This is a genomic window from Hymenobacter tenuis (genome assembly GCF_054780495.1).
Window position 1 is genome coordinate 335965 of the sequence record NZ_BAAGWF010000001.1, and the last position, 461373, is coordinate 797337.

At 55.6% G+C, this 461373-nt stretch carries 384 protein-coding genes, 6 tRNA genes and 1 pseudogene (1 of these 391 only partly in view); 190 read left to right on the forward strand and 201 right to left on the reverse strand.

What is annotated here, in order from left to right; genetic code table 11:
- The 5 genes from ACYVGU_RS01540 to ACYVGU_RS01560 form a co-directional block, all read right to left on the reverse strand.
- Nucleotides 1–234, reverse strand: partial view of a reprolysin-like metallopeptidase gene (locus tag ACYVGU_RS01540; RefSeq protein ID WP_460620613.1) — the beginning only. Its footprint begins 3354 nt before the window's first position; only the first 234 of its 3588 coding nucleotides appear in the window; it begins with the start codon at nucleotides 232–234; its stop codon lies off the left edge, out of view.
- Between the two features lie 289 nt (nucleotides 235–523).
- Nucleotides 524–2482: a DUF3857 domain-containing protein gene (locus tag ACYVGU_RS01545; protein WP_460620614.1), complete on the reverse strand. Its 1959-nt coding sequence runs from the start codon at nucleotides 2480–2482 to the stop codon at nucleotides 524–526.
- Between the two features lie 4 nt (nucleotides 2483–2486).
- A complete protein-coding gene (locus tag ACYVGU_RS01550; protein ID WP_460620615.1) occupies nucleotides 2487–4529 on the reverse strand; it encodes a DUF3857 domain-containing protein in 2043 nt (680 codons plus the stop codon).
- 174 nt (nucleotides 4530–4703) lie between these two features.
- Nucleotides 4704–6734 (reverse strand): hypothetical protein, encoded by a 2031-nt coding sequence (locus ACYVGU_RS01555; RefSeq protein ID WP_460620616.1) that lies wholly within the window; start codon nucleotides 6732–6734, stop codon nucleotides 4704–4706.
- A 91-nt stretch (nucleotides 6735–6825) separates the two neighbouring features.
- Nucleotides 6826–8025, reverse strand: a complete 1200-nt coding sequence (locus tag ACYVGU_RS01560) for an MFS transporter (protein WP_460620617.1) — start codon at nucleotides 8023–8025, stop codon at nucleotides 6826–6828.
- 230 nt (nucleotides 8026–8255) lie between these two features.
- Here ACYVGU_RS01560 and ACYVGU_RS01565 point away from each other — a divergent pair, with 230 nt between their 5' ends.
- The gene (locus ACYVGU_RS01565) at nucleotides 8256–9929 is read left to right on the forward strand and encodes a catalase (RefSeq protein ID WP_460620618.1); all 1674 of its coding nucleotides are present in this window, start codon (nucleotides 8256–8258) and stop codon (nucleotides 9927–9929) included.
- A gap of 70 nt (nucleotides 9930–9999) precedes the next feature.
- On the opposite strand, the gene ACYVGU_RS01570 is transcribed toward ACYVGU_RS01565, so the two are convergent.
- On the reverse strand, nucleotides 10000–11568 hold the full coding sequence (locus tag ACYVGU_RS01570) for a hypothetical protein (RefSeq protein WP_460620619.1): 1569 nt from the start codon (nucleotides 11566–11568) through the stop codon (nucleotides 10000–10002).
- A 199-nt stretch (nucleotides 11569–11767) separates the two neighbouring features.
- Here ACYVGU_RS01570 and ACYVGU_RS01575 point away from each other — a divergent pair, with 199 nt between their 5' ends.
- A complete protein-coding gene (locus ACYVGU_RS01575) occupies nucleotides 11768–12028 on the forward strand; it encodes a hypothetical protein (protein WP_460620620.1) in 261 nt (86 codons plus the stop codon).
- Nucleotides 12029–12246: 218 nt separating this feature from the next.
- On the opposite strand, the gene ACYVGU_RS01580 is transcribed toward ACYVGU_RS01575, so the two are convergent.
- Nucleotides 12247–13203 (reverse strand): thioredoxin family protein, encoded by a 957-nt coding sequence (locus ACYVGU_RS01580; RefSeq protein ID WP_460620621.1) that lies wholly within the window; start codon nucleotides 13201–13203, stop codon nucleotides 12247–12249.
- A gap of 239 nt (nucleotides 13204–13442) precedes the next feature.
- Between ACYVGU_RS01580 and ACYVGU_RS01585 the strand changes: the two genes are divergently transcribed.
- From ACYVGU_RS01585 to ACYVGU_RS01595, 3 genes are all read left to right on the forward strand, one after another.
- Nucleotides 13443–15320, forward strand: a complete 1878-nt coding sequence (locus ACYVGU_RS01585; RefSeq protein ID WP_460620622.1) for an ABC transporter ATP-binding protein — start codon at nucleotides 13443–13445, stop codon at nucleotides 15318–15320.
- Nucleotides 15321–15339: 19 nt separating this feature from the next.
- Nucleotides 15340–15831 carry a GNAT family N-acetyltransferase gene (locus ACYVGU_RS01590; RefSeq protein WP_460620623.1) on the forward strand — a complete coding sequence of 164 codons (492 nt, stop codon included), beginning with the start codon at nucleotides 15340–15342 and terminating at the stop codon, nucleotides 15829–15831.
- 175 nt (nucleotides 15832–16006) lie between these two features.
- Nucleotides 16007–16618 (forward strand): DUF4136 domain-containing protein, encoded by a 612-nt coding sequence (locus tag ACYVGU_RS01595; RefSeq protein ID WP_460612812.1) that lies wholly within the window; start codon nucleotides 16007–16009, stop codon nucleotides 16616–16618.
- 43 nt (nucleotides 16619–16661) lie between these two features.
- On the opposite strand, the gene ACYVGU_RS01600 is transcribed toward ACYVGU_RS01595, so the two are convergent.
- From ACYVGU_RS01600 to ACYVGU_RS01615, 4 genes are all read right to left on the reverse strand, one after another.
- Nucleotides 16662–17642, reverse strand: coding sequence for an XdhC family protein (locus tag ACYVGU_RS01600; RefSeq protein WP_460620624.1), 981 nt, complete (start codon nucleotides 17640–17642; stop codon nucleotides 16662–16664).
- Nucleotides 17643–17752: 110 nt separating this feature from the next.
- On the reverse strand, nucleotides 17753–18250 hold the full coding sequence (locus tag ACYVGU_RS01605; RefSeq protein ID WP_460620625.1) for a hypothetical protein: 498 nt from the start codon (nucleotides 18248–18250) through the stop codon (nucleotides 17753–17755).
- The gene (locus tag ACYVGU_RS01610) at nucleotides 18199–20520 is read right to left on the reverse strand and encodes a xanthine dehydrogenase molybdopterin binding subunit (protein WP_460620626.1); all 2322 of its coding nucleotides are present in this window, start codon (nucleotides 20518–20520) and stop codon (nucleotides 18199–18201) included. Before ACYVGU_RS01610 ends, ACYVGU_RS01605 begins: the two co-directional genes overlap by 52 nt.
- A 95-nt stretch (nucleotides 20521–20615) precedes the next feature.
- Nucleotides 20616–22079 (reverse strand): FAD binding domain-containing protein, encoded by a 1464-nt coding sequence (locus ACYVGU_RS01615; RefSeq protein WP_460620627.1) that lies wholly within the window; start codon nucleotides 22077–22079, stop codon nucleotides 20616–20618.
- 280 nt (nucleotides 22080–22359) lie between these two features.
- On the opposite strand from ACYVGU_RS01615, the gene ACYVGU_RS01620 reads away from it, so the two are divergent.
- Nucleotides 22360–23298 (forward strand): hypothetical protein, encoded by a 939-nt coding sequence (locus ACYVGU_RS01620; RefSeq protein WP_460620628.1) that lies wholly within the window; start codon nucleotides 22360–22362, stop codon nucleotides 23296–23298.
- A gap of 83 nt (nucleotides 23299–23381) precedes the next feature.
- Here the strand turns inward: ACYVGU_RS01620 and ACYVGU_RS01625 are convergent, their stop codons facing one another.
- Nucleotides 23382–23975, reverse strand: coding sequence for an HD domain-containing protein (locus ACYVGU_RS01625; RefSeq protein ID WP_460620629.1), 594 nt, complete (start codon nucleotides 23973–23975; stop codon nucleotides 23382–23384).
- 105 nt (nucleotides 23976–24080) lie between these two features.
- Between ACYVGU_RS01625 and ACYVGU_RS01630 the strand changes: the two genes are divergently transcribed.
- Nucleotides 24081–26792, forward strand: a complete 2712-nt coding sequence (locus tag ACYVGU_RS01630; protein ID WP_460620630.1) for a cyclic nucleotide-binding domain-containing protein — start codon at nucleotides 24081–24083, stop codon at nucleotides 26790–26792.
- Nucleotides 26793–26858: 66 nt separating this feature from the next.
- Here the strand turns inward: ACYVGU_RS01630 and ACYVGU_RS01635 are convergent, their stop codons facing one another.
- From ACYVGU_RS01635 to ACYVGU_RS01650, 4 genes are all read right to left on the reverse strand, one after another.
- Nucleotides 26859–27905 carry an adenylate/guanylate cyclase domain-containing protein gene (locus tag ACYVGU_RS01635; protein ID WP_460612804.1) on the reverse strand — a complete coding sequence of 349 codons (1047 nt, stop codon included), beginning with the start codon at nucleotides 27903–27905 and terminating at the stop codon, nucleotides 26859–26861.
- Complete coding sequence (locus ACYVGU_RS01640) at nucleotides 27895–28293, reverse strand: response regulator (protein ID WP_460621984.1); 399 nt, start codon at nucleotides 28291–28293, stop codon at nucleotides 27895–27897. The genes ACYVGU_RS01635 and ACYVGU_RS01640 overlap by 11 nt, the downstream gene beginning before the upstream one ends.
- Nucleotides 28294–28384: 91 nt before the next feature.
- The gene (locus tag ACYVGU_RS01645; RefSeq protein WP_460620632.1) at nucleotides 28385–29776 is read right to left on the reverse strand and encodes an ATP-binding protein; all 1392 of its coding nucleotides are present in this window, start codon (nucleotides 29774–29776) and stop codon (nucleotides 28385–28387) included.
- A gap of 77 nt (nucleotides 29777–29853) precedes the next feature.
- Nucleotides 29854–30135, reverse strand: coding sequence for a hypothetical protein (locus tag ACYVGU_RS01650; protein ID WP_460620633.1), 282 nt, complete (start codon nucleotides 30133–30135; stop codon nucleotides 29854–29856).
- Nucleotides 30136–30373: 238 nt separating this feature from the next.
- Here ACYVGU_RS01650 and ACYVGU_RS01655 point away from each other — a divergent pair, with 238 nt between their 5' ends.
- Nucleotides 30374–32359, forward strand: coding sequence for a peptidylprolyl isomerase (locus tag ACYVGU_RS01655; RefSeq protein ID WP_460620634.1), 1986 nt, complete (start codon nucleotides 30374–30376; stop codon nucleotides 32357–32359).
- A 96-nt stretch (nucleotides 32360–32455) separates the two neighbouring features.
- Here ACYVGU_RS01655 and ACYVGU_RS01660 read toward each other — a convergent pair whose 3' ends face one another.
- Nucleotides 32456–32797, reverse strand: a complete 342-nt coding sequence (locus ACYVGU_RS01660; RefSeq protein WP_460612799.1) for a cupin domain-containing protein — start codon at nucleotides 32795–32797, stop codon at nucleotides 32456–32458.
- A 183-nt stretch (nucleotides 32798–32980) separates the two neighbouring features.
- Here ACYVGU_RS01660 and ACYVGU_RS01665 point away from each other — a divergent pair, with 183 nt between their 5' ends.
- Together ACYVGU_RS01665 and cysK are read left to right on the forward strand one after the other, a co-directional pair.
- On the forward strand, nucleotides 32981–33817 hold the full coding sequence (locus tag ACYVGU_RS01665; protein ID WP_460612798.1) for a serine O-acetyltransferase: 837 nt from the start codon (nucleotides 32981–32983) through the stop codon (nucleotides 33815–33817).
- Nucleotides 33818–33894: 77 nt separating this feature from the next.
- Entirely contained in the window at nucleotides 33895–34818 is a 924-nt protein-coding gene (cysK, locus tag ACYVGU_RS01670) for a PLP-dependent cysteine synthase family protein (protein ID WP_460620635.1), read from the forward strand.
- A 135-nt stretch (nucleotides 34819–34953) separates the two neighbouring features.
- Here the strand turns inward: cysK and ACYVGU_RS01675 are convergent.
- From ACYVGU_RS01675 to ACYVGU_RS01690, 4 genes are all read right to left on the reverse strand, one after another.
- Nucleotides 34954–35027: transfer RNA gene (locus tag ACYVGU_RS01675), tRNA-Ala, on the reverse strand.
- A 166-nt stretch (nucleotides 35028–35193) separates the two neighbouring features.
- Nucleotides 35194–38679 carry a TonB-dependent receptor gene (locus ACYVGU_RS01680; protein WP_460620636.1) on the reverse strand — a complete coding sequence of 1162 codons (3486 nt, stop codon included), beginning with the start codon at nucleotides 38677–38679 and terminating at the stop codon, nucleotides 35194–35196.
- Between the two features lie 241 nt (nucleotides 38680–38920).
- The gene (locus ACYVGU_RS01685; protein WP_460620637.1) at nucleotides 38921–42073 is read right to left on the reverse strand and encodes a TonB-dependent receptor; all 3153 of its coding nucleotides are present in this window, start codon (nucleotides 42071–42073) and stop codon (nucleotides 38921–38923) included.
- Nucleotides 42074–42217: 144 nt separating this feature from the next.
- The gene (locus ACYVGU_RS01690; protein WP_460620638.1) at nucleotides 42218–42901 is read right to left on the reverse strand and encodes a C40 family peptidase; all 684 of its coding nucleotides are present in this window, start codon (nucleotides 42899–42901) and stop codon (nucleotides 42218–42220) included.
- A gap of 45 nt (nucleotides 42902–42946) precedes the next feature.
- Here ACYVGU_RS01690 and ACYVGU_RS01695 point away from each other — a divergent pair, with 45 nt between their 5' ends.
- A complete protein-coding gene (locus ACYVGU_RS01695) occupies nucleotides 42947–44356 on the forward strand; it encodes an FAD-binding oxidoreductase (RefSeq protein ID WP_460620640.1) in 1410 nt (469 codons plus the stop codon).
- A gap of 399 nt (nucleotides 44357–44755) precedes the next feature.
- On the opposite strand, the gene ACYVGU_RS01700 is transcribed toward ACYVGU_RS01695, so the two are convergent.
- Nucleotides 44756–45259 (reverse strand): acyl-CoA-binding protein, encoded by a 504-nt coding sequence (locus tag ACYVGU_RS01700; protein ID WP_460612792.1) that lies wholly within the window; start codon nucleotides 45257–45259, stop codon nucleotides 44756–44758.
- A gap of 129 nt (nucleotides 45260–45388) precedes the next feature.
- On the opposite strand from ACYVGU_RS01700, the gene asnB (ACYVGU_RS01705) reads away from it, so the two are divergent.
- The 13 genes and pseudogenes from asnB (ACYVGU_RS01705) (at nucleotide 45389) to ACYVGU_RS01765 (ending at nucleotide 64389) form a co-directional block, all read left to right on the forward strand.
- Complete coding sequence (gene asnB / locus ACYVGU_RS01705; protein ID WP_460620641.1) at nucleotides 45389–47296, forward strand: asparagine synthase (glutamine-hydrolyzing); 1908 nt, start codon at nucleotides 45389–45391, stop codon at nucleotides 47294–47296.
- A 39-nt stretch (nucleotides 47297–47335) separates the two neighbouring features.
- Nucleotides 47336–48673 carry a UDP-glucose dehydrogenase family protein gene (locus tag ACYVGU_RS01710; RefSeq protein WP_460620642.1) on the forward strand — a complete coding sequence of 446 codons (1338 nt, stop codon included), beginning with the start codon at nucleotides 47336–47338 and terminating at the stop codon, nucleotides 48671–48673.
- A gap of 71 nt (nucleotides 48674–48744) precedes the next feature.
- Nucleotides 48745–49731: a UDP-glucuronic acid decarboxylase family protein gene (locus tag ACYVGU_RS01715; protein WP_460620643.1), complete on the forward strand. Its 987-nt coding sequence runs from the start codon at nucleotides 48745–48747 to the stop codon at nucleotides 49729–49731.
- Between the two features lie 1011 nt (nucleotides 49732–50742).
- The gene (locus ACYVGU_RS01720; protein ID WP_460620645.1) at nucleotides 50743–51618 is read left to right on the forward strand and encodes a hypothetical protein; all 876 of its coding nucleotides are present in this window, start codon (nucleotides 50743–50745) and stop codon (nucleotides 51616–51618) included.
- 23 nt (nucleotides 51619–51641) lie between these two features.
- Complete coding sequence (locus ACYVGU_RS01725) at nucleotides 51642–52778, forward strand: hypothetical protein (protein ID WP_460620646.1); 1137 nt, start codon at nucleotides 51642–51644, stop codon at nucleotides 52776–52778.
- A 47-nt stretch (nucleotides 52779–52825) separates the two neighbouring features.
- The gene (locus tag ACYVGU_RS01730; RefSeq protein WP_460620648.1) at nucleotides 52826–53893 is read left to right on the forward strand and encodes a glycosyltransferase; all 1068 of its coding nucleotides are present in this window, start codon (nucleotides 52826–52828) and stop codon (nucleotides 53891–53893) included.
- Between the two features lie 1149 nt (nucleotides 53894–55042).
- A pseudogene (locus ACYVGU_RS01735) lies at nucleotides 55043–55321 on the forward strand (IS3 family transposase); the annotation flags it as partial.
- Between the two features lie 323 nt (nucleotides 55322–55644).
- Entirely contained in the window at nucleotides 55645–57423 is a 1779-nt protein-coding gene (locus ACYVGU_RS01740; protein WP_460620649.1) for an ABC transporter ATP-binding protein, read from the forward strand.
- A 24-nt stretch (nucleotides 57424–57447) separates the two neighbouring features.
- On the forward strand, nucleotides 57448–58362 hold the full coding sequence (locus tag ACYVGU_RS01745) for a glycosyltransferase family 2 protein (protein ID WP_460620651.1): 915 nt from the start codon (nucleotides 57448–57450) through the stop codon (nucleotides 58360–58362).
- A gap of 47 nt (nucleotides 58363–58409) precedes the next feature.
- Nucleotides 58410–59522, forward strand: a complete 1113-nt coding sequence (locus ACYVGU_RS01750) for a glycosyltransferase family 4 protein (RefSeq protein ID WP_460620652.1) — start codon at nucleotides 58410–58412, stop codon at nucleotides 59520–59522.
- 47 nt (nucleotides 59523–59569) lie between these two features.
- Complete coding sequence (asnB, locus tag ACYVGU_RS01755) at nucleotides 59570–61426, forward strand: asparagine synthase (glutamine-hydrolyzing) (RefSeq protein ID WP_460620653.1); 1857 nt, start codon at nucleotides 59570–59572, stop codon at nucleotides 61424–61426.
- Between the two features lie 22 nt (nucleotides 61427–61448).
- Entirely contained in the window at nucleotides 61449–62684 is a 1236-nt protein-coding gene (locus ACYVGU_RS01760; RefSeq protein ID WP_460620654.1) for a glycosyltransferase, read from the forward strand.
- A gap of 637 nt (nucleotides 62685–63321) precedes the next feature.
- Complete coding sequence (locus ACYVGU_RS01765; RefSeq protein WP_460620655.1) at nucleotides 63322–64389, forward strand: glycosyltransferase family 4 protein; 1068 nt, start codon at nucleotides 63322–63324, stop codon at nucleotides 64387–64389.
- Here the strand turns inward: ACYVGU_RS01765 and ACYVGU_RS01770 are convergent.
- Both ACYVGU_RS01770 and ACYVGU_RS01775 read right to left on the reverse strand, forming a co-directional pair.
- Complete coding sequence (locus tag ACYVGU_RS01770; RefSeq protein ID WP_460620656.1) at nucleotides 64341–65705, reverse strand: hypothetical protein; 1365 nt, start codon at nucleotides 65703–65705, stop codon at nucleotides 64341–64343. The two genes, ACYVGU_RS01765 and ACYVGU_RS01770, sit on opposite strands and share 49 nt — an antisense overlap.
- 17 nt (nucleotides 65706–65722) lie before the next feature.
- Nucleotides 65723–66979: a tol-pal system protein YbgF gene (locus ACYVGU_RS01775; RefSeq protein WP_460620657.1), complete on the reverse strand. Its 1257-nt coding sequence runs from the start codon at nucleotides 66977–66979 to the stop codon at nucleotides 65723–65725.
- A 348-nt stretch (nucleotides 66980–67327) separates the two neighbouring features.
- Between ACYVGU_RS01775 and ACYVGU_RS01780 the strand changes: the two genes are divergently transcribed.
- The 13 genes from ACYVGU_RS01780 to ACYVGU_RS01840 all read left to right on the forward strand — a co-directional run bounded on the left by ACYVGU_RS01780 (nucleotide 67328) and on the right by ACYVGU_RS01840 (nucleotide 80360).
- On the forward strand, nucleotides 67328–68005 hold the full coding sequence (locus ACYVGU_RS01780; RefSeq protein ID WP_460620658.1) for a M20/M25/M40 family metallo-hydrolase: 678 nt from the start codon (nucleotides 67328–67330) through the stop codon (nucleotides 68003–68005).
- A gap of 200 nt (nucleotides 68006–68205) precedes the next feature.
- Nucleotides 68206–70380, forward strand: a complete 2175-nt coding sequence (locus ACYVGU_RS01785; RefSeq protein ID WP_460612775.1) for a sodium-translocating pyrophosphatase — start codon at nucleotides 68206–68208, stop codon at nucleotides 70378–70380.
- A 136-nt stretch (nucleotides 70381–70516) separates the two neighbouring features.
- A complete protein-coding gene (hpt, locus tag ACYVGU_RS01790) occupies nucleotides 70517–71056 on the forward strand; it encodes a phosphoribosyltransferase (RefSeq protein ID WP_460620659.1) in 540 nt (179 codons plus the stop codon).
- 119 nt (nucleotides 71057–71175) lie between these two features.
- Entirely contained in the window at nucleotides 71176–71799 is a 624-nt protein-coding gene (locus tag ACYVGU_RS01795; protein ID WP_460612773.1) for a nucleoside monophosphate kinase, read from the forward strand.
- Nucleotides 71800–71919: 120 nt separating this feature from the next.
- A complete protein-coding gene (gene obgE / locus ACYVGU_RS01800) occupies nucleotides 71920–73008 on the forward strand; it encodes an Obg family GTPase (RefSeq protein WP_460620660.1) in 1089 nt (362 codons plus the stop codon).
- A gap of 181 nt (nucleotides 73009–73189) precedes the next feature.
- Nucleotides 73190–73777, forward strand: a complete 588-nt coding sequence (locus ACYVGU_RS01805; protein ID WP_460620661.1) for a nucleotide exchange factor GrpE — start codon at nucleotides 73190–73192, stop codon at nucleotides 73775–73777.
- A 28-nt stretch (nucleotides 73778–73805) separates the two neighbouring features.
- Nucleotides 73806–74948, forward strand: a complete 1143-nt coding sequence (dnaJ, locus tag ACYVGU_RS01810) for a molecular chaperone DnaJ (protein WP_460620662.1) — start codon at nucleotides 73806–73808, stop codon at nucleotides 74946–74948.
- 215 nt (nucleotides 74949–75163) lie between these two features.
- On the forward strand, nucleotides 75164–75673 hold the full coding sequence (locus tag ACYVGU_RS01815) for an RNA polymerase sigma factor (RefSeq protein WP_460620663.1): 510 nt from the start codon (nucleotides 75164–75166) through the stop codon (nucleotides 75671–75673).
- Nucleotides 75673–76299, forward strand: coding sequence for a hypothetical protein (locus tag ACYVGU_RS01820; protein WP_460620664.1), 627 nt, complete (start codon nucleotides 75673–75675; stop codon nucleotides 76297–76299). Before ACYVGU_RS01815 ends, ACYVGU_RS01820 begins: the two co-directional genes overlap by 1 nt.
- An 84-nt stretch (nucleotides 76300–76383) precedes the next feature.
- Nucleotides 76384–77322 carry an ABC transporter ATP-binding protein gene (locus ACYVGU_RS01825; protein WP_460620665.1) on the forward strand — a complete coding sequence of 313 codons (939 nt, stop codon included), beginning with the start codon at nucleotides 76384–76386 and terminating at the stop codon, nucleotides 77320–77322.
- A 15-nt stretch (nucleotides 77323–77337) separates the two neighbouring features.
- Entirely contained in the window at nucleotides 77338–78666 is a 1329-nt protein-coding gene (locus ACYVGU_RS01830; RefSeq protein WP_460620666.1) for an ABC transporter permease, read from the forward strand.
- A 142-nt stretch (nucleotides 78667–78808) separates the two neighbouring features.
- Nucleotides 78809–79690 (forward strand): ChaN family lipoprotein, encoded by an 882-nt coding sequence (locus tag ACYVGU_RS01835; protein WP_460620667.1) that lies wholly within the window; start codon nucleotides 78809–78811, stop codon nucleotides 79688–79690.
- 34 nt (nucleotides 79691–79724) lie between these two features.
- A complete protein-coding gene (locus ACYVGU_RS01840) occupies nucleotides 79725–80360 on the forward strand; it encodes a hypothetical protein (protein WP_460620668.1) in 636 nt (211 codons plus the stop codon).
- Here the strand turns inward: ACYVGU_RS01840 and glpK are convergent.
- Together glpK and ACYVGU_RS01850 are read right to left on the reverse strand one after the other, a co-directional pair.
- Complete coding sequence (gene glpK / locus ACYVGU_RS01845; RefSeq protein WP_460620669.1) at nucleotides 80353–81861, reverse strand: FGGY family carbohydrate kinase; 1509 nt, start codon at nucleotides 81859–81861, stop codon at nucleotides 80353–80355. The genes ACYVGU_RS01840 and glpK overlap by 8 nt on opposite strands.
- A 209-nt stretch (nucleotides 81862–82070) precedes the next feature.
- On the reverse strand, nucleotides 82071–83693 hold the full coding sequence (locus ACYVGU_RS01850) for a glycerol-3-phosphate dehydrogenase/oxidase (protein WP_460620670.1): 1623 nt from the start codon (nucleotides 83691–83693) through the stop codon (nucleotides 82071–82073).
- 125 nt (nucleotides 83694–83818) lie between these two features.
- Between ACYVGU_RS01850 and ACYVGU_RS01855 the strand changes: the two genes are divergently transcribed.
- The 4 genes from ACYVGU_RS01855 (at nucleotide 83819) to ACYVGU_RS01870 (ending at nucleotide 87140) form a co-directional block, all read left to right on the forward strand.
- Complete coding sequence (locus ACYVGU_RS01855) at nucleotides 83819–84277, forward strand: GNAT family N-acetyltransferase (RefSeq protein ID WP_460620671.1); 459 nt, start codon at nucleotides 83819–83821, stop codon at nucleotides 84275–84277.
- A gap of 10 nt (nucleotides 84278–84287) precedes the next feature.
- On the forward strand, nucleotides 84288–85247 hold the full coding sequence (locus tag ACYVGU_RS01860; protein ID WP_460620672.1) for an MBL fold metallo-hydrolase: 960 nt from the start codon (nucleotides 84288–84290) through the stop codon (nucleotides 85245–85247).
- 26 nt (nucleotides 85248–85273) lie between these two features.
- Entirely contained in the window at nucleotides 85274–86140 is an 867-nt protein-coding gene (locus ACYVGU_RS01865; RefSeq protein ID WP_460620673.1) for an alpha/beta hydrolase, read from the forward strand.
- Between the two features lie 118 nt (nucleotides 86141–86258).
- Nucleotides 86259–87140 carry a 3-keto-disaccharide hydrolase gene (locus ACYVGU_RS01870; protein WP_460620674.1) on the forward strand — a complete coding sequence of 294 codons (882 nt, stop codon included), beginning with the start codon at nucleotides 86259–86261 and terminating at the stop codon, nucleotides 87138–87140.
- Between the two features lie 76 nt (nucleotides 87141–87216).
- Here ACYVGU_RS01870 and ACYVGU_RS01875 read toward each other — a convergent pair whose 3' ends face one another.
- A complete protein-coding gene (locus ACYVGU_RS01875) occupies nucleotides 87217–89412 on the reverse strand; it encodes an Ntn hydrolase family protein (RefSeq protein WP_460620675.1) in 2196 nt (731 codons plus the stop codon).
- Between the two features lie 224 nt (nucleotides 89413–89636).
- Here ACYVGU_RS01875 and ACYVGU_RS01880 point away from each other — a divergent pair, with 224 nt between their 5' ends.
- Nucleotides 89637–90050 (forward strand): hypothetical protein, encoded by a 414-nt coding sequence (locus ACYVGU_RS01880; RefSeq protein ID WP_460620676.1) that lies wholly within the window; start codon nucleotides 89637–89639, stop codon nucleotides 90048–90050.
- 77 nt (nucleotides 90051–90127) lie between these two features.
- Here ACYVGU_RS01880 and ACYVGU_RS01885 read toward each other — a convergent pair whose 3' ends face one another.
- Complete coding sequence (locus tag ACYVGU_RS01885; protein ID WP_460612754.1) at nucleotides 90128–90481, reverse strand: HesB/IscA family protein; 354 nt, start codon at nucleotides 90479–90481, stop codon at nucleotides 90128–90130.
- Between the two features lie 256 nt (nucleotides 90482–90737).
- Here ACYVGU_RS01885 and ACYVGU_RS01890 point away from each other — a divergent pair, with 256 nt between their 5' ends.
- Nucleotides 90738–91274 (forward strand): DUF7935 family protein, encoded by a 537-nt coding sequence (locus ACYVGU_RS01890; protein ID WP_460612753.1) that lies wholly within the window; start codon nucleotides 90738–90740, stop codon nucleotides 91272–91274.
- A gap of 99 nt (nucleotides 91275–91373) precedes the next feature.
- On the opposite strand, the gene bshA is transcribed toward ACYVGU_RS01890, so the two are convergent.
- Nucleotides 91374–92513, reverse strand: a complete 1140-nt coding sequence (gene bshA / locus ACYVGU_RS01895) for an N-acetyl-alpha-D-glucosaminyl L-malate synthase BshA (RefSeq protein WP_460612752.1) — start codon at nucleotides 92511–92513, stop codon at nucleotides 91374–91376.
- Nucleotides 92514–92776: 263 nt separating this feature from the next.
- Nucleotides 92777–95731 (reverse strand): glycoside hydrolase family 3 N-terminal domain-containing protein, encoded by a 2955-nt coding sequence (locus ACYVGU_RS01900; protein ID WP_460620677.1) that lies wholly within the window; start codon nucleotides 95729–95731, stop codon nucleotides 92777–92779.
- 316 nt (nucleotides 95732–96047) lie between these two features.
- Here ACYVGU_RS01900 and mutL point away from each other — a divergent pair, with 316 nt between their 5' ends.
- From mutL to ACYVGU_RS01915, 3 genes are all read left to right on the forward strand, one after another.
- Nucleotides 96048–98117 carry a DNA mismatch repair endonuclease MutL gene (mutL, locus tag ACYVGU_RS01905; RefSeq protein ID WP_460620678.1) on the forward strand — a complete coding sequence of 690 codons (2070 nt, stop codon included), beginning with the start codon at nucleotides 96048–96050 and terminating at the stop codon, nucleotides 98115–98117.
- 120 nt (nucleotides 98118–98237) lie between these two features.
- On the forward strand, nucleotides 98238–99020 hold the full coding sequence (locus ACYVGU_RS01910) for a rhomboid family intramembrane serine protease (RefSeq protein ID WP_460620679.1): 783 nt from the start codon (nucleotides 98238–98240) through the stop codon (nucleotides 99018–99020).
- 223 nt (nucleotides 99021–99243) lie between these two features.
- Nucleotides 99244–100137 (forward strand): rhomboid family intramembrane serine protease, encoded by an 894-nt coding sequence (locus ACYVGU_RS01915; RefSeq protein WP_460612748.1) that lies wholly within the window; start codon nucleotides 99244–99246, stop codon nucleotides 100135–100137.
- Nucleotides 100138–100305: 168 nt separating this feature from the next.
- Here ACYVGU_RS01915 and mdh read toward each other — a convergent pair whose 3' ends face one another.
- Both mdh and tilS read right to left on the reverse strand, forming a co-directional pair.
- Nucleotides 100306–101247, reverse strand: coding sequence for a malate dehydrogenase (gene mdh / locus ACYVGU_RS01920; RefSeq protein ID WP_460620680.1), 942 nt, complete (start codon nucleotides 101245–101247; stop codon nucleotides 100306–100308).
- A gap of 195 nt (nucleotides 101248–101442) precedes the next feature.
- Nucleotides 101443–102771, reverse strand: a complete 1329-nt coding sequence (tilS, locus tag ACYVGU_RS01925; RefSeq protein WP_460620681.1) for a tRNA lysidine(34) synthetase — start codon at nucleotides 102769–102771, stop codon at nucleotides 101443–101445.
- A 192-nt stretch (nucleotides 102772–102963) separates the two neighbouring features.
- Between tilS and ACYVGU_RS01930 the strand changes: the two genes are divergently transcribed.
- From ACYVGU_RS01930 to ACYVGU_RS01965, 8 genes are all read left to right on the forward strand, one after another.
- The gene (locus ACYVGU_RS01930; RefSeq protein ID WP_460620682.1) at nucleotides 102964–104664 is read left to right on the forward strand and encodes an OstA-like protein; all 1701 of its coding nucleotides are present in this window, start codon (nucleotides 102964–102966) and stop codon (nucleotides 104662–104664) included.
- An 88-nt stretch (nucleotides 104665–104752) separates the two neighbouring features.
- A complete protein-coding gene (locus tag ACYVGU_RS01935) occupies nucleotides 104753–105580 on the forward strand; it encodes an outer membrane protein assembly factor BamD (protein ID WP_460612744.1) in 828 nt (275 codons plus the stop codon).
- 95 nt (nucleotides 105581–105675) lie between these two features.
- Nucleotides 105676–106020, forward strand: coding sequence for a DNA-directed RNA polymerase subunit omega (locus tag ACYVGU_RS01940; RefSeq protein ID WP_460612743.1), 345 nt, complete (start codon nucleotides 105676–105678; stop codon nucleotides 106018–106020).
- 224 nt (nucleotides 106021–106244) lie between these two features.
- Entirely contained in the window at nucleotides 106245–106811 is a 567-nt protein-coding gene (locus ACYVGU_RS01945) for a flavoprotein (protein WP_460620683.1), read from the forward strand.
- A gap of 65 nt (nucleotides 106812–106876) precedes the next feature.
- Complete coding sequence (locus tag ACYVGU_RS01950) at nucleotides 106877–107530, forward strand: phosphopantothenoylcysteine synthetase/decarboxylase family protein (RefSeq protein ID WP_460612741.1); 654 nt, start codon at nucleotides 106877–106879, stop codon at nucleotides 107528–107530.
- Complete coding sequence (porD, locus tag ACYVGU_RS01955) at nucleotides 107523–108446, forward strand: DUF4835 family protein (protein ID WP_460620684.1); 924 nt, start codon at nucleotides 107523–107525, stop codon at nucleotides 108444–108446. The genes ACYVGU_RS01950 and porD overlap by 8 nt, the downstream gene beginning before the upstream one ends.
- 162 nt (nucleotides 108447–108608) lie before the next feature.
- Nucleotides 108609–110282 (forward strand): DNA repair protein RecN, encoded by a 1674-nt coding sequence (gene recN / locus ACYVGU_RS01960; protein WP_460620685.1) that lies wholly within the window; start codon nucleotides 108609–108611, stop codon nucleotides 110280–110282.
- Between the two features lie 146 nt (nucleotides 110283–110428).
- Nucleotides 110429–111250, forward strand: a complete 822-nt coding sequence (locus ACYVGU_RS01965; RefSeq protein ID WP_460612738.1) for an enoyl-ACP reductase FabI — start codon at nucleotides 110429–110431, stop codon at nucleotides 111248–111250.
- A 63-nt stretch (nucleotides 111251–111313) separates the two neighbouring features.
- On the opposite strand, the gene ACYVGU_RS01970 is transcribed toward ACYVGU_RS01965, so the two are convergent.
- The 5 genes from ACYVGU_RS01970 to ACYVGU_RS01990 all read right to left on the reverse strand — a co-directional run bounded on the left by ACYVGU_RS01970 (nucleotide 111314) and on the right by ACYVGU_RS01990 (nucleotide 115275).
- A complete protein-coding gene (locus ACYVGU_RS01970; RefSeq protein WP_460620686.1) occupies nucleotides 111314–112234 on the reverse strand; it encodes a carboxypeptidase-like regulatory domain-containing protein in 921 nt (306 codons plus the stop codon).
- A gap of 71 nt (nucleotides 112235–112305) precedes the next feature.
- Nucleotides 112306–112923, reverse strand: coding sequence for a DUF3885 domain-containing protein (locus ACYVGU_RS01975; protein ID WP_460620687.1), 618 nt, complete (start codon nucleotides 112921–112923; stop codon nucleotides 112306–112308).
- Nucleotides 112924–112969: 46 nt separating this feature from the next.
- A complete protein-coding gene (locus ACYVGU_RS01980; RefSeq protein ID WP_460620688.1) occupies nucleotides 112970–113374 on the reverse strand; it encodes an ACT domain-containing protein in 405 nt (134 codons plus the stop codon).
- 91 nt (nucleotides 113375–113465) lie between these two features.
- The gene (locus ACYVGU_RS01985) at nucleotides 113466–114674 is read right to left on the reverse strand and encodes a porin family protein (protein WP_460620689.1); all 1209 of its coding nucleotides are present in this window, start codon (nucleotides 114672–114674) and stop codon (nucleotides 113466–113468) included.
- A gap of 193 nt (nucleotides 114675–114867) precedes the next feature.
- Complete coding sequence (locus tag ACYVGU_RS01990; protein WP_460620690.1) at nucleotides 114868–115275, reverse strand: hypothetical protein; 408 nt, start codon at nucleotides 115273–115275, stop codon at nucleotides 114868–114870.
- Between the two features lie 188 nt (nucleotides 115276–115463).
- Between ACYVGU_RS01990 and ACYVGU_RS01995 the strand changes: the two genes are divergently transcribed.
- On the forward strand, nucleotides 115464–115880 hold the full coding sequence (locus ACYVGU_RS01995) for a tellurite resistance TerB family protein (protein ID WP_460612733.1): 417 nt from the start codon (nucleotides 115464–115466) through the stop codon (nucleotides 115878–115880).
- 82 nt (nucleotides 115881–115962) lie between these two features.
- Here ACYVGU_RS01995 and ACYVGU_RS02000 read toward each other — a convergent pair whose 3' ends face one another.
- From ACYVGU_RS02000 to ACYVGU_RS02040, 9 genes are all read right to left on the reverse strand, one after another.
- Entirely contained in the window at nucleotides 115963–117216 is a 1254-nt protein-coding gene (locus ACYVGU_RS02000) for a gluzincin family metallopeptidase (protein ID WP_460620691.1), read from the reverse strand.
- 184 nt (nucleotides 117217–117400) lie between these two features.
- Nucleotides 117401–118099: a hypothetical protein gene (locus tag ACYVGU_RS02005; protein WP_460620692.1), complete on the reverse strand. Its 699-nt coding sequence runs from the start codon at nucleotides 118097–118099 to the stop codon at nucleotides 117401–117403.
- 224 nt (nucleotides 118100–118323) lie between these two features.
- Nucleotides 118324–119391 (reverse strand): SDR family oxidoreductase, encoded by a 1068-nt coding sequence (locus ACYVGU_RS02010; RefSeq protein WP_460620693.1) that lies wholly within the window; start codon nucleotides 119389–119391, stop codon nucleotides 118324–118326.
- A 182-nt stretch (nucleotides 119392–119573) separates the two neighbouring features.
- Nucleotides 119574–120581, reverse strand: coding sequence for a hypothetical protein (locus ACYVGU_RS02015; protein WP_460620694.1), 1008 nt, complete (start codon nucleotides 120579–120581; stop codon nucleotides 119574–119576).
- Nucleotides 120582–120760: 179 nt separating this feature from the next.
- On the reverse strand, nucleotides 120761–121147 hold the full coding sequence (locus ACYVGU_RS02020; RefSeq protein ID WP_460620695.1) for an SH3 domain-containing protein: 387 nt from the start codon (nucleotides 121145–121147) through the stop codon (nucleotides 120761–120763).
- 57 nt (nucleotides 121148–121204) lie between these two features.
- Nucleotides 121205–123016: an ABC transporter ATP-binding protein gene (locus ACYVGU_RS02025; RefSeq protein ID WP_460620696.1), complete on the reverse strand. Its 1812-nt coding sequence runs from the start codon at nucleotides 123014–123016 to the stop codon at nucleotides 121205–121207.
- 283 nt (nucleotides 123017–123299) lie between these two features.
- Entirely contained in the window at nucleotides 123300–123590 is a 291-nt protein-coding gene (locus ACYVGU_RS02030; RefSeq protein WP_460620697.1) for a GIY-YIG nuclease family protein, read from the reverse strand.
- Between the two features lie 113 nt (nucleotides 123591–123703).
- Entirely contained in the window at nucleotides 123704–124681 is a 978-nt protein-coding gene (locus tag ACYVGU_RS02035) for an alpha/beta hydrolase family protein (RefSeq protein ID WP_460620698.1), read from the reverse strand.
- Between the two features lie 177 nt (nucleotides 124682–124858).
- Complete coding sequence (locus ACYVGU_RS02040) at nucleotides 124859–125656, reverse strand: alpha/beta fold hydrolase (protein ID WP_460620699.1); 798 nt, start codon at nucleotides 125654–125656, stop codon at nucleotides 124859–124861.
- Nucleotides 125657–126012: 356 nt separating this feature from the next.
- On the opposite strand from ACYVGU_RS02040, the gene ACYVGU_RS02045 reads away from it, so the two are divergent.
- The gene (locus ACYVGU_RS02045) at nucleotides 126013–127590 is read left to right on the forward strand and encodes a M28 family metallopeptidase (RefSeq protein WP_460620700.1); all 1578 of its coding nucleotides are present in this window, start codon (nucleotides 126013–126015) and stop codon (nucleotides 127588–127590) included.
- 79 nt (nucleotides 127591–127669) lie between these two features.
- Here ACYVGU_RS02045 and ACYVGU_RS02050 read toward each other — a convergent pair whose 3' ends face one another.
- The 6 genes from ACYVGU_RS02050 to ACYVGU_RS02075 all read right to left on the reverse strand — a co-directional run bounded on the left by ACYVGU_RS02050 (nucleotide 127670) and on the right by ACYVGU_RS02075 (nucleotide 132407).
- Nucleotides 127670–129124, reverse strand: coding sequence for a carbohydrate-binding protein (locus ACYVGU_RS02050; RefSeq protein WP_460620701.1), 1455 nt, complete (start codon nucleotides 129122–129124; stop codon nucleotides 127670–127672).
- Nucleotides 129125–129591: 467 nt separating this feature from the next.
- Nucleotides 129592–130203 carry a hypothetical protein gene (locus ACYVGU_RS02055; RefSeq protein ID WP_460620702.1) on the reverse strand — a complete coding sequence of 204 codons (612 nt, stop codon included), beginning with the start codon at nucleotides 130201–130203 and terminating at the stop codon, nucleotides 129592–129594.
- A gap of 125 nt (nucleotides 130204–130328) precedes the next feature.
- On the reverse strand, nucleotides 130329–130586 hold the full coding sequence (locus ACYVGU_RS02060; RefSeq protein ID WP_460620703.1) for a hypothetical protein: 258 nt from the start codon (nucleotides 130584–130586) through the stop codon (nucleotides 130329–130331).
- Between the two features lie 37 nt (nucleotides 130587–130623).
- Nucleotides 130624–131484 carry a dienelactone hydrolase family protein gene (locus ACYVGU_RS02065; protein ID WP_460620704.1) on the reverse strand — a complete coding sequence of 287 codons (861 nt, stop codon included), beginning with the start codon at nucleotides 131482–131484 and terminating at the stop codon, nucleotides 130624–130626.
- Nucleotides 131485–131706: 222 nt separating this feature from the next.
- A complete protein-coding gene (locus tag ACYVGU_RS02070; RefSeq protein ID WP_460612719.1) occupies nucleotides 131707–132078 on the reverse strand; it encodes a cupin domain-containing protein in 372 nt (123 codons plus the stop codon).
- Nucleotides 132079–132173: 95 nt separating this feature from the next.
- Complete coding sequence (locus ACYVGU_RS02075) at nucleotides 132174–132407, reverse strand: Kazal-type serine protease inhibitor family protein (protein ID WP_460620705.1); 234 nt, start codon at nucleotides 132405–132407, stop codon at nucleotides 132174–132176.
- 258 nt (nucleotides 132408–132665) lie between these two features.
- Here ACYVGU_RS02075 and ACYVGU_RS02080 point away from each other — a divergent pair, with 258 nt between their 5' ends.
- Together ACYVGU_RS02080 and ACYVGU_RS02085 are read left to right on the forward strand one after the other, a co-directional pair.
- Nucleotides 132666–133100: a CsbD family protein gene (locus ACYVGU_RS02080; RefSeq protein ID WP_460612717.1), complete on the forward strand. Its 435-nt coding sequence runs from the start codon at nucleotides 132666–132668 to the stop codon at nucleotides 133098–133100.
- 188 nt (nucleotides 133101–133288) lie between these two features.
- Nucleotides 133289–133648 carry a YtxH domain-containing protein gene (locus ACYVGU_RS02085; RefSeq protein WP_460620706.1) on the forward strand — a complete coding sequence of 120 codons (360 nt, stop codon included), beginning with the start codon at nucleotides 133289–133291 and terminating at the stop codon, nucleotides 133646–133648.
- A 688-nt stretch (nucleotides 133649–134336) separates the two neighbouring features.
- Here ACYVGU_RS02085 and lysS read toward each other — a convergent pair.
- From lysS to ACYVGU_RS02120, 7 genes are all read right to left on the reverse strand, one after another.
- Nucleotides 134337–135899 (reverse strand): lysine--tRNA ligase, encoded by a 1563-nt coding sequence (gene lysS, locus ACYVGU_RS02090; RefSeq protein ID WP_460620707.1) that lies wholly within the window; start codon nucleotides 135897–135899, stop codon nucleotides 134337–134339.
- 215 nt (nucleotides 135900–136114) lie between these two features.
- Nucleotides 136115–137152, reverse strand: a complete 1038-nt coding sequence (locus tag ACYVGU_RS02095; protein WP_460612714.1) for a hypothetical protein — start codon at nucleotides 137150–137152, stop codon at nucleotides 136115–136117.
- 240 nt (nucleotides 137153–137392) lie between these two features.
- The gene (locus ACYVGU_RS02100; RefSeq protein ID WP_460612713.1) at nucleotides 137393–139540 is read right to left on the reverse strand and encodes a carboxy terminal-processing peptidase; all 2148 of its coding nucleotides are present in this window, start codon (nucleotides 139538–139540) and stop codon (nucleotides 137393–137395) included.
- A gap of 328 nt (nucleotides 139541–139868) precedes the next feature.
- Entirely contained in the window at nucleotides 139869–140726 is an 858-nt protein-coding gene (locus tag ACYVGU_RS02105) for a hypothetical protein (protein ID WP_460620708.1), read from the reverse strand.
- A gap of 190 nt (nucleotides 140727–140916) precedes the next feature.
- Nucleotides 140917–141285, reverse strand: coding sequence for a hypothetical protein (locus ACYVGU_RS02110; protein WP_460620709.1), 369 nt, complete (start codon nucleotides 141283–141285; stop codon nucleotides 140917–140919).
- A gap of 120 nt (nucleotides 141286–141405) precedes the next feature.
- Nucleotides 141406–142599 (reverse strand): proline dehydrogenase family protein, encoded by a 1194-nt coding sequence (locus ACYVGU_RS02115; RefSeq protein ID WP_460620710.1) that lies wholly within the window; start codon nucleotides 142597–142599, stop codon nucleotides 141406–141408.
- 281 nt (nucleotides 142600–142880) lie between these two features.
- Nucleotides 142881–143336, reverse strand: coding sequence for a hypothetical protein (locus ACYVGU_RS02120; protein ID WP_460620711.1), 456 nt, complete (start codon nucleotides 143334–143336; stop codon nucleotides 142881–142883).
- A 125-nt stretch (nucleotides 143337–143461) separates the two neighbouring features.
- On the opposite strand from ACYVGU_RS02120, the gene aroB reads away from it, so the two are divergent.
- On the forward strand, nucleotides 143462–144502 hold the full coding sequence (gene aroB, locus ACYVGU_RS02125; RefSeq protein WP_460620712.1) for a 3-dehydroquinate synthase: 1041 nt from the start codon (nucleotides 143462–143464) through the stop codon (nucleotides 144500–144502).
- Nucleotides 144503–144785: 283 nt separating this feature from the next.
- On the forward strand, nucleotides 144786–145871 hold the full coding sequence (locus tag ACYVGU_RS02130) for a 3-phosphoshikimate 1-carboxyvinyltransferase (protein ID WP_460620713.1): 1086 nt from the start codon (nucleotides 144786–144788) through the stop codon (nucleotides 145869–145871).
- An 80-nt stretch (nucleotides 145872–145951) separates the two neighbouring features.
- Here the strand turns inward: ACYVGU_RS02130 and ACYVGU_RS02135 are convergent, their stop codons facing one another.
- From ACYVGU_RS02135 to ACYVGU_RS02160, 6 genes are all read right to left on the reverse strand, one after another.
- Nucleotides 145952–146758, reverse strand: coding sequence for a TroA family protein (locus tag ACYVGU_RS02135; RefSeq protein WP_460620714.1), 807 nt, complete (start codon nucleotides 146756–146758; stop codon nucleotides 145952–145954).
- 96 nt (nucleotides 146759–146854) lie between these two features.
- The gene (locus ACYVGU_RS02140) at nucleotides 146855–147925 is read right to left on the reverse strand and encodes a M42 family metallopeptidase (RefSeq protein WP_460620715.1); all 1071 of its coding nucleotides are present in this window, start codon (nucleotides 147923–147925) and stop codon (nucleotides 146855–146857) included.
- Between the two features lie 39 nt (nucleotides 147926–147964).
- Nucleotides 147965–148480: a GNAT family N-acetyltransferase gene (locus ACYVGU_RS02145; RefSeq protein ID WP_460620716.1), complete on the reverse strand. Its 516-nt coding sequence runs from the start codon at nucleotides 148478–148480 to the stop codon at nucleotides 147965–147967.
- Nucleotides 148481–148490: 10 nt separating this feature from the next.
- Nucleotides 148491–150059 carry an acyl-CoA carboxylase subunit beta gene (locus ACYVGU_RS02150; RefSeq protein WP_460620717.1) on the reverse strand — a complete coding sequence of 523 codons (1569 nt, stop codon included), beginning with the start codon at nucleotides 150057–150059 and terminating at the stop codon, nucleotides 148491–148493.
- Between the two features lie 232 nt (nucleotides 150060–150291).
- The gene (locus tag ACYVGU_RS02155; RefSeq protein ID WP_460612702.1) at nucleotides 150292–152913 is read right to left on the reverse strand and encodes an ATP-dependent Clp protease ATP-binding subunit; all 2622 of its coding nucleotides are present in this window, start codon (nucleotides 152911–152913) and stop codon (nucleotides 150292–150294) included.
- 124 nt (nucleotides 152914–153037) lie between these two features.
- Nucleotides 153038–153694 (reverse strand): WbqC family protein, encoded by a 657-nt coding sequence (locus tag ACYVGU_RS02160; protein ID WP_460620718.1) that lies wholly within the window; start codon nucleotides 153692–153694, stop codon nucleotides 153038–153040.
- Nucleotides 153695–153939: 245 nt separating this feature from the next.
- Between ACYVGU_RS02160 and ACYVGU_RS02165 the strand changes: the two genes are divergently transcribed.
- Entirely contained in the window at nucleotides 153940–154827 is an 888-nt protein-coding gene (locus tag ACYVGU_RS02165) for a hypothetical protein (RefSeq protein WP_460620719.1), read from the forward strand.
- A complete protein-coding gene (locus tag ACYVGU_RS02170) occupies nucleotides 154824–155732 on the forward strand; it encodes a lysophospholipid acyltransferase family protein (protein ID WP_460620720.1) in 909 nt (302 codons plus the stop codon). Before ACYVGU_RS02165 ends, ACYVGU_RS02170 begins: the two co-directional genes overlap by 4 nt.
- 80 nt (nucleotides 155733–155812) lie before the next feature.
- Here ACYVGU_RS02170 and ACYVGU_RS02175 read toward each other — a convergent pair whose 3' ends face one another.
- Nucleotides 155813–156442, reverse strand: a complete 630-nt coding sequence (locus ACYVGU_RS02175) for an L-threonylcarbamoyladenylate synthase (protein WP_460620721.1) — start codon at nucleotides 156440–156442, stop codon at nucleotides 155813–155815.
- A 329-nt stretch (nucleotides 156443–156771) separates the two neighbouring features.
- On the opposite strand from ACYVGU_RS02175, the gene mltG reads away from it, so the two are divergent.
- The 8 genes from mltG (at nucleotide 156772) to ACYVGU_RS02215 (ending at nucleotide 161929) form a co-directional block, all read left to right on the forward strand.
- The gene (gene mltG / locus ACYVGU_RS02180) at nucleotides 156772–157845 is read left to right on the forward strand and encodes an endolytic transglycosylase MltG (RefSeq protein ID WP_460620722.1); all 1074 of its coding nucleotides are present in this window, start codon (nucleotides 156772–156774) and stop codon (nucleotides 157843–157845) included.
- A gap of 10 nt (nucleotides 157846–157855) precedes the next feature.
- The gene (locus tag ACYVGU_RS02185) at nucleotides 157856–158191 is read left to right on the forward strand and encodes a hypothetical protein (RefSeq protein ID WP_460620723.1); all 336 of its coding nucleotides are present in this window, start codon (nucleotides 157856–157858) and stop codon (nucleotides 158189–158191) included.
- 4 nt (nucleotides 158192–158195) lie between these two features.
- A complete protein-coding gene (locus ACYVGU_RS02190; RefSeq protein WP_460620724.1) occupies nucleotides 158196–158684 on the forward strand; it encodes an acyl-CoA thioesterase in 489 nt (162 codons plus the stop codon).
- 79 nt (nucleotides 158685–158763) lie between these two features.
- A complete protein-coding gene (locus ACYVGU_RS02195; RefSeq protein WP_460620725.1) occupies nucleotides 158764–159729 on the forward strand; it encodes a YihY/virulence factor BrkB family protein in 966 nt (321 codons plus the stop codon).
- 118 nt (nucleotides 159730–159847) lie between these two features.
- A tRNA-Ser gene (locus tag ACYVGU_RS02200) sits at nucleotides 159848–159934 on the forward strand.
- A 74-nt stretch (nucleotides 159935–160008) separates the two neighbouring features.
- Nucleotides 160009–160093: transfer RNA gene (locus ACYVGU_RS02205), tRNA-Ser, on the forward strand.
- A gap of 178 nt (nucleotides 160094–160271) precedes the next feature.
- Nucleotides 160272–160631 (forward strand): hypothetical protein, encoded by a 360-nt coding sequence (locus ACYVGU_RS02210; protein WP_460612694.1) that lies wholly within the window; start codon nucleotides 160272–160274, stop codon nucleotides 160629–160631.
- A 32-nt stretch (nucleotides 160632–160663) separates the two neighbouring features.
- On the forward strand, nucleotides 160664–161929 hold the full coding sequence (locus ACYVGU_RS02215) for a PAS domain-containing protein (protein WP_460620726.1): 1266 nt from the start codon (nucleotides 160664–160666) through the stop codon (nucleotides 161927–161929).
- Between the two features lie 107 nt (nucleotides 161930–162036).
- Here the strand turns inward: ACYVGU_RS02215 and ACYVGU_RS02220 are convergent, their stop codons facing one another.
- The 4 genes from ACYVGU_RS02220 to ACYVGU_RS02235 all read right to left on the reverse strand — a co-directional run bounded on the left by ACYVGU_RS02220 (nucleotide 162037) and on the right by ACYVGU_RS02235 (nucleotide 168388).
- A complete protein-coding gene (locus tag ACYVGU_RS02220) occupies nucleotides 162037–163203 on the reverse strand; it encodes an efflux RND transporter periplasmic adaptor subunit (protein ID WP_460620727.1) in 1167 nt (388 codons plus the stop codon).
- Between the two features lie 73 nt (nucleotides 163204–163276).
- The gene (locus tag ACYVGU_RS02225; RefSeq protein WP_460620728.1) at nucleotides 163277–164536 is read right to left on the reverse strand and encodes a TolC family protein; all 1260 of its coding nucleotides are present in this window, start codon (nucleotides 164534–164536) and stop codon (nucleotides 163277–163279) included.
- A gap of 55 nt (nucleotides 164537–164591) precedes the next feature.
- Nucleotides 164592–167753: an efflux RND transporter permease subunit gene (locus ACYVGU_RS02230; protein WP_460620729.1), complete on the reverse strand. Its 3162-nt coding sequence runs from the start codon at nucleotides 167751–167753 to the stop codon at nucleotides 164592–164594.
- 218 nt (nucleotides 167754–167971) lie between these two features.
- The gene (locus ACYVGU_RS02235) at nucleotides 167972–168388 is read right to left on the reverse strand and encodes a hypothetical protein (protein WP_460620730.1); all 417 of its coding nucleotides are present in this window, start codon (nucleotides 168386–168388) and stop codon (nucleotides 167972–167974) included.
- A 280-nt stretch (nucleotides 168389–168668) separates the two neighbouring features.
- Between ACYVGU_RS02235 and ACYVGU_RS02240 the strand changes: the two genes are divergently transcribed.
- Nucleotides 168669–169937 (forward strand): zinc dependent phospholipase C family protein, encoded by a 1269-nt coding sequence (locus tag ACYVGU_RS02240; protein WP_460620731.1) that lies wholly within the window; start codon nucleotides 168669–168671, stop codon nucleotides 169935–169937.
- Between the two features lie 68 nt (nucleotides 169938–170005).
- On the opposite strand, the gene ACYVGU_RS02245 is transcribed toward ACYVGU_RS02240, so the two are convergent.
- The 4 genes from ACYVGU_RS02245 to ACYVGU_RS02260 all read right to left on the reverse strand — a co-directional run bounded on the left by ACYVGU_RS02245 (nucleotide 170006) and on the right by ACYVGU_RS02260 (nucleotide 176273).
- Complete coding sequence (locus tag ACYVGU_RS02245) at nucleotides 170006–170191, reverse strand: hypothetical protein (RefSeq protein WP_460612687.1); 186 nt, start codon at nucleotides 170189–170191, stop codon at nucleotides 170006–170008.
- A 238-nt stretch (nucleotides 170192–170429) separates the two neighbouring features.
- Entirely contained in the window at nucleotides 170430–171857 is a 1428-nt protein-coding gene (locus ACYVGU_RS02250) for a TolC family protein (RefSeq protein WP_460620732.1), read from the reverse strand.
- Nucleotides 171858–171910: 53 nt separating this feature from the next.
- The gene (locus ACYVGU_RS02255) at nucleotides 171911–174997 is read right to left on the reverse strand and encodes an efflux RND transporter permease subunit (protein ID WP_460612685.1); all 3087 of its coding nucleotides are present in this window, start codon (nucleotides 174995–174997) and stop codon (nucleotides 171911–171913) included.
- Nucleotides 174998–175109: 112 nt separating this feature from the next.
- Entirely contained in the window at nucleotides 175110–176273 is a 1164-nt protein-coding gene (locus tag ACYVGU_RS02260; protein ID WP_460620733.1) for an efflux RND transporter periplasmic adaptor subunit, read from the reverse strand.
- Between the two features lie 270 nt (nucleotides 176274–176543).
- On the opposite strand from ACYVGU_RS02260, the gene ACYVGU_RS02265 reads away from it, so the two are divergent.
- On the forward strand, nucleotides 176544–176900 hold the full coding sequence (locus tag ACYVGU_RS02265; RefSeq protein WP_460620734.1) for an MGMT family protein: 357 nt from the start codon (nucleotides 176544–176546) through the stop codon (nucleotides 176898–176900).
- 187 nt (nucleotides 176901–177087) lie between these two features.
- On the opposite strand, the gene ACYVGU_RS02270 is transcribed toward ACYVGU_RS02265, so the two are convergent.
- The 8 genes from ACYVGU_RS02270 to xseA form a co-directional block, all read right to left on the reverse strand.
- Nucleotides 177088–177516, reverse strand: a complete 429-nt coding sequence (locus tag ACYVGU_RS02270; RefSeq protein ID WP_460620735.1) for a response regulator — start codon at nucleotides 177514–177516, stop codon at nucleotides 177088–177090.
- Nucleotides 177513–178325, reverse strand: a complete 813-nt coding sequence (locus ACYVGU_RS02275; protein WP_460612681.1) for a sensor histidine kinase — start codon at nucleotides 178323–178325, stop codon at nucleotides 177513–177515. Before ACYVGU_RS02275 ends, ACYVGU_RS02270 begins: the two co-directional genes overlap by 4 nt.
- 51 nt (nucleotides 178326–178376) lie before the next feature.
- Complete coding sequence (locus ACYVGU_RS02280; RefSeq protein WP_460620736.1) at nucleotides 178377–179177, reverse strand: hypothetical protein; 801 nt, start codon at nucleotides 179175–179177, stop codon at nucleotides 178377–178379.
- 6 nt (nucleotides 179178–179183) lie between these two features.
- Nucleotides 179184–179594 carry a hypothetical protein gene (locus ACYVGU_RS02285; protein WP_460620737.1) on the reverse strand — a complete coding sequence of 137 codons (411 nt, stop codon included), beginning with the start codon at nucleotides 179592–179594 and terminating at the stop codon, nucleotides 179184–179186.
- A 33-nt stretch (nucleotides 179595–179627) separates the two neighbouring features.
- Nucleotides 179628–180260, reverse strand: a complete 633-nt coding sequence (locus ACYVGU_RS02290; protein WP_460620738.1) for a hypothetical protein — start codon at nucleotides 180258–180260, stop codon at nucleotides 179628–179630.
- 78 nt (nucleotides 180261–180338) lie between these two features.
- Complete coding sequence (locus ACYVGU_RS02295) at nucleotides 180339–180725, reverse strand: hypothetical protein (protein ID WP_460612677.1); 387 nt, start codon at nucleotides 180723–180725, stop codon at nucleotides 180339–180341.
- An 88-nt stretch (nucleotides 180726–180813) separates the two neighbouring features.
- Nucleotides 180814–181032: an exodeoxyribonuclease VII small subunit gene (gene xseB / locus ACYVGU_RS02300; protein WP_460612676.1), complete on the reverse strand. Its 219-nt coding sequence runs from the start codon at nucleotides 181030–181032 to the stop codon at nucleotides 180814–180816.
- Between the two features lie 12 nt (nucleotides 181033–181044).
- Nucleotides 181045–182535, reverse strand: a complete 1491-nt coding sequence (gene xseA, locus ACYVGU_RS02305) for an exodeoxyribonuclease VII large subunit (protein ID WP_460620739.1) — start codon at nucleotides 182533–182535, stop codon at nucleotides 181045–181047.
- Nucleotides 182536–182867: 332 nt separating this feature from the next.
- On the opposite strand from xseA, the gene ACYVGU_RS02310 reads away from it, so the two are divergent.
- Nucleotides 182868–184982 carry a M13 family metallopeptidase gene (locus ACYVGU_RS02310; protein WP_460620740.1) on the forward strand — a complete coding sequence of 705 codons (2115 nt, stop codon included), beginning with the start codon at nucleotides 182868–182870 and terminating at the stop codon, nucleotides 184980–184982.
- A gap of 105 nt (nucleotides 184983–185087) precedes the next feature.
- Nucleotides 185088–185465 carry a hypothetical protein gene (locus tag ACYVGU_RS02315; protein WP_460620741.1) on the forward strand — a complete coding sequence of 126 codons (378 nt, stop codon included), beginning with the start codon at nucleotides 185088–185090 and terminating at the stop codon, nucleotides 185463–185465.
- A 70-nt stretch (nucleotides 185466–185535) separates the two neighbouring features.
- Here ACYVGU_RS02315 and ACYVGU_RS02320 read toward each other — a convergent pair whose 3' ends face one another.
- From ACYVGU_RS02320 to ACYVGU_RS02330, 3 genes are all read right to left on the reverse strand, one after another.
- Entirely contained in the window at nucleotides 185536–186294 is a 759-nt protein-coding gene (locus ACYVGU_RS02320; protein WP_460620742.1) for a peptidylprolyl isomerase, read from the reverse strand.
- A gap of 168 nt (nucleotides 186295–186462) precedes the next feature.
- Nucleotides 186463–187368, reverse strand: coding sequence for a manganese catalase family protein (locus ACYVGU_RS02325; RefSeq protein WP_460612671.1), 906 nt, complete (start codon nucleotides 187366–187368; stop codon nucleotides 186463–186465).
- Nucleotides 187369–187722: 354 nt separating this feature from the next.
- On the reverse strand, nucleotides 187723–188973 hold the full coding sequence (locus ACYVGU_RS02330) for a zinc dependent phospholipase C family protein (protein ID WP_460620743.1): 1251 nt from the start codon (nucleotides 188971–188973) through the stop codon (nucleotides 187723–187725).
- A 183-nt stretch (nucleotides 188974–189156) separates the two neighbouring features.
- Here ACYVGU_RS02330 and ACYVGU_RS02335 point away from each other — a divergent pair, with 183 nt between their 5' ends.
- The gene (locus ACYVGU_RS02335) at nucleotides 189157–190194 is read left to right on the forward strand and encodes a hypothetical protein (protein ID WP_460621985.1); all 1038 of its coding nucleotides are present in this window, start codon (nucleotides 189157–189159) and stop codon (nucleotides 190192–190194) included.
- Nucleotides 190195–190258: 64 nt separating this feature from the next.
- On the opposite strand, the gene ACYVGU_RS02340 is transcribed toward ACYVGU_RS02335, so the two are convergent.
- Both ACYVGU_RS02340 and ACYVGU_RS02345 read right to left on the reverse strand, forming a co-directional pair.
- Nucleotides 190259–190786, reverse strand: a complete 528-nt coding sequence (locus ACYVGU_RS02340) for a CinA family protein (protein ID WP_460612669.1) — start codon at nucleotides 190784–190786, stop codon at nucleotides 190259–190261.
- 95 nt (nucleotides 190787–190881) lie between these two features.
- Entirely contained in the window at nucleotides 190882–192177 is a 1296-nt protein-coding gene (locus ACYVGU_RS02345; protein ID WP_460612668.1) for an amidohydrolase family protein, read from the reverse strand.
- Between the two features lie 185 nt (nucleotides 192178–192362).
- Between ACYVGU_RS02345 and ACYVGU_RS02350 the strand changes: the two genes are divergently transcribed.
- Entirely contained in the window at nucleotides 192363–192614 is a 252-nt protein-coding gene (locus ACYVGU_RS02350; protein WP_460620744.1) for an acyl-CoA-binding protein, read from the forward strand.
- Nucleotides 192615–192697: 83 nt separating this feature from the next.
- Here ACYVGU_RS02350 and ACYVGU_RS02355 read toward each other — a convergent pair whose 3' ends face one another.
- The gene (locus ACYVGU_RS02355; protein ID WP_460612666.1) at nucleotides 192698–192982 is read right to left on the reverse strand and encodes a CDGSH iron-sulfur domain-containing protein; all 285 of its coding nucleotides are present in this window, start codon (nucleotides 192980–192982) and stop codon (nucleotides 192698–192700) included.
- A 115-nt stretch (nucleotides 192983–193097) separates the two neighbouring features.
- Nucleotides 193098–193613: a GNAT family N-acetyltransferase gene (locus tag ACYVGU_RS02360; RefSeq protein WP_460620745.1), complete on the reverse strand. Its 516-nt coding sequence runs from the start codon at nucleotides 193611–193613 to the stop codon at nucleotides 193098–193100.
- A gap of 154 nt (nucleotides 193614–193767) precedes the next feature.
- Between ACYVGU_RS02360 and ACYVGU_RS02365 the strand changes: the two genes are divergently transcribed.
- Nucleotides 193768–194451: a hypothetical protein gene (locus ACYVGU_RS02365; RefSeq protein ID WP_460612664.1), complete on the forward strand. Its 684-nt coding sequence runs from the start codon at nucleotides 193768–193770 to the stop codon at nucleotides 194449–194451.
- 94 nt (nucleotides 194452–194545) lie between these two features.
- On the opposite strand, the gene ACYVGU_RS02370 is transcribed toward ACYVGU_RS02365, so the two are convergent.
- Nucleotides 194546–195004, reverse strand: coding sequence for a hypothetical protein (locus ACYVGU_RS02370; RefSeq protein ID WP_460620746.1), 459 nt, complete (start codon nucleotides 195002–195004; stop codon nucleotides 194546–194548).
- A 128-nt stretch (nucleotides 195005–195132) separates the two neighbouring features.
- Here ACYVGU_RS02370 and ACYVGU_RS02375 point away from each other — a divergent pair, with 128 nt between their 5' ends.
- On the forward strand, nucleotides 195133–195756 hold the full coding sequence (locus ACYVGU_RS02375) for a deoxynucleoside kinase (protein ID WP_460612662.1): 624 nt from the start codon (nucleotides 195133–195135) through the stop codon (nucleotides 195754–195756).
- 73 nt (nucleotides 195757–195829) lie between these two features.
- Here ACYVGU_RS02375 and ACYVGU_RS02380 read toward each other — a convergent pair whose 3' ends face one another.
- The 5 genes from ACYVGU_RS02380 to ACYVGU_RS02400 all read right to left on the reverse strand — a co-directional run bounded on the left by ACYVGU_RS02380 (nucleotide 195830) and on the right by ACYVGU_RS02400 (nucleotide 202263).
- Entirely contained in the window at nucleotides 195830–196501 is a 672-nt protein-coding gene (locus ACYVGU_RS02380; protein WP_460620747.1) for a DUF2461 domain-containing protein, read from the reverse strand.
- Between the two features lie 91 nt (nucleotides 196502–196592).
- Nucleotides 196593–197348 (reverse strand): DUF547 domain-containing protein, encoded by a 756-nt coding sequence (locus ACYVGU_RS02385; RefSeq protein WP_460620748.1) that lies wholly within the window; start codon nucleotides 197346–197348, stop codon nucleotides 196593–196595.
- A gap of 360 nt (nucleotides 197349–197708) precedes the next feature.
- Nucleotides 197709–198530 carry an MOSC domain-containing protein gene (locus ACYVGU_RS02390; RefSeq protein ID WP_460620749.1) on the reverse strand — a complete coding sequence of 274 codons (822 nt, stop codon included), beginning with the start codon at nucleotides 198528–198530 and terminating at the stop codon, nucleotides 197709–197711.
- A 218-nt stretch (nucleotides 198531–198748) separates the two neighbouring features.
- Nucleotides 198749–200377 (reverse strand): S8 family peptidase, encoded by a 1629-nt coding sequence (locus tag ACYVGU_RS02395; RefSeq protein WP_460620750.1) that lies wholly within the window; start codon nucleotides 200375–200377, stop codon nucleotides 198749–198751.
- A gap of 323 nt (nucleotides 200378–200700) precedes the next feature.
- Nucleotides 200701–202263 carry a T9SS type A sorting domain-containing protein gene (locus ACYVGU_RS02400; RefSeq protein ID WP_460620751.1) on the reverse strand — a complete coding sequence of 521 codons (1563 nt, stop codon included), beginning with the start codon at nucleotides 202261–202263 and terminating at the stop codon, nucleotides 200701–200703.
- A 975-nt stretch (nucleotides 202264–203238) separates the two neighbouring features.
- On the opposite strand from ACYVGU_RS02400, the gene ACYVGU_RS02405 reads away from it, so the two are divergent.
- From ACYVGU_RS02405 to ACYVGU_RS02415, 3 genes are all read left to right on the forward strand, one after another.
- Nucleotides 203239–205806 (forward strand): PIG-L family deacetylase, encoded by a 2568-nt coding sequence (locus tag ACYVGU_RS02405; RefSeq protein ID WP_460620752.1) that lies wholly within the window; start codon nucleotides 203239–203241, stop codon nucleotides 205804–205806.
- An 84-nt stretch (nucleotides 205807–205890) separates the two neighbouring features.
- Nucleotides 205891–206562 (forward strand): phosphatase PAP2 family protein, encoded by a 672-nt coding sequence (locus ACYVGU_RS02410; protein WP_460620753.1) that lies wholly within the window; start codon nucleotides 205891–205893, stop codon nucleotides 206560–206562.
- A 193-nt stretch (nucleotides 206563–206755) separates the two neighbouring features.
- Entirely contained in the window at nucleotides 206756–208459 is a 1704-nt protein-coding gene (locus ACYVGU_RS02415) for a sodium:solute symporter family protein (RefSeq protein WP_460620754.1), read from the forward strand.
- A gap of 116 nt (nucleotides 208460–208575) precedes the next feature.
- Here ACYVGU_RS02415 and ACYVGU_RS02420 read toward each other — a convergent pair whose 3' ends face one another.
- The 8 genes from ACYVGU_RS02420 to ACYVGU_RS02455 form a co-directional block, all read right to left on the reverse strand.
- A complete protein-coding gene (locus ACYVGU_RS02420) occupies nucleotides 208576–209469 on the reverse strand; it encodes a DUF2911 domain-containing protein (protein ID WP_460620755.1) in 894 nt (297 codons plus the stop codon).
- A gap of 103 nt (nucleotides 209470–209572) precedes the next feature.
- Entirely contained in the window at nucleotides 209573–210127 is a 555-nt protein-coding gene (locus tag ACYVGU_RS02425; protein ID WP_460620756.1) for a hypothetical protein, read from the reverse strand.
- An 18-nt stretch (nucleotides 210128–210145) separates the two neighbouring features.
- Nucleotides 210146–210679: a YcxB family protein gene (locus ACYVGU_RS02430; RefSeq protein ID WP_460620757.1), complete on the reverse strand. Its 534-nt coding sequence runs from the start codon at nucleotides 210677–210679 to the stop codon at nucleotides 210146–210148.
- A 724-nt stretch (nucleotides 210680–211403) separates the two neighbouring features.
- Nucleotides 211404–213230: an ABC transporter ATP-binding protein gene (locus tag ACYVGU_RS02435; RefSeq protein WP_460620758.1), complete on the reverse strand. Its 1827-nt coding sequence runs from the start codon at nucleotides 213228–213230 to the stop codon at nucleotides 211404–211406.
- 116 nt (nucleotides 213231–213346) lie between these two features.
- Complete coding sequence (locus tag ACYVGU_RS02440) at nucleotides 213347–213841, reverse strand: energy transducer TonB (RefSeq protein WP_460620759.1); 495 nt, start codon at nucleotides 213839–213841, stop codon at nucleotides 213347–213349.
- 160 nt (nucleotides 213842–214001) lie between these two features.
- Nucleotides 214002–215483, reverse strand: coding sequence for a sodium:solute symporter (locus tag ACYVGU_RS02445; protein ID WP_460612647.1), 1482 nt, complete (start codon nucleotides 215481–215483; stop codon nucleotides 214002–214004).
- Between the two features lie 197 nt (nucleotides 215484–215680).
- Nucleotides 215681–216697 (reverse strand): MBL fold metallo-hydrolase, encoded by a 1017-nt coding sequence (locus tag ACYVGU_RS02450; protein WP_460620760.1) that lies wholly within the window; start codon nucleotides 216695–216697, stop codon nucleotides 215681–215683.
- Between the two features lie 166 nt (nucleotides 216698–216863).
- On the reverse strand, nucleotides 216864–217433 hold the full coding sequence (locus tag ACYVGU_RS02455) for a hypothetical protein (RefSeq protein WP_460620761.1): 570 nt from the start codon (nucleotides 217431–217433) through the stop codon (nucleotides 216864–216866).
- 121 nt (nucleotides 217434–217554) lie between these two features.
- Between ACYVGU_RS02455 and ACYVGU_RS02460 the strand changes: the two genes are divergently transcribed.
- Nucleotides 217555–218208 (forward strand): hypothetical protein, encoded by a 654-nt coding sequence (locus tag ACYVGU_RS02460; protein ID WP_460620762.1) that lies wholly within the window; start codon nucleotides 217555–217557, stop codon nucleotides 218206–218208.
- 100 nt (nucleotides 218209–218308) lie between these two features.
- Here the strand turns inward: ACYVGU_RS02460 and ACYVGU_RS02465 are convergent, their stop codons facing one another.
- Complete coding sequence (locus ACYVGU_RS02465; protein WP_460620763.1) at nucleotides 218309–220156, reverse strand: M61 family metallopeptidase; 1848 nt, start codon at nucleotides 220154–220156, stop codon at nucleotides 218309–218311.
- Nucleotides 220157–220264: 108 nt separating this feature from the next.
- Nucleotides 220265–220951: a class I SAM-dependent methyltransferase gene (locus ACYVGU_RS02470; protein WP_460620764.1), complete on the reverse strand. Its 687-nt coding sequence runs from the start codon at nucleotides 220949–220951 to the stop codon at nucleotides 220265–220267.
- Between the two features lie 123 nt (nucleotides 220952–221074).
- Between ACYVGU_RS02470 and ACYVGU_RS02475 the strand changes: the two genes are divergently transcribed.
- From ACYVGU_RS02475 to ACYVGU_RS02485, 3 genes are all read left to right on the forward strand, one after another.
- Nucleotides 221075–221791, forward strand: coding sequence for a phosphatase PAP2 family protein (locus tag ACYVGU_RS02475; protein ID WP_460620765.1), 717 nt, complete (start codon nucleotides 221075–221077; stop codon nucleotides 221789–221791).
- 130 nt (nucleotides 221792–221921) lie between these two features.
- Nucleotides 221922–222003, forward strand: a tRNA-Leu gene (locus tag ACYVGU_RS02480).
- A 236-nt stretch (nucleotides 222004–222239) separates the two neighbouring features.
- Complete coding sequence (locus tag ACYVGU_RS02485) at nucleotides 222240–222917, forward strand: phosphatase PAP2 family protein (RefSeq protein ID WP_460620766.1); 678 nt, start codon at nucleotides 222240–222242, stop codon at nucleotides 222915–222917.
- Nucleotides 222918–222982: 65 nt separating this feature from the next.
- On the opposite strand, the gene ACYVGU_RS02490 is transcribed toward ACYVGU_RS02485, so the two are convergent.
- The 3 genes from ACYVGU_RS02490 to ACYVGU_RS02500 all read right to left on the reverse strand — a co-directional run bounded on the left by ACYVGU_RS02490 (nucleotide 222983) and on the right by ACYVGU_RS02500 (nucleotide 227042).
- Nucleotides 222983–225307: a GAF domain-containing protein gene (locus ACYVGU_RS02490; protein ID WP_460612639.1), complete on the reverse strand. Its 2325-nt coding sequence runs from the start codon at nucleotides 225305–225307 to the stop codon at nucleotides 222983–222985.
- Nucleotides 225308–225458: 151 nt separating this feature from the next.
- On the reverse strand, nucleotides 225459–226019 hold the full coding sequence (locus tag ACYVGU_RS02495) for a hypothetical protein (protein WP_460620767.1): 561 nt from the start codon (nucleotides 226017–226019) through the stop codon (nucleotides 225459–225461).
- Nucleotides 226020–226166: 147 nt separating this feature from the next.
- Nucleotides 226167–227042, reverse strand: coding sequence for a T9SS type A sorting domain-containing protein (locus ACYVGU_RS02500; RefSeq protein WP_460620768.1), 876 nt, complete (start codon nucleotides 227040–227042; stop codon nucleotides 226167–226169).
- A 245-nt stretch (nucleotides 227043–227287) separates the two neighbouring features.
- Here ACYVGU_RS02500 and ACYVGU_RS02505 point away from each other — a divergent pair, with 245 nt between their 5' ends.
- Nucleotides 227288–228643: a D-alanyl-D-alanine carboxypeptidase/D-alanyl-D-alanine-endopeptidase gene (locus ACYVGU_RS02505; protein WP_460620769.1), complete on the forward strand. Its 1356-nt coding sequence runs from the start codon at nucleotides 227288–227290 to the stop codon at nucleotides 228641–228643.
- Between the two features lie 14 nt (nucleotides 228644–228657).
- Here the strand turns inward: ACYVGU_RS02505 and ACYVGU_RS02510 are convergent, their stop codons facing one another.
- Nucleotides 228658–230097 (reverse strand): DUF4932 domain-containing protein, encoded by a 1440-nt coding sequence (locus tag ACYVGU_RS02510; protein WP_460620770.1) that lies wholly within the window; start codon nucleotides 230095–230097, stop codon nucleotides 228658–228660.
- A 74-nt stretch (nucleotides 230098–230171) separates the two neighbouring features.
- Nucleotides 230172–232073, reverse strand: a complete 1902-nt coding sequence (gene serA, locus ACYVGU_RS02515) for a phosphoglycerate dehydrogenase (protein WP_460620771.1) — start codon at nucleotides 232071–232073, stop codon at nucleotides 230172–230174.
- Between the two features lie 129 nt (nucleotides 232074–232202).
- On the opposite strand from serA, the gene ACYVGU_RS02520 reads away from it, so the two are divergent.
- Nucleotides 232203–232853, forward strand: a complete 651-nt coding sequence (locus ACYVGU_RS02520) for a hypothetical protein (protein ID WP_460620772.1) — start codon at nucleotides 232203–232205, stop codon at nucleotides 232851–232853.
- A gap of 12 nt (nucleotides 232854–232865) precedes the next feature.
- Here the strand turns inward: ACYVGU_RS02520 and gloA2 are convergent, their stop codons facing one another.
- The 4 genes from gloA2 to ACYVGU_RS02540 all read right to left on the reverse strand — a co-directional run bounded on the left by gloA2 (nucleotide 232866) and on the right by ACYVGU_RS02540 (nucleotide 235910).
- Nucleotides 232866–233255, reverse strand: a complete 390-nt coding sequence (gloA2, locus tag ACYVGU_RS02525) for a VOC family protein (protein WP_460620773.1) — start codon at nucleotides 233253–233255, stop codon at nucleotides 232866–232868.
- Between the two features lie 179 nt (nucleotides 233256–233434).
- Nucleotides 233435–234148, reverse strand: coding sequence for a DUF421 domain-containing protein (locus ACYVGU_RS02530; protein ID WP_460620774.1), 714 nt, complete (start codon nucleotides 234146–234148; stop codon nucleotides 233435–233437).
- Between the two features lie 108 nt (nucleotides 234149–234256).
- Complete coding sequence (locus ACYVGU_RS02535; RefSeq protein ID WP_460620775.1) at nucleotides 234257–234748, reverse strand: GNAT family N-acetyltransferase; 492 nt, start codon at nucleotides 234746–234748, stop codon at nucleotides 234257–234259.
- 211 nt (nucleotides 234749–234959) lie between these two features.
- Complete coding sequence (locus tag ACYVGU_RS02540) at nucleotides 234960–235910, reverse strand: aldo/keto reductase (RefSeq protein WP_460620776.1); 951 nt, start codon at nucleotides 235908–235910, stop codon at nucleotides 234960–234962.
- A gap of 126 nt (nucleotides 235911–236036) precedes the next feature.
- On the opposite strand from ACYVGU_RS02540, the gene ACYVGU_RS02545 reads away from it, so the two are divergent.
- Nucleotides 236037–236855 (forward strand): penicillin-binding transpeptidase domain-containing protein, encoded by an 819-nt coding sequence (locus ACYVGU_RS02545; RefSeq protein ID WP_460620777.1) that lies wholly within the window; start codon nucleotides 236037–236039, stop codon nucleotides 236853–236855.
- Between the two features lie 29 nt (nucleotides 236856–236884).
- Here ACYVGU_RS02545 and ACYVGU_RS02550 read toward each other — a convergent pair whose 3' ends face one another.
- The 5 genes from ACYVGU_RS02550 to ACYVGU_RS02570 form a co-directional block, all read right to left on the reverse strand.
- Nucleotides 236885–238240, reverse strand: a complete 1356-nt coding sequence (locus ACYVGU_RS02550; RefSeq protein ID WP_460620778.1) for an alpha-amylase family glycosyl hydrolase — start codon at nucleotides 238238–238240, stop codon at nucleotides 236885–236887.
- A gap of 192 nt (nucleotides 238241–238432) precedes the next feature.
- Nucleotides 238433–239869: an alpha-amylase family glycosyl hydrolase gene (locus ACYVGU_RS02555; protein WP_460620779.1), complete on the reverse strand. Its 1437-nt coding sequence runs from the start codon at nucleotides 239867–239869 to the stop codon at nucleotides 238433–238435.
- 116 nt (nucleotides 239870–239985) lie between these two features.
- Nucleotides 239986–240378: a DUF983 domain-containing protein gene (locus ACYVGU_RS02560; RefSeq protein ID WP_460620780.1), complete on the reverse strand. Its 393-nt coding sequence runs from the start codon at nucleotides 240376–240378 to the stop codon at nucleotides 239986–239988.
- Between the two features lie 134 nt (nucleotides 240379–240512).
- Complete coding sequence (locus ACYVGU_RS02565) at nucleotides 240513–241382, reverse strand: helix-turn-helix transcriptional regulator (protein WP_460620781.1); 870 nt, start codon at nucleotides 241380–241382, stop codon at nucleotides 240513–240515.
- A 54-nt stretch (nucleotides 241383–241436) separates the two neighbouring features.
- Nucleotides 241437–241901: a hypothetical protein gene (locus ACYVGU_RS02570; RefSeq protein WP_460620782.1), complete on the reverse strand. Its 465-nt coding sequence runs from the start codon at nucleotides 241899–241901 to the stop codon at nucleotides 241437–241439.
- An 86-nt stretch (nucleotides 241902–241987) separates the two neighbouring features.
- On the opposite strand from ACYVGU_RS02570, the gene ACYVGU_RS02575 reads away from it, so the two are divergent.
- The 3 genes from ACYVGU_RS02575 (at nucleotide 241988) to ACYVGU_RS02585 (ending at nucleotide 244397) form a co-directional block, all read left to right on the forward strand.
- Entirely contained in the window at nucleotides 241988–243178 is a 1191-nt protein-coding gene (locus ACYVGU_RS02575) for a helix-turn-helix domain-containing protein (RefSeq protein ID WP_460620783.1), read from the forward strand.
- 126 nt (nucleotides 243179–243304) lie between these two features.
- On the forward strand, nucleotides 243305–243820 hold the full coding sequence (locus ACYVGU_RS02580; RefSeq protein ID WP_460620784.1) for a hypothetical protein: 516 nt from the start codon (nucleotides 243305–243307) through the stop codon (nucleotides 243818–243820).
- A 16-nt stretch (nucleotides 243821–243836) separates the two neighbouring features.
- Nucleotides 243837–244397 (forward strand): YceI family protein, encoded by a 561-nt coding sequence (locus tag ACYVGU_RS02585; protein WP_460620785.1) that lies wholly within the window; start codon nucleotides 243837–243839, stop codon nucleotides 244395–244397.
- 114 nt (nucleotides 244398–244511) lie between these two features.
- Here the strand turns inward: ACYVGU_RS02585 and ACYVGU_RS02590 are convergent, their stop codons facing one another.
- Entirely contained in the window at nucleotides 244512–247556 is a 3045-nt protein-coding gene (locus ACYVGU_RS02590) for a TIM-barrel domain-containing protein (protein WP_460620786.1), read from the reverse strand.
- Between the two features lie 260 nt (nucleotides 247557–247816).
- On the opposite strand from ACYVGU_RS02590, the gene ACYVGU_RS02595 reads away from it, so the two are divergent.
- From ACYVGU_RS02595 to ACYVGU_RS02605, 3 genes are all read left to right on the forward strand, one after another.
- On the forward strand, nucleotides 247817–248158 hold the full coding sequence (locus ACYVGU_RS02595) for a hypothetical protein (RefSeq protein WP_460612618.1): 342 nt from the start codon (nucleotides 247817–247819) through the stop codon (nucleotides 248156–248158).
- Nucleotides 248159–248334: 176 nt separating this feature from the next.
- Nucleotides 248335–248718 (forward strand): hypothetical protein, encoded by a 384-nt coding sequence (locus ACYVGU_RS02600; protein ID WP_460612617.1) that lies wholly within the window; start codon nucleotides 248335–248337, stop codon nucleotides 248716–248718.
- A 159-nt stretch (nucleotides 248719–248877) separates the two neighbouring features.
- Complete coding sequence (locus tag ACYVGU_RS02605) at nucleotides 248878–249243, forward strand: hypothetical protein (protein WP_460612616.1); 366 nt, start codon at nucleotides 248878–248880, stop codon at nucleotides 249241–249243.
- An 80-nt stretch (nucleotides 249244–249323) separates the two neighbouring features.
- Here the strand turns inward: ACYVGU_RS02605 and ggt are convergent, their stop codons facing one another.
- Nucleotides 249324–251069 (reverse strand): gamma-glutamyltransferase family protein, encoded by a 1746-nt coding sequence (ggt, locus tag ACYVGU_RS02610; RefSeq protein ID WP_460620787.1) that lies wholly within the window; start codon nucleotides 251067–251069, stop codon nucleotides 249324–249326.
- 168 nt (nucleotides 251070–251237) lie between these two features.
- Here ggt and ACYVGU_RS02615 point away from each other — a divergent pair, with 168 nt between their 5' ends.
- Nucleotides 251238–253292: a 1,4-alpha-glucan-branching protein gene (locus tag ACYVGU_RS02615; RefSeq protein WP_460620788.1), complete on the forward strand. Its 2055-nt coding sequence runs from the start codon at nucleotides 251238–251240 to the stop codon at nucleotides 253290–253292.
- Between the two features lie 87 nt (nucleotides 253293–253379).
- On the opposite strand, the gene ACYVGU_RS02620 is transcribed toward ACYVGU_RS02615, so the two are convergent.
- Nucleotides 253380–253862, reverse strand: coding sequence for a YdeI/OmpD-associated family protein (locus tag ACYVGU_RS02620; protein WP_460612613.1), 483 nt, complete (start codon nucleotides 253860–253862; stop codon nucleotides 253380–253382).
- Between the two features lie 26 nt (nucleotides 253863–253888).
- On the reverse strand, nucleotides 253889–255001 hold the full coding sequence (locus ACYVGU_RS02625) for a glycosyltransferase family 4 protein (protein WP_460620789.1): 1113 nt from the start codon (nucleotides 254999–255001) through the stop codon (nucleotides 253889–253891).
- A gap of 212 nt (nucleotides 255002–255213) precedes the next feature.
- On the opposite strand from ACYVGU_RS02625, the gene ACYVGU_RS02630 reads away from it, so the two are divergent.
- Entirely contained in the window at nucleotides 255214–257646 is a 2433-nt protein-coding gene (locus ACYVGU_RS02630; RefSeq protein WP_460620790.1) for a glycoside hydrolase family 31 protein, read from the forward strand.
- A 101-nt stretch (nucleotides 257647–257747) separates the two neighbouring features.
- On the opposite strand, the gene ACYVGU_RS02635 is transcribed toward ACYVGU_RS02630, so the two are convergent.
- The 4 genes from ACYVGU_RS02635 to ACYVGU_RS02650 all read right to left on the reverse strand — a co-directional run bounded on the left by ACYVGU_RS02635 (nucleotide 257748) and on the right by ACYVGU_RS02650 (nucleotide 261868).
- Complete coding sequence (locus tag ACYVGU_RS02635; protein ID WP_460620791.1) at nucleotides 257748–258773, reverse strand: 2Fe-2S iron-sulfur cluster-binding protein; 1026 nt, start codon at nucleotides 258771–258773, stop codon at nucleotides 257748–257750.
- Between the two features lie 52 nt (nucleotides 258774–258825).
- Entirely contained in the window at nucleotides 258826–259986 is a 1161-nt protein-coding gene (locus ACYVGU_RS02640) for an esterase/lipase family protein (RefSeq protein WP_460620792.1), read from the reverse strand.
- A gap of 60 nt (nucleotides 259987–260046) precedes the next feature.
- A complete protein-coding gene (locus ACYVGU_RS02645; protein ID WP_460620793.1) occupies nucleotides 260047–260934 on the reverse strand; it encodes a rhomboid family intramembrane serine protease in 888 nt (295 codons plus the stop codon).
- Nucleotides 260935–261034: 100 nt separating this feature from the next.
- A complete protein-coding gene (locus tag ACYVGU_RS02650; protein WP_460620794.1) occupies nucleotides 261035–261868 on the reverse strand; it encodes a hypothetical protein in 834 nt (277 codons plus the stop codon).
- Nucleotides 261869–262024: 156 nt separating this feature from the next.
- Between ACYVGU_RS02650 and ACYVGU_RS02655 the strand changes: the two genes are divergently transcribed.
- The 3 genes from ACYVGU_RS02655 (at nucleotide 262025) to ACYVGU_RS02665 (ending at nucleotide 263458) form a co-directional block, all read left to right on the forward strand.
- Nucleotides 262025–262330, forward strand: coding sequence for a hypothetical protein (locus tag ACYVGU_RS02655; RefSeq protein ID WP_460612606.1), 306 nt, complete (start codon nucleotides 262025–262027; stop codon nucleotides 262328–262330).
- A 28-nt stretch (nucleotides 262331–262358) separates the two neighbouring features.
- Nucleotides 262359–262562, forward strand: coding sequence for a hypothetical protein (locus ACYVGU_RS02660; RefSeq protein WP_460620795.1), 204 nt, complete (start codon nucleotides 262359–262361; stop codon nucleotides 262560–262562).
- 263 nt (nucleotides 262563–262825) lie between these two features.
- Entirely contained in the window at nucleotides 262826–263458 is a 633-nt protein-coding gene (locus tag ACYVGU_RS02665) for a M15 family metallopeptidase (RefSeq protein WP_460620796.1), read from the forward strand.
- Between the two features lie 30 nt (nucleotides 263459–263488).
- On the opposite strand, the gene ACYVGU_RS02670 is transcribed toward ACYVGU_RS02665, so the two are convergent.
- Nucleotides 263489–265561, reverse strand: coding sequence for a VWA domain-containing protein (locus tag ACYVGU_RS02670; protein ID WP_460620797.1), 2073 nt, complete (start codon nucleotides 265559–265561; stop codon nucleotides 263489–263491).
- A gap of 181 nt (nucleotides 265562–265742) precedes the next feature.
- Here ACYVGU_RS02670 and ACYVGU_RS02675 point away from each other — a divergent pair, with 181 nt between their 5' ends.
- The gene (locus ACYVGU_RS02675; RefSeq protein ID WP_460620798.1) at nucleotides 265743–267017 is read left to right on the forward strand and encodes a TonB family protein; all 1275 of its coding nucleotides are present in this window, start codon (nucleotides 265743–265745) and stop codon (nucleotides 267015–267017) included.
- A 6-nt stretch (nucleotides 267018–267023) separates the two neighbouring features.
- Here the strand turns inward: ACYVGU_RS02675 and ACYVGU_RS02680 are convergent, their stop codons facing one another.
- Nucleotides 267024–267692 carry a C40 family peptidase gene (locus ACYVGU_RS02680; RefSeq protein WP_460620799.1) on the reverse strand — a complete coding sequence of 223 codons (669 nt, stop codon included), beginning with the start codon at nucleotides 267690–267692 and terminating at the stop codon, nucleotides 267024–267026.
- Nucleotides 267693–267855: 163 nt separating this feature from the next.
- Nucleotides 267856–268605 carry a beta-ketoacyl-ACP reductase gene (fabG, locus tag ACYVGU_RS02685; RefSeq protein WP_460612600.1) on the reverse strand — a complete coding sequence of 250 codons (750 nt, stop codon included), beginning with the start codon at nucleotides 268603–268605 and terminating at the stop codon, nucleotides 267856–267858.
- A gap of 135 nt (nucleotides 268606–268740) precedes the next feature.
- Here fabG and ACYVGU_RS02690 point away from each other — a divergent pair, with 135 nt between their 5' ends.
- Nucleotides 268741–269982, forward strand: coding sequence for an NAD(P)/FAD-dependent oxidoreductase (locus tag ACYVGU_RS02690; RefSeq protein ID WP_460620800.1), 1242 nt, complete (start codon nucleotides 268741–268743; stop codon nucleotides 269980–269982).
- A 138-nt stretch (nucleotides 269983–270120) separates the two neighbouring features.
- On the opposite strand, the gene ACYVGU_RS02695 is transcribed toward ACYVGU_RS02690, so the two are convergent.
- The gene (locus ACYVGU_RS02695; protein WP_460620801.1) at nucleotides 270121–270861 is read right to left on the reverse strand and encodes a tetratricopeptide repeat protein; all 741 of its coding nucleotides are present in this window, start codon (nucleotides 270859–270861) and stop codon (nucleotides 270121–270123) included.
- A gap of 236 nt (nucleotides 270862–271097) precedes the next feature.
- Here ACYVGU_RS02695 and lpdA point away from each other — a divergent pair, with 236 nt between their 5' ends.
- Entirely contained in the window at nucleotides 271098–272492 is a 1395-nt protein-coding gene (gene lpdA, locus ACYVGU_RS02700; RefSeq protein WP_460620802.1) for a dihydrolipoyl dehydrogenase, read from the forward strand.
- A 554-nt stretch (nucleotides 272493–273046) separates the two neighbouring features.
- On the opposite strand, the gene ACYVGU_RS02705 is transcribed toward lpdA, so the two are convergent.
- From ACYVGU_RS02705 to argB, 4 genes are all read right to left on the reverse strand, one after another.
- Nucleotides 273047–273577 (reverse strand): TetR/AcrR family transcriptional regulator, encoded by a 531-nt coding sequence (locus ACYVGU_RS02705; RefSeq protein ID WP_460612595.1) that lies wholly within the window; start codon nucleotides 273575–273577, stop codon nucleotides 273047–273049.
- Between the two features lie 549 nt (nucleotides 273578–274126).
- Nucleotides 274127–275434: an argininosuccinate lyase gene (gene argH, locus ACYVGU_RS02710; RefSeq protein ID WP_460620803.1), complete on the reverse strand. Its 1308-nt coding sequence runs from the start codon at nucleotides 275432–275434 to the stop codon at nucleotides 274127–274129.
- 177 nt (nucleotides 275435–275611) lie between these two features.
- Nucleotides 275612–276682 (reverse strand): M20 family metallo-hydrolase, encoded by a 1071-nt coding sequence (locus ACYVGU_RS02715; RefSeq protein ID WP_460620804.1) that lies wholly within the window; start codon nucleotides 276680–276682, stop codon nucleotides 275612–275614.
- Nucleotides 276670–277452: an acetylglutamate kinase gene (gene argB, locus ACYVGU_RS02720; RefSeq protein WP_460620805.1), complete on the reverse strand. Its 783-nt coding sequence runs from the start codon at nucleotides 277450–277452 to the stop codon at nucleotides 276670–276672. The genes ACYVGU_RS02715 and argB overlap by 13 nt, the downstream gene beginning before the upstream one ends.
- A 612-nt stretch (nucleotides 277453–278064) precedes the next feature.
- Here argB and ACYVGU_RS02725 point away from each other — a divergent pair.
- The 8 genes from ACYVGU_RS02725 (at nucleotide 278065) to carB (ending at nucleotide 287735) form a co-directional block, all read left to right on the forward strand.
- Nucleotides 278065–278646: a GNAT family N-acetyltransferase gene (locus ACYVGU_RS02725; RefSeq protein WP_460620806.1), complete on the forward strand. Its 582-nt coding sequence runs from the start codon at nucleotides 278065–278067 to the stop codon at nucleotides 278644–278646.
- Nucleotides 278643–279833, forward strand: coding sequence for an argininosuccinate synthase (gene argG, locus ACYVGU_RS02730; protein WP_460621986.1), 1191 nt, complete (start codon nucleotides 278643–278645; stop codon nucleotides 279831–279833). The genes ACYVGU_RS02725 and argG overlap by 4 nt, the downstream gene beginning before the upstream one ends.
- Entirely contained in the window at nucleotides 279823–280803 is a 981-nt protein-coding gene (gene argC, locus ACYVGU_RS02735; protein WP_460620807.1) for an N-acetyl-gamma-glutamyl-phosphate reductase, read from the forward strand. The genes argG and argC overlap by 11 nt, the downstream gene beginning before the upstream one ends.
- Nucleotides 280803–281942: an aspartate aminotransferase family protein gene (locus ACYVGU_RS02740; protein ID WP_460620808.1), complete on the forward strand. Its 1140-nt coding sequence runs from the start codon at nucleotides 280803–280805 to the stop codon at nucleotides 281940–281942. Before argC ends, ACYVGU_RS02740 begins: the two co-directional genes overlap by 1 nt.
- Before the next feature lie 536 nt (nucleotides 281943–282478).
- Nucleotides 282479–283564: a carbamoyl-phosphate synthase small subunit gene (carA, locus tag ACYVGU_RS02745; RefSeq protein WP_460620809.1), complete on the forward strand. Its 1086-nt coding sequence runs from the start codon at nucleotides 282479–282481 to the stop codon at nucleotides 283562–283564.
- A gap of 99 nt (nucleotides 283565–283663) precedes the next feature.
- A complete protein-coding gene (locus tag ACYVGU_RS02750) occupies nucleotides 283664–284032 on the forward strand; it encodes a hypothetical protein (RefSeq protein ID WP_460620810.1) in 369 nt (122 codons plus the stop codon).
- Nucleotides 284033–284046: 14 nt separating this feature from the next.
- On the forward strand, nucleotides 284047–284415 hold the full coding sequence (locus ACYVGU_RS02755; RefSeq protein ID WP_460620811.1) for a hypothetical protein: 369 nt from the start codon (nucleotides 284047–284049) through the stop codon (nucleotides 284413–284415).
- A gap of 89 nt (nucleotides 284416–284504) precedes the next feature.
- Entirely contained in the window at nucleotides 284505–287735 is a 3231-nt protein-coding gene (carB, locus tag ACYVGU_RS02760; protein ID WP_460620812.1) for a carbamoyl-phosphate synthase large subunit family protein, read from the forward strand.
- A 77-nt stretch (nucleotides 287736–287812) separates the two neighbouring features.
- On the opposite strand, the gene ACYVGU_RS02765 is transcribed toward carB, so the two are convergent.
- On the reverse strand, nucleotides 287813–288892 hold the full coding sequence (locus ACYVGU_RS02765) for a hypothetical protein (RefSeq protein ID WP_460620813.1): 1080 nt from the start codon (nucleotides 288890–288892) through the stop codon (nucleotides 287813–287815).
- 159 nt (nucleotides 288893–289051) lie between these two features.
- Here ACYVGU_RS02765 and ACYVGU_RS02770 point away from each other — a divergent pair, with 159 nt between their 5' ends.
- A complete protein-coding gene (locus ACYVGU_RS02770) occupies nucleotides 289052–289996 on the forward strand; it encodes a Rossmann-fold NAD(P)-binding domain-containing protein (RefSeq protein WP_460620814.1) in 945 nt (314 codons plus the stop codon).
- 160 nt (nucleotides 289997–290156) lie between these two features.
- The gene (locus ACYVGU_RS02775) at nucleotides 290157–290474 is read left to right on the forward strand and encodes a hypothetical protein (protein WP_460620815.1); all 318 of its coding nucleotides are present in this window, start codon (nucleotides 290157–290159) and stop codon (nucleotides 290472–290474) included.
- A 92-nt stretch (nucleotides 290475–290566) separates the two neighbouring features.
- Here ACYVGU_RS02775 and dinB read toward each other — a convergent pair whose 3' ends face one another.
- The 3 genes from dinB to ACYVGU_RS02790 all read right to left on the reverse strand — a co-directional run bounded on the left by dinB (nucleotide 290567) and on the right by ACYVGU_RS02790 (nucleotide 294564).
- Nucleotides 290567–291646, reverse strand: a complete 1080-nt coding sequence (dinB, locus tag ACYVGU_RS02780) for a DNA polymerase IV (RefSeq protein WP_460620816.1) — start codon at nucleotides 291644–291646, stop codon at nucleotides 290567–290569.
- A 210-nt stretch (nucleotides 291647–291856) separates the two neighbouring features.
- On the reverse strand, nucleotides 291857–293503 hold the full coding sequence (locus ACYVGU_RS02785) for a carboxylesterase/lipase family protein (RefSeq protein WP_460620817.1): 1647 nt from the start codon (nucleotides 293501–293503) through the stop codon (nucleotides 291857–291859).
- Between the two features lie 128 nt (nucleotides 293504–293631).
- Nucleotides 293632–294564 (reverse strand): DMT family transporter, encoded by a 933-nt coding sequence (locus tag ACYVGU_RS02790; protein ID WP_460620818.1) that lies wholly within the window; start codon nucleotides 294562–294564, stop codon nucleotides 293632–293634.
- 241 nt (nucleotides 294565–294805) lie between these two features.
- Between ACYVGU_RS02790 and ACYVGU_RS02795 the strand changes: the two genes are divergently transcribed.
- From ACYVGU_RS02795 to ACYVGU_RS02805, 3 genes are all read left to right on the forward strand, one after another.
- Nucleotides 294806–296053, forward strand: coding sequence for a replication-associated recombination protein A (locus ACYVGU_RS02795; RefSeq protein ID WP_460621987.1), 1248 nt, complete (start codon nucleotides 294806–294808; stop codon nucleotides 296051–296053).
- Nucleotides 296054–296315: 262 nt separating this feature from the next.
- Nucleotides 296316–298073: a signal peptide peptidase SppA gene (gene sppA, locus ACYVGU_RS02800; RefSeq protein ID WP_460620819.1), complete on the forward strand. Its 1758-nt coding sequence runs from the start codon at nucleotides 296316–296318 to the stop codon at nucleotides 298071–298073.
- Between the two features lie 92 nt (nucleotides 298074–298165).
- A complete protein-coding gene (locus tag ACYVGU_RS02805) occupies nucleotides 298166–298984 on the forward strand; it encodes a purine-nucleoside phosphorylase (RefSeq protein WP_460612578.1) in 819 nt (272 codons plus the stop codon).
- A gap of 86 nt (nucleotides 298985–299070) precedes the next feature.
- Here the strand turns inward: ACYVGU_RS02805 and ACYVGU_RS02810 are convergent, their stop codons facing one another.
- The 6 genes from ACYVGU_RS02810 to ACYVGU_RS02835 form a co-directional block, all read right to left on the reverse strand.
- Nucleotides 299071–299520: a hypothetical protein gene (locus ACYVGU_RS02810; protein ID WP_460620820.1), complete on the reverse strand. Its 450-nt coding sequence runs from the start codon at nucleotides 299518–299520 to the stop codon at nucleotides 299071–299073.
- A gap of 55 nt (nucleotides 299521–299575) precedes the next feature.
- Nucleotides 299576–300007: a lipocalin family protein gene (locus tag ACYVGU_RS02815; protein WP_460620821.1), complete on the reverse strand. Its 432-nt coding sequence runs from the start codon at nucleotides 300005–300007 to the stop codon at nucleotides 299576–299578.
- Between the two features lie 87 nt (nucleotides 300008–300094).
- On the reverse strand, nucleotides 300095–300937 hold the full coding sequence (locus ACYVGU_RS02820) for a DUF4249 domain-containing protein (protein WP_460620822.1): 843 nt from the start codon (nucleotides 300935–300937) through the stop codon (nucleotides 300095–300097).
- 13 nt (nucleotides 300938–300950) lie between these two features.
- Nucleotides 300951–303296 carry a TonB-dependent receptor gene (locus ACYVGU_RS02825; RefSeq protein WP_460620823.1) on the reverse strand — a complete coding sequence of 782 codons (2346 nt, stop codon included), beginning with the start codon at nucleotides 303294–303296 and terminating at the stop codon, nucleotides 300951–300953.
- 89 nt (nucleotides 303297–303385) lie between these two features.
- Nucleotides 303386–303694, reverse strand: a complete 309-nt coding sequence (gene trxA, locus ACYVGU_RS02830) for a thioredoxin family protein (protein WP_460612573.1) — start codon at nucleotides 303692–303694, stop codon at nucleotides 303386–303388.
- A 160-nt stretch (nucleotides 303695–303854) separates the two neighbouring features.
- Nucleotides 303855–304295, reverse strand: a complete 441-nt coding sequence (locus ACYVGU_RS02835; protein ID WP_460612572.1) for a hypothetical protein — start codon at nucleotides 304293–304295, stop codon at nucleotides 303855–303857.
- Between the two features lie 733 nt (nucleotides 304296–305028).
- Here ACYVGU_RS02835 and ACYVGU_RS02840 point away from each other — a divergent pair.
- Complete coding sequence (locus tag ACYVGU_RS02840; protein ID WP_460620824.1) at nucleotides 305029–306102, forward strand: DUF6687 family protein; 1074 nt, start codon at nucleotides 305029–305031, stop codon at nucleotides 306100–306102.
- Nucleotides 306103–306110: 8 nt separating this feature from the next.
- Here ACYVGU_RS02840 and ACYVGU_RS02845 read toward each other — a convergent pair whose 3' ends face one another.
- Nucleotides 306111–309551, reverse strand: a complete 3441-nt coding sequence (locus tag ACYVGU_RS02845) for an AAA family ATPase (protein WP_460620825.1) — start codon at nucleotides 309549–309551, stop codon at nucleotides 306111–306113.
- Between the two features lie 235 nt (nucleotides 309552–309786).
- Between ACYVGU_RS02845 and ACYVGU_RS02850 the strand changes: the two genes are divergently transcribed.
- The 6 genes from ACYVGU_RS02850 (at nucleotide 309787) to ACYVGU_RS02875 (ending at nucleotide 318117) form a co-directional block, all read left to right on the forward strand.
- Nucleotides 309787–310914 carry a tetratricopeptide repeat protein gene (locus tag ACYVGU_RS02850; RefSeq protein ID WP_460620826.1) on the forward strand — a complete coding sequence of 376 codons (1128 nt, stop codon included), beginning with the start codon at nucleotides 309787–309789 and terminating at the stop codon, nucleotides 310912–310914.
- A gap of 155 nt (nucleotides 310915–311069) precedes the next feature.
- Complete coding sequence (locus ACYVGU_RS02855) at nucleotides 311070–313355, forward strand: GH92 family glycosyl hydrolase (protein ID WP_460620827.1); 2286 nt, start codon at nucleotides 311070–311072, stop codon at nucleotides 313353–313355.
- A 146-nt stretch (nucleotides 313356–313501) separates the two neighbouring features.
- Entirely contained in the window at nucleotides 313502–313993 is a 492-nt protein-coding gene (locus ACYVGU_RS02860) for a nuclear transport factor 2 family protein (protein ID WP_460620828.1), read from the forward strand.
- Between the two features lie 73 nt (nucleotides 313994–314066).
- Nucleotides 314067–315191, forward strand: coding sequence for a WG repeat-containing protein (locus ACYVGU_RS02865; protein ID WP_460620829.1), 1125 nt, complete (start codon nucleotides 314067–314069; stop codon nucleotides 315189–315191).
- 92 nt (nucleotides 315192–315283) lie between these two features.
- Complete coding sequence (locus tag ACYVGU_RS02870; RefSeq protein ID WP_460620830.1) at nucleotides 315284–317578, forward strand: GH92 family glycosyl hydrolase; 2295 nt, start codon at nucleotides 315284–315286, stop codon at nucleotides 317576–317578.
- A 26-nt stretch (nucleotides 317579–317604) separates the two neighbouring features.
- On the forward strand, nucleotides 317605–318117 hold the full coding sequence (locus ACYVGU_RS02875) for a hypothetical protein (RefSeq protein ID WP_460620831.1): 513 nt from the start codon (nucleotides 317605–317607) through the stop codon (nucleotides 318115–318117).
- Between the two features lie 135 nt (nucleotides 318118–318252).
- On the opposite strand, the gene ACYVGU_RS02880 is transcribed toward ACYVGU_RS02875, so the two are convergent.
- Nucleotides 318253–318489 (reverse strand): hypothetical protein, encoded by a 237-nt coding sequence (locus tag ACYVGU_RS02880; RefSeq protein WP_460612562.1) that lies wholly within the window; start codon nucleotides 318487–318489, stop codon nucleotides 318253–318255.
- A 144-nt stretch (nucleotides 318490–318633) separates the two neighbouring features.
- Here ACYVGU_RS02880 and ACYVGU_RS02885 point away from each other — a divergent pair, with 144 nt between their 5' ends.
- From ACYVGU_RS02885 to ACYVGU_RS02900, 4 genes are all read left to right on the forward strand, one after another.
- Nucleotides 318634–318918: a hypothetical protein gene (locus ACYVGU_RS02885; protein ID WP_460620832.1), complete on the forward strand. Its 285-nt coding sequence runs from the start codon at nucleotides 318634–318636 to the stop codon at nucleotides 318916–318918.
- 119 nt (nucleotides 318919–319037) lie between these two features.
- Entirely contained in the window at nucleotides 319038–320312 is a 1275-nt protein-coding gene (locus ACYVGU_RS02890; protein WP_460620833.1) for a glycoside hydrolase 5 family protein, read from the forward strand.
- Between the two features lie 225 nt (nucleotides 320313–320537).
- A complete protein-coding gene (locus ACYVGU_RS02895) occupies nucleotides 320538–321041 on the forward strand; it encodes a GNAT family N-acetyltransferase (RefSeq protein ID WP_460620834.1) in 504 nt (167 codons plus the stop codon).
- Complete coding sequence (locus tag ACYVGU_RS02900) at nucleotides 321034–321549, forward strand: GNAT family N-acetyltransferase (protein ID WP_460620835.1); 516 nt, start codon at nucleotides 321034–321036, stop codon at nucleotides 321547–321549. Before ACYVGU_RS02895 ends, ACYVGU_RS02900 begins: the two co-directional genes overlap by 8 nt.
- 59 nt (nucleotides 321550–321608) lie before the next feature.
- Here ACYVGU_RS02900 and sbcD read toward each other — a convergent pair whose 3' ends face one another.
- From sbcD to ACYVGU_RS02915, 3 genes are all read right to left on the reverse strand, one after another.
- Complete coding sequence (sbcD, locus tag ACYVGU_RS02905) at nucleotides 321609–322841, reverse strand: exonuclease subunit SbcD (protein WP_460620836.1); 1233 nt, start codon at nucleotides 322839–322841, stop codon at nucleotides 321609–321611.
- A 95-nt stretch (nucleotides 322842–322936) separates the two neighbouring features.
- Nucleotides 322937–323278, reverse strand: coding sequence for a DUF6970 domain-containing protein (locus ACYVGU_RS02910; protein WP_460612556.1), 342 nt, complete (start codon nucleotides 323276–323278; stop codon nucleotides 322937–322939).
- A 116-nt stretch (nucleotides 323279–323394) separates the two neighbouring features.
- On the reverse strand, nucleotides 323395–324774 hold the full coding sequence (locus ACYVGU_RS02915) for an MBL fold metallo-hydrolase (RefSeq protein ID WP_460620837.1): 1380 nt from the start codon (nucleotides 324772–324774) through the stop codon (nucleotides 323395–323397).
- A gap of 807 nt (nucleotides 324775–325581) precedes the next feature.
- On the opposite strand from ACYVGU_RS02915, the gene ACYVGU_RS02920 reads away from it, so the two are divergent.
- Complete coding sequence (locus ACYVGU_RS02920; protein ID WP_460620838.1) at nucleotides 325582–327168, forward strand: amino acid permease; 1587 nt, start codon at nucleotides 325582–325584, stop codon at nucleotides 327166–327168.
- Between the two features lie 107 nt (nucleotides 327169–327275).
- Here ACYVGU_RS02920 and ACYVGU_RS02925 read toward each other — a convergent pair whose 3' ends face one another.
- Nucleotides 327276–327485 (reverse strand): hypervirulence associated TUDOR domain-containing protein, encoded by a 210-nt coding sequence (locus tag ACYVGU_RS02925; RefSeq protein ID WP_460612554.1) that lies wholly within the window; start codon nucleotides 327483–327485, stop codon nucleotides 327276–327278.
- A gap of 154 nt (nucleotides 327486–327639) precedes the next feature.
- Here ACYVGU_RS02925 and ACYVGU_RS02930 point away from each other — a divergent pair, with 154 nt between their 5' ends.
- From ACYVGU_RS02930 to ACYVGU_RS02965, 8 genes are all read left to right on the forward strand, one after another.
- On the forward strand, nucleotides 327640–330702 hold the full coding sequence (locus tag ACYVGU_RS02930) for an amidohydrolase family protein (RefSeq protein ID WP_460620839.1): 3063 nt from the start codon (nucleotides 327640–327642) through the stop codon (nucleotides 330700–330702).
- A 60-nt stretch (nucleotides 330703–330762) separates the two neighbouring features.
- Complete coding sequence (locus ACYVGU_RS02935) at nucleotides 330763–332067, forward strand: amidohydrolase family protein (protein ID WP_460620840.1); 1305 nt, start codon at nucleotides 330763–330765, stop codon at nucleotides 332065–332067.
- Nucleotides 332068–332381: 314 nt separating this feature from the next.
- Nucleotides 332382–333053: a response regulator transcription factor gene (locus ACYVGU_RS02940; protein ID WP_460612551.1), complete on the forward strand. Its 672-nt coding sequence runs from the start codon at nucleotides 332382–332384 to the stop codon at nucleotides 333051–333053.
- Between the two features lie 480 nt (nucleotides 333054–333533).
- A complete protein-coding gene (locus tag ACYVGU_RS02945; RefSeq protein ID WP_460612550.1) occupies nucleotides 333534–333767 on the forward strand; it encodes a hypothetical protein in 234 nt (77 codons plus the stop codon).
- Nucleotides 333768–333925: 158 nt separating this feature from the next.
- Nucleotides 333926–335971 carry an RICIN domain-containing protein gene (locus ACYVGU_RS02950; RefSeq protein ID WP_460620841.1) on the forward strand — a complete coding sequence of 682 codons (2046 nt, stop codon included), beginning with the start codon at nucleotides 333926–333928 and terminating at the stop codon, nucleotides 335969–335971.
- 119 nt (nucleotides 335972–336090) lie between these two features.
- Entirely contained in the window at nucleotides 336091–337008 is a 918-nt protein-coding gene (locus ACYVGU_RS02955; protein WP_460620842.1) for a DUF6929 family protein, read from the forward strand.
- Nucleotides 337009–337145: 137 nt separating this feature from the next.
- Nucleotides 337146–340145 carry a glycosyltransferase family 117 protein gene (locus tag ACYVGU_RS02960; RefSeq protein WP_460620843.1) on the forward strand — a complete coding sequence of 1000 codons (3000 nt, stop codon included), beginning with the start codon at nucleotides 337146–337148 and terminating at the stop codon, nucleotides 340143–340145.
- 148 nt (nucleotides 340146–340293) lie between these two features.
- On the forward strand, nucleotides 340294–340572 hold the full coding sequence (locus ACYVGU_RS02965; protein ID WP_460620844.1) for a hypothetical protein: 279 nt from the start codon (nucleotides 340294–340296) through the stop codon (nucleotides 340570–340572).
- Nucleotides 340573–340725: 153 nt separating this feature from the next.
- Here the strand turns inward: ACYVGU_RS02965 and ACYVGU_RS02970 are convergent, their stop codons facing one another.
- Together ACYVGU_RS02970 and ACYVGU_RS02975 are read right to left on the reverse strand one after the other, a co-directional pair.
- On the reverse strand, nucleotides 340726–342336 hold the full coding sequence (locus ACYVGU_RS02970; protein ID WP_460620845.1) for an alpha/beta hydrolase family protein: 1611 nt from the start codon (nucleotides 342334–342336) through the stop codon (nucleotides 340726–340728).
- Between the two features lie 38 nt (nucleotides 342337–342374).
- Complete coding sequence (locus ACYVGU_RS02975) at nucleotides 342375–343349, reverse strand: fasciclin domain-containing protein (RefSeq protein WP_460620846.1); 975 nt, start codon at nucleotides 343347–343349, stop codon at nucleotides 342375–342377.
- A 233-nt stretch (nucleotides 343350–343582) separates the two neighbouring features.
- Between ACYVGU_RS02975 and ACYVGU_RS02980 the strand changes: the two genes are divergently transcribed.
- Both ACYVGU_RS02980 and aspA read left to right on the forward strand, forming a co-directional pair.
- Nucleotides 343583–344467 (forward strand): hypothetical protein, encoded by an 885-nt coding sequence (locus tag ACYVGU_RS02980; RefSeq protein WP_460620847.1) that lies wholly within the window; start codon nucleotides 343583–343585, stop codon nucleotides 344465–344467.
- Nucleotides 344468–344711: 244 nt separating this feature from the next.
- Entirely contained in the window at nucleotides 344712–346139 is a 1428-nt protein-coding gene (gene aspA / locus ACYVGU_RS02985; RefSeq protein WP_460612542.1) for an aspartate ammonia-lyase, read from the forward strand.
- A 137-nt stretch (nucleotides 346140–346276) separates the two neighbouring features.
- On the opposite strand, the gene ACYVGU_RS02990 is transcribed toward aspA, so the two are convergent.
- Nucleotides 346277–348718: a TonB-dependent receptor gene (locus ACYVGU_RS02990; RefSeq protein ID WP_460620848.1), complete on the reverse strand. Its 2442-nt coding sequence runs from the start codon at nucleotides 348716–348718 to the stop codon at nucleotides 346277–346279.
- 114 nt (nucleotides 348719–348832) lie between these two features.
- Here ACYVGU_RS02990 and ACYVGU_RS02995 point away from each other — a divergent pair, with 114 nt between their 5' ends.
- Together ACYVGU_RS02995 and ACYVGU_RS03000 are read left to right on the forward strand one after the other, a co-directional pair.
- Nucleotides 348833–349516: a MarR family winged helix-turn-helix transcriptional regulator gene (locus ACYVGU_RS02995; RefSeq protein WP_460620849.1), complete on the forward strand. Its 684-nt coding sequence runs from the start codon at nucleotides 348833–348835 to the stop codon at nucleotides 349514–349516.
- Between the two features lie 107 nt (nucleotides 349517–349623).
- The gene (locus tag ACYVGU_RS03000; RefSeq protein WP_460620850.1) at nucleotides 349624–350091 is read left to right on the forward strand and encodes a hypothetical protein; all 468 of its coding nucleotides are present in this window, start codon (nucleotides 349624–349626) and stop codon (nucleotides 350089–350091) included.
- 69 nt (nucleotides 350092–350160) lie between these two features.
- On the opposite strand, the gene ACYVGU_RS03005 is transcribed toward ACYVGU_RS03000, so the two are convergent.
- The 4 genes from ACYVGU_RS03005 to ACYVGU_RS03020 all read right to left on the reverse strand — a co-directional run bounded on the left by ACYVGU_RS03005 (nucleotide 350161) and on the right by ACYVGU_RS03020 (nucleotide 352174).
- Nucleotides 350161–350242, reverse strand: a tRNA-Leu gene (locus tag ACYVGU_RS03005).
- A gap of 25 nt (nucleotides 350243–350267) precedes the next feature.
- The gene (hscB, locus tag ACYVGU_RS03010; RefSeq protein ID WP_460620851.1) at nucleotides 350268–350804 is read right to left on the reverse strand and encodes a Fe-S protein assembly co-chaperone HscB; all 537 of its coding nucleotides are present in this window, start codon (nucleotides 350802–350804) and stop codon (nucleotides 350268–350270) included.
- 120 nt (nucleotides 350805–350924) lie between these two features.
- Nucleotides 350925–351239, reverse strand: a complete 315-nt coding sequence (locus ACYVGU_RS03015) for a putative quinol monooxygenase (RefSeq protein WP_460612537.1) — start codon at nucleotides 351237–351239, stop codon at nucleotides 350925–350927.
- A gap of 155 nt (nucleotides 351240–351394) precedes the next feature.
- On the reverse strand, nucleotides 351395–352174 hold the full coding sequence (locus ACYVGU_RS03020; protein ID WP_460620852.1) for an SAM hydrolase/SAM-dependent halogenase family protein: 780 nt from the start codon (nucleotides 352172–352174) through the stop codon (nucleotides 351395–351397).
- Nucleotides 352175–352360: 186 nt separating this feature from the next.
- Between ACYVGU_RS03020 and ACYVGU_RS03025 the strand changes: the two genes are divergently transcribed.
- From ACYVGU_RS03025 to ACYVGU_RS03090, 14 genes are all read left to right on the forward strand, one after another.
- Complete coding sequence (locus ACYVGU_RS03025) at nucleotides 352361–353476, forward strand: PhoH family protein (RefSeq protein WP_460620853.1); 1116 nt, start codon at nucleotides 352361–352363, stop codon at nucleotides 353474–353476.
- Between the two features lie 52 nt (nucleotides 353477–353528).
- The gene (locus ACYVGU_RS03030) at nucleotides 353529–354083 is read left to right on the forward strand and encodes a GNAT family N-acetyltransferase (RefSeq protein ID WP_460620854.1); all 555 of its coding nucleotides are present in this window, start codon (nucleotides 353529–353531) and stop codon (nucleotides 354081–354083) included.
- 174 nt (nucleotides 354084–354257) lie between these two features.
- Nucleotides 354258–356495, forward strand: a complete 2238-nt coding sequence (locus tag ACYVGU_RS03035) for a ComEC/Rec2 family competence protein (protein ID WP_460620855.1) — start codon at nucleotides 354258–354260, stop codon at nucleotides 356493–356495.
- A gap of 170 nt (nucleotides 356496–356665) precedes the next feature.
- Complete coding sequence (locus tag ACYVGU_RS03040) at nucleotides 356666–357478, forward strand: enoyl-CoA hydratase/isomerase family protein (RefSeq protein WP_460621988.1); 813 nt, start codon at nucleotides 356666–356668, stop codon at nucleotides 357476–357478.
- Between the two features lie 175 nt (nucleotides 357479–357653).
- Entirely contained in the window at nucleotides 357654–358154 is a 501-nt protein-coding gene (locus ACYVGU_RS03045) for a sterol desaturase family protein (RefSeq protein ID WP_460620856.1), read from the forward strand.
- Between the two features lie 18 nt (nucleotides 358155–358172).
- Nucleotides 358173–359087 carry a MerR family transcriptional regulator gene (locus ACYVGU_RS03050; protein ID WP_460620857.1) on the forward strand — a complete coding sequence of 305 codons (915 nt, stop codon included), beginning with the start codon at nucleotides 358173–358175 and terminating at the stop codon, nucleotides 359085–359087.
- Between the two features lie 281 nt (nucleotides 359088–359368).
- On the forward strand, nucleotides 359369–359884 hold the full coding sequence (locus ACYVGU_RS03055) for a sigma-70 family RNA polymerase sigma factor (RefSeq protein ID WP_460612530.1): 516 nt from the start codon (nucleotides 359369–359371) through the stop codon (nucleotides 359882–359884).
- 224 nt (nucleotides 359885–360108) lie between these two features.
- Complete coding sequence (locus tag ACYVGU_RS03060) at nucleotides 360109–361593, forward strand: phytoene desaturase family protein (RefSeq protein ID WP_460620858.1); 1485 nt, start codon at nucleotides 360109–360111, stop codon at nucleotides 361591–361593.
- A gap of 77 nt (nucleotides 361594–361670) precedes the next feature.
- Complete coding sequence (locus ACYVGU_RS03065; protein ID WP_460612528.1) at nucleotides 361671–362513, forward strand: phytoene/squalene synthase family protein; 843 nt, start codon at nucleotides 361671–361673, stop codon at nucleotides 362511–362513.
- A gap of 148 nt (nucleotides 362514–362661) precedes the next feature.
- Complete coding sequence (locus ACYVGU_RS03070) at nucleotides 362662–363180, forward strand: hypothetical protein (RefSeq protein ID WP_460620859.1); 519 nt, start codon at nucleotides 362662–362664, stop codon at nucleotides 363178–363180.
- Nucleotides 363181–363460: 280 nt separating this feature from the next.
- Entirely contained in the window at nucleotides 363461–364660 is a 1200-nt protein-coding gene (locus ACYVGU_RS03075; protein ID WP_460620860.1) for a peptidase associated/transthyretin-like domain-containing protein, read from the forward strand.
- A 406-nt stretch (nucleotides 364661–365066) separates the two neighbouring features.
- Entirely contained in the window at nucleotides 365067–365915 is an 849-nt protein-coding gene (locus ACYVGU_RS03080; RefSeq protein ID WP_460612525.1) for a 4-hydroxy-3-methylbut-2-enyl diphosphate reductase, read from the forward strand.
- Nucleotides 365916–365975: 60 nt separating this feature from the next.
- Nucleotides 365976–366722 (forward strand): fatty acid desaturase family protein, encoded by a 747-nt coding sequence (locus ACYVGU_RS03085; RefSeq protein ID WP_460620861.1) that lies wholly within the window; start codon nucleotides 365976–365978, stop codon nucleotides 366720–366722.
- Nucleotides 366723–366906: 184 nt separating this feature from the next.
- The gene (locus ACYVGU_RS03090; protein ID WP_460620862.1) at nucleotides 366907–368970 is read left to right on the forward strand and encodes a sensor histidine kinase; all 2064 of its coding nucleotides are present in this window, start codon (nucleotides 366907–366909) and stop codon (nucleotides 368968–368970) included.
- On the opposite strand, the gene ACYVGU_RS03095 is transcribed toward ACYVGU_RS03090, so the two are convergent.
- Complete coding sequence (locus ACYVGU_RS03095) at nucleotides 368951–369688, reverse strand: LytR/AlgR family response regulator transcription factor (protein WP_460612522.1); 738 nt, start codon at nucleotides 369686–369688, stop codon at nucleotides 368951–368953. The genes ACYVGU_RS03090 and ACYVGU_RS03095 overlap by 20 nt on opposite strands.
- Nucleotides 369689–369964: 276 nt before the next feature.
- On the opposite strand from ACYVGU_RS03095, the gene ACYVGU_RS03100 reads away from it, so the two are divergent.
- Nucleotides 369965–370531: a hypothetical protein gene (locus ACYVGU_RS03100; protein ID WP_460612521.1), complete on the forward strand. Its 567-nt coding sequence runs from the start codon at nucleotides 369965–369967 to the stop codon at nucleotides 370529–370531.
- An 82-nt stretch (nucleotides 370532–370613) separates the two neighbouring features.
- Here the strand turns inward: ACYVGU_RS03100 and ACYVGU_RS03105 are convergent, their stop codons facing one another.
- The 3 genes from ACYVGU_RS03105 to ACYVGU_RS03115 form a co-directional block, all read right to left on the reverse strand.
- A complete protein-coding gene (locus ACYVGU_RS03105) occupies nucleotides 370614–370985 on the reverse strand; it encodes a heavy-metal-associated domain-containing protein (protein WP_460612520.1) in 372 nt (123 codons plus the stop codon).
- 96 nt (nucleotides 370986–371081) lie between these two features.
- Nucleotides 371082–373385 (reverse strand): TonB-dependent receptor, encoded by a 2304-nt coding sequence (locus ACYVGU_RS03110; protein ID WP_460620863.1) that lies wholly within the window; start codon nucleotides 373383–373385, stop codon nucleotides 371082–371084.
- A gap of 91 nt (nucleotides 373386–373476) precedes the next feature.
- On the reverse strand, nucleotides 373477–373917 hold the full coding sequence (locus ACYVGU_RS03115) for an HYC_CC_PP family protein (RefSeq protein ID WP_460620864.1): 441 nt from the start codon (nucleotides 373915–373917) through the stop codon (nucleotides 373477–373479).
- A gap of 294 nt (nucleotides 373918–374211) precedes the next feature.
- Here ACYVGU_RS03115 and mraZ point away from each other — a divergent pair, with 294 nt between their 5' ends.
- The 13 genes from mraZ (at nucleotide 374212) to ftsZ (ending at nucleotide 390942) form a co-directional block, all read left to right on the forward strand.
- Nucleotides 374212–374688: a division/cell wall cluster transcriptional repressor MraZ gene (gene mraZ, locus ACYVGU_RS03120; RefSeq protein WP_460612517.1), complete on the forward strand. Its 477-nt coding sequence runs from the start codon at nucleotides 374212–374214 to the stop codon at nucleotides 374686–374688.
- Nucleotides 374685–375629, forward strand: a complete 945-nt coding sequence (gene rsmH / locus ACYVGU_RS03125) for a 16S rRNA (cytosine(1402)-N(4))-methyltransferase (RefSeq protein ID WP_460620865.1) — start codon at nucleotides 374685–374687, stop codon at nucleotides 375627–375629. The genes mraZ and rsmH overlap by 4 nt, the downstream gene beginning before the upstream one ends.
- A gap of 33 nt (nucleotides 375630–375662) precedes the next feature.
- Nucleotides 375663–376394 (forward strand): FtsL-like putative cell division protein, encoded by a 732-nt coding sequence (locus ACYVGU_RS03130; protein WP_460620866.1) that lies wholly within the window; start codon nucleotides 375663–375665, stop codon nucleotides 376392–376394.
- Nucleotides 376378–378744 carry a penicillin-binding protein gene (locus ACYVGU_RS03135; RefSeq protein ID WP_460620867.1) on the forward strand — a complete coding sequence of 789 codons (2367 nt, stop codon included), beginning with the start codon at nucleotides 376378–376380 and terminating at the stop codon, nucleotides 378742–378744. Before ACYVGU_RS03130 ends, ACYVGU_RS03135 begins: the two co-directional genes overlap by 17 nt.
- A gap of 59 nt (nucleotides 378745–378803) precedes the next feature.
- On the forward strand, nucleotides 378804–380279 hold the full coding sequence (locus ACYVGU_RS03140) for a Mur ligase family protein (RefSeq protein WP_460620868.1): 1476 nt from the start codon (nucleotides 378804–378806) through the stop codon (nucleotides 380277–380279).
- Nucleotides 380280–380407: 128 nt separating this feature from the next.
- Nucleotides 380408–381628: a phospho-N-acetylmuramoyl-pentapeptide-transferase gene (gene mraY / locus ACYVGU_RS03145; protein WP_460612512.1), complete on the forward strand. Its 1221-nt coding sequence runs from the start codon at nucleotides 380408–380410 to the stop codon at nucleotides 381626–381628.
- A gap of 57 nt (nucleotides 381629–381685) precedes the next feature.
- Nucleotides 381686–383062, forward strand: coding sequence for a Mur ligase family protein (murD, locus tag ACYVGU_RS03150; RefSeq protein ID WP_460620869.1), 1377 nt, complete (start codon nucleotides 381686–381688; stop codon nucleotides 383060–383062).
- A gap of 79 nt (nucleotides 383063–383141) precedes the next feature.
- Nucleotides 383142–384320, forward strand: coding sequence for an FtsW/RodA/SpoVE family cell cycle protein (locus tag ACYVGU_RS03155; RefSeq protein WP_460612510.1), 1179 nt, complete (start codon nucleotides 383142–383144; stop codon nucleotides 384318–384320).
- Nucleotides 384321–384425: 105 nt separating this feature from the next.
- Nucleotides 384426–385520, forward strand: coding sequence for a UDP-N-acetylglucosamine--N-acetylmuramyl-(pentapeptide) pyrophosphoryl-undecaprenol N-acetylglucosamine transferase (murG, locus tag ACYVGU_RS03160; RefSeq protein ID WP_460620870.1), 1095 nt, complete (start codon nucleotides 384426–384428; stop codon nucleotides 385518–385520).
- Nucleotides 385521–385608: 88 nt separating this feature from the next.
- On the forward strand, nucleotides 385609–387066 hold the full coding sequence (gene murC / locus ACYVGU_RS03165) for a UDP-N-acetylmuramate--L-alanine ligase (protein WP_460620871.1): 1458 nt from the start codon (nucleotides 385609–385611) through the stop codon (nucleotides 387064–387066).
- Nucleotides 387050–387814, forward strand: coding sequence for a cell division protein FtsQ/DivIB (locus tag ACYVGU_RS03170; RefSeq protein WP_460620872.1), 765 nt, complete (start codon nucleotides 387050–387052; stop codon nucleotides 387812–387814). Before murC ends, ACYVGU_RS03170 begins: the two co-directional genes overlap by 17 nt.
- An 85-nt stretch (nucleotides 387815–387899) precedes the next feature.
- Complete coding sequence (ftsA, locus tag ACYVGU_RS03175) at nucleotides 387900–389303, forward strand: cell division protein FtsA (RefSeq protein WP_460620873.1); 1404 nt, start codon at nucleotides 387900–387902, stop codon at nucleotides 389301–389303.
- Between the two features lie 115 nt (nucleotides 389304–389418).
- A complete protein-coding gene (gene ftsZ / locus ACYVGU_RS03180) occupies nucleotides 389419–390942 on the forward strand; it encodes a cell division protein FtsZ (protein WP_460620874.1) in 1524 nt (507 codons plus the stop codon).
- Between the two features lie 83 nt (nucleotides 390943–391025).
- Here ftsZ and ACYVGU_RS03185 read toward each other — a convergent pair whose 3' ends face one another.
- The 5 genes from ACYVGU_RS03185 to ACYVGU_RS03205 form a co-directional block, all read right to left on the reverse strand.
- On the reverse strand, nucleotides 391026–391238 hold the full coding sequence (locus ACYVGU_RS03185) for a hypothetical protein (protein ID WP_460620875.1): 213 nt from the start codon (nucleotides 391236–391238) through the stop codon (nucleotides 391026–391028).
- A gap of 219 nt (nucleotides 391239–391457) precedes the next feature.
- A complete protein-coding gene (locus ACYVGU_RS03190; protein WP_460620876.1) occupies nucleotides 391458–391985 on the reverse strand; it encodes an NADPH-dependent FMN reductase in 528 nt (175 codons plus the stop codon).
- A gap of 151 nt (nucleotides 391986–392136) precedes the next feature.
- Nucleotides 392137–392892, reverse strand: coding sequence for a succinate dehydrogenase/fumarate reductase iron-sulfur subunit (locus ACYVGU_RS03195; RefSeq protein ID WP_460621989.1), 756 nt, complete (start codon nucleotides 392890–392892; stop codon nucleotides 392137–392139).
- 117 nt (nucleotides 392893–393009) lie between these two features.
- Nucleotides 393010–394944, reverse strand: coding sequence for a fumarate reductase/succinate dehydrogenase flavoprotein subunit (locus tag ACYVGU_RS03200; RefSeq protein ID WP_460612503.1), 1935 nt, complete (start codon nucleotides 394942–394944; stop codon nucleotides 393010–393012).
- Nucleotides 394945–394963: 19 nt separating this feature from the next.
- Complete coding sequence (locus ACYVGU_RS03205) at nucleotides 394964–395638, reverse strand: succinate dehydrogenase cytochrome b subunit (protein WP_460620877.1); 675 nt, start codon at nucleotides 395636–395638, stop codon at nucleotides 394964–394966.
- A gap of 237 nt (nucleotides 395639–395875) precedes the next feature.
- Here ACYVGU_RS03205 and ACYVGU_RS03210 point away from each other — a divergent pair, with 237 nt between their 5' ends.
- Together ACYVGU_RS03210 and fabD are read left to right on the forward strand one after the other, a co-directional pair.
- Nucleotides 395876–398731 (forward strand): T9SS type B sorting domain-containing protein, encoded by a 2856-nt coding sequence (locus ACYVGU_RS03210; RefSeq protein ID WP_460620878.1) that lies wholly within the window; start codon nucleotides 395876–395878, stop codon nucleotides 398729–398731.
- A 237-nt stretch (nucleotides 398732–398968) separates the two neighbouring features.
- Nucleotides 398969–399856, forward strand: a complete 888-nt coding sequence (gene fabD / locus ACYVGU_RS03215) for an ACP S-malonyltransferase (protein ID WP_460620879.1) — start codon at nucleotides 398969–398971, stop codon at nucleotides 399854–399856.
- A 77-nt stretch (nucleotides 399857–399933) separates the two neighbouring features.
- Here fabD and folK read toward each other — a convergent pair whose 3' ends face one another.
- Together folK and ACYVGU_RS03225 are read right to left on the reverse strand one after the other, a co-directional pair.
- A complete protein-coding gene (gene folK / locus ACYVGU_RS03220; protein ID WP_460620880.1) occupies nucleotides 399934–400419 on the reverse strand; it encodes a 2-amino-4-hydroxy-6-hydroxymethyldihydropteridine diphosphokinase in 486 nt (161 codons plus the stop codon).
- A gap of 4 nt (nucleotides 400420–400423) precedes the next feature.
- Nucleotides 400424–401296: an alpha/beta hydrolase family protein gene (locus ACYVGU_RS03225; protein WP_460620881.1), complete on the reverse strand. Its 873-nt coding sequence runs from the start codon at nucleotides 401294–401296 to the stop codon at nucleotides 400424–400426.
- 168 nt (nucleotides 401297–401464) lie between these two features.
- Here ACYVGU_RS03225 and ACYVGU_RS03230 point away from each other — a divergent pair, with 168 nt between their 5' ends.
- Nucleotides 401465–402445 (forward strand): polyprenyl synthetase family protein, encoded by a 981-nt coding sequence (locus ACYVGU_RS03230; protein WP_460612497.1) that lies wholly within the window; start codon nucleotides 401465–401467, stop codon nucleotides 402443–402445.
- A gap of 565 nt (nucleotides 402446–403010) precedes the next feature.
- Here the strand turns inward: ACYVGU_RS03230 and ACYVGU_RS03235 are convergent.
- Entirely contained in the window at nucleotides 403011–403310 is a 300-nt protein-coding gene (locus tag ACYVGU_RS03235) for a hypothetical protein (protein WP_460612496.1), read from the reverse strand.
- Nucleotides 403311–403487: 177 nt separating this feature from the next.
- On the opposite strand from ACYVGU_RS03235, the gene ACYVGU_RS03240 reads away from it, so the two are divergent.
- Nucleotides 403488–404885, forward strand: coding sequence for a cytochrome P450 (locus tag ACYVGU_RS03240; RefSeq protein ID WP_460620882.1), 1398 nt, complete (start codon nucleotides 403488–403490; stop codon nucleotides 404883–404885).
- A 28-nt stretch (nucleotides 404886–404913) separates the two neighbouring features.
- Here the strand turns inward: ACYVGU_RS03240 and ACYVGU_RS03245 are convergent, their stop codons facing one another.
- The gene (locus ACYVGU_RS03245) at nucleotides 404914–406038 is read right to left on the reverse strand and encodes an MBL fold metallo-hydrolase (protein ID WP_460620883.1); all 1125 of its coding nucleotides are present in this window, start codon (nucleotides 406036–406038) and stop codon (nucleotides 404914–404916) included.
- Nucleotides 406039–406253: 215 nt separating this feature from the next.
- The gene (locus ACYVGU_RS03250) at nucleotides 406254–406754 is read right to left on the reverse strand and encodes a hypothetical protein (RefSeq protein WP_460620884.1); all 501 of its coding nucleotides are present in this window, start codon (nucleotides 406752–406754) and stop codon (nucleotides 406254–406256) included.
- Nucleotides 406755–407117: 363 nt separating this feature from the next.
- Here ACYVGU_RS03250 and ACYVGU_RS03255 point away from each other — a divergent pair, with 363 nt between their 5' ends.
- Nucleotides 407118–407696 carry a GNAT family N-acetyltransferase gene (locus ACYVGU_RS03255; RefSeq protein ID WP_460620885.1) on the forward strand — a complete coding sequence of 193 codons (579 nt, stop codon included), beginning with the start codon at nucleotides 407118–407120 and terminating at the stop codon, nucleotides 407694–407696.
- Between the two features lie 94 nt (nucleotides 407697–407790).
- Here ACYVGU_RS03255 and ACYVGU_RS03260 read toward each other — a convergent pair whose 3' ends face one another.
- Nucleotides 407791–409092 (reverse strand): TlpA disulfide reductase family protein, encoded by a 1302-nt coding sequence (locus tag ACYVGU_RS03260; RefSeq protein WP_460620886.1) that lies wholly within the window; start codon nucleotides 409090–409092, stop codon nucleotides 407791–407793.
- Nucleotides 409093–409345: 253 nt separating this feature from the next.
- On the opposite strand from ACYVGU_RS03260, the gene ACYVGU_RS03265 reads away from it, so the two are divergent.
- The 3 genes from ACYVGU_RS03265 (at nucleotide 409346) to ACYVGU_RS03275 (ending at nucleotide 413338) form a co-directional block, all read left to right on the forward strand.
- Entirely contained in the window at nucleotides 409346–411640 is a 2295-nt protein-coding gene (locus ACYVGU_RS03265; protein ID WP_460612490.1) for an aconitate hydratase, read from the forward strand.
- 81 nt (nucleotides 411641–411721) lie between these two features.
- Nucleotides 411722–412372: a hypothetical protein gene (locus ACYVGU_RS03270; protein WP_460620887.1), complete on the forward strand. Its 651-nt coding sequence runs from the start codon at nucleotides 411722–411724 to the stop codon at nucleotides 412370–412372.
- Nucleotides 412373–413338 carry a DMT family transporter gene (locus tag ACYVGU_RS03275; protein WP_460620888.1) on the forward strand — a complete coding sequence of 322 codons (966 nt, stop codon included), beginning with the start codon at nucleotides 412373–412375 and terminating at the stop codon, nucleotides 413336–413338.
- Between the two features lie 23 nt (nucleotides 413339–413361).
- Here ACYVGU_RS03275 and ACYVGU_RS03280 read toward each other — a convergent pair whose 3' ends face one another.
- Nucleotides 413362–413772 carry a hypothetical protein gene (locus ACYVGU_RS03280; RefSeq protein WP_460620889.1) on the reverse strand — a complete coding sequence of 137 codons (411 nt, stop codon included), beginning with the start codon at nucleotides 413770–413772 and terminating at the stop codon, nucleotides 413362–413364.
- A 151-nt stretch (nucleotides 413773–413923) separates the two neighbouring features.
- Here ACYVGU_RS03280 and ACYVGU_RS03285 point away from each other — a divergent pair, with 151 nt between their 5' ends.
- The gene (locus tag ACYVGU_RS03285; RefSeq protein WP_460620890.1) at nucleotides 413924–414610 is read left to right on the forward strand and encodes a DUF2459 domain-containing protein; all 687 of its coding nucleotides are present in this window, start codon (nucleotides 413924–413926) and stop codon (nucleotides 414608–414610) included.
- Nucleotides 414611–414683: 73 nt separating this feature from the next.
- Nucleotides 414684–415397, forward strand: coding sequence for a carbonic anhydrase (locus ACYVGU_RS03290; protein WP_460620891.1), 714 nt, complete (start codon nucleotides 414684–414686; stop codon nucleotides 415395–415397).
- 108 nt (nucleotides 415398–415505) lie between these two features.
- Here the strand turns inward: ACYVGU_RS03290 and ACYVGU_RS03295 are convergent, their stop codons facing one another.
- The 8 genes from ACYVGU_RS03295 to ACYVGU_RS03330 form a co-directional block, all read right to left on the reverse strand.
- Complete coding sequence (locus ACYVGU_RS03295) at nucleotides 415506–415754, reverse strand: hypothetical protein (protein ID WP_460612485.1); 249 nt, start codon at nucleotides 415752–415754, stop codon at nucleotides 415506–415508.
- Nucleotides 415755–416043: 289 nt separating this feature from the next.
- Entirely contained in the window at nucleotides 416044–418896 is a 2853-nt protein-coding gene (locus tag ACYVGU_RS03300) for a S8 family peptidase (protein WP_460620892.1), read from the reverse strand.
- Between the two features lie 1312 nt (nucleotides 418897–420208).
- Nucleotides 420209–420469, reverse strand: coding sequence for a hypothetical protein (locus ACYVGU_RS03305; RefSeq protein WP_460620893.1), 261 nt, complete (start codon nucleotides 420467–420469; stop codon nucleotides 420209–420211).
- A gap of 123 nt (nucleotides 420470–420592) precedes the next feature.
- Nucleotides 420593–421345 carry a LytR/AlgR family response regulator transcription factor gene (locus tag ACYVGU_RS03310; RefSeq protein ID WP_460620894.1) on the reverse strand — a complete coding sequence of 251 codons (753 nt, stop codon included), beginning with the start codon at nucleotides 421343–421345 and terminating at the stop codon, nucleotides 420593–420595.
- A 59-nt stretch (nucleotides 421346–421404) separates the two neighbouring features.
- Complete coding sequence (locus ACYVGU_RS03315; protein WP_460620895.1) at nucleotides 421405–422514, reverse strand: sensor histidine kinase; 1110 nt, start codon at nucleotides 422512–422514, stop codon at nucleotides 421405–421407.
- Nucleotides 422511–423125 (reverse strand): DUF7010 family protein, encoded by a 615-nt coding sequence (locus ACYVGU_RS03320; protein WP_460620896.1) that lies wholly within the window; start codon nucleotides 423123–423125, stop codon nucleotides 422511–422513. Before ACYVGU_RS03320 ends, ACYVGU_RS03315 begins: the two co-directional genes overlap by 4 nt.
- Nucleotides 423126–423231: 106 nt before the next feature.
- Nucleotides 423232–424191, reverse strand: a complete 960-nt coding sequence (locus ACYVGU_RS03325; RefSeq protein ID WP_460620897.1) for an alpha/beta fold hydrolase — start codon at nucleotides 424189–424191, stop codon at nucleotides 423232–423234.
- Nucleotides 424192–424506: 315 nt separating this feature from the next.
- Nucleotides 424507–424836, reverse strand: a complete 330-nt coding sequence (locus ACYVGU_RS03330) for a hypothetical protein (RefSeq protein WP_460612478.1) — start codon at nucleotides 424834–424836, stop codon at nucleotides 424507–424509.
- 186 nt (nucleotides 424837–425022) lie between these two features.
- Between ACYVGU_RS03330 and ACYVGU_RS03335 the strand changes: the two genes are divergently transcribed.
- Nucleotides 425023–425472 (forward strand): energy transducer TonB, encoded by a 450-nt coding sequence (locus ACYVGU_RS03335; RefSeq protein WP_460620898.1) that lies wholly within the window; start codon nucleotides 425023–425025, stop codon nucleotides 425470–425472.
- A gap of 11 nt (nucleotides 425473–425483) precedes the next feature.
- Here the strand turns inward: ACYVGU_RS03335 and ACYVGU_RS03340 are convergent, their stop codons facing one another.
- The 5 genes from ACYVGU_RS03340 to ACYVGU_RS03360 form a co-directional block, all read right to left on the reverse strand.
- A complete protein-coding gene (locus ACYVGU_RS03340) occupies nucleotides 425484–426032 on the reverse strand; it encodes a hypothetical protein (RefSeq protein WP_460612476.1) in 549 nt (182 codons plus the stop codon).
- 17 nt (nucleotides 426033–426049) lie between these two features.
- Nucleotides 426050–427327, reverse strand: coding sequence for a cation:dicarboxylase symporter family transporter (gene dctA, locus ACYVGU_RS03345; RefSeq protein WP_460620899.1), 1278 nt, complete (start codon nucleotides 427325–427327; stop codon nucleotides 426050–426052).
- 563 nt (nucleotides 427328–427890) lie between these two features.
- On the reverse strand, nucleotides 427891–429120 hold the full coding sequence (locus ACYVGU_RS03350; RefSeq protein ID WP_460620900.1) for a PQQ-dependent sugar dehydrogenase: 1230 nt from the start codon (nucleotides 429118–429120) through the stop codon (nucleotides 427891–427893).
- A gap of 215 nt (nucleotides 429121–429335) precedes the next feature.
- The gene (locus ACYVGU_RS03355; RefSeq protein WP_460620901.1) at nucleotides 429336–429851 is read right to left on the reverse strand and encodes a hypothetical protein; all 516 of its coding nucleotides are present in this window, start codon (nucleotides 429849–429851) and stop codon (nucleotides 429336–429338) included.
- Nucleotides 429852–429871: 20 nt separating this feature from the next.
- Nucleotides 429872–430576 (reverse strand): hypothetical protein, encoded by a 705-nt coding sequence (locus ACYVGU_RS03360; protein ID WP_460620902.1) that lies wholly within the window; start codon nucleotides 430574–430576, stop codon nucleotides 429872–429874.
- Nucleotides 430577–430820: 244 nt separating this feature from the next.
- Between ACYVGU_RS03360 and ACYVGU_RS03365 the strand changes: the two genes are divergently transcribed.
- Nucleotides 430821–432938 (forward strand): TonB-dependent receptor, encoded by a 2118-nt coding sequence (locus ACYVGU_RS03365; RefSeq protein WP_460620903.1) that lies wholly within the window; start codon nucleotides 430821–430823, stop codon nucleotides 432936–432938.
- 120 nt (nucleotides 432939–433058) lie between these two features.
- Here ACYVGU_RS03365 and ACYVGU_RS03370 read toward each other — a convergent pair whose 3' ends face one another.
- The 4 genes from ACYVGU_RS03370 to ACYVGU_RS03385 form a co-directional block, all read right to left on the reverse strand.
- Entirely contained in the window at nucleotides 433059–434216 is a 1158-nt protein-coding gene (locus tag ACYVGU_RS03370; protein ID WP_460612470.1) for a Gfo/Idh/MocA family oxidoreductase, read from the reverse strand.
- Nucleotides 434217–434401: 185 nt separating this feature from the next.
- Entirely contained in the window at nucleotides 434402–435223 is an 822-nt protein-coding gene (locus ACYVGU_RS03375) for a universal stress protein (RefSeq protein ID WP_460620904.1), read from the reverse strand.
- 464 nt (nucleotides 435224–435687) lie between these two features.
- Nucleotides 435688–435960 (reverse strand): hypothetical protein, encoded by a 273-nt coding sequence (locus ACYVGU_RS03380; RefSeq protein WP_460612468.1) that lies wholly within the window; start codon nucleotides 435958–435960, stop codon nucleotides 435688–435690.
- Between the two features lie 41 nt (nucleotides 435961–436001).
- Nucleotides 436002–436526 (reverse strand): hypothetical protein, encoded by a 525-nt coding sequence (locus tag ACYVGU_RS03385; RefSeq protein ID WP_460620905.1) that lies wholly within the window; start codon nucleotides 436524–436526, stop codon nucleotides 436002–436004.
- A 159-nt stretch (nucleotides 436527–436685) separates the two neighbouring features.
- On the opposite strand from ACYVGU_RS03385, the gene ACYVGU_RS03390 reads away from it, so the two are divergent.
- On the forward strand, nucleotides 436686–436982 hold the full coding sequence (locus ACYVGU_RS03390) for a GNAT family N-acetyltransferase (RefSeq protein WP_460620906.1): 297 nt from the start codon (nucleotides 436686–436688) through the stop codon (nucleotides 436980–436982).
- 289 nt (nucleotides 436983–437271) lie between these two features.
- Here the strand turns inward: ACYVGU_RS03390 and ACYVGU_RS03395 are convergent, their stop codons facing one another.
- Nucleotides 437272–437769: a fasciclin domain-containing protein gene (locus ACYVGU_RS03395; RefSeq protein WP_460621990.1), complete on the reverse strand. Its 498-nt coding sequence runs from the start codon at nucleotides 437767–437769 to the stop codon at nucleotides 437272–437274.
- A 380-nt stretch (nucleotides 437770–438149) separates the two neighbouring features.
- Nucleotides 438150–439664: a sensor histidine kinase gene (locus ACYVGU_RS03400; RefSeq protein WP_460620907.1), complete on the reverse strand. Its 1515-nt coding sequence runs from the start codon at nucleotides 439662–439664 to the stop codon at nucleotides 438150–438152.
- A 179-nt stretch (nucleotides 439665–439843) separates the two neighbouring features.
- Between ACYVGU_RS03400 and ACYVGU_RS03405 the strand changes: the two genes are divergently transcribed.
- From ACYVGU_RS03405 to ACYVGU_RS03415, 3 genes are read left to right on the forward strand one after another with little or no spacing between them, the layout of a single operon-like run.
- On the forward strand, nucleotides 439844–442042 hold the full coding sequence (locus ACYVGU_RS03405; protein ID WP_460620908.1) for an ATP-binding protein: 2199 nt from the start codon (nucleotides 439844–439846) through the stop codon (nucleotides 442040–442042).
- Entirely contained in the window at nucleotides 442042–442428 is a 387-nt protein-coding gene (locus ACYVGU_RS03410) for a response regulator (RefSeq protein ID WP_460613128.1), read from the forward strand. The genes ACYVGU_RS03405 and ACYVGU_RS03410 overlap by 1 nt, the downstream gene beginning before the upstream one ends.
- A 14-nt stretch (nucleotides 442429–442442) precedes the next feature.
- The gene (locus ACYVGU_RS03415; protein WP_460612463.1) at nucleotides 442443–443489 is read left to right on the forward strand and encodes an adenylate/guanylate cyclase domain-containing protein; all 1047 of its coding nucleotides are present in this window, start codon (nucleotides 442443–442445) and stop codon (nucleotides 443487–443489) included.
- 171 nt (nucleotides 443490–443660) lie between these two features.
- On the opposite strand, the gene ACYVGU_RS03420 is transcribed toward ACYVGU_RS03415, so the two are convergent.
- From ACYVGU_RS03420 to ACYVGU_RS03445, 6 genes are all read right to left on the reverse strand, one after another.
- The gene (locus ACYVGU_RS03420; RefSeq protein WP_460620909.1) at nucleotides 443661–446738 is read right to left on the reverse strand and encodes a cyclic nucleotide-binding domain-containing protein; all 3078 of its coding nucleotides are present in this window, start codon (nucleotides 446736–446738) and stop codon (nucleotides 443661–443663) included.
- A gap of 64 nt (nucleotides 446739–446802) precedes the next feature.
- Nucleotides 446803–447732, reverse strand: coding sequence for a YitT family protein (locus tag ACYVGU_RS03425; protein ID WP_460620910.1), 930 nt, complete (start codon nucleotides 447730–447732; stop codon nucleotides 446803–446805).
- A gap of 463 nt (nucleotides 447733–448195) precedes the next feature.
- Nucleotides 448196–449209: a sensor histidine kinase gene (locus tag ACYVGU_RS03430; RefSeq protein ID WP_460620911.1), complete on the reverse strand. Its 1014-nt coding sequence runs from the start codon at nucleotides 449207–449209 to the stop codon at nucleotides 448196–448198.
- A gap of 91 nt (nucleotides 449210–449300) precedes the next feature.
- Nucleotides 449301–450092, reverse strand: a complete 792-nt coding sequence (locus tag ACYVGU_RS03435) for a hypothetical protein (RefSeq protein ID WP_460620912.1) — start codon at nucleotides 450090–450092, stop codon at nucleotides 449301–449303.
- A gap of 32 nt (nucleotides 450093–450124) precedes the next feature.
- Nucleotides 450125–450586, reverse strand: a complete 462-nt coding sequence (locus ACYVGU_RS03440) for a hypothetical protein (RefSeq protein WP_460620913.1) — start codon at nucleotides 450584–450586, stop codon at nucleotides 450125–450127.
- Between the two features lie 262 nt (nucleotides 450587–450848).
- Nucleotides 450849–450920 (reverse strand) — tRNA-Arg (locus ACYVGU_RS03445).
- Between the two features lie 149 nt (nucleotides 450921–451069).
- Here ACYVGU_RS03445 and ACYVGU_RS03450 point away from each other — a divergent pair.
- Nucleotides 451070–451561, forward strand: coding sequence for an OsmC family protein (locus ACYVGU_RS03450; RefSeq protein WP_460620914.1), 492 nt, complete (start codon nucleotides 451070–451072; stop codon nucleotides 451559–451561).
- A gap of 125 nt (nucleotides 451562–451686) precedes the next feature.
- Here the strand turns inward: ACYVGU_RS03450 and sucC are convergent, their stop codons facing one another.
- Nucleotides 451687–452892 carry a succinate--CoA ligase subunit beta gene (gene sucC, locus ACYVGU_RS03455; RefSeq protein WP_460620915.1) on the reverse strand — a complete coding sequence of 402 codons (1206 nt, stop codon included), beginning with the start codon at nucleotides 452890–452892 and terminating at the stop codon, nucleotides 451687–451689.
- Nucleotides 452893–453113: 221 nt separating this feature from the next.
- Nucleotides 453114–454067, reverse strand: coding sequence for a glycoside hydrolase family 113 (locus ACYVGU_RS03460; protein ID WP_460620916.1), 954 nt, complete (start codon nucleotides 454065–454067; stop codon nucleotides 453114–453116).
- 336 nt (nucleotides 454068–454403) lie between these two features.
- On the opposite strand from ACYVGU_RS03460, the gene ACYVGU_RS03465 reads away from it, so the two are divergent.
- From ACYVGU_RS03465 to ACYVGU_RS03490, 6 genes are all read left to right on the forward strand, one after another.
- Entirely contained in the window at nucleotides 454404–455060 is a 657-nt protein-coding gene (locus tag ACYVGU_RS03465; protein ID WP_460612454.1) for an ABC transporter ATP-binding protein, read from the forward strand.
- 393 nt (nucleotides 455061–455453) lie between these two features.
- Entirely contained in the window at nucleotides 455454–456248 is a 795-nt protein-coding gene (locus tag ACYVGU_RS03470; RefSeq protein ID WP_460620917.1) for a hypothetical protein, read from the forward strand.
- 93 nt (nucleotides 456249–456341) lie between these two features.
- Nucleotides 456342–458261 carry a RecQ family ATP-dependent DNA helicase gene (locus ACYVGU_RS03475; protein ID WP_460620918.1) on the forward strand — a complete coding sequence of 640 codons (1920 nt, stop codon included), beginning with the start codon at nucleotides 456342–456344 and terminating at the stop codon, nucleotides 458259–458261.
- Nucleotides 458262–458300: 39 nt separating this feature from the next.
- Nucleotides 458301–459131 carry a glutamate racemase gene (gene murI, locus ACYVGU_RS03480; RefSeq protein ID WP_460612451.1) on the forward strand — a complete coding sequence of 277 codons (831 nt, stop codon included), beginning with the start codon at nucleotides 458301–458303 and terminating at the stop codon, nucleotides 459129–459131.
- 114 nt (nucleotides 459132–459245) lie between these two features.
- Complete coding sequence (locus tag ACYVGU_RS03485; protein ID WP_460620919.1) at nucleotides 459246–459938, forward strand: hypothetical protein; 693 nt, start codon at nucleotides 459246–459248, stop codon at nucleotides 459936–459938.
- Between the two features lie 150 nt (nucleotides 459939–460088).
- A complete protein-coding gene (locus tag ACYVGU_RS03490; protein WP_460620920.1) occupies nucleotides 460089–461249 on the forward strand; it encodes a glutathionylspermidine synthase family protein in 1161 nt (386 codons plus the stop codon).
- The last annotated feature ends 124 nt before the right edge of the window (nucleotides 461250–461373 follow it).

The following is a 461373-nucleotide window of genomic DNA, read 5'->3' on the forward strand; positions in this document are numbered from 1 at the left end:
AGTAGGGGCCGGGTTGAGGGCCGCCTGCAGGGTAGTAAGCTGAAAGGTAACGGAGCGGAAGTGCGACAACGGCTGAACTGCCTGCCGGGCCGCCGCGGGTAGCTGGGGCGCATCAGCCCATAGTACCCGTTGGGCGCTGGCTGTCGGAATAGAGGCTACCCAACTAGCTAACAGCACGCATCCGGTCAGGAATGGCTGCCAGGCCCATCGGCTAAGAGTAGGAGTTATTGGCATAGAGGCAGAAAAATCAAGCGAATACAAGCAGCAAAAAGCTGCTCTAATGTAAGGTTTTAGCTTCGGGCGGCGTAGGCTTCAGCCCTATAAATTTGGTGGAGTTTACCGCTCGGGGAGGGCTAGTAACTGCCTGCGTAGCGAGGCTGTTCTGCTGACAGGGAGCAGTTACTAGGTGTTCTGGCGGTGCAAAATGCCGCTGCACACAGGCTGGGCACCACAAAAAAACACGTCCGTCGGAATGCGGCGGACGTGTTCACGAGGTAAGCTATGCTGAAACTTCTGCGCAGTATTAGGCGTCGGTTTTCAGCAGTACCAACTGCGCTTTATCGGCCGCGCTGATCTTGCGCCGGAACTCCAGGTAGGCCGGATAATCGGTGCGGGAAAAGCGGGTGCGGGGCATTTGCAGCTGGCGGATGTACTGAATGGTGCCATCGGGCAGGGCCTGGTGCTGGCTCGAATACGTGCCAAACGGGGTGGTAAGCTTTACCGGGTTCGGGAGCTGCTCCGGGCGTAGGCTAGCCGGAATGTGCAGGCGTACCGTGTCGGTTTGGGTAAGTGCGTGGTCCAGCCACAAATCGGCCTGGCGCTCACCTACCGTGGCCGCTGGCGCCGAAAGCCGGCTCACTAGATTTGGCGTCACGAATACCCGCTTGCCACTTGGAGGTGCCAGGGAGGGTAGCGTCAGGGCCAGGTTTTCCGTTAGGCCCGGAATGGGCGCGCCGGGCGCTGTGTGGCGGAACGATACTTTGGTAAGTGTGAAGTTCGGTAGCTGCAACCGGCTGCTGACGTGCTTTTTCTGCTCGGCTAAATCGAGGCTGGTGATGCCCGAAATGGCGTCGTACTCCAGGCCGGTGCGCAAGGTGCGCAGGGTAGCCGTGGCATTTCCCTGCGCATCCAAGTACACATCAGCGAGTCGTTCGCGGCGGTTTTCAGCGGCACCGTAGCGTGGGGTGGGTACCAGCTTGCCGCCCTCGGGCAGCAGCAGCAGGGCGTGGCGGTTGCCCGTGAAGCCGCCCATGTAGCCGAAAGGATTGCTCTGGCTGGTGCATTCCAGCCACACGGTATCGGGCTTCGCACTTTTCTGCAGCGGCACGCACAGCACCACGTGGTTGAACTGGGAGCTGGGGAAATCCGTCCGGATATCCTGCTCATCAGAACCTGCTTTTACTAGGGCCGCGTGGGAGGTAATGCCGGCTACCCCAAGCAGCGCCTTGCAATAGTTGGTGAGGGCTTTGCAGTCGCCGTAGCCATTAGCAGCTACCGAGGAAGCCGGGAAGGTTTGCCACCCCCCGAGGCCTAGCTGAATGGAAATGTAGCGCGTGTTGGCCTGCAAAAACTCGTACACCTTCCGGATGCGGGCACGCTCATCTGCTTCGCCTTGTACCAGCGCCGTAATGCGGGCTTGCATCTCGGGCGGCAGCGCGTCACGACCGGCGTTCAGCTCGTAATTCCAGCGGCTCAGGTCGGCCCAGGAAGTGAGCTTGCCGGGGTGGCCTTGCACCTCAAACTGCGAGGGAGCGGTAAGCACAACGGGGGTAAGCTCGCCCACCGAAGGCGCATCGGGCTCCTCTTCGCGAGCGGCCAAGTCGTGCACCTGCCACTCATAAATTTCCTGGCTTCCTTGGGTGCGGCGCGCTAGGGCGGCTCCGGTCGGCAACCGCAGTTCTTGGTAGCGCAGGGCCATGCCCGTTGGCATCAGTACCTTAAAGGAGGCCTGCTCTACGCTGAGCTGCTCCACGGGCTGCGGCTGCCAGGTAGAGTAAAATAAGGGGTTGTCCGAAACCACCTCGTACTCAAACTCCGCCGTGTAAGGGTAGGTAGGCTGACTTAAATCGGCAACCCGGCCGCGGGCGTCGCTGGCCAGACTAAACCCATCCGAGAGGCTGATATCGTGCACATCGGCGGGGCGCAGCTGGCGTAGTAGGCGGCCGTTGGCATCGTATACGCTGCCGCGGAAATAGCTGATGCTGTTGAGCTGGCTATAGTACACCAGCTCACTGGCCCAGCGGGCACCGGCCTCATCAAGCACCGTAACGGCCCGCCGTACCGTTTCCACGGTGCGGCCAGCTGATTTTACTAGCAGCGTTTCCTCATGAAGCCGTACAATGGCGTGGGCATTTTCCCGCAGAGCAGCCGGCAGCGTGGCCACGGCATACTTGGGGGCAGGGCCATAGGCAGCCTGCGCCTGCGGCAGGCTGAACGACATGAGGGCCGCAACTGCGGCGAAGGGTAGCAAACGGGTACGCATCAGCTTATACTTTCTTCTTGAGGACCAACCGCTCACCCTGCTTAGCCATCATGCGGGCAAAAAACTCACGCAGGTAAGCATACTCCTCGGCTGAGTATTCCGGGCGCCCTAGGCTCATGCGGCTCATAATCTGGATGGTGCCCACACCGGGCTGCACGGCGTAGGTAAAGCGGCCGCCACCCTCCGGAATTTCAACCACCATGTTTTTGGGCGTTTCCTCCAACTCAAAGCCGGCGGGCAAGGTCACGTTCAACATAATGGTCTCATCAAGTCCGGCCCCGAAGTTCACCGGAAAACGGCGATTTTCGTGCAGGAAGGGGTTTTTGTCGGTGCCGAAGTCGCGGAGCGGGTTGAGGTAGATGGTGCCCACCGGTGCGTCGCCGCCGGCCGAGGCAAACTCGTAGTCAAGGGTGAGCGGGCGGTTAAGCACATCTTTTTCCTTGAATGTAAACTTAGGAATGCTCCAGCCTTCGTGGTTGGCGGTAAGTTCCTCCACGTATTTTTTCTCGCCCAACTTGCGGAGCTTATCCCGTTGATCGAAGGCCAGATAGCCGCCGTGTTCTTGGTGCACCTTGCCCGTAAGGCCGCCCTTGTCATCTACCAGAATATTGATCTGGCGGTAGGTGAGCATGCGCTCGGCGGGTTTCAGCTCTACCCAGCGCGAGTCGGTGGCTTTGGCCATTACAAGGCGGCCAATTCCGTTCAGGCAGCGGTAGGGCAGCATGCCGCAGGGTGCCAGCTCCTCGGTGGCATCAACCAGCATTTCCTTGCCTTCGGGCAGCGCTACGTGAGCAATCACGTAGTTGAAGCGGCTCATCAGGGGCACGTTAGTTTCCATGCGGCCGTGGTTGCGAGTGCTCAGCAGTACCGGGTTGGCCGTCAGGCCGGCTTCGCGCAGGGCCGCAATCAGCAGCAGGTTTACGTCGGCGGCCGAACCGGTTTTCTGGTCGTAGGCTCGGCGGATGTTACCCGAGGCCATTACGCCATTGTTGCCATTGTGCTTTACGGCTCGGCGTACTAGGTCATGAATGGCGGCAACCCGGAGAGCAGGGTCAGCATGCTGCGCCATGAGGGGCGTGAGCTGCTCTTTCAGAAAGCTAGCGCGGCTCAGCTGGGCCCCAAAGTTGTCTTCGTTGAGCAATTCTCGCTCAATTTTCTCCCAGGAGTTAGCTACGGGTTTGTACGCCTCGTTCGGCCACTTGGTGCCGGCCAGCTCAAAGTCGATTTTGGCGATGTAGTCGTTGGTGGTGGTCATGTAGGGCTCCTCGCGCATGGCCGGCACGTTCTTCATGGCCCACCGGTAGTTGGTCACGCGGGGCGTTACGGTTTCTGCGCCGCCTGATTCGCGGTTGCCACGCAAATCCGTACTCGCCGACCAACGGATGGTGTACTGGGTCAGGCCCTCGTTGCGCTCCTGTACTTCCAGCGGCTCATAGCCTTGCATCAGCATCTTGTAATCGAAGTACTCCGGAATGGCGGCGCGAAACTCGCTCCAGCGCACCGGAATATCCGACTGGAAGGTCCAGTCCTGAAAGTTGAAGGTAAACGCCGATGACACGGTGTAGGCAAACTCCACAATGGAGCCTTCGCGCACGTTGGGCATCGTAAACTTGCGGATGGTTACGTTCGGGGTGCTTTCCTCACGGAAAATGGACTCTGAGTTAAGCTTTTCCTTCACCACCTGCCCATTCGTGAGGTTGTAGGTGAAGCCTTTCAGGTTCATCAGCTTTTCCTCGGAGTTGCCGCGGTGGTAGAGCGGAATTTTGACGGTAGCGTAGTCGTAGCCAGCTTTCTTCAGGATTTTGATTCGGGCTACGCGCTCAAACACCACGCGAAAGCCCTCTTCCGCATACTCGAAGCGGGAACGGCCAAAGTCGCAGAGCACTACGGCAGGGGCGGTGCTGTCGGCCACGAAGTTTTCGGCGGTGAGGTCGCGCTCATCAATCTTCCCGAACTTAATCGGGTCGGTCTGGGCCTGCGCCAGCGATACGGACGCACCGCTGCAAATACCGGCTAGTACCAGCCGGCGGAGTAAAGGTTGAATCATATAAACTCAGGTAAAGTACTTGTGACGACAATGGATACATTTCCTGGCTTCGCCTCCTACAAAGAGCCCGAAACCGGAAACAGCGTGTTACAATAGGGTAGTGAGCAGTAGGGCGAAGGAGCGGGGTACTAGTGGTATTCGGGACAGCAGTACTAACAGGATGCGTGGCCTGGGTTACTGCCGCTGCAGCACAATAGGCTCGGCAAACTTGGCCATGGCACGGGTATACAACTCGCGTATAGCCTGATATTCCTCCGCCGTGTACTGAGTTTTGTTTAGGTGCAACCGCCCGTTTATAGCCAGGCTTTGCGGCGTAGCGCGGTTGATGGCATAAGTAAAGCTGCCTCCGTTGTTAGGCAGTGCTAGGGTAAGATTAGCCGGCAACTCCGTTGCCGAATAGCCACTGGGCAGCGTTAGCTGCACTAGGTACTCCAGGCGGCGGGCGTTGGCCAGGTCCACCGGATACAGGCGGTCGGGACTTTGGAACGGGTTATTGGCCAAGCCTAGCTGCTGAATGGGACGCACATACAAGGTAGGAGCCGCCTGCTCGGCGCCCGGTAAATGGGTCGTAAGCTTGAGGGCCACGGGCTTGGTCACGTCATCGGAGGTAGCTTCGGCTTTCTCAATCTGCCACTCGGGGTGGGCCTGTTGCCACTGCTGGCGCAAGGCTGGCAACGGCAGGCGGTGCTCGGCGGCCGCATACCCGGCATACTCCTGGCGTACAGTACCCAGTAGGCTACCCTTCGCATCAAGCGCAAGCTGGGCGTGGGTATACCGCATATGCGGCGTGGTGGTAGCAAGGGGCACCCAACGGCCAGCAGGGCCTAGCAGCCTGCCTTGGCCATTCAGGCATTTTTCCGGCAGCAGATCGGAAGGCAGTGTTGGGTCGGTGGCATCGAGCAGCAGTTGCTTGTTGCCAGGCAGAGTTACATGGGCCGCTACGTAGTTGAACTGACTTACAACAGGCAGTTCCGTCTGAATTTTTCCGTGGCTGCGGGTGCTCAGCAGCAGCGGCTGCGCATCCAGACCGGCTTCGCGCAGAGCGTGTATCAGCAGCAAGTTTATTTCGGCAGCATTACCCTGGCGCAGCTCTCCCACCTTCTTAGGCGTATTGAGCGCATACATGGAGTTACCACCATTGTGCCCTACGGCCTGCTGCACCAACAGGCGCACGGCCGCGGCCCGGGCACTAGGGTCCGGAATGGTTTGAAGTGCTGCTGCCCCGCTGGCAAGTGGGGAGTTGCGCTGCAGGTATTGCCCGAACTCTTCTTGCTCTAGAAGCTTCTTTTCAATTTGAGCCCAGGTGCCCACAATAAAACTAGGTGGGCGGTTAGGGTCAAACTGAATGCGCTCCAGCTCGAAGTCAACGCGGCTGAGGTAGTCGTGTTCGGTCGTAAGAAAAGGCTCGGCCCGGAAAGCAGGAACATCCTTTAATACCCAGCGTCGGGTAAGAGCTTGGGTAGAAATGTTGTAGGCCTGATCAGCTGCTCCGGCACTCGAGCCATACCCATTCTCTCCTGTTTCGCGGTAAGCCGTTGAGTAGGAGGTAGAGCCGGACTCATTTACCGCGAAAGGTATATAGGAACGGGTCATTTCCTTGTACGCCATAAAACCGGGAATCTGGACCCGATACTCGCTCCAGCGGACGGGAATGTCCTGCTGGAACTGCCAATCCTGGAGGTTGAACAGGAAAGGTGAGCGCACCACATACGTAAACTCCAAAATGGAGCCCTCGCGCACGTTGGGCAGCGTGAAGGCATACTCGCTGTGGCGCTCGTCTAGTTTCTTACTGAATACCGCATCGGTTTTAAGCGGATCTTTGCTGAGCTCCTTGCCGCTGAGATTGTACGTGAGGCCTTTCAGCTGCTGAATCTGCTCCTTTTGGCTATTATCCTGGTTATGATACAGGATTACCCGCACGGTAGCGTTGTCGTAGCCCGCCTTCTTACGGACAAGCATGCGCACCGTGCGCTCGAAAAACAGCTCAAATCCATCTTGCCCGCCTTTGATCTTCGACTGGCCAAAGTCACAGAGGATTTCAGCGGCAGCAGAATCGGGGCGGGAAAGGATGACGGCAGCTTCTTTGGCATCGAGCTTACCAAAACGAAGCGGAACCTCCTGCGCTTTCAGGATAGCGGGGGCAGCGAGCAACAGCAAGCCGCTCAGAACTCCGCGCCAGGGGGCGGGAGCGATACACGTTAACATCAGAACACGGATAAATTATACCTGATAGGCCGGCTAGCACTCCGGCAGCGAAGTAAAGCTAGGCAAAAGTATAGCGCAGAACAAGATCCCTTTACTCGTGCTGTATAGCTTTGTGGCGACCGAACACTAGGTACGCCAAGCCCAGCAGAACGGAAGCTGCGCTGAGGCCGTGCACCAACGGCAAACGTGCTGGCTCATTGGTATATAGCCAGCCAGCTAGCAAGGCACCTAGGCCAATACCGGCCTCCAAGGCAATGTACATGGTAGCAACGGCCCGGCCCCGGCGCTCGGGGTGGCTCAGGTCTACCGTCCAGGCGTATAGAGTGGGCGAATTCAGGCCCGTAGCCAACCCGAACAAGATAGCACCGCCCAGAAACAAGGGTGTGGTGGTAGCCAACGCCAGCAGCACCAACGATACCACCATGAGCGCCGAGGAGCCAATGAGTACGGGCACCCGGCCATAGCGGTCGGAGGCGCGGCCGGCCAGCAGGCGCACTACCAGGGAGGCACCCGTGTAGCAGGTATAAAACAAGCCCTTGCTGCCATGGGTAAGACCAAGCAGACGGCTTTGGTCTGGAATTACCGTCAGGACGGCGCCAAACGGAAACAGGCACAGTAGCGTTGCCACGGCCGGAGCCAGCACACGCGGCTCCAGCACCTCGTTCCAATCAAGGCGCAATAGGCTCCAGCTGAAGCGCTGGCGCTGAGCCTGGGGCAAGGTTTCCGTCATGGTGCCCTGCACTACCAAGCTTAGTAGGGCCAGGCCCGAGGAGCAGTAGAACATGGTGTTCAGGGAAAACTGCTCGGCCAGAAACGAGCCTAGGGCTGGGCCGGCCGCCATGCCTAGGGAGCCCGCCACTCCGAGCAGCCCCATGGCCTCACCGCGGCGGGCGTACGGAATGATATCAGCAATGAAGGCGGCTGTGCCCGTTGGCTTAAATCCCGTGCTAAAGCCGTGTAGCAGCCGCAGGCCCAAAAAGGCCGCTACTGTAGCCGTGAAGGGGTAAAAGAAGCCGCAGACAAAGCACACCAATGAGCCAAACACCATTACCGGAATGCGACCCACAGTATCGGCCAGCTTCCCGCTGAATGGGCGCGAAAGGCCCGCTGTAAGCGTAAACAAGGCAATAATGAAGCCTTTGTACTCGGCTCCGCCTAGGCGCGTGAGGTAGTCGGGCAGCTCAGGCAGGAGCATGTTGAAGCTCATGAAGAACAGCAATGACGACAGGCACATCAGCCAGAAGCCAGGCGTGTACACGCGCGCAGAGGAGGGAGCAGAGGTAGCGGGCATTTCGGGGGCAAAGGTAGCCTCTCAAGCCAAGGTGACGCGGTGCTAGCTTCCAATTTTCCCGAAAGTATACTGGTTGATAGGATTTTTTGAGCTAGTAATTGGGTTAGATAGAGGAGATTAGCCGATGAGTATTAACAGAAGCCAAAATTCTTTTGGAGAAAAATTCTCCACTAGGTCTGCTCCCGGTCGTATCTTCACTGTACTACATCCATCATTCATTCTCTATTTGTATGGCACAAGATCAGCAGAGTCAACCGCAGAACGGCACCTCCGGCAATGGCACGGGAACTGCCGTGACTGGCGCCGGCACCTCGCACGACCAGCGCACCGCCGACGGCGAAAATGCTCAAACCTTAACCACCCGCCAGGGCCACCCACTTACCAATAACCAGAACCTGCGCACTGTGGGCAGCCGCGGCCCTGCCACGCTGGAAAACTATCAGTTTCTGGAGAAAATAAGCCACTTTGACCGCGAGCGGGTTCCGGAGCGCGTAGTGCACGCCCGCGGCGCGGGTGCACATGGCGTGTTTGAAGCGTACGGCAAAGTAGGCGACGAGCCGATTGAAAAATATACCCGCGCCAAACTGTTCAATACGCCCGGCAAACAAACGCCCGTGTTCGTGCGCTTCAGCACGGTGGGCCACGGCGGGCACTCGCCCGAAACCCTCCGCGACCCGCGCGGCTTTGCCGTGAAGTTCTATACCGAAGACGGCAACTGGGACTTGGTAGGCAACAACCTGAAGGTGTTCTTTATCCGGGATGCCATGAAGTTTCCGGACCTGATTCACTCTCAGAAGCCCGATCCGGTAACGAACCGCCAGAGCGGGGAGCGAATTTTCGACTTCATTGCCAACACGCCGGAAGCCATGCACATGGTTTCCTTCCTGTTCTCGCCGTGGGGCATTCCGGCCAACTACCGCCAGATGCAGGGCTCCGGCGTGAACACCTACAAGTGGGTGAATGCCCAAGGCGAAGCGGTGCTGGTGAAATACCACTGGGAGCCGCTGCAGGGCATCAAGAACCTAACGGCTCAGGAAGCGGAAGCCATTCAAGCCAAAAACTTCAACCACGCTACCCAGGACCTGTTCGACAACATTAAAGCCGGCAACTTCCCGCAGTGGGAGCTGTGCGTGCAGATTATGTCGGATGATGAGCACCCTGAGCTGGACTTCGACCCCTTGGACGACACCAAAATCTGGCCCCAGGATCAGTTCCCGTTCCTGCCCGTGGGCAAGATGACGCTCAACAAAAACCCCGAGAACTACTTTGCCGAGGTAGAGCAGGTCGCGTTTGGTACGGGTGTGCTGGTAGATGGCCTGGATTTCTCGGACGACAAAATGCTACAGGGGCGCACGTTCTCGTACTCCGATACGCAGCGTTACCGTGTGGGCACCAACTACCTGCAGTTGCCTATCAATGCGCCCAAAAAGCACGTGGCTACCAACCAGCGCGATGGTCAGATGGCCTACCATGTTGATTCGGCGCCCGGTCAGAACCTGCACATCAACTACGAGCCCAGCAGCCTGAACGGCCTGAAAGAAGCGCCACGCACGGCTCCGGACCATATGCCCGAGTACACCGGCCGCTTGGTTCGCCAAACCCTCGACCGCACCAATAACTTTAAGCAAGCCGGCGAACGGTACCGCTTGCACGAGGATTGGGAGCGTGACGACCTGATCAACAACATGGTAGGTGCCTTGGCCGACGCCGACCGAAGAGTGAGCGACAAAATGGTAGAGCTGTGCACCAACTGCGACCCGGATTGGGGCCAGCGCCTCGCCGATGGGTTGCAGAAAGCCCGCAGCAGCATGCACGCCGCCGGCGGCAACCAATACAATGAAGCACAGCAGGCACAAGCCGTAGAGCAAGCCGAAGCCGTCTCGCACGAAGCGAAGCCGTACTAAGCCGCTTTTTTGCTTAGCAGAAAAAGGCCTCACCAACTGGTGAGGCCTTTTTCTGTCGGTTTAGGTTTTGCTAGGGGGTAGGTTGCTCCGAAGTGCTCGGTACGGAGTCGGGCTCAACCGGGGCCGCGGTAGGCGCCAGAATTTGGGCGGAGTCCGGAGCTTGCTCATCGGAGGTAAGGTTTTCCTCGGACGAGGAGCTAGTAGCCTCGGCGTCCTCAGGTTCAGGTGGTGTAGAGTCCGACGACACGACGAGCGTATCAGGTTGAATATCGGAAAGGGAAGGAGCGGTAGCTGATGCTGCGGGTTGGTCTTCGTCTGCGGCTGATTTTTCGGTTTTGGAGCGGGAAGGCCGCTCGCGCCACTTTTCTGAGAGTTGCACCGTGCCCCAGACGGCACCCCCCAACACGGCCAACGCGACACCCAGCACCATAACTGCGCGGGGCCACTGCAGCCGCCACGAAGGCCGCCGGATTAAATTGCCAGCAGCTGACCGAACAACGGGCGGAGTAGGGGCGCTTGGAGCTGGCTGGGTAGGGTTTGGGCTAACCGGAGCCCTAGTAACCGGAGCGGCCGCAGGCAGAGCCCCTGGGGCAGGGGCGCTCTGCAACTGCTCAATTAGCTGCCCCAATTGCCGAATTCGGGCATCCAGCTCTTGGTTACGCGCTGCCGACTCGGCCTGCGTGGCCCGAATGGCTTCTTTCAGCTGGTTTTTCTCCTGGGTTTCGGCGGCTAGGCGGGCCTGTAGTCCGGCTACTTCAGCGGCGGCCGATGGCGCTTGGTTTAGCTTGGCCCGCAGCTCCTCAATGCTTCGTTCCCGCTCGGCTTCGCGGGCCTCCATTTGTTGGCGTTGCTGCGCTAGCTCTGTGCGCACCTGCTGGCTGAGCTGCTCCAGGCGCTGCAACTCCTGCTGGCTGGCCGCTACGGCCTCAGCGGCTGAGCCATACGGGGCATCGTGCGGAATGTCGCCGGCACCTAACCAGCTCCACAGCTGGCGGGCCTTCTGCTCCCAGTAGCCGCCGGTTGGGTTGTCGTCGAGGGCATGGCTAGAAGAATTGGGGCTGGAAGACGTGGAAATGCTGGCGGCCCAGGCCGTGAGGGCCGGAGGCGAGAGGTTGAGGGAGGAGTTGCTGAGCTGCCGCAACCGCCGGTTCAGCTGCGTAAGGTGGCTGACCAGCTGAAAGTTTTCGGCGCCCGGCTTGCGCCGCAAGTAGCTTTCAACCTTCGGGCTGAACTGCACCGTGCCGGCAAACAACACCAGGCCCGTCACGTCCTCGGGGTGCACAAAGGCCGGTGCCAGCTGACCGCTGAGCCAAGAGGCTACGGCATCCTGCTGATTCAGAAACTGCTCGAAGGGGTTGGCGGCGTGCTCATCGCCGTGCAGCGTGTAGGGGCCCAGGTGCCAGGCGCCCGCCTCCTGGTCCGGAATATCCAGCAGGCCACCCTGAGGCACAAACAGTAGCACCGTGATGCTACCTGGCCGCACCAGCAAGGCATCTACTACCTCGCCTTCGACCTCAAAGTTGCCTAGCAGAATGGTGGGAAAAGCGGTAGGTTCTGCCTCCAGCGCAGCCAGTACGGCCTGATATTGCGCCTGGCGGGCAGAATCTTCGAAGGGAGCGAACAGAAAGCTATGCAGCATGGGCAGTGCGGGTGGGCTGCCTCTAACGCAGGCCCAAAAGGAAAGGTACGGAAGCGAGGCAATATGTGCTGCAGGGGGCTCTGCGGGAACTTCAGAAAGCACTCATCAGGGGCTGTAAGGGCCCTTGTAGGCTACCTCAACACTATACCACTTCTAAAAAGCCGCCGTACACTATCCCAGATCCAACTATTCAGATGCTATGCCACTCCACGAGCAACTCGACAAGAAACTAAGCAAAACCTACGAGCCTTCTTCTCGCATTGATGATGTGTTCAAGGGCTACGACATCACGTTCCTGACCAACGAGCACGGCGAACCGGTTACGCTGTTTTTCGGGAAGCGCCGCCCCGATGGCTCGATATCAGGAGAGCGGTTTACCCGCACCATTAAACGCGAGCCGGGCAGCCTGGTAGTGAAGCACAGCCACTGGGACAACCAAGGCAAGATTATGAACCGGTAACGCTCATTTGCTAGGGGTAAATTATACCCAAACCCTTTTACTCAGTGCGGCGGCCCGCAGGAACAGCTCGTGAAAACTGGCTACTTCTTGCGGGCCGTTTGTATTTCGGCGAGCAGGGCGGTTGCGTCGTCACTCTTTTCCTGCTTTTGTTGGGCAAGGGTAATGGCGGCGCGAGCCACGGCGGCGGCCTGCATTTCTTGGTGCGCTTGGTGCAGCAGCTACGCGTGCAGCAAGGTGTTCTCGTAGGTTTTTTCTTGGCGCAGCAACACCGGCATAAACTTCAGGGCCAGGCCTAGTGCCTCTTGCTGGCGCGCTAGCCCCTGTTCCTGCCCGAAGTAGTGCACATAGGTAGCCGTTTTGCGCAAGGTATATGCATCAGGATTAGGGCGGCGGGTATGGCGCAGGGTGGCACCGGCGTAAGCCACCCAGTCGCGGCGGGCTTCCAGGAAATTGATGGTGGCTAAGCTGTGGGCCCGGGCCGTATCCGGGAAGCTGGTGCTTACTAGGTGCCGCACGCGGCTGAAGGCAGTGGCATCCTTGCTTTTGCCGGCTTCTGCTGCCAGTCGGGCTAGTAGGCGCTCGGCCTTGCGCTGCACCTCACTAGCTGGGTAGTACCTCTGAAACGCCGCCTGATTCTGCAGGAAAAACTCGTTAGTTGCGGCATTAGTTTGCGTGAAAAGAAAGCGCAGATTTTTCTCTGACCGAAGCTGCTCCGCAGATTGGGTGGCCAGATATTCAGTTAATACGCGGCTCTGCGGGCTTTGGGCCTCCGACGAAAACTCCAGCGCCCGGCTATAGGCATACAGCAAATCCGCTGTACGCTCGCCAGCTTGGTAGCGGCGCTGCAGCGCATAGAAAGCCGATTCCGGAACGAAAGCCGCCTTGGCATCGGCTATAAACTCGGCGGCGGGTTTTGCTCCCAGGCTTCGGTGCAGCAGTTTGCCGGTTTCATCGAGGTAGAGATACGTCGGGAAGCTGGCTATATCGTAGCGCCTGGCGAAGGCCGTATCCATCGTGATGTTGACTTGGTAGCTGATAAACGTGCGGTTGTAGTAAGTGGCCGCGGCGGCATCCTGAAAGGTAGTAGCTTCCATTTCGCGGCAAAAATGGCAACCCGGCGAATATGCGTATACAAAAACCGGCTTGTGCTCCTGGCGTGCCCGCGTCAGCACCACCTCCCACGGGCTAGCGGCAAACCGAATGACCTAGTTCTGGGCCCAACTTGGCAACGTCAGCAAACAGAAAAGTATGGCTAGGGTAACGTATTTCATTCTAGAGAAGTAATACATCGGATAGTGGAATACAGAGCGGCCCGGCCGCTGATAACACTCGAAATATAGCGCGTTTGCGCAACAGTGCCTGCCAAAACGGCCGCCCCCGTACTTCGGCCTGAAGTGTGCCGTATAGCCAGTATATGGCTCGTTCTGACTCTTTCTTTTCTACTATCTCCGCCAAAAAACCGCGCCCCGATGGCAAGCCCAGCCTTACGGTGCGGGAGCGGTTTTCGGCCCTCAAAAACCTACCGGAATTTTTACGCCTGATCTGGCAGACCAGCCCAGCCCTCACGCTCGGCAACGTAGGCCTGCGTCTGCTACGGGCCGCGTTGCCGGTGGCCATGCTGTATGTGGGTCAACTCATCCTCGATACAGTAGTGCAACTGAGCCGCCAGCCGGTCACGGAGCGGGAGCTGACCCCGGTACTGACCCTTGTGGCGTTGGAGTTTGGGCTGGCTGTGCTTTCCGATGCGCTAGGCCGCGGGGTGGCCCTGCTCGATTCGTTGCTCGGCGACCTGTTTGCCAACCAGACTTCTGTACGCCTGATGCAGCACGCCGCGGAGCTGGATCTGGATCAGTTCGAGGACAGCACGTTTTATGATAAGCTGGAGCGCGCCCGCCGCCAAACCCTGTCCCGCACGGTGCTGATGGCCCAGGTGCTCAGCCAGGCCCAGGACAGCATTACCATGGTGTTTCTGGCCGTGGGCCTGGTGGCCTTTAACCCGTGGTTGCTGCTGTTGCTACTGGTGGCGGTGGTACCGGCCTTCCTGGGCGAGTCGCACTTCAATGAGAAAAGCTACTCCTTGGTGCACGGCTGGACGCCCGAACGGCGCGAGCTAGACTACCTGCGCCAAACCGGCGCCTCCGACGAAACCGCCAAAGAAGTTAAGATTTTCGGGCTTTCAGGGTTCCTGATTGACCGGTTTCGCACGCTGTCGGATCAGTTTTACAACCAGAACAAAGCCCTCGTGATTCGGCGGGCCAGTTGGGGTACGTTTTTCGCGGCTATTGGGGCAGGCGGCTATTACGCGGCCTACGTGTACATCATCAGCCAGGCCGTGCGCGGACAGATTTCTATTGGCCAACTAACGTTTCTGGCAGGCTCGTTCGGGCGCATGCGGGGGCTGCTGGAAGGTATTCTGAGCCGCTTCAGCTCGGTGGCCGAAGGGGCACTGTATCTGCAAGACTTCTTCGACTTTTTCCACCTAGAGCCGCGCATCCGGCGCAACGAGGCCCAAACCGTCCGGCCGTTCCCCAACCCCATTCGGGAAGGGTTCCGGTTTGAAAACGTGGGCTTTAAATACCGCAACGCCGAAAAATGGGCCTTGCGTAACCTCAACTTCACGCTGCAGGCCGGCGAGAAGCTGGCGTTGGTAGGCGAAAACGGCGCTGGCAAAACTACCCTAGTAAAGCTGCTTGCCCGCCTCTACGACCCTAGTGAAGGCCGCATCCTGCTCGATGGCTACGACCTGCGCGAGTACGACCCCGCCGAGCTGCGCCAGGAAATTGGTGTAATCTTCCAGGATTTTGTGCGGTTCCAGTTGCCGGCCGGGCAAAACCTAGCCGTGGGCCGGATTGAGCAGAAAGACAACCGCCCGCGCATTGAGCTGGCGGCCTCGCAAAGCCTGGCCGATTCGGTGATTGCTAAGCTGCCCAATGGCTACGACCAAATGATTGGGCGCCGCTTCAACGGCGGCGTTGACCTGAGCGGCGGCGAGTGGCAGAAAATCGCGCTGGGCCGGGCCTACATGCGCGATGCTCAGCTGCTCATCCTCGACGAGCCCACCGCCGCCCTCGATGCCCGCGCCGAGCATGAGGTATTCCAGCGCTTCAGCGACCTGACCAAAGGCAAAACCGCCGTGCTTATCAGTCACCGCTTCAGCACCGTGCGCATGGCCGACCGCATTTTGGTGATTGAGCTCGGCCAGTTTGTGGAAATCGGGAGCCATGAGGAACTGTTGGCCCGAGGCGGCCGCTACGCCGAGCTGTTTCAGTTGCAGGCGGCCGGTTACCGGTAAGGGGTAGTAACTTGGTCCCATGCAGATAGACTACCATTTCTGGCCCGTTTTGCCTACCGAGGATGCCGCTGCCTTTGAGCCTTTGGTGGCGTTGCTGGCCGAAGTTTTGGAAAGCACACCCGCCAGTGTGGCAACTGATTTGCGCTACCGCCAAGGCCAGCAGCCGGTGCAGGCGTGGCTTGCCTCAGTAAATGGCCAACTGGTAGGCTGCAAGCTGGGCCATGAGCGGCAACCCGGGCACTACTACAGCTGGCTGGGCGGCGTGTTGCCGGGCTACCGCCGCCTCGGCGTTGCGGCCGCCCTCATGGAGCAACAGCACGCCTGGTGTCAGGAGCACAACTACCGCCGCATCCGGACGCAAACCTTTAATAAGTGGCGGGCCATGCTGCTGCTGAACCTGCGCCACGGCTTCGATATTGTAGGGACGATACAGGCGGCACGCGGGCTAACCATTGTCCTGGAAAAAGGGCTGGCACAAGAAGCAATGCCGCCGCCGGTGCTAGCCTCCTAATGCGCCCAAACCCAGGTTAAAATTGCCCTGCATTTTTTTAAGTAAACCAGAAGCTTGCCCTACGCATCTTAAAAGCACTTCAGGAAAGAAAGACAGAATTTTACTGCTGATAATCAATCGATAAGCAACTTCATTTCGTAAATTGGAAGTACGTCTTTTTTCATTTCCAGTGCCTATGAAATTGCTTGCTACTCTGCTAGCCGGCGGCGGCTTGTTGCTGTCGGGCTGCCTGATGTCGCGCGAAGCTCGCGTGGAATCTGATTACAGCTACTCGGGGCATTTTCGCCGCTACCGCACCTACGAATTCATTAGTGGCGACGGCATCAATTCCGATACCAGCCGGTTGGGAGAAGCCCTGCGCGACGCCATCCGGACCCGGATGAAGCTACAGGGCTACCGGCCCGCCAAGCGCCGCGCCGATCTGCTGGTGAACTTCCGGTTATTTGAGGGTGATATGCGCTTTAGAGGCTACGCGCAGGAAGACTTCACGAGGTGGGTGAAAAATGGCAACATCGAGGACGATGAAACTCCACGTGAAGGCCGCAAAGGCTACCAACCCGTGCGCATGCTCCTTTCGGAGGGCACGCTACTCGTAACCCTGATTGATAACCAGACCAATCGGGCCGTGTGGAATGGGTATGCCTCCGGTGTAAGCGTGCCCCCCGGACCGCAGGGTGAAGTGGTGCTGCGGCGCTCCGTGCGCTCCATTTTCGACCAGTACCATGTTTTTACAGAAGGCTACCTGCAAGGCAATAATGGCGGTGGTGGCTCAGAAACTGAAAACTAGCCTTGCCGCTGCGCGCTGCAGTTTACTAGCCCCCTGAAGACAGTTACCGGTTGCGTTCCTGAATGATTTCGGCCGCTATACTGATGGCAATTTCCTCGGGGGTGCGGCTATGGATAGGTAGCCCAATCGGCGCCCGCAGGCGGGCCAGCTGTTCTTCCGGTACACTTTCGGCGCGCAGTGTACCTAGTAGCTCCGCTATTTTGGCCGCGCTGCCCAGCACACCCAAATACCGAACCGGATGCTGGAGCAGCTGGCGCAGTGCTACTAGGTCGGAGCGGTAGCCAAACGTCATCAGAACAACATAGTGGTTCGGGCCTTCGGGGATTTCGCGGGCTAGCTCTTCGTAGCGCACGGTGCGCTTATGATGCGCAAAGGTGTTGCTTAAATGCGTGTTCAAGCACGGTCGGTCGTCTAGCACCGTCAGCTCAAAATCAAGCATGCTCAGCACCTTCGATAAGGCTAGGCTCACGTGGCCGGCCCCTACAATAGTGGCGTGGTCGCGAAAGCCCAGCCGCTCGCTATAGTACCAGTCGGGGCCGGGCCGGAACTGAAACGTGGGCGCCGTGCTGCCCGGCAGCACCTGCAAGCCGTGTGCCGCTGATAACTCCAGCTGGGCCGGGGCCAACTCGCGCAAGGCCCGCTTGCACTCTACCACCGCCGGTAAATCAGAAGCCCTGAGCGGGAACACCAGCACCCATTGCTCGCCAGAACAGATCATGCCGGAGCGGTCAGCGGAGGCTGCTTTCTGATGAATTTGGTGGCGGAGCAGGGGCTGCGGGGCGTCGTCGCGGAGCAGTGCGCGGGCCAGCTCCACAAACTTGTGCTCCATGATGCCGCCCCCAATGGAGCCAGCCAGACTAGCGGCCGTTACCGTCATTTTGAATCCTTGGCGGCCGGGGCTGCTGCCTTGGCTGGCGGGCACGCACAGCAGTGCCACCGGAATGCCGGCCCGCAGGTTGGCGGCTGCGTGTTGCCACACGAGCAGGTCGCGCGGGGCCGGTGGCAAGTCAGGTACGAAATCCAAAGTGGGGTAAGTAGACGAAATGGAAGTAGGTTGTGTGGCTACCAGCTTTCGTGAGGTAAACCAATGAGCGTAAGACAGGTTTGAGCAGCCACGGCACCTAGGCTACTTGGTTAGAGCCAAACGGCACTCACGGCATAATACACCGCCATCAGGCCCGAAAACACAGCACTGGCCACAAACCGCCACTCAGCCGATACTTTGTTCTGAATAAAGTAGTTGGCGCCCAACGAAACCGGAATATTAACCAGAAACGACCGGGTTGCGAGCGGCAGCAGGCCTAGGGTTATCTGCTCAGGGTGGCCAGAAAACAGCCGCAGAAACACGTAGTGCCGCGCTATCCAGAGCGGGTTGAAATACAGCAGCGAAAGCGACGCGCGCATGAGTTTGGTGGGCCAACTGGCATGAGCGCTAGGCGGAACCCGGCGGTCAAGCCAGCGGAAATACGCGGGCACCTCAGTCGAGTAAAGAAGGCCGCCTACCAGTGCCATACCCAGCAGACGCCCCCACGAAAATTGGTGCAGCAATAGTGCCGCAACGGTGTCGCCGGCGGCATAAATCAGGAAGCCGCGGAGGTGGTTGCGTAGTTGGATGGAGCGGGTGAGTGCCAAGCGTGGGTGGTAGAAGGGGCGTCGGGGTAGAGATTCAGGAGAACTTTTTCCGGCGTCATGGGAGCAGAGAAAGGAAGCGGAGCATCGGGGCGAAAGGCTCGTATGGCGTCGCGCAAAGCAAAGTAGGTGCCTATGCCATACATCAGCGGCGGCTCGCCCACGGCCTTGGAGCGCATCACGGCCCTAGGGTGGCCGGGCGTATCAAGGAAATGCACATCCAGCACCTTAGGTGCCGAGTAGAGGTCCGGAATTTTGTAGGAGTTCAGCGAGTTGCTGAGTAAGCGGCCCTCCTCGTTGTACACCAGCTCTTCCAGCGTCATCCAGCCAATGCCCTGCACGGCGCCGCCTTCAATCTGCCCGCGGTCTACGGCAGGGTTCAGGCTTTGCCCGAAATCGTGCGCAATGCGTACGGCCTCTACCTCATAGGTGCCGCGCAGGCAATCAACGTGCACTGTGGTAAGGGCTGTGCCATACACGTGGTAAGCAAACGGGTAGCCCTGATTGGTTTCCGCATCAAAATGCAAATCGGGGGTAGCGTAGTGGGCGTTTTCGGAGAGGCTGATGCGCTGCCAATACGCCGCTGAAACTAGTTTTTCCCAGGTGGTGTCGGCGGGAGTGCCGGCGGCTAGCACCTGCTCGTTTTCAATATGCAGGCCTTCGTAGTCCATTTTCAGCTCCGTGGCTGCCAAGCGCAAGAGCCGTTCACGCAGCGCCAAACAGGCCAACTCCGTGGCCTTACCATTCAGGTCGGCGGTGGCGGAGGCAGCGGAAGGCGAGGTATTGGCCACGCGCGTGGTGTTGGTACTTTCTACCTTGATGCGGCCTAGCGAAATGCCTAGGGTTTGGGCCGCTACCTGGGCAATTTTCGTGTTCACGCCCTGGCCCATTTCCACGGCACCCGTGCTTACACCCACTGAGCCATCGGTGTAAATGTGCACCAGCGCCCGCGCCTGGTTCATGGCAGTTTTGGTGAAGGAAATGCCAAAGCAAATCGGCATCACGGCCAGCCCCTTCTTGACTAGCTTGTGCGCAGCATTGAACTCCGCCACCTCTTGGCGCAGCGCCGGCAGGTTGTAGAGGTCGGCGGCGGTATCCCAGGCTTGCTCGGCGTGGCAGCCTTCCGTGGGCTGGCGGTACGGAAACAGGTCGCCTTCCCGGAGCAGGTTGCGGCGCTGAATGTCACTGGCTTCTACCCCCAAGCGCTCTGCCGCACAGGCAATGGCCGACTCAATTACAAACATGCCCTGCGGTCCGCCAAAGCCCCGGAAGGCCGTATTGGGCGGCAGGTTGGTGCGGCAGCTGTAAGCCGTGGTCGTCACGTTCGGAACAAAGTAGGTGTTGGTGGAGTGAAATAAGGTCCGCTCCAGAACGGCCGGCGATAAATCGGCAGCGGCACCGGCGTTTTGGTAGAAAGTAGCCTCGTAGGCTACAATCCGCAGGTTTTGGTCGAGCCCGATTTTGAAGTCGGAGGAGTAGGGGTGGCGCTTGCCGGTCATGCGCATGTCGGCCATGCGGTCCAGCACCAGCTTTACGGGGCGCCGGGCCACAACGGCACCTAGGGCCGCCAGGGCACCCCACGGCGTGGCCTGGTCTTCTTTACCGCCAAAGCCGCCGCCCAGTCGTGTCACGTCGACTTCCACTTGGTGCATGCCGAGGCCTAGTACGCGAGCCGTGTGGCGTTGCACAGCCGTGGGGCCTTGCGTAGAGGAAACAATGCGCACGCCGCCCATTTCGGTGGGAAAAGCGTAAGCTCCCTGCGTTTCGATGTACAAGTGCTCCTGTCCACCCGATTCCGCTACGCCCTCGAATACGTGGGCGCAGTGCGCCCAGGCCGCTGCTGAGTCGCCGATGCGGAAAGTGCGCGGCGGCACAATCAGCTCGTTTTGGGCGGCCGCCACCCTCGGGTCCACTATCACCGGCAAGGACGCTACCTCTACCCGTACGTGCGCCAGAGCCGCATGGGCAGCATGCTCAGAGTTGGCTAGGACCAGGGCTACGGGCTGACCCCGAAAATGCACGTGGCCTTCGGCCAGCAACGGCTCATCGGGCACAATGCCACCAATTTGGTTTTCGCCCGGAATATCAGCAGCCGTGATAACGCGCACTACGCCGGGCTGTAGCAGCGCCGCTGAAGCATCAATGGTCAGCAGCTGGCCGTGCGCCACCGGTGACTCAACTACCGCAGCGTACAAGGTGCCGTGCTGCACCGGAATATCATCGAGGTACTGAGATTCGCCGCGCACGTGGCGGTTCGGATCGAGGTAGTTCATGCAAAGAAGGGTGGGAAGTGGGGGCGGTAAGAGAGGGGAGAAGCAAAAGCGAGCGGTGCGTACTAGGCCTTTGATGACCAGCAACTGCCATGCACTTACTCCGGCACAACCTCGCCAAAGTGAGCCGTCAGGAGTTGGCGCAAGAGCAGCCGCTTGTACTGCTCGGTGCCCCGCACGTCGCTGATGGGGCTGATTTCCTGCTGGGCTAGCGTGAGGGCCTGCTGCACAGTTTCCAAAGAAAGCGGCTTTCCTACCAGGCTGGCGGCGGCGCGGCGCAGCAACAGCGGAACAGGCCCCACGCCGCCAGCCGAGAGGCGGGCCTGCTGTACTACCCCACCCGAGAGGCGCAACCAGGCCGCGGTGTTCACGCTGGCAATATCGAGGTGTGTACGCTTCGAGACTTTTTCGAAGTTGAACACATCACCGGGCTGGGGCGCGGCAAACCGAATGCTGAGCACCTGCTCATCGGGAGCTTTTGTCAGCTTCTTGTAGTCGAGATACAGCTCCGACAACGGCAGCATACGGCGTTGGCCCGAGGCGGCTTCCAGCTCAATTTCGGCTCCGAGCGCCAGGAACATAATGGTCAGGTCGCCGATGGGGGAGGCGTTGATGAAGTTGCCGGCCACGGTACCCATCTGGCGGATGGGCGTGCTGCTTACTAGCTTCAGGAAACGCGGCAACTCCGGCAGCACCCCCAGCATGATGGTTGATTCCATGAGCTGCTGGGCCGTAGTGGCAGCCCCCAAGATGATGGTGTCAGCTTCCCGACGAATGCCGCGCAGGTGGCGTTGGTCGTATACCAGCTCAACAGGAACGGCGCGTACCTGCTCGGGGCGCTGCACCAGCAAATCGGTGCCACCACCGAGTATTTGGGCCCGCACGGCCGCTGCGGCATCTAGGCCATTTGATGGGTTTGGGACTTGGGTAAGGCTAGTAGCTTCGGTGCCACCCGTTGCGGCAGCGGCCTCGGCGTTGCGCAGGGCCGCGAGCTTACTAGGTATGCCAGCGAAGTAAACCGGCACAAACCCCTGCTCCGCCAGCCACGATAAGGGCGAAACGGCGGGGCGCTGCTCTAGGTGCTGCTGCAACTGCGCCGCTGCCCGTTCCAGGCTTTTGTAGCCAGTGCAGCGGCAAATATTGCCATCAATGGAAGCTAGCACCGAGGCTGATGTACTAGGCTTTTCACTCAGGGCGTGCCCCGTCAACGACATCACGAAGCCTACCGTGCAAAAGCCGCACTGCGAGCCGCCTTCCGCCACAATGGCCTGCTGCACGGGCGTGAGGGCCGTGCGCGCCGCATTGATGCCCTCTACGGTTACCACATGCTTGCCGTGGGCATTACCAAGCGGCGTCAGGCAGGAGGTCATCGACTGGTACTGCACTACCTCGCCGCCAGGCGCCAACTCACCTACCAACACCGTACAGGCCCCACAATCGCCTTCACGGCACCCAATTTTGGTGCCCGTCAGGTGCTGGTTGTAGCGCACGAAATCGAGCAGAGTGCTGCCAGCTGGCTGGTCGGTGCGGATAAGTTGGTCGTTGAGGTAAAACTGAAGCATGGGGTGGCGGAAAAATCAGAAGCGGAAAGGAAAGTTACGGGAATTTAAGGTTTTGTCGCACCTATTTGCGCTTATCCGTACAGGGAGGTGGAAGGCGATTTCGGCGGTATTTGCTTAAGCAACAAGGCTGTAGGCAATGAGGCATGCGCTAGCCAATGCATTGGCTTAAACCCTTTGCGGCCAGCTGCCGGAGCCTCACCTACTACAGAGCTGCGCGGCTTTTTCTACTTTCGGCCTGGTTTTAGCCACGAGGCACCCTAGGCCTATTTCCTCTCCCCCTATGAAATCATTCTCCTCTCTTCGTGCTGCGCTTACCCTGCTGGCCGGGGCTGGCCTGCTGTTTACAGCGTCGTGCACCTCGCCCCGCGCTATTGTGAGCACCGGCAAAGTAACGCCCCGCGGCGAGTTCCGGGTGGGCGGCAACATGGCTTTTAGCGTGCCCACTGAAACCCTCAGCAAAACCGGCTCAGCGCTCCTGACGGCGGCCCGCGAAACGGCCAACAAGGATACCGTTCAGTACAACCAAACCATTGAAAAGCTGCAGATTGCGGCCTTGGCTTACGTGCTGGATCCGGTGCGCCCCAACTCCGACCTATACGTGCGCTACGGCCTCATTGAACGGCTGGATGTGGGCTATAAGTATGGGTTTGGCTCGCACATTTTCGATGCCATGTACCAGTTTATGGGCCCCACGGGCACGCCCGAAAACCCCGGCAGCCGCCAGGCGGGTACTACCTACGGCAGCATCGGGTTGCAGTTTGCCACCCAGCGCGCCAAGCTACCCAGCATTCCTTTCCTCGATAACGTAGCTGATTTCCTGGGCTTTCGGGCCAGCCGGCAGGATATTATTATCCCGCTCGTTTTCAGCCAATCACTAGGCGCTGAGGAGGAAATAGGGGCTATTTCGTACGGCGTAATGTATGCGCACAGCTTTTTCAAATACGGATTCCAGCCCACCAACCTCTACAATGGGCCCGGAAGTGGCTCGGTGAGCAGCAAAATTCCTTCGCTTCCATCGGCCAAAAACAACTTTGGCTCGTTTGGAGCCTTCTTCAATGCCAAGCTGGGCTACCGCTACGCCTACTTTATTCCGGCCCTCTCAGTGTACTATCAGAATTACGGCGAGTATCAGCTCCTGAACAACAAATCCACCAAGCTCAGCGGCCTCACGTTCATTCCGAGCCTAGGCGTACAGTTCCGTATCCCGGGCAGCCGCTAGGCACTTCTTGGCCTCAAACTGAAAGCCCTGCCACGTTTGTGGTAGGGCTTTTTTATTCCTTATTGCTCACCGCCCGGGGTGTACTAGCCTTCTGTGGTAAGCCAAGTCCGCAGCTCAGCCAAGCGTGCTTGCTTTTCAGCTTCGCGGCGGTGCAGGGCGCTAGCGGTCCAGTAGGAGTGAGCCTCCAGAAATTTCACTTGTATCTGGTTCCACGCGCGCTCATCGGCTACCATATTTCGCTGCCGCAGCTCCGCATATAGCGTCTGGCTGATGGGCCAGAAATCGGGGCGGCCCAGGTAGTCGAGGTCGGCGTCGCAGAGCAGTTGGGCCAGTACGGATGGGCCTGGGCTCTGGGGTACCTGCGTGGCCATAATCATCTGGCAGATAAGCGCCACGTGCGCTTCAGAAAAACCAAAGCCGGGCAGCACCTGCCGCACTATCTCGCAGCCACATGCCTCATGGCCTTGGTATGCGGTCAGGAAACCCACATCATGATACAATGCGGCTACACGCAGCAGCGCCAGGTCTTCGGGGTCGGAGATGCCTTCGGCCGCGGCCAATGACTGCGCCTGTTCCACTACATCGAGGGTGTGGTGCAGGCCGTGGTAGTACAGGGTAGGGGGCAAGTGCTGACGCAGCTGATCGAGCACGTACGCTTCGGCGCGTGGGCAGTCCATGGTGGGGTAGAGAGGAAATATCCGTCTCTAAGTACAGGAAAAATCCGGCTTCGTGCTGCTGCCCCTCCTATCTTGCAACTTCTCAGCACCAGCTTTCTTTCTCGAATGACATTACTTGCGCGTTGGCAGCAGCTACTAGGTATCCGGCCCGAAGAAGGCCGGACGGTGGGGCTGTTCTTTCTGCACAACTTTTTGCTTGGCATCGGCACCATTCTCGTGTACGTGTCGGCCAACGTTATCCTGCTCGAAAATAACCCTGAGCGCAACTTGCCGCTGGCCTATGGGGTAGCGGCGGTGCTGATGATGGTAGCGGGCAAAATATACGCGCACTTCGAGCACCACTTAGGGTTGCAGCGCGTGGCGGTGCGCGTGTTGCTGGCCGTGGTAGCGCTTACGGGCGTGCTTGGCGTGCTGGTGGCTGTTGGGCACTCGGTGGCGGCGGCCGTGGCTATTATGGCAGGCTACCGCGTCATTTATCTGCTCACCAACCTAGAGTTTTGGGGCGTGTCGGCGGTGGTGTTTGATGTGCGCCAAAGCCGCCGCTTGTTCAGCGTCATCAGCTCCGGCGATATGCCCGCCAAGGCTCTCGGCGCCGTGCTGGCCATCCTGATTCATCATCACACCGACTTGCTCTGGCTGTTGCTCACCGCATTTGGCGCCTACATTGGGGCTTTGCTGGTATTGCAGGCTACGGGCCGGTTGCACCTAGTGGAGGCTCGCTCGGCCGCCCGCGCCCTTCGCTCCGAAACGGTAGCGCCGGCTTTGCAGCGCTGGTTTGGGAGCAGCCGCCTGGTGCTATCCATGTGCCTGAGCATGCTGGCCGTAGCCGCCGTGAACACCGGCATCGAGTATACTTTCTTCGTGAATGTAAAGCAGCGCTTTCATGATCAGGCCCTCGTGATGCGCTACGTGGGCAATGTGCTGGTAATGACGTATTTACTGGCTCTCGTGTTCAAGTTGCTGCTCACGAGCCAAACGCTTGACCGTATCGGATTCCGCGGCACGCTACTAGCGTTGCCTGCCACCATATTAGTTGGGCTGGGCCTGTTTGGGGTGTTCCAGTACATTGGGGCCGATGACAGCTTGATGCTCCTGTATTTCTGCGGCCTGTTTCTGGCCTTGGAAATCCTGCGCCGCGCTGTGTTTGATCCGGTGTTTCTGGTGTTGTTTCAGCCCTTGCCGGCCCATGAGCGGCTGCAGGCCCACACGCTGGCCAAAGGCTTTTATGAGCCGCTGGGCATGGGCCTGGCCGGCGTACTGCTGTACGCCAGCCACAGCGTGCCTCAACTCAGCCAAGGCCTCACGTTTGCCTGGATGAGCCTGCTCATGCTGGTGGCGCTGGGCATGCTTTACCGCACCTACGGCCATTACCTGGCGGAGCTGCAACACGCCGTGAGCCGGCGCTTTGCCGGTCCGGATGAAATTTCGATGCCCTCCACCAACGGACATGCCCCCGGCCCAAACCCCACACCCGTACCTGATGCCGCCGCTATTCAGGCCTTAGTAGCAGACTTAGCCACCAAAAGCACCCGCAGCACGGCTACTAGTCACTTGCTCCAGCTCGGAGCGGCTGCTCTGCCTGCCCTTACTGAAACCCTAGGCACCAGCACCGACGAAGCCCAGCTCAGACGCGTGGCTTTGCTATGCGGGCATGTGCAGCACCCCCAAAGCCGCCAGGCCCTGGTAACGCTAGCTCAACGTCCCGAGCTGCTCCGGCGTGAAGCCGCTTTGCGGGCTCTGCGCAGTTTTGATCCGGCCCCTACTGATGCCGCGGTGTTTCAGGCCTTGGTGCAGGAGGAACTGCAGCGGGCTCAGCAGTTGCTGCAAGGGCAGGCCACTATCCCCGATGCGCGCCTGCAAGCCAGCCTTGAGTACGAGCTTACCCGCCTGCAGCAGCGCTTGTTTGGCTTGTTGTTGCAGCTATATCCGCCCCAGCTCATCGCCGATGCCCAGCGCGGGGTAGTGCACGCCGCGCGGGAGCGGCAGGCCAATGCGCTTGAAATTCTCGATAACCTGATTCCGCGGCCGGTGTACCAGGCCCTGCAAACGCTGTTGGAAATAGCCCCGGCATCTGAAAAAGCCCGGCGGTTTGCTGCGCTACTAGGTTCTGCGGGCAAGGCAACCCCCAGCATCGTGCACAGCATAGTAGAACAGGGTGAGCACACTTTCTCCGACTGGACTGTGAGCCTGGCCCTGAGCACGTGGCAGCCCACGCCCTACACCATTGAACTGGTACTACCCCATTTGCACAGCGCAAGCCGTCTGGTACGAGAAAGTGCGGTAGCTGCCCTCGAGCAGTTTGCGCACAATGCCCCTGAGCGCTACCAAAACCTGTTGGCCGCTCACCCCTCGTTATTATCCTTGCTTATGAGCCACCACGCCACCACGTCCTTTTTGCCGGCTACGGAGCTGGTACAGCTTCTCAAAAACACTGCCCTGTTCTCTGCTACCCCCGAAAACGTGCTTAGCAGCATTGTGCCCATCATGAAGGAGGTGGAGTTTGAGGATGGCCAGCAGATTTTTGCCAAAGGCGACCTGGGTACTTCACTTTTCATTGTGCACCAGGGCGAGGTGGGCATTTTCACCGGCAGTCAGCAGCTAGCTACTTTCCGGCCCGGCGACTTCTTTGGTGAATTGGCCCTTCTGGATGCCGAGCCTCGTTCGGCTACGGCCATTGCCCAAGGCCGGGTGGTAGCGTTCCGCCTCGATCAGGAAGACTTTTATGATGTGATGGAAGAGCGCAGTGAAGTATTGCGCAACATTCTGCGCGTGCTTTGCCAGCGCTTGCGCCGCCAGAACGAGAAAATGCAGGCCTAATAAAACAGCCGAGGGTTTACTAGCCCCAGTGTGCTAGTAAACCCTCGGCCGCCTAGGTATATCTGGCTAGGCTACTACCTCGTAAATCATGACGGGCTGCACCTTGTTCTTGAGGGTAACTTCTTTGATGGGCTTGCACTGAAACGACTCTTTCAGCCGCTGATAGGTAGCCTCGGTAATGATAATCTGGCCAGGAGACGCCACGGACTGCAGGCGCTGGCTGATGTTTACATTATCCCCGATAACGGTGTAATCGAGGCGCTTCAGCGAGGCGGACCCAATGTTGCCCGATACCATTTCGCCGGTGTTGATGCCAATGCTGACCTCGGGCTGGTAGGGCTTGCCATTCGGTAAGGTGCTTTGGTTGGCTTGCACCACCGTGCGCACGGCCAGCGCCGCATCCACGGCGCGGTCGAGGTGGTATTCGCCCCGGAACACGGCCATCACGGCGTCGCCCATAAATTTATCTACGTAGCCGCCTTGCGCAATAATCTCCTTCACCATCTGGTCGAAGTAAGTGTTGAGCATGGTTACCACATCAGCAGGGGGTAGTACTTCCGACAGCGACGTGAAGCCGCAGATATCAATGAATACCACCGTAGCCTCTACGGTTTCGCTGGCCATGAGCTGGTTTTCAAAGCCGGGCTTGCCCACAAAATTGAGTACGGTTTCATCCACGTACATTTTCAGGATGTTGTTTTCCTGAATGGCCCGTAGGGTTTCTCGCAGCTGCTTTACGTGCGCCGCCGTTTTGTCCATGGTCACTTCCAGGTCCTGAAAGTCCACGGGTTTGGTCACGAAATCGAAGGCGCCGCGGTTCATGGCCGTCCGGATGTTCTGCATGTCGCCGTAGGCGGATACCATCACCGTTTTCAGCACTGGGTTCACTTCCTGCAGCTTGGTCAGCAACGTCAGGCCATCCATCACCGGCATGTTGATGTCGGACAGAATAATATCCAGATCGGGATGCGCCTGCACGGAATCCAGGGCCTCTTGGCCGTTGTGGGCGAAGGTAAACTCGTAGTTTCCCTCCCGAATTTTGCGGCGGAATTTCTGCTTGATGAGCAGCTCTAAATCTGCCTCATCGTCTACAACCAGAATTTTAGTTTTCATGGTGGGCTAGCGAGATGAGTTTTTCTTTGAGGGCGGCAAAGTCCACGGGCTTGGTTAGGAAATCGTTGGCTCCCAGCTCCAGGGCTTCGTTTCGGCTATCGTCGTCGCCATAGGCCGTAATCATCATAACCAGCGGAGCCGCCGGAGGGGGCGGGGCCAGGTATTCCTTCTTGATCTGCTTGAGCAGCTCCAGGCCGCTCATGCCGGGCATGTTGATATCGGACAGAATCAGGACGACTTCGGAGGCATGATCGTGCAGGTAAGCCAAAGCCTCCTCACCCGAATACGCAAACGTGAACGAGAACTCGCCGCTGCGGATTTCGCGCCGGAAGCGTTGCTCGAACAGGGTGCGTACGTCCATTTCGTCGTCAACAACCAGTATTTTCATCATGAACTAAGGCTGCCGAAGCAGACAATGAGAGAAGTAAACATGAAAGACGGCAAAAAGCAGCAACTGGCTGTGTAGGATACTACAACAGTTACTTCGCTTTTTCGCCGCGGGGTAGGGTAATAATAAACTCCGTGCTTTCTCCTTCTACCGTTTCCACCTCCAGCGTGCCGCCGTGGCCCTTCGTGACGATGTCGTAGCTGAGCGAGAGGCCCAGGCCCGTGCCTTCGCCGGTGGGTTTGGTAGTAAAGAAAGGCTGAAATATTTTTTCGACCAGAGCTTCGGGAATGCCCGTGCCGTTGTCGCGGACCCGCACCTGCACTTCATCAGAAGGCAGGCACCGGGTAGTTACCGTTACAGTAGGAGTGTAGTTAGGCAGTTTCAGGGCCTGCTTTTTCTGCACAGCGTAAAAAGCATTCGTGAACAGGTTCAGCAGCACGCGGCCTAAGTCCTGCGAAATGGCCTCGATGGAGCCTGTCCGCTCATCCAGATCGGTAATGAGGGTAGCGTTGAAGGTTTTGTCTTTGGCGCGCAGGCCGTGGTAAGCTAGGCGCAGGTATTCGTCGGCCAGCAGGTTCAGGTCAGTAGATTGCCGCTCGCCGTTGCTGGCCCGGCTGTGCTCTAGCATACCGCGCACAATGCTGGCCGCCCGCTGCCCGTGGTGCGTGATCTTCTGCAGGTTCTGCTTTAAGTCATTAAGCAAATCGGCTTCTAGGGCAGGGTCACGGTCGGGGTTGTTCTGCTCTTCTTCCAGCTCCGTCACCAGCTCCGTACTCACATCCGAGAAGTTGGTAACGAAGTTGAGCGGGTTCTGAATTTCGTGGGCAATGCCGGCCGTAAGCTCACCAAGGCTGGCCATCTTTTCGGCCTGAATAAGTTGAGCCTGGGTGGTTTTTAGCTCTGTCAGGGCGTGGCGCAGTTCCTCGGCCTGCTGGGTAAGCGTGGCCGTGCGCTCGGCAACAAGTCGTTCCAGCTCGGCATTCTGGGCCTCAATCAGGCGCTTGGCTTTTTCATCTTCTTCGCGGGCGACACGTTCTTTTTCCAGGTTTTTCTTTTGACTGCGAGCAATCAGCAGGAAGGTAAACAACCAGATAAAGGCAAACCCTTTGGAGTTTTCCAGCGAGTCATCGTACTCTTTCAGCAGACTGGCGCCGCCCAAGGCTATCAGGAGCTCAACGAGAGAGTAGAGCACAAACGGAGCCACTGCCAGCAAGAGGGTGCGGGCCGGCCGGTAATCGCGCACTTGGAACAAGACAAGGACCACGGTTCCCAGCACAAAAAGCATGTAGAGCTCATCCAGCTGATCGGACTTCCATTGGATGGCTCGTGCCACCACAAACAGGAGCAGGCCCGGAAGCCATAGCCAGTTGAGCAGCCGATTTTGTACAGGTAAGCGTGTTGGTAAATCCAGAAACCGGCGCAATCCTCGTACGATGAGCAAGGCTACTCCCACACTGAGCAATACATCGGCATTAAGATTCATGGGTGAAGCAAGTGAAGGAGGCAGAGGGGGTTAAGAGCGGCGGCGGAGAAAAGCTTCAGCTTCCTGAAGAAGCAAAATCAGTTGGGTTTGGAAGGGGATTTGTCATCGGAGGAGAAAAGGCGGGGCAGGGGCACTTTCAGAATCAGCACCGGATTGCTGGTGGTGCGTGGGCGGCTGCGTTCCGTAATGGTTTTCACCTTTCCTTTCTCTTTAGAGCTCAAGATGCCCACATATTCCCCGATGAGGCCAACCACCGTGGGTAACGTCAGGTGCACCGTCAGCTCTTTCTGAGTGCTAACCGGAGCAGCTTGCCCAGTGCGGCTTTGTGCCTGGCTACTCAGGGTAACGAGAAGCAGCACAGCAGACAATAAACCTAATTTGACACCCGACATCGATACTATAATTACTGCTGTAAATATGCCACTATAAACTAGTATCCCTATATCTGCCGCTGGCTTTTTGCTTTCCGGGCCGGCTTTAGTTCCGTCAGTACAGATGAGTTCTATTTCTGCTAGGCTCTTTTCGAGCTGAAACCGCCGCAAACTGCCCGGCGGCTAGGGCGAAAACTTGCCGAAACCCTCCTACCTTGGGGCTACTATGATGTACTCAGCCCTGTATCGGGCGGCCGTGCTACCGGCTGCTTTCAGTTGTCTGTTAATGGCTAGCTGCACGCCCCGGCCTAGTGCCACTAGGGTGGCTGTGGCACCCAACCGCTTTGCCGCCGACTCGGTGCTGCGGCGCATTGCCACCAGCCAGGATGAGCGCCGTACGGGCGTGCTGCTGTTGTATCTCACGAATTCCAACACGGCCTACCGGCAGGCAGCTGCCGAAGCCCTAGCCTCCGTGCAGGACAAAACCGCCACGCCCTCGTTGCTCACGCGCCTACAAGATCCGGAGCCAAGTGTGCGCCGGGCCGCCGCCTATGCCCTAGGCCAAACTGCCGATTCAACAGCCGAAGCCGGCCTAACGCAGCGCATCAGCACCGACCCCGACGCTGTAGTGCGGCGCTATGTGCTGGAGGCATTGGGGCGTTGCACCTCGCGGGCGGGGCTAGTAACGCTCACGCGCCTGCCTGCCCCGTTGGCTTCTGATACGGCCGCCCTGAGCGGACAAGCGTGGGGGCTCTATCGGGCTGGGTTGCGTGGCCTTACCTCCGAGGCCGCTGTAGTGCGCCTGGTGCAGCTGCTAGGCCGCGACAAGCCCGTAACCGCCCGGTTGGCCGCCGCCAATGCCCTAGCGCGTACGCGCGGGCTCAATCTGGCTCCTTACGTTCCGGCTATAAGCGCGGCAGCGCAGCATGATCCGCATTATGCCGTGCGAAGCGGTGCCACCTCAGCCCTCAGCAAAGCCGCCACCGACCCTACTGTGCCGGCCATATTAGCTACCTTAGCCCGCCGCGACCCAGATTATCGGGTACGTGTAAGCGCGTTGCGAGCCCTGAGTGCCCCCATGTACGCACCCGTAAAAGAGGCCGCCTGGGATGCCCTGACTGATGCCAATGCTCAGGTGGCCTTATCAGCGGCTGAGTTTTTTCTGGCTCACGCCACTAACGAGCCCGGAACCTTATTTCTGGAGAAAGCCAACCGCTTGGATCAATGGCGCGTGCGGGCCACGCTACTAGCTGCCGCTCTGCGCCAAACCGGTCCGGAGCGTCCCGCCATTCAGCGTGCTGTGCAGGAGCGCTACGCCGCGGCCACTAGCCCCTACGAAAAGGGGTACCTGCTGAAAGCCCTGGGCGAAGACCCCGCCGCCTTCAATTTTGTGCAGCAGGCCACGTTCGCGCCCAACCAATCGGTAGTAATTGGTACGTATGGCATGGAAGCCTTGGTAGCTATGCGCCACCAGTCAGGCTTTCCTGCTACCCTACAAGATGACTTTGCCCTGACCTTGCGACGCGGTGTGTTGAGTGGCGATGTGGCCCTCATGGGTACGGCCGCTGAAGCCATCCGGGACCCCAAGCTGGACTTGCGCCGGGTACTATCCAACCCCGATTTCCTGCTGCAAGCCCGCGACCGGTTGACCCTCCCGCGCGACCTAGAGGCGTGGCTTTCGCTGCAGCAAACGATTGATTTCCTGCAGAACCGCCCCGCTACGGCCGCGCCCATTGCCAAAGCCGCCACGCACCCTATTGATTGGGGAGTTGTGAACACCATCCCGGCCGGGCAGCGTGTGGCCGTGCGCACATCCAAAGGCGACGTAGTAATGCAGTTGCTGGTGGAGCAGGCACCAGGCTCCGTCGCCAGCTTTGTGGAGCTGCTGCGAAAAGGCTTTTACGACGGCAAAAACTTCCACCGTGTGGTTCCCAACTTTGTAGCCCAAGGCGGCTGCCCCCGTGGCGACGGCTGGGGCAGTTCCGACTACAACCTCCGCTCCGAGTTTGCCGATTTGCGCTACGGCGAAGGCGCCGTGGGGCTAGCCTCAGCGGGCAAGGATACCGAAAGCTGCCAGTGGTTTATCACGCACGCCCCCACGCCCCACCTCGACGGCCGCTACACCATCTTCGCGCAGGTAGTGCAAGGCATGGATGTAGTCAGCCGCCTCGATATTGGCGACCGGATTGAGAAAGTAGAGCTCATAAACTGATGTGCTGATACCAGTACTTGGAGAAAGCTTCGCCCACCAAAAAGCCCCGACTACATGTGTGCAGCCGGGGCTTTTTGTAGAGCATGTAAAAGCGGATTACTCTTCGTCGCGGCCGTGGGCCTGCGCGGGTGGGGTAGTGGCTTCTACTGCCGAAAAGGCTTCCAGTATTTTATAGGTGTGCGAGGCCCCCTTGGGCACCACCCAGGAGTTACCGGGTTCTAGCACAACCATCTGGCCTTCAATGTGCAGCTCGGCACGGCCTTTTAGTACGTAGCCCACGGTTTCGTATGGCCGTGAAGAAGGCTCTTTTGCTTCACTAGGTTGCTCATCTTCCCAGAGGCGCATGGCCACATGTACGCCCGAGGCTAGGTATTTTTCGCCATCGGTGCCGGTAGGGGAGAAGCGGGAATCAACTTTGGTGATGGTGGTATCAGCCATGAGATAAGTGAGTAAGGTGAAATACTAGTAATTCTCCAACCTAACGCGGTCCAGCTACAGGAGGTTGCTATTGGTGTTCAGGCAAACCTTACTTTCGCTGGGTGGTTAAGAAAAGTCGCCGACGGCTTATCTTCCACTTGTTGGCAGTTAAACGCAGGCCTTGGCCTTTTTTGTAGTGTAGTTATGCTTTCTCTTGATCAGGAGTTCCTACAGGAACTAGCCGAAGCGCATCGGCTAACGGCCGCTCCACTGCCGGCCGCAGCCTTTTGCCAACTGGCCGAAGACCTGCTAGATCTGCTGTTCCCGGAGCGCTCCGTGCGCCCCCTCCGCGACTCCGATGCAGTAGCCGCTACCCTGCGCCAGTTGCAAGATGACTTGACGGTTTTGCTGCGGGCAGTGCCTACGCCTCAGCCGGCGCCGGAGTTAGCCAGCGCCCTCATGGCCGGGCTCCCGTTACTGCGCGCAATGCTGCTGCAAGATGCCGCCGCTATTGTTGAGGCGGATCCTGCGGCTCAGGGCATGGCAGAGGTGGTAGGTACTTACCCGGGTTTCTATGCTATAGCCATGCACCGCTTTGCCCACGGCCTGCACCAGCGGGGCGTGCCGCGGGTGCCACGCATCCTGAGCGAATACGCGCACCAGCGCACCGGTATCGACATCCATCCGGGCGCACGTATTGGTCCTTCCTTTTGCATTGACCACGGAACCGGCCTAGTAATTGGCGAAACGTGCGTAATTGGCTCTCACGTCAAGATTTTTCAGGGCGTAACACTAGGTGCCCTTAGCGTGGCAAAGCACCTGCAGGGCATCAAGCGGCACCCCACCATCGAGGACCATGTGGTGATTTACGCCGGAGCCACTATTTTGGGCGGCAGTACCACGGTGGGCAGCCACAGCATCATCGGGGGCAATGTGTGGCTTACCGAGAGCGTGCCTTCGCACTCCCGCATCTACCATCGCGCCCAGATTCACGTTACCCGCACTCAGGACCCCACCGAGGACATCATGTTTTCCATCTGAGCAGTGAGCTACAGCTCGTCTTCGGGCCTGCCTGCTGCTTCTTTGCCTATTGATCATTCATTCATTTACTCAACCTAATGAAAGCCAACTCCATTCTCGATACCATCGGCAACACGCCTCTGCTACGCATTAATAAGCTGTTTGCTCATCGCCCCGATGTAGAAGTGTGGGTAAAGCTGGAGCGCGCCAACCCCGGCGGCAGCATCAAAGACCGCATCGCCTTGAGCATGATTGAGCAAGCCGAGCGGGATGGTATTCTGACGCCTGATAGCCTGATTGTGGAGCCTACCTCCGGCAACACGGGGGTAGGGCTAGCCATGGTGGCCGCTGTAAAAGGCTATAAGCTTACTTTGGTAATGCCCGAAAGCATGAGCATTGAGCGCCGCCGCCTTATGGCCGCCTACGGTGCGAACCTGGAGCTGACGCCCCGCGAGAAAGGAATGAAAGGCGCCATTGAGAAAGCCAACGAACTAGTGCGCGACACGCCCGGCGCCTGGATGCCGATGCAGTTCTCCAACCCAGCCAACATCAAAGTACACGCCGAAACCACCGCCCAGGAAATTTTGCGCGATGCTCCGGAGGGTGGCTTCGATTATCATATTACCGGCGTGGGCACCGGCGGCCACATTACAGCCGTAACGGAGCAGCTAAAGCCTCACTTCCCGAATATGAAGACGTTTGCCGTAGAGCCGGAGCTTTCGCCGGTAATCAGCGGTGGCGCTCCTGGCCCGCACCCCATCCAAGGTATTGGCGCCGGCTTTATTCCGGAAAACCTCCACACCGAGGTGCTGGATGGTACCATTCAGGTAAGCCAGCAAGAGGCGTTTGAATATGCTCGTCGGGCTGCTCGTGAAGAGGGTATCTTCATGGGCGTGTCGTCGGGCGCTTCGTTGGCCGCAGTAGCCAAAAAACTGAGCGAGGTGCCCCAGGGCGCCCGTATTCTCACTTTCTGCTACGACACCGGCGAGCGTTACTTGTCAGTGGAAGGCCTGTTCGTGTAAGTACTAGGCTAGTAACTCAAGCAAAGTGCCCGTACTGGCTAGCCGGTACGGGCACTTTGCTTTTTACCGCGGGCGTCGAAACCCCTTGGCAACAAAAAAAGCCCAACCGGTAGGTTGGGCTTTTGAGTACGGGAGTGGAGAATATCGGAGTCGAACCGATGACCTCTTGCATGCCATGCAAGCGCTCTAGCCAGCTGAGCTAATCCCCCGTTTTGTAGTTCCATCCGCCGGTTGCGTTTGGTGTGACAAAAGTACGGTGCCTTTTCGAATCTGCAAGTCTTGAAGGTAAAAAAGTAGAAAATAATTGCGCGTATGGAACTAAAAAAAGGGGTTGACGCTAGCGTCAACCCCTTTTTGCAAAGCTAAACCGTTGGCTTAGTTGAAGATGTAGCGCAGGCCAATCTGTCCCTGCCAACGCGAACCAATTCCGCCGGTATCATCGCGGAAGGTTTTGCTGAGCGGAACACCCGGTGTTACCGTGGTGGTGCCGTTCACCGTCCGAGAGGAGGGGTTCGTCAGGTAGCGGTACTCAAAAACAGGCTGGCTATCAGCGTTGTAACCAGCAAAGGTCAGTGGGTTCACGCGGTTGGCCGTCTGGAAAGTACCCCAGTCGCTGTTGATCAGGTTGCCAACGTTGAAGATGTCGATGCTTACCTGCAGGCTATGACGATTCTCACCGATGTTAGTGAATATATCTTGCAGCAAGCGTACGTCGAGGCGGTTCTGCCAGGGGCGTACGGCACCGTTACGCTCCGCGTATTGGCCGCGGCGGGAACTTAGGTACTTGTCCTGGTTGATGTACGCGTCCAGGTCAGCCCACTGCTGAGCTGCGGTATAGCGGCCACCGCCCTGAGCAGCTGTCAAGTTAATGTCGCGCAGGTTGATTTCGCTCTGCGTGCGGGGTACGTACATTAGGTCGTTCGACGTCTGGTTGTCGCCGTTCATGTCGCCGGAGTACACATACGAGAAACGGCCGGCAGGAGCAGCTTCAAAGAACAGCGAAAGGGTAGTGCCTAAGTGGCCCAGGTACTCCTTGCGGTACGATGCCGAACCGATGATGCGATGCTGCTGCAGGAAGTTAGAATAGCTCAGCGCTTCTGCGTTCGGGTCGCCGGATACGGCACGGTCACGCCAGATAGATTGAGCAATCGAGCCGCCATCATTTACCGAACGCGAATCAGAGTACGTATAGGCAGCGCTCAGGTACAAGCCAGCATCGAATGACTTCTGCAGCTGGCCTGTCACGGCGTACGAATAGCCTTTGTTCGTGTTTTTCATCAGGATAGCATCACTGATGTTCGGATTAGTAGCAGAAGCACCGCCACGGCCCGCGTAAATCTGGTAGTTACGGGTAGTAGCCGCCAGACCGTTCGTTATCACCACTGGGTTGTTAACGGTGTAGAAAATAGGCCGGGTATCAGCGCCGCTAGCGCGGTTGTAAGGAGACTCCTCGCTGCCGGGCAGGTTCACGTTCTGGTGATACACCGCATTCAGGTCGCGGGTATAGAAGGCTTCCAGCGTACCGATGATGCCACCAGGTAGTTGCTGGTCGATAGCCAGGTTGGTGCGCCACACCTGCGGGAATTTGAAGTCCTTGTCGGTAACAGCCAAATTGTAAGCCGTATTGGCGCTAGCATTCTCCGGACGGTAGGCATCTACACTGGGGTCGAAGTACGATGGAGTGCCCGTTACGGGGTTCGCAGTAGCCGAGCCGCTCAGGCTGTACGAGCCGAACTGCACACCGTTATTGCTAGCTTGGTTCGAAAGCCAAACGAAGGGTACCCGGCCGGTAAAGATACCCGTACCGCCTCGTAGCTGAGTCTTCTTGTCGTCGTTTACATCCCAGTTGAAACCAACGCGGGGCGAGAACAGAACCTGCTTTTTGGGTACAGCGCCGGTGTTGATCTTCACTCCATCGCGGAAGGTCAGGTTGGCCGCAGCCGTGTTCTGTGTCAGGTCTGAAGTCAGGAACGGAAGGTCAGCCCGCACCCCGTAGGTTACACGCAGGTTGTTACGCGGCGACCATTCATCCTGGGCATACAAGCCAAGCTGGGCTGCTTCAATGTCGGCGAAGGGGAAGGCGCCGCCAGGAATAGCAGAGTACTGCAGGTTGTAGCGAGCTGGGCCCGGACGCGTCTCGCCAGGAGCTAGTGCAGTCAGTGAGCCCGAAGTCCGGTCGTAGTTGAACCCAGCGGAAGCGTAGAAATCCTCCAGCGAGTTGAACGAGTAGTTACCGTAGTAGTTCGGCGCAAAGCCGTTCCGGAACTTGTAATATTCATTGTAGGTACCAACTGTTACGTTGTGCTTACCGAGGTAAGCCGTGAAGTTGTCACCAATCTGGTAAACGTCTGAGTTCAGAATGTTGAAAGCCGAGAAAGGCTCGTAACCAAATGAAGTCAGCGAGTTAGAGGCGTTAATGCCATTTAGGCCGGCGCCCGTGCTACGTCCAATGCTGGTTCCAATATCAACCAGCGGGAAAATACCGCCGCTGCTTTCACGGTAATCGCGGAAAGCCGAGTAACCTGCCGTCAGGTTGTTGCTGTACTTACCACCACCTAAGGTGCTGTTCAGTTCAGCAATAAACGAGTTGAGGTTGTTATTGATAGTGTAGTAAGACGACGAGAATGGCAAGCCAAACTGCGACTGGGAACGCTGATTATTGATAGCTCCCGAGGTGCTTGGTGGAATATCCGCGTACGACTTTAGGTAGTTGTACTTGATGTTGAAGCGATGATTCTGGTTGATGTTCCAGTCAAGCTTCACCGTCGCCTTGTCACTGTTTGAACGCAGCTGATAGTTCTCGTAAGCGCCAGCATTGTAGCCATACTGCTGCTGCAAGAAGTTGCTCAGAATGTCCAGTTCACGTGCCGAAGCTTGTGACGTCTGGGAGCCAGCTACTGGTGGCGTCTCAGAGCGGTTGGCCGTGAAGTTACCAGTCGGCGGGTCGTTACGACGCTCGCGCTCGGCATTCACGAAAAAGAACAGTTTGTCCTTGATGATAGGACCACCTACCCTGAAACCTTCGTTATGCAACCGGAAGTCAGGGTAGTCCTGCTTGAAGTCGCCTACTTTGCTACCTACAAAGTTCTGGTCGCGGTAGAAGCCGTAGAGCGAGCCCGATACTTTGTTGCTACCGGAGCGAGTCACTACGTTAATGCCAGCACCCGTGAACGAGCCCTGGCGTACGTCGAAGGGCGCAATGCTCACCTGAATCTGGTCGATGGCATCCAGCGAAATGGGCTGTGCACCAGCTTGGCCGCCTACCGTTGATTGCAGGCCGAAGGCGTTGTTGAAAATGGCGCCATCAACGGTAATGTTGTTGAAGCCACTGTTGCGGCCACCAAAGCTTTGGCCATTGGCCTGGGGCGTAAGGCGGGTAAAATCGTTCAGCGAACGGTTCAGCGTAGGCAGGCGCTCAATCTGCTCGCGCTGTACTGTCGTTGCCGCACCGGTTCGGCCAGCGTTGATAATAGGGTCCTGACGGCCGCTTACTACCACCTCACCCAGTACCTGTTCTGATTCGCTCAGGTTAATGTCCAGACGCTGGTTCTGGCCTAGGCTTAGGGAAATATTTTCCCGCACCGCTTCCTTGTAACCTACGAAGGTTACCCGTACCGTGTAGGGTCCCCCTACACGCATGTTTTGCAGGTTGAAGCGACCTTCTGAGTTGGTAGGCGCTACGTACTGCGTGTTGGTAGGCGTGTGCACCGCAATAACTGTCGCACCGGGCAGGCCTTCGCCAGCTTTGTCGGTGATGACACCGTTCATTGCTGCTGTGGTAGTACCCTGTGCCCAGCTTACGTGTGCTGCCAAAACAGCCAGCGGCACCAGAGCTACAGAAGCGTAAAGATTGCGTTTCATAAAGGGGGATTGGTGAAAATCGACTGCAAAATTAAGGCACTGCTTTCAGGACCAATGTTATTAAAATGTTATTAATAATTGACTGGATAGAGATTAGTACTATTATAATTATTGCGAGGGTATATCTAATATGCTTGATATTGTTAAGGAGCTAAGTAGGAGATAAACAACATAAAAAAGCGGGCGGAGATATTCTCCGCCCGCTTTCGGGGTTGCACTAAAGCAAGTTGATCAGGAATGCTTAGTTGAAGCTGTAACGAACACCTAGCTGGCCCTGCCAACGTGAAGCGAAGGGAGCAATGTCGTAGCCCCGGTTGCCGTTGGCAGCGAAGGTAGCAGGGAACGAGAAGGTCGGACGAACGTTCGGTCCACCTGTCGTTTCTGGACGCAACAGTTCGATTGCGTTGTTAGCTACGAAATACTGACGGCCCCAGTCATTATTCAGCATGTTGCCCAGGTTCTGGATATCAAAGCTGATTTGCAGGCTGTTCTTTTTGCCGCCAGCAGTGAAGTTAAAGTCCTGTGCGATACGGATGTCAACCTGGTGCGTCCAGGGAGTACGAGCAGCAAAGCGCTCGGCATACTGACCACGGTTGTTACGCAGGTAAGGATCGTTCTCGATGAAAGCTTCCAGCTGATTCTGTATTTCAGCCAAAGAACGGGTGTCCGTAGAACCGCTAGTTACTAGCTGAATTTCAGCGGCATCACGCGCATTGCGGGGGATGTAGATCAGGTCGTTTCCGAAGGCGCCGTCGTTGTTCAGGTCACGTCCACCCTGGCCATACACGTAAGCAATTGGCGAACCAGCCAAGCCTTCGTAGATAACCGAGATGTTGGTAGCCAGCTTATCAGCAGCGTAGCGGAAGGTGTAACCACCCGTAGCCAGCACGCGGTGACGACGGTCGTTGGCTGAGAAGCCCAGCTCTGGGTTGTTCGGATCGAACTGTACCTGGTTAAATTGCCAGTTAGACAGAGCCGTGCTGCTAGCACCGCTGTTCACTTCTTTCGACTTGCCGTAGGTATAGGCTACCGAAGTGTTCAGACCATTGGTGAACTGCTTCTGCAACTGTACGGTAGCGTTGTAGCGGTAGCCTTTGTTCGTGTTTTCCAGTAGCAGAACGTTGGTGTAATCGTTCGGGTACACACGGCGGGCGCTTGGATACACAGGGCGCTGATCCGGTCCGGCCAGACGGCCGTTTGGAGCTACAAGGTTAATGTTCTTGTAGTAGATGTCGTTCAGCGTCTTGGTGTAGATACCTTCTACCGTGGCAACGATGTCGCCGGGCAGACGGAAGTCAACGGCCAAGTTAGAGCGCCATACCTGGGGAAGCTTGAAGTCTTCGCTTAGTACGTTGATTTCCGATGTACGAAGAGCACCTGAGCTATAAGTCGCCGGAATCTGCGAGATGTTAGTTTCAACAGTGGTCGGGTTCGGTACATCAACTGCACCTTGAATCAGGCCGCTGTTAGTGAAGCTGTTCGAAATCCATACGAACGGCACCCGACCGGTGAATACACCTGTGCCACCACGTACCTGCAGCTTCTGGTCGTTGTTTACATCCCAGTTGAAGCCTAAGCGCGGAGCCCACAGCAACTGACCGTTTGGTACGTTCTGAGTGCTGATTTTGGAGCCGAAGCCTACGTTCACTTTCTCATTGTTCCCTGGCTTGTCGAAGAAGAATGGTACATCTAAGCGTACCCCCATCGTCAGGCGCAGGTTTTCCAGCGGAGAGAATTCATCCTGGGCATAAACGCCCATCTGCATGGCGCTGAAAGAAGCCTCACCATTGTTGGCACGGGCATAAGAAGCCTGCACCCGGTTAGGCTTGCTGTCAAGGAATGCCTGTAATGTGGGGAATTCATAGTAGCCGACCCCGTTGTTGATAAACAGGTTACGGAACTTGAAGAACTCGTTGTGCGTGCCAAGCGTCAGGTTATGCTTGCCAATCGTCTTGGTCACGTTGTCCGTGAGCTCAATGATATCCTGATCCAGCTCGTTGAAACCGGAGCTACGCTCGGTACCGAAGGTGTAGAGGTTACCCGCTTCACGAATTGCGAAGGTTGGGAATAGGGTGCCGGGCGTATCGCGCTTGTCGCGGATGCGGGTGTAGCTCACCAGCAATTTGTTGGAAACACTGCCCAGGCTGCTGTTTAATTCAGCAACACTGCTGTTGGTGGTGTTATTGAATTTGTAGGCGTTGCTGCCAAAACGCAAAGCAGATGATCCACGCGTAATGTTGTCGTCGAAAGCCTCAACAAAGTTGTGACGCACCGTCAGCTGGTGGTTCTGCGACAAGTTGAAGTCTAAACGACCAAAAATCTTGTTGCTTTCCGTACGGCGGTTGATTTCGCCGAATTCACCTACGTTGTAGCTATAACGCGAAGCAGCAGTGCTGGCAATCGTGTTGATAACATTTTGATCGATACGCGAAGCAGAAGTGCCAGGTGTAAATGCTAGCGGCTCGCTGCGACGGCTAATTTCACCGTTCAGGAAGAAGAAGATTTTGTCCTTCACGATGGCGCCGCCTACGCGGGCACCCGTCTGGTAGTTATAGAACTCAGCAGCCTTCGTGCGAGGTTCAGTTACGCTTTTGCCAACGATGTTCTCGTTGCGACCGAAACCGTAGATAGAAGCCGACAGGTCGTTGGTACCGGAACGCGTTACGGCGTTGATGCCGCCACCGGTAAAGTTACCAAGTGTTACATCGTAAGGAGCCAGTACGATCTGGAGTTCCTGGATAGCATCCAGCGAAATAGGCTGAGTGCCGGATTGACCGCCGGGAGTACCGCTACCTGCCAGACCAAATACGTCGTTGTTTACCGCTCCGTCAATGGTGATGTTGTTGTAGCGGTTGTTCGAGCCACCCAGTGAGCTGCTGCCACCACCATTGGACTGGGGTGTGAGGCGAGTAAAGTCCTGCAGGCTGCGGTTCAGGGTTGGCAGGCGCTGAATCTGCTCGCGCGATACCGAAGTAGCTGCACCGGTCCGGCCCGAGTTAATTATCTGGTCGCGGGTGCCGCTCACTACTACTTCACCCAGCGTCTGCTCTGATTCGCTCAGGTTAATGTCCAGACGCTGGTTCTGGCCCAATGTCAGGAAGATGTTCTCGCGTACCGCTTCCTTGTAGCCTACGAATGAAATGCGCACGGTATAAGGACCGCCTACGCGCATGTTCTGCAAGCTAAAGCGACCTTCTGAGTTGGTAGGAGCTACGTACTGCGTGTTAGTAGGCGTGTGCACCGCAATAACTGTCGCACCGGGCAGGCCTTCGCCAGCTTTGTCGGTGATGACACCGCTCATTGCCGAGGTTGTGGCTCCCTGCGCCCAGCTTGTGTGCGCTGCCAAAACAGCCAGCGGCACCAGAGCTACAGAAGCGTAAAGATTGCGTTTCATAAAGGGGGATTGGTGAAAAAAAGAGGTATGCTGAGAAAAACTAGGTTCAAAACTAGGGCTTCAAAATTTGAATCCCATTGCGTTAATGCTGCATAGCCACAGCACCTTCACAGCTACTTTTCGGCGCAAAGGTAAGAGGGAAATTCACAATATTGGTCTTACTGCCTTAATGAATCTGCTGAGGTAGTAATCTGTCTCCAATGCGTTTTCTACAACTCCTAAGGAGCTGGAGGAGTGAATGAACTGTACACTTTCCGGAGAAGCCTCGGTGACCAAGCCGACGTGAGTTATGGTATTGCTGCCAGGTGAAGCTCCGAAAAATACCAAATCACCAGGCCGCAAGTCCTGAGGGCGTACTGGATTTCCCCAGAGAGCTTGTTCATTACTGGAGCGCGGAATGTCCACGTTGATGGCCGCGAAGGACTCATGCAGTAGTCCTGAGCAGTCCATGCCTAGCCGGGTAGTGCCACCGTATTTGTAGGGAGTACCCTGAAAGGAGCGGGCCGTTTCGATAACGGCGGATAATTGTGCGGGCACGTTAGCCGGGAATGCGCGGCCGGCAGGGCGGCGCGCTACCACTTTTCTTTTGCCAGCGGCCGTCGAGGTTTTGGATTTTGACTTTACCGTAGCGCGGGAAGTGCCGCGCTTTCGCTCCGTGGCTTTCATGCGCGCCATGTCACGCGCCGAATAATACCGGCCGTTTCGGTAGTTTACTTTGCTGGTGCTGCTACAAGCGGCCAGCCAACTCACAAGTACCAGCAAAAAGACGGCTAGAAGTGGACGATGCCACTGCGCCGAATGCCGTACCTTCGTAACGTTTTCCCGCATTGGGCGCAAAGATAAGCGTAGCGGTCATTTTACTTACGAATACTCATGGAATTTCAAGTTTTGACTCCTGCGCTACTAGCCGAGTTTGAGGCTATTGTAGGTTCTGAGCATGTATTGACAGCCCATCGCGTGGAAGCGGAGGTATACGCCGATTATGGTCGAGACCATACGGAAGACCTTCATTTTGCGCCTGATGTGGTGGTTCGGCCGGCGAATGCCGAGCAGATCAGTGCTATTGTACGCCTGTGCCATCAGCACCATATTCCGGTAACGCCCCGGGGGGCTGGTACAGGGCTGAGTGGAGGAGCTTTGCCCATCCATCATGGGCTAGTGCTGAGTACGGAGCGCCTCAACAAGATTATAGAAATAGACGAACGGAACCTGCAGGCTACCGTCGAGCCGGGCGTAGTTACAGAGGTATTCCAGAACGCCGTGAGAGAGGTGGGACTGTTCTACCCACCGGACCCCGCCAGCAAGGGCAGCTGTTTCCTAGGTGGTAATTTAAGTGAAAGTAGCGGCGGCCCTAAGGCCGTGAAATACGGCGTCACGAAGGACTACGTGCTCAATATGCAGGTAGTGCTGCCCACCGGCGACATTATCTGGACGGGAGCGAATACGCTCAAGAATGCCACCGGCTACAACCTCACGCAGCTGCTGGTAGGCTCCGAAGGCACGCTGGGAATCATTACCCGTATCGTTTTCAAGCTGCTGCCTTATCCGCAACAGAATATCCTGATGCTAGCCCCGTTCCGGCAGGAAATGCAGGCGGCCGAAGCTGTATCTGCCATTTTTAGAGCGGGTATTGTGCCTTCTGGGCTGGAGTTTATGGAGCGGGAAGCCATTGAATGGTCGTCGCGTTACCTCAATATTCCGCTTAATCTGCCGCCAGATGTGCGTGCTCACCTGCTGATTGAACTGGACGGCCAGGATCTGGATCAACTCTATAAGGAAGCCGAAGCCGTGTACGCTGTACTTGAGAACTATGATGTAGATGAGATTTTGCTGGCCGATACGGCTGCTCAAAAAGATGATCTGTGGCGTATCCGGCGCAACATCGGCAATGCTGTCCGCTACAACTCTGTGTACAAAGAGGAGGATACCGTAGTGCCGCGCGCTGAGCTGGCCACGCTCCTGAACGGCGTTAAGGAAATAGGGAGCCGCTACGGTTTCAACTCGGTCTGCTACGGCCATGCCGGCGACGGCAACCTGCACGTCAATATTATCCGTGGAGAGCTAGACGATGAGATGTGGCATAACGGACTGCGGCAGCCTATATCCGAGATATTTGAGCTGTGTGTAAAGCTGGGCGGCACTATTAGCGGCGAGCATGGCATTGGGCTGGTCCAGAAGCCCTACATCGGTATTGCCATCGGGGAGGCACAACTCAACCTGATGCGCGGCATTAAGCAAGTATTCGACCCGCATGGCATCATGAATCCGGGTAAAATATTTTAGCAGAGCCCGTGTGTATCAGTTGCCTCAGCGGAATGTTTTACCGGCCACTGATAGTGAGAATAGGAAATAAACTCTGAAGCTAACTTTCACTAGCAGCAAACCGGCTACTTAGTAACTACTACTAAGAGGACGGAAACATTCGGCACAGGCAGTTACTAGCCCCTGCGGTTGCCCAAAGCCGGATACGTATGCGCCATCTTAATCAGAAGCTTCTGGTAGGCATTTGTCATAGTGCGCCCGCATGAAATCCGGCGCCAAACCAGTGGCGACTTATCCTATGAAACACCAGTGTTAATGGAAGCAAGGCTTTAACATTGAAAGCTACCTAGTAAATGAGAAGCCCGCTTAGCACTAGCACTAAGCGGGCTTCTCATTTACTAGGTCTGAAAAAGCCGCAAACTATATATCCTTTTGCTCACCTTTTAGCGCGTCCTCACCTCCATACGGGGCGCCGGCGGTAATGTCGCCTTGTAGTCCACCCTGCGATACCCCGGGGGAGGAGTCGGGCTGACGGGAAGTGGTTGTGTTGATATCAGAGTTTACTTGGGAACCAGTAGCGGGCTGGCCGCTGCCAGTAATAACACTGGCCTGCTCGCCTACGGGCCCCGCTATTTCCTGAACTTTCTGGATGTACTGGCGTTTGGCGTCATCTTCACTGGTGCCCTTAAACCGGCTCCAGGAGTCCCACTGGGCCTGCGACATGCCTTGCGGGCCGCTCGGATTATCCGGCGAGTCGTCGCCTACAATTTCGCCCGACGTGTCGTGGTCGCCTTGGGTGGCTTGCTTGTAAAGTCCGTATAAATCGGTCATATGAGCAGCCGCCTGGTCGCCGGGTAGGTTATCAACGCGGGAAACAGCTGCTTCAAATTCTTGCTGGAGGCTCATCTGGTCTTGCAGGTTCATAATAGGGCTGGATTGTGGGAAATGAAGGGTTTTACCTGGAGTGTACTAGCGAGCCTACGCTTTAGTTGCGAGCCTAACTTATAGTTTTTAGAAACCGAAGTCCCATTAGTTCGTACTTTTGCCCGCCTTATGTGTGGAATCTCCGGAGTATTCGCTTTTACTGATACGGGTCGCAACTCACTAGCTTCGTTGCGTGCCTCAACCGACGCCATTACGAGCCGTGGCCCTGATTCCCAGGGACACTTCATGTATGAGCGGTGCGGCTTGGGCTTTCGTCGGCTAGCTATTCTCGACCTCACCGCCGATGGTAATCAGCCCATGACGGATGAGTCGGGCCGGTATACCATTGTCTTCAATGGCGAGATTTTTAACTTTAAGGAGCTGCGCCAGAAGCTGGTAAGCAAAGGCCACCGCTTCCATTCCCAAACTGATACAGAGGTAGTACTGCACCTGTATATGGCGGAAGGCCGCAACTTCCTGAAAAAGCTGAATGGCTTCTTCGACTTTGCCATCTACGACAAAGAGGAAGACTCCATTTTCCTGGCGCGTGACCGAATGGGGGAGAAGCCCCTGCTCATTTACCGCGACGAAGATAAACTGCTGTTTGCCTCCGAAATGAAGTCTTTACTTGCGTTGGGAATACCGCGTAAGCTCGATTATGTTTCGTTGAGCCATTATTTGCAGCTAAATTATATTCCGGGTCCTGCTACTATCTTCAAAGGCGTCAAGAAGCTTTTGCCAGGTCACTACCTATATGTGAAAGGCAAAAAGGTTGTGCGTAAGCGCTGGTACAAAATTCCGTACGACGCCAAAAAGACCGAAAGGAACAAACTCACCTACGAGCAGCAGCAAGCCAAGCTGGTTGATCTGCTCGATGATGCTACGGCCCGCCGCTTGGTGGCCGATGTGCCGGTAGGAGCCTTCCTAAGCGGCGGTATCGACTCATCAGTTATTGTTGCTTTGGCTACTAGGCACACTCAGCATCTAAACACCTTCAGCATTGGGTACCGCGATGAGCCTTTCTTCGACGAAACCAAGTATGCCAAGCTGGTTGCTGATAAGTACAAGACGAACCATACTGTCTTCTCGCTCACCAACCAAGATCTGTACGACCATATCTTCGATGTGCTCAATTACATCGATGAGCCCTTCGCCGATTCGTCGGCCCTAGCCGTATACATCCTTAGCAAACGCACCCGCGAAAAGGCTACTGTCGCGTTGTCCGGCGATGGTGCTGATGAGCTGTTCGGAGGTTATAACAAGCACATGGGCGAGTTTCAGGTGCGCCAAGGTGGGTTTAAAGCAGAAGCAGTCACGGGTCTGAACTTACTATGGGATGTGCTGCCCAAGTCACGCAACTCGTTTTTTGGCAACAAAGTCCGTCAGTTTCAGCGCTTCTCACGCGGTATGCTGTCCGGACCAAAAGACCGGTATTGGGACTGGGCGTCCTTTGCTTCAGAAAAAGATGCCCGCGGCTTACTAAGTGCCTCATCTCGCCGAAAAGTGGGCAAGAAACTGGCTGAAAAGCGCCGGAAAGACTTACTAGAGGACTTACACTCCGATGGAGACCTGAACGAGGTCTTGCTCACGGATACCAAGCTAGTACTGCCATATGACATGCTAACCAAGGTGGATCTGATGAGCATGGCCAATTCCCTAGAAGTACGCCCTCCCTTCTTGGATCCTAACGTAGTACAGTTCGCTTTTTCGATTCCTGTCTCTAGCAAGATTGATGGGAAGATGAAAAAGAGGATTGTGCAGGACGCTTTCCGCCCCATGCTACCCGAGGAGCTGTACAAGCGCCCCAAACATGGATTCGAAGTGCCGTTACTAAAGTGGTTTCGCGGTGAGCTACGTCCTCTAATTGAAGATGACCTGCTCTCCGACGCGTTTATCGAATCTCAGGGCATTTTTGACGTAGAAGCCATTCGTGGCCTGAAGCGCCAATTGTTTTCTTCCAGCCCCGGCGACGTGCACGCACGAATTTGGGCCCTCATTGTATTTCAGTGGTGGTGGAAAAAACACATGCTAGCTTAGTACTAGTCAACGAAAAACTTACATAACATTTCTTCAAATATGAAAATTGCAGTAGTAGGCACTGGTTACGTAGGCCTTGTCACAGGTACCTGCTTTGCCGAGGTTGGCATCGAAGTTATATGCATCGATATTGACCAACGTAAAATCGATAACCTACATAAAGGTATTCTGCCAATTTACGAGCCTGGCCTAGAGGAGATGGTCACTCGTAACGTAAATGCAGGTCGTCTCCAGTTTTCTACAAAGCTAAGCGAAGCTATCAAGGGCTGTGATGTAGCATTTATTGCGGTCGGGACCCCTCCCGGCGAAGATGGTTCAGCTGATCTGAAATATGTACTTGCTGTAGCTCGCGAAATAGGAGAGCACATGACGAGCTACGGAGTTATTGTAACTAAGAGCACAGTGCCAGTAGGCACGGCTGCTAAAGTTCGTAAAGAGATTGAGAATGCTTTGGCTAAACGTGGTGAAGACATCGAGTTCGATGTAGCTTCTAACCCTGAGTTCCTTAAGGAAGGGGCTGCCATTGACGACTTCTTGAAGCCAGACCGTATAGTTGTTGGAGTTGCTTCTGAGCGTGCGGAAGAAGTGATGAGCCGTTTGTATAAGCCCTTCCTGCTGAATGGACACCCAATTATCTTCATGGATATCCCTTCAGCCGAGATGACGAAATACGCAGCCAACTCAATGCTGGCTACTAAGATTTCGTTTATGAACGATATTGCTAATCTCTGCGAAATTATGGGCGCTGACGTGAACATGGTCCGTAAAGGCATTGGTTCTGATGCGCGTATCGGCACCAAGTTTATCTACCCAGGTATCGGATACGGAGGATCATGCTTTCCAAAGGACGTGAAAGCTCTAATTAAGACTGCTTCTGAAAATGGCTATCAGATGCAGGTACTGCAAGCAGTTGAAAGTGTAAATGAAGGCCAGAAGGAAGTGCTTTTCAACAAAGTGATGAAGCATTTCGGCGGTAACCTCAAAGGTAAAAAGATGGCTGTTTGGGGACTATCATTTAAGCCTAAAACAGATGATATGCGTGAGGCACCATCTCTTGTAATCATTGAAAAGCTGCTCGCAGAAGGATGCACAGTTTCGGCTTATGATCCAGTTGCTATGCCTGAGGCGAAACACACCCTCGCTGATAGCATCACATATGCCAAAGATCAATTTGACGCACTGGTTGATGCTGATGCTTTATTAGTAGTGACTGAGTGGCCTGAGTTCCGGTCGCCTTCCTTTGAGGTTGTAGGGCGCCTACTAAAAGAAAAGGTGATTTTTGATGGTAGGAACATATATGACCCTCAGGAAATGCAGGAAGCCGGCTTTGCCTACCACTGTATTGGAATTCGCACAGCACACCATGAGCCTGCATAAACCAACTGGAGTGCTCATCAAGTAATTGGTTAGCTTACTTCATTAGGTGTTCAACTTGACTTAAAAAAAATATGTCTGATAAAAAACGCGTCCTGATTACGGGCGGTGCGGGCTTTTTGGGCTCCCATCTCTGTGACCGATTTCTTGCCGAAGGCTACCATGTCATTGCCATGGACAACCTTATCACCGGTGACCTGAGCAATATCGAGCACCTGTTCGGCAAAGAAGACTTCGAATTTCATCACGCCGATGTATCGAAGTTTGTGTTCGTGCCTGGCAAGCTAGATTATATCCTGCATTTTGCCTCGCCCGCTTCGCCTATTGACTACCTCAAAATTCCGATTCAGACGCTGAAAGTAGGCTCACTGGGTACTCATAACTTGCTAGGCCTGGCTCGTGTGAAAGGTGCCCGTATGCTTATTGCTAGCACCTCAGAGGTATATGGTGACCCGGAGATTCACCCTCAAGTAGAAGAATACTTTGGCAACGTAAATCCGGTAGGCCCGCGTGGCTGCTACGACGAAGCCAAGCGCTTTCAGGAAGCCATTACGATGGCCTACCACAATCACCACGGTCTAGAAACCCGCATCGTTCGTATCTTCAATACCTATGGCCCACGCATGCGCCTCAACGATGGCCGTGTGTTACCGGCGTTCCTGAGCCAAGCCCTACGTGGCGAAAACCTAACAGTATTTGGTGACGGCTCGCAAACCCGTTCCTTCTGCTATGTTGATGATCTGGTCGAAGGTATTTATCGCCTACTACTGAGCGACTATGCTCTGCCCGTGAACATCGGCAACCCTGATGAAATCACCATTAAGGAGTTCGGCGAAGAAATTGCAAACCTAATGGGCGTTGAGTTCAAGCCCACCTACCAAGAACTGCCTCAGAACGACCCCATGAAGCGTAAGCCGGATATTGCCAAGGCACGTGAAATTCTTGGATGGGAACCAAAGGTTAATCGTGCAGAAGGGTTACGCCGCACGCTGGAATATTTTAAAGAGCATGTGCAGACTGCTATCGAGGGCCAAATCAGTCATACTCCTCGTACATTTTAATAGCCCTTGACATTAGCAGAAAAAGCTATACGCATGTTGCGTATAGCTTTTTCTGCTAATGTCAAGGGCTATTAATTAAATGAAGGGCTGCATAAATTAGAAGATCTACTTAATGTATGTTTACGCATAGGGATAATAAAATTGTCCTATATTAATTAGATGTTGTATATATCATTCATGTTAAATATATATTTAACATGAATGATATTATTATAATAATTGGTATTAATAATTGGTATTAATAATTGGTTAGAAGCTAAGTGGCGACTATTAGTAATTTTTTCAGCAGTATTCCACACGCTTTTTCAATAAGGGAATGACAGCTGTCAAAGTGCTTACTTATTTACATGTTATAACATTGGGGCAACGCACTTACAATAGATTGCTATGTATTTTACAAAACTTAAATTTTTCTTAAAACACAGAGTTTATCAGAGAACATACTAAGGCTACTGACATAAACATCGGACGGTGATGGTATCTCTGGGCCAAGTGCCTTAACGACACCATCAGCCGCTTGCGGCATTATACAGACGACTGGCCGAACACTACTTCATGTTCAATTCACCCACAGAAGCTTACAGCACTTTATCAAATTCTAACATTTGATTATGATACAGGTTGGGGTATAGTAGAGTTGTGACTTGTCATTTTTTGCCCTATACACAATGGGTGCCTGTGACGCTGGTTTAATGAGTATTATCCACTCAATTACATGGCACTTGATCAATTTGCACGTGACGTATATGGTCAACATTGAGAGATGGCCTAATATTTAGGCCGGTCCGTTAAGCATATGCTGCTGCATTCCTTTTCGGTAAAGGGTATAAGTGGCACGGAAAAATAAACTAAAAAACGACTATTTTATTACGACTAGCTTTATAAGCACTTAAACTTTATATCTAAATTTATTGCGAATGTACCCTATCGATATAGTATCTTTGATTCAACATTTTCTAATGTTAAAATTGCATATAAGTAAACAGGTTTTTAATTGATAATTTTTTTTTCATGCAGCAGATAAAGGTTGGGTTTTGCGTTGCTTATGATTGGTACTATTTAGAGCAGTCAGTGCCGCTCATATATGATCATGCAGATGTCATATGCTTAGCTTTAGACAGAGATCGTATTAGTTGGTCTGGAAATCCCTTTACCTTCGATGAAAAGAAGTTTAATGATATGCTTGTACGAATAGACCCATTGAATAAAATTGACTTATATGAAGATGATTTTCATATAACTACACTTACTGCGATGGAAAATGATACTAGGCAACGTAACTTAATTGCTCAGAGGATGGGTAAGGGTGGATGGCATGTCCAAATTGATTCTGATGAATATTTCTTGGATTTTGCTAGATTTAGCAGTTGGCTACGGATGCAACACCATGATAGACCAGTTAATATCAGGTGCCAATATATTAATTTGTTTAAACAATTATCAAATTCATTCTTGGTTACAGGGAATAATAACTACTTTAAATTAGATGGTAATCCGATAGCCACTAATAACCCTATTTATGAATACGCTCGTGTTAATAGTTGGTTTAATATATATGCTCCTTTTTATATACTTCACCAGTCTTGGGCAAGGCCACATAAAGAAATTACTGAAAAAGTATACAATTGGAGTCATAAAGATGATTTTAATAAGGAGAATTATTTAGATTTTTGGGCTGGTCTTGACGAAAATAATTATAAAAGCGCGAAGAATTTTCACCCTATATGGCCGCATAAATGGGAATTTCTAAATAATATACCTGCTAATTCCATTGATCAGTTAATTTCTTATTATGATAGAAATCCTCCTTATATTCCAAGTGCAATCCGTTTGTTCTTGCAAAATAATATATGGTTTTCTAGATTGAAAAGTATTTTTGGGGTGTAATTTTCATTTTTCTTTCAATAATAATGGGAATAAAACATAGACTCAGTATATACGCCAAGATGGTTAAATCATGGCTTGAAATAAGTAAGAGTAAAAAAAACATCGGTTTATATTCTGAAGATATAAATTTTGTTTTAAATAGTAGGAGATTAGAAAGGGTGCATATTTTATTATTTTATTTTATTGATATATGCAAGATTAATTCTGTATTAAAAAATAATGCTTTGCACTTATCATCATTTATTAATTTTTATGATAATTTAATTAAACTGAAATCAGTTATAATTGCAAATAATATTTCAAAAAAACCAATTTTGAGTATTTGTGATACCGGTATTGCGATGGAGCGAATTGACAAAGATTCTAAAGTATTTAAAATTGATATAAATTGTTTTGAGTATGTTAATGGCAAAGTAACTCTGAAAAAAGATTTTCCTTTAATGCCTTATGCTATGCATCCTGATATATACAAGAATGGACAATATGAATCTATATTTTCTCTGAGGAGTACCAGAAAAAAGATTAAAATATTTTTTGCTGGTAATATCTCTGATATATATTATAATAATGATATTTTGAATAAAGTATTTAATATTATGACCCGTTGGGAAATTGTAAACAACTTGAAAATGGGTTTGTTGGATCATTTAATTGAGAAATTCAATTATAAAAAACATATAATTGAATCTGATTTTACTAATAAATTGGTTTTAAATGTATGGGATCAAAATGAAAAATTAAATAGCGAGAGTCATATCCCTTACTCCGAATGGTTGGCAACAATATCCAAATCTGTTTTTTTTCTTCATTGTCCTGGAATTTCTGTTCCGCAATGCCATAATCAAATAGAATCAATTTCAGTTGGCTGCATACCAATAACAGAATTCCCAGATATGTTTGATCCGCCATTAATAGATGGCTTTAATGCTATTACTTTTGAAGGAGAAGAGGGTTTAATTGCTGCAATTACAAGGGTGCTTAATTTGAGCAAGGAAGATTGTGAGATTATGAAAAACAATGTGATTGATTATTATGATAACTATTTATCTCCTCAAAAATTTTTAAATAAATTATTAGAATTTAGTGTAGATAATACTTGTAATAAATTCTACGTAATTAGCGATTATTCTACAGAGGGGATACAGAAACAATTGAAGTAAAATTTGATATTTTCATTCAACAAAGTTTTCAATTGTGCGCTCTAATTATGCCTGAAGTCGGAATGTCGGTTCTTTTGTGTACCTTTAATGGTGCATCGAGGTTGCCAAGAGTTTTAAGTCATTTGGCTGAACAAAACATTAGGGCCAATATTCCTTGGGAAGTCATTCTGGTGGATAATGCTTCAACTGATGATACTAGCAGTGTTGCTATAAATTACTGGAAGGATCTTGGCGCTACGGCGGAATTAAAAGTATTCTATGAGCCGAAACCTGGTAAGCCTGCTGCACTAAAAATTGCTCATTCTCAAGCCAGTTTTACATACATATGCATTGTTGATGATGACAACTTCCTGAATACAGATTATCTACAATTAGGTTTTGATATTTTACATAATAATGAGAGAATAGGTATTTTAGGCGGTCGTAACGATGCGGCATTCGATTCTAATGCTCCAGATTGGTTCTCCGCATTTCAAGGTATCTATGCAGTTGGTACACCAGAAATTATGTTAGATGGTAAAGCAGTGCCGATGCCTGATGGAGAAGTAAAAGATAGAGTCTTATGGGGAGCCGGGATGTTTATGCGTAATTCTGTCTGGCACGAAATGAACTACTATGGTTTTAAAAGCTTGTTTGAGGGTCGCAAAGGTGAAAGTGTTAAAAGTCTAGTTGGAGGAGAAGACGATGAAATATGCTATGTTGCCAAATTGCTTGGTTATAAAATATGGTATTGCTCAGATTTATTTTTAATACATTATATGACTCCTTCAAGGCTTAATTTTAAATACTGTATAAAATTGTATTATTCTTCCGCGAATGTAATGACAAGATTATATGCTTATCAAAATGCGTTATTAAATAAATATAATCAAAGTATAATTTTATTGATATTAAAAGATGCTTCGTACACGGCCTTGCCTATTATAAAACAAATTGTAAGTATGAGATATTTCAAGGCTCTCTTGCTTAATAAAAAAAATGAAATTATGAACTTTAATAAACAGGTTATTGTATTACTAGACTTTGTGCTAAAATTTAAGTTGGTTTTTTGTTATTACAGGCAAGTAAAGGAATTTCAAAAAAGAATTAAGTCATCAAATAACTTTGTAGTATAATAAGTTTTTGGTGATCTTTATTTTTACCTATTACGCTGTTTTATTTTTGGTTTAAGATATGTAGTTGCACTCCTGTGAAAAAAATCTGCACTCTAAATTTATAGGCTTGTCCTTACAGTGTAGTAATATAGCTGAATCGGTCAGTGAGAAGTCTTATCTTCCACTGCTCGTGACCGAAAAACTGAACCTTGGTGGGCTGACAACCACCCGCAAGAAATGTACCCCCGCTTTTAAAAAGTGGAGTGCGTGTACCAAATGGCGGCTGGCACTCGGTTAAGTGTTGTAGCCCGTTCCCAGCGTTGTTGGACCGCTGGCAGCGACAGGCGCTGGAACAAGCCGTACCCAGTAGCGCCGAGCGCGAGGAGATTAAGTGGCTGCGCGCCGAACTCAAGCCGTAGAAATGGATCGCGATGTGTTTAAACAGTCGTGAACATCTTTTTCCAACAGCTTTAGTCAGGAGCAAATACTAGTTCATTCAGGCGTGCACAGAGCCGTAGCCCCTGCATGCACTCTCCCGCTCGTTAACCGAAAGCACAGCTGGCTTTTGCTAGTGGCTGCAGCGGCCCGCCCTCACGTAGGTACCTTGTAACGCAGCAGCTCAGGAGGCCTTTGCGCGCATGCCGGCCGCTACGGTACTTGCCGGTTACGGACCGAATTACGCACCGAAGGCCACGTCATCGGCCGGTATACCATCCGTGCATAACTGCATCGGCAGGGGGTAAGGGCGTTAAGCACGCGGCCCAACGCCCGTGCACGCGGTGGCCGACACGGCGGCCGTTATAACCGAAAATCGGCTGCTGGGCCAGCCGGCTCCAACGGCCCCCAATCAAGTGTAGGTGGGCGATATCACGTACCTGCCTTAGTCAGCGGGCGCTGGTGCTATCTGGCTTGATGCCTGCTCGCGGCGCGTGCTGTGCTGACACCTAGCCAGCCACGCAGATACCCAGCGAACTCGTGCTCCACGCTCTGAAATAAACTCTGACGCTGCGCCAGCCCGCGCCGGGACTCATCGTCCACGCGGAACGAGGAAGTCAGTATACGTGTGTGGACTGCCGCGCTCGCATCGCCGCCGGCGGGGCCGTACCCAGGCTTCAGCCAGCCGGGTACCCCTACGACAACGCCTAAGCCGGCTAGAGCACGCTCAAAACTGAATTGCTGCCCGGTGGTAGCCCGTTCGCCTCACTGGAAGAGGCTAGCCTTGAAGTCGCCTACTACTTCGACACTTACTGCAACTTGGACCGCCGCCACTCCGCCTTGGTCTATCGCTCACCGCATCAATTTGAAGGCGACATCCAAATCAGCTTATCTCACTTTCTGTTTTTACTGGACCACATCAGTAATCATTCCCAAAAGTTTGAGCTGAGTTCTGAAGCTAGTGATATTATCCTTCTCGGCGCTGCTTTGCACTTCAAACTGTCCCTAACATAACCAGCCACATCCGTCTGCCATTACCCGCAGCTGCCCAGCAACTTTACTATGTCTTAAGGAGTAGCATGTAATTTTCGGAGGAGTATGTCACTATGTCCAAATATTATAAACACGTAATGCTGGGGCTGAAGAATTGAGTATAATATGGTCTTAGTGGGTAACGATACAACGAACTAGCATTTGTATACTATCTTTGTATTTGAAACTTCAATCGGCTTATTATAGATCGTAAGCCAAATAGTAGATCGTTCTACATGATAAATGGGGCTATTACTTAAGTTTCGCTCCCCCTAGGTAGTTAATCAAAAAAACATTCAAAATAAATGAAAAATTCATTGTTCAAAGGTAACATTGTTAATGAAGCTTTAATTAACGTTTTAAGTTATCTTGATAGAAAAGAAAAAATAAAAGCTATATGGATGTTTTTTTTGCTCATTATTGGATCATTGCTTGATGTATTTGGTTTAGCCTCATTAGTTCCAATTATAATGGCCGCATCAGAGCCGGGTTCTGTTTTTAAAAATAAATATGCATTATATATTTATGAAAATTTTGGATTTTCTTCTGAGAAAATTTTCTTATTATCAATAATTGTTTCAATTTTATTATTTTTTATATTAAAAAATGTTTTTGTTACCTTAATAAATTATCAACAAGTTAAATTTACTGCTAAAATAGGCGTGAGAGTTGTTCAACACCAGTATGATAAATATCTGAATATACCCTATTATGACTTTTTAGAAGTAGGAACTAGTACTCTGACCCATAATATATTAGCTCTTCCTATGACATTGGTGTCACAAGTGATAAGAAACTTGTTTACATATTTTTCTGAGGTTCTCATAATTTCAGTCATATGTATTGGTATTTTTGTATATCAACCTATGCTCATGTTTATTCTATTAGCGGTTTTGGCTCCAACAACAATTTTGACTTACCGATTTTTAAAAAATAGGTCATCAGTGATTGGCTCTCAACTTGATAAACTGAGACCCGTTTCTTATGGATTAATGATGGATGTATTTTCCGGATTTGTTGAACTAAAGTTATCAAAAAAACATAAATATTTTAAAGATAAATTATTAAGTAAGCAAATAGAGATTCAGAATTTGGAAGCGAGGTCATACCTTTTTTCACTATTACCTCTTAAAGTGATTGAAATGGCAGCTATTATGGCTGTTGTTACTATATTTATTTATTCGTTGCTTTTCTCCAATTCTAGTGCTCTAGTACTGACTATAGGACTTTTCGCAGCATCTGCTTACCGGTTAATGCCTTCTGTAAATAGACTTTTGTTGGCTGTAATGTCAATTAAACAACAAGGTTATATTTTCGATGCTTTATCTGAATATGAAGAATATAGTAATCCTATAAATCATCAGCAGAAAAAGATATCATTTACTCAAAATATAATCTTTAATAAAATTTCATTTTCATACCCAAAGTCAAATAAAGTTGTAATAGATGATATTGATATAACTATAAACAAAGGCGACACTATTGGTTTTATTGGAGCGTCAGGGTCTGGTAAAACTACGCTTATGAATATATTATTGCGATTTTATGTTGAAGGTAAGGGTAATATTTTCGTAGATGGACAGCCATTGAGCGATGAAAATATTGATTCATGGTATGATATTGTAGGATATGTCAAGCAGGATGCTTTTCTGATGCAGGCATCAATTAAAAATAATATCACTCTATATGATGAAAATATTGATAATGACCGTCTTGATTATGCTATTAGACAAGCTTCGTTAACTGATTTTATTGCTTCATTGCCTAATGGGATCGAAACTGAAATAGGTGAACGCGGCTCTAAACTATCAGGTGGCCAACGTCAACGCATTGGTATAGCGCGTGCTTTATATAAGCGGACTGAAATTATGATAATGGACGAAGCTACAAGTGCATTAGATAATCAAACTGAGCGTGAAGTAAGTGAAGCTATAAATAAGCTGTCAGAAACTAATATAACAATACTTATTGTAGCGCACCGTATTACTACTTTGCGTGATTGTAATCGAATTTATGAATTAAAAGATGGCAAAATTTATGCGGAATATCAGTATGAAGACCTCCTGAAAAAAACTTTGTCTTAAAACATATATTTAATTTTCGAAAAGATGGTTGTTTCAGTAATAGTGCCGACTTATAACGGAGCATATAAAGTATTGAATTTGCTTAGATCTTTAGAACAACAGACATATCCTATTGATGAAGTAGTTGTTGTAGTAGATGGTTCTACAGATAAAACGTTAGATTTAATATCGAACAATGAATTCAATCTAAAGAATCTCAAAATAGTTTCTCAGGAGAATCAAGGTCGAGCCTCCACTAGAAATAGAGGTGTTACAGAATCTACAGGGGAATTGCTTATTTTTCTAGATGATGATATGCGTCCTCTATCGCATTGTATTGAATCCCACATAAAGCATTTTATAGCTAGACCAAGTTCTATTGGTGTAGGAGTTCAAATAGAGGATTTTAATAAAACAAATACTGATTTCCTTAGGTTTAAAGCGGAAATGAGCAGAGGATGGATGGATAAATACAGTAATTCAAACGGGTATTTTTTATTGGATGAAAATAAACCATTTATAACAGCGGCGAACTTTTCTATTTCAAAAGATACCTTTCAATTGTTAGGTGGCTTCGAACCTGGTTTAAAAGATGCTGAAGATTTTGATCTTGCTATGAGGGCATCTGAAGCTGGTGTGCCAATTTACTTTATTAATAATGCTGAAGCTTGGCATGATGATTTAATAACTTGTGAAAAATATATACTTAGACTTCGAGAATATGAAACTGCTCAAAAAACCTTATCGGAATTGAGACCTAATTTATATTATAAATACGGATATTTTGCGCCAACAAAGCAGAGCTTTCTTAAGATGCTTATATTTTCATTATTCGGCCAATGGAGCTTAGTGCGAGCTATAGATAATGAAATTTTCATAAAGGTACTGCCGAAAGCCTTAAGGTTTAAATTGTATAGTATTGTTATAACAGCTCTAGGTGTATACTATGTTAAACGGTGAAATAAAATTGCATTTTTCATTTTTAATATAACTTAAATATGCCCGGTATGAAAATTGCATTTATCACGTCTGGAGTAGATAGGATGGAGACTTTAGAACAGACGCTATCTAGCCTGAAAAATAGGGGGGAGCAACTCTTGGTAATTCAACTAAACCCTGCCAGTGATAAATTTTCAAAATTTTTAAATGAGCAAGATATTAATACGCAAATTTTCTTTGTTAACAGTACTGTAGAATGGTTTTTTTGTGTGTGCAAAATTTTTAAGGCTTTAAAGGTAGGTAGATTTGATTTGATTCACAATCACTTTTTCTTAGCAGGTATATTGGGAGCATGTGCTGGTAGATTAGTAGGTATTCCTAAAATTATATATACTCGTCACCACGGAAATGAACATCACTCAAATCATACAAAGGGTGTGATAATCGATAAAATTACAAATTATCTCTCTACTAGAGTTATAGCTATATCACCATCTGTACTAGAAACTCTCAATAAAGAAGAAGATCTATCTTTAAACAAAATTGAGCTAATTCCTCATGGCCTAGATTTTGCTAATTACGAACAAATAGAATTAAGTAGGGTTCAAAATCTGAAGTATAAATATAATATAGAAGCACTTGATTATCCTGTTTTAGGAGTAGTAGCCCGTTATGATAAGCCTAAAGGTCATGAATATATTATTGAAGCTTTTCAAAATATTTTGTTGGAATATCCAAAAGCTAAATTAATCTTGGCTAATGCTCGTGGACCGTATAAAGATGAAGTTAAAAGATTACTTTCATTCTTGCCTAAGAACTCATTTGTTGAAATTAACTATGAGTATGATATTATAGCGCTTTATAAATCATTTGATGTTTTTATCCATGTGCCTACTTCAGCGCAATATGAATCATTTGGACTAGGGTATCTTGAAGCATTGGCATTGTCTCTCCCTTCTGTTTTTACTATATCAGGAATAGCTAGTGTGTTAGTAAAGCATAATCACAACGCTTTAGTCGTGCCTTATTCGGATTCACATGCTATTTGTGAAGCTGTTAAATATATAGTAAAGCATCCAGACTTTGCACATAAAATCTCGAACCAAGGTAAAGAGGATGTTCGCCAAAAATTTGCGTTTACTACTTATTTTGAGCGCTTAACTGCACTATACACAAAGTGAATTATATTAATTAACTTTGAGGCTTTGCACCATTAAGGAATTCATTTATGTGCGGTATTGCTGGTTTTTTAAATCGTACACCGGTTTCTCCTCTTACAGAGGACATGCTGCGGAGCATGACTACGTGTCTAGCGCACCGTGGGCCTGATGCAGATGGCTTTTATTTCGACGAGCAAATAGGCTTAGGTCATAGGCGCCTGAGCATTCTCGACTTATCCTCGGCTGCAAACCAGCCGATGTTTTCGCACAACGAACGCTACATTACAATCTTTAACGGCGAAGTCTACAATTTTCAGGAAATACGCGACCGACTAGGCCTGCAGATGCGTACAACTTCCGATACGGAGGTGATACTGGAAGCTTTTGTGAAGCTAGGCCCTGATTTTGTGCAGGAACTGAATGGAATGTTTGCTATTGCTATCTATGATAAGCAGACTAAGCAGTTGGATGTGTTTCGGGACCGGCTGGGGAAAAAACCGATCTACTATTATTTAGATGTTAACTCCTTCGCTTTTGCGTCGGAGTTGAAGTCATTGGTAAGCCTAACACCAATACGGCAGCGCTTAACTGTTGATAAGGCTGCTGTCAACCAGTTCTTATATCTTGGATACATTCCAAGGCCGCGATCTATCTACAATGAAATTAAAAAGATGGATTCCGGCGCGCACATCCGGGTAAATGCGTCGCATTTTTCAGAAGAACGTTATTGGAAGCTAGAGGAGAAAATTAGCGGTGAAGTACTGCAGGATGAACAGGAAGCTAAGAAGCAGCTACATGACCTTGTCCATTCTTCCGTACAGTATCGCATGATTGCCGACGTGCCGTTTGGAACCTTTCTCAGTGGAGGTATTGATTCCAGCTTGGTGACGGCTATGGCGCAGGATGTATCGGCCACACCTGTGAAAACCTTCTCCATCGGCTTTGATTCAGCTAAGCACAACGAATCAAGTTTCGCGGCGGCAGTGGCCAAGCATTTAGGTACTGACCACCATAGCTTCACGGTAACGGAGCGAGAGGCTCGCGACAGCATGGCGGAGCTAGCCACTATTTATGACGAACCGTATGCCGACTCGTCGGCAGTACCAACATTAATGGTATCGAAGTTGGCCCGGCAGCATGTGACGATGGCTTTATCGGGAGATGGAGGCGATGAGCTATTTCATGGGTATGGAATGTACACCTGGGCTAATCGGCTGGCAAAGGGTAGTGTAAACCTGTTGCGCCATCCAGCCCGGCTCGTGATGCAGCAGATGGGAAACCGCTACAAGCGTGTAGCTGACCTGTTAAATTATCCAGCTCAGGAGCGGCTGCGGAGCCACATTTTTTCGCAAGAGCAATACCTGTTTTCAGAGAAGGAAATAGAGAAGTTGTTGCGGCCCGGTATGAACGGTTTGCCAGCGCTTCCCGAGCAGTGGCCTAGTCCACGCATTCTGACACCTGCTGAGCAGCAAGCCATTTTCGACATGCAATACTACTTGCAGGATGATTTACTAGTGAAAGTAGACCGAGCGTCGATGCGCTACTCTCTGGAAACAAGGGGGCCGCTGTTGGATTATCGTATTGCCGAGTTTGCTCTAAACTTGGACCCAGCCTTAAAAGTGAAGAATGGAGTCAGTAAGTATCTGCTTAAACAAGTGCTGTATGATTACGTGCCTGCTCACATCTTTGATCGGCCGAAGTGGGGTTTCTCGATTCCTCTTGGCTCTTGGTTGAAGAATGACTTACACTATCTGATTGAAGAATACTTGAATCCGAAAGTGCTGGAACAGGCGGGCTTTGTGCGGCCCGAGGTGGTAAGCGAGCTAGTGCAACGGTTTGAGGGTGGAGAAGACCACTTGTACAACCGTGTGTGGCTACTTATTGTGCTGCATCAGTGGGCTACCACATATCTGCTAACTGCTTAACATTCTTCCTCCCGATAGCACTATGAGTTTATCCGCGCCACGCGTTCTGTTTATTTCTTATGATGGCATGACTGACCCGCTAGGCCAGTCGCAAGTGTTACCCTACCTAGTAGGCCTTTCTAAAGCCGGGTATAATGTCACGCTCCTTTCTACTGAAAAAAAAGAGCGGTTCTCTCAGCATAAAAAAACTATTGGGGAAATAACTGAGCAGGCGGGAATTCGTTGGGAGCATATCTTTTTCACGCGCAAGCCACCAGTACTTGCTAAGTTTTACGACAGATATCAGTTACGGCAAAAGGCGCTAGCCCTGCATAAAGAAGTGCGGTTTGATATGACCCATTGCCGCAGCTACGTTAGTGCAGAAGTTGGGCTATTGTTGAAGCAGAAGTTTGGGGTAAAATTTCTGTTTGATATGCGCGGTTTCTGGGTAGACGAACGGGTAGAAGGGGGTATGTGGAATATGCAGAGCCCTATCTACCGCCGCGCTTATCGTACTTACAAGCGAAAAGAGGCAGAGTTTATTGCTGCAGCTGATGGTATCATCAGCCTCACAGAGAACGGCAAGGGTGAAATGCAGACTTGGGCTTCTTACTCTGGTACACCTATTACAGTTATTCCTTGTAGCGCCGATTTTTCTGTGTTTCCGTTGCTAACGAAACATGATCGTCAGATAGCACGCCAGAAGCTTGGTTATGGCGCTGAGGAGTTAGTGATTAGTTACCTGGGTTCGATTGGTGCGTGGTATCTGCTAGATGAGATGCTTGCTCAGTTCGCCGTAATTAAGCAGATATATCCAGGAGCTAAGATGCTATTTATAACTCAGGAGCCGAAGGAAATGGTACTGGCAGCCGCACGCAAGATAACTGGTCTAGCGGAGACTGACTTCACTGTAAAATCTGCCACGCGCAAGCAGGTACCTGAGCTTGTAGCAGCGTCTGATCTAAACTTGTTTTTCATTAAGCAGAGCTATTCTAAGAAAGCTAGCTCGCCCACAAAACTCGGAGAGATTCTGGCAATGGGCCTGCCCGTAATCTGCAACGATGGGGTAGGTGATGTAGCAGATATCATTTGGCAGACAAATGGTGGCACAGTTGTGTCTGATCTGAGTGAGGTCGGTTATGAAGCCGCAGCTCGTAGCATCCCAGAATTACTACAAAAAGATGGCACCATCCTGCGGCGGAAGGCTCAGAAGTATTACGATCTGGAGACTGCCATTGGGCGGTACAAAGGCGAATATAAGCGTCTGCTTGGCAAGTAATGGCGAGATGGGGCTACCTACGGGAGCTACTGTGCTATACAAAAGTCAAGTGCCTAATTGATAAATCGAATCTACTATTCTGAACTCCTTCGAAGTTTTACCAGCTTAAGGCGCTACAATATCGAATATGAGCAATGAAACTTCTGAAAAGTAAGCAGAAGTGACAATTAAGTTTGCGTAGCCTAGTACGGAATCTTAATCATGAAAAAACTAAACAGCATAGCTAGATCTAGTGCAAAGGCTCCGTAAGCCAGCAGAATGTTGAATTTATTTATTAGCCAAAATAGCTTGTCAGATTTATATTCCAAAGTATACAACTTAATTGAAAAAAGTAGGGCAAGCTACAATGGGTATCCTACAGTTTACATAGTAAGTGACATAAAGTACTTATAATAATGAAGATACCTAGCTCACTATATTAGTGCAATATCGCATGCTTAGCTAGGATAAAGAAAGCTGTTGATTAGCTGACAATAAAGGATCCTTAATTTGGCTGCCTCAGGGGTCTAGCTCGTGACATAATTAAAGATGTTAACGACTTAGTGAAGCATCAACAAGAAGTAAAGCATCTTGTACCTTTGCTGACTGTGCTTAGCCTTACTTAAAGGCTAAGCTGTTGTTTTTCCTTATAGTAGTTATGAAAATTCTCTTTGTTGTGCCTTATCCGGCCGGTAAAGCGCCATCTCAACGTTTTCGATTTGAGCAGTATTTACCGTTGCTTACAGAGGTCGGGCACACTTGGCATTTAGCTTCGTTTATCGACTTGACTACTTGGAATATTCTATATAAGTCGGGTCATACGTTAGCCAAAGCATTTGGTATCCTAATGGGTTTCCTGCGTCGATTTGTTCTGCTGTTCAGCGTGCCTCAATACGATTACGTATTCATTCATCGAGAAGCCTCGCCCATTGGGCCTCCTATATTTGAGTGGGTAATTGTTAAACTGCTAAAAAAGAAAATTATATATGACTTTGATGATGCTATTTGGCTACCTAATACTTCACATGCAAATAAGATTGTAGCTGGTGTGAAATGGCATCATAAAGTTGGTGATATATGTAGTTGGGCATATAAGGTAAGTTGCGGAAACGAGTATTTGGCTGCTTACGCGAGGCAGTTTAACAGCCGCGTAGTAGTAAACCCAACGACTATTGATACAGTAAACCTTCATAATAAGGTGCGTAATCAGCTTACACCTGATCGTCTAGTAATTGGCTGGACAGGCACACACTCAACGCTGAAGTACATAGAGCAAGTGGTGCCTGTGCTGAGCAAGCTTGAACAGGAGTTCGACTTCGAATTCCGGGTGATTTCTAATCAGCCACCAAGCCTTCAACTTAAGTCGCTGGTATACGTGCCATGGAAAAAGGAAACCGAAATCGCTGATCTACTTCAATTTCACGTAGGGCTGATGCCACTAGAAGACGATATATGGGCTAAAGGTAAATGTGCCTTTAAAGCCCTTCAATATATGGCCCTTGGTGAGCCTGCGCTGGTTTCGCCTGTAGGAATGAACACAGAAGTAGTGCAGGATGGCTACAACGGCTATGTCTGCACAAATGCCGGGGATTGGGAAAATGCGCTAAAAAAGTTGTTGCAAGAGCCTCGCCTACGTGATGAGCTAGGTAAAAACGCGCGTCATACAATTGAAAAGCATTACTCAGTTACTGCTAACTTGCCTAATTTTATTGCTTTATTCAGTTGAGTAGGCCTACGAGCAACTTTAAGCGCTTTGGCCTTAATTTGCATGATATAAAGTGCACTCAAATAGAAGGGCATTAAAGGGATTTTGTATCGTACTAATGTTCCAAAATTTCCGCTATTTACTCCCACGCCAATTGCAAATATTATAGAGAAAATAAAGCAAAAGGACAGGATAGGTTCGCTGCCAATTAAGCGAAAGCTCTTTATTATTCCTGTTTTATAAAATAAGCTAATCGTTAAATAAATGAATAATGTAGCCTCTAATGCTGAGAGCAACATCACTGGGTTCCTTGCTTCAAATAAGAAGGGTCGGAATAAAGATATAACAATTGCTTGAGGAGCTACTTTAACTATTGAAGAAGGTGATCCGTCAAATTCCCCAATATTATAAGCAGAACCACTTACTTGCTGCACAGCGAGGTACTGGTTATTTATTTTGCTTCTTTCTCCAATTTTGTCTAAGTCATACTTTTCGTCACCGGCAGTCAAGCTAGTTGCACCAAGTGCTCCAGCTGCTAGGCCAATAGATATAAGTAGAGGTTTGAGCATCACACGTAATGCGCGCGACTTAATCTTCTGACTGTTTGCATTAAACACCCAAAAAAGTGCAGGGGGAAGAAAAGAAAGCAGTATATAAACTTTGACTGATATAATAATGTAAGCGCCTAATGAACCCAGTAAAATAGCGCTAAACAAATTGCGCCTATAAATTGTCGCATGATAAAATCCATAGAAAATCCAGCCTAAAGCTCCCATACAAAGCGAATCTTTCATTAACCCTGAGCCCCAAAAGAAGACGGAAGGCAGGAAAAATACAGAGACAGCTAGTTTTTTGTAAGCTAATGGGAATATTTTTAAAAACGTTATATACATAGCCCACATGCCTGTAAAGCTACTTATAGCAAAGAATAAGCTTATAACAGTATATGTGTTAAAACAGAATAAGGAAAAGAATGAAGCAACCTTAATAACAAAAAATTCTGTAGGAGCACGATACCATACCATCATATTAGCATAGCGAGTAGTCGCAGGGTCAAATTCGCCATTAGAAAATAATAGCTTTATTCCAATGGATGGGGATTCCATAAAGGCATTGTATACTATTTTAACATGGTTGTAATAGTTAAATGTATCACCACCGCCGTAGTAAAATTGATAAACAAGACCTAAGCCAATCGCGCCTATAAACTTTACTGTTAAAGCAGGGATAAAATATTTACGCGTAAGCGCATTTGTATAGCGCCTACGAACAGTGAAGGCAACGCCGTAAAATATTGCTAAATAAAAGGGTGTAAGAAATAAATCCTTAAGTTCCATGTGTGAGGCAGCCTTTGCTACTTTCGGTTATTCTTCAAGTACGCTTTTGCTTCCTTGTATTGTTCCGAGTCATGATCTGATTTGTCGAGGACTACGGAATAGTAGCGGCGAGCTGCTGTGATATCCTTGGTACGGTCAGCGAGGCGGGCTAGCGCTAGGTTGGCAAAGAGGTAGAAACCATATTTCGTTTCACCGTTGGTTTCGGCGAAGACTAGGCAACGCTGGTAGTACTCCTTGGCCTTCGCCAGGTCCTTATAGCGATTCTGCATGAGGTAGCCCAGGAAATAGGTAGCATACCGGCCGCTGTTTGCTTCGTATCCTGGTAGACCACGACTCAGTTTGTCTAGAATTTCGCGGCTGACACGTTCGCATTCTCGAAACTCACCTTGCCGGAAGCAGGCATTGGCATAAATGCGTTGTAGATATCCGTTATCCGGGTAAGTGGTAGCCAAGTAGCGAGCTACTGGCATGGCTTGTTCTGGCTTGTCCTCTTCATTAAGGAGGATCCTCATTAGAAAGACTCGAGCCTCCGGGCCTACGTAGAAGCCGTTGTCAGCCACATTGCGCAACTGCTGTAGGCCCAATTGCTTGTTGCCCTTTGGGAAAAACAGAAGTACTGGCTTCAAAAGCGGGTAATTATCAGGAATCCAGACGGCGTAATAATTGAATAGGGCCTGTCCAAATAAGAACTCAGGACTCAAGCCGTTGGCCTCCTTGCTTTTATCGAGGTACGTAAGCGACCTTTTGGCGCCTACTGTTGCCTTGCGCCAGTCGCGACGCTCGGCGTGTAGACGTGCATCAAAGCCATAGCCGGCTGCTAGAAAAAAACAGGCTTCGTAGTTTCGGTTGTCAGCTTGATATAGGGCTTCGCCTTTTGTTATGGCGGTATCCATGTAAGCGAAGAAAGTCTTGTCGTACTGGGTGGTTTGAATTCCCGACGGCATAATTTTCCACCATGTGCTCAGCCCCATTAGGAAATAGGGCATGGGATGATTGGGGTAGCGACGGCGCAGGCTGCGGAATTGGCGTTCAGCTTTGTCGTACTTAAAGTTGTAGAGGTTATAAACGGCTCCTTCTAACTCCGTTTGAATATCCTTATCTAATAGCAGCCATCCTTTGGTGTCAATTGCATTCGGCGCTACATCTACATTTTCCAGTTGTACCTGCTGCAATGAATCCGATAAGGGAGCGGGGCGAGCGGTGTCAGGCACCTGTGCCCATCCTGCCCAGGGCAGAAGCAATAGTAACAGGATAAAATGGAGTCGTAGGAGCATAGACATATCGGACTACAATATCAAATACAGGCAGAAAAACGCCCCACCCAGCTCATCCGAACAGCTAAAGTAGAACATTTGACCTAGGTTTGGACAAATAAGATACATCCTATGCAGCTTTTACAAGCCCTTTGTCAGATAGCAGCACCTTCAGGAAATGAAGCTCCACTGACCCAGTACTTACTTCGCTACATTCAACAGCAAAAGTCAACTTGGCATAGGCTGCCAACTGTACTAGCCGGGGGAGAGTTCCAAGATTGCATTATTTTAATATTCGGAGAGCCGCGCACAGCTGTATTTGCTCACTTGGACAGCATTGGCTTTACGGTTCGTTACGGGAAACAACTTGTGCGAATTGGAGGGCCTGATGCAGAAACCGGATACCACCTTGTCGGGCATGACTCAGGTGGAGACATCGAGTGTACACTACTAGTTGACGAAGAAACCGGGGCGTTGAGCTACAACTTTCATCGGGATATTGACACCGGAACGGAACTGACTTTTCGGTGCGACTTCCGGGAAACAGACACAACGGTGCAGAGCTGCTACCTCGATAATCGGCTTGGAGTGTGGAATGCGTTGCGTTTGTGCGAGACTCTAGAGGATGGCATCGTGGCTTTCTCGTGTTGGGAAGAGCACGGCGGTGGTTCAGTGGCGTATCTGGCTCGCTATATCTATGAAACGTATGGCGTGCGCCAAGCCTTAATTTCGGATATAACCTGGGTAACGGAAGGGGTTCAGCCAGGGAGGGGGGTAGTGATTTCCTTGCGCGATTCTCTGATTCCGCGGCGAAGCTACGTGGAGCGAATCCGACGGATTGCGCGGGAGGCGGCTATTCCGCATCAACTGGAAGTAGAGGGTAGTGGCGGCTCCGATGCCAAAGAACTACAACACGGCGCTCAACCCTGGGACTGGTGCTTTATAGGTGCGCCGGAAGACAATGTGCATACGCCACATGAGCTGGTGGATAAGCGCGACATTGAAAGCATGCTAGCTTTATATAAAGTGCTGATGCAGCAGCTATAGCAGCTGTTTAGGGCCGATAAGTATACTTCAAGAGCCGGATAGCTAGTGCTGCAGCACTAGCTATCCGGCTCTTCTGCTTATTACTAGCCCCTGATGTGGTGGTAAAGCTTGAGGATTAGCCAATAAACTCTATTTTACCTGCCCAATCGTTCATTGCCAGTTCTCACTCTCCCAAACACTTCAACCTATTCCCACCGTTTATGATGAATTTTCTTTACGTAGTGCCGGCGCTAGGTGTACTGGCGTTGCTTTTTACATGGCTACGCTCTGGCTGGGTGACTCGGCAGGATGCTGGTGATGAACGGATGCAAACCATTGCCGGCTACATTGCCGATGGGGCCATTGCCTTCCTCAAAGCAGAGTATAGGGTGATGATCATCTTTGGGTTGCTAGCCTCCGCATTCCTGTTTTACCTAGGAAGCACCGGCGAAAAATCAAGTCCAGTTATTGTAATTGCCTTCCTGATTGGCGCCGTTTTCTCGGCGCTGGCCGGCTTCATTGGGATGAAGATTGCCACCAAAGCCAACGTACGCACTGCCCAGGCCGCCCGCACTAGCCTAAGCCGAGCCCTGAACGTGTCGTTTTCGGGTGGTTCGGTGATGGGAATGGGGGTAGCAGGCTTGGCCGTGTTGGGGCTAGGCTCCCTCTTCATTGTGTTCTACCAGATGTTCGTGGTGAGCCGAGGGGGCACTGCCAACGGTATTGAGATGGAAACGGCTCTGGAAGTGCTAACGGGTTTCTCACTCGGGGCCGAAAGCATTGCGCTTTTTGCGAGGGTAGGGGGCGGTATCTATACCAAAGCAGCCGACGTAGGAGCAGACCTAGTAGGGAAAGTAGAAGCCGGCATTCCGGAAGATGACCCTCGCAACCCCGCTACCATTGCCGATAACGTAGGTGACAACGTGGGTGACGTAGCCGGTATGGGCGCCGACTTGTTTGGCTCGTATGTAGCCACGATTTTGGCTACCATGGTGCTCGGGCGCGAAGTAATAGCCCGCGGCGACGAGTTTCAGGGGCTTTCACCCATACTGCTGCCGATGGTAATTGCCGGTATGGGCATTGTGGCCTCTCTCATCGGTATTCTGATGGTGCGAGTGAAGGAGGGCGGCAACGTGCAGGCAGCCCTGAACTTGGGCAACTACATCTCGGTGCTGGTGTCGGCGGTGGCTTCGTACTTCATTATCCGCTGGATGCTGCCCACCGAAGACCTGACCATTCGGGGTGTCACGTTTAGCTCGATGGATGTGTTCTATGCGGTGGTAGTAGGACTGGTAGTCGGCACGCTCATGAGCATTATTACGGAGTACTACACGGCTATGGGCAAGCGGCCGGTACTGAGCATTGTGCGCCAAAGCAGCACGGGGCATGCTACCACCGTTATTGGCGGCCTGGCCGTGGGAATGGAAAGCACGGTGCTCCCGATTATTGTGCTGGCTGCAGGTATTATACTGAGCTTTGAATGCGCTGGCCTGTATGGGGTAGCTATTGCGGCGGCTGGCATGATGGCTACTACCGCTATGCAACTGGCTATTGATGCTTTCGGACCCATTGCGGATAACGCCGGCGGCATAGCCGAAATGAGCGAGCTACCCAAAGAAGTGCGCGAACGGACGGACATTCTGGATGCAGTTGGTAACACTACGGCGGCTACCGGCAAGGGCTTCGCCATTGCTTCGGCGGCCCTGACGTCCCTCGCCCTGTTTGCGGCCTTTATGGGAACGGCCAACATCACCTCCATCGATATCAGCAATGCCCGCGTGCTGGCCGGGTTGTTTGTAGGCGCCATGATTCCGTTCATCTTCTCGGCGCTGGCTATTTCGGCCGTGGGCCGTGCGGCTATGGCCATGGTGCAGGAAGTGCGCCGGCAGTTCCGTGAAATTCCCGGTATTATGGAAGGCACCGGTCGGCCGGAGTACGAGAAATGCGTGGCTATTTCTACCCAGGCGGCTATTCGAGAAATGATGCTGCCTGGCGCCATTGCCTTGGTAGTGCCGGTGATTGTGGGCTTTACGTTTGGGCCCGAAGTACTGGGCGGAACCCTGGCCGGCGTAACGGTTTCGGGCGTGCTGATGGCCATGTTCCAAAGCAACGCGGGCGGTGCCTGGGACAACGCCAAGAAGTCGTTTGAGAAAGGCGTGATGATTGACGGCACTATGCAGTACAAAGGCTCCGACGCCCACAAAGCATCCGTAACTGGCGACACCGTGGGTGACCCCTTTAAGGATACGTCGGGCCCTAGCATGAACATTCTCATTAAGCTCATGAGCATCGTGTCGTTGGTAATTGCCCCGCACATTGCTGCCCCCGAGCGGGGCGTGGCCAAAGCAGAAGTTGTGCCTGCTAGCCATCAGGTTATCGTAAACCAAATCAAATAAGTGCTGGCCTAAGGTTGAGCTGGTTTTGACCCCTAGTAATCAGACTCAAAAGTCAGGAAGCCGCCTTCTCACCGGGGAGGGCGGCTTTTTTCTGCTACCTTTGGCCGCCCGCTCACCACGGACCAACCCCTAACGGATGAACCCGGAACACATTTCACTGCACAACAAGCAGTTTGAGCCCTACCTGAAAGCTGCTGAGCTTGCGGCCGCTATCAAACAAGTAGGTGCCCGCCTCACGCAGGACTACGCCGGCCAAACGCCCATGTTTGTAGCCGTCCTCAACGGCTCATTTATGTTTGCCGCTGATCTGCTGAAAGAAGTAGCCCTCGATTGTGAGGTATGCTTTATTCGGGTAGCCTCGTACCAGGGCACTAGCAGCACCGGCGAGGTGAAGGAAGTACTAGGCCTCACGGAGGACCTAACCGGTCGGCACGTCATTATTCTGGAGGATATTGTGGATACCGGCCATACCATGCGCATGCTGCTTGATATGCTTTCGGAAAAGAAGCCCGCCTCGCTGGAAGTGGCTACCCTGTTTCTGAAGCCCGAGTGTTTGCAGCACGAGCTTTCTATCCGGTACGTGGGCCTGAGCATTCCCAATGATTTCATAGTTGGGTACGGCCTCGATTTCGACGGGCTGGGCCGTAATTACCCCGACGTTTACAAAGCCGTGTAAGAAGCAGCTTCCGGACTAGGTAGCTAAAATTCGCTAACGTCCGTAGAGGCTTTCCTATTCGTTGCTTATATTTCCAAAACCCACCCGATTTTCCTTCCTCGCGTAACTCACCGCTACACATGCTGAATCTCGTGCTCTTCGGCCCGCCCGGCGCCGGCAAAGGAACGCAAAGCCAGAAGCTGATTTCCCGCTATAACCTGGTTCACCTCTCCACTGGCGACCTGCTGCGTGCCCAGATTTCTCAGGGCACTGAACTTGGCCTGCGCGCCAAAAAGCTCATGGACGAAGGCTTGTTAGTACCTGATGAGGTAGTAATCGGCATGATCGGGAGTGCCCTGAAAGACAACAAGCAAGCCGCTGGCTTTATTTTCGACGGCTTTCCGCGTACTGTGCCACAGGCCGAAAGCCTTGACCGACTCTTGACGGAACACGACACCAAGGTCTCGTGCATGGTAGCGTTGGAAGTAGATGAGGAAGAATTAGTGAAGCGCCTACTGGAGCGCGGCAAAACCTCGGGCCGTCCCGACGACCAGGACGTAACCAAAATCCGCAAGCGCGTAACGGTGTATAATACCGAAACTGCCCAGGTAGCCGGCTACTATGCCGAGCAAAAGAAATTCCATGCTTTGAATGGCATTGGCGACATCGAAACCATCTTTGGGCAGATCTGCACCATCCTCGATGGGCACCTGCCCGCCGCTACCGAAGACAGCCGCCAAGCTACCGACGAAGTAAAAGCGTAACTTTGCGTTTCTAAATCGCAAAACTCTGTTCCTCTGAGCCTGCGAAGGGGCCTTAATCCATGATTAAGGTCCCTTCGCTGCGTGTAACCCGGAGGACAGAACTTCTCAACAACGCGCAGCATGGCTTCGAATAATTTCATTGATTACGTTAAAATAAATTGTCGTTCGGGTAAAGGAGGGGCGGGTTCGCACCACTTTTTCCGTGCTAAAGGCCTGCCCAACGGTGGCCCCGATGGCGGCGATGGTGGCCGCGGTGGCCACATTATTCTGGAAGGCAACTCCCAGCTCTGGACACTGCTCCACCTGCAGTACCAGAAACACCTGATTGCCAAAGCCGGCGAAAATGGCGGCGAAAACCTGCGCAGCGGCGCCCAAGGCGACGATATCATCATCCAGGTACCTTTAGGTACCATTGCCCGTGATGCCGAAACCGGCGAGAAAAAGTTGGAAATCACGGAGCACGGTCAGCGCCTTATCCTGACGCCTGGCGGCCGCGGTGGCCTCGGCAACGACCACTTTAAGTCAGCTACCAACCAAGCGCCCCAGTACGCCCAGCCCGGCGAGCCCGGCATTGATGAATGGGTAATTCTGGAGCTGAAGTTGCTGGCCGATGTGGGCCTAGTAGGTTTCCCGAATGCGGGCAAAAGCACGCTGCTCTCCGTCGTATCAGCCGCTAAACCCAAAATTGCCGACTACGCTTTCACGACCCTTACGCCCAACTTGGGGGTAGTAGCCTACCGCGACTACAAGTCGTTTGTAATGGCGGATATTCCCGGCATCATTGAAGGCGCGGCGGAAGGAAAGGGCCTAGGCCATCGTTTCCTGCGCCACGTGGAGCGCAACTCCATCCTGTTGTTCATGATCAGCTGCGACTCGCCCGACATTAACGCCGAGTACAACGTGCTGCTGAGCGAACTGGAGCAGTTCAACCCCGAGCTGTTGGAAAAAGAGCGGCTGCTGGCCATCACCAAATCCGATATGCTGGATGAGGAGTTGGAAGCGGAAATCCGTGAAACGCTACCCACTGACCTGCCTACCATCTTCATCTCCAGCCTGACGAATAAGAACATTCAGAAACTGAAAGATTTGATCTGGGACGCGATACAGCAAACTCGCCGCGACGCACCTGAGTCGGCACGCACAAGCTACCGCGAAGAGGACGACTATTCTAACCTCAGCGAAGAGCAGGACGAGGACCAAGACGCTTAGTAGAGTTGCTGCGAAACTTACTGCTCTGCTGTGACTTTACGCCACTGCGTCTGAACTAACTGCCCAACTACTGCGGTTTCTGTGCCACAATGACAGCCAACTAGGGTTTGGCAGGTTCCTTGTGCCCTAGTGAAACCCTATGTCTTCCCGATTCAACCCATTCCGACGATTTCAAGCGAAAATGGCTGACGATAAAAACACCCAACCCGACGAAACTCAAATCGACCCGACTAACGCCGCTACTGAGCCAGTAGCAGGTGAGCTGCCGGAAGAGCCTAACGCCCCCGAAATAGGCGAGGTAGAGGGCGATGCTCCGGCCGCAGCAGGCTCGAAAACTGAAGCCGAGTTGGCTGATTTAAAGGATAAATACCTGCGCTTAGCCGCCGAGTTTGAAAACTACAAGCGCCGCACCACTAAGGAGCGCGCCGACTTGTTCAAATCGGCTAACCAGGAACTAATGGTGGCCTTACTGCCCGTGCTCGATGATTTTGACCGGGCCCGCCACCACACCAAAGACACCGATGATGCCAACGCTGTGCGCGAAAGCATCGACATCATTCATAACAAGCTCCAGAAAACCTTAAACCAGAAGGGCCTAGCCCCGATGGAAGCCAAAGGTGGCGCTTTCGACCCCGATCTGCACGAGGCCATTACTCAGATTCCGGCTCCTTCGGAAGACCTGAAAGGCAAGATTGTAGACGAGGTAGAACGCGGCTACTACCTCGGCGACAAGGTTATTCGCCACGCCAAAGTGGTGCTGGGGCAGTAACATTTAGCGACGCGCACTTTCAATTGCCATGGCAACGAAGCGAGATTATTACGAAATACTGGGCGTAGCCAAAAACGCTTCGGGCGACGAGATTAAGAAGGCGTACCGCAAGGTGGCCATCAAATATCACCCCGATAAAAACCCCGACGACCCAAGCTCCGAAGACAAGTTCAAGGAAGCCGCGGAGGCCTACGAAGTCCTGTCGGATGAGCAGAAGCGAGCCCGTTACGACCGTTTCGGCCACCAAGGCGTGGGCGGCAACGGTGGCGGTCCGAACATGGAAGACATCTTCTCCCAGTTCGGCGACATCTTCGGGGGCGGCGGCTTCGAGGGATTCTTCGGCGGGGGCGGCCGTGGTCAGCAAGGTGGCCGGCGCGTGCGCAAAGGTTCTAACCTGCGTATCAAGCTCAAGCTCGACCTAGAGGAAATTGCAAACGGCGTTGAGAAGAAGATTAAGGTGAAGCGCTATGTAGCGTGCAACACCTGCTCGGGAACCGGCGCTAAAAATGGCACCGACCTCAAAACCTGCGGTACCTGTAACGGCCAAGGCCAGGTGAAGCGCGTGGTGCAAACTATGCTCGGCCAGATGGTAAGTGCCTCTACCTGCCCAACCTGCGAAGGCGAAGGCAAAGTGGTAACCAGCAAGTGCGATGTATGCCACGGCGAAGGCCGGCAGCTGCACGAGGAGGTTATTCCGATCAATATTCCGGCGGGCGTTGCCGAGGGCATGCAGCTGAGCATGAACGGCAAAGGCAACTTCCCGGAGCGTGGCGGCGTGCCCGGCGACCTGCTGATTCAGATTGAAGAGGAGCCGCACGAAGTGCTTAAGCGCGACGGCAACAACATCATGTTCGAGCAGTATATCTCGTTCGTGGATGCTGCGCTGGGCGCTAGCATTGAGGTGCCGACCATTGAAGGCAAAGTGAAGATTAAGGTTGACCCAGGTACCCAGCCTGGCAAAATTCTTCGTTTGCGCGGCAAAGGCATCAAGGACATCAACGGGTACGGCCGCGGCGACCAGCTGATTCATCTGAATGTTTGGACACCGAAATCCGTAACTGGTGAGGAGCGCGACTTGCTGGAAAAGCTGCGTGATTCGCGCAACTTCACCCCGAACCCCGGCAAAAATGAGAAAGGCTTCTTCGAAAAAGTGAAGGAGTATTTTCAATAGATAATTGAAGCTAGCGGAATAGTTTACTAGCCCCTTATCAGCTTTAAACCCGTTTCTCAGTTGTGAGGAGCGGGTTTTTTGCGTGTATAGGCCTAGTAGCTTGCTGCCTTTTTAGCGCCGGGGTTGGGGTATGTATATAGGCTAGTAAAAATATTTTTGCGGGAAGCTGTAATGCCAGCGCGGGGGTAGCGACCTATGTAGCAAATCTTCCCCTTATGGCATCTGTTGCTCCTTCTCCGGATTTTGTGGCCGCCCTCAACCAGTACCAGCCCCTGCTGCAGCGGGTGTGTCGCGTGTACTGCCCCGACCCCGACGACCGCCAGGATTTGTACCAGGAAATAGTGCTGCAGTTGTGGCGGGCCTGGCCCAGCTACGAGGCCAGGGCCGCCGCCAAAATCAGCACGTGGCTGTACCGCATTGCCCTGAACGTAGCTATATCCGACCTGCGCCAAAGGACCCGAAAACCGCCACCTACTCGCTTTGGAGATGCCGTGCCTGATGTAGCCACCCCGCCCGAAGGTGGCCCCGATGCAGAAGACCTAGCCCAGCTCTACCAAGCCATTGAGCGACTCTCGGATGTGGAGAAGGCCTTTGTGCTGCTCTATTTGGAAGAACGCACTTACGAGGAAATGGCCGACATCCTCGGCATCACCCAAAACAACGTGCGCGTGAAAATGCACCGCGTGCAAGACAAACTCCGTCAACTCTTAACGCAACCTGTCTAATGGAACTCGATACGTTTCGCCGCAGCTGGCAGCAGCCAGTTTCAACTGATGCTACCGCCGCTTTTGATGCTGCTACCTTGTCGCAACTACTGAAGCGTAACACCTCTGGCTCATTGGCCAACTTGGTGCGCAATGCCCGCCTGGAAATAGGGTTTACAGTGGCGCTCTTGCTGGTGACCTGTGTAGGGCTGTTTTATGCTAAGCAGGCTGCCAATCAAGCTTCTTTTATCTGGATTCTGATTCTGTGTCTGGTTAGCTTAGTGTCGTATCACCGCTATCTGTTCAATGGCATCAAAGGCCTAGGCAATGCCAGTGCTACTGTGCGCGAGAATGTGGCACAGCAAGTAGAGCGGATTCGGGATGTGATGAACCGTTCGTACCGTTCGGCGCTGTGGTCATTGCCAATATCCTTCGGTATTGGGTTTTACTTTTCTTTGACTAATGCGCTGGCTACCTATTCGGGCAAGCTGTTGCTGATGCAGCTGGCAGTGCTGGTAATTGGTTACGGGCTGGTGTGGTGGTTTACCCACTGGCTGATGGCGCGGTTTGCGCGGCAGTATTTGCAGGAGCTGTATGGCCAGCACCTCGACCGGCTGGAAGCTACGCTACGTGAGTTGGGGGAGTAAAGCGGCCGGTTGGTTGAATTGCTAGGCCACTGATATAGTAAAACCTCTACATTAGTCGTTGCCAATCAACTACACCTTTCTACCGTGCAACCCATTCTACAAGCCATCAACGTACGCAAGGCATACGCCCAGCACGTGGCCCTCGACGGCGTCAGCCTCGATATTCCGGAGCGCAGTATTTTCGGCCTGCTGGGGCCCAATGGCGCCGGCAAAACTTCACTCATTCGCATCATCACCCAAATCACTGGCGCCGACGAAGGCGAAATCAGGGTGCGGGGCGAAAAGCTGCACCCCGGCCATATTGCCCAAATTGGGTACTTGCCCGAAGAGCGCGGGTTGTACAAGAAAATGAAGGTAGGCGAGCAGCTGCTGTACCTAGCCCGCCTCAAAGGCCTTTCCCGCGCCGATGCTACCCAGCGCATCAAAAACTGGCTGGAGCGCCTCGATATCAAGGCGTGGGCCGAGAAGAATGTGGAAGACCTCTCGAAAGGCATGCAGCAGAAGGTGCAGTTTATTGCCACTGTGCTGCACGAGCCCAGCATCATCATCCTCGATGAGCCCTTCTCTGGCTTCGACCCCATCAATGCCAACCTGATTAAGGATGAAATTCTGAAGCTGCGCGAGCAGGGCGCAACCATCATCTTCAGCACGCACCGCATGGAGTCGGTGGAGGAGCTCTGCGACAACATTGCCCTGATTAACCGCAGCCGCAAGGTGCTCGATGGTTCTGTGCGCGACATCAAGGATACCTTCAAAACCCAAACCTACGTGGTGGAGGGCAAAGGCCGCCCCATGGTGCTGCACCCCGATTTTGAAGTGCTGGAACACCACGAGCGCGAAAACGGCCACTTCTACGATATCATTAAGCTACACGCCGGCACTACCTCTAACGACTTGCTGCGCTACCTCATCGGGAACGTGGAAGTGCACGCGTTCCGGGAGCTGATTCCGAGCATCAATGATATTTTCATTCGGCGGGTGCAGGAAACGATGCCCGAAAGTCTGGTAGAAGCCACCGTTTAATTCTGAGCCCTCATCATGGACAAAATCATACTCATATTTCAGCGCGAATACCTCACGCGGGTGCGCAAGAAAAGCTTCATCATCATGTCGCTGATTGGGCCGCTGCTCACGGTGGCTTTGTTTGCCGTGCCTGTGCTCATTGCCAAGATGTCGGATAGCGGCAAGGTAGTGGCCGTGGCCGATGCCGGCGGCATGTTTGCCGATAAGCTGCCCGAGGACAAGGGCGACATTCGGTTTGTGCGCACCTCGTCTGACTTGGCTACGGCCAAAGCAGAATTCCAGAAAGCCAAATACGATGCCCTGCTGTTTGTACCGAAACTGGACCTAGCCAGCCCCAGCGGAATTCAGGTGTTTTCGCGCAAAGGGCTCGGTTTGTCACTGGAGCGGGATATTAAGCGAGCCGTTGACAACGCCGTAGAAACCAAACGGTTAACCCAGGCTGGTATCGAGCGCGCCGTTCTCGACAACATGAAAGCCGATGTGGACTTGCAGACGGTTAGCTTGAGTGATGAAGGCGAGCGTAGCTCTAGCACCGGTGTGAGCACGGGCGTAGCCTACGCCTGCGGCTTCCTGATTTACATGTTCATCTTTATCTACGGCATCCAGATTATGCGCGGCGTGATGGAGGAGAAAACCAACCGCATTGTGGAGGTGGTTATTTCCTCGGTAAAGCCGTTTCAGCTGATGATGGGCAAAGTGCTGGGTATTGCAGCCGTGGGCTTCACGCAGCTGGGGCTGTGGGTGCTGCTCTCAATTGGCATCTCCTCGGCCATGGCTGGCTCCATCAGCCCCGATAAAATGGTGCAGAACCGGGTAGAGCGGGTTAATGCTGCCGCAGGGGCTAGCACCACGCAAGCCAAGGAAACCAAAGAAGAGGGCAACAAAATGATGCTGGCCTTGAAGCAAGCCGATTTGAATGTGCCCCTGCTGGTAGGTTGCTTCCTGTTCTACTTCCTTGGCGGCTACCTGTTCTACGGGGCGCTGTTCGGGGCCATCGGCTCGGCGGTGGATAGTGAAACCGATACGCAGCAGTTTATGCTACCCGTCACGATGCCGCTGGTGCTCACCTTTGTAGTGTCGCAGGCTGTCCTGACAACCAACCCCAACGGTACGGTGGCCTTCTGGATGTCCATGATTCCGTTCACCTCGCCCATTGCCATGATGATGCGTCTGCCCTTTGGTGGCGTGCCCATGTGGCAGCTGGGCCTCTCCATGCTGTTCCTGATTTTGGGCTTTATGGGCACCATCTGGCTGGCGGCCCGCATCTACCGCGTGGGCATCCTGATGTATGGCAAGAAAGTAACCTACGGCGAGCTGTCGAAGTGGATGTTTTATAAAGGCTAAGCCGTGGCGCTGGCTGTAAAATAGCCGGAGGCAGAAGTATTCTGAACAACCTGGGCCCCGGTAGCTGTTAAAAAGCAGCTGCCGGGGCTTTGTGCTTATGTTTGCCCTAGCCTTTTTCAGCCGCCTCCCTTTGCTTGTTTGTATGAAGAGAACCTACCTGCTGCTACCGCTGCTGTGCCTGCTGATGAACTTCACGATGAAAGCCGACGATAAACCCGCATACCGCCTGTTTACGAGCGCGGGCAAAGCCACTGGCTACGACAAAATGCTGAAAGAGCTGGCCGCCGCCGACGTAGTATTTTTTGGCGAGCAGCACAACGACCCTCTGGCGCACTGGCTGGAGTTGCAGGTAACCAAAGACCTAGTGCGCCTGCGGCAGGGCCAGTTGGTGCTAGGCCTGGAAATGTTTGAGCGCGACGTGCAGCCCTTAGTAGATCAGTACATTACCGGCGAGCTAGACGATAAAGCCTTCGAAGAGCAAAGCCGCCCCTGGCCCAACTACGCCACCGACTACAAGCCGCTGATGCTATTAGCCCGGCAACAGAAATTTCGGGTCGTGGGTACCAACGTGCCGCGCCGCTATGCCTCGCAGGTAGCCAAAGGCAGCCTCACGGCCCTAGACGAGCTGCCCGCCTCAGAAAAAGCCTGGCTGGTACCCTTGCCTCTGGTCGTTGATTTTGAGCTGCCCGGCTATAAAAACATGGCCAAGATGTTTGGTGGTGATGCCGCCCACGCGGCTGGGGTGCAGAACATCATTCAGGCGCAAGCCCTCAAGGATGCTACCATGGCGCACTCCCTCAACCAGGCCCGCCCCGAGGGCCACTTGCTGCTCCACCTCAATGGTGCCTACCACTCCGATAACCACGACGGCATACTAGCTTACCTGCGCCAGCAAAACCCCAAGCTGAAGGTGCTCACCATCACGACCGTCTCGCAGGAGCAGCTGAGCAAGCTGGATAAGGAGCACGCGCAAAAGGCCGACTTTGTGCTGGTAGTACCCACCGACATGACCAAAACGTATTAGCAGCTGGTCGTCATCTGCTTTACTAGCCCTCACCATGATATCAACCTTAAACCCAGGCGCCCTGCCCGACGCCGCTACCCTCCAGCGCCTCTGCCAATCCTTGGCTGCTCTCGATGCCATTAACTCCCAGGAGCTGGAATACCGCTACTACACCTACAGCCCCAACTGGGACGAACATGAGGCGCTGTTTGAAATGAGCGACGGCGAAGGCGACCAGATGTTGGTGTTATTCCGGCCCGAAGGGTGCTGCATCAACGGCTACCTAGAAGATTTTGAACAGCCCGACAAAGCGCAAGTAACACGCGGGCTGCCGGCAGCTTTTGAGGAGTTTATGCTAGGAGAGCCCGTAAACTCCATCGGAACCACCTTCTGCTTGTGGTATATGCCCGAGCACGGCTGGCAAACCGGTGTTATTGATAATGAAGATGATGGCTCGGAGGAGCTGCTGTTTATTTTCGACGGAGAGCCGGCTACCTACGCTGCCTGGGCCAACGAGTACTTCATTGACGAAACCGACCGCGACCCACTAGACGAGGCCGCCGTGGCCCGCATCTACCAGCACGAGCCCGTAACGCGGGAGCTGGTTAAAGAGCTGATTGACCCCTTAGAAGACTGGGCGCAGCTGGAAACTGACTTGCAGGGCATCGGCTACCCCTATAACTTCAGCTAATCGGCCGGGCCTGAGCCCATACCTGAAGTGCCTGCACGGCCCGGTGCCAGTCGGCAATGGCTTGCTTAATGCCGGTGCGGTTGGCGTTTGGCCGGAAGGTAGTGTCGGGTTGCGCTAGGCCCTGAATTTCCTCAAAGCTGCTCCAGAAGCCAACAGCCAGGCCCGCCAGATAGGCGGCCCCAAGGGCGGTGGTTTCGGTGATGCGCGGGCGAATGATGCACGTGTTCAGCACATCGGCCTGGAATTGCATCAGCAGGTTGTTGGTTGATGCGCCACCGTCAACGCGCAGCTCCACCACGGGCAGGCCCGAGTCGGCTTCCATGGCCCGTAGCACATCCATGGTCTGAAACGCTATGGCTTCTACGGCGGCCCGCGCCACGTGGGCCGCCGTAGTGGCTCGGCTCATGCCAAAGAGAGTGCCGCGGGCATAGGGGTTCCAGTGCGGCGCGCCCAACCCGGCAAAAGCCGGCACAAAGTACACGCCCTCGGTGCTGCTGACTTGCCGGGCCAGCTTCTCTACCTCCGCCGACGTTTTGATAATGCCCAAGTTATCGCGCAGCCACTGTACCACGGCTCCGGCCATGAAAATGCTGCCTTCCAGCGCGTACTGCACTTGCCCGTTGATTTGCCAGGCCACGGTAGTCAGCAGCTTGTTCTGGGAGGTTTTGGGCTCGGGGCCACTGTTCATCAGCAGAAAAGAGCCCGTGCCATAGGTGCATTTCACCATGCCGGGGCTGGTGCATTGCTGCCCGAACAAGGCCGCCTGCTGGTCGCCGGCAATACCTGCAATCGGGATTTTGGAGGCGAAAACGGTGGTTTTGGTTGCGCCATACACCTCGCTCGATTGCCGCACCTCGGGTAGCATGCTTCGCGGAATATCGAACAGGCCAAGCAGCTCCTCGTCCCACGCCAGCGAGTGAATGTTGAAGAGCATGGTGCGGGAGGCATTGGAAACGTCGGTGATGTGCAGCTTGCCCTGCGTGAAGTTCCAGATAAGCCAGCTATCCACGGTGCCAAAAGCCAGCTGTCCCGCCTCGGCTTTCTTGCGGGCCCCGCGCACGTTATCGAGAATCCAGCGGACTTTGCTGGCGGAAAAGTAAGCATCGAGCAGGAGCCCGGTTTTTGCCTGAATCCGTTCTTCGTGGCCTTCGGCGCGCAGTTGGTCGCAGTACTCGGCGGTGCGGCGGTCTTGCCACACAATGGCGTTGTAGACGGGCTTGCCGGTTTTGCGGTTCCAGACTACTACCGTTTCGCGCTGGTTGGTAATGCCGATGGCAGCAATGCTATTCCCGTTTTTGCCTGCCTTCACGGTAGCCTCGGCCGCCACCCCTGCCTGCGTCGACCAGATTTCCAGCGGATCGTGCTCTACCCAGCCGGGCTTCGGAAAAATCTGGGTAAACTCTTTCTGCGCCCGCGCCACCACGCGCCCTTTCTTATTGAATACAATAGCCCGGGAGCTGGTTGTGCCTTGGTCGAGAGCCAGTATGTAGTGCGCCGCCATGAAAGAGTAGGGTAGAGGTGGAGAAGTAAGTACTGATCAGCAAAAAGAAGAGGGGCTGATACTCAAGGCCGGTACGCTAAGCAGGTAGCGCATCAAGTCAGGGGACCGAAGAACCTCGCGTGCTGACGTTGCCAAAGTAAACGCAACGGTTCGAGCGAGATGCTTCGACATGCTCAGCATAAGAGTCAATTTTGGCTGCTTTACATCAGTTAACCAGCCATAGCTATTACGGTGGCCGGGTTATCCTGCAACACATAGTGCTGCGCTACTGCTGTAAAAGTCGCTACCTGCTGCTCCTGCCACTGTGGGGTTTGGCCGAGTTCTTGGGCTAGTAACGCGGCTACCGTAGGCGCCATCCGGATGGCGGCGCGGGCATCGAGGAATAGTACCCGCACCCGCCGGGCCAGCACGTCTTCTACGGTGCGGGCCATTTCGTAGCGGGCGGCCCACACTACCTCGGCCTGCACAAACTCCAGGGTTTCATCTAGTTTCTGGCCTAGGGTAGGCTGCTCCGCAATAAGCTGATGCAAGGCAGGCTGATCGGAGCCGTACACGTACAGGTGCTGGGTATAGTCGGAGGTAGGTTGGGCGCCGTGAATGGGCAGGTGTGCGGTTTGGCTGGCGGCGGGGGGTAGTCGGCCCAGGGCAATGGCCTTGTCCACGGTGTCCTCACCCATGCGACGGTAGGTGGTCCATTTGCCGCCCGTGATGGTAATCAGGCCCGAAGCCGATACCAGAATTTTGTGGCTGCGCGAAATCTCCTTCGTCTTTTCGGAGTTGCCTTGCGGAGCGGCCAGCGGCCGAAGTCCCGCGAAAACACTGAGCGCGTCGGTACGTTGGGGCGCGCGGATGAGGTAGCGGCCCGCAGTGCGCAAAATAAAGTCGATTTCTTCTTCCAGCGCCTGGGGTTCCGGGCTGTGCTGCTGGAGTGGCGTATCGGTAGTGCCGAGGACCACGCGGCCGTGCCAGGGCACCGCGAACAGCACGCGCCCGTCTTCGGTTTTGGGTATCATCAGGGCGTCATCACTGGGCAGAAACGACTTATCGAGCACAATATGCACGCCTTGGCTGGGCCGCACCAGCTTCCGGCTGCCGGGTGCATCCAGCTGCAGAATGTCATCCACGAAAACGCCGGTCGCATTCACTACCGCTTTGGCCTGAAGCTCGTAGGTTGCGCCGGTTTCCTGGTCGTTGGCTTTTACCCCCGAAACTTGGCCCTGTTCATCTTTCAGCAGCCCGGTTACTCCAACGTGATTGAGCAGCGTACCGCCGTGCTCGAGACAGGTTTGGGCCAGATTGATGGCTAGGCGCGCATCATCAAACTGCCCATCGTGGTAGAGCACGCCCCCTCGCAGGCCTTGGGGCTTGAGGTTGCCTAGGCGGCGCAGCGTTTCGGCCTTGCTCAGATGCACCGAGGCACCCAAGCTCAGCTTGCCAGCCAGCAGGTCATAGAGTTTCAGCCCGATGGTGTAGAACGGGCCACCCCACCACTCGTAGTTCGGAATGATGAAATCTTGATTTTTGACCAGATGCGGTGCATTTTTCAGCAGCAGCCCGCGCTCATACAGCGCCTCTCGTACCAGCCCCACGTCGCCCTGCGCAAGGTAGCGCACACCGCCGTGCACCAGCTTAGTGCTGCGGCTGCTAGTGCCTTTCGCGAAATCAACCTGCTCTAACAGCAAGGTTTTGTAGCCCCGACTAATGGCATCGAGTGCTACGCCCAACCCCGTGGCGCCGCCGCCAATTACAAGCATATCCCAGATGGGCTGGGTGCGCATCTGTTGCACTAGGTGTTCCCGCTGGTAATTAATTTCGGAGAGGTTCAGAGGCATAGGGAGGGTAGCAACTGTAGCTCGACGGCTCAGGGTGTGCTACAGCATCAACGTATTGCGCCGGAAATGGATAATTTCAGCCGCGCGCTGCCCAAAAAAGCCTGTTTATATAACGCCATTTGCCCATGATATTTCGCGAGGCCCTGGAGGCCGACATTCCGCAGCTCTCTACGGTGCGCCTTTCAGTACAGGAAAATCGCCTTTCTAATCCGGCCCTGGTCACGCATCAGCATTACGTGGACTACCTTACCCAGCGCGGGAAAGGCTGGGCGTGCGAAGTAGACGGCAGAATAGTTGGCTTTGGCATTGCTGACTTACTGGGCCACAGCATTTGGGCGCTTTTCGTGCTGCCAGAGTTTGCCGGCCTAGGCATAGGCAAAGAGCTGCACCGCCTCATGCTAGGGTGGTATTTCGCCCAAACCACCGAACCCATCTGGCTCAGTACGTCCCCTGGTACCCGCGCCGAAGAGTTTTATCGCCGCCAAGGCTGGCAGGATACGGGCCGGACCACCAGCGGCGAGGTGCGGTTTGAAATGACGGTGGGGGAGTGGGATGGTAGAACTACGATCTACCCCATTATTTAAAATCCTACTCATGCGCCTCAATACTTATGCCGCGATACTTGCTTATGCTTTCGTTTTACTTAGTCAGCTAGCGTGGACGCAAAAGGTCCAATCCAGTTTTACGGTAGTACCGCTCGGTGTAAAAGGTGGCCTGCAGGAAAGCAATCTTTCGGCCTACTTGGTAGCACCAACTGGCTCAACGTCCTACGTGTGTTTGGATGCCGGAACGGTGTATAGTGGCGTCGAAAAAGCCATTAGCAATAAGGTGTTTGCTGCTCCGGCCGGTGAGGTAGTACGCAATCAGATTAAAGCCTACCTTATTTCCCATGCCCACCTCGACCACGTAGCCGGCCTGCTCCTGAGTGCCCCCGACGATGCGCCGAAAAGCATCTATGGCCTACAAAACTGCCTCACTACCATCCAGAACGACTATTTCAATTGGCGGGCCTGGCCTAACTTCGGGGATGGTGGCAACGCACCGACTCTGAAGAAGTACCAACTGCGCGAGCTAGTGCCCCAGCAGGAAACGGCCATTGAAAACACGGCCATGAGCGTGCAGGCGTTCGCGCTAAGTCATGGCAAGCCCTACCAAAGCGCGGCGTTTCTGGTGCGTAGCGGCAGCAGCTACCTGCTTTACCTCGGCGACACCGGCGCTGACGCGGTGGAACAAAGTCAGAATTTGCGCGCGGTGTGGCAGGCCGTGCAGTCCTTGGTAAAAGCCCATCAGCTCAAGGCTATCTTCATTGAGGCTTCTTACCCCAACACGCAGCCAGAGAAGCAGCTATTCGGTCACCTCACGCCGGCGCTACTGATGCAGGAAATGGCGGCACTAGGCCAGTTGACCGGCCCAACCGCTTTGCGCGGCCTGCCAGTGGTTATCACGCATGGTAAGCCCGGCAACGAAGCTGCCATCAGAAAGCAGTTGACTGAAGTCAATAAGCTACAGTTGAAACTGGTGTTTCCAGAACAGGGGCGTCGGCTGGAATTTTAAAAGGTGTTATCTACTAGCTTAGCCACATGCTTCACTCCCCTCTGCGCACATCGTTTCTAGGCCAGGCTATGCTGTTTATTCTGGCGTTGCTGGTATTTTCCACTGCTCAGGCGCAAACTCAGCCGCCCAAGCGTGAGCCGTTCGTGCTAGGCCACATCGACCGCATTAAGTCGGTACAGCTGAATGAGGAGCGAGTGCTCAATATCTACCTGCCCGACGGGTACGACGCCGACCCCAAGGTGAAGTACCCCGTAATTTACTTACTGGATGGTTCTGCGGATGAAGACTTCATCCATATAGTAGGCCTAGTGCAGTACCTGACGTTCCCCTGGATTGATGTGCTGCCCAAGTCCATTGTAGTGGGTATTGCCACCGTGGATAGAAGGCGCGATTTTACCTTCCCAACCCACAATGCTAAGGATCTAAAGGACTACCCGACGACGGGTAAGTCGGCGGCTTTTATGCGCTTTCTTGAGAAAGACTTACAGCCTTACGTAGAGAGGACATACCGCACCAATGGGCAAAAAGCACTCATAGGTCAGTCGTTGGGAGGCTTGTTTGCTATGGAGGTGCTGCTGAAAAAGCCCACGTTGTTTAATACTTACGTTATTGCCAGCCCTAGCCTGTGGTGGGATGATGAATCTTTGGTAGCTCAAGCCCCCAGCTTACTGAAGCAGGCCTCAACGGCTGCGCCCGCCAACGTGTTCGTGGCCCTCGGCAACGAAGGCCCGGAAATGAAGAAAGCAACGGAAGCTATGGTGGCTACGCTGCGCGCTACGCCTGCCAGAGTCGGCCGCATTGAGTACGTCCCCTTTCCGGAAGAAACGCACGCCACTATTCTACACCGAGCCGTGTATAAAGCACTAGAGACGCTGTATAAGAAGGCGAAATGATACACTATTATTTGGGTGGATATTTTATCTAACCATCAGGTAAGGCTAGGGCCCTCGTGCATCATGCTTCGGAATCAGTAGATTGGGTGCGTTATCCATCTACTAGGTATTTCGCCCGATGAGAAATTCTATAACCTTGGTTTGCGGGGCTATCCTGCTGCTTGCCTCTAATTCCTCTATTGCTCCCAAAGAATGGGAACCCCTGCTCGATAAAAAACTGAGTAAGTGGCAGACCTTCCAGAGCTACCACCATCAGGTGGGCTACCGGGGCCAGCAGCCTACCGATGCGCAGGGCCAGCCGTTAGCACCAATTGGCTACGGTAAGAATGAGGCAAATGTCTTCTCTGTGGTGATGCAGGAAGGTGAGCAGGTGCTGCGCATCAGCGGCGAAATTTACGGCTGCGTGTTCACCAAGCAGGATTTCCGTAATTATCACCTGAAGCTGATGGTAAAGTGGGGTGCTAAAAAGTGGGTGCCCCGGCTAGATGAGCCTCTGGATAGCGGCATTCTGTACAACAGCCAGGGCGAATGCGGTGTGGACTACTGGCGTAGCTGGATGCTCAGCCAGGAGTTTCAAGTGTCGGAGGGGCTACGCGGTAATGCCATGGGTGACTTCTGGTGCATCGCTAACTCTACGGCCGATATCAGAGCGGCTTACAACAAAACCAACAACACACTTCGCTATAACCCAGCCGCTACTCCAGTAACTATGGGCCGCGGCGGCCCGGGGTTCTGCCAGGCTGCCGCCAACTACGAAGTGCCGAATGGCCAATGGAATGAACTGGAACTCATTAACGTAAACGGGCAGAGCGTGCACATCGTCAATGGTCACGTTGTGCTGGCTGTTAACAACTCTGGCACCGTTGTCAATGGCCAGCGTCAGCCGCTTACGTACGGCAAGATCCAATTACAAAGCGAGGCCGCCGAAGTGTTTTACAAAAACATCTTGATCAAACCTCTGGATGCCATGCCAGCCCAGTACGCCAAGTACTTCAATTAACAGCACATAGCAGGTCAGCAACAAAAATCCCCGGCTGTTACAGCCGGGGATTTTTGTTGCTGACCTGCCTAGGCCACTACTGACCCGGCGAGTACGTGCGCTTGGCGTGTTTCTTCACGTCTTCGGGGTAGAAGAGTACGTCCTTGAAGTTCTCCTCAACATATAGGCCCGCCTGATCGGTGAAATGGGGGGAGGAGGGTTGGTTGTTGTTGCCGCCAGCGAGCACCGAGCGGGCTTTGATGCGCGGGCCAAACTCTACTACTGCAATAAAGCTGTTGCCCACGTCGCCATAGCGCTTCTTGGTGCCAGGGCGGGTTTTGGAGCCGAAGGCAGCTAGTGAGCCCCAGGCAGAGGAAGCGAAGGCCACCGGTAAGCTGGGTTTCTGATCGTCGTAGGTTTCCTCAATGTTGCCGGTAAGGCGCTGAAAGCGGTTCACCTCGCCCCAGGGCTGCTTCCAGGTGCCGAAGTCGCGGGTTAATTCCTCAAGGGTTTCCTGAAGGGCGGCTACCTTTTCCGGAGGCGTAGTTTTAGCAATAGTAAATTTAGTGAGGCTGATATAGTCGAGGGGCTGATTAGCGGTGGCGCGGGTGCGGCCCAGACGTAGGATTTTCTCGCCCCAATAAATGGCGAGGGTTTGCGCTATCGAGGATTTGCTGTAGCGCTTGTCCCAGCCCTGCAACAGCTTCATGGCTTCTACCACGTCGCCTTCTGGTGGGTTGGAGCTATCCATCACAAACTGAAAATCCTTAGCTAGCGCCGGAATCAGCTCCTCAAACCCGGCCAGATAAGGGTCTTTGGCGGCGGCTATCAGGGTATCGAGGGTGAAGACTTTCTTGCGGCTGAGCACCCGCACGGCATTGATGCCGCGGTAGTTTTCCGCATCAGGAGCCATATAAGCCGGGTACTTTGCTTTGGTGGGGCTACTAGGGCCAGAAGCGGTAAAAGGTGTAGCATTACAGTTTTGGATCCAGCCGCTGGCTGGGTTTACTACTTGCACTAGGTCTTCGGGTTTGTGTAAGCCCTGCCACTCGGTTTTGGGGTTGCTGCCATCTACCGGCTGGCTCCAGTCAAACTGCGGATCACGTTTAGGCATGAAGTTGCCGTGCCAGTAGGCAATGGTACCTTTGCTATCGGCAAAAACGGTGTTGTTGGACGCATTGCCATTGAGCTTCATCGTTTCCCGGAAGCTAGCGTAGTCGGTAGCTTTGGTGCGCAGGTAGGACTGCTCCAGCGCCTCCAGTGGCGTATCCATCATGCGTACCGTCACCCACTTAGTATCAGCCTGCTGGCCTACCACGGGGCCGTGGTGCGTGCGATAGGTAGTAAACTCCTTGCGCAAGATTTTGCCGTCTTGCTTGTAGGGAATAGAGAGGGTAGTCGTCTGGATGGGGCGTAGCTTTGAGCCGTAGCGATAGTAGTACTTGCCGTCTTTCTTCTCCACCGTTTCCAGGTACTCATCCATGGAGTCGGCTTGGCTGGAGGTGTGCATCCAGCCGCAGTGCTCGTTAAAGCCCTGGTACACAAAAAACTGCCCCCACGTCACGGCGCCATATGCATTCAGTCCGGCTTGGCTGCTCACTTGCACCTCGGGCCGGAAGTAGAACGACGTATGCGGATTGATAAGGAGCAGGGCATGGCCGCTGGCACTTTTGGCGGGGGCAATGGCAAACCCATTGGACCCGACGGGCTCCCGCTCGGCCTTCTCAAAATCGGGGCGCTGCCAGGAAGTAGATTTACGGTTGGCGTAGAAGTTTTTGAGGCGCTCTAGCGGCACTACACTGATGTTGCCGCCAATGCTGCCTTCGCTAAACATCAGCGGCATCCAGGGCTGGAAGCGGCGCAGCAGTCGCGGCTGCACTTTGGGGTGAGTATAGAGGTAGTAATTGGTGCCGTCGGCGAAGGCGTTGAGCAGTTGCTTCATCCAGGCCGGGCTTTTCTGGTAGATGCTGATGGCCTGGGTGCTATCCATGAACAAGCGGGCCCGCAAATCGTGGTAAATGGCTGATTCGCCTTCTACTTCCGCTAGGCGGCCTATGGCATCCAGGTAGTTGGTTTCCACCCTCGGAAAATCGTCTTCACACTGGGCATAGAGCAGGCCAAATACCGCATCGGCATCGGTTTTGCCTTGTACGTGCGGCACGCCCCAGGTGTCGCGGGTGATGGTTACTTGCTTGGCTTGCTGCTGCCAGCGGGCAATTTCAGCAGGAGTAAACGCTTGTGCTTGGGCCGCAGTAGCAGCTAGTACAAGGCCTAGAGGAAGAAAACAACGCATCAGGCAAGGAAAATAAATGGACAGCGCGCCACAGGCGTGGCCGGAACGCTAACTTACTGCCAATATCCTCTATCCCGCGCACACCACAAACAGCCTGGAGGTGGTAAGCGGGTAGCTAACAGCATACCCAGATAAGCAAAAGCAACCCAAAAGCCAGAACCACACCAGTGGTTAGCGGATTTTACTAGGTCTTACTATCACACAAACCGCCTCAGAGCGCCACCATGTCCCAACTGTTTCGCGTAACCTTCTGCGACCCATTCGATCCGGATATTCTGGAGCTTGGTGAAATGGACCAGGAACAGATTCGCGCTTTTTTAGACACGATTCCCTGGGCCGACTTGCTGCGGAAAATGGAAACCCGGCCGGCAAGTGAAATACACTTTTCGCCTTCTTTGGAGGTCGAAAATCAGCAGAAGCACGGAATTTCCATCTCAGTTGCTGGTAAGCCCGACGACTACGAATTCTTACTGTTCTACCAACGGCCTAAGTTAAAAAAGTACTTTTTTGGCTTATTTTCACTTGATTGGAAGCAGTACTTATCAGACATATCCGGGCAAACCCGACAGGATGCCGAGGATTGCCTGGAAGCTCTACTAGCTGGCGATTTAGCCTATCTTGACCGGAGAATCCGGTAAACAAAAAGTCCCGGCTGCTAGGCCAGGACTTTCGGTCAAGTGGTTTGCCTCCCCGTAGCAGGGTAGGTGGCAGCGCTCTACGATGAGAACGAAGAGCCGCAGCCGCAGGTGCTTTTTGCCTGGGGGTTGTTGAACACAAAGCCGCGGGCGTTAAGGCCGTCCTGGAAGTCAACTTCCATTCCGAGCACATACATGGCGTGTTTCTTATCCATGATGAGGGTTACGCCATCCAGGTCGAAGGTTTCGTCCTGGTCTTTGGGTTTATCGAAGCCGAGCAGGTAGCTCATGCCGGAGCAGCCCCCGCCCTGCACACCAACGCGCAGGCCGTATTCGCCGGGCACGTTTTTCTCGGTGAGAATATTTCGAACCTCCGCCAGCGCGCGGGAAGTGAGGCTGATGGGAGCAAGTTTCGTGGAGACGGCCGTTGCCATAGTATGTTCGTCTTAAGAGAAGTAAGGCTGCAAATATACGAAGCCCGCGGCAGTCGCCTTACTTTCCCACCTAAGGGATAGGCACTACACGTAACACAAGCTTCGTTTCGGGGTATAACACGAAGCGTAGGCCCTCGGTTCACCTATATTTGCAAAGCCTTGCGTAGCTCCAGCCGCGCGCTTTTTCTCGGTTGTCATCTTATGGTAAGCGCCAAGCTGGAGTTGTGCGCTACCCCCGCACGGCCACTCTAGCCCCATGGATTCTACTTCCTACCTCTTCGATCTGCTCAAGATTATTCTGCCGTCCCTGATTGTGGCTGGGGCTATCTACTTTCTGTTTCAGCAGTTTTTGGAGAAAGAACAACAACGCCGCCTGATTGAGATGCGGATGGAGGCGAGCAAAACCACGCTGCCCTTGCGTTTACAGGCCCTGGAGCGCGTAACCTTGCTGCTGGAGCGCATTTCGCCCAATAACCTGCTGGTGCGTGTAAGCAGCGCCGGCCTGCCTGCCTCTGACTATCACCGCCTGCTCTTGCAGGAAGTGCGTGCCGAGGTCGAGCACAACCTCAGCCAGCAATTATATATGCAGCCCGAAACTTGGGCTGCCGTAAAGCAAGCTCAGGAAAGCGTGGTAAACCTAATCAGCTCGCAGTTTCGCAGCCTGCCCAACCCACAGGAAGCCCGCGGCCCCGAGCTAGCCCGTCGTATTCTGGAAAGCCTCATGGCCGACCAGGCTGACCCCACAGCAGGCGCCCTGCTTGCTGTAAAGCGTGAAGCGGTAGCTATGTTCTAGGTCATCGAAACGCACTAACCCTACAAGCGAATCCCACTGGCCGTCAGAGTAATTGCTCTGACGGCCAGTGGGATTCGCTTGTTTTGCAGTACTTGGGGGCTATACGGCAGCTAGTGTGGCATTGATAGCGCGCTGGTAGCAGGCCTCGTACAGCGGCACAATTTTATCTACGTCAAAGGTTTCGGCGTGGGCGCGGGCAGCTGCCTTAAAGCGGGGCAGGTTGTCGTCCTGCAACACATACAGGGCATTTTTTACCATGTCCTCTACGTCGCCGATGTTGCTGACCATGCCCGTGATGCCGTGCTCGTTCAACTCCGGGATACCGCCGGCGTTCGTGCTGATAACCGGAACCTCACAGGCCATGGCTTCCAGCGCCGCCAAGCCAAAGCTTTCCTTTTCCGACGGCATCAGAAACAGATCAGCAACGCTGAGTACTTCCTCTACCGCCTCCAACTTGCCCAGGAAGCGGACGTCGTTGCTGAGCAGGCCCAGGTCGCGGCAGATTTTCTCGATGCGGGGCCGGTCGGGCCCATCGCCGACCAGCAGCAACTTAGCGGGCATCTGTTTGCGCACGCCATCAAAAATGTGCACTACGTCTTCTACCCGCTTCACGGAGCGGAAGTTAGAGGTATGCACCAGCAGCTTTTCGCCTTCCGGCGCAATGGCCGCCTTAAAGTGACCCTTGTTCAGCTTCTGGAAGCGGGCGAGGTTAATGAAGTTAGGAATCACTTCAATGTCCTTCTCGATGGCGAAGTACTCGTAGGTTTCGCGGCGCAAATCAGCCGATACCGACGTAACTCCATCCGATTGGTTGATGCTGAACGTCACGACGGGCTCGTAGCTAGCATCTTTGCCCACCAGTGTAATATCGGTGCCGTGTAGGGTAGTGACCACCGGAATGCGAATGCCACGCGTGAGCAGAATCTGCTTGGCCATGTAGGCAGCTGAGGCATGCGGAATGGCGTAGTGCACATGCAGTACATCCAGCTTCTCATTCTGCACAATGTCTACCATTTTACTAGCCAGCGCCAGCTCATAAGGCGGGAACTGAAACAGCGGATACGGCGGAATGTACACCTCGTGGTAAAACAGATTCTCGTTAAAGAAATCGAGGCGAACGGGTTGGCTGTAGGTGATAAAGTGTACCCGATGGCCTTTCAGGGCCAGGGCCTTGCCCAGCTCAGTAGCCACGACGCCCGAGCCGCCGAAAGTAGGGTAACAAACAATGCCGATATTCATGAGAAGCTTTTGCTGGCCCCGTTCTGGTTAAAGAGCGGGTGAGGGGTAGGGAGGTAAAAAACGGATGGGCAGGCCTGGATAGCTAGCCTGCAACGGACACCGCTACAGCAGAACTGTTGCGGCGGAGTAGTCAGGGTAATGTAAAATTCTTGTCAGGAGGCAGAGGAATTTGGTTGGAGCTACAAAAAACTGGCGGCAAGACAACCCATTCGGATGTCTTGCCGCCAGTGCGTTTCAAGAGGCTAGTAAAGTCGGACAACAAATCATGTTTTCTGCAACGACTTGTAAATCACGTCGTGAATACGAGTGCGGATATTGTACTGACGCAGCTTGTTGTTGCCCGCGTCAGGATACACTCGGTTAGAAAGAAAGATGTAAAGGATTTTGTTTTCGGGGTCCATCCAGACGCAGGTTCCGGTAAAGCCCGTGTGACCAAACGTGGTGGCCGGCGAGAGGTTGCTGGTGGGGCCTTCAGGTTTACTAGGGTCTCCCCGGTCCCAACCCAGTGCGTGCCGGTTGCCGGCTACGGTGGCCCTAGCAAACTCCGTAACCACTGGGGTTTGGAAGAAGCGCTGCCCGCCGTAGCGGCCGTTCTGCATATTCATCTGCATAAGCACGGCCAAGTCGTTGGCGTTTGAGAACAGACCCGCGTGCCCACCTACGCCCCCAACCATGGCAGCCGTTTGGTCGTGCACGGTACCCTGCAGCAAAGCACGGCGGAAATACGTGTCGTTTTCAGTAGGCGCAATGCACGACTTCGGGAATTTCTCCAGCGGGTTGTACGTCATCGTGCCTAGGCCCAGCGGCTGATAGAAGGTCTTCTGCAAGAACTGGTCGAGGGGCTGCTGCAGTACCTTCTCGGCTACCCGCTTCAAGATAATAAAGCTTAGGTCGGAATACTCAACCGGATATTTGCCTTTCACTTTGGGGAGCAAACCAGAGCGTTGCACCCATGTCCAGACAGAGTCTTCGGTGGTACGCAGACTGTACATCTCCGGGGTCACCTCCCGCGAGAACTCCGCCGACTCGGTGCTGGCGTAAAACGTAGGCTTTGGGCCCGATTTCGTGATGGTGCGCTCCCAGGTAGGGATGCCGGCCTTAAGGCCCGCCTGGTGCATCAGCACCTCGCGCACCGTCATGTCGCGCTTGTTGGTGTTTTTTAGCTCGGGCAGGTAAGCCGCTACTTTGTCGTCAATGTTGAGTTTTCCCTGGTCTTTCAGGTACATAATAGCCTGCAGGGTGCCGGCTACCTTCGTTACAGAGGCCAGGTCATATAAGGTGCTGCTGTTGATAGGCTGCGACTTATCGTAGGTGCAGTAACCGTAGCTTTTGTCGAAGACCACCATGCCATCCTTGGCCACCAGCACCTGGCAGCCCGGGGCCGCGGCATACGCCACCGACTCTAATGCTACGTTATCGATCTGGGCTAGCACACGCGAGTCGAAGCCAGCAGCTTCGGGCGTGCCGTAACGTAGGCGTTTGAAATCTGGCGTGGGCAAACCCATTCCAGCCTTCAGGGTTTCAGACACCGTTACGGGTAAGCGGCCTTTGGCAGGCAACGCGCCAAACAGTACCTGCGGCACCACCAACTGAGCCGGGTAATTGTCTTCGTAGCCGCACACCAAGTTGCGCTGGCTTTCCAGAAACTTCAAAGCGTAGGCGTTGCCAAAGGCCACAACCACCGTTTTAATGTTTTTATTGGCCTGCAGCTCTTTCAGAAACTTGAGGGCCCCTTCGCCAATCCCGTAGTTATGGGTAGGCGTGTTGTTCATGTTGTGCAGGCTCACCACCACCACGTTGTAGGGCGAGAGGCGGCCGCTGATGCGGGCAAACGTTGAGTCAACGGCATAGCGGTTTGGTACCGCATACACCGGGCCGCTCTGATACTTGCCCATGATTTCCTTATACGTCGGCGCATCAGAGCCAATAGTAACGGACGCAATGCGCAAGGTATCAAGGCGTAGGAATGGAATCAGGTCGTCTTCGTTTTTGACCACGGTGGTGGCATGCTCATAAATCTGTTGCTGCACCAGGCGGCTCAGGGGCCGGTTCAGGTTGGTCATCAAATTCGGAACATCAATTGGCTGAAGACGCGTCAGTCCGGCCCAGTATTTGGCGCGCAGCATTTTGCGTACCCGCAGGTCGATATCTGTCTGGTCAATTTTACCGGCTGCCACGGCCTCCTTTATTTTCTGGATGGCCATAGGCACATCTTCCGAGAACAGCAGCACATCGTTGCCAGCAGCCAATGCCAATGCATCCAGTTCGCCGGGTTTGTAGAGGTCGGCAACGCTCTTCATGTTAAGCGCATCCGTAAACACGAGGCCGCGGTACGCCATTTTCTCTTTCAGCAGGCCCGTTACCAGGTTTTTGGAAATGGTAGCTGAAAGGCTGCGTACGGTATCGAGCAAGGGCATGTAGAGGTGGCCCACCATTACGCCCATTACGCCTTGCTCAAAGGCTTTCTGGAATGGATATAGGTCCACGTTGGTAAGCCGAGCCATGTCGGAGTTGATAACCGGCAGGGCCACGTGCGAGTCTACGTCGGTGTCACCATGACCCGGGAAGTGCTTTACTACGGCCATCACGCCGTGGTCTTGCAGGCCCCGGATGTAGCTAATGCCGCGCTTGGCTACTTGCTCTTTGTTCTCACCGAATGAGCGGTTGCCGATAACCGGGTTGCTCGGGTTAGAGTTGACGTCGATGACGGGCGAAAAGCTCACGTGCACCCCCAGCGTCTTCATCTTCAGGGCGATTTCGCGCCCCATCTGGTACACGTACTGGTCGTCGTCCATGGCGCCTAGGGTCATACCTTTGGCAAAGTGCATGGACGAATCTAGGCGCATATCCAGGCCCCATTCGGCATCCATGGCCACCAGCAGGGGTACCTTGGCGGCGGCTTGGTAGCGGTTAGTGAGGTTGGCCTGCCGGCGCGGACCACCCTGCAGGAACATCAGCCCCCCAATGTTATAATTCTTGATCAGGAACTCCGTGTACTGGACGTGTTTGCGGTCCTTGTTGGAGTAAGCGGCCACCATAAAGAGCTGGCCCAGCCGCTGGTCAGGCGTAAGCGAGTTAAACACGCTGTCAACCCAGTTCTGCTCGGCGGCCGTCATAGGGCGCACACCTTCCTCTTCGCGCGGGGCCGACGAGGAAATGAGCAGACCCGTAATGGCCAGTACTAGCAGGAAGAGTCCAATCCGAAAGTCTTTGAGCATCGGCTCCGGTGGTTCGCGCTGAGGTGAAGGTTAGATAAAAGGCGAGTCGAAAAGCCCTACTTTTGCCTCTCCAAAAAGGGTGCCGGGTAGTGCCTCTGACTGGGCGCCGGGCCATATTAACTGGCTTTCGACTCCCTGCCTTCCTCACTTACCAACGCATAAGACTAAGAATTGGTCTTATGCCAGACACACAAAAGTTGGCCACAAACTTACGGATAATTTCCCGACGCTGGTTGTTATCAAGCGGATAGCTCTGTTGGAGTACTCATAAAACGTGGTCCTTTTTTCGTTGATTTTGCCTTCATTTCGATAGTACATGGCAGATATTATTCAATTATTGCCCGAATATTTAGCCAACCAAATTGCAGCAGGCGAAGTGGTGCAGCGCCCAGCTTCGGCGGTAAAGGAGCTGCTCGAAAACGCAGTAGATGCTGGTGCCACGCAGGTGCAGCTGATTGTAAAGGAAGCCGGCAAGCAGCTGGTGCAGGTGGTAGATAACGGACTGGGCATGAGCCCGACTGATGCACGCATGAGCTTGGAGCGCCACGCCACCAGTAAAATTCGTACCACCGAGGACTTGTTCCGCATCCGGACCCTAGGGTTTCGGGGCGAGGCGCTGGCTAGTATTGCGGCGGTAGCGCAAGTGGAAATCCGAACCAAGCAGCGCGACCAGGACACCGGCTCGTTGCTTTTGGTGGAAGGCTCGCAGATCAGTAGCCAGCAGCCCGTTGCCTGCCCCGATGGTACCAGTATTGCCGTCAAGAACCTGTTTTTCAATGTGCCCGCCCGCCGAAACTTCCTGAAGAGCAACGCAGTAGAAATGCGTCATATCCTGGATGAGTTTCAGCACGTGGCCTTAGCCAACCCGCACATTAGCTTCTCGCTGTTTCAGAACGACCTGGAGGTATTTAACCTGCCAGCGGGCAAGCTGAGCCAGCGGATTGTGTCGTTGCTGGGCAATGGCTACAAAGAGCAACTGGCTCAGGTAGAGGAGGTAACCCCATTTATTGCGGTGAAAGGCTTTATTGGCAAGCCGGAATCGGCGAAGAAAAGCCGCGGCGACCAGTTCTTCTTCGTGAACAACCGCTTCATCCGCTCGGCCTATCTCAACCACGCCGTGCTGACTGCCTATGAGGGCTTGTTGCCTAAAGACACACACCCGTTTTACGTGCTGTTTCTGGAGCTTGATCCGAAGACCATCGATATCAACGTACACCCCACCAAAACAGAAATTAAGTTCGAGGACGAGAAAACCGTGTACGCCATTGTGCGAGCTGCCGTGAAGCAAAGCCTGGGCCTGCACAACATGGCGCCATCGTTGGATTTTGACGGCAACGTAAACTTTGGCCCAATTCAGCCGTTGCGCCTTTCCGGCAATGAGCGCAACCCCTTCGCCGATGATTTTCAGCCCGATGCGCTGGCCTCGGCGGCGGCGCGGGCGGCCGGCACCTCGGGCAGCTCGCGTGAGAAAGCAACCGGCTCCGATGCCTATGAGCGACAATTGCCGCCTAGGCCCACGGAGCAAGCCAAGCGCGAACTGGAAAATTTCTACAAAAGCCTGAGCCAGATCAGTGTGCCCGACGTGGAGCACGAAGCCACGGCCGTGGGTGTGCCTGTGCCTTCTGCGGCGGCAGTGGTTTCAACGCAACCACTACCTAGTGAAGTGGTACCAACTCAACCGGAAGCGGAAGCAGAGGCTGGAGCTACTCCGGTTGGGTTGCCCGAAGCAGAGGAGCTAGCGGCGCCAGAGCAACTAGTATTACCCGGCGTGGCGGCCACCACCCCCGAGCTTCCCCTGCGCGAATCCTCCACGGGGCCGGGCAACAAAGTGCTGCAACTGCATCAGCAGTATCTGCTGCTGCCTGTGAAGTCGGGTATGATGCTGATTGACCAAGTGGCGGCCCGGGAGCGGATTCTGTTTGAACAGTATGCGCAGGCGCTGGAGCGCGAGGTTAGTGCCTCGCAAACGCTGCTGTTTCCGCGTACCATCACCTTCACGCCACAGGACTTTGCCATTCTGCGCGAAATAGAAGAGCCCCTGCGCGCACTGGGTTTCCGCTTCACTGACTTCGGCAAGCACACCATTGCGGTAGAAGGCATTCCGGCCGATGTGCCGGCCCGCGACGAGAAAGAGCTACTGGAAGGTCTGATTGAGCAGTTCCGAACGCATGCTGGCCCTATGAAGCTAAACCGCCGCGAGCAGATGGCCCGTGCCCTAGCCCGCCGGGTGGCCGCAACCGCCGCCGGCTCGCGCCTTTCGGAGCTGGAAATGACCACGCTAGTTGATAAACTCTTCGCCTGCCAAGTGCCCAACTATACGCCCGATGGCCGCCGCACCATCGTGCTGCTGGAGCTGGGGCAACTACAGGAGTTGTTTCGGCGGTAGCGGCAGGAGCAGGGGCTAGTCCGCCTTTGGATGGCAAATGCCGTACGTAGTTCCGTTGCTACCGGAGCCAGGCCCTATCTTGCCCCGCGAAGTCATTTATTCTGCGCTAATCCGTCGTTCATGTTTCAGCTTACTCCTACCGTTCGCAACCTGCTTATCGCCAATGTGGCGGTGTTTTTTCTGAGTACGCAGTTGCGCGCGCTTGGCATCCTGAACCTGTACCCCATTGGCTCGCCCAACTTTGGCGCCTGGCAGTTCGTGACCTACATGTTCATGCACGCCAACATTGGGCACATTTTTTCCAATATGCTGGCGCTGGCAGCCCTAGGGCCGATGCTGGAGCAGCGGTGGGGGGCCAAGCGGTTTCTAACCTACTGGTTGATTTGTGGGCTAGGAGCTGGTATGCTATACAACGGCCTGCGCACCTACGAGCTGAACCGGATGCAGCAGGACATCGAGGTGTTTCAGCAGGACCCCACGGATGTGCATCTCAAGGACTTCGTGGAGCATAACCTGAGCAATAATGCGGAAGCTTTTGATCCGGTAATTCGTCAGCTTCATACTACCCCCGACGACGAGAAGCTTATTCAGGGCGTCGTGACAACTATGAACACCATCTACGAAAGCAGCCTCAATAGCCCCATGCTGGGCGCTTCGGGAGCCGTGTTTGGCATTATGCTGGCGTTTGCCTTCTTCTTCCCGAATACGGAGCTAATGATCTTTCCGCTCCCCATTCCAATCAAGGCCAAGTATTTCGTGATACTATATGGTCTCTACGAGTTCTATTTTGGAGTGCACCGTGTGCCGGGCGATAATGTGGCGCACTTTGCCCACCTAGGCGGAATGTTGGTTGGCTTGGTGGTGTTGCTGCTGTGGCAACGCAACCGCACCAGGCTCTACTAAGTATCTGGTTACTGGCTGAACCCAACTGCCACTCCGGCAGAATGGCTTCACTAAATAAGTAGCCATTTCCAGTCAGTTACTAGCCCTGTTTTGTTTACAAGCCATAAAGCTGCCAGTACGTGTGGCAGTGTGGTAGCTTGCACGAAAATTGTGGAAATTCCCGCCCCAGCCAGATACATTCCCTTCCTCATCCGGCTAGGTTCCAAATCTGCCCCACCTCCCTATGAGTATTGCCAACGATATCCGCACAGCGTTTAGCAAGCGGGATAATGCCCTGAACCAGCTGCTACTGCTGAATGTGCTGGTGTTCATTGCATTCATCCTGCTGCGGACGGTGATTTTCATCCTGACTAAAGACCGCAACGGACACTTGCCTGTACTGGAGTGGCTAGCGGTTCCTTCGGTGCCAGCTACCCTGCTTACGCGCCCCTGGACACTGCTGACGTACAGCTTTATCCATTTTGATTTCTTTCACATTCTGTTCAACCTGCTGAACTTGTACTGGTTTGGGGCCCTAGTGCGCGAGTACTTGGGCGACCGGCGCCTCGTGAGTCTGTATGTGCTAGGGGCTATAGCAGGAGCTGCACTGTATTTGCTGGCGTTCAACCTGATTCCGGCTTTTAAAGGCACTCCCGCCATTTTGTACGGTGCCTCGGCCAGCGTAACGGCCATCGTTTTGGCTGCTGCTACCTTGCTGCCTGACTACACGTTTAGCATTATTTTCATTGGGCCGGTTCGTATCAAATACATAGCGGCAGTAGTAGTTATACTGAGTATTGCCGGCATCAATGGCGGCAACCCCGGCGGCGAGATTTCTCACTTAGGCGGGGCGTTGCTTGGCTTCATCTTCGTGAAGCAGTTGCAGGCTGGCCGCGACCTGGGCCGCCCGGTGCAAGCCATTGGCGATTGGGTAACGCGTATCGCTACGGGGCGCCCTAACCTGCGGGCTACGCGGGGTGGTGCCGCTCCGGCTCCTGCTGCCGCGCCCAAAAAAGGTGTTATAGCTAAGCCCGAGCAAGATGAAATCGACCTGATTCTGGACAAGATTTCGCGCTCCGGCTACGAAAGCCTCTCGAAAGATGAAAAGCAAAAGCTGTTCCGCGCCAGCCAGAAGTAACGGTAATGTGCCTTTGGAATGCTAACAAGAAAGCCCGCTGACACCATCAGCGGGCTTTCTTGTTTAGGGGAGGGCTAGGCCTTATAGCTTAGGCAAGCGCCGGAGCTTAAACAAAACCGGCTGCTCCGCTCACGCGAAACAGCCAGTTTCTAAAGACTAGGTACGAAACTAAGCCGAAGCCTTGCTCATGTTGTCTAGGGCGTCCATCACCTCTTTCACGTGGCCGCGCGAGGTTTCTAGCATTGCTTTCTCCTCATCGTTCAGTTGCAGCTCGATAACCTTCTCGATGCCGTTTTTGCCGAGGATAACTGGAGCACCCAAGTACACGCCGTTGATGCCGTACTCGCCCTGTAGCTCAATGCACACGGGGAACACACGGCGCTGGTCGCGGACAATGGCTTCTACCATTTGCGCAGCGGCCGCACCTGGCGCATACCAGGCTGAGGTACCCATCAGCTTTACCAACTCGCCGCCACCTACAGCTGTGCGCTGTACAATAGCGTCCAGTTCCGCCTTGCCGATCAGCTCGGTTACGGGAATGCCGCCTACCGTGGTGTAGCGGGGGAGGGGCACCATGGTGTCGCCGTGGCCACCCATGAGTACTGCCTGAATGTCTTTAGGGCTTACGTTCAGGGCTTCAGCCAGGAACGCCCGGTAGCGCGCGGTGTCCAGGATGCCAGCCATGCCGAATACCTTTTCGCGGGGCAGGCCGGAGGTGAGGTGCGCCTGATAGGTCATCACATCTAGTGGGTTCGAAACCACAATGATGATGGCGTTAGGCGAGTATTTTACAACCTGCTCGGTTACCGTTTTCACGATGCCGGCGTTGGTAGAAATCAGGTCGTCGCGGCTCATGCCGGGCTTACGGGGCAGGCCCGAGGTAATTACTACCACATCGGAGTTAGCGGTGCGGCTATAGTCGCCGGTTACGCCTACGGTGCGAGAGTCGTAGCCGATGATGGGGGCTTTCTGCCAGATGTCGAGGGCTTTGCCTTCGGCGAAACCTTCCTTGATGTCAACCAGAACAATTTCGTTGGCAATTTCGCGGGTGGCCAATACATCGGCGCAGGTTGCCCCTACGTTGCCGGCTCCAACTACGGTAACTTTCATTGGGTAAGGAATTGGGTGTGAACTGTGGGTTTGGGCCGTAAAGCTAACCCAAAACGAGTTTCGGCAAACCCAAACCAAGCGAAAGTTCGCTGCAACTGCCCAACTGGCTGAACTTGTGGTGAAAGCAAAAGCCCGGCCTAGGCTAGTGGGGTAGCGCAAGCCGGACCTTCGTGGTTTTGTAACCACACGGGTGAATTACATTCGCCGCACTACCAAAACACGCTCTGTTTCCTCGGTCACCTTAAACCGGTCGTCGGGACGGAAACCGATAACCCAGGCAATTTTGCCATCGGCGGAAACCAGCACTTGCACATTGTCTTTGAGATTGAGCGGTACTTTCTGGTCGATGAGGAAATCGGAAAGCTTCTTCTTTCCTTTCATGCCGATGGGCATAAACCAGTCGCCTTCCTGCCAAGCGCGCACCGTGAGCGGGAACTTCAGCGCATCGGCATCCAGCGCGGCTACGGCCTTGCCTTTCGGAATGTCATAGCCTTCGGTTACTTCTACTAGCTCGGTGCGCAGGTGCAAGCCGTCGATTTTCAGGGCTTCCTGCCCGGCCTGCAACTGGTGCGTACCAAACTTGGTGAGGTTGCGCGGCGTGATGACCAGCTGCTCCCTGTCCTTTACCAGCAGATGCGTCGGCGACTCAAAGCGGCGCCCCGACTCCGCCCCGAAGCTCTGCACAATGTCCTTCACTACTAGGTACGAAAAGCCGAAAGGCCGCAGTAGCTCGTGCAGCACCACGGCCGTGGCCGCCGTTTTCTGCAGCATCCGGATATCGAGGTAGGTGGCTTCGGGCTCGGTGCGTTGGGCCTGGCTGGCGGTTTCTTCCACGTAGCGGCGCACGATTTCTTCGGCCCCACCCACGCGCTCCGCCGTGATGCTCATGGTATGGTCGAGGGAGGGGTTGATGTCGCGCAGTACGGGTAGTACCTCCAGGCGTAGGCGGTTGCGCTGGTACACGGGGCTGTCGTTGCTGGCATCTTCGCGCCAGATCAGGCGGTTTTCCACCACGTAATCATACAGGTCAGGCTTGCTGACGGCTAGCAAAGGGCGCACGAGGTAGCCCGATTTGGGCCGGATGCCATGCAAACCAGCCAAGCCCGTGCCGTGGGTGAGGTTGAGCAGCATGGTTTCGGCCGTGTCGCGCTGGTGGTGGGCGGTGGCAATGTAGTCGTAGCCCTGGGTTTTACGGATGCGCTCAAACCACTCGTAGCGCAACGCCCGGGCCGCCATTTGGGTAGATATGCCTTCTTGCTCAGCAAACTTCTTGGTCTGGAAAAACTCGGCGAAGTACGGCACCTCGTATTGCTTGGCCAGCTTGCGCACAAATTCCTCGTCGGCATCGGCTTCCTCGGCGCGCAGCCCAAAATGGCAGTGCGCTAGGGCAAACTCAGCGCCCAACTTATGCAGCACATGAGCCAGTACCACGGAATCGAGGCCGCCGCTGACGGCTACCAGCAGCTTATCGGTAGGGGAGAAGAGGGCGTGTTCTTGAATATACTGTTGAATCCGTTCGAGCATGGGGCAAGGTGGGTGAAGAAGCGGGGCAGAAGGTCCGGAGGGGTTTAAACTCTTAGCAGGCCTAGTAACCTGGGCCATGAGAAGAGGAATTACGTCGGGAGCTATGCCAGAGAGCTTTATTGAGCGCTGAAAAAACGTACTATTCCACAAAGAAAACCGTTAGCAACGGCCCTTCTGTACCTTTGCACTGAAATGTCGTTCCCGAAGCCTCTTTTTCTCTTTCTGCTCCTGCTACTGCCGAGCCTGGTTTGGGCTCAGCAACGCCCCGCTGCGCGCCCCGCCGGAGCCGCGCCTGTTCCGCAAAAAGGCCAGCAAATTGAGCTGCTAGGGGCCGGCCAATTGGAAGGCGGCACCTTTAATGGTATTGAAATCCGGAAGCTGATTGGCAACGTGAGCTTCCGGCAGGGCACTACGCTGCTCTACTGCGACTCGGCCTACCAGTACACCGAGCGCAATGCGCTGGAGGCGTTCAGCAATGTGCGCATCATCCAGAACGACACCATTACCATCACCGGCGACCAAGGCACCTATGATGGCGACACGCGCAAAGCCCGCATGACCGGCAACGTGACCATGCGCGACCCGCGCATGACGCTCACCACCCAACTGCTCGATTACGACCTAAACCGGAATACGGCTTACTACAGCACTGGCGGCCACCTTCAGGACCCAGAAAATACGCTTGATAGCCGGTTTGGCTACTACAATACGCAAACCAAAGTGTTCAGCTTCAAGCGCGATGTGAAGCTAGTAACCCGGGAGAACACCATCGATACGGATACGCTGCAGTACAATACGGTCAGTAAAATTGCCTACTTCTTCGGGCCCACCCGCATCAAGGGCAAACAAGGGAGTGTGTACGCCGAAAACGGTAATTATAACACAGTTACCAAGGTGTCGAACTTTGCCCGCAACGCCAAGATCGAAACGCCTAATTACCTGCTCGGCGGCGACAAACTCTTCTACGACGAAGCCCGGCAGTATGGCTTGGCCACTGGCAACGTCTCGATGACTTCCAAGAAGGACAACATCGTGATTCGGGGGGACGTGGGCAAATACTGGCGCGCCGATGGCCGGGCCAAGGTGTATGGCAACCGTGCCGTCATGCGCAACATCAACGATAAGGACACGCTGTATCTGGCGGCTGATACGCTGGTCAGCCTCGAAGGCCGTCCGCCCCAAAATAAAGCCGGCGTGATTTACGCCTACCGTAAAGTGCGCATCTTCCGCACCGACCTGCAGGGCCGCTGCGACTCCCTGACTTACGACCGGCAGGATTCCATCATCTACCTCAGCCACGACCCAGTTCTCTGGAACAACAAAAACCAGCTCACTGCCGATTCGATGCAGATCCAGCAGCGCAAGGGAAAAATTGACCAGATGCGCCTCTACGGCCGGGCTTTCACTATTGGGCAGGACACGCTTCTGAACTTCAACCAGGTGAAGGGCCGCACCATGGTGGCGTACTTCGGGGAGAAGGCCATAAAAAAAATTGATGTGGTTGGCAACGCCGAGAGCATCTACTATGCTCTTGAGGGAGACACGGCCGTGTCAGGGGTCAACAAATCCTTATCCGCGACCATGACGATGCGGTTTGCCCAAAGCAAGCTCCAGAATATCACGTTCCGCACCAACCCCGAGGCTAGCTTTATTCCCCCGAATGAGCTTAAGGCGGAAGATGCTAAACTGACTGATTTCCGCTGGCGTGCTACGGAACGCCCCACCCGCCGCCAAACGTTAGGCAAGCACTTTGCGCCCCCTGCTAAACCCAAAAAGAAAGCAGTGCCAGCTAAAAAGGCTCCTGTCAAGAAAAAGGTTACTGCTCCTAAAAAAGCAGCGCCTGCAACACCAAAACCGGCTGCTCCAAGCAAGCAGCCTGTCGTGAAAAAATGAGGTGGATGCCGGGTAATGCACTGGGGTTTAAACACCACCACTACCTAGTATTAGTTGCCTCACCGATTATCCTTACCTTTGCGCCCTTATGCTGTCTTTCCGTCCTGCCTTTTTAGTTCTGTTATTGAGCGCCTTGCTGCTCGGGTCTTGCACCGGCTATCAAAAGCTGTTGAAGAGCACCGACGTCAACAAGAAGTATGAAGCTGCCATTCAGTACTATGATAAAGGCGACTTTTTCAAGGCTGGCACGCTGCTCGAAGAATTGATTCCGCTGCTAAAAGGCCGCCCCGAGGCGGAAAAAGCCCAGTTTTACTTTGCTAATACCAACTACAAGCAGCGCAACTACACGCTGAGCGCCTACTACTTCAAAACGTTCTACGAGACGTACCCCAACTCGCAGTTCGCTGAGGAAGCGGCTTTCATGCAGGCCAAATCGTTGTTCCGCGACTCGCCTGATTTCCAGCTCGACCAGACGAACACGTACTCGGCGCTGGATGTCATCCAGGATTTCTTAAACCGCTTTCCCGAAAGCCGCTTCCGCGCCGAAACCGACGGTATGTCGCAGGAGCTGCAGAAAAAGCTGGAAAACAAAGCCTTCCGCGGTGCCAGCTTGTACTATGATTTGCGCTACTACCAGTCGGCCGTAACAGCGTTTACGGGCTTTCAGCAGCAATACCCTGCTTCGGCCTACGGCGAGCAGGCCGCTTTCTTGAAGTTGAGCGCCCAATACGACCTAGCAAAAGAAAGCGTAGAGGAGAAGCAACGCGAGCGGTACCTAGAGGCCATTGCCTTCTACCAGAACTTTGTAGACGCTTTCCCGCAAAGCAAAAACCTGAAAGAAGCGGAGCGCATGTACGATGCCGCCCGCGACGAAGTAGCCAAATTGAAAACAGCCGAGTCGACGGCTGCTAATTAAGGCGCAGGAAGTGCCGACGCCGATTTTTACCGGCACCACAAGCACTTTCCGCCCCTTTACCTTACCTTCTGCACATTCATAACACATCAGATAAGATGAAAACTCCGAACAGCGTACCAGCTTCCATCGTGACCCGCAACATGTCGGATTTCACCCACGAAACCGGCAACGTGTATGAGAGCCTGGCTATCATCTCGAAGCGTGCAAACCAGATTTCTGTGAAGCTGAAAGAAGAGCTGAACGGCAAGCTGGCCGAGTTTGCTACCACCGTAGATAACCTCGAAGAGGTGTTTGAAAACCGCGAGCAAATCGAAATTTCCAAGCACTACGAGCGCCTGCCTAAGCCTACTAACCTGGCAGTAGAGGAGTTTCTGGAAGGCAAGATTCACTACCGCACGCCTGCTGAAGAAGAGCAGCCTGAGGCCCGCAAAGCCGAGTAGCGCACGGACTTAGCTCACTAAAAACGGATTACACGGACGCAGTTAGTTGCTGGTTCGTGTAATCCGTTTTGTTTGGTAGCTATGGCACTATGGCAGGCTGCTTGGGTGGCTCTAAGGGGTTTGTGTACTTTGGAGGCCTAGTAGCCAAGTTAGTTTAAGTGCAGAAGGGAGCTAGCGAAAGGTGGTTTGTTAAATGAAGACATCGGATGCAGTCAATTAACTCTGTGTTGCAGGGACGTAAGATTTTGCTGGGCGTTAGCGGCAGCATTGCAGCCTATAAGTCGGCGGTGCTGGTGCGCTTGCTGGTGAAGGCCGGAGCTGAAGTGCAGGTTATTCTAACGCCCGCCGCCGCGGCCTTCGTCACGCCCCTGACCCTCGCCACGCTCTCGAAAAATCCGGTTCTGCAGGGCTTTCTGAAAGATGAACGGGCCGGCGAGTGGCACAACCATGTGCATCTGGGCCTCTGGGCTGACGCGTTGGTGGTGGCACCGGCCTCAGCCAACACCCTCGCGCACCTCGCCAACGGCCTCTGCGATACGCTGCTGGATGCCGTTTATCTCTCGGCCCGCTGCCCCGTGTTTGTGGCTCCGGCCATGGACCTAGATATGTACCAGCACCCGGCTACCCAAGCTAACCTAGCCCGTCTGCGCCAGTACGGCAATACAGTGTGGGAGTCGCCGGCGGGCGAGCTGGCCAGTGGCTTAAGCGGCCCGGGCCGGATGCTGGAACCCGAAGACATGGTGACGGAGCTAGAACGGTTTTTTTCAGAACCCGCTATCTTGTCGGTCTGAGGCGAGGGGTAGTATTTTGCTAGCTTCCTTCTGACCATCAACCTCCCGCTACTTAGCTCTCCAGAATGCGCGTTCTTATTACTGCCGGTCCTACGTATGAGCCCCTGGATCCGGTTCGCTTTATTGGCAACCACAGCACCGGCAAAATGGGCTACGCACTGGCCGAAACATTTGCCGCCAACGGAGCTGAGGTAGAGCTGGTAAGCGGCCCCACCAACCTGCCCAACCCGGCCCACCCCAACATCCGAACCCAGCGCGTACAAACCGCCGATGAGATGTTTGCCGCCGCGGCCGCCCTAGCGCCCGCCGCCGATGTATGGGTGTTTGCGGCCGCCGTTGCCGACTACAAACCCGCGCAGGTAGCGGAGAATAAGATTAAAAAGCAAGGCAACACGCTCACGCTGGAGCTCGTCAAGAACGTGGACATTGCCGCCACATTAGGCGAAATGAAGCGGCCCGAACAATTTTCGGTGGGTTTTGCGTTGGAGACAGACAACGAGCTGGCTCATGCCCTGGATAAGCTGCGGCGGAAGAATTTTGATATGGTAGTGCTTAACTCGCTGCGCGATGCCGGCGCTGGCTTCAAGCACGATACCAACAAGATAACGCTGCTGGAAGCCAACGGGGGCCTGACTACCTTTGACTTGAAGCCCAAAGCGGAGGTAGCCCTCGATATTGTGCGTACCGTTTTAGCCCGCCTGCAACCCCACCATGCGTAACCTCTGCCTGTCGTTTCTGCTGCTCTGCTTGCCTTTTCTGACGCGTCCTGCCCAAGCGCAGGAGCTACAGGCTGAGGTGAGCGTGACTACCGAGAACGTAACCATCTCGGACCGTCAGCTGGTGCAGCAGATGCGCAACGACATGCAGACGTTTCTGAACACGCGCACTTTTACCAACCAAACCTATCGGCCGGCAGAACGCATTCGGTGCCGCTTTTTCGTGGGTATTCGCTCTATTCCGCAGAATGGCACTTACGTAGCTACCGTGCGGGTGCTGAGTACGCGCCCCGTGTATGGCACCGGGTACGAAACCAATGTGCTGAGCTTTACGGACCCCAGCTGGACGTTTGCCTACTCCCCGCAAAACCCGATTGACTACTCGGAAAACGTATTCGTCGGCAACCTGTCCTCGCTGCTTTCCTTCTACGCCTACATTATCATTGGCATGGATCAGGATAGCTTTGCTTCCCTGAGTGGCTCGCCCTATTACGACCGCGCCCGGACCATCCTGACCAATGCCGCCTCTCAGAACACGACCAGTGAGGTAGATGAAGGCTGGAAAGATGCTAGCAGCGGCAACCGCTATTGGCTGCTCAACAACCTGCAGGACCCACAACTAGAGGCATTCAGAAAGGGCAGCTACGCGTATTATCGTCAAGGCATGGATGTGTTTATCACCAAGCCCGAGGAAGCCCGTGCCAGCATGGTAACGGCCCTGCAAGGTGTGCAGCAAGCGATACAGCGCCGGCCCGGAACGGTGCTGGCTCGTGCGTTCTTCACTACCAAAGCCGACGAAATTTCCAACGTATTTCGTACTAGCCCCGATCAGCAGCAGAAAACCCAAGTAGCAACCCTGCTTTCGGAGGCCGACCCTACCAACTCTGCTAAGTACCAATCCATTCTGCGGCAGCCGTAGCGCTAGTTTTAGGTACTAAGAAATATTTTTGGCGAATAAAGTTAGTAACTAACTAAATGAGCTAGTAGCTTTGCTAAAGCTACTAGACCCGGTTGTGCCCGGACCGTAGCTTTTCTCATTTATTAGCTACGGCCGGGTTCCCGGCCCTCATGTTGGATTGCTATGTTGGTTGACTTGCGCATCCGTAATTACGCCCTGATTGAGCAGCTAGAGCTGCAACCTTCGGCCCTTCTCAATATTATTACCGGCGAAACGGGTGCCGGTAAATCCATTATGCTGGGTGCCATTGGGCTGCTGCTGGGCAATCGGGCCGACTCACGCATGCTCTTCGATACGGAGAAGAAATGTGTGATTGAAGGCCAGTTTGACATCAGCGGCTACCAGCTCCAGGATATCTTTGAAGCCGAGGATCTGGACTACGACACGCAATGCATTCTGCGGCGAGAGGTAAGCCCCGCTGGCAAAAGCCGGGCGTTCGTGAATGATACCCCCGTAACGCTGGAAACCCTGCGCAACATCGGGGCGAACCTCATGGATATTCATTCCCAGCACGATACGCTGCTGCTCGGGGATGCCGTGTTTCAGCTGAACCTACTGGACCTTTACGCCGGCTTGGTGCCTAGTAGGGCGCAGTACAGCAACGCGTATCGCCAATACCGCAAGTTGGAAGCCGACTTGAAATGCCTAGAGGACCAAGTAGCTCAGGCCAACAAGGAGCTGGATTATCATAGCTTTTTGCTGAATGAGCTGGAAGATGCCCGTCTTGATAATGAACACCAGGATGAGCTGGAGCAGGAAGTAAAAGAGCTGGAGCACGCCGAAGAAATCAAGTTCAAGCTCACGAATGCCCTTCAGAGCCTGACGGAAAGCGAGTATTGCGCTACCGGCGCTATGAAAGAGGCTGCTTCTTTACTAGGTCAGATTGCAGCTTATTCTGAGCAGGCCCGTGAGCTAAAACATCGTCTCGACTCCTGCCTGATTGAACTGCACGACATTGCCAACGAAATAGAGGTAGTAGAGCGCCGCACAGAAGGCGACCCTGCCCGCATTGATGAGCTGCAAGGCCGCCTAAATGTGCTCTACAGCCTCCAGCGCAAGCACCAGGTGCGTGATGTAGTAGCCCTGCTGGCTGTCCGCTCTGAGTTGCGGGATAAGGTTAGCTCGGTGCTCAACCTAGATAAGCAGATAAACCGCCTGCGCCGCGAATCAGAAGGAGCCTTAGCCGCCGTCCGGAAACAGGCTACGCGTCTTTCGGAGGCTAGGCGTAAGGTGTTTCCGAAGTTCGAGAAGGAGCTAGTTTCGTTGCTTTCAGACTTGGGCATGCCTAACTCGCGCATTGTGGTGCAGCACCAGGAAGGCGCGCCCGCCGCGAGTGGTATTGACGTTATCAGCATCCTGTTCACGGCCAACAAAGGCGCCCAGCCTCAAACGTTGAGCAAAGCTGCATCCGGTGGTGAGTTCTCGCGCCTGATGCTGTGCATCAAGTACATGCTGGCGGATAAAACTGCCTTGCCAACCATCGTTTTCGATGAAATTGATACGGGTATCAGCGGTGAAATTGCGGTGAAAGTGGGCCGAATGATGCAGCAAATGGCCAAGAAGCATCAACTCATTACCATCAGCCACCTGCCCCAAATGGCCGCAGCCGGCGACACGCACTATTTCGTGTACAAAGAAGACCGTGCCGACCGCACTGTGAGCCGTATCCGGATGCTGAACCTAGAGGAGCGCATTCAGGAAATTGCTCAGATGATTTCCGGTGCCAAGCCCAGCCAACACGCCTACCAAAGCGCCCGCGAGCTATTAGCCATGGGCGGTGAGGAATTGGTAGGATAGAATGCGAAGGGGAAGAATTGTGACGTTGTGAATAGCTAACTTGGCGCCGCATAACTGGCCTTGCGCGGGTTGCTCTGGGCATTATATCAGAGGCAGCAGCAGGGCCATCCAACGTTCACAACTTCACAAGCTCACAACTTCACCACATGTCTAACAACCTACTCGCTGGCAAGGTCGGCATCATTTCTGGTGCTCTAAACGAGGAATCAATTGCCTGGAAAGTAGCCCTGAAGGCCCACGCCGAAGGTGCCCGCTTTGTGCTCACCAACGCCCCGCTGGCCATGCGCATGGGCGAAATCAACAAGCTTTCGGAGCAGTGCAACGCGCCCATCATCCCGGCCGATGCTACCTCCATGGAGGATCTGGAAAAGCTGTTCAGCGGCGCGCAGGAGCAACTCGGTGGCAAAATTGACTTTGTGCTGCACAGCATTGGCATGAGCGCCAACATCCGGAAGGGCAAGCACTACGGCGAGTTGAACTACGAGTGGTACCAGAAGACGCTCGACGTGTCGGCTATGTCGTTGCACCGCATGCTGGCCGTAGCTGAAAAGCAGGATGCCTTCAACGAGTGGGGCTCGGTAGTAGCGCTGTCGTACATCGCGGCCCAGCGCGCTTTCCTTGATTACACGGACATGTCGCAGGCCAAGGCAATGCTCGAGAGCATTGCCCGCAGCTATGGTCAGCGCCTCGGCAAGCTGAAGAAAGTGCGAGTGAACACCGTTTCGCAGTCGCCCACTAAAACCACGGCTGGTACCGGCATCAGCGGTTTCGATGCGTTTTACGAGTACGCCGACCGCCTTTCGCCGCTAGGCAACGCCCCGGCTGAAGCCTGCGCCGATTACTGCGTTAGCCTGTTCTCGGACCTGACCCGCTACGTGACCATGCAGAACCTGATGCACGACGGCGGCTTCAGCACCACCGGCATCTCGGAGGAAATTGTAGAACTGATTACCAACAGCAAAGCCTAGGTCGAATCAGGTGATAAAGCAGAAAGCCCGGCCAACTTGGTCGGGCTTTTTTGTGTTTGGGGGCTAGTAGAAAAAGCGGTTCAGCATTATGGCTACTTCTCTGTAGGAGCCCAGGGTCTGAACTTCGACCCCAAATTTGTAGTAAATGTTGAAGCTGTGCATGAGTTGGCCCTTCAGCTGCCAGTAACCGGGCCAACGAGTTGCCAGCGCATAACCAGCAAGGCTGAACGAATCGGGCAGTAGGTTGCCGCACACTCCAACGCTGTAGCCTATTCCTGAACTTGGACGAGTGTCGTGAGGGCCAGAGGGGTGGTGCCGGGCGTAACCGGCGCCTACCAGCAGATCTGGTACGCGTATGTTGCCAATGCGATAAAATCCTACGTCAGCAATAGCTGAGTAGCTCCTGAAATTTAGGTGTGTATCTGCGATATGCAACCGTTGGTACACCAGGCTCTCCCGGAAATGCAAGCGGTTTCTGGGAAATAAAGGCGGCAGGCTGAGCGTAGCCGTGAGGGCATGCTCGCAGCTCAGGTTTGTGCGGTAGTTGACGGTAGCAGTAATGGGCATGTCCACCAGGCCCTCACCAAATAGTTGCACAGATGCCCCCACTGGGGTGTAGGGCAGCCCGCTGGAAAGGCCCATAGCCAGCTTTGGCAGAACGCATAAGTCGCAGTAAGAAGTGGCGGGCGACTCCAGAAGCCGTACCATGGTGTTGCTACCTGCCGCTATCCGCAATTCCTGAGATTTGTAGCCGATAAACGATACCTGGAGCGTCACGCTGTCGGTGCCGGCCGCCAAGCTCAGCGTAAAGCGGCCGTCGGAGTCGGAGGAGATGCCGTTAAGGGTGCCTTTTTGTAAAATAGTGACACCGGGTAAACTGTGACCTGTCTTATCATCCAGAATGCGGCCCGCTACCACAGGCTGCTGGGCTAGGGTAAGGAATTGTTGAAATAGACACAAACAAAGCAGTAGTAACTGTTTCATAAGAATCGGATGAGTGTGCCTACTAGATGCATCACCTATCCGGATTCCATACCACAGTAGGAAGATTATGCTTACGGCATAAACAAACGGTCCATTTGCGGTCGGTCGTAGTCGAGTAGTAGGTGGCTGTACGTGTCGTAAAGAGGGCGCAAGGATGCTACGTCGGGGCCTAGTATATCCAGGCCACGGTCGTCGTACATGTGGAAGGCCAGGCCCGTGCGCTGGTTGAGAAAAAACACCTGACCATGAAGGGCTGGAATCCTACGGAAGTCCTGGTTCGCAATTGCCGCTAGAATGGTAGCGTGAGGAATCTGCGAAGCACTCGTAATGCAGTGTGCCCTCGACCATTTATGAGGCGCAAAAAAGTGAGGATACACAATGCGTTGAAAATGGGCATCGGTTTTCCGGACCAAGAGTTGCCGGAACAGGAAGTTGCTGTTTCTAAGCCGGTGCCTTTTGTAGCGTGAATACTGATAGACTACCAGAACAGCATCAGTAGGTGCGAAGACTGCTTGAAATAAGAGGGATGCTCTGCAAACTACTTCCTGAAAGTAAGAATCGTCAGAGGTAGCCAGTGCTTCGTCCTGTAAGTCAAAGCGAAGGTAGATTGGCCAGTTATGGAACAGAGGGTCAGCAAGTCTCAGGCTAGGATATTGTTGCCCTAAAAAGTGTGATAGGGCAGTGGGCATAGTTTGCCTGATGGCATGGAAAGAAATATCGGTGGGATACGTCCGCTTATTGAGCCGCGGTGGCTGATAGTTGCTGCAGCACCTGCAGGGCTTTTTCAGCGTCGGGCTGGGCCACAAAGATATGGTCGTGGTAGAAGCCTGCAATGACGTTGCAGCTGATGTGGGCAGCGGTAAGGGCCGTGGCAAAAGCTGCCGTGAGGCCCACTGCTTCCAGAGACGAATGTACGCGGAGGGTAATCCAGGCGGCTACAAACGAGTAGGGGAGGTGGTGCTGGTCGGCGAGGTGCTGGGGGATAATAACCGTAGTGCCTTCTGGCTCCCGAAACAGGCCGAGTACTTCTGAGGCAGGAAACACGCCAGGGCCGGGAATGGAGCAGAAAACGTAGGCGCCGGGGTTTAGCTCTGGCGTGAGGGTAGCAAGCAGCCGCGAAAGATCTGTTTCTCCGGTCATGAGGGAAGTGAGGCGTAAGGGCTATCAACCTGCTAGGTAGCAAGAAAGCCCGAACCCTCCGTGGCCCTGAGCGGCCGCGTGGCAGATACAGCTAGAAGTTCAGCTGGGCCTGCAGGCGCAGCAAGCCGCCGCGCTGGCGGTTGTCGGGACGCTGGAAATCCTCGAAGCGGCGCGAAGAAAGCGTATACATGGTTACCAGCTCAAAGCTACTAACCGGTTGCCATTCCAGCCCAAACTCAGCCTCTCGCACGGAGTAGCTGCGGGCATCCCGCTCGTGCTTTTTGCCGCCATCATAGGTTTGCAGGCGTACAAACGGATAAAACTGCTGCTGCTTATACTGCAGCCGATAGTTGAAAAGCACGTAGCCGCCGTGCAGCCGTCGAGTTTCAATGCTGTCGGTGCGCGGGTTAAACTCGGGTCCGCGGCCAATGTTGTACTCGGCCTGCACGCCGAAGGGCTGGGGATACAGCACAAAGGTGGCAGCCATGCGCTGATCGAGGTAGCGCAAGTCGCGGCAATACTTCACGCCTTCGGAAAGCTGGTCTTTGGCGAGTACATATTCGCCTGTGTATGCCTGCAAGGAGGGCTCGATTATCTGTTTTCCTATCTCAAAAGGGTAGGTGGCGCGGGCTACTATGTGGCGTTGGTTGTTGAGCTCCGGGCGGTTAGCGGTTTGGCCGTTGTAGGCACCTAGTCCGATTACGCCATAATCGCCAGAGCCTTTCAGCCCATCTTTCACCAAGCGGCTGAAGCGCTGCCGAATTTTGGTAGGCGCCCAGTACAAGAAAGCACCCAGGTCTCGCTCGTTGGCCACGGCACTGTTTAGGGCATCGTTGCGGTCAAGTGCCAGGCGGTTCTGGCTCGACTGCATGTTCTCGAAGCCGTAGGGAATTTTACTTTGGCCAATCCGGATGCGGAATTCGTTGGTTTTCGTCAGGCCCAAATCGAGGTATGCATCGCGGAGTTGCACAAAATTCATCGAGGTGCTGCCCCCGGGAGTGCTGGCAAAATCAGGCTGAATGTAGAAGTACACCCGCTCGTGCAGCTGCCCGAAAAAGATAATCCGGGCCCGGCGGATGGAAAAGCCACCATTATTGCCCCACGATCTATCACATTGCTCGCACGAAAGGTCGGCGTTGGTTTCGAGCAGGCGGTTATAGCGCGCCTGCACATAGCCCCGAATGGCAAAGGTTTCAAACCACTTTTTGGCCACCGGCGGCGCCTTTACTAGCGTGTCGGAACCTTGCCCGTGCGCGTATCCTGAAGCCAGAAACAACAGGCTGATTAACAGTTTCTTCATACAGAGGTAATGCTGACACAAAGTGCGGCATTACCTGTTACTTCAATATGTCCTGTGTATTATCTGAATGTTATGAATCCTGTTTTGGCCGAATCTAAGCCACGCTAACTTCCTCTCTCAGCTACATTTTACTAGGCCTGCAAACGGCTGAAACCGGCCGCCTATAACTGGGGAAGTAGCCAGCAGCTACGTGCTACTCCTGGGCCCGCAACCAGGTCTGAGCATCCTCTAGGGTCTCAAATAGATGTAAATCGAGCCTATCGCCGATGCGATGCTGCAGGTCCTCGATGGAAATCTGACTGAAAATATCTGGCGACACTACCTGCCCCATGTAGCGCAACCCGGCTCCTATAATCAGCGGCGTCCAGATCTGTTCAATCCAATCGTTGGCTTCTGTGAAAGTGCCTACCAAGTCGCGGTGGTCGTTGAGGAGCTTGGGGCAGGGCTCTTGGCGCAATAAGTCTAGGTAAGTGAGGCCGCCATCCATTACCGTGGCCAACGTTTGGCGGCCAAACCAATGGGCATGGATGTAGTTTTCTCGCTTGTTTCGTTCTACCGTCAGGTATACGCTTCCATCTCCCCGACGTAACGACGTAATCATATGCAGCTTATTGAGGTAGGCACGTTGGCTGGTGTGTGCAGCTTGCCAAACACCATCTGCTGCAAGTAACGGCAAGAAATCAGGAATGTTTGGTGCCTGGGTTTGCGGTAACCTTCCGAAGCAGGTGGCGTTCAAACTAGCTCCCCTCACCGGCGACTTTTATAAGGTCGCCTCTATCACTTACCCGTATGCAGCATCAACATAAGCTGGAAGAGGTATTGAACACGCCTCAAAAGAAGTTGGCCTTCTTTCAGAACCTAGTACTGGTAGCGGCTGCCGATGGCCAGCTGGACGAAGACGAAAGCCAGTTTCTGCTCGAAATTGGCAACCGGCTGGGGCTTACCGCCAAGGAGGTGCAGCCCATTGCCGATAACCTGTCGGTGCTCAGCTTTGTAGTGCCCTCCGAGGGGCTGCAACGCACCCTGGAACTCCAGACCCTGGTGCAGATGATGCTACAGGACGGCCAGATTGACCCACGCGAATACGGCCTGTGCATGGAATACGCCAACCGCATCGGGTACAGCAAGGAAATACTTGATGATATGGTCAGCCAGCTGGCCGGCGCTGGGCCCGTCGTGAACCGCAACCCGCCCACGGTGAGCTAGCCAGTAGGCAGCCATCAGAGCATACCAAAGCCTGGCGCTTTTCCTGAATGGGAGGAGGGCCAGGCTTTCGTGTTGAGTGGGGCTAGGTGCGTAGCTTATTCTCCAGCCACGAGCGGGTTTCTGGGCCGCTTTGCTGCTCTACAATCTGCAGGAACTCTTCCGTAGTGGCGACTTTGGCAGCGGCGGTTTTCGTCAGGATTTGAAAAAAGGGGTAGTCGCCTAGCCGCTGGTGCAGCTCATAGAGGATGATGGTTCCCTTGTCATAGATCACCGACCTCCTGGTTTGATAATCGTACTTCGTAAGTTCAAAGCCTAGTATAGGCCCAGGGGCTAAAACAGCCGATTTCTGCCGCTTTACAAGTTGCTTCCGAAAGCTGGCTGTATCGCCCACTGCCTGCAAGTAGAGCAAGCCTGAATAGCTGGCAAAGGCCTCATTCAGCCAGTTATTGTAGGTATCCCAGGCTCCGTAGCCCCACCACTTGTGGCTGATTTCGTGCGCCAGAATCATCAGGTCTTCTGGGTCCTGCTCCGTATTGAAGTTGAGGTAGGTAATTACAGCGGCGTTATCCAAAAGCCCTGAGGCAGAGCGGTTAAGACTAGGCAGCAGCAATGTAAAGCGTGTAATGGGGGCTTTGCTGCCGAAGGTCTGGTTCTGATGCCGGATAATCTTTTCAGCGTTTTCCAGTAATTTCCTGTCCAGCGCATTCATCGGGCGATTCGCTTTTACTAGGCTAACCTGCGGGCCTTTGACTTCCGAAGAAAGGGTAGTAAACCTACGGGCTGCTATTCCACCGATTTCGATATTGGGTGCAGTGCCTGTGAAGGTGTAACGGCCCGGAGCGGAGCGGCGAGGCAACTGCGTGCTCACCACGTGGTACGCCTCTGGCACCAGCACTACCAACTGGTAATCTACCAACTCATACTCTTTGTGCAGGATGTTAGGCAGCCAGCCAGCCTGCGCAGTAAAGTCTACCACACTATCGGCGTAAAAGCGGCTGGGTAGCGTGCCGCTATACGCCACCGTTAGGCGCTGGCGAGGCTTGGCAGTGGCAAACTGAATGGCCAGCTGTTGCAGTGTGTCTTGTTGAAATGCATCAAAGAAACGGCTGGAGCGGTAGCTGAGCACCTGAGGGCCTGTTACCTGCGCCACCTGAAACGTTTTGTTCACATACAGCACCAGACTACCCGGCGTGGCAGAAGCAGCATCGAGGGTATAGCGGCAGGAAAAGGAATGCGTGTCAGGCTGAATAGTTACTTCGACTTTTACCTTGTTTCGGGCTTGGCAAGGAAATAGGGTTGCCAATACAAACAGGCCTAGTAGCAGGATAGACTTCATGAGAATAAGCACATAACGTTGCTAAGCTATTGTATTTGGGTCTATATCAGATAACTGCTACAGTTAATACAGCCTTAGCCGTACACCGTCCGTGCAGGCTGTCAGCTATTCAGTAGGGGGCCAAAGCGCCAGAAAAGCGCTAGGGGCTGCTACAGCCAGAAACTAGGGTAGCAGCCCCAGCTTGCTAGCTTGCTACTTCAGGTAAAGCCTCGGCATGGGTAGTAGCCTGGTAGGAGTCGGCGTACTTAAAATCATCCAGCCAATAAGCCGAGCTTATTACCTCGTATATGGCCAGCGTTTCCTCTTGCTTCACCAAGTGCAGCTGCCAGATGATGTTCGGGGCTTCGGGGAAGCTAGTACCCTCCAGCTGCTCATGGAATAGGCGTTTCAACAGCGTATTGTCGGGCATGCCCTGGGCCAGCAAGCGCAGGAGCGGAGCTTCCGGCTGGTTCTGGAAAATCAGGAGGTCTTCCGCGGTTTCAGCTGTGAGCTGCACCTGAAACTGCACTGCTTCGGCCCTCGGGAACTTCCCGTTGTAGGCAGTGTAGAGCAGCTGTGTCGCTTTAAAAAAGCCTTCGTGCTGGCTGAGTTCGGGGTTTTCTTCCCACAGCTTCTCCGTCAGCATCTGGTGGGCCAGGTTTTCGATCTGGCCCGCCGTGAGCTGGTCTTCAAACAGGTGCTCCAGCACTAACTGCGCCGCCTCGGTAGGCTCCAGGTCGGTGAGGGCCATGTGGCACATGGTTTTCAGTTCGTCGGGGGGTAGCGTTTCGGGGCTGTCGTAGCCGGTTTTGAGCAGCAGGGCATTGTAATCAGCGGCTTGCCAGGCGTTGGGTAGTTCCGAAAGCGTATCGAAGGTGAGGCGTTCTACGGTGAAGTGATGCATGAGTGCAAGTACAGGGTGTCGCCGCTAGGGCGAAGCGCAGGAGAAACCCGCACCGGTTGGGTTTACGGTGCTTACCCAGAAGCAACCGGTTATTTCAGCTAAATAGCTTTGCCGGTGGCCTGGCAGTACTACTAGGGTAACCCCATCAAGCAACTGCCGGACCCGCCTGCATCATGGTGAAGAGCAGGCAGGTCCGGCAGTACAGAAAACCAAAACAGGATGCGTTACGGAATCAGGCGGTCGGCGCGGAGCTGCTCAAACAGGTCGAAGAACGAGTCTTCCGTAGACTGATACTCGCGGAAACCGAGCTTTCGGCTCTTCGCCATATCGGTCATCACCTCAATGGGCCGGCCCAGGTCTAGGTCGGTGTGCCAGGCCGAGGCCAGGCGCGCTAGGTTGGGCTCAACTAGGTTATGGCGTTCGGCAATTTGGCGCCACACCGGGCCGTCGTGGGCTATTTCAGCTTCCAGCGGGTGAATAGTGCCATCAAATCCTGCGGCTTCCACGCCAAACCAATCGGCCAGCCGGCCCCACAGCCAACTCCAGCGGAACACGTCGCCGTTCACGATGTTGTACGCCTCATTCTGGGCGGCTTCGGTGGTAGCGGCCCAAATGAGCTGTTTGGCAATGATGCGGGCATCGGTTACGTCGGAAAGGCCATTCCACTGCGCTTCTGAGCCTGGCCACCGGAACGGCCGACCGGTTTCCTTGCAGATGGTCGCGTACACAGCCAGCGTGGTGCCCAGGTTCATCTGGTTGCCCACGGCCTTCCCGATAATGGTATGGGGCCGGTGTACACTCCAGGTAAATCCGTCGCGGGCCGCGGCGGCATACACCTCATCTTCCTGGGCGTAATAGAAGTTTTCGATGTTAAGGCGCGGATGTTCCTCGCGTAGGGGAGTAAGCGGCAAAAAGCCTTCTTTGGCGTACGCCTCAAATGGCCCGAGGTAGTGCTTCAGCCCCGTAACCAGGGCCACGTGCTGCACCGAGCCCTTGGCAGAAAGCGCATCCAATAAGTTACGGACCATGCCGGCATTCACGCGAATGTTTTCGGCCTCCGTGTCATTGCGCATCCAGCTGGTGATGAACACATGGGTAGGCTGAATATCGGCTAAGGCTGTTTGCAGGCTGGCCGGGTCAAGCAAATCGGCCGCTACGGGCTGCAGGCCGCTGATGTCGGTGCCGGGGTTACGGGCCAGGCCGTACGTGGTCCATCCGTTGACTAGCAGCTCGCGGGCCAGGTTGCTGCCAATGATGCCGCTTGAGCCAATTACTAGGGCTATCTGAGTCATAAAGTGAAAGGCTGGTGTAAAGTTCTAGGGGTACTTGCTACGGCAAGCGTAGCGCATAACCCTTACGTGACACGCGTCAGCAAGGCCAGAAAAGGCCCGCAACTCACGTGGCGGAAGCTGCTAGAACAGATAAAACAGCATTTTGTAACGCACCATATAGCACCATGCTAACCAACAGCGGTTTACCGCTTCTGCAAGTACAGTAAGGTAGACTGGTTGGAGGGCCCGTATTTGTCGTTGATCAGGAAATACCCGCCCTTGTAGCCCGCAATTCCTTCCCAGTTGTAGGTCATGTATTCCTTGGGAAGCTCAAACAGCGGTTTCCAGCGTAGTTTCTTGCGCGTATACTTCACGCTGATTAGCCGGCAATAATTCTGGTAATCGGCCCCGTTTCGGATAAATCGAGTGTCCGGGTCAGATGGCGAAGTACGGTACACACTGTCTTCGGCGCCATTGTAGAAATAGTTAATGGCTGTAAAACGGTTCTTACCATCCGGCACTATATCTGTCACGCGGAAAGGCAGCCGAGCCACGGGCACATAGCGCGGAACGTCGGTTGTGGCCGCCGCCTGGGGTAGCAGAAAAGCGTAGTTATCGTGCGTGAAGTAGTTGTATTCAAAGAGCAGTAGCAGGCTGTTGTCGTAGCTCGTGATGCCTTCAAAGCCGGCGTTGTGCACGTGGGTGCCGTTCGTGAGAGCCGGTTTGGCCAGCGGCACCAGGTAGTGCGTATCCATCCTGATGATTCCTTGGGCATCATCTACCACTCCCTTCAGCACATAGCAGTAAGGCGAAGGCGTGGTGGTTTCGATGGAAAAGTAGGCTGTACTGCTCAGCATCGTCAGGCCTTCCAGCCCTTCGTATACCTGCCCCAGGCTGTCAAGTCGTGCCCTAAGCTTGTCGAGGTCCTGAATGACGTATTTCTTATACCCCAGCTCCTGCGCTGGCTTCTTTGCTACCTGGGTATCAATACTGGATAGGTCAATAGCATACACCTTGGCCTCGGCGCCTTCCTGCAAGCGGCTCTCCGCTAGCAGCAGCAGTGTATTGTTATAGATGTGCAACCCCGAAAACTGGTTGTTGCGGTCCGCAATTTCCTTCGGTAGACGGATGGTTTGGATGCTAAACGGAGGTTTCTGGGCGTAAACCGCTACACTACTGCTCAGCAGCGCGGCCAGGAGTAAACGTTTCATCAGGCAGGAGACAAATAATGCTCTCCAAAGGTAGGCGCTGCCGCCTACCCGTCATCCAGAAAAAGGCCGTTCTGCTTAATCCTACCACAAGGTGCTTCGGGGCTATTTCCTCGCCGTAACCACATGTTATAAAGCAGCGGCAGGCGGGTTCTTGCCGTAGAATACTGGTGGTCTTCTCGCTAAATCTTCTGCTTAGTTCTCAAAGCCTTTCGCGTTGAGTCAGAAATTAATAAAAATTGTTGCTGGATATATCCATTTAAACGTGGGAATCCAGCTTCCGGCAATGATACCTGACACCAGCCATCGGCCTGTATCCCCGCTAAATCCACAGTGCTACCTTCATTAACTGTCCCAATAACGTGAGAAGCTCGCGCGGTATCAGTAGCCATTGAATAGACAGGCACGTTTTTTCCAGTTACCGATACTGGATGCTTGGTTGGTCCTATCATATAGTTAACCCATAGTGTAAGACATATATTGATAAATAAAATCCAGATAGCCAGTTGTATCCAGTTTACACGCCATTTGCTATCACGATGTGCTATCGGAGTAATTGTAAAACCCATCTGTCGTTAAAGAAGATATGAGTTTCAAAGGTAGGCAGGCTATAGGATAGATGTACCTTACGCAGCTGTATCGCCCACCTCGTCCTCGTCGTCCACCATTACCCGGGCCAGCTTCTCGATGTTGAGGCTACGAGCGGAGGCGTCGAAGATTTCGCGGTAGGTGCCGCGCAGGTCATAGAGCTCTTCGTGGGTGCCGCTTTCCACCATGCGGCCTTGCTTCATCACAAAAATGCAGTCGGAATCTACAATCTGGGCTAGGCTGTGGGAGATGATGACCACCGTACGGCCCTTCTTGATGGCATCGAGGCTGTTCTTGATTTGCTCGGTGGCAATGGCGTCGAGAGAAGCCGTGGGTTCATCGAGGAAGATGATGGGTGGGTTTTTCAGGAACAGCCGGGCAATGGCAATGCGCTGCTGCTGCCCGCCCGAAAGCTGCTGGGCATCCGACTCATATCCTTTCGGCAACTCCAGTATCTGCTCATGCAGGTAGGCTTGCTTGGCGGCGTATTGAATTTGCTCTAGCGTGGCATCCATCACGCCGTAGCGGATATTTTCTTCAATGGTGCCCTTGAAAATGTGGTTCTTCTGGAGTACTAGCCCAATTTTCTGCCGCAGGGCATGGGTGTTGTAGTTGGCTAGCGGCTTGCCATCCAGGAGCATTTTGCCGTGGTCGGGCTCATAGAATTTGCACAGCAGGTTGATGATGGTGCTTTTGCCGGCCCCGCTTAGGCCCACCAGCGCCGTGGTTTTGCCGGCCTCAATAGTCAGGCACACATCGTGCAGGGCCTGGGTACCGCTTGGGTAGGTAAAGTCAACGTTGCAGATGTCGAAGGTGCCTTTTAAGTTGTCGGGTAAGAGCTGGCCGGTGGGCTCCACGGCATCCACGGCATCCAGGATATCGAAGAAGCCCTCGGAGTAGGTAAGGGCGTCGTTCATCTCATCGTAGATGCGGTGCAGCTGGCGGATGGGGGCCGATACGTTATTGAACAGCAGAATATGGAACATAATGGCCCCGATGCTGATCTGCCGGTCGAGCACTAGGTAGGCTGTCAGAATGATGATCAGTACTACCCCAATCTGCTCGGTAAAGGTCTTGAGGCCGTCGTAGAGGAAGTTGGTTTTGCGCGTCTGGAGCTGGGCTTCCTGCAGGTTTTGCTGTACGCGGGCCTGCTTTTGCTCCTCGTAATCTTCGCGCACAAAGCTTTTGATGACCACTGCCGAGTCAATCAGGTTCACCAGGCCCTGGCTTTTGGCCTCGCGCAAGCCGCGCAACGCCCGGCGCGTGCCGTTGAGCTTATCGGCCTGCCGGTAGCTGAGCCAGAAGTACACCGGCAGCACTGCCACGGCTACCAACCCCACGTACAGGTTGGCCATAAACATAATCACCAGCGCCACAATGGAGTTTGCAAAAAGCGGCAGAATGTCAATAAAAAAGTTCTGCACCAGCTTCATGAGGCTTTCCACACCCCGGTCAATGCGCGTTTGGAGCTTGCCGGTTTGGTTGCCGCTGTCGGAGTAGAAGCCGAGCTGGTAGCTAAGCACCTTGTGCACCGCATCCTGAGAAAGCGTGCTCGATACGTTGATGCGGATTTTCTCTCCGTAGAACTTCTGCCCGAACTGGATCAGGGTATTGATAACTTCTTTGCCCAGCAGCAAGGCGCTCACCAGCAGCAGCAGATCGGCGCCCTCTGCTAGGCCCTGGTTGCGGTCCAACATGCCTTGCACCGTGTCCACGGTATAGCGCAGCACAAACGGATTTACCTGAGCCGCCAATGAGCCCACCAGCGTCAGCAGCAGCGTAGCCACCACCAGCCCCCGGTAGGGCAGCACATATGGATATAGGCGCTTAATTATTTCCCAGAGGCTCATCGGGTCGTGTGGGGCTAGGTACTAGGTAGCCGGTTAGACGAGCTTCAAGGGGTAGGGGTTATTCGGAAGGAATAATAAAGTACTTCACCATTGTTCCCGGATATACTCACCAGTATCACCTGTTACTTGAATCTTATAGTAATGGCAGATTCATTGGGCTTTGCAGAACGTCATGCAGAGCGCAGCGAAGCATCTCGCTCGGATTATTGAACTGGTTTAACAACGTCAGCACGCAAGATGCCTCGCTGCGCTCTGCATGACGTTCTATTATGAGAAGCCAGTATTAACCAGCCCATGTGCTCAAGTCTATTAGCGCCCAGGTGGGGTTCAGGCTGCTAATTAGGTCCTCTTTCTTGGCACGGCTCCACCCTTTGATTTCCTTTTCTCTGCTAATGGCCTGGGCTGCAGTTGCACATGTTTCAAAATACACAAGCAGATTACACTGATAGCGACCAGTAAATTTGCCCCAGCTACCTAACTGCTGACTGTGTTCGTGGAGGCGCCGTTCCAAGTCGTTGGTTACGCCTGTGTATAGCACTGTACGGGTAGGATTTGAGAGCAGATACAGGTACATGAAACAGAAAAAGTTGCTGCCATGAGTTCGTTCTGCACTGCTAACATCGCAGAAGGAGTCTGATCCGTTGCGGGCGAGCTGCTCCGGTTTCGCCTGCACATTGGGCTAGTGAATTACCCCTTCCGCTCCGTTTTGCGCAGGAACTTGATCAGGGCCGGGAAGTAGTGCTTGGGGTCGTCCCACATAGCGTAGTGCGAGCCTTCGGGGCAGATGTATTTCTGGCAGTTCGGAATCTGCTTCTGCATGTACTCAATATCGGCGGTCGGGATAAAGTCGTGCTGAGCACCGATAACCAGGGTTGGCGGCTTGATGGAGGCTAGTCGATCAGAGAAGTCCCAGGCCAGCATGTATGGCATGAAATAGCCGGCGTACGTGCGCGTAATGTGGGCCTGGCTGCGCGTAAACGTGGCGGGCTCCTGGGGCAGGCGCATCATGTGCAGCTGCCGGAACTCCTTCATTACATCGGGCGTGATGTACGGCGAGAGGGCCTTGAGCCCCATTGTATCGAGGCCCGCTATAACCTTGCCTTCCTTGGCTGCCCGGCGCCCGATAATAGCGGCGTACTGGCTGAAGCGGTGCTTGTTGAACACGGTAGCCTTATAGCCAATATCTGATGTGATAAGGCCTTTCAGGTGCTGCGGATATTTGGCGGCGTATTCCAGGGCCAGCATGCCGCCCCACGAGTGCCCGAGCAGGTAAAAATTATCTAGCCCGAGGCCTTGGCGCACCTGCTCCACTTCCTCCACAAACCGATTGATTTCCCAAACGCTCTTGTCGTCGGTTTTATCAGAATGGTAGGAGTTGAGCTGGTCGTAGTAATAGATTTCGACGCCTTCCTTGGCCAAGTGCTCCGGAAAGTTCTCGAAGTACTCGTGCGTGTTGCCAGGGCCGCCATGCAGCAGCAGTAACTTGATTTTCCCCTGCCCAATTTTCTGGGTCCAGACTTTATACTTGCCGTCGATGGGTATCATTTTCACGCCAGGAGCCTGCAGTTTGGCCGTGTAGCTGCTGTCGGGGGCGGGCGTTTGGGCGAGGGCGAGAAATGGTAGCAGCAGCCATAAGCCGCTAAATACTAGGTAGCGAAACGACACAAACCGTTGATAAAGAATGAAGAATATTTTCCTAGAGCGCCAGCTTGCTGGCTACTCGGCCGAAGATGCATAAAGTTCTGAAGGTAGTAACCAGGCGCATAAGTTGGTCATGTGCGCTTGATTCAGGGAGTAAGCCCCAACAACAAGAGGTTTGAACCCATATAAGGGCTAGTGCTGCTAGGCGGCCATGAAGTCTTCCATGGCTTGCAGGGTTTCAGTGGGCGCGCTAATGTGCGGGCAGTGGCCAGACACGGGCAGGGTAATAAGTGTAGCATCCGGAATGGCGGCCTTCAAGTATTCTCCAACTTCGGGCGGTGCTATAATATCTTCGGCGCACTGCACCAGCAGGCAAGGCGTTTTCACCTGCTTCACATCCGTCCGGTTATCCGCCAGAAACGTGACGCGGGCAAACTGCTTGGCAATGGTAGGGTCATTCTGGCAGAAGCTGTGGATCAGCTCCGTGGCCAACGTAGGCCGGTCGGGGTTGCCCATGATAAGCTGCGCGAAAGAATCGGCCCAGCCCACATAATCCTGCTCCATAAACGCCAGCATGGCATCAATATCGTCGCGGTCGAAGCCGCCTCTGTAGTCGGCATCGTTGAGGTAGCATGGCGACGGGCACAACAGCAGCAACTGCTCAAAGTGCTCAGGCTCTTTGATTGCTGCCAGAACGCCAATCATGGCGCCTACGGAGTGACCCACCAGAATGGTTTGTTTCAGGTCAAGGAAGTGACAGATGTCAAGCAAATCCTGTGCATAGCCATCAAGCGTAGCGTACTTCGCGGGGCTGTAGGCCGAGGCATCAGAAAGCCCCGCGCCCACGTGGTCAAACAGCACCAGCCGGAAGTGCTGCGAGAAGGCCGGGATGATGTAGCGCCACAAGGTTTGGTCACAGCCAAAGCCATTGACAAACAACAAGGTACGGGACCCTTGACCTACTATCCTTACGTTATTGCGCTTAATAACATTTATCATGGCCGGGGGATAATGGGAGCATTGATAATATATACCATAATTCACTAAATAAGTCAAATATTTATCAAAATAGGATATGTTCCTGCTTTGGGAAGTCGTCAGTAACCCGCAGCGCTAGGGGCTAAAAGCCTCCAGGCTGCGTTTGTAGGCCACAAATTAGCGTTAGGAGGCCTTTACCTATTACTTGGACCTAGTGGCCTAACCGGGAAAGAAAACGAGCCTCTGCTTCTGGGAGGTTTGCCCGCGAGGAAGGGCTAGTATTACATTTTAAGCTGAACCTAACTGTGGTGGCGCAACGCCGCGCTAACTTCAGGTACTTTATCTTCCGAAGCATTTTCATTCCAACCAATCCTTGCATGAATACACTCCGACTTCTCGCGCTGGCCAGTGGCCTCGTGGTTGCTGCGCCGGCACTTGCCCAACAGGGCACCAAAGCCGACCCCGCTATGCTGGCCAAAATCAAGGACGAAGGCCTAAACCGCTCCAAAGTAATGGAAACGGCTTTTTACCTGACAGATGTATGCGGTCCGCGCCTGGCTAATTCCGATGGCTTGAACCGGGCCAACCAATGGACGCAGAAGCAGCTCACGAGCTGGGGCCTCACCAAAGCTGCTATTGAGCCCTGGGGCACGTTCGGCCGGGGCTGGGATATCGAGAAGTCGTATGTGGCCATGACGGCGCCGTATTACCACACGCTCATTGGCGCTCCTAAAGCCTGGACGCCGAGCACCAATGGCGCCCTCAAAAAGCAGGTAGTTGTGGTGAAAGTTACTACGGAAGCCGATCTGGACAAATACAAAGGCCAGCTGCGCGACAAAATTGTGCTGATGGATGTGGCCAACCCACCCAAACCCAGCTTCGAGCCCGACGCCAAACGCTACACCGACGACGAGCTGAAGAAAATGGCCGACTACAAGCCGGAAGCTACGGCGGCTCAGCCCAATGCTGCCGAAATGGAGCAGCGCATGGCCGCTCGCCGCACCATGCTGGCCTTGCGCACCAAAATGTCAGAAATGCTGATGAGCGAAGGCGCAGCGGCTATTCTGAGCACCACCCGCGGTGGTTCCGATGGCACTTTCTTCACCAGCAACGGTGCGCCCTACGCCGCCGATGCCAAGCCCGTGCTTCCCGAGCTGGAAATGGCGCCCGAAGACCAGCTGCGCCTCATTCGCCTCTCCGAAGCGGGCATTCCGGTAGAAATTGAGTTGGAGTCTCGCACCCGTTTTCAGGACAAAGACCTGAAGGGCTACAACGTGGTAGCCGAAATTCCGGGCACTGATAAGAAGCTGAAAAGTGAAGTAGTAATGCTGGGCGGCCACCTCGACTCGTGGCATGCTGCTACTGGCGCTACGGACAACGCGGCTGGTTGCGCCATCATGATGGAAGCCGTTCGGATACTGAAGGCTGCGGGCGTGCAGCCGCGCCGCACCATCCGGATTGCGTTGTGGGGCGAAGAGGAGCAGGGCCTTTTTGGCTCGCGTAACTACGTGAAAAACCACTTCGCTGACCCCGCGACCATGAAGGTGCTGCCCGAGCACGAAAAGCTGGCCGCCTACTTCAACCTTGATAACGGCGCCGGCAAAATCCGGGGCATCTATGCCCAGGGCAACGAAGCTGTGGCCCCCATCTTCCAGGAGTGGTTGGCGCCCTTCGCCGACCTAGGCGCTACCACCGTAACGCTGCGCAACACCGGCGGCACCGACCACCTCTCGTTTGATGCCGTGGGCCTGCCTGGCTTTCAGTTCATTCAGGCCCCCCTGGACTATGGCACGCGCACCCACCATACCAACATGGACACCTACGAGCGCCTGCCCGCCGACGACCTTAAGCAGGCTTCAGTGCTCGTCGCCTCGTTTGTGTATCAGGCGGCCATGCGCGACCAGAAGCTGCCCCGCAAACCACTGCCCGCTGCTAAGCCTGAGCAGCGCATGTAGTGTTTTGCTAGGTACGTAAACCACGAAAAGGCCCCGCAACGGTAGCGGGGCCTTTTTTGTGCACCATGGGCTAGTACCCCTAGTTTACCAGCAGCTTTTGTACTGACTTAGTTGTCGAGTTGGTTACCTGAATAAGATACACGCCGCTTTTCAGGTGCAGGTCTTTCTCTACTTTCAGCTCGGGACCGAAAGCGGTGGTGTTCCATACCTGCTTGCCATTCACATCCAGGATTTCAACTTGAGAAGGGCTGGCCAGGTTCTGGTTGGGTAGCTCAATAAACAATGCCTCACCAGCCTTGTAGGGGTTCGGAAAAACGCCCAAGTCCTTTCGGTGCAGGGGTTTGGTTGTAGCTGTAACGGTAGCAGTTTTGGCACTGGCGGGCGGCGTAATCCGGATCCAGTTCAGATTCCAGCCGCCGGTTTGGGCAAACACGCCAAAGTTGTAGGTGCCGGCATTGATGTACACGCTCCTGGAAACGGTGGTCCAGTTTTGCCAGCCACCAGTAGCCGGAATGGCCGTATTGCCGAGCTGTACTGCGCCGGCATTCAAGTCAGAGGAAAGGGTGCCGCCGCTGGGGCTGGCCACACGGTACTCCAGCGTGTAAGTGCCAGAAACGGGGAAGTTTACGTTGTTGTACGCCATCCAGTCGCCGGCATCAATATAACCTACGTTTTGGCCCCCGCCGGTGTCGGTGGTGGTTTCCAGTTGAACGCCGTTCATGGCACTGTAGCTTTCGGCCTGAAGGAGGGTAGCAGTAGGAGCAGGCGTGGTGGTACCTGATTTCTGATACACCCGCACATAGTCGACGTACATGGTAGCAGGCAATTTGCTTTCATCCACGGTTTGGCCCGGCCAGTTACCAGCTACGGCCAAGTTCAGGAGCAGGAAAAAGGGCCGCTGAAACTCCTCGGTGCCGCCGGTACCGTTGGTGATGTTGATTTCGTGGTACTTGGTGCCATCTACAAACCACCGGATGTAGGTGGGCTCCCACTCCACGGTGTACACGTGGTAGGCATCGGGCGTAGTAATAATGTTGCCGCCATACTCGGCGTGGCCGTTGCTGTCCCAGTGCACCGTGCCGTACACCTTGTTTTCTGAGTTAATGTGCTCCATCACGTCAATTTCGCCGCAGGCAGGCCAGCTAACCGTGTTGATGTTGCTGCCAAGCATCCAGAAGGCCGGCCACAGGCCCTGGCCCAGGGGCAGCTTCATGCGGGCCTCAATCTTGCCGAATTTAAACTCCTTTGTGCCCTGCGTTTTCATGCGCGAGGAGGTGTAGGGCATGCCGCCTACGGTTTCCTTTTTGGCTGTAATCTGCAGGATGCCGTTGGCTACCGTAGCGTTGGCGCGCTGGTAATACTGCTTTTCGTTGTTGCCCCAGCCGCCACCGCCGGTTTCAAACACCCAGCTGGAGCTAATGCCATTCGTGAATTCATCGGCCCATACTTGCTGGTAGGTTTGGGCTTGGGCGGGAGCGGTGCCTAGCAGCCATAGCGCGGCGGCTCCCAGCAGGGAGGTAAAAGTTCGTTTCATTGGTTGTGGGTTTTGGTGGACAGAAGAGCAGCGGGGTGATGCCGGGGCTTTACGCTAGCGAGGGGGCTAGCAAGGCCAGGCCGGCAACTCCACTTTCAGCCTGATGCAAAGCGTTACTACCATGCTAACAGTGCCAAAGCGGAGTGCTAAGTATCCGTGATTTTTCTGCCAATGCAAGCTCCTGCGTAGTGCCCAAATCGCGCCTTTAGCCGTCGCTATACGCTTACCTCACATCCAAGTAAACGTGTTATATATTGCTTTTGCGGCTCCCCCGCAGGCCTTGCCTAACCCTAGTGCATCAGTTAAAAAACAACTGAAAAACCAGTCAATTGCCAAAGTTTTTTACCCTAGCACGTGAAGCCGGCTGTGACCAAATGAAATGGCCGGCTCCATACCACGCAGGGTGGACGGGGCCGGCCAGGGTTTGCCCTCTCCAGAAGGCTAGTAAAACAGCAAAAGCACCTTGTTTAACAAGGCATCCAGTGGTCGATGCGGATTAGTTTGCCTTTGTCGAAAAACAGAAGCCATGCATCATCAGCAGGCGTTTTGCCGGTGGCCAGGCGCACAGCCCGCACCTTACCAAAGCCATCTACCGTCACGGCGTTTTGGGCCTTTACAGCCAATGGAAATAGTTTAGAAAGCTCCGCCATGGTGGTGTTGTGCGTGAGCGTGATGCTAGGCGTGTGCAGCGCTAGGCCGGGATTGTGCCGAAAGTCGATGGACTCCAGCACGGCCGTGTCGCCGTACACTTCCGCCAAGCTTTGTTTGAAATGAGCGTACTGAAACTTCCGGCTGTAGAAGGAGGTGCATACCTCATTCAGGTTAGGGCTTACTAGGCTATCGGGTTGGCCTAATGCCTGATATAGGTCTTGCGTTTTGCCAAGCAAGGGCTGCTTGCCGCCAATAGTTACCGTGTTCCACTCCAGGTACTCGTCGTTCTCCTCGGCCGCGGCCGCCGCTTTGCGCTGGGCTTTCTCTATCCGTGCTGCTCTGTTGACCAGGTCATCCTCTTGTTTGGTGTTCGCCTCCTGGCACGCGCCAAGCAACAGAGAGCAGCACAAAGCTCCTAGAAAACTCATGGGGTAGTAATTGTGTGATACCATTGAAATCGTACTGAGTCCGAATCTAGCGTGGTTGCCTTTACACACTTCCTCGCCTTACTATTCTACTTAAGGAAAGGCAGGATGACTGTGTCAGACTCGCATTAGTTCATGCTTCGATGGCCATAGCGAATAGCCAGCGCCAGCCCAAAGCCAAGAAACGTATGAACCACAATGGCACCTAGTACGGCAAATAGTCGCCCAAGGCCATATGCATCGTTCGCAAATGGAAGCACTGCCAGTACTATGTAGGCGTACCCAATGAGTAGCAATAGATTACACAAGAAGTAGCGCCAGAAATACTGCCAGTTCCGGAGCAGGTGCACACTTACCAGCCACAACAGCGGCGAAGTCATAATCATGACTAATAAGATATCATGCATACTGTGTACTGGAGCGCTAGCTTAGCTGTTGCTTGAACAACTTCAGCGTTCGGCTCCAGGCCAGTTGGGCGGCTTCGGCGTTGTAGCGGGCCGGGGAGGAGTCGTTGTTGAAGGCATGGTTCACGCCTTCGTACACATACTGCTCATACGGGATGCCCGCGGCTTTGAGGGCCGCTTCGTAGGCGTCTTTACCCGCATTCACGCGTTCATCAAGGCCGGCGTAGTGGAGCAGTAGCCTGGCTTTGATGTTCGGCACGTCTTCGATGGGCGGTTGGGTGCCGTAGTAGGCCACGGCGGCGTTCAGCTGGGCATCGTGGGTAGCGAGGCTGTTGGCCATGGCACCGCCCCAGCAGAAGCCCACGCAACCAGTTTTGCCATTGGAGTCGGGGCGCTGGCGCAGGTAGCGCAGGGCCGCTAAGTAGTTGTTGAGGTTCTGCTGCTTATCGAGCTTGCCAATAAGCGTGCGGCCTTCGTCTTCGTTGGCGGGCGTGCCCCCAAACACCGACAGCGCATCAACCCCCAGCGCCAGGTAGCCGGCTTGCCCCACACGGCGGGTTACGTCTTTGATGTGCGGCGTAAGGCCCCGGTTTTCGTGGATGACCACCACGGCTCCGCGTTTCTTCTTGCCTTTAGGGTGCACTAGGTAACCTTTCATCGTGATGCCTGCCTCGCCCACCCAAGTAACCTCTTCGGTTACCAGATCCTGTTTATCAACGGGAACAGTAGCGGCAGTAGCGTAGCCGGGCTCTAGCGCCGCCAGGGCAGCGGCGGCGAGGGCCGTGCCGCCGGCCAGCTTCAGCAGCCGATCTAGAAACTCCTTGCGCGAAAGCGGGGCGTGGGTGTACTCATCGAAGAGGTTGATAATGCGCTGGTCCATAGATCAAGATTATTATTTGTCCTCCAGATTTTCCGGCTGGTAGAATCCTGTTCGTCAGGCGGGGGCCCGGGTGCTACTCAGTACCGGGCCGTGCTCAGTTTGTTCAGAAGCAGGGGCTAGGGAAAGCGCAGTAGTGACACACAAAACAGTTGTTCAGTAGAGCGACGCTTCAGGCCGCCAAAGCACCTAGTCGGCAGACTTCGGCGGCCAACAGGGGCTAGGCTATTCCTCTTCTCTGTTCACGGTGGCCGGGCTGAATGCCGGCACACAGATAGACCAGTACTCGCACTCGGCATCAAACGGGTTAGAGTAACGCACCCGGGCGCCAGCCTTAATAAGCAACGACTCGCCGGCGCCCAGTTCAACTAGGTCGCCATCTACCTCAAACCGTTTGCGGCCGCGCACCACAATCGTTACCTCGTCAAACTCGGGGCGCTGGTGCGGTTCGCTCCAGTGGGGCGGGGCCACCATGTGCGCCACGCTATACTCGCTGGTGCCGGTGCTGGCCTGCCCAATGTGCTCTTCGATGAGCTTGCCATCCGTGGTAGGAACAATAAAAGGGTTTTGCTGGCGGAAATATCGTTTTTCAGACATCAGAAGAAGGAGTAGAGGGTGATGATGAGTGGGGTTACGGGCTTTGAAGGGGTAATAGCACACGCTATCCTTAAAGGCCTGAACCCAGGCAGGGTTTACTTACACTCGCCCTTCACGAAACTAGTTACGCCGGCATTGGTGGCCTGGCAGGCGTTGCCGTACACTTTGCCGTCGCAGCCGCACACGGGGTCATATTGCATGGTGCACATGGCATCCTTCCGGATCTTGCTGGCATCAATGCATGGCTTTTGGGCCGTGGGAGGGGTAGCCTGTTGGCAGGCCGCTAGCAACAGGGGCAGCGTTCCGAGCAGAAAAGCTTTTTTCATCATGGAAAACAGGGAAAGGAGCAAGATAAGGCAACTACTAGCTGTCAAAATACGGCAACCCGCACCGAATACGTGGAAGTGGCAGAATATTTTAGTTCGCTAATTTTTACTTTCGTACAAAACCCGGGCCGCACGCCTTCGTATAGCTGCCCATATCCGGGGCCCACTGCTCACCTTAGAAGGAGCCAGCTGGTTGCGCCGGGTAACAAGTACCGAACTCATTGAACCCTATTTTTTTCATTCCTTCTCTCCCCAAGAATTATGTCATACCACGAAGAAGACAACTCCGGAAAAATCCTTCTCGCTGCTTTGGCCGGTGCTGGCGCTGGTATCATTGCGGGCCTGCTGATGGCTCCTGATAAAGGCAAAGCTACCCGCGAAAAGCTGGGCTCGGCTGCTACTAAGTACAGCGGCCAGCTGGGCGAGCAGCTCTCTAAATATGGCGAAGACCTCGACTCGAAGTTCAAAGGCTATATCGAGAAGCTGGAAGATATGGGCATCACGCCTCCCGGCTCTAAACTGAAACTGAAAGGTGACTGGAACGAGTCGAAAGGCAAGCTGAAGCAGCAGTATGCGCAGCTCACCGACGAAGACTTGGAGTACGCTGAAGGCCAGGGCGACGAGCTCGTAGGCCGCCTGCAGAACAAGCTCGGCAAAGCCAAGCACGAAGTAGTTAAAATGCTGAACGACCTGTAAGCTACTTCCAGCTTACTTTTCAAATCCCCTGCCTTCCTTGAAGGTGGGGGATTTTTGTTGTCCTGCGGTTGGGCTTACTTCGCTACCTAGGCGCCTCAAGTATCCAAACAACTCTATACTTTTCGCGTTACCTACTAGCCCGGTGCGCAGCCGGTTGGTTCTACTCTCACCCTAACTTGTTCCGTCACATGCAAGACACGAAAGGCAAAGTAATTCTCTCGCTGCTGGCTGGCGCCACGGCTGGTATTGTAGCAGGTCTGCTGCTGGCGCCTGAGACCGGCGACGAAACCCGCTCGAACCTCAAAAAGTCAGCATCGAAATGGGGCGACGGGCTGAATAAGCTGGTGAAAGAAGGCCAGGCCCGCCTAGGCTCTCTGAAAGCCGAAGCCCCACTTTCCGACCAGCTGCACACCGACCGCTCAGCGGCCGACAGCCTGCTGAATTCACTCAGTGACTCCGCCTACGAAGTGTCGACCAACTCCGACGTGGATTCCGACTACGATGGAATGGGCGGCGACACCCGTCATTTTCCAGGGTACAAAGCCTGAGAAATTTTTTCGCAAATTGTGTAACCTCCTCACTAGGCTGCCGTTAAAGAACATACAATCGGCTTGTAAGAAGGTTGGAGAAGTTGTAGCAAGTAAAATTGCCGACGCGTTGAGCTTCTGATAGGATCTGGTCAAACAACCCGTCAGTAAAATCGAACGATGTCCATCGCACATTTCTTCTGCACACCCCAATCGGAAGGGTAAGCCAATTGTATTTAGGGAAAGCCTCTCGCACTTTTTTTAGCGAGAGGCTTTCTTTTTTTACTGCCAGAGCTGTCTGTCAAAAAAACATCTTGGCTTTGTAACCCTAGGTCTGTTACTGCGTTAAAGCTATCATAACCGACTTACAAGAAGTTGGATAAGCACCTGTCGTAAAATTGCCGGCTGTAGAGCTTCTACCACGGAATGGTTAACAAACCGAGGTAGTAAAATCGTACATGCCCATCGCAAGCTTCTTCAGGCAAAGGCTATTCAACGGAATTATTTATCGTCAGTTATAAAAGAAAGCCTCCCGCTATTCAATCAGCGGGAGGCTTTCTGATTTTACTCATGGATAGAACCCGATTTTTTGGATTGCCCGGATCTTGCTTAAATAAAAAAGGGACACGCTATTCTGCGTGTCCCTTTTTTGTACGTTGGATTGACTAAGGAATCCGTGTAATCCGAAAAATACGGTTCAATCCGTGATTTACGCGTTTGCGTCGGGGTGCGGTGCGTTCTCCGACTTGCTGTACTCTGGCTTCATTTGCGGGAAGAAGAGCACATCCTGAATGGAGTTGGAGTTGGTCATAATCATGCTCAGACGGTCGATGCCAATACCAAGGCCGGCAGTAGGGGGCATGCCGTACTCCAGGGCGCGCAGGAAGTCCTCATCGAGCACCATGGCTTCCGTATCGCCGCGCTTCCCTAGCTCCAACTGGTCCTCAAACCGGGCACGCTGGTCGATGGGGTCATTCAGCTCCGAGAAGGCATTGCAGATTTCCTTACCGTTGCAGATGGCCTCAAAGCGCTCTACCAAGCCAGGCTTGCTGCGGTGCTTTTTAGCCAGCGGCGACATCTCTACGGGGTAATCGGTAATGAAGGTGGGCTGAATAAGCTTGGGCTCAACGTGCTCCCCAAAAATTTCGTCGATGATTTTAGCTTTGCCCATGCTTGGGTCGAGGCCTACTTTCAGCTCTTTGGCCGCCGCGCGCAGTTCGTCTTCGCTCTTGCCGTCAATGTTGAAGCCCGTGAAATGCTCAATAGACTCAGCCATGGTGAAGCGCTTCCAGGGGCGCTGGAAGTTGATGAGGTTGTCGCCGACCTGCACTTCGGTTTTACCGTGCAGGGCCAGGGCCACGCGCTCCACCATTTCTTCTACCAGGTCCATCATCCAGTAGTAGTCTTTGTAGGCTACGTACAGCTCCATCTGAGTGAACTCCGGGTTGTGGAACCGGCTCATGCCCTCGTTGCGGAAGTCCTTCGAGAATTCGTACACGCCATCAAAGCCACCCACAATCAGGCGCTTCAGGTACAGCTCGTTGGCAATGCGCAGGTACAGCGTCATGTCCAGCGTGTTGTGGTGCGTTTTGAATGGGCGTGCCGCTGCACCACCATACAAGGGCTGCAGGATGGGCGTTTCCACCTCCAGGTAGCCTTTGTCGTTCAAGTAATTGCGCATGGCCTGCACCAGCTGCGTCCGCTTCACAAATGCGTCGCGCACGTGCGGGTTCACCACCAAATCCACGTAGCGCTGACGGTAGCGCTGCTCGGGGTCCGTGAAGGCGTCGTAGGTGATTTTCTCACCCGTGGTCTCATCTGTACGCTCTTTTACGACCGGCAATGGGCGCAGGCTCTTGCTCAGCAGCGTAAAGCCGGTTACGTGCACCGAGGTTTCGCCTACCATCGTCTTGAAGATGTGGCCTTTCACGCCCACAAAGTCGCCTAGGTCTACCAGCTTCTTGAACACGGTGTTATAAAGCTCTTTGTCTTCGCCGGGGCAGATTTCGTCGCGGTTGATATAGAGCTGAATTCGGCCCGAGGCATCCTGCAATTCCGCAAACGAGGCTTTCCCTTTTACCCGAATCGACATCAGCCGGCCCGCCAGGCTTACATCCTGGAAGTTATTGAGCTCAGGGTGGTAGTTATCGAGAATTTCCTGGGCGTAGAAGTTCACGTCGAATAACTCGGACGGATACGGCTCAATGCCGAGCTTCTGGAGCTCTTCCAGTTTATTACGACGGATTATCTCCTGTTCGCTGAGGTGATGCATAGTGCGAGGGGGTAAAAACAAAGCCCGCGTGGGGCTGGTCAAGTCAAGCTGCAAAAATAGCGCGGCTCACACACTTATTTGCATAAACCAACGAAGAGTTGGATGGTTGGGCCCGAATAGGAGGGTAGTAGCCATATAGGCAAACAAAAAGCGCCAGCCCAAAGGGCCAGCGCTTACGTGTATATGCAGTAAGACTACAAAAAAGATCAGGTGACTTAGGCCGCCATTCGCATGGTCGGTTCGTTGTCGCGGAGCTGAGGCTCAACGCGGGTGTGTAGGCGTTCCTGCACAAACGAGTTCTGCAGGTGCTTAGGCAGCTCTTGTACTAGCTGCTGGTAGCGCTCAAGGCCTACAGCTTTCGCCACGTAGGTTTCATGAATGCCGTTGAGGTAGCTCACAATATTGAGCAGCGACTGGTGGAAAAGCTTGAAGTCAATCTCGGCTTCCACGTAGCGCTCAATCTCGCGGCTGGTTTGCGAGATACGCAGGCGGCCCAATAGGTCGAAGATGGTGGTATAGCCTAAGCGCCACGTAATCTGCTGCCAATGCGAAGCCGTCCATTTGTCCAGCACCTTGCCGGTCTTCTGGCTACGCAGGGCCGTGTTGGGGTTGGCCTGTACTTGCTGCCTAGTCCACTGGGCCTTCATCTTGCGGGTAGTGCGCAAGAACTGACCAATCTGGGCCTGAGCATCAATTTCCTTGCTGGCAATATGTAGCCCCGCCTTGTAGCCCGCTAGGGGCAAGCGGTGAATGCTAAAGTCGCCGTACGCGCCAGCCGCATAAAACGAAACCGGACGCGGATAGGCATTGCGCACTACTAAGCGGCCCACCTCCCGGTTGATAAGCGAAGGGTTATTGCTGCGTACGCCCGCCGTGTAAAGGAACGCCTGCAAGCCAGCCATAATGGTATGGTGAGCCTGTGGGAACGTCCAGTGCAAGGCATTGCGCAGGTAGTCTTCGTCGCCTAGCTCAGCGGTAGAGCGAAGCGCGTACTCTGTGCTCCAGGAGGCATGCAGCATTTTGCTGATGGCCTGAATGTCCGTCTCTGCAAGCTCAGCCTGATGTGCCCGGAAGAACGGCAGGTGCTGTAAGCCACCCATGGCATCATCACCTTCCTGAATGTGATAGTTAATAGCGAAGAAGTAGTTGAGAAACACCTGGGCCGGAATCGATTTGCGCCAGATTTCCTCTGCCTGTTTCTGCTCGTCCGTAACGAGTGGAATGATGTTCGTTTCCATGTTCATCGTTGTCATGCTTAGTAAACCAAGTTACTAAGAATTGAGTTCATATTTGCTAAAAATATTGGGCAAATATGCATCGTAATTAATATGCTGATAATCAGAAAGTTGTATGAGGAAAAATGGTTGTAAATACGGGGTGTTTTTTAGGTCGATTTACTAAAGGAAATTGCGTGAATATAACGGGCAAGAAAAAGCCTCCGTCCCTAGGTAGGGCGGAGGCTTAAACCTATTCGGAAGCGGTACGCGCAGATCTTAAATTTGGTCTTGCAGTACTGCTACGGCTTCACGCAACGTGATATCCTTCTTCAAAGGCTTCACAAAGCGCGAGGCACGGTTCACCTTAATGGTATCAGCACCTAACTGGCGCAGGTCCGTCGTCAAAGGAGCAATAGCCATAGCCTGAGCCGCATTCTGGATAGTTTCGTATTTATCCGACTCTACCTTAGCCTGTGCTTGCTCAGCGCGGTAGTTAGCCAACTGCAACGATACTTTGGTGTCGTCCTTACGCTTTACCATGCGCTGTACCATACCGGAAAGCTGCTTAAAGCTAGGGCTGGCGTTTACACGAGCGATGCTAGCTTGGCGAAGCTTATCGATAGCTGGAGCACCGTTATAAGAACGGTAGCGAGCCGGCGTAATTTCATCCCACTTCAAGGGGTAGTCAGTCTCCTTTTCACCCTGATCCAAATAGCTGTAAGCATCGGGCAGAATGATATCCGGAATTACACCCTTAAACTGAGTTGAGCCACCATTGATGCGGTAAAACTTCTGGGTAGTCAGCTTCAGCGAACCAAAAGGCTTGATGCTGTTGAACTCAGCCGGCATGGCTTCATCCAGGTCGAAGATGCGCTGTACCGTGCCTTTGCCATAGGTGCTGGCTGAGCCCATTACTACGCCACGCTTATAGTCCTGAATAGCCGCAGCCAGAATTTCGGAGGCCGAGGCACTGTACTTGTTTACTAGCACCACCAGCGGGCCGCCGTACTGAATGCGGGGGTCACGGTCGTTGAGGATGGTAGCGGGGCCTTGGCCGCCGCGTACCTGCACTACCGGGCCGCTCTCTACAAACAGACCCGCCATTTCTACGGCGTCCTGCAAAGAGCCACCACCATTAAAGCGCAGGTCAAGTACTACGCCCTGCACGTTTTCAGCTTTCAGCTTCTCCAGTTCCTTCTTCACGTCAGCGGCCGAGCTACGACCACCGTTATCGTTGAAGTCGGCATAGAAGTTAGGCAGCTTAATGTAACCCAGCTTTTTGCCACCATCCTGAATAGTAGCCGACTGTGCGTAGGTTTCTTCAATTACTACTACATCCCGGATAATCGAAATGATTTTCGTGCTGGCATCCGGCTTTTTTACCGTTAGGCGTACTTCAGTGCCTTTCTTGCCTTTGATCAGCGACACAGCCTTATCCAAGCGCATACCTTCAATAGAAACCGGCTCATCAGCACCCTGTGCTACACGCATAATGATATCGCCGGCTTTCAACTCGCCTTGGCGGTATGATGCGCTACCTGGGATAATGTCAGAAACCTTAATCTGGCCATCTTTCTCCTGCAACGATGCACCAATACCCTCGAAGCGGCCCGTCATGGCGATATCAAACGTTTCCTTATCGCGAGGTGCGAAGTACTCCGTGTGGGGGTCATAGGTGTTAGCAATGGTATTAGCATACATAGCCAACCGGTCGTTGGCATCTGACTGCTGCAGATCTTTGAAGTACTCATCAAAATACTTCATTACACGCTTGCGTGCCTCTGCTTCCATTTGCTCCGGAGTACGCATTGGCTCGGAGGTGGTAGCGGGCGAAGGGGTAGCCGAAGTTGAAGCCAGCGGCTTATCCTTCTTCTTGGCCTGCTCGTCCATCATTTCCGAAACCCGGACCATCGTCTGGTATTTCAGAAACTTGCGCCACTCTTCGCGCTGTGCTGCTGCATTGGCGGCAAAGTTGGTTTTGTCAGGCTCTGTTTCGAAGCTTTCCTCCGTAGTGAAGTCGAACGGCTTCGACAGAATATCCCGATACAGCGTCTGAATATCCTTTACCCGCTGCTGCATCAGCTGCGTGCTCAGATCCAGGAACTCATGCGTGCCGCGCTGCACCTGGTTATCAATATCATTCTGGTACTTGCGGAGCTGCTCTACATCAGACTGAAGCAAAAACTTCTTGCTGCCATCAACACGCTTGAGGTACAGATCAAACACCCGCTTGGAGAAGGCATCATCAATACGCTCTGGCTGATAGTGGGCCGCGCTTAGGCCCTGGAGCATGGCCTTTATCAGGACTTCATCCTTCTGGGGGGAACGGCCGTCGTTGCGCCGGTACAGCTTATAGGAAGCCAGCACAAACACCGCCAGCAACACCGAGGCATATAGGCCTATCTTTAGTCGGGGGGAAGACATGAATAATCGAAATGAGATGAGGGAAATTCTGAGCTAGGCTAGCGCCTGTAAGATAGGCTACGCAGGGGGCAGACTATCGGTTGATACGAAAACGCCATTGTTAGCTAAATAAGTGCCAAAACTAAAAGCGCATTCTTCAGCTAAGGTTGAAAAAATAAGGCGAAAGGTTGCATATACCTTGCCTTAGCAATTGGATATATAGTAGGTACCTGGCAATTACGCACGTAAAAATGAATTAGCCATCAACTATGTTTCAGCTGATACCATAAAAAAGGCCCTCCCTAAAGATAGGGAGGGCCTTTTATACTTAAAGAAGCACTGCTAGTTACTAGTAACGACGCACCTTGTCGCCGTTATGACGACGGAATTCTTCTTCGAAATAGCGAGCATCTTCTTCGTTACGGGGTTTAACGCCCATTACAATACCGCCATTTTTCACGTCTGACTCATATTCAGCAGCGTGCTCCTCAGGAATACCTGAACCTACGAGGGCACCTACTAGGCCACCCGTCAGGCCACCAGCACCGGCACCAGCCAAGGCAGCGGCAATAGGACCAGCAATTACGAGGCCAAGGCCGGGCAATGCTACTGAAGTACCAATGGCAGCTATAGCGCCAATGATAGCACCAGCAGTACCACCAATAGCAGAACCTACACCAGCACCTTCCATAGCTTTGTCGCCGAGGTCAGTGTCAGGAGTGTTTTCGCCAAAGTGAGCTTTGCGGGTGTCGTCCGACATCAGCACGTTCACATCATCTTTGCTATAGCCACGCGAAGAAAGCGACTGGTATGCACGCTCAGCGCTGCTACGGTCACGGAAAGTGCCATAGGTATGGCTGCTGCCTGAGCCGTAAGTAGTATTGCTGCCAGTTACTGCACGAGCAGCGTCGCCAGCGGCGTTTTGAGTAGCATCAATGCCAGCACCTACGGCTGCACCAACCGAACCAGCGGCGGCTGCACCTTTTTGCGTGGCACTATGGTCATGATGAGGATTTGAATCGGAGCTCAGGCCACCCTGATTAGAGTAGTCGCCAGTGCTAGAGTTACCCATGTTACCGCTCGAGTTCGTGCTGCCAGTACCTGCGCTGTAGCCGCTACCTGCATTGCTGCCAGCAGCACCAGTGCCATAATTTGCGCCTGAGCCAGTACCTGTGTTCGTCGGGTTGTTCGAATCGTTGGTGTTCATGTGGGGGTGAGGGTTGAATGAATGATAGGAGAGAGACACCCCGCCGGACTGGAAAGGGAAAGGACGTGTCCGGTGGAGGTTTCACAAGGCTTAACGGTAGGTCTCTTGCTGGGGTTGCAATAAAATTCCGACTTAAGCCTCTTTATTCATTCAATATTCACATTATAAGCCCCACAACAGGCTTTTGGTATTACCCAAATTGTTCATAGTTGGCTTCCTCTTTCCAGAAAGCCCGGCATTCTCGTCGCATGGTCTTAAGGAAATCCTCTTCCTGCTTTAAGGTCCTCCATTCGCCTAGGCCCAGCCGCTCGCACAACTTATAAAAGTTGTCGCCTTGCCCTTTGGATCCTTCCACTTTTACCAAACAGCTCAGAATAGGACGACCCGCTTGGTACTCGTTTTCGGAAATCTCAGCGAGGATTTCGTTTAGCCGGGCTTTCTCGTGAGAAATTTCCAGGTTAAAGCCCAACTCGGCCTCCTGTACTAGGTTGAGGTAGCTGGTAGTGCCTACCTGTGTGCGGGCAAAACGGATAAGATGGCTGCGTACTCGGCCGGTCATGTGAGGGGCAATAGAGGGAACGAAAGCGGAATGTAATAAAAAAAACACCCGCTGCCTCGGATACAAACCGAAGCAACGGGCTCATGCTAACCAAAACTATGCCGCTCAGCTAAATATGATTTACGGACGGACCTTCCGGCGCTCCATTTCTTTCTTAATGAGTAGAAACTCCCGGCTGCTTTGGCCGGCAATAGCCGTGTTTTCGTCGGCACGGCGCAGCAGATAGGGCATTACTGCTTCTACCGGGCCATAGGGTACATATTTAGCGGTGTTGTAGCCGGCATTTGCCAGGTTATAGCTCAGGTTGTCGCTCATGCCATATAGCTGGGCAAACCAGATACGCGGATCGTTGGCCCGCAGTCCCTGCTTTTGCATTAGCTCCGTGAGCAGCAAGGAGCTTGCCTCATTGTGAGTGCCGGCGCAAATACTGATGCGGTCAACGTGCGCTACACAATACCGAAGCGCCTCATTGTACAGATCATCGGTGGCTTGCTTGCTGGAGTTGATAGGGTTTTGGCGGCTTTGTTGCGCGGCTACCCGGCCTTCCTTTTCCATGTAAGCGCCCCGTACCAACTTGCCGCCTAGGTAATATCCATCGGCTTCCGCATCGGCGCAAGCCTTCTGGATTGCATCGAGCCGATCATGACGATACAGTTGGTACGTGTTCCAGACAATAGCCGACTCACGGTTGTAGCGCTGCATCATGGCATATGCCAGCTGATCAATGGTTTCCTGGAACCAGCTCTCTTCTGCATCAATGAAAACCCGCACACCGTACTGGTGTGCCCGGGCACAAATAGCGTTAACGCGCTTTTTTGTCCGCTCGAAGCTTTCCTGCTCGGCCACCGTAAGGGGCTTGCCGGCCTGCACCTTTTCCAGAATAACGGCATCACCAACGCCCGTTACTTTGAACACCGAAAACGGAATGTTCTGAGAGCGGTGCGCCAGGTCAATGGTAGCAAGAATTTCGGTGGTGGTGGCGTCGAAGCTTTTGTCGTTGCCCTCGCCTTCCACGGAGTAATCCAGAATGGTTCCGATGTGGTAGCGGCCTAGCTCCTTAATAACGGGCAAGCACTCCTGAATGGATTCGCCCCCGCAGAACTGGCTGAAAATAGAGTTTTTGATAATGAACTTGGAGCCAGGCAGGTGCCACTTCAGCGCCGCTTTCATGAGCCCTCCGCCGGTCTTGACCAACGAATTGTTGTTCATGGCAGCAAAGAGCGCATACATTTTGCGCAACTCCCCATCAGACTTGGAGGCGAAGGCAACGGCGGTATCTTCGAAGGAAACGGGCGGGGCTTGAGTTTCAGGCATCGGGTGGAAGGTTTGAACGGCAATGGGTGGTGAGTTGCCGCCACAAAGATAGCCGGTAAACATTCTTTTAGGCAGTATAGTTGCGCCACCTGCTAGGCATTGCTGGGCGCTGATATCCTCTGCCTTATCAGTGCTGATGTGCTATAATGCTACTTTATCTGCCCAAATCTCCAGGGCACTAGCCCATCTGAAATAAGAAACCCTTGCGGAAAGAGTGTTTACTCATTCTGCAAGGGTTTTCATGTATTGAACCAGCCGCATTGGGTAGTAGCTGGCTGTGGTTAGTAAGGCTTGGTGGTAGGCAGCTGGGCCGACACTTCCGGGACTACCCGCGTATACGTATGCTCTGAAAGCTTACCACTCGCATCCTGCAAGCGCAAGCGGTTGCCTGATAAGGAGTAGAACTGGTTGCTTTGATAGCCTCGGTATATAATGACATGGCGAGAAGGCTCGCCTAAGCCGCCTTTAACGCGCCGAACTGAGAATACGGCGGCACTTACTAGGCTGCCATCCTGATAAAACCGGGCGCGGCCCCGACGGTCGAATTCAACTTCTACCCGATGGCCCGTGTTTGTTGGGGTGAGTAGGTGTTGGCTGCTGGCAGTGGTTTGCTGCCATTCCCAACGCCCAACTAGTTTTTCTTCTGCCGTAGGCAAGGACTCGCGGTTGCAAGCCCCACATAGTAACCCGATACCCGATACTGTCATGACGAATACGCCACGATTAAAGGAAGTCATAATAGAATAGAAGTAAGTTGCATTGTGTGGGCTGAAGCTGGGTGCTATAGTTGCATCAAATCAAGCTATTTTTGTCCGATTTCTTGCAAAGGTTGGGCCAAAAAATTTTTTAAACTCAGATAATTTTGAACAAAAACCTGTTTATAGGATTCAATGCGCTGTCTGAACTAGCCGATTTGCTGCTGCGGCCGGCTGTAAGTCAGGTAGTTGTGCTAGCTGATTCTACCACGGCCCGCCAGTGTGTGCCTTTGTTAGAAAAATTCCTTCCAGCCGGCTATACCTTGGTGGAGTTCCCAGCCGGCGAGGAATACAAAAACCTGGACACGTGCGAGGCCGTATGGACGCGGTTAACCGAAGCCCGAGCTGATCGGCACGCTGTGCTGGTAAACGTAGGCGGAGGCGTGGTTACCGACCTAGGTGGTTTCTGCGCATCCTTGTATAAGCGTGGCATCCGGTTTGTGCAGGTGCCTACCACCTTGCTAGCTCAGGTTGATGCCAGCATCGGGGGCAAAACCGGCGTCGATTTTATGGGCTTCAAAAACCAAATTGGCGTTTTTCAGGAGCCCGCCGCTGTTTGCATCGACCCTCGCTTTCTGGCTACGCTTGACCCCCGCCAGCTTAAATCAGGCTACGCAGAGGTGGTAAAGCACTGGCTTATTGCTGATGCCCAGGCTTTCATCGAAAACCGGAACATTGGGGTGATGGTGGAGGACTGGACGCCGATTATTGAGGCCTCGGTGGCGCTGAAGCAACGGATTGTAGAGCAGGACCCCCTGGAAAGCGGACTGCGCAAGCTGCTCAACTTCGGCCACACGGTAGGGCACGCCCTGGAAAGCTATCTGTTGCTACAGCCCGGGCGCGAAATACTACACGGTGAGGCCGTGGCGGCCGGTATGGTTTGCGAAGCGTGGCTAAGCCACCATAAAGGGCTGCTGAGCGCCGACGAGCTGGACCGGATTGAAACGTTCCTGTTTTCGATCTATGAGAAAGTGCAGTTTGTGACCTTGGAAGCCAATGCTATTGCCGATTTTGCGCGCCAAGACAAGAAAAACTCCGGCAATACCATACAGTGTACACTGTTAGAAGCCATTGGCCAGGGGGTATATGATCAGCCGGTAACGGTAGAGGAAATTGCGGAGTCGTTGCGGTATTACCACCGTTTGTAGCAACTTCATGAAACGGAGCTCCAGCTCTGTTTGCTACCCCTCTGGCCGGTTTGAAGTGGGCAGAGGGGTAGCGTATTTTTCACGAAGGGCGGGCTGGAGCTGCGCCCTGCAAGCCTGAAGTGCCATTAATACTTCTGTAACTATTGCCTGGCCAACTGGCCCACTGCGGGGCACGGCGCAGGTTCCTGCCTCGAAAAGCGAAAGCAACCGAGCCCTGATTATTCAGGCGCTGGCCGGCGGCGGAGAGCTGCACAACCTTTCCGACGCCAACGATACGCAACTCATGCAGCGCCTGCTGCAAAACCCGGCCGCGCCGCTTTTCGACGCCGAAGATGCTGGTACGGTGATGCGCTTTCTCACAGCTTATCTCGCCATGACCGGCCGCCAAACCCAGCTCACGGGCACGGCACGCATGAAAGAGCGCCCTATCGCTGTGCTAGTTGATGCACTCTGCCAGCTAGGTGCCCGCATTGAGTATACTGGCGAAGAGGGCTACCCACCGCTGCGCCTCGATGGCCGTACGCCCCAGCCCGCCACTGAAACTGATGATTTTGCCGAACTAACCGTGCGCGGCGACATCAGCAGCCAGTACATTTCAGCCTTGCTGATGGTGGGCCCCACTTTGCCTCATGGCCTGCGCGTGTGGCTGACCGGTAAGGTAGGATCCCGCCCCTATATCCGGATGACGCAGGCGCTGATGCAGCACTTTGGGGCTGAGTGCCGCGACCTGGGCGAAGTGCTGGAGGTGCGCCCGCAGGCCTATCAGCCTACCGACTACACCGTGGAAGGTGACTGGTCGGCGGCCAGCTATTGGTATGCGATGGTGGCGTTGGCACCTGCGGGCTCCCATCTCACGCTGCCCACCTTGCGCCGCTACTCCTGGCAGGGCGACCAAGCCATCGTCGGGATTATGGAGAAGCTGGGTGTGCAAACCGAGTTTTTGGCTGATGAAGCGGTGCGCCTTACCCAAATTCCGCCGGCTACTTCACTCACGCAAGACTTCACCGACTGCCCCGACCTAGCCCAAACGGTAGCCGTGGTTGCCGCCGCGTTAGGAGTGCCCACCGAAATGACCGGCCTGGAAAGCCTGCGCATCAAGGAAACGGACCGCATTGCCGCGCTTCAGGCGGAGCTGGCGAAGTTTGGCGGCTCCCTTACTGATGCGGGCGAAGGTCGGTTTATAGTTGGGGCCGCAAACTTTCAGGTACAGGGCCAGCACGTGGCTACCTACCACGACCACCGCATGGCTATGGCCTTTGCTCCACTAGCCCTGCGCGGCGCCCTAACCATCGAGGCGCCTCAGGTGGTGCGCAAATCGTACCCGCAGTTTTGGCAAGAACTGCAAAAGGTGGGGTTCGAAGTGCAGTAATAAAAAGCTGATTAACAATGCAAAACCTGAAAGCCTACTTACTCGATACCAGAGTGAGTAGGCTTTCGGGTTATAAAAGCCTAGTGTTGTTGCAACTCTTGGAAATACACCGCTGAGTGGCGCAGCCTACTGCCGTACCAACTGAACAACTCGCCGTCTACCACCCGCACAGTAGCTTCCGGACAAAGCGCCTGAAACTCGGCTAGGTGTTTTTGGCTGAATGGATAGGGCTCTGAAGAAAGCAAAATCTGCTGGGGCATAGCGGCTTGCAGCAGTTCAGCCGTAACTTCGGGGTAGCGTCCGAGGTGGCCGAATACGTTGGAAAAACCAGCTCGCGCCAGCATATCGGTAATAAACGTGCCGCCCGCTGCCACCATATAAGGCTTACGCCAGATGAAGTATGCCGCAGTTGTCATCTCAGCTGGTGTGGTAAGCTCCGCGAAGGAGGTTGCTATGCTGGTGGCCATTTGTTCTGCTGCGTCCTTACGCCCCATGATAAACCCCACCCGCCGAATCATGTCCAGTGAATCGTCAAGGGTCGTGATATCACTCATCCAGACAGGAAACATGTCTGCTAGCTGCTCTATGCCTTCCTGGTAGTTTTCTTCCTTGTTGCCAATAATCAGGTCTGGTTTCAACTCGGCAATCTGCTCGAAGTGGAAGTTTTTGGTACCACCAATAACAGCTGCATGAGAACGAGCTTCTGCCGGATGGATACAAAACTTCGTGACGCCCACTACCTGCTCTGCTAGCCCCAAATCATAGAGCAACTCCGTCTGGGAAGGTACCAGTGACACAATACGCCGCGGCGGAAACGGAACGGCCACACGGCGGTTCATTTGATCCGTAACAGTAAGCGGAAGGCTAGGAATAGGAGGCAGATCCATAGAAAGCAAAGTAAAGCATCCGAACTAAAAAAGGCCTTGCCCAACGCAACGCACGCTGGCAAGGCCTTTTGCTAGGCTTGGGTAAACCGTAAAGTCTTACGAGAAGTACCGGAAATCGTGGCCGTCTTCAATACGGAGCAGGCACTCGTAGATGAGCTTGGTTACGTTCTCAACGTCGTCTTTGTGCACCGTTTCCACGGTGGTATGCATGTACTTGAGAGGTAGCGAAATCAGGGCCGAAGCTACGCCCGCGTTGGAGTACGCAAAGGCGTCCGTATCGGTGCCGGTAGCGCGGGTGGCGGCGGCGCGCTGGAAAGGAATCTCTGAGCTTGTGGCCGTTTCGATAATCAGGTCGCGCAGGTTGTTTTGCACGGCTGGGCCGTAGGTAATAACAGGGCCTTTGCCGCAGTGCAGGTCGCCGGAGGTTTTCTTCTCGTACATGGGCGCCTGCGTATCATGAATCACATCGGTAATGATAGCCACATCGGGCTGGATGCGGTGGGCAATCATCTCGGCGCCGCGCAGGCCTATTTCTTCCTGCACTGCATTCACGATGTAAAGGCCAAAGGGAAGGGTTTTATTATTCTCCTTCAGCATCCGGGCTACCTCCGCAATCATGAAACCACCAATGCGGTTGTCGAGCGCCCGGCCCACATAAAATTTGTCGTTGAGCACCGTGAATTCGTCCTCAAACGTCACGACGGAGCCTACATGGATGCCCATTTCCTCCACTTCTTCCTTGCTGGAAGCGCCGCAATCCAGGAACACTGTTTCTATAGTAGGCGCTTTATCTTGCTCTACCTTGCGCACGTGGATAGCGGGCCACCCGAAAACGGCTTTTACAATGCCTTTTTTGGTGTGAATGTTCACGCGCTTGCTAGGCGCCACCAAGGGGTCAGAGCCACCATTCTTGCGCAAATAGAGGTAGCCTTCCTTGGTGATGTAGTTAACGAAGTAGCTGATTTCATCGGCGTGCGCCTCAATCACCACCTTGTACTTGGCCTCCGGATTTACTACCCCCACTACCGTGCCGTACGTGTCCACGAAGTACTCGTCAATGTATGGTTTGATGTATTCCAGCCACAGTTGTTGGCCTTCTTTCTCAAAACCGGTAGGAGAAGGGTTATTGAGGTATTTCTGAAGGAAGTCGAATGATTCTTGGCGCATACACGAATGGCTCAAAAAGGTAAGAGAATCAAAAAATAACTACTGGGCGCTAGCTGCCGCGAGCCAGGCCTTCGGGATGTCAGCTTCTAGTCCTTGCGCTCCGGCTACACGGCCCGTAAAGCGACCTTCCTGCCGGAAACCCAGCTTTTCGTATAGCGCAATGGCGCGGGTGTTACTTTCCCGAACCAGTAGCTCTACCCGCGTAACCTGCGGAAACCGGTGTTGTACTTGGGCTAGTAGCTCCGTAAAAAGCCGGCGGCCCAAGTCTTGGCCCTGCGCAGCGGCGTCATTGGCAACCGTCAGGTCGCCGAGCACGTGCGCAAATATTTTCAGGCCAGAGGAGTACACGTGGATTTCGGCCACCAGCTGCCCATCCTGCTCAGCCACTAGCCCTACCCCGTGCGCCAAACTGCGACCCAAGAAATGCGCTACATAGTCAGCTGTAATTTCTTCTGGCTGCCGGGCCAAGCCACCAGATTCGCGCGACACTCGTTGGTAGAGGCTCTGAATAGCCGGAGCGTCCTGAAGGGTAGACGGGCGAATCTGGATAGGCATGGAAGCGGTACTAGAGCGGAATATTTCCGTGCTTCTTACGTGGCAGGGTATCCACTTTGTTTTCGAGCATTTTGAACGCCCGGATGAGCTTTTGGCGCGTCTGCGACGGCAGGATTACTTCATCTACGAAGCCACGATGCGCCGCGCGGTAGGGGGTAGCAAATTTTTGCTGATACTCATCTACTTTCTCCTGCAGCTTGGCTTCGGGGTCCTCGGCCTGCGCTATTTCACGCTTAAAGATGATTTCAGCGGCACCCTTAGCGCCCATCACCGCAATTTCGGCTGTTGGCCAAGCGTAGTTCATATCGGCCCCAATGTGCTTGGAGTTCATTACGTCATAGGCACCGCCGTAGGCTTTGCGGGTAATGACGGTGATACGCGGTACGGTAGCTTCGCAGAAAGCATACAGTAGCTTCGCACCATTCGTGATAATGCCACGCCATTCCTGGTCGGTGCCAGGCAGGAAACCAGGCACGTCTTCCAGCACCAGCAACGGAATATTAAACGAGTCGCAGAACCGTACGAAGCGAGCGGCTTTGGTGCTGGCATTGATGTCCAGCACGCCAGCCAACACAGCCGGCTGGTTACCTACGATTCCGATGCTGCGTCCACCCAGGCGAGCAAAGCCTACCACAATATTCTCAGCAAAGTTCTGGTGTACTTCCAGAAACGAATCCGCATCAATAATGCCCTCAATCACCTCCCGCATATCGTAGGGCTGATTGGGGTTTTCAGGGATAATGGTATCCAACACCGCGCGCGACTCGTCCTGGCCGGCCTCGTAAGGCAAAGCCGGAGCCGTTTCCTCGCAGTTTTGGGGCATGTAGCTCAACAGCGCCTTCAGGTGGTTGATGCATGCTACCTCGTTGGCGCAGCTAAAGTGCGTTACACCGCTTTTAGCCGAGTGAGTGCTGGCGCCGCCTAGCTCTTCACTGGTCACATTTTCATGCGTTACCGTCTTCACTACGTTCGGACCCGTCACGAACATGTAGCTCGTGTCTTCTACCATCAGAATGAAGTCGGTAATGGCGGGCGAGTACACCGCACCACCGGCGCACGGGCCCATAATTGCCGATAGCTGCGGTACTACTCCGGAGGCCAAGGTGTTTTTGTAGAAGATATCGGCATATCCGCCTAGGCTTACTACCCCTTCCTGAATCCGGGCTCCGCCTGAATCGTTGAGACCTATAACCGGCGCGCCATTCTTCATGGCTAGGTCCATGATCTTCACAATTTTCTCGGCGTGCGTTTCGCTGAGCGAGCCGCCAAACACCGTGAAATCTTGTGAGAAAACATACACCAAACGACCATTTACGGTGCCGTAGCCAGTTACTACCCCGTCGCCTAGGTAGTACTCCTTGTCCAAGCCGAAGTCCTTGGAGCGGTGCATTACAAACTTCCCTATTTCCTCGAACGAGCCTTCATCTAGAAGCAAGTCCACCCGCTCACGGGCCGTAAGCTTGCCTTTTTTATGTTGGGCATCGATTCGGGCCTGGCCGCCCCCTAGTAAGGCTTCCTGGTTTTTGCGGTCGAGAACTTCGAGTTTGCTTAGTTGGGCTTCAGCGTGCGGGTCAGACATTGGGTGGGCTTAAAGGGAGGTCAATGTAGCTACTTAGGTCAGGAAGCCAAAGGTAACGTACCGATAAAGAAAAGCCGCACCAGAATTCGGGGCCTCGCAGATCAAGCATGTAAAGCTTAGCAAAAAGAGGAAAGGTCCTTCTGCTTCGTTTCTGCCAAGAAATAGGATGAGCTAAAACACAAAAAACGGCCGGTTCCTATGCAGGAACCGGCCGTTTAATTGCTCTTGACGATTACTCGCCTTTCTTCTTGTTGTCCTTCGGCTCGTCGTCGCTAGGCTCGGGAGCTTCCTCAGGACGCTCGTCGCTAGCTAGGTTGAGCGCTTCACCGCTTTTGCTTACGGCGAAGGTCAGTTCCTCGGCGCCTTCCGCGAAGTCGGCCGTAATAACGTCACCCTGGGCAATTTCAGCTTTCAGGATTTCCTCCGCAATCGGATCTTCGATGTACTTCTGTATAGCACGGTTCAGCGGACGTGCACCGTACTTAGGATCATAGCCTTTCTCAGCTACAAAGTCCTTGGCGGCTTCAGTCAATTCTACACGGTAGCCCAGCGTCTGGATACGGCCCAACAGCTTCGACAGCGAAATGTCGATAATCTTGTGGATATCGGCTTTCTCCAGGGAGTTAAACACGATAACGTCATCCAAACGGTTCAGGAACTCGGGCGAGAAGGTTTTACGCAGGGCGTTGGTGATGGTGCCCTTTGTCAACTCATCCATGTTCTCCTGACGCGCCTTGGTTCCGAAACCAATACCAGCACCGAAGTCCTGCAGGTCACGAGCACCAATGTTCGAGGTCATGATGATGATAGTGTTCCGGAAGTCAACCTTACGGCCCAGACCATCAGTCAGGATACCATCGTCCAGCACTTGCAGCAGAATGTTGTATACATCTGGATGCGCTTTCTCAATCTCGTCGAGCAAGATAACGGAGTAGGGCTTACGGCGAATTTTTTCCGTCAGCTGACCACCCTCTTCATAGCCCACGTAGCCGGGAGGCGCGCCAACCAGGCGCGAGATGCTGAATTTCTCCATGTACTCCGACATATCAATTCGCACCAGCGAATCTTCTTTGTCGAAGAGGTACGTTGCCAGCACTTTAGCCAGCTCCGTTTTACCTACACCCGTTGGGCCTAGGAATACGAACGAACCGATAGGTTTCTTAGGATCTTTCAGGCCAACGCGGGTACGCTGGATGGCTTTCACCAATTGCTTGATGGCCTTGTCCTGACCGATCACGCGGCCTTGCAGCTCTTCGCCCATTTTCAGGAGTTTGGAGCTTTCGTTCTGGGCAACACGCGAGACCGGGATGCCCGTCATCATGGCAATCACCTCGGCCACGTTCTCCTCTTTCACCGTGTAGCGCTTCTTCTTGGTCTCCTCTTCCCAGTCCTTTTTGGCCTGCTCGAGTTGATCAATCAGCTTCTTTTCGGTATCGCGGAGCTTAGCGGCTTCCTCGTATTTCTGCGACTTCACCACGCGGTTTTTCTCGCCTTTAATGTTCTCAATCTGCTCTTCGAGCTTGAGAATGTCTTCGGGCACCACAATGTTGTTGATGTGCACGCGCGCACCAGCTTCGTCGAGAATGTCGATGGCTTTGTCTGGCAGGAAACGGTCCGACATATAGCGGTCCGACAGCTTCACGCAGGCCTCAATAGCCTTATCAGTGTACACCACATGGTGGTGGTCCTGATACTTGTCTTTGATGTTGTTCAGGATTTCAATGGTTTCCTCAGGCGTAGTAGGATCTACCATTACCATCTGGAAACGACGAGCCAAGGCGCCATCCTTCTCAATGTACTGACGGTACTCGTCGAGCGTAGTAGCGCCAATGCATTGGATTTCGCCACGGGCCAGAGCCGGCTTGAACATGTTGGAAGCGTCCAGCGAGCCAGAAGCTCCGCCAGCACCTACAATCGTGTGCAGTTCGTCAATGAACAGGATAACGTCCGGAGACTTTTCCAGCTCATTCATTACGGCCTTCATGCGCTCCTCAAACTGACCGCGGTACTTAGTACCAGCTACCAGCGAAGCCAGGTCGAGGGTAACTACGCGCTTGCCGAACAGCACCCGTGATACCTTCTTCTGAATGATGCGCAGGGCAAGGCCTTCAGCAATTGCCGTTTTACCTACACCAGGCTCACCAATTAGAATAGGGTTGTTCTTCTTGCGGCGCGACAGAATCTGAGCAACGCGCTCAATTTCTTTTTCGCGGCCTACAATAGGGTCAAGCTTGTCTTCCTCTGCGAGCTTGGTCAGGTCGCGGCCGAAGTTGTCAAGCACTGGAGTGCGCGACTTCTCATTGCCTTTTTTAGGGGTAGCACCGGCTCCGGCACCGCCGCGGCCTGCTGAGCCCCCAAAGAGGCGGTCGTTATCGTCGTCGTCGGCCTCGGGGCCGTTGGTGGGGTTGTTCGCCGTGTTACCGTGGTAGTCCAGCGAATCACGTACGGATTCGTAGTTCACGTTGAATTTGCTCAGGATTTGGGACGAAATATTGTCTTCATCGCGCAGAATCGACAGGAGCAAATGCTCGGTGCCAATAATTTCGCTTTTGAAGATTTTAGCTTCCAGGTAGGTAATCTTGAGAACTTTCTCGGTCTGCTTTGTCAGGGGGATAGAGCCGGTTATGCTCGTTCCCTGCGTAGCTGTATTGCGAGTGGCTTGCTCAAGGGCGTACTTCAGCTCGTCCACGGAAACGCCCAATTTCTTGAGCAGCCCGATGGCCGTGCCTTCCCCCTCGCGAATCATGCCCAGCAATAAGTGTTCGGTACCGATATAGTCGTGCCCAAGCCGGATGGCTTCCTCCCGGCTCAGGGAGATGACCTCCTTGACACGATTTGAGAATTTAGCTTCCATGCAGATAAGGTAGTGAAGAAAAACGGAACCCCGCAAGCACAAAATCAGGCATGTGCTGGCGGGTTAGGCCGCTGTATTCTGAAAACAGAGTGATGCGGGCGAAGGTTCGGAGGCGGCAACTACATTACGTAAGAAAACTGCCGGCGGACGGTCCCTGCATAAATAGCAGGTCTAATATGCTGAGTTCCGGTACAAAATCTTTACCAAACGTCTGTGAGTACGGACGAACCGACTTCCTGTCAGGTTTTGGCTGGCTAGCTGCTTTCGGAGTAAGCCAATCGCGCCGGTCTAGGATGGAGGATTCTGGTAAAGAAGGGTTGAGGCCCGCAACAGGGGTAGTAGAAGGAGAGAGGAAATCCGAAGTGAGCTGTACCGGTAGCCGAAGCCGCAGGCAGCGCAAATGAAATTCCAGGAGGCGGTAGTTAAGCTCAAAAAGGAGCCGTGGTTTCTGTACGTAAATGTCGTGCAGATAGTCGGCGTAATATTCAAAGTACGGCGTACCGCCGTATGCGGTTTGCAAGGTGCGCCAGTGCCGGTGTACCCAGTTCTGGCTGTAGTCGATTTCAATTTCTGAAGTCAGGACTTTCTCACTGCGGTTGCCATTGATAACGGGCACAGTAAGGGGCTGTACGCCTTGGGCCGTGAGGATAAGGCACCGGTTGCGGTAGGTTTGCTTGTGGTAGTTGTCGTGGGCCTCCAGCAACAGGGCGTCGGCTCCAATCAGTTCAGCAAAGAAAGCGGCGGGCGGATTGTACTGCGACTCAAATAAAACAGCGGGCATGCAAAAAGTATTAGGCCTGAACCAGGCCATGCGAAAGCGTGATGATACAAGAAAGTGTGGAAATACCGGAGCAACTCCTATATTAGGAGAGTCCGGGCTGAATATTGCAGTATGCTTCCCGGATCTGGAACCGCAGTTGTAAAAGTGGGAAGACGTTTTTGAAACGACGTTTCGGGTCTTAGTGTTGGTCGGGCTTGTAGAGATGACTTTCCACAGCTTGCTCACCCTATTACCGCCAATCTGACATGATGCCTACTGTACTCCGGTTTTTACTACCCCTCTGCTTACTGGTAACCTCGCTGCTACCAGCCTTCGGGCAGCACCAGTTGCAGCTTGATGTAGCCACCTATCGGCATGATGATGTGGCCGTGAAGGGAACGGTGGTAGAAGTGTATGCCACCATTGCGGGCAAGCACCTTACGTATCAGCGGCGGGGCCCGAAATTGTATCAGGCCGGCGCTACGGTGCTGCTGGAGGTAATTAAGCCCGATGGCACGGCCGCGTACCAAGAAACCATTACGCTAAAGCCGCCTGTGCTTCGCGATACTACCGCGGCCATTAAAAATCCGGTGAGCTTTCAGAAGCGCATCAACCTGCCCGAAGGCCGCTACACGCTGCGGGGCCAGATGCGCGACCTATATCGCTCTGCCAACGTGGATATAGTGGAGCAGCCTCTGGTACTGGAGTTTGGCGGCACCAAGCCTCGCATGAGCAGCATTGTACTACTAAGCCGCCCGGCCAGCCGCTCATCAGTAGAGGCCAATAATTTTATGCGCAACGGACTTAGCCTGACTAGGGCTGTGGGTGGGCTGTATGCGCGTGGTATGGATAAGCTGTACTTTTACGCCGAGCTGTATAATGTCACGGCCGAGCAACCCTATACAGTCAGCTACCGCTTGCGCGCCGATAAGGCAACCAAAAATGTGGCGTCGGGCCAGGGCACTGTACTAGGTGCTTCCGGCAGATCAACCGTGCTGACGGGGGAGCTAGACATTAGTAAAGTGCCGGCCGGCGAGTATACGCTGACTTTGGAAATCCGAAACGCGAAAAAACAAGTGCTTTCCACTCAAACCACCCTGATGCGCCGCGACCCGGCCGATTACGCTCCGGTTGGGGCCGTTATGCCCCGATGAGTTCTGCTACCCCCGTTCTGAAGTCCTACCCCTGGTATTACCGGCCCCTAGAGTGGCTGCTGGTTGGTTTATCAAAATTGCCTTTACAGCTGCTGTACGGCCTTTCATTTATTCTGTATGTGCTGATGGCGCATGTTTTCCAGTATCGCCGAAAGGTAGTGCTGGAGAACATGCGCCATTCATTTCCTGAGAAGTCAGAGACGGAAATACAGCAGCTGGCTACGGCTTTCTATCGTCACTTTTCGGAGCTGATGGTAGAAATCCTGAAGCTGGCCTCCATGCCGGCCGCTGATCTTAAAAAGCGGGTGTGGTTCAGCAACCCGGAGGTGATGGAGCGGCACTTTGCGCAGGGCCGCACCGTACTCGGGCTTTCCTCACACGCTGGCAACTGGGAATGGGTGCTTACTTCCGGCGCCGTGTGGCTCTCGGCGCATACTGATGGGGTATACAAGCCGCTGAGCAACCCGTTTTTCGAGAACTTTATGTACCGGCTGCGCACACGTACAGGCTCGGGCCTCATTCCGATGCGCGACACACTCCGCGACATGGTGCAGCGCAAAGGCGAGGTGCGGGTGGTGAGTATGCTTTCTGACCAGGCCGCCGGCCCCGAAGACCGACCGTACTGGACCACGTTCATGAACCAGGACTCCGGCTTCTATACCAGCGCCGACCGCTTGGCCGCCAAGTTCAATTGTCCGGTGGTGTACGTGAGCATTCGGCGGCTCAAGCGCGGCTACTACCAGATTGTGCTCACGGAACTCTACGACGGCGACTCGCCGCTACCTAAAGACAGCTACCCCATTACGGACGCGTTTGTAAAGCAACTGGAGCAGGATATCCGCCTATTTCCGGCCGATTACCTCTGGACGCACCGCCGCTGGAAACACAAACGAGTAGCAAAATAAAAAGCGGAGAACGGAAGTTGCTGGCTGACTAGGTACGTCAGAGCCGCAAACCCCCGTTCTCCGCTTTTTTGTGTTATAGCCTACAAATACTGCTCAATGTCGCCGGCGCCTTGCCGAATGATATCGAAATCCTCATTGGTGCAGTCGACCACGGTGCTGGCGATGTTGTTGCCGAAGCCCCCATCAATTACTAAGTCTACCAAGGGCCGATACTTCTCAAAAATGAGGTCCGGATCGGTGCTGTATTCCAGAATTTCGTCGTCGTCGTGAATGGAGGTTGACACGATGGGGTTGCCTAGCTCGCGCACCAGCATGGTACAGATTTGGTTATCGGGCACCCGAATGCCAACCGTTTTGCGCTTCACGCCACCGTAGCGCGGGGCTTTGGTGCTGGCCTCAAAAATGAAGGTGTACGGCCCCGGCAAGGCCTTTTTCAGCACCTTGTACACCGGCGTGGTAATGTTGTGGGCGTAGTCGGTGATGTGGGACAGGTCGGAGCAGATAAAGGAAAGGTTGGCTTTTTCCGGATGAATGCCCTTAATCCGGCAGAGCTTTTCCACTGCCTTCGCATTATGAATATCACAGCCGAGGCCATACACCGTGTCGGTAGGATAAATGATAACGCCGCCTTTGCGCAGGATATCAACGGCTTGCTGAATTTTATTCTGAGGAGGATTATCGGGGTGAATGCGGAGCAGAGTGGCAGCCATAACAGAACAGAGGTTGAGTGAGCATTCCGCCCCGGTTCCCTAGGGCATCGGGGGCGGTCAAGGTACAAGCAGATCCAGAAACCTGCTACTCTTTTCGGTAAAAAGGCTCGGTAGGTTGTGTTGGTGTTGGTTTGAGGGCAGGAGGGACCTAGTAAAAGTGGTGCTACCTTCCGCAGACCTAGATTACGGCTTCGGATTATTGTGCCGGGTGCTGAATAGAGCAAATGAAGAAACCGTACTTTTGAACTCCTGAACTACCTTGGGTTTGCTGGCGCACAGGGGCTAGTAACACCAAGCAGTATTCCTGTTTTGCTACCTCTTCTGTTTTCATGGCCAAAACCCGCATCGATTACAAGGCAAAAGCTACGCGCCGCCGCAACCGCTTTGCTTACCTCACCGGCATTTTCGGGCTGCTGCTGGTTACCTTTTCCTACTATTTCTATCAGGTTTTCTTTACGCCCAACGTCGAGACGAAAGGCCGCCCCACTTATGTGCTGGTGCGCAAAGGGCAGTCGGCCCGGTCCGTTCTCGATTCTATTGATGCCAGCGGCGTGGTAGTTGACAAATTGAGCCTGCGCTTTGTGGCGCGCCTGATGAAGTACGAAAAGCTGGTGAAGCCCGGCCGCTATGAACTCAAAGACGGCTACACCAACCGCCAACTTATCAATGATCTGCGCACCGGCCGCCAGTCGCCGCTGAAGCTTACTTTTCAGAACATTCGGCTGCGCGAAGACCTGGCTCGCAAGCTCAGCACCGCCATTGATGCCCGGCCCGGCCAGTTCGATTCGTTGCTCAGCAGCCCCAGCTACACCAAAAGCCTAGGCTTCGATACCACGAACATCCTCTCGATGTTTATCCCGAACACCTACGAGCTGTACTGGAACTCCTCGCCCGACAACCTTATGCAGCGCATGAAAAAGGAGTATGCCAAGTTCTGGACCCCGGCCCGCGACGCCAAACGCGAAAAACTGGGCCTGAGCCGCACCCAAGTGAGCACACTGGCCAGCATTGTGGAGGCCGAGCAGCAGCAGCACGCCGATGAGCGTCCCCGCGTGGCCGGCGTGTACCTCAACCGCCTCAAGCGCGGCATGAAGCTCCAGGCCGACCCCACCGTGGTGTACGCCAACCGCGACTTTACCATCAAGCGCGTGCTGAACGTGCACCTGGCCAAAGATTCGCCTTACAACACCTATAAATATGGTGGCCTGCCGCCGGGGCCTATCAACCTGCCCAGCATTGCGAGCATTGATGCGGTACTGAACCCCGAAAGCCACGATTACCTGTACTTCTGTGCCAAGGAAGATTTTAGCGGTTACCACGCCTTTGCCCGCAATGAGCAGGAGCACCTTGTGAATGCCCGCCGCTACCAGGCCGCCCTCAGCCGCGCTGGCATTATGAAGTAAATTTGGTGTGATGATAAAGCTGAATAAGCTGATTCATGAAGAGTATCAAATGACTCTTCAAGCACCGATGCTAGATGTTACGGACACGGCAGAACCAATCCTGGATATCTGGCCATATGTCGAGTCAGTATCCATTATTGACTTGAAAGGACATACTCTATCAGATGGTTTGGTGCCATATGTGTACCAGCACCCCGATGGTAAGTTTCTACATGTGCTTGTCGCGACTGATAATGCAGATGCCTTTTTGGTGATAGTTATTGATGTGCCTACAATTAGAATACATGGTCATATCCTACTTGATTTTCTGGAGCTTTATCAAATAACACCTGACTTAACCGAATAGACCGATGTATTCTTCTGACACCCACATCCGGGTACGCTACGCCGAAACGGACCAAATGGGCTACGTGTACCATGGCAACTACGCGGCCTATTTTGAAGTGTGCCGCACCGAGGCCTTCCGGCAACTGGGCATCAGCTACAAAGACCTGGAAGCCGATGGGGTAGGGATGCCCGTAGGAGAAATCCGGACCCGGTTCCGACGCCCCGCCCGCTACGACGACCTGCTGACCGTACGCTTGCTGCTAAAGCAACCCGCCGAAGGCTCCCGTGTGTTATTTGAGTACGAAATCTACAACGAGGCCCAAGAGCTGCTCACTGAAGGCCATACCCTGATGGTGTTCGTGAGTATGGCCACCGGTCGGCCCGTGCCCGTGCCACAGGATATTCAGGCCAAGCTGGCGCCGTACTTCACCGACGATGAAACAGCCGGCCCACTCACGCCACCCAAAACACCCTCCGATGCGCCAGCCCCGGCAGCGTTCCTGAAAAAATGAGCACCTAGGAATGCTACCAGCGCCGTTGCTGTTTCGTGAGCAGTACTACTAGGTGCTTGTGTACTCGTAACCCATATCCATGCGTCTTCCCGTTCGTCGCTACCACTTGCCCGATGTACGCCGCCGCCGGTCTTACCGGCAGTTCATCGTGTTCTTGAAGCAGCTGCGCTTTCATGGCGGAAAGGCCTCGGTATATGATGTAGTGGATCGGCTCCTACAAGAAATAAAGCTTGATGGGGTGGCCAAGCGTGCCAGCTATATGGCGTTCAACTTTACCATCGCCATATTTCCCACCATCATCTTTCTGTTCACGCTGATTCCCTACATCCCCGTTCCCAACCTGAACGTGGACATTCTGCAGTTCCTGTCGGATCTGATGCCGAAGGAAATGTACGTGGCCGTTTCCGGCACTATTGAGGATATCTTGAACATTCAGCACGGCGGGCTGCTGTCGTTTGGTTTCGCTACGGCCCTAGTCCTCAGCTCCAACGGCATCATGGCCCTGCTCGATGCCTTTGAGAAAAAGTACCCCTCGTTTAAAAAGCGCACCTACGTCCGGAAGCGCGTCATTGCTACCCTGCTTACAGTGGTATTGTCGGCGGTGTTGCTGTTTGCGGTGGTGGGCATCTTCTTCGGAACCTACATTATTGATGCGCTGGTATTCCACGAAATTGTGCCCGAGCATCTTACCGATCAGCTTATCACGCTGCTGCGCTATGGCTCGGTGGTAGGCCTGTTCCTGCTCGCTACCTGCCTCGTGTATTACTATGTGCCTCCCATACACGATAAATGGCCTTTCCTTTCCGCCGGCTCGGTGGTAGCTACGTTGCTTATTTTCCTGGTGTCGTTTCTGTTTATTCTCTACATCAAGATTTTTGACAGCTACAACCACTTTTATGGCTCCATCGGCACGCTGGTGGGCTTTATGGTGTGGCTTGATTTTGTGTGCATGACCCTGATTCTCGGCTTTGAAGTCAACGTCAGCATTGATGCCGTGACCGGGCGCCTGAAGCGGCCGGAGCTGGCCGCCCGCCACACGGTATAATTAGTGATTTGAGAATGAGCGGCTAAGCCAAAAAGTGAAAGAAAAAAACTGCCGCCTTATTGCACCTTAATATTTGCTGGCTACTTTTGCCATCCCAAACCACTCAGTTGGGCCTTACAGAGAGGTGGCAGAGTGGTCGAATGCGACGGATTCGAAATCCGTTATACCTGCAAGGGTATCGGGGGTTCGAATCCCCCCCTCTCTGCAAAAAGCTTTTTCAAATCGAGAAGAAGCCGTATTATTGTTGAATACCGCAAGGACGCATCCAGCTTACTTTCTAGAGGAGTGGCAGAGTGGTCGATTGCGGCGGTCTTGAAAACCGTTGAGGGTTAAACCTCCGGGGGTTCGAATCCCTCCTCCTCTGCGAACCGCGCGGTATCCAACAGCAAACCGTCTGACTTAACAGTCAGGCGGTTTTGTTTTTTAGGCCCAGTTATGGGAACTTACTGCTCAGCTTAAGGGTAGTGAGGGTTCGCCAGACTACTGCTTCCGCTGTATAGTATAGGTAGTAGCTGGTATGCCTGTTGTGATTTTGCCCCTCTATGTCTGAATTGCTTTACGATATCAACCTGCAACAATTGCCCGATGAGTTTCTGACGGGCGACTGGCGGGTAGCTGACCGCATTCTGAACCGGACTGATCCGCATACGGCGCTGGCTCAGGCCGAGCGGTTTCAGCTGCAGCCCGGTCGGGTAGATGTGCTGGCCCCCGGACAAAAAGACTCGGGCCGCTGGCTGGTGCAGCGCGATACCTTGCTGAACCGGCCGTACCTGGAGCTGAATCTGGAAAAAGAGCAAACCCGAGCCCTGGTAACGCGCCTGCGCCGCTCCCGCGACGGGATAATCAGCCAGCTCAACCTCTATTTTCAGTCGGGCATGGAAATGCAGCTTACCCGACCCTAGTCTGTTTCTAAACGCCAAACGGTTTGCTTCATATGGCTTTAGCCGATTCTGATAACCTTGCTTCCTTGTCTGCCGCTTCAGCAGCTCCTATAAGCCCTTCCGTGGCTACTTCCGTACTTCTGGCCACTACGGATGCCGCCGGACAAATAGCGTACGCCAGCCCGCAGCTTCTTCAGTACACGGGCCTTTCGTTCACTCAGGTAGTTGAACAGTGGGCTTCACTGATTCACCCCGACGATCAGGCCCGCATTATTGGGCAGTGGCAAGCGGCACTGAGCAGCGGACAAGAGTACCAACTAGAGTTTCGGTTGCGCCACCACGATGGCCAGTACCGCTGGGTGCGTAGCAATGGCTACCCTCAGGTAGATGAGCAAGGCTCAGTGCAGCAATGGATTTCCAGCATCGTGGATGTAGAGAAGCTGCGCGACGGAACGGCAGCCGGCATTGGTTCGGCTGAGGATTTTAGCCTCTTGGCGGAGCTGATTCCCCAGCTTGTCTGGACTACCGATCCGCAGGGGTTTCATACGTACTTCAATCAGCGCTGGACCAACTTCACGGGCTACACCCTGGCCGACAGCGTGGGCCCCGATATGTGGAACAACCTGCTCCACCCCGATGACCGGGAGCGGGCCCGTCAGGTGTGGGGCCACTCATTGGCTACCGGCGAGTTCTACGAAATTGAATACCGCTTTAAATCGCAGAGCAACGACTATCGGTGGTTTTTGGGACAGGCGGTGCCCGTGCGTGATGAGGCCGGCCAGATTGTGAAATGGTTTGGTACCTGCACCGACATCCACGACCAGAAAATGCAGCAGCTGGCTCTGCGCAAGCGGGAGCAGGACTTCACCAGCCTAGCCAATGCCATTCCGCAGCTAGCCTGGATGGCCGATGAAACCGGCAGCATTGTGTGGTACAACGACCGGTGGTTTCGGTTTACGGGCACTACCCTGGATGAAATGCTGGGTTGGGGCTGGCAGAAAGTACACCACCCAGATTTTGTAGAGGCTGTCACGGCTGGCTTCAAGCAAGCCATTGCTGTTGGCGAGAAATGGGAAGACACCTTTCCGCTGCGCCGCCACGATGGGGAGTACCGCTGGTTTTTGAGCCGCGCGCTGCCCGTCCGCGACGATGATGGCCGAATAGTACGCTGGTGCGGCACCAATACCGATGTAACCGAGCAGAAGCAACTGCAGGACCAGCTGGAGCGCGCCTACGCTGATTTGGAAGCGAAAGTAATGTTCCGGACGCTTGATCTGGAGCGCGAAGTGCAGGAGCTGCGCCAGCGCCTCGGCGAATAACCAACCCTCGTAAACCATCAAAAAGCCCGTCTTGCTCAGGAGCAAAGCGGGCTTTTTGCGTTTAGAAGCGGAGGCTACCTAGTAAAATCGGCTAAACCGGTTGGTCGCTATTCTTCGGTGTCCTGTCCTTTTTTCAGTTCGGCATCCAGGAAATAGGCGCCGCGGCGAACCAGGTGGGTTGTGTCCGGAATGGGGTCTAGTACATTCACCACCACATCACCGTTTTCGGCGGCTCCCGTTTTCACGCGGTAGCGGTGGTACACGTTGGGCGCCGTTTGGGCGAAGATGTAGCTGAACTCACCCGCCTGCACAATGGCTTCCTCGGGCAGAGTACGCTGGCGGGCGCCCGCCGTCTGGATGTGGGCCGATACATACTGGCCGGGTAGCACATCGTCTCGCTCCGGCTCCAGGTGGGCGTGCACGCTCACGGTCCGGGCATCTTCATTAAAGGCCTTTCCTACCAGAAACACCCTAGCGCCCATGTCCTCATTGGAGCCGCGGCTGGGTATCTTGAACAGGATGTGCTGCCCAACTTTCACACGGGCAATGTCGCGCTCAAATACCTTCAGCTCCAGGTGCAGGTCGGAGCGGTCCACGATTTCCACCAGCACATCCTGCGGATTCACGAACTGGCCGGGGTTCATGCTCACGGTTTTAACGTAGCCCTTGATGGGCGAGACAAGTGGTACCGTAGCGGATATTTCGCCTTTATCGAGGCGGGCCATAGAAATGCCCAGCATGCGCAGCTGTCCGGCCGTAGAGCGCAGCAGTGCCTGCTCCGAGGCATAGTCGCTTTGTGCCTGCTGCAGCTTGCGTTTGGCCCCTACGTCTTCGGCATCGAGGGTTTGCTGGCGCTGCAGCTCCTTCTGCAGAAAGGCTACGCGGGCTTTGCTTTGGAGGTATTCTTGCTGGAGCTTCAGATAATCGGGGTGGCGCAATACGGCTACCACACCGCCACGCGCCACCTGCTGGCCCGGTAGTACCGCCACGCTCTGCACGTAGCCGCCCATCACCGCCGACACCGACGCATGGTTTTGGGGCGGTACATCAATGCTGCCGTTGGCCTGCACATCTGAAGTCATGTTTTTCCAGGTGAAGGGGCCCGTTTCCAGCCCGGCTGCTTTGGCCAGGGCGGGGCTTACGCTTAGCTGGTTAGGGTTTGGGACCGGAGCAGGGGTAGTAGGCCGTGCTGCCGCTTCGGTTTGGGTGGTTTTATCCGTGCCGCAGGAGGCCAGCACAAGAGCCGCAGCCAGCAGAAGAAAGGTCGATTTCATGAGGAAGAGGTTGGGCAGAGCAGGAGCGGTTTGAAGAGGAAAAGCACCTAGTAAACTGCGCCGCTGCAGAAGGCTATTGAGAATCGGGGCCGGTGAGGGCCTGAAGTTGCAGTACCAGCTCGTTGTATTGCCGGATTTGGTCGAGGTACGCCGCGCGTATTTGCCAAGCCGGCTCCGTGTTCACCACGTATTCTACATATTCCACGTCGCCGGCCCGGAAGCTTTTTTCAGCGGTGTCCAGAATAAGGCGCGCCTGCGGTAAGGCGCTCTGCTCATAGTACGCAAGCGAGGCCTGGGCCCGGCTGAGTTGTTGGCGCAGGCCGGCTAGCTCGCCGCTTAGCTGGGTGGCTGCGTAGCGTAGCTGAGATGCAGCCGCCTGCTCGCCCAGCCGGGCCGCCTGGATGCGGCCTTTCTGCACTCCACCCAGCAGCGGCACTGCTACCCCGGCCTGGGCCACATGAAAGCCGTTTTCCTTGTTGATGGTCTGGTTGAAATAGCCCAGGCGCACATCAGGCAGGCGGCGCAACTGCTCCACGCGCGTTTGGCGGCGGCTGGTTTCCACTTCCTGCTCCAGCAGGGCCAGGGTGGGGTTAGAGGCCGATGTGAGGCTAGCCGTATCGGCGGGCAGGAGGGGGGCAACGGCGGCGGCTGTGGTATCAATGGTGGCGGGGCGGCCTAGGTTCAAGAGTACGCCCAACCGCTGCTGCTGCACTTGCCGGTCGGTGATGACAATGGCCAGCCGGTTTTGTAGTTCCCGCATGCGCGCCTCCGCCGACACCTGCTCCAGACGGTTGGTTTCGCCCGTCTGGTACCGAATTTTGGCAGCACGGGCAGCACGGCGGTATAGGCTGTCTTGGCGCCGAAGCAGGGCGGCACGGCGGTAGCTCAGCAGCAACTCATAATAGGTGCTCCGGATGGTGCGGGTAAGCTCCCGGCGCTGGGCGCGCACGCGCTGCTCCGCCGTTAGGACCTGGCCTTCCAGCAGGCGGCGCTGGGCCCCGTACACGCCGGGCAGGGCTGTTTGCTGCACAATGTTCAGGCTCTGGTCGCGCAAGGGCCCTGAAATCTGGCCCACCTGAAAATCGACCACGGTGCGAGGTACATCGTAGCCGGTTCGCGCGAGGGCACGTTGGCGCTCTACCTCCAGCGCGCCGCCTTGCACCAGCAAGCTCTGGCGCAGCCCCGTTTGCACGGCCTGTTCCAGCGTGAGCGGCCCATCTGCCGGAGCAAGAGCAGGAGCAGGCGCCGCTGGGGACGGCAGCGTGCGGGGCGTCGTCTGGGCCCCGGCGAGGTCGGGCAACAACAGCAGCAGGAAAAAAAGGTATTTCAACATATGCAGTAGCAGCAACCGAGGCTCGGTTTGCGCGGGCCAAAGGGCTAAGAAAGGGTTATAGCTCATGATTCTCCCGGGCATCGGCCAGGGTTTCGGGTGTGGATTCAGTGGGGCTGGGCTCACCGTCTTTGGTAAAGAAGGTGTAAAGCACGGGCAGCACCACTAGGGTAAGCAGGGTAGCCGAAATCAGGCCCCCAATAACCACCGTAGCCAGCGGCTTCTGCACCTCGGCGCCGCCTGAGTTGCTTAGGGCCATGGGCAGGAACCCCAAGGAGGCCACGGCCGCCGTGAGCAGCACCGGCCGGAACCGCTCTGCTGTAGCCCTCACCACTCGTTCCCGCACCGAGTCAATACCCACCAGCGCCAGTTCATTAATGCTGGCTACCAGTACAATACCGTTCAGTACTGCTACCCCAAACAAGGCAATAAAGCCTACTCCCGCCGAAATGCTGAAGGGCATACCGCGCAGCCACAACCCCATAATGCCTCCAATGGCCGCCAGCGGAATACCCGTAAAAATGAGCAGGGCCTGCTTTACAGAGTGAAACGAAAGATACAGCAGCACGAAAATCAGGAGCAGCGCCACCGGCACGGCCACTGCCAGCCGCGACTTCGCCTTTTGCAGATTCTCAAACTGCCCGCCGTATTTTAGGGAGTAGCCTTCGGGCAGTTTGAGGCCAGCGGTGAGTTGCTGCTGAATGTCCTGCACCAAGCTCTCCACGTCGCGGTTGCGCACGTTTACGCCAATATTGATGCGGCGCCGGGCATCATCGCGCGATACCTGAATGGGCGCATTGCGGAAATCAACGGCAGCAACCTCTTCCAGGGGGACTTTCTCCCCGTTGGGCAGATCAACGTAAAGCGCACGCAAATCCTGAATGCCGCGGCGGTTGGTGCTGTCGAGGCGCACCACCAGGTCAAAGCGTCGCTCGCCCTCGTATACCTGGCCCGCTATGTCGCCCGCAAAGGAGGCGCGCAGCAGCGTGTTCAGCTCCGAAACCTGAAGGCCGTACTGCGCCAGCTTGCTGCGGTTGTAGGTTACGCGCAACTGCGGCAGGGCGGCAATCTGCTCCACCTTCAGGTCGCCAACGCCAGCCAACGGACGAATGAGGGCGGCCGCTTCGTTGGCTTTCTCGAACAGCAGCCCTAGGTCGTCGCCGTAAATCTTGATGCTGATATCAGACTTTACCCCGGAAATCAGCTCGTTAAACCGCATCTGAATAGGCTGCTGAAACTCCAGGCTCACGCCGGGCACGCCAGCCAGGGCTTCGCTCATCTTGCCGGCCAGCTCCTCACGGGTGGCCGCCGAGGTCCATTCCTTCTGGGGCTTGAGCACCACAATCTGGTCGGAGTCTTCCAGCGACATGGGGTCAGTGGGGATTTCCGAGGTGCCAATCTTGCTGACTACCTGCTCTACTTCCGGAAACGTATTCAGCAGGATTTTCTGCACCTGTGTGCTGGTAGCAATGCTTTGGGCTAACGACGAGCCGGGCGGCAACCCCACGTACACGGCAAAGTCGCCTTCATCGAGCTGCGGAATAAACTCGCCGCCCATGCGTGCAAACACTATTCCCGCCAGCACAAGCAACCCTAGGGCCGCCCCGGCCACCAACCCCCGCAGGCGCAGCGCGCCATGAATAATGGGCCGGTAGCCGCGGTACAGAAATTTCATGATGCGGTCGGCGAAGGTGCCTTCCTCCTTGATGTCCTTGCGCAGGGCCCACGCCGATACGGCCGGCACATACGTGAGGCACAAGAGCATGGCCCCGATGATGGCAAAGCTCACGGTAAGGGCCATGGGCCGGAACATCTTGCCCTCAATGCCAGTAAGGGCCAGAATGGGCAGATATACAATCAGAATGATGAGCTGCCCGAACAAGGCTGAGCGCATCATGCGGGTAGCGGCGGTTTCGGCTACTTGGTCCATGGTTTCGTGCTCCGCTTTGGCGCGGAAGTGCACGAGGTGGAAAATCATGGCTTCCACAATAATCACGGCGCCGTCCACGATCAGTCCGAAATCCAGCGCGCCCAAGCTCATGAGGTTGGCCGAAACGCCAAATGTGCGCATCAGGCCCAGCGCAAACAGCATGCACAGCGGAATCATGGAGGCAACTACCAACCCGGCGCGCCAGTTGCCGAGCAGCAGCAGTAGCACCACCATCACAATAATGCCGCCCTCAATCAGGTTTTTGGCTACGGTGTGAATGGCCGTGTCTACTAGCTTGGTGCGGTCGAGGAAGGGGCGCACATATAGGCCCTCGGGGAGCAGTTTGTTGATTTCCTCTACTCGCGCCTTCACGCCCTTGATGGTTTGCTCCGAGGAGGCACCCTTCAGCATCAGCACGATGCCGCCTACGGTTTCGCCCTTGCCATCGAAGGTCATGGCGCCGTAGCGCATGGAGTGCCCGAAGCGCACGTCGGCTACATCGCGCACCAGTAGTGGCACATTGTTTACCTGCTTAATCACCATGCTGCCTACATCTTGCAACGAGGCTGCCCGGCCTTCGCCCCGGATAAAGTAGGCGTTGCGGCCGCGTTCCAGGTACGAGCCGCCCGTGTTGGCATTGCCGGCTTCGAGGGCGCGGTACAACTCACCCATCGTAACGCCGCTGGCGTTGAGGCGCTCGGGGCTGACGCTCACCTCGTATTGGCGCACGTACCCTCCAAAGCTGCTCACATCTACTACCCCCGGCACGCCGGCTAACTGCCGCTTTACTACCCAGTCCTGCACCTCGCGCAGCTTAGAGAGGGAAAACTTTTGCTCGAAGCCAGGCTTAATGCCGATGCTATACTGGTAGATTTCGCCGAGGCCGGTTGTGATAGGCGCCATTTCGGGGCGCCCCATGCCTGCGCCCAGCTCGGCCTCGGCAGTGCGCAGCTTCTCGGCCACCAGCTGGCGGGTTTCCAGAGTGCTCACGTCATCATTGAACACAACCGTGACGACTGAAAGGCCAAAGCGCGACGTAGAGCGGATTTCCGTAACGCCCGGAATGGTGCGCAGGCTTAGCTCCAGCGGAATAGTAAGCAGCTGCTCCACCTCTTGGGCCGCCAGCGCCGGCGACTGGGTGATTACCTGAACCTGGTTGTTGGTGACATCGGGAATGGCATCGAGGGGGAGGTGAACGGCCGAATAGCCGCCCCAGCTCACCAAGGCCAGGAGCATGAGCACCACAAACAGCTTGTTGTGGATACTAGCCCTAATAATGCGGGAAAGCATAGAAGAAGGGGTTGCGGCCGCCGGCAGGGGTAGTAAAACCCTGCATGGCGCTGCGCCGCCCGCGCCGTAACGGCAAGGCAACCAGCAACAGCCAACCGCCGCAACAAACAAGCGTTCAGACGGGTAGCCGGAGGCAAATCAGCAGAAAGAAAAGGGGGTTGCGTGGGAGCAACGGGGCCAGGCGCGCAGACACGCTTCGCCTGGGGGCGGCTAGCAGACTAGGCTCGCGGGGGCTCCAGCAGGGGCCGCGCCATGCTGAACGCGTACAGCGGGCCCGAGGCCACGCGGTAGTCGGCGGCGGGCCACCCCATGGCCGGCGCGGCCAGCCGCAGGGGGCTGGCGGGCAGCACGAAGCTCACCATCACGCAATCGTGGTGGTGCTGCTCCAGCGGGAGTTTCTGGTGGTCCTGGGCGTCGCGGGAGGAGTAGGGGTGGCGGCGGTGGTCGGCGCCGTGGGGGCCGTAGTGCAGCAACAGAAACGCCAGCGGCGAGAGGTGCCCTTCGGCCAGGGTGCGGTGGTAGCGGTAGTGGCGAGCCAGCTCAGGCAGTTTGCCCAGCTCCGAGAGGTCGTTTTGCGGCACCAGGCCGCTACCCAACATCAGCATCCCCAGAAAGAAGGCCACGACCTGTTTCATTGTGGCAAAAGTAACTCCTCCAAAAAGGAGTTGCTTGTAAAAACTGCTTTTACCGGCAAATTTGGAATCGGTATGAATTTAGGCTCTCCGAAAAATCCGCCTCTCCATCAGGTGGTTGCTGGCCAAAACGACCCTAGCGGTACCCGCTGCCTTGGGCTTCGCGCCGCTGCATTATCTGGCTGAAATTAATTCATCTATGTAGCTACAACCACGGTACGGATGCGGCCGTACTGTCAGGGCTTGTGGTTGAGCTAGTGCGCTCAATCAGCCCATTGTAAGTATGCTGAAATTTCTTCTGAGCCTGGTAGTCCTGCTGGGGTTCACTGCGCGTCCGGCCAAGGCCTATTCCGTGCTCACTCACCAAGCGAACATTGATTCGACGTGGGAGCGGTGTTTGGTGCCGCTGCTGCAAAGCCGCTACCCCGGCGCCACCGATGAAGCACAGAAGGAAGCCAAAAGCTATGCCTACGGGGGCTCTATTCTGCAAGACATGGGCTACTATCCCTTTGGCTCGGTGCTGTTCACCAACCTGACGCACTATGTGCGCAGCGGCGACTTCGTGCGCAATCTGCTAGATGAGGCCCACAACCGAAACGAGTATGCCTTTGCCCTCGGGGCGTTGGCGCACTATGCCGCCGACGTGAACGGTCATCCGGCGGGCACCAACAAAGCCATGCCCTCGGTATATCCAGAGCTGAAAGCCAAGTTTGGCAACTCCATCACGTATGAGGAAGCGCCGGTGCAGCACACGCAGCTGGAGTTTGCCTTTGATGTGGTGCAGGTGGCCGCCGGCCGCTACCGTTCCGCCGATTATCAGCGCTACATTGGCTTTCAGGTAAGCAAGCCCGTGCTAGAGCGCGCCTTTCTGAAAACGTATGGTCTGGAGCTGGGGCAGGTGGTGCTGAACGTGGATCTGGCCGTGGCTTCCTTTCGCTTTGCTGTGCGCAGCCTGATTCCGATTGCCAGTCGGGCCGCGTGGCAGTCGCAAAAAAATGATATCCGCAAGCTAAGCCCCCAGGCTCGCCGCCGCGAGTACGTGTACAAGGAAAGTGAGCGGCAGTACCGCAAGCGCTACGGCTCCGATTACGAACATCCGGGCACGGGCGCCCGCATTCTATCGTACTTCGTGCGGGTGCTGCCCAAAATTGGGCCACTCAAGCCGTTTGCCTTCAAAATTCCCACTCCGGAAGCCCAAGAGCTGTTTAAAGCCAGCTTTAAAGGCGTGATGCGCAGCTACTGCACGCTGCTGGAGAAGGAACCCCGTGATACCTTAGCCCTAGCCCCTGCCTTAGCCAATACCGATTTTGATACGGGCAAACCAACCAAGCTGGGAGAGTATGCGCTAACCGACGAAACGTACGGTGAATGGCTCCGCAAGCTGGCCGATACTAAGTTTGAGAAGCTGACTGCCCCGCAGCAACAGCACATACTAGCCTTCTTCAACTCGCCAACTACGGAGCCAGCTGCCAAGGAAGAGAAGGAAGCTGATGAGCGCCGTAAAACCCTAGAGGCCCTGGACCAGTTACGAGCCAAGCAACTGCCTAAGTAATAGCGAAAGTGCAAAGAGCCCCAGTGGGGCTCCAGCGTAAGCTATGCGCCTTTGTAATGAGAAGTGACCTAGTACGAGCGGTACGCCCGAAAGCGGCGATAGTTTGGCCGATGCACGTATGCCTTTCCTTTTACCTTGGCCCGCACAAAAGGTAGCTTGTGGCCCAAGCTAGGCAACGCCGCCGACGAGTCAATGGGCAAGCAAAACGACAACACGAACAACAGCAACGAAAAGCGGAGTACGAGAGCAGACATGAAGAGCAAGTAGTGCGTGAAAACAGAGCGTGTTTGTGACTCAAAACTACTGGCACTCTTCACCGCACTGCTAGCTTTTATCTCTACAGTCGTGCTTTCTGTTTGAACCGCTTTCCATTGTATCTGAAGCAATACCTAAAACCAAAAAAGCTGCCCCATCCAGATGGATAGGGCAGCTTTGGGTGGTAAGTCAACCGGTTGCCACAAAACACGAGGCTAGTAAAATCGGCTTGATAGGTTACGGCTGGGTGGTATTCTCGCGCACCAGCCCGCTGCTCAGGCGGCGCAGTACAATCTCAGCCTGTTTGGCCTGATACCGGATATCAAGCAGGCGCACTTCGGCGTCGAGCTGACTGCGCTGGGCTTCCCGCAACGCTAGGGGCGTCAGGAGCCCAAGGCGGTAGCGCTCCAGGGCAATGGCTACGTTTTCGCGGGCTAGCAATATGTTCGATTCTTCTAGCTCCAGTAGTTGCAGACGGTTCTGGTATTGGGCGTATGCCTGTTCGGCCTCGGCATCAAGCTGGAGTTGCGTTTGCTCGAGTTGGAGGCGACTTTGGTCGCCGGCAATGCGCGCATTCTGCTCCAGGCGGTTGCGGTTAAACCCATCGAAGATGGGCACCGTGGCTACTACCCCATAGTTGAGGCCATACGTGCGGCCCGTGTTGGTTACCAGCTGCGTACCGAAGAAGGCGGCGCCGTTGATGTTGCGGTTCAGGCCATACCCGGAGGTAAGCCCGATTTGCGGAAATCGCGACGCTCGAACCAAACGGCGGTCATAGTCGGCCACTTCAATGTTAGTGCGGGCCTGCTGCAACCGCGGGTTGTTTTGGCGCACCGCCTGCAGCACCGCTTCCCGCTCCAGGTCCTGCGCTACCACAATCGAGTCTTGGGGCTGAAAATCGAGGTTGGGGTTGCGACCCAGCAGGTTGTTGAGGTTGATTTTAGCCGTTTTCAGCGCTTCCTGCTGCTGAATGAGCACCGAGCGGTCGGCGTTGTAGTCCACGCGGGCCGTGAGCACCTCTACCTTGGCACTCACTCCTACATCTACCCGGGCCTGGGTTAAGTCAATGCGGGCCTGCCCAATTTTCAGGGCTTCCTCAATGGAGTTGATTTTGCCCGATTCCCGGACCACTACAAAATACGCGTCGGTGATGCTGGCTACCGTTTCCTCTACCGTAGCGCGCGTAAGCTGCCGCTGGCTTTGCTCCAGGGCCTTGAGGCGGTCGTAGGCAATGAACATCCCAAAGCCATCAAAAATGGTCCAGGTGGCGGTTACGTTGGTGTTTAGCAGGTTCGACTTGGCATTGTTAGCAATGCTAGGCTCGGGCCGGCTCGATGACTCCTGCCGCACATTGTTGCGGTTGAAGGTACGGGTAAGGTTGCCATTTACGGTGGGCAGCTGCCCGGCATTGCCGCGGGTTACGTTGTTCTCGGCAATGCGCACATCCTGCCTGGAAAGGCGAATGTCATAGTTGTTTTCAACTCCAATCCGGATAGCATCGGCCAGCGTCAGGAAGGGTGCCGAATTTACAGTTTCGGGCTTTTCTGTTTGGGGCTTGCTCTGCGGTGTAGTTGTCGGCTTACCAGAAGGCAGTACTGGCTGCTGCGCCAGCACGGCCAGGGGAGAGGCAGCTAACAGAAACGCTAAAACGAGGGGACGGCGCATGGAGGTAATCAAGGGCTGAAAGGAGCGCGGCGAACAAGAGGAATACATCAAAATTACGCTGCTACGGCTTTTTCTTCGGCTTCCGGCTGCTTGTGCTTATGCTTTTTAGCCGTGGCGAAATACGAGTACATCACGGGCACCACGTATAAGGTAAGTGCCGTGGCAAAAAACAAACCGCCTACTACCCCAATACCCATGGCCCGGCGGCTCAGGGCACCCGCACCCGACGCCACCGCAATTGGCAGAATACCCAGAATGGCGCACAACGACGTCATCAGAATCGGGCGGAAGCGAGCCGTGGCGCCTTCAATCAGGCCGGTCATGTAATCTTTGCCGTTCTCCACCTGTTGGTTGGCAAATTCCACAATCAAGATACCGTTCTTAGTTACTAGCCCTACCAGCATGATAATGCCAATCTGAGAGAACAGGTTAAGCGTCTGGTTGAAGTACCATAGGCTTAGCAACGCGCCAGAAAGCGCCAGCGGTACCGTCACCATGATGATAACCGGGTCGCGGAAGCTTTCAAACTGAGCCGCCAGCACCAGATAAATAAGTACTAGGGCCAAACCGAACGCAAACACCAACGACGAGGAGCTTTCCTGGAAGTCGCGGGAGGCGCCGGCCAGCTCTGTCGAGAAGGTATCGTCGAGGTTTTTGTCGGCAATGGCCTGCATGGCGGCAATACCGTCGCCGAGGGTACGGCCGGGGGCTAGCGAGGCCGAGAAGGTGGCCGAGTTGTAGCGGTTGAAGCGGTAGAGCTGCGGCGGGGTGCTGCTTTCCTCCAGCCGGATTACGTTATCTAGCTGAATCAGCTCGCCGTTGGCGTTTTTCACCGAAAGCAGGCGTACATCTAGGGGCTGGCTGCGGTCTTCGCGTGCTACCTGCCCAATAATCTGGTACTGCTTGCCTTCCCGGATAAAGTAGCCGTAGCGCTGCCCGCTCAGGCCCGACTGCAAGGTCTGGCTGATGCTCTGCACCGACACGCCTAGGCTTTGCGCCTTTTCGCGGTCGATGTTTACGCGCAGCTCGGGCTTGTTGAATTTCAGGTTTACGTCCACGAACTGGAACGTGGGGTCTTGGCGGGCAGCATCCAAAAACTTCGGTACCGCAGTGCGGAGCTTATCAAAGTCCTGGGTCTGGATTACGAACTGCACCGGCAAGCCACCGCCACCGCCACCAATACTCTGGTCTTGCGAAACCGAGGTGCGGGCCGCCGGTAGGCGCTTCACCCCTGCACTGAGCTTGTCGGAAATCTGCTGCTGGCCTACTTCCCGTTCGTCGGCGTCAAGCAGCAGCACCCGTGCAATACCGGAGTTAGAGCCTCCGCCAAAACCCGGCGAGGTCACGGCAAATACACTGCTCAGGTTTCGCTGGCCCGTCGAGTCCATAGCCAGCTGCGTGAGCTGGGTCATGTACTTATCCATAAACTCAAATGAGGCACCTTCCGGGCCGGTAGCATTCACGTTCACGCGGCTTCGGTCCTCAACGGGGGCTAGCTCAGAGGGAATCACTTTCATGAAATACCAGATGCCCACGCCGGTGCCTACTACCACCAGCCAGGCCAGCCAGCGGTTGCGCAGGAAGGTTTGCAGGCTGTCCTGGTAGCCGCCAATCATCTTCACGAAGAAGGGCTCGGTTTTGCGGTAAAACCAGTTGTGCTTTTCCTCGCGCTTCAGTAGCACTGAGCACATCATGGGCGTTAAGGTCAACGAGACGAAGGCCGAAATGAGTACCGAACCGGCTACCACAATGCCAAACTCGCGGAACAGGCGCCCCGTGATACCCGTCAGGAATACTACGGGTAGGAACACCGCCGCCAGTACCACCGTGGTACTGATTACGGCCATCAGAATCTCCTCAGAGCCTTTGATGGCAGCCGTTTTGGGGTCTTCGCCTTCCTCAATTCGCGAGTAGATGTTCTCCAGCACCACAATGGCGTCATCTACTACCAGACCAATGGCCAGCACAATGGCCAGGAGCGTGAGTACGTTGATGGAGAAGTTCATCAGGTACATCACGAAGAAGATACCCACCAACGACACCGGAATGGCTACCACCGGAATGATAGTAGAACGCCAGTCGCGCAGGAACAGGAAGATGATGATTACTACCAGCACGAAAGCCTCGATGATGGTGTGCTCTACTTCCGTGATAGACTTGCGAATGAACACCGAGTTATCGAAGCCCGGCTTTAGGACCAGGTCCTTAGGCAAATCTTTGCCATACAGCTCAATGCGCTTGTTAAACTCATCGGCAATGTCAATCTGGTTGGAGCCAGGCTGCGGAATTACGGCCAAACCCACCATCGGCACGCCATTTACCTTGAAGATGGTTTGGTCGTTTTCGGGGTAGAGTTCCGCGTAGCCAATGTCAGAAAGGCGTACTAGGGAGGCTTCGTCTTTGCGAATAATCAGGTTGTTGAAATCCTCGACGGTAGAAAGCCGACCCATGGTGCGCAAGGTCAGTTGGGTGGCTTCGCCCTGTACCGCGCCGCTAGGCAGCTCCACGTTTTCGCGGGTAAGGGCGGCCTGCACATCCACCGGCGATACGCCTAGGGCTGACAACTTCACCGGGTCAAGCCACAGGCGCATGGAGTACTTCCGCTCGCCATACACCCGGATTTCGGAAACGCCGGGAATAGTTTGGAGGCGCTCCTTTAGCGTATTGTTGGCAAAGTCCGTCAGCTCGAGCAAGGTGCGCTTGTTGCTGCTCATGTAGGTCATCACAATGGGCTGCGAGTCGGCGTTGGCCTTACTCACTACCGGCGGGTCGATATCACGCGGCAGGCGGCCCTGTGCCCCCGATACCTTGTCGCGCACGTCATTGGCGGCCGTTTCTAGGTCGGCGTCGAGGTCGAACTCTACGGTAATCTGGGTGCGGCCGTCGCGGCTGTTGGAGGTCAGGTTCTTGATGCCCTGGATGCCGTTGAGGGCTTCTTCCAACGGTTCCGTTACCTGGCCCTGCATAACATCGGCCGAGGCGCCGGTATAGGAAGCTGATACCGTGATGATGGGCGGGTCAACGCTCGGGTACTCCCGCACGCTGAGGTAGCGAAACCCAATCACCCCGAAAATCACGATGACCAGGCTCATCACAATGGCGAGCACGGGCCGGTTAATACTGGTGGAGGATAAGCTCATATTCGTACTATTATCTCGCAGGGTTGGATAGTGGTAAGGCAATGAATGCCCAAGCGGATAAGCCGGCGCTGCTTGCCAAGGCTTAGATTACCACAGCCAACTGCGTGGAATGTTACTTAGTGACCCGTACGGCGTCGCCGGGTTTAACCTGCAGAATACCAGTCCGGATAACCGAGTCGCCAACGGCTAGGCCATCCGTAATCTGAATCAGGCGGTCGGAGCGCACCCCAATCTTCACCTTCTTGGGTACCATTTTGCCGTTTTCCACCGTGTATACGCTATAGCCGGAAGCTTCCGGAATAACGGTTTCAGTGGGTACCTGCAAGGCTTCGGAGGTCTGGCCCAGCTGGAGGTTTACCTTCACGAAGGCGCCGGGGCGCAGTTCGTTTTGGGTGTTGGCGTAGCGGGCCCGCACGGTTTGGGTGCGGCTCACGGGGTCAATCTGAGGGTCGAGGGCGTACACCTTGGCCTCGTACTTCTTGTTGGAGGCTTCGTCGGTAATCGTGATGGGGTCGCCGGTGCGCACTAGGTTCGCAAAACGGCTGGGCACTGTGAAGTCGATTTTAACCGGTTTCACGCGCGAAAGAGTCGTGATTTCGGCGCCGGGGCTCACGTATGTGCCCACGGTTGCGGTAGTCAGGCCCAGCACGCCATCGAAAGGTGCCCGCACGTATGCTTTGGCCAGCGAAGCACGTAGCGTCGCCAAATCGGCCTGAGCCGTGAGCAGCTGGTTGTTGGCCTGCTCGTATTCCTGGGCGCTGATGTATTCTTTATCGAGCAGGGTTTTCTGGCGGCGCTCCTGGTCCCGAAACAACTTGATGTTGTACTCCTGCTTGCGCAGATTCGACTGAATCTCGTCGGCGTTGATGCTCAGCAGCAGCTGCCCTTTGCGCACCGGCTGGCCTTCCTTAATGTTGAGGCTGGTAATCTTGCCCGAAATTTCGCTTTTAATAACTACCGACTCCTCCGCCAGAATAGAGCCCGTAGCGGCTACTTCATCGGCAAGGTTGGTGGTTTTCACTACGTACACCTCTACCGGTAGCTTTTGTCCGCCGCCCTTGGCACCAGGGCCAGCGCCTCCGGCGGCACCTTTACCACCACCAGCTCCCCCTTTACCGCCGCCTTTTTCGGCCGTCTGGGAGGGGAAGTACGTTATTTTGATAAACGCCAGCGCCCCTACAATGGCTAACGCTACCAGCATCCAGATGATGCGGCGGCCGGTACTGCCAGAGCGGGTTTCGGTTACGTCTTGTTCGATGTGTTCTTGGGTTTGCATGTACCTCTAAGGAGTGGAACCTGGTTTAACGCAGCATCTGGGTGGGAAGTGCCACAGTCACAACGCGTACAAGTGGGTTTAGGTTAAGAAGAGGGGTAGGAGGCTTGTAGGCGGGGGTAAGACACAAAAAACGGGGCGAGGTTGCGCGAGGCACCTCGAGAACAAGGGCAAAGGCGGCAAAGCGGGCCGGGCTGTTTCGGCCGATACGTTGCGTCGTGTAGCTTTGTAACGCTAGCCCTTCCTGACTTCTAAACCGTATCGCCCTGCTGCATGTCTGTACCCCGCAACCCCACCGAAAAGCAGCGTAATTTCTTTCAGGAAGTACACGAAGTGGTGCGCCTAGTGCCGCAGGGCCGGGTCACAACGTATGGGGCCATTGCGCATTATCTGGGGGCTAGGCACGGCGCACGCATGGTAGGCTGGGCCATGATGGCCGCCCACACCGCCGAGGCGTACGTGCCTGCGCACCGGGTCATCAACCGCTTGGGGTTGCTCACCGGCAAGCTGCACTATGCCTCCTCAACGGCCATGCAAGAGGCGCTGGAAGCAGAAGGCATTCAGGTGCAGGATGACCAGGTGGTAGAATTCAAACGCCTGTTCTGGGACCCTTCCACAGAACTGGAATAAGCTGCCCGCAGAACGCCAAGCGTCTACGTACCTGTTTTACTAGGCCTTGAAGGCAGCCAAACCGATGTAAGCGGCTTGGCTCGCTCTGCCAAAACCATAACAAACGAAAAGGGCGCTTCTGGATGAAGCGCCCTTTTCAGTGAAAACCGGCAGCACACTAGTCAGCTCAGCCCATTCCGGCTGGAAGTTAGAATGAAATGGTAAGGGCAGAATGGGTAGATGAGCCAGTGTTAGGGGCAATGTTGATCACCGTCTGGATGGCCTTCAGCACCTCCTCGGGGCTAGCGTTTTTGAGCAGGTAGCCGTGCGCCCCTTCGGCCCGTAAAGAGTCAATCAGCTCAGGCTCATCGTGCATAGAGATGATGATGGTGCGCACCTGCGGATACTGGGCCCGTAGCAGCCGCACCGTCTGGAGGCCATCGAGTACGGGCATTTGCAGGTCCATCAGCACCACGTGCGGAATCGTGCCTTGGTCAAGGCGCTCTAGCAGCTCCTGCCCGTCGCCGGCCTCAAACACAACTTCCATCCCCGGAAAGCCGCTGATGAGCGCCCGTAAGCCTTTGCGAAATAAGATGTGGTCGTCGACTACGGCCAGTTGAATAGCAGGTGTGCTCATACTAAGGAAAGACTAGAGGGCTGATTGGTAGCGAGGTAGGGCAGGGGCAAGGTTACCCATACGCGGGTGCCCTGGCCGGGAGCAGACTCGTGGCGCAGCGTACCGCGCAGTACGGCCACGCGGCTTCGCAAATTGGTGAGCCCTAGGCCAGTACGGATGCCAGGCAAGGGAGGTTGATCGGCAAGAGTAGGGTCGAAGCCGACGCCGTTATCAGAATAGCACAGGGCCAGCGAGTCGGAGCCGAATTCTACCACAATCCGGATGTGGCCGGCGTGGGCGTGGCGCAGGCCGTTGCCCAGCAGCTCCTGCACCACGCGGTACACAATCAGCTCGTGCTTGGGCTCTAGGCGGCGTGGGGTGCCGTGCTGCTCTATTTCTACCTGCGTAGGGCCATCGGGCGGCATGGTGCGGGCCAGCGCCTCTAGGGCGAAGGGAAGCCCAAACTTCTGCAGGGCCGCGGGCAGCAGGTTGCGCGAGATGCGGCGCACTTCATTAATGGCCTGGTCTAGCAGAATAGTAGCTTCCTGGGTTAGATCAGGCTGGTTGAGCGTGTTGAGGTGAAGCTTGACAATAGCCAGCGTGGTGCCTACGCCATCGTGCAGGTCGCCGGCAATGCGGCGGCGCTCATCTTCCTGAGCCAGCAAAGCCGCTTCCAGTGCCTGTTGCTGCGACTCTTCCTGCATGGCCTGCATTTCCTGCTGTTGCTGAATCAGACGCCGTTGGTAGCGCACCACAAAGCCCACGATACCCAGCGCCAGCAGCAGCAGGATTGGCGTCACGAGGATTAAGGGAAGCAGTGCGTCGGGCATGGATGCGAGGCGGGCAGCAGATAGCTATATCAGGGGGCCAAGATACAGGGTTTACCTGACTAGATGGGCAGGTAATATTCGATATTGTGGAGGTTCCGTTGGGGGGCGCCACCCCACCCGAAACCGCAGCCAGCGCGGTAGCGCCCGCCTCGGGCGCACACCCAGCGGAAACAAGTTAATCAGGTAAATCAGCAGGCCCAACCGAATAGCGCGCAGAAACGGATACGGCAGCAAACTCAGGGTAGCAAAGGTGTGACTAGGCGTATACATTTTACTAAGTAAACTGAACTGCGGCAGCAGGGCATAACGCGGCAGATCCTGCGCTATAATCACAAGGGTGGTGCACGAATAATAAATGACTACCATACTGCTGAGCACAATTTCCGGGTTGTGTAGCGGGCGCAGGGTAGGGGTGGTAATAGCCAAACTCATCATGTGGCGTAAGGCTATAAACACCAGAAATGAATTTCCGATAAACCGACTGAGCGTATTAATATTCGTCACGAGGCCGTCAGTCCAGATCGCGCTGATAATAGCCGATACTATAAATAACAGCCACCCGATGATCAGGAGCTTTTTATCCTTTTTGGGCGAAAGATGCAGGTAAATAAGTGCTAAGCACGTAACGTCGCAGAGCGTTGAGAAATGAAACGTGGGTACATTGTTGCGGTGCATTCGGCTGCCATACACCCCTAGTACATACAGCAGCGCATCCCAAAATATATACCAGCGCAACGGGCGCAGGGCCGCCGGCAGCTGCGTATTGAACCCCCACAAAATACCTAGCAGAATAACACTGTCTCCTTTGCCTATCCGAATCAAAAGGTCAAAAAAAGACAGAAATGGAGTCATGCTACGTTAACCCAATGAGCTTGTTGGGTCACATACTACCGGGCATTTCTGCGAGCCATCTCCCACAATCCCATCGGCGTAGAGCGTGGCACCGGCCGCGGTTTGGCGCGGAATAATGTCGTACCCGTCTTTATCCACGCCAACGACCAGTAGTTGAGGCTCTTCCTTTTTCTGGCCATTCTCATCCTTTTTCTCTAGCCCCATGTAAAAGCGCAACCCCACGCAGCCCTCTTGCTGCTGAATACTAGCGAGCAGGTCATTGCCAAAGTAGTAAGCATTGATGCGCTTGCGGCCATTCGTTTCGGCATCCGTTAGGGGCTCGGCGCGGTAGTTGGCCGTCCATTCTTCCGCCGTGCCCAGCGCAATAGGAGCGCCAGCGGTGGGGTTAAAGCCAGGTAGTGGTTCGTTGAATTCCATGGGATAAGGCGTTGTCAGAAAGCGTATTAAATACTAGGGTAGTGCCAGTATCTGAACAGGCTTAAAGGTTGCTTTTTTCTTGGCTACATAAAAAGCGTAAGTGAAAAAAGCCGCCATAATCATCAGCATAATACTATTGAGGGCGAACAGTAGAATGATGCTGTTTACATCATTGGTGCTGATGTAAGTATTGCTGATGATGTACACCGAAACGGTTCCGTTCAGGTACAGGATGATACCAATGCCTGCAATAATTAACGGTTGCTCCAGCAGGCTTTCCGATGAAGACGTTCTGAACTTTTTGTCTAGGAACAGCAGCACTAGGCAAATACCAATGAAGCTTTCTAGCACGATGGTATAAGAGTTCAGCTGCTCTAGTCCTTCCCAGATCAAGGTATCAAGGAGTGCAAAAATCAGGAAGGAAGCCAGTATCAGTGTAAACCAGCGGACTGGGAACTTGAGCACGTGGCGAAAGGCCGCTAAGTAGAAGATGGTTTCGCCAACGCTGCATAAGTGCGCAATGATCATGTTCTGGTGCCAGAGGTAGGCAGCCAACCGCAACAGCACAAACATCAGGACCATAAAGCCGGCAAGGCTGCCCAGAATGCGCAACGGCGCCGACAGGTGTTTCCACCACATCAGCGCCGCTACAAACGGAATTAGCATGCTCGCATACGCAACTGGCTCTGAGTAGTCAGCCAATCGCAAAATCAAGGAAGATGAGTCAAGATTTTCCAGAGTGGCTTAGCTGTTAAGCGTATTTTCGGTGCTGCAATAAGGCGGGCAAGGCTTGCCAGGGCCAACGGTACCGGCATCGGTGGCGGCCATCATCGGGCTTTCCTCGGTTGTGTCCAGCGCCGCAAAGCTCTGAGCAGCTGGCAGCGGAGTTTCCAGCAAATCGTTGTCCTGAGCATCAATCCCGACCATAATCAGGCGCCGGTCGTTTTGCTCGTCGCGGCCATAGTACACGCGTACTCCTTCGCAGTTGGGTTGTGCCAGAATAGCCTCCAAAGTAGCACGCGAAAAGATGTGGCCTTTCACCCGGCCATCGTGCTGCTCCCGGTACCGGCGGGTCCAGTCGCTGGCTTGGTCAAGTGTAAATGAGTTGTTAAGCGTATCAGAAGTAGGCATGCAACAGGGTACTAGGTGTGTGAAAAAGAGAAGATCGTGAAACTCAAATATACAGGATCAGACACCTAGGGCAAGCGGCATATTTCGGCTATACTTCGTCCTCGTCTTCTTCCTCTAGGTTTTCGAACACCTGATCAATGGCCGACTCGGCGGAGCGAAGCTTTTGCTTGCACAGCCGGATCAGTTCGGCGGAGCGCTGCACGCGGGCCGTGAGGTCATCTACATCTACGGCGTCGGTTTCAAGAGCACGCAGGATGGTTTCAAGCTCTTCAATGGCCTGGCGGTAGGTAAGGTTTTGGGGCGACATGCTAAGGAACTACTAGGGAAGAAATAAGGGCAACTGGCCGCCAATGCGGGCCGGTACCACGGCATCGGGCAGGCGCAAGAGGATTTCCTGGCCCGGCCGGAAGGGGCCTTTAAACGGCTGGCCTTTGGGCGTAAGCAACCGCACGGTGCCGGCTGCTGGTTGGGTTGAAAGCTGCGCCAAGCGTAGCTCCGCGCGGTGCAACAGACGGGTGGCGGCCAACTGCAACTCGTAGCGGTGCACGAGCAGCCGCTCGCAGCGCCGGTGATGCAGGCGCCGGAAGTGTCGGGCCAGTATGCGGCTGCGTTTGCGGAGGCCTTGCTCGTGATGGCGCAGGCTGGTGCGGGCGGCCCGGTGCAGCTGGTGCCGCTTCCGGATGAGTAGGTGCTCCTGCTGGCGCAGCTGGGCGCGCGGTGTAGTAGCTGCCAGCCGGATGCGCTGGTGCAGGGTCTCGCGCTGGTCCTGGAGCTGGGCCTGGGCTGCTAGGTGGGCGTGGCGCAGCAACCGGTTCAGGCGGCTGGCTTCCAGTTGCACCCTAGCCTGCGCCAATTCCCGAATGCGGCCACCGTAGCCTTCTAGTGCTGCTTCTAGCCGGGCGAGGCGCTCAATCAGGAAAGCAGCTACGGCCGTAGGCGTTTTCAGGGCTGTGTGGGCCGTAAGATCTACCACGGCTTCGTCCCGCTCGTGACCAATACCTGTTATGATAGGCAGCGGGAAGGAGCCCACCGCCGCCGAAAGGCCGTAATCATCGAAGGCCAGCAAATCGGTTTTGGAGCCCCCGCCTCGGATTATCACCACGGCATCATACTCCTGACGGCGCTGCCGGATGGCCTCCAGCGCGGCAATGATACTGGTGGGCGCGTCATCGCCCTGCATAAGAGCGGGGAAGAGCGTGAGGTCAAAATTGTAGGGCGCTTCTTGCAGCTGCTGCACGAAATCCTGCCAGCCGGCGGCCGTGGGCGAGGAAATAACGGCCACGCGCTGCACCCCAATGGGCAAGGTCAGGCGCTTCTGGCGCTCCAGCAAATCCTGAGCCTCCAGCTTGCGCAGCGTTTCCAGCCGCAGCCGGGCCAGGTCGCCAACGGTATAGGTCGGGTCAAGGGCTAGTACATCGAGGCTAAGGCCAAACTGCTCATGAAACTTCACCTGCACGCGCAGCATCACCTTCAGGCCAATGCGCAACGAAAGGCCAGTGTGTTCCTCAAACACCGGCGCCAACTGCTGAAACCGCTGGCTCCAGATGGTGGCCCGGGCTTGCGCTTTGAGCTGGGCGCCGCGGCCGGTAGTATGTTGGTCGGTGAGGGTGAGGTAGCAGTGGGCGCCATCGTAGCGCGGCAACGTGAGGTCGGCAATTTCGGCTACTACCCAGTACGAGTCGGCAAACCGCTCGGTAAGCGTCTGGCGCACGCGGGCCAGCAGCTCGCTGAGCGGCAGGGCAGCAGGCGGCAACGAGGGCGAAGCAGCAGACAAAGGCCTGGTTTCAGGCCGGCGGTTATACAAAGGCATCAGATGCGCAAGTTACGCAGAAGGGGAATGAGCGAATGAAATTATAAGGCAAGAGAGTAGCCCTTCAAAAAAGGATAAACAGGCGTAAGGACGCTGCCTCTGGATACTGTAACACCACAGTTCCGCTTTGGTGCAAGAGGTACCCTAGTAAAGCGGCTTTCCTGCTTCGGAAGGCCTAGCGAAACCAACTGCTTCCTGCGCTTCTGCCTCCATATGCTCGTTAGGCCACGGACTACGGTTCGAAATCGACCTTGTGTTGGGCGGGATGGAGAGGTGCAGCCCGGAATTTCTTTTACCTTGCTTTCTACATTCCACCTCCATTCCTCAGTTTTATGAAAAAACGCAATAACCTGACGCTGGCAGCAGTTGCGGCGGCGGGTCTTTCGCTGGCTGGCTGCGCTTCCAGCAAGCCAGCAGCGCCTACGGCGGCGGCCGCTTCTGCCCCCACCGAAACGGCTCCGGTCGCCGCTGCCGATCCGAAAGGCACCGGACTCAACGTCGCCAACATTGATAAATCGGTTAATCCCTGCGACGACTTCTTCCAGTACGCTTCCGGTAATTGGCTGAAAAACAACCCTATTCCAGCTTCAGAGGTGCGGTGGGGCTCGTTTAATGAGCTAGCCGACAAGAACAACGCCGTGATGCGCCAGATTTTGGACGAAGCCGCGGCGAACACGGGCGCCGCCAAAGGGTCCAACGCGCAGAAAGTAGGCGACTACTTTGGCTCTGCCATGGACTCGATGGCTATCGAAAAAGCCGGCCTGAAATACCTGCAGCCGGAGCTGGCGCGCATCAACGGCATCAAAGACCTGAAAGGGCTGCAAAGCGAAATTGCTCGCTCGCAGCGTATCCGGACGGGTGCCTTCTTCACGGGTTATGTAGGCCAAGATGATAAAGTGAGCACGCAATACGCTGTGCAGCTTTTCCAGGGCGGCCTGAGCCTGCCCGACCGGGATTATTATCTGAAAGACGACGCCCGCTCGAAAGGCATTCGCTCCGCATACAATACGTATCTCGTCAACACCTTCAAGATGTTGGGCGAGAATGAGGCTACGGCGGCCAAAAATGCGGCGACCATCATGCGTATCGAAACGCGCCTGGCCAAAGCCAGCAAGAGCCGCGTTGATCTGCGCGACCCCTACGCCAACTATAACAAGATGAGCGTAGCGGAAGCCAACAAGCAGTTCCCAAACTTGGGTCTGTCGGCGATGCTGCCGCAATTGGGCCTAGGCTCGGCTAAAGAGGTAATCATTGGTCAGCCAGCTTTCTTCAAGGAAGTAAGCACCATGCTGAAGGCTGAGCCACTGGCTGATCTGAAAACCTATATGCGCTGGCACGAGGTAACGTCGCTGTCATCGGCGCTACCCAAGGCGTTTGCTGATGAGTCGTTCCGGTTCCAGCAAGTGCTGAGCGGTGCCAAGCAGCAGCAGCCTCGTTGGAAGCGCATGCTGCGCTCAACCGACGGTGCGCTGGGCGAGGCGTTCGGCCAGATCTATGTGGAGAAGGCCTTCACGCCGGATACCAAGCGCAAAGCGCAGGAGATGGTGACCAACATCAAGGAGGCCATGGGTGAGCACATCCAAGGGCTGGAATGGATGAGCCCGGCCACCAAAGCCGAAGCGCAGAAAAAGCTAGCCGCCTTCACCGTAAAAATCGGCTACCCCGACAAGTGGAAGGACTATTCAGCTCTGAACATCTCGCGTGAGTCGTACCTGAAAAACGTGCTGGCCGCCCGCGAATGGGGCTTCAAAGACAACGTGAGCAAATTCGGTAAGCCCATTGACCGCCAGGAGTGGGGCATGACGCCACCCACGGTGAATGCCTACTACAACCCGTCGATGAACGAAATTGTGTTCCCGGCCGGTATCATGCAGCCTCCATTCTTTGATCCCAACGCCGATGACGCCGTGAACTACGGCGGTATGGGTGCCGTAATCGGCCACGAAATCACGCACGGCTTCGATGACCAGGGCCGCCAGTACGATGCCGAAGGCAACCTGCGCGACTGGTGGACTAAGGAAGACGCCGCCAAGTTTGAGCAGCGTGCCGATATGGTGGGCAAGCAATACTCCGCTTTCTCGCCCCTCGACTCGGTGTTTGTGAACGGCAAGCTGACCATGGGCGAAAACCTAGCTGACCTTGGTGGCCTAAGCGTGGCGTACACCGCCCTGCAGAAGCAGCTGAAAAAGCAGTACCCCAATGGCCAGGCGCCGAAGTTCGATGGCTTGACGCCAGAGCAGCGCTTCTTCCTGGCGTGGGCGCAAGTATGGCGCACCAACGCCCGCCCCGAGTATCTGCGTCAGCAGGTCATGACGGATCCGCACTCCCCGGCTCAGTTCCGCACCAGCGGCCCGCTCATGAACATGCCGCAGTTCTACGAAGCCTTTGGCTGCAAAGAAGATGCGAAAATGGTTCGGGCTCAGGCTGAACGCGCCAAAATCTGGTAGTCGTACTAACCTGACTTAGTTAAAAGGCGGTCTGCACCTAGTGCAGACCGCCTTTTTTTATGACGAGGAATGTACTCTGAAATGATAGTCTCGTATTGTACCGGCATGAAGCACCTGTTTTGCGCCGGCCTGACCTTGCTGTTCAGTGCCACCCTAGTAAGTAGCTGTAGCCACGCGCCCACTACCGCCGACCTGCGCGAGCAGGTGCAAAACCCCAAGGTGGGCGACGTATACGTGGTGTGGTTTCAGCCGCAGGGTAACCCCCAGCAACGCTACTACTTTTACCGGGTAGCAGCTGTGCGCCCCGCCGACATTGACTTGCACCCGGCTCGCCAAGACGCAGCTGACTCATTGGCTGATGTAAGTGCACCCAATTTCTTCGCCGAAAAGCCCCTTGTCTATACCCGGCCTGAGGCGCTAGAGCTGCTGTATGAGCAACCCGGGGACGTGCAGCACTCCCGGTTAGTACTGGTGCGGCGGTAGGTAGGCAGTGCGTTTACTAGGTATCGGTTCAAGTGAAACCGGTAGCGGGTGGTTTCAGCTACGTAGCAACCTAGTCAAGGACTTTGATTTTGATATGTACGTCGTTAGTGGGCCAACTGTCGGTGCCGACGGGCTCGTTGGCAATTTTATCAATCACCTCGAAACCTTCCACTACCTCGCCGAATACCGTGTACTGCCCATCGAGGCTGGGAGTGCCGCCTTGGGTGGCGTAGGTTTTAAGCTGTTCGGGGGTAAGCTGTCGGCCGGCTGTAGCCTGGGCCTGAGCCGGCGTCAGCTTCTGGCCCTGCACAATATAAAAGTCGTTGTTGGAGGATAGCCGGCCCGGGTTTTCCTTTTCATCGTAGCGAGCCATACCCAAGGCGCCGCGTTTGTTATAGTGGTTGGGCCGTATTTCGGGTGGCAAGTGGAAGTCGCGCATCCGGATGGTGCGGAAGTCGGAGGTGCCGCCCTGGATGGCAAACCCTTTTACCACTCTGTTGAACACCGTTTCATCAAACACGCCCTTCCGGCTCAGCAGCAGAAAATTAGCGGTATGTAGGGGCGTATCGTCGTAGAGGCGGATGCGCATGTTGCCGTGGCGCGTTTGCAGCAGTACCTCGCGGGCCGGATACTGACGGCCATACTCCGTAAGCACAGCTACTGCGTTCGAGTCAGAGATACTCATCAGGTCCGGACCCGGTACCTCTGGTTTAGCAGGGGTTTCAGTAACTGCTTCCTTGGGTGACGTACGGTTGCAAGCCCCCAAGGAGGTAGCGCCGGTAAGTATGGCGGCCATCAGCCAGCCGGAAAGGGAAAGATGCTGAGGCATAAAGCAGACGCGTCGGTTAGTCAAGCGCAATGATACTACCCTACAAGCAAAGGGCCTCACTTAGTCAATGGCAACCGAAAAAACGCTACCCCAGCCAAAAGCCCGAACCGCCGCTATAAAACGACAATTCGGGCCTTTGTATGGTAACTTAAAATACTAGCTGACTACTTATAACTTGATGCCCATCTTCTTGGCGATGTCGGCAAACATCTGGGGGTCGTAATCGTCGGCGCCAGGTGAGTTTAGCTGAGGTTCCTCGGCAAGCTCGGGGTAGGGGACACCCTCAAAACCACCCTGGATTAGCTCCAGCGGCTGGCCATCCTCGGGGTGGGTACCGTTCCAGATAATGCCGGCCTGCTTGTAGTCATCGGGGCTGAAGGTGTAGAGCTTCAGGTGTAACTTCTGCTCATCCTGCAGCTTTTTAGCTTCCGGGAAAGCATCGTTGCTGAGCTCAGGCACGGGTACCAGCTTGCTTACTTCCACGCCTGTTAGTTTTTCTAGCGCTTTAGCATACGCTACCACGTGCAACCCGCCACGCACCAGCAGGTAGCCTACCATGGTACGAGCCGTGGGGTCAGATACCATTTCGTACACCCGCATTTTGTTGGCGCGGGCTCCGCACTCCAGGAAAAAGTTATGCAGCAGATCCAGCTTCAGGTTGCCGCTGGCGTGCACATACTGGCCAGTCCAGGGGTTGCCCATCGAGTCGAAGGGCACGGCGGCTTGGGCGCTGCTCAGGAAATGGTAGCTGTTGCGAGCATCCTTCATGTCGCCTAGTGGGGCCGGCACGGGGTCTTTGCCGCGGGGCGTTTGGCCCGTAAGAAGCAGGTTAATAGCGTAGGATACGGCCTCAATGTGGCTGTATTCTTCCGCCGCAATACTGCACGTCAGATCATAGAATGGCCGCAGCCGATTACGCCCCCGGAAGTTGAACGACTGGAACGTGTAGTTCATCAGCGTCGACATTTCACCGTATTTCCCACCTAGCAGCTCCTGAATGGCGGCGGCATCGTTAGGAGAAGGGTTTTTGGGTTTGGGCAGCTCCACGGCCAGCCGGTCATACCGTAAGATCATAACGCGTATTGTTGAGGTTAAACATATAGCTGTCGGCCAATTGCCTCAGCTCACCTCCTCGAATATAACGAGGGGCACCCCGCTTCGTTAACAAATGCCCAAATGTTAAACGATGTTATTTACTTGATAAATAAACAGTTACACTTGGATTGTGCTGCGTATATGGTAGAAAAGGAAGATCAGCCTGGCTCCTACGTCTGTTGCGTATGGCTGTTGATTAGCGAAGTAATGCTAGTAGATAAATTATTGAATACAAGCAAGTTAGATTCAGATTGTGGCCTAGGAAGAAATAAAAAACGAGCGGCCCGCTCAGTTGCAGACCGCTCGTATAAATTGGGATATGCCCCGAGGAGCTTACCAGCCGGAGCCGGCTGGCGTATCCCAGCCGTCGGAAGTTGCCTTCTTCTTGGGTTTGGCAGCTGGCTTATCGGCTTTCTTGTTTTTCTCTTTCTGGCTGGGCCCGTCGGCGGGCTTGCTCTTCACCTTTACTTTCGTAGTGCCTTCGGCTACGGGTGGCGCACCCGGAATTGGTGAGGCAGCCGCAGCTGGTGCCGGTGCTGCATCGGCGGGCAGAGGCTGCATATCCTTAGCAGCGTTAATCAGGTCGGGACGCTCTTCCTGCTTCACCTTCTGGAGGGCAAACAGCTGCTGCTGCTCTACTAGGCCGTTGTCTTTCCACAACTTCATTTCCGCGTCCAGCTTTTCTTTTTCCTCTTTGGTAGGCGCTTTTTTCAGCATCTGTTCCAGGTTGGGGCTGCCCGCATCTTTCCAGGCGGTCATCCACACAGAAGCCACCATGGTGGGTGCCATTTTCAGGCGATACGCCACCTGTCCGCCCACTTTCTCATGATAGGCGTCAGCAAAGGCATCGGAGTAGGAGCGCCGGGTTTTGCCGTATTTGTGCGAGAAAATGTACTTAGTTTCCGGGGTGTACTGGCGAGTTATAGCTTCTTCTTTATCGAAAGTATCGCCGAGGAAACCGTACGACTCCTGCACTACCTGCCAAATGTCCTTCAAGGGGTCTTTCTGGTAGCGGCCCGGATCGTTGTCGAGCTTGTACTTGGTGATGTTGCGTTCCGGCAATTTGCTGTCCCAGAGCGCCCGAATGCCTTCCTGCTTGGTTAGCTGCCCATCGTAGTTGAGCGTGGTATGCAGCGGTACGTGCGCATCGGCAACATAGTGGCCCAAATCGGCCGATAGCGCCAGAATGGCCGTGGTATCTTTTTCGCGGAAGGCCTGCGTGAGCTTGCCTTGGGTTTCGATGACGGCCCAGGGTAGGGTGCCATACTTGCGCAAGGTGTCAACGGTATATTTGGCTACTGCTTTATCCCAGGCTTTGGGCATAAGGCCAAACGGGTCGTCGCCGTAATGGTCCATGTAGATGAAGTGCTTGCTGGCCTCGCCAGGGTCTTGGTCGCGACGCTCATCAGCGGCCAAACTTAGTTTCAGCAGCTGGGGCAGGTGGCGGTAGTAAAAGCCCCGCATAGGAGCCGGCAGCGAATACACGGCAAGCTGAGTGATGGTTCGGTGCCCAAAAGAGCCCCAACCCGGCGACAACACCGGGCATAACAGCACGATAAAAAGAGTGAGCAGAAGTTTTTTCATACGGCAGCACAACGGTCATGAGTAGGCACTTGCGAAGTTACAAGAGAAGCAGTTGCGGTGCTGATTTTTCGTGGTCAGATTCAGAAAAGCCCTCCGCAACAAGCTGACCGCTACAGGAAGGCGGCGTATTTTCCCGCTTGCACGTACTTGCCAATTCCCACCACCCTAGTAGCTGCCCCACCCGTGACGCTCATTTCCAAAAAGAAGATACCCTATCCCATCCGGGAAGAATTGCGTGCCTACCTCAACCACTACGATCGGGAAACGCAGCTGCCCATCACGTACTTGGAAATGACGCGCATCAGTGGTGCATTTCCGCTGCTGGACCGCAATGGCCGCGACACGCTATGGGAAACGGTGTTCTACGAGCCGCAGGCGCTACGGGAGCTCAGCGACGGACTGACGCAGGTGTATGCGCTGCTTAAAACCGCCGGCGACCTTTCCTTTACCGATCACCTAGTAGCTGACCGCATTGATTACTGCCGCTTCGGCAACTCCAATCCGTTTCGGGTCCGCATCGTCAATCAGCTCAACGATAACTACGACTACTTCTATGTGAAGCGGGCCGATGCCTCCAGGGTGTACGGCCTGGAGCTGGAGCATTTGCTTTCGCCTAACAGCATGAATTACCTAGTGCACGGCGACACGCTGATTGAGGAGCACATTGCGGGTATTCCGGGCGACGATTTTATCCGCGACCATCTGAAACGGCCTCACTTAAACCAGGTGCGTATTGCCAAGGAATTTGTGAAGTTCAATGAGCGGTGCTTTGCGCGGCTGCTCGGCGATATGCGGGCCTACAATTACGTCATCGACGTGACGCCCGACTTCGAGGACGAGCAGTACCGCGTGCGCGCCATTGATTTTGACCAGCAGTGCTATGAGGGCAAGAAGAACATGTACCTGCCGCAGTTTTTCAAGGATAACCGCGGAGTAGTGCTGCTGTGCAGCAAGCTCCTGGAGCCCGAAACCATTCGGCAGTACCAAACCGAGGAACGCACCCTTATGGCCCGCCGCGCCCGCTCTGAGCGCTACCGCCTCAAAGACCTGATTGATTGTCTGCGTCAGGATGAAGTATCGCCACCCGAAAAGGTAGAGCAACTGAAAACCCAACTCAACCTGCACCATAAAACGCACCTGTTTAGCCGCTGCAAAGGCATGGGCGATGTGGTGCGCCTGAACCTGAAATTGATGCTGGGCCGGAATATAGCGTTGAAATAAAGCCTCGCGGGGTTTGCCGTTCCAGAAAGCCTAGGCCTTGGGGAGCGGCAAACCCCGCGGGGCTTTATTTCATTTTCTCTGCTACAGCTGAGCCGGCATTTTGCTGGGCATGCTCATCCAGCAGGTTATGGAGGTAGTCGAAAATGTAGTCGACGGCCAACAGGCGCACTTTGTCGCAGTTTCCGTTGAACTCCTGGCGCAGCTCATAAGCACGATTCTGGAACAGCACCGTGAAATACATGGTGCCCACCGGCTTATCATCTGACTCAGAAGCTCCGCCGGCGCATAGGCCTGTTACGGCCACGCAAATATCGGCAGTGGGCAAGTGCTTGTGCAGGCCCATCACCATTTCGTTGGTCACCTGCTGGCTTTCGGCGGTATAGAGGGCTAGGGTTTCCTTTTTCACGCCCAGCAGGCGCTGCTTGGCTACGGGGTGATAGGTAACCACGGAGCCCAACAGTACCTCGCTACTGCCAAAGGCTTTCACAAACTCTGAGGCTAGCAGGCCCGCCGTGCAGCTTTCTGCAAAGGCAAGCGTGAGCTTATACTGCAGAAACTTCTGCGCGAGGGAATTCAGGTCGTTGGGCTTCATTGAAAAGTATAAACAGCGTACCTCCACTACGGCTCCAGGCCATGCTTTTGTTATGGTTGAGGTAGGTCGTTCATTTGCAAATCGGCCTGCTTGTGCTATTCCTGGCGGTATACTACCCCTTGCTTCATTACAAACCGCACCTGCTGCATGGCGTTGATGTCCTGCACCGGGTCGCCTTGCACGGCTACTACATCGGCCAGCTTGCCGGGTTCCAGCGTACCAAGGTTTGCCGTTTGGCCCAGCAACTCGGCCGCGCTTACGGTGGCCGAGCGCAGCGCTTCGGCGGCGGGCATACCGGCCTCTACCATATAGCGGAACTCCAGCGCATTCACCCCATGCCGAAACACCGAGGCATCAGTGCCAAACGCTATTTTCACGCCGGCCTTATAGGCGCGGCCAAATGTGCCCTGTAGCTTGGGCCCGATGGCCAGGGCCTTGGGCGTCACGAGGGGAGGGTAGTAATTGGCGATTTTGGCGGAGTCGGCTACGGATTTGCCGGCCGTGATGGTGGGCACGTACCAGGTGCCGTATTTCTTCATCAGCTTCATGGTTTCGTCGTCCATGAGCGTGCCGTGCTCAATGCTGGTTACGCCCGCCCGAATGGCGCGCTTCATGCCCTCGGCGCCGTGCGCGTGGCAGGCCACGTTCAGGCCCAAATCACGTGCAGTTTGCACCACAGCGCGTATTTCGTCTTCGGTAAACTGAGGGGCCGAGCCGTCTTTGGCTACGCTCAGTACGCCGCCGGTGCTGGCAATCTTGATTAGGTCGGCGCCGCGCTTGTACTGCTCCCGCACGGCTTGGCGGCCTTGGTCGGGGCCGTTGGCAATGCCTTCGGCGGGGCCGGGCATGCCCATCAGATCAAGGCGGTAGCCGTTGGTGGGGTCCATGTGGCCGCCGGTGCCCGAAATGGCTTTGCCGGCCGAGAAAATCCGCGGCCCCACTACTTGCCCGCGGTTGATGGCATTGCGCAACGACAGGTTCACGCCCGAGCCGCCTAGGTCGCGGACCGTGGTAAAGCCGGCCAGTAGCGTTTTGCGGGCGTGCTCCAACGAGCTGAAGGCCACGTCGGCGGGGTTCTGCGTAAATTCCTTGAGGTAATTATCCTTACTGGTTTCGCCCTCGAGGTGCACGTGGCAGTCGATGAGACCCGGCAGTACCGTCCGGTTTTTCAGGTCGATGACTTTGTCCTGGGCGCCTGTGGGCGTGGTGTAACCTCGTTCCACGGCCAGTACGCGGCCATTTTCTACTACCACCGTCATTTCGGTCTGGGCGCGGTCTTGGCGCATATCCAGCAGGCGGCCGCAGTGCAGGTAGGTTTTCTGGGCCCAAGCGGCCGGGGCCAGCAGGAGCAGACCAGCAAAAGCGAAACCGGAAAAGTAGTTTTTGGTCATGGAGGAGAGGTGGGAAAAGTCGAGCGTGAGCCCAGTAGCAGTGAAGGATGGAGGAAATATACAACGCGAAAAAACGCTGCATGCAGCCTACTTCCGTTCCAATCCGTATCTTTTGCCATCTAACTCTGGCACTACTGGTTTCAGGCTGCCGTTTTTCATCGTTTCCTTTTCACCCAACTCCACGTATGGCTACTCCCGAAGAATTTGAAAGCGCCCAACAGCGTGTGCAGCAGCTCCCCAGCAAGCCCGACAACATGACCCTGCTCAAGCTGTATGCTTTGTTTAAGCAAGCTAGTGAAGGCGACGTAACCGGCGACCGGCCCGGCGGCTTCGACTTCAAAGGCATTGCGAAGTATGACGCCTGGGCTGGCATGCGCGGCAAGTCGCAGGATGAGGCGCGCCAAGAGTACGTTGATTTCGTGAACTCGCTTTTCTAGTTCTACTTACTAGCTTTCTTAAAGCACCAAAGCCCGTTCCTACTAACTAGGAACGGGCTTTTCGGTTTCAGATGCGTATGGGGCTAGGCCAGCGGCTGAGCACCGGCGTCGGGAGTAGCCGGAGGGGTAGGAGCGGGAGCAGCCGGTGCGCCGGGGGTAGGCAAATCGAAGGCTACGGCGTTGTGCTCGAAGTGTCCTTTGTGCGACCCGTCGCAGAAAGGCTTGTTTTTGGAGAGGCCGCAGCGACAAATGCTGATGCGCTCACGTCCGCCCAAGCCATAAGGCTGTCCTTGCGCGTCTACCAGTTCAAAATCGGTGCCTTCCACCCGGAGAGAGCCATTGCTGAGGACGGTAAGTTTGGTTGCCATGTAGGTAAATTGATTTAGGTAGTGAAAGGAAGACAGAAGAAGAAAAAAGACTAGGTGCCCAAAAGCCCGAAAGCCAGCCAGGAAAGATAGGCATACCCGGCCGCAACGGCAGGGTTTACCGCAATTCCTTGCGCATCACGTAGTCATTCATCCAGTACGGGCCGATGGCAATGTCTTCTTCGCGGTGGCGCTGGAAGCCCAGGTGCTCATAAAAGGCCATGGCGGGGTTGTGCCGGTTCACGTTTAGCTCCAATACGCGGCCGCCGGCCGTGTGCACCGCTGTTTCCACGGCCTTTAGCAGCTTCTGGCCTAGGCCGTGGCCCTGCGCCGAGGGGAGCACGTAAATTTTGTGGAGTTTGTACACGCCTTCCTCAGCCTGCGCCGAAAAGGAAGCGTAGCCGCTCGGCTCATCCTCAACGTACACTAGCAGAAAGGTGTGGCCCTGCTCCGTCATCTGCCGCTCCAGGGAGGCCGGCGTATAAATCACGCGGTACATATAGTCAATCTGCTCCCGCGAGATAATGAACCGGTACGTAGGCTCCCAGGTAGCTTCGGCTAAGGAAATAATAGTTGGAATATCGGCCAGGGTTGCAGGCTGGATACGAAGCGGGGCGGCGGTAGAAACTGACATAGCAGGCAAAAAACGGCATTAATTGGCGTAATACCGAGTTGGATTTGTCGTTTTGCCTGCTTTTGGGCCGGAAATTGCGTAAGCACTACACCAGTACGGCGTACTAGTCGTTTACTGGCATTCCTTCACCATACCCGCGACCTAACTCCTTCCTATGAAATCAGCCCGTTTTTCAGTGGTGCTTCTGACAGTAGCTGGCCTGCTAGCCTCACTAGGGGCTTCAGCACAGCAAACCTCCAAGCCTACCACTACCCCCAAACCAGCGCCCAAGCCCACCACCAGCTCTACCACGGCTGCAGTGGAGCGCGACCTGCGCGTGTTCAGTGACTGGGTGAACGATAAGGTAGATAAGGCCGCTACCTCGGCCCGCCGCGAGCTCCCGCGGATCACAGAAGAGTTTGACCGCCAAAGCAAACGCATTGATAAAGCCGTCGATAGCCTCACGGTAGAGGGCAAGCGTGAGTACTCTACCCAGAAAGTACGCTACCAGAAGTGGGCCACCCGCCAAGATAGCCTCGATGCGGCGGCCCAGCGCCCTGCTACCGCCGATGAAGCCCAACGCCGCCTGCTCGGTGAAGACGTGAACATTGGCCGGGCCCGCGCCACAGAACTACCCGACTTGTACTTCCGCCTGGTAGAACGCATGCGCTCCGACCGCCAGAACTGGACGGCCGCTGACTGGAGCACGGCCAGCGCCGTACTGGGCCGCCTGAATGCCCGTTACGAGCAAGTTCGCGAGCAACTTCCTCTGGAGGAGCGCCTGCGTATCCGGAGCCTGCAGGGCGAGTTTCGGACCTTGGAAAAAGCCCGCAACGTGAAAGATGTGATGCGCGAATAACTGGTTTGAGCCTGATTATAGCCTAGGGCGCGGCCTCACCAAACCGGTGAGGCCGCGCTTTTTTGTGGGCAAACGGTTGCTGTTGCCAGGAGGGCTAGTTGCCGGGTGAAGTGCTGGTTTGCGGCCGCCGATGCTGCCGCAGCCACTGCCAGGCCGCGGGCACATCATAAAACATCTGGATGGAAACATACTGGCGCACGCGCTCAAAAAAAGTCATGCTAATGATCTGATTGCTCAGGTCAGGGGAGAAAACATACGCAATGGCGCGCAGGCCCAAGCTCTGAGCTTGCGGCACCCACTCATACTCCAGCCAGTCCATGGCTTCGCTCCAGTCGCCGGTGGCCAGGCTCTTATCATTCAGGGCAAGCGGGTAGTGGTATTGAGTTTGAAGCTGGATGACCTCAGTGGCAACTGAAATGACCTCGGTGCCGGTAATATTGCCGTGCCAGCGCACGTACAGCAGCTCATGCACGGGGGAATGCAGAATCTCGGCCAGCGGCTTGCCATGCGCGTCAGACAGCGTAACCAGCGCTTCCAGATGAAGGGGATGCATATGGATGGGAATAATAGATCAGGTATCAGAATATAGGGCTAATACTATCATTATACAACCCTGATTTTTCGCTCTTTGGTTCGGCTGGCATCCGCTATTTTTGCGGCTCCATTTTCTGAGCCTTTCTCATGCACATTGCAATCGTCGGCAACATTGGCGCCGGCAAAACCACGCTAGCCAATAAGTTGGCTCATCACTTCAACTGGGAAGTGTTTTTGGAAGATGTAGACCACAACCCGTACCTCAAGGATTTCTATGATGACATGCCGCGGTGGGCGTTTCATTTGCAAGTGTATTTCCTGAACAGCCGGTTTCGCCAAACTCAGCAGATAAAAGAACTACAGCAGGCCAGCAAAGGCGTTATTCAGGACCGCACAATTTATGAGGATGCTCACATCTTCGCGGCCAACCTGCACCAATCGGGCCTGATGTCGGAGCGCGATTACCAGAACTACCTGAACCTGTTCAACTCCATGATTAGCATGGTGAACCCGCCCGATCTGCTCCTGTATCTAAAAGCCGACCTGCCCAAGCTGGTGGCCCAGATTGACAAGCGCAACCGCGACTACGAAAACAACATCAAGATTGATTACCTGCGCCACCTCAACGACCATTATGAGGAGTGGATCAGCCAGTACAGCCACGGCCGCTTACTGATTGTGGATGTCAACAACCTCGATTACGTCAACAAACCCGAGGATTTGAGCGTGATTATTGACAAAATCAACAGCACACTGTTCGGCTTCTTCTAAGATACTAGCCCTATAAAAACAGCCCACCCATACCGGGTGGGCTGTTTTTGTGTTGATGGCTGCTGTTGGGTGGTTATTCGTCGCGCATGGCTTCGTTCAGGAACTGCACAAAAGGCCGTGCGGCCTGCCATGCTTCCAGCACGCGCGCCGGGAAATCGGGTCGGCGCACTTCGGCGTCGGAGAAGGAGCGCCACACGAAATAGCTTTTCAGCCGCAGCCACTCGATATCTGGATCGGTGCGGTCGTAGCCTTTGGGGGCTGTTTTAAGGGTTTGAGACGTGTCAAGGCCTAGGGGGAACTGCTGCAGCAAACCTGGGTCTTGGCGCAGGGCATGAAACGCGGGCGCATTGTAATGAATTTCCTGCCGGATGCGGGCCAATTGGGCGGGCTCAGGCATCCAGCGGCCGGCGCCCACGTAGGTTTCGCCGCCGGGCTCCACCGCCACAAAGTAGCCCGCCCACGGGCTATGCCGCCCGCCGGGCTTGAGGCCCGCGCCCATGTGCCGCTTGTACGGCTCGTCGCTCTGCTGAAATCGGTCGTTTTTATTGATGCGGAACATGACATCCTGCGCTTTGAGGCCGCGCAACCCCGGCTCAAATTCTGCCGCATCGCGCAGCAGGCCTTCTACAAAAGCGGTATACTCGGCGCGGGCCCGGTGGTAGTCGGCGCGGTGCGCATCCATCCAGGGCTTGTTGTTACTGGCGGCTAGGTCGCGCAGAAAATCCAGAACAAGGGAAAGGTTCATAGGCAGAAAAGTACGAGCAACAGGGCAAAAGAAAAGCGGCCCCGTGCCGCCAAGCGGTACGGGGCCGCTGGCCCAGTGGTTGGGTTTAGGCTTAGTGGCGGCCTAGTGCTTCCGAAGTGCTGAGCTTAGCGCGGTCGTTAAGGGCCCAGCTAAACGATAGAAACTCAATCTTGGCGCCGGGCTCAATGGGCGTACTGCCATACCGGTTCAGGAAAGCGACTAGGTCGGCTTCAGTACCAAACTCAGCCGAGTAGGCTTCAAACAAGCCCGAGAGCCGCACGTGTTGCGGAGTAAGCTGGTTATACGCCGGGTCGTTGAGGAAGCGGCGGGCCTGGCTATCTAGTTGCTCATTCAGGCGGGCGCCACTATAGGCTTCAGTAAGCAGGGGCGGACAGGAAGCGGCCCCATACATCAGGGCGAAGTGCACGCGCGGGTCGTGAAACGTATCCCGGAGCATCTCGCGCTCAATCTGGTTGAGAGTGTATGCCTGGCCGCCTACTGTTACTACCGGCGCTTCCCACGGCGACTTCAGGCCGCCTACCGTTTTCACCCGGATATCGTTGATGCTGGCAACAGGGTAGTATTGCAACACCAGATAGGTAGCCGCGGCATTGTAGGTGTTCACCCAAAAGGCTTTGGTTTCATCGGGCGTCCAGGTTTGCGGGTCGGGCTTTACTTTGCGCAGGCTAGTGAGGTAGCCTAGCAGCATATCTTCCTCATCCAGCAAGCCGTCGTAGTTCAGGCGCCCGTCGGGCGTAACGTGCTGCTGCAGCAGCTTGCTCCAGGGCGCATGGAGCTGCTCCAGCATGGGGTTATCGGCAGCTTGCACAGCCAGAGGGGCTAGCAAACCACAGAATAGGAATAAGAACAGACGAGCAATAAGGGGCGTTTGCAGAGGCATGAAACTGTACCGGTGCGCAAGTAGGAGGGCGAAAGCAGCGTAACTATCTAAATAAGATAAACTAGCTACTTAAGAGAGCAAAGCCAACAAAGCCGATTGTGCCAAAAATCAGATAAAAACCTGCTGGGCACTATTTCATCATTGACTACTCAAAAGTAGAAGTTTTTTGGGTGAGCTATAGCATGATATTTTAAAATACCTCACCAAAAAGTTCTATTTATAGTCCCTTGTGTCAAAACAAGGGTTTTGTGCCCATCACTTTTTGCGAAACTGGCAATAAAGCTGAACAGCAGCCCAGCTTTATTGCTATTTGTGGCTGACCACGGCCACCGGGTCGCCGACTCGAAGCTTGCCAGCTCCGCTACCGGTTACATTTTGCCCAAACAGTACGGAGTTGTCGTGGGTGCGGTAGGTGGCCAACGTGCGGAGCGGTTCGCCGAGGGGGCTTCGTTGTGCGGTGTGTTGATTTACTGTAGTAAGCACACAACGGCCGCAGGCGCGCACGGCCCGGAATGGCAGGTCACCAATGTGAAACTGACTCCATGTATCTTCCTCAAACGATTCGCCGCCGCTCACCACTAGGTTGGGCCGGAAGCGGTCCATGCCTACCGGCTCAGCTAGACGTGAATTCAGCTCGGCCAAAGATTCCTGCCCAATCAGCAGAAACGGATAGGCATCGGCAAAACTTACTAGCTGCCCCTCGGGGTTGAAGTCCGGGTCCACGTCGCGCCGCACCATATCCGACATGTACACCAGTTTGCAGGGTTGGCCCAAGGCTTCGGAAAGCCAGGCATCACACTCGGGGCGCGCGCGCCAGGCAAACACAATATCGTCCCAGATGGTAACAAACAGGGTTTTTTCCGGTGTGGCCTCAAACGGCACATACAGCGGCAACAAATCGGGACGGGCCTGGTGCGTGAGCAGAAAGCCGTTGTAGGCAGGCGCCACCTTCAAGTGGGCCATGCTGGCGGTCTGGCGCTGCGTCATGAACTGGTTTCGCTCATTCACAATCAGCCACCGCCGGTCGTGGCGCAGGCCCCGGGGCTCTACTTCTGCCTCCGTCAGGCGGATGCCGCCCAGAGATTTTACCGGATAAATATAGAGCTCGGAGAGAGTGAGAGTAGCCATGCGGCAAAGATGGCAAAATCCGTCAGAGCTGAATGCGTTGGCGGCTTCGGGTTTTACACTGCCTAGCAAATGCTTGGTTTGGTGCTAGCAGAACGGCACACGCTTCACGGGCTAAAACCAAGCCGGCCTGCTGTCGGAGACGTTCCAACAACAGGCCGGCTTAAAACCTGGCTCCTGAGCGCGGCATAGATAAGAGCTGGTTTGCCACAAATCAGGACCTAGGGTGTAGGTTGCTGCGCCAGCTGCACTGCGCGGTACAGGTTTACTAGCCCGCCGGTGCGCGAAAGCTCCGCGAAATCGACGAGGGTAGTGCTGCCGGGTTTGCGCACTTTGGTATGGTAGGGCACCGCCGACTGCATGATAATACGCTTGAGCTGCTCGGCTGTCAGCTGCGGGAAGTACGATTTCAGAACGGCCGCCATGCCGGCCACCACCGGCGCTGCCATGCTGGTGCCGCTTAGGTTACCGTAGCGGCTGCCGGGCAGGGTAGAGTAAATCTGGTTGCCGGGCGCAAACACATCTACTTGGGTTTTGCTGTAGTTCGAGAAGTCGGCCACCAAGTTCTCGTCGTTGGTGCGCGAAGAGGCCCCCACAGTCAGCAGGTTCGGAATTTGTTGGCCATTCAGGAACACTGAAGCCGGATACTGCACTACTTTCCCGAGGTCGTTGCTTTCATTGCCAGCCGAATGCACCAGCAGTACGCCTTTGCTACCAGCATACTTAATGGCTTCTTCCACAGCCTGGCGCTGAGGCGAATAATACTTGCCAAAGCTCATGTTGATAATCTGAGCCCCGTTGTCCACGGCGTAGCGGATGGCGTTGGCTACGTCCTTGTCCCGCTCATCGCCGTCCGGAACGGCTCGTACCGCCATAATTTTCACCTGCGAGGCCACGCCCAGCACACCCAGGCTGTTTTCCTGGTCGGCGGCAATAATGCCGGCTACGTGGGTGCCGTGCATGGGGTCGGGGCCGTGCACGTCGCGGTTGCCGTAATCTCGCTGCTTCACGTCCTCGGGCCGGTCGCCCACAATGGGGCGCGGATTGTACTTCAGGTTCAGGCCGTAGTCCAGTTCATCCTGAGTTTCCTTGAGGCCTTTCTTCATTTCCTCCAGCACATCATCGAGGGAAGCAAAGCCGGTTTGCAGGAGCGTATGGTACAACCCGTTGGTCACGGCGCGCAGCTTCAGATCGGGGGTAGGCGGGTTACGAAGCGTAGCCGTATCGAGGCGCGTAACGCCCAGGGCCTGCTTAAGGCCTTCGGCGCCTTGCGCATTTTCGGCGTAGGCCTGGCTGAACTCCTGCAGCCGCTGGGCATTTTCCTTCACTTTGGCCTCGTAGCTCTTCTTTACCTGTACATACAGGTCATATTCGGGGCGCTTGGCGGCTGGCACCGAGGTGCGGGTTTTGCCAGCGTATAGGGGCTGCAGCTTGGCCATGAGGCGGGTTTCTTCCACCGTCTCTTGGTTGATGTTGCGCCCGTCCGGGCCTCCCAGGAAATTCCACCCTAGTAGGTCATCCACGTACCCATTGCGGTCGTCGTCTTGGCCGTTGCCCGCAATTTCCTTGGTGTTGCGCCACAAAATCCGCTTTAAATCAACGTGGGCCGTATCAACGCCGGCATCAATAACGGCTACCAGCACCGGGGTAGCTGTTTTTCCCTGCAGCAGCTCGGCATACGCGCGGCGGGCACTGATGCCCATTATGCCTCCGTCCTGTTGAGGGTCAAGTAAGTGCCATTGCGGAGCCGCCGCCGGAGTAGCCGGGGCAGTGGTTTGGGCCGACACAAAAGCCGGAAACAGCAGCGAAAAGCCCAGCAACCGTAGCCGGGAGAAGGGGAAAAAGATCATGCAAACAGAATCAGGAGCAGGAAAAGCAGAATGCAGGAGGTACGCAATACGCCCACCGAGGTACATACGCAGTACGTAACCACCGACAAGGACAGCCCGAAAAGTAAATAGCCGCTTGCCCTGGCTATTATTTCTGACATGGGCTGTACCTGCAAGTATCTCGCCTGTTTTCTTTCTCGGCCTAAAATTCGCGGAGTAGGTTAAGTACACATAGCCGTATCAGCGTTAGTGGCGGTTACTAGCCCTATTCAGGGTAGTAACCGCCACTAACGCTGATATTGAACAAACTGCCGGCAATAAGTGCTGCCTTTGCTTGTCGTATGCTATTCCTTTATAAAGCGGAGGGTTTGCACCGATTCGCCCCCTAGGGCCCGGATGATGTACAAGCCGTTGGGCAAGTGGTCGAGTGGCAAGGTAGCTGCCGATGAGGTGGCCGTGTGGGCCAGTACCTGCCGTCCCAGGCCATCAATCACCAGTACTTTTTGGCCAGCTTTCAGGCCGCTGATGGTTACCTCATTACGGGCGGGCACCGGACTTACCTGCAATGCTGTAGCGGCTGCTTCAACCAGAACCGGCATTACGGCCGTTACGGTTTCGGTGGCAGTGGTGCTTTTGCCATCAAGCTGGCGCAGGCGGTAGTACCAGCGGCCAGCACTCAGGTTAGCATCCAGGAAGCTGTACTCCCCGCCAACCGTGGTGGAGCCTTTGCCTTTCACACGGCCTACCTGCTGCCAGCCCACGTTACTATCGGCGGCGCGCTCTATCACAAACTCCACGTCGTGCTCCTCCATGGCGGTGGCCCAGTTCAGGCGCGCCCCGGCCGGTACGGCTGCCACCTCAAACTTGGTAAGTGTAACTGGCAGCGGGCGGCCGCGGCCAGCCAGTGTAAACACGTCGTTTTGGGTGATGTTTCTAATACTAACTACCGTTACCTTATTCCCAACTGGGTCAAGGGTAGTAGCATGTAAGTCCTGCCAGGGGCCACCTTGTTCCGGCGTAGAAGAACGGAACAACTCCAGCGTGTTTTCGTCCATGTTGTACCCCGCGCTAGGTGTTAATTCGTTTGGCGTATTATCTCGGTACGAAAAGATCATCTTGAACTGAATACCTGTGGTCTTCGCCATATTTACTTTGTACTGGCGCAGAATGCTCTGGCTAAGAGCGGTGAAATCAGGTCCGTACGCTTTGCCGGTATAATACCTGCCGGTGTAGCGCGTAACAGTGGTTCTGCCCGGGGCTTCCGTTTGGGATTTCGGAGAAATGGTTACTCCAATACCGGCAAACGTAAAATCGTTGGGGGTGTCCAGCACGCCACTAGCCTCTACTGTGCCTTTAACATAGCCAGTTCCCGTCTCAGACAAAGCATTATTCTCAGTAGTGCTAAGGATTACTTTATAGTTTCCCGTTTCCATAACGCCGCCTGTAAGCGTCAGTGCGGATTTGATGGTGATATCGCCTTGCAACGCTTTGGTTCCGGTACCCGGAATGGACAACTTATAAAAAGTACCACCACCTAATTTTTGGAAGCCATTGGCGGTAAGCGTGACAGTTCCCTGATTTGCTACGAAAGTAGCCTCATCAGCGTTGAAGTCGCCCCCAACCAATAAGTTAGAGTTGCTGCTGGAATGCAGGAATTTAGCGCCAGGGTTAACCGTGAAGTTCTTGCCGATGCTCACGTTGTTCGCGCTTGAGTTCATGTCGACCTTCCCGGCCAGAATATTTAGGTTATTCGATACAGTCCAGCCTCCCGAATTTCTCACTGTCAGGTTTGGGTTGTTCACTGTGAAGTCGTACAGGGTAAGTCCGCCTTGGTCAATAGAAGTCGCTGATTCGGTGGTAGTAGGGTAACTAGCACTTAGGTATTGGAATGGTTTTGCTGATGCCATGTCCGGTATCGTATAGTAATAATGCGCGTAGCGGGTATCATCTGTATCAGTTCGATGCCCACTAGGATTTTCTTTAGGTACACACCCCTGATTTATAGTATTTGGATTATTAGGATTATAAAGCACATAGCCAAGCCAGTTAAACGATATAGGATTGAGTTTGCTAGGGTCAGAACCAACAGCAAACGTGCTGCGTGCAATGCGTAGCTCGCGGGTAGAAGTTTGCCCGGAAACTTTCACGCCATACTGTACCGTGGCGCTTTGAGTGGAAGTGGAAAAGGTGCCATTTTCAAGCCATTCGCCCCCATTCGCAGTTGATGCTATATATAAAGTTGCACCTAAATTGTCGAAAACTATCAAATGGTCTGCCGGGAATGGAGGAACGATGTTCACTGCACTAGTGGCAGAGAAAGCGAGCCTTTTCCCTAACAGCAGTCCTTCATTAGGTTTCGTGTCGAGTAGTACAACTCCTGGATCCACCGTTTTTCCTGATACGGCTATATAGATATAGTCCGCATCCCAGGTCATGTACCAGCCAAAATTGTTCGTGGACTCATTGGCGGCAGTTCCATACTCTCCTGTTGCAATAGTACCGTCGGCAACCGGCGGGGTGCTTTGTGCCTTAGCTACCCCTAGGCTCGACAATACAGTCAAGAGCATAATCAGCCATTGCTTCTTCAGAAGTAGATATCCTTTCATGGGGCCATTGTATTAATATGTGCAGGCAAATTATAAAAATTTGTTAGAATGATTATATACGAAGTAACTAAATTTTGTTATTTGTCTAAAAATTATAACCATATAAATATAATACCGTAACTGCTACGTTTTAAAAATGTGTGGCGCGCAGTACTACTTTGCCCAGTGAAGGTTTGTGAATCGGCCTCTCAGAAGCGCATTACGGGCCGGAATTCTGGGGCTGATATCCTGACCCGGCGTGTATCTTTACCGCTCAGCTCCCAATTCAGCCGTTCCATGCGCTTTCTACTTCTTCGTGCCGTGCTGGCCATGGCGGTACTGCCGCTATTGCTAGCAACACCAGTTGCCGCTCAGGCTCCCAAAACCTATTCCTCCTCGGAAATCCTGCTGGGCCTGAAAAAGCTCAACGTACTAGGCTCCGTACTATACATAGCCGCTCACCCCGACGACGAAAATACCCGCCTAATTGCCTACATGGCCAACGGCCGCCTGTTGGAAACCGGTTACCTGAGTTGCACCCGCGGCGACGGTGGCCAAAACCTCATCGGCCCCGAATTGCGCGAGCAATTGGGCGTAATCCGGACGCAGGAGCTGCTGGCTGCCCGGCGCATTGATGGAGGCAAGCAGTTCTTTACCCGCGCCAACGACTTCGGCTTCTCCAAGACGCCTGAAGAAACCTTCACCATTTGGGACAAAGAGCAGGTGCTGTCCGATATGGTATGGGTAATCCGGCAGCGCCGGCCCGATGTGCTTATCACGCGCTTTCCACCTGATAGTCGCGCCGGCCACGGCCACCATATTGCCTCCGCCATTCTGGCCGCCGAAGCCTTTGATGCCGCCGGCGACCCGAAGCGTTTCCCGGAGCAGCTGAAGTACGTGCAACCCTGGCAACCCAAGCGCCTGTTCTGGAATACTGGCTCGTTCTTCGTGAAGCCTGGCGAAAACATGGACGGCTACCTCAAGCTCGATGCCGGTGGCTACAACGCACTGCTAGGCCAGAGCTACGGCGAAATTGCCGCTCGCAGCCGCTCCCAGCACAAAAGCCAGGGCTTCGGCTCAGCGGCTCAGCGCGGCGAGGCGCTGGAGTACCTGCAATATGTAAAAGGCGATAAGGCGAAGTCAGACCCATTTGAGGGTATTGATATGAGCTGGAACCGGGTACCCGGCGGCGCAGCCATTGGGAAGATGGTGGATGAGGTTATCCGAAAGTATGACCCTAGTAATCCCAGTGCCAGCGTGGTAGGGTTGCTAAAGGTGCGGAGCAGTATTATTAAGCTAAAAGAGGAATCTGGTAATTTTTGGTTTGACGAGAAGCTGAACAGTTTGAGTCAGTTAATTCAGGCTAGTCTTGGTCTCTATTTGGCAGCAACTACTAGTGAACCCAGCGTTGCAATTGGTCAGATTATCAAGATTAATAGAGAGGCACTTAACTCCTCAAATGTCCACCTAACTTGGCATCGGGATGTGCATAAGTCGGATGGTCAGGCAAAAACAGGAGAATTGACAATCGGTAAAGTTGTGAGTGACCTCGTTGACTTTGAAGTCCCGCAAACTATTAATGTTTCGCAACCTTTCTGGCTCACAGCGCCAAGCTCAGTTGGTATGTATCGCATCGACTCAACTGGTATTAGAACGGTACAGGGGTTTGGCTTTAGTAAGCGTCAATGGATAACTCAAGAATTAATTGGTAAGCCAGAGAATCCTAATGGTGTAAGTGTTTGGAACGAAGTTTTAATTATGGCTCCTGGAATGAAGGAGAGCCAGACATTAACATTTGAAGTTCCCGTCCAATACAAAAGCACTGACCCAGTGGAAGGGGAGAGGTACCGCCCGCTGGTAGTGGTGCCGCCCGTAACGGTGAATATCGGTGGCCAGGCCTACGTGTTTGCTGATAATGCGCCCAAAACTATTCCTGTAACGTTGCGCGCTGGCAAAGCAGGCGTAAAGGGCTCGGTGGCCTTGGCCTTGCCGAAAGGCTGGAAGGCTGAGCCAGCGAGTTTCAACTTCGACCTGGCCAGCAAAGACGCTGAGCAAACCGTACAGTTCCGGGTGCAGCCTGGGGTAGGGGCCCAGGAGGGCAAATCCGAGCTGCGCGCCGTGGCTACCGTAGAGGGCAAGCAATACACGCGCGGCTATCAGGCCATCGAGTACAACCACATTCCGACCCAGATTCTGTTTCCTGAGGCTGTGGCGCCGCTCGTGAAGCTGGACCTCAAGCGCAAGGGGCAGGAAATTGGCTACCTCATGGGCGCTGGCGACGAAGTGCCCGACGCCCTGCGCCAAATTGGCTACACCGTGACGCTGCTCAAACCCGAGGACATCACCGACCAAAACCTGCGCCGCTTTGATGCCGTGGTACTAGGAGTGCGCGCCTACAATACCCTAGACCGCCTGAAGACCTTGCAGCCCACGCTGCTGCGCTACGTGGAGAATGGCGGCAATATGGTAGTACAGTATGTAGTGGCTCGCGGCACTGTGATGCCCGAAATTGGCCCGTACCCACTAAAGCTTTCCAACGACCGGGTAACGGTAGAAAATGCGCCCGTTACGTTTCTGAAGCCCCAGCAGCCGCTTCTAAATGCCCCCAACAAAATCACAAGCAAAGATTTTGAAGGCTGGGTGCAGGAGCAGGGCCTGTACTACCCCTCGCAGTGGGACCCCAAGTACCAGACCGTCATCAGCTCCCAGGACCCTGGCGAGAAAGCCAAGGAAAGCGCCATTCTGGTAGCCGACTATGGCAAGGGCCACTACATCTATACGGGTCTAAGCTTTTTCCGGGAGTTACCGGCCGGAGTGCCGGGTGCCTACCGCCTGCTCACCAATATGGTGTCGTTGGGCAAGTAGCACGCTGTAGCGCGGCAGCTGACTGGTAGTACCCGGTATGCTGTGCTTCTTAATCGGTAATTCTAGTTGCCTCACTCCAGCGGCATGCGTCAGTATCTGCGGCTCTTCTTGTTCGGTACGTTGGCTTTTGCGGTCCTGCTCGCGCTGGGAGTTTTCGTTGTGGATGAGCCGCTAGCTACTATAGTACACCAGCACGGGGCGCTACTCCAGCCTGTAGCTTCCCCTCTTATGCGCGGAGTTGACTGGATGCAGGAGCACTTTTTCTATCATGGGCTGCCGATAGGCTGGCTGGGGTTACTGCTGGCGTTTGTGGTAACGCGCCTGCTCCGGCAGCCGTCCAGTACCGTCTGGTTAGTCTCGTTGCTCACGGTAATAGGCAGCGAAGCGGCGGGCAATCTGCTGAAACTGTTCTTCAACCGCCCCCGGCCGCTGGATGTATGGAGTCAAACGGCTCCGGATGCGGCTTTTTGGCAGCCCATAGGTCGGTTCGATGCCTTTCCGTCGGGCCACACGGCCTGGGTGGCGGGCTTGTTGCTTCCCATTGCGCTGCGGTTTCCAAAACTGCGGCCTGTGCTACTGGTTGTCGTTGGGTTGGTTGCGCTGGGCCGGGTAGCGCTTGGCGTGCACTGGTTCAGTGATGTAGTGGCCGCCGTGTATCTAGCCTTGCTGCTCACCTGTGGTTTCGAAATCGGGACCTGGTGGCTGCGACCTAGGGCTAGCGTTCAGTTGACTCCAGAGGCGCGGCATGCAACCTGAGTACGTATCTTTCGCCTGTTCTACGTTCACGCCCTGACCTTGTGCCCAAACTACCCGTCCACTCAACTCCCGATTCTGGCGCCGCCATACCGCCTCCACCCGTGCTTTCCTCGTGGCGGGCCTGGTACTGGCTGGTACTAGGGGCGTTGGGAGCTGAAATCGTCTTCTTTGTGTACCTCACGCGGTTGTTTGCATGAGTGGACTTGATTGGTTGGTGCTGGCGGGCGCCTTACTGTTTATTGTGGGGTATGGCACCTGGCGCACGCGTCGCGCCGGCGACTCGCTGGATGGCTACCTACTGGGCGGGCGGCAGGCCTCGTGGTGGGGCATTGGCCTCAGCATCATGGCTACCCAGGCCTCGGCCATTACATTTCTGAGTACCCCGGGCCAAGCCTACGATGATGGCATGCGCTTTATTCAGTTCTACTTTGGCCTGCCCGTGGCCATGGTCCTGATTGCCATTTTTGCGGTGCCGCTCTACCACCGCCTGCGCGTGTTTACGGCGTATGAGTACCTAGAAGGCCGCTTTGATCGGCGCACACGCACGTTTACGGCACTGCTGTTCCTAGTGCAGCGCGGGCTTAGTAATGGCCTTTCCTTGTATGCGCCGGCCTTGGTGCTGTCGGCCATCCTAGGCTGGAATATTCACGTGACCGTCTGGCTGATTGGTGGACTGATGATTGCCTATACCGTATCGGGGGGCACGCGGGCCGTTACGGTAACGCAGCAAGGGCAGGTGGCAGTTATTTTCCTGGGCCTGCTGATTGCGGGCTATTTGCTGGTGCATTATCTGCCCGGCGATATGGGCTTTATGGATGCCCTGCGGGTAGCGGGCCATCAGGGCAAGCTCAATCTGGTTGACTTTCACTTCGACCCCAAAGACCGGTATAACTTCTGGTCGGGCATGACGGGCGGCCTGTTCCTAGCCCTCTCGTACTTCGGAACCGACCAAAGCCAAGTGCAGCGCTATCTCGCCGGCCGCGACATAACCGAAAGCCGACTGGGCCTGCTCATGAACGGCTTGCTCAAGATTCCAATGCAGTTCGGGATTCTGCTGCTGGGCGTGCTGCTGTTCGTGTTTTATCAGTTCAACCTGGCCCCGCTTACCTTCAACCGGCCCGTGTATATTCGGGTGGCACACTCGGCGGCCTATGGCCCGGCGCTACGCTCGCTTGAGCGGGAGCACGCTACGTTGTTTGCTGCGCGCAGCAAGGCTACTACCCAGCTCGTGGCTGCTCTCCGGACCGAGGATGCCGCTGCCATTGCCGCCGCCGATACCCATGTACAAGCCACCCAGGCCGCTACCCAAGGCCTGCGCGTAGAAGCGCAAAAGCTCCTAAAAACCGCCTTCCCCACCACCGAAGCCAAGGACACCGACTACGTGTTCCTGACGTTTGTGCTGCAATACCTGCCTAGGGGACTAGTGGGCCTGCTGATTGCGGTGGTGCTGAGTGCAGCCATGGGCTCGGCTGCGGCCGGCCTCAATGCGCTAGCGTCTACTACCATCGTCGACCTGTACAAGCCCCGCCGGCCGGGTCGCTCTGAAACGCATTATGTGGGCGCCTCGCGGCTCGCGGCCGTTTCGTGGGGGGTATTGGGTATTGGCTTTGCTACGTTTGCGGCCCGCCTCGAAAACCTGATTCAGGCCGTAAACATCCTGGGCTCCCTATTCTACGGCACCATTCTCGGTATTTTCATGGTGGCGTTTTTCCTGAAATCAGTAGGCGGCCGAGCCGTGCTGGTAGCGGCTGTATTCGCGCAGATTGTGATTTTAGCGCTGTTTTTCCTGACGGATATTGGCTACCTCTGGTATAACATCATCGGGTGCGCCGTGGTAGTGGCCGGTAGCCTGCTGGGCCAGCAAATCAGAGGCCCGCTACCTGCCCGGGCTGAGTAAGCCGCCAAGCCAGCACTTCCCTAGGGTGTTATAGGTCACCAACCGTTTTTACACACAAGCGCCCCGGACTTCAGATGAAATCCGGGGCGCTTGTGAGCTTAGGCAGGGGTAGTAGCTTACAGCTTGCCTACTTTCTTAGCCTCCATAATCAGGTCTTCGTTCATCTTCACATAGTCGGCATTTTTGGCTTCCAGCGCCAGCTTGCGCGACTGCTCCGCAGCCGTAACGGTGCCTTTGTAATCCTTCATCTTCATGCGGATTTTGGCTTCCGTGTGCACGTTCCAGAACTTAGGGTCTTTCTCGTTGGCCTTCTGCATCCACTCCAGGGCCTGCTTGGCGTCCTTGTTGCTGTCGTAGTAATACACAGCGGCGGCGGCCAGGTCGTTAGCTGAAGGCGTGGCGTTCTTGGTTACTTTCTCCTCAATCTGGGCCATCACTTTGGTTTCCACATCGGAGGCAATCTTAAACTTAACGCCGGTCAGCTCCCACTGCATATCCACATTGGCGGTAGCCGGCGTGAGGTCAGTGAAGTTGATGCTGAAGCTTTCCACCTTGGCGGGCAGCTTGTAGCTTTTCACCGTGAAGCGGGCTACGTCTTCGTCGTCCTTGAAGGCATCGACGTTCGCGCCGGCTTTGGTATTCTTGTTCAGTACCACAATCCACTCCGTTTTATTCGGGATGGTGTAGATGCCGTACTCGCCGGCAGGTACTTTTTTGCCTTCCACCGTCACGTCGTCTGAGAACTTAATGGAGGTAGTGGCATTAGCACCCGTGCGCCACCGCTTGGCAAACGGTACCACCGAGCCAAATGCCGTGCGACCCTTCAGGCTAGGGCGGGAATACACAATTGTTACATCCGTAAGGCCAACGCGCTGCTGAATAGTGCTTTTGGGGCTAGCCGCGGGCGTGTTGATCTGGGCGTGCGCCGAGCCAGCCACTAGCAGGCCGCCAACAAACAGCGTGGTGCCAGCAGCACGGGAAGCAGACTTCAGGAAAGTTGAAGTTATCATGAAACAAAGAAGACAGGTGAGAGAATGTATTACGCTGTAAAAATAGCTAAAACCCGCACATGGCTCAGGAATTTAGCTGAATGCTAACGTGCGGAATTATGCCTTAGCCGTTCAACTGTGGTACCTGCTGGCGGGTGAGCAGCTTTTCAATGTCGGCAGGGGTAGCAGGTGCCTGTAGGCGGCGCAGATCGAGGTAGTAACAAGCCGCCTCGGAGGGGTAAAGCAGCAGCCACTCGGGCCGCACCCACACGGCGCGCCGCAGCTGCGGCCAGCGGCTCGTGAAATTCCCTAGGCTGCTAGTGCCGCGCAACCCCTCTGCCGTCAGTTCGAAATTAATGGGGTGCTGCATGGAGGCGTTCCGAGCGTAGGCGCGGCGTAGCTGGTAGCGCACCAGCCCCGCCCGAAACAGCGCATACGCCACCGCAACGGCCAGAAGTACCAGCGTTGATGGGTTTTGCAGGTTTCCGTGTTGCCACAAATCTAGGCCCACACTCACGGCTAGCAGCAGCACAGCCGCCCCTAGTAGCCATTGGTTGATACGGGTTTTGGGTTGTGCACGCCAGAGCCGGAAGTTCAGTCGCACGTATTCCTCCGCCGACAAGTGTACGCCAGGCAGCCGGAGCGGCAACACGAGCCCGGATAAGTCAGAAGCAGTCATAGTTCCGGCGAAAGTAGCTTACGCCACGGCAACTTCGCGAAGCGGCAGCAGGTGCAGCACGTCTTGTGGGGTAGTAGGGAGCTGAACTTGACGCAAATCCAGGTAGTAGCAGTCTTCCATGGAGGTGTAGAACAGGATCCAGTCCTGTATCTGTTGGACCCGGTAGAAGGACTCCCACCGATAAAATTGTACGCCGTTCTGTGCTTCTACTCGTACTCCCTCCGCTGTGAGCGTAAAGGCAGTTGGCTTGGGCTTGGCGGCATAGGTACGGTAGGCTCGGTGGTATTCCCACCACTGGTACAGGAGGCTAAGGCCGGTAAACAAGGTCGCAACCATCATCCAGCCCAAAAACTTCCCGTTGCCGAAACCATAGCTCAATGCCCCGCCCGCTGTGACAGAAGCCAGCCAGAACTTTACCTTATTTCGAAAGGAATCGGAGGTGTTAGGTCTTCGGTTAGGGTTTGCCGGGTGCCATTTTTCTTGCTGAAGCTGATGAATGGTTTGGTACTCAGAGAAAGTAGGCGCAGTAGCGGGAATAAGGAGTTCAGTCATCGGGAAGTTATTCCTGCTCAGTTATTATGGTAAATCGGTTCACGCCCAACGTCTGTAATTGCTGCAGAAAGGCATAACCACGGATGCTGGTAGCCGCTGGTCGAGCCGCAAACACACAATAGCTCGGTGCCTATGCATGGTAAGTGCGGCCTGATTAGCAGCCTGCAGTAACGTTGCCAACTGGTTGTCAGCAGCAGAGTAAGGAATGCCTTGTGCGAATAACTGCCGCTCCCGTAAGGGCGCGTGTAGCCAAGCTGGAAGTTGCCGCACATTAACGCTTAGGTAAGGTATCTTCTCTAACTCCTGATGTTGCTCAGCTGACAACTGCAGGCTATACCGCTGGGCAAGCAACTCAACAGCTTTGGTTTGCAATTCTGAGGTGCTGGCGTGCATATACAAACGCCTTTGCGCATCCAGTGAGAATGTAAATTGTGTGGGAGGTATTTTCGAGCACACGTTGCTATTGCTAGGCAACTGCACGCGGGGCAACTCGGGTGAAAACCTAGCGGAAGTCAGAAAAAGGGCAGTAAGTAGCAGCAGTACACCGCCCCATACTCCTAGCTCCGGTCTGAGCAACTCAATTCGAGGTAACCTCGCTGTATATCGGTTGCGCATCATAATGATACGGATACTGATTGTTCAATATACATAGCTGAATATAAGAGAATAGAAAAAGGGCGAAGCAGTGCTTCGCCCTTTCAAAGTACACAGAAAACGCTAGGTGTTAGCTCAGCTCAAACTGTAACTTTAGCAGATTAGCGTACAGGCCATTGTCGCTGTGGGCCAGCTCGTCGTGGGTGCCTTGCTCCACAATGCGGCCACCGTCGATGACCAGGATCTTATCGACTTTGCGGATGGTGCTGAGGCGGTGGGCGATGATGATGCTGGTTCGGTCGAGCATGAGCTCATCCATGGCACCCTGCACCAGCTTTTCGCTTTCGCTATCAAGTGAAGACGTGGCCTCATCGAGGATAAGGATGGCCGGATTTTTCAGGATGGCCCGAGCAATGGCAATGCGCTGGCGCTGCCCGCCTGAGAGCTTGATGCCTCGCTCGCCCACCAACGTGTCAAGCCCTTCCGGAAACGACGAAATGAACTGCCAAGCGTTGGCCTTGCGGGCTGCCTGAATGATTTCCTCATCGGAGGCAGTGGTTTTGCCATAGGCAATGTTCTCCCGGATAGAGCCGCCGAATAGGATGGTTTCCTGGGGCACAATGCCAATGTGGCGGCGCAGCTCCGTGAGGTCGTACTCGGTGATTTCGCGTCCGTCAATGGTGATCTGACCGCTGCTCAGGGTATAAAACTGCATCAGCAGCTGCACAATCGTGGATTTGCCTGCGCCCGAGGGGCCTACCAGCGCAATCTTCTCGCCGGCCTGAATGGTGAAGTTGATATCCTTCAGCACGGTTAGGTCGGGGCGGGTGGGATAGCGGAATGCTACGTGCTGGTACTCGATGTCGCCGCGCACCTGAATGGGGGCCGCACCCGCTAGGTGCGTGGGCTCCGTTGGCTCATCCAGAATTTCCAGAATCCGCTCAGAGGCACCTAGCGTACTTTGGATCTTGCCAAACAGCTCGCCCAGGCCCGCCACGGAGGCGCCAATAAAGATGGTGTACAAGGCAAACTGCGTCAGGTCGCCGATGGTCATCTGGCCCGACTGTACCAACGTTGCGGCCCGCCATAACACTAGCACAATGCCACCAAACAAACCAATAATCACGAACGACACAAAGCCGCCCCGGTATAGGTTGCTTTTCAGCGCGGCCCGCACGGTTTTGGTAAGCGAGGTGGTATAGCGCTCCGTTTCAAACTGCTCGTTGGTAAATGCTTTTACCGTGTTGATGCCCTGCAGCGTTTCTTCCACGATGACGTTGGTTTTGGCCAGCTCGTCTTGGGTGGTTTTGGCTAGCACCCTGATTTTCTTGCCGAACACCATGGCCAACACCACAATGGGCGGGAAGGTGAGCAGCATGAACATCGAGAGTTTTACCGACACGATCATGATAAACACGATGCCGGCTACTAGGGTCATCACCTGCCGAAACAGTTCCGCCAGCGTCAGTGAAAACGAATCCTGAATAATGCCGACATCGGACGTGATGCGCGAGGTAATGGCGCCGACCCGGTTTTTCTCGAAGTACGGAATCGGCAGCGAAACAAACTTCTGATACAGCGCCTGCCGAATGTCGCGCACCGTGAACTCGCTGACCTGTGTGAACAGCCAGATACGGCCAAAGGAAAGCAGCCCCTGCGCCAGAATAACGGCAAAAAAGCCAGCCGCAATCTGGTTAATGGTCAGAACGGCGCCGTTGGGCAGTATCACCGGGTGGCCACTAGCCGTATCAGCCAGCTTGCCGATAATCCAGGGGAAGGCCATGGTGGTGGCGCTGGAAAGCGTGAGCAGCACCAGGCCAATAGTAAACTTGGTCCGATAGGGCAGCGTGAAGCGGAAAATCCGCAGACCCCGCCGAAAACTCTCTTTGGTAAGCTTCTTTTTTTCGGGCTCCGGCGCGCTGCCGTTACCACTTGTATTCAGTCCACTTCGGGCCATTAGGGAAATAGAAGTGAGAACTGAGCCGTAAGCTCTGAAACCTGCTCTGGTGCGTTGGAAACGCTCCCGATACAAGTTTCACGGCTTACGGCTCAGTTCTCATGTCTTAACGTATATTACTCAAATTTCGGCTTTCCCTGCTCTACTTTCAAATCCTGGGAATTGCCGAAGGGAATTGGAATGCGGACCTGGGTAGCAATAGGCTGGCCTTTGCGGGTAGCAGGCTTCCAGTTGGGCATCTGACCAAGCACCCGCAAGGCTTCCGTATCGCACTCCGGGGAGAGAGGCTGCACTACCGATGGGTTGGTCAGGTGTCCGTCGGCCTCTACCGTAAACGTCATAACCACCGTGCCGCTGATTTGCTTGACGCTGGCCGCTTCCGGATACTTTAAATTCTGCTCAAAAAAAGAGTTCAACCCCTGGGCACCCCCCGGAAACTGCGGAGGCGCATCAGGGCGGTTAAGCGCGGGCTTGGCCTGCGCCTGCATGCGCCGAGGCTGCAGCTCAATAGGCTGCTTGGCCGTGCCAGTGGCCGGGGAGCCCGAGGTTGTCTGGGCTTGGGTTGCACCTGCCGCGGAAGCGAGCAGCAAAAGTAAGAAGACCTGTTTCATAGGAGATGGTGTTAGAGAGCGTGGGGCCAAGAAGCCTTCTAAACGGACATCTTGTAAGAAAGTAACCAGAAACTACTAGGCCCTGAGGCCGCTTAAAGCGGCGAGGCCTGTGCAACTGCTGGCACCGATACCGGCAAAGGTACGCCTCTCTAAACAACCCCTACGCCACAGGGTTCAATTCGAGGTTGCGCGGACGCGAAATTATCAGCAGGCCCAGGAAGGTAAGTAACCCATTCAGAATCAGAATCTCAAACCCAAACTTATAGCCCCACCAGCTTTCGGAGTTAGAGTTGATAAACCAGGTGAGCAGCGGCGTGACAATGCAGACGGGCAGCACCAGCTTATCGTGCAGGCCGCGGCTAGTGAAAATGCCGAACGAGTACAGCCCTAGCAGCGGCCCATACGTATAGCCCGCCGCCTTAAACACGGAGGTAATCACGCTTTGGTCGTTAATAGCTCTGAATATCAGGATAATAACGATCAGTACAATGGAGAACCCAAAGTGCGTGAGCTGGCGCAAACGCTTCTGCTGGGCCTCCGGATACTGGCCAATCACGAGCATATCTACGCAAAAGGAGGTAGTAAGCGCCGTAAGGGCCGAGTCGGCGGAAGCGTAGGTAACGGCGATGATGCCCAGGATAAACACGATGCCCGCAAACAAGGTGAAGTGGTTGGTGGCCAGCAGCGGAAACACGTTGTCGCCGATGACGGCGCCGGTACTCGGGTTGGTGGGTAGGGTAATGCCCTTGGCAGCTGCAAACTGATACAGCAGCACCCCCAACGACAGGAAGAACACGTTGACCAGCACAATGGCAATGGTAAACCAGAACATGTTTTTCTGGGCGTCCTGCAGGTTGCGGCAGCTCAGGTTCTTCTGCATCAAATCCTGGTCGAGGCCCGTCATAACAATGGTGATGAACGCACCCGAGGCAAACTGCTTCCAGAAGAACTTGTCGTCTTTGGGATCTGAGAAATAGATCTGCGACATGGTGCTTTCCTTCACCGTTTTCACCAGCCCGGCAAACCCCAGGTTTAGCTCATCGGCCATCAGGTAAATGCTCACACCCACGCACACCAGCATGGCCATTGTCTGGAAAGTATCGGTCCAGAGAATGGTTTTAAGGCCGCCACGAAAGGTGTAGAGGTATATCAGGAAGATGCTGACCGTAACGGTTAGGGCAAACGGCACCCCTAGCTGATCAAACACGGCAAACTGCAACACGCCCGCCACCAGAAACAAGCGGAATGCCGCGCCCACGGCCCGGGAAATCAGAAAGAACAGCGCCCCGGTTTTGTAGCTCCAGAACCCGAACCGCTGCTCCAGGTAGGTGTAGATGCTCACGAGACGCATGCGGTAATACAGCGGCATAAGCACGGTTCCAATCACCACATACCCCACAGTGTAGCCCAGTACTACGGCCATGTAGCTCCAGCTCTGGGAGGCCACCATGCCGGGAATGGAGATGAACGTGACGCCCGAAAGCGAGGTGCCAATCATGGCAAACGCCACCATGTACCATGGCGCATTGCGGTTGGCAATGAAAAACGATTCGCTGGTTGCCTTGCGGGAAGTGAGATAGGCAATGATGATCAGCACGACAAAGTAGCCGGCAATCAGACTCAGAACGAGGGTAGGAGACATGGGGTGTTGCCAGGAATGAGTTGCCGGTTGCCAGACAAGTAGAGGCTAGCAGGCCGGGCGGCAGTCGGAAGTATAAAACACCAAAGCTACCAACTAGCCGCCAACAACCGGCATGTGGCTATTAGAAACCCTTTGCCGAAGATTAGCGACCAACTTAGGCCGCCCGCCGCTCACCACAACCGCTACCTGCGGATGGGTTATTCCCACTCGGGCCACCGTAGCACCTCACCTACGGCCGGCGTGTGCAGCTCGCCGCGTAGCATGTGGCCGTGCGCTACCATCTTGAGCTCGCGCAAAGGCTCCGAGGCTGGCTCGTCCGATAAATCGAAGGTGCCGTAGTGCATGGGCACGACGTGGCCGGCCCGCAGCAGGTTCACGGCTTTGGCCGCCTCATGCGGGTTCACGTGGCTCATCTGCATCATGTAGGGCGGCTTGTAGGCACCAATGGGCATCAGGGCAATATCTAGGGGGCCAAACTGCTTCTCAATTTCCTCGAAGTGGCTGTGCATGGAGGTGTCGCCGGCGAAGTAGATGGTGCGGCCATCAGTAGTCCGGATCAGGAAACTGCCCCACAATACTTGGTTCAGGTCAGCGAGGCCGCGGCGGTGCCAATGGGAGGCGGGCAAATAAAACAGCTCGAAGGCCGCGTCGGGACCCAAATCGAACTGCTGCCACCAGCCGGCCTCCTGCACCGGCAGCGCCGGGGCCATACCTCGTACCAAGCCAGCCATGCCCAGCGGCCCAAACGCACGCATCTGCGGATTTTGCTGGGCCAGTAGCTTCACTGATTTCTCATCCAGATGGTCGCGGTGGCCGTGGCTAAGTAGCAGCAGGTCGACGTTCTGGAGGTCATCGGGCCGGCAGGGTAGGGCATGGCGGCGGCGCAACCCAAGGGAGGAAAACAGCAAGGGGTCGAAGAGGATGGTGGTGCCGGCCACGCGCAACAGAAAGGTGGCATGCCCCAGCCACACGAGGCCTTCTTCCTGGCTTTTCAGGAAGGCAGTGCAGTCTACCACTTCTGGTACCCACGTATCGGCCTTCTTTTCCTCCTTCTGCGGATTTTTGCTCAGCTGCCACTTAAGTACAGTGTTGAAGCTAGGCTCATATAATTCCTCGCCGTTGCAATACTGGCGCCCAATCATCTTGTTGCCCGGATAGTTGGGCTTGATAGTGTTCAGCTGCGGGTTGCGAACGAAGCGGGGAGCAGAAGCCATGCGGCGCGGATCAGAAGTAAACAGGTACGAAATCAAAGAAACAATAAAACCTGCGCATTGGCTACGTCGCAAAAAGCCCTCCGGCCGCAGCAACTGCACCAAAAAGGTGTTCGTTGCTGCGGTCGGAGGGCTTTTTGCTAGCTAGTGGTTTAACCCAAACTGTAGGCTAGTAGCCGAAGGGCATGCCGGGCCCATAGAGCGGGGTGTAGGCACCAGGGTAGGCACTAGCCCCGTTACTGACCCGAACTCCGCCTGATACCGAGAAGTTTTCGGTGATGTGGTAGTCGGCGCGCAGGTTCACGCCGGAGCCCATGTTACCGCCGAAGCCGGCGTAGGGGTTTACCTGCAAACCAGAGGTAGGCGTGAGGTCTTTCCAGGCAGAGCCCGTGAGCAGTAGGCGCGGCGAAAGGGCATACTGGCCGCCGCCCTGAATGAGGTACCGGTTGGTGCCTGAGGTTGCCACGCGGCCTGCTTCACCGGCTGGCGCATAGCCAAGGCCGGGCATGGTACGCAGATACGTAACGCCGCCAAATACTGAAAAGCGCTGCGTAAGTGGCACTGATACGGTAGGGCTAAGGTAGCTAGCTGAACCATATCGGCCCGCAAACATGGCCCCCGCGTTGAGGCTATACGAAGGCCGGAACCCTAGGCGTAACTTGGGCTGGGGCTCTACTTGAGCCTGGGCCGCTACGCCCATCAGCAAGCCGGAGGTCAGAAGAAAAACAAATCGAAGCATAGAGGAGACTGCCGCGGCAGTTAGTAAACCTGTCGCCTAAGGTACGAAACGCCCGGCAAGCCGCTTGCGTGCCCGACCCAGGAAAAACAGACAACTTCACGGCAAGGTTATACCAGAGTCTATGTCCGAATTCCAAACGTATCAGCGCTTTCCGAATGTAGAGGTAGCGCAGCCGCTGCTGCAACTTTTGCACGAGCATGGTATCGAGTATGAAACCAAGCTCGATCAGCCCCGCATCGACCCCAGTTTTGCGTTTAACCCCACGAACTCTTATTTTCTAGTGAAGCTGCGGCCCGCCGACTTTGAGGCCGCACGGGCCCTAGAGCGCACCACCGACGAGCAACTCAGCGCCGACGCCCCCACCGACCACTATCTGTTTAGTTTCTCAGATGATGAGCTGCTGGATATTCTGCTGAAAGCCGATGAGTGGAGCAGCTTTGATGTGGCCCTGGCACGCCGCATTTTGCACCAGCGCGGTCAAGAGGTAAGCCCGGCCCTCACGGAGCGGCTCCGCCACCAGCGCCTCACCGACTTAGCTCAACCCGAACCCAGCCAGAAAGCCTGGATTTTCTTTGGCTACGCTATGGCCTTGCTGGGTGGGCTGGTGGCCGTGTTTATTGGCTGGCACCTGTATTCGCACAAAAAGCAGCTCCCCAATGGGCAGCAGGTGCAGGCCTTTCGGCCCCAGGATCGTGCCCATGGTCTGCGCATTTTGGTGCTTGGTGGCATATGCTTTGTGCTGCTACTGGCGTTGCGGTTTTACGCGGAAGAATAAGTACTAGCCCTAAAAACGCACCAAACCCGCCAAGCAGCTGTGCCAACGGTTCAGGGTTGGGAGCTGCCTAGCGGGTTTGGTGCAGATAATAAAGGAGACGTTACTTGGCTTTGCTGCCTAGCCACTCAGCCCGGAATTTCTTCTGTGCTTTGGTTAGGGGGCGCTCGGCTTTTTCATACGGCACCACTTCCAGGTCTGAGTTTTCCTGGAGCGTAACGGGCACCGTCCGTACGCCGTCTCGGGCCTTCACTTCTACCTGAATTACGTCGCCGGGCTTGTGGGCTGCCAGGAATTTTTGCACTTCCTTTGCATTGATGGGCTTTTTACCATCCATCTTCAGCACCACATCTTCGCGGTCGAGGCCAGCTTGGTAGAAGGGGCTTTCAAGCAAAGTGGAGCCTAGTGTGGCAGTGCTATCGGGGTTGAACTGCAGACGGGCCTCCAAGGTAGCCTGGCCGGCATGGGCCCGGCGTACCAGCAAACCGGCGGGTGCCAGCAGTTGCTCATAGTTGTGCAGCTCATGGCCCGTGATGTGCTGGCGGAAGAACTGACCGGCAAAGGCTGTATCCTTGGCTACCTCGCCCAGCACGCGTTGCAGGTCCAGGAGCGTGTAGGGCTTGGCCGGAGCATAGCCCTGCTGCTGGCCGTGCTGCTTCCAAAGGGTGCGCATGTAGGTATCGAGGTCGGTTTTATAGCGCTGCCGCAGCAGCAGATCAAGCGCCAACGCATTGCCCGCCCCGATGTAGTAATAGCTCAGGTAGGTATTCGAGCGGTTGTTGGGGTCGATGGCGGCGGCGGCATCCACGAAGGGGGCCTGCTGGCTCATATGCACCGGCGAGTAACGCTTGGGGCCGGGCATGGTGAGCATGGCATCTACGATACCACTCAAGGCTTCCTGGCCATACTGCTCATCGGTGTAGGCGCCAGCGCGGCGTAGTAGCAGCTCGCCGTAGTACTGCGTGAAGCCTTCCGCAAACCACAGGTTGCTGCTCATGTTGGCCCGCTGAAAATCAAACGGCTCGAGGTCCTGCGGGCGCAGGCGCTCCACATTCCAGCTGTGGAAAAACTCGTGCGATACGGTGCCCAGATTATCGAGGGCGCCGGGGCCGCGCAGGGGGCGGTTGCTGGTGAGGCTGGTGGAATTGCGGTGCTCCATGCCGTCGCCGCTGGTTTGGGGCAGGTAGTTGGCAACGAAGGTGTAACGCCCGAAGTCGTAGTCGGGCAGTCCGCCGAAAATGGCGGCGGCTTCTTTTACTACTTTCTTGGTTTGCTCGGTGTAGGCATCTAGCTCAGCGGGCGTGCCATCGTGCAGCACCTGTAGCTCAATGGTTTTGCCTTGCTCTTTCCAGGTTCGGACCTGCTGCGGGCCTAGGGAAGTAGGCGAGTCCATGAGGTACTGCAGGTGCGGGGCGTGCCAAGTGGTGCCGTTGGCATCGGGGCGGAGCTGCGAGGCTACTGTCCAGCCCTGCGGTAGCGCAAACTGTACCTCAGCAGGGCGTTGCTCCAGGCCTTGGGCGTAGGCCATGGTAGCGGGCATGTTGAGGTGGGCATGGCGACTATCAATGCCGGCGTAGGTGCCATCGGTCCGGTCGCCGAACAGGGTGTACGTGAATATCACGGTGCCATCGTGGCCCGCCACGGCCCAGCCGTAGGGGTCGGGCTTGGTGACGGTCAGCTGCTTGCCTTTCGAGTCGGTGGCTTGCACGTCGTACACGTTCTTGGCAAACTCATGCAGGGCGTAGCGGCCGGGCGAGGAGCGTGCCATGCGCACCTGCAGTGGGCTGGCCGGCAGCTCCCGGAACGTGGCGGTAATGCGCGCCTCATGGTGCAGGGCATTCGGGAAAGCGAGGCTGTATTGCACTGGTGCCTGGGCCTGCACCTGAGCCGGCCGGCTCAGTGCCAAAGGAAGTGCCAGCAGCAGGAGCGCAGCAGATTTCCGCATCATCATACGCAAAGAAATAGGGGAGAGAAGGAAAGGAACTGCTAACCTAACAGGAGTTGGCAGAGCAAACCAATAGTTGCGCTGGAATAAAGCCGGTTTAGGGCTCGAAAGCACCTAGTCTTGCGCTGAAGCGCTGGAGTAGCTTTCAGATGAAACCAGCCGCCATACCGTTGCCTCCACCATGTTCCGGAAGAAGGAGCCTGCGGGGTGCGGCTGCAGGCCGAGGCGCGCCAGCTCGGCTTCAATAGGCGGCCGTTGGCGGGCACTAATGCCGGTAGTAAGGCCAAAAAAACCGTACATCAGCCCGAGCAAACCACGGTGCCACCAGGTGCGTGGCGCCGCAAAATCGGCTAGCAGCCAGGTGCCCTGAGGAGCTAAGGCTGCCCGCAGCTGAGTTGCCATACTACGCAACCGCACAGGCTCAAATAAGTCCAGAAAGAAAAAGGTCAGCACGGCATCAAACTCTTCATCAAAGGACAACGCAGCTTCCGTTCCCAGCCGAAACTCTACTTGCGCGGCGTGCTGCGGCAGGTGCTCCTGAAGCCATTGGCGGCTGCGGGCCAGCATTTGGGGGGAGGCTTCGAGGTACAGCACCGTAGCCGCCGGCCGGCGACTGAACACTTCGCCCAGCACCCAGCCCGTGCCGCCCCCAATGATGAGGATGTGCGGGTTGCCGGAAGGTAGTCCTGCGTCCAGGGCAGCCTGCTGCGCCTGCTGGAGCGCCCGGCCGTACACCAGGCGAGCCAGCGGATCGTAGAACGCTGCTACCACATCAAAGCCAGAATCAGGAAGGGCAGGCATGCAGCAACATACTAGGTCAGAAAAGGGGCCAAAAGTGCGGCGAGGAAGGGCGGTAAAGGTAGCGGGAAGGGAAGTTCAGGCCGTTGCTGTGCCTTGCAGCCATTTCTGCCGTATAGATTCGTTATGACAAACCATCTGCGCCGGCTGCTGGCCGGGTTTCTGCTGTTTGCAACGGAGTTTGCCATCACCCTGTTTCTCGGGGCGCTGGGCGTTATTGCCTTTCTGGCGCTGGGACGCGAAGTGTTTGACCAGGATGCGGCCACCTTTGATGCCAATGCCTTTCGCTGGTCGAGGCAGCTACTGGGGGCCGAGCGGCAACAGTGGGTGGAAATGGTCACGTTTCTGGCCTCGCGCAATTTCATTACGGCGGCGGGGCTACTGCTGGTCGGGTGGTTTTTGTTTATGCGCCGGCACCGGTGGTACTCCCTCCTGATACCAGTAGTTGCCCTGGGCAGCATCACTCTGAATGTAGCGCTAAAGCAGGTGTATAACCGGCCCCGGCCGCTGCTGCCGCTTACCTCCGCTACGGGCTTGAGCTTCCCGAGCGGGCACGCCATGATATCGGCCTCCTTCTACGGACTGCTTATGTACCTCGTCTGGACGCACGTGCGCCGGCCGGCTCTGCGCTACCCATTGGTAAGCGTGCTGGTACTTCTGATTCTGCTTATTGGCCTAACGCGGGTGTACCTGCGGGTGCACTACGCTACCGATGTGCTGGCCGGCTTTGCCGCGGGCGTTAGTTGGTTGCTGATTGCTATTCCGATGCTGAAACACATAGAAATACTGGTAAAAAAACGCTTTAAAAACGAGATGCAATCAGCTGAAAAACAGCCTACATAGCGCAGAATCGTACTATTTTCGAAATTATTTTATGACTTTTTTTAAGTCAAAGCTTGACACAGGTCGAAAAAGCCTTCTATCTTTGCAGCATCAAACGGCCCCGCAAGGCAGCCCGCTGATAAAAAGTGCTGCGCTTGTGGCGAAATTGGTAGACGCGCTGTCTTCAGGCGGCAGTTCCGAAAGGTGTGAGAGTTCGAGTCTCTCCGAGCGCACGAAAGCCGATCCAGAAATGGATCGGCTTTTTTCGTTTATACTTGTTTCCCTAGGTTGTCTGAGAAAGCAAAGTCCTAGTGGTCAGCTATAGGCCGGGTTCTGGGTTTACGTGGATAACTAACCTAGTAGCTGTGGATAAGCAGCCACTAATTTGAGGCAGCAGAACAGTCTAGGTAAGCAAACCTGACGAATCCACGTAAAAACCGGCATATCCCTTCACTGATTGCGTGCTTCCATGAAGTCGTTCACCGCTCGTTTGCTGGCCTTGCTGAGTTTGCTTACCGTAGAGGCCGCGGTAGCCGTGGGCGTATTCCTGACCTCAGCGCTGCTGTTTTTTTATCTCACGCGGGTAGTATTTGGGGCGCGCTCCGTGGAGTTTGATGCTTGGGCGTTCCAGCAGATGGATGGGATACGCACCTCGTGGCCAACCCTAACTAGCTTCGTGCATGGCCTTACGTTTTTTGCGTCGTTCCCTTTTCTCGTCACTACAGGGCTAGTACTGCCGGTACTGCTGCGGTGGCGCGGATTTAAGCGTGAGGCGCTGGAGGTGTTGCTGGCCGTAGGTGGGGCCTCCTTGCTCAACCAAGTGCTCAAGGTGCATTTTCAGCGTGCCCGTCCTTCTACGGCCTTGGTTTTACAATCGGGCCTGAGCTTTCCGAGCGGCCATGCCATGATTGGGGTGGCCTTGTATGGGTGCCTGGCGTGGCTGCTGTGGCGTCACCGCCACCATCCGGTGTGGGCCGCGCTGCTCCTCTTGTTTGCCCTGCTCATTGGCCTGACACGGGTGTACCTACACGTGCATTACATCACCGATGTGCTGGCCGGCTTCGCTATTGGGCTGGTTTGGCTGATTCTGGTGAGAGCAGGTTTGCACCTGTGGTGGCGGGAGAGAAAAGAACTGATAGAGGCCTAAAAGGCAGCTGTTCTGCTGGATCTTCTAAGCCTCTATCAGAGGCGCAACTACATGCCTATAGTTGCTTACAATTTCACCTTCACCCGTAGCGCCAACAGACCTTTCACACCCTGTAGCTCTTCCAGCTCCAGCTCCTCAATGTCGGGCAGAAGTAGGCCGCGGTCTTGCAGGTAATCGATGTACTCGATGTACTCATCGGCTTCGCGCTGCTGCGAGTACACAAGGGCAATGTGGTCGGGTTGGGTTAGCCGCTCACCGGTGCCTAGTACCGTGGCCTTATCGATGCGCTTTTTAATGATTTCGTAGCGAATGTTATAGGCGCCATCCACATCAAACTGGCGCTCATCCTGCCGAAACCGAATGCTCAGGGGCTGGCTATGAATCAGGATAAGCTGCGTGATTTCGAGCGGCACGGGCAGTGTAGGCTTCAGGGCTGCCGTGCGACGCGTGATTTCCACCATCACCAGCAATTGCCACAACCGCAGGTTTTTCAGGAAAACCAGGTCAAACGGCTTGTTTTCCACCAGCGAAGCACCCACGTAAATGTTGTGCTCTACGCCATCGGTCTTGAACCGCTGGAAGTAGTGCGGAAACATGTCCTGGGCCTTGGCATCTTCCTCATCTAGGTAGCTACTGACGGCATCATTAAGGATGGTGGTAGTTTCCTCGAAGGCCTTGCGACGCTTATACAGAATGCCCAGCTCCGGATCGATGTTGGCCCAATACTGGCTGATGATGGGCCGCAGCTCCGGCGTGTTCTGGCTCAGGTACTCAAACAGCGGCTCCACCTCCGTCCGCAACGACTCAAAAATGCTCACTTCATCGCCCGTCAGGATGCCCTGGCGCAGGCGGCGCAGGTTTTTATTCACGTAGAACTTCAGCTCATCCAGAATGGGCAGCTGCTGAAACTCGGAGGCCCGCCGCAGCACTTTGCCTGCTAGGGTCAAGTGTTCAATCAAGTCGCCCTGAATGGCCTCATTGCGCGCCGTGCTGCTCGCCCGGATATCACTGGAGCCATGAAGCGGGTACACATCATGAAACACAATGTCTTCCATTTCGGCGCTTTTGTTGCCGTCTTCCAGCTTTTGCAGCAAGTTTTGGGCCGCATCTGTAAAGCGCCACTCCATGGTGGGGTGAATAGCTGTAAACTTCTCTTTAATAATAGCTTGCACCCGCGTCTGGATGTCCTCAGCGTTGCGCTTTACCGCTACCGCAAACAAAGGCACAAACTGGTTTACGTTTTCAAGGCTGAACTCATTCAGGTCGCCCACATTCGGTGAGCCCAGCTCCAGAAGGCCCACAATATCGTCGCCGTACGGCAGCAGGGCCAGAATAGCAGAGCGGATGCCTAGGCTTAGAATTTGCTCGCGCAGGTCTTCCGGAATGTCGGCTTTCTCCACGTCTTCCAGCACCAGTGGCTGCCGGTTATCCCACAGGCGGTTGTAAATCTGGCGGAAACCAGAGCTGGCATCGGGGTTGTGCAGCTGTTTGGTCAGGAAGCTGTGGTTGATTTTGCGGCCGAAGTCAACGAAGGCCTTTTTCTTCTCATCGAATGCCGCAATGCCCAATTGCAGAAACGGCCGCCCAAACAGCACGCGCAGCTTTTCCTGAATCTGCTCCAGGCGGTCGGAAGCCTGCAGCACGTCGCGCTCCAACAGATCGTACTTCAGCTCCGACAGAATTTCCTGCTCCGTGACATCAACCAAGTGTAGAATGTTAAAGCCTTCAAGCTCAAAGTGATGCGGAGGCAGCAATTGCTGCCACAAATCGGCGCGGTGCGGATTGCGAGCCAGCAAGTCAAGCTGCTCGGGCGTAAGTTCGGGCTTGTCCCCGTGCACTTTTATTTCTACAAAAGTGGAGTTAAACTCCACGCCGTAGTGCCGGTACAGGCCAATGCTATAATCCGGAACGGTGAAAATGATATTGCCCTGCAGCGGCAGCCGCACGTCATAAATCTGCTCCAGAATCAGTTGGTACGCCATGCGGGTGGTGTACATATCCAACGTCCGCATGGTGATATTCAGGGGCTGCTTTATGGATTTAGACGCGTTGAGCAGCACCTCCGCAAAGCGAGGCGTATGATAAAAGCTGTGACGCTCGAAAGGAGCAATGGCCCCGGAAATATCGGTGGGGAAGGAGGCCGGCGGGAATACGGCCAGCATCAGGGTTTCTACTAGGTCGCAGTGGCACTCCAGCAAGTTCAGGTCGGTGATGGGGCCGCGCACCCAGTCGGCGGCGGCAATCTGCTCGCCAACAGAACGCGAAAGCAGCGCAATTCCGGCATTCAAGGATACTTCCCCCGCCTTCCAGTACGCAATTAGCGGCTCTAGGCTAAGCGTGGTTTTAAACGGAAACGTGGGCGAAACAAGGGGAGTAGGTTCTTTCAGCATAACATCAAAATACTACCCCCACACAACACACCAACCGTGCAGCAAGAGTAGGCAGACAACTACTATACGGCCATCAAGGGCATCCGGACGTACCCGAAAGCCATAGGCTGTTGCGTATAACAGCAGGGTGCCTAACTTGTGTTCCGGCGGGTTATTTTCTGGTTAGTACAATCGGTACCAATTTATTCGTTTGAGCCGGATCAGTGAGGTTAAGGACTTTGGACTGTAAGTTTTGCGTGATGAAGGCCTGCTTGTTGGTGTTGCGGAAACAGGAGCAGCAGCCGTCGCCTTCGTAGGTGGTAGCCAGCTGCACACTGTCAATCGTATAGGTGAAAGTAGGGGTAGCGCTGCGTGTGGGAGCCAGGTACAGCACATAGCTGTATTGGGTAAGCTTATTGCCGGATGCCAGTGCAAAAGGCGTGGCATTGTTGATGATAACCTGCTGCGAAAAAGCCTTGCTGCGGCTGCGCGTCACGAGTACCGTATCGGCCCTAGGAACCTGTAATGGGTCGCGGGGTATGCGTACCAAAAACACATTCTTTATACTATCTGAAGCAAATCCATTTGCAGTAGCCGAATCGGTGGGGCTGAACTGAAACCCGATGGCATCGGCGTACGCGTCGTCGCACTCACAGGCTACGGAGCCGCAGCAGGCCGCCAGCAGTACGGTGGTAGTCAGAACAGAAAGCCAGGTCAGGAAGGAGCGTACCATAGAGCGTAAAGATAATAAGCTGCCTACAGCCGGAACGTAAAAGTAACGTACGGGCCACCAGCAAAAACCGAAAAAACCGGCCCGCCAAAGCAGACCGGTTTTCATAACGCTTTACTAGCCCTGTTTAGTAGCTAAACCGGCTAGGGGCTATTCCTTCACAAAGCGCCGGGTTTCGGAGCCCGCGCGGGTCGTGATTTTGAAATAGTAGGTTCCGGCCGGCAGGTCGGCTACGTTTGCCGTGAGCGTGTGCATGCCTTTTTCCTTTTTGGCTTCCTGCGCCACGGTGCGCAGCGTGTTGCCACGACCGTCTAGCAGCTCAACCGTCACGGGGCCGGCCTTTTTCACCTCATACTCCACCTGGTTAGTCGAGACGGAAGGGTTGGGGTACACGCCTGCTTTGGTTGCCTCGGTGGCGGCTTGTGACTGCGCAGGCGCGTTGGGGTCGAGGAGCAGGAATGTGGCGGGCTGGAAATAGCGGCGGGGCCCGCCTATGTGCTTTTTGCCGTTCCGGCGGCCAGCTTTTTCGGGTTGGGCAGGGGTAGCAGTGCGGGCCAGAATAACTTTGGTATCGGCCGTCCATTTCTCTTTCTGCGGCTGCACTTCCTGGGCAAGTTTGGCAATGTCGCCTTCGTATTTCTGCGCCAGCAAGCTCACGTTCTGCAAAATGGCTTTGGTTTCAGAGCGTTGCTGCTGAAGCTGCTGCTTTTGGGCCTCCGTTAAAGCAGGGCGCTTGCCCTCGGTGGGAGTAGCGGCGGCCCGGAAGCTTTGGCGCAGAGCTTTTTCCTTCTGGCGGCTTTCGCGCAGCTGCGCCCGATACAAGGCAAGTTGGGCTTTATCAGAAGTAGAAAGTTGGGCTTCCAGTTTCTGGCGCTGCTGGCGCACTACGGGCAGCACGTTTTGCTGGTAGTAAGTGCGCAGCTCGGTGCGGGCTGGCGAGTTGTGCCGGGCCTTCGTATTTTGGGCGTGCACGGCCGGGCCGGCCAGCAACAGAAAAAAGGCGAGGGTGAGCGTACTGGCTTTCATGAACAAGGTAAGGCTAACAGAAAATGAGAAGGGATATCCGGATGTATTGGCATAGATGAGGCCAGCCGGCGTGGGTTTAATCAGGTCCCAGAAAAAAGCAGTAATCCGGCTCGTAGCCCATTAAAAACACTAGGCCAACTAGGCCCGCAAACCGTCCTGAATTAGTTTTTACCCGGGCTGATTTCTATAGCTCTAGGCACCGGTCATGGTTCAGATACGCCCGTAAATCCGCAACTTGCGCCAGTATGCTTCTGGTTTTTTTTCGGCGCTTCTGGGCGCTATTGTTCCTGCTCTTGCCTTTAGCGCTGCCCGCGCAAATTCCTATTGCTACTAGCCCTGCTCGCCTCCCAAACCCTGTTTGGCTGGAGAAGCTGGTGCGAGAGGCCGCAGCGCTGCAACGGCACCACGTGGGCGTGTGCATTACTGATGTAGTCACTGGCCAGCAGCTGTATGGCCTCAACGAGGATCGGTATTTCACGCCGGCCAGCACCATGAAGCTGTTCAGCCTGTACGCGGGCCTGCAATTATTGCCCGACTCCTTGCCCAGCCTGCGCTACGTAGTGCGCCCTGATACGCTGCTGTTCTGGGGCACCGGCGACCCGACGCTGCTTCACGGCGATGTGCCCTCGGGCCGAGCGCTGGCTTTCCTGGCTGGTCGGCCCGAAAAGCTACTGTATGCCGAAGTGCCTACCGTAACCACCTTCGGGCCGGGCTGGAGCTGGGATGACTACAACTATTATTTCCAGCCCGAGCGCAGCCCTTTGCCAGTGTACGGCAACACCGTGCGCTTCTACGCCAAAGCCGGCCAGCCCTGGCCGCGCCTATACCCGCGTTTCTTCCAGCCAATCACGGAGCTGGCTGCGTCCGGAGCTAGCAACCCAACCAACGACCATGTGCGGCGCGAGCAGCTTGAAAACCGCTTTGTGGTGTTTCCGAGCCCCAAAAATTGGGTTGATGAAACGCCCTTTCGCACCAGCCCGGCGCTGCTGCTCCAGCTGCTTCAGGACACACTACGGCGGCCCGTGCTGCAAACCCCGTTTCGGCTGCGGCCCCAGGATGCAGTGTACACCCTGCGCGGCTTACCCGTCGACTCATTGTACCGCCGGATGATTCGGGTCAGCGACAATTTTCTGGCCGAGCAACTGCTGCTCATGTGCTCCTCCACACTAGGTCTCGATTCGCTGAATACCGCCCGTGTCGTTCGCACCATGCAGCAGCGCTACCTACAGGACCTGCCCGACCCGGTAACCTGGGTTGATGGCTCTGGCCTGTCGCGCCTAAACCTAGCCACGCCCCGCACCCTAGTGGCCCTGATGCTGCGCCTGCACCAACAGGTAGAAGAGCCGCGCTTATTGAACTTACTAGCAGCTGGTGGAGGGCAGGGCACCTTGCGCCGCCGCTACCGTCCGGTAGCGGGCAAACCGTGGCTCTGGGGCAAAACCGGCACCCTCACCAACAACCACAACCTGGTCGGCTACCTGCGCACTAAATCGGGCCGACTGCTGGCCTTCAGCTTTTTCAACAATAACCTCCCCGGCGACGACGCACCCGTCCGTACCGAAGTGGAGAAAATCTTGACGCAGGTGCGAGACCGGCTATAGCCGCGAAGGCCACTTTATTCTGGCTTCGCGACTTTTACCTGGGTAGTGATGATGGATTTGTATACCAGCAAATCAACCCCTTTTTTGCTTCTGAGCGCTGTTTTTGTACGCCACGGAATATTGAATGCCACTTGGTTCTGGCAGTTGTTTTCTAGTGCTACCTCAAAATACAGCTTCTGACCATTGTCATGCCAGGCCAGTTTGTTGGCTTCGGGAGTTAAGGTCAGTACCTGCATTTTTCGGGGCTCAGTGGCTGCTACCTGCACCATATCAAGTGCCGCAAGCTCCTGCATGGGCTCTGAAAACGTGATTTCGTACGCGGCCTTTAGGCTGTTGGTGAGGTCAGCGTTTTGCAGAGGGCAGGCCGTAATGGTGGGTTGGCTGAGCTGCGGCTGAGTTTTCTTACACCACTTCAGTAGCGCCGGGTACAGGTCGCTGATTTTCTGGTTTTTGCCCTTCTTGTCATACAAGGCTTTCAATTTGGCATTGAACAAGGAGCTGGCAAAAAAGCCCCGGCTTTCGTTTTGCATGGCCCAGTCCTGAGCAACTTGTGGCGCTATCTGGGGAAAGGATTTGTACAGAAACAGATCGTACACAGCCCAGGTCATGTACTCATTAAACGTAGCTAGCGTCAGGTTCTCGTAGCCGCTGCCCGTGTCCCATTGCTTATTGCTGAAAGCCTGAGTTATCTGGGATGCGTGCTGGTCGCTTACTGGGTTTACAAAGCCATGATCCATCTCGGTAAAGAGCATATGGATTTCGGAGGCTTTCTCGGCTTCCGAGACCTGGGTGGGGGTAGTACCATCAATCACATAAGCTGGCAAGCTTACAAAATCAGTGGCCACGCCATTCACGGTGCGGTGGCAGTTCATGCGGTGTACCAGCGGCGAAATCACCACGGCATACTTCACCGGCGTCCAGGTGCCGCCCATCTCCACCTTCAGAAACGCCAGCATCTCGGGCAGCATCTGCGACTGTTGATACGCCACCGACAACGAGTCGTAGTAAGGTTTGTGGGCCTGATAAAACGCCCGGAAGCCCGAGGCCCGCACGAAATCATTTACTAGGCCCAGGTTATCCTCAAACGGCTTCATACCGTCTTGCGTCGCAAACGGGAAGCGCCGCTGCAACTGTCCATCGGCCCCGAAGTCGAAGGCATACGAGTCGGTGCGGAAGCTCAGATACTTGTCCCACTCCTTGCGCGAATAATTGACCTTAGCCAGCAGCGGATGCTGCATATACGGCCCAAAATGCGCCAGCACCTGCCGGTAGTACGTTGACTTTTTATACACCTCAAACTCATCCTCACGGCCGTACGGCGTGAGGGCTAGAATGATGTTGGTCAGCTCGTAGGGCTCGGAGCCAGTAATGGTAATGGGCGTTTCAGGCGCTGCCGCATAGCTGGCCGGCCCAAACCCAAGCAGCAGGCACAGAATGCCCAAAAGTCGCTTCATATAGTTGAGTAGCTATAATGGTAGTTTGATGCTGAAAGATACCTAGTAGAAGTACGCGCCGCGCGTAGGAGCACTTAGTACAGCACCCGGAACTTAATAGTGTGCTCCACTTTGCGCAACTCGCCAATTACTTCCTGTTCGTACTGCTTGTCGATGTCGGTAATCACGTAGCCGATGTGCTCGTTGGTTTTCAGGTACTGACCCAAGATGTTGACGTGGTGCTCGGCCAGTACATTGTTGATGCGGGCCAGCACGCCGGGCACGTTGTGGTGAATGTGGATGAGGCGGTGCGCTTGCTGCTCGGGCAGCTGGATATTGGGGAAGTTGACGCTCTGCTGGGTGTTGCCAGTATTCACGTACTGCATAATCCGCTCAGGCACAAACTCGGCAATGTTGCGCTGGGCCTCGGCGGTACTACCCCCAATGTGGGGCGTAAGCAGCACGTTGGGCAGCCCACGCAGCTCGCTCTCAAAGTTTTCGTGGTTGGTTTTGGGCTCGTACGGGAATACATCCACAGCGGCGCCGCCCAGGTGGCCCGAGCGGAGTACGGCGGCCAAGGCCGGCACATCTACCACGTGGCCGCGGCTGTTGTTGAGCAGTAAGGCACCAGGCTTCATCATGGCCAACTCCGTAGCTCCAATAAGGTTAGTGTTGGCGGGACGGCCATCTACGTGGAGGGTCACAATATCGGACTGGCGCAGCAGCTCCTCTAGGGTGCGGCACTTCACGGCGTTGCCTAGTTGCAGCTTCTCGGTTACATCATAGTAGAGCACCTGCATGCCCACGGCCTCGGCCACTACTGAGAGTTGGGAGCCAATGTTGCCGTAGCCCACTATGCCCAGCTTTTTGCCCCGAATTTCAAACGAGCCTTTCGCCGACTTATCCCACTCGCCCTGGTGCATTTTGGGGCTTTTCTCCGGGATGCGGCGGGCTAGCATGATGATTTCGCCGAGGGCCAACTCTACTACCGAGCGGGTGTTGCTGAAGGGCGCGTTGAATACGGGCACGCCTTTTTTCATGCAGCCTACCAAGTCAATTTGGTTAGTACCGATGCAGAAGGCCCCGATGCCGATCAGGCGGTTGGCAGCTTCCAGCACCCTAGCGGTTACCTGCGTTTTGCTCCGGATGCCCAATATGCTTACGCCCTCAATCTGCTGCACCAACTCATCTTCATCGAGGCCGCCGGGCACGGTTTCTACTTGGTAGCCTTCCTGGCGGAACATTTCGGCAGCGCGCGGGTCGGGGTTTTCGAGCAGCAGGACTTTAATGCGGTTTTTGGGGTAGGAGAGCGTCATCGGAAGCTTATTCTGGTAGAGAAATTCGTCGAAAGAAGGCAGAACTTCATCGGCACGCGCTACCACGGCTTCGCGGTGCACGTTTTCGGTGAAGGCATAAAAGCGGTTGGCGAGGCCCGCTTCGCGGATCTGGTAGTCGGTGTAGCCGTCGCCGAGGGCGTACACGTCGCCGTCGAGGTCGAGTTGGCGGAGCTGCAGAATTTTGCCGCCGTCGCGGCTGAGCACGTTTTCCGTATCAAAGCCTGAAATGCGGCCTTCGGCATCGAAGGTGAAGGTGTTGGCCAGCACGTGGTCGGCATCGATGCCAAACTCAGCCACCACGGGCTCGATAAACTCCCGGAAGCCGCTGCTGACAATGTACACGCGCCCCTGAAATTTCTCGAAAAAGCCGCGGTTGCGCTGAATGCTCTCGGATACCTTGCCGCGCAGGCGCTCTACCAGCAGCGGCAGGTGCTCGCGCCGGGCCGGCAGCAACGCCAGCCGCTGCTTCAACGACTCCGAGAAGTTTAGCTCGCCGCTCATGCCACGGTCGGTGAGGGCCCGGATGGCGCCTACTACTTCTTCGCGGTTGGGCTGACCCTGTAGGGCAATATCGGCTAGTTCATCAAGCCCTTCTACCTGGGTGAAGGTGCTGTCGAAATCAATAATAAGGTAGGGGAGCGGTTGGTACGTCTCGGGCATAATGGGGGCAAGGTAGAACGGAACCATCAATAGGTGGCAAGTCGGTTATGGCGCGTTCTACGATTTCAAACGAAAAACAACCGATGTGCTTGGCAGTGTAGTAAAGGGCTCGTTGCTTACTTTTAGCCTATGCACCAGATAGCGATACTAGCCTCTCTGCTAACCTTAACCGCGGCGCTGAAACCGGTTACCGTAACGTTTACGCGGATTACGGCAGCTACATATGCTGGTGCGCGCCAGAAAATGCGGCCAGTGGTACCACCAGTTACGTTTCCGGTGAAATCCCGCAACGGGCAGCTCATCATTCCTACCACGGCCGGGCCCCAGGTTTTTCGAGATGTTATAATAAACGAAGCCAGCCTCGCCCGCGGCATTTCCGAGGCCGAATCAACTATTTATACCTACCGCGGCTATTTAACAGGCTTCCGGCGGCATGTGGTGGAGGTTGGGTTCTATGAGTCAAGTGAGTGGTGGCTGGTTTCGCCGGAAGGCCGTCGCCTGACTTTATACGGCCCGCCTCAGTATTCGCCTGATCAGCAATGCATTGCTACTGTTTGCCCAGGGATTGAGTACGAAGGTGCTCAGCCCAATGCACTTCAGTTGTTTCAGCTGCAGGAAGGCGTGTTGCGCAAAGTATGGGAGGTGCAGCCCGAGAAATGGGAGCCAGAGGAGCTGTTCTGGGTCAGCCCCCAAACCCTTTACCTGAAGCGCGATGAAACGGCCGGAACGGACAAAAGAATACTTACCTACTGGAAGCTCACCATCGCGCCTACCACCTAAACACCCGCCACCCTACACTTCATAAAACTCAATGGGCAGGCCGTCGGGGTCCTGAATGAAGGTAAAGCGGCGGCTGGTAAACTCATCTACGCGCACCGGCTCTGAGGCTACGTTCTGCGCGTTCAGGTGCTGGATGGCCGCATCGAGGTCGGCGACGGCAAAGGCCAAGTGGCGCAGGCCTGTAGCCTCGGGCCGACTGAGGCGAGACGGCGTTTCGGGAAACGAGAACAGCTCCAGCAGGTACTGCCCGTTCAAGGCCAGATCCAGCTTCCACGACTGGCGCTCCTCGCGGTACACTTCGCGCATCACCTCCAGGCCCAGCACGTCGGTGTAAAAGCGCTTCGAGGTGGTATAGTCGGAGCAGATAACGGCAATATGGTGGACCCGGAGTATGGAAAGCATGAGGCGAGGAGATGAACGATTGAGCGCAAACAGATGAGTACTAGCTGCCCCGTGATGTAAGCCGCAGGAGCTAGCCAGGAAATGGCCCTAGAGTAAGCGCAAAAGGTAGTCACATTTCCGGGGCTGTACGGAGGACACTATCGGCTCTTGCGGGTGTCGAACCCTTATGGAGCTTACTGTTACTGCACACGCAGGGCCTCGCAGGACGGTACCCACTTGTCTTTCTTGCACACCTCACAGCGGGCAACACTGCCTTTGCTTACTTCCCGTAAGTGGCCACAGCAGGCACAAGCGTATAATCCGGCCTCTTCCACTCGTTGTTGGGTTTGCTGTACGCGCTCGGGCCAGATGGGCAAGCCGGGCTTAACTTCTTCATCTTCATAGAAATAGATGCTCACGTTGCCGGTAGCTTCCATGTAGGCGCGCCGGACTTGCCCTAGGTGCTCTATCTGATACTGGCGCAGCTCGCCAAATAGCTCTTTTTGCGTGAGATTCTGCTTTTCCAGGGCTTGATGCTTGATTTCACCGTTCTCAACCAAGAGGATAGGAGCGCCCTCCAGCCAGTCAGAAAAGCGAGGGAAACGCTCGGTGAGGCGGTTGAAGAGCAGATACAGGGCCGATACCATCACGAACACCACCGTCACGTGCAGCATGGGCACATCGTCGTAGAACATGGCGTCGCCGGCGGCGGAGCCCAGCGCCAGAATAATGCTGAGCTCAAAAATAGACAGTTGCCGTACCCCGCGGCGCCCGGTTACCCGCAAAGCCCCCAGAATAAGCAGGTAGGTGACCACGCACCGTAGCGCAACCTCTAGTAGAAATAACGGTGGCGCATCCTCGGATAAAAAGAAACGCTGCCAGTCGAAGGGCTTAATAGAAGCGGCAAGAAGCATACACAGGACGAATACTAGCGGTAGATGAAGGTGTCTAACGCAAGTTTTAGCTGAACAGTTAGCTTCTTACAACCTCAACGGACGGTGCCCAGGTGGCGGAGTAGGCGGTTAGCGGGCTTGGTAGGGGGTAGCAGAATTGAGCGGAAGCACCAGGTGCTGCGTAGAAGCAGCAAAGCCCAGTGCCGCCCAAAACTGCATGGCACCAGGGTTGGCAACGGCCACCTGCAGCTCCAGGTGGTCGGCGCCGTGGCGGGTGAGCCATTCTTTGGCGGTTTCAAACAGCAGGCTGCCTAGGCCCGTGCGCCTGTACTGAGGGCGCACAATGGTTTCGGCAATGTAGCCGCGGCGGTTAAAGTGCATACCGTTGTTGCCGATTTGGTACATGGCCACCAACAAGCCCGCAAGGCCGCCTTCTTTCTCAATCACGAAAAACCGAGTGTAGGGCTCTTGTAGGCGCTGGAGCAAAGAGCGCTTCAGCTCCGTTTCGGCCTGCCGGTGGTAGCCAAAAACGGGGTGGTAGGCTTCGTGCAGGTCCATCAGCTCACACCAGATGAGGTAGAGGCTATCAAGATCAGAGCGAGTGGCAGTACGAATAATCATCAACGAAACAAGGCAAGCGCAACAACAGACAGTAGCCGAAGTTAAGACGGAAAGCGCAGCATACACTACTACCTGAACAGTAACTTTTTGGGTTGGGGCGCTACACAGGTTGCTGCCTACCGTTGAGCTAGGGAATAATTGCCCAACAAAAGCCGGCCCCACCAGCTGGCTGCTAGCGGGGCCGGTTGGGGCCTTGCCTAAGCCTAGTGTTTTACGCGCTGGCTTGGTTCAGCTCCTGCACGTCGTCGGGGCTGAGCTGCAGTTCCGTGGCGTGCAGCAGTTCCGTTACCTGCTCAGGGCTGGTAGCGCTGGCAATAGGGGCCGTAAGGCCAGGCTGGGCGATAATCCAGGCTAGCGCAACCTGCGCCGGCGTGGCTTGCTGGCGGGCGGCTACGGCATCAAGCGCCCCTAGTATTTTCAGGCCTTTCTCATTCAGGTATTTCTGGCCAACTCCGCCGCCACGGGCGCTTTTCTTGAGGTCGGCTTCGGTGCGGTACTTGCCCGTCAGGAAGCCCGCGGCCAGGCCGTAGTACGGAATCACGCCGATGTTGTGCTCCTGCACTAGGGGCAGCAGTTGCTGCTCAAACTCGGCCCGATCGTAGAGGTTGTACAGCGGCTGCAACGACTCGTAGCGTGGGAAACCGTGCGCGGCGCTGGCCTCCATGGACTCCCGCAGGCGAGCCGCATCGAAGTTAGAAGCCCCAATAACACGCACTTTACCTTCCTTTACCAGCTGGGCGTACGCCTCCAGGGTTTCCTCAACGGGCGTCGTGGGGTCGTCCTTGTGCGACTGGTACAAGTCAATATAATCGGTTTGCAGGCGCTTCAGCGAGCCTTCCACGGCGCGCAAGATGTAGTCTTTTTTGAGGCCTTTATTTTCGGGGTTTACTTCCCAACCTACTTTGGTGGCGATGATGACGTCGTTGCGGCGGCCGCGCTGCTGCAGCCACTTGCCAATAATGGTTTCCGACTCGCCGCCCACGTGGCCCGGCACCCACACCGAATAGCCATCGGCGGTATCAATGGTGTTGCCACCGCCGGCCACAAACGCATCCAGAATCTGGAAAGAAGTAGCCTCGTCGGCGGTCCAGCCGAAAACGTTGCCGCCCAGCACCAGCGGGGCAATATGCAGGCCCGAGCGGCCCAGTTCACGATGTTGCATAAGGTAGTAGCTAATGAAAAGAGGATGCAATGAAACCGATTGGCATAAACTGCTTAGCGCCGCGTTAGGTTATCAGGGCCCGCTAAATGCGGGAGTGTGTTAGCTGGCCATGCTACCTTCACGGCCATGCTACGGACCCTTTTCTTACTGCTAAGCCTGAGTTGCCTGCTGCTGTTGGCAGCTGCTCCGGCTACCCCTGTTACAGAGCGCAACTTCCGGCCGCATTTTGAGCGCTATGGCGTGCAGGGCTCTATGCTGCTATATGATGCCTCGGCGGGCCGATTCCTGGCCTATAATGCTAAGCGCTGCCGCCAGGGTTTTTTGCCGGCTTCTACGTTCAAGATTCCGAACACCCTGATTGCGCTGCAAACCGGCGCCCTGCCCGATACGGCCGATATCTGCCGCTGGGATGGCGTGACGCGCGATTTTCCGCAATGGAACCAGGACATGACATTTGCTTGGGCCCTGCGCGTTTCGTGTGTGCCATGCTACCAGCAGCTGGCCCGCAAAGTGGGCGTGAAGCCGTATCAGGAGTGGCTGCGCAAGCTGCGCTACCCCGGTATTGTGGTCAAACCCAACACACTGGATACGTTCTGGCTGGATGGTGAATCGCGCATTAGTCAGTTTGAGCAAATTGCTTTCCTGCGCCGCCTGCACGCCGAAGCGCTGCCGCTGGATGTGCGCCATCAGCGCGCTGTAAAGCAGCTCCTCGTCCTGAAAAAAACACCCGCGTACACGCTAAGCGGCAAAACCGGGTGGCGCTTCCGCTCTGCTTCCAATGCTGATAATGGCTGGTTTGTGGGGTGGCTCCAGCGCGCAGATGGCCGCGTCATTTTCTTTGCGCTAAATCAAGAGCCACCAACTGGCCAACCCGCCAACAACCAGTTTCTGGTCAGCCGGCGGGCTATTGCCGAAGCGGTACTGCAAGAGCTAGGCTGGATGTAATGCCACCTGGGTTTGCGGCCGACGATGACCTAGTGCGGTACGAGCTTTTCCAGTACGCGCCAGCCGTGGGCCGGCACTACTAGGGTCTCGCCGGCCTGAAACTGCAACTGCTCACAGCTAAAAATGTCGGACCAGGTTCCGGCCGCATCAGAGGGTAGCGAAATGGTGCGAGGGGCGGCCGCACTATTGATAACGGTCAGAACGGCAGCGTCGTCCTTTTGGCGCAGGAAACCATACAGCTCCGGCGCACTAATTAGTCGCCGGAAACGACTGTTCAGGTCGCCGTTACGCAGGGCAGGGTGGCGGCGCTTGAGTTGCAGTAGGCGGGTGTAAAAATCCTGCAGCGGGTAGTTTTGCCAGTCAATGGGGTCTTTGTCGAAGAAGGCCAAACGTCGGTCTAGGGCCGCTTCCTGACCTGAATATACCAGCGGCATGCCCGGCAGCAGCACCGTAAGCACGGCAAACGGCAAGGCCAGCGGCCCCAGGCGCTCATACTCGGTGCCGTCCCAGCTGTTCACGTCGTGGTTGCTGGTAAAGTGCATCAGATACACCGAGGCGGGATATTTCGCCCGCTCGGCCGCCAGGTAGATGTCGATGTCGTGGAGCGGATGCTTTTCTTCGGCAATGTGGTCGAGCAGATAATGCAGGCGCAAGCCAAAGCACATGTTGAAAGAGCGCTCCATCAGTTGGGTGTCGGAGTTGAACTCCGACCAGCTTAGGCCCCCAGATGGATACAGCTCGTCCCACTCGGCCAGCATAAACAAGGGCTTCACCTCATCCAGCTCCAGGCGCGCTTCGTCCCAGAAATCCGTAGGCACGAGGCCGGCCACGTCGCAACGAAACCCATCAATATCGGCTTCGCGCAGCCAATACAGCAGGGCATCAATCATGTAGCGGCGCATGGCCGGCTGCCCGTAATCAAACGTGACGACATCCGTCCAGTCGGGCACGGGCGGAACTAGGTTGCCTTCAGCATCGTGCTGGTACCACTCGGGGTGTTCGTGCACCAGCGGGTTGTCCCAGCTGGTGTGGTTGGCCACCCAGTCGAGCAGGACGCGCAGGCCTAAGTTGTGCGCCGTTTTTACGAGGTGCTGCAGGTCTTCTAAGGTGCCAAACTCCGGGTTCACGCCAAAATAGTCGCGCACGGCGTACTGGCTGCCTAGGGTGCCTTTGCGCTCCAACTCCCCAATGGGGTGCACGGGCATCAGCCATACAATACTCACGCCCATGGCGGCTAGGCGCGGCAGGTGCGTCTCAAAGGCCCTGAATGTGCCCTCAGGGGTGTATTGGCGCAGGTTTACCTCATAGATGGTGGCGTTGGCGGCCCACTCCGGGTGACGAACCTGGAATAAGTGGGCATACGGATGCAGGGGAGTATCGGGCACGGCGAACGGACTTACGGATAGAGGAAAATCGGCTCCTGCCTACGCGAAACCTGCCATTGGGGCCGAACCATTTCAGAATTCTGGGCTAACTCTTTGCTCATCAGCAAGCAGACACAGAAACCAGAAAAGCGTGGTTGGGGGCAGGGGTAGTAGGGCGGAGTGCCGGACGAAGGGTAATGGTAGGTTTGACGCTTAAAACCAGCTAGTGTCGGGGTTGGGCAGCTGCTCGTACACCTCGTAGCTGTGGGGCGTGAGGAGCAGTTTGGATCCCGCCCCGAGCTTGATAATTTGCCCGGTGAATACCTCACGGTACACGCCTGGCAGCAACTCACGTAGCGGCAGCTCATGGGGCTGGGCGCCGGTATTCACGGCCACCAACACCGACGCCGCGTTCTTGCGCCGCACAAAGGCGTAGGTTTCAGGGCTGGCGGTGGGGGCAATGCGCGTAAACTCGCTGCACGGGTCGCCGTTGCGGAGGGCGGGGTGGCGCTTTTTAAGCTGGAGCAGGGTAGTGTAGAACTCCTGCAGGGGGTAGTCGTTCCACGGAATGGTGTCCTTATCAAAGAAGCGCAGGCGTTTTTTCAGGGCTGCTTCCTGGCCGCTGTACACCATCGGGATGCCCGGTAGCAGGGCCGTCAGCACGGCTTGGGGCAGCGCATCTTTGCCCAGGCGCTCGTACTCGGTGCCATCCCAGCTGTTGATGTCGTGGCTGGTGGTAAAGTACATGAGGTAGGCCGAGGCCGGATAGCGGGCGCGCTCTACCTCGCGGTAGGCATCGAGGGCGGCGAAGGACTGCTGGCGGCGGCTAATGCTGTCGAGCAGGTAGCGCATACGCAGGGCATAGGTGGCATCAAAAGCCTGCTCTAGCATGTGGGTATTGGGCGTGAACTCACCTTTTTTCAGGAAGGGTGGGTTGTGCAGCTCGTCCCACTCGGCGAGCATAAACACGGGCTTTACTTTTTCCAGCAGGGGGCGCGTCTGGTTCCAGAACTCCATGGGCACGAGGCCGGCTACGTCGCAGCGGAACCCATCAAAATCGGCCTCGCGCAGCCAATACACCATGCTTTCCTGCATATAGCGGCGCAGATCGGGCTTGCTGTAATCCAGGTCGATGACGTCCTGCCAATCGGCAACGGGCGGCATGAGCTGGCCTTTGGCGTTGCGCGTAAACCACTCGGGGTGCTCTTGCAGCAGCTTGCTGTCCCAGCTGGTGTGGTTGGCAACCCAGTCCAGAATCACGTGCATGCCTAAGGAGTGCGCCGTTTTTACGAGGTGCTGCAAGTCCTCTAAGGTGCCAAACTCCGGGTTCACGGCCCGATAATCCTGAATGGAATACTGGCTGCCGAGCGTGCCTTTGCGCTTTTCCTGGCCAATGGGCTGCACGGGCATCAGCCACAGAATGCCCACCCCCATTTTCTGCAGGCGCGGCAAATGCGTTTCAAAGGCCCGAAATGTGCCCTCCGGGGTGTATTGCCGAATATTCACTTCATAAATACTCGCCGAATCTGCCCACTGGGGGTGGCGAATAGTGTAGGCTTCCGGGGCATCGGGGGCGCAAGGGGTGGTGGGCTGCTGGTTACAGGCGCCAAGTAGCAACCCAACCAGCAGCAATAGAAAAGCACGAGACATGGCGAAACTTACCGTTTTCCGGGCACTTAGCCGTTACCATCGGGCTACAAAAAAGTCGGGCCGCATACCATGCAGCCCGACCTTAGCCAAATCAAATGTGCTTTTGGCAGAATGTACTAGGTGGTTTTAACGCCGGAACCCTGATACGTGATACCGCCAAACCAGTACAGCATCAGCGTGCGGGAATAGCGCAGGCTCAGGGGAGTAAAGAGCACAGCCAGCACGGCCACGCTAGTCACGTACACCCACACCGCCGGGTCGTGGAGCAGGTAGTACACCAGAAAGCCCGTTACGAGCATAATGGCCGTAGAAAAAGCATAGCTGATAAACATAGCGCCCCAGTAAAAGCCGGGTTCTGGCTCGTACGCCTGCCCGCATACCGGGCAGTGCTCGGGCATCTCCGCAAACCGCACAGGATTCGCGGCCGAGTGAGTAAACAAAGCGCCTTCGTGGCAGCGCGGGCACCGCTGCTGCACCATTGCCAGGGCCGTAGAATCTATCTTCGTCATGATTTCCAGTAGGTAGGTTGAAATCGTATGACAAAGGTACGCTACCCCACACGCGGGCGTGAAGGCCACTTCCGGGTTTGTATGGTACAAATCAACGCAAGGGTGAAAAGCCGACTTTTACTACCCACCGTTGCTTATGTTGCCTCCCGGAATGCCTCGGGCGTTTGGCCGGCGTGCTTGCGGAAGTAGCGGCTAAAGTAAGAGGCATCATCGAAGCCCAGCGTGTCAGCAACTTGCGCAATAGTGGCGGGCGTGTGGCGGAGCAGGCGGCGGGCCTCAATTAGAACGCGCTCCTGAATCAGGGCGCTGGCCGTTTTGCCTAAGTGGCGGCGGCACAGGACATTGAGGTGGTTCGGCGACACATGCAGCAAATCGGCGTAGAGCTGCACCTCGCGCTGGGTCCGGAAGTACTGGTTGATGAGCGTACCAAACGCGCGAAGCAGCTGTTGGGCGTGGCGTGGCTCCTCACTGGCCGGTTTGGGCGCCGCGGCAGGGTAGTGACGCGCGGCTAGCTCCAGGCAAATATGCAGGTAAGAGCGAAAAACCTCATCCTGCTGCGGCGCCGGGGTAGCCTGTTCCTGCCACATGCGTTCAAACAGCGGTAGCAGCTCTGCATCGGGCGTGCTGAGGTAGAGCACTGGCTGATACACGTGGTTGAAGAAGGGGTACTCAAACAGCCGCTCGCCGGGGTAGCGCGAGAGGTAGAAATCAGCCCCGAACAGCACTACATAACCCTGGGCGTCGTCGGACAAGAGCCAGTGGTGCACTTGCCCGGGCGTCATGAAGAACAGCGTGCCCGGCTGCAAGGGGTAACTGACTAGGTCAATGGTGTGGGTGCCGTGGCCGTGCGTAACATAGAGCAGCAGGTAGAAATCGTGGGCATGGGGCTGGCTTACGCCCGGAAAGTTGGCCACGTGGCGTGCCAGACGCTCTAGGTACCATGGCCGGGGCCGCCCTTGCGGAAACGAGTCGAGCGTCAGGACCGGAAGGGTAGGAGACTGCATGCGTAGAGCAGAAAAGGGTTTAGCGGCGAGTAAGGGCTAGGGAACGGTCGTAAGCTACTCGCCCCCGAAATTACGCAGGCGCTTTTTGCTGAGTTCGTAGCTGATAATGGCTGGTACGTAAAAAGTAACATCGGCCAGCAGCTTTGCCACGAGAATACCGCCGGCGCGGCTGCCCATCAGGCGCGGCAACCAGTACATCAGCGCCGGCCGAATCAGGAGGCTGTCCAGCACCTCGGCCGGACCAAACTCCACGGCCAGCGCCCGCACATTAAAGGCAAAGGTGCGGCGCGTGTACGGGCGGCCCAGCGCGTGCAGCTCCCGCCGGGCTTGCACCAGATCTTGCCCTAGTAGCCAGCCAAAATACGCCACGTTGCCGGCCCACGTACCCGCCAGTGCCGCTTTAAGCTCGTGCCCCGGGGCTAGGTGCCAGGCCACACTAGCCCCGGCCAGCGTGGCCACCACCGACAGCCCTTCGGCGGGCAGGTAGCGGCGCAACCATTCCCGGATTTTAGGTTTCATGGGCAGAAAGAAAAGCAACTGGGCGGAATCGGTTATTTTGCTGAGGCCGGCCAAATATACCGGCCTGGTTTTCATTCTGCCGCTGCATGCACATCCCGTTTACTCCGTTGGTCGTTGGGTTGCTGGCCGTGGTGGCGCAGGCAATTTTTGCGGCGGGCCTGCTGTGGGTGGCCCCCGCTAACCGCCTGCCTAACCGGTTTCTGTCGTTGCTGATGCTGAGCCTGGCCCTGTGGCTGCTCGATGGGTTTTTCAGGGTGGCAGGCGTGTACAGCCAGAATGCAGAATGGTATTTTTTGCCCATTTACTACTCGTTTGCGTTTGGCCCGCTGCTGTATTTTTATGTGCGCAGTCTTACCAACCACGCGTTTCAATGGCAGCCTCGTCACTGGTGGCATTTCGCTCCGGTATTGGTGCAGGCGGCCCTGTACGGGTGGCTCTGGATGCAGCCTTATAGCACGCGGCTCTGGTTCTGGCAGCACGTGCACCAACCCTACACGTACCGGGTAGAGTTTGTCGGGACATGGCTGTCCCTGGCAGTCTATCTGGTTCTGAGCCTGCGGTTGCTGCGCCAGTACCAGCGCTGGCTACCCAATAATTTCTCAGAGGTATCGGTGCTGCGCCTCCGGTGGTTACGTGTGTTGTTGGTAGCGGTGGGGGTAGTAAGTGTGCAATGGCTAGCAGAAGTAGTGCTGCGCGAATTCTTCGGGCTGTATTACCAATATGACTACTCCACGGAGATGCTGGGCGGTATGCTGTTCCTGATTGGAGTAGTAGGGCTGCGCCAGGCCGATATGCAAGCCGTCAACTTCGTGCCGGATGCTAGCGAGCTGCCTCTTCCCAACGGGGCTCCTGCACTTGCTTCTGACCTAGATCTGGAAGAAGATAGAAGTGCCCTAGGCTTACCCGCACCACCCGCGGCCGATGCAGACGTGCTGGCGCGTATCCGGTATGCATTGGAGCAAGAGCGGCTTTACTTGAATCCTACCCTAACATTGGCTGAGCTTTCGGCGCACACGGGGCTGGCGCCGCGCCTAATTTCCTTTACCGTTAATGCCGGATTTGGACAGTCGTTCAATGAGGTGGTGAACAGGTACCGCGTGGAGGAAGTGAAGCGCCGGTTAGCCACGCCCGATGTGCAGCGCCTGACGTTGCTGGGCATTGCCTTCGAGAGTGGCTTCAACTCTAAAACCACCTTTAACCGCATCTTTAAGCAGTTTACGGGGGTAGCGCCGCGAGACTGGAACAGCCATGGGCAGGCTGCGGCAAGTGCTACGTAAGCCGGTAAAAGAGCGGGTAGGATACCGCCCACATCATGAAATGGGGCGTGCCAGCGGTTGATATGGGGCGTTTGGGGTACCTGAAGCGGCCACCTTTGAGCCATTCACTAACCCTCCGAACCACGCATGAAACCTCTTCTGCTCCTAGCGGCCTTAACGCCTGCTTCCCTAGCGCTAGCCCAAACCAAACCCGGCGCCACTGCCTGGTCCGACCACGCCCGGCTGCTCCCTGATAAACTGCGGCAGGTGCCCGTGGGCCTCACTCTTTGGCACACCCCCAACCCCAACTACCCTGAGCCCAACCCAGCCCAACCCGGGGGCTACGTCTGGAAGCACAGCACCATGGTTCGCTCCGAGGTAGGGGAGTTGCAAGTAGTAGAGTGCGGCAGCTTCATCTGGTACAGCGCGGCCGGCTGGCAAGCCAATATGCACGAAACGCCCGCCGAGTTTGCTGAGCTATTCCATTGCCCCGGCGGGAAGTTGCGAGCAGGGCAAACCTACACCTTTGCCCGCAACTACCGCTTTGCCGATAACGCACAGCGCCTATATGGCGGCGATGCCCTGTGGTATATTCTGGCGAAAGACAAAACCGGAAAGCTCTATAAAGGCACCGGGCTCATCGAGACAGAAGCGGGTCAGTAAGCTACCTATCAATACTATGAAACAGATTTGCGTTCTGCTGCTACTAGCCTCGTTGCTTGCTTTCCGGCCTGCTGCCACCCCTTACTACGTGCTGCCTGCTGCCAGCCGCTTAGCCTGGACGGGTTATGCGGAAGTTGGTAGCTATAGCCAAACCGGTACCGTGCAGCTGCGAAGCGGCACCTTTGAGTACGATGGCCGCTCGTTGCGTCAGGGCCGGTTTGAGTTTGATATGCGCACCATTCAGCACCAAGATGCCAAGCTCACGGAGCATCTGCGCGCCGCTGACTTCTTTGATGTGGAGCAGTATCCTAGTGCCGTATTTGTGCTGAATCAAGTCCAGAATGGCGTTGCTGCCGGTCGGCTTACCTTGCATGGCATCACCAAGCCGGTTCAGTTTCCACTCACCATAACGCGCCTACCCGATGGCCGCTTGCGCATAACAGGCACTGCCACCCTCGACCGCACGCAGTATGGTGTAAACTACAACTCCAGCAGTTTCTTCCAGAATTTGGGCTCGTACGCTATTCGAAATGAGTTTAAGCTGGCTTTTGAGGTAGTAGCTCAAGTGAAAAAATAAGTGGGAGTACAAACCCCTACTTGGTTCCGGATCAGTAGCCAGCCCTTTGCCGGAATGAGTGGTGATATGGCTCACTAACAGGGCCCGATGCGCCCCGTGGGCCGGAGCTGTTCTTTAAGGCATTACTACTAGCCGCTGGTGTTGGCCGGCCAGCTCCGCCCAGTATATGCCGCCGGACACAGCCTGCTGCTGGTCGTCCTCGGAGTTCCAGCTGACGGTGTGCGCACCTGCCTCCGTAGCGATGGGTAGGGTGCGCACTAGCTCCCCCTGGGCATTCAAGATGCGCAGAACGCCTGCTTGACCCGGCTGGTGCAAGGTGTAGCGCAGCTCGGTGCTTCCTGTGAAGGTGCGGTTGCTAGGGGCTTCCAGGGTTACAAACTCCGGCTGCAGGTTAGCGGCGGGCGTGGTATTCAGCTTGAGCCCGCCAATGCGTATCTGAACCGGCTTACCTAGCTCTAAAGGAAAGCGGAGCAACACCGTTTGGGTGGCCGAGTTATAGTCCCAACCGGTAGCTGGCAGCAAGGCGCCGTTGAGCTGAATGCTGGTAGGGTCGGTGGTTATGCGCGGAATGAGCAGCTCCACCACGCGCTGGCCGGGCGCTCCTTCGTAGGGGTTTCCGCTGGCGGCTACTTTTATATCGGCCCCATCCGTGGTGGTCTTGCCTGTAAAGGTGATTAGCTGGTACTGGCCGGTTTTGGCAGCTTGGGCTGAGTGGCCGTCGTCATCATACATCGTGAAGCTGGTGGCGCCGGCTGCAGCATCGGCGTAGTAGCGCACTTGGAGCGTATCGGGGCGGTAGTTGGCAGTGCTGGCCACGTAGCGCGTCATCGGCAAAAAGGCCCCTGCCCGCACCAACAGCGGAATAGTGGCCAGCGGGGCCGGGCGTCCCACGGTACGGTCTCCGGCAATGGTTTCGTGGGTATAGAAATCAATCCAGTTGCCGGCCGAAAGCACCACATTGCGGCGCCGCTGGCCGGGCTGCAGCACCGGCGCTACCAACAAATTAGGACCCAGCAGAAACTGGTCGTTGACGTTGGCTAGGGTAGGCGCATATTTATCTATGGGCTGCCACTCACGCCAAGATTTCTGATCGGGAGAAAACCCCCACTCTCCATCATCATCCTTCGCATTTGGAGCAAAGCCCGCTTCCTTTTCCTCGGCAGTAAGTGTACTTGATGGAATTTTGGGCGGATAACTAGGAATCGGTGACAGAATAAAGTTAGCCGGGCCGTAACTGAGTGGGCGCGTCAGGGGCGTGCCGGTTTGGCTGTTTTCCCAGGCTAGTGAATAGAGGTAGGGCAGCAACTGGTAGCGCAGGTGAGTAGCCGAGCGCACAAAGCCTTGGTAGGGCTCCGGAAACCAATACGGCTCGGGTGGGGTGCCAGCTCCGTGCGGGCGCAAAATGGGCCCGAGGCTAGCCATTTGCAGCCAGCGGGTGTACAGCTCAGCATCCACGGTATTACCCGCAAAACCGCCCGCATCGGAGTGCATGTAGCCCACGCCGCCCAGGCCCATGCTGAGCATGATGGGCACCTGCGCTTGAAGTCCACTCCAAGAGCGGCTCACATCGCCCGACCACGGAAACACGCTGTTGCGCTGCATGCCAGCCCAGCCCGAGCGGGCCAAGTTAAACAGGCGCTGCTCGGGGTGCTTTTGAGCGTATCCTTCCTGCAGGATACCAGCCCAGGCCTGCCCGTACGCATTATGAATGCGGCGCGTGGGGCCTGCATCATATATCATGTCGGCGGGTTGATTTTCCGGCTCGCCCAGGTCGCTCCACCAGCCGGCCACGCCGTCCTGCTTCAACCTGTCATACTGCTGCCACATCCACTGCCGGGCCTGGGGCTTGAACATGTCGAGGAGGGTAGCAGGCCCGGCCCAGAACGACTCCACGGTATAGGGCTGACCGTTGGCATCGCGCCCTACTAGCCCTTGGCGGCGCACCAACCCGTCATTGAGCGAAGTGCGCATGATGTAAGGCTCCGAAATCAGGACGGTTTTAACGCCCGCGGAATCGAGGCGGCTCATCATGCGAGCAGGATTGGAGAAGTTGGGCTTCAGCCACTGGAAGTCGCCTTGCTGCGCTGTGCCGCCAAACCAGTACAGGTCGAGCACCAGTGCATCAAGCGGAAAACCGGCCCGGCGCATCCGGCCCGCCACCTGGTACATTTCCTGCTCCGATTTATACCCAAAGCGGCTCTGGATAAGGCCCATGGCCCAGCGTGGCGGCAGCGGCTGCCGGCCCGTTAGCAGGGTATAGCGGTCCAGAATTTCGGCGTAGGAGCGGCCCGTGATGAGGTAGTAGGCCAAGTTGGTCAGCTCCTCGCCCTGGTACGTTAGCACGTTTTTATCGGTGGCGCCGAGGTCGAGGGTGCCAGCCGTGTGATTATCGAAGAACAGCATGTAGCCCTGGCTGCTGAGCACGGTGGGCAGGCTCACATTCAGCGTCGGTTCGCCGTTTTGGTAGCCGTAGTGGGCTTCGTTGTAGAGCGTGAGTTGGCGGCCGCGGCGGTCGAGGGGCAGGGCGCGGGAGCCGGTGCCATACAGGTGTTCCTCGGGAGTTAGCCGCAACGAGACGCCGGCGCTGCCTGGGGCTGTAGCCGTAGCGGGCCTCCGAAATGCGCCCGCTGCCTCTGCGGTCAGCGTCTCGCCGTTTTGGCGGTAGCTGATGCGTAGCGGGTTCTTATGGATGATGAGCGTACCGGGACAATCCAGATTCCATTCCAAATGGTCGGAGTACGAGAGCAGCCCAGAGCAGAAATCGGGCTGTTTGGCCAAAACGGCAGCCGGCGGCGGACCATCACACCCAGGATTGCAGGAGCGCACGAGCGAGGGGTTTTGCGGCTGCACTACACTTACCGACGGAATATCCTGCACGGGCTGGCCGGCCGGGAAATACTCTATGCGCACCACGCCTTCCTCCCAAGGCCGAACGCGCAGCGTGCTGCCGTCGGTGCTTTTGATGGTGAGGATTCCACCTTGAAGCGTGTGGCTGCGGTAGTTACCGATTGAAACGGGCAGAGCTTCCGGTGCTTTGGGTCGGGCAAATGGGTCCTTAGTGGGTGGGCCGCTCATTGTGCGCTGCCCGTATCCAGGCGTAAGCAAACACAACAGCAGAAACGGCAGCAACTGCCAGGCACAGCGGAAAGGACGGAACATACTTGGGGAGGGAATCGGGAACGGTACGCCAAGATAGGGGCCAAAACGGCTTCTGGGCCCTTGCGTGCATGCCAAATTGCCCCAGATCAGCCGGGCTGCAAACAGCGCATTCAAACCAGCAAATCAGGCACCATAGCTGCCCACCCCAACCGCTCGGTTTAATCGGCTGGCGAACCTAGTACCGATGAGAAGGCAACGCCTGAGCCAGTGGCGGCGTACAGTTCTACTACCTCTTTCAATCCTTCAAACTTCCTCGCGCCATGAACCATGCCGACCGCATCGAAGAAACCATTGAAGGCATTTACGCCGCTCTCGAACAACACAGCAACCACCCCGCTGATGCGGGCCTCTACCACATTGATAGCTGGATTGAGGCGCTGGAAGGCCTAGGCGGATCAGCGCTGGGTGGCCTGCAGGCTGAACTCCGGAACCTGCGCGCCCACGTGGAGCGCGACGACCGCGCCGCCATTGCCCACTCCTTGCAGCGCCTCGGCCAAGACACCTCCCTCGTAGCCCGCGACATGCACGATGGCGTAGGCGACCACCTCCGCCACTTGGGCCAAACCCTAATTACCGCGGCCGGTAACCTGAAAGTATCGTAGCCAACTGCCGCTTATCGGCGCCCTTCCGGCAGCCTTGCCCACTGGGCAAGGCTGTTTTATGACGCTAGGTTGTAGCAGCGCACTAGCACCTGCCCGCTGAAAGCGGCCTAGTGCTAGTGCGCTGCCTGTCCTTCGCCGGAAGCTGTTTTCTTTCACCTCATCTATTGCTTGTACTTATGAGTTTTGACCCCACTGCCGCCGATAGCAATGCTGCTCCTGGCTCCTTTCTGGCGGGCAGCCAGCCCCACCTCGAAGCCACGCTGCATGCCCTCCAAAACGACCAACTGCCGCACCTACTCCCCGCCGCCGGCGACAACCTGTACCGCTGGATGAACCTGTTGCAAACCGTAGAAGGCGACCGGTTTGCACCTCTCATTGCCGAGCTCCAAAATCTGTACAACGCCATCGACCACGGGAACCCGAACGGCCCGCAGGTAAAGGAAAGCTTGCAGCGGCTAGCCCAACTCACTACCCAGGCGGCCAGCACCGCCGACGCCGGTTCGCAGAACAAGGTTGCACAGCTGGGCGAGGCCTTACAAGCCGCTGCCAACTCGCTTTAGCGCCAGCGCATTGGCTCGCAGGAGGGTGGCCGCAAGCTGAAGGGTAGCAGGTGCTTATCGAGGCCTGGCCAGAATCTTACACCAAGGTTAGGGCCAACCCTAGGTCTGGGTACGAAGTAAACCCAAGGGTTCCTGTTGTTTCACCCAACTTCTTCGAGTATGTCTGTTTCGAATTCTGCCAGTGCCGACCAACTAGATGCTTCTTTGCGCGTTCTTCGCGCCGACGACATAACGCAACACCTGGCTAAGGCCACCGAAAATATTGATGGCTGGATTCAGATGCTCCGCGCCTCGGGCCAGGATGCACACGCCACCATCGCCGCCGATTTGGTGAAACTGAAAGGCTACCTCAGCGGCTCCGACCCCAACCCCATCAGCGACTTACTCCAAACCCTGGCCGAGCACATTCACAGCTTTGTAGACGATGCCAACCCCCGCTTCATCAACTCGCTCGATGAACTATCGAAGGCCCTGTCGGATGTAGCCCGCAGCTTGCAAGCCACCACCGACCAGCAAGCACAATAGCAGCTGTTCCTCACTACCCGTATAAAAAGCCAAAGGCCTTGCACGATGCAAGGCCTTTGGCTTTTAAAGCAATTCGCAACCTAGTAACCCGCTGCCGTATCGTCGCCGCGCGGGTCAGCGCCGCCTTCCAGCTTGCCCGTGGGCAGCACCTGAATTACTTCTACCCGGCCCCAGGGGCTGCGTGGGTTGAGCTGGTAGCCGCGAGCCCGCAACGAGTCTTGGGCGGCGGGCAGCAGGGCGCCTTCTTCCACATCAATCTGATCGGGCAACCACTGGTGGTGCAAGCGTGGTGCCGCTACGGCCTGCTGGGCGTTCAGGCCATAATCGAGGGTAGCAAGAATAGCTTGTAGCACGCTCGTAATGATGGTGCTGCCGCCGGGCGTGCCCACCAGCAAGGCCAGCTTTTTATCCTTGGTCAGGATAGCCGGCGTCATGGAAGACAGCATGCGTTTGCCGGGCGCAATGGCATTAGCAGCGCCGCCTACTAGGCCATAGGAATTGGGCGTACCGGGCTTGCTGCTGAAATCATCCATTTCATTATTAAGCAGAAAGCCTGCTCCGGCCACTACCACTTTGCTGCCATACGCACCATTGAGAGTTGTAGTACAGCTCACGGCGTTGCCTTGGGCATCCACAATGTTGTAGTGCGTCGTCTGGTCCGACTCATAACCAGGCAAGCCAGGCCCGGCCGTTACTTGGGCGCTGGCAGTGGCGCGGTGGGGTAGGGTAGTGGCCATGCGCTGCTTGTTGTAGGGCTTCGCGAGTAGCTGCGCTACGGGTACTTGCCCAAAATCGGGGTCGCCGAGGTAGGTAGCGCGGTCGGCGTACACGCGGCGCTGGGCCTCGGTAATCCAGTGCGTGGCTTGCGGAGAGTGCCAGCCGGCGCTGCCCAAGTTGTAGGGCTCCAGCATTTGCAGCATCTGCAGCAGCGCTACCCCGCCGGAGCTGGGCGGCGGAAACGTGATGACCTCGTAGCCGCGGTATTGGCCATGCAGCGGCGTGCGCCATTTGGGGCGGTACAACAGCAAATCTTGCCTAGTAATGATGCCTTTGCCGCGCTGCATTTCAGCTACCACCATGCTGGCCACCTCGCCCTCGTAAAAGCCGGCGCGGCCCCGGTCGCGGATGGCCCCCAGCGTGCGGGTCAGGTCGCGGTACTGGATAATGTCTCCGGCTTTCCACTCCTGTCCCTGCGGGTGTACATAAGCCGGAGGGGTAGTAGGGTTATATTTCAGAAATGCCTCGCGCTGGCGGTTCAGGCCAGCGGCTTCTTTTTCGGTGAGCTTCAGGCCCGTAGCGGCTAGGTTCACGGCGGGCTGCACCACATCTTTCCACGGCAGTTTGCCCAGCTTCCGATGGATTTCTACCATGCCGGCCACAGTGCCCGGTATCCCGGCTGCTAGGTGGCCCAGGGTGCTCAAGTCCGTTACCACGTTGCCGTCCTTGTCCAGGTACATATCGCGGGTGGCAGCGGCGGGGGCCGTTTCGCGGAAATCGAGGGCGCCTTCCTGGCCATCGGCGCTGCGGTAAAGCAGAAAGCCGCCGCCGCCTAGGTTGCCTGCTGTGGGTAAGGCTACGGCCAGCGCAAACTGCACGGCCACGGCGGCATCATAAGCGTTGCCGCCTTTCTGCAGAATTTCTACGCCAATTCGGGTGGCCTCCGGGTGCGCCGAGGTAACCATGGCCTTGTCTGCCACCACGGGGGTAGCCGCGGGTACCGGGGCCGCCAGAGTTGCCGTAGTAGTAGTGGCTGGGGTAGTAGCGGGTTGCGTGGTAGTGCAGGCCACCAGCAGGGCTAGGGCTGCCGGAGTGAGGAAGCGTTTCATACAAACAAAGGTAACCCCGGTAGCAGATTTGCCACCGATTTCGCGCAACTCTGCTCTAAAACCGGCGCCGGAGCAAATTCTATCGTATCAGGGGCCGCCACCCAAGGCGTTGCCAACACGTCAGCTAATCCTGTAGCTTTGGGCCGGACCCGACTTGAGACTTGTGCTATGAACTCAGAACAGCCTACCTCCACTGCTACCCCCGAAACCACGGCCGAGCTGCTCTTGGTGCAGCAAGATCCCTGGCTAGCACCGTTTGAGCCAGTGTTGCTCCGTCGGCAAGAGCGCCTAAAAGCGCGGTTGGCCGAAATAGTGGCCCAGTACGGCTCCCTCACAAAATTCGCGTTAGCCCACCAGCGCCTCGGCCTCAACTACGACGCCCGGCGCCGTGGTTTTTGGTTTCGGGAGTGGGCCCCGGCGGCGGAAGCACTGTTTCTGGTAGGCGATTTTAACGGCTGGGACCGGCAGGCCACCCCGCTGAGCAAGGGCCAGGATGGCGTGTGGGAAGTGTTCCTCTCCGATAAAGAGTACCAAAACCGGCTCACGCACCACTCGCTCTATAAAGTGCACGTGGTAACCAGCAAAGGCGGCAAAGACCGCCTGCCCGCCACGTTGCGCCGGGCCGTGCAGAACCCTGAAACCAAAGATTTTGCCGGCCAGGTATGGAAGCCAGAAACCCAATTCGTCTGGACCGATCAGAAATTCCGGGTGCCGAATTTTGTGCGCGAGCCGCTGATATATGAAGCGCACGTGGGCATGGCCCTGGAAGAAGGCAAGGTAGGCTCTTACCTAGAATTTGCCGAGCAGATTCTGCCGCGCATTCAGGCCGGCGGCTACAACTGCCTGCAGCTGATGGCCGTGATGGAACATCCGTATTATGGCTCCTTCGGCTACCACGTGGCCAATTTCTTTGCCGTGTCGTCGCGGTTTGGCACGCCCGAGGAACTGAAGCATCTCATCAACGAGGCCCACCGCCGTGGCATTGCGGTACTGCTCGATGTGGTGCATTCGCACGCCGTAAAAAATGAGGCCGAGGGCTTGGCGGATTTCGATGGCTCAGGAGGCCAGTACTTCCACGAAGGCCCGCGCGGCAACCACCCGGGCTGGGACTCCAAGCTGTTTGACTACGGCAAGCCCGAAGTGCAGCAGTTTCTGCTCAGCAACCTGCGCTACTGGCTCGAGGAGTTTCACTTTGATGGCTTCCGATTTGATGGCATCACCAGCATGCTCTATCACCACCATGGCGAGGGGGTAGCGTTTGGCTCCTACGACCAGTATTTCGGTCCTGAGGCCGATGAGGATGCTATTCTGTACCTGCAGCTGGCCGCTAGCCTGGTGCGCGAGTGCAAGCGCAGCGCCCTGCTCATTGCCGAAGACATGAGCGGCATGCCCGGCCTGTGCCGGCCTATTAGTGAAGGCGGCATCGGCTTTGACTACCGGCTGGCCATGGGCATTCCGGACTACTGGATTAAGCTCCTGAAGCACACCCGCGACGAAGACTGGAACCTGCACGACCTGTGGTACACGCTCACGAACCGCCGCCAAGGCGAGAAAACCGTGGCCTACGCCGAAAGCCACGACCAGGCCTTGGTGGGCGACAAAACGCTAGCCCACTGGCTGCTGGATAAGGCCATCTACGAGCATATGCTTAAAGATGACCCCGACCCCGTAACGGCCCGCGGCATTGCTTTGCACAAACTCATTCGGTTGGCTACACTTAGCTTAGGCGGCGAGGCGTACCTCAACTTTATCGGGAATGAGTTTGGCCATCCCGAGTGGGTTGATTTTCCGCGCCAAGGCAACGAATGGAGCCACCATTTCGCGCGCCGACAGTGGAGCCTCGCCGACAACCCCGACCTGAAGTATCAGTTTCTGCTGAACTTTGACCGTGCCATGCTGAAGGTGGCAAAAACGGCCCGCGTGCTAACCGGCGGCCCGGCCCACGAGCTCAACATCGACTCCAACAACCAGGTGCTCATTTTTGAGCGCAGCAACCTGATTTTTGTGTTCAGCTTCCACGTTGACCGCAGCGTGCCCGACTACCGCTTCTATGTGCCGCAACCCGGCCGCTACCGCATCCTGCTCAACACCGACGACACGGAGTTTGGAGGCTTCAATCGCATTGATGCCGGCATGACCTACGATACGTTTGAGGAAGATGGCGTAAACAAACTCAGTCTCTACGTCACGAGCCGCACAGCCCTAGTGCTGGCGCGGGTTTAGGCCCCCATCGGAACCCTAGCAAAAAGCGCAACGCCCGGCCACTACAAGTGGCCGGGCGTTGCGCTTTTTGCTAGATTAGGCAAAGAATTAGTGTCTGGTTTTACGGCCTGAGGTGGCTTGCTCCAGTGCTTCTTCAATGCGCTGGGAGCGGGCATCGGGCTTTTTGGTGCGGGCTACGCGCTGGGCCAGCTGCTTGCGTTGCGTATAAGGCAGGGCGTCGAAGCCGGTCTGGAGGCCGGCCCGGTCCAGGGCGTATTGCAGATCCTCGGGAATATCAATGCCGCTGGAGTCTGTGTCGCGCTCTAGTATCACGTGCACCGTGTCGGTCCAGGTTTTATTGATGGCGTTGCGTACTTCTTTGCGCACGTTAATCATGTGGTTTCCGTCGCCCATGGGCACTAGGTTCAGCCGGATCGGAAAGCCATCAATAGTGCCGCGAACGGGCAACTGGCCCTGAATAGCATACAACTCGGGTACGCTGAAGGGTACTACCAGAAAAACGCCGCTGTCGGCGCCATCCATTTCCATGGGGGCATCAAACTCGTGGCGGATAGGGGTGTCGGAACTCATGGGGCAAGTAAAAAAAGAAGGGCGGGCTAGCGGCCGGTTCTGTCTCCCAGCTCACGTAGCGTGGCGTTTAAAGTGTCAGTATCAGTAGCGGAAACTACCCGTAAGCGGCTGGCCGTGAAAAAGTAGCGCGTGCGCAGCAGCTCGGCAACCTCTTCTGTAGCGGCCAGCACTAGGTCGGCGCGGCGTAACGTGAGGCGTTCCAGCTCCAGGGCCCAGCTTCGGTCGGCGGGGGTAGCGCGTTCCTGGGCTAGGGTGTGTACGTGCAGCACCAGCGGGCGGCCCGTTTGCTGCCGAAGTTCCAGTGCTGCCAGCCATGTGGGCCAATCGGAGGCGTAAATGACGGCAAAATCCTCGAGCAAGGCGCGGCGCGTGGCAAAGCGGGCGTACTGTATTACCTGAAAGTTGAGGTCGGCGGTTGACGGCAACTCAGCCCCTAGGGCCGCCAGGGCCTCGGGCAGCGTAGCGCGCTGGGCCGGCACCACCGGCTGCGCCTCGGCGTCAGCGCTCAGGTTATCTTGGGGCTGGCTGAGGGCTGAGGCTTCGGCAGCATCCGGCTCGGAGGAGGTGCTGGCGTGTACATCCTGGTTCAGCAGCAACTCATGCTCTGTCATTTCCAGCAACCCAGAAGCTAATGATGATGCTTCCGTTGCCAGCTCCTGCGTTGGAGCGCTAATTTCTGCGTCATCAAAATCAGCTGTTTGTACGGTTGAGGCCGCAGCAGGGGCTAGTGAAGCGGTAGCCGGCTGAGTTAGGTAGGCAGTGCTGTTTGCAGTAGCCGGGGTGGCACCCAGGTACGGCGCGGCCGGTGCCGTCCAGGCCTCAGCGGGCACGGCGGCAAGAGTAGGCGTTTCGGTGCTGCCAACGTAGGGCGCCGTGGGCTGCTGCCAAGCGCCGGGGCGCTGCTCGGGGTGCGGGCGTTGCGCGGTTACTTCCTCCAGCGTGAGGCTAGCCAGGGCCGTAATGCGCGTAGATGCCGGCACCGCAAACGGCGTACTAGGTGTGCGCGGCAGCATAACCGAGAGCTGCGTGAGCGGAGCCAGGGCCTGAATCAGGGGGCGCAAAGCCGGCGCGGCCAGGGCGCCGGCACGTGGGGTCTCATTCCAACCAAGTAATAATACAGACGAGGGAGCAGATGGCATAAAGGCAGATAGATGAGCGGCTGGCACCAATGAGGTATGGCAAGGTAGAGAAAAAAGCCTCCCGAAGCGCCCTTAAATGGCCTTTCCTCTAAAACACCTAGCTAACGGGCTCCACAGTACCCCGAATCATTTTTACCTTTGTCAATTGCCTGAGGCAGCTCCGGTTCATCTGGTGTGTGGCTGCCTCTTTTCATTTCCGACCTATACCCCGCATGGCTGATACTTTTCAGGAGAACAATTACATGGTCAATGACTTGGCCGCCCAATCTCGGCAGGAGTTTTATCCGGGCCGGGTTATAGCGGGTGAGCGGCAAGGCACTGATTTTATTTTCCGCTGCGACAATGGCGTGCAGCTCAGCTTACAAGTTATTTCCGATAAGGTGCTGCGCTTCCGCTACACCACAGAAGCCAATTTTCCGCCCGATTTTAGCTACGCCTTTCCCGAGGGTGTGCCCGCCCGGCAGGAGCTGGAGTTTCTGGAGTTCCGCGAAAAGCCCGACCACTACCGCATCACCACCGACCGCCTGATTTGCGTGGTGGACAAGGAGAACCTGCGTACTAGGGTGCTCAACCGCTCCGGCCTGGTGCTAAGTGAAGACGAGAAAGGCTTCCATTGGGAGTACGAGTATGAAACCGGCAACGACATCGTGAAGATGAGCAAGCTGGTGCAGAGCGGCGCCCACTACTACGGCCTCGGCGACAAGCCCGACAACATGAACCTGCGTGGCAAGCAGTTCACCAACTGGGGCACCGATACCTACGGCTACCAGAAAGGCTCCGATCCGCTCTATAAGAACATTCCGTTTTACCTGGCCCTGCACCAAAAGCTGGCCCACGGCATCTTCTTCGATAACACGTTTAAGGCTTCCTTTGACTTTGCGGCCGAGCGGGCCGATGTAGCCAGCTTCTGGGCCCAGGGCGGCGAGATGAACTACTACTTCATCTACGGCCCCAGCCTCATGGAAGTAACCCAGGAGTACACCCGCCTCACGTGCCCGCCGGAGTTGCCGCCGTTGTGGGCCCTAGGCTACCACCAGTGCAAGTGGAGCTACTACCCCGAAAGCAACGTGAAAGCCATTGCCCAGGGCTTCCGCGACCGGAAAATCCCCTGTGACGCGTTGTATCTGGACATTGACTACATGGATGGCTACCGGTGCTTTACCTGGAGCCCTACCCATTTTCCGGAGCCCAAGCGCATGGTGCAGGAGCTGGCCGAAGATGGCTTTAAAACCATCGTTATCATCGACCCCGGCATCAAGATTGACCCCGACTACAGCGTGTACCAGGAGGGGTTGAAAAACGACTATTTCTGCCGCCGCGCCGATGGCCCCCTGATGAAAGGCTCGGTATGGCCCGGCCTCTGCAACTTCCCCGACTACACCCGCCCTGAGGTGCGCGAGTGGTGGGCTGGCCTGTTCAAAGGCCTTATTGCGGAAACCGGCGTGAAAGGCGTCTGGAACGACATGAACGAGCCGGCTGTGTTCGAGAAGGGCACGTTCCCCGATGACGTGCGCTTCCACTACGAGGGCCACCATGGCTCGCACCGCAAGGCTCACAACGTGTATGGTATGCAGATGGCCCGCGCCACGGCCGCCGGCGTGAAGCAGTTCAGCTACCCCAACCGGCCGTTCACCATCACGCGCAGCACCTACGCGGGCGGGCAGCGCTACTCTTCGGGCTGGACCGGCGACAACATTGCCTCCTGGGAGCATTTGTGGCTGGCCAACATCCAGTGCCAGCGCCTGAGCATCTCGGGCTTCAGCTTTATCGGCTCCGATATTGGGGGCTTTATTGATACGCCCGATGGGGAGCTGTATGTGCGCTGGGTGGCTCTGGGCGCCTTCCACCCGTTCTTCCGCACCCACAGCTCCGGGGACCACGGCGACCAGGAGCCCTGGTCATTTGGCGAAAACTATATGGAGCTGGCCCGTGGCTTTATTGAGCTGCGCTACCGCCTGCTGCCCTACATGTACACCACGTTCTGGCAGTACACGGAGCAGGGCACGCCTATGCTGCGCCCACTGGCCTTCCTCGACCAAGCCGACACCGATACCTACCTGCGGATGGCCGAGTTCAGCCTCGGCGACCACCTGCTAGTGTGCCCCATCACGCAGGCCGGCGCCGATGGCCGCTGGATGTACCTGCCCCGCGGCGACTGGTTCTACTACTGGACGGATGAAGCCAAAGCCGGGGGCGCCGAAGTATGGGCCGCCGCCGACCTGACGCGCATTCCGCTGTTCATTAAGGCCGGTGCCGTAGTGCCCATGTTCCCGGTGATGCAGTACGTAGGCGAAAAAACCGTGGAAGAAGTAACCCTGCACGTGTACCACAAAAACGGCACTGAGGCTAGCGTGCTCTATGAAGATGGCGGCGAAGGCTACGGCTACCAGAACGGCCAGAGCACTACCCGTCGTTTCACGGTTACCGGCACTGAAACCGGCTTAGTACTCCGGCAGGAAGTTGAAGGCAGCTTCCAGCCCACCTGGACTGCTTACCGCGTGGTGCTGCACGGCCTACCCTTCACTAGCCCCGCTTTCAGCGTAGATAGCATAGCCACAGATGGCACCGACGTAACCACTGAAACCGGCCTCACGCTTCCAAGCGTGGTGGTAGGTGCTGACTTTACGGAGCTGGTTATCGGCTGAGGTTTGATAGAGAGTGTTACCTAGTAAAAAGGCTTCCAGCACTGTGCTGGAAGCCTTTTTTATTGTCTTGATAGGTGCTGCGCTCAACTTACTAGCTCCAGCTAAAGCTGTAACCGCACGTTGCCGCCTAGTGGGTGCCCTACGCAGGTCAGGGTTAGGCCTTCAGCGAGGTCTCGGTCGGTGAGTACTTCGTTGTAGGAAAGCCAGACGCGGCCTTCTGTGCAACGCGCCAGGCAGTTACCGCACACACCGGCCTCGCAGCTGTAGGGCAACGTGATACCGTGCGCCCTAGCGGCCCGTAGGATGGTAGTAGGGTAGTGAACCGGAATAGTATGCGTGTGGCCATTGGCTTCAATAGTAACCAGGTGGCTAGCCGTATCAGGTGGCAAAGAGGGTTTTACGGGTGGGGGTAGCACAAAATTCTCGCGCCGAATCCGCTCGTGTGGTAGCCCGACGGTATGCAGGCCATAGCCACACATGCGCATATACTCGCCGGGACCGCACACATAGGCCAGCATCTGGCTGGGTGAGGTAGTGGCGTGGTGGCGCACTAGCTGCACGAGCAGCTCTTTGTATAGGCGGGCCCGGGCCAGGTTGGGGTGGTCGCTGTACAGCAGCTCTAACTGAAACCGGCCGGCAAATTTCACTGCCAGCTGGCGCAGCTCCGCTCTAAAAATGGTAAGGGCCGGCGTACGGTTGCTATACACCAGCAGCACGTGCACCTGCGGATGAAAATACAGCAGCTCTTTCAGCAGTGAGTAAATGGGCGTGATGCCGCTACCTGCAGCAAACAGCAAAACCTGCTCATAAGGCAAGTTAGTGGCATTGGGCAACGTAAATAGGCCGCCGGCGCCGGCACTCAGGAGCTGGTCGCCGGGGCGGGCTTCATCAATCAGCCACCGCGAAAAGAACCCGTTGGCCACGCGCTTCACCGTAATAGCCAGCCCCTCATCTAGTCCCGGCGTCGAGGACATGGAATAGGAACGGCGCAGCTCGGGGTGGCGGGGCTGCAGCAACGTGAGGTATTGCCCGGCCTGGTAGGGGAGGGGCTCTGCCGGATCCAGCCAGAACGTCTTGACTTCCGGTACTTCCTCTGCAATGCGGCGAATAGTAAGAGGTTGGGTCACGAGGAGGGCGGGGTAGAGGACGTGAGCATACTACGCCGGGTCCAACTACAGGTTACCCGCGCAACTGGTCGAGTAGATACTGGTATACCTCCGGGCTGCTGAGTAAGGTGCCATGGTGCAGCTGAGAGTAGATGTGCGTAGTCACGTGCAAGTCGGGCGGAGCGGCTGGGTCCTGGAACACGCGGCCCCGGGCACTGCCAGCGCCCACCAGTCCGTCGCCGAAGTAGTCGTGCAGGGCCGAGCTGGCCGATTTCAGCAGGGAGCCCACGAGCACATGGTACCGCACGCCCGCCAGCGGCGGAACCACCGTGCGGGGCGGAAACAAGTCGTCGGCACGCGCATGCTGCCAATCCTCATCTACCAAGCGGGCATGGCGTAAATCCTTAATACCGTTGCTGCGCTTATCAATCAGCCCACTGATTGCGCGCGTGGGCCAGATGTTGATTTTGCGTAGAATTAGGGCCGTGAGGTGGCTGTTCTGTTCCAGAAACGAGCCATCGTTTGGTACGCCCAATAAAAATACGTCGCGCAGCAGTGGCAGCCACGGCGTGGGCTGCCCTAGTGGTTGGGGATTCTCATTAGGTAGAGGTCCAACCACACTTTCTGCGGGGTTGGGTTTGAGCTCCTGCGAGGCATAGTAACCGGCACTCCGGATAATGAGCCCGCCCATGCTATGGCCTACCAGCACCAGCTCGCCTACCGCCTGCGGGAAAGTGTGCACCAGTTCCGTCAGTAGCTGATGCAGGAGGCGGCCGTTTTCGGAAATGTGCAGGCCCGAGTTGTAGCGCACATACAAACAGCTAACGCCCAGCTCGCGCTGGAGCAGCGGGCCAAAGCGCAGATCATCAGCGCTACCGCCGGTTTGCCATATGATTTCGTCGCCCATCAGCCCGTGCAGGAACACCACTACTTTGCACGGCTTGCCATCGGGGCCAGGCATGAGTCGCAAGTCTGGCACCGCCACGTCGGTTAAGTGGCGGCGGAAACTCATCCGGATAGTGCGTCGGTCATTGCGGGCCTCCAGCTGGTCGCCGAAGGCGCCATTGAGCACCGGCAGCGTAAAGTGCAGATTCTCCTGACTGACCCGGTAGAGCACGCCAGCCCCATCAAACGGAGCCCGAGCCGCCCGCCCCACCGCCGTGGCTACGCGCTTCCAGCGCGTTGGCTTGCCAGCAGAGGCAGCAGACTCAAGAGGTAGTTCGGGTTCAGTCACGGTACAATCGGGTAGCTGCCAAAGGAATAGCGAATTCAGGCAATGAAAGGTAAAGTTTTACTAGGTAGTCGTTTCGCGCGAAGTCCCGGTAGGCGGCGGTCCAGTTTCTGGAGCTGGCGCAACGGCCTTTCGCGGAAGCAAGGCCCCTAGTACTCCACCTGTCAGCAATCCGCCTACATGGGCTGCGTTGTCGGTGGTATGGTTTTCCAGGCCGCCGGCCAGACTACCGGCCATCAGGTACAGTACAAACAGCAGCACTGTATACCGCTCTGCCCGGGTAAAAGCAATTGGCCGCCGAACCAAAGTTGCTAGGAGCAACCCGTACAGCCCAAAAATAGCTCCCGAGGCCCCCACCGAGTTGATGCCCGCCGGGTGCCAGAGCAAACTAAGCAGGCTGCCGCCCACGCCACTTAGCAGGAACACCAGCAGCAGCCGGCCCGAGCCCGTCAGGCGTTCCGTTAGCAGCCCCAGGAACACCAACGACGACATGTTCAGCAGCAAGTGGCCCACACCGCCGTGCAGAAAGCAGCTGGTAAGCAGCCGCCAAGGCTGGTAGGGCAGCGTAAGCGGCGAGTAGTTGGAGCCCCACCGAATCAGGTCGGCGCCCGCGGGGTCCAGGGCATCGGCTCCGCCCAACACCAGCAGGCTGTACAACAGCAGGTTCAGCCACAGCAGAAGGGGCGTGACGAAGTAACCCGAACGGGGTCCGAAGATGCCGCGAATAGCCGCCCAGCTCACCGAGCCCGCGCTAGGGTCCGGAGCGGCCGCAACTGCTGGCCGGCGGGTGTTGGAGGTGGGCAAATTGTCGGGTATCAGGCCGCGCCGTTGCAACTCGTGCACTGCGGCTTGCCCAACTGCGGCCGGATATTGCGGGGCATGCTGCGCCAGATACAGCAGCTCGGCATCGGTTTTCTGGGCGAATAAGTTGGCAGGATCAGGAGCAGACATACGCAACAAGCGCTGGCAGGCACCGTGGCCCGCCAGCGCTTGTGGTGGTTCATAAACCCTGCCAGCCCCACCAACCTGACAAGGTTGCTGATGTGGTAGCCTAGATATCGGAAAGGCGGCCCTGTATAGGGACGCGCTGCCGGGGCATCCCACGCAGCTCGTTGCCAATGTCAGTGGCCTCAAAATCAGCTTGGTTCATGTCGCGGTCCATCATAATGGTCTTGTTCTCAAACCGATACTTGAAATTATTCAGCATGGTTTTGCGCAGGACCAGACCTTGCTGCATCAACGTTAGGTGCTCTTCCATATTGGGCGTTAGGCTCTGGTTGTAGGCTTTGGCTTGCATAAACCAGCTGATTTTCTCCAGCGCAATATCCACCTGTCCCGGAAAAACGTCTCCTACCGAGTCACTCTTAGCCTGTGCGGTAAGATAGGCCGCCGCATTTTCGGCCAGCCAATAGCGCCGGGCCATGCGGGCGTAGCGGCCAGTAGCGGTGGTATCGGCCCGGTCAGCGGCCGAGAGTTGGCGGCGCGTGGCCGCTACCTGCGCGGCGGTTTCCGCCTCGAAGCTAGGTAGGCTTTTGGTTTGAACCGCTTCCAGCACAATGGGAGCCGTAGAGACCGGCTTAGGGGCTGCAGCTTCGGGAGTAGAAGCCGCCTGTAGGCCCCACCAGCTTAACCCAATTACCGCGACGCCCAATACACCAGCTGGCCACCAGCGGGCAGCCACCGAGCGTTCCGGCGCATCATAAATGGAAGTTGTTACAGCAATAGGGTCCGGAGTAAGGACCGGAAGGGAAGTTCCGCGGCGACGCAGCTCACGGCTGGCCTCGGCTAATAGGGCCGGATGATACAGCGCCGGGTGTTGTACCAAATACAGCAGTTCCTCATCGGATTTCTGCAGAAACGAATCGGGGGTAGAAGAGGCTGACATGCCAGCTACAGCAAAGGAATAGAGGTAGAAAATCTCACCAAATTGGTGAAAAACTGCCGGACTTCCAGCCCATTTCTACCACCTCAGCTACTAGGCCCACGTATAGCCTAAGCCGGACCTACCCTGTCCGCATTGTTTACCTCAAGAAATCAGACTATGGATACTCCTCGCGAAGAACCCACCGATGGTCGCAACCTGCTGAATTCCACCGACTCGCAACCCGAGCAGCGCCAGCCCGAAGGCCGTCAGGCACCCGGCAGCCACGATACCGGCCTCAACGCCGACGATAACTCCGGCAGCGGCGGCACGGAAGGCGGGCAGGCCATCAGTGGTGCCCGCGTGCGCTCCGGAGCGCCCAACTACGATGCCCCCGGCAATGCCCAAGATGGCGACGTGGGTGGCAACACCACCAGCAGCGGCACCGGCGTATCGGGCGGCGAAACCGGCCAGGTAAACCTCTAACATTTCACTTCCTACCCCCCCAGCAACTATGGCAACTCCCCATAATCCGTCTCAGCCCACCCCCTCAACTCCTACCCAACCCGCTACTACCCAGCACGAGCTGTCTAACGATACCGGCGAAGGCATCCGCGGCGGGTACGGCGACAGTGACCAAACCAACGGCCTGGAAGGTGGCAACCAGAAGCAAAGCGCCGACCAGGAAATCGAGCGCGAGCAGTCAGAAGAAGAATAAGCCCTGCTGCGTTCTATTACGGTAACTAGTGCGCTGCCCTGCAGCGCCGCCCGAGCCTAGGTTCGGGGGGCGCTGCAGGGCAGCCGCATGGAGGGGCTAGCTATCTGAAGGGCTGGTGATTTTTACCTCTTTTTTGCTGCCAGCCGCCTCCCTCTGGGCCAAAGCTGCCGCGCCCTATGGTTGACATATTCGTATGCAATAGAACATTTCCAAGCAAGCGTAAGTTAGGATACTGTTCAGTTACGGCCCCGGCCCGTTTTCTTATGTCTGCCAACTCATTTGAATTTACACCTATCACGTCACTGGAGCTGTATCAGCAGCAAGTGGCACAGGATGCAAAGCAGGAGCTGGTTGACCTGACCATAGCCATTCCGGATGTGGTGCTGGATGTGCGGTATGCCACCCAGCGCAACCTGCTAGGTAAACCATTATATCAACGAGCCTGCGCCTATCTGCGCCGCCCGGTGGCAGAGGCACTAAGCCGGGTGCAGCAGGTGCTGCAAAAGCGGGGCTTGGGATTGTGCGTGTACGATGCCTACCGCCCCTACAGCCTAGCCACCAGATTTTACGAGCAGTTGCGCAGAAAAGGCGCCGATGAAATATCGGGTTGGCAAAGCTTTCGGCCCAACCGCGGGTGCTCCGTTGATGTGAGTCTGGTGGAGTTTGGTACGGGCCGGTGTGTTCCGCTTCCTACTGAGTATGAGGCAGCAACGCCAGCGGCGCATTCGCGATTCAGCAACCTACCGGCCCATATACTGCTGAATCGGTGCCTGCTGATGGCGGCCATGAAACAGCAGGGCTTTATCAATTACCCCGGCAAATGGTGGCGCTTCGACCACAAGTGCTGGTCGGAGTTCGACCTGATTGATTTGCCCTTCGAGGCGCTGGAACGCTAGGCAACCGCCGCGTCGCAACCCCACTCACACCTACACGCCGCCCGAGTACTTGCGGGTAGCCCATTCCACCGTCAGGAGCCCCAGCAGCAGGAAAAATAGCCACTTCAGGTTAATGAGGTCTTTCAGGTCTTCCTGCTCGTAAATGACGGGCTTGTAATTGGCCTTCCGGATGTCTTGGGTGAGTTGGGCAAACTGCGAAGGGTAGTACAGGCGCTGCCCGCTGCGGCTAGCTACTTGGTAGAGCAGGTTATGGTCGGCGCGCGACTGAATGGCTTCTAGCTGCTGATCCTGTACCAATACTTCACCACGGTCTTGCTGCTGTTGGCCCCCTAGGGTAGCACGGGCCACATAGCGGTACACGCCCGCCGGCAAGGGCCCCAGGTGCAGCGGGGCACTGTCGTCGGTGTTTGTGAACGAGAACGTGCGCGTCTTCTGCTGCTCATTGGTGAGCGTGAGCGTGATTTGCTGGCCGAATATGCGCTCGAAGATGGCGTTATAGGTTTCGGCCCCGAACGTTACGTCGTCCTGCGAGCTGAAAGCATCCTGCGTCGGATACACATCAAGGCGCTTTTTATTGGCGTTTTGGGTGAGCAACTGCAGGGTACGCAGAATCAGGCGGTCATACGTTTCCGGGCGGTCATCGTGCTCTACGGCTTCTTGCAAGCGCCACTGCCAGCTACCATCGGTGAGCAAGGTGGCCTGGCGCTGCGCCGGTGTGCCCCCAAATACTAGCAGCGGCTTCTGGGTTTTCAGGCGGCCTACCTGCTGCCACAGGGCTGCTTCGGCGCCACCTCCCAGGCGTACATCCCCGAAAGGCACCGGCGCGGGCGGGTAAGCAGCAAAACGGCGCAGGGCATCTTCCTCAAACGAAAACCGCGTGAAAGTCCCGTTCGGAATAGGCGTTACGTCATCGGTTTGGGAGCCCCGGGGCGTTATCGTCAGGCCCGTGCCTAGGGCATTGAACGCCGGGAAGTTGGTTTGGGCGCCCAGCACGTAAAGCGCCGGCACGCGGCGGGCTTTCACCTGAGCCAGCACCTCGGCGCCTACCCCACTTTGGGCAGGCAACTGGTGCAGAATGGCTACATCAAAGTCTTGGCTTTTGAGGGGGCTGATGCCAGGTAGGTAGGTAGTCAGGTCAAAGTTGTCGTTCTGCAGAATGGCGGCGCGCAACGCTTTCAAATCGGGGTGCGGGGCCGCTCCGGCTAGCAGCACGCGCAGCTTGCCTTTCACAATGTCGAGGTAAGCAAACTTCTGGTTGTTGAGGAGCGTGAACTCGCCGGGAAGCTGGCTTACTACTACTTCATAGCGCCGCTTGCCGGGCGCCGGTGCTGTAACCAGAAACGTAGTTTTCACGCGCCGTTGGCCGGCCGGCAGGTTCACGCGCTTGCTCTGCAGCACCCTTCCGTTTTCGCGCAGCACCACGGTAGCCGTAGTGCCGGCGTAGCCATCGTAGCCTAATTCGGCCTCAATCGGGAACTGGTTGCCGCTGAAGGCTACGCGGTTGTAGGTCAGCGCGGGCAAGCTTACATCTTTCTTCGGTACCGTGTCGCCCACGCCAATGGCATAAATCGGGAAACGATAGTCGGTGTACTGCGGGGCGCGACCCTGGTTTACGAGGCCATCGGAGAGCAGCACTACGCCCGCCAGGTTGCGCCCTTCATATCCTTCGCCGATGCCGGTGAGCAGCCCATCGAGGTCAGAGGCGGGGGCCTGAAACTGTAGCGAGTCTGGCCGTGGGGCCCGGCTAGTGGCCGAGAGCGTGCGAGTTTCTACCGTAAAGCCCTGGCCGCGCAGTGTTTCGGCTAGCTGCGTTAGTCCTTGCGTGGCTTGCCCCAGCACGGGTTTCGGCGTAAACAATCCCACTGACTGCGAATCATCAATGGCCAGTACTACGGTAGGCGCCTCGGTGGTAGTGGAAGTTGATTTCAGGAAGGGCGAGAGCAGCAAAAAGCACAGGAAGCTCACTACTACAAAGCGCACAAAGGCCAGCGCGAAGTTCACGGTTCGGCTCCACGGCGACTTAGCCGAATAAAGCAAAGCCGCATAGCCCACCCCTACTAGCAGGCACAACAAGATAAACCAGGGAGAAGCAGATAGTAACAAAGGCAGAACGGTATAGCAACTGCACCAAGAACCCGGTTTCGCAGTACTAGGTTGCGCAGACAGGGAAGGCTAGGCAGCGAAGGTAGGAAGTTGTGAGAGAGGAAGCGGATATACAAAAAACTGATAGCTTCGCCGAGTTAGTAATCAGAACGCCCTAGCTGGCCTTTATCCTTTAGAAGTGATGCATAATTATTTTTACAAAGCACTGGCTGCCTTTGCGCTGGCATGGGGTAGCCCAGCAGGGCAATTGGTTCAAGCACAGTCATCAAACGAACTGGTAACAGTTGCGAGCCAGCAACTGCAACGACAGGAGTATGCGGCCGCTAGCGCTACCTACCAGCAAGCCCTGAAGCTGCAGCCCGGTACCGCCCGCACCTATTATCAAGCCGCCCAAGCCGCTGCCCAAAATCAAGAGCCCAAAGTGGCGCTTCAGCTGCTAGGGCAGGCCGTTTCGAAAGGCTACTTCCGAGAGCAGGAAATACAAGCAGATGCGGCCTTCGCAGCCCTCAGCAACCAGCGCGGCTGGAAAGAAGTGCTGGCTAGTGCGCGCCGTAAACAACAACAGCACGAAGCAGGCTTTACGCAGCCGCTGGTGGCCCTGCTAGAGAGAATGCACTATCAGGATCAGCATTACCGCCAAATTGCCGCGGCCGCTGACCGTCAGTACGGGCCCAACTCAACAGCTGCTAAAGTGGCAATGCAGCAGCAAGATGCCCTAGACCTCCGTCTTATCCGTCAGGTAGATAGCCTTATTACACGCCATGGTTATCCGGGGAAAGCAATGGTCGGAGAGTATCAGAAAGAGGTAGCGTTCTTTGTCATTCAGCATCATCCTGATGAAAAGTATCTGCCCTTGCTGACGGCCGCCGCTGACCGTGGGGATATATCCTGGTCGGCACTTGGCCTTCTGATTGACCGAGTAAAGACGGAAAAAGGCGAAAAGCAAGTGTATGGCTCACAGCATAGAGTAATTGCTGATGGCCGAAAACAGCTGTATCCTATTGAGGACGAGCCCAACGTAAACCTGCGTCGGGCCAAAATTGGTATGGCGCCTCTAGAACACTACTTGCAACAGTATGGTATCGTCTACCAAGTTCCTAGCCCTACACACAACCCAAACCCACCGGAGTTGTATCTGTCGCCACAGATTACTGAAGAGCATCAGTCGCCGGTAGAGTTGATTGGCGGCTACGACGCGCTGGTTGCTCAACTAAAGTACCCTGTCCAGGCGAGAAAAAGCAAAGTTTCCGGCGAAGTGGTCCTGCAAATGGTCATTGATCCACAAGGAATTCCGCGAAACGTGCTGGTAGTGAAAGGCATCGGTTCCGGCTGCGACGAAGAAGCACAACGCGTCATGCGCATGGCCCGCTTTACCAATACGGCCGGCGAAGACCACGAAATTCGGATGAGCTTGCCCTTTTCGTTTGAAAAAGCTGCCGCAGGCGGGGGCAAATAAGTTGCCTTATTGCACCGTCACGAGCTCCTTGCTTTCCAGCATCCGGACCGGCGAAATAACCTTTTCACCTAAGGGCATGTGCTTGCCGTAGCGTTCCTGCAATTTGGCTTGCACGGCGGGGTGGCTCAGGTCGAACTCGCGCAGCGTCTGGAGCTTCCCAATTTCGCGGCCAGTGGCTTGCTGGTACATCTTCCAGAGTAGCTCCGAGCAGTAGATCCGGTCATCTGACCATCCAAAGTACAGGTCGTAGTTCTTGCCGCGGTATTGCTCGCCGGCGGCTTGCAGGCGTTTCAGGGCGGCGGGCGTAAGTACAGTTGCAGCGTCGCGGAGGCGCTTAACCACAAACTTGCCCCCTAGGCCGCGCGCTGTCCAAGCTTCCAGTGAGGTTTCACTTACGGGCTGCACAGCTTCAAACACGCGCCACTCGCCGTTCTTCTGAAACAGAATGCCGCAATGGCTGTACGGCGACTTTGTGGCGAGCTGAATGGCCTTGCTTTGGGCCGATTGTGAGGTCTGGAAAATAAGGTCGCCGTTGTGCAGCTTTCCGGCAATGCCTGCTACTGCGGTCTGTGCCGTTCGCCGCTGCTGGTATTGTGTCACATACCGTTGCAGCCGCGGGTAGGCTACTAGTGAAACGGCGAGCAGCAGAAAAATAGCTAACAGATAGCGACGCATATAATTACAGGATTGGAAATATAAAAGAACGTCCTGCTGAGCGCAGTCGAAGCATCTTTACCTCTGGCTAACTTCTTTGATCAGCTCCGGTAGAGAGGCTTCGGATGCGCTCAGCAGGACGTTCTATTGTATCATATCATAGTAGGTCGGCCTCGGGACTAGCCTAGGTCAGCATGCCGCCATCCACCTGCAGTACTTGGCCAGTGATGTAGGCTGAGTTTTCGGAGGCGAGGAAGGCAGTGGCTTTGGCTACGTCGTCGGGGGTGCCGCCGCGCTTGAGCGGAATGGCTTTGCGCCACTCGTCTACCTGCTTCGGGTCGAGGGCATCGGTCATTTCGGTTTCGATGAAGCCCGGTGCAATGGCGTTGCAGCGAATGTTGCGCGAGCCCAGCTCTAGGGCCACCGACTTCGTGAAGCCGATAATGCCCGATTTGGAAGCGGCGTAATTAGTCTGGCCGGCGTTGCCTTTGATGCCTACCACCGACGTCATGTTAATAATGCTGCCCGCTTTGGCGCGCATCATGGGCTTGGTAGCGGCCTTAGTCAGGTTAAATACCGACTTCAGGTTCACGGCAATTACCTGGTCCCACTGCTGCTCGCTCATGCGCATCAGCAAGCCATCCTGCGTGATACCAGCGTTGTTTACTAGGATGTCGAGCTTGCCGAACTCCGCTACTACATCATCCACCAGCTTTTCCGCTTCGGCATAGATAGAAGCATCGGAGCGGAAGCCTTTTACCTTGGTGCCGTGGGCGGCCAGCTCCTGTTCCAGCTGCTGGCCTTTCTCCACGCTGGAGAGGTAGGTGAAGGCTACCTGAGCGCCCTGTTGGGCGAAATACACCGCAATGGCGCGGCCGATTCCTTTGGAAGCACCCGTAATGAGGGCCACTTTTCCGTCGAGCAGTTTCGTCATGAAGGCGAAGGTAGTAAGAAAGGGCACTCTCACTAGCCCTCTGGCGGGCGCAAACCCAAACTTGTTGGCGCGGTGCTAGGCCATATAGAGGAGCTATACCGTCAACCGTTTCTGGCTCGTATCTTCGTCGCGTCTATGCCCGACATTGCAATCTGTATTCTGGGTGCCGGCCCCGGCGGGGCCACGGCCGCCCTGCACCTGGCTAACGCCGGCCACTCTTGCCTGCTCCTCGACCGCGCTACCTTCCCCCGCGACAAAGTTTGTGGCGATGCCCTCAGCGGCAAAGTTATCAGTGAGCTGCGCCGTATCGGCGAGGCGCTGCCAGATAAGTTGGCCGCCGAACCCATGCAGCTCCCCAGCTGGGGAATCGACTTTTATGCCCCCAACGGCAGCCGCCTGGCTGTGCCCTTCAAACCAAAGTACAACCCCGCCTCTGACCGCTCCGCCGGCCACATCAGCAAGCGCCTGCACTTCGATAATTTCCTGATTGAAGAAGTGCGCCGCCGGCCCGAAATCGACTTCCTCGAAAACACCGACGTAGCCCGCCACGAGCAGCTGCCCGATGGCCGGTGGCGCCTACTAGGCCCTGATGGCGAGGAAATCGTGACGACTAGGTTGCTTTTAGTGGCCAACGGGGCTCAGTCCAGCTTTGCTCGTCTCATTGGCGGCCACGAACTGGAGCCGGCCCACCACTGCGCCGGCCTGCGCGCCTACTACCGCGGCGTAACCGGGCTGCACCCTGATAATTTCATTGAGCTGCACTTCATCAAAGACTTTCTGCCGGGCTACCTCTGGGTGTTTCCGCTGCCCAACGGCGAGGCCAACGTGGGCGTGGGCATGCTCACAGAAGCCGTATCCAAAAAGAAAGTAAAGCTGCGCGAGCGGCTGGAAGAAATGCTGCATACGCATCCGGCCCTGAAAGACCGGTTTGCCACTGCCGAGCGCCTAGGACCGGTGCGGGGATTCGGGCTGCCGCTGGGCTCCCGGCGCCGTTCGTTATCGGGTGCGGGCTACCTGCTGCTTGGTGATGCCGGCTCCCTTATCGACCCCTTTTCAGGAGAGGGAATCAGCCACGCCATGGTATCGGGCCGCCACGCCGCCGACTGGGCCGGCCGCGCCTTGGCTGCGCAAAACTTCACTCCCGAGTTTCTGAAAGGATATGATGGCGCTGTGTACAACCGTTTGTGGCAGGAACTGCGCCTAAGCCGGGCCATGCAACGCCTACTCAGCTACCCATGGCTGTTCAATTTCGTAGCCAACCGCGCCGCCAACAACCCCACGCTGGCTGAAACTATCAGCAACATGTTCCTCGACCTGGATTTGCGCGAGCGGCTCCGACAGCCCAGCTTCTACGTAAAGCTGCTCCTGGGTCGCTAAGGCGATGTAGCTACCCCATATACTAGGTGCAGTTTGCTTCCAAACCGCTAGCCCCCGATTAAGCTCTAACTCCCGGTAGGGGTTTGGGCTTGATCGGGGGCTAGTAGAATGAAGCTGAGGCTGTTTGGGCCTAGTTGATTACTTGCCTGTGTACCGGCGCAGGCTTTTTTCGGCCTCGGGGTTCAGTTGGGTAGCTTTCTCCAGGTCGGCTTTGGCTTCGTCGGGCTTGTTAATGGAGGCGTAGCTGATGCCGCGGTACTCGTACGCATCGGCGTAGGAAGGGTCGAGGGCTACGGCCTTAGTGAAATCGGGTATGGCTCCCTTAAAGTTGAAAAGCTGCATTTTGGCGGCGCCCCGGCCGAAATACGCCTCCTTGTCCTCGGGGTTGTACTTAATAGCCTTACCAAAATCGACGATGGCGGCGTTGTATTCTTTCAGCTTCAGGCGGTTAAGTCCCCGGTTGTAGTAGGCTTCAGGGCTAGTAGGTTTCAGGCGCAACGCTAGGTTATAGTCCGTTACGGCTTCCTTATATTCCTTTAAGTGGCTTTTGGCTTTTGCCCGGGCTAGTAGAGCATCAAAATCGCGCGGCTTGGCTTTAAGGGTGGCATCCGCCGTCCGGATTGCCGCCCGGTAGTCGGCGTTTGATTTACGGGCAGCTGGCTCAACGGGCGTGGGTAGGGTAGGGGTTTCCGTACCAGTTGGCACAATATCGGGGCTAGTAGCCCGGGCCACAGAATCGGCGGCGCGGGCTACAGCTGTTTCGCGGGCGCTATTCAGGCTAGAGGACGTAGGCCGTTCCACTTCGGTTGTGCTGCGGGCACAATCAGTAAGCAAGAAGAGGGCAGCGCCGGCTAAAGCGGAAAGTATGGGTGTTCTCATGTAAAGCAAGGAGAGGAAATTGTGGCGGTACTTTTTACGCCAAATCAGGCAATGGCTCTTGTACGGGCAAGTTCTGGCAACGGCTGAGTGCGAAGCCATAATTTTGTCGGGGCCAGATGAGAAGCCAAGTGCGGGCACGGTGGCAGAGTAGCGCGGCCTGCCTATCTTTGCCCGCCCGCCGGTTAGCCCGATGCTGCCAGCGGCCCCTTCCTTCTTAACCTTCAACCGAACACAACATGGCATTGCAATACGACCTGGTCGTTATCGGCAGCGGCCCCGGCGGCTACGTAGCCGCCATCCGGGCTTCGCAGCTAGGTTTGAAAGTAGGCGTGGTAGAGCGTGAGTCGCTCGGTGGCATCTGCCTCAACTGGGGCTGTATTCCTACCAAAGCCCTGCTCAAAAGCGCCCAGGTATTTGAATACCTTAACCATGCCGCCGACTACGGTCTGAAGGCTGATGGTATTGGCTACGATTTTGGTGCCGTTATTCAGCGCAGCCGCGGCGTGGCCGATGGCATGAGCAAGGGCATCAACTTCCTGTTCAAAAAGAATAAAATCGATACCATTATGGGCACCGGCAAGCTGCTGGCGGCCGGTAAGATAGAGGTAACGAAAGCCGACGGCGGCAAAGAAACCGTTGAGGCCAAGTCCATCATTCTAGCCACTGGCGCCCGCTCGCGTGAGCTGCCAGCGTTGCCCATTGATGGTAAAAAAATCATCGGCTACCGTCAGGCCATGGTGCTGCCTGAGTTGCCGAAGCGTTTGGTGGTAGTAGGTTCTGGCGCCATTGGCGTTGAGTTTGCCTACTTCTACCGCACCATGGGCTCCGAGGTAACGGTGGTTGAATATCTGCCCCGCATCGTGCCCGTAGAGGACGAAGAAATATCGCGCCAGATGGAGAAATCCTTCAAGAAAATTGGCGTAAACGTGCTGACTAGCGCAGAGGTAACCAAAGTGGATACCACCGGCGCAGGCTGCAACGTAACCGTTAAAACGGCCAAAGGCGACCAGCAAATTGAATGTGACGTGGTGCTCTCGGCAGCGGGTGTGGTGACCAACCTCGAAAACATCGGCCTCGAAGAGCTCGGCATCAAAGTAGAGAAAGGCCGCATCATCGTCGACGACTTCTACCAGACCAACGTGCCCGGCATCTATGCCATCGGCGACATTGTGCCCGGCCCCGCACTGGCGCACGTAGCCTCCGCCGAAGGCATTATTTGCGTTGAGAAAATTGCAGGCCACCACCCCGAGCCGCTCAACTACCAGAATATTCCCGGCTGTACCTATGCTTCGCCGGAAATTGCCTCTGTAGGCCTCACCGAAGCCGAAGCCAAAAAACAGGGCTACGATGTACTGGTAGGTAAATTCCCCTTCTCGGCCTCGGGCAAAGCCTCCGCTGGCGGCGTAAAGGATGGCTTCGTCAAAGTTATCTTCGACAAGAAGTACGGTGAGTGGCTAGGTGCCCACATGATTGGCGCCAATGTAACGGAAATGATTGCCGAAGTGGTGGTAGCCCGCAAGCTGGAAACTACCGGCCACGAAATCATTAAGTCAGTGCACCCGCACCCCACCATGTCGGAAGCCATTATGGAAGCCGCTGCCGCCGCGTACGGCGAGGTGATTCACTTGTAGGAAAACAGAAGTACATAGGTTTAAAAGCCCTTGACCACAGCTGTGGTCAAGGGCTTTTTGTATGTTTGGTGCTTACATCGGCTTCGTTTTATGCCCCGACTCCCTTCTTACACGGTTCTGTTTATCTTAGGCACCCTAGGCTTCGCACTTTATACAGGCGCATCTTTTTGGGCCTTTAGTCACTTTGGTACTTTACCAGCGTGGTTTGCTTCCTTTCTAGGGGTAGCAAGATTGATTGGATTTGGCTTGGTAGTGCTTTCACCTTTCCTGATGCTACTCAAATTCTTCCGCCAGCAGGATAGTAAATAGCAGCGGCCTTTCTGATACAAAAAAGCAGAGCCTTAACTAGCATATAGTTGAGGCTCTGCTTTTTCATTAGTAGGCTGTGTCTCAGAATTCCAGACCGCTCTGCCGGCCTGACGGCGCATCAAAAGGGCAAGGCATCTGCCTCGCATTGTTGGGTTAGCACTGCAACATCAATCCGCGAGATGCTGCCACAAGTTTACGCTAGATCAAGCATGCCGCCAGGAGAATCAAAAGCTTCGTCTAGGGGCTTATTGCGCTTGGTACTTGCCTTTGATGAAGTCCAGCATTTCGCGGCCGTGGTCTTCAGTTTTGGTGGCTTCCATTTTCCAGAGGGCCTCTACCAGCAACAGCAGCAATTCCGTTTCCTTTTCTGGGTCCGCATAGTCAAGCTTCTGAAATGCCTGCCGCAGCAAAGAAGGTACAGGTTTCATGAACCGCTCATGTTGCTGTCGGGCCATTTCCGAGTCAGCCAAGCGGTATTGGAGCTTCCAGAAGTGCGGCTCAGCCTGTACTAGCTTAAAGGGAAGCTCAATTACACTATGGATGAAGGCCAGCGGGTCCTGCTCTGCCAGTCCGCCCCGGTTATCCTCAATTATGCGCTTGTATCCATTGCGGATTACAAACTCCAGGAGTTGGTCTTTTGAGCCGAAGTGCTTGAAAATTAGTGCTTCTGAAACTCCAGCAGCTTTAGCTATCAGCTGCGTAGAGGTGTTCTCAAAGCCTTTATCCCCAAATAGCTGCAATGCTACTTCTGCAATGTGCTGTTTGCGGTTCGTCATGTCCAGACAAGTTCAATTTAACGGCCTAGGCCTAGTAGTACGCCTTCTTATTCGCAGAAGAAACACTGCAAGATCGGGTTCAGTGAGCGAATACACGCTATTTTTTACAAATTCCTTGCTGCCCACTGTTCACGGGCAGGGCCTCCTAAAACAGAAGCCGGCCGATTTGGGAGTACCAAATCGGCCGGCTACGTGGGATTCAAAAACCGGCATGCAACAGTACCGGGGGTAAGGTCGCGTAGTTTTTGAAGGGTTCCGAATGAGGGTGGGAATACATTCGGGTAAACAGGGCGTGGGAATTGTCTTTCAGATAACTAGTGGGAGTCGTTATCTGATAGCGAGAGCAAACTTACACAAGGATTTTATAAAACAGTAAGTATTGCCTCACTTTTCTTTGTAAGTAATCACTCACCAATGCTATAACTGCGTGCAATAGCTTGATTTATAGTGAGTCGCTTAATTGTTCAAAATTTTGGCATTGTATACAGTTGAGTAAAAAATATTTAGAAAACGTTGGCTAGTGGCAGTGAAATGCCTTCTTGAGGAAGGCTACAGGGCTTTAAACAACCCACTCTTCTCCCGCAAACGCTGCACCTTCTCTTGAATTTCCTCTAGGCCTAGGTTATGTACGCTGCCCAAGTGAGTGGTGTGGAACTCCTTGTGTGGCACGTAGCTGCCATCTTCAACGGCTAGGCCTACCTGCTTATAGGCGGTGCGAAAGGGGGTACCACTTTGAATGAGCTGGTTGATGTTTTCGACGGTGAACACGGCGTCGTACTTCTCCTGGTTCAACAGGTTGGGCTTGATTTTCAGCTGGGGCAGGGCGAAGAGCACGATGTCGAGAATGTTCAGGAACTGAGTCATGGGCTCGAAGAGCAGTTCCTTCAGAATCTGGAAGTCGCGGTGGTAGCCGCTGGGCAGGTTGCTGGTGGCTAGCATGAGCGTATTGGGTAGGGCCTGCAGGGCGTTGCAACGGGCCCGGATAAGCTCAAACACATCGGGGTTTTTCTTGTGAGGCATGATGCTGGAGCCTGTAGTAAACTCCTTAGGCAGCTCCACAAAGGCCATATCCTGCGAGTTGTACATCACTAGGTCGTAGGCCATTTTGGCGAGGGTAGCAGCCATGCCGGCTAACGCAAACGCCACCGTTTTTTCCGTTTTGCCGCGCAACATTTGGGCGCCCACGCTGCTGACGGCCAGGTTGCCGAAACCCATTTCCTGGGTGGTCATCAGGCGGTCGATAGGGAAGCTGCTGCCAAAGCCAGCACCCGAGCCGAGCGGATTTTGATCGGCTACGGTGTGGGCCGCTTCGAAGAGGGCCAGGTCCAGCAGCAGATGCTCGGCATAGGCCGAAAACCACAGCCCGAAGGAGCTGGGCATAGCCGCCTGAAAGTGCGTGTAGCCAGGCATCAGGTCTTCCTTATGCGCCTCAGCTTTTTGCAACAGTACCTGCACCAGCTCCAGCGTTTTGGCAGCGGTGCGCTCCGTATAGTCCTTCAGAAACAGCTGGATAGCCGTCAGCACCTGGTCGTTGCGGGAGCGGGCCGTGTGGATTTTCTTACCCGCGTCACCGAACTTCTCCGTCAGGTAGTACTCGATTTTGGAGTGCACATCCTCGAAGTCTTCCTCAATGGTGAAGGTACCGTCCTCGAGTTGCGTGCTCAGCTCCGTGAGGCCCTGCTGGAGCTGCTGATTTTCCTCCTCCGAAAGCAATCCGGCCTTCGCCAGCATGTTGGCTTGGGACTTAGAAGCCTGTACGTCGAACTGCGCCAAATACATATCCAGCTCTCGGTCGCGACCTACAGTGAACTGTTCAATCTTCTTATCGACGGCAATGCCTTTATCCCAGATTTTCATGCGTTTGATGTTAAGCTAAAGTCTAGTTCCCTTCCTCAGATGAGGAGGGGCTAGGGGTGGTTGAACTGGCCTAGAACGGTTTTCAGAGCTAGCAAACTAGAAGTAGTTAATCGTTCATCGATTGTCAACCACCCCTAACCTCTCCTCATCTGAGGAGGGTAACTAGACATTGGAATCCTACAACTTCAGCCCGTCGAGCAAAGCTATGTATCCCTGAACGCCCGCCCGGATTTCACTGAGCAGGATGTACTCATCGGGTGTGTGGGAGCGGGCTGAGTCGCCAGGACCAATCTTCACCGTAGTAAACGGCATCATCGATTGGTCGGACAAGGTAACTGAACCAAACGTGCGGCGGCCCAGTGCTAGGCCTCTTTGCACGAGAGGGTGACTTAGGTCAATGCGGGAGGAGTTGAGGTAGATAGAGCGGGGGGTGACATCAGAAGTAACATGCTGGCGCACCAGTTCCACTACTTCCGGGTTAGAGTAGCACTCATTGGTGCGCACATCCACCACGAAGGTGCAACGGTCGGGTACTACGTTGTGCTGAGAGCCGGCCTGTATCTGGGTTACGGTCATCTTCACCGGGCCTAGCAGCGGCGAAACTTCCGGGAAGCGGAATTGCTCGAACCACCGGATGTCAGCCACGGCTTTGTAGAGGGCGTTTTCACCTTCTTCGCGGGCGGCATGGCCAGTCCGGCCGTGGGCCACGCAGTCGAGCACCACTAGTCCTTTTTCAGCCACCGCTAAATCCATTTGAGTGGGTTCACCCACAATGCCTAGGTCAATGTGGCCTAGCTGGGGTAGCACGCTCCGGATACCATTCACGCCTGAAACTTCCTCCTCCGCCGTGATGGCGCAGATGAGGTTGTAGGCCTGGTCAGTGCGCTCATGAAAATACAGGAATGTAGCCAGCAGGCTCACGGCCGAAGCGCCGGCGTCGTTGCTGCCTAGGCCTATCAGCTTGTCGCCTTCCACGGTGGCTCCCAACGGGTCGTAGGTCCAGGTGTTGCCGGCCTTCACGGTGTCGTGGTGGGAGTTGAGCAGAATGGTCCGTTTGCTAGGGTCGAAATGCTTCGACACGGCCCAAACGTTGTTTTTATCCCTCCTGGGGTGGGCGCCATGGAAGGTCAGAAACCGAAAGATTAGCTCAGCGGTCTGGTCTTCTTCCCGCGAGAGTGAGGGCGTCTGAATCAGCTCCTGCAGCAGCTCAATGGCATCCTCGGTCAGCCGCTCGATTAGCTCCGGCATAGTACAGTTTTCACGGGTTCGTTGATTTTGAGCGCGTTTTCAATCACCACGCGCTCTACCCCGGCTTCCAGCGCGGCAAAGGCATTATCCAGCTTGGGTACCATACCGGCGGCAATGATGCCTTCGGCTTTTAGCTGCTGGTATTGAGCCGGCACAATCTGCGGAATCACCGACTGCTCATCGTTGATGTCGGAGAGCACACCGTCCTTCTCGAAGCAGAAGTGCAGTTCCACCTCGTAGGCCACTGCCAGGGCGCGGGCAAGGGTGCTGGCAATGGTGTCGGCGTTGGTGTTGAGCAACTGGCCTAGGCCATCGTGCGTGATGGCGCAGAACACGGGCGTGATGCCGGCCTGCAGCAACTGGCCTAGCAGCGTGATGTTGATGCTGCCTTCGGGCAAGTCTCCTACAAAACCGTAGTCAATCTCCTTCACTGGGCGCTTCACGGCCCTGATGGCGTTGCCATCGGCGCCGGATAGGCCTAGCGCATTCACACCGGCTGCCTGCAGCAGCGCTACCACTTGCTTATTGGTTTTGCCGGCGTAGAACATGGTCACAATGTCAAGGGTAGCGGCATCGGTGATGCGGCGGCCTTGCACCATTTGAGGTTCGATGCCCAAGTCCAGCAGCATCTGGCTGGCGCCTTTACCGCCCCCGTGCACCAGAATTTTTCGGCCGGGTATGCGGGCCAGCTCCGTCAGGAAGTGGCCTAGCTGCGCTTCATCGTCGATGATGCCGCCGCCAATCTTAAAAATTTTTAGGCCTTCTCGCATGGTTTTCGGAAGAGGTAAAATGCGGCGTACTAGGCCACGCAGCGCCAAAACGTACTTTCTGTTCGGCTATTATCTACCCAATGGATACATTAGGCAGCAACTATTTTTGCCCGTGGGCCGACAAAGTTTCCGAAAAAAAACATCTAGTTTTGCAACGATTTAGCGGTCCTATTCATTTTAAACCGCAGAAACACTTCCCTCGCCTCACGGCAGTCTTCATGATTCGTCTCTCTTCTATTGCGCTTCTGCGACGACCCAACCTAGTCGTGCGAACAATGCCAGCTTAAGCGCTGGCATGCAATATCTCGTCGGCCAGTAAGCACCCTGCTCCCCCGACGAAAGGGCCCCAACCTAAGCGCCCTGCTGAAGAAAGTTTCTACGAACAACGAACTGACACGAGTGTAAGCCCTAGTGCGCCTTCCCTAGCCGATTTTGCCTGACCACCCACTGCGGCGGCTTGCTGAATGGGCCCCTTTTCAGAGCTTCCATTTTGGTGCCAGACCTTGCTCTGGTTACGGCGCAGCCACATCCCTCCGCTGCGCCTCAAGCTCCTCCCTTACCGTCTTTCCGAGTCTGTTGCCGTATACCAAGGCAACCAACCGAGCTTCGACCATGTTTTTACGAGTCGCCGATGCTGCCGATGCGCAGTATGTGGAAACCCTCTGTCAATGGTACGCCGAATCCGCCAAATCGCGCGGCGTCGGCATCGCCAAGCGTGACCCTAACTATCTGATTAAAAAGATGGTGAAGGGCGATGCTATCATTGCTTTCATTGATGAGCAACTAGCCGGCTTCTGCTACATTGAGACCTTCGAGGACAACAAATTTGTGGTCAACTCGGGCCTCATTGTGAACACGGAACTACGGAAAGAGGGCCTGGGCCGCGCCATCAAGCACCGCGTGTTTGAGCTCTCCCGCACGAAGTATCCGGCCGCTAAAATCTTCGGTATCACGACCTCAGCGGCCGTGATGAAGATTAACAACGAGCTGGGCTACCGCCCCGTCACCTTCCCCGAACTAACCCAGAGCGACGATTTCTGGAAGGGCTGCTCTAGCTGCAAAAACTACGGCATCCTGATGGAAAACGAGCGCAAAATGTGCCTGTGCACTGGCATGGTCTACGACAAGCTCGATGACCAGTACAGCCAGCGCGTGCAGGAGACGATTGAGATTCTTACACCCCAAGGCCAATAATGAAAAAGGTAGTTTTAGCCTACAGCGGCGGCTTGGATACGTCCTACTGCGTTGTATATCTGACCCGCGAACTGGGTCTGGAAGTTCACACCGTCATCGTCAACTCCGGCGGCTTTTCTGAGGAAGAGCTGGCTGCCATCGAGAAGCGAGCCTACGAACTGGGCTCCTCGAAGCACGAGGTAATCGACGTGACCCAGCGTTTCTACCACGACTGCCTGCGCTACCTCATTTTTGGCAACATCCTCAAGAACGACACTTACCCGCTGAGTGTCAGCGCGGAGCGTATGTTCCAGAGCTTGGCTCTGGCGGAGTACGCCCGGGAGCACAAGGCCGACTACATTGCTCACGGCAGCACCGGCGCCGGCAACGACCAAGTGCGTTTCGACGTGGCTTTTTCGGTTATCGCGCCCAACACAGAAATCATCACGCCCATACGCGATCTGAAACTGTCGCGCCAGGCCGAGATTGACTTCCTGAACCAGCACGGCTTCGAGATGAGCTGGGAGAAAGCCAAATACTCCATCAACAAGGGTATTTGGGGCACCAGCGTGGGCGGCGTAGAGACGCTGACTTCCGACAAAGCACTGCCTGAGTCGGCTTACCCGACGCAGATCAGCGCCACCGAACCTACTACCGTTGAAATCACCTTCGAAAAAGGCGAGCCGGTGGCTTTGAATGGCAAGTCGATGGACTCGGTGGAGCTGATTCAGGAGCTCAACGACCTGGGTGGCCGCTACGCCATTGGCCGCGACACCCACGTGGGCGACACGATTCTGGGCATCAAAGGCCGCGTAGGTTTTGAAGCTCCTGCCCCGCTGATTCTGTTGAAAGCGCACCACTTGCTGGAGAAGCACACTTCTTCGCGGTGGCAGCTGCTGCACAAAGACTACATCGCCAACTGGTACGGCACGCTGCTGCACGAAGCCCAGTACCTCGACCCAGTGATGCGCGACATGGAGGCCTTCCTTACGTCGTCACAGGAGCGGGTGTCAGGCAAGGTGTTCGTGACCCTGAAGCCGTATCAGTTCGAGTTACAAGGCATTGAGTCGAAGTACGACATGATGCGCTCCAAAGTGGCGACCTACGGCGAGGAAAACGACGCTTGGGATGGCCGCGACGCCAAGGGCTTCATCAAAATCTTCAGCAACCAGCTGCGGATTCATAGCTCATTCAACGATGAAAATTAAGGTCGGCATCGTAGGCGGCGCTGGCTACACTGCTGGGGAGCTGATCCGCATTCTGCTGCACCACGAGTACGCGGAGCTAGGCGCCATCGTCAGCTCTTCTAACGCTGGCAACCCCGTCTACCAGGTTCACGACGACTTGGTGGGTGAAACGGACTTGGTTTTTGCCTCGGAGCTGGCGGGTGACGAAGACGTGGTATTTCTGTGCCTGGGCCACGGCAACTCCAAGGCGTGGCTCGAAAACCACGAGCTGCCCGAAACCACCCACATTATCGACCTCAGCAACGACTTCCGCCTGGAAGCCGACGCAGAGTTTGAAGGACGTGAGTTTGTGTACGGGTTGCCGGAGCTGAACCGAAGCCGCATCCAACAGGCCCAAAGCATTGCCAACCCCGGTTGCTTTGCTACGGCTATCCAGCTGGCGTTGCTGCCACTGGCGCAGGCGGGCAAGCTGACCGATGATGTGCACGTGTCGGCCATTACGGGCAGCACGGGAGCGGGCCAGAGCTTGTCGGAGACGGTGCACTTCTCGTGGCGCACTAATAATGTGTCCATCTACAAGCCCTTCACGCACCAGCACCTCGGCGAAATCGGGGAGAGCCTGGCGCAGCTGCAGCCGCAGCTAGAAAGCGCCATGCACTTCATCCCGTACCGCGGCAACTTCTCACGGGGCATTTTCGCCAGCGTCTACACGCCATCGGATTTGACTCAGGAGGAAGCGCGGGAGCTGTACCAGAAATTCTATGCTGATGCGCCTTTCACCACGGTATCGGACAAGGAAATTCACTTGAAGCAGGTAGTAAACACCAATAAGTGTCTGCTGCACGTGCAGAAATTCGGCAAGCAGCTGCTCATCACCTCGGTTATCGACAACCTGGTGAAGGGCGCTTCGGGCCAAGCTATCCAGAACATGAACCTGCTCTTCGGCCTGCCCGAAACGACAGGGCTTCACCTCAAATCGGTGCTTTTCTAATGGAGCTTTTCAACGTATATCCGCTCGTCAACATCACGCCGGTAAAGGCGCTGGGGGCGAAACTCTGGGACGATAAAGGTCAGGAGTACCTGGATTTCTACGGCGGCCACGCCGTTATTTCCATCGGCCACAGCCACCCGCACTACGTGCAGCGCCTCACCGAGCAGCTGCAGAACATCGGCTTCTACTCCAACTCGGTGCAGATTCCGATTCAGGCGCAGCTGGCTCACAAGCTAGGCCAGGTGTCGGGCTACGAGGACTACTCGCTATTCCTGTGCAACTCCGGCGCCGAGGCCAACGAGAATGCGCTGAAGCTAGCATCTTTCCACACCGGCAAAAAGCGCGTGGTGGCCTTCAAAGGCGCTTTCCACGGCCGCACCTCCGGCGCGGTAGCCGCTACCGACAACCCGAAAATCGTTGCTCCTTTCAACGCCGACCACGCCATTTCCTTCGTGGAATACGACTTGGCGGCGGTAGAGCAGGTGCTGCAGGGCGGTGACGTGTGCGCAGCCATCATCGAGCCGATTCAGGGCGTAGGTGGCATCATCATGCCATCCGATGAGTTCCTGACTGGCCTAGCGACGCTGTGCAAGCAGTACGGTGCCCTGCTAATTGCCGACGAGGTGCAGAGCGGCTACGGCCGCAGCGGCAAGTTCTTCGCGCACCAGCACGCCGGTATCCGCCCCGATGTCATTTCGGTAGCGAAAGGTATGGGCAATGGCTTCCCCATCGGCGGCATCCTGATTGCGCCGGAGCTGAAGGCGTCTTATGGATTGCTAGGCACCACCTTCGGTGGTAACCACTTGGCTTGCGCTGCGGCCCTAGCAGTGCTAGAGGTTATTGAGCAGGAAGATTTGCTAAATCACGCCACCGAGCTAGGCCACTACCTCCGCTCGGAGCTGGAAGCCAATGCCGGTGCCGAGGAAATCCGCGGCCGCGGCCTGATGGTGGGCATCAAATACGACTTCCCTATTAAGGATGTACGCGACAAGCTGCTTTCGGACTTCCACATCTTCGTAGGCAACGCTTCCGACCCTGGGGTGCTGCGTCTGCTGCCGCCGCTCAACATCACAAAGGCTGAAGTTGACCGGTTCCTGCAGGCGCTGTACACACTTATTCCGGCCGAGGTGAAAAAGTAAGCAACTTGTGGCCTAACTTGCAGCCCCAATGAGTAGCACGATGAGGTTTACGAGCCAAGCTCCCCTTCTGATTAGCTGCACGCTGCCATTGGCCACAATTGCGCAGCAACCGGCTGGTTCTTTCCGTGAAAGAACGGCCTCTCACTTTTTCTTTCAGCAGTCGTGCCCACCAAACTTCCCGATGCCTGACATCTGGGAACGGCAGGGCGCGGGACCGATTGATATACCTTCTCTCGCTCCCGTTTGGCTTAAGTCCTCGTTCGGCTGGAATAGACCTCTGTTGTTTGGTTCTGTTCCAGCCGAAATTGTATCCGGGCGGTTCCGAAAGCTGGCTGAGACAACGCCACATCCCCGCAAACCACCCCGCATAAGGGGCGCTGAATCGTTGCATTCCCTTACCACGACAAGGTTCCAATCAGCGTTGGTTGGAATGATGGGCATACCTGCCGCTTTCCCCATCTCAACGAGCAAGGAAGCTGCGTGCCTGACTACTGCAGAAAATCAACAACAGAGTAAACCTATTTTCGCATAACAGAGTGGAAAACGCTAAATCGGTAAAACTCATTCTCGAAGACGGCACCGAAATCGAGGGTACTTCTTTCGGCGCATTTACTTCCGCCGCGGGCGAGGTAGTGTTTAGCACGGCCATGACCGGCTACCCCGAAAACCTGACGGATCCGTCCTTCGCCGGCCAGATTCTGGTGCTGACCTACCCCATGGTGGGCAACTACGGTGTGCCCGGCGAGGAACTATACGAGTCGATTTCCAAGATTTTCGAGTCGGATAAGATTCACATTGCCGGCCTGGTGGTGAACTACTACTCTGAGGAGCACAGCCACTGGAATGCCGCCAAGAGCCTGGGCGACTGGCTCAAGGAGTACAACATCCCCGGCATCTTCGGCGTGGATACCCGTATGCTCACCAAAATCCTGCGGGAAAAGGGCGCTATGCTGGGTAAGATTGTGGCCGAGGAAGATGTGCCTCTGCACGACCCCAACCAAGACAACCTGGTAGCCCAGGTGAGCCCCACTGAGGTAAAGCACTATGGCCACGGCCAGCACAAAATCGTGCTTGTCGACTGCGGTACCAAGACCAACATCATCCGCTGCTTCCTGCAGCGCGACGTGGAGCTGATCCGCGTGCCCTGGGACTACGACTTCACGAAGCTCGACTACGACGGCCTGTTCCTCAGTAACGGCCCCGGTGACCCGAAGATGTGCACCGCCACTATCCAGCACCTGCAAACCGCGCTAGGCCAGGACAAGCCCATCTTTGGTATCTGCCTAGGCTCCCAGCTCATGGGCCTAGCAGCCGGCGGCGACACGTTCAAGTTGAAGTACGGCCACCGCAGCCACAACCAGCCCGTGCTGCTCACGGGCACCAAGCGCAGCTACATCACTAGCCAAAACCACGGCTTTGCGGTGGATACCGACACGCTACCCGCCGAGTGGGAAATGCTGTTTGAGAACCTCAACGATGGCACCTGCGAAGGCATCAAGCACAAGACTAAGCCATTCTTCTCTACTCAGTTTCACCCCGAAGCAGCCGGCGGCCCTGAGGACACGGAGTATCTGTTCGATGACTTCCTGAAGGCCGTGGCTGAGCACAAAGCCGCCAAGTAGACTGGCCTAGAACACCGCAACGCCCGCCTGTCATGCTTCGGCTACGCTCAGCAGGAGCTTCCTTACCTTCATATCTATCTATTCTAAAACACTAACCTTATGCAAGAAAAAGGTAGCGGTCTGCAGAACTGGGTATATGTGCTGTTGGGATTCTTGGCGTTTGCGGCGTTTTATATCATCAAGAGTTTCAAGACGGAAGACTTTGTCAGGCTGGCAATGGGCAAGAAGTCGGAGATAATTCTTGCGGCACTGGATGGGGCTAAAGTCTCCCCCCGAATTCTAAGCCGCACAGGGAAGATTGTCTCCAAAAAATTTGACGCCGGCAAGCCAGGCCCGAAACAGGATTCCCTCACCTTTCGGCTCGTTTTGAAAGGCGAGAAAGCTACTGCTACTATCAAAACCAAAGTGATGAGGCAGCCATCTGGCGAATGGAAAATGCTGCAGAGCGACACCACTTTCACAGAGTAACCCGCACTACGCCCATGCAAGTAAAAGGTAAAGGCTTTCCGAATTGGGGGTATGTGCTGCTGGGCGCTTTGGCTTTCGCTGGGTTCTATTTCGTCAAGAACATGGGCCAGCGGACGGTTTTGAAAGCTGTACTGGGTGGGCCAGGGGATTTAATAAGCAAGTCCATGAGTTCGGCCCGCGTTTCTCCCAGAATAATTAACAGAACAGGAAGAATAACGGCCAAGAACTTCAAGATGGAGAAGCTCGGCGCTAAAAAGGATTCTCTCTCCTTCCGCTTCTTCTTGGATGGGGAGCGGGCCGACGCCACTATCAGGCTCTGGATGGCCAAACGCCCATCCGGCGACTGGGAAATAATTAAAAGCGACACCGTCTTTACCAAATAGAAAAACTGCCCTGCACGCGCAAATAGCTTGCTGCAGGCGTTGCACGACTGCCTTTTAACATGACCGCACCAGCGGCCCCAACCCTTAGAATGGAAAAACCCAACAAAGTTCTCATCCTCGGTTCCGGCGCCCTCAAAATTGGCGAAGCCGGTGAGTTCGATTACTCCGGTTCTCAGGCCCTCAAGGCGCTGAAAGAGGAAGGCATCCGTACTATCCTCATCAACCCCAATATTGCCACCGTGCAGACGTCGGACAACATTGCCGACGACGTGTACTTCCTGCCCGTGACGCCCTACTTCGTAGAGGAGGTCATTAAGAAGGAGAAACCCGATGGTATTCTGGTAGCGTTTGGCGGCCAAACGGCCCTGAACTGCGCTGTGGCGTTGTTCCGCGGTGGGGTGTTTGAGAAGTACAACGTGAAAGTGCTGGGCACGCCCGTGCAGAGCATCATCGACACCGAGGACCGGGATATTTTCAAGGAAAAGCTTGACCAGATCGGGGTGCTTTCGGCCCGTAGCGTGGCCGTCACGAATATGGAGGACGCGCTGGCCGCGGCCGAGAAAATCGGATTCCCGATTATCGTTCGGGCAGCGTTTGCGCTAGGTGGCCTAGGCAGCGGTTTCGCCAACAACATGGACGAGTTGCGGACCCTAGCCCAGAAATCTTTCACAACCTCCGACCAGATTCTGGTGGAGGAGTCGTTGAAGGGTTGGAAGGAAGTGGAGTACGAAGTGGTGCGCGACCAGTATGACAACTGCATCACGGTCTGCAACATGGAAAACTTTGACCCCATCGGTATTCACACCGGGGAGAGCATCGTGGTGGCCCCGTCGCAGACCTTGAGCAACCGCGAGTACCACAAGCTGCGCAGCATCGGCATCAAGACCATCCGCCACCTCGGCATTGTGGGGGAGTGCAACATTCAGTACGCCCTCGACCCCGTGTCGGAGGACTACCGCGTGATTGAGGTGAATGCCCGTTTGTCGCGCTCTTCGGCACTGGCCTCTAAGGCCACGGGCTACCCGCTGGCGTTTGTAGCGGCCAAGCTGAGCCTAGGCTACTCGCTCTCGGAGTTGAAAAACAGCGTGACCCAGACGACGTCGGCCTTCTTCGAGCCGGCCCTAGACTACGTGGTGGTGAAGCTGCCGCGCTGGGATTTGGCCAAGTTTGAGGGCGTGAACCGGCAGATTGGCTCGGCCATGAAGAGCGTGGGCGAAGTAATGGCCATCGGCAAATCCTTCGAGGAAGCCATTCAGAAGGGTCTGCGTATGCTGGATACTGGCAAGCGCGGCTTCGTGGCCAACAAGCCTGAGCAGGTGGATAACAAGACAATCGATCTGCTGCTGAGCGAGCCAAACGAGGAGCGCATCTTCGCTATCAACCTAGCGTTTGAGGCCGGATACACCCTAGACCAGGTGCACGATCTGACCAAGATTGACCACTGGTTCTTGCAGCGCCTGTTAACCATTTTCGAGCTGGGCAAGAAGCTGGCAGAGAAGCGCGGCAGTGGCCTAGGCGCGCTGGAGACTGGCCTACTGCGCGACGTAAAGAAAGCTGGTTTTTCGGACCAGCAAATTGCCGTGAAGCTGCTCGGGGAAGGCGACGTGAAAGCCGACGAGCTGCTAGTGCGGGCCCGCCGCAAGGCCTTGGGTGTACTGCCGGTTATCAAGCAGATTGACACACTGGCAGCCGAATTCCCGGCCAAAACCAACTACCTCTACAGCACCTACCACGGCACTGAAAACGACCTGGCCCAGGAAACCGACAAGTCCATTGTGGTGCTGGGCTCGGGCGTGTACCGCATCGGTAGCTCCGTGGAGTTCGACTGGTGCGGCGTGAATGCCGTGCAGACGGCCGCTGAAGAAGGCTACAAAACCATCATCATCAACTACAACCCCGAAACCGTTTCTACGGACTACGACGTTTCGGACCGCCTGTATTTCGAGGAGCTGAGCTTTGAGCGGGTGATGGACATTCTGGAGTTCGAGCAGCCCCAAGGCGTAATCCTGAGCACGGGTGGCCAGATTCCGAACAACCTCGCTACCCGCCTAGCCGATGCTAGCGCGCCCATCCTGGGCACCGCGCCGGCCCGCATTGATGAGGCTGAGAACCGTCACAAGTTCAGCAGCATCATGGACGAGCTGGGCATTGCCCAGCCCCGCTGGAAGGAGTTGACTTCTCTGGACGCTATGTTTGAGTTCGTGGGAGAGGTAGGCTACCCCGTGCTGATTCGTCCGAGCTACGTGCTGTCGGGGGCCGCGATGAATGTAGTTTCCAACGCCTTTGAAATGGAGGCGTTCTTACGAGCCGCTACCGAGGTAAGCGCCGAATACCCGGTGGTAGTGTCGGAATTTATGCAGGAAGCCAAGGAAATTGAACTGGACGCGGTGGCCGACAAGGGCGAAATTGTTAGCTACGCCATTTCCGAGCACGTGGAGTTTGCCGGCGTGCACTCCGGTGACGCCACCATGTACTACCCGCCCCAGCGCGTGTACGTGGGCACGGTGCGCAAGCTCAAAATCATTGCCGAGAAGATTGCCAAGCGCTTCCAGATTAGCGGGCCGTTCAACATCCAGTTCCTGGAGAAAAACCGCGAAATCCGAGTGATTGAGTGCAATATCCGCGCCTCACGCTCCTTTCCGTTCGTGTCCAAGGTTTCAGGCAACAACCTGATCAAAAAGGCTACCCAGGTGCTGCTGGGCAAGGACGTAACGCGCGACGAGAGCGAGCGGGTCTACGATTTGCCCTTTGTGGGCGTAAAGGCCCCACAGTTCTCCTTCACCCGCCTGCCCGGCGCCGACCCAGTACTGCGCGTGGACATGGTGAGCACCGGCGAAGTGGGCTGCCTGGGCGATACCGCCGAGGAAGCCCTGCTGAAGTCGATGCTGAGTGTGGGCTACAAGATCCCGCAGAAAACGGTGCTGATTTCCGGCGGCCCCATCAAGTCGAAAGTCACGCTGCTCTCGGCCGTAGAACTGCTCGTGAAAAAGGGCTACACTATCTATGCTACCCAGGGCACTCACCGCTTCTTCGCCGAAAACAGCGTGCCGTCGAGCCTGCTCTTCTGGCCCGACGACTACCAGGAGCCTAACGTGCTGACCTACCTGAAGGAGAAGAAGATCGACTTGGTCATCAACATCCCCAAGAACCTCTCGAAGGGCGAACTGGACAACGACTACAAAATCCGCCGTACCGCCATCGACTTCGGGGTTGGTTTGCTGACGAATGCCCGCCTAGCCAAAGCCTTCATCCAAGCCTTCTGCACGCTGGAAATGAAAGACCTGAAAATCAAGAGCTGGAACGAGTACAAGGCCATGTAAAGTTATGAGCCTCTCATATTTTGAGTAATTACTCAAAATATGAGAGGCTCATAATATGAGATGTGCTACATAAACATTTATGATAAAATTATTTTAAAGTCACAAAACAACGAGTTCAATAATTCGTAATGACCATCATCTGCAATTATCAAAGTACTGAATACATACAAGCTGCTATTTAATCTAAAATCTAATATGCTGCTATTGAAACTTTTTGGTGGTAACAATATATTGTACCTGTACTTAACCTTATCGACTAACTCCTTGTTGCCGTCATAACCAAATAATCCACCTTTTCTTTTTAGGATTGTTTTGGGAGGTATTAAGCCTGTTAAGAAGGCATTAACCAAGTGTTTGGTTCTGACATTATGATTGTGTTTAAATTCAAAGCCAAAGTTCCTTTTCGTATTTTTCGACAATACAACGGACTTCTCTTCTAGAATATATCTACCATCTCTACGATGTTTGTAGTGTTGAAATTCAGAGTCATGTATCAAGGTTACACCTTCATCAGCTAAGGCTTCTTTGAGGCCATCATGCATTCTTAGGGCTTTTATCAAATTCCCAACAGATTTAAATGCTGATAAGAAAACACCTTTGATAGATGCATCTAATTTTGAATCTAAATACATTTCAAATAATTTTATTGGCTCGATATAATAGTATAATTCTTTCCAATTTTTATAAGATTTAGGAAAGTATCTGATGAATAATTTTTCAAATAAAGCTATGCCCACAATTCTATTCTCTATTTTTCCATAGTCGAATATTTTATGCTCTATATAACCTTGTTTTGTTAATCCTTCTAGTAAATTGATAAGCCCGTTAGTTGGTAAAGTGGAGTATATTCCCATAAAACCTTGACAGCCATTGCTAATTGTTCTGTCTAATATATTTTGCTCGATCGATGGCCCAATTGCAGTGTCAGAGTGAATATAATGCTTACAACTTGCTAGCCAATAGAAATCGACGTGTCCATTTTGCGTTTTGCGGTTTTCTTTTACTTTAAAATCGATGCCTCCATCTGCACCTCTAGCTGGACCACTTACTATTTCGTAGCCAAGCAATTCGATAAAATCTCTAGAAAACAATTCGAAAGAGTCTTGATACCCTCCTGGTTTATTTGCTTGTGGAATCTCCTTGAAGTCTATTAACATAGAGCATATACTACAAAAGGTAAAACTTAAAAAGTAGTCTTTAGGCAAGTTAGGAATAACTATAACTCATTACAGTTCTACATCACCTATGAATGGCATATGTTTAGCGAAGTGCAAAATTGTGTCATGAAATTTTAAGTGATTAACTCCCAACACCTAATGAAAAACTTCACCTCCTTCGCCGATGCGGGCGACTATAAAGCCCTGTTGCAGCAAGCCCTGGAAATCAAGGCGAATCCATTTGGGTACCAGCACATCGGCAAAAACAAAACCGTAGGGCTGATATTCTTCAACCCCAGCCTGCGTACCCGGCTTAGCTCGGTGAAGGCGGCCTACAACATGGGCGCGCAAGCCTGGGTGCTCAACGCCGGCGCCGATTCCTGGACCCTGGAAATGGCCGATGGCGCGGTGATGAATGGCGGCACGCAAGAGCACATTAAGGAAGCCATTGCCGTGATGAGCCAGTACTGCGACGTGCTGGGCGTGCGCACTTTCCCAACGCTCAAGGACCGCGAGGCTGATTACAGTGAGGAAGTCTTCAACAAGATTCTGAAGTACGCCACGGTGCCCGTAGTAAGCCTGGAAAGCGCCACGCTGCACCCGTTGCAGTCGTTTGCCGATCTGATTACGGTAGCCGAAACCAAGAAAAAGGAGCGCGTGAAAGTGGTACTGACATGGGCCCCGCACGTGCGCGCCTTGCCCCAGTGCGTACCCAACTCGTTCTGCGACTGGTTTTCGGAAGTAGACTGGGTGGACTTCGTTATCACCCACCCCGAGGGCTACGAGCTGGACCCCAAGTTCACGAAAGGCGCCCGCATTGAGTACGACCAGAAGAAAGCCCTAGAAGGCGCCGACTTCGTGCAGGCCAAAAACTGGAGCAGCTACCTCGATTATGGTCAGGTTATCAGCAACGACCCGTCGTGGATGCTCACCCCCGAGCACATGGCCGGCACCCACGACGCCAAATTCCTGCACTGTTTGCCCGTGCGCCGCAACGTAGAAGTATCGGATGCCATTCTGGATTCGCCGAATTCTTTAGTGATTCAGGAGGCGGGTAACCGGGTGTTTTCCATGCAAACCGTGCTGCACGAGCTACTGAAGTAGGTTTGAGGCGGGGCAGGGTCCGGACGGTTTGGTAGAAAAACGGGGGTAGTAGAAAATATTTTTGGGCAACAACACAACAACACAAGCCAAGGCTTCGTTGAAGGCTAGTCAAAAGGCAGCCGTGTGGTTGTCTGATTAGTTCACCCTGAAACCAACTGCTATGAAAAAGCTTCTTGCTCTAGCCGCTGTATTAGTTGCCGGTGTTTCTGCCGCTAACGCGCAGACCAACTCCAGCACTACCACCACGACCACGACGCAGCCAGCCCAGACTACAACGACGACTCAGCCAACCACTGAGCCGATGCAGGGTACTATCAACCAGACAACTACGGCGCCTGCTAGCACTACCACTACGGTAGAAACGCAGTCGAGCACCACCAGCGGTAGCATTGCGCCAACGGAAACCAAGGCCACTGAGGCCGACGTGAAAGTGAAAAACAAGAAGAAAAAGTCTAAAATGAAGTCTGATCCTCAGTAGAGGATAGGTTCCTTTAGCATACGAAAGGCCCGAAGCGAGATTCGCTTCGGGCTTTTTTGTGTTTGATTTTTGCGAGTTGCGAAACAAGTTTGCTACAAAAGCAGGGCTAGCTGCTTACCAACGGCTTCCTCTGGGGTTTCTAGGCTGGACAGCGAAATGCCTAGCAGGCGGATGCCTTTGTCAACCGGCAACAGGACGGTAAGCAGTTCGCGGCTGATTTGCTCAAATGCTTCCTGGGTGCCGATGGGCCCGAAAAGCGTGCGGCTGCGCGTGATTTGCTGAAAGTCGGCGTACTTAACCTTTAGCGTGAGGGTGCGGCCCCGCAGTCCCGTGCGTTGGCAGTGGCTCCACACTGATTCCAGGCAAGGTTGCAGGCCAGCTACTAGCTCCTCGGGCGTACGCAAGTCTTGCTCAAAGGTGGTTTCGGAGCCGATAGATTTGCGCAGGCGGTCGGGTACGACAGGGCGGTGGTCTTGGGCGCGGGAAATGAGGTAGTAATGCGAGCCAGCCTTGCCAAAGTGCTGACGTAGGAACGTCTCGGTCTGCTGACGTAAATCGAGGCCCGAGAAGATGCCCAGTGCGTTGAGCCGGGCGGCTGTGGCGGGGCCAATGCCGTGAAACTCGCCAACCGCTAGCTTCTCTACAAAGGCCAACCCTTGGTGGGGCCGAATAACAAACTGGCCGTTGGGCTTGCGGTAATCAGAAGCCAGCTTGGCCAGAAACTTATTGTAGGAAATACCTGCCGACGCAGTAAGCTGCGTTTGTTGGAAAATAGCGGCTCTGATTTCGGCGGCCACTTGGGTAGCCAAGGCTATGCCTTTAAGGTTCTCCGTAACGTCGAGGTAGGCTTCATCGAGGGAGAGCGGTTCAATAAGCGGCGTGTACTCCGCGAAGACGGCCCGAATTTGCCGCGAAACCTCCTTATATACCTCAAAGCGAGGCTTCACGAACACTAGCTCCGGGCATTTGCGCAGCGCTACTGCCGAGGACATGGCCGAGCGCACCCCAAACTTTCGGGCCTCATAGCTGGCGGCCGCTACCACGCCACGTTGCCGGGAGCCACCCACGGCTACGGGTTTCCCGCGCAGCACCGGGTTATCGCGCTGCTCCACCGAGGCATAGAACGCATCCATGTCGAGGTGAATGATTTTACGGGTTTCGGCGGCGTCCACTAGGTTGGGTTTAGGCTCAAACCGGGGGTAGGGAGTTATCTGGCTTGGCCTTTAGCAAAGGTCTGAGTTGCTCGTGAGAGAAGAAAGAATATAGGAAAGCCGGAGTATAAGGCAAAACTGCTACTAGGTACCTAGCGGAGCCCAACCGACAACAAAAAAAGGAGCCCGGCTTACGCCAAGCTCCTTTGAAAAGGCACTGCACAAGCTCCGCTATTTGCCGACTTGCTTGTCTAGAAAGAGGTAGCGGGCGCGGTCGGTTTCAGGTTCAGGGCGGGTCCGCACGTCAATGCGGAGGAGTTGGCTATTCTTGCCGGCGGTGGTCACGGGCCACACCGGAATGCCTTTGCTGTTCGGGTTGCCGGTTTTAATGAAGTTGGCAAAATAGGTTTGCATCGTCTCGGATACCTTGTAGTCATCGGGAGTCCAGGCGTACACGTGGTTGGTGCCTAAGTTGCCCAGGGCATATTCAATTTCTGCTGAGTGCACAGCGCCGGTAGCAAGCGGAGCCCTAGGAGCTGAATCGGGCTGTTTTACTACGCCGCCCGCTAGGCCCGGCGTTGCGTTGCCCATTTCGGGCACCATGGCCGGGCGGGGGCGGGCATACACATAACGGTACACCGGCTGGCCGCTTGTCTGGCTGTGGGCATCGGCCCATTTCCAGGTGCTGTACACAATAAACCGGTCGCTGGCCAACTCATTAGCCGAATGGCGGGCCTGCTCTGGGGTATCGGCCGGGTAGTACTTCAGTACTTCCTCGGCCTGCTCGCCGTAAAGCCGTTGCACCGCCTGGCGAAAGGTGTCCGGCGTTGGTTGCTCCTGGCCCAGAATATAGGGGTAGTTCATTTCCAGCGAGTTCCAGCCTACGAGCAAGGGCACGCGGGCCTGTTGGCCGGCCATGAAAATAGCTGTGGGCTTCTGGGGGAAGAAGTAGCCATCAAGGGTAGCAGCGAAGCGGGGCGTGCCGGGTTTGCCGGTGGCTTCTAGCAGTTGTTGGGCTGGTAGCGCCCGGAGCGCGGCCAATGACGAAGCCCCTAAACTGGTAGCGAAAGCAACACCGGCCTGTTCGCCCTCCGCCAGCGGAACCGGCCCGAAACCGGTATTCAGCATCGAGCCGCTTTCGCCAATGGCCCGGGCAAACAGCGCTTTGGACAGAGGTGATGCCATCTGGGCGCTCACGGACATAGAGCCAGCCGATTCGCCGGCAATGGTTACTTTACTTGGGTCGCCGCCAAAAGCAGCAATATTTTCTTGTACCCAGCGCAGCGCCGCGGTCTGGTCGAGGAAGCCATAATTGCCAGATGCTTTGTTCGGCGATTCCTGCGTTAGCTCGGGGTGAGCCAAGAACCCAAATACGCCCAGGCGGTAGTTTACCGTAACGGCTACCATGCCACGGCGGGCCATGCTTTCGCCATCGTAGCGCGGCTCGGAGCCGTCGCCGGCCACAAAGCCCCCCCCGTAGAAGTACACCAGCACTGGCAGCTTCTCCTTGTCTGATTTGGCCGGCGTCCAAACGTTCAGGTACAGGCAATCTTCACTGACGCCGTTGGAGCGGAAGTTCATGTCGCCAAACAAAGGCAACTGCATGGCGCGGGGCCCAAAGGCTTTGGCTTGCCGCACGCCCGTCCAGCTTAGGGGTGATTGGGGGGCTTTCCAGCGCAATGCACCCACGGGCGCCGCCGCAAAGGGCACCCCTTTGAACGTGCGGATGCCGCTAGCAGTAGTGACGCCTTCCAGTATGCCGTTTGCGGTTTTTGCTTGGGTAGCAACAGGGCTGGCCACTGCGGATTTTGCGGTTTGAGCCCACGCGGCCGGGGCCGTCGGAGCCGTAAGGAGTGCAAGCAGGAGAAATGCTTTCATAGCAGGAAATAGGGTAGTAGCTACAAGGTAGTAGGTTCCTGCCTTTCTACGGGCAACGGGTGTTGTTTCTACTTTCCCGAATTTACAGAGCTAGTAGCCACACCCAGTAAGCCGAAAGCAGCAGAAAGTTAGTCCTGCACTGGCTCTAGGGGCACCACTGCGGGCGCCGGCTGCTTTGCTCTGCGACTTACCAAAAACACCCCGCCGAAAATCAATAGGGCCTGCAACGCTTTGGTGAGGGTAAGGGAATCTTTGCCGAGTGCCACGGCAATGCCAACAGCCAGGGCGGGCTGTAAGTAAATGTAAGCGCCCAGCAGGGAAGGAGAGGCGTACTTCAGGGCCCAGTTGTTGAGCAGATACGCCATTATGGTCAGGCAGATAACCATGTAGGCAATAGCTGCCCAAATGCTGGCTGGAAAACTTGCGTAATCGGGCGCCTGAATTTGCTGCCAACCCGCGGGCACCGCCAGAAAAGCGCCCACCAAGAAAATACGGGCCAGCACCGTAAACGCATGATACTTGCGCATCAAGGGCATCACGAGCACCAGGTACACGCCAAAAGCTGTGGCATTGAGCAAGATGTATACGTTGCCCAACAGGCCGTCTTGCCCGCCTGCCGCTACTGGGCCCCGACTCAGAATAATACTAGCTGCCCCCACGCCCGCAAGTCCAATACCCAGGAGCCGGGGCAGGGTCAGCCGCTCGCCCAACAATACCGCCGAGGCCAGCACCGTAACTACCGGTGCAATCGTCTGGATAAGCGAGGCATTGATAGGAGAGGTAAGGTTAAGGCCCGAAAAGAACAGCAGCTGGTTGAGCCCAATGCCCAGCACTCCGCAAGCAATGGCGCGCAGTTGGTCGGGGCGGCCCGTAATGCGGTCTTGGGGTGCTACCAAGCGGCTCAGAATGCCAAAGAAGAGTGCAGCCCCCACAATACGCAGCAGTACCAGCCCAAACGGGCCCATGTAGCGCGGCATCACATCCTTGGAAATGCTGTAGTTAGCCGCGTAAATGAGCGCCACCACAAAAAGCGCCGCGTGTACTTTCGCTGAGTTTTTCATTGCAAACGAAGGTAGGGCTGAATTGCAGGAAGGCAGCGCAAATCCCCTGCCTGACGTAGTTAACTTTGTTTGCTGCGTAAGTGAGCGGGCCGCCGGTGTGTATCGACGTCACCTGTTCAGCTTGCGTTCTTTCCATCCGCGCTTCCTTCCTATGGCCACTGGCTCCCTTTTCGATTCTGACCCCGCTCCCCAAGGCCCAACGCCTTACACGCCTAGGCCAGGCGCGCCGCTAGCCGAGCGCATGCGCCCCCGCACCCTCGATGAGTACGCCGGGCAGCAGCACCTGATTGGGCCCGACGGGGTGTTGCGCCGCTACCTGCAAGCCGGCCGGCTACCGTCCCTGATTTTGTGGGGACCGCCCGGCGTAGGCAAAACTACGTTGGCCAACTTACTAGCGCAGGAATTGGGTAAACCCTTTGCCTCGCTTAGCGCCGTGAATGCCGGCGTGAAAGATGTGCGCGAAGTAATTGAGCGCGCCAAAAAGCAGCGCGGTACGGTGCTGTTTATTGATGAAATTCACCGCTTCAGCAAAAGCCAGCAAGACGCGCTGCTAGGGGCCGTGGAGCAAGGAATCGTTACGCTGATTGGGGCCACCACCGAGAACCCGTCGTTTGAGGTGATTCCGGCCGTGCTAAGCCGGGCCCAAGTGTACGTGCTCGAATCACTAGGCAAGCAGGTGCTCACAACCCTCGTGGATAACGCCCTGGCCCACGATGAGATTCTGAAGCAGAAAAAGGTACGCGTACAGGACTACAACGCCTTGCTTACCATTTCGGGCGGCGATGCGCGCAAGCTGCTGAACTTGCTGGAAATTGTGGTAGAGGCCGGCCGCCCCGACCCCAAAACCGGTGAAATCATTATCACTGATGAAGGCGTGCAGCAACTGGCCCAACAGCACCTAGCGCGCTACGATAAAGGGGGCGAAATGCACTACGATGTTATTTCGGCCTTTATTAAAAGCATTCGAGGCTCTGACCCCAACGCGGCGCTGTACTATTTGGCCGTGATGCTGGAAGGTGGCGAAGACGTGAAATTCATTGCCCGCCGACTGTTGATTCTGGCCAGTGAAGATGTAGGCCTGGCCAACCCCAACGCCCTGATTTTGGCCCAAAGCTGCTTTCAGGCGGTTACCGTTATCGGCATGCCGGAATCGGATATTATTCTGGGCCAAACGGTGGTATACCTGGCTTCGTCGCCAAAAAGCAACGCCAGCTACAAGGCCATTCGGGAGGCGCGGGCGCTGGTGCGGCAGCAAGGTGTGCAATCGGTGCCCATTCCGTTGCGCAACGCCCCCACCAAGCTCATGGAAGAACTTGGCTACGGCAGCAAATACATGTACTCCCACGATTATGAAGGCAATTTCGCCTACCAGGAGTTTATGCCCGAACCGCTCAGCGGCACCGTGTTCTACCACCCCGGCCATAATCCCGCCGAAGCCAAAGCCCAGGAGCGCCTGCGCCAGTTGTGGGGCGAGAAGTACGGCTACTAAGTAGGTATAAGCTAGTAAACCCATTAGAAGAACGTATCCTGCTTGATCTGGCGTCCGCACAGTTGAAGCAGCTCGTGTGCTGACGGTGTGATGCTTGCTGTTGCGACATTACCGAGTACTTCAGGCAGTTTCTCGCTCCATAAAACAGGCGCGCTAGGGGCGTTCAGGCGCCAAACCGGCCCGTTGGTTGAATACCCAAAACCGGGGATTAAAAGCCGATACTTTTGTTACAGGAAGTAACCTGACTATTCATTTTCCGCTGATGAGACAGTTTTTTAAATACGTGCTGGCCACCATTACCGGCGTTATCATCCTGGGCCTGCTCGGAATGATTTTGCTGGTAGGCATTCTGGTGAGCGTAGCATCGTCTGACAAAGAAGTAACCGTAGCCAGCAACTCTGTGCTGGAATTGACCCTTGACAAACCTATTGGCGAGCGGGATTTCAACAACCCACTGTCGGCTTTTATGGGTGGGCAAAGCAGCACCATTGGGCTGGATGAGCTGAAAGATGCCATTAGGCGGGCCAAAAACGACGAGGACATCAAAGGCATTTTCCTGAACCTAGAGCTGGTGCAAGGTGGCATGGCCTCGATGGAGGAAATCCGCAACGAGCTGGTCGCCTTCAAAAAGTCGGGCAAGTTTGTGGTGAGCTACACCGATGCGCAATCGGAGAAAAGCTATTACCTGGCTTCCGTAGCCGACAAGATTTACTTGAACCCACAGGGCACGCTGGAGTTCAACGGCCTCAGCTCCGAGACCATGTACTACAAAAACCTGTTCGATAAGCTAGGCGTGCAGGCCCAGATTTTCCGCGTTGGTTCGTTTAAGAGCGCCGTGGAGCCGTATTTCCGCACTAACATGTCGGATTCGGCCCGTATGCAAACCGCGTCGTTCCTGAACTCGATGAACAACTCGATGCTGGCCGAAGTAGCCGCCGCCCGCAAAATTGCGCCGGCTCGCCTCAAGGTTATCAGCGACTCGATGCTGGTGCACAACGCCGATGACGCTAAACGGTTGGGCCTGGTAACGGACCTAGGCTACTACGACCAGGCTACCGACTACATGAAAGGCAAGTTGGGCGTGGAGAAAGACAAGAAGCTGAGCCTGATTGACTACTCGGACTATAAAAAGACCAAGGACGAGGAAGGCAGCACCAGCGGCAACCGCATTGCCGTGATTTACGCCGAAGGCGACATCGTGACGGGCAAAGGCAGCAACGAAAGCATTGGCAGCACCAACTTTGCCGAGGCCATTCGCAAAGCCCGCCTCGACAAGAAAGTAAAAGCCGTGGTGTTGCGCATCAACTCGCCCGGCGGCTCGTCGTTGGCCTCCGATATCATTTACCGCGAGGTGATGCTGACCAAGAAATCGAAGCCGGTGATTGCCAGCATGTCGGATGTGGCGGCTTCGGGCGGCTACTTTATCGCCATGGGCTGCGACACCATTGTGGCGCACCCTACTACCATCACGGGCAGCATTGGCGTATTCGGTGTACTCCCGAACATCGAGCCCTTCCTGCGCGAGAAAATCGGCATCACGACAGACCGCGTTACCACCGGCAAGTTCTCCGATTTCCCGACCATCACGCGCGCCCTGACTCCCTTCGAGCAAAGCCAATTCCAGGCTGAAATCAACCGCATCTACGCCGATTTTACCACTAAAGCTGCCGCAGGTCGCAAAATGCCGGTGGAGCGGTTGCGCCGCTTGGCTTCGGGCCGCGTGTGGTCAGGCACGGAAGCCAAGGCGCGTGGCCTCGTGGATGTGCTCGGCTCGATGGATGATGCTCTGCGCATTGCCGCTCGCCGGGCTAACCTAAAGGAAGGTGACTACCGCATTCAGAAGCTTCCCCGTCAGAAATCATTCGCCGAAAACCTCTTCAGCTCTTTCTCCGAAGAAGCGCGTTTGCGGATGGTGAAAGAAGAAATGGGCCCCATGTACCCCATGTACCTGCAATACAAAAAGCTGTCAGAAATGAAGGGTGTACAGGCTCGGATGCCGTTTGAGGTAAACGTGCAGTAGTCGTAATCGGCTTACTTTGTCAGCCTGAACCTAGCGCAGCTTTCTGTGTTAGGTTCAGGTTGATTTGTTTTCTACCCTAGCCTTCGCTTTTCATGCACCAACTTCACGAAGCCGCCGCCTATCTCCGCCAAACCCTGCAAGATTTTCAGCCCGAAGCCGGCATTATCCTCGGCACGGGGCTCGGGGCCTTGGCCAAGGAAATAGAGGTAGCGCACCGCTTTTCTTACGCCGATATTCCGCACTTTCCTGTCTCGACGGTGGAAAGCCACGCCGGAGAGCTGCTGGCGGGTACGCTGGCGGGTAAGCGGGTGCTAGTGATGCACGGCCGGTTTCACTACTACGAGGGCTATACTATGGACCAGGTAGTATTTCCGGTACGCGTGATGAAGCTGCTGGGCATTCGGCGCCTGTTCGTGAGCAATGCCAGCGGCGGCCTCAACCCCGATTACGACTATTCGGACCTAATGCTGCTCGAGGACCACATCAATCTGCAGCCTACCAACCCGCTTATCGGTAAAAACCTCGATGAGTTGGGCGCGCGCTTCCCCGATATGATGGAGCCCTACGACCTGCAGCTGCTGCAAGTGGCGGAACAGGCGGCTTTGGAACTCGGGCTAGGCCAGTATCTGCGCCGTGGGGTGTACGCCTCCTTACCCGGTCCCATGCTCGAAACCCCCGCCGAGTACCGCTACCTGCGCACCATTGGGGCCGATGCCGTGGGGATGAGCACGGTGCCAGAAGTTATTGCTGCCGTGCATATGGGCTTGCCAGTGCTGGCCATATCCGTCATTACGGACTTATGCGCGCCGGGCAAGCTGAAGAAGGTAGATATTGCCGACATCTTGCGCACGGCCGCCGTAGCAGAGCCGCGACTGACCGCGTTGCTCCGCCGGGTGCTGGAGAAGCTGTAAACGACGAGAACTTACTAGGCACAGAAAAGGCCGCAACCGGGGTTGCGGCCTTTTCTGTGCCTAGGGAAATCAAATAAGCCAGCAGCTTATTTAGTTGATTTAAAGGAGTAGTACTCCGTTTGGTTGTTTTTGTCTTGGCGGTAATACGCAAGCATCACGGTTCCGGCGGTGGCCATCATGAATTCCTGGGTGCTGCCTTTGTGGTCGGTGAGGTGTAGGGTGCGGTTGTCGGTGCCCATCAGCATCCAGGTACCCTTATATTCGGTGCCATCGCTCAGCATCGTTTGGGTGTAGGTGCCATCGGCTCGGAACTGCATCGAGAACCGGTCCTTGATAGCATCCTCGCGGGCGAATTGGTCGCCTACCTTATGCTCATACAGCCACCACGTAGAAACCTGGCTTAGGGCGGCCGCCTTTATGGGCTCGGGGGGTGGTGGGGTGCAGCCACATTTGGGCTCTGAGAACACCTCACAGCTGCTTAGGCCAAACCCGGCCGAAAGCAGCAACATCACTAGCAGAGAAGAAATACGGATCATAGAAGTAGCACTAAAAGGCCGGGATATTTCGAGAAAATAGACTAGGGTTTGCGGCTTATAGCAAGCTAGTAAAACGCAGTTCCTCCGTTTCGGCTTTGCTGTTCACGCGGGCATAGCGCAGCACTTGGTTCGAGACGGCACCCACCACGTACTGCTGCAGGTCGCCTTTGTGGTCAGTCAGTTTGAGCGTCACCACGGTGCCTTCTTCCAGCTTCCAGGTGCCGGCATACGTGGTGTTATCCGCCAGCATCGTTTGCACATACGTGCCATCAGCACGAAACTGAATCGTGTACCGGTCTTTGATATTGGTGCCGCTGGCCGATAATTGGTTATTAATGTACACTTCATCGAGCTGCCATTTCTGTACGAGCTGGGCAGCCGTAACGGAGCTGGTAGGAGCTGGCGTTTCGGTGTCTTTCTGGCAACTGCTCAGGGCTGTCACCAGCATCAATAGAAAAACGGATACCAGAGAATGAAAGCGATACATACGTCTAACAGGAAAATAGAAGGTGGGTAGATGCCTGGTAGAGTAGCAGAAGCAAGCCGGTGGTTGCACGCCTCGGTGTTACTTTTTCTACCGAACTATTATCTGTTTGCGGTCATAACTCAGCACCGTAAAAACGCCCACGCCGCCTTGCACCGTGCTCTTGATGGATGAGGGCTGCGAAAACGGATTGCCATTGGCGTTGCGCGCATCATCTACCGATTGCCGGAACAGGTAATACGGCTGATCCAGGTGGTAGAGCGTAACCAGCAGCGTATCGTTGGGGTCGAAGCGGTAGCTGCTGCCCAGCGTAAAGCGAGTGCCATCGTTCAGGCGGTCTTCCACATCATAGTCCAGCTCCGGCTCATCGGAAATACTGTCGCGGTGAATTTGGAGTCGATAGTAATTGCCCACACCCACCGGGTCTTGGAAGCTGGTCAGTACGTAGGCTTCGCGTTGCTCTGGCGGCAGCTCGTTGAACTTAAACTCCAGCGAGTCGATGGGGACGAGGGCGGGCATGGTGGCCGTGCCCGTTACCCGGCGCCCCTTGGTATCCGTTACCTCCAGCCGGAACGTGTCGCCGGGGCGGGCTACAAGGGGCTGACTGCCAAGGTGGGTGTAGGCCTTGCCAGTACGGGTATTCAGACCCGGCCCAAACCGCAGGGTTTCCATAGTGCCGCTGGCTAGCGTGAGCTGCACGGTTACATCGGTAGGCACCACCGGATTAGGATCCGAGAGGTACGGTACGGTTTCCGTCACGGTCATCTGCGGTACCTCGCCATTCTCTAGGTAGCATTCTACCACCAACTGTGCGGGCAGGGCCGGCAGCGCCACATCAATATCCTGCTCTAAGTCGCAGCCGGTAAGAGCCGCCAGGGCGAGCAAGCAGGAGAGGTAACGCGTTACTAGGCTGTTTTTTACGTGAAGTGTCATGGAAGCGGCAGGCCTAGAATTTAAAGTTGTACGTCACGGCCGGAATAACCGGGAACAGGGAAACCTGGCGGGCACGGTAGCTGGTCACCGGGCCATCTTCGCCATCCCGCACCTGATCAAAGTACACGAAGTAGGGGTTACGCCGGTTGTAAGCATTGTAGGCACTAAACGTCAGGTCAGATTCCGGAAACCAGCGGTTCGGCTTCAACTTCCACACCACACCCAGGTCGAGGCGGTTGTAGGGAGCCAGCCGGAAGGTGTTGCGGTCGGGGTAGATGGGCACTGCCGAGGGGTCGTCGCCGTACACATCCTGTACTGCAAAGCGGCCGGCGGGCAGGGTAGTGGCGTTGCCGGAAGTGTACACAAAGGAGCCCGTTAGGTTGAGGCGTTCGTTGAGTTGGTGCAGCACTACCACCGTCAGGTTGTGGCGCCGGTCGTAAGTAGGGTAGAAGGTGCGGCCTTCGTTAATGCCGCTGGTGCCGCGCTGGGGCGGAAACCGGCGCTTGCTCCAGGAAAGCGTGTAGCCAATCCAGCCGGTAGTGCGACCGGTTTTCTTTTCCAGATACAGCTCTGTGCCGTACGCCCAGCCCTTGCCAAACAGGAACTCCGAATCCAGATCAGGATTGACAAACAGCTGAGCGCCATCCTTGAAATCGACCTGGTTTTGGGCCCACTTATAGTACAGCTCGTTGCTGAGCAGGTATTTGCCGTCGCCGAGCAAGAAGCTCACGCCCGTGGCTACCTGTTGCGAGCGTTGTGGCTTCACGGACAGGCGCGACGGATACCAGATATCGGTGGGGAGTGTGGCGCCGGAGTTCGTAACCAGGTGCACGTACTGGTACATCATGGCGTAGCTGGCTTTAAGCGAGGTTTTGGGCGTGAGCGAGTACCGGGCCGCGCCGCGGGGCTCTAGGCCGCCATACGCATTAGACCCGCTCTGGAAACCCGTGAGGCGCAAGCCATACTCCAGCTGCCATTTGTCGGAGGGTCGAAAATTGTCGGAAGCATACACGGCGCCTTCCAGCCCGTTGTAAGCTACATCCGAACCGATATTCAGGCGCCCGTCGCCGGAGCCGGCCTGCAGGCGGCCTACCCCAAACCGGTGCTTAGTGCCCTGCACCCCAAACTTCAAGGTGTGCTGCTCATTGGGCGTGTAGTCTAGGTCGGAGCGCAGGGAATAGTCGCGGATGGTAGAGCCGAGGTTGAAGCTGAACTGGTCCAGCTTGTTGGTCACATCATACTGATAATTCGTGACGGAGGCTGTGGTGTTGAGGTAGAGGCGCTTGTTGAATACGTGGTTCCAGCGCGCCGCTGCTAGGGTGTTGCCCCAGGTAAAGCTGAAATTGAAGCCGCCCTGCGAGGCAAAGCCAAAGGCGTCGCGGCCGTAGTACCCGCTCAGAAACACTTGGTCTTTGGGGCCTAGCGTGTAGTTAGCTTTGGCGTTGAAATCGTAGAAGTAGTAATCCGGAATCGGGTTATAGTCGGGGTTGTCTTTTTGGAAGTTGTTGATTTGACGCGTAAAGACATCGAAATAGGTGCGCCTACCTGACAGGATAAAAGAGCCCTTTTTCTTGGCTAGAGGGCCTTCCAGCGTAAGCCGCGACGAAATCAGGCCGATGCCGCCGCTCACGCCCAGCTTTTCGCGGTTGCCCTCGCGCAACTTCACATCTATCACCGAGGAAAGCCGCCCGCCATATTGCGCCGGAAAGCCACCCTTGTATAAGTCCACGGACTGCACCGCATCGGGGTTAAAAACCGAGAAGAGCCCAAATAAGTGACTGGGGTTGTACACCAAGGCATCATCCAGGAGCACCAGGTTCTGGTCGGAGGAACCGCCCCGCACAAATAGGCCCGAGGTGCCCTCGCCGCCGTTCTGCACACCCGGCTTCAGCTGCAGCGTTTTCAGAATATCCACTTCCCCAAATAGGGCCGGTAACAATTTGGCCTCGCGGGCCGTGAGGCGTTCCACGCTCATCTGGGGCGTTTGGAGCTTCTGCTCCAGGTTGCCGTAGCCCTCTACCACCACCTCACCCAACTGGTTACCGGCTTCCGCCAGCTGCCACGAAAGCCTCTGATTGCGGTTCACGTTTAGCTCGCGGGTCTGGGTGTCGTAGCCAATAAACGAGACCACCACCTGGTGGCGGCCCTCCGGCAGCGTGAGAGAATAAGCGCCAGTTTCATCGGCGGTGGTGCCTAGCCCGAGCACCGGTACTGCCACCGATGCGCCGGGCAACGGCCCGGTGGTGTTAGCTGCGCGCACTACTCCCGAGATAGTATATCGGAGCTGGGCCTGAACCTGTACTGAAAATACTACCCGGATACCGAGCAGGATACTTAAAATCGTAAGCCGTAGCGCCATTCCAACCAACCGTGTGCGTGAAGCCCAAAAGTAAGGGCATGCTTAGGAAACGCCTTTACCCGGTGGTTAGTTTAGAGCTACTCGCCACGCTAGCCCATCACGCCCTGCAAGGCCTGGCTGATTTGGGTAGCAGGCACCACGCCCGCCTGCCGCCACACGGGCTGGCCCTTATGAAATAAGATCAGGGTAGGGATGCTTTGCACCCGAAACTGCTGCGCTGCTGCCTGGTTCCGGTCTACGTCAATCTTGATGACCTTGAGCTTGCCCTGGTGTTGGGCAGCTACCTGCTCCAGGATAGGGGCCATCGTTTTGCAGGGGCCGCACCAGTCGGCATAAAAATCAACGAGCACTGGCATGCCCGGACTGTTAATAAGCTCTGAAAATGACTTCTTAGGCATGGCGCAGCTGAGTAACAAGTGAAGTATACGGGATGAAATATACTGTCTTGTGTACGGCGCCTAGGTTTGAAAGTGGCGCAAACAGCGAAATTTGGGCACAAAAAAGCCTGGTGCTGCAACACCAGGCTTTCGATTGTGGGTGAGTGGGTAAAAGGAGGGGTTAGTTCTTGCCCACCAAGGTAACATCATTTGCGACTTCAGAAAAGGTAAAGCGGCCACCAACCACTTTTTTTCCGCTTACCAGGCACTCCCAGGTGTAGCGACCGGGTAGGGCACGAGCTGCTTCGCCGGTTTCAGTTTTGAAGTAATCGGCTTCGGAAGGCTCCGAAGGAAAAATCACGTCGGCGCCGTTCTGGCCCTTTTCTACCTGCTTCACCAGGATGTATTCTTTCCCGGTGCTTTGGTTGATAACCACAAACTTGGCAGTATAGCCGCCCAGCTGGCCAAACTTATCCAGTACGCCCAGCTTGACGTAGGCATCTGTAGAAACCAGCCATGTTTGGGCCTTGGAAGTAGTAGGGGCAAATACAATCAGCGCCAGTAGCAAACCCGCTACCCGTAAAAAGCGACCGAAAGAAAGTGCAGGAGTAGAAATTTGCATAGGTGTGCAATTAGTAGTGAAAGAAAACCCAGGATTTAAAAAGAAGCGACTACTACATCATTCGCTCGCTCAGTGGAGCGCATGTAGCTGTAGCGCAACCAAATATAGTCCTTATTCAAAATCGACAACAAAATATTGGCATTTATTTTATCATAATTCAAATAGAGAATCCTAGGCCGTTGGATCATGGTTAAGTAAAGAAACTAAACCCAATGCGTAGAAAACCACCCGTACCCCTTCAACCTGCTCCGGCACTGGCTGAATCCCGTTGTGGACTATGTGAGCGGGAAGTGCAACACACGTCTCGCCATCATTTGGTGCCACGGGAAGAAGGCGGCCGCTTTGGCCCAACGGTAGAGTTATGTCAGCCTTGCCATAGCACAATTCACCTGCTACTCAGCAACCGCGATTTAGCTCGCCGGTACAACTCAGTGGAGGCCTTGAGAGAGGCCGAGGAACTGCAGAAGTACCTGCACTGGGTGCGGCGCAGCCGGGTTGAGCGCATCAGCAACCGCCGAGTTAAAAGGTAACGGTGAGTTACTCTCCGCAGGTGAAGGAAGCTGATTAGGAAGCTGGAGTAACTCAACCTGATGAGCTACTAGTGCATTAGGGCAGTCCGCCTCCGCTTCTTTTAACGTTTCACTTGCTACCTGCTAGGACCTGAAAGCCTCTGAGCCGCAGGTGAGGCGTTGGCGCTTACTTTTGTGGGAGTACCTTTTTACTTGTTTCAGCCTTGCCCAAGCACTTCGTTCCGTTTCAGCACCTGCGCCAGCAGCCAACTATTGTAGTGGATAGCACCGGACTAGGGGCGGCCCTCACGCTGGCGCACTGGCGCGGAGCCGCCACCCCTGAACTGCTGCGAGATGATACCAGCGCCGGTTCTGTGTTGCGGGCCTTGCACCACCTGGAAACGACCGGAATGGAGGCTGCGGCCGTTACCGCCAACCATTTTGATATTGACGGTTTTGTGGGCGTGTGGGCGCTGTTGCACCCAACTCGGGCCCTGGAACACGAGCACCTGTTGCGCTTGGTAGCGACCCTAGGGGATTTCCGGGAAACAAACTGGGCGGACCCAGTTGCTGACCACGCCCTGAAGCTGGTGTGCTGGCTAAATGCCGAAGAGAAAACCAGGTTTTACGTGCCCTTTGGTGCGCCCGCTCAGCGGCGCCGGGAAGACGAAGCATCGGCCGAGAAGTTCGCCTGGTTTTTGCCGCGCTTCGAGCAGGTAGTACTAGCCCCGGAAACAGCTCAAACCGTTTGGGAGCCGGAATATGAGCGCGTGAAAGCGGCGCTGGCCATCCTGCACAGTCCGGCCACCACGGTGCGGCGCTACCCCGAGCTAGGACTGGTAGTGGTGCAAACCCCGGAGCCGTTGCCATACTATGCCTTGTTCAGTGCCACTTTGGGCGCCGATATGGTGCTTAGCATCTATAGTGGGCAGCGCTACGAGTTTGAGTACAAGTATACCACCTGGATTGACCTGGAAAGCCGCCCCACGCTGCCGCGCCTGCCGCTCGATGCCCTGGCCACCCAACTTAATGATGAGGAACTAACCCCGCGCCGCTGGACCTTCGATGGCATTACCGATACCGGCCCGTTGCTGCGCCTGAGCGGCAAGGCCCTTACTAAAGTGCAGCGCTACGCCGACCCCGACCAGCGGCCCATCTATGCGTCTTCTATCCCGGCGGAGCGGCTGGAGCAACAGGTAACTGCTTTTTTTAGCGCGGGGTATGCTGGCATTGAGCCGCGCCGCTATTGGAGCTGGGCCGAAATCAGGGCAGTAGGAGAGGGGTTGAGTGCGAGGTAAGGGCTAGGCTACAGTTCTTCGCCAAACCCCAGTACGCGCAGAGTGCTAATGCCGCCGGCGCCCTTGCGCACATTGATTTGGGTAGTTACGCGTTCTTTCAGCGCTTCCACGTGCGAGATAATACCAATGGTTTTGCCCGTGCCCTGCAACAGCTCCAGCGCCGAAAGGGCCACATCCAGCGTGTCGGGGTCAAGAGTACCGAAGCCTTCATCAATAAATAAGGTATCAATCTGGGTACGGCGGCCCGCTAGCTCCGAAAGGCCCAACGCCAGCGCCAGACTCACCAGAAAGCTTTCCCCACCCGAGAGTGAGTTCATGGAGCGCACGGAGCTAGCCTGATACTCATCCTGAATTAGCAGGTCGAGGTGCTGCTCGGGGTTGCGCATAATGCGGTACCGGTCCGTAAAGCGGTGCAAGTGGCGGTTAGCCAGGTCAACGAGGCGCGCTAGAGTCAGGCCTTGGGCAAACTCACTGAACTTCTTACCATCAGCCGAGCCGATAAGCTCCGCCAGCTGCCGCCAGCGGCGTGCTTCCTGCTGCTGCTTTTCCAGCTCAGCGGCCAAGGCTGCGTGGCGCTCCTGCCCGGCGCGGTGGCTGCCCAACCGCTCCTGCCGCTGCCCTAGTTGCTGGTTGAATGAAGCTACTTGTTGATTTAAAAAGGTAAGCTGATGATCCAGTGCCTCAAGCGGCTCAGTTGTGAGGGCGCGCGCCTCTTGCTGCGCTAGTTGCTGGGTGGTTTCCTGCTGCACTTGTTCTGTGAGAGCCACTTCCTGCTCGTGGCGGCGCAGTTGGTTTTGCAGGGTTCCCAGCTCGGCATCAGCTAGCAGCAAGGCCGGCAACGCTGCGGGGGCCGGCGAAAGGTTGGCGGCGCTCAGGGCTGCAGTGAGGCTAGTGAAACGCTGCTCGCGGGCCTGCTGCTGCTCGTTGGTGTCCTGCTCGTGCTGGCGTAGGCGGGCGGTAGCCACGGTAAGGGCAGTTTCCTGCTGCTGAAATTGCTGCTCGGTGTGCTGCCGGCGCTGCTCAGTGGTGCGCACGGCTTCCTCCAACTGCTGGCGAACCCGCGCTACGTCGGTTTCGGGCAGCAACTGTTGCCGCTGTTGGTGCATGCTCTGAATGCCGTGATGGCGCTCCACTAGCTCCTGCTTGCGCGCCCGAAGCCACACCTGCAGCTCTTCCTTCGCCGCATCCGATTTTTCCGCTTCTACGCTGACGCCGCTTAGCTCTAGCTTGGCGTTATTAAGCTTTTGCTGGTTCTGATCAAACTCCTGAATGCGCACGCGCGCCTGCTCCATCAGGGCCCGACCGTTTTCTTCGGTAAAGCTCAGCCCGAAGCTCTGGGCCTGGCTTTGAATCATGGTGCGGGCCGTTGGCAGCCGGTCTTCAGCATCGGCCAGCTCTTTTTCCAGCTGATTGACAATCTGCGCGTATTCCTGCTGCTGCTGGGCGGCGGCTTCCTGCTGCATGCGGGCCTGTTGCACCCGCTGCTCGGCGGCAGTGCGCTGCTCCTGTAGCTGCCGCAGCTCCTGCACCAAGGCTTTTACTTCTTCAGCGGCAGCTTTTTCGGCCCCTTCAGGCAGCAGCTGGATGGACTCACCAGAATCGGTGGGAGGAGCAAGGTCGGGCCCGGTTTGCTCCAGCATCGTAACGTAAGTATTGAGGCGGTTGAAGCGGGTGCCTAATGCTCGTACACGCTGGCTAAGCTCTTCTTCCCGCTGCCGGTCGCGCTGAAACGTATCCTCGCTCACACCCAGCACGCCAGCCACGTACGGGTGCTCAGTGGCACCGCACACGGGGCAGGGCTGGCCGCTTTCCAGCAGTTGGCGCGTATCAGTATGTGAAAGGATGAGCTGCTGCATGTGCAGGCTGCGGCGCAAATCGTCCCAGTGCTGCTGCTCGCGTTCCTGCTCTTGGTGCAAGCTGCTCACATGGTAGTGCAGCCGCCGCAGCCACCCATCGCGCGAGGTACTGGCGGCCTCGTGCTGGGCGGTGAGGGCGGTGAGTTGCTGGCGGGCGGCATCGGCGGTTTGCTGTTGCGAGGCAGCTAGGGCAGCGGCCTGCTGCTGGCGCTGCCGGGCTTCGTGCAGGCGCTGGCGCAACTGCCCCAACTCAGCCTTCAGGTGCTCCCAGTGCTGCAGGTTAGCCGAGAGCTCCGGCAACCCCGCCGACAGCTCACCCACCGTTGCATTCAACGTAAGCCATTTATCCAGGTCGCGGACCTGCTCTCGCAGCGCGCGGGCGCGGGTCCCGGCATGCTCGGCCGTGGCTTTCAGGCGCTTGCACTGCTCATTTTTTTCCTCGTATTCGGCCTTGCCCTGGATGAGTACGCGTTGGGCCTCGGCTACCTGATGGTCTAGTAGCTCCGCCTCGCGTAGTTTGGGCTCCTGCTTCTCTCGTGTGGTAGTGGCTTGCTCATAAGCTGTACGAGCCGTCACGCGAGCCTCTTCCGCAGCCGTACGCTTCTCTTGTAGTTGAGGCAACTGCTGGCGCACTAGGTCCAGCTCCCGCCGTAACCGGGCCAACTGCTCATCGGCCTGGCGGAGCAGGGCATACTCGGTGGCAAAGGGGGCTGCCTGCTGATGCAGGGCCAAGCGCTGATGTAGTGGGGCCAAGGTTTCGGCCTGGGCGGCAAGCTGGTGCTGGCGCTGTTGCGTAGCGGTTAACTTTTGCCGTAGCTCCTGCAGGCGCAAGTGCCACTGGCGAGCTTCTTGCAAGTGCTCCTGGGCCGCGGTGGCGTCTTTTAGCTGGGCCGTAAGCTGCTGCACTTCTTCCTCCAGAAACGCTACCTCCTCCGGCGTGAGCAACTGTACGCCCGCCAGCCCAGCCCGCAACTGCTCTACTTGTTGGGTTTCCTGCTTGGCCCGCTCAAACGCCGCCCGCGAAATATCGGAGTACTTTTTGGTGTCGGTTATTTTTTCCAGCAACTGGGCCCGCTCGCCAGCCGGGGCTTTCAGGAAACGGGTGAAGTCGCCCTGGGCTAGCAGCACGGAGCGCAAAAACTGCTTGTACTCCAGGCCGCTGAGCTCGGCAATGCGCGTAGGTACTTTTGATTTATAGGTTTCCAGAAAGGGCCACGTTTCCTCGCCATTCTCGGCTACTTTCCGCTCGCTCAGCTCCATGCGCGGATCCTGGAGCTTGCCTTCGGGCCGCCTGCGGGCGCGGTACTGGCCCCACTTCGAGCGGTACTGCTGGCCATTCACCTCAAACTCTACCTCTGCCCAACTCTCGCCGGTGCCGTGGCTCATGACGTGCTCGGGGCCGCTGGTTTCGTGGCGCGGGACCTGGCCGTAAAGAGCCAGCGTAATGGCATCAAGAATGGTGGTTTTGCCCGCGCCAGTAGGCCCCGTAATGGCAAACAGGCCGGCATCCGCCAGGGGAGTCTGGCTGAAATCAATGGTGTGCTCTCCGCGCAGGGAGTTCAGGTTATAAAATCGGACGCGAAGAATTTTCATGCAGCAGTGGCCTTTCTATACCATTTCCACCTGCAGGGAAATTCCGCGGAATGAAATAGAAAGAAGCATCGTAAGAGAACCTGCAAGTTAAGACGGTTCGCCAGTACTTGCACCCTAGCACGGCGGCCTGAGCGCCAAGTTAAATCGGCCGGAGTATGCTTCCTGCTAGGCTGCATTCGCAAAGAAAAGCCGGTATCATTGTAGCCTCCGATTACTTGCTATTTCTTGCCTAGTTATGCATCGTATTTTACTTGGATGGTTTCTTTTTATCGGTACTCTGGCGCAGGGGCAAAGTATTGAAAGCCTATACCGCCAGGGCAAGCACGCCGCCATTGTGCGGCAGGCAGCAGTTGCCAAGCAGTTAAGCGGCCCGGAAGCGTATATGGTTGGCCGCTCCTACTTTCAGATTGGGCAAGACGACCTTGCCGTTACCTACCTGGATATGGCGTTAGCTAAAGGCCTGACGACCGGGCCGGTATACTTCCAGAAAGGCGTGGCCTTGCGGTTTGGGAAGCGGTACCCCGAAGCACTGCAGGCCTTTGAGGCTGCCATTCAGGCCGAGCCTACCAACACGGAGTATCAGGTAGAGAAAGGCCTGGTATACTATCATGCCGGGCAGTATGAAGTGGCCCTGCGTTATTTTGAGCAGCTGAAAGCACAGCCACATCCGTCGCCGGATGCGCTGTATATGGTGCCGCACCTATTGCATTTGCAGCAGCAGTATCCGCTGGCATTGGCGGGCTTTTATGCCGCCGCGGCCGTAATTCCTCCTACGCACCCGCGCTATCTGGAAACGCTCCTGGATATCGGGAAGCTGGAGTACAGTTTTACCGGCGACTACCGCAAAGCTGCTGCCGCTTATACCCGCGCCCTGCGCCTGTTTCCGGAGGAAGCGCAACTGCCGGGCAAGCTGATGAAGGCGCATAATGCAGCAGGCCAGTACAGCCGCGCCGACAGTGTATTTAAGGAGCTGCAGCGCCTGTATAAACGCAACAAGCTGCCTCAGGCCTCCAAATCCGGCATGGTAGCGGTTGCTGAGTTGCACTGGAACAAGCAAACGCTAACCGTACATCGGAATCTGAACGAGCCCGATAAGGTGCTAGATGTGGCTTACCTGGTCTACCTGCTTACGCCAGATGGAAAGACGGTGGAGCGCAAATTCACCATCGAACGGACGTTACCGCTCAACAACGGACCTAGTTACCTACTGTGTGAAGCTGACCGGGCATCAGGCGCGCACCGTACCTACCCCTATGGGTGGAAGCCGACCGAGTTATCCGTTGGTGCCATCGGCGAAGGGGTACTGCTGGTGCTTGACGGAAAAATGACACCTAGTGCCAGCTCCAATTTCGGGAAGGAATGACTACTCCCTGAGGCTGCTCAGGTAGGTGGCAAGCCCGCTAGCATAGCATCAGAAAGGCGTCTGTAAGCTCCTGCAAGGGTGAAATGCAGCTACGGTTGATTGGCAATGATTCAGTAGCTTGGGCCATTCAAGTTTCAACCGGTAATAGGCGCGCTATGCTCAGATATTTACAGTCGCTTCTTGTTAGCACGCTACTTCTGTCGGCGTCTGTTGTTCAGGCCCAGTCTGCTAGCCCTGCCGACCTAGTAAACCCGCTGATGGGCACCGATTCTAAGCCCAGCCTATCCAACGGCAACACCTATCCGGCCATTGCGCGGCCCTGGGGCATGAACTTCTGGCTGCCCCAAACGGGCAAAATGGGCAGCGGCTGGGCCTACCAATACTCCGCTGATAAGCTCAAAGGCTTCAAGCAAACCCACCAGCCTTCGCCCTGGATGAATGACTACGGGCAGTTTGCGCTGATGCCCATCACCGGCGCGCTGCGCTTTGAGGAAGAGGAGCGGGCTAGCTGGTTTTCGCACAAAGCTGAGGTAGTAACTCCCTATTACTACAGCGTATACCTAGCCGACTACGACATCACCACCGAGCTGACGCCCACTGAGCGCGCCGCCCGTTTCCGCTTCACGTTCCCGAAAACCGACAGTGCCTACGTGGTGCTCGATGCGCTGGATAAGGGCTCCCACGTGCAGGTATTGCCCCAGCAGCGCCGCATTATTGGGTACACCACCCGCAACAGCGGCGGCGTGCCCCAGAATTTCAAGAACTACTTTATCATCGAGTTCGACCACGAGTTCAGCAGCACCACTATCTACCTAGATAAGGTGCTTTATGGACAGCGGCTGGAAGCTACCGGCGGCCACACCGGGGCCGTGGTGGGCTTCAAAACCCGCAAAGGTGAGCAGGTGCAGGCGCGCGTAGCCTCCTCCTTCATCAGCCCCGAGCAAGCCGAGCGCAACCTCCAGGAAATTGGGGCCAATGATTTTGAGGCCGTGAAGCAGCAAGGCAAAGCAGCTTGGAACGAACAGCTTGGCCGCGTGCAAATAGAAGGCGGCACCGATGCCCAGCAACGCACGTTCTACTCGTGTTTATACCGCTCCCTGCTATTTCCGCGCAAGTTTTATGAGCTGGATGCCGCCGGTAAGCCCGTGCACTACTCGCCCTACAACGGCCAGGTGCTGCCCGGCTACCTCTATACTGATACCGGCTTCTGGGACACGTTCCGGGCTCTGTTTCCCTTCCTAAACTTGCTCTACCCCGATGTAAACAGCCAGATTCAGGAGGGCCTCGTGAACACGTACAAAGAAGGCGGTTGGCTGCCAGAGTGGGCCAGCCCCGGCTACCGCGACATTATGGTGGGCAACAACTCAGCCTCCGTGGTGGCCGATGCCTACCTGAAAGGCGTGCGCGGCTACGACATCAACGCACTCTATGAAGCCATGTTGAAAGGCGCCAACGCCCAGGGCCCGCTCGAAGCGGTGGGCCGCGCCGGCGCCAGCTACTACAACAAGCTCGGCTACGTGCCCTATGATGTGAAAATCAATGAAAGCGCGGCCCGCACCCTGGAATACGCCTACGATGACTTTGCCATTGCCCAGCTTGGCAAAGCGCTAGGTCGGCCGAAAAAGGAAGTGGCGCTTTACCAGAAGCGTAGCCAGAACTACCGCAACCTCTTCGATAAGCAAACCCGCCTGATGCGCGGCCGCAACCAAAACGGCACGTTTCAGGCACCCTTCAACCCCTTTAAGTGGGGCGACGCCTTCACGGAGGGCAACAGCTGGCACTACACCTGGTCGGTTTTCCATGATGTGCAGGGGCTAATGACGCTGATGGGTGGCCCCAAACCCTTCGTGGAGGCTTTGGATACGGTATTCACCCTAGCGCCCGTGTTCGATGCCTCGTACTATGGATCCGTGATTCACGAAATCCGGGAGATGCAGATTGCGGGCATGGGCAACTACGCCCACGGCAACCAACCCATTCAGCACATGGTGTACCTCTACAACTACGCCAGCCAGCCCTGGAAAACCCAATATTGGTCCCGCGAAACCATGAACCGCCTGTATCTGCCCACCCCCGATGGCTACTGCGGCGACGAAGACAACGGCCAGACCTCGGCGTGGTACGTCTTCTCAGCCCTGGGTTTTTACCCCGTGTGCCCGGCCACCGACCAATATGTGCTAGGTGCCCCGCTTTTCCCTAAAGCCACGCTGCACCTTGCCAACGGAAAGAAGGTAATACTCAATGCCCCCACCAACTCCGCTGCCAACCGCTACGTGCAAGCCGTGCGTCTCAACGGCCAGCCCTACTCCCCAAACTGGCTTAGCCACCAAACCCTGATGCAGGGCGCAACGGTGGATTTCGACATGGCCGATAAACCAAACACCACCCGCGGCACTAAGCCCGAAGACGCGCCCTACTCATTTTCTCAGGAGAAGAAGTAGGGGCTTCTTATCCAACTTAATTGTACGTCATGCTGAGCGCAGCCGAAGCATCTCTATCGCTTCGTTGAGTCGGGGCTAGGCCTCTTGGTTAGCCAGAGGTAGAGATGCTTCGGCTGCGCTCAGCATGACGCCAAAAGAACTGAGGTATGAAAAATTGGTATGTGCTTTTGAGTAGTGTGGTCATGCTGGAAGCCTGCGCCACGGGTAAACCCACCACGCCGGAGGCGGTAGGCGCCTATAAGCCCGTCGATGCGCAGTTGTACCGCACTATTGCTCAGCAGGACAGCCTCATGTTTGTTGCCTTCAATCAGCATGATGTAGAGAAGCTACAAACTTTCTTTGCCGAAGACCTGGAATTCTACCACGACAAAGGCGGCTTGGCCAACTTCGAGCAAACCATGCAGGGCTTCAGGAACATGTTTGCCCAGAACAAAACTACCGGCCTGAACCGCCAACTGGTTCCGGGCACGCTGGAAGTGTATCCCATCAACAGCTACGGCGCTGTGGAAACCTACCAGCATCGCTTCTGCCACGTGGAAAACGGCAAAGATGACTGCGGTACTTTCAAAAACATGATGGTGTGGCACCTACGCGACGGGCACTGGAAAGTGACGCGGGTAGTGAGTTATGGGCATTAATGCCTTTAAACGTTGTGTTACTAGGTTGAAGTTGGAAACTTGGATTATGTTAAAAATTTGTCGTGCTGAGTAAATGAAATTACTATTCTTCGCCTTACTTCTACTGGCTACTACTATTGCCACTGCCCAGCAGCAACCAGATGAGGTCTGGGCTAGGTTCGATAAAAAGGTGAAAGAGAGCTATAGGTTTGGGTATAAAGACGCGGCGGGGCATGTTCGGATTCCAGCCCGGCTAGGAGGCTTTACTAATGCTCAAAAGTTCCGGCATATTATAGCCGCGGACGAAAATGAATTACTCAAGCAATATTACCTGCTAAAAAGTGGCCGGCAGGTGGGCCAGGACAGTGTATACATGTCTTCCGACTATAATTTCGACTGCGAAAGCGAAGGCAAAATTAGATTTCGTGACCGTGCGAAGAATCGCATAGGCTACTTTAATAGTGCAGGCAAGGCAATTATTCCGGCTATTTATAGTTACGCCACCCCGTTTTACAATGGCTTATCCTTGGCGCTGATTGGGGGCCGTCGCAAGTGCTGGAGCGGCGAAAAGGATACAATGCAGTGTGAGCATCCGGGCTGGGTAGGTGGGCGAAACGTGTTGATCAATGAGCGTAATGAAGTACTGATCGATACTATTCCTGCCCGACAATTGGACCTCATTAATTGGTACTCCTTACAAATTAATGCCCCGGCCATCGACACGGCTACTACTCGTACTTTTCGCGCCGTGAACGGCGACCGATACACGTTCACGGATTACGAAAAGGAATTTACCCATTGGTTCTACGGCGCGTTTCTGCCCGCTGTGGCCTCCGGCGCCGCCAACAAGGTAGAGCCGCTGTGCTATTCCGAATTAGCTGTTTCAGGCAAGCCATTTAAGGGCTGGCCGCACTTTGAGCGGGCGCACTTCGTGCAAAGGTTTTACCAGCCTGTGCTGCTCCCAAAGCTGAGGGGGCTGTGCTATGGTGCAAAAAACGTTTTAATCTCCTCCGAAGATCTGAACCTATTCATATTCACTAGTCAACGCTTTCAGGTGTTTCTCACCGATTGCGGCGCGCATTTCCAGGAAAAATATCCGGCATTTAATGTCGTCATCACTGAGGTCGACGAAGCAGGCCAAAAGCACTACGACCGCCAGCAGCATTTTGCCTTCATACGTACGGCTGAGGGCTACCGCCTTTTCAGTGTCTCTCTCTAGCTCCAGCCATATTCGAATACCATAAATGCCCGCATTGCCAGGACTTCCTTATAGGCGAGGGAGGGTGGGGTGAGGTTCACTATCTTGGCGGAATGAACCGTCTTCCCCTCGCCGCGCTCCTTCTTACATCGTTTACTAGCTTCGCTCAGAAGCCAATGCCTGCCGAAAACCTCGTCCAATACGCGCACCCCATTGTGGGCACGCAGCGCATGGGGCACACGTTTCCGGGGGCCACGGTGCCGTTTGGCATGGTGCAGCTCTCGCCCGATACCGATACCATTAGCTACGAGCTGAACGGCAAGTATAACCCCAAGGTGTACGAGTACTGCGCCGGCTACCAGTATGAGGACAAAACCATCGTCGGGTTTTCGCACACGCACTTCAGCGGCACCGGCCACTCCGACCTCGGCGACTTCCTCATCATGCCCACCACCGGGCCATTGCAGCTGAACCCCGGCACCGCCGATAAGCCCGAGAGTGGTTTCCGCTCGCGGTTTGTGCACCAGAACGAGGTAGCAGAACCGGCCTACTACAAGGTGAAGCTCGACGACCACAACATCTTGGCCGAGCTGACGGCTACCAACCGTGTGGGTTTTCACCAGTACACTTTTCCGAAGGCCGACGAGGCACACATCATCCTCGACCTCACAGCCGGCATCTACAACTATCCCGATAAAAACGTCTGGACGTTTGTGCGGGTGGAGAACGACTCGCTGGTGACCGGATACCGCCAGACCAACGGCTGGGCCCGCACCCGAGTTGAGTATTTCGCGCTGCAGTTCTCCAAACCATTTCGGCAGTACGGCGCCCGCAATTATGCCAAAAAGCAGGCCTACCGTGGCTTCTGGGGTCGATTCGATCAGGCCCACAACTTCCCGGAGCAGGCCGGCGAGCAACTGCGCATGTACTTCGATTTTCAGACCCAGACGGGGGAGAAGATCAAGCTGAAAATGGCCTTGTCGTCGGTAAGCACGGAAGGTGCGCTGCGCAACCTGCGGGCCGAATTGCCGGGCTGGGACTTCGAGCAGACGAAGCGCCTAGGGCAGGAGCAGTGGCAGCAGGAGCTAAGCAAAGTGACCATTGAGTCGTCGAAGAAGGTAGATAAGGACAATTTCTATACGGCCCTGTACCATGCTTTCCTGAGCCCCACTACCTACCAAGACGTAGATGGCCAGTACCGCGGCCTCGACCAGAATATTCATAAGGCCGAGGGCTTCACCAACTATACTACCTTCTCGCTCTGGGATACTTACCGCGCTTTGCACCCGCTGTTCAACGTGCTGCAGCCCAAGCGCAACGCCGACATGATTCAATCCATGCTGGCGCACTTTGGGCAGAGCGCCGAGCACATGCTGCCCGTATGGAGCCACCACGCCAACGAAAACTGGTGCATGATTGGCTACCACTCCGTGCCCGTTATTGCCGATGCCATTGTGAAAGGCAACGCGCCCTTCGATGCCAACAAGGCCCTGGATGCCTGCGTGACCACCGCCCGCCAGCAGTGGTACGATGGCATCGGGGACTACCTGCGCCTAGGCTACGTTCCTGAGGACAAGAGCGGCTCGTCCGTTTCGAAAACCCTGGAATACGCCTACGACGACTGGTGCATTGCCCAGGCCGCCAAAAAACTGGGCCGCCAGGATATTGAGCAGGAGTTCAGCAAGCGTGCCCTCAACTGGCAAAACGTGTATGATCAGCGCATCGGGTTTATGCGCCCGCGCCTCTCCGATGGCTCTTTCCGCAAGGAGTTTGATGTGCTGAGCACCCATAACCAGGGCTTTATTGAGGGCAACGCCTGGAACTACAGCCTTTACGTGCCCCAAGACCCTAGTGCACTCATCGCCAAAATGGGGGGCAATGCCCGCTTCGTGTCGCATCTGGACTCGCTGTTCACCATGCACCTGCCTGATAAGTTTTTTGCCGAAACCGAGGACATCACCCGCGACGGTATCATTGGGAACTACGTGCACGGCAACGAGCCCGCCCACCACGCCGCCTACCTCTACAACTGGACCAACCAGCCCTGGAAAACCCAGGCTCGCGTGCGCATGATTCTGCCCAAGATGTACCGCCCCACGCCTGATGGCCTCGGCGGCAACGACGACTGCGGACAGATGTCGGCGTGGTACGTTTTCTCGGCCCTGGGCTTTTACCCCGTAGCGCCCGGCTCCCCGGAGTACGCCCTCGGCAGCCCTGCCATTCACGGCGCCACGCTCCGCTTCGAAAACGGCAAAACCTTCCGCATCACCGTCAAAAACCAGAGCGACAAGAATGTGTACGTGAAAGAAGCCCACTTAAACGGCCAGAAACTGACGCGTCCGTTCCTAAATCATCAGGATATTATGAGCGGTGGGGAGTTGGTGTTTTTGATGGCTGGGAAGCCGTGAGGTAAGTTAATATTTTAGTATATAGAATGAAAATATTCTTTTTAGGTATTTTGTTGCTTATAGCGACTAGTGGGTTTGCCCAAATTGATATACCAGAGGCCGGTATTACATTCATATTGCCAAATAAAAATTGGAAACTAATCAATAAAGAAATAGTCAATGATCGGGTCGTTTATCATTATAAACGATTGCCAATCAAAAATGCTGATGGTATTGATGTAATACCCAATATTGCTGTTATCGTAGAAAGTGTTGGTTTCGATATTCCTATTGGTCAGTTTTCTAATGTGTTGCTGGAAGATAATATGTTCAATATTGACAGTGTATATGCCAGAGAAAATAAGCTAATCAGTTTTAAGAATGCTGTTGCTTATAAAGGTAGTTATGAAGATAGGCAGGGACTACATACTGTTTATGTCGTTCATGCAATGAACGGAGGTAACGGAATACAAATATTGTTTGATGTAACAGCTGACTTATTTAAAATTATTGGACCAGAATTCAGAAAAACATTAAAATCCATCATGTTAACCAAGTAATAATGTCTAAAAACTATTCAGTGGTTGGGCCATATACCTCTGTGTTTGTAAACGTGTAAACTTCTGAATAGCCAAAAGCCCCACCGCTAACCAAAACTGGCTAACGGTGGGCTTTCGATTGTTCGGGCACCTAGTCTATAGATTCGGGTTGAAGCTGGGGACGGAGGCGTTCTTCTTTTTGTTGCGGTTGTAGAGATACGCAGCACCGGCTGCTAGCAACGCGCCACCTAGCAGCTTGCTGTTTCCGCCGGAGCGAGTGGGCGTATTATATGTTCCGGTGGTTGGATTAACGGCAGTACGGCCACCAAACAAGCCTGAGAGCAGGCCGCCTAAAGTACCGCTGGGACGGTTGTTAGAACCAAATATGCTCATGATTGACAAGGGAAATGGTGAATGAAGCCATAACGCAGATTGTGTCAGCAGGGTTGAGATGATCAGCTGTTCAGCTTCAACGTACAAGTGGCTTGCAGATACTGCTTCATACGCAGTGCTCATCATTTCCTAGGTCTAATTCTCATGCAAACCTCCCCTGACCCCAAACAGCCCAAGCCAGCCGATAACTCGCTGGCCTCCAAGGGTACTACCGATACCCAAAGCGCCGACTCGGACGCAGGCACCAACCTGCCGCGCCCTGAAAGTGCGCTGGCAGCTGCCCCCAATTCCGAAGAGAATATGCCTGCTTCGGAAACCGAAGCGGCCAGCGAAACGCCTACTGATGCTACCGCTTCGGATACTGACCTAGACACGGGTGGCGACTCGGACCCCAGCGCCAGCAACACCGGCCACGACGAACCACTTTAAGCAAAAGACGGGGGTAGAGCAGGTTTAGCGCCACAGAAGGGCTAGCGAAAGGATAGAAAATACCAGTTACTTTGAGTAATTCATTGCTCTCCTGAATTTGCCGCTAGCCCTTTCTGCGTATGAAACCCCACCTTGTCCTTTCCCTGCTTGCCCTTACTACTGCCGCCTGCGCACAGTCAGTGCCGGTAAAAGTAGAAGTTAAACAGGCCAACGGCCGCTACGAGCTGCTGCGCGCAGGTAAGCCCTACTTCATTAATGGTGCTGGTGGCGGGCAGTTTCCGGAGCGCATCAAAGCCTACGGCGGCAACTCCATCCGGACCTGGAGCACGGACGGCGCAAGCAAGGTGCTGGCCGATGCCAACAAAAACGGCCTTACCGTGATGATGGGCCTTGACGTAGCCCGGGAGCGGCACGGCTTCGACTATAACAATCCGCAAGCCGTGGCCGAACAGTTGCAACGGCTGCGCGCCGACGTGCTCAAATACAAAGACGATCCCGCTTTGCTGTTTTGGGGCATCGGCAACGAGCTGAACCTGGAGTATACCAACCCCAAGGTGTGGGACGCCGTGCAGCAGATTGCCCAAATGATTCATGAGGTAGACCCCAACCACCCCACCAGCACCGTACTGGCCGGCCTCAACCAAAAGGAAGTCGATTACATTAAGGCGAAATGCCCGGCCGTGGATATTCTTAGCATTAACACCTACGCCGGGCTGGCAGCTATTCCGGAGCAGGTGCGCACGATGGGCTGGACGGGCCCGTACGTGGTGGCCGAGTGGGGCCCCACCGGCCACTGGGAAAGTCCCGTTACACCCTGGAAAGCTTCCGTAGAAGAAACCAGCAGCCAGAAAGCGGCCGTGTACCAAAGCCGCTACGAGGCCTCCGTAGCCAAAGACAAAACCCAGTGCCTGGGCACCTACGTGTTTCTGTGGGGCCAGAAGCAGGAGCGCACGCCCACCTGGTACGGCATTTTCACCGAGGATGGCAAGGAGTCAGAGGTGGTAGATGTGATGCAGTACCTCTGGAGCGGCAAGTGGCCCCAGAACCGTGCCCCGCACCTCGCGTCGTTTCTGCTCGATGGAAAAAAGGCCACCGACAACGTGTTCCTGCAACCCGGCCAGAGCTACCCTGTCGTCGTTAGCGTATCGGACCCCGACAAAGATGCCCTGACGTATCGGTGGGAATTGCTACCCGAAAGCACCGATCTGAAATCAGGCGGCGACCGGGAAAGCCGCCCCGTGGCCATTAAAGGGTTAATTCCGGCCGGCGCTACCGCTCAAACCAAACTAAAAGCACCTACTAAAGAAGGTGCCTACCGCCTCTTCGTGTACGCCTATGATGGCAAGGATAACGTGGCAACCGCCAATATTCCGTTTTATGTGAAGGGGAAATAGCCAACCGCGCTAGGCGCACTACTGAGGATTTGTCTGAAGGCTCAAGCACGTCATGCTGAGCGGAGTCTAAGTATCTCTATCTCGGGCTAATCAAAAGGCCTAGCAGCCAGCGGAGGAAATGCGTTGTCTCCGCTCAACATGACGCTCGAGAAGCGTAAAACGGCTTTTCAAACGCTGCCTAGCCTATCTGTTCAGTGAAACCTGATTGTATTACCGCCGCGCCCTATGGAGTTCACTCTTCGTCCCTGGACTGAAGCCGACCTGCCCAACCTAGTTCGTTATGCCGATAACCCAGCTATAGCAGGCTTCATGAACGACCAGTTTCCGCACCCTTACACCGAGGAAACCGGCCGCAACTTCATTGCCATGGCCAGCCAGCCCAGTCCGCTGCATATTTTCGCCATTGACGTTGACGGTCAGGCCGTAGGCGGCAGCGGAATTCACCCGAGTAGTGACATTGAGCGCAAAAATGCCGAGCTAGGCTATTGGCTGGCTGAGCCATTCTGGGGGCGCGGCATCATCACGGAAGCTGTAAAGCAGATGATAGAGTATGGCTTCCGCACTTTCGATATCACACGCATCTTCGCGCGGCCCTTCGGTACTAACCTCGCCTCGCAACGCGTGCTGGAAAAGGCTGGTTTTATGTTGGAAGCGCGTTTTGAGAAGACGTTTTTCAAGAACGGCCAGTACCTGGACGAGCTAGTATACGCCGTGCGCCGCCATGAATAACCTAGAAACGCCGCGGCTGCTTTTGCGCGAAATGCAACTGTCGGATGCCCCGGGCGTCCTAGCCCTCGACTCTGACCCAACTGTACTGCGCTATGTTCCCAATAAAGCTATCAGTGCACTAGCTGAAGCCGAGGCTATCATTCGTTACATCCGGCAGCAATACGAGCGCAACGGCATTGGGCGCTGGGCTGTGGTGCGCCTTGATACGCAGGAGTTTATCGGCTGGTGCGGCATCAAGCTCGTTAACGATAGTGAAGTGAACGGCCGCTCGAATTACTATGATATTGGCTACCGCTTGCTACCCCGGCACTGGGGGCAAGGCTATGCATCGGAAGCCGCGGCCGCCAGCATGCGCTACGCCCAAAGCGTACTGAAGCTGCCAGAGATAAACGCCACCGTGATGCAGGACAACCTAGCGTCTCGCCGGATTCTGGAGAAGTTAGGTATGCACTTGCAACAGAACTTTACCGAGCCCGATGGAAGCTTGTGGTGCTGGTATGGAATATGAGTTTCTCATGCTAAGCGCAGGCGAGGCATAACAAATACTTTAGCACCAGCGGCTACTTTCTACATCCGTTCCAGCAGCTCATCGAAGGTGCGGAGCAGCTCGGCGCGGCTGGTTTCGGGCTCGGCTTCCAGGCGCTGCTCAAACACCTCGCGCTCCGTAAAGTCATGGAGGCTGCGGGTGAGTGGGGTATCGTCGGCTTCTTCTTGTTCGCCGAGGGCGCGGAGCTTTACTAGCCGGAAGTGGCGGCGGGCCAGCACTTCGAGCTGTTGGCGGTCGAGGGCCTGAATGACGTTGAGCAGCGCATCGGCTACTTCCAGTTGGGTAAGCTCAGAATGAATCTGCACATCGGCCCAAGCAGGAAGCAAGTAGCCCGCGTTATCATAGCTCGTGAGGCCTAGCGTCACTTCATCGAGGGTGCCGTGGAACCGCACCAAGCGGCGGGCACCCGGAACCGGCAGGCTTTGCAGCTCGGCAAGTTTGCCGCCCTGGAAATCCAGCAACAGTACTTCCTTGGGGTGGTCGATTTCAGAAAACGACAGCGGGATGGGAGAGCCGGAGTAGCGGATATGCTCGCGGCCGCCTACCCGCTGGGGGCGGTGCAAGTGCCCCAGGGCCACATAATCGAAGACAGTAGGGAAGTGGTCGGCAGTAATCTGACCCAGGTTGCCCACATGAATTGTGCGTTCCGAATCGGAGGGGGCGGCACCGGCGGCGTAGAGGTGGCCGGTTGCGAGTACGGGTAGACCTAGGTCTTTGAGCTGCCATACCTGCTCAATGTCGGCGCACCGGGCGTAGTGGTCGGCAATGCCTTGCTTGATGCGGGCTTCGCGTTCTTCGGCCGTTTCGCCGGGCACGGATAGGCGTACGTCCCGGTCGCGCAGGAAAGGCACGGCGCATACCACCAAGCCAGGTTGGCCGTGGGCGTCATCCAGCACCAGCACTTGGTCCTCGAAGCAGTCGGGCACGCAGCCTACTACGTGCACGCGCAAGTGGCGCAGCAGCCGGGCCGGCGCATTAAGCGTAGCAGGCGAGTCGTGGTTGCCGCCTACCACCACAATATCGCGGCAGCAGGTGCCGCGCATGTTCAGCAGAAAGGAGTAATACAGCTCCAAGGCTTGGTTTGAAGGCGAGCCGGTATCGAAAATGTCGCCGGCCACTACCAGCACTTCTACCTGCTGCTCGCGCACAACCTGAACCAGCCACTCCAGAAAGTGGCGGTGCTCCTCGGTTCGTTCGTGGCCTTGTATGAACCGCTGGCCCAGGTGCCAGTCGGCGGTGTGTAGTACGCGCATGACTACGAAGATACTTCATCTGGCGGGCAGAAGAAAGCCCCGGCGGTTTGGGCCAGGGCAGGGGGTAGTAAAACGGTAGGCCAGCAGTACCGCCGCTATTGCTCCCAGATGGTGCGCTTAAACTCGGCTTTCGAGAAAGGCTCGCCATTGATAGTGCTTCCGCCGCTAAAACCGCCTAGGTACCCTAGGGTGTTGCACTGCTCATCGGCTACCTCAAAGCTGGCATCAGCAATGCAGCTGCCCGGGTTGAAAACATACACCGACTTACCCTGAAAGATGTATTCCTTCACGCTCGCGCCTTCTTCACAAGGCGTATCCCGCTCCAGATTGATAGTCTTCTGGCGAATACAGCTCGGGGTATTTTTAGAAATATCGGTTTCATCGCATGCCGTGAGCAGGAGGGCGGCGGCCAGAAAGGAGTAGAACGAGGTTTTCATGGAAAAGCAAGGAGTACAAGAGCAAGCGTGAAAAGCAAAAATGACCAAGACTGGGTAGCCTTGGTCATTTGAAGAGTCAGAACACGTACGGAAGGTTGCACCCCTAGCAGCACTGGCTACGCGTGTGCCGACTGAGGCTGGAAGGTGGAAATAGCTTCGCCTAAGTCATAAACGGTGGTGCCCGGAAGGGCGGCTTCCAGAATGCTGGCGCCGGCGGCGGAGCGGTACCCACCGGCACAATGCACTAGCACGGGCTTATCAGCGGGTACCTCGTGGGCCCGTTCGCGCAACTCGGGCAGCGGAATCAGCAGGGCATTGTCGAAGATAGGCTGCTGGGCCTCGGTACGATTGCGAATATCCACGATGGTGAAGTCGTGGGGCTGGTGACGCACCCGGTCTACATCCGTAGCAGGGCTAGTAGCAGGTAGCTCGCGGGGCGTGAGTAAGGCACCTTTGATGCCGCCTTCGTAGCCGATTTTGGCCGTTTTCCGGATGATGCTATCCAGCGCGAGCTGCGAATCGGCAATTAGGTAAAACGGCTCCTGTGGGCCTACAATAGAGCCCAGCCACGTCTCAAACTTGCCGCCATCCATCAGGTTGATAGCGCCCGGCAGGTGGCCCGCCCGAAACTCGTTGGCGGGGCGGGTATCTATTATCACTACGCCGGGCTCCAGCCCAGTATCGGAGGCCAGGCGTGGCACGGCCCGTACGCTATCCTCAAAGGGCAAGGCGCCCTGCTTGTTCAGCACCACATCGTGCCCGAAGTACTTGGGCATGAACGGCTGATCTTCTAAGAGTACTTTTATAAACTCCTCCTCCGACATGGGCTGCAGAGCATAGTTCGTACGGACTTCCTTGCCGATGGAGCTATCCAGGTCGGTGCTGGTGGTTTTGCCGCAGAGCGAGCCGGGGCCGTGGGCCGGATATACGCGGGTGGCGGCGGGCAGGGTCATCAGCTTTTGGCGGGTGCTGCGGTAGAGTTGCGCTGCCAGCTCCTCGCGGCTGTGGCCACCTACAATATCCGCTTCGCGCAGGTCGGGGCGGCCCACGTCGCCCACAAATAAGGTGTCGCCCGTGAATACAGCGCGGGTTTGGCCTAGCTCATCTATAAGCAGAATACTGATGGAATCAGGAGAGTGGCCGGGGGTGTTAAGGGCGTGCAGCTCCACAACACCCAGGGCGATGCGCTGACCATCGTCAAAAGGCTGGTGCGGATAGCTGGCCTTCACCAGCTTGCTGACATAAATAGTAGCGCCGGTTTCCTGGGCAATTTCCAGGTGGCTGCTCACGAAGTCGGCGTGGGGGTGGGTTTCAATTACGGCGATAACCCGGGCTTCGTGCTCGTCGGCGAAGTCGTAGTAGGGTTGCGGGTCGCGAGCCGGGTCGATGATGGCTACTTGCCGGCCGCTGCGGATGGCGTAGCTCGCGTGGGCCAGGCCTTTGTCGTAGAACTGCTGAATTTGTACCGAACTGGTACTACTGGGCAGAGGACTCATGGGGTGTTGGATGTGGTGGATGCTCCTCAGTAGGCTGAGCTGTTGCCGAGGCGCATATTTTCAAATATAAGCAAGTGTAGTTCCTTTTGTATGGTATCGGGCCTATCTGTGGCAAATTGGCAGTCCGCAGCCGTAGGAAGGTAGCTGCAGCATGTCCCACATACTACACTGTTTCAGTATGGCACCGCCTGAGCTGTGAGGTTGCTGCCACAACGGGAGCTAGCAAACTACCGCATCATCAGAGGAAAGAGCTTCAGCGCTAATACAGTAAATGGGTACCTCACTAGCCCCACGTATGCACAAAAGCCCTAGAGATGCTGGGTTTCAGCTTACAGGGGACCTAGTACTTGCAACCAATGAGTTTTTTGCCTTGAACTAGCAAGCCTTGCACCGCAGGTGGGGCCGGTAGTGCTTGCAATCATGCTCGGGAGCAGTGCCTTTTTAACAGGGTACGCTGAGTTTTAAGCCTAGTAATGTACTAGGTAGTACGCGTACAGTAAGTTATGTGGGTTGGGGGAGTGGCTATGCGTTGGGCAGTGGTTGCAGCGGCTACTAAAATAAAAGGGGCTAGCCGAGCAAGCATCTTTTTCCCGTGGCAAGAGTCTTTGGGCGAAGTTACCGTAGCAGGTAGGGGAGGAAGGCAGCGGAGAGTTTACTCCGACGCCGAAAATCATCCACTCAGGATTCGTTTCAAGTTCAGCTGTCCGGAGAAAGGGCTATATTCGGCCCACGTAGCTGCTTGCAGGCGGCTTTTTTTGCAAATTTCATAATCCCCATCTCACCTTTTCTCTTCTCTCATTAACCTGTATGGCAAATATTTTCGCCAAAAAACCGCTGGCCCAGCTGCTGGGTGAAGCCAACTCCACCGGAGAGGGCTCGCTGAAGCGTACCTTGGGTGCAGGCAACTTAGTGGCGCTGGGCGTCGGGGCCATTATTGGTGCCGGCTTGTTCGTGCGGACGGCTGCGGCGGCAGCTCAGGCCTCGGGCCCGGGCGTAACGCTGGCCTTCATTGTGGCCGCCATTGGCTGTGCTTTCGCGGGCCTGTGCTACGCCGAATTCGCCGCCATGATTCCGATTGCCGGCTCGGCGTACACCTATGCCTACACCACCATGGGTGAGTTTGTAGCCTGGGTAATTGGATGGGCTTTGATTATGGAATATGCCCTAGGGGCCGCTACGGTAAGTATTGCCTGGAGCGAATACCTGAACAAGCTCTTAGAGGCGTTTCATATATCGCCGATATCCTACGAGCTCAGCCACTCACCCTTCGAAAGTGCGGCCGTTGATGGCGTTATGCACAGCGGCATCATCAACCTGCCTGCGCTGCTCATCATCATTGCCCTGTCGTTGCTGCTGATCAAAGGCACGCAGGAGTCGGCCATGTTCAACGCTGTGGTTGTGTTTCTGAAAGTGGCTATCGTGCTGGTGTTCATCGCGGTAGGCTGGCAGTTTATCAACCCCGCCAACCACGAGCCGTATCTGATTCCTGAAAACGCCGAGCCGGTTAAAAACGCGGCGGGCGCAGTAGTACGCGAGTACACGGGCTGGAACAAGCACGGCTGGGGTGGTATTCTGGGTGGCGCGGCCATTGTGTTCTTTGCCTTCATCGGCTTTGATGCAGTAAGCACCGCGGCACAGGAAGCCAAGAACCCGAAGCGCGACATGCCCATCGGTATCCTAGGCTCGCTGGCCGTGTGTACCGTTCTGTATATCCTGTTCGGGCACGTGCTGACGGGCGTTGCCAACTGGCGCGAATTCGCTGACCCTGCGAAGGGCGGCGAGGCTTCGGTAACCTACGCTATTAAGGCGCACATGCCCGGCTATGAGTGGTTGGGTACGGCCGTAACCATGGCTATTCTGCTGGGCTTCTCCTCGGTAATTCTGGTAATGCTGATGGGCCAGAGCCGCGTGTTCTTCTCGATGGCGAAGGACGGCCTGATGCCGAAAGCGTTTTCTGAGCTGCACCCCAAGTTCCGCACTCCCTATAAGTCGAACTTGGCGCTGCTGGTATTTGTAGGTGCTTTTGCCGCCTTCGTACCCGGTTCATTGGCCGGCGACCTGACCTCGTTTGGTACGCTGCTGGCCTTCGTGTTGGTATCGGCCGGTGTTTGGATCATGCGCAAGTCTGACCCCGCACAGCCTCGTCCGTTCCGCGCGCCGCTATCTAATCCTTCGTTCCCCTTCGTACCGATTATGGGTATGGTGGTGTGCCTGGGCATGATTGCTGCCCTCGACGAATTCACGCTGAAGGTAGCTATGGGCTGGATGGTGCTCGGCTTTATTGTGTACTTCATCTATGGCAAGCGCAACTCCAAGTTGCAGCAAGGCATTGTGGTAGTGCCCACCGAAATGGAAGAGCAGGCCTTCATTGAGCCCGACCCCAAAAATGCATAATGTAGCCTCAGGCTACTAGGTCAAAGCCCCACTGAAACCTCGGTGGGGCTTTTTCTTTGCCTGTACAGGGAAGCGGTTGCTGGGATAAAACACCCTAGTACATAGTCCTATTTAGCGGCCTTCACCTCGCTCTGCAGCTTCAGAACTTTGTCTCCATTTTCCTGCACAATCAGGTACGCGGGGTTGTCGGCGGTGCCATGCCTAGTGATTTCGGCGCCCTGCAGCTTGCGCGTTACGGACTCCTTGTGCGTTTCTTCAATTTTGCCGGTAGCCGTGCCGGTACCATACTTCCAGGTTACTTGAGTGCCTTTGCGCATAATAAGGTGGGAGTTATCGGTTTTGGTGATAAGTTGAGTTTTCTTTTTAGCATACTGAGCTCGTGCAACTCCGGTTGCCAAAGTGCTTCTTTCCCCGCAGCAGCTTCATCTGCTGGTTCACGCAACTTTCTTTCTATTCCACAACTTCTACCACATGCACATTGATCTTCGCCGGCTGGGGCTGGCTGGCAGTTTGTTGGCCGGCAGCCTCACGGCGGCCCAGGCCCAGCAGCCGGCTACGTTCCCCCGCAACGGTGTCTACGACCAGCGGCCAGGCGTATACGCCTTCACCCACGCCACCATTTTTGTCGATTACAAAACCCGCCTGCAGGACGCCACGCTGCTGATTCGGGATGGCAAAGTAGAAGCCGTGGGTACCAAGGTGAAGATTCCGGCCGGCGCGGTGGTGCAGGACCTAAAAGGCCGCTTTATTTACCCAGGCTTCGTGGATTTGTATGCCAGCTACGGGGTGCCCGAGGTGAAAGCACCGGAGCGCTCAGGCCGCCGAGCAGGGCCGCAGATGGAAAGCCAGAAAGCCGGCGCCTACGACTGGAACCAGGCCATTCATCCGGAGGCCAGTGCCGCTGAGCTATTTAAGGTAAATGCCGAGCAGGCCGATGTGTACCGCAAGCTGGGCTTCGGGGCCGTACTCACGCACCAGCCCGATGGTATTGCCCGCGGCACGGCCGCGTTGGTGAGCCTGAACACCAGTCGCCGCGAAAGTGAAGTGCTGCTCCAAGACCGCGCTGCATCGGCTTACAGCTTCGAGAAGGGTAGCAGCACGCAGGATTATCCAGCTTCTCTGATGGGCAGCATTGCCCTACTTCGCCAGAGCTACCTCGATGCCGCTTGGAACCAGCGCAACCCCACCCGCGAGCAGAATTTGTCGCTCAGGGCTCTGAATCAGCAGCGCAGTCTGCCCGCTATTTTTGAAGTGCGCGACAAGCTGAACGCGCTGCGGGCCGATAAGCTCGGCGATGAGTTTGGGGTGCAGTACATCATCAAAGGCCAAGGCGACGAATACCAGCGCATAGCCGACATTCAGGCCACCAAAGCCCCGCTCATCCTGACCCTCAACTTCCCCGATGCCTACCAGGTAGACGACGTGTATGATGCCGCGCGCGTCTCGTTGCAGGAGCTGAAGCACTGGGAAATGGCGCCCGCCAATGCGGCCATGCTGGCCAAAGCCGGCATCCCGTTCGCGCTTTCCGCCGCCGACCTCAAAGACAAAAAGAAGTTTCTACCCAACCTGCGCAAAGCCGTACAGTACGGCCTCAGCGAGGAGCAGGCGTTGCAGGCCCTCACCGCTACCCCCGCCGCGCTGGTAAAGGTGCAGGACAGGGTAGGAGCGCTCAAGCCAGGCATGGAAGCCAACTTTCTGGTGTGCTCGGCCCGCCTCTTGGCCGAAGACAACGTGCTGCTTGATAACTGGGTGCAAGGCGAGCGGTACCAGCTCAGTACGCTGCCCGCTGATTACCGTGGGGTGTACACCTTGCAGGTAGCTAGCCAGCCTGAAATGAAGCTGTTGCTGGCCGGCAAGCCCGAAGCGCCAGAGCTGAAAATAGTAAAAGCTCCCGCCGATACGGTGAAAGGCACACTTACCGTGAACGGTGAGCTTGCTACCCTCGTGTTCAACCCAAACCCCAAAACTAAAGGCAGCGGCGCTATTCGGCTGAGCGGCTACTACACGCCCGAAACGCGCATCTTCCAGGGCGACGGCCAACTGCCCGATGCTACGGCCGTGAAATGGAGCGCCCGCCGCCTCGAAGAAGCGAGCAAAGTTGCCCGCCGCGACTCTGCCAAAGCGCCACAGGTGCCGCAACTCGGTGCCGTGCAGTACCCGTTTGTAGCCTACGGCCGCCCGGAGGTGCCCACGCAGCAAACCGTACTGATTAAAAACACTACCGTCTGGACCAGTGAGGCCGCCGGTAAGCTCGAAAATACCGATGTGCTGCTGCAAAACGGTAAAATAGTGAAAGTGGGCCGCAACCTCTCGGTGCCCAGCGGTGGCCGCAGCATTGATGGTACCGGCAAGCACCTCACGCCCGGTATTATCGATGAGCACTCGCACATTGCCATTTCCGGCGGCGTAAACGAAGGCACGCAGTCCGTTACCTCGGAGGTAAGTATCAGTGATGTAGTAGACCCCGAGGATGTGGACGTGTACCGCGACCTGGCCGGCGGTGTAGTGGCTGCCCAATTGTTGCACGGTTCCGCCAACCCCATTGGTGGCCAGTCGGCGCTGGTAAAAATGCGCTGGGGCATGACACCGGAGCAGATGAAAATTCAGGGTGCCCCCGGCTTTATTAAGTTTGCCCTAGGTGAAAATGTAAAGCAAAGCAACTGGGGCGAAGCCAACGTGGTGCGCTTCCCGCAGACGCGCATGGGCACGGAGCAGGTGTTCGTGGATGCCTTCACGCGGGCAAAGGAATACGAGCAAGAGTGGAAATCCTGGAACAAACTCAGCAAGGCTAAGCAGAAGAAAGGGGAGGCCCCGCGCCGCGACCTGGAGCTGGAGGCGCTGGTAGAAATCCTGAACAAGCAGCGCTTTATTACCTGCCACAGCTACGTGCAGTCAGAAATCAACATGCTGATGAACGTAGCCGACCGGATGGGCTTCCAGATCAACACCTTCACGCACATTCTGGAAGGCTATAAAGTAGCCGACAAGATGAAGCAGCGCGGCATTAACGCCAGCACGTTCTCCGACTGGTGGGCGTATAAAAACGAGGTACGTGATGCCATACCGTACAACGCGGGCATCATGCACGATGTAGGGCTGAACGTGGCCATCAACTCCGATGATGCCGAAATGAGCCGCCGCCTCAACCAGGAAGCGGCCAAAATGGTGAAGTACAGCAAGCTCTCAGAAGAAGAAGCCCTGAAGCTTGTCACCATTAATCCGGCTAAAATGCTGCACCTCGATAAAAACATGGGCAGCATTAAGGAAGGGAAAGATGCCGACGTAGTGCTCTGGACCGACCACCCCCTGAGCATTTACGCCCGCGCCGAGCGCACCTTCGTGGATGGCCGTGAAATGTTCAGTCTGGAAACCGACCAGCAGCTGCGCCAGCAGATGGAAAAGGAGCGCCTGCGCATTGTGCAGAAGATGCTGGAAGCTAAAAAAGGAGGCGCCGCTACGCAAATGCCCTCAGCGCGCCCCAACAAGCACTTCCACTGCGACACTGTGGGCCAGGAGAAAGAGCTGGATCAGTAACCGGTTCGGGTACTAGCTCAGGCTAGAGCGGCTTTCTATCAGTACAACGACATCAACTCCATGAAACATATACTTTTTTCCCTGGCCTTGCTCGCGGCTACGCCCGCGCTGGCCCAGGTACCGGCGCCAGCTCCACCCCAGAGCAAGCCCGTGCTGCTGCTCGGGGGCACGCTGCACGTAGGCAACGGCACGGTGGTGCCCAACGCCGCCGTAGCTTTCGATAAAGGCCGCATTACCTACGCCGGCGCGCAAAGCGGCTTCAGTCAGGACCGCGCTGCTTTCGAGGTGATTGACGTGAAGGGTCAGGAAATCTACCCCGGCCTGATTCTGCCCAACTCCACACTAGGCCTCACCGAGGTGGAATCCATCAGGGCAACCGTAGATGCGCGCGAAGTGGGCGATTTTAACCCCAACGTACGCAGCATCATTGCCTACAACACCGACTCCGACATTATCCCGACGGTGCGCACCAACGGCGTGCTGCTGACCCAGGTAACGCCTAGGGGCGGTATTCTGTCGGGGCAGAGCAGCGTGGTGCAGCTCGATGCCTGGAACTGGCAGGATGCGCAGGTAAAAGCCGATGATGGCCTGCACCTGAACTGGCCCGCCATGATAATCAAAACCAATCCCAACGAGGACGCACAGGTACTAGAGCGGCGCGAAAAAGCCCGCCAGGAACAGCTGCGCCAACTGGAAAGCTTGCTCACAGAGGCCAGTGCGTATCGTCAACAGCCCGCCAGCCGCAAAGAAAACCTGCGCCTGACTTCCTTGGCCGGCCTCTTTGATGGCACCAAGACCCTCTTCATCCACGCCGACTACGGCAAGGAACTGCTGGAGTCGGTGCGCTTTGCCAAGCGCCTGGGCGTGCAGAAGGTAACGGTAGTGGGCGCCCGCGACGCCTGGATGATGCTGGACTTCCTGAAGCAAAACGACGTAGCAGTGGTGTTGTCGCGAATTCATGCGCTGCCCCGCCGTGAAGGCGACGACTACGACCAGCCTTACCGCCTGCCCAGTATGCTCCAGCAGGCCGGAGTGCGCTTCTGCCTGGATTATGAAGGCTCGCAGGAAACCTCGGGTGCCCGTAATTTGGCCTTTATTGCCGGAACCGCTGCGGGCTACGGCCTTACCAAAGAGCAGGCCCTAGAGGCCATAACGCTAAGCCCCGCTCGCATCCTGGGGGTCGAGAAAGACTATGGCTCTCTGGAAGCCGGCAAAAGCGCAACCCTGGTGGTAAGCCGTGGCGACCTGCTGGATATGCGCACCAACGACGTAACCCGCGCCTGGATTGATGGCCGTTCCTTTGGCCTCGATACCAAGCAAACTTATCTGCGCGACAAATTCCGGGGCAAGTTTGGGCTGAAATAAAACGGGCAGCTCTACCGGGAGCCTCTTCTGCTTTTTGTGGGCCTAGTAGGTTGCAGAAAGCAGAAGAGGCTTCTTTGCGTAGTGCCCAGCAGGTACTAGGTATGGTAATAGGCTAAACCCTTGGCGGAAAGGTAGTTTGTAGAAAAAACTCAGGAAGTAGACCACTAGCCTTGATAATTTGGGAAAGGGTGAATATTTGACTGTATATATGATATTTTTTATATTGATAATCCAAGCACATTAGACTACCTTTCTCGAGTAGGAATCAGCTGCCTTCCACCCGCTCGGCAGTTAGCGTAACGTTGTTCCATTGTATGGCTGCACCCACACCTGAAAAGCACGTGATTCCGCTTATGCTGGTTGATGATCATCCGGTGGTAGTGGAAGGGCTGAAGAATATGCTGCGCCCAGCCACCGATTTACGGGTAGTGGCCCAGGCGCACGGGGGAGCGGAGGCCTTACGCCTTCTCGCTGAGCATCCGGAAGTGCAGGTGGCCGTGCTGGATTTGAACATGCCGGAAATGTCGGGGGTAGAGCTGGCCCGTGCCATCCGAACCTCCTGGCCCCATATCAGGGTGCTGATTCTGAGTATGTTTCATGACCACGCCACCGTTGCCGATGTACTGGAGGCTGGTGGCTCAGGCTACGTGCTCAAAACCGCTACCCAGGCTGAGCTAAGCGAGGCTATCCGGCAGGTTGCGGCTGGCCACAACTATTTTAGTCCGGAAGTGGCGGCCACGCTCCTGCAAAACATCCAGATACCCAACGCACTGGATGCAGCTACTAGGGCCGCCGAGCTCACCAGCCGGGAGCGGGAAATTCTGCGCCTTATTGCCCGTGAGTATTCCAACCAAGCCATTGCCAATGAGCTGTTCATTAGTGAGCGAACGGTAGAAACCCACCGGCGTAACCTATTTACCAAAACCAACTCCAAGTCGGTGGTTGGCTTGATTCAGTATGCTATGCGCAATAAGCTTATTCCGTAAGGAGGGATCGGCTCAAAATTGTACCAGAAAATAGCCATAGTTATAAGGTGCAGCAGGTACATAGCGGGTAAGCACTTGGGAGCAGGAAGGAAAGGACGCATGCTACTCCCACAAGCAGGTAAGGTGTAAGAGCAGAGAAGAGTAGGCAAACCTGAAATCAGAGCGGTGCCCTGGCGCTACCTGATACCTGTTTATAGAGAAGAAAGTGCCTAAAAATCAAATTTAGGCACTTTTGCGCGTGTCCGCAATGTGCAACCAGGGAGTTTAAGGGCCTAGCAGGCAGCAGACAAGGATTACGTGGTTTATATCCGTACTGGTACGGATATAAAAATAAGGGCTGCTACTTATTTACATTTTAGAAAGAAAAAATATACCTTAGCATCGTTCAATGAAATGGCAATATCTTTATAGTACCGCCTTTTTATTGTTTAGTTGTCTTGCCTGAGTACAGATTTTTCCCTTCAAATCACACCGCAGCTCATGTCTAAATCTCTAAACACTAACGGGAAACACACCATGCCCTCCAAAATCCTCTCCTTCATCTGCCATGTCCCCGGTATGGCGCCCGGCGCGTATCCATCCGTACCTACGGCACCTGTAGCACAGGCCAAGCCGGTTGAGCGCAAGCCGGAGCGCAAATCAGCGGGTGGACACTTTACCGCTATTTATGAAAACGACCGTTTTGTTCGCTTTAAGTATATAAACAATAACTAGTGGCTTTCCTTAACCGCTCTGCTAGGACGCTATCTGCTACGTGTACTAAAAGGCGCTGTTCTCCCGTTGTGGAGGACGGCGCCTTTTTGATGCGCTAAGGCGCAGGCGCAGGCGCAGATTTCGGCTAACTTGCGGCCCCGTCTATCTGTTTCGCGTGCATGAGTAATCCGCTATTTCGATTGGTGCTGCTGTTGTTAGCACTTGTAGTATTTACCGCTGAACCCCTGCAGGCGCAGGGTACATTTATCCCCGATGAGAATGCCTGGTACGGGGTTATAGCCCGGGGCAGTGGCCGCTCGCTTGATATTACCAATGCCTCGGCCGAAGCCGGCGCTACTGCCATTCAGTGGGAGTTTACCCACGCTAATAGCCAGCAATGGCGGTTTGTGCCAGCTGCGAAGGGTAGTGATTTTTACCGCATTGAGGCCCGCCACAGTGGCAAGTGCCTTACCCTGGAAAAGCCTGATGAAAACGCCCCACTGGTGCAGCGCCCCTGGACTGGCAGCTTCTACCAGCAGTGGAAACTGATTCCATCGGGCCCGATTGGCAGCTACACATTAGTGAGCCGCGGCAACGATAAATGCGTTTCCCTGGCCGCCGCTGATAAGTTTAACGGTACGCCCATCGTAGGCCAGCGGGTACAGAACCGGGCCAGCCAACAATGGAAGCTCTTTAAGCTGCGCCTGAACGTTGATGATACCCAACTGGGTTTTGGCTTGCCGGCTCCGCTATCCAACCACAACACCCCCATGGGCAATGAGCTACAGCCCGTGGTAGCGCCCGATGGCCGCAACCTATACTTTGTGCGCACCCGCTATGCCGGCAACACCGAGGGCATCACTGAGTCGGGGGATATTTGGGTAGCCTCGTCAGCAGACGAAGGCCGTACCTGGGGCCCGGCTACCCGCCTCGATGCCCTAAACACTACCCAGCACAACGGCGTGATGGCCATTACAAACGAGGGCAAAACCCTGCTGGTGCGCGGACGCTATGAGCGGGACGGCTCTTTCCGCGACGAAGGAGTAAGCCGTGCTGCGCGTACGGGCAGCGCTAAAAACACGCACCCGGAGGCCCTGACGATTGCCAATTACTACTCGGCTGGTCCTGCCACGTCGTTCTTCATGACGCCCGATGAGCAGGTTCTGCTGCTTTCCCTGGAGCGCGGCGATTCGCAGGGCGGCAACGACTTGTACATCAGCCGACCCTTGGCCGACGGTACCTGGAGCGACCCAACTAGCCTCGGCGACGTCATCAACTCCCCGGGCTTCGACTTTGCCCCGTGGCTGGCGCCCGATGGCAAAACGTTGTACTTCAGCTCCTATGGTCATGCTGGTTTTGGTAGCGCCGATATCTTTGTGAGTCAGCGCCTTGATGATACCTGGACCCGCTGGACGGAACCGCGCAACCTGGGCGCCCCCATGAACGGGCCGGGCTTCGATGCTTACCTGAGCCTTACCGCCGATGGCAAGCAAGCCTACTATTCCTCGTCGCGCACGGCTAATGGCCCGGCTGACCTGTTCCGGACCGTGACGGGGGTAGCGGTGGTGCGGGATACCGCCACGCCTCCGCCAGTCGCCGTTGTGCTCCCTTCCGTCGCGCCCCGCACGCTGCTCACAGGACGCACGCTCGATGCCAAAACCCGCCTACCGCTGGCTACTGAGGTGAAGGCCATTCGGCTAGGCAACGACCTGGCGTTCAATGCCACTGCCCGTACTGATGTGTCAGGGGGCAACTTCCAGATGACGCTGCCGCCCGGCCGCTACCGCCTGCTGGCCAGCCGTGTAGGCTACCTAACGGCCACCGATACCATTACCATGAGTGGCTCCCGTACGCTGGAATTGACCCTGGTGCCCGCCGCCGTAGGCTCGAGCCTGGAGCTGCCGACGCTTATTTTTGCGCAGGGCAAATACACGCTGCTGCCCGCTTCGTACACCGAGCTGAACCGCTTGGCCCGTACCCTGCAGGACAACCCCACGGTAAACATCCGGTTAGAAGGACACACTGATAACCAAGGTCGCGCTGACCTGAACGTGAAGCTCTCGGAGGAACGGGTTGCAGAGGTAAAACGCTACCTCGTTACGCGTGGCGTACCGGCAACGCGCATCAGTACTGTGGGCTACGGTGGAAGCCGGCCGCGCGCTTCCAACGATAAAGAGGAAACCCGAAAGCTGAATCGGCGCGTAGAGTTTACGATTGTAAAGTAGCCATCCGAAGACTAGGTTGATTGAGCGCTGCAAGCGGTTTGCTAGGCTGTGAGACCTAGTAAGCCTGCTATGCAGGCCTGCCTACTTCGCCCAGGAACCTAAGCTAACGTCCTTAATCTATGCGCGCTCTTATTCGTCATGAAGCCGTGTTACCAAATTTGCCTTCGGCCTCCGGAGTAGAGGTCGTCGGAAATATTGCCTACGTCATCGGAGATGATGCGCCGTATCTGTATCAACTGAATGCGGCTACTTTGGCGGCGGGTCAGCATACGCAGCTTTTTGAGTCAGCGCATTTCAGCAGTGGTCGGATTCCGAAGGAGCTAAAGCTGGACCTGGAATGCCTTACCGCCCTAACGACACCCACAGGCGAAACCGGCTTGCTGGTGCTGGGTTCGGGCGCCACGGCGGCACGGGAGCAGGGCTTCTGGGTGCCGCTGCCTAAGGCGGCAGGCAGTGCCGAAACAGTGTACCCTATAAGCTTGAGCGGGCTGTACGCCGCCCTGCGCACGCACCTGCCAGGCGGGGTGGTGCTGAACCTGGAGGCCGTAGCGGCTACTGCTACCGAGTTACTCATGTTTCAGCGCACGGTAGGCTCAGCGAAAGGCAACTTGCTGTTCCGGTTGCCCCTAGTCGCCACTTTTGAGTTTCTCCAGCACCGCACAACCCAGGTGCCATCCATTCGGAAGCAACTGTTTGAACTGCCCATGATTGATGGCAAGCCAGCCGGTTTCTCGGGGGCTACCTGGTTTGAGAATACGCTGTTTGTCACGGCTTCTGTAGAAGACACCCAGGATGCCGTGCTGGACGGTGCCGTGTTGGGCTCGTTTGTAGGGATCCTGCGCCTAACTGAATCAAGCAACAAAGTTCTGCCCGTTACGCTGGCCCAATTAGAGCTACCCGGCGGCAAACCGTATCGGGGCAAAGTAGAAAGCATAGCTGTGCGCCGTCGCGTAGGCACTAGCCGCTATGAGCTGCTGCTGGTTACAGATGATGATGCCGGCGGCTCTACGGCCGTAACGGTGGAGCTTACCTTGTAGGTTTGAGTTGCCCAAGGACCTAGTGGTGTACAGGTTTCGGGCCTTGGGCAACGGCCGAGGTAAAAAATGCATCCGGCAGTCTGGAAGTCATTCCGGGCCGCCGGATGCATTTTTTCTGTCACCTCAAACCTGCGCTTATGTCGTATTCTCGCCTCAAACAACTGCTTGGCGTGGGGCTTTTTTTGCTCTCGTTGGGCGTGTATTGGCTCACGCTGGAGCCCACCGCTTCGTTCTGGGATTGTGGCGAGTTTACGGCCAGCGCCTACAAGTTGCTGGTACCGCATCCGCCGGGCGCGCCGCTGTATTTATTGCTGGGGCGGTTGGCCTCGTTGCTGGCTCTAGGCGAGCCCACGCAAGTAGCAGTGCTCGTGAATATGGTGTCGGCCGTGGCCAGCGCCGCTACGGTAGCCCTGCTGTTTGGTATCATCACGCACCTAGCTGAGCGACTGGTATTTACTAGCCCCTTTCACGCCTCAAGCCCTCAGCCTGGTAGCGCAACAGCCTTGGTGCTCAGCAGTGGGGTAGTGGGAGCACTGGCGTTTGCTTTCTCCGATTCCTTCTGGTTTAATGCTGTGGAAGCCGAGGTGTACGCCTTATCAACTTTCGGAACGGCGCTGGTAGTTTGGCTGATGCTGCAGTGGGAAAAGCGGGCCGATGACGCCGGTGCCGACCGGTGGCTGCTGCTCATTGCCTACGTTATCGGGCTGGGCATTGGGGTGCATCTGCTGAATCTGCTGGCTATTCCGGTGCTGTGCCTGGTGTGGTATTTCCGGCGCGCCGCGCAGCCTAATTGGCGTGGGGTTGCTGTGTCGTTGTTGGTGGGCAGCGCGCTAGTGCTGGTGGTGCTAGAGGGCATTATTCCGGGGCTTCCGACGCTAGCGGGGGCTAGTGAAGTGTTCTTCGTGAACACCTTCGGGTTGCCGTATAACTCGGGGCTAGTACTGTTCCTGCTGCTGTTTGGCGGGTTGCTGGCAGTTGCATTTCGGGCGGCTTACCGGTCGGGGCGCGTGGGGTTGCACACGGCGTTGCTAGGCCTAGTGTTCGTGCTGATTGGCTATTCCTCATACCTGATTGTGCCTATCCGCAGCAGCTTCAATCCTACCATCAACGAAAATGCGCCTAACGAAGTCCTGTCGTTCGTGAGCTATTTGCGGCGCGAGCAGTACGGCGACCGGCCCCTGCTCTACGGGCCGCATGTGTTTGCCCAGCCCACGGCGCAGGAAGACGGCGCCCCGCGCTATACCCGCCAAAACGGCCGCTACGAAGCCACCGACCACCGCTCGGAACTGCGCTATGAAGCTTCCGATAAGATGCTGCTACCCCGCATTTACAGCGGTCCGGCGGGTACTACCCCGGACGTGGTGCGCAACTACCGCAAGTGGGTTGATGATCTGGAAGAGGGCCGCAAGCCCACCATGGGGCAGAACCTGCGCTTTATGTGGCAGTACCAGTTTGGTCATATGTTCTGGCGCTATTTCGGCTGGAATTTCATTGGCCGCGAAAGCGACGTACAACACGCCGGCGTGCTCTGGCCCTGGAACTCTGACCAGGCGGTGCCAGCCAGCGTAGCCGAAAACCGCGGCCGCAATGCGCTATTGGGATTGCCGTTTCTGCTGGGGGTAGTAGGGCTAGCGTGGCAGGCGCGCCGTAATAGCCGGCAGGCGCTGGTGGTGGCGTTGCTGTTTGCGCTTACGGGCCTAGCCATTGTGTTCTACCTCAATCAGCCGCCGCAGGAGCCCCGTGAGCGAGACTACACCTTTGCCGGGGCCACCATGGCCTTTTGCATCTGGATTGGCCTAGGCGTTCCGGCCCTGCACGCCGCATTCGGGCGGTTGGTGGCATCAGCGCGGCTGCGGTTGGTGCTGGTTTCGGTGCTAGGCCTAGCAGTACCCGCCCTGATGGCCTTGGAAGGCTGGGACGACCACGACCGGACCGGCCGCTTCAGCTCCATTGACTATGCCAAAAACGTACTGAACACCTTGGCCCCTAACGCCATTCTCATCACTGAAGGCGACAACGACACATTCCCGCTCTGGTACGCCCAGGAGGTTGAAGGCGTGCGTCCCGATGTTCGGGTGATGGTATCGGGCTACCTCAATACCGACTGGTATGTGGAGCAGATGCGGCAGCGCAATTACCAATCGGCGCCACTACCCTTGTCCATCAGCACGGCCCAGTACCGGCAAGGCACCAACGACTACCTGCCTTTCGTGGAAAACCCTGCCGTAAAGGAGCTGAATGTGCGTGAGTTTGTGCAGCTCGTGTCTCAAAACAGCCCGCTACTTCAAGTGTCGTATGGCGACGGCTCGAAGACCCTGCTGTCGTACCCCTCCACTAAGCTAGTGCTGCCCATTGATACCGCTGCTGTGCGGCGCAGTGGCATTGTGCCGCCCGAGCGGCTGGGGCAGGTAGTGCCTCGTATGGAGTGGCAGGTGAGCCAAGGCGCGCTGGAAAAGAAAAACCTCGCGCTGCTGGATGTGCTGGCCACCAACAACTGGCAGCGGCCGGTGTATTTTGCTAATACCGTGAGCTCCGCCAACTACCTTGGGTTAGAAGCCTACCTGCAGCTAGAGGGCCTGGCCTGCCGCCTGCTGCCGTGCCGTGCGCCGGCCGTACGCAGTACAGCAATACGGCTGCCGGAAGAAGGCGTAGTAGCGAAAGACCTGCTCTACGACTCGCTAATGCGCAAATACAGCTACCGCAACCTCGACAACCCTAAGGTGTATTACGATGAAAATCAGCGTTTCAGCCTAGCGCCTTACCGTCAGCAGTTTGCCCGCCTGGCCCGCGCCTACACCGATGCTGGCAACCTGCCCCGTGCCCGAGAGGTGCTGCACAAATGCCTCACCGTGCTGCCCGACGCCGCGCTGCCCTACGATGCCTACACGCCCGACCTGGTCCCGTCGTTGGTAGCCGTAGGGGAAACTGAGCGGGCCAAGGAAATCATGGACACGCTTACTACCCGTACCACGCAGCACCTGGCCTACTATGCTTCCCGCCCCGATGCCGCGTTATTCGACCGGGAAATTGGGATGCAGCTGTTCACGCTGCAGCACCTGTACGTAGCCGCCGCCGACACGGGTGATGTAGCGCGTGCCAACGAGTTAGCGGGCATTCTGCAGCAATATGGCGGTTGAATGCAGGGAGCGACCTAGGCGTTTTTTCAACGGTGTATCTTTTCACTTTACTAAAGGTAAAAAGCAGGTCAAATAGCAAGCAGTCAGGAATTAAGCACCCCAGAAAGGTGTTGTCAGGCCAGCACAAACTGGCTTGAAATTCTACTACATGATTCTCTTCAACACGCGTTTTCTTTACCCCGTCAGTGCCGTGAAACTGCAGGAGCAACACGGACTACTACCCGCGGAGTTTCTGCATACCATTCAAAGCCTGCAGCCCTTCCTGGAAAAGGAAAAAGCCTACGGCGACATTTGCACCACGCACGTAACCTCGCCCCGTGGCCGGCAGCTGGTAGTGCACTACCGCAAAACGTATTCTCCGCAGGATGGCTTTATTGTTGAAATTCTGGATGCCGAAGTGGTTCGCCCGCTGGCTCAGGTAGCGTAGGGTATCCTTCGTCTGTAACCGATTACTGGCACTCTGCACTTATGTGGGGTGCCAGCTTTTTTTAAGTCCTGCTCTTACAGTGGCTTACATTCATCAGGCGCGGATAAAGAAGCAAAATATTACTACCTACTTACTAGCTAGCTTGACCTGCTTCTACTTAACAGGGGGCGCCAATTGCTGAATCCAGTTACGGATAGCATCCAGCCCGGCAGCGGAGAAAACCGGCGAGGGTTGCCCATCAATGAGCGGCCACTCGGTAGGCGAGCCTTGGAACAAGTGGTTGATACCCTCTAGGCGCCTAGTCTGTACCTGGCGGTTGTTTTTAAGCCCTTTTTCCAGCAGCGGCAGGTTTTCATTTGCGCTGATCTGTAGGTCATTGGTGCCGTGCAGCAGCAAAACGGGGCATTGCACGGCCTCTAGCTCGCGTTGGGGGTAAAAGCGCAGGTAGGAGCGGGCCCAGGTAGAGGTCAGCCAGGTGGCTCCAGCCGCATATATGGAGTCGGGGAGGCTGGGTAGGTTTTGGCGCAGTGCCTTGGCCACTGCCGCGCGGGCGGCCTGGTCGTCGGGGTTTTGGCGGACTAGCTCTACCATGGCCCGTTGCTTCTTTTGCAGAGCATCCAGGCGCTTTTTCTCGTCTGCTTTTTGGCGCAGGCGTTGCTGATCCAGGTAAATCTGAATCTGGGCGGCATTGGCTCCATCGGCTCGCATTTTCTCCACCTGTTGCTGGGTGGCTGTCTGGTTTTGCTGATACTGCCGCGCCAACGTTTGGAGCGCGCTATCGGCCATGGCAGCGGGGAAGCCCAGGGCGGGTTGGGAGGCCAGCACCTCGGACCCCGATAGTCCGGCGGCGGCCAGCGCTACCACAAAAGCAGGTGGGTTGGGCCGGGCAGCTGCTAGCAACGCCACATTGCCGCCTTCGCCGTGCCCAATCAGGCCCAAGTGCTGGGTATCAAGCAGCGGTTGCGTGCGCATATAGTCAAGAGCCGCCTGGGCATCATGCACCCGGTCATCGGGGCTGGCGGCGGCATCTTGCCCGCCTGATTTTTCCACGCCCCGATCATGAAAGCGCAGCACCGCTATGCCGCGGCGGGTAAGGTAGTCGGCTAGGCCCCCCAGCAGCTTATAGTTGCCAACCTGCCCGTCCTGGTTTTGTGGGCCCCAGTCTGAAAGCAGCGCCACGGCCGGAAACGGGCCTTGCCCTGCCGGAATGGTAAGTGTGCCGCTCAGGCTGAGCTTGTCTACCAAATTTGGGACTACAACTTCCTCTACCCGGTAAGGCGGCGGAAACCGAAACGTTTTCGGCGGACTAGGTGGCGGCGCCACAAAGGCTAGGGTAAGCGAGGCCTTAAACCCCGGCTGGGTCCAGACTCCTACTAGCTGTTTGCCATCGGCGGAGCGCTGGCCTTTAAATTGGCAGCCTACCTGCTCGGCGTAAAAAATAACCGTGTCGCCGTTCTGCGCCACAGCCGTTGGAATCCGGTCGATGCGCTGGAGCGGCACATTGAGCACGGCAAACCGGTTGCCGCTGGCCAGCTCCGTTACAATAAACTGAATGGGCAAGCTGCCGCCGGGCACCGTTAACGGGCCTTTCCACTCGCCTTCCAGCGAGTACTTGTTGATAGCCTGCGCCTGCGCCACTCCGGGCAGCACCAGCCAGCATGCCAGCAGCCACAGTTGCCACCACGCCCGAAGGCCGGTTTGAAACTGCTGAAATACCAACCCGAAGCTCAGGCCTGAAGTACGTGTAAAAGCGCCGGATATCATGAAAAGCTAGCAGATAACGCTGAACGAAGAGGCTTAAGTTAAGGAAGCAACACGCGGTCGATGACGTGCACGATGCCATTGGTGCATTGCACATCCGGGATAAGCATGCGGGCAGGGGCCGCATTACTCTTGCCCTGCACGGTTAGCACTCCGTTCGAGAAAGCACCTAAGGAAAGTGGTGTGCCACCCAGCGGGGTAACGGCGGTATTTTCGGGTAGCTCGGGCGTGAACTTGCCGCCTACCAGCACATGGTTGAGCAACACGGCCGTAACGGTTTCTTTGGGCAGCTTACGAATGTCGGCGGGTACTAGCAATGGCACCTGCAGCAACGTGCCTAAATCACGGAAAGCCTGGTCACTAGGGGCGAAAACGGTGAAAGGCCCTGCGCCCTTGAGGGCCCCGGCCAGTTCTGTGTACAGCACTGCTTCTACTAGGTAGCTTAGCTCCGGCGTGGTAAACACCTGCGCATCTTTCAGGGCTACCGCCGACTGCACAATATCGCCACTAGTAGCCAGCAGCACTTTGTCAATGGGGTGAATGGTGCCGTTGGTGGCTTTTACATCCGTTGCCAGTATGCGCGAGCCATTCACGTAGCGCACGCCGTTGCGTCCCAGTATGCGGCGGCTCACGCCAGCGGCTGAGCCCGAAGTTAGGCCCGGCGTAAGGGCAGCGCCGGGTAGCGTTCCGCCGCTTACGTGATAAAGCAGGGTATTCGTGAGGAAGGAGGGTTGTAGGCCGTTCAGGTCAGAAGCGGTGCGCAACCCTAGGCGGGCAAACGCCGCATTAGTAGGTGCAAAAACGGTGAAGTTTCCTTCGGCATCATTTGGATTTTTATTGGACAGTGTCTCGACAACTCCACCCCGGACCGCGGCATCTTCCAACATCTGGAAGTCTGCGTTGGCTACGGCTACGCTGGCAATTGAAGCATCCGACTCCGTGTCCTTGGCGCAGCCCGAGAAAAGCAGGACACCGGAGATGAAGAAGTAAATAGAGGCAGTAGAGAGTTTTTTCATGCGCCAGCGGTACTTTTAGCGGAAAGTTTGACTAGGCCTCCGAATAGAGGCAAAGTACAAACGAAAACAAATGTTCATTGGATTTGCCTCATAAACAAACCGATTCGCAATTTGCTTTCGTATGTGCGCAGCAATTACCCACCGTATTTTCCTAAATTGAGAATAGAGCACAAATTGTGTTTTACGGCTGTGGGTCTATTGTTAATTTTTTTGAAATCGTCCTCTTTTATTCGATGAAGCACACTTACTCCTCGCCCATCGTGGCATTTCTTCTGTTGAGTTGTTTGGCGGGCCGGGCCCAAAGCCTGAGCAGCGGCTTTATGTCGGGTAAAAACCACGGCTCGGTTTCCGTTTCGGCAACCCAAGAGTGGTATGAAAGTGTGTATCTGGTGCCCGAGAAAATTGATGCGGTGCCTATTTTCAAGCGCATCGAAGTGCGCTCCGTGAGTGTGTATGCCAACTACGGCATCACCGATAAAATAGAAGCGGTACTGAGCCTGCCTTATATCCGTTCGGAAGGAAATGCGGACAGCAGAGTGGTGCAAGACCTGCGCTATACCAATGTGCGTCAGGGGTTACAGGACATTTCGGGCCTGCTTAAGTTCAAAACGTATTCTACGGAGCTGGGCAGCAGTATCCTGAACCTAATGGGGGTAGTGAGCGTGAGCACGCCGGTCAGCAACTATAAGTCGGAGCAGGGCCTGGAGTATATCATTGCCATCGGCAACAAGGCCACCAAGGTTTCTACGTCCGGTATTGCGCATTTACAAACTGTTTCGGGCGTATTTATCACGGGGCAGGCAGGCTACAGCGTGCGCTGGGGTAGGGTACCCAATGCCTTTGTGGCCGAAACTAAGGTAGGCTATGCCGGTCCCAAGTTTTATATCGATGGCTGGGCCGCTTTTCAGAAGTCAGGCAGCAACGGCACCGATATTCTGCAGCCCGGCTTCGATAATTTTTTTCCGGCTACCCGGGTCGATTTTACGCGAGTAGGGGTAAGCGCATTTCGGCCGCTGGCCCAGGGGCTTGGGCTCGTGGTAGGGGCTAGTACCTATGTGGCTGGCCGCAACGTAGGCAAGTCTACGGGCGTAACGGGCGGGCTGGCGTACAACTTCTAACTTGTTGAGCATCTGACCTATAAAAGTGCCTTGCTTCTGTTTTGGAGCAGGGCGCTTTTGTTTTGGGAAGAGGCTAGGTGCAGCTAAAGCTTCAAGTGAGCGGCTCTTAGTTAAGTTTGCTGTAAGTGTAGTCAAGAGCTAACGTTGTGCTCTTGGATGGAGAGCCGCTGCATTCAAAGTTGAGCTTTTACCTTCGCAGCTGCGTACGTAGGCCTTGACCTCTCACTCCACCCAATTCCTCTTTATGGAAGCGACTACCCTTGAGCAAGCTCCCACCCGGCTTGAACACGATTTTCTTGGCGAGCGAGCCATTCCTGATAATGTGTACTATGGCATCCAGACGCTGCGGGCCATCGAAAACTTCACCATCACGGGCATTCCGCTGAAATCGGAGCCGCTGTTTGTGCAGGCGCTTGCTTATGTGAAGAAAGCCGCGGCCATGGCCAACCGCGACCTGGGTGTACTAGCTCCCGATATTGCCGAAGCCATTATTCAGGCCTGCGACCGGGTAGCCAGCGGGGCGCTGGACAATGAATTTCTGACCGATATGATTCAGGGCGGCGCGGGTACATCCGTGAACATGAACGCCAACGAAGTAATTGCCAACGTGGCCCTGGAGCTGATGGGCAAGCGCAAAGGCGACTACGAGTTCTGCCACCCCAATAACCACGTCAACTGCTCCCAGTCTACCAACGATGCATACCCCACCGCGTTTCGCATTGCGCTCAGCAACAAGCTGATTGGCTACAGCGAGGCCCTGGGCAAACTGGCCGACGCCTTTGCCGCGAAAGGGGAGGAGTTCCGAAATGTGCTGAAAATGGGCCGCACCCAACTCCAGGACGCCGTGCCCATGAGCATGGGCGACGAGTTTAAGGCCTTTGCTACCAACTTGCGCGAGGAGCTGCTGCGCATTGAGGACAGCCGCAACCTCATCAGCGAAATCAACATGGGGGCCACGGCCATTGGCACCGGCGTAAATGCCCCCAGTGGCTACGCTGAGCTGGTAACCAAGCATCTGCGCGAGGTAACCGGCCTCAACCTCAGCCTGGCCGGCGACTTGATTGAGGCTACCTACGACACCGGCGCCTACGTGCAGCTTTCCGGGGTGCTGAAGCGCACGGCCGTGAAGCTCTCCAAAATTTGCAACGACTTGCGCCTGCTTTCTTCGGGCCCACGCACGGGTTTGTTTGAAATTAATTTGCCGCCCCTGCAGCCCGGTTCCAGCATTATGCCTGGCAAAGTCAATCCCGTAGTGCCCGAGGTAGTCAACCAAACCGCGTTCTACGTTATCGGGGCCGACCTTACCGTGACGATGGCTGCCGAGGCTGGCCAGTTGCAGCTGAATGTAATGGAGCCCGTGATTTCCTTTGCTCTGTTCACGTCCATTTCCTACATGACCAACGCCTGCCATACCTTAACGGATAAGTGCGTGGTAGGCATCACGGCCAACGCCCAACACGCCGAGAACATGGTGCGCAATAGCATTGGCATCGTGACGCAGCTTAACCCGGTGCTCGGCTATGAAGCTTCCGCCGAAATTGCGAAAGAAGCTCTAAAAACCGGCAAATCGGTGTATGATATTGCCGTGACAGAGCGCCAGCTGCTTACCCAGGCCAAGTGGGACGAAATTTTCACGTTTGAAAACCTGATTCGTCCGGGCTTTATTCAGTAAGAGCACCTAGTAAACACTACAGCGCCCTAGCCTCCGAGTTATCGTGAAGCTAGGGCGCTGCTGTGTTTACTAGGTGCCTGGTAAGCTCAAACCTCTGAAAAGCGGCTCCTCCGCTCCAGATATTGCTCCTATGTTTTCTAGAATTCCAGAATAAAGCCGATGGTGGGCGTAACGGTGGGGTCGTCGTCTTGGAGAAGGGTAGGAACCGCATTGGAGCCGTCGGGGCGGATAGGCTGGCCGTCGGTGGTGATGAAGCCGGTATTGTCGTCGGTGCGCTGAAAGGTGTAGCTGGGCAGGCTGGGGTTTTTCAGCAAAAACGCGTTCTGCACATCCAGGAACAGGTCGATGCTGGTGCGGCGCCAGTTGAACTTCTTATCGAGGCGGAAATCAAACTGCTGGAAGCTGCCCAGGCGCACCGTGTTCAGCTGCGAGTAGTCGAGTACGCCGCGGCCCACGGCCAGGTAGCTGGCCTGCGAGGCTTCGAGGTCAAAAGGAGTGTAGGGCGAGCCGCCGGCAAACCGATATTTGAAGCCCATCTCCCAGCCTTTGTTGAATTTACGACCTAGCAGCGCTGAGGCTAGAAACCGGGAGTCCCAGGCGGAAGGCCGGTACTGCCCCGTAGCGCCCGAAAACTCTGAGCGGAAAGCCGTGAGTGAGGTTACCGCAAAGATCTTTTTGGTGAGCTTCTGCTGGAAAAACAGCTCCGCGCCAAATGCCCGACCCTTGCCGGTGCTGCTCACAGCCTCGTTGCCGAGGGCCGCAAAGTCGCCGCCCAGGTTGGCCAGCGAGATACCATCACGCACGGAAATGGGGTAGTGGCTGTACTTCTTATAAAAGCCTTCGAGCGTGAAACGGGTAGCGGCCGTGGGCAGAAACTCCAATCCGGCTACGTAGTGGTCGGAACGGATGTAGCGGCTGCCTTTATTAACGGGGTTACCTGCCTCATCCCGGAACCCAAGAATGGTGGAAGGCGGAATTTTGTAGTAGCGGCCCACGGAGGCGTTCAGGTTCCAGCGCTGAGCCAGGGCATACGAAGCTGATACACGCGGAGACAGGGTGCGCAGCAGGTTACCACCGTCTTCCGTGAAGGAGTTGCCATCGGTGCGCAAACCCGCCGACAGCGTCAGTCGGTCGTTGGGGAGCAGGGTGCGGGTTACTTGCCCGAATGCTCCGAAGCGTGCAAAGTCAATAGCTGTCTGGAAGCGCACGTCCACGCGCGGCGACACCAGGTTGCCCTGCGCGTCGCGCACCTCGTTGCGCACCCGGTTGAAGAAACGGCTGTCGTACTGCACGTACTGGCCCACTACTCCATAGGCATACTGCCAACGCCCTATGGCCTTGTTCACATCCACGCGTAGCTTGTTTTCGGTTTCGCCGGAGCGCGTCAGCAGCACCCTTCTCGATTCGTCCGTGGTGGTGCGGTCCTCGAATTGGTCGAGCTTGTTGTCGAGCTGGGTGCGGCTGAGAGCCACGTTCAGGTAGCCATTTTCCAGCAGCTGGCGCAAGGCTAGGCCCACTGTGTAGTTCCACTGATCAATAGTGGGCGTGGAGCGCAGCGTGTATTCTTTGTCGGGAGAAGTTTTCCGGGGCACGGCCAGCTCAAAATGGTCGATGGCACCCAGGCCCAGCGAGGTAATGGTGGTTTTAGGCGAGAGTTTGGTAGTGACTTTGTACTGGAAATCCCAGTAGTTGGGCCGAATGGGCAGGTCGATGGCTTTGAACAGAAACTGGAGGTAGGAGCGCCGGGCCGAGGCCAGAAAGGTGGTGTTCTTCGCTAGTGGTCCTTCCAGCGTGGCTGCCACCTCGGTGCCGCTCAGGCGCACATTGCCTTGCACGCGGTCGGGGTTGCCGTCGCGCTGCCGGAACTGCAGCACCGACGATAAGGCGTTATCGTAGCGCGCCTCAAAGGCCGAGGAACTCAGGGTTACATCTTCAATAAACGACACGTTTAGAATGCCCGTGGGCCCGCCCGAGGAGCCCTGGGTCTGGAAGTGGTTGATAACCGGTACCTCAATGCCATCGAGGTAGTACACGTTTTCGTTGGGCGCGCCACCCCGGATGATAATGTCGTTGCGGAAGCCCGAGGTACCGCCCGTACCACCGCCGCCTACACCCGGCAGCGTCTGAATCACCTTCGAAATATCGAAGTTGCCGCCGGGGTTGCTCTTGATTTCCTCGGTATTAATGCGCTGCACCGACAAGGGCGTTTCGGCCGTGGCCACCCGGATGGCACGGCTTCCTACCACCTGTACCTCGCTCAACTGCTGGCTGCTGCTGTTCAGCTCCAGGTTAATAATGGATGCATTGCCGGAGGTAATGACCACATTGGCCCGCAGCAACGGCTCATATCCTACAAACGAAGCCCTTACATTGTAGCTGCCCGTTGGGATATTAGCCAATCGGTAGCGGCCCTCTGCATCGGAGGAGGTGCCCAGCTCCGTGCCTTCCAACACAACCGTAACGCCCGGCACTACTTCCTGCGTTTTTCGGTCGCGTACAATCCCTGTGAGGATGCCCGTTGATTGGGCCATAGCACTGGTTGCGCTGAGTAGCAAAAGCAGCAGGTAAAGTACTCTCATGGTAGGTGGAGGTAATATGACGATATTTTATTATCGCAAACCTATAGCTTTTTAGTATGTTTTCGTATTACTAAAACTATTTTTGGTATTGTATTCTAAGCCTGCCTTCCCGATATGAACTATGCCTTTTTCCGTCAGCTAGTAGATCTGGCCGAAGCTTTTGAGGCGCAACATTCCACCAGTGGGTCGGCGGATGATATGGCAGCATTTGCCGCGTGGCTACACACGCGCACGGCCACCGTGCCCGATGCTACGGCCGTAACCCGCACCGCGGCCCACCAAGCCGAGTTCGACGAGTCGCGCATCAGTAAGCTGATCACCTTTATGTATCGGTATGCGCGCACCTATATGCGGTTGGCGCTGGAGGGCTCGCCCTTGCTGACCTATGATGATTTCTCGTACCTGGTTACGGTGTACGGGCAGCAGCCGCTCAGCAAAACCGAAGTGATAGTGCGCAACATTCACGAAAAACCCACCGGCACCGAGATACTAAAGCGGCTCCTGAAGCAAGGCCTGCTAGCCGAGCAGGCCCACGACACCGACCGGCGCAGCAAGCTGCTTACCATCACGGAGAAAGGCCGGCAAGTGCTGTTTATGCTGTTTGGACGCATGGGGCAAGTAGCCCACATGGTGGCCGGCACGCTGGAGCCCGCCGAGCGCAAGCAATTACTCTACCTGCTGCTCAAACTCGATACCTTCCACCACGATATTTTCCTGAACGACCGTTCCCAGACGTTTGAGCAGCTGCTGGAAAGCAGATTTCCGGACTTGCCAAGCACCAACGCGCCGCGGGAATAATGCCCCGGATAGCTTTAGGAGCGCCAGCAAGACCTCAATTTTAAAACAGCCACTAGGTAATCAGGTCTCGGAATGCCTATTTTAGATAAGATTTTATAGCATATACCATGAGTGAGAATAGCCAACCGGTTACCACCGTTGAAGAGGATAAGTCAGCTAGCACCGGCCACGCGGGGTTGCGGACTACAGCTCGGAATAAAGTAAGAGCTATCAATTACAAGTACGCTCAGCCTACCATTGATGTGGCGTTGGTTTCCACGGCCTGCAAGCTGTTGCCGTTGGTGCACCTTATTGAAGCCATCAAGCCCCACATTGCCACCGAACCCGTGTTCGAGTCGCGGCGTGAGAAGATGCATGTGCAAATGGCGCTGGTACTGGAGCAGCTAAAATCAGAACGGCCGAAGCGCAAAGCCCTCACACACGCCTTCAAAACGCTGGGCGATTTTACCATTGAATCGGTGAGAGAGGTAAAAAAGGAGGAACTGAAGAACTCAGCTAAAGGATTTGTAGTGGCCACTATCAAGAATGCGCCTTCCCTAATCAGTGCGGCCAAGCAAGCTGGTTTGTTGTCATAGCCCCAGCAGCTTACTGAACGACCATACAATAAAAAGGCCTCTCTGCTTAGCAGAGAGGCCTTTTTATTGTACCCAGAGCCGGGGTCGAACCGGCACATCTTTCGATATCGGTGTTTGAGACCGACGCGTCTACCGATTCCGCCATCTGGGCATTTCGAGCCGTTCTTGTCGGTAGATCAGGAACGGGATGCAAACTTAGCCAGACTTTCGCGAATGCGCAACAGGTAGCGCTTTTTCAAATAATAGGTGCGCACTTGTTCCAGGGCCTGATGGCGGGCATCTACGGGTAATCCTTCGTAGCCCGCCAGCACCGGCTCAATGCCAGCTTCCAGCGTGTCCGTCAGGGCGTTGACTTCATTTTCGAGGCGTTCAACTGCCGCCTCATCAGGCTCGAATTCCAGCTCCATGAGCTGTTCATTCAGGTCCATAACTTCCATCAAAAAATCTGCGGGAAGCTCCTGTTTTCCTTCTTCCAGCATGCCATGGCGACCTAAAATATAGGCCATTCGCTGGTCGGGGTGGGAGAGGGTGCGGTAGGCGTTGGTGTTGAGCGTGGCTAGGTGTAGAATTTCCTGCTGACGCTCGGGACTCTCCGTGGCATGAAAATCAGGGTGATATTCGCGGCTCAGAGCGTAGTAGCGGCGTTTGAGCGCGGCCTCGTCGGGGCGGAAAGTTTCGGGAAGCTCGTAGAATTCGAAGTAGTCGGGAGTCATCAGCAAAAAGGGAAGCTAGCCTGCGTGAGGCAAGTACTAGGGCACATACGGCCGCCAACCGGTAATGGCTGACGGGTACAAAGCCCTAAAGCCAGTAGAAGGTTTGGCAACTGGCAGGGCCTAGCCCAGATCGGCGGGCATGGTGGCGGGCTCCACTTTGTGCACCGAGAAAGCCACCGGCGCTGCCGCAAATAAGGTTTTGGTGGCGGGCCACACTTGCCCAAATAGCTCAGAGCGGCGGTAGGCATTTAAGGAATCGGCTGAGTCCCAGTGGCTGTGCGTGCAGAACACGTGGGGCATGTCCGCATCTTGCCACAACTCCAGGAACTGGCATCCCGGCATCTGCCGAATTTGGTGTTCAGAATCTCGAAAAATCTGAAGAAATTCCGCCACCCTTTCGGGAGCAAACGTCATACGCACAATCCGGATGAGCATAGGATGAATAAGTGTGGAAGTGGTGAGTAATATGAGGGGATAGAAGTAGCCTTAAGAGCATGTCATCCTGTCAGGTTTTACTTAACATAATAAATAAACAGAACGAAAAAAATGCTTTTTTAAGCCTCTAGTGAAGGTTTGAGCTATTGTTAGACCTAAGCTTCCTCCAGCGGAAAGCGCACATCCACCTGCGAGTCGAAGTGCAGACCTAGTAGCTCCGAAGCGTTGCCTTGATTGATGCCAATGCACAGTTGGTCGCGGCTGTTGAAAATGCACACAGCCTCACCAGGCGAGGTAGACTGAAAATGCGGCAGAATTTCGCGCACCGTTTCGCGGGCAAAGTGAATGGTGCAGGGCCGGTTGCGGCCAATAACTTCCACTGCCGTGCGCGTGATATCGGTAATGAGGTTGCCGTAATGATCCACGTGCACCACGTGGCCGGTAATGCGGTTATCCTGCAGGCGCAATTGGCGGTTCAGCAACTGATACACTTCCGTGGCAGCAGGGCCCAGGGCGGCTAGCTCGTCGCCGAGAGCCAGGCGCACGGCGGCGGGGGCCAGCAGGTCGCGGGTAGGAGAGGAGGTTGCGGTGTGCTCAGTGCCCAGCTTCACGAATTCTTCGGGCGGACCATCACACAGCAAAGGTAGAATGCCGTTGTCGGCGGACACAAAATAGTGGCCTTTGAAACGGGCCGCATGCCAGGCGGCGCGTGGAGCGCCTAGGTCGTTTACGCCAATTAAGTGTACCGTGTCCTCCGGAAAATCATGATACACTGAGCCCAGCACGTGCACGGCATGCGCGATGTTAAACGGCTCAATACCATGCGTAATATCGATTACGGGTACTTGCGGGCCTAGCTGCAGAATTTTGGCTTTCACGGCCGCCACGTAATGGTCGCGGTACCCAAAATCTGACAGAAACGTAATCAAGCCCATGACCGGAAATTCGGAGTTATTCGTACTATTGCCAAGACCCCTGCGGGGGTGGCAAAAGTAGGCGTTTTGCCGCGAAACAGGTACCGCAACGATAATCTGATTTTTGTTGTTCTATCCTGTAGAAGGCTCCACGGCTCTGGCCTTCCACTTCTTTTCTTCTCCTTCCGCTTTTTAATTCCCTCTAGTTTGGTCGAGAAAATCATCACGCTCGAAAACGTCTCCCTGGTTGAATTCCTGGGTCCTGACAATCAAAATATCCGCCAGTTGGCAGCTGCCTTCCCGGGCAGTAAAATCATTTCCCGCGGTAACGAAATCAAAATCCAAGGCCAAACGGCCGTGATTAGCCGCATCAACGAAATCCTGTCAGCCTTGCTGGAGCACTACCACCAGTATGGCCAAATCACCGATAAAACCGTGAGCCAGTACCTGACTTCGGCTGATGAAGATCAGCAGGACCGGATTCTGGCAGTTTCGCCCGACGTAATCTTGTTTGGGGCGAAGGGCGGCGTTATTAAAGCCAAAACGGTCAACCAGCAGCGCCTGGTAGATGCCGTACTAAAGCACGACCTAGTGTTTGCGCTGGGGCCGGCTGGTACAGGCAAAACCTACATTTCGGTGGCGTTGGCGGTGCGGGCGCTTAAAAACAAAGAGGTCAAGAAAATCATCATCTCGCGCCCCGTGGTAGAAGCCGGCGAAAGTCTCGGTTTCTTGCCCGGCGATATGAAGGAAAAGGTTGACCCGTATCTGCGCCCGATTTACGACGCCTTAGAGGACATGCTGCCGCCCGAGAAGTTCAAGTTCTACCTCGAGAACAAGACCATCGAAATTGCGCCCCTAGCCTACATGCGCGGCCGAACCCTCAACAATGCTTTCGTGCTGCTGGATGAGGCCCAGAATACCACGCCTAGCCAGCTAAAGATGTTTCTGACCCGGATGGGCCCGCACGCTAAAGTGATGGTGAACGGCGACCGAAGCCAGATTGACCTGCCCACCAAGCAAAAATCCGGTCTGATTCAGGCCCTGGATATTCTGCGCAATGTGCAGGATATCGGGTTTGTGGAAATGACCTCGGAGGACGTAGTGCGCCACCGCCTGGTGAAGCAGATTGTGCAGGCCTACGACCAATTTGACGTGCAGCAGCAGAAGGAGCAGGCCAACCAAGGCAACCGCCCCGTGCGCGACTACCAGCCCAGCTACCGCCGTCGGCAGGACGAGGTAGCTAACCACGACGCCGGCAAGCACCCTGATGCCCGCCGCGAGAATGATGGCATGCAGGCTTTGCCCGTGAACGAGGAGCAATAAGCCCTCGGCGGTTTGCCGCTCTCTAGTACCTAGTAAAATAGCCACCCACCGGGTGGCTGTTTTTTTAGCCGTGGTGGAGCCGCCAGAAACAAGTGGATCTACTACTTTCGCCCAAACCCAATCCGCAGAAAACCCTGCCCAACTCATCCCCCTGACGAAAGCTCCCATGCAGGTACATCGTATTTCTTCTCCACAAGCGCCGGAACTCGATGCGGCGCTGGCTATTCGTAAAACCGTGTTTGTGCTTGGCCAAAACGTGCCCGCCGACCTGGAAAACGATGCCCATGACCGTACCGACGCTACGCACTACTTGGCACAGGCCACCGACGGAACACCTTGTGGCACGGCGCGGTGGCGCGTAACGGAAAAGGGCGTGAAGTTGGAGCGTTTTGCAGTGCTAGAAGGCTTTCGCAATCAACAGGTTGGCGCTGCGTTGCTGGCCGCCGTGCTTCAGGATGTAGACGCTGCTTACCCCCATGCCACCGTATATCTGAATGCGCAACTGCCCGCCGTACGCTTCTATGAGCGGCACAACTTTGAGAAAGTAGGCGAGCAGTTCACTGAAGCAGGCATCGAGCACTACACCATGGTTTGGAAGCGGCCCTAGGCTGGTTTAGAAGCTGAACCCTGCCGAGGCCCCGGCAAAAGCGCACAATATTAACGCCCTGTTTTCAGTGATGAGAGCAGGGTTTGCTTTTACTATTCAGCTTGTTTTACTCGCTTCGCCTCCCGATACTGCCGGCTTCTACGCAACTAGCTAGCCACGCTACACTATCGGTTTATGGTCATCAAATGGGCTCCTAACGCCTTCGTTCGGCTCACGCTGCCGCTCATGGCCGGCATCCTGACGTATCTGTATTTCGGAGAAAGCCTGCCCAACGTGTGGCCGGCAGTAGCAGGGCTGGCTGCACTATTTTTCGGGGTGCAACTGTGGGCAGCCAAGCAACCGAGCCCGGCACCTACCGATTTCGCGGGACTTGTGGCCATTATAGCGCTATACGTGGCCGGTGCGGCGCTAACCCAACAAGCCACCGAAAAGCGCGCCCCTGACCACTTATATCGTTTCGGGAGCCGTGTGGAGTTTTACCGGGCGGTGGTTGATGACTACACCGTGACGCGACCCGCTACGTATGCCACCACCGTGCGCGTGTCGGCAGTACGGGTGGCAGGCAAATGGCAGCCGGCGCAGGGCGGTATTCGGGTAAGCATTCCGCGCGAGGAAGGAGTGGCAGCTCCGCAATATGGAGAGGTATGGGTGGTTCGGGGCGCGCCGGCACCTAGTAAACCGCCTCTGAACCCCGGCGAGTTCGACTACCGCCGCTACCTGGAGTATCATCAGGTGTACCACCAGCAGTTTATTCACCCCGATCAATACCAGCAAATTGCCTTTGCCCCACCGAGCCGCCTGCGGGCCACGGCCATGCGTGCGGCTCGTGTGCTAGACGGAATATTTCGGGAATATGTGCACGCCAAGCGGGAATACGCACTGGCCTCAGCGTTGGTGTTGGGCATTAAGGATGAGGTAGATCAGGAAACCAAGCAGGCCTATGCCAGCACCGGCACTACGCACATCATGGCGGTATCGGGGTTGCAGGTGGGCTTATTGTTTGGGGCCGTTACATGGCTATTGAGTTTGGTGCCTGGGCGACGTAGTGCCTGGTTCCGGTTAGTGGCTGCCGCGCTGGGGCTGGCTACCATCTGGAGCTATGCGTTTGTCACGGGGCTTTCCGCCTCAGTACTGCGAGCTGCCGTTATGTTCTCGTTCATCATTGTGGGCCGAGCCGGCAACCGCCAAACCTCCATGTTCAACCTGCTGGCCGTAGCGGCCTTCGTGCTACTCTGCTACGACCCTTACCTGCTCTGCGACGTTGGGTTTCAGCTGTCGTTTCTGGCGGTGCTCAGCATCGTGTACCTGCAGCCCCGCATAGCGGCCAGGCTGCAGCCTCGGGAATATTTTCTGGATAAGCAGCGGCCCTGGCAGCCCAAACCGGTGCAACACGCCTGGCAGTGGCTGGGCACGGCGCTAGACTATGTATGGCAGGCCACGGCGCTGTCGTTGGCGGCGCAGGTGGCCACGTTTCCGCTGGGGCTATTTTATTTCCATCAGTTTCCACTCAGCTTTCTGTTTTCTAACCTGGTAGCGGTACCCATCTCCAGCGGCGCCGTGTACGTGGGGTTGCTGTTGCTCGTACTGAAAGGGGTAGTGGCCGTGCTAGGTCTGATTTCCGGCCAAGCCGCTGCCGCGCTTGAGTGGCTGCCGCAGGCCGTGGCGTGGTTGTTTGAGCAGATGGTCTGGCTGTTTAATGAATACATCTTTTCCATTGGCCGCTTCATGCCGGGCGCTCTGGTATCGGGAATTCAGGTGACGGCGCCGCAAGTCTGGCTTCTTTTTGCCGTAATTCTGGCGTTGCTGGTGTTTTTCCGGGTTCGGAAGCTGCCGTGGCTGGGTGTGGCGTGTGCGTTGTTAGGCGTATTTGCCGGCAGCCGGGTATGGGCCGCTCACCAGCTCGCTCCTGATAAGCGTGTGGTTATTTATAGCATTCCGCGCCGCTCAGTAGTAGGCTTTTGGCACGGAGCTGCGGCCGAAGTGGTTACCCTTGACTCATTACCGCTTACTGAAACTGAGCGCACGTACCGCATTGTGCCCGGCAGCATTCAGCGCGATGCGCAGCAGGTAAACTACCGGTCGGGGTGGCGCGGCAGCCCCATCCCAGCCCGGATAGCAGAGCCAGGCCTAACGCTAACTGCTTGGCGCGGCATGCGGATTGCCTTTGTGAACGGGCGCCTAAGCGGTGCCCGCCAGCCGCTGCCTGGTGTTCAAGCGGTTGTGCTGCGCCGTAATGCCCGCGTAAGCCCGCCGGAGCTGGCTGCCGTGTTCGGCAACTCGGCCCCTATTATTTTCGATTCATCCTGCAAAAGTTGGTACGTGGCTCGGCAGGATTCTATGTTGCAGAAGGCTGGTTTTCAGACGCATGACGTGACTATGCGAGGTGCTTTTACCGTTCAGGTGCAGCCCTAGGTAGGGCCACCCGGGGTGTTGGCCGAAACTTACCACGCATTCCCTACGCTATAGGCTTTATTAGTAGCATGTAATTTGTTACGTTTAGCTTTCGAGCTCCCGTTCAAGGCGGTTGGTGTACTCTGTTCGCCCGGCGCTTTTCTTTCACCGATTTGCAACGCTCCCTGACTATGGAAAACATGCCCACTCAGGAACTGGAAGATCTTCGCTTCATTCGCTATGAGGTGCAGGATTCCATCGGTTACATCACGCTCAATCGGCCCGAAAAGCGCAATGCGCTAAGCGCCGAGATGGTGACCGAGCTAAAGCATGCGTTCGAGTTTGCCGAGGATGATGAGGCCTGCAAGGTGATTGTGCTACGTGCCGCCGGAGAAGTATTCTGTGCCGGAGCCGATTTGGCCTACATTCAGGAATTGCAGGGCTTTGGCTACAACGACAACCTAGCCGATTCCACTCACCTCATGCAGCTCTTCCACCAAATCTATACCCTCAAGAAGGTAGTGATTGGGGAGGTGCAAGGCCACGCGCTGGCCGGGGGCTGCGGCCTGGCTACCATCTGCGACTTTGCGTTTGCCGTGCCGGAGGCCAAGTTTGGCTACACAGAAGTGAAAATTGGGTTTCTGCCGGCTATTGTGAGCGTATTTCTGCTGCGCAAAATAGGGGAGGCCCGCACCAAGCAGCTGCTGCTCACCGGCGACGTAGTTTCGGCGCAGATGGCTCTGGACTTTGGCCTAATAAATTTCCTGGTGCCCAAGGCTGAGCTGGCCAAAAACGTGTACGAGTTTGCTAGGCGCTTATGCACCGAAAACTCGGCGCAAAGCATGGAAACCACCAAGGAAATGCTGGCCCGCATCCCGGAAATGCCCTTGGAAGAAAGCCTGCGCTACGCCGCCCGCATGAACGCTGAGGCCCGTGGCTCCGATGACTGCCGCCGGGGTATTGCAGCCTTTTTAAGCAAAGAAAAAATTACCTGGGAAAACTAGGTCCCTTCTGTACGCAAACCTGTTTCAACAGCTGCTACCAATACCTGGTGGCAGCTGTTCTTGTGCCCAGCTTGTAACAGTCAGGGCAAACTGCATGTTCAGAGTCCGGGAAAGAGTAGTAACTTTCTTCCTTTTACACTTTCAAACTTCTCGGGAGCCCAACGGTTTAAGCCCTATGACGACATTGGCAGCCGTAGCCGTTACCACGGCTACCTTTCTTGGGATGGAATTAGTGGCCTGGTTCATGCACCGTTTTGTGCTACACGGGCCGTTGTGGTTTCTGCACCGCTCGCACCACGTGCGCCATCCGCACCGCTTTGAGCGCAACGATTTCTTTTTCCTTTTCTATGGGTCGCTCTCCATGCTGCTCATCGTTTACGGCTCCGCTGCCAAGGACTTCCGGTTCTGGATGGGGGTAGGGATTGCCAGCTACGGTACGCTCTATTTTTTCGTGCACGATGTGCTGATTCATGGCCGGCTGCGCTTCTGGCGTAAGTCGCGCAACTCGTATCTGCGGGCCTTGAACATGGCCCACAAAATTCATCATAAAACGACTGGCCGCGATGGCTCCGAAGAGTTCGGGCTGCTGTGGGTGTCGCCGAAATACTTTGCGTTGGCTCTCCGCAAGCCAGCTCCCACACGAGTACTTCGGCAGCGGTCTGGCGCATCCGTTTAAATAGTTAGTACAAGTATCGTGGGACAATTTTCTATCAGTGAACTGGAGCAGCTTTCGGGCATTAAGGCGCACACCATCCGCGTCTGGGAACAGCGCTACGGCATTCTGCAGCCCGTGCGCACGGCTACCAACATCCGCACCTACTCCGAAGACGACCTGCGCCGGCTGCTGAACGTGGCTACACTATGCGGACGCGGCTACCGCATCTCGCAAGTGGCTAAACTCACGGAGCAGGAGCTGTCCAAGGCCGTAATTTCCTGCGACGACGAAACCACCACCTACTGCCAGCACGTGAACGGACTGCTGGCCGCTATGCTGGAAATGGATGAGCTCAAGCTTACCCACATCTTTCAGCAGGCCACGGAGCGCAGCGGCTTCGAGCAGACGATGCTGCACATTATCTATCCGTTTTTACAGCGCATAGGCGTAATGTGGCAGGCCGGCACGGTAAATCCAGCCCAGGAGCACTTAGTCACGCACCTGATCCGGCAAAAGCTGATGGCCGCCACCGATGGACTGCCCCCCGTGCAGCCCGCTACTGCCAGGCGCTGGGTGATGTTTCTGCCGGAGGGCGAAATGCACGAGCTGGCTCTGTTGTTTATGAACTACGCCTTGCGTTCCCGGGGGCACCACGTGCTGTACTTGGGCCAGAGCCTGCCCCTCGAGGATCTGAAAGCCGTTTACAATAGCTATCAGCCGTACGCGGTGCTGACGTGCATGACCGCCGTTCCGGAGCGCCATGAAGTACAGGATTTTGTGAATAGACTAAGTGGAATATGTCCTCGGCTGACCTTGTATTTGTATGGGCCGCTGGCACAGGCCGAGAGCTTGCAGTTGCCGGATAATGCCGTTCGACTCCGCTTAATCACCGATTTCCTGACCATAGCCGACGAGCTTAAGGCAGCGCCCTTGCCAGTTGCGGAAGCCTGCTAGGTCCTGATCAAGCTCCAACCTCCCGGTTCAACAACACAAGCCCGGCCCAAAGGATAACATCCGGGGGCCGGGCTTTTGCGTACCTACAGTGGAGCATGCAAAGCCCGCTGTATAAGGAAAGTATCTGTTAGGTATTCGTTGACTAACAGCACGTTGTGCTGGTTTTTGAGGGCATAGCGGGGAGTTAATCAGAATAAAAAAAAATAAATCAGTATGTGTGCGTCGACTTTCAGAATCCCCCGTATATTTGTTTAACTTTTTGCCACGAAAAGCTAAACAGCATGACCTCTCTGGAATTCACAAATCAAGTACAGAAGATTTCTTACTCGCTAAAGCCCGTGGCGATGAACCTGACCCGCGATGCTGACGATGCCAAGGACCTTGTCCAGGAAACGTTAATGAAGGCGTTGCTGAACAAGGACAAGTTCAAGGCGGGCACTAACCTGAAGGCATGGTTGTACACCATCATGCGCAACACCTTCATTAACAACTACAATAAAATAACCAAGCGGAACAGCAATATTGATAGCACAGAGTATTTTCAATATTTTAATACCGACGAAAATTACATTACACACAACGGTGCTACCTCCGATTTCGTAGTAACAGACATCAACGAAGCAATAGCCGGATTATCTGCCGATTATCGCACTCCGTTTATGATGTACTACATCGGTTACAAGTACCTGGAAATTGCGGAAAAGCTGCAAATCCCGATTGGAACCGTGAAAAACCGTATCCACATCGCTCGCAAAGAACTCAAGCAAGCGTTGAAGACATACGCCCCCGGCGTGTAGGGAATAGGGAGAGAGTACAGACCCGCCCCGGGCGTATAGCGGGCCGCGGACTACGTTTAGCTTCGGCTGCGTGGTTCGCGGCCCGTCTGTTTTGGGTGCTACCCCACTTTGGAGCGCCAACCCACCTAGTAAATTCAGGCTAGTAGCTTTCGGAAGCTAAACAATTAGGAGTGTCTGCTGGATTGTAGCTTGCATCGTTTTCACTCACCCAATCACACGCACTATTGGCACCTTCCGCATCATCTAAGGATATTATCGTTATCGGAGCCGGCTTTGCGGGGCTGGCAGCGGCTACTTCATTGGCCCAGCGCGGCTACCGCGTTACCATTCTGGAAAAAAACGAAGGTCCCGGCGGACGGGCCCGAGTATTTAAGGCGGAAGGTTTCACGTTTGACATGGGGCCGAGCTGGTACTGGATGCCGGGCGTGTTTGAGCAATATTTTGCCCGCTTCGGCAAAAAGGTGGAGGACTATTACGACTTAGTGCGGCTGGACCCCTCGTACCAAGTGATTTTCAAGGGCCCGGAGGCCGTTGATATTCCGGCTAAAATGAGTGAGCTGCGGGCCTTGTTTGAGCGCTATGAGCCCGGTAGTGCCGCTCGCCTCGATGAATTTCTGCGGCAGGCCGCTTACAAATACGAGGTAGGTATCAACAAATTCGTGCACATGCCCGGCCGCTCGTTGCTGGAGTTTGCCGATCCGCGCCTGCTAGTAGATGCCATGCGTTTAGACATCCTGAAAAGCATGCACAAGCACGTGCGGAAGTTTTTCAAGGATCCGCGCCTGCTGGAGCTCGTGGAATTTCCGATTCTGTTTCTGGGCGCTACCTCCCAGAATACGCCGGCCTTGTACTCGCTCATGAACTACGCCGACCTGGCGCTGGGCACGTGGTACCCCATGGGCGGCATGCACAAAATTGTGGAAGGCATGGTGCAACTGGCCCAGGAGCAGGGCGTGCAGATAGAATACAACGTGCCTGTGCAGCAGATTGTGGTAGAAAAAGGCAGCGCCACCGGCGTGCAAACAGCCGCCGGGTTTAGGCCCGCCGATGTGGTAGTAGCCGGCGCCGACTACCACCACGCCGAGCAGCACTTATTAGCCCCCGAGTGGCGAAACTATGACGAAGCCTACTGGAACTCGCGCACCATGGCGCCGTCATCGTTGCTGTTTTACCTTGGCATAAACAAGCGGCTGCCTAACCTGCGCCATCACAACCTGTTCTTCGATGAAGATTTCAGCCTACACGCCGAGGAAATATATGAGAACCCGAAGTGGCCTAGCCGGCCGCTGTTCTACGTGTCGGCTCCTTCTCAAACTGACCCTAGTGTAGCGCCCGAAGGCAGTGAAAACCTGTTTCTGCTGATTCCGGTGGCCCCTGATTTGCCCGACCCGGAGGAAACGCGCGAGCACTATTACCACCTGATACTGGACCGGCTGGAGCGCCACTGCGGCACCAGCATCCGGGATGCGGTGGTGTACAAGCGCAGCTATGCCCACCAGGATTTTGTGCAGGACTACAACAGCTACAAGGGCAACGCCTACGGACTAGCTAACACCTTGCGCCAAACTGCCGTGCTCAAGCCCACGCTCAAAAGCAAAAAGGTAAGTAATCTGTATTTTACAGGCCAGCTTACCGTACCTGGCCCCGGCGTGCCGCCTTCGCTCATCTCGGGGCAGGTAGTGGCAAAAGAAATCGAGAAAGAAAATTAAGCAGGAAGTAGCCAACCGAGTGGTGGCCCACCACCCCTCAGGCACCGGCAGCTATTCTTACTTAATCCCTCAGAAAAATGGACCACGTTGCCCTCTTCACCGAAACCAGCCGGGCGTGTAGCAAGCTGATTACCCAATGCTACAGCACCTCGTTCACGCTGGGCATTCGTACGCTCGACCAGCGGTTTCACTTACCCGTGTACTCCGTGTATGGCTTCGTGCGCTGGGCCGACGAAATTGTGGACACGTTCCATGCCCACGACAAAGCCGCTTTGTTCGCGGACTTTAAGCGCCAGACCTATGAGGCGCTAGATCTGAAGCTGAGCCTGAACCCCGTGCTGCACGCCTTTCAGGATGTAGTACACCAGTACGGTATTGACCGGGAGTTTATTGATGCCTTCCTCTATAGCATGGAAATGGACCTCGACGACCGGAGCTACAACCAGTCGTTGTACGAGAAGTACATTTATGGCTCGGCGGAGGTAGTGGGCTTGATGTGCTTGCGCATTTTCTGCGAAGGGGATGATGCCCTGTTCAACCACCTGCGCGAGCCTGCCCGCCGCTTGGGTTCGGCTTTCCAGAAAATCAACTTCCTACGCGACATCCGCTCTGATTACGAGGAGCGGGGCCGCGTGTATTTCCCCGGCGTGCAGTACGAGCGGTTCACCGATGAGGTGAAGCGCACCATTGAAGCTGATATCCGGGCCGATTTTGAGGCCGGATACGCGGGTATTGTGCAGCTGCCGCGGGCGGCCCGGCTGGGCGTATATCTGGCGTATGTGTATTATCTCAAGCTTTTTCATAAGATTAAGAACCTGCCGGCCAACCGCATTCTGGGCGAGCGGGTGCGCGTACCGAATAACACCAAACTGCTGCTGCTGCTGGGCTCTTACTTCCGCTACCGCCTAGCCCGCGTGTAGGCGCAAACCTCCGCTAGCTCCTCCTGAGCCAAGACATATAGTGCGCTGCTTAGCGCAACAGTAACGATTCACGCCAAAATTTCGGTTTGAATTTTGCTCCCCGTCCGTTCTTTTTACCGTTAGCAATAGGTAGTAAAAGCGGGCACCCATGAAATTCCTGTTCCTTTCCTTCATTCTGTTTCTTATTACCCTCGTGTCGACCGAAGCAAACCCCTATTCTATAACGCATTTGCGCCGCCAATACCAGCAGGCGGCTGCCAGCAAAGAAGCCGGCGAGAAGTTCTACCAGTTAATGGCAGCCTACACCAAGCAGGACGCCGTGGTGCTGGCGTACAAAGCCGCCGCCGAAGCCATCCGGGCCCGCGACGCCTCAATGTTCAATAAATTGACGTACGTGCAGAATGCCACCAAGCAGTTTGATCAGGCCGTGAAGCTAGACGCCGATAACGCCGAAATCCGGTTTCTACGCCTGAGCGTGGAAAGCAATCTGCCGAGCTTTTTGGGCCTTAGCCAGCACGTCGACGAAGACCGTCAGTTTCTGGTGGCTACCCTGCTCAAGCACCCCAACTCCGGCCTCGATACGGAGTCGTTTGGGCTGGTGCGCTCCTTTATGCTTGACCGAGGCCATGTCTCGGGGGAAGAAGCCCAGAAGCTGGCGCAGATATAATAGGGCAACGGCCCGCTTTTTAAAAAGCTCCTTCAGGGAGCTTTTTTTGTGCCCAGCGCGGCGGCGGTGGCAGCGGCAAGAACGCACAATAGCAGCAGGTTAGGGGTTCCACGGCTTTCGGGGGCTAGTCAGTATCCTTCCCAAAATAAGCAGGAGCTAAGCCTGTGGCACGGAACCTGTACTGGAGCTTCGCCATCCCCGTCTGCAATCAAAATCGCAGTTTCGACGTTTCTTACACCTCCTATTTGGCTTCTGCTTCCCTGAATCTCCCTTCTACCACATGAAACAAGCTTTAATCCTGACGACGCTGGCTTTAGCCACTACTACGGCCATCCAGGCCCAGCAGATTACGGTGAAAGGCCGCGTGCTTGATGAGCAGCAGCGCCCCGTGCCGTATGCCAGCGTGGGCCCACCCGGCAATGAACCCGGTACGGCCACCAATGAGGCCGGCGAGTTCACGCTGCGCGTGGCCAAGCTGCCCCAGAAAATTGTGGTGGTCAGCTTGGGCTTTGCCCCCGTTACGCTTGAGGTCAGTTCTACCGCGCCGGTTACGGTTACCTTGAAGGCTAGTACCGTGGCGCTGCCCGAAGTACGCGTTCGGAACCCCGAGCAAGTGGCTATGGAACTGGTGCAGCGGGCCTACGCTAAGTTGGCCCGCCACGAGCGCCAGGAATACTATGGCAAGGCGTTTTACCGCCAGAAACAGCGCCACAACGGCAGCTACGCCGAGTTTTTGGACGCCTTTTATGATGTGCGCTTCACCAACCGGCAAGTAGGCGGCTGGAAGCTGGAGCAGGCCCGCTACGGCACGGCCGAGGATGACATGGGCGTTGATATGGCGAATTTCTCGTCGGCCGTGCGATTGATTCCGGTGTTTGAGCCCAAACCCAGCCGCCGCACGCTGGCCGTGCCCCTAAGCCCAATGGCTGATAAGCAGTTCAAGTTTCATCTGCGCGAAGTTATTCAGGACAAAGGCCAGGAAACCGCCGTTATCGACTATACGCCGCGGCTGGATATGAACGAATCGGCGCCATTTGGAACGCTGTATATCGACTTTACTTCGGCCGCGGTGCGGCGCCTGGAAGCCAACGTGCCCATCGGAAACCTGATGAGCATGCAGTTGCTGGAGGGCACTACGCTGGCATCCCAAACGTTTCGGATGACCACCGACTTCAGCCCCGTGGCCGATTCTCTGAGCCGGGTACAGGCGGTGCGGGCCGAGCATACTATTGTACTAAATCGCGCCGGCAAGCCCGATACAACGGAAATCAGCGGCAACCTGTTCTTTTACCAGTACACCAATAAGCCAGCTGCAAAAGGCTACAAAACCACCAGCGTGAACTACAACGACCTGAAGCACGCCATGAAGCATCGCTATGATGCTACCTTCTGGCGCAACCGGGAAGTGCTGCGGGCCAGCCCTATGGAGGATAAGGTGATTAAGGACTTGGAAAAGCGTAAGGCCTTCGGCTCGTTCTAGACCTAGTAAACCGGCAATCCAAAAAAATACTGCGGTGCTCTAGGCTGTATGCGGCTGATAGTGGGCTTGGTAGCTACCACCCGAGCTAGGCGGGCAGAAAGCTACTGGCACCAGGAGATCTGGGAAGTAGGGCTGCGCCGTATGTTTTGCGCCATTCTACAACCGGGGGGCCAGTTTGGCTTCCCGGTTTTGCGTTCTGCCAGGACTCGTAACTTCGTTCTCGGAAGCTCAACGCTAGTAAGAAACACAGCACTACAAGTTTTGCCTTGCCAATGCCTTAACTTTATAGCATTCCCTGTTGTTAAGTGCGCAAACGAACTTCTTGACGGAGCCATATACTGGCGCATTTTTCGTATTTTCTGCTTCTTATAACCTTCAGGCCACCTCGACAGTTACTCTGCTAGCTATGCCGTACCACCTGAGCGTCCGTATCGACCCCAATTCTGGCTTTTGCTTCGGCGTGATCTATGCTATTCAGATGGCCGAAGACCTGCTAGAGGAGCAGGGGTATTTGTATTGCCTCGGCGATATTGTGCACAACGATGAAGAAGTAGAGCGCCTGGAGCAGCGCGGCCTGCGCATCATCGACTACGACCAGCTGGCTCTGCTACGCGACGAAGCCGTGCTCATTCGGGCCCACGGCGAGCCGCCGAGCACCTACCAGATGGCCATGGAAAACAACCTGACCCTGATTGATGCCTCCTGTCCCGTCGTGCTGAAGCTTCAGAACCGCATCAAAACCAGCTACGACCGTAAGGAGAAAATATTTATTTACGGCAAGCACGGCCACGCCGAGGTGCGTGGGTTACTAGGTCAAACCAGCGGCCAAGCCGTGGTATTTGAAAACCTGGATGAGCTGCTGCTCCATGAGCTGCCTTCCAACATCACGCTCTACAGCCAAACCACCAAAAGCACCAACTCCTTCTACCGCATCAAAGAGGAGTTGGAGCAGCGCGGCTACCTAGTAAATGCCAACGATACCATTTGCCGGCAAGTAAGCAACCGCGACAAGGATCTGCGGAAGTTTGCCGCTCAGTTTGACCAAGTGGTATTTGTGTCGGGCACGAAAAGCTCCAATGGCAAGGTACTGTACCAGGTGTGTAAGGAAACAAACCCCGCCACGCACTTCATATCCAAGGCAGACGAAATCTGCTCCTCGTGGTTTGAGCCGGGCCAGTCGGTAGGGATATGCGGCGCTACCAGCACGCCCATGTGGCAGATGGAGCAGGTGCGCGACTCGTTGCTAGCCCTGTAGAGCCGCCCCGGTTTTCGGCTATTTCTCCGCTATTTTTACGTTTTCGTCGTATTGAGCATCATGCCTTCCGTCAGTACTCAGCACCCTAGCAACGCAACCGTGCGCCGCGTGAAGCCGGCACCGCTGGGCCAGAAGGGGGTACTGATGGCCGCGCTGATTCTGGTGGCCTGGGCCGGGCTACTGACGTTTTCACTGGCGTTCTACCAGCCCGACTGGCGCACGCCGTGGCCGTATTTGCTGGCTCTGCTGCAAACGCACCTGTACACGGGCCTTTTCATTACCGCGCACGATGCCATGCATGGGGTAGTAAGCCCCAATAAGCGTCTGAACAATTTTATTGGCCTGCTAACAGCCGGGCTGTTTGCCTTCAACTGGTTTCCCGGGATGCTACCCAAGCACCATGCCCACCACCGCCACGTGGGCACCGATGACGACCCTGATTTTCATGATGGCCGTCACCCGAGCTTTGTGCGCTGGTTTGTGCGCTTTGCTTGGAACTACGTGACGCTGGGGCAAGTCGTGCTCATGGCCGCGACCTACAACGTGCTGAAGCTGTTTTTTCCTCAGGCCAGCGTTATTGCCTTCTGGATGCTGCCCGCGGTGCTGGCTACGCTGCAGCTTTTCTACTTTGGTACCTACCTGCCGCATCGGGGCGAGCATGCTCCTGATAACTTGCACAAGTCGCGGAGTCAGTTCCGGCACCATATGTGGGCCTTTGTGAGCTGCTATTTTTTCGGCTACCACTACGAGCACCACGACCAGCCCTATCTGCCGTGGTGGCGGCTGTGGCAAGCCAAGGAAGCGTAGGGTTGTGTATTCAATAACAGGTAGTTACTAGGCCGCCGCTGCTGGCCAATATAAATCCGAACCGGGAGAGTAGCTCGTACATGGCTTTTTGTATATTGCTAGGTAGCATGTTCTTAAAAGGCGTGTTGCTGGCAGTACAGTTGAGCTAAACGGCACACCCATGTGGCAGGTATTTCCGGAAAAGATGAAAGCACGAAGCTGGAGTGCCGGCTTAGTTGCGCTATTTCTTTTCCTGGTGGGGAGCTGGCCGGGGCCGGTTATGGCGGTTGTTGCGCCCCAAACCTCGCAGGAGTTTCCGCTCGATTCGTTTTCGCCCCTAGAGGCGAAGGCCCTGCTGCGCCGTACACCTGAGCAACTTCGGCGGGCCACTGTGGCTAAGGATACGCTGCGTCAGCGCCAGCTCCACTGGACCGCGGGCCAGGCCTGCCACGTACTGCGCCGCTATGAGTCGGCCATTCGGCATTATCGGCGGGCGTTGGCCCTCAGCCAGCCTAGTGGCAAGTCGGCGGCCTGGTCGGGGTGGTTGCTGGGGCGCGCCCTCCATAGCCAGGGCGATACTGGCAAAGCCCGTCAAACGTATCAGCATGCCCTGCATAGCTTTCGGAAGCTGCGCGATGTGGCAGGGCAGGGGCAAGTACTGGAGCACCTTGGCGAGCTGTATGGGGCTAGTGGGCAATGGGGGCGCGCCCGCTTTCATTACGAGCATGCCCTAGCAGCTTGGCAGCTGGCGCATAACCAGCAGCGCGTGGCCCATGTGCTGAGCCAGATTGGGGTAGCGCATCAACAGCAGCGCAACTACAGCCGCGCCTTATACTATTTGCGCCAAAGCCTGACCAAAGCACAGGAAATCCAGGATAGCGTCCGGATGAGTGAGGCGTTGAGCAGTACGGGTCGGATTTATCAGGAGCTGAGCAACCACGAGGTGGCCATGGGCTATTTCGCCAAAGCACTGGCTTTTCTGCCTACCAACGCTACCCTGCTGGCCCGTACCAATACCCTGCAAAGCTTGGCCGCCACCGAGGATTCAGTGGGTAAACTTTCAATGGCTGAGCAGCACCTGCGGCTGGCTCTTGCACCCGCCGCGCAAACGGGCTCCAAAGAGGTGCTGAGCCGAGTTTATTATTCCCTGGCCAGCGTGTACCGGCGCATTGGGCAGCCGTGGAGGTCATTGGGGGCGCTTACCCGCTACACTGGGTTGCAGGACAGCGTATTTGCCGAGCAGCGCTCCATACAGGTGGCAGAACTGCAAACCCGCTACGAAACAGAGAAAAAGGAGCGGGAGATTCAGCTGCTCACCAAAGACAAGGAATTACAGGAGGCCAAACTCAACCGGCGACTTTTGCAGCGCAACTGGTTGGCTGCCGGCACCATTTTTCTGCTACTGGCGGTAGTGGCTCTGTTTCGGGCCCAACGGCGACAGCGCCATACCAATACGCTGCTCCAGCGAAAAAATGCGGCCATCAATCGCCAGAAGGAAGAGCTAAACCGGCTTAATCGTACCAAGGATACGCTTTTCTCTATTATCTCGCATGACCTGCGCGGCCCCCTGAGCTCCTTGTACTCGTTGCTGGCGTTGCTTAAGCTGGGCCAGATGCCGGCAGAACGGCTGGCTATGCAGTCAGAGCGGGTTACGCGCATGCTCGACAGCACGCTGCATCTGCTCGACAACCTCTTGAACTGGTCGGCCTCGCAGCTAAAAGGAGAAGCAGGGGCTCGGGCCGAACGGCTGCGACTTGATTTTTTGGCCGATGAAACGGTGGCCCTGCTGCACGGCGATGCCGAGCGGAAAGGAATAACGCTACTGAATGAAGTGCCGGAAGGCTGCCTGGTACGGGCCGATGTGAACATGACGCGGCTAGTGCTGCGCAACTTGCTCAACAACGCCCTCAAATTCACGAATGCCGGGGGCCATATCACGCTGGGTGCCAGGCGGCAGAATCAGTGGTGGGAAATTAGCGTGGAGGATACCGGAATCGGTATTGACCCCGCCGACCACCACCGGGTATTGGGGCAGGGAAGCCACTTTTCTACCCCGGGCACGGCCAACGAAAAAGGAACCGGCTTGGGCCTGCGCCTATGCCAGGAGTTTGTGGAGCGCAACGGCGGCACGTTATCCTTCAGCAGCACACCGGGCCAGGGCTCCTCGTTCTGGTTTACGCTTCCAGCCTTAGACGAGGAACAGCCGCTAGGCTACCAGGAAACTGCCCGGGTTGAAGCGCAAACCGCGGCTAGTGCTGACGCCGGATAAGCGAGCGGTTTACAATGCGTTCCGTTACCCGGTCGCGGTAGGTTTGGCCCAGCGGCAAGGCATGTCCGCCCACTTTCACCTCCAGGTTGCTCACGGAATCAATACGGGCAGCATTTACCAGGTAGGAACGGTGCGTGCGAACAAACAGGCCGGGCGGCAATTGCTCCTCTAGGTTCTTCAGGTTCACTAGGGTAAGGTGGGTGCGGCCGTCAGAGGTGTTGATCTTGGTGAAATCTTTCAGCGCTTCGATGTACAGCACTTCGCGGTAGTGCAGGCGTACAAACTGCGCATCAGTCCGAATGAAAAAGGAGCCCCAGCCCGCCAGGGCGTCGGCCTGGGCATCTGGACTAGCCGTGTTCACGCGCAAAATGCCTGCTACCTTGTTTACGGCTTTCAGAAAGCGGTCGAGAGAAATAGGCTTTAACAGAAAATCAATTACATCCAGATTAAAGCCTTCCATGGCATACTGCGGGTAGGCCGTCATCAAGACCACTAGGGGCGGCTGCTGCAAGGACCGAATCAAGTCAATGCCACTTAAATGGGGCATGGTCACGTCTGAGAACAGCACGTGCACATGGTTTTCCATCAGGTAGCGGTGCGCGTCCAAAGGGTCGGTAAAAGCCGCTTTTACATCCAGAATATCGGTCATGGCAACGTAGGCCTGAAGCAGGTCCAGAACCAGCGGATCGTCATCTAGAAGCAAGCAGGAAATTTTCATACAACAGGAGCGGGAGGCGGGGTGTCTGGGGTCAATATAAATAGATAAAATCGAATCGTCTTATAAATTATTAAAAGAAAACAATTTTAGAAAGCTAAATTTTACCAGTTGGTCTACTTTTCAGCGAGGTTCCTATACTTTAAATAGGTAATAATTAACATGTTACGTATATTATACAAAAACCAGTTTTTCTAGTGCGTTGCCCTGATTACAGGCTTTTAACAGCCTATTCGTTCTTACCAGCCATGGTAGCGCAAGCTGCTTCACCTATTGCGTATGAAACCTGCAACTGTTCCTTCGGCCTCACCGCCAGTAGTGCTCGGTGTTGCCCTTACAATAGCGCACAATGAAGGACTGCGGCGGTCATTGCAGTCGGCTTTTGGTTTGAGTACCAAAGCCATTAACCTACGCATTGACCCCGGAATGGACCTTATTTTTCTGTGCGAGGCTACGCTACCGAGCACCTTGCCCTGCCTTGCCTCCCTGATGCACCCTAGTATAACGGCCGTAACGCTGCGGAAAGCAACGCTCACTTGGATTCCGGAAGAAGGCCAAGCAATTGGGCGCGGCACGCCCACACTGGGGGCACTGGAAAGCGGCAACTGTTTTCTGACGGCCAACAGCCGGAAAGTTTCCATTGCTACGTTCGGGCCGCACCAAGTCCACCCCACGCACATTGACATGGAGCTCCAGGGCCAACCCAACCTGATTGAGTTTCTGCGCTCTGATTGGTTTACCCTGGAAATTTCAGGCACCAACCGGCGCCGGCTTACCCGTCCGCTTGCGTTTCAGGTGAGCTTGCAGTTTGAAATCCAAACCATGACGCAAGCCATTGCCGCGTAGCTTCATATAGAAGTAGAACCCGATAAGAGCCAAAAAAGCCTAGGTAGCAGTACCTGGGCTTTTTCGTGAGTAAGGTTAGTGGTTAGTGTACGCTGTTGGTTTTCTTGCAGCAATCGGGCAGCCGGTCATAAGCACGCGCGTCAGCCGTCTGATCGTCGGCATCGTAGCCGGTTTTCTGCACGGCGGTGCGCAGGGCCTCAGCAGTGGTTTTTTCGGGCCGATACGTCACGGTCAGGATCTGGCTAGGAACGTCGAGCTTAGCCTCCTGCACGCCTTTTTCATACGCCATGGCTTTTTCGAGGCGAGCTTTGCACATGTCGCACACGGCGGAAGTTTTAAGCTGCACTGTTTCAGTGGCCGGTCCTTTCGCTTTGGCTTTACTAGCCTGAGCAAATGAAGTAACCGAGGCTAGCAGCAGCGAAAGGGTGAGCAGGAAAGATGAGAAGAGCTTCATAGTAAGAAGAAAAGCGAAAAAGTGGTACAAAAGTGCCGGTAAGGCAAGTAGAAATAATGATGCCAAACGCTTTGGCAGGTCTGGCTACCTAGTGACTTAGTTTAGCGTCAGGCGCAAGCCGGCGTAGGTCATGCGGCCGTACACGGGGCCCCAAATCATGGCCGCATCGAAAGCTGGGCCGAATGGAGCAGTGGCCCCCTGAATAGGGTTAGGCTGCCGATAGTTGGTGAGGTTCTCTACCCCCGCGTACACCTCAAACCCCTTAAACGCCCGGGTGAGCTGCGTATTAAGTAAGGCATAGCGCGGGGCAGATGGTAGCGTCTGCTCACTGACTCCGCCGTGCTGGTGGCTTACGCTGCCCGGCTCATGAGCCAGGGGACGTTTGCCAAAGCCCTGCACCGTAAAATCGGCGCGCCACTTATCGTAGGCCGAGGCGTAGCCCAGGTTCAGGAACAGGCGGTGCCTAGGCGTAAGCACCTTCGGCAGCAGCTGCCCGTTATAGGTAGTTTTTACGTCGAGGTATTTGTAGGCCGCTTTGGCCTGCAGGCCCTTGATAGGCTCTATCTGCACCTCCGTCTGGAAGCTGCGCGAGTAAGAGCGCCCGCCCGGCTCCAGGTTCGTGATGGTCAGTCGGTCAGTGAGAGAGTAGGGGTCGGCTACTACTTGGTTCTGGAATTCGGTATGGTAGTAGTCGGTAATGAAGGTGGCCTGGCGACCGAGCGCCGTAAAATATTGGGTGAAAGAGCCGCCTACATTCCAGGCAGTTTCGGGCCGCAGTACCGGGCTAATTACAAACTCCCGCGAGCTAACCAGCATGCCTGAGTTTTCAGCAATGGGGTTGGCGGTCCGGAAGCCGCGGCCGGTGGCCAGGCGCAGAACCGTGTTTTTGGCCGGGTCAAACTTCACATTCAACCGGGGCGTCAGGTACCAGCCGTACAAGTTGTGGCGGTCAAGGCGCAGGCCACCCACCACGGTTAGGTTGCGAGCGTTCTGGTACGTGTACTCTGCAAAAGCCCCGGGCACCTGCTCCAGGCGGTTGCGGTGTTCTCGGGCGTAACGCTCATCCGGCGTTTCGGTGGGGTAGGTAAACCCGGTCCGGAAGATTTCCCGGTAGTCGTCGTGCAGAAAGCTAAGGCCGGTACGATAGGTGTGCGCCGTGGTTCCTAGCACGCTCTGGAACAGCAATGTGGCCAAGCCGGTGCGCTGCTTGCCATCGTAGGTGCGCAGGCCATAGCGCGACTCGAAGGCATGATCGGTTCCGCTCAGCAAAAGGCCTAGGCTCTGATACGGGCGACCGGGCCAGGTATAGCTGGTTTTAGCGAATGCAGTGTAGCGGTCCGTTTCCTGCGTGGTGCCATAAAAGCCACCCGGGTTTTCCGTGCGGAAGCCCATCTGGCCACCCTGGCGGGTTTCGCGCAAGGCGCCTAGGCCCACTTCCATCACCAACCCCTTGCCCGATAGGTACTTCCACTTGTTGAACAGGTTGTACTGGGTTGCCAGTGGTAAATCCAGGAACCCATCCTTATTGCGGTCAACGCGGCGGCCCAGGTGGTCGGTGTGCAAGAGCAGGGCCGTGCTCACCTTTTTGCTCACGGGCGTGGCCAAGTTCAAGTTCAGGTCGAATTTGCCCAGGTCGTTGACGTAGGCATTAAAGAGCAGGCGCTCGGCTTTGTCTGGCTCCTTGAGGCGCACATTCACCTGCCCCGAAATGCTTTCGTAGCCATTCACCACGGAGCCCATGCCCTTGATGATGTCGATGCTTTCAATCCAGGGGCCAGCTAGGTAGCCCAGTCGGTAAGGGGTAGCCAGTCCGCGCAGGGCCGGGAGGTTGTCTACCGTCAGCAAAGAGTATGCTCCATCAAGCCCTAGCAGCTGTATTTGCTTGGCGCCAGATACGGCATCCGTGGTCGAGACTTCTACTGAAGCGTTGGTTTCGAAGCTTTCCGCCAAGTTGCAGCACGCCGATTTGGTGAGGTCGCGGCTGCTGATGACTTGCGTATTCGTGGGCGTGAGGCCGGAGTAGGAGAGGGCGCGGCCCTCTACTTTTACCTCGGCTAGCTCAGCTGAGCGCTGCAACGGAATGCGCAGATAGCCTGTGCCGCCGGCTTGCACCGTATCGGCCTGGTACCCCAGAAAATTAATGATGAGGCGGTTACTACCCTTGCCCGCCGGCCGAACCAGGGAAAAAGCGCCCTGCTCATCGGTGGTGACTGCCTCGGCGGTAGTGCCCAGCCAGCGTACCACGGCGCCCGGCACCGGCGATTTAGTTGTGGCATCCAGTACCTGCCCTCGAATAGGGGCCACAGAGGCATCAGGGGTTTGGGACCAGGCGGGCAGCACGCTGCCAAGCACAACGCCAGCGCTGGCCAGCAAGCGCCCAGTGCTATTAAAGGAACTCATATCGTCAGATTGTTAGGGTTTTACTCAGATACGGCTGGGACACAACGGACCCAACTAGGTAGCCAGTGGAGGCTACCACATCAGAGAAACCCTAGACGATAAGCACGCCCACAAATGTGAGCAAGTCTCGGCCGGCAAGAGGTGGCGGCGAGGTATCAGAGGCATACCAGCACGCGGCCGCTACCAATACAGGCACCAGTGGCAGAGTAGGCCAGGAAGTGGTTGCGTCAGTGAGAGGGGCTAGTACTGGCACCGGGGCTTTCACCCAGGAAAGCTTGGCCGAAGGAGTGTCGAGTTTGTGAAAATGCGCCCCAAACTCACAGCAAGCCTTCTTGATCTGGGCGTTGTTGGTGGCGTGGTCAGTCGCTACGGAAGCGGGACAACCGTGCTCCGCCGGGCTGAAAATTACGGTGGCCGTATGCTTGCCGCTCTGCCGACACACGTGCTGCTGCACCGTAAGGCCCACCGAAGAGGTGAGTACGAGCAAGGCTAGCCAAAAGCTAAAAAGCCGATGTAGCAGAGGGCGTTTCATTTGGATGCAAATATACTGCTTCGGCAGGGAAAGCGCAGTGTAGAATACTGGAGCTGTCGGTATAGAATCTGGGTTTCAGTACTAGCCCATCCGAAAGCCCCAAGTGTTTCACGATGTGCCTGACAATCTGTCAAGGCTATAACACCATATCCCGCTCCTTCCTTAAAAACCCTTTAAAATCGCTAAAAACGCGTATTTTGGAAGTGGTAGAAAATGGTAAATCGTGGTTGTCTTTTACAGGGGGTTCCGTACTTTTGCTATATCCCGTATCTGTGCCCTGCGGGAATACTGCCTATGACCCTGCTCCTCTCCGGCGAATATGAGTGCAAGCTCGACCCTAAAGGTAGGCTGGTACTACCGTCGAAGGTGAAGGCCAACTTGCCGGAAGCCTCGGGTAACCAGCTTGTGCTGGTGCGTGGGTTTGAGCCGTGCCTAGTGTTGTACCCAAGGGCGGCCTGGCGCGTGATTCATGAGAAGGTGATGGCCCTCGACGAGTTCAATGAGGAGTACCGCCAGTTTCAGCGCAACTTCTTTCGGGGCATGACGGAGGTGGAACTGGACTCAATTGGCCGCTTTATGCTACCTGGCTCGATGCGCCGGTATGCGGGCATCGAGAAGGAGGCTATTATTGTAGGACTGGGAAACCGGTGCGAAATTTGGGACACGGCCCGCTACGACGACTTCCTAATCAAAGATCAGCAAAGCTTCTCGAAGCTGGCTCAGAAATTTCTCACCACTGAAACTGGCCCCGGCGGCCCCCTGGCCGCATGAGCAACGCCTTGAACGATTACCAGAACGATACCGACTACCACCGCCCCGTGATGCTGCGCGAGTGCCTGGAAGGCCTTGACTTGCAGCCCGGCGGACGTTACGTGGATGTCACGTTTGGCGGCGGCGGCCACTCAGCGCGCATTCTGGAACGGCTGGGCCCGGAAGGCCACTTGTACAGCTTCGACCAGGATGCCGATGCGGAGAAGGAAGCCGAAAAGCTGGCCCGACCTGAGTTTACCTTCATCCGGAGCAACTTTCGGAACCTCTATAAAGAATTGGCTCGTCACGGCGCCCTGCCCGTTGATGGCCTACTGGCTGACTTGGGCGTGTCGTCGCATCAGTTTGATACACCGGAGCGCGGGTTCAGCACCCGCTTCGATGGCCCGCTGGATATGCGCATGGACCCAGATGGCGACGATGCCTCCGCTGCTGACATTATTAATGAGTACTCCGAAGCGGAGCTGCACCGCATTTTTGGTATGTACGGCGAGGTCACGAATGCCCGCACACTAGCCGCTACCGTAGTGGCAGCGCGACGCGGGCAGAGCATCACGACCATTGCCGCCCTGAAAAAGGCGATTGTACCCTGCACGCCCCGCGGCAAAGAGAATAAGTACTTGGCCCAGGTGTTTCAGGCCTTGCGCATTGAAGCCAACGATGAAATGGCCGCATTGCAGCAAATGCTGGAGCAAACCGCCCAGGTGTTGCGCCCCGGCGGCAGGCTAGTGGTAATGAGCTACCACTCGTTGGAAGATCGGCTGGTGAAAAACTTCATTGCGAAAGGTAAATTCTTCGGCGAGGTGGAGAAGGACCTATTTGGGCGTACCAACGTGCCATTTGAGTCCCTAACACGCAAGCCAGTTGAAGCCTCGGCGGAGGAAATTGCCGCCAACAGCCGCGCCCGGAGCGCCAAGCTTCGCATCGCCATCCGAAAAGAGTAACCGCATCCATTTAGGAGTAATCCAGCAAGAACAGTGGCCGTCAACACCGTAAAACCCGCCAATACGCCCCGCGTGAATGCGCCGCGGGAAGTTGCGCCTATCGCGCCGGAGCCGGTGCGCCCACTTGAGCCCGAGCCTGCACCAGCGCCACGACCCGCCAAAGCCCCGCGCATGCCGCGCCCAGCGGCCCAAAAGCGCAGCACCTGGAGCGTGTTCTCATTGCTGGAGCGCGTCACGCGGCTCGATGGGTTGTTTCGGGAAGGGTTGCCAGTGCGGTTTCTGCCGCATCTGCTCTTTGTCATGTTTCTGACCCTAGTGTATATCGGAAACACGCACTATGCTACCCGCATGAACCGCAGCATCCAGAAGCTGAAGCTGGAAACAGAAGACCTTCGGGCCGACTACACCACGCTGAAATCAGACTACATGGAGGCCAGCAAGCAAAGCGAGGTAGCCCGCAAAGTGGCCGCCTATGGCCTGATGGAAAGCTCCTCACCACCCTTCCGGATTTCAGTGCCAGCCGGCCGGCTTGATGAAGCGGAGCTGGACATGCTGCCGGTGCTAACCGCCGACTCCGTAGCGGCCATGACGGCCCGCGCCAAGGCCGACTCGTTGCGCCGGGCCAGCGGACCATCCGTTGGCGACTCCGTAGAGGTGGGCGCGCCGCCCGTGCCCATCGGTACCGACCTGAACGGCGAACCTGCTACCCTTTCATCTTCTTCCAATCGTTCTGCTACCCCACGCCGCAATGAAAGGAAACGTTAAAAAAAGCATTGTTACCCGCGTTCGGCTTGCCTTTTTGGGGGTGTGCCTGTTCTCGTGCGCCATTGTGTGGCGCATAACGCACGTGCAGTTTACGGAGGGGGCCAAATGGAGTGCTTTGGAGCAGGAGCGCCGCATTGTATACCAGCCGGTGTTTGCTACGCGTGGCAATATTTACTCAGATAACGAAAGCATTATGGCTACCTCGCTGCCCTTCTATCGGGTGGCCTGGGACCCAAGCGTAGTGGATAGAGCGCTGTTCAATCAGAAAGTCGACTCGTTGGCGCTGCTGCTTTCCCGATTCTTTGGGGACCGCACGCCGGGCGAGTATGCCCGCAAGCTGCGCAACGCCAAAAACGCCAAACCCTCAGTGCGCTATCTGCGCCTGAACTCGCGGCAAATCAACTTCCAGGAGAAAAAAGAGCTGACCCAGTGGCCTATTTTCCGGGAAGGCAAAAACAAGGGCGGCGCTATTTTCGAGAAAGTTGATAAGCGGTTTCGGCCCTTCGGAGGCCTAGCCCAGCGCACTATTGGGTTTATCAACGAAGACAAAAACGGCGCGGGCCTGGAGTTTACCTTCAACCGGCACCTAGCCGGCCGCGACGGTGAAGCCCTATTTGAGCGCCTGCCCGGTGGCAACAAGCCTATTTACGATGGCACCGAGGTAAAGCCCCAGCCCGGCTACGACGTGAAAACCACGCTCGATATTAACCTGCAGGACGTAGCCGAGAATGCCCTGTACAAGTCGTTGGTGAACAACAACGCGCAGTACGGTACCGTGATTTTGATGGAGGTGAAAACCGGCGAAATTAAGGCCGTGGCGAACCTGGGTAAGGTAGCTGATGGCGTGTACCGCGAGGACTACAACTATGCCATTGCCGACCAGGGCCGCACCGAGCCGGGCTCTACCTTTAAGCTGGCCTCCATGATGGCGGCGTTTGAGGAGAACCCTGACCTAGAGCTGACCGATACGCTGAACACCGGCAACACTGGCTCGATGAAAATAGGAGGGGCCGTGAAAACGGACTCGCACCCCTACGGCCGCATCACGCTGCAGCAGGTATTTGAGAAGTCGTCGAACATTGGGGTGGCTAAGCTGACGGATCAGGTGTTCAACAAGAACCCCGAAAAGTATACCGACTACCTCAAGCGGTTTGGCCTCGATAAGCCCCTAGGGTTTCAGATGGCTGGCGAGGCGCGGCCCTACATCAAAGACCCCCGCGACCGTAGCTGGAGCCGCACCTCACTCACGACCATGAGTATTGGCTACGAGCTGAAGCTGGCGCCGCTGCAAACGCTGGCCTTCTACAATGCCGTTGCCAACGGTGGTGTGAAGGTGCAGCCCATGATTGTAAAAGAAATTAAGCAGGCCGATAAGGTGCTGGAGCGCTTTGAAACGCAGGTGCTTAACCCCAAAATCTGCTCCGATGAAACCTTGCAGAAGGTGCGGGCCATGATGGAAGGGGTAGTAGAGCACGGCACCGCCCGCGGCATCCGAACCACTGACTACCTGATTGCCGGCAAAACTGGTACGGCCTGGAAGTTTAAGAACGGCGCCTACACCCGCACCTATTCAACCAGCTTCTGTGGCTATTTTCCGGCCGATAACCCTAAGTATTCGTGCATAGTGGTGGTCGATTCGCCAAAGAACGGCCGCATTTACGGGGCCGATGTAGCGGCGCCAGTGTTCCGCGAGCTGGCCGATAAAGCCATGGCCCGCGACGCCGCCAGCCAGCGCCCCTTGCTAGCCCGGGCTCCCCTGCATAAGTCGCGGGTGCCGCTAGTGCAGGCGGGTATGCAGGATGAGCTTTCCATGGTATTCACCAAGCTGGGCGTAACGCACAATGGTGCTACCGGCGCCGACGACTGGGTACGACTAGCCCCTACGGATTCGGAAGCCGCTAGCCTGAGCCTAAAGCCTATGGCCGTGCGACCCGGTCGGGTGCCGAACGTACTGGGCCTCACCCTGCGCGACGCGCTGTTCCTGCTCGAAAACCGTGGGCTGCGGGTTCGCACCTCGGGTACCGGGCGCGTTAAGTACCAATCAGTAGCAGCTGGTTCGGCGGCACGGCGCGGAAGTGTCATACAGCTACAACTAGAGCCCATTGGCGGCCGTGTGAGTGTGCCGGCCCCAGCTGCGCCGCCCACGCCGGGCTTGGCCACACTAGCTGAAACTAGGGTTTCGAAGCCTGGAACAGCTAGTGCCACTTCCGCTTCTGTAGAAACATCGCCTCCTAACCGGAAGGCAAGCAAACCGCAGGCCGCACTACCTACTACTAGGCAGAAGGAGAGCAGCAAACCCGCCAAAGCGGCCGCAGCCCTGACGAAAGCTAAGTCTAAATCAAAAGCATAAGTAAAACGGCTCTACTTCCTGCCGCCTAACGCTCCGGCTTTTACCACGACCACCTCGACTTGAATCACGATACTACCCTTTCTGCTCTACTCAATGCCATAACGGTGCGGGCACAGCATGGCCCCTCCGATGTAGTAGTTTCCAGCCTCACCCTGGACTCCCGGCAGGCTGGCCCCGGCACGGTGTTTTTTGCCTTGCGCGGTACCGCTACCGATGGCCATCAGTTCATCCCGAAAGCCGTGGAGTTGGGGGCGGCCGTGGTGGTAGCCGAAGAGTTGCCTACTGAGCTGAACCCCGCTACTACCTACGTGCAGGTGCCCGATAGTGCCGAGGCCATGGCGCGCATGGCAGCTGAGTTCTACGGTCATCCGTCGCGCAAGCTCCAGCTGGTGGGCATCACGGGCACGAATGGCAAAACTACCTGCGCCACCATGCTGCACAAGCTCTTCCGGGAGCTGGGTTACCATTGCGGCCTGCTGAGTACGGTGCAAAATCAGATTGATGAGGAAGTAATTCCGGCTACGCACACCACGCCCGATGCTATTCGGCTGAATGAGCTACTGGCTCGCATGCTGAAGGCCGGCTGCACCCATGTATTCATGGAGGTAAGCTCGCATTCGGTGGTACAGCACCGCGTTACGGGGCTGCACTTTGCCGGTGGCATCTTCACCAATCTCTCGCACGACCACCTCGACTACCATGGCACCTTTGATGCGTATCTGAAGGCCAAAAAAGGCTTTTTCGATATGCTGCCGAAGTCGGCTTTTGCTCTTACCAATGCCGATGACAAGCGCGGACCGGTGATGCTGCAAAATGTGTTGGGCCGCCGCGAAACGTACTCTATGCGTGGTGCCGCTACGTTCCGGGGCCGCCTGATTGAAAACGCCGTACATGGCCTGCACCTGGAAGTAGATGGCTGCGAGGTGCAGTTCCGCCTGATTGGGGTGTTCAATGCGTACAACCTGCTGGCTATTTACGGCGCGGCTGTGCTACTAGGCGAGGAGCCAACCGAGGTACTCACAGTGCTGTCGGGGCTGACTTCCGCGCCGGGCCGGTTTGAGCCGGTGGTATCGGAGCGGGTGCGCATCACGGGTATTGTGGACTACGCTCATACGCCCGACGCGCTGGAAAACGTACTCCAGACGATTGCCGACATCCGGCAGCCTAGTCAGCAGGTGATTACGGTAGTGGGCTGCGGCGGCAACCGCGACGGAGCAAAGCGGCCCATTATGGCGCGCCTGGCCACCCAGCTTTCCGACCGCGCCGTGCTGACATCTGACAACCCCCGTTTCGAGGACCCCCAGGATATTCTCAGCCAGATGCAGGCCGGCGTTCCGGTGGAAAACCTCGGCAAAGTCCTGACCATTCCAGACCGCCGCGAGGCCATCAAAACGGCGGTAGCCTTGGCTAACCCCGGCGACATTGTGCTGGTAGCAGGCAAAGGCCACGAAACGTACCAGGAAATCAAAGGTATCCGCTCGGACTTCGACGACAAGCAGGTGCTAGTAGAAATGTTCAGCTTACTAGGCAAGTAGTAAGCGAAAACCGGCTGACCGCTGAATAATCCAAAATCAGCAGAAACACAACGTTGGACCAACGCACAAAAAACGAAACCTTTGCAGCTTGGACTACCTCTGAATCCTAACTGCTGACCCTCGCGCCCATGCTGTATTACCTCTTTGACTACCTTAATCGGCACTTTCACATTCCTGGCGCGGGTGTGATTCAGTATAGCTCGTTCCGGGCCGCCCTGGCGGTAGTTACTTCGCTTATCATTGCCCAGTACTTTGGCGCCCCACTTATTCGGGTGTTGCAGCGCCAGCAAATCGGGGAGACCATCCGGGACCTGGGCTTGCAGGGCCAGGCTGAGAAGAAAGGCACCCCCACTATGGGCGGCCTGATTATTCTGCTGGCCATTCTGGTGCCCGTGCTGCTATTCGCCAAGCTCGATAACCTGTACATCGTTCTGATGCTGCTCAGCACCGTGTGGCTGGGCCTGATCGGCTTTATCGATGACTATATTAAGGTAGTTAAGAAGGATAAGGAAGGCTTGGCCGGTCGGTTTAAGATTCTGGGTCAGGTAGGGCTGGGTATTACGGTGGGCTGGGTGCTGTTTTTCTCGAATGATGTAACCGTGCGCCAATATGCCCTGCCTAACGGCTCGTTTTCGGCCGTCGATGCCAGCGGCGTGTATCAGGATGTGAAGCTGATGATTACCACGGTACCCTTCTTGAAAAACAACGAGCTGAACTACGGCGACTTGTTTGCCACGGCCGGTTCGTTTTTCAACGAGTACTACGCCTTCTTCTACATTCCTATTGTCATCCTCATCATCACGGCAGTAAGCAACGGCGCCAACCTCACCGACGGCCTCGATGGCCTGGCCGCTGGTACCTCGGCCATCATCGGTCTCACGCTAGCCATCTTCTGCTTTGTAAGTGGTAACGCCCTGCTGGCCGACTACTTCGACGTGATGTTCATCCCGAACTCCGGCGAGCTGGTAATCTTCTGTGCGGCGTTTGTGGGGGCGTGCGTTGGGTTTTTGTGGTACAACTCGTATCCGGCCCAGGTTTTCATGGGCGACACCGGCTCTTTGGCCATTGGCGGCATCATTGCCGTGCTGGCCATCATTGTGCGCAAAGAGCTCCTGATTCCGGTGCTGTGCGGCGTGTTCCTGATTGAAAGCCTCTCGGTAATGGTGCAGGTAAGCTACTTCAAGTATACCAAGCGCAAATACGGCGAAGGCCGCCGTTTGCTGCGCATGTCGCCGCTGCACCACCACTACCAGAAACTAGGCTACCACGAGTCGAAAATCGTGTCGCGCTTCTGGATTGTAGCCATCATGCTAGCCGTACTGACGCTCGTAACCCTGAAACTTCGCTAGGCTCCTTCCCGGTCTCAACCATCGGCGCTCATCTGATACACAAGTACGTACCTTTCTATGTCTAAGAAAATAGTTGTTCTGGGAGCCGCGGAAAGTGGGGTAGGGGCCGCGTTGTTGGCGCAGGCCAAAGGCTACACCGTGTTTGTATCGGACCGCGGACCAATTCAGGACTCCTATAAGGAGAAGTTAACGCAGGCAGGTATTCCGTTCGAGGAAAATCAGCACACGCTAGACGAGATTCTGACGGCCGATGAGGTGGTGAAAAGCCCCGGCATTCCGGAGAAAGCGCCGGTTATTCAGGCGCTACGGGAAATGGGTACGCCCGTCATCTCGGAAATTGAGCTGGCCGGCCGTTACACCAAAGCCAAGTGCATCTGCATTACGGGCACCAATGGCAAAACCACTACCACGCTGCTCACTTATCACTTGCTGAAAGAAGCGGGGCTGAAAGTGGGCCTGGCCGGCAATGTGGGTTACTCACTGGCCGAGCAGGTTATTGCCGATGAAAACGATTACTACGTGGTGGAGCTGAGCTCTTTTCAGCTGGATGACACGTATCGTTTTCAAGCCTGGATTTCAGTGCTGCTCAACATCACCCCTGACCATCTCGACCGGTACGGGTACTCGATGGAAAACTACGCCAAAGCCAAGCTGCGCATCACCCAGAACCAGGATAGCAACGGCTACTTTATTTATAACGCCGACGACGAGTACATTCAGCGGTATTTTCCGGCGGCGCTGCGCTCTATGCAGCAGTTGCCCTTTAGCCTGCACAAACGCCCCGACTACCAGTTGGCCGGCTACTACTCAAGTGAAGACCGGCTCTGCGTGGATATGCAGCCCGGCTACTACAGCGAAACCGAGGAAATCAGTACGGCCCGCTCCGTGCTAATTGGCCAACACAACCGCCAGAACACGCTGGCCGCCGTACTGTGCGCCCGTGTGGTGGGCATCGAGAAGGAGCAGATCGAGGCTAGTCTCCAAACGTTCCGCAACGCCGACCACCGCCTGCAACTGGTAGGTGAACTAAACGGCGTACGCTTTATCAACGACAGCAAAGCCACCAACGTGGAAGCCGCCTGGTATGCTCTGGATGGCATAACGCAACCCATCGTCTGGATTGCGGGCGGCACCGACAAGGGCAACGACTACACCAGCCTACTACCTCTAGCCGACTCTAGCGTGAAAGCCCTAGTGTGCCTGGGTGTTGATAATGAAAAGCTGAAAACCAGCTTTGCCAGCGTAATTTCCCATATTGAAGAAACTCAGAGCATGGAAGCAGCCGTACAGCGGGCCGCCGCACTTGCCTCGCCCGGCGATGTGGTGCTGCTTTCTCCGGCCTGCGCTTCCTTCGACCTGTTCAAAAACTACGAAGACCGGGGCCGGCAGTTTGCCGACGCCGTAGCTGCCCTCCAGAACAAGCCAGCTTACTAGGTCCGGCAACGGACCAAACTGTTTTAGCCGCCGACCACGGCCCGCCCGATACCCTTTCATCCTCTCATCATTTCACCGTATGGATCCTGTTACCAATTGGCTGCGGCAAAATCTGAAGGGTGACCCCGTGCTGTGGGGCATCGTGCTGCTGTTTTCGTTTATTTCCATTGCGGTGGTGTACTCGGCTACGGGTACGCTGGCCTACAAGAAAATGGGTGGCAACACCGAGTACTTCCTGTTTAAGCACACCAGTCTGATTTTCGTGGGCCTGTTCTTTATGTGGTTGGCGCACCGCATCGACTACCGTTACTACTCGCGGCTTTCCCTGTATGCCCTCCTAATTTCAGTGCCCCTGCTGATTTTCACGTTCGTGATGGGCTCGAACATCAACGAGGCCTCGCGTTGGCTGACCATTCCGGTTATCAACCAAACCTTCCAGCCCTCTGACTTAGCCAAGCTAGCCCTGATTTCGCACCTAGCCTCCATGCTCAGTCGCCGCCAGCAGCACGTCGATGATTTCAAGACCACGCTGCTGCCGGTTATGCTGTGGGTAGGCGTTATCTGCGGTCTGATTATTCTCTCGAACGCCTCTACGGCCTTGCTGTTGTTTGCTACCTGCCTGCTTTTGATGTTTATCGGGAGGGTGCCGCTAAAGCAAATGGTGGTCATGGTCATTATTGGCGTGGTAGTAGGCGGCGTGGGCCTGACGGCGGGCCAGCGCTACAAAACGGTTATTTCCCGCATCGAGAGCTTCACTGACAAAAGCAAGCCCGTACCCTTCCAGCTGGAGCACGCTTACATTGCAGAGGCCACGGGCGGCTTGTTCGGGAAAGGCCCTGGCAAGAGCACCGAGCGCAACATTATGCCCCACCCGTACTCCGACTTCATCTATGCCATCATTATAGAGGAGTATGGCCTGTTTGGAGGGGTAGTGGTGTTGTTTCTTTATCTGGCCTTCCTTTATCGAGGTCTGAAAACGGTGATAAACAGTTACGGCGCCTTTGGCGGCCTGCTTTCGGCGGGACTGAGTTTCAGTTTGGTGTTACAGGCTATGGTAAACATGGGAGTAGCTGTGGGCCTGGGCCCGATTACTGGTTTGCCGCTGCCGCTGCTGAGTATGGGTGGTACGTCTCTAATTTTCACTGGTATCAGTATCGGGATTATTCTGGCTGTGAGCCGGGGCGAGCGGGAAATCCGTCCGATGGCCGGCGAGCCCGAAGACACCGCCCGAATTCCGCGGGTGTCGCAATACGCCTAACTGGAGCTGCGGCCTGTGGATGATGGTTGCGGGCGCTGCTACCCCTAGTAAACACCTACAGCCTAGCCACCAGAACCCAAACACACGAATCCACCACGTAAGTACATGAAGTTAATTATCAGCGGCGGCGGTACCGGCGGGCACATTTTTCCGGCAGTAGCCATTGCCAATGAAGTGCGTCGACGCTACCCCGAGGCAGAAATCCTGTTTGTGGGCGCTAACGGCCGCATGGAAATGACCCGAGTTCCGGAAGCGGGCTACCGCATTGTCGGGCTCGATATTTCGGGCCTGCAGCGCAGCCTTTCCGCCCAGAACCTGCTGTTTCCCATCCGGGTGATGCGCGCTGTGCGCAAAGCCGGCAAAATCCTGGAAGAGTTTCGGCCCGATGCGGTGGTAGGGGTAGGGGGATATGCCTCCGCTCCGGTGCTTATGGCGGCCACCTCGCGCGGAATTCCGGCCCTGATTCAGGAGCAAAACTCTTACGCAGGCCTGGTAAACAAGCTGCTGGCCAAGCGGGTGCAGCGCATTTGTGTGGCGTACCAAGGCATGGAGAAGTTCTTCCCACCGGAGCGGCTAGTGCTTACCGGCAACCCCGTGCGCACAGAAATTGCCGACGGACAGCGCGCCGAGGCCCTGGCGTTTTTCGGGTTGCAGCCCGACCGGCCCGTGCTGTTGGTAATAGGAGGGAGCCTAGGAGCCCGCACACTCAACCACGCTACCGCCGCCGCCCTGCCGCGCCTACGCGAAGCTGGCGTGCAACTGCTCTGGCAAACCGGCAAAGCATATTTCCCGGAAGCTGAAAAGCAGGCGGCTCCATATGCTCAGGATAACCTGCTGGCGCTGGAGTTTGTGCGCCGCATGGACCTAGCATATGCGGCAGCTGATGTAGTGATTAGCCGGGCCGGTGCCTTGTCAGTATCGGAGCTTTGCCTTACGGGCAAGCCTAGTATTCTGGTGCCCTCGCCTAACGTAGCCGAAGATCATCAGACCAAAAATGCCTTAGCGCTTACTCAGCATAATGCCGCGTTACTGGTTCGGGACGCCGAGGCAGCTAGTAGCCTCTACACCGAAGCCCTGAACCTGCTGAACAACCCGACCCAACAACAACAGCTTACCGCTAACATCAGACAGCTAGCTTACCCCAACGCCACCGCTACTATTGTAGATGAGCTGCTGAAACTAATGCAGCCGACGCGCTAGCTAGTGGTTGAAAAGGCTTTCTGACCTAGTAAATACTTCGCAATTGGCCTGCTGATTCCTGCTTTTAAATTTCTAACTTACCGTTGACTTGAACCCCGTAGCTGCTTTTCCCCACGTCTTCTTTCTTGGTATCGGTGGCATTGGCATGTCGGCGCTGGCGCGGTGGTTCCGGGCGAACGGTCACTCAGTGAGTGGCTACGACAAAACCCCCACGCCGCTCACCGAAGCCCTGGCCGCCGAAGGCATAGCCGTGCACTACGAGGATGCGGTAACCAACATTCCGGCCGAAGTACAGGCTAACCGTGCCCAAACGCTGGTTGTGCTGACCCCAGCCATTCCCAAAGACCATAAGGAGTGGGCTTGGCTGCGGGAGCAGGGCTACGATATTCGCAAGCGCAGCCAAGTGTTAGGCCTGCTTACGGCCGGCCGCCCCACCATTGCGGTAGCAGGTACTCACGGAAAAACCACCACCAGCAGTATGGTAGCGCACCTGCTGCACCATGCCGGCGTGCCATCCGCCGCTTTCCTGGGCGGTATATCCGTTAACCTGGGCTCCAACCTGCTGCTACCCCCTCCGGCCGCCGAAAGCCCCCTGACGGCGCCTGAGCAAGTACCCGTAGTGGTAGAGGCCGACGAGTACGACCGAAGCTTCCTGACCCTGTTTCCTGATGTGGCTATCGTTACGAGTACCGACGCCGACCACCTCGATATCTATGGTCACAAGGAGGCGTTGGTAGAGTCGTTCCGGCAGTTTGTGGGCCAGATCAAGCCCGGCGGTACCCTCATCATTAACCACACCGCCGACCCCAGCGTGGCGGCCGCTGTGCCGGCTGGCGTGCGCGTGATTCGCTACGGCCTTTCACTGGAGCAAGGCCCCGAGCTGTATGCTTCGGATATCACCGCCGTAGGCCACCAGTTTCAGTTTGCCTTGCACGGTCCGCAGGGGCTAGTAACGGGGCTGGAGCTAGCGGTGCCCGGCTATCATAACGTAGAGAATATGCTGGCAGCGGCCTGCGTAGCGCAGCTGTATGGGCTCACGCCAGAGCAGCTTACCGCCGCCGTAGCAGCGTACCGGGGCGTGAAGCGTCGCTTTGAGTTTATCTTAACGGCTGGTACGCCGGAGCAACCTAAGGTATATGTGGATGATTACGCCCATCATCCACGCGAAATTGAGGCGTTTCTTCGTTCTCTGCGGGCGTTGTATCCGGGCCGCCAGCTGCGCGTCATTTTCCAGCCTCACTTGTTTAGCCGCACTCGCGATTTTGCTCCGGGATTCGCTGAAAGCCTGAGTCTTGCCGATGAAGTCGTGATGCTCGACATCTATCCGGCGCGGGAGCTGCCGATGCCTGGCGTAACCTCGGAGTTAATTTTGTCCCAAATAACGGCACCCAAAAAATCACTGCAGACGAAAGAAGAAATTTTGCATTATGTCGAAACCAATGCGAATTTTGACGTATTAGCCACTGTCGGAGCCGGCGACATTGATCAACTAGTACCACGGTTAAGGAATATTTTGAATATTCGCTGGAATGGAGCTGAAGCGTAAAGCCAATAATTTGTTGTTTGCCACGAGCTGCTTGTTGCTGCTCGTGGGGCTAGGCGCATTCGCTGCCGTGCGGCAGGCCAATCGGCCTGTGGGCGGCGTCATTGTTTCCATCAGCAATGAGTTCAACAACTTCTTTATCAGTGAGCGGGAAGTAACTAGCCTGCTTACCCGGCAGGGTGAAGACCGCCTAGAAGGCACCGACCCTGCCGATGTGGACCTAAAGTCGTTGGAGGCCCGCCTGAAGGCGCACAGTTTTGTAAAAGACGCCCAAGTGTACCGCGACCTGGCCGGCAACCTCCATGCTGACGTACGCCAGAACCGCCCTATTGCGCGCCTCGTGCACCCTGACTCGCGTCAAGACAGCTACCTCGATGCCGATGGTTTTCGTTTGCCACTGTCGCCGCTATTCACGGCGCGGGTAGTTCCTATCTCCCGCCTAAACGGCCAGCCGCTGTCGCAGGAGTTTTTCCGGGACAGCACCGGCCAGCGCTACCTCGAGTTTTTGCGCTACATCGACGAAAAACCTTTCTGGCGGGCCCAGGTAGCTGAAGTATTTGTAGGCGCCAACGGGAAGCTTTCTTTTACCCAACAAGTAGGCGACCAACGCATAGAATTTGGCTTTCCTGAGAATATTTCGGAAAAATTTGCGAAACTGATGGTATTTTACCGGCAGATTCCTCCTGTTCTCGGCTGGGATACCTACCACCGGGTTAATGTCGAGTTCAAGGATCAGATTATTTGCGAATAAAATTATCCGTCTAAAACGCTACCTTAAAGCGAATTAGCACCCTTTCCTCCTGCAATCAACCGCAACCCTCTCGCTTCCCCCTCCCATGCAACATGATAAAATTGTAGTCGGTCTCGACATTGGCACCACCAAAATCTGCGCCTTGGTAGGGCGTAAGAACGAGTTTGGCAAGCTCGAAATTTTGGGCATGGGTAAAGCTGTGTCGGAGGGGGTAGTGCGCGGCATTGTGTCGAATATCGACAAGACGGTGGACGCCATCAGGAAAGCCATCCGCCAGGCCGAGGAACAGTCGGGCATCAACATCGGGGTAGTGAATGTGGGCATTGCTGGGCAGCACATCAAGAGCCTGCAGCATAATGGCAGCATTACCCGCGCTTCTGCCGAAACGGAAATTACCGTGGACGATGTGAACCGCCTGACCAACGATATGTATCGGCTGGTGACGCCGCCCGGCTCGGAAATTATCCATGTAATGCCGCAGGATTACAAGGTAGACTACGAGGAAGGTATTCTGGACCCAGTGGGGATGTCGGGTGTACGGTTGGAGGGCAATTTCCACATCATCACTGCCCAGAGCACGGCTATCAACAACATCAATAAGTGCGTAACAAAAGCCGGCCTGGAAATCGACAACCTGATTCTGGAGCCGCTGGCTTCGAGCATGTCGGTGCTGAGCGATGAGGAAAAGGAAGCTGGTGTGGCACTGATTGATATCGGCGGCGGCACTACTGACCTGGCTATCTTCAAAGACGGCATCATCCGGCATGCCGCGGTGCTCCCGTTCGGCGGCAACATCATCACGTCAGATATCAAGCAAGGCTGCCTGGTAATGCAAAACCAAGCCGAGCAGCTCAAAGTGAAGTTCGGTAAAGCCATTGCTGAGGAAGCTTCGGAATATGAAATCGTAAGCATTCCGGGCCTGCGCGACCGGGCACCTAAGGAGATTTCTCTGAAAAACTTGGCCTACATCATTGAGGCCAGGATGGAGGAAATCATTGAGCTCGTGTACGCTGAGATTCAGCGCTTGGGCTTCCAAGATAAGCTAGCGGCCGGCATCGTGCTGACCGGTGGCGGCTCGCAGCTCCAGAACTTGGTGCAGCTAGCTGAGTATGTAACCGGTATGGATACCCGCATCGGATATCCGAACGAGCACTTGGGCAAGAGCAAGATTGAGGCTGTGAAGTCGCCAATGTATGCTACTACCGTGGGCCTAGTGCTGGCGGGCTACCGCTCCATCGATGACCGTATTGCCCAGCGTGGTTATGAAGAGCCCGAGCAGAATTACTACCGTGCGGCAGCTCCCGAGGTTCGGGCCACGCCTGCACCGGTAGCCGCTCAGCCGGTAGCCCCGCAACCGCAAGCGCAGCCAGCACATCAGGCCGCAACTGAGCAGCCCAAGAAATCGTCAGGGGCCGGCGACTTTTTCCAGAAGATCATCAGCCGCACGAAAGGGCTGCTTATCGATGACTTCGACGACAAGCAATACTAGGTGATTGGGGTCTTTGGGGCTTCAGGCGGCGTTTTTCAAGCATCATTTACGCTTACCCCGCCTGAAGCCCCTAGTGCCCAGACTCCAGAATCCTAAGACCCCAAGAACCCAACTCATGAACTATACTTTCGATATTCCGGCGCAGTCCAAGTCAATCATTAAGGTGATTGGCGTGGGGGGAGGCGGCTCCAATGCCGTGAACCACATGTTCAGCCAGGGCATCAAGGACGTGGAATTCGTCATTTGCAATACCGACAAGCAGGCCCTGGCGTCTTCTACGGTGCCCAATCGACTGCAAATAGGCGCCGACCTGACCGAAGGGCTGGGGGCTGGTGCTAACCCTGAACGGGGTAAGCAAGCCGCCATTGAGAGCCGCGAGCAAATCCGGGAGCTGCTCAGCAACGGCACCAAAATGGTGTTCATTACGGCTGGTATGGGTGGCGGTACCGGTACCGGTGCTGCACCGGTTATTGCTAAGGTTGCCAAGGAGCTAGGTATCCTCACAGTTGGCATCGTGACGGCGCCCTTCATGTTTGAAGGCAAGAAGAAGCGCCAGCAGGCAGAGCAAGGTATCAAGGAGCTAAGCGACAACTGCGATACGGTGCTGGTGATTCTTAACGATAAGCTGCGCGAGATATATGGCAACCTGCCTATTCGCTCGGCTTTCGCTAAGGCTGATAACGTGCTTAGTACGGCTGCCAAATCCATTGCCGAAATCATTACGGTAACGGCAGATGTGAACGTGGACTTTGAAGACGTGAAAACCGTCATGAAGGACTCGGGCGCAGCCGTTATGGGTAGCAGCATCACGGAAGGTGAAAACCGCGCTAAGCGCTCCGCTGAAGAGGCGCTGGCCTCGCCGTTGCTGAACAACACGGACATTCATGGGGCGCAGAAAATTCTGCTCAGCATCATGTCAGGCGACCAGGCCGAGCTGGAAATGGATGAACTCACCGAAATCACGGAGTATATCCAGGATAAAGCTGGTCAGAACGCGGAGGTTATCTTCGGTCACGGCATCGACCCAACCCTAGGCCAGAGCATTCGGGTAACTGTTATTGCCACTGGTTTCGCCCGCGACGCGCACAATATCACCAACGTTATTGCGCGCGGCACAGAGCCTGAGTCGGCTCCATCACAGCCCGATCCTCAAATCAACATCTTTGACAAGGAGCGCCAAGATGCTCCGGCCATTCCAACATTCGGAACGCCTGTAGCAGCGCCTGCTCCGGAGCCACAGCCGGTAAAGTTTGACTTGGAAACGTCGCCGGCTCCTATTGGGTACGTGCCGCCAGTGGTGTCTGCACCATCCACGCCAGCCCCAGACCCAGTGCTTTATCAGCAGCAGCCCGTGGCAGCGCCCTCAGTGGCACCACAGCCGTCCGTAACGCATCATTCTCTGCCGCGCCCATCACTTGATGCTCGCGCAGAGGAGCGTCGTCAGCGGCTGCAGGCCCTAAGCAATGGCCTCACCAATGATGCTATGAAGGATCAGTTGGAAACTCCAGCCTATTTGCGTCGGCAGGTGAAACTGGAGAATGTAGTGCCCTCTTCAGAGCAAAACATTAGCCGCTTCAACCTCTCGGATGACAATGAACTGCTAGGTGATAACCGCTTTTTGCACGACAACGTGGACTAATCCAGCAGCAAACAGAGTTTAACCTCCTACATAACCTAGTACAACAAAACGCCCCTTCAGCTAGCTGAAGGGGCGTTTTAAGTTTAAGGGCGTTTAGCCGGAATGGAGTCGGTGGGGGAGGCCTGCTCCGGAGGCAGCGTATCGGAGGGTAAAACTGCTGGTTCAGCCAATTCCCGATCAGGGTTCAGGCCACCACCTTTCGTTGAACGCCGGGGAGTAAGGGTGCAGGCCGAAGAAAGGAGACCAAGGATGAGAAACAGGCTGAAGACGCGCATGATAACGAGCAGGAATGTCACAGTCTTCAGATACGCTGCACTTGGGGTGCCTAGTAAGCAAAAGATGGTGGTAAAGGAATCGGTTGTGCCAGTAGTTAACGAATAAGGATTCGTAACGTGAGTCTGGCCAAGCAACTACCTTCTAATATCGTGCTGGAAATATACTTTATTCTCCGTAACCTGAAATTTTCTTCCTCTGTAAGTTACCTAACGCTTAGGCACTACTAGGGTAGTAAACTGTTAGAAGGCCAGTAAATGCGTTACCTGTTCCCGAAGTACCTCCAAGTAAAGAGGCTCTGTAAGTTGTCCCTCTGATGTCAGGTGCTTGTCAATAAAGGGCAGCCGTACGCGCTGAGGCAATACGGCAGTACCAAGGTACATCAGCACATCGGTGAGGTGGTTGAGCGGGAGCAAGCCACCTTGGCCTCCGCTGCTTAGGCCTACTAGGGCGGCCTTTTTGCCGCGTATACCGCCTGGGTAGGGTAGGCCGTCAATAAACGCCTTTAGCACGCCCGGAAACGAGCAGTTATACTCCGGTACTACAAACACGAGCTTATCAGCGCTTTCGGCTAAGGCCACTAAGTGATTGAATTGAGCGTGCTGGCCGGTGTTGGCGTACAGCGCGGAGGTAGTGAAATCAAGGGGCAACTCTTTCAGGTCCAGCATCTGCGACGCTACCCCATGCTCGGCGAGCAAACGGGTATACAAGTCAGCTACGCGCCGGGCGCGGGAGTTTGGCCGGTTGGTTCCGGCAATGACGGTTATCATCAGGAGGTGTGTGCGGTTGGATATGAATACATTGCCAGCAGACAACTAATCAGCACGGCTCAGGTTTCGTTCTGCAACGCGAAAAACAAAAAAAGGCGAAACGGAAGTCCGTTTCGCCTTTTTTAAAGTGTCAACAGGTTACTCCCTGTGACTATGCCAGGTTGTTCGAGGTAGCCTTGGCCGACAAGAATTCGCGGTTCAGGATGGCAATGTTTTCCAGCGAAATGCCTACTGGGCATTCTGCGGCGCAGGAGCCAATGTTGGTGCAGGCGCCAAAACCTTCTTTGTCCATTTGCGCTACCATGTTTTCCACGCGCGACTTGCGCTCTACATGACCCTGGGGCAGCAACGCCAGCTGGGAAACCTTCGCCGAAACGAACAGCATAGCAGAGGCATTTTTGCAGGAAGCAACGCAGGCACCACAAGCAATGCAGGTAGCCGCTTCAAAAGCACGGTCTGCAATTTCCTTCGGAATTGGAATTTCGTTGGCATCAGGAGTGCCACCGGTGTTTACAGATATATAGCCACCTGCCTGAATAATCCGGTCGAAAGCAGAGCGGTCTACGCTGAGGTCTTTGTTGACTGGGAAGGCAGTGGCACGCCAGGGCTCAATGGTGATGGTGTCACCGTCATTGAACTTGCGCATATGCAACTGGCAGGTAGTGGTGCCAGCCTCTGGGCCGTGCGCCCGGCCATTAATGAACAGGTTGCACGAGCCACAAATGCCCTCACGGCAGTCATGGTCGAAAGCTACCGGCTCTTCACCGCTACGCAACAAGTCTTCATTCAGTACGTCCAGCATTTCCAGGAACGACATATCCGGAGAAATGTCCTTTACCTGGTAATCAACGATGCGGCCTGCCGTGGTGCGGTTTTTCTGCCGCCACACTTTCAGCGTGAGATTCATCGGTTTGGCATTGGGGTTACTTCCAGCCATTTTATTTCAAAGGTATTGAGTAGTGAGGGTTGGGTAGCGAGGTAGGGAGCAAAATCTAGGTGGCTGCTCCCTACTTTCTTTTCGCTACTACTTATAGCTGCGCTGGGTAAGCTTCACGTTTTCGAACCGAAGCTCTTCCTTGTTCAGTATTTCAGGCTGATTATCGCCTGTGTACTGCCAGGCAGCTACGTACGCGAAGTTCTCATCATCACGAAGGGCTTCGCCTTCTGGGGTCTGGTATTCCTCGCGGAAGTGACCACCGCAGCTTTCATTGCGGGCGTAGGCGTCGTCCACCATCAGTTCACCTAGCTCCAGGAAGTCGGCAACACGGCCAGCCTTCTCCAGTGCCTGGTTCATTTCGGTTTCGGTACCAACCAGCTTTAGGTCGCTCCAGAACTCACGACGAAGCTTCTGAATCTCCGCCTTAGCGAATTCCAGACCTGGCGCCGTACGCGCCATGCCGCAGTATTCCCACATGATGTGGCCCAAAGCTTTATGGAAGTCATCGGGAGTACGCGTACCGTTGATGCTCAACAGCTTCTGTACCCGAGCATTCACTTCAGCCTCAGCTTCTTTGAAAGCAGGGTGTTCGGTCGTAACAGGCTTTGGCGGCGTCTGGGCTAAGTAATCACCAATGGTGTACGGGATTACAAAGTAGCCATCAGCCAGGCCCTGCATCAAAGCCGAAGCTCCTAGGCGGTTGGCACCGTGGTCAGAGAAATTGCACTCACCGGTTGCATAAAGACCCGGGATAGTAGTTTGCAGGTTGTAGTCAACCCACAGGCCTCCCATGGTATAGTGTACGGCTGGGTAAATGCGCATTGGCTGCTCGTATGGGTTTTCGCCAGTGATTTTGGCGTACATATCGAACAGGTTACCGTACTTCTGCGCTACCGAATCAGCACCGGTCCGCTTAATGATATCGGCAAAATCGAGGTACACAGCTAGCCCCGAGGAGCCTACGCCACGACCTTCGTCACACATCTGCTTGGCATTGCGCGAGGCTACGTCGCGGGGTACTAGGTTGCCAAAAGCAGGATACTTGCGCTCCAGGAAGTAGTCGCGCTCTTCTTCTGGAATGTCCTGCACCCGAATCTGGCCGGCACGCAGGCGCTCAGCCATTTCTTTGGTAGCCGGCACCCATACGCGGCCGTCGTTACGCAGCGACTCCGACATCAACGTCAGTTTCGACTGGTAGTCGCCCGAAACCGGGATGCAGGTAGGATGAATCTGGGTAAAGCAGGGGTTCGCAAAGTAGGCGCCTTTCTTGTGGGCGCGCCACGGAGCCGTTACGTTGCAGTACTTGGCGTTCGTGCTCAGGTAGAAAACGTTGCCGTAGCCACCAGTAGCCAGCACCACGGCGTGGGCTGCGTGCTGCTCTATTTCACCTGTAATCAGGTTGCGCGTGATGATGCCGCGGGCTTGGCCATCTACAACTACCAAGTCCAACATTTCGGAGCGGGTGTAGAGCTTCACCTTGCCATATGCTACCTGACGGGATAGGGCAGAGTAAGCACCTAGCAAGAGCTGCTGTCCGGTCTGGCCGCGGGCATAGAACGTGCGGCTTACCTGTGCGCCACCAAACGAGCGGTTCGCCAGCAGTCCGCCATATTCCCGGGCAAAAGGAACACCTTGGGCTACGCACTGGTCAATGATATTTACTGATACCTGGGCCAGACGATACACGTTGGCTTCACGGGCGCGGTAGTCACCACCTTTAATGGTGTCATAAAACAAACGATGCACGGAGTCACCGTCGTTCTGGTAGTTTTTAGCGGCATTGATACCTCCCTGCGCGGCAATGGAGTGGGCGCGACGAGGAGAATCGTGATACGTGAAGGCTTTTACGTTGTAGCCCAACTCAGCCAATGAGGCAGCAGCCGAAGCCCCGGCCAAGCCAGTGCCTACCACGATAATGTCGTACTTCCGCTTATTAGCGGGGTTTACGAGCTTAACGTTGAACTTGTGCTTGTCCCATTTTTCGGCTAGAGGGCCTTCGGGAATTTTGGAATCCGGAAACATCGGCGGTCGAGTTTAGGACTTATTTAAAGAAGTAGAAGTAGATCGGCATGGCGGCAAAAGCGGCGCACACGATGATCGAAAACCCGTAGCCTACTAGCTTGATAGCAGGCGTATACTTGCGGTGGGTGAGGCCCAGCGTTTGGAAGGCGCTGCTGAAGCCGTGTAGCAAGTGGTAGAGCAGGGCAACTTGGCCTACCACATACAGCGCCACATAGAATGGGTTTTTGAACGCCGACAGCACCAGGGCATAGGCATCTTCGTTACCATTTGCGTCGCGCGGAACGTCCGTGAAGCGCAGAGAGCCGAAGAAATTGTACAAGTGTACAATCAGGAAGAAAAGCACAATAGAACCAAGCATAGCCATGCTACGCGAGTGCCAGGAACTGTTCTGCTCGATGTGGTCGGATACGTAACCTTGAGCACCACGAGCTGCGCGGTTTTTTGCGGCTAGTGCTAGGCCCTCGTAAATGTGAAAACCAAAGCCCAAAACCAGTACAATTTCCATTGTCCTGATAAGAGGGTTATGGCCCATAAACTCTGAGTAGGCATTGAATGCCGCCCCATTGTCTGCATTAAATAACTGCAAATTACCTACCAGGTGAACTACCAGGAAAGTGCAGAGAAATAGACCGGTAACGGCCATAATAATTTTACGGCCGATGCTGCTGGAAAAGGTTTTTGTAATCCAACTCATAGAGAGCTACTAAAGGGTGTGGGTAGGTCGGTTGTACCAGCCAAAGGTAGGCCCCAACCTAGTAGGAAACAATCTGAATAAGCCTTTCGCGTTAGAGTGAATCTATAGCTGGCCAACTCCGTTAGTACCTTGTGCCAAATCCTAACCGAGAGGCCTTGCTTTTTGTTAGGTTCTCGTCCGGTTTTTGCTGAACTTCCTCTCCCTCGTTCTCCTTCCGCTTAGTAAGACATTGACTTTATGAATATTTCGCTACTTAATCGCCCATTCCGCCTTGTGCTGATTGGGCTTTTATTTCTAACAGCCTGGCTGGGCGTAACTCCCGAAGCGCAGGCTACGCACCTTCGGGCCGGCGACATCCAGGCCAAGACGGATACGACTGCAGCCCGTAATCCACGGCGGATATTCTTTAAGTTGGTGCTCTATATTGGGGTAGGACAAGGCATTGCAGATGCTCCCGAGGCAACGCTCTATTTTGGTGATAATACCTCCCAGACCACGAAAGTTGTCAAAAGCACGCCTGTAACCTTAAACTGCGGCACAGGCACTACTTCCGGTATTCTTAGAAATGTATATTACTTTGAACACACGTATAATGCACCTGGTTCTTACTTAGTAAGTTATCTGGATGTAAACCGGGTGGGAGGGGTAGTCAACCTCACCAACTCTATTAACGAGTCATTCTATATTTCAACCCGCATTACTATTGACCCACTGCTAGGGGTAAACCGCTCACCTGTGCTAAATGCGCCTGCAGTAGATAGAGCAGGCCGGCGCCAAGTGTTTTTGCACAATCCCGCGGCCTCTGATGCAGACGGCGACTCCCTTGCCTTCCGGCTCCGGACCAGCCAGCGGGCAATTGTAAACGGTAATAGCACTATAGCCTCTACTGCCACCGGCTTTCGGTACCCCGATGACCCTTCATTTCGGGCAGTGCAGGTACCGTATGCTGGACCGCCCGTAGGTCAGCCGAACGCGGCCGCCATCTTCCAGCAAGACCCGATCACGGGGCAAATTGTGTGGAACTCTCCGGAACAGACAGGAGAGTACAATGTGGCCTTTATAGTGGAGGAATGGCGACGAATACCTGGGGCCCGCCCGCGCCTTATTGGCGAGGTAGTGCGGGATATGCAGATTACGGTTACGCAGGCTACCAACCTGCGGCCTACCATTACGGTGCCACCTGAGTTGTGCGTGATTGCCGGAACGCCTATTCCTCCTACTATTATAACGGCTACCGATCCGGATAATAACCCTGTGTTGCTGGAGGCTTTCGGCGGCATGTTTCCGCCGGCAACCTTTGTGCGTAACTCGTCTGGTCCGCCTACGGCCCAGGGCACCTTCAACTGGACCCCGACCTGCACCGATATTCGCTCGGAGCCGCATCAGGTACTCTTTAAGGCTACCGACCAGCCGGCGTGTACCACAACACCACTTATTGATCAGCGAACTTTAAGAATTCGGGTAATTGGACCGGCCCCGCAAAACCTACGGGTTACGCCCATAGGCAATACCGGCCGCCTCGACTGGGACAGTTATGCCTGCCAGAATCCGGGGGCTCAGATACTGATTTACCGGCGCGAAGGACCTAGTGGCTGGACGCCGGACGTTTGCGAAACCGGGATACCGGCCTCCCGTGGCTATGTGCAAATTGGCACCGTTGGAGTTGGCAGCCGCACTTTCCTGGATGATAACAATGGCCGGGGACTTGATCGGGGGAAGAACTACTGTTACCGCATTTATGTGCAGTTTGCTCGCCCCGCTGGCGGCCAGAGCATTGCCTCCAATGAAGCGTGCTTGTCACTGACTGGCACTCCTGCCCGCCTGACCAACGTAACGGTCGACCGGACGGATGCAGCTAACGGTCAGATTACAGTGCGCTGGACAAAGCCCACGTCTACTTCTGGCTTCAATGCGCCTTCTGGCTACCGCCTGTTCCGTGCACTAGGTCAGAATCCGGCCGCAACCGATTTCCAGCAGGTGTTTACTACCACCAATCTGGATCAGACTTCGTTTGTAAATACGGGCCTGAACACTACAGAAAATGCGTATTCCTACCGGCTGGAGTTTTACAGTGCCTCAGTGCCCGGTGGCGCCGAAATTGTAGAAACGGCAGGTCCGGCTTCTAGCGTGCGCGTTACCGCTACCCCCAATCCGCTGACCAACTCCATTGGTGTAACCTGGACCTACAACGTGCCGTGGGACAACTCGCAGCGGCCCACAACCATTTACCGGCGCGAGCCAGGCGGTACGTTTGTGCCCGTTGCAAAAGTAACAGGCACTACTACGGCTGGCGAGTTTACCGACCGCGGGACTACGGCGCGCCCCTTGACCCTGGGCAAAACCTACTGCTATTACGTTAAAACGAATGGCACTTACGATATCAGCCTGCCCGACTCGCTGATTAACCTGAGCCAGGAGCAATGCGTGTCGTTGCAGCCAGTGCCGTGTACGCCGGTGCTTACACTGAAGCCTACCAACTGCGACAGTTTGGCCAGCCGCTTGTTTGAGCTGCCTGCTACACCTGCTGGCGGGGAGGTATTTACCAACTATCTCAGCTGGACCTTAAGCAGCCAGCCTACCGCCGACTGTAGCCGTGACATTACGTCCTATATCCTGTTCTACGCCCCCAACGACACAGAGCCACTGCGGGAGCTGACGCGCTTGCCGGGTACTCAAACCAGCTATGCCCATCAGGGGCTAACGAGCGCCGCGGGTTGCTATGCAGTGCAGGCCATTGATGTGAATGGAGCGGTTAGTGCCCTAAGCAACAAAGAATGCAAAGACAATTGCCTGCTATTCCTGCTTCCAAACGTTTTCACGCCTAACGGCGACGGCAAGAATGACACGTTCCGGCCCAAGGTGTTCAGCCCCATTCAGCGCACCACAGTGAAAATATTCAACCGGTGGGGTACTAAGGTGTACGAAAGCGACAAAGACCCGCTCATCAATTGGACCGGCGGTGGCACTGGTGATGATTCCGGCTCTAGCGGCAAAGTATCGGAGGGTATGTATTACTACCTGGCCGAAGTGGAGTTTGCTGACGTGAACCGCACCAAGCGCACCTTCAAAGGATGGGTTCAGATTAACCGCTAGCCTAGCATTCAGGCCAAAGCCTTATCACGACTAGTAACAGGACGGTTCCGGAAGGAGCCGTCCTGTTGTGTTTTGGGGTCTTATATTTCGGGCCTGAAACAGTGCGCCAACCGGGCGGCCCTTTGGGCATCCGAAGCGTTTTATGCAGCTTGCAGCCTCGAGCGTCCTGCCCGCTCCGCGCCACTTTCGGGGCGAAAAGTACTTAGTATCCCACCTTACGAGTTTAACATCCACAGAATGAAAGCAGTTGTTTTTCCTGGCCAAGGAAGCCAGTTCAGCGGCATGGGTCGCGAGTTGTACGAGCAGCACCCCGAGGCGAAACGCCTGATGGACCAAGCCAACGACATCCTGGGCTTCTCGCTTACCGACGTAATGTTTAGCGGCTCGGAAGAAGACCTGCGCCGTACCGACGTAACCCAGCCCGCTATCTTCCTGCATTCTGTTGCCCTAGCTGCTGTTGTACCTGACCTGAAGCCCGCTATGGTAGCTGGGCATTCGCTAGGCGAGTTTTCGGCGCTAGTAGCGGCCAAGGTCCTGAAGTTTGAAGACGCCCTGCGCCTAGTAGCCCAGCGGGCGCAGGCTATGCAAGCGGCCTGCCTAGAGCAGCCTGGTACCATGGCTGCCATTTTGGGTCTCGATGATGCCACCACTACCCGCATCTGCGAGGAAATTACGGCCGGGGGCAACGCCGTAGTAGCGGCTAATTACAACTGCCCCGGCCAACTGGTAGTTTCTGGCTCGCAGCGTGGCATTGAGTTGGCGTGTGAGCAGCTGAAAGCGGCCGGCGCCAAGCGCGCGTTGCCACTGCCAGTTGGTGGCGCTTTCCACTCGCCCCTGATGCAGTCGGCGGAGGCAGCCCTGGCGGCAGCCATTGCGGCTACCACTTTCTCGGCAGGCATTTGCCCCGTGTACCAGAACGTGGATGCCGCGCCGCACACTGACCCCGACGAAATCCGCGAAAACCTGGTGCGCCAGCTCACGGCTCCGGTTCGCTGGACGCAGATTGTGCAGCGCATGGTGCAGGATGGCGCCACTGAGTTTGTGGAATGTGGACCCGGTAAAGTGTTGCAAGGCCTCGTCAAGAAAATTGCCCCCGAAGCGGCTGTGAGTTCAGCCACAGTGTAGGGCTAGTGTTTTTTTAGAAACCCGAAACGGGCCGTGCTGCAAGTACAGCACGGCCCGTTTCGGGTTTTACTAGGGTCTTAATTTCTCAGAAGCCGTACTGGCAACTTATCCTCGCAGTCATCCAGCAACTGAGCCACAGTGCAGTTCAACACCGGATGCACAAGATCCGGTGCAATTTCCGCCAGGGGCACCAGTACAAAGCGCCGCTCGGGTAGCCGCGGGTGCGGCACCGTCAGACGCTCGGTAGTGAGTACTTGGTCGTCGTAAAAGAGGATGTCGACATCGAGGGTGCGGGCGCCCCACCGGACTAGTCGTTCGCGCCCGGCCAACTGCTCCGTGTGCAGGCACACGTGCAGCAGCGCTTCTGGCGGGAGGGAAGTGTGCAGAGCCAGTGCCTGGTTCAGGAAAGCCGGCTGATCTTCTAGGCCCCAAGCGGCGGTTTCATACAGGCCGGAAACTGCTACCAAGGGGCCCGCTTCTGCTGTCAAGCACTGCACGGCTTCCTGTAAAATAGCAATACGGTCGCCGAGGTTCGAGCCGAGTAAAAGGTAAGCTATAGGCATAGAGTTAAAGAACGCGGCGAAGGAAGGCTACCGTTTCTTCGGCGGCTAGCTTGGCTTCGGCGGGCAAGTCATCGGCCGGCCAGGGGTGGCCGCCGCCGAAGTTGTGCGTTACTTCTGGCAGAATCACTAGCTCCGCATCGGGTTTCCACTGCTTCAGCTCCTGGGCGCGGGTGACGGGCACGGTTTCATCCTGGTCGCCGTGCAGGATAAGCAGCGGGCGGCTCCGTAGTTTGCGGCGCACGTTGTGGGCAATATCGAGGCGCAGGCGGTTTTGGTGGTAATCTTCCACAATCTGGAAGTAGAGGGGCAACTGTTGTTTGGTACGCGTGTTTTCCACGTGGTACACGCCTCGTTGCTGCCACGCCTGCATTAGCTCATCGGTCCAGCCGGGGTTCACGTTGCTGATAGCGGCCCACGTTACCACGGCCTTTACCCGCGCATCTTCGGCTGCCTTGAGCAGCACTAGTCCGCCGCCGCGGCTATGGCCAATTAGGGCCAGGCACTCGAGGTCAGTTTCCTGGGCCGGAATGCCGGTTTTTTTGGGGTCGTGGAGGGCATCGAGCAAGGCGCCAATATCGTCGAGTTCTAAAGAGAAGTTGTTTTGGCCGAAAGCCTCCAGGTCTTCTAGGTCGCCGCTGCCGCCTACTACTAGGCCGTTATGCGAGAGGTTCAGCTTCACGAACACAAACCCCTGGTGGGCAAAATAATCGGCCAGCAGGTTGAAGTGGCCCCAGTCTTTAAACCCCTTGAAGCCATGCACAAATACCACGACCGGTTTCGGTTTTCCATCGGCTATAAAGCGCGCATCGGCCGTGAATGGGCGACTATGACGGGAGCAGGAAAGTAGAAAATCGACGGAAGTAGGCTGGCTCGGCATACAGCTAAGATAAGCTGCAAAGCCAGGAAAACAGAAACTATTCCCTTGCTGGCAGGTTCAGTCTGACGTTTGGGCGTGCTGCTGGGCTAGCAAACTCAACATTTCGGGGCGGCTCTGCTTCACCACCTCACCTTTTACCCGTATCATTGCACCGCCCAAAACACCTGCATGAACGTAACGCTGGACCAGATACAGGCGCCTATTGCCGCCGAGATGGAGGAATTCGAGAAGAAATTCCGACAGTCCATGCAAACCAAGCAGTTGCTGCTGGATAAAATCATGGGCTACATCGTGAAGCGCAAGGGCAAGCAAATTCGGCCCATGTTCGTGTTCTTCACGGCCAAAATCAGCGGCGGCGACCCGTTGCCCGAAGCTTCGTTTCGGGGTGCGGCCCTCATTGAGTTGCTGCACACAGCCACCCTAGTGCACGACGACGTGGTGGACGAATCAAACTACCGCCGCGGCTTCTTTTCCATCAATGCGCTCTGGAAAAATAAGATTGCCGTGCTCGTGGGCGACTACCTGCTTAGCAAAGGTCTGCTGCTAAGCCTGGAAAACGACGACTATGAGTTGCTCAAGATTGTGAGTAACGCCGTGAAGGAGTTGAGCGAAGGTGAACTGCTGCAAATTGAAAAAGCGCGTCGCCTTGATATTACCGAGGACGTGTATTTTGATATCATCCGTCAGAAAACAGCTTCCCTGATTGCCTCCTGCTGCGCGGTAGGGGCAGCCTCGGCCGGCGCCGACAAGGAAGTAATTGAGCGCGCCCGTCTTTTCGGCGAGAAAGTGGGCATGGCTTTCCAGATCAAGGACGACTTGTTCGACTTTGGAACCGACGAAATCGGCAAGCCAGTGGGCATTGATATCAAGGAGAAGAAGATGACCCTGCCGCTTATTTACGCCCTGCAGCAGGCCGATTGGCTAACCAAGCGCCGCGTGATCTACAACGTGAAAAACAACGACGGCCGCAAAGACCGAGTGCAGGCCGTTATTGACTTCGTAAAGAAATCGGGTGGGTTGCAGTACGCTATTGGCGTGATGGAGCGCTACCGCGACGAGGCCCTGGATATTCTGCGTACATTCCCTGAGTCAGCCTCGCGCACCTCGCTGGAGCAACTAATTAACTACACCATTGAGCGGGAGAAATAGCATTAATAGGCTTCTGGTATTTCGATTACGGTAGCTTGTGTAGATGCTTCAGAACATGAATTTATAGTTGTTGCCATACTTATATGAAGTTCTGTATTATATGTCTATTGTTATTACCCTTAACTGCAACAGCGCAAAAAGTAACCTTAGCTACCGCTTCTGACAGTACGTACGGATATTCGGCGTCTAACCCATTGCGACTTAAGCAGGGTGAGCCCTATCGTAGTGCAGCACTTGCCGGAGTGTTCGTGCGCAACCTCCGCACGGTCGATAATCAACCGCTAATACTGCTCACCCGGTATTCAATTAAGGATCCGGCATATTCACCTCCTGCTATAAAGGTGTATGATCGTCAAACCGGGTTGCCCATTGGAGGCAAGCTAGGGCGACTTGATGTTTACTTACTACAAACACCTGCTAACGATACGATAAAGCTCTACGTGGACATCTATCATAAGGGGCCTAGAATGATTCCCCAAAGGCTAACATACGCAGGTTTTGAATAAGAAAAGGCGGAGAGCTGTCAGGAAGCTTTCCGCCTTTCTTGTTCACGAATAAGTCTGGCCTAGGCTTGTACCTGGTACGAAACGCTATCAGGTTTCACTTCCGATACATCGAAATGCACGCCATCGAAGGTGCTTTTTACGGTGATTTCGTGGGTCATTTCACAGCCGGGGCATTTTATTTCCTCGGTTTCATACTGCCCATCATCTTCCATCGAGTTAGCTAGGTGGTCGGCGGCCGGAACCCCAATCAGGTCAGTAAATACCTCGGTATCACACTGGTTGCACTGAAATTTGAGGCCTACCGTACGACCCTGGAGCTCATCAAGCGGGGCAGGGGTGTTTTTTTGCTGAATCCACATAAGAAACCGGGGTTTAGGAGTTAAGGAAAGATCGGGAAGCCGCAGTGGGCTAGTAACCTGTACGGGCAGAAGGTAGCTTGGGGTTATACCAAGGCCTAGTAGGGGAGATGTAAAAGGCGGCGGCATCTGCCTTTTGCCGTATATTTCCTTGCTTAGAATTTGCTACCCACCACTCGTATGTCATTGCCTTTGCCTTCCGTTGCGGAGCCCCCCGTGTTGCCCTTTCCGTGGGTGCCGCGGTGGCGTACGTTGCTTTCGTCGCTAGCCATGGCCCGCGACCCAATCGGGAATCTTGACCGCTCGCACGCGGCGTACGGCGATACGCTAGGGCTACATTTGGGCGGTATTCGGGCGTGCTATGTCACGCGCGACCCCGCACTGGTGCAGCACATTCTCCAGAAAAATCACCGGCGCTACCTGAAGTCGGACCTGACGCATGGGTTGGTGCGCTACATTGGCCGTGGCCTGCTCACCAATGAAGGCGCCGATTGGCTTCGGCAGCGCCGTCTGATTCAGCCGGGCTTTCACCGGCAGCGCCTGGCCAGCCTCACCCGCCTGATGCAAGCCGCCGCGGAGGAATGGACCCAAGAACTGCACACACGCACGGCTGCCGGACCCGCCGAGGTAGATATTCATGAGGCCATGACGCGGGTAGCGTTCCGGGTGATTGCGCAAGCTACGTTTGGCACCAGCATGAACGATGCGGAACGCGACCGGCTGTCGGAAATTCTGACCCAGATTCAGGCGTTTTACGTGCGCACCATTCGGCAGCCGTACCTACGGCCGTGGCTGCAAGGCACGGGCAGCTACCGCCGCCACGATGCGCTAAGCCAGGAGCTACGCGAGCTAGTGCGCGGCTACATCCGGCAGCGACTAGGTACTGGTGCGCCCGCAACCCCACCCGACGACCTCTTGCAGATGCTACTGGATGCGCGCTACGAGGATACGGGCGAGCCCATGACCGAAGACCGATTGGTGGATGAGGCAAACATTCTGTTGCTGGCTGGGCACGAAACCTCGGCTAATGCCCTCAGCTGGCTGTTTTATCTGCTGGCCATGCACCCCGAGGCCGCGGCCAATGTGCGCCGGGAGCTGGACGAAGCCAGCCTAACTAATCGCCCGCCCGAGTTTGAAGAGCTGCCACGTTTGCCCTACTCTATGCAGGTGATTCAGGAAACTCTGCGCCTGTATCCACCGGCCTGGATTCTGGACCGCGTGGCGCTGGAAGACGACGAGTTTCAGGGGCACTCAATTCCGAAAGGCACGCTGTTTTCGTTGTACCTCTACGGCATGCACCGGCACCCGGGGTTGTGGCCTGAGCCAGACGTGTTTCGGCCGGAGCGGTTTGCTGCCGGCGCTGAGCCGCCCGTACCCGCGTATGGCTACCTGCCCTTTGGCGGTGGCCCGCGCCTATGCATCGGCAACCACTTCGCCCTCACCGAAATTCAGCTGGTTCTGCTCCAAACGCTGCGTCAGTTTACAGTAGCCCCGGTTTCAGATGCGCCCGTAACATCGGTGCCGCTCGTGACGTTGCGGCCGCAGGAAGGGGTAGTACTGCGGTTTCAGCGGCTCTGATAAATTATTGCAAAACCTGCCGCAGGGCTTACTGCCACCACTGTTCCTGCGGCAATGGGCCCGCGCCTAGGATGATGGATTGCCCCAACCGGGGTGTGGTGATGACTTGCCCGAGTCGGCTGGCTTCGGCTGAGGCGCGTTTCACTGGGTCGTTCCAGGCGTGGTGCGCTTCCGTGAAGGCAGCCCAATGTACCGGCATAAATACCCGGGCCTGAACATCACGGGCAGCCTGCACCGTTTGCTCGGGCAGCATATGAATCTGGGCCCAGTTGGCATCGTATTGGCCGCATTCCAGCAAAGCCAAGTCAAAGGGGCCGTGTTGTTGGCCGATGGTCTGGAAGTGCGGTCCATAGCCCCCGTCGCCGCTGTAGAATAAGCGCTTATCGGCTGATTTTATCACCCAGGAGCTCCAAGAGGTAGAGTTGCGGTTGGTGAGGCCCCGGCCCGAGAAATGGCGCGCCGGTGTGCTCACAATGGTGAGGCCCGGCAATTGTACTTCCTGATTCCAGTCCAGCTCCTGTACCCGCTCGGGGGCTACACCCCAGGCCAACAGATGGGCGCCTACCCCCAGCGGTACAAAAAAGTGGGCTGTTTTATCCTTGAGCTTCCGGATGGTCTGGTAGTCGAGGTGGTCATAATGGTCGTGGGAAATCAGGACGGCATCAATGGCGGGCAATTGCTCGGCCCGAATAGGCACGTGTGGGTTGTAACGGTTGGGCGTTATCCACGAAATCGGACCCATCTCCATGCCTAGCATGGGGTCGAGCAGGATGTTCTTCCCCGCTATTTCTACTAGGCTCGCCGAGTGCCCAAACCACGTGACGCGCACCATATCGGCGGGCTTTTGCGTGATGGTCAGCGAATCGAGCATCTGCATGGGCAAGAGAGCAGCCGGTTTGGAGTTGGGTGTTTTGCCAAAGACAAAGCGCCACAACGAGCCTAGGGTGCTGCCGCCCGTCATGAGGGTAGTAGGCACCAGGTTCTGAAATTCGCCGTCAAGGTAATGCCCAGTTTTGGCATAGACTGCCCGTTGTGCTTTGGTAGGTTTGCCCCCGAATTGAGGACTCAGATTAGCAAAGGCCACGCCCACTACCAACAATAACACAAGTAGGCTGCCCAGTAGCCGGCCAATAATTTTCACGGGGTTGCGCATACATTTTCTGGTGGTTATCCCGAAGTACGCTCGGAATACCTAGGTAGTCGGTAGCAGAGGGCAAATACTTTACGCGGCCTAAGCTAAGTCACACCGTAAGCAACCTGCACGCTCGCAGCTTACTACCCCTTGGCTGGAGCTAAACCGCACACAAAAAACCGCCCTACCCACTTATAATGGGTAGGGCGGTTTGGGTTCGATGGCAAGCTAGTGGTTTAGCTGCGGCCGTTGTAGCTGTGGCGTTCTTGGCCCGGACGGTCGCCACTAGGGCGGCTCATCTGGCGCATGCGGTCCTGGCGCTTGGCCTCAAACTGAGCATACTGCTTTTTCGACAGCACATCCTTCAGCTTTTTGTCGGTGCTTTCACGAATGCGTTTGGCCTGGGCCATTTTCTGGCTGCGGTCCATAGAGGTAGAGCCGGAGTTGCTGCGCAGCGCTTGCATTTGTTGCTGCTGATCCTGGAAAATTTTCTCCACCTTGGATTTTTGCTTGCTGCTCAGGCCGAGCTCTTTAGCCAACTCATCGGAGCGGTGCTGGCGGTCTTGTGCGCTTTGCTCGCCTCTGCGGCGGTCTTTGTCGTGGTCACGACCTTGCGCTTCGTCGAGGCCCTGACGTTCGTGGCCAGTGGCGGGGCGCAGGTCGGCGGCAATAGAAGAGGTAGCAAAAGGAGCGGCGAGACCGAGTACTAGGGCGAGGCTAAAAAGTTGCTTTTTCATGGTAGTGGGTAGGGTAAGTCTGAAATTGAAGGAAAGGAAGAGCGCTGCGTTCTGTCAGACGTTATTCAAACCCAGTGCCCTATTTCCGCCAACTCCGGTCAGTTTCTAGCACCGACCCCAAAACGCCGACCAATTGCCTCGTTTTATCGCCCGACCTGAATCTGTCGGCAAAAGCTTGATGCCGTAACTCAAACCCCGTTTTACTGTATCAGCGGGACGTTCGATTTTCAACAGTAGTACAGGCCAGCTCTTGAAGCCACTTTACTAGGCCTCAGTATAGCTTGAAGTGCGCCCGGAGCAGCGGGCCGCATCTTTATGAAGCGTGCTATGCAACGCGGTAGCGGGTTTTGCTACCTTGCCGGCATGCTGCAACTCCCCATCCAACTCACGGGCATCGATTTGCTGGTGCCGCAACTTGAAACCACCGACCTGCTCCTGCGCGGCCACCGCCTCACCGACCTAGCCCCGTGTGTGGCGATGGGTCAGCAACCCGAGTTCTATAAGTACTTGGGCGGCAAGCCCATGGAGGAGGAGGATGTGTGGCGGCGCATTTTGGCGCACCAGGGTCACTGGGCCATGATGGGCTACGGCTACTGGGCCGTTGAGGAAAAAGCTACCGGCGAATTTATCGGCTCGGTAGGCTTTTATGATATCATGCGCAACCTGTCGCCCTCCATCAATGGGTTTCCAGAAGCGGGCTGGGTGATGAATCCGCGCGTGCATGGCCGTGGTTACGCCAGCCAGGCCGTGCGGGCCATTCACGTGTGGGGCGACGCTCACTTCCCCGATCCGCGCACCGTCTGCATCATCGACCCTCACAACGAGCCCTCCCTGCGACTGGCCCACAAGCTAGGCTACCAGGAGTACGACCGGAGCACGTACCGGGATGAGCCCATTGTGCTGCTGGAACGGTTTAGGCCCACAGGTACCCTAGGAAAATAGCACAAACCAAAAAGGCCCGCCTCTTATCAGAAGCGGGCCTTTTTAACACTTAAGCGGCACAGATGCCTGCGCCGCAAAATCTGGTTCGAAGGTTTTATTCGGCTAGTAGCTGGTCAATCGTCTTGTTGAATTCAGCTACTTCCTGCTCGTAGTACTTACCCGTGCCAGGGCCCGAGAAGCCAGTATGAATCTTTCGTACTTCGCCTTTCTTGTCGAGGAAGAGGGTAGTGGGGAAGGCCAGCACCTTCTGCACCTGCGGCAACGACTGGCTGGCCGCGTCCTTGCTAGCCTCGCCGGCCACGGCTAGGTCGTACCCTACGTTCATGCGCTCTTTCATCTTCAGCAGCTTCTGCGAAGCTACTTTCTGATCGGCGGTGCGCTCATAGCCCAGGCCAATGATTTCAACACCGCGGCCTTTGTTTTTCTCGTACCAGGGGGCTAGGAAGTTGGTTTCATCCATGCAGTTTGGGCACCACGAGCCGAGCAGCTGTACTACCACTACCTTGCCTTTGTACTTAGGGTCGGAAGGGGAGATGCTGCCGCCTTCATAAATGCTCGGGAATTTGAAGTCGAGCTTTTTCTGGCCAGGCTTCATTCCAGTAAGGGCATTGGCATCCGGCAGCTTTGCCTTCGGGTCGAGGGTAGCCGTCCAGGTCTCGTGGCCCGATTTACCGCTGTAGAAGTCGCCATTGATTACAGTGTTCGTGTCACTGTTGCGCTGAGATGTGAATAAAAAGCCGTGGCTACCATCAAAGGTCGTCAGCTTCATTGTGTTCCCATCCACCTGACCATCGAGGTAACGATAGTCGCCGGTAGAAGTCAGAAAAGTACCTGTTACATCACTGCCGTTTTGCTTAAATACGCCTACGGCTGGATAGGTCTCGCCATCTGAGCCCTTAAAAGTTACTTTCCAAGTGCCATCAAATGAAGCCGCTTTCTGACCCTCAGTTACCGGAAAAAGCTTCTGCTCACCCTTGGTAGCCGAAAAAGCCACGCGGTACGGCTCTTTGCCATCGTACTTCACCCAGGTGCCTTTCAGCTTATCGGCGCCATCGGCGCGCACCACTAAGGCTGCATCAAATACGCCGAGGCGGATGGTCGTGGAGTCGCCGGCGGTGGATATTTCGTCGAGCTTCAGACGCTCCTCGCCGTTGCGCAACGTTACGGTAGGCTTGCCGCCCTCGGTGGCTACATCAAACAGGAAAGGAATTTGCTGGCCTTGGGCAGCTAGTACGCCGCGCCAGGTTCCGGCCGTAAGGGCAGTAGCGCCCGTCGTGGCGCCCTCGGAGGTGGCGGCTTGATTTTCAGAAGAGGTCGAATTGGACTGACAGGCCACCGCGGCCAGCGCGAGTCCGGCCCCGGCTATGGCCTTGCGAAACGAGAAGGCTACGGGCATTGGAAAAAAGTTAGAAGGTTAGTTCGCGGCTAAACTACGGAGGGCCGATGATAGTTTAATACACAGGGCCGCGAAGACAGACCTAGCCGGCTAATTGGCCCGCGCCTAACCACGCAGCACTTTTGGAATGATTCTAAATCAGGCTTACAGGGCTGCTATAGGCCCGAAAATTTAGGCGGCGCAACGACCGACAACTATATTTGCGTACCTACTAATAATAGGTACGTTCTCTCCACTTTTTCCATTTCGCATTATGGCGTTTGACTTAGAAATGATCAAGGCCGTGTACGCTGGCATGGGCTCTCGCATTGAAGCCGCCCGTACCGCCGTTGGCCGCCCGCTTACCCTGACTGAAAAAATCCTGTACGCTCACTTGTACGGCGGCACTGTTTCGCAGGCGTTTGAGCGGGGCGTTTCCTACGTCGATTTCGCTCCCGACCGTGTAGCCATGCAGGATGCTACCGCCCAAATGGCGCTGCTCCAGTTTATGCAGGCTGGCAAACCTCAGGTTGCAGTACCAAGCACCGTGCATTGCGACCACCTGATTCAGGCCAAAGAAGGTGCCGATCAGGATTTGGCCATTGCTAACTCCGAAAACAAGGAGGTGTATGACTTCCTAGCTTCTGTTTCCAATAAATACGGCATCGGCTTCTGGAAGCCCGGTGCTGGTATCATTCACCAAGTAGTACTTGAGAACTACGCCTTCCCCGGCGGCATGATGATCGGTACAGACTCGCACACGCCGAACGCCGGCGGCCTTGGCATGATTGCCATTGGTGTAGGTGGCGCCGATGCCGTTGACGTAATGTCGGGCATGGCGTGGGAGCTGAAGTTTCCTAAGGTGATTGGTGTGAAGCTGACGGGCAAGCTTTCGGGCTGGACTTCGGCGAAAGACGTAATTCTGAAAGTAGCTGGTATCCTGACCGTAAAAGGCGGTACCGGTGCTATTGTTGAGTACTTCGGTGAAGGTGCTGAAAACCTGTCGGCTACCGGCAAAGGTACCATCTGCAACATGGGCGCTGAAATTGGGGCTACCACCTCGGTGTTCAGCTACGACGAGAAGATGGGCGACTATCTGCGCGGCACTGGCCGGGCCGAAATTGCCGATGCTGCTGCCGCCGTTGCTGCTAACTTGCGCGCCGACGACGAGGTGTATGCGAACCCTGCAAACTTCTACGACCAGCTCATCGAAATCGACCTGAGCACCCTGGAGCCTTACGTGAACGGTCCGTTCACGCCGGATGCCGCGTGGCCTATTTCGGAGTTTGCGGCTGCCGTACGAGAGCACAACTGGCCTGCTAAGTTGGAAGTTGGCCTCATTGGCTCGTGCACCAACTCTTCTTACGAAGACATTACCCGTGCCGCCAGCATTGCCAAGCAAGCGGCCGACAAAGGCCTGACGGTACAGGCGGAGTACACCGTAACGCCCGGCTCGGAACTGGTGCGCTACACTGTAGAGCGTGATGGCCTGCTCGATACCTTCGCCCAGATGGGTGGGGTAGTACTGGCTAACGCTTGTGGTCCGTGCATCGGGCAGTGGGCCCGCCACATGGACGACATGAAGCGTCCGAACTCCATTATCACCTCGTTTAACCGCAACTTCGCTAAGCGTAACGACGGCAACCCGAACACCCATGCTTTCGTGGCCTCGCCCGAAATCGTGACGGCTTTCGCTATTGCTGGCGACTTGACTTTCAACCCTCTGGTTGACACGCTGACTACCAAAGATGGCCAGCAGGTGAAGTTTGATGAGCCTCAGGGTATTGAATTGCCTCCCCGTGGTTTCGCCGTAGAGGATGCGGGTTACCAAGCTCCCGCTGCTGATGGTTCGGGCGTGCAAGTACTGGTTGACGTAGCTTCGGACCGTCTGCAGCTGCTCGACCCCTTCAAGCCTTGGGAAGGTGTAGATCTGAAAGGTCTGCGTCTGCTCATCAAGGCGCAGGGCAAGTGCACCACCGACCATATTTCGATGGCCGGCCCTTGGTTGAAGTACCGTGGCCACCTCGACAACATCTCGAACAACATGCTTATCGGGGCTACCAACGCCTTCAATGGCGAAGCCAATGCCGTGAAGGATGCCCTCACCCAGGGTACGCCGTACTCGCCGGTGCCGCAGGTTGCTCGTAACTACAAAGCTCAGGGCATTGGCTCGGTGGTAGTAGGTGATGAGAACTACGGAGAAGGTTCGTCGCGTGAGCACGCCGCTATGGAGCCCCGCCACTTGGGCGTGCGTGCCGTGCTAGTGAAGTCATTCGCTCGTATCCACGAAACCAACCTGAAGAAGCAGGGCATGCTGGCTCTCACCTTCGCCAACAAAGCCGACTACGATCTGATTGAGGAGGACGACACCATCGACATCCTCGGTCTGACCACGTTTGCTCCCGGCCAGCCCCTGCAGGTGCGCCTGCACCACGCCGATGGCGACACCGACCTCATCACGGTAAACCATACCTACAATGAAGGTCAGATTGAGTGGTTTAAAGCCGGCTCGGCCCTGAACCTGATCCGCTTGAAAGAGTCGGGCCAGGCACAGCTGTCGCAGAAGTAATCCCTAGAGTTGTGATAATATAGAATGGCCGCTTCCTGCAAAGGGGGCGGCCATTTTAGCTTTGATCAGTTTTAATAAAATATGCAAGTAGAAGAAATGGATAAGATTCAGGTGTTTTCATTAATTAAGATTGGTGATAGGCGGTTTATGGAAGATCTATACCAGAATGGAACAATATACATGAATCACATAAGTGAATTCGTGAGAATTGAAGATGATAATGTTAGAGGAGATAAGCATGAACATTTAGATGAACAGCAAGAAATTAACAATATAGTTATTTCACTGAGGGAAAATAATGTGTTGCGTGGAGATACTGGAAAACTACAGGTATGGAATGAAGAGCCGGTTGGCAATATATATTCTATGTACATGCTTGAAACGGTTGATCATGTAGAAGACTTGATAATTGATAGTAAGTGCAAGGAATTTGGTGATACAGCAGTAATAATTCTCAAGGTTGATGAATTTTATAATCTTATCGAATCAGCTATTGAAAAAGAAGGTTTTAAAGTATTAAGTGGTCCAGTGACTTATGTAGATACTAATACGTTTTTTGGTAAATGGTCGCTATTTAAAAAACCGTTAGAGTATAAGTATCAGAGCGAATTTAGATTTGTAGTAAAAAAAAATGGATATGGTCCTTTCGTTATCAAGATTGGCTCTCTAAAGGATATAGCAGTTATAATAGAAAGTGAAAAAATTGATCAGCTGCGCATTTCAAGGAAATAAATGTCCTCTCCCAAACACGCTGTTTCTGTTATTGGCTTCCTGATTACGTTACTAGGGGCCGTACTCTTCTCAACCAAAGCCATCATTGTAAAGCTGGCGTTTGGCCACACGCATGCTGATGCCGTGACGCTGCTGGCGCTGCGAATGGTGTTTTCACTGCCCTTTTATTTGGCGGCGGCGTTTCTGGTGAGCACACAGAAAGACAACGTTCGGATGACCGGCCGGGAGTGGCTGCTGGTAAGCGGTATTGGCTTGCTGGGATATTACATAAGCAGCCTGTTTGACTTTATTGGCCTGCAGTATATCTCAGCAGGCTTGGAGCGCCTGATTCTGTTTCTGTACCCCAGCTTTGCCGTGTTTATCAATGCGTATTTCTTTAAGCAGCGCATTTCCAGAATTCAGCGACTAGCGTTGTTGCTTACCTATGTCGGTATTGGGTTGGCTTACGCAGGAGAGCTATCTGTTGACTCTAGCAACCCCAACTTCTACTTGGGCAGCGTGCTTGTTTTCATGTGCGCCGTTACCTACTCCGTGTACATCGTGGGAAGTGGCCGGATAATTCCGCGCGTAGGGGCTAATAAATTCACGGCCTATGCCATGCTAGCGGCTACGTTCGGAGTTTTCGTTCACTTCCTGCTAACCCATTCGCTACAGAAGGTTGAGCTAGGGCAGGGTATGTGGGTGTATGGGCTGCTATTGGCTATTCTGGCAACCGTGCTGCCTTCTTTCCTGATATCACAGGGAATGAAAAAGATTGGCTCGAATAACGTAGCCATCATTAGCGGCATTGGGCCGGTATCTACTATTGTGCAGGCGCACTATATCCTCGGGGAGAAGATATTCGTGGCGCAGATTATAGGAACCGTACTGGTAGTGATAGGCGTGTTGCTGATTGGATGGAAACGGAAAAATACGGAGCTGTTACCGGCCGCAGCTGCTACTACTACTGCTGAAATTTCATCCTGAAATAGAAACCCGCTAGCCTGAAACTAGAGCGTGGCCACCTGCTCCGGCCGCGCCTCTTGCGGCTTTTGCACGAGGTAGTAATACAGCAGAATCACTAGGCCCGTGAGGAAGGGCAACAGGGCCAGGTGTTTGCCGGTCAGCTCACCCCAGATGCGCACTTCATCAAACCCTACAAACTCGCTGACCATCCAGTAGGAGTTGGCCGAAATCCAGAACACGATGGCCAGGTTGTGCGCCAACTCAGCCTTGATGTCGCGCGTGCGCCAAGTGATGAGCACGGCAATGAGCAGCGTCGGGAAAATCATCAGGATGCCCAGCGGTTTCCAGACCATGCACCACCCAATATCTTTGAGCAGCCAGAACAAGATGTGCATGTTTTCCATGCGGCGGTATGGGGCCGGAATGCTGTATACTAGGTCGTTGGGCTGGCTCATGGGGCGTCAAAGGTGAAGCTCAAAGATATTGCCTTGCTTGCGTCCCGGAAAATCTGCTCTACCAGCCCTAGGGTAGCGGCCGGCTCAAACCTCGGCTTTTTTCAATGAGCTGCGTAAGAGGAGCCTGATTTCAACTTCTGATTAAGCAGTAATGGCCGGAGTGCTTCGGAAAGTAGCAAAAGGAGCCGCCTGGGTGGGTGGCGGCGTGGTAGGCGCGGTGGCGTTGTATTTGGTGGGCTCCGTGGGGCTTTCGGCCATACCGGTGGGGCGCCAGAACTCGCCAGAAACCGGCACAATTGAAACCTACATCCTGTCCAACGGCGTGCACACCGATATTGTAGTGCCCGTGCGAACCGACCAGATGGACTGGACCCAGCTAGTGCCCTACACAGCTACCCCCGCCATGGACACCAGTCGTGACTACATCGGGTTTGGCTGGGGCGACAAGGGCTTTTACCTGAACACGCCTACCTGGGCCGAGCTAAAGCCCAGTACGGCCGTGAAGGCCATGTTCTGGCTTAGCACCACGGCCATGCATGCCACTTTCCACCACCAGCCCCAGGAAGGCCCCGACTGCGTGCGGGTGCTGCTGACCCGCGCGGAGTATGCCCACCTAATCGCCTTTATCAAAAACAGCTTCGATTACGATGCTCAAGGCCGCTCCCAGCACATTCAGGGGCATAGCTACGGGCAGCACGATGCGTTTTATGAAGCCAAGCGCACCTATAACCTCTTCTATACTTGCAATTCCTGGGCAAACGAAGGGTTGAAAGTGGCCGGGCAGAAAGCCGCCCTCTGGACACCATTTGAATTCGGTATTTTCTGGCAGTATCGCTAGGGCAGAATAGGGGGTTGAAGTCAGAAAATGAGCTAGCACGCACCCTGAACGCAACTTGTGCGTATGGAGGAGCATGACGACATATGATGCCATCTTCGAAAACAACCGCCAGTGGGTAGCGCAGCACACCGCTAGCAATGCCAATTTCTTCCAGCGCCTGGCCACCAACCAAAACCCCGATTACCTCTACATTGGCTGCAGTGACTCGCGCGTAACGGCCGAGGAACTAATGGGCGTAGCGCCGGGGGAAGTATTCGTGCACCGCAACATTGCCAACCTGGTTAATAACATTGACCTGAACGCCATGTCGGTGATTGAGTATGCCGTGCATCATTTGCAGGTAAAGCACATTGTAGTGTGCGGGCACTATGGCTGCGGAGGCGTTAAAGCGGCCATGCAAGCCAAAGACCTCGGGATTATGAACCCCTGGCTGCGCAACATCCGCGATGTGTACCGCTTGCACCATGCCGAGCTAGATGCCATTGAGGACGTAGATGCGCGCTACGACCGGCTAGTAGAGCTGAATGTGCAGGAGCAATGCGTGAACGTTATCAAAACGGCTGTGGTGCAGCAGCACTACGTGAAAGGAGGCTTCCCAACAGTGCATGGCTGGGTTTTCGACCTCAAGACTGGCCTGCTGAAGGACCTGAAGCTGGACTTTGAGCACATCCTGCACGACATCCAGGAAATCTATAACCTCAGCGACCAGCCAATTTTTGGGGAGGCTATAACGCCTGCTCAAGAAATAGGGAAAGCCGCTGATGAAACTACCCGGGTTACCCGCTAGCCTCTAGGTAGCAGAGCACCTCAAACCCCAAAGCCAGACAAAAAGAAACCCGGCCTGTTCTGCATATGCAGCAACAGCCGGGGTAGGGGGTGGAAAGAAGAAATGATGCTAGTTAAGCCACACGCTGGCTACTGGCTCGAACCGATGGCGTGCGAAGGCACCGTAGGGCCGCTCGGCATAGAAACCCAGTACATGCACCTGCAACTCCCCGGTCTGGGCATTGCGGCGCATCTGAATGGGGTACACCTGCCCGGCAGCGGGCCAGTCTCCAATGTGGTCGGCGGGGCGACGGCTAGCATCAACGCAGCGGGCGAACTGCTGCACAGGAAGCGGAACAGGAAGCTTTACTTTCGACATATCCAAAGATAAGAATATAACTGAGGAAAAGCTAATCCTGTTAGATATTTATGTGTCTTTGGCAATAGCAATAAATAGAGAACAAACCGCTGAAAAGTTTGTTCTAGTGGAACTAAATCCAAATAATGCTTATGCTTTGTATAACAACAGGTTAGCGAATGATCTGCTTAATTGCTAAAAATGTTAGCAAAAACAAGGGCTGGTTTTCAACGAAAGTATAGCAAGGAACCCAGCAAAGCCCCTTGCCTATTTTTAGAGGTTCACTCCATTAAGCAGCCTAGGGAACTGCCTAATAGCGTACTATGCGCTGCGTGAAGTTGCCCTTAGCCGTGCGGATTTGTACCAGATACATACCCGCTGGGTAGGCGCTCAAATCCAACAAGACTTGGCCCTTGCCAGTGGCCGTGCGCGACACCAGTACTTGGCCTACAGCTGATAGAACCTGAACGGTAGCCGACCCCGTGGGCAGCTCCAGCTGTAGGCGCCCGGTTGTAGGGTTAGGATACACAGCAACTCCGGCCAACTGCACTCCGCGTACTGGCAGCACCTGCTGGTAGCGGCCCGCGGCAGCATCAGCAGCGCGCTGCAACTCCGGCAGGCTAGGCGCGGCCAGCACAGCAAATGCCACCACTACGGAGTCAGAGGGAGCAAGGAAAGGCAACGTGGCCCCAACAACCTGCGACACATCGGCGCCGGCAGGTAAGCCTGCTGTGCGCTGGCGGGTGCCGTTACTGAGCGTGAGCAATTTTTCGGTGGTATTAAAGCCATCGGACAGGCGCACCCCCGCACCCGAGGAAGCACCGTTATTTATCGAATACACGGTAGCTTGTCCACCACTTAAGTGTCGCACACCAGTATAGAGCTGCCGGTCGAGTGGGCTATACACGTAGCCCAGGCGGCGTACTGAGTCCCAGTCTGCCACGTTGCGGCTGTACTCTTCGGGCAAGTCCCAATCCATGTACAGGCCGGCATGCAACGGCTCCAAGGTATCGGGCGTGAGGTTAGTGAGTAGGTATTCCAGAATCACGTAGTCGCGGTGCGGGTCAGCGGCCCAGGCATAGGCCCGCTGCTGTATCCGGACGCCAACCGACCGGCCTTTGGTAAGTGCTGGCAGTGAGTCACGAAGTACGCCATACGCCTCTTGGTCGGCGCGCAGGGGCTGTGCCAGAAGGGCGGTGCGCGTCTGCGAATAGAAATCATGATCAGCCCCTTGGTTGTCGTTGCGCACGTTGTCCGATACCCGGGGGCTAGGGGTAGAAGTGGCCACTAATAGGCCGCCTTCGGCTACCAGCGGCCCGCTTCCACGATACGTCACACTTTCCCCAAACTCCGAGCCTAGTCCGTCGTAGCCAATATTGCCGCGACTAGTAAGCGTAAGGGCCAGGTCATTGGCGTTCAGCATTACGTAATCGGGGTTTATAGTCAGGGTTTCGTACTGGTCTTCTTGGTAACCTGTGGCGGCATCCTGCAGATGGTAGCGCACCACGGCGCGGGTGTTAAGAGGGGCATTGGCGGCTACTTTCAGCAAGAAAGGCACGGCCGAGTTAGTGCGCCGCTCTAGGGTAGCCAATGGGCCCACGCCAAACTCTGCTTGCCGAACCTCTAGGTAGGGCGAAAGCGAGGTAAGCGTTACAGTAAGGTTAGGAAGGGGCTCGAGCAGGTTTTGTACCGTTATGGCCAGGCGTATGGCGTCGCCGGCGGCATAGGCGTCGCGGGAGGGCAGGTAGGTGCGGCCTACTACCCTGGCCGAGTGCTGGGCTTCCGTTACGGCCCGTAGCACGTTCAGGCGGCCCGAGCCGATGCGGCCCACGTAGCCGGTGTTGCCTGGTAAGGCATCAATGTTATCGGTAGTGCGCCGCAGCTGGGCCGCCACCTGGGCTGCCGTGAAGCGGGGGAAGCGCGTGCGCACCAACGCAGCGGCACCAGCAACTAGGGGAGAGGCAAACGATGAGCCTCCTACCGCTACATAGTCCTTGTCGGTATCGCCATACACCGTCAGGATCTGGACACCGGGCGCCGACAAGTCAACGCGGCGGCTATAAGTAGCATTGGCGCTGCGCTCATCGGTGCGGGTAACGGTGGCCACCGATAAAACATGGTCGTAGCTGGCGGGGTAAAAGTCGAGGTCGGCGCCAGTATTGCCAGCCGCCGCTACTACTACGGCGTCACGGTTTACGGCGGCGTAGGTAATAACGTCCTGCTCATACTGCGAGCGGGCGCCCACGCCCCCCCAGGAAAGGTTGATGATTTTGCAGCCATGATCAGCCGCGTACACAATGGCCTCATAGCCGCCAAACGTACCGGAGGGCGTGCTGGGGTAAATCTTCAGCGGCATAAACCGGCACTTGTAGCCCACACCGGCCACGCCCTTACCGTTGTTGGTAGCGGCGGCGGCACACCCGGCCACCAGAATGCCATGCACGCTGCTGGGGTCGCGCGAGGGGTCATTATCGTTATCCGCAAAATCCCAGCCGTAGTAGTTGTCTATGTAGCCGTCGTTGTCGTTGTCGATGCCGTCAATCGGGTCCTGGCGGTTTACCTGAATCTGAGAAGCCAGGTCTTCGTGCGTGACGCGGGTGCCGCCATCCACGATGCCGATGGTAACGCTGGTGTCGCCTTGCGTTATGTCCCAGGCCCGGTACGCCCGAATGTTTTTCAGATGGTACTGGCCGTTACTGCGGGTAGAGTCGGCCAGCGGGTCGTTGGGCTGTTGCAGCGGCGGGTAGCTGTACAAGGGCTCGGCATACTCCACGAGGCCGGTTTTGCGCAGGGCCTGGCAAGCCGCCGCCACCGACTGAGTAGAGCTGGCAAGCTGCACCTGATATATTAACCCCAGGTCAACTGCTCCGGGCTTACTGGAGGAGCGACTATGCGCAAACTTGGGTTGAACAGCCTGCACTCCCAGGCGCCCTAGCACACCATCGAGCACGGCCACGCCAGTAAGGCTGGAGGCCGAGCGGCCGGCCGTAGGTGCCGCTTTCAGCTTGTACACCAGCCGACCGCCCACCACGGTTTTGGACGGCTCTGGGGGTAGTGGTTGCTGCTGCCCAAAACCAGTATGAGCGCCGGCCAGAAGCAGCACCAGGCACGCAAGCGCTAGCCCAGAAAAACGGCCAAAAGATACACGTAGAGGTAGCAGCATTCCGGAAAATAAAGCGGGTGGGGCGAGGGTGCGAAAGCAGAGCAACAGTCCGGCTAACAACCTGCTGACTAGCCTTTCAAGAAGACGAAACCAGCAGCGGTTAGCAGAAATATTGAGTAGGACCGTTTCTGTAAATCTAGCCATACTACAGCAGCCTGCGAAGCGTTGTTCCGTGCTTTTTCACTAATTTTCTCAAGGCGCTACCACTATTTTTTGCGAGCTAAGCCATTCTCAGGCAGCACCAACCCTTAGGAACTAGCCAGCTACTGGTAGCGCAGCCATAACGATGCGGCCCGACTAGACTCATTGAGCCTCTTTACCGAACAACCACCGCGGTAGGATGCGGAGCAGAGGCTGATTTACTAGGCTTGGTAGAGGGTAAAACCGAGACGTGAACACAAGGCAGGAAGGTTTTTTTGCTGGCCAGTAAGCACACTAGGCTGAGAAAGCAGCTAAACCCACCCGGCTAGGGCTGTCAGAGAAGCCAGCGGTTTTCAAATTGCGAGGTCCCGATCCAGGTGATGTAGAGCCAGAAAGTCCTTTTTATGACTAGTAACTGCCTTATAGCAAAATGGATAGGTAGTAAACTATCTGCCTGAAAACTCGGAAAGGAGCAGCTTTTGGAGTAGCTGTTGCCAGAGTAAGAGTGTAAGCTTGTGGCTTGGCGCCTGTGGTGCTGTATCCTTTCCGGCCATGAGAAACCCGTTGCTGCTGATTTCGTGGAGTGTGCTGGCCGCTTTGTGCAGCTCGTGCAGCCGTCCGCACTACGCTTTCCTGCCAAAACCGACAGCGCTCACAGCGCCCGTGCCGGCTGCGGCAATAGCACCCGCAGTAGTTTCGCTAAAGGCTGGTACGCTAACTCAGCTAGCTAGAAGACAGGTGGTTAGTGTAAAAACTAGGCCTAGGCCCCGGAGAACTGCCAAGCCGTTGGTAGCAACCGTTTCTGGGTTAGCGCCTCGCTTGGCTACCGCTCTGCGGCGGCTACCAACTTGCCGAAAAGCACCCGCGCCAGACGTTACCGTGCGCGCCCGCCGCCACTCCGACACTGCCCAGGTAAGCCGCCCGGCTTCCAGAGCATCAGGCGCAATTATTCGGGTACTCATTGGGCTCGGAGCGGTTGCGTTAGGTATTGCAATACATGACCTTATTGGCCTTGGATTGGTAGTATTTGGGACTATACTTATCGTGGTTACGTTACTTCAAGTACTTTTTGATCTGTTATTATATAGGTAAGTATTGCTTAATTAGGAGGTTATAAAAAAAGCCCGCCCAGATATTGCTGGGCGGGCTTTTTGCTTAAAAAAAGAACGGATTACCGGCCGCCTTTGCTGTACTTGTACTTCTTAGGCGAGGCCACCGTCCGGAACTTGTAGGGGTTGTTGGCATTTACATCAAGGCCCAGGCCAATGGGGCCGCGGGTTTGCTTGAACCTGGATTTGTCGTTCGTTCGCTTTTGGCGGTCCATCGAGACGTTGCCGTAGCGGTTGGTTTTTTCCATGGCCTTGTCGCCGCTCGAGCAAGAAGTGCTAACCAACAGGAAAGCCAGGGCTGAATAAAGTAGTATCGTTTTCATGGGAGAGAAAGCAAGAGGGAAAGAAAGGCTCTGACTGAGAGCTCAGTATCTGCCCCATGTACTCTGGTTTGCTTAAAAAGGATACAGCAACCGGTCAATAATCTGGCCTTGCGCACAGGCTTGCTACAAGCTCAACATTTCCCGAAACCGTACCGATTGCTGACGCGAAACCTCTACTTCAGGCCCGCCCCGCAGCCGTATCTTTAGCGTGTTGCTAAACCAGGGCTCAATGCTTTCTACCCATTTCAGGTTGATGATTTGCTGGCGGTTGGCCCGGAAAAATACCCTAGCGTCGAGGCGCTGCTCCAGGTGCTGCAGCGTGCGCGGAATAAGGGGGCGGTGCTGCTCGAAATAAATCTGGGTATAGCTGCCATTAATTTCAAACAGGCGAATGTCGGAGAGGCGCACAAACCAGCACCGCTCCCCGTCTTTCACAAACACCTGGTCGTGCTCCGTGAGCGGGGCCGGCGCGGGCTCTTCGGGCAGGGTTGGGGCCAGGGCAGGGCCTAGGGCCGGTACGGCTGCCGCGTGCTTGTTGTAGGCTTTCTGCAGGGCGGTGGCCAGCCGGTTTTCCTGAATGGGCTTCAGCAGATAATCCAGGGCATTTACCTCAAATGCGCGCAACGCATATTCATCGTAGGCGGTCGTGAAGATGACGTGTGGTGCATCTACTAGGGAGGCCAGCAGCTCAAACCCCGTTTCGCCGGGCATATGAATATCCAGAAACAGCAGGTCGGGCTGCAACTCCCGGAGTTGGGCGCGGGCCTCGTCGGCGTGGCGCGCTTCGCCCACAATGGTTACCTCCGGAAACGCCTGCAGCAGGTGGCGCAGCTCCGTGCGGGCCAATCGGGAATCATCAACAAGCAAGGCATTCATAGCGGAGCAGGGCAGAAGAAATAGCTAAAACGACACAGTATGCGGAGTACGCGGTGCCCTCACGATACAACTGCCACGCCTGCATGGCGAGGCACCACGGGCGCCCCCACTATTGGCAGCTGCAAATGCGCCACCACCATGTCGGGCGTGTGTGGGTCGTTGGCGAGGTGCAAGTGGGCGGCTGGGCCAAACAGCAGGGCTAGTCGCTCGCGGGCGTTGCGCACCCCTACACCCTCGTGGCCGGGGCGCGGTTCGTAGCGGCCAGTGTTGCGTACCGTCACGTGCAGCGTGTTCGAGTCGTTGAGCTGGGCGCACAGGCAGATGCTGCCTCCGGCGGGGCGAGGCGCCAGGCCGTGCTTGATGGCGTTTTCCACCAGCAGCTGCAGCGTCATGGGCGGAATGAGCACGGGAAGGGCGGCGGGGTCAATGTCCAGGTGGTAGGAAAGGCGCTCTTCCAGCTGCATGGCTTCCAGGGCCAGATAATGCTCCACAATCTCTAGCTCGCGCTGCAAGGGCACTTGCTCCGTGCTATTAAGCTGAATAGAGTAGCGCAGCAGGTCCGAGAGGTGCGTAATCATATCGCGGGCCCGGGCGGGGTCTTCCATCACGAGAGCCCGGATGTTGTTGAGCCCATTAAACATAAAGTGCGGATTAATCTGGGCCTTGAGCGTACGCATTTCGGCCTCGTGCACGGCCGCCGTCAGCTTCCATTTGTCTACCTCGGCCTGCTTATAGCGGCGCAGGTAATGCCAACCAAAATAAAAGCCTTCCCAGAGCCACAGCACGAAGTTTACATTCAGGCAATAGCCAATAAACTGTGGCCAGCCGTGCGGCTGCGCAGTAGGGGCCGGCCGCACCACCCAGATAATCAGGGCCCAGATAATTACCTGGCTCAGCACCGAGAGCAAGGCGTTGGTAATCAGCAGACGACCCAGCAGTGGCAGTGGCGAGAGGTTGTCCCAGCCCAGCGCCCGGATAGAATACCGCAGCGCGTGCGTAAGGGCTAGCAAGGGCAGTACAATGGCCAGCGTAACGGTAAACGAATCAGAAGTGAGCTGGGCAAACGAAGAAAACAGGGCCAGATTGAAAAGCCCGTACGCCGTCCAGCCCAATAGCTGGCAGCGCCAATACAAACGGCTTGGGGGCGGTACGGCAGCGTACGAAATCATGAGGGTATCAGGCTGGCCGCAAGGGCGGTAGGTTGCGTTGCCACCTGGTGGTATAGGTGCTGATTGCGGCGGTAAGAAAGCAGGAGCAGCCCGGCAAGTACCAGCAGCGCGCACACAATGAAAACCGGAATTAAGTACAGCGTTTCGGCGGAGGTGCGCAGGCCCAGCACCAAGCATCCTACCGAAATCACACCCGCCATAACCGCGTAGGCCTTCGCGCTATAGAACCAGGCGTACGGGAAGAAATGAGCCCCCGTGATGATGCCATAGGTCATGATAAAGTGCTGCGGATACCGACTGTAGATGAAGATCAGGAAGGGGAAATAGAAGAGCTGCGCGAAGTTGAGCCACAGGCCCAGGGGCTGCAAGGGGTTGTGCGGCAGCGCCCACGTAGTGCGGAAAACTTTGGAGAATACCCACGCCAGCGGCAGGGTAGCCGTGCCCACAAAAAACGTGATAAACGCCTTTTGCACCACCGAGAGTGGCATCATCCACCACAGGATGGCTATAGCAGCCCACACCAGGCTGGCCGCCACTATAAAATCAAGTCCGTTTTTGGCCTTTACTGACAGCTCCAGTTTCAGCGCCGCAAATTCTTGTTCGAGAAGCATACCCCAAGGAAATGTATTTCTGCGAAATATATACTCGGCCAGATGTATATACCGCCCCTGTAGTTGCTTTCTGAGGCAGTATATACACTCTGATAGGTTAGTGGGCTTATCTTTTAGCCACCGCGTTCTGCTTTAGGAAAGCATCGGTCTGGGCGAAAAACCACTGCGTATCGTCGTACATCAGGAAGTGCCGGCCCGCCTCCGACATCTCCACGTGGTGCTTCGGGAGCTTGGCGTACTGCTGCTCGAAAATGGCTTTGGTGCTTTCCTTGGTGGAGCCGTACTGCTTATACGCGGCCCAGGCTCCCAGCACCAGCACCGGCTGCTGAATGCGGGCAATATCCTGGCGCAGGTCCGTAGTCATCAGGTCGTAATAGGCCTGGGCTACCGTGGGCATATCCGAGGCCACGCTCCAACGCGCTGTCTGGGTAATGCGGGCCGTGTCGGTCATCATGCTAGCCGACATCTGCCGGGCCATAGTCAGGTTGTTTTGGCCCCGGCTCATTTGCTGGCGCATCATTTCGGCGGCCGGTTTGGCTTCCTCCGCCGTTTGTGAGGGGTTTTGGATGGCCGCCATAAACGGAAGCGAATCAACGATAACTAGTGGGCCCACCGCGTCGGGCTGGGTGCTGCTCATCCAGAGGGCCATGAACCCCCCAAGGCTGTGCCCAATGATGGCGGGCTTCGAGAGCTTTTGAGTTTTGATGTAGGCCAGCAGCTGGTCGCGCACGTTCAGCAGCAGCTTATCGGTACTGGCGGGTGCAGCCTGGCCCCCAAAGCCTGACAGCGAAATAACGTGGCACTGGTACTGCTTCTGGTAGCGGGCCACGGTTTCGTCCCACACCGCGCCGGGGCACGTCAGGCCCGGAATCAGCAGCACGGGCTGGCCTTTGCCTACCACCCGCACTGTAAAGTTGGGGTGAGCAGCTGGCGTATCGGTACTAGGTGCCAAAGCAGTGGCAGCCGCAGGGGCGGCTTGGGCCTGGGAGAGGGCTAGCAGCAGCGCCGCGGCCGAAAGCAGCAGGGCAGAACCAAGGGGGCGGAGGGTAGCGGGCAGGTGTAGCATAGCAAAAAGCAGGTAAATGGAGGTGAGGTAGGGTTAAATGATGCCTCAAACCTAGCACCCAGGGCCGCTGCCCGAAACTACTTTTCCGCGAACGGTAAATCTGCCTCCCGAACTGCTGAAAACCACACCCAAACCGAAGTAGCGCTAAGCACGAACAGAATGAGTTGCGCTCAACGACAAGGGTAGTAAACACAAAAGGCGCCCTGGTAAGGGCGCCTTCTGGCTAGTAATACATACGGTTTAAGCGGTAGTTGAGGCTAGCGTTCGGCCATGTGCCTACTCCTGAAACCCAATCCGGCGGTAGTTAAGCTGCGGTTAGATGATGTTGCGCAGATCCTGGCGCAGGTTTTCAATGCCGCGCCAAATTTCGTCCCAGGTGCTGCGCTCCTGATCAGGGCTGGCCGCAGAACGGGCCGTGCCGGAGCCAGTGGCGTCGGAGCCGAGGCGCTCGGCCAAGCGGGCACGTTTGGCTTCCAGCGCATCGGCGTGCTGGTGGTAGGTGTTGTGGGAGCTGGCCGTAGTGGCGTGGGCCCGGTTGCGCAGGGTCTGAATTTTGGCATCGAGCTCCGTGAGGGCCTGGCGCAGGTCGTCAGAGGTCAGATGGTCGGGCACGCGCATGTGTTCGGGGGAAGGTGTGGTAGCCATAACAGCAGAACAAGAGGGATGAAAGGGAAAGACCGTGGGAGAGTCTGCTAGTTGTACTAAGCCACGCCTAAAAAGGATACACGATTGGGTCCTAACAAATCAACAATACAAAGGCAATACAGGGGTTACGCGCCCGCCAGAAGGCTCCGGTAGCTTTGGCGCATCGTTCAATAACTCCTTTTGGTTATGCTCCCACGTGTACTTCTGTTCGTCTGCTTCGTGTTTCTGGTGGTGCCAAGCTTTGCCCAAACAGTGGGCCTAGTAGCCAATGCCGACAGTGGCCTTAAATCGGCCGCCACGGTAGTTTCGTTGCCGGCTGCGGTATACCATGCCGTAGATGAAATGCCCGAGTTTCCGGGCGGCACGGCGGCCTTTCAGAAATTTCTGCGCAGTGAGCTACGCTACCCGGAGGAAGCTTTAAAGCTTGGCATTTCGGGGAGGGTATATGTGCGCTTCATCGTGACGGATGAGGGCCGCATCAGGGATGCCGAAATTGTGAAAGGACTAAGCGGCGGCCTCAATGAAGAAGCGCTGCATTTTGTCCGGATAATGCCCTGGTGGAAGCCGGGCAAAAACGCCAGTATACCCGTGTGGGTTGAGTACACCTTACCCATCGAGTTTCGAGCCATGAAGTAGGCTAGCGCAGACTACACCTGCTGCGGAAGGGCGAGCTCCCGGGCCAGCGGTGCCGCTGCTGAGGCGTATAGCAGCGTAAGCAACTCGTTGGCCGCCGGCGCTAGCTCCACCAAATAATCCTCGTGCAGCTTCTGGATGGCTTTTAGCACCTCGTGGGTACGCTTGGCCAGGTGTTGCAGCAGTGGTTGCGTGGGGCCGTGTAGGCGGCCTACCGCAGCGGGTTGGTGGCGCAGCACGTTGGTCAGCAGACGCAGCGTCAGCTCAATTTCACCCATGGTGTCGCCTGTTATTTTGCAGTGGTAGCCAATGCGCTGTTGGAGCTGGCGTACAATGTGTAGCAGGTCGTTGGGGGTTTGATGGAAGCCCCGCACCGGGTCATCTACCTGCTGCTCGAGGCGCTGGCGGCGCGTTTCCAGGGCATCGTCGCCCTCCAGCAGCCGGAAGGTAAGCTGCTCCGTAAGCACCACATCTTGGGCCACGAGGCGGGCTAGTAGCTGGTCTTTTTCTTTTTGCGGCAGGCTAAACAGGGCTTTGCGCAGATCAGGGGATAACGTGGCCATAGATGCTCAGAACAAACTTAGGCGGCTTCTGATTCCGGCCGCACCAACCCCAGCAAGGCGGCTTGGTGCTTCTCTTCATCGAAGGCGTTTTCGCTTTTGGCAATGACCACGGTGGCCACCGCGTTGCCAATGATGTTGGTGATGGCGCGGGCCTCGGACATAAACCGATCTACGCCAATGAGCAAGGCCATACCCTCCACCGGAATAACTTTGGTGGCGGCCAACGTGGAAGCTAGCACAATAAAGCCTGAGCCCGTGACGCCTGCCGCGCCCTTGCTGGTCAGCATCAGAATGCCAATAATGGTGAGCTGCTGCCCTAGGGTCAGGGGTACGTTAAAGGCCTGCGCCAGAAAAATGCTGCACATAGAAAGGTAAATGGTAGTGCCATCGAGGTTGAAGGAGTAGCCCGTGGGCACCACCAGCCCCACCACTGGCCGGGCGCAGCCAAAGGCCGTGAGCTTGTCCATGAGCCGTGGCAGCGCCGACTCCGACGAGGACGTGCCCAGCACAATCAGCAGCTCTTCCTTAATAAAGCCTAGCAGCTTCCAGAGGCTAAACCCGTACCAGCGCGCAATACCGCCTAGCACCCCAAAAATGAACAGCGCCATGGTCAGGTACACCGAGCCCATAAGCAACGCCAGGGGCCGTAGTGTGTCCAGCCCATACTTGCCAATGGTGTAGGCCATGCCCCCAAATGCACCAATGGGAGCCAGCTTCATGACCATGCTCAGAATGCTGAAAAACACGTGGCTTAGCTTCTCGAAGGTGCCTAGCAGCGGCCCACTTATACTTGGCCCCACCTTGGCCAATGCCACCCCAAACAGCACCGCTACCAGCAGCACCTGCAGTACGTCGCCGCCCGTGAAAGCACCCAGAAAGTTTTCGGGCACGATGTGGGTGAAAAAGCTCACCCAGTCCATGCCGGCGGCTTTCTCGGTGTACTGTTGCGTGCTGGCGGCTTGGGAGGCTACGCGGCTGGTATCTACGCCCACGCCGGGCTTAATGAGGTTGGCGGCGGCTACTCCAATTACGAGGGCTAGGGTGGTTACGAGCTCAAAGTAGAGCAGGGCTTTGCCGCCCACACGCCCCACCTTCTTCATGTCGCCGATGCTGCCCATGCCCAGCACCACCGTCAGGAAGATGATGGGCGCAATCAGCATCTTGATCAGGCTGATAAACGTGTCGCCGAGGGGCTTGAGGGAGGCGCCCACCGCGGGGAATAGCCACCCGACCAGCACGCCCAGCACAATAGCAGTAAGAACCTGAAAGGTAAGGTTGCGAAAAAGTTTCGGCATAGGCCGGCAAGATAGATAGGAAGACAAGGATGCCCACTGCCTAGGCTGCGTTCGGCCGTAAACCGCTGGGCCAAGCCAGCCCACTTGCGTACCGACAACGGGCTAGTAAAGTCGTCCTGTTGAGCAGGTGGCGCATCAAGCTAGGTACCGAAGCATCTCGCGTGCTGAAGTTGGCTAGTTAAGTTACCCTATGGTGTGTGGACAATAAGCTAAAAGAACGTTATGCCGAGCTGGTCGAAGCATCTCTACCGAACTATTCAAACCAGGCGAAGCGGTAGAGATGCTTCGACCAGCTCAGCATGACGTGCTAGAAAGGCGCAAAAAAATAGCATTCTGTTACTGTCTATACACCCCAGTAAACAGCACGTCATGCAGAGCGCAGCGAAGCATCTCGCGTGCTGACGTTGCAATGATAACCCCAAAGATTCGAGCGAGATGCTTCGCTGCGCTCTGCATGACGTGCTGTTTACTAGGGTAATATACGTATACCAGGGGCAGCTTTGCCTTGGCTTGATGCGCCACTACATGCTCTAGAAGAGAAGGGAGTACGCCTGATGCTGGGGCTAGCTGCGTTTCTTGGCTGGCTTGGGGGCGGCTTTACTGTTGCCGGTGTAGGCCACGCGGTAGATCACGCCGTTGTCGTCATCGGATACCAGCAAGGAGCCGTCGGTGGCTTGCACAATGCTGCACGGGCGGCCAAACTCAGACTTGTCGTTTTCAACCAACCAGCCCGTTACAAAGTCCTCGAACTGCTGGGGCTGGCCCTGTGCGTTGAAGCGCACCCGCACGATTTTGTAGCCCGAGGGCTGGGCGCGGTTCCAGGAGCCGTGCATGGTCACGAAGGCATCGTGGCGGTACTCGGCCGGGAACTGGGCGGCACGGTTAAAGACCATGCCTAGGGGCGCCGAGTGAGCTTTGTACAGCAACAGTGGGCGCACAGCTTTGGCGTCAAACTGCTCGTAGGTTTCGCCCGATTTGGGCTTGTTGGCGGGGTAGGGCTTGCCGTCGGCAATGATGGAGGGCCAGCCGTAATTGCTGCCTTCCTTGATCTGGTTAAACTCTTCTTGCTGGTCCTCGTCGCCGAGCCAATCGATGCCGTGGTCGAGGCCGTAGAGCAGCTTGGTGCTAGGGTGCCAGTCGAAGCCAATGGTGTTGCGCAGGCCGGTGGCGTACACCTTGCGCCCTGAGCCATCGGTGTTCACCTGCAGCAAGGTGGCGTTTTCGGGGTTGTCTTCGTCGCAGGCATTGCAGGTGCTGCCTACTGAGAGGTAGAGCTTGCCATCGGGCCCAAATTGCAGGGTGCGGTTGGCGTGCTGGCCCGCGTCGGGCAGGTCGGTGTACAGGGTTTTCAGCTCGCCTAGGGTGCCATCGGCCTTCACATCGGCCACGTACAGCTCCCGGATGGCAGCCATGTAGAGCTTTCCGTCTTTCAGGGCCAGGCCGTGCAGATGCGGTTTCTGGGCTACCTGCTGCATTACTTCGGCTTTACCATCCTTGTTGGCGTCGCGAATTAGGGTAATGGTGCCTTTCACGCGGTTGGAAACGTACACGTCGCCATTGGGCGCCACGGCCAGCATACGGGGCATATCCAGCCCCTCGGCGTATTTGCTGACGGTGAAGCCCGCCGGGGCTTTTAAGCTGGCCACGCGCTCGGGGGTAGCGGGCAGCTTTTTGGGCAAGTAGATGTTGCCCGTCATCTTGAACGGAGTTGCCTCCGGCGGCACATTCTGAGCCGTAACAGATATACTAGCCAGCAGCGCAGCCGCCAGCGGAAAAGTCAGTTTAGAAAGCATAGCACAAGCGAATAGTTGTGCTTGGTTCAACTGCTTTTACAGTGTTGGGGTTACGCCGCAGGGGTTGCCCGCCATTCTCTGCCTAGGCGCCATATAGAAAGCAACGTGATGAGCAGTAGCAGGAGTGTGGTATTGCGCCATTCGACAAATAAATATGCTATATGACTGAGGTTAATCTTCAGAATCCATAATTGCTCCAGCCGCGAATGTGAAGACTAGCTGGTTGAAGTGGTGCCGCAAATGAATGAATAATGTGGTGGGATAGGAGGATCATTGCCCAGCAGATTGAAGGTGAAAGGCGGCCTTCTCAAATCCAGCCAATGCTTATGGATACCCATTCGTATAGGTATATCCAGTAATTGGATAAGTGTATTGTAGGAAGTTGATTCGTCAAAGTACACACGCAATGCACGTTGCTCAGGTATATCTTCTTTGATAAAAAGACAGACGCTCTCTACCATCCTCATATCGAAATAACCTGCCCATTCATTACTTGATACTGTGATATTCTGCCAAGGGCCCCATTTATCAATTTGTTGAGGTGTAGGGAATCCAACTAAGCAACCCTGAGGTCCTTTCGGATTGAACAATCTTATTTCCATTACTGCTTGCCGGGGTATAATACTTGGCAATGCTAGGCACCCTAGCAACAGCAGCCACGCCAGCGCCACTAGCCCCGGCGGGAGCAGCAAGTGGCGATGGTGGCGGCGGGGTAGGGGATAGAATAGCATAAGCATACAGGGTAAATATATCAATCGAACGCAGTACTAAGCCAAACTACACCACATACTGCTGCCACACCTAAGCAGGCGAGTAGTGCCGTGCCCCAGGCCGAATGATGAAGTGGCTTCACTACCCGGTCTGCCCACTGGCTGGTAGCGGAAGATGCCGAATCGGGGGCTGTCCGCTCAGGTACTTGTGTTGGGCTAGGTTCCAGCTCAGAGGCTAGCGCTGGGCGCTGCCAGGAGTCGGTGAGGGCATACACAGCTATAACAGGAGAGTAATGGTCGATAAAGTATTTCTTGACCTCAAGCTGGTTTAGCTCATCCAGCACATCAATGAGGCGGCCGTAGGTAGCATACGGACCAAAGCGAATGGATACCCCGTTGGTGTTGTCAGGAAACTGCATCATGTGCTTTAGCTGGTCGCGGAATAGCAGCAGATTCAGGCTGTCGTTGTACGTCTCTCCGGTCAGAGCCGTAGTGTGCCACAGGCGCATTCGACGTAGCTTGTCCGGCGGTGGCACCTCAAATCGGATGGACAGTTTAGACTCCTGGAAAGAGCGTGGGCGGGGGCGCAACGGCATGGCAATTTCCATTACAGTTTGCTTTGGTCTGTCCTGAACACTGAGCAGCAGAATTAGGCTTACTACCACCAGAAATGCTAGGTCGAGCAGCAATGATGGTGCAAATAAGAGGTGCTGCGGCCGGCGTAGGAGAGGCAGAATCTTGACCATGATACCAGGCAAAACCGGGAAGAATCGAAAGACAATAGCTGATTAACCTGATACGAAGCCAATGGAGGGTTTCGTATAGGTGAGAGGGTAGTACCGCAATATTTCCGCCTATCTGCGCAAGCAGAACCAAACGAAATTGGCTGGAAGCGGTATAGCACCTGTGACCAACAACGCCCTAGGGTGTGGGGCTAGGGCAAGCTGCTGCCCAATGCACCCGGTCTACCAGCTATTTACTGCTTTTCGAATGTCCTACCGTTACGCCGCGCCGCTGCTGTTGCTGCCGCTGCCTATGTTGGCCCAAAACCTCACGGCCACTCCTCCTGATACTACCTTGTTGCGCCCGCAAGTGCTACCCGAAGCCATGGTAACCGGCTACGGTCAGCAACTGCCCCTGCGCCGCACCGCAGCGGCCGTGGGCGTGCTGGATGCTGCCGTGCTGGAACGGTTTCCGCAAACGGCCCTCACGCAGGCGGTGAACACGCTGCCCGGCGTGCGGCTGGAGGAGCGCGCTTCGGGCAGCTACCGCCTGAGCGTGCGGGGCAGCACGCTTCGCTCGCCGTTTGGGGTGCGCAACACCAAGGTGTATTACCAGGGAATTCCGTTTACGGAGGCGAGCGGCAGCACCCCGCTTAACCTGCTTGACCCCGCGCTCTTGGGCGGAATAGAGGTAGTGAAAGGCCCGGCGGCCAGCGTGTACGGTGCTGGCACGGGCGGAGCAGTATTGCTGACTGGGCGTCGGCCCGCCGAGGGTAGTCGGGCCCAGGTGGGTTTCACGGCCGGCAGTTTCGGGCTGCGGCGCTACACGGCCGCCGTAGAAACGGGCACTGCCACCGGCTACCTGCGCGCCAGCTACGCCCGCCAAAACCTTGATGGCTACCGCGAGCAAAGTGCCCTGCGCCGCGATGTGCTGGCCTTAGATGGCCAGTGGCAACCTTCTGAAAAGCAAACCATCAGCCTCCACACACTCTATTCTGACCTGAACTACCAGCTCCCGGGTGGGCTTACTAGGGCGCAGTTTGAGGCAAACCCCCGGCAGGCGCGGCCCGGCACCGCCACCAGCCCCGGCACGGTGGCACAGCGCACCTACTACGCCTCGCGCACGGCGTTGCTAGGCGGTACGCACGAGGCGCGGTTTACCGAGCGGTTCAGTTTACGCACGACTCTGTATCTGAGCGGCAGCAGCATCCAGACGCCGTACCTGATAGACTTTGAGCGTAATACGCTGCTAGGCGGCGGCGGCCGGGTAGTAGCCAATTACCGCACCACGCTGGCCGGACGTACGCTGCGGTTGCAGGCCGGCACCGAAGGCCAAACGGGTTTCGAAAGCTCCCGCAACTACCAGAACCGCGCCGGCACGCCTGGCCCGCTGCGCTACGACGACGAAATCCGGACCCTGACGGGCTTTGCCTTCGCGCAGGCCGATTATGAGCTGCCAGCTGGGTTTCTGCTGACGGCCGGGGCCAGCTACAACCGCCTGCGCTACCGCATCAGCCGCATTTCCGACGCGGCAACTGCTCCCGATGGCTACCAGCTTACCCGCGACTTTCGGCCGGAGGTGTCGCCGCGGGTGGCGCTGCTACGCGAGTTTGGAACGGGCCTATCCGTGTATGGCAGCGTGAGCACGGGGTTCTCGCCGCCTACTGAGGAAGAAATTCGACCTTCGGATGCCTCTATAAACCGGGCGTTGCAGGCCGAGCGCGGCACTAGCTACGAGGTGGGTGCCCGCGGCCAGCTCTGGAATGAGCGTTTCCGTTACGACGTGGCTCTCTACGATCTGCGCCTGCGCCAAACCATTACCACCCGCACCACTGACCTAGGCACGCAGCTCTTCGACAACGCCGGCAGCACCCGCCAGCGCGGAGCAGAGGTAGCGCTCAGCGGCTGGCTCTGGCGGCCTACGGTGGCTGCAACCGATGGACCAGCCGCCGTAACGGCCCAGGCTGGCCTTCGGGCGTTTGCTAGCTATGCCTACAACCACTACCGTTTCCGAAACTATGAAAGCGGCGGCAACAACTTCAGCGGTAACCGCCTCACGGGCACTGCGCCGCACACCCTCACCGCTGGCCTCGATTTCAACGAAACGCTAGGGTTCTATCTGAGCCCAACCGTTAATCACCAGGCCCGCATCCCGCTCAACGATGCCAATACCCAATACGCCACCGGTTACTGGACCTTTGGTACGCGCGCCGGCTGGCGCCGCGAAGTAGGTGCGCTGGCACTGGATGTGTTTGGCGGCCTAGAAAACATAACCGACCGCAACTACAGCCTCGGCAACGACCTGAATGCGTTCGGGGGACGCTACTTTCAGTCCGCGCCCGGTCGCAACTGGTACAGCGGTGTGCAGCTAGCTTGGAAATGGTAACGCTGCCAGCTTGCTTGAAAAACGCTAGGCCCTAGAAAAGCGAAAACCCCTTAACGCCACGGTATGGTGTTAAGGGGTTTTCGCTTTTCTAGGGCCTAGTGGAATGACGTAGCAGGCAGGTTATACTTTCACTTTTTTGCCCGTGCGAGCAGCTTCGTAGATGGCCATGATCAGACGGATGTCTTTGATGCCTTCTTCGCCGGGCGTTTTGGGCGTTTTGTTTTGCATCACGCACTCGGCCATGTGGTCGAGCTCGGCAGCAAATTGGTTGCCTTCCTTGAGGCTGGGCTTCATCTCGCCGTCTTTGGTCCCGATGGTCATATTGTGCTCGTAGTAATCGGTGGCCGGGTCGAGGTCGAGGAAGGCTTTGTCGCCGAAAGCACGGTAGCGCTTCACCTCCTGAATGCTGTAGGAGCTGGTGCACGAGGCTAACACCCCGCTCGGGAAGCGCAGCGTGAAATGAATCGTGTCTTCTACCTCCTTGAAGCGCGGGTCAGACTTATCCGTGAATTCCTGGGCTGTTACTTCCACGGGTTCTTCGCCGGTGAGGTAGCGCGTGGCGTTCAACGAGTAAATCCCGATGTCCATGAGCGAGCCCCCGCCAGCTATTTTCTTGACTACGCGCCAAGCTTCGGCCTTTTCTTCGGTGGGTTTCACGGCGCGGCCGTGGTCGGCGGTTATCTGGCGCAGCTTGCCCAGCTCGCCCTTCCGGATGCGCTCAATGGCATCGAGGTTGAAGGGCTCGTACTGGGCCCGGTAGGCAATCATGAGCTTCTTGCCAGCTTTCTTGCAGGCGTCAATCATCTTCTGGCAGTCTTCCACGGAGGTGGCCATGGGCTTTTCGCTGAGCACGTGCTTACCGGCTTTGGCAGCCCGCAGCGTGTACTCCATGTGCATAGACGGTGGCAGCACAATGTACACTACATCCACGGCCGGGTTGTCTTTAATCGAGTCGAAGGTGTCGTAGGTGTAGATGTTCTTCGGATCAACACCGTACTCGGCCGCCAACTGCTTGGCTTTGTCGGGCGAGCCGCTGACCAGGGCCGTGATTTGGGCATGCTTACATTCTTTGAACGCCGGCATCATTTGCTGAGTAGCAAATTTGCCCAGGCCCACAATGGCAAAGCCCAGCTTCTTCTGATTATCGTTCTGCATAACGGATTCTGGTTGAATGAGGGGTAGTGCCGCGGCAGGCCCCGCTACGGCCACCAAGGCTGCGCCTAGGCCGGCTTGTCGCAGAAACTGCCGCCGCGAATCGGTGTCGGATGGTACAGGCATAGCGCTAAATTGAAATGCACGAGCTACACACAACGGCCAGATCCGGACAGGCGTTACGAAATGCCCAAGTCTTTTACCTGCTTGTCGTAACCTGGCAAGGGCTTTGGCTGCTTCAGGTGCCTAGTAAAAGCAACGGCCCGCTCGCAGGGTGCAAGCAGGCCGTTGCCTTATACCATGGATAGGGCCTAGTCCAAGGCAGGCAGCAGCAGAACGGGCAGGTGACTGTGCAGCACCACCTGGGGCGTAACGCTGCGGTTGAACAGCTGCCCCAGGAAGCTGCGGCGCCGCGCTATAAGCACCAGCATGTCGGCTTTGGTTTCGTGGGCCGCCTGTATGATGCCTTCCGGAATTCGCCGGTGCCGTACCCCGTGGGTCCGGACGCGCGACGGGAATGAGCCGAGCAGCCCACTAGCTGCCACCGCATCCAGCGAGGCCGAGCAGGAGTCACTGTCTTCGGGCTCGGCCACGTGCGTAACCGTTACCTGGGGTTGTAGGCGCTCCAACAGTATTCTAACCCCCTCCGACTGAGTTTTGAGGCTGATAGCCGAGTTGTCGGCGGCAATGGTTATGCATTTGGGTGGCACCGGCGCCGTGGTGCCCAGCGGAATAACCAGCAGCGGCGTGCGGGTGGCGCGCAGTACTTTTAGGGAAGTGCTGGTAACAAGTTCATCCGGAACAGTTTCGGTGTTGGGCTTGCCTAGTACAACCAGGGCAGGGGAGTGGCGGCGCACGGCATCGGCCACGGCGGCCTCCACGCCTTCCATCGCCGACTCAACGGTGGTGGGTACGCCCAGCGCCTGCACCCGCTCCGCCAACGACGCCGCTACCTCTCCCTCCGACATATGCCGGATGCTGCCATTGAAGGCATCGGGGTCGAGCAAGGATTCCCGCCGGATGTGGACGAGCACCAAAGGAGCCGCCAGCGGGCCTGCCAGCGCGGCGGCGTACCGGAGTGCTTGGTCGGCGGCAGGTGTAAAATCAGTCAGGACGAGGAAAGGAGCAGCCATATGCGGAAACAGATTTGGAAGAGAGTTGCAGGCGAATGGTGAGTTAGTATACGCTAAAAGCGCCATTCCGTAAGTTTTTCAGCTATTTTTCTGGCCGCCCGGCAGCGTTGCACACGGTTTGAGGCCCCACCAGGCCTAGTAAAGTATCAACCTTGAGAACTCCGGCTAACCCTACTCGCCTGGCTAAATATATTGAAAGCCATCTATCTCAGTTGGCGCTTTGCATAAGGCTAGTACCAAAGCCGAGCGTGTGAATGTAGTCCAGCGCCACTGCCCGCAGGCCTCTTGTAACTACTGTGCATCCAAGGCTCCAAGCCCGTATGTCACTCTGAGAGCTGTTCAGCATAAAGGGGTGTTCTGGAGCCCCAGTGCGTAGGTTTGCTGAACAGCTATCAAACAAAAAAGCCTTTCTACGCAGCGTAGAAAGGCTTTTTAAAAGGGTTGCCTTATAGCAACGCGTGGTCCTAGCGGTTGTTATCGTCAATAGGGTTGTTGTAGCCCGGAATATCCAGCTCGTCGCGACGGGTTTCGTTGTCGGGGTCGGGGCCAGTGGTGGAGCTCCCCATAGGAATGCCGGTGGTCTCCTCCTCTAGTCGGGCAGAGGTATCGAGCGTGCCTTCTTCATCGCGCTTGTAGCCATACAGCTCTTCGCGGTGCTTGCGTTGCTCGTCGGTCAGGTTAGCGCCCGATTTTGGGTCCAGCGCTGCCGCTGGATCTTGGTTGTTATCAGTGGCCATAGAAGTAGAGTAAAGAGGGAAAAGTAGGAAAGCCAGCGCCGTTATTTGCCGGAACCCGGAATGTCGCGGCCTTCATCGGGGCGCAGTGCGCTGAATTCATCGGGGTTATCGTTACTGCCAACGTTCGGGTTGTGGCCCTGGTCGTCGGTGTCCGGGGCGGGGCCGGTGCTGTGGTTGGCGGGCTCATTGGTGGCCCAGTTGCGGGTACCACCGCCGTAGCGTGGGTCGTCTTTAGCCCAGCCTTCGCGCTGCTCTTCATACTCGGCATTGGCTACGTGCCGAACTTCCGGCGTATCGAGGTTCTGTGGCACGCTGCCCCGCTGCTCCGGAAACGCAATGGGTGGCGCTACAGCACCGCCTTCGGTTACACTATCGCCTTCAACTGAGGCATTGGTGGCGCTAGTGGAAGCGTGGCCAAAATCACCGTACTGTGGCGACTTATGACCGTGGCCTACCGTGGGCTCCGGTGCCTGCGTAGGGGCATTGTTGGAGCGGTTTACTTGCTGCTGCTCGTCGGAGGCATTGCTCTGGTTAGAGGCCGGCGTATGTTCAGGGGTAGGTTGCATATCGGAAAGAAAGTAAGGGTAGAGGTGGGAAACGGGAGAATACAAACTGGGCTGTACCCGGTTTTGGTCGGTATACGTAGACCGACCTAAAAAAGCTACCACTCGCGCCTCGCAACCTATAGCCGGCGCTTCCCTCTCACACCCTATATACTTTTTCTTATGGCCGCAAACGTAGAACACAGTGCAGAAAATCAGGAATTTACCCTTGAAGAAAACGGGTTTGGCGGCGAGCTGGCCTATAGCCAGAATGGAAACGACATCATCGACTTTACCCACACCTATGTAGACGAAGAGCTCCGGGGCAAAGGCATGGCCGATACGCTGGCCAAAGCCGGCCTCGACTATGCCCGCGAGCAGGGGCTGAAAGTGCGCACCAGCTGTGAGTTTATGCGGGGATTTTTGCAGCGGAATGCCCAGTACCAAGACCTGCTGGAAACGCCCGCCCAGAGTTCCTAAGTGCCAGATGCGGAGAAAGCACCTTCTGTATTTCCGCTGTCTTGCCCGCTACCCCAAGTTGTCTGCTTCTGAAAGTTTGTTCTGATTCTCCTGCCAGTCGTGCGAAGCGAGCCGAAGCATCTCGCTCGCATCGTTGAATAGATACTCTACCTCAACACACCAGATGCGTTGATAGGCGGACGTAAGACCAAGCATGCCTGTTTTTGCGTTCTCAGCCACAACCTAGCCTCATAAAAAAAGCCGACCTGCTAGGGTCGGCTTTTTTAGTATCTGCTTAGCAGATAGAAGGTTATTTAGTCGGCATCAGCACCGTGTCTACTACGTGCGTCACGCCGTTTTTCGATACCACGTTCGGGATGGTAACGTTAGCCATGCCGCCTTTGGCATCATGAATCATTACCGTGTCGCCGCTGCGGTGCACCGTGAGCAGTTCGCCTTCCACTGTCGTGAGGGTTTGTCCGTCGCGCAGGTCGGCAGCCAGCAGGCGGCCCGGTACCACGTGGTAGGTCAGGATGGTAGTCAGCTTCTGCTTGTTTTCGGGTAGCATAAGCGAGGTAACCGTGCCGGCCGGCAACTTATCGAAGGCAGCATTGGTGGGGGCAAACACAGTAAATGGACCCGCGCCTTTCAGGGTTTCTACCAGCCCAGCGCCCTTTACGGCGGCTACCAGGGTAGTGTGGTCGGTAGAGTTGATGGCGTTATCCACGATGTCTTTGTCGGGCGTCATCATGGCGCCGCCCACCATTACGCCGGCAGCGGTGGTGCTGCTCATCTCCATCGATTTCATGTCGGCGCCTTTGCGGGGTTTGGTGGTAGCCTTCAGCTTGGCCCCGTTATCCGACTTGCCCTTTACCTTCACCTTGCCGTCGTCGGCTACTTTGGTTTTGCTGCTCATGCCAGCTTCTTTGGTCTTGGTCTTCTCGTCATCCGACTTGGTCTTGACCTTGTCTTGGGCCATAGCGGAACCAGCGGATAAAGCAAACGAGAGCGTGAGGGCGGAAAGCAAATACTTGTTCATAGGAAGAAAATTGAGGTGGAGAGAGAAATATGCAGCCAACAAAAGCTGGGGTGCGGCCATATACGCAGAAGCTCAGCACTTAGATGTAAACCGGTGGCCGCGCGCCTTGTTACTACCGTCGTTTCTGCCTGCCACGTGGGCAGGGTGGTTCAGCTTTCATCGGGCGGGGCTTCTGGCGTAGTGGGGGTAGCTGCTAGGGGCAGGCACACCGTAAACTCGCTGTACTTGCCTTCTTCCGACTTTACCGTGAGGGTTCCGTTGTGGCCTTTCGTTACCATATCGTAGCTTAACGAAAGGCCCAGGCCGGTGCCTTCGCCCGGTGGCTTAGTAGTAAAAAATGGATGGAAAATCTGGTCTAGCATGGTAGCCGGAATGCCGGTGCCATTGTCATACACGTTCAGCAACACCATGGAGCCTTCGCGGCGGGTAGAAATGGCCACCGTGGGCCGGTAAGAGCCGGCTGGCATCTGCTCGGCTTTCTTTTTCACGGCATAAAAGGCATTGTTGAACAGGTTCAGCAGCACGCGTCCAATATCTTCGGCTACCAGTTCAAGGGGTTGAAGCTGCAGCGAGAAATCAGTGGAGAGCGTAACGTTGAAGGAGGGGTCTTTGGCGCGCAGGCCGTGGTAAGCTAGGTGCAGGTATTCGTTGCAGAGGGCATTAAGGTCAGTGGGGCGCCGCTCCCCACTGTTGGCGCGGGAGTGCAGCAGCATCGAGCGTACAATGCTACTGGCCCGGGCTGCGTGCTCGCTCACGCGCTGCTGGCTTTGGGTTAAGTCGTCGAGGGTAGGTAGTACTGCTTTTTGGCTTTCCTCCGATAGCGGTTCCTTGGCCAGGGTTTCGCGCAGCTCCTGCACCAGCTCCTGGCCCACCTCCGAGAAGTTGGTAACGAAGTTGAGCGGGTTCTGAATTTCGTGGGCAATGCCGGCGGTTAGAGCCCCCAGCGAGGCTAACTTTTCCTGCTGCACTAGTTGGGCCTGGGTGGTGCGCAAATGGTGCAACGACTGCGCCAATGACTCATTCTGGCTGGTAAGTAGCTTTTCCTGCTCCAGGTTCTCGCTACGGAAGTAGTACACCACCAGAAACAACGTCAGGAAGCATAAGGCCACGTTCACGTTGTAGAAATACGCACTGTTGGGCGCATACAGCGAGTACGTGACGAGGGTCATGGCGTGGCGCACCGCGAAGTAGGCCAACACGTTCACCAGAAACAGAAACGCTAGCTTCCAGAACGTGCGGAAGAACAGCATGGCCACAATGCTGTTGGTAATCAGGTAAAACTCCACGCCATCGTGGCGCCTGACGATGGCCGTAGCTCCGCAAATAACCGTTACGCTCAGGATGTTGTAGTACGCCGAGGCATCGAAGCGGTGGTAGTAATTTAGGAACAGCGGCGGAATGTGCAGCACCAGCCCGGCCACGCACACCCGGAACGTTACCCAATCCGGCGAGTTAAAGTACAGCACCACATAGCCAGCATAAATTAGAATAGTTATCCAGCAGATGCCATTGAGCAAGTGCACCCGCTTGAGTTGCCATACGGTAAGTGTAGGCAGCACCCCCAGATTAATGGCCCGCAGCCACAGCTCCCTGGCCCACTGCTTTAGCCCGGCCCAAAAGGGTGGAGCGGTAGCTTGGGGTGGGGTAGGCACGGGAGCAAGCATAAGGTAAGTTGATAAGGGGATGGAAATAAAGCGCCACGCTAGCTCTGCGTGTGCACAAAATGACACATAATTTCCTGAAATAAATTCCTATTTAATAATACTATATTTATAATTAAAAACTACTTAAGCATTTGGCCCACTGAGTGCTGCTATCAAAAAGCCTTTATCCACCCCGCGCCATGAAAGCCTGTATCCTGCTGCTATTGGCCATTGCTATGCGGGTGATTTCGGTGCAGGCCGAAAGCATGGAGCCAACCCTTACGTTTACCACCATGCCGCCCGACGGGATTGTGCTGAACCGGGGCTGGAAGTACATGCCAGGGCACAATCCTGCGTGGGCACGCCCCAAGGCCAATGACGACAACTGGCGGCCCATTAACCCTACGGAGCGCCCGCGCCTGCTTCCTCAGTTGGGGCAAACGGGTTGGTTGCGGCTGCGTTTCCGGATTGCGCCGGAGCTGCGCCACCATGCCCTAGCACTGCGGGTGTACCAGTTTGCGGCCACTGAGGTGTACTTTAATGGCAAGCTGGTACGGCGCTACGGCGTGCTTCATCCTGACCCCAGTGAGGTGCTGCCTTACTGGCCCGATGGAGAGCCGATTGAGCTGTCACTCAGCAATCAGCCGGAGCAGGTGCTGGCCATACGCTACGCCAAATGGCCCGGTTTCACCACGTTCAGCGACTTTTTCGTGCCGCTGTTTTTTAAGGCGCACTTAGATGGGTTGCGCCAGGTAGTGATGTACAATGAACGCGAGGCCACGTTCAAAACCTCCGATATGCTGCTGTTTGGCATCTTTTTGCTGCTGAGCATGCTGCATCTGGCCTTCTTTCTCTATAACCCTGCGCAGCGCGCCAATCTGTACTTTACGCTCTATACGCTGGCGGTATCCGTAAGCTTTTGCTGCACCGGCTTCCTGGATGAGGTGCACCGGCTGGATATGCGGCTGGTCCTCGATATTCTTTCCTATATAAGTCTGCAAACAGGTGGGGTGTTGGCCGTACATGCCCTGTACTGCCTCTTTGATGTGCCTCGGGGCAGGCTGTACTACGGGCTTTGGATTGCGAACGGTATAAGCCTAGCGCTGCTCACGTTTAGCCACCAGTTGAGTTGGTACCCCACGGTAGCGTTTATGGTGCTGGTTTCGGCGGAACAGTTGCGACTTACGCTGGCGGCTATGCGGCAGCGGATACGGGCGGCCGGCATTATTGCTACGGGGTTTGCAATTGCGCTGGTCTTGCTGGTGGTATTCGCTACGCTGGCCCGCTTCAACTATGAGTGGCTGCAGGTGCAGGTGCTGTCGGTTCCGGTGCATACGCTGCTTACGTTTCCGGCATTTCTGAGCCCGGTGCTGGCCATTTCGCTGTTTCTGGCCCGGCAGTTTGCCCTGGATAGTCGGCTGCTGAAAATCAAGCTGAATCAGGTAAACAAGCTCTCGGAGCAAACGATGGCTCAGGAGCGCGAAAAGCAGGTGCTGCTGGCCCACCAGAACGAAACCCTGGAGCGGCAGGTGCAGCAGCGTACGGCCGCCTTGCAGCGCACGCTCAACTATCTGCAAACCACCCAAGACCAGCTGGTGCAAAGCGAGAAAATGGCGAGCTTAGGCGAGCTCACGGCCGGCATTGCCCACGAAATCCAGAACCCCCTCAACTTCGTCAATAACTTCGCTGATGTGGCCGTGGAGCTGTTACTAGAGCTCAAGGAAGGCCCGTTGCAGGCGCTGCCCGCCCGCGAAAAAGAGTATGCCAACGAACTGCTGGAGGAGCTGACCCAGAACCTGGCGAAAATACACACGCATGGGCACCGTGCCGATTCCATTGTGAAGAATATGCTGGAGCACAGCCGAGCCAACACCGGCGAGCGGCAGCCTACCAACCTCAACGCCCTCTGCGACGAGTACCTGCACCTGGCCTACCACGGTTTGCGCGCCAAAGACCCCTCCTTCAACGCTACTCTTACAACCCACTTTGATGCCGAACTGGGCCTAGTAGAAGTGGTGCCGCAGGATATGGGCCGGGTGCTGCTCAACCTGTTCAACAACGCCTTTTACGCCGTGCACAAGCGCCATCAGCTAGCAGAAACCGGATACAAGCCCACCGTAACCGTGAAAACCTGGCGCACCGACGACGGTGTGCAGATTGCGGTGCATGATAACGGTACGGGCATTCCGGCCTCAGTAGTGGAGAAAATCTACCAGCCGTTTTTCACTACTAAGCCTTCCGGCGAGGGCACTGGCCTGGGGCTTTCCCTGAGCTATGATATCGTCACGAAAATCCATCATGGCTCCTTGCGCGTTGAGACGGAAGAGGGCCAGTTCACGGAATTCACGGTGTGCCTGCCCGTCGGGCATGAGGTTCCCACCCAACATAGCGTGTCATGATAAAAATTCTGGTGGTTGATGATGAAGCCGATGTGCGCCTGTTGTTTGAGCAGCGCTTCCGCCGCGAAATCAGAAGCGGCGTGTTCTCATTTGCCTTTGCCTTTACCGGCGAAGAGGCCCTAGCGTATCTAAAGCAGGAAGGCCACTACTCAGAGGTGGTCCTGATTCTGTCCGACATCAATATGCCCGGCATGAGCGGCCTGGAACTGCTGCGCTACATCAAGCGCGACCACCCCACACCGCCCCCGCAGGTGATGATGATTACGGCCTACGGCAACGAGGCCAGCTACCAGGAAGCTATGCGGCTGGGAGCCAACGATTTTCTGGTAAAGCCGCTCGACTTCAACATGCTGCGCCAGAAATTACTACCCCTCCACGAGCTCTGAATCTACTCTGGCCCATGAAAATCAAGATTCTGGTAGTAGACGATGAGGCCGATTTGGAGCTGCTCATCAAACAGAAATTCCGCCGCAAAATCAGGGAAGGAAACTATGAGTTTGCCTTTGCCCACAACGGCCAAGAGGCGCTGGACTGCCTAGCCCAGCGCCCCGACTTTGATATTGTGCTGAGCGATATCAAGATGCCGGTGATGGATGGCCTGACGTTGCTCACCAAGCTGCAGGAACTCAATCCGGTCCTGAAGACGGTGATAGTATCAGCCTACGCCGACATGCAGAATATCCGGACGGCCATGAACCGCGGCGCTTTCGATTTCGTGACCAAACCCGTCGAGTTTCAGGACCTAGAAGTAACCATTGAGAAAACGGCTGCCCACGTTCAGCAGCTGCGCGAAACCTTGCGGGCCATCCAGGAAAACAACATCCTGAAAATGTACGTCGATGAAACCGTCATCAACTTTGTGGCTCGGCCCGGGTTTGAAAACCAGTTGCTGGTCAGCGAAACCATTGAGGCCACGGTGGCTTTCATGAACCTGTGTCGCTTTACGGAGCTTGCTGAAAAGATGCCCGCCGCCGCCTTAATCGAGCTGCTGAACTCGTACTTCGACCAGATGGTGAAGGAGATTATTGCGCAGGGTGGCTACGTAGATAAGTTTATGGGCGACGCCGTGATGGCCGTGTTCCGTGGCCCCTACCACCTAGACAGGGCTATTGATGCCTCCCTGGCGGTGCGTACCCTGCTCCAAACCACCTGCAACATCTCCCTCAATGGCCTTGATTACCAACCAGAAATATCTATTGGGGTTAATGCCGGCGAAATGGTATCGGGCAATGTGGGCGCGGTTTCCCTGAAACGGCTCGACTACACCATTATTGGAGATGCCGTGAACGTGGGGCAGCGCCTGCAGTCCATTGCGCAACCCGGCCAGATTCTTATCACGGAGGCCACGTATCAGCGGGTCAAGGAGTCGTTTCAGTGCCAGCCCATGGGGGAAGTAAAGCTGAAAAACAAAGCTCACCCCGTTATGGTGTACGAGGTGGTTGCGTAGGCCGAATAGTCAGGTTGGTGTGCTACTGATAAGTAAAGATCGTCATGCGGAGTCCAGCCGACGCAGCTTCCGTGCTGAGGTTGGGGTAGTAAGTTGCCCTAGTGAATAGAACGGTTCTGCGGAGCAGGACCGTTAATGGGCGCGAAGAACCTTTGTTGCTTGCTGTGCACCCTAGGCCGGGTGCGGCTGCGAAAGGTTCTTGATCTTTTCGTTCTGCAGCCGTAGCCGCTGGCACAGCACCCGCAGAATGTTGTGTAGCACCTCGTCGCAATCTTCCATCACATCATAGAAGTCTTCCTGATCCAGGCGCAGGGTTATCACCTCGCTCTGGGCCGTAGCCGTAGCGGAACGGGGCTCGGTATCTAGCAGCGCCAGCTCCCCAAAAAAGTCGCCTTGGTGGAAAGTTGCTAGGTGCTGTTCCTCATTAAAGATGCCGACTTCGCCATCATAGATAATGAACAGGGAAGTGCCCAGGTCGCCTTTGGCAAAGATCTGCTGGCCCTCGTGAAACGGTACTTCCTTCATGATGGGCACAATGTTGCTGAGCACGTTCTCGGAAGTTTCAGCAAACAAGGTGGTGTGTTTCAACAGCAAAAGCCGGTCGATGGTGGGCACGCGCGGCGGGGCAGGTGGCAGTTTCGGCGGCGCATCGGCAGGCGGATATAGGGTAGTCCAGTGCTCGTGCACGGCCGGGTAGCGGGCCGGCAGCAGCTGCAGCACATCTTCGGCGCTTTCGCGCACGAGCGGGTTCGTGGCCTTCAGGTACTCGTGCAGCTGCGCCACGGTGGCAGGAGTAGGCTGCCACTGGCGCAAGGCTACACTGATGGTCCAGGGCGAGAATACCTCCTGCCCCCGTTCCAGAATAACATTGATGATAGGTTCCGGCGAAAGCGGACCTAGTAACCCATCCAGCGCCTGCACTTTTTTCGTGAGCCGTCCTACATCAACCAAGGCCTGTAAGCCGTGGTACAGGGGCCGCGGCAGCAGGTTTTCCAGCGCCTCCAGCGGGTTGCTGTGCCGCTCCTGAATAGCTCGGGCCAGGCCGCGCTTAGCTTCCAGAATGGGTTGCCGGTCGTAGAGTTGCAGCAGCAGACTGAAGAGCCGTTGCTCCACCTTGGTCAGCTCGTATTTCAGGCAGCTACGCAGCTCAATGTTCGCGCCCAACATACCGTGCAGTAGCTGCTGGGCCAAGCGCATTTCCTTTTGCATCAGGTGCTGAAACAACGGCGCATCGGCCTGCACCGGCTCCACGCCGGACAGGGCGTGCAAGGCCGCGGCCCGCCGCGTCAGATGGGCCTGCTGCGCCAGCGTAAGTAGCACGTGGCGGCTGCCGGGAGTGCCCAAGCGGGCGCAAATACCGGCCAGCCGCCGCAGTAGGGGGTAGTCGGTTTCGCGGTGCAACATAGATTCCAGCGTGGGCAGGGCTGCCGGGCCCATCTGCACCAGCGTAGTTGCGGCCAGCTTACGCATGGTTTTCTCCTGGAGCAGCGCCGTGAGCAGGTGCACAACCTCCACCGATGGAGCCCGCGTAGCTGCCTGACTGGCCGCCTGCATCAGCGCGTGGTCGGTGCTGCGCAGGCAGGAGTTCAGGAGAGCAGCCTGTTGGGACGGCTCCAGAAACTGGATGAGTAGCAAGGCTGCCTGCCGGGCTTCGGGTGCATCGGAGACTACCAGCTGCTGCAGGCTGTCGAGGGCCGGCGCATAGGTGGGCTCCAAAGTCAGGCGGTTCCAGATGGCCTGCTGCCGCACCTTCAGATCAGGATGGATCAGGTCGGCATCTGACAAGGGCTGCAGGTCGGTCATTTCTGGGTCCGGAGCGGTGGCCTCGGGGCTTGACGCCACGGTGTGCAGGCTGGCCTCATGGTGGTCCAGCGCTTCCCGCACCCGAATCAGGTCAGTAGTAAACCACACTGAAAGCGCTGCCCTATTGGGGGCCGGCTGGGGTAGCTCAGAGGGAAAGCGGCGGGCCAGAATAGCTTTAAGCTCGGTAAGGTAATACTGGTAGGTGCGGCGCAGCAGCAGCACGGCCCCCAGCAGCATAGCGCCCATCCAAAGGAACGGTCCCCATTGCTGCAGTATCGGGGAGCCGCGCATAATCATCAGTAACAAACCGTTCAGGCCAAGGCCCAGGGGCTCGAAAAAGCTTTTAACCAGTGTGTGCGCCTGCAGCCGCTGTGCCGGCGGCAAAGGCTGCAGCAACACCAGAAACACCGGCGAAAACACGGCGCGCCGAAGCACTTCTAGCCCCAGATACAACCCACAGAAATACACTAGATAGCCACCAGGGCCGAAGTGAGCCGCCTGTATGCCACCTACCAGCAATAGCCCGCCCAGCGTGGCCAGCGGCAGCAGCAGCAAGGTGCGGTGCAAGCCCATCTTATCGAGGCCATGGCGGGTGAGCAGCAGCTTCCCGAGCAGGGCTAGGCCGTAAGTGAGAGCTAGTACCGTGCCCAGGTAGCGCACTAGGGTATCCTGAGCCGCAAACTGCTGCCGGGCGGACACCAGGAAGAAGTACTCAATGCCCGTAGCTACGGCCGCTACCGCCAGCATGCTCAGTCCCATGGTGATTACCATAGGGTTGCTACCTAGCAATTGCTGCCAGAACGAAACCCGAGGCTTGCCCAGCTTGGGTACGGGATGCTTGGCTGCAGCTGCCGTGTGCGACTGAAGCGTGAGGTACTGGGTAAACAATGCGGCCAGATATGCCCCGAACGCTAGCAATACCAATGAGGGTAAATCAACCTGGTTATGAATGAAAACCGCCAATAAGGCCCCCAAGGCTTTGGCCGGAATATCGCCGGCGCTGATAGGGCTGAACAGTCGGCGCCCTTGCCGCACGTTAAACACCACCGCCGACACGCCCCAGAATTCCAGCGTCGTGAGTAGGTAAATCAGGTGATAAAGCGTCAGCAGGGCAATGGCCACGCCCACGGTGGGGCCAGCAAGCAGCAATATGGCCAGCAGCCCGGCAAAGCCCGCCGCTACCAGCAAGGTTCTAGTAACCAGCTTTTTCAGGGCCAGTTTGCGCTCAAAGTAACTATATACCTGTCCGCCGGCCAGCGAGGCCAGCGCGCTCAGGGTATAGGCTAGTGGCAAATTGCGGGCGGGGTCGTGGTCGAGCAGAATAACCGTGACGGCCACATACAGGAAAATGGTGCCAATGCCCAGCAGGAAATTGTGCAGGAAAAACAGCCACACGGTTTTTGCCTCGCGTGAACGGACACCCAGAATGCGCTGCCAGTTTTCCATCAGAAATCAGATTGAGGAGGTGGCCAAAACCCATGCAGCGCATCGGTTTTGGACAGGAAGGGGGCTAGTGCAGGGGCCTTTTCTTTACCAATCCACCTCGGGTGTCACTCACGCTCTGCATCACAATAAAAGCGTGTGGATCTATCTTACGAACCTCATCGGTAATGGCCAGCACTTCCAGCCGCGTCACTACCGTGTAAATGGTTTCCATACGCATGTGCTGGTGCCCATGCGAGCCAAAGCCACGCGTGCATTCATACACGGTGGCGCCGCGCCGTAGCTTATCGGTAATAAGTTGCCGGATGGCCTCGCTGTGCGCTGAAATAATGGTCAGGCTGGTGTATTCCTCAATGCCCGATACCACGAAATCAACGGTTTTAGCGGCCGATAGATACACTAAAATAGAGTACAGCGCCGTCTCGACGGACAACAGCCAGGCGGCCACCCCAAAGATGAGGATGTTGATAACCAGGATGATGTCGCCGATGGAGCCGGGCAGCTTCCGGCTGATATACACGGCTAGTATCTCGGTGCCATCTAGCACGGCTCCGCCCCGCATGGCCAGCCCAATGCCGGCCCCCAGGAAAAATCCGCCAAACACGGCAATCAACAGCTTATCCTGCGTGAGCGAAGGAAACGACAACACCAGCAGCGCTAGTGCCAGCAACAGAATAGTGGCCAGCGTACGGAAGGCAAAGTTGCGCCCAATCTGGAAGTAGCCCAGGATAATGAACGGCAGGTTAATCAGAACGATAAGGATAGAGAGCGAGAAGCCCGTAACGTGGCTGACCAGCATGGAAATGCCGGTTACGCCACCATCAATAAAGCCATTGGGAAGCAGGAAGCCCTTGAGCCCCAGCGCCGCCGAAAAAATGCCGGCCAGCAGTAGGCCCCCGTTCACCACAAACTGCCGCGCCCACCGAAACGACATCCGGTAGAACAGGCGGTGGTCGGGGGCCTCGGCCGGCAGCGGTACCCCCATGGGCGGACTCACTACGCGCCGAGGAAACCTTCGGCTTCGTAGCCGCGGCGGAATTAGTTGCTCAATAAGCATCGTACTCAGCCTGAAATAGGTGTGTAACCGCCCAGGGTAGGGGACTCAGGAAGCTAAAGTTCTTTGGGTAAAGCTGCTAGCCCCCAGCCGTGGCGTAAATCACAGCCCTAAGCACAAGCAGTAAACTCACTTAAAACTCCGCGCTAATCAGTTCAGCCGCTTTTCACTTTCGTGTGCGCGCTACCTCCGGTGGAAGGGTGCCACCAGCTCCTATTCTGGGCAAAACCACTCACTAACTCAACACGAAAGCCAGTACTGGCCACGCCCAGGGTTCCTGCTTGCTTCCAAGCTTTATTCGCCGTAAAGTAAAAATATAAATAAAATTCATCATATAATAGTATTGTTGGGCTTTTATTTAAACATGTATTTACAGCCAGCTTACTGCCCAGATAGGGGGTAGTACTTACCGGGGCAGACTAATGCAGAACTCCGTGCATTGGCCGTCGGGTGAGCTGACCGTAAGCGTTCCGCCATGACCCTTGGTGATGATGTCGTAGCTAAGCGAGAGCCCCAGGCCGGTGCCCTCACCGGTAGGTTTGGTGGTGAAGAACGGCTGAAATATCTTCTGTCGGATATCGGCAGATATTCCGGTGCCATTATCGCGCACCTCAATTACCACTTTTCCAGGAAAGGCATGGGTATTGACTTCGACTTCGGGCTGGTAGCTAGGCTCTGCCTGCTTTTGTCGCTGCCGCACGGCGTAAAAGGCATTGGTAAATAGATTCAGCAGCACCCGGCCCACTTCCTGGGGCACCACTTCTACTAGGCCCAACTCGGCATCAAAGTGGGAAGTGAGGGTGCAGTTAAAGGCTTTGTCCTTGGCCCGAATGCTCTGGAAAGCCAAGCGCAAATATTCTTCTGCCAGCAGGTTAAGGTCGGTGAGAGCCCGCTCGCCGCTGCTGCTGCGCGAGTGCTCCAACATGCCGCGTACAATGGCAGCGGCCCGCTGGCCATGCTGCGTGATTTTTAGTAGGTTCTGTTTCAGATCATCGACCAGCTCCGTTTCTGTTTCAGAGCGTAAGACGGACTTTTGCTGCTCTTCTTCCAGCTCTGTAATCAGCTCACTAGACACCTCCGCGAAGTTATTGACGAAGTTGAGCGGATTCTGAATTTCGTGGGCAATGCCGGCCGTGAGCTCGCCCAGGCTCGCCATTTTTTCGCGCTGTACCAGCTGGGTTTGGGTGTTGCGCAGCTCCAGCAGCGCCAGCTCCAGGCTGTTGCGCTGGGCTACTACCTCCGCCGTGCGCGCCGATACCTGCTGCTCCAGTAGCTCGTTCTGGTGAGCTAGCAACTGCTGCTTTTCCTTTTCCTGCAACAGCCGCCGCCGATGCTCCCGCACCAATACCCCCACCATCCCTAGTGCCAGTAGCAGCAGGATCGGGCCGATGAGCAGCAGAGGTAGTAAGGAATCGGGCATAGTAGCCACTCTTCAAGTTGGGCAACACTTTCAACCGCTTCATGACCTAGGACAACCGGCCACGGAGGGAACTACTAGGGCACTATCAGCTTCAGGCCGCTGACTTGCGACGGCGCGAAAACATCAAAATGGAAATTGGGCGGCCCAGCAGCTTATAAGGTCGCCGGTGCCAATTGCTGTAATGCAGCCAAGCCGGTAGGGCCCGCCGTGGCTGCACGCTCAACGGAAAAAAATGAAACATCCAGGCCAGCAAGCCCATTTGAACGGCCATCAGGAGCGTGTCGGGGCTGCTGATAAGCGTGTCCAGACGCATAACAGTTTCCCGGTCATAACCCGAGTTGTACACGATGTTGAGGGCCACGTAGCTGACAATAGAGCTGGAGCAGTACACCAGTGTAGCCACGCACAGAAAGAAATCGGGCTGGGCTTCCAGCTCCTGCGTAGCCGCGTTGCGCGTGAGGTCCACTACGTGCAGAATGGCCAGAATAATCAGGAACGCACAGCCAAATGCCTGCGAATAAGAATTCACGTCCTTGAACAACCCATTGAGGGCTACTGCATCAAGCATTGCCACCAGCGCGAAAAGCCAGACGCCGGCCGGTACCAGTTGCCGAAACCGCTGGGGTTCCAGCCGCAGATAGGTACGCGCGAGTAGCACTACCATCACCACCGCGCTCAGGTGATAGAGATACACATTGTTGCGGAACACGATGCGGCTAAACGTATCCAGAAAATAGAAACTCGTTTTGATTGCCACAAAGTAATATACTGGCCGGAACGCATACGGAATCTGATGCCGGCGCACCCAAGCACAGGCAAATGGTACCAGAGGCGCAGCCTCCAGTGCCCGGTTAAGCGCGTGCAGGGCTGCTGAGGTGTCCATTTACGGTAGGTACTGAGAACGTAGTCAGGCCGCTACTTAAGTATGCTTTTGTAGTCGCAGTTTTGGGGGCATTTCTCAACCGGATACGCCAGGAATTTGGTTTCAACCAGCGTTTCGGCTCCTACTGACTGAAACGTGTCATCTCCGTTTTTATCCACCCCCACAATCACCAGTCGGTTTGCGCCGGCGCTGTCAATAGCCGGATAAATCCGGATGCCTTCCGTGTTATTAAGGATATCTTTCAGCGTCGACTTATCTATGTAATGCGAGCGGGTAAATACCTCGGCGTCTGGGTTTTTTAGTCGGTACCGCGAGGTCCATTTTACTAACGAGTCAATCCGTTGCGTCTCGGTTTTCTTTACCTTCTTGCTTTTTTTGAGCTTATGCTCCGGAGCCGCACCTGCTAAGAAGGTACTTGATTGCCACCCAATAATACCACTCAGGATAATCAGCAACAGCAGATAAACCCAGGCAAAGGAGAACAGCTTTTTCATTGCAGTAAGAGAACACAAGGACAAGAACGGTTTCCGGCGGGCAACAGGCTAGGACACAGAGAGAAAGCCAGCAACCTTGAGAATACTATAATAGTAATAAAATAACTTTAAATAGTAGTAAGTTAATTTTCAAACTAGGCTAAAAGCTACTGTTGAGGCTGATATTTCAGGGTTACTTGAAAAGTGAGCTAGCGAATAGATGAAAATTAGGAAGGCATAGAAATAAAAAAGCCATTACCTGCACAGGTAATGGCTTTGAATGTGGTCGCGCTAGGAATCGAACCTAGATCTAGAGCTTCGGAGGCTCCCATACTATCCGTTGTACTACGCAACCCGGGATTGGGTGGCAAAACTAGAGAGAAAATGCGGCGCTGCCAAACCGTATACTGCATTTTCAGCAAAATCCTACACTGCCGAAGAGTAACCTTCGGCACGTCAGTACAGTTAACTAGCACTACCAACACACACTGAATCTATTCTTATATGGCAAGCACTGAAAAAAAGACCCTGTACACAGCCGATGCAACGGCAATTGGCGGCCGCAGCGGCCATGTCCGCTCCGCTACTGGCATTATTGATCTGGATATGTCGGTGCCAGAAGGCTTGGGGGGCAAAAAGGGGGCTACTAACCCTGAGGAGTTATTTGCGGCAGGCTACTCTTCCTGTTTTCAGCAGGCACTATTGGTGATTGCCCAGCGCGCCGGTGATAAACTTGACCCGCAAACAGAAGTTAAATGCTCGGTGTCGTTGTTTCAGGAAGGGGAAGGCTACGGCCTGAGCGCCATACTGGACGTGGACCTGAAATCGTTTGACCACGACAAAACAGTGGAGATGGTTCGCCAGGCGCACAAAATCTGCCCGTACTCAGTAGGTACCCGCGGCAACATGGAAGTGGAATTGCGCGTGCAGGGTGAGCCTCTGCCGGTACAGGCCGAAGAAAATGCCGGCGTTGCTGAAAAAGGCGGCGTGCAGTAAAGAAGGCTACGGCCTTATATATAGGTCGCTACCCCGTTTCACACGGCAAAGCGATAAGGCAAGAAAAAAGCCCATCCGGTGATACCGGATGGGCTTTTTTACTAGGTAGAGAAGTTGCTTAAAGCCTAGGCAAGGCCTTGCTCAGTCAACACTTCTTTTACTTTCTGCGCAGCATCTTTCAGCAATACGGCAGAGTATACTTTCAGGCCGCTCTCATCAATGATGCGGGCGCCTTCCTCGGCGTTAGTGCCTTGCAGACGTACAATAATCGGTACTTTGATGTCGCCGATGTTCTTGTAGGCTTCTACTACCCCGTTAGCAACCCGGTCGCAGCGTACGATGCCACCGAAGATGTTGATGAGGATGGCTTTCACATTCGGATCCTTCAGGATGATGCGGAAACCAGCTTCTACGGTCTGGGCGTTAGCTCCACCCCCTACGTCGAGGAAGTTAGCAGGCTCGCCACCCGAAAGCTTGATGATGTCCATGGTTGCCATAGCCAGACCAGCACCGTTCACCATGCAGCCTACGTTGCCGTCAAGCTTCACATAGTTCAGGTTCGAGGCAGATGCTTCTACTTCCAAGGGGTCTTCCTCGTTGGTGTCGCGCAGCTCAACAAAGTCTTTGTGACGGTAGAGGGCGTTTTCGTCGAGGGTTACTTTGGCGTCGACGGCCAGAATTTTGTCGTCCGAGGTTTTCAACACAGGGTTGATTTCGAACATGGCTGAGTCGGTTTCATCGTAAGCCTTATAGAGGGCCATTACGAATTTCACCATCTCTTTCTGTGCTGCGCCGGTTAGGCCCAGATTGAACGCAATTTTAGCGGCCTGGAAGGGACGCAGACCCACGCGTGGATCTACATGCTCGCGGTGGATTTTCTCGGGATGCGCTTCTGCCACCTCCTCGATATCCATGCCGCCCTCGGTGGTATAGATGATAACGTTCTGGCCCGTAGTGCGGTCCAGCAGCACGCTCATGTAGAATTCCTTGGTTTCCGACTCGCCAGGGTAGTACACGTCCTGGGCAATCAGGACTTTGTGCACTTTACGGCCTTCGGCGCCGGTTTGCTTGGTAACGAGCTGCATGCCAATAATCTGACCGGCAATTTCCTTCACCTGCTCCAGGTTTTTAGCGAGTTTCACCCCGCCCCCTTTGCCGCGTCCGCCAGCGTGAATTTGGGCTTTGATAACGTACCAGCTGGTGCCGGTCTGTTCGGTTAGCTTCTTGGCAGCTTCTACGGCTTCCTCAGCCGTATCGGCCACGATGCCTTCCTGCACGCGTACGCCGTAGCGCTTCAGAATGTCTTTGCCCTGATACTCGTGAATGTTCATAGAGGTCAGTTAAGAGGGGGTTTCGGGGTGGTTTACTAGGCGCGAAAGTAGGCAGAAATGAGTTGTGAGTTGCCAGGTACCTAGTAGCAGTTGGTAGTTTTTGCCTTTTCAAGCCGAAAACCACGCTCAGAACCGGGATATGAGTTGCCCGTTGCCAGTTGCGCATGAGCAGTTGAGATGTTCTCGCAACACACAAGCGGCTCCTTATAAACGGCAACAGATTACTTGCTGTACCATTCAGTGAGTATCTGCTCGGCGGGCTTGTGCTGGGGCGTAAAATCAAGGTGGCGGCGGGCGGAGCCATCGGGTTGCAGACCTGGATACCATTTCCAGATAAACAGGCCGCCAAACCAAGGCTGGTGCCAGAAGGTCTCGAACATCGCCGCATAGCAGGCGGCTTGGGTGGCTTCGTCGGGGGCAGTTAGCACGGCCGTGCGGTCAGGCCAGGCCCAGGGTTCAATGGCTGCGTCGGGGGTAGTCTTGTACCCGATTTCGGTGAAGACAACAGGCTTCCTAAAACGCTTCTGGATGGCTTTGATGCGGCGCAGTGGTCCTTGCCAAGCGGTAAGTAAGGCTTCTTTACTAGGTCGTGTAGTGGTGCTAAGTGGGAAATATCCTTGAATGCCAATAAAGTCGAGTGCATCCCAAAACTGAACCTGCTCGAACTCTGCGTTCCAATTGGCGGCGTAGGTAAGCTGCCCGTGGTATACACTCCGAATCTTGCTGATCAGGGCCCGCCACTCTTTTTCATGCGCTACGCTGTGTTGTAGCTCCGTGCCAATGCACAACGCTTCCATCTGGTGTTGCTCGGCTAGTTCGGCGTAGTGCAGTATAAAGACTGAGTAGCTGGCAAACCACTGCTGCCAATCAGCCTCCGAGGTCATCTTGATGTCGCCGGGCCAGGAGCCGCTACCGCCGCGCAGCCATACGTGCGGCTTGAGCAGCGTCCGGATACCGCGTTGGCGGGCCCGCTGGCTGGTCATGATCAGGCCTTGGTCACTTTCCCCCCAATAACCCCGGTTACCGGTGCCGGTGTGCATCCGAATTTCCGGTGTGGCGGCTCCCGCTTGCCAGCCAAAGGGCGTTTGGGCAATCCAAGTGGCGTGGGCGCGTACCAATGGCTCAAGGTCAAGCGCGGAAACTGAGTCGCCAGCCACCCAGCTTACCCCGCGCATAAGGTTGGGGTTAGCCGGAGGGCTAGCAACTGCGGTATACGCTTGGGAAGGGGGTAGCGGCTGCGGCCGTTGCCACCACAGTATAGCTGCCGCGCCAGCTAAGAACAGCAAAACCCAAGGCAACCAGTGGCGCACAGAGAGTTTGAAAAGGGGCATAGGTAGCAGCATACAGCCAGTAAAGTAGGGCTAGTTTAAGGAAAGCAACTGACAAACTGTGGCGGCTAACTGCGTGCTTGGCGGCGCAGGTTGACAGTTTCCGAAGGTGGGCACTACCGCAACCCGCTACATTCCGTAGATTTGTTGCCGTACCCTCGGCTCACTTTACTTAGTCCCGTTTTGCTGCAAGCCATCAACGTCCGTAAAAGCTACAACACGCTGGAAGTTCTCAAGGGCATTGATCTCACGATTGAGAAATCGGAAATCGTGTCCATCGTTGGTTCTTCAGGAGCCGGCAAAAGCACGCTGCTGCACATTTTGGGCACCCTCGATAACCCCGACTCCGGCGAAGTGCTGTTCGATGGCGAATCGGTGAGTTCTTTGGGCCGCTCTGATCTGGCACGCTTCCGGAACCGGCACATTGGCTTCATCTTTCAGTTTCATAACCTGCTCCCTGAGTTTACGGCCCTGGAAAATGTGTGCTTGCCAGCGTACTTGGCGGGGCGCTCAGAAAAGGAAACCCGCGTGCGAGCCCGCGAATTGCTTGGGATGCTGAATCTAGAGCGCCGCGCCGACCATAAGCCCTCTGAAATGAGCGGTGGCGAGCAGCAACGGACCGCTGTAGCGCGCGCCCTCATTAACTCCCCCGAAATCATTTTTGCCGACGAGCCCAGCGGTAACCTCGACTCGCAGAATGCCCAGGAACTGCACCAGATCTTCTTTCTGCTGCGCAAAGAGCTAGGCCAGACGTTCGTGATTGTGACTCACAACGACCAGCTAGCCGAAATGGCCGACCGCAAGATCACCATGAAGGATGGCGTTATTTGGGAGGGTTAACAGTCTAGGAACTTTCTTTATTTACTATTGATTTTCAGGGGAGTAGCTTAGTGTTGTGCTAGGCTACTCCTCTTTTTTTGAACTAGGACATGCGTCCGCTGTTGCCCCGGACCGTGAGGAGAAGCCTGCTGTTGCGTTTCCGGTGCGCGGCGGCAGGCTAGCGTTTTACTAGGCATAAGAAGCGGCCAAAGCACCGAGGAAAGGATAGAGAGGAGTAGGGAAAGACTAAAAAAAGCAGATAGCTAAACCGGTTAGAAATATTATTTGTAACTTATTGATAATCAGTAAGAAAAAATACATATAAAAACGTCGCTTTTTGCACCTTTTCGTGGGCCGGTTGGTTATATTCACGTAACACAATACGGTACTACAGGACATAAAAGGAAAGACGCCATGAGCGAAGCAACTAAGAACATCAAAGAGCCGGTTCGTAAGACTAAAGTGGAGAGCTTTGACATCTCGCGCTCCGACGAGACGCTGCACTTGGCGACGGACCTTGCTAAATTCATCAAGGACAACAAGCTCAGCACCACGGTGCAGGGTAAGGAGTTTGTGAACGTGGAAGGCTGGCAGTATGCCGGTTCGCGTCTGGGCATTGTGCCGATCGTGGACCACGTGATTAACGTCTCTACCGAGCAGGAAATTAAATATCAGGCCAAGGTGACGCTGTTCGACATGAAGTCGGGCCACACCGTAGGTGCGGGCTTCGCTATCTGCTCGAATAAAGAGCAGGGCAAGAAGTTCTACCAGGAGTTTGCCATCATGAGCATGGCTCAGACCCGAGCCATAGGCAAAGCTTACCGTAACATTCTGGCCTGGATTATTCGGGCGGCTGGTTATGAGCCTACCCCGGCTGAGGAAATGGAGTATGGCGGTAACACGCCCACTGCTCAGCCTGCCATGGTAGTAACGCCTGCTCCGGTAGCTGTTGTTGATGCTCCCGCTGCTATGAAGGCAGTACCTGCTGAGGCAGCCTTGGTAGCTGAGTCGCCGGCGCCTACGTATGCTTCGGCTGCACAGAAGGAAGAAATTATCCGTCTGCTGAATCATCCGGTGATCACTCGTCCTGAAAAGACCAAGATGCTGTTGAACATCAATCGTCTGGACGAGGAACGTGCTACGCAAGCTATTGCCAAGCTGAAGAAGGCTATTGACGACCGTGAGAATGGTCAGTCGGCTGCTGCGTAAGCTGCGCACTATATATCGTTTCGAAAGCCCGACTTCTTCTGGAGTCGGGCTTTTTTGTGGACTGAGGCTTAGTACAACGTTACCTTTGCCTCCATGCTTCACCCTACCGATGATATTCTGCACGTGCTGCGCCAAACGTGGGGGCATACCCAGTTTCGGCCTTTGCAGGAAGATATTATCCGGTCGGTACTGGCGGGTCAAGATACCCTGGCACTGCTTCCTACGGGTGGGGGCAAAAGCATCTGTTTTCAAGTGCCCGCCCTAGCCCGCAACGGGCTGTGCTTGGTTGTGTCGCCGCTGATTGCGCTGATGAAGGACCAGGTGGAAAACCTACGGCAGCGCGGCATTAAAGCAGAAGCGGTGTACGCGGGCATGAGCCATCAGGAAATCGACCAGACTCTGGATAACTGCGTGTATGGTCCGGTGAAGTTCCTGTATGTGTCGCCTGAGCGTCTTCTGACGGATATGTTCCGGGCCCGGGTGAGTAAGATGAAAGTGAGCTTGCTTGCCATTGATGAGGCCCACTGTCTTTCCCAATGGGGCTATGATTTTCGGCCGCCATACCTGCGTATTCAGGAGCTGCGCGAGCTGCTGCCCGGAGTGCCCTGTATTGCCCTTACGGCCACAGCTACCGAGCAGGTGCGCGCCGATATTGTGGAGAAGCTAAAATTTGGGGCGAGCCACCGCGTATTTCAACAGAGCTTCGCGCGGCCTAACCTGTCGTACTCAGTGCTCAGTACCGAAGACAAGCTTAAGCGCCTCTTTGAAGTGATAAAGGGGGTAGGGGCCGAGAAAACCAGCATTGTGTATGCCCGTACCCGCCGCCAAACGGAGGAAGCCGCCACCTACCTGCGCCAGCAAGGAGTGGCCGCTGCACCTTACCACGCAGGCCTACCTAGTGAGCAGCGCACCCGCACCCAGCAAGACTGGATGCAGAACAAGACTAGATGTATTGTGGCTACCAACGCCTTCGGGATGGGTATTGATAAGCCTGATGTGCGCCTCGTAGTGCACTTGGAAGCCCCCGACACCCTAGAGGCATATTACCAGGAAGCCGGCCGCGCCGGCCGCGACGAGAAGTATGCCTTTGCTGTGCTGTTGCAAGGGCCCAACGATGCCACAGAACTGCGCCGCCGCACGCAGCAGGCCTATCCGCCCCTCGACACTGTGCGCCGCGTGTACCAGGCCTTGGCCAACTTTTCGCGCACGGCAGTAGGAGGGGGCGAGCTGGTTGCCTTCGACTTTGATATGCAGCAGTTTGCCGAAACCTACCGCATCAAGGCGCTGGACGCGCATAATAGTTTGCGCACCTTAGGCCGTGAAGGATTCGTGCAGCTAAACGAAGCCGTGAACAACCCGGCCCGCGTGCATATTCCCATCGACCACAATGACTTGTACCGCTTCCAGGTTTCCAACGTCCAGCATGATCAGCTGATCAAGAGCCTGCTGCGTTTTAATGGGGGCGAGCTGTTTGCGGGGTTTCAGCGGATTTCCGAGAACAGCCTAGCCCAGCACTTGCGCCTAAGTGTGGTAGATGTCCGCAAAATGCTGGTGTTTCTGCATCGTTCGGGTATCATTCAGTACCAGCCCAAGCATGAGTCGCCGCAGGCCTTGTTTACCACTCCTCGCTTCGATGCCGACAAGCTTCCGCTGGATCAGAAGCGCCTTACTCAAGCCCGCGAACTAGCCCTACATAAGTCCGAGTCGGTGATTCGGTATGCGGCTGGAGGGCGCTGCCGGCAGCAGTTGTTGCTGGAATACTTCGGCGAGCTCAATGCCGCAGCCTGCCACGTCTGTGATTTCTGCCTGGCCAAAAAGAAGGCTAGACAGGCTGCTGCGCCACCGCAAGAGCTCCGTGAACAGTTGGTGCAGCTGGTGAAAGCCGCGCCGAAAACGCCGCGGGAAGTCCTCGCGCATTTTTCTCCGGCCCAGGCTACCATCGTTACCGAGCTACTGCGCAACCTAGTGGAGCTGGGAGAGCTGCACTATGCGCCCGATGGCAGGTTGGGGTAAGTACCATGCCTAGCAAACACCTTGTACCTTTGGGGCGCAATGGCATCTTCTCTTCTTGATCTTACTACGCGTCCTATCGGTATTTTCGATAGTGGCATTGGAGGCCTTACCGTAGCGAGGGCCGTGAACCGCGTGCTGCCGCATGAACGGCTTGTGTACTTCGGCGACACCGCTCACTTGCCCTACGGCGATAAAAGCACGGCCGCTATTCAGGCGTATTCCGTCAAAATCTGTGATTTGCTGCTCAAGCAGCAGTGTAAGGTTATTCTGATTGCCTGTAATTCAGCCTCGGCAGCGGCGTATGAACTGGTGCGCGAATATGTGGGGTCCAAAGCCCGTGTCCTGAATGTGATTGACCCTATTGTGGCCTATATCGGCAAGCAATATGCGGGCCGCACCGTGGGGCTGATTGGGACCAAGCAAACAGTAAACAGCAACGTATACCGCAAGAAGATTGACGATTTGGACGCCGGTGTGCAGCTGTGCAGCCTAGCTACCCCGCTACTAGCCCCCATGATTGAGGAAGGCTTCTTCGATAACTCCATTGCCGGCAATATCATTGAGGCCTACTTGTCCAATCCAGCGCTTCAGGATATCGAAGCGCTAGTACTGGCCTGTACGCACTACCCCCTCATTAAGCAGCAAATAGCCGCGTTTTACCAAGGCCGCACGGAAGTGCTGGATGCTTCAGATGTAGTAGCAGCTCACGTGAAGGAGTATCTGACCTCAACCAAGCTAGCAGCCAAGCCCAGCGGCAGTACCCCGGTGCATCATTTTTACGTATCGGATTTCACTCGGTCCTTCGAGGAAAGTACCCGTATTTTCTTCGGGCAGGAAGTGAATTTGGAGCATTACCCTTTGTGGGAGTAGTGACGCTTTTTTAATTCCGAATCAAGCCCAAAACATACTGGAACAGGCTGAACCGTCGTTAGCGTATGCCTGTTCTATTCTTCGAGCCCCTTTCTCTTTCCTTCTATTTCTGCTATGAACAAGCCTTACTACCAACTCAGCGACTGGCGCCGTAACGTGCTGCTTGTGGCGGCCGCTACCAGTCTGGGACTGATGCTACCGGCCTGCTCCGGCAATTCATCGGAAGCCGACCGCACCGCTGCCGAAGGCGACTGGGGAAGTGGCGACTCGTACTCAGAAGGCGTTATTACGGAAATGACCGAGGTGAAGCCCGGCGAGTGGAAAATCACGGCGGAGCGGCCAGCCGGCAAGGAAGAAGTAGCGGCTATCCTGCATCATTTCGATGGCAAAGTAGATACGCTCCAGGGCCAAGCGCTGCAAAAGCAAATGCAGGACTACTCCCGCGTTAACCCCGAAAACCGCGCGGGCGGCACCGGCATGATGGACATCCTGATGTGGGGTGGCATTGGGTATATGGCCGGGCGCTTCCTTACGCCTAACGTGGGGGCATATGCCAACCCCGGAATTATTCAGCAAAACAACGGCTGGCGCGGGCGCGTTGCCAATGAGCGAGACCGGGGAAGAGGATTTTTCGGCCGTGGTTTCACTGGCAGCCGTAACTCAGCGGCTTCAACCGGAATTCGACCTAGCACAACCGTTACGCGCAGCACGGGCTATGGCCGCAGCAACGTAAGAAGCACCGCGCCTAGTTCGGGCCGCAGCTCTGGTTTTGGTAGCCGCGGATATGGCGGTGGGTTTGGCGGCTAACTTTGCCTAGTAAAAGCCCTGCTACATCCGCGCTGTTTTCCGTATCACTAGGTGGCTTACGGCTTGTAAGTACCCAGTAGTTATTCGTGTGGAAATCACAAGCGCATTCCTCCTGATACCTTCCTTATTGTGGCTTTACCTATTAAACTTTTGCCGCTTTCTGGCGATGTTGCTCCCGCAGTGCGGGCTCTTGGTTGGGATTGGGCGGTAGAAGAAGCCTGTGCGAACTACGTAGCCCGCGAGGCAGTACAATTGCTGGAGGCTGAGGCCGATGCCTTGCTACAAGCGGCGGATATCCTATATGAAATGCTGGTAAACAGCATCCCGGACCCTATTCCTGATTCTTTGCTTCAGGAGCTAGCCATCCCGCAGCTATTATGGGAAGCCGTCCGCCACTCCTGGAACGATGACCGTCATTGGCATTTGTACGGCCGTTTTGACCTAGCGCAAACCCCCGAAGGGCCCAAGCTTATTGAGTTCAACGCCGATACGGCCACCAGCATTCCGGAAACGGCCGTAATGCAGTGGGCCAGCCTAGTAGCAGCCGGTTTGTCCGATGATGACCGTCAGGCCAATGGCCTTTTTGAAGGTCTACAAGAACAACTGGGGCGCTGGCTGGAGTTAAACGACGACCTAGAGCCTACTTTATTGCTGGTGCATTTGCCCGACAGTGCCGAAGACGCTACCAACTGCGCCGTACTAGCCGAAGCCGCCTTAGGGGCCGGCTTCACCGATGTACACATATGCCCGGTTGATGCCATGCAGGTGGCCACAGCAGGGGAGGAGCGGGGTGTATGGGCCGAAGTAGGACCTGAACAGTGGCAGCGGTTTGGCTTTCTGTTCAAGCTAGTGCCGTGGGAGGTTCTGGCCGATGAAGAGCCGGAACTGACCAGCTCGTTAGTGAGCTTACTACAAAGCCGCGACGTGATGGTTGCCAACCCGGCATATACCCTGCTGTTTCAAAGTAAAGCAATTCTGGCTTGGCTGTGGCTGTGTTATCCGCATCACCCATTATTACTTGAGGCATCTCGCTCAGAGCTTTCAGGGCATCAGGTTCGCAAGCCGGTGTTAGGCCGCGAAGGCCAGGATGTAGCCGAGTTGAAAGGCACTGTAGCAGCACCCGCAGTACCCGGCGAGTACGCTTTGCAGCCAATGGTCTATCAGCGTTTCGCGGACCTACCCCAAGATGCTAATGGGCGGCAGTACCAATTGGGCGTATTTTGGTGCGGTGAGGGTGCTGCCCTTGGGTTTCGCCGTGAGCAGGGAATAATTACTAATCTATCTGAATTCGTGCCTCACTTAATTCAGTAGTAGGTTAATATAATTCATTTTCTAAATATGAAATATCATCAGATGAATATAGTTAAATATTAATAATAATGGTAGTTGGTACTTCTCATTGATAGTAATAAAGAGCTGATAATAAGGGTGCTGA

Excerpts from the sequence above, each read along its gene's own strand:
- ACYVGU_RS03055 (WP_460612530.1), top strand. The coding sequence starts at position 359,369 with ATGACCTCTCTGGAATTCACAAATCAAGTACAGAAGATTTCTTACTCG.
- ACYVGU_RS02030 (WP_460620697.1), bottom strand. The coding sequence starts at position 123,590 with ATGTACCTGTATCTGCTCTCAAATCCTACCCGTACAGTGCTATACACA.
- ACYVGU_RS02555 (WP_460620779.1), bottom strand. The coding sequence starts at position 239,869 with ATGTCTCGTGCTTTTCTATTGCTGCTGGTTGGGTTGCTACTTGGCGCC.
- ACYVGU_RS02940 (WP_460612551.1), top strand. The coding sequence starts at position 332,382 with ATGGCTGCACCCACACCTGAAAAGCACGTGATTCCGCTTATGCTGGTT.
- ACYVGU_RS03170 (WP_460620872.1), top strand. The coding sequence starts at position 387,050 with ATGGAGCTGAAGCGTAAAGCCAATAATTTGTTGTTTGCCACGAGCTGC.
- ACYVGU_RS03065 (WP_460612528.1), top strand. The coding sequence starts at position 361,671 with ATGGACCACGTTGCCCTCTTCACCGAAACCAGCCGGGCGTGTAGCAAG.
- ACYVGU_RS02040 (WP_460620699.1), bottom strand. The coding sequence starts at position 125,656 with ATGATAAATGTTATTAAGCGCAATAACGTAAGGATAGTAGGTCAAGGG.
- ACYVGU_RS01730 (WP_460620648.1), top strand. The coding sequence starts at position 52,826 with ATGCCTGAAGTCGGAATGTCGGTTCTTTTGTGTACCTTTAATGGTGCA.
- ACYVGU_RS01795 (WP_460612773.1), top strand. The coding sequence starts at position 71,176 with ATGCTGAATCTCGTGCTCTTCGGCCCGCCCGGCGCCGGCAAAGGAACG.
- ACYVGU_RS01775 (WP_460620657.1), bottom strand. The coding sequence starts at position 66,979 with ATGCTCCTACGACTCCATTTTATCCTGTTACTATTGCTTCTGCCCTGG.
- ACYVGU_RS01660 (WP_460612799.1), bottom strand. The coding sequence starts at position 32,797 with ATGGCTGATACCACCATCACCAAAGTTGATTCCCGCTTCTCCCCTACC.
- ACYVGU_RS02895 (WP_460620834.1), top strand. The coding sequence starts at position 320,538 with ATGGAGTTCACTCTTCGTCCCTGGACTGAAGCCGACCTGCCCAACCTA.
- ACYVGU_RS02195 (WP_460620725.1), top strand. The coding sequence starts at position 158,764 with ATGCGTCTTCCCGTTCGTCGCTACCACTTGCCCGATGTACGCCGCCGC.
- glpK (WP_460620669.1), bottom strand. The coding sequence starts at position 81,861 with ATGGCGGCGCACTACATACTGGCTCTCGACCAAGGCACAACCAGCTCC.
- ACYVGU_RS01630 (WP_460620630.1), top strand. The coding sequence starts at position 24,081 with ATGACATTACTTGCGCGTTGGCAGCAGCTACTAGGTATCCGGCCCGAA.
- argB (WP_460620805.1), bottom strand. The coding sequence starts at position 277,452 with ATGCGAGAAGGCCTAAAAATTTTTAAGATTGGCGGCGGCATCATCGAC.
- mdh (WP_460620680.1), bottom strand. The coding sequence starts at position 101,247 with ATGAAAGTTACCGTAGTTGGAGCCGGCAACGTAGGGGCAACCTGCGCC.
- ACYVGU_RS03195 (WP_460621989.1), bottom strand. The coding sequence starts at position 392,892 with ATGAATCTCACGCTGAAAGTGTGGCGGCAGAAAAACCGCACCACGGCA.
- ACYVGU_RS03090 (WP_460620862.1), top strand. The coding sequence starts at position 366,907 with ATGAAAGCACGAAGCTGGAGTGCCGGCTTAGTTGCGCTATTTCTTTTC.
- ACYVGU_RS02875 (WP_460620831.1), top strand. The coding sequence starts at position 317,605 with ATGAAAATATTCTTTTTAGGTATTTTGTTGCTTATAGCGACTAGTGGG.
- ACYVGU_RS02585 (WP_460620785.1), top strand. The coding sequence starts at position 243,837 with ATGAAACAGATTTGCGTTCTGCTGCTACTAGCCTCGTTGCTTGCTTTC.
- ACYVGU_RS01940 (WP_460612743.1), top strand. The coding sequence starts at position 105,676 with ATGAAAACTCCGAACAGCGTACCAGCTTCCATCGTGACCCGCAACATG.
- ACYVGU_RS02900 (WP_460620835.1), top strand. The coding sequence starts at position 321,034 with ATGAATAACCTAGAAACGCCGCGGCTGCTTTTGCGCGAAATGCAACTG.
- ACYVGU_RS02225 (WP_460620728.1), bottom strand. The coding sequence starts at position 164,536 with ATGTTGAAATACCTTTTTTTCCTGCTGCTGTTGTTGCCCGACCTCGCC.
- ACYVGU_RS01935 (WP_460612744.1), top strand. The coding sequence starts at position 104,753 with ATGCTGTCTTTCCGTCCTGCCTTTTTAGTTCTGTTATTGAGCGCCTTG.
- ACYVGU_RS03095 (WP_460612522.1), bottom strand. The coding sequence starts at position 369,688 with ATGAAAATTTCCTGCTTGCTTCTAGATGACGATCCGCTGGTTCTGGAC.
- ACYVGU_RS02465 (WP_460620763.1), bottom strand. The coding sequence starts at position 220,156 with ATGATGATGCGGAAATCTGCTGCGCTCCTGCTGCTGGCACTTCCTTTG.
- ACYVGU_RS02770 (WP_460620814.1), top strand. The coding sequence starts at position 289,052 with ATGAAAAACTTCACCTCCTTCGCCGATGCGGGCGACTATAAAGCCCTG.
- ACYVGU_RS02570 (WP_460620782.1), bottom strand. The coding sequence starts at position 241,901 with ATGAAACCTAAAATCCGGGAATGGTTGCGCCGCTACCTGCCCGCCGAA.
- ACYVGU_RS02680 (WP_460620799.1), bottom strand. The coding sequence starts at position 267,692 with ATGCGTCGCTATCTGTTAGCTATTTTTCTGCTGCTCGCCGTTTCACTA.
- ACYVGU_RS02990 (WP_460620848.1), bottom strand. The coding sequence starts at position 348,718 with ATGAGAGTACTTTACCTGCTGCTTTTGCTACTCAGCGCAACCAGTGCT.
- ACYVGU_RS03085 (WP_460620861.1), top strand. The coding sequence starts at position 365,976 with ATGCCTTCCGTCAGTACTCAGCACCCTAGCAACGCAACCGTGCGCCGC.
- ACYVGU_RS03100 (WP_460612521.1), top strand. The coding sequence starts at position 369,965 with ATGAAACCTGCAACTGTTCCTTCGGCCTCACCGCCAGTAGTGCTCGGT.
- ACYVGU_RS03070 (WP_460620859.1), top strand. The coding sequence starts at position 362,662 with ATGAAATTCCTGTTCCTTTCCTTCATTCTGTTTCTTATTACCCTCGTG.
- ACYVGU_RS01575 (WP_460620620.1), top strand. The coding sequence starts at position 11,768 with ATGCCACTCCACGAGCAACTCGACAAGAAACTAAGCAAAACCTACGAG.
- ACYVGU_RS03315 (WP_460620895.1), bottom strand. The coding sequence starts at position 422,514 with ATGATTTCGTACGCTGCCGTACCGCCCCCAAGCCGTTTGTATTGGCGC.
- ACYVGU_RS03270 (WP_460620887.1), top strand. The coding sequence starts at position 411,722 with ATGCAAGTAGAAGAAATGGATAAGATTCAGGTGTTTTCATTAATTAAG.
- ACYVGU_RS03390 (WP_460620906.1), top strand. The coding sequence starts at position 436,686 with ATGGCCGCAAACGTAGAACACAGTGCAGAAAATCAGGAATTTACCCTT.
- tilS (WP_460620681.1), bottom strand. The coding sequence starts at position 102,771 with ATGCTCGAACGGATTCAACAGTATATTCAAGAACACGCCCTCTTCTCC.
- ACYVGU_RS03155 (WP_460612510.1), top strand. The coding sequence starts at position 383,142 with ATGGATCCTGTTACCAATTGGCTGCGGCAAAATCTGAAGGGTGACCCC.
- ACYVGU_RS02660 (WP_460620795.1), top strand. The coding sequence starts at position 262,359 with ATGGCAACTCCCCATAATCCGTCTCAGCCCACCCCCTCAACTCCTACC.
- ACYVGU_RS02420 (WP_460620755.1), bottom strand. The coding sequence starts at position 209,469 with ATGATAACTTCAACTTTCCTGAAGTCTGCTTCCCGTGCTGCTGGCACC.
- ACYVGU_RS03350 (WP_460620900.1), bottom strand. The coding sequence starts at position 429,120 with ATGCTTTCTAAACTGACTTTTCCGCTGGCGGCTGCGCTGCTGGCTAGT.
- ACYVGU_RS03225 (WP_460620881.1), bottom strand. The coding sequence starts at position 401,296 with ATGCCGAGCCAGCCTACTTCCGTCGATTTTCTACTTTCCTGCTCCCGT.
- ACYVGU_RS02120 (WP_460620711.1), bottom strand. The coding sequence starts at position 143,336 with ATGACTTCCTTTAATCGTGGCGTATTCGTCATGACAGTATCGGGTATC.
- ACYVGU_RS01555 (WP_460620616.1), bottom strand. The coding sequence starts at position 6,734 with ATGTTAACGTGTATCGCTCCCGCCCCCTGGCGCGGAGTTCTGAGCGGC.
- ACYVGU_RS02920 (WP_460620838.1), top strand. The coding sequence starts at position 325,582 with ATGGCAAATATTTTCGCCAAAAAACCGCTGGCCCAGCTGCTGGGTGAA.
- ACYVGU_RS02715 (WP_460620804.1), bottom strand. The coding sequence starts at position 276,682 with ATGCCGGAGCTAATCGAGCGGCTGACCGAGGATGCCATTGAGCTGCTG.
- ACYVGU_RS01865 (WP_460620673.1), top strand. The coding sequence starts at position 85,274 with ATGCTTCACTCCCCTCTGCGCACATCGTTTCTAGGCCAGGCTATGCTG.
- ACYVGU_RS02055 (WP_460620702.1), bottom strand. The coding sequence starts at position 130,203 with ATGAGTTTTCTAGGAGCTTTGTGCTGCTCTCTGTTGCTTGGCGCGTGC.
- ACYVGU_RS02620 (WP_460612613.1), bottom strand. The coding sequence starts at position 253,862 with ATGAGTTCCGACACCCCTATCCGCCACGAGTTTGATGCCCCCATGGAA.
- ACYVGU_RS01680 (WP_460620636.1), bottom strand. The coding sequence starts at position 38,679 with ATGAAACGCAATCTTTACGCTTCTGTAGCTCTGGTGCCGCTGGCTGTT.
- ACYVGU_RS01860 (WP_460620672.1), top strand. The coding sequence starts at position 84,288 with ATGCGCCTCAATACTTATGCCGCGATACTTGCTTATGCTTTCGTTTTA.
- ACYVGU_RS01695 (WP_460620640.1), top strand. The coding sequence starts at position 42,947 with ATGGAATTTCAAGTTTTGACTCCTGCGCTACTAGCCGAGTTTGAGGCT.
- ACYVGU_RS02765 (WP_460620813.1), bottom strand. The coding sequence starts at position 288,892 with ATGTTAATAGACTTCAAGGAGATTCCACAAGCAAATAAACCAGGAGGG.
- ACYVGU_RS02540 (WP_460620776.1), bottom strand. The coding sequence starts at position 235,910 with ATGCAACATCGTGAACTGGGCCGCTCGGGCCTGCATATTGCCCCGCTG.
- aspA (WP_460612542.1), top strand. The coding sequence starts at position 344,712 with ATGGAAGCGACTACCCTTGAGCAAGCTCCCACCCGGCTTGAACACGAT.
- gloA2 (WP_460620773.1), bottom strand. The coding sequence starts at position 233,255 with ATGCTTTCCATACTCCGGGTCCACCATATTGCCGTTATCTGCTCCGAC.
- ACYVGU_RS01985 (WP_460620689.1), bottom strand. The coding sequence starts at position 114,674 with ATGAAGAAACTGTTAATCAGCCTGTTGTTTCTGGCTTCAGGATACGCG.
- ACYVGU_RS03200 (WP_460612503.1), bottom strand. The coding sequence starts at position 394,944 with ATGTTTCCGGATTCCAAAATTCCCGAAGGCCCTCTAGCCGAAAAATGG.
- obgE (WP_460620660.1), top strand. The coding sequence starts at position 71,920 with ATGGCTTCGAATAATTTCATTGATTACGTTAAAATAAATTGTCGTTCG.
- ACYVGU_RS02925 (WP_460612554.1), bottom strand. The coding sequence starts at position 327,485 with ATGCGCAAAGGCACTCAAGTAACCTGGAAGTATGGTACCGGCACGGCT.
- bshA (WP_460612752.1), bottom strand. The coding sequence starts at position 92,513 with ATGAATATCGGCATTGTTTGTTACCCTACTTTCGGCGGCTCGGGCGTC.
- ACYVGU_RS02395 (WP_460620750.1), bottom strand. The coding sequence starts at position 200,377 with ATGATCTTTTTCCCCTTCTCCCGGCTACGGTTGCTGGGCTTTTCGCTG.
- ACYVGU_RS03430 (WP_460620911.1), bottom strand. The coding sequence starts at position 449,209 with ATGCCCGATTCCTTACTACCTCTGCTGCTCATCGGCCCGATCCTGCTG.
- ACYVGU_RS03020 (WP_460620852.1), bottom strand. The coding sequence starts at position 352,174 with ATGGGCTTGATTACGTTTCTGTCAGATTTTGGGTACCGCGACCATTAC.
- ACYVGU_RS02075 (WP_460620705.1), bottom strand. The coding sequence starts at position 132,407 with ATGATGAAAAAAGCTTTTCTGCTCGGAACGCTGCCCCTGTTGCTAGCG.
- ACYVGU_RS02545 (WP_460620777.1), top strand. The coding sequence starts at position 236,037 with ATGCTACGGACCCTTTTCTTACTGCTAAGCCTGAGTTGCCTGCTGCTG.
- ACYVGU_RS02510 (WP_460620770.1), bottom strand. The coding sequence starts at position 230,097 with ATGAAGCGACTTTTGGGCATTCTGTGCCTGCTGCTTGGGTTTGGGCCG.
- ACYVGU_RS02930 (WP_460620839.1), top strand. The coding sequence starts at position 327,640 with ATGCACATTGATCTTCGCCGGCTGGGGCTGGCTGGCAGTTTGTTGGCC.
- ACYVGU_RS03370 (WP_460612470.1), bottom strand. The coding sequence starts at position 434,216 with ATGCCTGTACCATCCGACACCGATTCGCGGCGGCAGTTTCTGCGACAA.
- ACYVGU_RS02015 (WP_460620694.1), bottom strand. The coding sequence starts at position 120,581 with ATGAAACGTTTACTCCTGGCCGCGCTGCTGAGCAGTAGTGTAGCGGTT.
- ACYVGU_RS02595 (WP_460612618.1), top strand. The coding sequence starts at position 247,817 with ATGAACCATGCCGACCGCATCGAAGAAACCATTGAAGGCATTTACGCC.
- murI (WP_460612451.1), top strand. The coding sequence starts at position 458,301 with ATGGCATCTTCTCTTCTTGATCTTACTACGCGTCCTATCGGTATTTTC.
- ACYVGU_RS02870 (WP_460620830.1), top strand. The coding sequence starts at position 315,284 with ATGAACCGTCTTCCCCTCGCCGCGCTCCTTCTTACATCGTTTACTAGC.
- ACYVGU_RS02355 (WP_460612666.1), bottom strand. The coding sequence starts at position 192,982 with ATGGCAACCAAACTTACCGTCCTCAGCAATGGCTCTCTCCGGGTGGAA.
- ACYVGU_RS02425 (WP_460620756.1), bottom strand. The coding sequence starts at position 210,127 with ATGACTGCTTCTGACTTATCCGGGCTCGTGTTGCCGCTCCGGCTGCCT.
- mraY (WP_460612512.1), top strand. The coding sequence starts at position 380,408 with ATGCTGTATTACCTCTTTGACTACCTTAATCGGCACTTTCACATTCCT.
- ACYVGU_RS01640 (WP_460621984.1), bottom strand. The coding sequence starts at position 28,293 with ATGAAAATACTGGTTGTTGACGACGAAATGGACGTACGCACCCTGTTC.
- ACYVGU_RS02165 (WP_460620719.1), top strand. The coding sequence starts at position 153,940 with ATGATGCCTACTGTACTCCGGTTTTTACTACCCCTCTGCTTACTGGTA.
- ACYVGU_RS02000 (WP_460620691.1), bottom strand. The coding sequence starts at position 117,216 with ATGAAGTCTATCCTGCTACTAGGCCTGTTTGTATTGGCAACCCTATTT.
- ACYVGU_RS01725 (WP_460620646.1), top strand. The coding sequence starts at position 51,642 with ATGGGAATAAAACATAGACTCAGTATATACGCCAAGATGGTTAAATCA.
- ACYVGU_RS03415 (WP_460612463.1), top strand. The coding sequence starts at position 442,443 with ATGAAAATCAAGATTCTGGTAGTAGACGATGAGGCCGATTTGGAGCTG.
- ACYVGU_RS02185 (WP_460620723.1), top strand. The coding sequence starts at position 157,856 with ATGATAAAGCTGAATAAGCTGATTCATGAAGAGTATCAAATGACTCTT.
- ACYVGU_RS03420 (WP_460620909.1), bottom strand. The coding sequence starts at position 446,738 with ATGGAAAACTGGCAGCGCATTCTGGGTGTCCGTTCACGCGAGGCAAAA.
- ACYVGU_RS02490 (WP_460612639.1), bottom strand. The coding sequence starts at position 225,307 with ATGCTGAAAGAACCTACTCCCCTTGTTTCGCCCACGTTTCCGTTTAAA.
- ACYVGU_RS02215 (WP_460620726.1), top strand. The coding sequence starts at position 160,664 with ATGGCTTTAGCCGATTCTGATAACCTTGCTTCCTTGTCTGCCGCTTCA.
- porD (WP_460620684.1), top strand. The coding sequence starts at position 107,523 with ATGCGTAACCTCTGCCTGTCGTTTCTGCTGCTCTGCTTGCCTTTTCTG.
- ACYVGU_RS03075 (WP_460620860.1), top strand. The coding sequence starts at position 363,461 with ATGAAACAAGCTTTAATCCTGACGACGCTGGCTTTAGCCACTACTACG.
- ACYVGU_RS03300 (WP_460620892.1), bottom strand. The coding sequence starts at position 418,896 with ATGCTGCTACCTCTACGTGTATCTTTTGGCCGTTTTTCTGGGCTAGCG.
- ACYVGU_RS01560 (WP_460620617.1), bottom strand. The coding sequence starts at position 8,025 with ATGCCCGCTACCTCTGCTCCCTCCTCTGCGCGCGTGTACACGCCTGGC.
- sucC (WP_460620915.1), bottom strand. The coding sequence starts at position 452,892 with ATGAACATTCACGAGTATCAGGGCAAAGACATTCTGAAGCGCTACGGC.
- ACYVGU_RS02945 (WP_460612550.1), top strand. The coding sequence starts at position 333,534 with ATGTCTAAATCTCTAAACACTAACGGGAAACACACCATGCCCTCCAAA.
- ACYVGU_RS02175 (WP_460620721.1), bottom strand. The coding sequence starts at position 156,442 with ATGGCTGCCACTCTGCTCCGCATTCACCCCGATAATCCTCCTCAGAAT.
- ACYVGU_RS02280 (WP_460620736.1), bottom strand. The coding sequence starts at position 179,177 with ATGACTCCATTTCTGTCTTTTTTTGACCTTTTGATTCGGATAGGCAAA.
- ACYVGU_RS01980 (WP_460620688.1), bottom strand. The coding sequence starts at position 113,374 with ATGACCGGAGAAACAGATCTTTCGCGGCTGCTTGCTACCCTCACGCCA.
- ACYVGU_RS01700 (WP_460612792.1), bottom strand. The coding sequence starts at position 45,259 with ATGAACCTGCAAGACCAGATGAGCCTCCAGCAAGAATTTGAAGCAGCT.
- ACYVGU_RS03245 (WP_460620883.1), bottom strand. The coding sequence starts at position 406,038 with ATGCGCAACCCCGTGAAAATTATTGGCCGGCTACTGGGCAGCCTACTT.
- ACYVGU_RS01610 (WP_460620626.1), bottom strand. The coding sequence starts at position 20,520 with ATGAACTACCTCGATCCGAACCGCCACGTGCGCGGCGAATCTCAGTAC.
- ACYVGU_RS02960 (WP_460620843.1), top strand. The coding sequence starts at position 337,146 with ATGTCGTATTCTCGCCTCAAACAACTGCTTGGCGTGGGGCTTTTTTTG.
- ACYVGU_RS02210 (WP_460612694.1), top strand. The coding sequence starts at position 160,272 with ATGTCTGAATTGCTTTACGATATCAACCTGCAACAATTGCCCGATGAG.
- murD (WP_460620869.1), top strand. The coding sequence starts at position 381,686 with ATGTCTAAGAAAATAGTTGTTCTGGGAGCCGCGGAAAGTGGGGTAGGG.
- ACYVGU_RS03035 (WP_460620855.1), top strand. The coding sequence starts at position 354,258 with ATGGTCATCAAATGGGCTCCTAACGCCTTCGTTCGGCTCACGCTGCCG.
- ACYVGU_RS01620 (WP_460620628.1), top strand. The coding sequence starts at position 22,360 with ATGAAATCATTCTCCTCTCTTCGTGCTGCGCTTACCCTGCTGGCCGGG.
- ACYVGU_RS01550 (WP_460620615.1), bottom strand. The coding sequence starts at position 4,529 with ATGATTCAACCTTTACTCCGCCGGCTGGTACTAGCCGGTATTTGCAGC.
- ACYVGU_RS02725 (WP_460620806.1), top strand. The coding sequence starts at position 278,065 with ATGTTTTTACGAGTCGCCGATGCTGCCGATGCGCAGTATGTGGAAACC.
- ACYVGU_RS01565 (WP_460620618.1), top strand. The coding sequence starts at position 8,256 with ATGGCACAAGATCAGCAGAGTCAACCGCAGAACGGCACCTCCGGCAAT.
- ACYVGU_RS03040 (WP_460621988.1), top strand. The coding sequence starts at position 356,666 with ATGGAAAACATGCCCACTCAGGAACTGGAAGATCTTCGCTTCATTCGC.
- recN (WP_460620685.1), top strand. The coding sequence starts at position 108,609 with ATGTTGGTTGACTTGCGCATCCGTAATTACGCCCTGATTGAGCAGCTA.
- ACYVGU_RS02375 (WP_460612662.1), top strand. The coding sequence starts at position 195,133 with ATGCACATTGCAATCGTCGGCAACATTGGCGCCGGCAAAACCACGCTA.
- ACYVGU_RS02370 (WP_460620746.1), bottom strand. The coding sequence starts at position 195,004 with ATGCATCCCCTTCATCTGGAAGCGCTGGTTACGCTGTCTGACGCGCAT.
- ACYVGU_RS02400 (WP_460620751.1), bottom strand. The coding sequence starts at position 202,263 with ATGGCATCAGCAAAACCATTCCAATACCTAAGTGCTAGTTACCCTACT.
- ACYVGU_RS01750 (WP_460620652.1), top strand. The coding sequence starts at position 58,410 with ATGAAAATTGCATTTATCACGTCTGGAGTAGATAGGATGGAGACTTTA.
- lpdA (WP_460620802.1), top strand. The coding sequence starts at position 271,098 with ATGGCATTGCAATACGACCTGGTCGTTATCGGCAGCGGCCCCGGCGGC.
- ACYVGU_RS01970 (WP_460620686.1), bottom strand. The coding sequence starts at position 112,234 with ATGAAACAGTTACTACTGCTTTGTTTGTGTCTATTTCAACAATTCCTT.
- ACYVGU_RS03475 (WP_460620918.1), top strand. The coding sequence starts at position 456,342 with ATGCTTCACCCTACCGATGATATTCTGCACGTGCTGCGCCAAACGTGG.
- ACYVGU_RS03310 (WP_460620894.1), bottom strand. The coding sequence starts at position 421,345 with ATGAATGCCTTGCTTGTTGATGATTCCCGATTGGCCCGCACGGAGCTG.
- ACYVGU_RS03260 (WP_460620886.1), bottom strand. The coding sequence starts at position 409,092 with ATGCCCGTAGCCTTCTCGTTTCGCAAGGCCATAGCCGGGGCCGGACTC.
- ACYVGU_RS03115 (WP_460620864.1), bottom strand. The coding sequence starts at position 373,917 with ATGAAACGCCCTCTGCTACATCGGCTTTTTAGCTTTTGGCTAGCCTTG.
- ACYVGU_RS03135 (WP_460620867.1), top strand. The coding sequence starts at position 376,378 with ATGAAAGGAAACGTTAAAAAAAGCATTGTTACCCGCGTTCGGCTTGCC.
- ACYVGU_RS03435 (WP_460620912.1), bottom strand. The coding sequence starts at position 450,092 with ATGGACACCTCAGCAGCCCTGCACGCGCTTAACCGGGCACTGGAGGCT.
- ACYVGU_RS02365 (WP_460612664.1), top strand. The coding sequence starts at position 193,768 with ATGAAATCAGCCCGTTTTTCAGTGGTGCTTCTGACAGTAGCTGGCCTG.
- ACYVGU_RS01785 (WP_460612775.1), top strand. The coding sequence starts at position 68,206 with ATGATGAATTTTCTTTACGTAGTGCCGGCGCTAGGTGTACTGGCGTTG.
- ACYVGU_RS02835 (WP_460612572.1), bottom strand. The coding sequence starts at position 304,295 with ATGCAAATTTCTACTCCTGCACTTTCTTTCGGTCGCTTTTTACGGGTA.
- ACYVGU_RS03460 (WP_460620916.1), bottom strand. The coding sequence starts at position 454,067 with ATGCGCGGGGTAAGCTGGGTGGCTGGCGACTCAGTTTCCGCGCTTGAC.
- ACYVGU_RS01890 (WP_460612753.1), top strand. The coding sequence starts at position 90,738 with ATGGATTCTACTTCCTACCTCTTCGATCTGCTCAAGATTATTCTGCCG.
- ACYVGU_RS02270 (WP_460620735.1), bottom strand. The coding sequence starts at position 177,516 with ATGAGCACACCTGCTATTCAACTGGCCGTAGTCGACGACCACATCTTA.
- ACYVGU_RS03360 (WP_460620902.1), bottom strand. The coding sequence starts at position 430,576 with ATGGTCAAGATTCTGCCTCTCCTACGCCGGCCGCAGCACCTCTTATTT.
- ACYVGU_RS01835 (WP_460620667.1), top strand. The coding sequence starts at position 78,809 with ATGAAGAGAACCTACCTGCTGCTACCGCTGCTGTGCCTGCTGATGAAC.
- ACYVGU_RS02485 (WP_460620766.1), top strand. The coding sequence starts at position 222,240 with ATGAAGTCGTTCACCGCTCGTTTGCTGGCCTTGCTGAGTTTGCTTACC.
- ACYVGU_RS02785 (WP_460620817.1), bottom strand. The coding sequence starts at position 293,503 with ATGAAAGCATTTCTCCTGCTTGCACTCCTTACGGCTCCGACGGCCCCG.
- ACYVGU_RS02390 (WP_460620749.1), bottom strand. The coding sequence starts at position 198,530 with ATGGCTACTCTCACTCTCTCCGAGCTCTATATTTATCCGGTAAAATCT.
- ACYVGU_RS02435 (WP_460620758.1), bottom strand. The coding sequence starts at position 213,230 with ATGGCCCGAAGTGGACTGAATACAAGTGGTAACGGCAGCGCGCCGGAG.
- ACYVGU_RS01900 (WP_460620677.1), bottom strand. The coding sequence starts at position 95,731 with ATGCTCAAAGACTTTCGGATTGGACTCTTCCTGCTAGTACTGGCCATT.
- ACYVGU_RS02845 (WP_460620825.1), bottom strand. The coding sequence starts at position 309,551 with ATGAAAATTCTTCGCGTCCGATTTTATAACCTGAACTCCCTGCGCGGA.
- ACYVGU_RS03375 (WP_460620904.1), bottom strand. The coding sequence starts at position 435,223 with ATGGCTGCTCCTTTCCTCGTCCTGACTGATTTTACACCTGCCGCCGAC.
- ACYVGU_RS03110 (WP_460620863.1), bottom strand. The coding sequence starts at position 373,385 with ATGAGTTCCTTTAATAGCACTGGGCGCTTGCTGGCCAGCGCTGGCGTT.
- ACYVGU_RS02775 (WP_460620815.1), top strand. The coding sequence starts at position 290,157 with ATGAAAAAGCTTCTTGCTCTAGCCGCTGTATTAGTTGCCGGTGTTTCT.
- ACYVGU_RS02865 (WP_460620829.1), top strand. The coding sequence starts at position 314,067 with ATGAAATTACTATTCTTCGCCTTACTTCTACTGGCTACTACTATTGCC.
- ACYVGU_RS02910 (WP_460612556.1), bottom strand. The coding sequence starts at position 323,278 with ATGAAAACCTCGTTCTACTCCTTTCTGGCCGCCGCCCTCCTGCTCACG.
- ACYVGU_RS02045 (WP_460620700.1), top strand. The coding sequence starts at position 126,013 with ATGAATACACTCCGACTTCTCGCGCTGGCCAGTGGCCTCGTGGTTGCT.
- ACYVGU_RS01595 (WP_460612812.1), top strand. The coding sequence starts at position 16,007 with ATGAAATTGCTTGCTACTCTGCTAGCCGGCGGCGGCTTGTTGCTGTCG.
- ACYVGU_RS02320 (WP_460620742.1), bottom strand. The coding sequence starts at position 186,294 with ATGCCTCAGCATCTTTCCCTTTCCGGCTGGCTGATGGCCGCCATACTT.
- ACYVGU_RS03235 (WP_460612496.1), bottom strand. The coding sequence starts at position 403,310 with ATGTGGATTCAGCAAAAAAACACCCCTGCCCCGCTTGATGAGCTCCAG.
- ACYVGU_RS03330 (WP_460612478.1), bottom strand. The coding sequence starts at position 424,836 with ATGGCTACCACACCTTCCCCCGAACACATGCGCGTGCCCGACCATCTG.
- ACYVGU_RS02250 (WP_460620732.1), bottom strand. The coding sequence starts at position 171,857 with ATGCGCCGTCCCCTCGTTTTAGCGTTTCTGTTAGCTGCCTCTCCCCTG.
- ACYVGU_RS02820 (WP_460620822.1), bottom strand. The coding sequence starts at position 300,937 with ATGACACTTCACGTAAAAAACAGCCTAGTAACGCGTTACCTCTCCTGC.
- ACYVGU_RS02440 (WP_460620759.1), bottom strand. The coding sequence starts at position 213,841 with ATGAAACAGGTCTTCTTACTTTTGCTGCTCGCTTCCGCGGCAGGTGCA.
- ACYVGU_RS01875 (WP_460620675.1), bottom strand. The coding sequence starts at position 89,412 with ATGCGTTGTTTTCTTCCTCTAGGCCTTGTACTAGCTGCTACTGCGGCC.
- ACYVGU_RS02630 (WP_460620790.1), top strand. The coding sequence starts at position 255,214 with ATGGCTGATACTTTTCAGGAGAACAATTACATGGTCAATGACTTGGCC.
- ACYVGU_RS02795 (WP_460621987.1), top strand. The coding sequence starts at position 294,806 with ATGCGCCCCCGCACCCTCGATGAGTACGCCGGGCAGCAGCACCTGATT.
- ACYVGU_RS02850 (WP_460620826.1), top strand. The coding sequence starts at position 309,787 with ATGCATCGTATTTTACTTGGATGGTTTCTTTTTATCGGTACTCTGGCG.
- ACYVGU_RS01850 (WP_460620670.1), bottom strand. The coding sequence starts at position 83,693 with ATGCCTCTGAACCTCTCCGAAATTAATTACCAGCGGGAACACCTAGTG.
- ACYVGU_RS02025 (WP_460620696.1), bottom strand. The coding sequence starts at position 123,016 with ATGAGCCTCTGGGAAATAATTAAGCGCCTATATCCATATGTGCTGCCC.
- ACYVGU_RS02070 (WP_460612719.1), bottom strand. The coding sequence starts at position 132,078 with ATGTCTGAAAAACGATATTTCCGCCAGCAAAACCCTTTTATTGTTCCT.
- dctA (WP_460620899.1), bottom strand. The coding sequence starts at position 427,327 with ATGCCGAAACTTTTTCGCAACCTTACCTTTCAGGTTCTTACTGCTATT.
- ACYVGU_RS02010 (WP_460620693.1), bottom strand. The coding sequence starts at position 119,391 with ATGACTCAGATAGCCCTAGTAATTGGCTCAAGCGGCATCATTGGCAGC.
- ACYVGU_RS02230 (WP_460620729.1), bottom strand. The coding sequence starts at position 167,753 with ATGCTTTCCCGCATTATTAGGGCTAGTATCCACAACAAGCTGTTTGTG.
- ACYVGU_RS02170 (WP_460620720.1), top strand. The coding sequence starts at position 154,824 with ATGAGTTCTGCTACCCCCGTTCTGAAGTCCTACCCCTGGTATTACCGG.
- ACYVGU_RS01855 (WP_460620671.1), top strand. The coding sequence starts at position 83,819 with ATGATATTTCGCGAGGCCCTGGAGGCCGACATTCCGCAGCTCTCTACG.
- ACYVGU_RS02235 (WP_460620730.1), bottom strand. The coding sequence starts at position 168,388 with ATGAAACAGGTCGTGGCCTTCTTTCTGGGGATGCTGATGTTGGGTAGC.
- ACYVGU_RS01870 (WP_460620674.1), top strand. The coding sequence starts at position 86,259 with ATGAGAAATTCTATAACCTTGGTTTGCGGGGCTATCCTGCTGCTTGCC.
- ACYVGU_RS01635 (WP_460612804.1), bottom strand. The coding sequence starts at position 27,905 with ATGAAAACTAAAATTCTGGTTGTAGACGATGAGGCAGATTTAGAGCTG.
- asnB (WP_460620641.1), top strand. The coding sequence starts at position 45,389 with ATGTGTGGAATCTCCGGAGTATTCGCTTTTACTGATACGGGTCGCAAC.
- ACYVGU_RS01745 (WP_460620651.1), top strand. The coding sequence starts at position 57,448 with ATGGTTGTTTCAGTAATAGTGCCGACTTATAACGGAGCATATAAAGTA.
- ggt (WP_460620787.1), bottom strand. The coding sequence starts at position 251,069 with ATGAAACGCTTCCTCACTCCGGCAGCCCTAGCCCTGCTGGTGGCCTGC.
- serA (WP_460620771.1), bottom strand. The coding sequence starts at position 232,073 with ATGCCCGAGACGTACCAACCGCTCCCCTACCTTATTATTGATTTCGAC.
- ACYVGU_RS01885 (WP_460612754.1), bottom strand. The coding sequence starts at position 90,481 with ATGGCAACGGCCGTCTCCACGAAACTTGCTCCCATCAGCCTCACTTCC.
- ACYVGU_RS03285 (WP_460620890.1), top strand. The coding sequence starts at position 413,924 with ATGGCCGGAGTGCTTCGGAAAGTAGCAAAAGGAGCCGCCTGGGTGGGT.
- ACYVGU_RS02095 (WP_460612714.1), bottom strand. The coding sequence starts at position 137,152 with ATGACAACGATGAACATGGAAACGAACATCATTCCACTCGTTACGGAC.
- ACYVGU_RS02575 (WP_460620783.1), top strand. The coding sequence starts at position 241,988 with ATGCACATCCCGTTTACTCCGTTGGTCGTTGGGTTGCTGGCCGTGGTG.
- ACYVGU_RS03230 (WP_460612497.1), top strand. The coding sequence starts at position 401,465 with ATGAACGTAACGCTGGACCAGATACAGGCGCCTATTGCCGCCGAGATG.
- ACYVGU_RS02155 (WP_460612702.1), bottom strand. The coding sequence starts at position 152,913 with ATGGAAGCTAAATTCTCAAATCGTGTCAAGGAGGTCATCTCCCTGAGC.
- ACYVGU_RS02065 (WP_460620704.1), bottom strand. The coding sequence starts at position 131,484 with ATGGACCAGCGCATTATCAACCTCTTCGATGAGTACACCCACGCCCCG.
- ACYVGU_RS01830 (WP_460620666.1), top strand. The coding sequence starts at position 77,338 with ATGGACAAAATCATACTCATATTTCAGCGCGAATACCTCACGCGGGTG.
- ACYVGU_RS01820 (WP_460620664.1), top strand. The coding sequence starts at position 75,673 with ATGGAACTCGATACGTTTCGCCGCAGCTGGCAGCAGCCAGTTTCAACT.
- ACYVGU_RS01645 (WP_460620632.1), bottom strand. The coding sequence starts at position 29,776 with ATGAATCTTAATGCCGATGTATTGCTCAGTGTGGGAGTAGCCTTGCTC.
- ACYVGU_RS03105 (WP_460612520.1), bottom strand. The coding sequence starts at position 370,985 with ATGAAGCTCTTCTCATCTTTCCTGCTCACCCTTTCGCTGCTGCTAGCC.
- ACYVGU_RS01805 (WP_460620661.1), top strand. The coding sequence starts at position 73,190 with ATGGCTGACGATAAAAACACCCAACCCGACGAAACTCAAATCGACCCG.
- ACYVGU_RS03440 (WP_460620913.1), bottom strand. The coding sequence starts at position 450,586 with ATGAAAAAGCTGTTCTCCTTTGCCTGGGTTTATCTGCTGTTGCTGATT.
- ACYVGU_RS03295 (WP_460612485.1), bottom strand. The coding sequence starts at position 415,754 with ATGTCGAAAGTAAAGCTTCCTGTTCCGCTTCCTGTGCAGCAGTTCGCC.
- ACYVGU_RS02615 (WP_460620788.1), top strand. The coding sequence starts at position 251,238 with ATGAACTCAGAACAGCCTACCTCCACTGCTACCCCCGAAACCACGGCC.
- ACYVGU_RS01930 (WP_460620682.1), top strand. The coding sequence starts at position 102,964 with ATGTCGTTCCCGAAGCCTCTTTTTCTCTTTCTGCTCCTGCTACTGCCG.
- ACYVGU_RS02115 (WP_460620710.1), bottom strand. The coding sequence starts at position 142,599 with ATGCCTGAAACTCAAGCCCCGCCCGTTTCCTTCGAAGATACCGCCGTT.
- ACYVGU_RS02740 (WP_460620808.1), top strand. The coding sequence starts at position 280,803 with ATGGAGCTTTTCAACGTATATCCGCTCGTCAACATCACGCCGGTAAAG.
- xseA (WP_460620739.1), bottom strand. The coding sequence starts at position 182,535 with ATGCCTTTGTATAACCGCCGGCCTGAAACCAGGCCTTTGTCTGCTGCT.
- ACYVGU_RS02360 (WP_460620745.1), bottom strand. The coding sequence starts at position 193,613 with ATGTCAGTTTCTACCGCCGCCCCGCTTCGTATCCAGCCTGCAACCCTG.
- ACYVGU_RS02580 (WP_460620784.1), top strand. The coding sequence starts at position 243,305 with ATGAAACCTCTTCTGCTCCTAGCGGCCTTAACGCCTGCTTCCCTAGCG.
- ACYVGU_RS03250 (WP_460620884.1), bottom strand. The coding sequence starts at position 406,754 with ATGAAAAAGCAACTTTTTAGCCTCGCCCTAGTACTCGGTCTCGCCGCT.
- ACYVGU_RS02505 (WP_460620769.1), top strand. The coding sequence starts at position 227,288 with ATGCTTCTGGTTTTTTTTCGGCGCTTCTGGGCGCTATTGTTCCTGCTC.
- ACYVGU_RS02530 (WP_460620774.1), bottom strand. The coding sequence starts at position 234,148 with ATGCTTCTTGCCGCTTCTATTAAGCCCTTCGACTGGCAGCGTTTCTTT.
- ACYVGU_RS02705 (WP_460612595.1), bottom strand. The coding sequence starts at position 273,577 with ATGACGAACCGCAAACAGCACATTGCAGAAGTAGCATTGCAGCTATTT.
- ACYVGU_RS02805 (WP_460612578.1), top strand. The coding sequence starts at position 298,166 with ATGCACCAACTTCACGAAGCCGCCGCCTATCTCCGCCAAACCCTGCAA.
- ACYVGU_RS02135 (WP_460620714.1), bottom strand. The coding sequence starts at position 146,758 with ATGGATCTGCCTCCTATTCCTAGCCTTCCGCTTACTGTTACGGATCAA.
- ACYVGU_RS01685 (WP_460620637.1), bottom strand. The coding sequence starts at position 42,073 with ATGAAACGCAATCTTTACGCTTCTGTAGCTCTGGTGCCGCTGGCTGTT.
- ACYVGU_RS01625 (WP_460620629.1), bottom strand. The coding sequence starts at position 23,975 with ATGGACTGCCCACGCGCCGAAGCGTACGTGCTCGATCAGCTGCGTCAG.
- ACYVGU_RS02455 (WP_460620761.1), bottom strand. The coding sequence starts at position 217,433 with ATGCTTCGATTTGTTTTTCTTCTGACCTCCGGCTTGCTGATGGGCGTA.
- ACYVGU_RS02825 (WP_460620823.1), bottom strand. The coding sequence starts at position 303,296 with ATGGCGCTACGGCTTACGATTTTAAGTATCCTGCTCGGTATCCGGGTA.
- ACYVGU_RS02220 (WP_460620727.1), bottom strand. The coding sequence starts at position 163,203 with ATGAAATCGACCTTTCTTCTGCTGGCTGCGGCTCTTGTGCTGGCCTCC.
- hscB (WP_460620851.1), bottom strand. The coding sequence starts at position 350,804 with ATGACTCCCGACTACTTCGAATTCTACGAGCTTCCCGAAACTTTCCGC.
- ACYVGU_RS01665 (WP_460612798.1), top strand. The coding sequence starts at position 32,981 with ATGCTTTCTCTTGATCAGGAGTTCCTACAGGAACTAGCCGAAGCGCAT.
- ACYVGU_RS02815 (WP_460620821.1), bottom strand. The coding sequence starts at position 300,007 with ATGTATCGCTTTCATTCTCTGGTATCCGTTTTTCTATTGATGCTGGTG.
- ACYVGU_RS01690 (WP_460620638.1), bottom strand. The coding sequence starts at position 42,901 with ATGCGGGAAAACGTTACGAAGGTACGGCATTCGGCGCAGTGGCATCGT.
- ACYVGU_RS01710 (WP_460620642.1), top strand. The coding sequence starts at position 47,336 with ATGAAAATTGCAGTAGTAGGCACTGGTTACGTAGGCCTTGTCACAGGT.
- ACYVGU_RS03255 (WP_460620885.1), top strand. The coding sequence starts at position 407,118 with ATGCTGCAACTCCCCATCCAACTCACGGGCATCGATTTGCTGGTGCCG.
- ACYVGU_RS02750 (WP_460620810.1), top strand. The coding sequence starts at position 283,664 with ATGCAAGAAAAAGGTAGCGGTCTGCAGAACTGGGTATATGTGCTGTTG.
- ACYVGU_RS02450 (WP_460620760.1), bottom strand. The coding sequence starts at position 216,697 with ATGGCTTCTGCTCCCCGCTTCGTTCGCAACCCGCAGCTGAACACTATC.
- ACYVGU_RS02255 (WP_460612685.1), bottom strand. The coding sequence starts at position 174,997 with ATGAGCTTATCCTCCACCAGTATTAACCGGCCCGTGCTCGCCATTGTG.
- mraZ (WP_460612517.1), top strand. The coding sequence starts at position 374,212 with ATGACCCTGCTCCTCTCCGGCGAATATGAGTGCAAGCTCGACCCTAAA.
- ACYVGU_RS02150 (WP_460620717.1), bottom strand. The coding sequence starts at position 150,059 with ATGTCTGACCCGCACGCTGAAGCCCAACTAAGCAAACTCGAAGTTCTC.
- ACYVGU_RS02295 (WP_460612677.1), bottom strand. The coding sequence starts at position 180,725 with ATGCCTACTTCTGATACGCTTAACAACTCATTTACACTTGACCAAGCC.
- ACYVGU_RS02275 (WP_460612681.1), bottom strand. The coding sequence starts at position 178,325 with ATGCCCGACGCACTGCTTCCCTTAATCCTCGTGACGCCAATCCTGCTG.
- ACYVGU_RS03385 (WP_460620905.1), bottom strand. The coding sequence starts at position 436,526 with ATGCAACCTACCCCTGAACATACGCCGGCCTCTAACCAGAGCAATGCC.
- ACYVGU_RS03340 (WP_460612476.1), bottom strand. The coding sequence starts at position 426,032 with ATGGCCACGTTATCCCCTGATCTGCGCAAAGCCCTGTTTAGCCTGCCG.
- ACYVGU_RS02470 (WP_460620764.1), bottom strand. The coding sequence starts at position 220,951 with ATGCCTGCCCTTCCTGATTCTGGCTTTGATGTGGTAGCAGCGTTCTAC.
- ACYVGU_RS02085 (WP_460620706.1), top strand. The coding sequence starts at position 133,289 with ATGCAAGACACGAAAGGCAAAGTAATTCTCTCGCTGCTGGCTGGCGCC.
- fabD (WP_460620879.1), top strand. The coding sequence starts at position 398,969 with ATGAAAGCAGTTGTTTTTCCTGGCCAAGGAAGCCAGTTCAGCGGCATG.
- ACYVGU_RS02590 (WP_460620786.1), bottom strand. The coding sequence starts at position 247,556 with ATGTTCCGTCCTTTCCGCTGTGCCTGGCAGTTGCTGCCGTTTCTGCTG.
- ACYVGU_RS03045 (WP_460620856.1), top strand. The coding sequence starts at position 357,654 with ATGACGACATTGGCAGCCGTAGCCGTTACCACGGCTACCTTTCTTGGG.
- ACYVGU_RS02240 (WP_460620731.1), top strand. The coding sequence starts at position 168,669 with ATGCTGAAATTTCTTCTGAGCCTGGTAGTCCTGCTGGGGTTCACTGCG.
- ACYVGU_RS02885 (WP_460620832.1), top strand. The coding sequence starts at position 318,634 with ATGCAAACCTCCCCTGACCCCAAACAGCCCAAGCCAGCCGATAACTCG.
- ACYVGU_RS02955 (WP_460620842.1), top strand. The coding sequence starts at position 336,091 with ATGCGCGCTCTTATTCGTCATGAAGCCGTGTTACCAAATTTGCCTTCG.
- ACYVGU_RS03450 (WP_460620914.1), top strand. The coding sequence starts at position 451,070 with ATGGCAAGCACTGAAAAAAAGACCCTGTACACAGCCGATGCAACGGCA.
- ACYVGU_RS01545 (WP_460620614.1), bottom strand. The coding sequence starts at position 2,482 with ATGCGTACCCGTTTGCTACCCTTCGCCGCAGTTGCGGCCCTCATGTCG.
- ACYVGU_RS03335 (WP_460620898.1), top strand. The coding sequence starts at position 425,023 with ATGCTCCCACGTGTACTTCTGTTCGTCTGCTTCGTGTTTCTGGTGGTG.
- ACYVGU_RS02645 (WP_460620793.1), bottom strand. The coding sequence starts at position 260,934 with ATGTCTGCTCCTGATCCTGCCAACTTATTCGCCCAGAAAACCGATGCC.
- ACYVGU_RS02100 (WP_460612713.1), bottom strand. The coding sequence starts at position 139,540 with ATGTCTTCCCCCCGACTAAAGATAGGCCTATATGCCTCGGTGTTGCTG.
- ACYVGU_RS03400 (WP_460620907.1), bottom strand. The coding sequence starts at position 439,664 with ATGCTTGCTCCCGTGCCTACCCCACCCCAAGCTACCGCTCCACCCTTT.
- ACYVGU_RS02140 (WP_460620715.1), bottom strand. The coding sequence starts at position 147,925 with ATGCGCCAAGAATCATTCGACTTCCTTCAGAAATACCTCAATAACCCT.
- ACYVGU_RS02310 (WP_460620740.1), top strand. The coding sequence starts at position 182,868 with ATGAAAAAACGCAATAACCTGACGCTGGCAGCAGTTGCGGCGGCGGGT.
- ACYVGU_RS03365 (WP_460620903.1), top strand. The coding sequence starts at position 430,821 with ATGTCCTACCGTTACGCCGCGCCGCTGCTGTTGCTGCCGCTGCCTATG.
- folK (WP_460620880.1), bottom strand. The coding sequence starts at position 400,419 with ATGCCTATAGCTTACCTTTTACTCGGCTCGAACCTCGGCGACCGTATT.
- cysK (WP_460620635.1), top strand. The coding sequence starts at position 33,895 with ATGAAAGCCAACTCCATTCTCGATACCATCGGCAACACGCCTCTGCTA.
- ACYVGU_RS01615 (WP_460620627.1), bottom strand. The coding sequence starts at position 22,079 with ATGCTTCAGTTTTACCTCAACGACCAACTTATCCGCACCGACCAGCCA.
- ACYVGU_RS02915 (WP_460620837.1), bottom strand. The coding sequence starts at position 324,774 with ATGAGTCCTCTGCCCAGTAGTACCAGTTCGGTACAAATTCAGCAGTTC.
- ACYVGU_RS03015 (WP_460612537.1), bottom strand. The coding sequence starts at position 351,239 with ATGCTCATCCGGATTGTGCGTATGACGTTTGCTCCCGAAAGGGTGGCG.
- ACYVGU_RS02315 (WP_460620741.1), top strand. The coding sequence starts at position 185,088 with ATGAAGCACCTGTTTTGCGCCGGCCTGACCTTGCTGTTCAGTGCCACC.
- ACYVGU_RS02340 (WP_460612669.1), bottom strand. The coding sequence starts at position 190,786 with ATGAAGCCCAACGACCTGAATTCCCTCGCGCAGAAGTTTCTGCAGTAT.
- ACYVGU_RS01990 (WP_460620690.1), bottom strand. The coding sequence starts at position 115,275 with ATGATTACGTCGTTACGTCGGGGAGATGGAAGCGTATACCTGACGGTA.
- ACYVGU_RS02265 (WP_460620734.1), top strand. The coding sequence starts at position 176,544 with ATGTCTGTACCCCGCAACCCCACCGAAAAGCAGCGTAATTTCTTTCAG.
- ACYVGU_RS02500 (WP_460620768.1), bottom strand. The coding sequence starts at position 227,042 with ATGAAAGCCAGTACGCTCACCCTCGCCTTTTTTCTGTTGCTGGCCGGC.
- ACYVGU_RS03305 (WP_460620893.1), bottom strand. The coding sequence starts at position 420,469 with ATGAAAACGATACTACTTTATTCAGCCCTGGCTTTCCTGTTGGTTAGC.
- ACYVGU_RS01590 (WP_460620623.1), top strand. The coding sequence starts at position 15,340 with ATGCAGATAGACTACCATTTCTGGCCCGTTTTGCCTACCGAGGATGCC.
- ACYVGU_RS01910 (WP_460620679.1), top strand. The coding sequence starts at position 98,238 with ATGTTTCAGCTTACTCCTACCGTTCGCAACCTGCTTATCGCCAATGTG.
- ACYVGU_RS02445 (WP_460612647.1), bottom strand. The coding sequence starts at position 215,483 with ATGTCTCCTACCCTCGTTCTGAGTCTGATTGCCGGCTACTTTGTCGTG.
- ACYVGU_RS02655 (WP_460612606.1), top strand. The coding sequence starts at position 262,025 with ATGGATACTCCTCGCGAAGAACCCACCGATGGTCGCAACCTGCTGAAT.
- ACYVGU_RS02020 (WP_460620695.1), bottom strand. The coding sequence starts at position 121,147 with ATGGGTTTTACAATTACTCCGATAGCACATCGTGATAGCAAATGGCGT.
- ACYVGU_RS01770 (WP_460620656.1), bottom strand. The coding sequence starts at position 65,705 with ATGGAACTTAAGGATTTATTTCTTACACCCTTTTATTTAGCAATATTT.
- ACYVGU_RS01740 (WP_460620649.1), top strand. The coding sequence starts at position 55,645 with ATGAAAAATTCATTGTTCAAAGGTAACATTGTTAATGAAGCTTTAATT.
- ACYVGU_RS01880 (WP_460620676.1), top strand. The coding sequence starts at position 89,637 with ATGTCCCAACTGTTTCGCGTAACCTTCTGCGACCCATTCGATCCGGAT.
- ACYVGU_RS02325 (WP_460612671.1), bottom strand. The coding sequence starts at position 187,368 with ATGATCTTACGGTATGACCGGCTGGCCGTGGAGCTGCCCAAACCCAAA.
- ACYVGU_RS02380 (WP_460620747.1), bottom strand. The coding sequence starts at position 196,501 with ATGAACCTTTCCCTTGTTCTGGATTTTCTGCGCGACCTAGCCGCCAGT.
- ACYVGU_RS03405 (WP_460620908.1), top strand. The coding sequence starts at position 439,844 with ATGAAAGCCTGTATCCTGCTGCTATTGGCCATTGCTATGCGGGTGATT.
- ACYVGU_RS02190 (WP_460620724.1), top strand. The coding sequence starts at position 158,196 with ATGTATTCTTCTGACACCCACATCCGGGTACGCTACGCCGAAACGGAC.
- ACYVGU_RS03210 (WP_460620878.1), top strand. The coding sequence starts at position 395,876 with ATGAATATTTCGCTACTTAATCGCCCATTCCGCCTTGTGCTGATTGGG.
- ACYVGU_RS02110 (WP_460620709.1), bottom strand. The coding sequence starts at position 141,285 with ATGACCGGCCGAGTACGCAGCCATCTTATCCGTTTTGCCCGCACACAG.
- asnB (WP_460620653.1), top strand. The coding sequence starts at position 59,570 with ATGTGCGGTATTGCTGGTTTTTTAAATCGTACACCGGTTTCTCCTCTT.
- ACYVGU_RS03205 (WP_460620877.1), bottom strand. The coding sequence starts at position 395,638 with ATGAGTTGGATTACAAAAACCTTTTCCAGCAGCATCGGCCGTAAAATT.
- sbcD (WP_460620836.1), bottom strand. The coding sequence starts at position 322,841 with ATGCGCGTACTACACACCGCCGACTGGCACCTGGGCCAGCGGTTCATA.
- ACYVGU_RS01585 (WP_460620622.1), top strand. The coding sequence starts at position 13,443 with ATGGCTCGTTCTGACTCTTTCTTTTCTACTATCTCCGCCAAAAAACCG.
- ACYVGU_RS02810 (WP_460620820.1), bottom strand. The coding sequence starts at position 299,520 with ATGATCCGTATTTCTTCTCTGCTAGTGATGTTGCTGCTTTCGGCCGGG.
- rsmH (WP_460620865.1), top strand. The coding sequence starts at position 374,685 with ATGAGCAACGCCTTGAACGATTACCAGAACGATACCGACTACCACCGC.
- ACYVGU_RS03280 (WP_460620889.1), bottom strand. The coding sequence starts at position 413,772 with ATGAGCCAGCCCAACGACCTAGTATACAGCATTCCGGCCCCATACCGC.
- murG (WP_460620870.1), top strand. The coding sequence starts at position 384,426 with ATGAAGTTAATTATCAGCGGCGGCGGTACCGGCGGGCACATTTTTCCG.
- ACYVGU_RS02415 (WP_460620754.1), top strand. The coding sequence starts at position 206,756 with ATGAGTGGACTTGATTGGTTGGTGCTGGCGGGCGCCTTACTGTTTATT.
- ACYVGU_RS01720 (WP_460620645.1), top strand. The coding sequence starts at position 50,743 with ATGCAGCAGATAAAGGTTGGGTTTTGCGTTGCTTATGATTGGTACTAT.
- ACYVGU_RS02105 (WP_460620708.1), bottom strand. The coding sequence starts at position 140,726 with ATGAACACCAACGATTCGAACAACCCGACGAACACAGGTACTGGCTCA.
- ACYVGU_RS03290 (WP_460620891.1), top strand. The coding sequence starts at position 414,684 with ATGACGACATATGATGCCATCTTCGAAAACAACCGCCAGTGGGTAGCG.
- ACYVGU_RS01655 (WP_460620634.1), top strand. The coding sequence starts at position 30,374 with ATGATGTACTCAGCCCTGTATCGGGCGGCCGTGCTACCGGCTGCTTTC.
- ACYVGU_RS02565 (WP_460620781.1), bottom strand. The coding sequence starts at position 241,382 with ATGCAGTCTCCTACCCTTCCGGTCCTGACGCTCGACTCGTTTCCGCAA.
- ACYVGU_RS01950 (WP_460612741.1), top strand. The coding sequence starts at position 106,877 with ATGCGCGTTCTTATTACTGCCGGTCCTACGTATGAGCCCCTGGATCCG.
- ACYVGU_RS03240 (WP_460620882.1), top strand. The coding sequence starts at position 403,488 with ATGTCATTGCCTTTGCCTTCCGTTGCGGAGCCCCCCGTGTTGCCCTTT.
- ACYVGU_RS02330 (WP_460620743.1), bottom strand. The coding sequence starts at position 188,973 with ATGAAAAAACTTCTGCTCACTCTTTTTATCGTGCTGTTATGCCCGGTG.
- ACYVGU_RS02080 (WP_460612717.1), top strand. The coding sequence starts at position 132,666 with ATGTCATACCACGAAGAAGACAACTCCGGAAAAATCCTTCTCGCTGCT.
- lysS (WP_460620707.1), bottom strand. The coding sequence starts at position 135,899 with ATGCATCACCTCAGCGAACAGGAGATAATCCGTCGTAATAAACTGGAA.
- ACYVGU_RS01760 (WP_460620654.1), top strand. The coding sequence starts at position 61,449 with ATGAGTTTATCCGCGCCACGCGTTCTGTTTATTTCTTATGATGGCATG.
- ACYVGU_RS02430 (WP_460620757.1), bottom strand. The coding sequence starts at position 210,679 with ATGACTGAACTCCTTATTCCCGCTACTGCGCCTACTTTCTCTGAGTAC.
- ACYVGU_RS02650 (WP_460620794.1), bottom strand. The coding sequence starts at position 261,868 with ATGTCAGCCTCTTCTACCCCCGATTCGTTTCTGCAGAAATCCGATGAG.
- ACYVGU_RS03265 (WP_460612490.1), top strand. The coding sequence starts at position 409,346 with ATGGCGTTTGACTTAGAAATGATCAAGGCCGTGTACGCTGGCATGGGC.
- ACYVGU_RS02625 (WP_460620789.1), bottom strand. The coding sequence starts at position 255,001 with ATGCCATCTGCTCCCTCGTCTGTATTATTACTTGGTTGGAATGAGACC.
- ACYVGU_RS01840 (WP_460620668.1), top strand. The coding sequence starts at position 79,725 with ATGATATCAACCTTAAACCCAGGCGCCCTGCCCGACGCCGCTACCCTC.
- ACYVGU_RS02995 (WP_460620849.1), top strand. The coding sequence starts at position 348,833 with ATGAACTATGCCTTTTTCCGTCAGCTAGTAGATCTGGCCGAAGCTTTT.
- ACYVGU_RS02285 (WP_460620737.1), bottom strand. The coding sequence starts at position 179,594 with ATGGAATTCAACGAACCACTACCTGGCTTTAACCCCACCGCTGGCGCT.
- ACYVGU_RS02855 (WP_460620827.1), top strand. The coding sequence starts at position 311,070 with ATGCTCAGATATTTACAGTCGCTTCTTGTTAGCACGCTACTTCTGTCG.
- ACYVGU_RS01995 (WP_460612733.1), top strand. The coding sequence starts at position 115,464 with ATGCAGCATCAACATAAGCTGGAAGAGGTATTGAACACGCCTCAAAAG.
- xseB (WP_460612676.1), bottom strand. The coding sequence starts at position 181,032 with ATGTCGCCCCAAAACCTTACCTACCGCCAGGCCATTGAAGAGCTTGAA.
- ACYVGU_RS02690 (WP_460620800.1), top strand. The coding sequence starts at position 268,741 with ATGCCCGACATTGCAATCTGTATTCTGGGTGCCGGCCCCGGCGGGGCC.
- sppA (WP_460620819.1), top strand. The coding sequence starts at position 296,316 with ATGAGACAGTTTTTTAAATACGTGCTGGCCACCATTACCGGCGTTATC.
- ACYVGU_RS02675 (WP_460620798.1), top strand. The coding sequence starts at position 265,743 with ATGCATAATTATTTTTACAAAGCACTGGCTGCCTTTGCGCTGGCATGG.
- ACYVGU_RS03325 (WP_460620897.1), bottom strand. The coding sequence starts at position 424,191 with ATGCTACACCTGCCCGCTACCCTCCGCCCCCTTGGTTCTGCCCTGCTG.
- ACYVGU_RS02260 (WP_460620733.1), bottom strand. The coding sequence starts at position 176,273 with ATGCAAACCCAAGAACACATCGAACAAGACGTAACCGAAACCCGCTCT.
- ACYVGU_RS02410 (WP_460620753.1), top strand. The coding sequence starts at position 205,891 with ATGCGTCAGTATCTGCGGCTCTTCTTGTTCGGTACGTTGGCTTTTGCG.
- ACYVGU_RS03080 (WP_460612525.1), top strand. The coding sequence starts at position 365,067 with ATGCCGTACCACCTGAGCGTCCGTATCGACCCCAATTCTGGCTTTTGC.
- ftsZ (WP_460620874.1), top strand. The coding sequence starts at position 389,419 with ATGAACTATACTTTCGATATTCCGGCGCAGTCCAAGTCAATCATTAAG.
- ACYVGU_RS02880 (WP_460612562.1), bottom strand. The coding sequence starts at position 318,489 with ATGAGCATATTTGGTTCTAACAACCGTCCCAGCGGTACTTTAGGCGGC.
- ACYVGU_RS01975 (WP_460620687.1), bottom strand. The coding sequence starts at position 112,923 with ATGCCCACTGCCCTATCACACTTTTTAGGGCAACAATATCCTAGCCTG.
- ACYVGU_RS02695 (WP_460620801.1), bottom strand. The coding sequence starts at position 270,861 with ATGAGAACACCCATACTTTCCGCTTTAGCCGGCGCTGCCCTCTTCTTG.
- hpt (WP_460620659.1), top strand. The coding sequence starts at position 70,517 with ATGAACCCGGAACACATTTCACTGCACAACAAGCAGTTTGAGCCCTAC.
- ACYVGU_RS02495 (WP_460620767.1), bottom strand. The coding sequence starts at position 226,019 with ATGGTACGCTCCTTCCTGACCTGGCTTTCTGTTCTGACTACCACCGTA.
- ACYVGU_RS02755 (WP_460620811.1), top strand. The coding sequence starts at position 284,047 with ATGCAAGTAAAAGGTAAAGGCTTTCCGAATTGGGGGTATGTGCTGCTG.
- ACYVGU_RS03395 (WP_460621990.1), bottom strand. The coding sequence starts at position 437,769 with ATGAAATCGATGGAGATGAGCAGCACCACCGCTGCCGGCGTAATGGTG.
- ACYVGU_RS02245 (WP_460612687.1), bottom strand. The coding sequence starts at position 170,191 with ATGTCTGCTCTCGTACTCCGCTTTTCGTTGCTGTTGTTCGTGTTGTCG.
- dnaJ (WP_460620662.1), top strand. The coding sequence starts at position 73,806 with ATGGCAACGAAGCGAGATTATTACGAAATACTGGGCGTAGCCAAAAAC.
- ACYVGU_RS02665 (WP_460620796.1), top strand. The coding sequence starts at position 262,826 with ATGTCTGCCAACTCATTTGAATTTACACCTATCACGTCACTGGAGCTG.
- argH (WP_460620803.1), bottom strand. The coding sequence starts at position 275,434 with ATGAAAATCTGGGATAAAGGCATTGCCGTCGATAAGAAGATTGAACAG.
- ACYVGU_RS02860 (WP_460620828.1), top strand. The coding sequence starts at position 313,502 with ATGAAAAATTGGTATGTGCTTTTGAGTAGTGTGGTCATGCTGGAAGCC.
- carB (WP_460620812.1), top strand. The coding sequence starts at position 284,505 with ATGGAAAAACCCAACAAAGTTCTCATCCTCGGTTCCGGCGCCCTCAAA.
- ACYVGU_RS03380 (WP_460612468.1), bottom strand. The coding sequence starts at position 435,960 with ATGGCCACTGATAACAACCAAGATCCAGCGGCAGCGCTGGACCCAAAA.
- ACYVGU_RS02890 (WP_460620833.1), top strand. The coding sequence starts at position 319,038 with ATGAAACCCCACCTTGTCCTTTCCCTGCTTGCCCTTACTACTGCCGCC.
- ACYVGU_RS02130 (WP_460620713.1), top strand. The coding sequence starts at position 144,786 with ATGCAGCGCCTGCTGCAAAACCCGGCCGCGCCGCTTTTCGACGCCGAA.
- ACYVGU_RS01815 (WP_460620663.1), top strand. The coding sequence starts at position 75,164 with ATGGCATCTGTTGCTCCTTCTCCGGATTTTGTGGCCGCCCTCAACCAG.
- argC (WP_460620807.1), top strand. The coding sequence starts at position 279,823 with ATGAAAATTAAGGTCGGCATCGTAGGCGGCGCTGGCTACACTGCTGGG.
- ACYVGU_RS02535 (WP_460620775.1), bottom strand. The coding sequence starts at position 234,748 with ATGATTATTCGTACTGCCACTCGCTCTGATCTTGATAGCCTCTACCTC.
- ACYVGU_RS01965 (WP_460612738.1), top strand. The coding sequence starts at position 110,429 with ATGTCTAACAACCTACTCGCTGGCAAGGTCGGCATCATTTCTGGTGCT.
- ACYVGU_RS02460 (WP_460620762.1), top strand. The coding sequence starts at position 217,555 with ATGTCCGAATTCCAAACGTATCAGCGCTTTCCGAATGTAGAGGTAGCG.
- ACYVGU_RS03355 (WP_460620901.1), bottom strand. The coding sequence starts at position 429,851 with ATGCTATTCTATCCCCTACCCCGCCGCCACCATCGCCACTTGCTGCTC.
- ACYVGU_RS03000 (WP_460620850.1), top strand. The coding sequence starts at position 349,624 with ATGAGTGAGAATAGCCAACCGGTTACCACCGTTGAAGAGGATAAGTCA.
- ACYVGU_RS01765 (WP_460620655.1), top strand. The coding sequence starts at position 63,322 with ATGAAAATTCTCTTTGTTGTGCCTTATCCGGCCGGTAAAGCGCCATCT.
- mltG (WP_460620722.1), top strand. The coding sequence starts at position 156,772 with ATGGCCAAAACCCGCATCGATTACAAGGCAAAAGCTACGCGCCGCCGC.
- ACYVGU_RS03470 (WP_460620917.1), top strand. The coding sequence starts at position 455,454 with ATGAGCGAAGCAACTAAGAACATCAAAGAGCCGGTTCGTAAGACTAAA.
- ACYVGU_RS02050 (WP_460620701.1), bottom strand. The coding sequence starts at position 129,124 with ATGAAACGAACTTTTACCTCCCTGCTGGGAGCCGCCGCGCTATGGCTG.
- ACYVGU_RS02350 (WP_460620744.1), top strand. The coding sequence starts at position 192,363 with ATGGCTACTCCCGAAGAATTTGAAAGCGCCCAACAGCGTGTGCAGCAG.
- fabG (WP_460612600.1), bottom strand. The coding sequence starts at position 268,605 with ATGACGAAACTGCTCGACGGAAAAGTGGCCCTCATTACGGGTGCTTCC.
- ACYVGU_RS01915 (WP_460612748.1), top strand. The coding sequence starts at position 99,244 with ATGAGTATTGCCAACGATATCCGCACAGCGTTTAGCAAGCGGGATAAT.
- ACYVGU_RS01570 (WP_460620619.1), bottom strand. The coding sequence starts at position 11,568 with ATGCTGCATAGCTTTCTGTTCGCTCCCTTCGAAGATTCTGCCCGCCAG.
- ACYVGU_RS02160 (WP_460620718.1), bottom strand. The coding sequence starts at position 153,694 with ATGCCCGCTGTTTTATTTGAGTCGCAGTACAATCCGCCCGCCGCTTTC.
- ACYVGU_RS02475 (WP_460620765.1), top strand. The coding sequence starts at position 221,075 with ATGACAAACCATCTGCGCCGGCTGCTGGCCGGGTTTCTGCTGTTTGCA.
- trxA (WP_460612573.1), bottom strand. The coding sequence starts at position 303,694 with ATGCCTAAGAAGTCATTTTCAGAGCTTATTAACAGTCCGGGCATGCCA.
- ACYVGU_RS02950 (WP_460620841.1), top strand. The coding sequence starts at position 333,926 with ATGAGTAATCCGCTATTTCGATTGGTGCTGCTGTTGTTAGCACTTGTA.
- ACYVGU_RS03275 (WP_460620888.1), top strand. The coding sequence starts at position 412,373 with ATGTCCTCTCCCAAACACGCTGTTTCTGTTATTGGCTTCCTGATTACG.
- ACYVGU_RS02605 (WP_460612616.1), top strand. The coding sequence starts at position 248,878 with ATGTCTGTTTCGAATTCTGCCAGTGCCGACCAACTAGATGCTTCTTTG.
- ACYVGU_RS02290 (WP_460620738.1), bottom strand. The coding sequence starts at position 180,260 with ATGCTAATTCCGTTTGTAGCGGCGCTGATGTGGTGGAAACACCTGTCG.
- ACYVGU_RS02005 (WP_460620692.1), bottom strand. The coding sequence starts at position 118,099 with ATGCATCACTTCACCGTAGAACGCCTCACCTTCGATACGCTTTCGGAA.
- ACYVGU_RS02145 (WP_460620716.1), bottom strand. The coding sequence starts at position 148,480 with ATGCCTATCCAGATTCGCCCGTCTACCCTTCAGGACGCTCCGGCTATT.
- ACYVGU_RS02935 (WP_460620840.1), top strand. The coding sequence starts at position 330,763 with ATGAAACATATACTTTTTTCCCTGGCCTTGCTCGCGGCTACGCCCGCG.
- ACYVGU_RS03320 (WP_460620896.1), bottom strand. The coding sequence starts at position 423,125 with ATGCTTCTCGAACAAGAATTTGCGGCGCTGAAACTGGAGCTGTCAGTA.
- ACYVGU_RS02345 (WP_460612668.1), bottom strand. The coding sequence starts at position 192,177 with ATGACCAAAAACTACTTTTCCGGTTTCGCTTTTGCTGGTCTGCTCCTG.
- ACYVGU_RS01715 (WP_460620643.1), top strand. The coding sequence starts at position 48,745 with ATGTCTGATAAAAAACGCGTCCTGATTACGGGCGGTGCGGGCTTTTTG.
- ACYVGU_RS02060 (WP_460620703.1), bottom strand. The coding sequence starts at position 130,586 with ATGATTATGACTTCGCCGCTGTTGTGGCTGGTAAGTGTGCACCTGCTC.
- ACYVGU_RS02970 (WP_460620845.1), bottom strand. The coding sequence starts at position 342,336 with ATGATATCCGGCGCTTTTACACGTACTTCAGGCCTGAGCTTCGGGTTG.
- ACYVGU_RS02405 (WP_460620752.1), top strand. The coding sequence starts at position 203,239 with ATGCGCTTTCTACTTCTTCGTGCCGTGCTGGCCATGGCGGTACTGCCG.
- ACYVGU_RS02600 (WP_460612617.1), top strand. The coding sequence starts at position 248,335 with ATGAGTTTTGACCCCACTGCCGCCGATAGCAATGCTGCTCCTGGCTCC.
- ACYVGU_RS02560 (WP_460620780.1), bottom strand. The coding sequence starts at position 240,378 with ATGACGAAGATAGATTCTACGGCCCTGGCAATGGTGCAGCAGCGGTGC.
- ACYVGU_RS02965 (WP_460620844.1), top strand. The coding sequence starts at position 340,294 with ATGATTCTCTTCAACACGCGTTTTCTTTACCCCGTCAGTGCCGTGAAA.
- ACYVGU_RS02975 (WP_460620846.1), bottom strand. The coding sequence starts at position 343,349 with ATGAAAAAACTCTCTACTGCCTCTATTTACTTCTTCATCTCCGGTGTC.
- ACYVGU_RS03485 (WP_460620919.1), top strand. The coding sequence starts at position 459,246 with ATGAACAAGCCTTACTACCAACTCAGCGACTGGCGCCGTAACGTGCTG.
- mutL (WP_460620678.1), top strand. The coding sequence starts at position 96,048 with ATGGCAGATATTATTCAATTATTGCCCGAATATTTAGCCAACCAAATT.
- ftsA (WP_460620873.1), top strand. The coding sequence starts at position 387,900 with ATGCAACATGATAAAATTGTAGTCGGTCTCGACATTGGCACCACCAAA.
- ACYVGU_RS02980 (WP_460620847.1), top strand. The coding sequence starts at position 343,583 with ATGAAGCACACTTACTCCTCGCCCATCGTGGCATTTCTTCTGTTGAGT.
- ACYVGU_RS03190 (WP_460620876.1), bottom strand. The coding sequence starts at position 391,985 with ATGATAACCGTCATTGCCGGAACCAACCGGCCAAACTCCCGCGCCCGG.
- ACYVGU_RS02520 (WP_460620772.1), top strand. The coding sequence starts at position 232,203 with ATGCACCAGATAGCGATACTAGCCTCTCTGCTAACCTTAACCGCGGCG.
- ACYVGU_RS02790 (WP_460620818.1), bottom strand. The coding sequence starts at position 294,564 with ATGAAAAACTCAGCGAAAGTACACGCGGCGCTTTTTGTGGTGGCGCTC.